Annotated in this window: 340 protein-coding genes and 7 pseudogenes; 155 read left to right on the top strand and 192 right to left on the bottom strand. The window is 66.9% G+C overall.

Annotated elements, in window-relative coordinates; genetic code table 11:
• Both K7711_RS28410 and K7711_RS28405 read left to right on the top strand, forming a co-directional pair.
• Nucleotides 1–216: pseudogene (locus K7711_RS28410) on the top strand (thiamine pyrophosphate-requiring protein); the annotation flags it as partial.
• A 35-nt stretch (nt 217–251) separates the two neighbouring features.
• Nucleotides 252–818: a hemerythrin domain-containing protein gene (locus K7711_RS28405; protein WP_222972502.1), complete on the top strand. Its 567-nt coding sequence runs from the start codon at nt 252–254 to the stop codon at nt 816–818.
• A gap of 377 nt (nt 819–1,195) precedes the next feature.
• Here the strand turns inward: K7711_RS28405 and K7711_RS28400 are convergent, their stop codons facing one another.
• Nucleotides 1,196–2,014, bottom strand: a complete 819-nt coding sequence (locus tag K7711_RS28400) for a SigB/SigF/SigG family RNA polymerase sigma factor (RefSeq protein ID WP_222972501.1) — start codon at nt 2,012–2,014, stop codon at nt 1,196–1,198.
• Between the two features lie 501 nt (nt 2,015–2,515).
• Between K7711_RS28400 and mbp1 the strand changes: the two genes are divergently transcribed.
• On the top strand, nt 2,516–2,761 hold the full coding sequence (gene mbp1, locus K7711_RS28395) for a microaggregate-binding protein 1 (protein WP_222972500.1): 246 nt from the start codon (nt 2,516–2,518) through the stop codon (nt 2,759–2,761).
• A gap of 166 nt (nt 2,762–2,927) precedes the next feature.
• Nucleotides 2,928–3,239, top strand: coding sequence for a LysE family translocator (locus K7711_RS28390; RefSeq protein WP_222972499.1), 312 nt, complete (start codon nt 2,928–2,930; stop codon nt 3,237–3,239).
• A gap of 1,477 nt (nt 3,240–4,716) precedes the next feature.
• On the opposite strand, the gene K7711_RS28385 is transcribed toward K7711_RS28390, so the two are convergent.
• Both K7711_RS28385 and K7711_RS28380 read right to left on the bottom strand, forming a co-directional pair.
• On the bottom strand, nt 4,717–5,229 hold the full coding sequence (locus K7711_RS28385) for a flavin reductase family protein (RefSeq protein WP_222972498.1): 513 nt from the start codon (nt 5,227–5,229) through the stop codon (nt 4,717–4,719).
• A 26-nt stretch (nt 5,230–5,255) separates the two neighbouring features.
• Nucleotides 5,256–7,328: a catalase gene (locus K7711_RS28380; RefSeq protein WP_222972547.1), complete on the bottom strand. Its 2,073-nt coding sequence runs from the start codon at nt 7,326–7,328 to the stop codon at nt 5,256–5,258.
• Nucleotides 7,329–7,649: 321 nt separating this feature from the next.
• On the opposite strand from K7711_RS28380, the gene K7711_RS28375 reads away from it, so the two are divergent.
• The 3 genes from K7711_RS28375 to K7711_RS48560 all read left to right on the top strand — a co-directional run bounded on the left by K7711_RS28375 (nt 7,650) and on the right by K7711_RS48560 (nt 9,266).
• Nucleotides 7,650–8,231 (top strand): hemerythrin domain-containing protein, encoded by a 582-nt coding sequence (locus tag K7711_RS28375; RefSeq protein WP_222972497.1) that lies wholly within the window; start codon nt 7,650–7,652, stop codon nt 8,229–8,231.
• 283 nt (nt 8,232–8,514) lie between these two features.
• Nucleotides 8,515–8,937 (top strand): CBS domain-containing protein, encoded by a 423-nt coding sequence (locus tag K7711_RS28370; protein WP_222972496.1) that lies wholly within the window; start codon nt 8,515–8,517, stop codon nt 8,935–8,937.
• 197 nt (nt 8,938–9,134) lie between these two features.
• Nucleotides 9,135–9,266: a hypothetical protein gene (locus K7711_RS48560; RefSeq protein ID WP_268929477.1), complete on the top strand. Its 132-nt coding sequence runs from the start codon at nt 9,135–9,137 to the stop codon at nt 9,264–9,266.
• Nucleotides 9,267–9,341: 75 nt separating this feature from the next.
• Here K7711_RS48560 and K7711_RS28365 read toward each other — a convergent pair whose 3' ends face one another.
• The 8 genes from K7711_RS28365 to K7711_RS28335 form a co-directional block, all read right to left on the bottom strand.
• Entirely contained in the window at nt 9,342–11,294 is a 1,953-nt protein-coding gene (locus tag K7711_RS28365; RefSeq protein WP_222972495.1) for an aconitate hydratase, read from the bottom strand.
• Nucleotides 11,295–11,325: 31 nt separating this feature from the next.
• Nucleotides 11,326–11,526 (bottom strand): hypothetical protein, encoded by a 201-nt coding sequence (locus tag K7711_RS28360; RefSeq protein ID WP_222972494.1) that lies wholly within the window; start codon nt 11,524–11,526, stop codon nt 11,326–11,328.
• A 178-nt stretch (nt 11,527–11,704) separates the two neighbouring features.
• Nucleotides 11,705–13,579 carry a cation-translocating P-type ATPase gene (locus K7711_RS28355; protein ID WP_504740760.1) on the bottom strand — a complete coding sequence of 625 codons (1,875 nt, stop codon included), beginning with the start codon at nt 13,577–13,579 and terminating at the stop codon, nt 11,705–11,707.
• On the bottom strand, nt 13,555–16,170 hold the full coding sequence (locus tag K7711_RS49035) for a P-type ATPase actuator domain-containing protein (RefSeq protein ID WP_308014983.1): 2,616 nt from the start codon (nt 16,168–16,170) through the stop codon (nt 13,555–13,557). Before K7711_RS49035 ends, K7711_RS28355 begins: the two co-directional genes overlap by 25 nt.
• 398 nt (nt 16,171–16,568) lie before the next feature.
• The gene (locus K7711_RS28350) at nt 16,569–17,030 is read right to left on the bottom strand and encodes an SRPBCC family protein (RefSeq protein WP_222972492.1); all 462 of its coding nucleotides are present in this window, start codon (nt 17,028–17,030) and stop codon (nt 16,569–16,571) included.
• A gap of 84 nt (nt 17,031–17,114) precedes the next feature.
• Nucleotides 17,115–17,681 carry a hemerythrin domain-containing protein gene (locus K7711_RS28345; RefSeq protein WP_222972491.1) on the bottom strand — a complete coding sequence of 189 codons (567 nt, stop codon included), beginning with the start codon at nt 17,679–17,681 and terminating at the stop codon, nt 17,115–17,117.
• A gap of 448 nt (nt 17,682–18,129) precedes the next feature.
• Nucleotides 18,130–18,456, bottom strand: a complete 327-nt coding sequence (locus tag K7711_RS28340; RefSeq protein WP_222972490.1) for a plasmid stabilization protein — start codon at nt 18,454–18,456, stop codon at nt 18,130–18,132.
• 224 nt (nt 18,457–18,680) lie between these two features.
• On the bottom strand, nt 18,681–18,836 hold the full coding sequence (locus tag K7711_RS28335; protein ID WP_222972489.1) for a DUF6131 family protein: 156 nt from the start codon (nt 18,834–18,836) through the stop codon (nt 18,681–18,683).
• Nucleotides 18,837–19,315: 479 nt separating this feature from the next.
• Here K7711_RS28335 and K7711_RS28330 point away from each other — a divergent pair, with 479 nt between their 5' ends.
• Nucleotides 19,316–20,266: a helix-turn-helix domain-containing protein gene (locus tag K7711_RS28330; protein WP_222972488.1), complete on the top strand. Its 951-nt coding sequence runs from the start codon at nt 19,316–19,318 to the stop codon at nt 20,264–20,266.
• 44 nt (nt 20,267–20,310) lie between these two features.
• Here the strand turns inward: K7711_RS28330 and K7711_RS28325 are convergent, their stop codons facing one another.
• From K7711_RS28325 to K7711_RS28315, 3 genes are all read right to left on the bottom strand, one after another.
• Nucleotides 20,311–21,000 carry a PAS and ANTAR domain-containing protein gene (locus tag K7711_RS28325; RefSeq protein WP_372460200.1) on the bottom strand — a complete coding sequence of 230 codons (690 nt, stop codon included), beginning with the start codon at nt 20,998–21,000 and terminating at the stop codon, nt 20,311–20,313.
• A 321-nt stretch (nt 21,001–21,321) separates the two neighbouring features.
• Complete coding sequence (locus K7711_RS28320) at nt 21,322–21,549, bottom strand: hypothetical protein (protein ID WP_222972487.1); 228 nt, start codon at nt 21,547–21,549, stop codon at nt 21,322–21,324.
• A gap of 285 nt (nt 21,550–21,834) precedes the next feature.
• Nucleotides 21,835–23,730, bottom strand: coding sequence for a potassium transporter Kup (locus K7711_RS28315; RefSeq protein ID WP_308014988.1), 1,896 nt, complete (start codon nt 23,728–23,730; stop codon nt 21,835–21,837).
• A gap of 852 nt (nt 23,731–24,582) precedes the next feature.
• On the opposite strand from K7711_RS28315, the gene K7711_RS28310 reads away from it, so the two are divergent.
• Complete coding sequence (locus K7711_RS28310; RefSeq protein WP_222972485.1) at nt 24,583–25,014, top strand: hypothetical protein; 432 nt, start codon at nt 24,583–24,585, stop codon at nt 25,012–25,014.
• An 80-nt stretch (nt 25,015–25,094) separates the two neighbouring features.
• Here the strand turns inward: K7711_RS28310 and K7711_RS28305 are convergent, their stop codons facing one another.
• The 4 genes from K7711_RS28305 to K7711_RS28290 form a co-directional block, all read right to left on the bottom strand.
• A complete protein-coding gene (locus tag K7711_RS28305; protein WP_222972484.1) occupies nt 25,095–25,517 on the bottom strand; it encodes a VOC family protein in 423 nt (140 codons plus the stop codon).
• A 54-nt stretch (nt 25,518–25,571) separates the two neighbouring features.
• Nucleotides 25,572–26,519 carry a helix-turn-helix domain-containing protein gene (locus K7711_RS49030; protein ID WP_308014982.1) on the bottom strand — a complete coding sequence of 316 codons (948 nt, stop codon included), beginning with the start codon at nt 26,517–26,519 and terminating at the stop codon, nt 25,572–25,574.
• 108 nt (nt 26,520–26,627) lie between these two features.
• Nucleotides 26,628–26,792 carry a GTP cyclohydrolase II gene (locus tag K7711_RS49370; protein ID WP_372460199.1) on the bottom strand — a complete coding sequence of 55 codons (165 nt, stop codon included), beginning with the start codon at nt 26,790–26,792 and terminating at the stop codon, nt 26,628–26,630.
• Nucleotides 26,793–27,883: 1,091 nt separating this feature from the next.
• Nucleotides 27,884–29,104, bottom strand: a complete 1,221-nt coding sequence (locus tag K7711_RS28290; protein WP_235747883.1) for a PucR family transcriptional regulator — start codon at nt 29,102–29,104, stop codon at nt 27,884–27,886.
• An 898-nt stretch (nt 29,105–30,002) separates the two neighbouring features.
• Here K7711_RS28290 and K7711_RS28285 point away from each other — a divergent pair.
• The gene (locus tag K7711_RS28285) at nt 30,003–31,019 is read left to right on the top strand and encodes an SMI1/KNR4 family protein (RefSeq protein ID WP_222972483.1); all 1,017 of its coding nucleotides are present in this window, start codon (nt 30,003–30,005) and stop codon (nt 31,017–31,019) included.
• 165 nt (nt 31,020–31,184) lie between these two features.
• On the opposite strand, the gene K7711_RS28280 is transcribed toward K7711_RS28285, so the two are convergent.
• Complete coding sequence (locus K7711_RS28280) at nt 31,185–31,565, bottom strand: riboflavin kinase (protein WP_235747942.1); 381 nt, start codon at nt 31,563–31,565, stop codon at nt 31,185–31,187.
• Between K7711_RS28280 and K7711_RS47870 the strand changes: the two genes are divergently transcribed.
• Nucleotides 31,503–31,742 carry a hypothetical protein gene (locus K7711_RS47870; RefSeq protein WP_235747949.1) on the top strand — a complete coding sequence of 80 codons (240 nt, stop codon included), beginning with the start codon at nt 31,503–31,505 and terminating at the stop codon, nt 31,740–31,742. The genes K7711_RS28280 and K7711_RS47870 overlap by 63 nt on opposite strands.
• A 165-nt stretch (nt 31,743–31,907) precedes the next feature.
• Here the strand turns inward: K7711_RS47870 and K7711_RS28275 are convergent, their stop codons facing one another.
• Together K7711_RS28275 and K7711_RS28270 are read right to left on the bottom strand one after the other, a co-directional pair.
• Complete coding sequence (locus tag K7711_RS28275) at nt 31,908–33,020, bottom strand: LLM class flavin-dependent oxidoreductase (RefSeq protein WP_222972482.1); 1,113 nt, start codon at nt 33,018–33,020, stop codon at nt 31,908–31,910.
• 65 nt (nt 33,021–33,085) lie between these two features.
• Complete coding sequence (locus tag K7711_RS28270; RefSeq protein ID WP_222972481.1) at nt 33,086–33,487, bottom strand: nuclear transport factor 2 family protein; 402 nt, start codon at nt 33,485–33,487, stop codon at nt 33,086–33,088.
• Nucleotides 33,488–33,878: 391 nt separating this feature from the next.
• Between K7711_RS28270 and K7711_RS28265 the strand changes: the two genes are divergently transcribed.
• Entirely contained in the window at nt 33,879–36,497 is a 2,619-nt protein-coding gene (locus K7711_RS28265; RefSeq protein ID WP_222972480.1) for a LuxR C-terminal-related transcriptional regulator, read from the top strand.
• 111 nt (nt 36,498–36,608) lie between these two features.
• Here the strand turns inward: K7711_RS28265 and K7711_RS28260 are convergent, their stop codons facing one another.
• From K7711_RS28260 to K7711_RS28240, 5 genes are all read right to left on the bottom strand, one after another.
• Nucleotides 36,609–37,355 (bottom strand): SDR family NAD(P)-dependent oxidoreductase, encoded by a 747-nt coding sequence (locus tag K7711_RS28260; protein WP_222972479.1) that lies wholly within the window; start codon nt 37,353–37,355, stop codon nt 36,609–36,611.
• Nucleotides 37,356–37,432: 77 nt separating this feature from the next.
• The gene (locus K7711_RS28255) at nt 37,433–38,587 is read right to left on the bottom strand and encodes an LLM class flavin-dependent oxidoreductase (RefSeq protein ID WP_222972478.1); all 1,155 of its coding nucleotides are present in this window, start codon (nt 38,585–38,587) and stop codon (nt 37,433–37,435) included.
• 75 nt (nt 38,588–38,662) lie between these two features.
• The gene (locus K7711_RS28250) at nt 38,663–39,160 is read right to left on the bottom strand and encodes a flavin reductase family protein (RefSeq protein WP_222972477.1); all 498 of its coding nucleotides are present in this window, start codon (nt 39,158–39,160) and stop codon (nt 38,663–38,665) included.
• Nucleotides 39,161–39,643: 483 nt separating this feature from the next.
• Nucleotides 39,644–40,327, bottom strand: coding sequence for a TetR/AcrR family transcriptional regulator (locus K7711_RS28245; RefSeq protein ID WP_235747881.1), 684 nt, complete (start codon nt 40,325–40,327; stop codon nt 39,644–39,646).
• Between the two features lie 104 nt (nt 40,328–40,431).
• Entirely contained in the window at nt 40,432–41,517 is a 1,086-nt protein-coding gene (locus tag K7711_RS28240; RefSeq protein WP_222972476.1) for a zinc-binding dehydrogenase, read from the bottom strand.
• Between the two features lie 543 nt (nt 41,518–42,060).
• Here K7711_RS28240 and K7711_RS28235 point away from each other — a divergent pair.
• The gene (locus K7711_RS28235; protein ID WP_222972475.1) at nt 42,061–43,227 is read left to right on the top strand and encodes an LLM class flavin-dependent oxidoreductase; all 1,167 of its coding nucleotides are present in this window, start codon (nt 42,061–42,063) and stop codon (nt 43,225–43,227) included.
• Nucleotides 43,228–43,424: 197 nt separating this feature from the next.
• On the opposite strand, the gene K7711_RS28230 is transcribed toward K7711_RS28235, so the two are convergent.
• The 6 genes from K7711_RS28230 to K7711_RS28205 form a co-directional block, all read right to left on the bottom strand.
• A complete protein-coding gene (locus K7711_RS28230) occupies nt 43,425–44,099 on the bottom strand; it encodes a carboxymuconolactone decarboxylase family protein (protein ID WP_222972474.1) in 675 nt (224 codons plus the stop codon).
• Entirely contained in the window at nt 44,096–45,748 is a 1,653-nt protein-coding gene (locus K7711_RS28225; RefSeq protein WP_222972473.1) for a class I adenylate-forming enzyme family protein, read from the bottom strand. Before K7711_RS28225 ends, K7711_RS28230 begins: the two co-directional genes overlap by 4 nt.
• Nucleotides 45,749–45,976: 228 nt before the next feature.
• A complete protein-coding gene (locus K7711_RS28220; RefSeq protein ID WP_222972472.1) occupies nt 45,977–46,753 on the bottom strand; it encodes an enoyl-CoA hydratase-related protein in 777 nt (258 codons plus the stop codon).
• Nucleotides 46,750–47,604 carry an enoyl-CoA hydratase-related protein gene (locus K7711_RS28215; protein ID WP_308014981.1) on the bottom strand — a complete coding sequence of 285 codons (855 nt, stop codon included), beginning with the start codon at nt 47,602–47,604 and terminating at the stop codon, nt 46,750–46,752. Before K7711_RS28215 ends, K7711_RS28220 begins: the two co-directional genes overlap by 4 nt.
• Before the next feature lie 5 nt (nt 47,605–47,609).
• Nucleotides 47,610–48,092: a nuclear transport factor 2 family protein gene (locus K7711_RS28210; protein WP_222972470.1), complete on the bottom strand. Its 483-nt coding sequence runs from the start codon at nt 48,090–48,092 to the stop codon at nt 47,610–47,612.
• Between the two features lie 169 nt (nt 48,093–48,261).
• Complete coding sequence (locus K7711_RS28205) at nt 48,262–48,771, bottom strand: nuclear transport factor 2 family protein (RefSeq protein ID WP_222972469.1); 510 nt, start codon at nt 48,769–48,771, stop codon at nt 48,262–48,264.
• A gap of 374 nt (nt 48,772–49,145) precedes the next feature.
• Between K7711_RS28205 and K7711_RS28200 the strand changes: the two genes are divergently transcribed.
• A complete protein-coding gene (locus K7711_RS28200; RefSeq protein WP_235747880.1) occupies nt 49,146–49,970 on the top strand; it encodes a mycofactocin-coupled SDR family oxidoreductase in 825 nt (274 codons plus the stop codon).
• Nucleotides 49,971–50,032: 62 nt separating this feature from the next.
• Nucleotides 50,033–53,215 (top strand): carboxyl transferase domain-containing protein, encoded by a 3,183-nt coding sequence (locus K7711_RS28195; RefSeq protein WP_222972468.1) that lies wholly within the window; start codon nt 50,033–50,035, stop codon nt 53,213–53,215.
• A gap of 68 nt (nt 53,216–53,283) precedes the next feature.
• Here K7711_RS28195 and K7711_RS28190 read toward each other — a convergent pair whose 3' ends face one another.
• A complete protein-coding gene (locus K7711_RS28190; protein WP_235747937.1) occupies nt 53,284–55,119 on the bottom strand; it encodes a flavin-containing monooxygenase in 1,836 nt (611 codons plus the stop codon).
• 436 nt (nt 55,120–55,555) lie between these two features.
• Here K7711_RS28190 and K7711_RS28185 point away from each other — a divergent pair, with 436 nt between their 5' ends.
• The 9 genes and pseudogenes from K7711_RS28185 to K7711_RS28145 all read left to right on the top strand — a co-directional run.
• Complete coding sequence (locus tag K7711_RS28185) at nt 55,556–56,332, top strand: SDR family NAD(P)-dependent oxidoreductase (RefSeq protein WP_222972466.1); 777 nt, start codon at nt 55,556–55,558, stop codon at nt 56,330–56,332.
• Complete coding sequence (locus tag K7711_RS28180; RefSeq protein ID WP_222972465.1) at nt 56,259–57,950, top strand: 3,4-dihydroxy-2-butanone-4-phosphate synthase; 1,692 nt, start codon at nt 56,259–56,261, stop codon at nt 57,948–57,950. Before K7711_RS28185 ends, K7711_RS28180 begins: the two co-directional genes overlap by 74 nt.
• Nucleotides 57,951–58,087: 137 nt before the next feature.
• Nucleotides 58,088–61,376, top strand: a pseudogene (locus K7711_RS28175) (protein kinase domain-containing protein).
• A 477-nt stretch (nt 61,377–61,853) separates the two neighbouring features.
• Nucleotides 61,854–62,282: a hypothetical protein gene (locus K7711_RS49365; RefSeq protein WP_372460198.1), complete on the top strand. Its 429-nt coding sequence runs from the start codon at nt 61,854–61,856 to the stop codon at nt 62,280–62,282.
• A 904-nt stretch (nt 62,283–63,186) separates the two neighbouring features.
• Complete coding sequence (locus tag K7711_RS28165; RefSeq protein WP_222972464.1) at nt 63,187–63,480, top strand: putative quinol monooxygenase; 294 nt, start codon at nt 63,187–63,189, stop codon at nt 63,478–63,480.
• 499 nt (nt 63,481–63,979) lie between these two features.
• Nucleotides 63,980–64,174 (top strand): ferredoxin, encoded by a 195-nt coding sequence (locus K7711_RS28160; protein WP_222972463.1) that lies wholly within the window; start codon nt 63,980–63,982, stop codon nt 64,172–64,174.
• Between the two features lie 12 nt (nt 64,175–64,186).
• The gene (locus tag K7711_RS28155) at nt 64,187–65,536 is read left to right on the top strand and encodes a cytochrome P450 (RefSeq protein WP_222972462.1); all 1,350 of its coding nucleotides are present in this window, start codon (nt 64,187–64,189) and stop codon (nt 65,534–65,536) included.
• 60 nt (nt 65,537–65,596) lie between these two features.
• A complete protein-coding gene (locus tag K7711_RS28150; RefSeq protein ID WP_222972461.1) occupies nt 65,597–66,235 on the top strand; it encodes a TetR/AcrR family transcriptional regulator in 639 nt (212 codons plus the stop codon).
• A 207-nt stretch (nt 66,236–66,442) separates the two neighbouring features.
• Nucleotides 66,443–66,794, top strand: a pseudogene (locus K7711_RS28145) (adenosine deaminase); the annotation flags it as partial.
• Nucleotides 66,795–66,806: 12 nt separating this feature from the next.
• Here K7711_RS28145 and K7711_RS28140 read toward each other — a convergent pair.
• From K7711_RS28140 to K7711_RS28130, 3 genes and pseudogenes are all read right to left on the bottom strand, one after another.
• A pseudogene (locus tag K7711_RS28140) lies at nt 66,807–75,719 on the bottom strand (non-ribosomal peptide synthetase); the annotation flags it as partial.
• Nucleotides 75,720–76,139: 420 nt separating this feature from the next.
• The gene (locus tag K7711_RS47860) at nt 76,140–76,412 is read right to left on the bottom strand and encodes a hypothetical protein (RefSeq protein ID WP_235747879.1); all 273 of its coding nucleotides are present in this window, start codon (nt 76,410–76,412) and stop codon (nt 76,140–76,142) included.
• A gap of 113 nt (nt 76,413–76,525) precedes the next feature.
• Nucleotides 76,526–77,569, bottom strand: coding sequence for an NAD(P)-dependent alcohol dehydrogenase (locus tag K7711_RS28130; RefSeq protein ID WP_222972459.1), 1,044 nt, complete (start codon nt 77,567–77,569; stop codon nt 76,526–76,528).
• Nucleotides 77,570–77,687: 118 nt separating this feature from the next.
• On the opposite strand from K7711_RS28130, the gene K7711_RS28125 reads away from it, so the two are divergent.
• Nucleotides 77,688–78,611 carry a helix-turn-helix transcriptional regulator gene (locus K7711_RS28125; RefSeq protein ID WP_222972458.1) on the top strand — a complete coding sequence of 308 codons (924 nt, stop codon included), beginning with the start codon at nt 77,688–77,690 and terminating at the stop codon, nt 78,609–78,611.
• A 144-nt stretch (nt 78,612–78,755) separates the two neighbouring features.
• On the opposite strand, the gene K7711_RS28120 is transcribed toward K7711_RS28125, so the two are convergent.
• The 3 genes from K7711_RS28120 to K7711_RS28110 all read right to left on the bottom strand — a co-directional run bounded on the left by K7711_RS28120 (nt 78,756) and on the right by K7711_RS28110 (nt 81,663).
• Nucleotides 78,756–79,364, bottom strand: a complete 609-nt coding sequence (locus K7711_RS28120; protein ID WP_222972457.1) for a chloramphenicol phosphotransferase CPT family protein — start codon at nt 79,362–79,364, stop codon at nt 78,756–78,758.
• A 41-nt stretch (nt 79,365–79,405) separates the two neighbouring features.
• Nucleotides 79,406–80,635: an alpha/beta fold hydrolase gene (locus K7711_RS28115; protein WP_235747878.1), complete on the bottom strand. Its 1,230-nt coding sequence runs from the start codon at nt 80,633–80,635 to the stop codon at nt 79,406–79,408.
• A gap of 278 nt (nt 80,636–80,913) precedes the next feature.
• Nucleotides 80,914–81,663 (bottom strand): TetR/AcrR family transcriptional regulator, encoded by a 750-nt coding sequence (locus K7711_RS28110; RefSeq protein ID WP_222972456.1) that lies wholly within the window; start codon nt 81,661–81,663, stop codon nt 80,914–80,916.
• Between the two features lie 4 nt (nt 81,664–81,667).
• On the opposite strand from K7711_RS28110, the gene K7711_RS28105 reads away from it, so the two are divergent.
• Both K7711_RS28105 and K7711_RS28100 read left to right on the top strand, forming a co-directional pair.
• Entirely contained in the window at nt 81,668–82,537 is an 870-nt protein-coding gene (locus K7711_RS28105) for an NAD(P)H-binding protein (RefSeq protein WP_222972455.1), read from the top strand.
• Nucleotides 82,534–83,568 carry an amidohydrolase family protein gene (locus K7711_RS28100; protein ID WP_222972454.1) on the top strand — a complete coding sequence of 345 codons (1,035 nt, stop codon included), beginning with the start codon at nt 82,534–82,536 and terminating at the stop codon, nt 83,566–83,568. Before K7711_RS28105 ends, K7711_RS28100 begins: the two co-directional genes overlap by 4 nt.
• Nucleotides 83,569–83,668: 100 nt before the next feature.
• Here K7711_RS28100 and K7711_RS28095 read toward each other — a convergent pair whose 3' ends face one another.
• Nucleotides 83,669–84,106 (bottom strand): nitroreductase/quinone reductase family protein, encoded by a 438-nt coding sequence (locus tag K7711_RS28095; protein WP_235747876.1) that lies wholly within the window; start codon nt 84,104–84,106, stop codon nt 83,669–83,671.
• A complete protein-coding gene (locus K7711_RS28090; RefSeq protein ID WP_222972452.1) occupies nt 84,106–84,579 on the bottom strand; it encodes an anthrone oxygenase family protein in 474 nt (157 codons plus the stop codon). Before K7711_RS28090 ends, K7711_RS28095 begins: the two co-directional genes overlap by 1 nt.
• 85 nt (nt 84,580–84,664) lie before the next feature.
• On the opposite strand from K7711_RS28090, the gene K7711_RS28085 reads away from it, so the two are divergent.
• Nucleotides 84,665–85,261, top strand: a complete 597-nt coding sequence (locus K7711_RS28085; protein ID WP_222972451.1) for a TetR/AcrR family transcriptional regulator — start codon at nt 84,665–84,667, stop codon at nt 85,259–85,261.
• Between the two features lie 749 nt (nt 85,262–86,010).
• Here the strand turns inward: K7711_RS28085 and K7711_RS28080 are convergent.
• Nucleotides 86,011–86,355, bottom strand: coding sequence for a YrdB family protein (locus K7711_RS28080; RefSeq protein ID WP_222972450.1), 345 nt, complete (start codon nt 86,353–86,355; stop codon nt 86,011–86,013).
• A 757-nt stretch (nt 86,356–87,112) separates the two neighbouring features.
• Here K7711_RS28080 and K7711_RS28075 point away from each other — a divergent pair.
• Both K7711_RS28075 and K7711_RS28070 read left to right on the top strand, forming a co-directional pair.
• Entirely contained in the window at nt 87,113–87,541 is a 429-nt protein-coding gene (locus tag K7711_RS28075; protein ID WP_222972449.1) for a lipocalin-like domain-containing protein, read from the top strand.
• 403 nt (nt 87,542–87,944) lie between these two features.
• Nucleotides 87,945–89,207, top strand: coding sequence for an MFS transporter (locus K7711_RS28070; protein WP_235747875.1), 1,263 nt, complete (start codon nt 87,945–87,947; stop codon nt 89,205–89,207).
• A gap of 332 nt (nt 89,208–89,539) precedes the next feature.
• On the opposite strand, the gene K7711_RS28065 is transcribed toward K7711_RS28070, so the two are convergent.
• The gene (locus tag K7711_RS28065; protein ID WP_235747874.1) at nt 89,540–90,196 is read right to left on the bottom strand and encodes a TetR/AcrR family transcriptional regulator; all 657 of its coding nucleotides are present in this window, start codon (nt 90,194–90,196) and stop codon (nt 89,540–89,542) included.
• A gap of 161 nt (nt 90,197–90,357) precedes the next feature.
• On the opposite strand from K7711_RS28065, the gene K7711_RS28060 reads away from it, so the two are divergent.
• The 8 genes from K7711_RS28060 (at nt 90,358) to K7711_RS28025 (ending at nt 100,930) form a co-directional block, all read left to right on the top strand.
• Nucleotides 90,358–91,227 carry an alpha/beta fold hydrolase gene (locus K7711_RS28060; protein WP_222972448.1) on the top strand — a complete coding sequence of 290 codons (870 nt, stop codon included), beginning with the start codon at nt 90,358–90,360 and terminating at the stop codon, nt 91,225–91,227.
• Complete coding sequence (locus K7711_RS28055; RefSeq protein ID WP_222972447.1) at nt 91,224–92,249, top strand: VOC family protein; 1,026 nt, start codon at nt 91,224–91,226, stop codon at nt 92,247–92,249. Before K7711_RS28060 ends, K7711_RS28055 begins: the two co-directional genes overlap by 4 nt.
• The gene (mhpA, locus tag K7711_RS28050; RefSeq protein ID WP_222972446.1) at nt 92,246–93,949 is read left to right on the top strand and encodes a bifunctional 3-(3-hydroxy-phenyl)propionate/3-hydroxycinnamic acid hydroxylase MhpA; all 1,704 of its coding nucleotides are present in this window, start codon (nt 92,246–92,248) and stop codon (nt 93,947–93,949) included. The genes K7711_RS28055 and mhpA overlap by 4 nt, the downstream gene beginning before the upstream one ends.
• A gap of 6 nt (nt 93,950–93,955) precedes the next feature.
• On the top strand, nt 93,956–95,089 hold the full coding sequence (locus K7711_RS28045; RefSeq protein WP_222972445.1) for an amidohydrolase family protein: 1,134 nt from the start codon (nt 93,956–93,958) through the stop codon (nt 95,087–95,089).
• 239 nt (nt 95,090–95,328) lie between these two features.
• On the top strand, nt 95,329–96,270 hold the full coding sequence (locus K7711_RS28040) for an NmrA/HSCARG family protein (RefSeq protein WP_308014980.1): 942 nt from the start codon (nt 95,329–95,331) through the stop codon (nt 96,268–96,270).
• Nucleotides 96,271–96,332: 62 nt separating this feature from the next.
• Nucleotides 96,333–97,295, top strand: a complete 963-nt coding sequence (locus K7711_RS28035) for a DUF5996 family protein (protein ID WP_222972444.1) — start codon at nt 96,333–96,335, stop codon at nt 97,293–97,295.
• A 408-nt stretch (nt 97,296–97,703) separates the two neighbouring features.
• Nucleotides 97,704–99,161 (top strand): alpha/beta hydrolase, encoded by a 1,458-nt coding sequence (locus K7711_RS28030; RefSeq protein WP_222972443.1) that lies wholly within the window; start codon nt 97,704–97,706, stop codon nt 99,159–99,161.
• Between the two features lie 176 nt (nt 99,162–99,337).
• Nucleotides 99,338–100,930, top strand: coding sequence for an HD domain-containing phosphohydrolase (locus tag K7711_RS28025; RefSeq protein WP_222972442.1), 1,593 nt, complete (start codon nt 99,338–99,340; stop codon nt 100,928–100,930).
• Between the two features lie 47 nt (nt 100,931–100,977).
• Here the strand turns inward: K7711_RS28025 and K7711_RS28020 are convergent, their stop codons facing one another.
• Both K7711_RS28020 and K7711_RS28015 read right to left on the bottom strand, forming a co-directional pair.
• Nucleotides 100,978–102,792 carry an ABC transporter ATP-binding protein/permease gene (locus K7711_RS28020; protein ID WP_222972441.1) on the bottom strand — a complete coding sequence of 605 codons (1,815 nt, stop codon included), beginning with the start codon at nt 102,790–102,792 and terminating at the stop codon, nt 100,978–100,980.
• Between the two features lie 159 nt (nt 102,793–102,951).
• Complete coding sequence (locus K7711_RS28015) at nt 102,952–103,866, bottom strand: aldo/keto reductase (RefSeq protein WP_308014979.1); 915 nt, start codon at nt 103,864–103,866, stop codon at nt 102,952–102,954.
• An 89-nt stretch (nt 103,867–103,955) separates the two neighbouring features.
• Here K7711_RS28015 and K7711_RS28010 point away from each other — a divergent pair, with 89 nt between their 5' ends.
• The gene (locus K7711_RS28010) at nt 103,956–104,657 is read left to right on the top strand and encodes a TetR/AcrR family transcriptional regulator (RefSeq protein ID WP_222972440.1); all 702 of its coding nucleotides are present in this window, start codon (nt 103,956–103,958) and stop codon (nt 104,655–104,657) included.
• 311 nt (nt 104,658–104,968) lie between these two features.
• Here K7711_RS28010 and K7711_RS28005 read toward each other — a convergent pair whose 3' ends face one another.
• From K7711_RS28005 to K7711_RS27975, 7 genes are all read right to left on the bottom strand, one after another.
• Nucleotides 104,969–106,138 (bottom strand): cytochrome P450, encoded by a 1,170-nt coding sequence (locus tag K7711_RS28005; RefSeq protein ID WP_222972439.1) that lies wholly within the window; start codon nt 106,136–106,138, stop codon nt 104,969–104,971.
• A 45-nt stretch (nt 106,139–106,183) separates the two neighbouring features.
• Nucleotides 106,184–106,759 (bottom strand): GNAT family N-acetyltransferase, encoded by a 576-nt coding sequence (locus K7711_RS28000; RefSeq protein ID WP_222972438.1) that lies wholly within the window; start codon nt 106,757–106,759, stop codon nt 106,184–106,186.
• Between the two features lie 52 nt (nt 106,760–106,811).
• On the bottom strand, nt 106,812–107,138 hold the full coding sequence (locus K7711_RS27995; protein WP_222972437.1) for a hypothetical protein: 327 nt from the start codon (nt 107,136–107,138) through the stop codon (nt 106,812–106,814).
• A 397-nt stretch (nt 107,139–107,535) separates the two neighbouring features.
• Nucleotides 107,536–107,820, bottom strand: coding sequence for a hypothetical protein (locus K7711_RS27990; protein WP_222972436.1), 285 nt, complete (start codon nt 107,818–107,820; stop codon nt 107,536–107,538).
• Entirely contained in the window at nt 107,817–108,062 is a 246-nt protein-coding gene (locus tag K7711_RS27985) for a non-oxidative hydroxyarylic acid decarboxylases subunit D (RefSeq protein ID WP_222972435.1), read from the bottom strand. Before K7711_RS27985 ends, K7711_RS27990 begins: the two co-directional genes overlap by 4 nt.
• Complete coding sequence (locus tag K7711_RS27980; RefSeq protein ID WP_222972434.1) at nt 108,059–109,486, bottom strand: non-oxidative hydroxyarylic acid decarboxylases subunit C; 1,428 nt, start codon at nt 109,484–109,486, stop codon at nt 108,059–108,061. Before K7711_RS27980 ends, K7711_RS27985 begins: the two co-directional genes overlap by 4 nt.
• On the bottom strand, nt 109,473–110,126 hold the full coding sequence (locus tag K7711_RS27975) for a non-oxidative hydroxyarylic acid decarboxylases subunit B (protein WP_504740734.1): 654 nt from the start codon (nt 110,124–110,126) through the stop codon (nt 109,473–109,475). Before K7711_RS27975 ends, K7711_RS27980 begins: the two co-directional genes overlap by 14 nt.
• A gap of 67 nt (nt 110,127–110,193) precedes the next feature.
• Here K7711_RS27975 and K7711_RS27970 point away from each other — a divergent pair, with 67 nt between their 5' ends.
• From K7711_RS27970 to K7711_RS27960, 3 genes are all read left to right on the top strand, one after another.
• A complete protein-coding gene (locus tag K7711_RS27970; protein ID WP_222972432.1) occupies nt 110,194–110,604 on the top strand; it encodes a MarR family winged helix-turn-helix transcriptional regulator in 411 nt (136 codons plus the stop codon).
• A 159-nt stretch (nt 110,605–110,763) separates the two neighbouring features.
• Complete coding sequence (locus K7711_RS27965; protein WP_222972431.1) at nt 110,764–112,107, top strand: family 1 glycosylhydrolase; 1,344 nt, start codon at nt 110,764–110,766, stop codon at nt 112,105–112,107.
• Between the two features lie 276 nt (nt 112,108–112,383).
• On the top strand, nt 112,384–114,003 hold the full coding sequence (locus K7711_RS27960) for an AMP-binding protein (protein WP_222972430.1): 1,620 nt from the start codon (nt 112,384–112,386) through the stop codon (nt 114,001–114,003).
• A 40-nt stretch (nt 114,004–114,043) separates the two neighbouring features.
• Here the strand turns inward: K7711_RS27960 and K7711_RS27955 are convergent, their stop codons facing one another.
• Both K7711_RS27955 and K7711_RS27950 read right to left on the bottom strand, forming a co-directional pair.
• A complete protein-coding gene (locus K7711_RS27955) occupies nt 114,044–115,486 on the bottom strand; it encodes a lipase maturation factor family protein (protein WP_222972429.1) in 1,443 nt (480 codons plus the stop codon).
• An 81-nt stretch (nt 115,487–115,567) separates the two neighbouring features.
• Nucleotides 115,568–116,671, bottom strand: coding sequence for a GGDEF domain-containing protein (locus K7711_RS27950; RefSeq protein ID WP_222972428.1), 1,104 nt, complete (start codon nt 116,669–116,671; stop codon nt 115,568–115,570).
• A 273-nt stretch (nt 116,672–116,944) separates the two neighbouring features.
• On the opposite strand from K7711_RS27950, the gene K7711_RS27945 reads away from it, so the two are divergent.
• From K7711_RS27945 to K7711_RS27915, 7 genes and pseudogenes are all read left to right on the top strand, one after another.
• Entirely contained in the window at nt 116,945–118,900 is a 1,956-nt protein-coding gene (locus K7711_RS27945; protein WP_222972534.1) for a glycoside hydrolase family 15 protein, read from the top strand.
• Between the two features lie 116 nt (nt 118,901–119,016).
• Nucleotides 119,017–119,697: a TetR/AcrR family transcriptional regulator gene (locus K7711_RS27940; protein ID WP_222972427.1), complete on the top strand. Its 681-nt coding sequence runs from the start codon at nt 119,017–119,019 to the stop codon at nt 119,695–119,697.
• Nucleotides 119,697–120,677, top strand: coding sequence for an SDR family NAD(P)-dependent oxidoreductase (locus tag K7711_RS27935; RefSeq protein ID WP_222972426.1), 981 nt, complete (start codon nt 119,697–119,699; stop codon nt 120,675–120,677). Before K7711_RS27940 ends, K7711_RS27935 begins: the two co-directional genes overlap by 1 nt.
• Before the next feature lie 133 nt (nt 120,678–120,810).
• A complete protein-coding gene (locus K7711_RS27930; protein ID WP_235747930.1) occupies nt 120,811–122,307 on the top strand; it encodes an AMP-binding protein in 1,497 nt (498 codons plus the stop codon).
• A 17-nt stretch (nt 122,308–122,324) separates the two neighbouring features.
• A pseudogene (locus K7711_RS27925) lies at nt 122,325–123,796 on the top strand (flavin-containing monooxygenase).
• A 26-nt stretch (nt 123,797–123,822) separates the two neighbouring features.
• A complete protein-coding gene (locus K7711_RS27920) occupies nt 123,823–124,740 on the top strand; it encodes an SDR family oxidoreductase (RefSeq protein WP_222972424.1) in 918 nt (305 codons plus the stop codon).
• A complete protein-coding gene (locus tag K7711_RS27915) occupies nt 124,737–125,786 on the top strand; it encodes a patatin-like phospholipase family protein (RefSeq protein WP_308014978.1) in 1,050 nt (349 codons plus the stop codon). The genes K7711_RS27920 and K7711_RS27915 overlap by 4 nt, the downstream gene beginning before the upstream one ends.
• 1,327 nt (nt 125,787–127,113) lie before the next feature.
• Here the strand turns inward: K7711_RS27915 and K7711_RS27905 are convergent.
• Nucleotides 127,114–127,251, bottom strand: coding sequence for a hypothetical protein (locus K7711_RS27905; RefSeq protein WP_222972422.1), 138 nt, complete (start codon nt 127,249–127,251; stop codon nt 127,114–127,116).
• Nucleotides 127,252–127,293: 42 nt separating this feature from the next.
• The gene (locus K7711_RS27900) at nt 127,294–128,211 is read right to left on the bottom strand and encodes a sigma-70 family RNA polymerase sigma factor (RefSeq protein WP_308014977.1); all 918 of its coding nucleotides are present in this window, start codon (nt 128,209–128,211) and stop codon (nt 127,294–127,296) included.
• Between the two features lie 118 nt (nt 128,212–128,329).
• On the opposite strand from K7711_RS27900, the gene K7711_RS27895 reads away from it, so the two are divergent.
• The 6 genes from K7711_RS27895 (at nt 128,330) to K7711_RS27870 (ending at nt 133,337) form a co-directional block, all read left to right on the top strand.
• Nucleotides 128,330–129,208: a hypothetical protein gene (locus K7711_RS27895; RefSeq protein WP_222972420.1), complete on the top strand. Its 879-nt coding sequence runs from the start codon at nt 128,330–128,332 to the stop codon at nt 129,206–129,208.
• Nucleotides 129,209–129,236: 28 nt separating this feature from the next.
• A complete protein-coding gene (locus tag K7711_RS27890) occupies nt 129,237–129,989 on the top strand; it encodes a uracil-DNA glycosylase (RefSeq protein ID WP_372460197.1) in 753 nt (250 codons plus the stop codon).
• A 65-nt stretch (nt 129,990–130,054) separates the two neighbouring features.
• Nucleotides 130,055–131,017 carry an SMP-30/gluconolactonase/LRE family protein gene (locus K7711_RS27885; protein WP_222972418.1) on the top strand — a complete coding sequence of 321 codons (963 nt, stop codon included), beginning with the start codon at nt 130,055–130,057 and terminating at the stop codon, nt 131,015–131,017.
• A gap of 781 nt (nt 131,018–131,798) precedes the next feature.
• Nucleotides 131,799–132,155: a hypothetical protein gene (locus tag K7711_RS27880; protein WP_222972417.1), complete on the top strand. Its 357-nt coding sequence runs from the start codon at nt 131,799–131,801 to the stop codon at nt 132,153–132,155.
• Nucleotides 132,156–132,250: 95 nt separating this feature from the next.
• Nucleotides 132,251–132,574, top strand: coding sequence for a hypothetical protein (locus tag K7711_RS27875; protein WP_222972416.1), 324 nt, complete (start codon nt 132,251–132,253; stop codon nt 132,572–132,574).
• The gene (locus K7711_RS27870) at nt 132,519–133,337 is read left to right on the top strand and encodes a hypothetical protein (RefSeq protein ID WP_222972415.1); all 819 of its coding nucleotides are present in this window, start codon (nt 132,519–132,521) and stop codon (nt 133,335–133,337) included. The genes K7711_RS27875 and K7711_RS27870 overlap by 56 nt, the downstream gene beginning before the upstream one ends.
• Nucleotides 133,338–133,413: 76 nt before the next feature.
• Here K7711_RS27870 and K7711_RS27865 read toward each other — a convergent pair whose 3' ends face one another.
• The 3 genes from K7711_RS27865 to K7711_RS27855 all read right to left on the bottom strand — a co-directional run bounded on the left by K7711_RS27865 (nt 133,414) and on the right by K7711_RS27855 (nt 136,894).
• The gene (locus K7711_RS27865) at nt 133,414–134,277 is read right to left on the bottom strand and encodes a hypothetical protein (RefSeq protein ID WP_222972414.1); all 864 of its coding nucleotides are present in this window, start codon (nt 134,275–134,277) and stop codon (nt 133,414–133,416) included.
• A gap of 214 nt (nt 134,278–134,491) precedes the next feature.
• Nucleotides 134,492–135,031: a hypothetical protein gene (locus K7711_RS27860; RefSeq protein ID WP_222972413.1), complete on the bottom strand. Its 540-nt coding sequence runs from the start codon at nt 135,029–135,031 to the stop codon at nt 134,492–134,494.
• A gap of 402 nt (nt 135,032–135,433) precedes the next feature.
• Nucleotides 135,434–136,894, bottom strand: a complete 1,461-nt coding sequence (locus K7711_RS27855) for a protein kinase domain-containing protein (protein WP_222972412.1) — start codon at nt 136,892–136,894, stop codon at nt 135,434–135,436.
• Nucleotides 136,895–137,262: 368 nt separating this feature from the next.
• On the opposite strand from K7711_RS27855, the gene K7711_RS27850 reads away from it, so the two are divergent.
• Nucleotides 137,263–138,222: a hypothetical protein gene (locus K7711_RS27850; protein WP_222972411.1), complete on the top strand. Its 960-nt coding sequence runs from the start codon at nt 137,263–137,265 to the stop codon at nt 138,220–138,222.
• Nucleotides 138,223–138,260: 38 nt separating this feature from the next.
• Here K7711_RS27850 and K7711_RS27845 read toward each other — a convergent pair whose 3' ends face one another.
• The 10 genes from K7711_RS27845 to K7711_RS47855 all read right to left on the bottom strand — a co-directional run bounded on the left by K7711_RS27845 (nt 138,261) and on the right by K7711_RS47855 (nt 194,898).
• Entirely contained in the window at nt 138,261–184,289 is a 46,029-nt protein-coding gene (locus tag K7711_RS27845; RefSeq protein WP_222972410.1) for a C2 family cysteine protease, read from the bottom strand.
• A 1,165-nt stretch (nt 184,290–185,454) separates the two neighbouring features.
• Nucleotides 185,455–185,862 carry a PPOX class F420-dependent oxidoreductase gene (locus K7711_RS27840; protein WP_222972409.1) on the bottom strand — a complete coding sequence of 136 codons (408 nt, stop codon included), beginning with the start codon at nt 185,860–185,862 and terminating at the stop codon, nt 185,455–185,457.
• 337 nt (nt 185,863–186,199) lie between these two features.
• Nucleotides 186,200–187,294, bottom strand: a complete 1,095-nt coding sequence (locus K7711_RS27835) for an ABC transporter ATP-binding protein (protein ID WP_222972408.1) — start codon at nt 187,292–187,294, stop codon at nt 186,200–186,202.
• 27 nt (nt 187,295–187,321) lie between these two features.
• The gene (locus K7711_RS27830) at nt 187,322–188,206 is read right to left on the bottom strand and encodes a carbohydrate ABC transporter permease (protein WP_222972407.1); all 885 of its coding nucleotides are present in this window, start codon (nt 188,204–188,206) and stop codon (nt 187,322–187,324) included.
• Complete coding sequence (locus K7711_RS27825) at nt 188,203–189,048, bottom strand: carbohydrate ABC transporter permease (protein WP_222972406.1); 846 nt, start codon at nt 189,046–189,048, stop codon at nt 188,203–188,205. Before K7711_RS27825 ends, K7711_RS27830 begins: the two co-directional genes overlap by 4 nt.
• Nucleotides 189,049–189,050: 2 nt before the next feature.
• On the bottom strand, nt 189,051–190,361 hold the full coding sequence (locus tag K7711_RS27820; protein WP_235747873.1) for an ABC transporter substrate-binding protein: 1,311 nt from the start codon (nt 190,359–190,361) through the stop codon (nt 189,051–189,053).
• 244 nt (nt 190,362–190,605) lie between these two features.
• A complete protein-coding gene (locus tag K7711_RS27815; protein WP_222972405.1) occupies nt 190,606–191,394 on the bottom strand; it encodes a creatininase family protein in 789 nt (262 codons plus the stop codon).
• Nucleotides 191,391–192,707, bottom strand: coding sequence for an FAD-binding oxidoreductase (locus K7711_RS27810; RefSeq protein ID WP_222972404.1), 1,317 nt, complete (start codon nt 192,705–192,707; stop codon nt 191,391–191,393). Before K7711_RS27810 ends, K7711_RS27815 begins: the two co-directional genes overlap by 4 nt.
• Before the next feature lie 214 nt (nt 192,708–192,921).
• A complete protein-coding gene (locus tag K7711_RS27805; RefSeq protein WP_222972403.1) occupies nt 192,922–194,097 on the bottom strand; it encodes an ABC transporter substrate-binding protein in 1,176 nt (391 codons plus the stop codon).
• A gap of 30 nt (nt 194,098–194,127) precedes the next feature.
• Nucleotides 194,128–194,898 (bottom strand): ABC transporter permease, encoded by a 771-nt coding sequence (locus K7711_RS47855; RefSeq protein ID WP_235747925.1) that lies wholly within the window; start codon nt 194,896–194,898, stop codon nt 194,128–194,130.
• Between the two features lie 211 nt (nt 194,899–195,109).
• Here K7711_RS47855 and K7711_RS47850 point away from each other — a divergent pair, with 211 nt between their 5' ends.
• Nucleotides 195,110–195,367, top strand: coding sequence for a hypothetical protein (locus K7711_RS47850; RefSeq protein ID WP_235747948.1), 258 nt, complete (start codon nt 195,110–195,112; stop codon nt 195,365–195,367).
• A gap of 10 nt (nt 195,368–195,377) precedes the next feature.
• On the opposite strand, the gene K7711_RS27795 is transcribed toward K7711_RS47850, so the two are convergent.
• Entirely contained in the window at nt 195,378–196,136 is a 759-nt protein-coding gene (locus K7711_RS27795) for an ABC transporter ATP-binding protein (protein WP_222972532.1), read from the bottom strand.
• A gap of 119 nt (nt 196,137–196,255) precedes the next feature.
• Nucleotides 196,256–197,512 carry an amidohydrolase family protein gene (locus K7711_RS27790; RefSeq protein ID WP_222972401.1) on the bottom strand — a complete coding sequence of 419 codons (1,257 nt, stop codon included), beginning with the start codon at nt 197,510–197,512 and terminating at the stop codon, nt 196,256–196,258.
• A 215-nt stretch (nt 197,513–197,727) separates the two neighbouring features.
• Here K7711_RS27790 and K7711_RS27785 point away from each other — a divergent pair, with 215 nt between their 5' ends.
• Together K7711_RS27785 and K7711_RS27780 are read left to right on the top strand one after the other, a co-directional pair.
• Entirely contained in the window at nt 197,728–198,375 is a 648-nt protein-coding gene (locus K7711_RS27785) for a helix-turn-helix domain-containing protein (protein ID WP_222972400.1), read from the top strand.
• Between the two features lie 32 nt (nt 198,376–198,407).
• Nucleotides 198,408–199,373: a PDR/VanB family oxidoreductase gene (locus K7711_RS27780; protein WP_222972399.1), complete on the top strand. Its 966-nt coding sequence runs from the start codon at nt 198,408–198,410 to the stop codon at nt 199,371–199,373.
• 52 nt (nt 199,374–199,425) lie between these two features.
• Here K7711_RS27780 and K7711_RS27775 read toward each other — a convergent pair whose 3' ends face one another.
• Nucleotides 199,426–201,009, bottom strand: coding sequence for an AtzH-like domain-containing protein (locus K7711_RS27775; protein ID WP_222972398.1), 1,584 nt, complete (start codon nt 201,007–201,009; stop codon nt 199,426–199,428).
• A 193-nt stretch (nt 201,010–201,202) separates the two neighbouring features.
• Here K7711_RS27775 and K7711_RS27770 point away from each other — a divergent pair, with 193 nt between their 5' ends.
• Complete coding sequence (locus tag K7711_RS27770) at nt 201,203–202,123, top strand: MBL fold metallo-hydrolase (RefSeq protein ID WP_222972397.1); 921 nt, start codon at nt 201,203–201,205, stop codon at nt 202,121–202,123.
• Between the two features lie 108 nt (nt 202,124–202,231).
• On the opposite strand, the gene K7711_RS27765 is transcribed toward K7711_RS27770, so the two are convergent.
• The 5 genes from K7711_RS27765 to K7711_RS27745 form a co-directional block, all read right to left on the bottom strand.
• Nucleotides 202,232–203,626 carry an amidohydrolase family protein gene (locus K7711_RS27765; protein ID WP_222972396.1) on the bottom strand — a complete coding sequence of 465 codons (1,395 nt, stop codon included), beginning with the start codon at nt 203,624–203,626 and terminating at the stop codon, nt 202,232–202,234.
• Nucleotides 203,619–204,368, bottom strand: a complete 750-nt coding sequence (locus tag K7711_RS27760) for a cysteine hydrolase family protein (protein ID WP_222972395.1) — start codon at nt 204,366–204,368, stop codon at nt 203,619–203,621. The genes K7711_RS27765 and K7711_RS27760 overlap by 8 nt, the downstream gene beginning before the upstream one ends.
• Entirely contained in the window at nt 204,365–204,820 is a 456-nt protein-coding gene (locus K7711_RS27755; protein WP_235747872.1) for a cupin domain-containing protein, read from the bottom strand. Before K7711_RS27755 ends, K7711_RS27760 begins: the two co-directional genes overlap by 4 nt.
• Before the next feature lie 120 nt (nt 204,821–204,940).
• The gene (locus tag K7711_RS27750) at nt 204,941–205,663 is read right to left on the bottom strand and encodes a GntR family transcriptional regulator (protein ID WP_222972393.1); all 723 of its coding nucleotides are present in this window, start codon (nt 205,661–205,663) and stop codon (nt 204,941–204,943) included.
• 180 nt (nt 205,664–205,843) lie between these two features.
• The gene (locus K7711_RS27745) at nt 205,844–206,650 is read right to left on the bottom strand and encodes a BMP family ABC transporter substrate-binding protein (RefSeq protein ID WP_222972392.1); all 807 of its coding nucleotides are present in this window, start codon (nt 206,648–206,650) and stop codon (nt 205,844–205,846) included.
• A 37-nt stretch (nt 206,651–206,687) separates the two neighbouring features.
• Between K7711_RS27745 and K7711_RS27740 the strand changes: the two genes are divergently transcribed.
• From K7711_RS27740 to K7711_RS27720, 5 genes are all read left to right on the top strand, one after another.
• Nucleotides 206,688–207,851: a methylenetetrahydrofolate reductase C-terminal domain-containing protein gene (locus K7711_RS27740; RefSeq protein WP_268929471.1), complete on the top strand. Its 1,164-nt coding sequence runs from the start codon at nt 206,688–206,690 to the stop codon at nt 207,849–207,851.
• Nucleotides 207,852–207,987: 136 nt separating this feature from the next.
• A complete protein-coding gene (locus tag K7711_RS27735; RefSeq protein WP_222972390.1) occupies nt 207,988–209,055 on the top strand; it encodes a phosphotriesterase family protein in 1,068 nt (355 codons plus the stop codon).
• 165 nt (nt 209,056–209,220) lie between these two features.
• Entirely contained in the window at nt 209,221–210,291 is a 1,071-nt protein-coding gene (locus K7711_RS27730; RefSeq protein WP_222972389.1) for an ABC transporter substrate-binding protein, read from the top strand.
• Nucleotides 210,291–211,070 carry an ABC transporter ATP-binding protein gene (locus K7711_RS27725; protein WP_222972388.1) on the top strand — a complete coding sequence of 260 codons (780 nt, stop codon included), beginning with the start codon at nt 210,291–210,293 and terminating at the stop codon, nt 211,068–211,070. The genes K7711_RS27730 and K7711_RS27725 overlap by 1 nt, the downstream gene beginning before the upstream one ends.
• A gap of 12 nt (nt 211,071–211,082) precedes the next feature.
• The gene (locus tag K7711_RS27720; protein ID WP_222972387.1) at nt 211,083–211,991 is read left to right on the top strand and encodes an ABC transporter permease; all 909 of its coding nucleotides are present in this window, start codon (nt 211,083–211,085) and stop codon (nt 211,989–211,991) included.
• Between the two features lie 13 nt (nt 211,992–212,004).
• Here K7711_RS27720 and K7711_RS27715 read toward each other — a convergent pair whose 3' ends face one another.
• On the bottom strand, nt 212,005–212,886 hold the full coding sequence (locus tag K7711_RS27715) for a MerR family transcriptional regulator (protein WP_222972386.1): 882 nt from the start codon (nt 212,884–212,886) through the stop codon (nt 212,005–212,007).
• 373 nt (nt 212,887–213,259) lie between these two features.
• Here K7711_RS27715 and K7711_RS27710 point away from each other — a divergent pair, with 373 nt between their 5' ends.
• Nucleotides 213,260–214,732, top strand: coding sequence for an SDR family oxidoreductase (locus K7711_RS27710; RefSeq protein WP_222972385.1), 1,473 nt, complete (start codon nt 213,260–213,262; stop codon nt 214,730–214,732).
• Here K7711_RS27710 and K7711_RS27705 read toward each other — a convergent pair.
• From K7711_RS27705 to K7711_RS27695, 3 genes are read right to left on the bottom strand one after another with little or no spacing between them, the layout of a single operon-like run.
• Nucleotides 214,689–215,660: a phytoene/squalene synthase family protein gene (locus K7711_RS27705; protein ID WP_222972384.1), complete on the bottom strand. Its 972-nt coding sequence runs from the start codon at nt 215,658–215,660 to the stop codon at nt 214,689–214,691. The genes K7711_RS27710 and K7711_RS27705 overlap by 44 nt on opposite strands.
• Before the next feature lie 10 nt (nt 215,661–215,670).
• Nucleotides 215,671–217,203 carry a phytoene desaturase family protein gene (crtI, locus tag K7711_RS27700; RefSeq protein WP_222972383.1) on the bottom strand — a complete coding sequence of 511 codons (1,533 nt, stop codon included), beginning with the start codon at nt 217,201–217,203 and terminating at the stop codon, nt 215,671–215,673.
• A gap of 12 nt (nt 217,204–217,215) precedes the next feature.
• On the bottom strand, nt 217,216–218,277 hold the full coding sequence (locus tag K7711_RS27695) for a polyprenyl synthetase family protein (RefSeq protein WP_222972382.1): 1,062 nt from the start codon (nt 218,275–218,277) through the stop codon (nt 217,216–217,218).
• 548 nt (nt 218,278–218,825) lie between these two features.
• Here K7711_RS27695 and K7711_RS27690 point away from each other — a divergent pair.
• Both K7711_RS27690 and K7711_RS27685 read left to right on the top strand, forming a co-directional pair.
• Entirely contained in the window at nt 218,826–220,220 is a 1,395-nt protein-coding gene (locus K7711_RS27690; RefSeq protein ID WP_222972381.1) for a type I glutamate--ammonia ligase, read from the top strand.
• A gap of 51 nt (nt 220,221–220,271) precedes the next feature.
• Nucleotides 220,272–221,078 (top strand): methyltransferase domain-containing protein, encoded by an 807-nt coding sequence (locus tag K7711_RS27685; RefSeq protein WP_222972380.1) that lies wholly within the window; start codon nt 220,272–220,274, stop codon nt 221,076–221,078.
• 36 nt (nt 221,079–221,114) lie between these two features.
• On the opposite strand, the gene K7711_RS27680 is transcribed toward K7711_RS27685, so the two are convergent.
• The 4 genes from K7711_RS27680 to K7711_RS27665 form a co-directional block, all read right to left on the bottom strand.
• On the bottom strand, nt 221,115–221,591 hold the full coding sequence (locus K7711_RS27680; RefSeq protein ID WP_222972379.1) for a Dps family protein: 477 nt from the start codon (nt 221,589–221,591) through the stop codon (nt 221,115–221,117).
• 17 nt (nt 221,592–221,608) lie between these two features.
• Nucleotides 221,609–222,256, bottom strand: a complete 648-nt coding sequence (locus K7711_RS27675) for an HD domain-containing protein (protein ID WP_222972378.1) — start codon at nt 222,254–222,256, stop codon at nt 221,609–221,611.
• A 29-nt stretch (nt 222,257–222,285) separates the two neighbouring features.
• A complete protein-coding gene (locus tag K7711_RS27670) occupies nt 222,286–223,743 on the bottom strand; it encodes a catalase (protein ID WP_222972377.1) in 1,458 nt (485 codons plus the stop codon).
• A 267-nt stretch (nt 223,744–224,010) separates the two neighbouring features.
• A complete protein-coding gene (locus K7711_RS27665; protein WP_222972376.1) occupies nt 224,011–224,973 on the bottom strand; it encodes a GlxA family transcriptional regulator in 963 nt (320 codons plus the stop codon).
• A 201-nt stretch (nt 224,974–225,174) separates the two neighbouring features.
• On the opposite strand from K7711_RS27665, the gene K7711_RS27660 reads away from it, so the two are divergent.
• From K7711_RS27660 to K7711_RS27650, 3 genes are read left to right on the top strand one after another with little or no spacing between them, the layout of a single operon-like run.
• Complete coding sequence (locus K7711_RS27660; protein ID WP_308014975.1) at nt 225,175–225,672, top strand: MarR family winged helix-turn-helix transcriptional regulator; 498 nt, start codon at nt 225,175–225,177, stop codon at nt 225,670–225,672.
• A gap of 22 nt (nt 225,673–225,694) precedes the next feature.
• On the top strand, nt 225,695–226,684 hold the full coding sequence (locus tag K7711_RS27655; protein ID WP_222972375.1) for a pirin family protein: 990 nt from the start codon (nt 225,695–225,697) through the stop codon (nt 226,682–226,684).
• A gap of 6 nt (nt 226,685–226,690) precedes the next feature.
• The gene (locus K7711_RS27650) at nt 226,691–227,008 is read left to right on the top strand and encodes a GNAT family N-acetyltransferase (protein WP_222972374.1); all 318 of its coding nucleotides are present in this window, start codon (nt 226,691–226,693) and stop codon (nt 227,006–227,008) included.
• 90 nt (nt 227,009–227,098) lie between these two features.
• On the opposite strand, the gene K7711_RS27645 is transcribed toward K7711_RS27650, so the two are convergent.
• On the bottom strand, nt 227,099–227,653 hold the full coding sequence (locus K7711_RS27645; RefSeq protein WP_222972373.1) for an NADPH-dependent FMN reductase: 555 nt from the start codon (nt 227,651–227,653) through the stop codon (nt 227,099–227,101).
• Between the two features lie 142 nt (nt 227,654–227,795).
• On the opposite strand from K7711_RS27645, the gene K7711_RS27640 reads away from it, so the two are divergent.
• The 4 genes from K7711_RS27640 (at nt 227,796) to infA (ending at nt 230,325) form a co-directional block, all read left to right on the top strand.
• A complete protein-coding gene (locus K7711_RS27640) occupies nt 227,796–228,302 on the top strand; it encodes a VOC family protein (protein ID WP_222972372.1) in 507 nt (168 codons plus the stop codon).
• 17 nt (nt 228,303–228,319) lie between these two features.
• On the top strand, nt 228,320–229,099 hold the full coding sequence (locus K7711_RS27635; protein ID WP_222972530.1) for a pirin family protein: 780 nt from the start codon (nt 228,320–228,322) through the stop codon (nt 229,097–229,099).
• A gap of 207 nt (nt 229,100–229,306) precedes the next feature.
• A complete protein-coding gene (locus K7711_RS49025; protein WP_308014974.1) occupies nt 229,307–230,104 on the top strand; it encodes a GNAT family N-acetyltransferase in 798 nt (265 codons plus the stop codon).
• Nucleotides 230,101–230,325: a translation initiation factor IF-1 gene (gene infA / locus K7711_RS27625; RefSeq protein WP_040824768.1), complete on the top strand. Its 225-nt coding sequence runs from the start codon at nt 230,101–230,103 to the stop codon at nt 230,323–230,325. Before K7711_RS49025 ends, infA begins: the two co-directional genes overlap by 4 nt.
• Before the next feature lie 88 nt (nt 230,326–230,413).
• Here infA and mug read toward each other — a convergent pair whose 3' ends face one another.
• Nucleotides 230,414–230,977 carry a G/U mismatch-specific DNA glycosylase gene (gene mug, locus K7711_RS27620; protein WP_222972371.1) on the bottom strand — a complete coding sequence of 188 codons (564 nt, stop codon included), beginning with the start codon at nt 230,975–230,977 and terminating at the stop codon, nt 230,414–230,416.
• A gap of 247 nt (nt 230,978–231,224) precedes the next feature.
• Here mug and K7711_RS49020 point away from each other — a divergent pair, with 247 nt between their 5' ends.
• A complete protein-coding gene (locus tag K7711_RS49020; RefSeq protein ID WP_222972370.1) occupies nt 231,225–232,904 on the top strand; it encodes a lipase family protein in 1,680 nt (559 codons plus the stop codon).
• Nucleotides 232,905–232,989: 85 nt separating this feature from the next.
• Here K7711_RS49020 and K7711_RS27610 read toward each other — a convergent pair whose 3' ends face one another.
• On the bottom strand, nt 232,990–234,345 hold the full coding sequence (locus tag K7711_RS27610; RefSeq protein ID WP_222972369.1) for an amidohydrolase family protein: 1,356 nt from the start codon (nt 234,343–234,345) through the stop codon (nt 232,990–232,992).
• A gap of 8 nt (nt 234,346–234,353) precedes the next feature.
• Nucleotides 234,354–235,526 (bottom strand): nitrate ABC transporter substrate-binding protein, encoded by a 1,173-nt coding sequence (locus K7711_RS27605; RefSeq protein ID WP_222972368.1) that lies wholly within the window; start codon nt 235,524–235,526, stop codon nt 234,354–234,356.
• Nucleotides 235,527–235,779: 253 nt separating this feature from the next.
• Between K7711_RS27605 and K7711_RS27600 the strand changes: the two genes are divergently transcribed.
• The 8 genes from K7711_RS27600 to K7711_RS27565 all read left to right on the top strand — a co-directional run bounded on the left by K7711_RS27600 (nt 235,780) and on the right by K7711_RS27565 (nt 243,759).
• Nucleotides 235,780–236,598: an ABC transporter ATP-binding protein gene (locus K7711_RS27600; protein WP_235747871.1), complete on the top strand. Its 819-nt coding sequence runs from the start codon at nt 235,780–235,782 to the stop codon at nt 236,596–236,598.
• Nucleotides 236,595–237,449: an ABC transporter permease gene (locus K7711_RS27595; protein WP_222972367.1), complete on the top strand. Its 855-nt coding sequence runs from the start codon at nt 236,595–236,597 to the stop codon at nt 237,447–237,449. Before K7711_RS27600 ends, K7711_RS27595 begins: the two co-directional genes overlap by 4 nt.
• Nucleotides 237,446–238,513 (top strand): isopenicillin N synthase family dioxygenase, encoded by a 1,068-nt coding sequence (locus K7711_RS27590; protein ID WP_222972366.1) that lies wholly within the window; start codon nt 237,446–237,448, stop codon nt 238,511–238,513. Before K7711_RS27595 ends, K7711_RS27590 begins: the two co-directional genes overlap by 4 nt.
• Before the next feature lie 36 nt (nt 238,514–238,549).
• Nucleotides 238,550–239,542, top strand: coding sequence for an isopenicillin N synthase family dioxygenase (locus K7711_RS27585; protein ID WP_235747870.1), 993 nt, complete (start codon nt 238,550–238,552; stop codon nt 239,540–239,542).
• A 41-nt stretch (nt 239,543–239,583) separates the two neighbouring features.
• Nucleotides 239,584–240,237 carry a GntR family transcriptional regulator gene (locus tag K7711_RS27580; protein ID WP_222972365.1) on the top strand — a complete coding sequence of 218 codons (654 nt, stop codon included), beginning with the start codon at nt 239,584–239,586 and terminating at the stop codon, nt 240,235–240,237.
• A 90-nt stretch (nt 240,238–240,327) separates the two neighbouring features.
• A complete protein-coding gene (locus K7711_RS27575; protein WP_222972364.1) occupies nt 240,328–241,917 on the top strand; it encodes a circularly permuted type 2 ATP-grasp protein in 1,590 nt (529 codons plus the stop codon).
• Nucleotides 241,918–241,925: 8 nt separating this feature from the next.
• A complete protein-coding gene (locus tag K7711_RS27570; RefSeq protein WP_222972363.1) occupies nt 241,926–242,900 on the top strand; it encodes an alpha-E domain-containing protein in 975 nt (324 codons plus the stop codon).
• A gap of 13 nt (nt 242,901–242,913) precedes the next feature.
• Nucleotides 242,914–243,759, top strand: coding sequence for a transglutaminase family protein (locus tag K7711_RS27565; protein ID WP_235747869.1), 846 nt, complete (start codon nt 242,914–242,916; stop codon nt 243,757–243,759).
• A gap of 27 nt (nt 243,760–243,786) precedes the next feature.
• On the opposite strand, the gene K7711_RS27560 is transcribed toward K7711_RS27565, so the two are convergent.
• The 6 genes from K7711_RS27560 to K7711_RS27535 form a co-directional block, all read right to left on the bottom strand.
• Nucleotides 243,787–244,878: an ABC transporter substrate-binding protein gene (locus K7711_RS27560; RefSeq protein WP_222972525.1), complete on the bottom strand. Its 1,092-nt coding sequence runs from the start codon at nt 244,876–244,878 to the stop codon at nt 243,787–243,789.
• 58 nt (nt 244,879–244,936) lie between these two features.
• Nucleotides 244,937–245,725 (bottom strand): ABC transporter permease, encoded by a 789-nt coding sequence (locus tag K7711_RS27555; RefSeq protein WP_308014973.1) that lies wholly within the window; start codon nt 245,723–245,725, stop codon nt 244,937–244,939.
• Nucleotides 245,722–246,471, bottom strand: coding sequence for an ABC transporter permease (locus K7711_RS27550; RefSeq protein ID WP_222972362.1), 750 nt, complete (start codon nt 246,469–246,471; stop codon nt 245,722–245,724). The genes K7711_RS27555 and K7711_RS27550 overlap by 4 nt, the downstream gene beginning before the upstream one ends.
• On the bottom strand, nt 246,468–247,304 hold the full coding sequence (locus K7711_RS27545; RefSeq protein ID WP_222972361.1) for an ABC transporter ATP-binding protein: 837 nt from the start codon (nt 247,302–247,304) through the stop codon (nt 246,468–246,470). The genes K7711_RS27550 and K7711_RS27545 overlap by 4 nt, the downstream gene beginning before the upstream one ends.
• 192 nt (nt 247,305–247,496) lie before the next feature.
• A complete protein-coding gene (locus tag K7711_RS27540) occupies nt 247,497–248,906 on the bottom strand; it encodes an amidase (RefSeq protein WP_222972360.1) in 1,410 nt (469 codons plus the stop codon).
• Nucleotides 248,903–250,222 (bottom strand): purine-cytosine permease family protein, encoded by a 1,320-nt coding sequence (locus K7711_RS27535; protein ID WP_222972359.1) that lies wholly within the window; start codon nt 250,220–250,222, stop codon nt 248,903–248,905. The genes K7711_RS27540 and K7711_RS27535 overlap by 4 nt, the downstream gene beginning before the upstream one ends.
• Nucleotides 250,223–250,544: 322 nt before the next feature.
• Here K7711_RS27535 and K7711_RS27530 point away from each other — a divergent pair, with 322 nt between their 5' ends.
• On the top strand, nt 250,545–251,711 hold the full coding sequence (locus K7711_RS27530; protein ID WP_235747868.1) for a maleate cis-trans isomerase family protein: 1,167 nt from the start codon (nt 250,545–250,547) through the stop codon (nt 251,709–251,711).
• Here the strand turns inward: K7711_RS27530 and K7711_RS27525 are convergent.
• On the bottom strand, nt 251,685–252,356 hold the full coding sequence (locus tag K7711_RS27525; RefSeq protein WP_222972357.1) for a GntR family transcriptional regulator: 672 nt from the start codon (nt 252,354–252,356) through the stop codon (nt 251,685–251,687). The two genes, K7711_RS27530 and K7711_RS27525, sit on opposite strands and share 27 nt — an antisense overlap.
• A gap of 298 nt (nt 252,357–252,654) precedes the next feature.
• Between K7711_RS27525 and K7711_RS27520 the strand changes: the two genes are divergently transcribed.
• A complete protein-coding gene (locus tag K7711_RS27520) occupies nt 252,655–254,130 on the top strand; it encodes a dihydroorotase (RefSeq protein WP_308014972.1) in 1,476 nt (491 codons plus the stop codon).
• On the opposite strand, the gene K7711_RS27515 is transcribed toward K7711_RS27520, so the two are convergent.
• From K7711_RS27515 to K7711_RS27505, 3 genes are all read right to left on the bottom strand, one after another.
• Complete coding sequence (locus K7711_RS27515) at nt 254,093–255,037, bottom strand: alpha/beta fold hydrolase (RefSeq protein WP_222972356.1); 945 nt, start codon at nt 255,035–255,037, stop codon at nt 254,093–254,095. The two genes, K7711_RS27520 and K7711_RS27515, sit on opposite strands and share 38 nt — an antisense overlap.
• A gap of 188 nt (nt 255,038–255,225) precedes the next feature.
• The gene (locus K7711_RS27510; RefSeq protein ID WP_222972355.1) at nt 255,226–255,969 is read right to left on the bottom strand and encodes a maleate cis-trans isomerase family protein; all 744 of its coding nucleotides are present in this window, start codon (nt 255,967–255,969) and stop codon (nt 255,226–255,228) included.
• Between the two features lie 30 nt (nt 255,970–255,999).
• Nucleotides 256,000–256,569, bottom strand: a complete 570-nt coding sequence (locus tag K7711_RS27505; protein ID WP_222972354.1) for a TetR/AcrR family transcriptional regulator — start codon at nt 256,567–256,569, stop codon at nt 256,000–256,002.
• Between the two features lie 80 nt (nt 256,570–256,649).
• On the opposite strand from K7711_RS27505, the gene K7711_RS27500 reads away from it, so the two are divergent.
• Complete coding sequence (locus tag K7711_RS27500; RefSeq protein WP_222972353.1) at nt 256,650–257,543, top strand: DUF4437 domain-containing protein; 894 nt, start codon at nt 256,650–256,652, stop codon at nt 257,541–257,543.
• 43 nt (nt 257,544–257,586) lie between these two features.
• Here K7711_RS27500 and K7711_RS27495 read toward each other — a convergent pair whose 3' ends face one another.
• From K7711_RS27495 to K7711_RS27460, 8 genes are read right to left on the bottom strand one after another with little or no spacing between them, the layout of a single operon-like run.
• Nucleotides 257,587–258,330: a maleate cis-trans isomerase family protein gene (locus K7711_RS27495; protein ID WP_222972352.1), complete on the bottom strand. Its 744-nt coding sequence runs from the start codon at nt 258,328–258,330 to the stop codon at nt 257,587–257,589.
• A 29-nt stretch (nt 258,331–258,359) separates the two neighbouring features.
• On the bottom strand, nt 258,360–259,127 hold the full coding sequence (locus K7711_RS27490) for an SDR family oxidoreductase (RefSeq protein ID WP_308014971.1): 768 nt from the start codon (nt 259,125–259,127) through the stop codon (nt 258,360–258,362).
• Nucleotides 259,124–260,041 (bottom strand): hypothetical protein, encoded by a 918-nt coding sequence (locus tag K7711_RS27485; RefSeq protein ID WP_222972351.1) that lies wholly within the window; start codon nt 260,039–260,041, stop codon nt 259,124–259,126. The genes K7711_RS27490 and K7711_RS27485 overlap by 4 nt, the downstream gene beginning before the upstream one ends.
• Nucleotides 260,038–260,727 carry a hypothetical protein gene (locus tag K7711_RS27480; RefSeq protein WP_222972350.1) on the bottom strand — a complete coding sequence of 230 codons (690 nt, stop codon included), beginning with the start codon at nt 260,725–260,727 and terminating at the stop codon, nt 260,038–260,040. The genes K7711_RS27485 and K7711_RS27480 overlap by 4 nt, the downstream gene beginning before the upstream one ends.
• The gene (locus tag K7711_RS49015) at nt 260,724–261,845 is read right to left on the bottom strand and encodes an aromatic ring-hydroxylating dioxygenase subunit alpha (RefSeq protein WP_222972349.1); all 1,122 of its coding nucleotides are present in this window, start codon (nt 261,843–261,845) and stop codon (nt 260,724–260,726) included. The genes K7711_RS27480 and K7711_RS49015 overlap by 4 nt, the downstream gene beginning before the upstream one ends.
• A 10-nt stretch (nt 261,846–261,855) precedes the next feature.
• Nucleotides 261,856–262,797 carry an alpha/beta hydrolase family protein gene (locus K7711_RS27470; protein ID WP_222972348.1) on the bottom strand — a complete coding sequence of 314 codons (942 nt, stop codon included), beginning with the start codon at nt 262,795–262,797 and terminating at the stop codon, nt 261,856–261,858.
• Nucleotides 262,798–262,804: 7 nt separating this feature from the next.
• Nucleotides 262,805–263,614: an oxidoreductase gene (locus tag K7711_RS27465; RefSeq protein ID WP_222972347.1), complete on the bottom strand. Its 810-nt coding sequence runs from the start codon at nt 263,612–263,614 to the stop codon at nt 262,805–262,807.
• Nucleotides 263,611–265,245 (bottom strand): nitrilase-related carbon-nitrogen hydrolase, encoded by a 1,635-nt coding sequence (locus K7711_RS27460; RefSeq protein ID WP_222972346.1) that lies wholly within the window; start codon nt 265,243–265,245, stop codon nt 263,611–263,613. The genes K7711_RS27465 and K7711_RS27460 overlap by 4 nt, the downstream gene beginning before the upstream one ends.
• A 254-nt stretch (nt 265,246–265,499) precedes the next feature.
• On the opposite strand from K7711_RS27460, the gene K7711_RS27455 reads away from it, so the two are divergent.
• The 3 genes from K7711_RS27455 to K7711_RS27445 are packed head-to-tail and all read left to right on the top strand — an operon-like array spanning nt 265,500 to nt 267,666.
• Nucleotides 265,500–266,666: a hypothetical protein gene (locus K7711_RS27455; RefSeq protein WP_222972345.1), complete on the top strand. Its 1,167-nt coding sequence runs from the start codon at nt 265,500–265,502 to the stop codon at nt 266,664–266,666.
• Nucleotides 266,666–267,244 carry a neocarzinostatin apoprotein domain-containing protein gene (locus K7711_RS27450; RefSeq protein WP_222972344.1) on the top strand — a complete coding sequence of 193 codons (579 nt, stop codon included), beginning with the start codon at nt 266,666–266,668 and terminating at the stop codon, nt 267,242–267,244. Before K7711_RS27455 ends, K7711_RS27450 begins: the two co-directional genes overlap by 1 nt.
• Nucleotides 267,245–267,261: 17 nt before the next feature.
• Nucleotides 267,262–267,666 carry a neocarzinostatin apoprotein domain-containing protein gene (locus K7711_RS27445; protein WP_222972343.1) on the top strand — a complete coding sequence of 135 codons (405 nt, stop codon included), beginning with the start codon at nt 267,262–267,264 and terminating at the stop codon, nt 267,664–267,666.
• A 59-nt stretch (nt 267,667–267,725) separates the two neighbouring features.
• Here K7711_RS27445 and K7711_RS27440 read toward each other — a convergent pair whose 3' ends face one another.
• The 4 genes from K7711_RS27440 to K7711_RS27425 are packed head-to-tail and all read right to left on the bottom strand — an operon-like array spanning nt 267,726 to nt 272,924.
• Nucleotides 267,726–269,132 (bottom strand): aldehyde dehydrogenase family protein, encoded by a 1,407-nt coding sequence (locus K7711_RS27440; RefSeq protein WP_222972342.1) that lies wholly within the window; start codon nt 269,130–269,132, stop codon nt 267,726–267,728.
• Nucleotides 269,129–270,268, bottom strand: coding sequence for an FAD-dependent oxidoreductase (locus tag K7711_RS27435; RefSeq protein WP_222972341.1), 1,140 nt, complete (start codon nt 270,266–270,268; stop codon nt 269,129–269,131). The genes K7711_RS27440 and K7711_RS27435 overlap by 4 nt, the downstream gene beginning before the upstream one ends.
• Nucleotides 270,265–271,653: an aldehyde dehydrogenase family protein gene (locus tag K7711_RS27430; protein WP_222972340.1), complete on the bottom strand. Its 1,389-nt coding sequence runs from the start codon at nt 271,651–271,653 to the stop codon at nt 270,265–270,267. Before K7711_RS27430 ends, K7711_RS27435 begins: the two co-directional genes overlap by 4 nt.
• On the bottom strand, nt 271,650–272,924 hold the full coding sequence (locus tag K7711_RS27425) for an acyl-CoA dehydrogenase family protein (protein WP_235747866.1): 1,275 nt from the start codon (nt 272,922–272,924) through the stop codon (nt 271,650–271,652). The genes K7711_RS27430 and K7711_RS27425 overlap by 4 nt, the downstream gene beginning before the upstream one ends.
• Nucleotides 272,925–273,115: 191 nt before the next feature.
• Here K7711_RS27425 and K7711_RS49010 point away from each other — a divergent pair, with 191 nt between their 5' ends.
• Entirely contained in the window at nt 273,116–273,901 is a 786-nt protein-coding gene (locus tag K7711_RS49010) for an IclR family transcriptional regulator (protein ID WP_222972339.1), read from the top strand.
• Here the strand turns inward: K7711_RS49010 and K7711_RS27415 are convergent.
• From K7711_RS27415 to rhaI, 11 genes are all read right to left on the bottom strand, one after another.
• Nucleotides 273,898–274,617, bottom strand: coding sequence for a hypothetical protein (locus K7711_RS27415; RefSeq protein ID WP_308014970.1), 720 nt, complete (start codon nt 274,615–274,617; stop codon nt 273,898–273,900). The two genes, K7711_RS49010 and K7711_RS27415, sit on opposite strands and share 4 nt — an antisense overlap.
• Before the next feature lie 34 nt (nt 274,618–274,651).
• The gene (locus tag K7711_RS27410) at nt 274,652–275,281 is read right to left on the bottom strand and encodes an isochorismatase family protein (protein WP_222972338.1); all 630 of its coding nucleotides are present in this window, start codon (nt 275,279–275,281) and stop codon (nt 274,652–274,654) included.
• A gap of 141 nt (nt 275,282–275,422) precedes the next feature.
• Entirely contained in the window at nt 275,423–278,695 is a 3,273-nt protein-coding gene (locus tag K7711_RS27405) for an arabinosyltransferase domain-containing protein (RefSeq protein ID WP_222972337.1), read from the bottom strand.
• A 362-nt stretch (nt 278,696–279,057) separates the two neighbouring features.
• A complete protein-coding gene (locus K7711_RS27400) occupies nt 279,058–280,170 on the bottom strand; it encodes a glycosyltransferase (RefSeq protein WP_222972336.1) in 1,113 nt (370 codons plus the stop codon).
• Between the two features lie 58 nt (nt 280,171–280,228).
• The gene (locus K7711_RS27395; protein WP_222972335.1) at nt 280,229–280,963 is read right to left on the bottom strand and encodes a hypothetical protein; all 735 of its coding nucleotides are present in this window, start codon (nt 280,961–280,963) and stop codon (nt 280,229–280,231) included.
• A gap of 62 nt (nt 280,964–281,025) precedes the next feature.
• Entirely contained in the window at nt 281,026–281,631 is a 606-nt protein-coding gene (locus tag K7711_RS27390) for a LutC/YkgG family protein (RefSeq protein WP_222972334.1), read from the bottom strand.
• Nucleotides 281,628–283,073 (bottom strand): lactate utilization protein B, encoded by a 1,446-nt coding sequence (locus K7711_RS27385; protein WP_222972333.1) that lies wholly within the window; start codon nt 283,071–283,073, stop codon nt 281,628–281,630. Before K7711_RS27385 ends, K7711_RS27390 begins: the two co-directional genes overlap by 4 nt.
• A gap of 40 nt (nt 283,074–283,113) precedes the next feature.
• On the bottom strand, nt 283,114–283,842 hold the full coding sequence (locus tag K7711_RS27380) for a (Fe-S)-binding protein (protein ID WP_222972332.1): 729 nt from the start codon (nt 283,840–283,842) through the stop codon (nt 283,114–283,116).
• Complete coding sequence (locus K7711_RS27375) at nt 283,839–285,278, bottom strand: rhamnulokinase (RefSeq protein ID WP_222972331.1); 1,440 nt, start codon at nt 285,276–285,278, stop codon at nt 283,839–283,841. Before K7711_RS27375 ends, K7711_RS27380 begins: the two co-directional genes overlap by 4 nt.
• The gene (locus K7711_RS27370) at nt 285,275–287,311 is read right to left on the bottom strand and encodes a bifunctional aldolase/short-chain dehydrogenase (protein ID WP_222972330.1); all 2,037 of its coding nucleotides are present in this window, start codon (nt 287,309–287,311) and stop codon (nt 285,275–285,277) included. The genes K7711_RS27375 and K7711_RS27370 overlap by 4 nt, the downstream gene beginning before the upstream one ends.
• Before the next feature lie 2 nt (nt 287,312–287,313).
• The gene (gene rhaI, locus K7711_RS27365; RefSeq protein WP_222972329.1) at nt 287,314–288,489 is read right to left on the bottom strand and encodes an L-rhamnose isomerase; all 1,176 of its coding nucleotides are present in this window, start codon (nt 288,487–288,489) and stop codon (nt 287,314–287,316) included.
• A gap of 216 nt (nt 288,490–288,705) precedes the next feature.
• Between rhaI and K7711_RS27360 the strand changes: the two genes are divergently transcribed.
• The 3 genes from K7711_RS27360 to K7711_RS27350 all read left to right on the top strand — a co-directional run bounded on the left by K7711_RS27360 (nt 288,706) and on the right by K7711_RS27350 (nt 291,498).
• Entirely contained in the window at nt 288,706–289,041 is a 336-nt protein-coding gene (locus K7711_RS27360) for an L-rhamnose mutarotase (protein WP_222972328.1), read from the top strand.
• Between the two features lie 77 nt (nt 289,042–289,118).
• Nucleotides 289,119–290,426 carry an MFS transporter gene (locus K7711_RS27355; protein ID WP_222972327.1) on the top strand — a complete coding sequence of 436 codons (1,308 nt, stop codon included), beginning with the start codon at nt 289,119–289,121 and terminating at the stop codon, nt 290,424–290,426.
• A gap of 73 nt (nt 290,427–290,499) precedes the next feature.
• Complete coding sequence (locus K7711_RS27350; protein ID WP_222972326.1) at nt 290,500–291,498, top strand: LacI family DNA-binding transcriptional regulator; 999 nt, start codon at nt 290,500–290,502, stop codon at nt 291,496–291,498.
• A 26-nt stretch (nt 291,499–291,524) separates the two neighbouring features.
• Here the strand turns inward: K7711_RS27350 and K7711_RS27345 are convergent, their stop codons facing one another.
• Nucleotides 291,525–292,034, bottom strand: a complete 510-nt coding sequence (locus K7711_RS27345) for a winged helix-turn-helix transcriptional regulator (protein WP_222972325.1) — start codon at nt 292,032–292,034, stop codon at nt 291,525–291,527.
• 245 nt (nt 292,035–292,279) lie between these two features.
• On the opposite strand from K7711_RS27345, the gene K7711_RS27340 reads away from it, so the two are divergent.
• The gene (locus tag K7711_RS27340) at nt 292,280–293,671 is read left to right on the top strand and encodes an MFS transporter (protein ID WP_222972324.1); all 1,392 of its coding nucleotides are present in this window, start codon (nt 292,280–292,282) and stop codon (nt 293,669–293,671) included.
• On the opposite strand, the gene K7711_RS27335 is transcribed toward K7711_RS27340, so the two are convergent.
• Entirely contained in the window at nt 293,661–294,743 is a 1,083-nt protein-coding gene (locus K7711_RS27335) for a lycopene cyclase family protein (protein ID WP_308014969.1), read from the bottom strand. The genes K7711_RS27340 and K7711_RS27335 overlap by 11 nt on opposite strands.
• A 127-nt stretch (nt 294,744–294,870) precedes the next feature.
• Here K7711_RS27335 and K7711_RS27330 point away from each other — a divergent pair, with 127 nt between their 5' ends.
• Nucleotides 294,871–295,791, top strand: coding sequence for a hypothetical protein (locus tag K7711_RS27330; RefSeq protein WP_222972323.1), 921 nt, complete (start codon nt 294,871–294,873; stop codon nt 295,789–295,791).
• A gap of 14 nt (nt 295,792–295,805) precedes the next feature.
• Here the strand turns inward: K7711_RS27330 and K7711_RS27325 are convergent, their stop codons facing one another.
• Complete coding sequence (locus tag K7711_RS27325; protein WP_222972322.1) at nt 295,806–296,570, bottom strand: SDR family oxidoreductase; 765 nt, start codon at nt 296,568–296,570, stop codon at nt 295,806–295,808.
• A 247-nt stretch (nt 296,571–296,817) separates the two neighbouring features.
• Between K7711_RS27325 and K7711_RS27320 the strand changes: the two genes are divergently transcribed.
• Nucleotides 296,818–298,449: an ABC-F family ATP-binding cassette domain-containing protein gene (locus K7711_RS27320; protein WP_222972321.1), complete on the top strand. Its 1,632-nt coding sequence runs from the start codon at nt 296,818–296,820 to the stop codon at nt 298,447–298,449.
• A 1-nt stretch (nt 298,450) separates the two neighbouring features.
• Here the strand turns inward: K7711_RS27320 and K7711_RS27315 are convergent, their stop codons facing one another.
• A complete protein-coding gene (locus tag K7711_RS27315) occupies nt 298,451–299,050 on the bottom strand; it encodes a dihydrofolate reductase family protein (RefSeq protein ID WP_222972320.1) in 600 nt (199 codons plus the stop codon).
• Nucleotides 299,051–299,228: 178 nt separating this feature from the next.
• On the opposite strand from K7711_RS27315, the gene K7711_RS27310 reads away from it, so the two are divergent.
• Nucleotides 299,229–299,471, top strand: a complete 243-nt coding sequence (locus K7711_RS27310) for a helix-turn-helix domain-containing protein (protein ID WP_040824715.1) — start codon at nt 299,229–299,231, stop codon at nt 299,469–299,471.
• A 17-nt stretch (nt 299,472–299,488) separates the two neighbouring features.
• Here the strand turns inward: K7711_RS27310 and K7711_RS27305 are convergent, their stop codons facing one another.
• The 5 genes from K7711_RS27305 to acnA form a co-directional block, all read right to left on the bottom strand.
• Nucleotides 299,489–300,448 (bottom strand): MvdC/MvdD family ATP grasp protein, encoded by a 960-nt coding sequence (locus K7711_RS27305; RefSeq protein ID WP_222972319.1) that lies wholly within the window; start codon nt 300,446–300,448, stop codon nt 299,489–299,491.
• 15 nt (nt 300,449–300,463) lie between these two features.
• Nucleotides 300,464–300,826 carry a hypothetical protein gene (locus K7711_RS27300; protein WP_235747865.1) on the bottom strand — a complete coding sequence of 121 codons (363 nt, stop codon included), beginning with the start codon at nt 300,824–300,826 and terminating at the stop codon, nt 300,464–300,466.
• A gap of 298 nt (nt 300,827–301,124) precedes the next feature.
• Nucleotides 301,125–301,541, bottom strand: a complete 417-nt coding sequence (locus K7711_RS27295; RefSeq protein ID WP_222972317.1) for an acyl-CoA thioesterase — start codon at nt 301,539–301,541, stop codon at nt 301,125–301,127.
• Nucleotides 301,542–301,734: 193 nt separating this feature from the next.
• On the bottom strand, nt 301,735–302,301 hold the full coding sequence (locus K7711_RS27290) for a TetR/AcrR family transcriptional regulator (protein WP_040824708.1): 567 nt from the start codon (nt 302,299–302,301) through the stop codon (nt 301,735–301,737).
• A 210-nt stretch (nt 302,302–302,511) separates the two neighbouring features.
• Nucleotides 302,512–305,310 carry an aconitate hydratase AcnA gene (gene acnA / locus K7711_RS27285; RefSeq protein ID WP_222972316.1) on the bottom strand — a complete coding sequence of 933 codons (2,799 nt, stop codon included), beginning with the start codon at nt 305,308–305,310 and terminating at the stop codon, nt 302,512–302,514.
• Nucleotides 305,311–305,604: 294 nt separating this feature from the next.
• Between acnA and K7711_RS27280 the strand changes: the two genes are divergently transcribed.
• From K7711_RS27280 to K7711_RS27235, 10 genes are all read left to right on the top strand, one after another.
• Nucleotides 305,605–306,153: an Rv1476 family membrane protein gene (locus K7711_RS27280; protein WP_222972315.1), complete on the top strand. Its 549-nt coding sequence runs from the start codon at nt 305,605–305,607 to the stop codon at nt 306,151–306,153.
• Nucleotides 306,154–306,658: 505 nt separating this feature from the next.
• Nucleotides 306,659–308,074, top strand: coding sequence for an NlpC/P60 family protein (locus K7711_RS27275; RefSeq protein ID WP_308014968.1), 1,416 nt, complete (start codon nt 306,659–306,661; stop codon nt 308,072–308,074).
• Nucleotides 308,075–308,400: 326 nt separating this feature from the next.
• Nucleotides 308,401–309,555, top strand: coding sequence for an AAA family ATPase (locus tag K7711_RS27270; RefSeq protein WP_222972314.1), 1,155 nt, complete (start codon nt 308,401–308,403; stop codon nt 309,553–309,555).
• A gap of 29 nt (nt 309,556–309,584) precedes the next feature.
• Nucleotides 309,585–310,553, top strand: coding sequence for a DUF58 domain-containing protein (locus K7711_RS27265; RefSeq protein WP_222972313.1), 969 nt, complete (start codon nt 309,585–309,587; stop codon nt 310,551–310,553).
• A complete protein-coding gene (locus tag K7711_RS27260) occupies nt 310,550–311,551 on the top strand; it encodes a VWA domain-containing protein (RefSeq protein WP_222972312.1) in 1,002 nt (333 codons plus the stop codon). The genes K7711_RS27265 and K7711_RS27260 overlap by 4 nt, the downstream gene beginning before the upstream one ends.
• Before the next feature lie 202 nt (nt 311,552–311,753).
• Nucleotides 311,754–311,960: a hypothetical protein gene (locus K7711_RS27255; protein WP_222972311.1), complete on the top strand. Its 207-nt coding sequence runs from the start codon at nt 311,754–311,756 to the stop codon at nt 311,958–311,960.
• A gap of 161 nt (nt 311,961–312,121) precedes the next feature.
• Complete coding sequence (fabG1, locus tag K7711_RS27250) at nt 312,122–312,838, top strand: 3-oxoacyl-ACP reductase FabG1 (RefSeq protein ID WP_235747864.1); 717 nt, start codon at nt 312,122–312,124, stop codon at nt 312,836–312,838.
• Between the two features lie 64 nt (nt 312,839–312,902).
• Nucleotides 312,903–313,739, top strand: a complete 837-nt coding sequence (gene inhA, locus K7711_RS27245) for an NADH-dependent enoyl-ACP reductase InhA (protein WP_222972309.1) — start codon at nt 312,903–312,905, stop codon at nt 313,737–313,739.
• Nucleotides 313,740–313,753: 14 nt separating this feature from the next.
• A complete protein-coding gene (locus K7711_RS27240) occupies nt 313,754–314,797 on the top strand; it encodes a ferrochelatase (protein ID WP_222972308.1) in 1,044 nt (347 codons plus the stop codon).
• Nucleotides 314,798–315,381: 584 nt separating this feature from the next.
• Nucleotides 315,382–316,137 carry a sulfite exporter TauE/SafE family protein gene (locus tag K7711_RS27235; RefSeq protein WP_222972307.1) on the top strand — a complete coding sequence of 252 codons (756 nt, stop codon included), beginning with the start codon at nt 315,382–315,384 and terminating at the stop codon, nt 316,135–316,137.
• Nucleotides 316,138–316,146: 9 nt separating this feature from the next.
• On the opposite strand, the gene K7711_RS27230 is transcribed toward K7711_RS27235, so the two are convergent.
• Nucleotides 316,147–316,941, bottom strand: coding sequence for a S1 family peptidase (locus tag K7711_RS27230; RefSeq protein WP_235747863.1), 795 nt, complete (start codon nt 316,939–316,941; stop codon nt 316,147–316,149).
• A 76-nt stretch (nt 316,942–317,017) separates the two neighbouring features.
• On the opposite strand from K7711_RS27230, the gene K7711_RS27225 reads away from it, so the two are divergent.
• The gene (locus K7711_RS27225; RefSeq protein WP_040824692.1) at nt 317,018–317,509 is read left to right on the top strand and encodes a pyridoxamine 5'-phosphate oxidase family protein; all 492 of its coding nucleotides are present in this window, start codon (nt 317,018–317,020) and stop codon (nt 317,507–317,509) included.
• Nucleotides 317,510–317,524: 15 nt separating this feature from the next.
• On the opposite strand, the gene K7711_RS27220 is transcribed toward K7711_RS27225, so the two are convergent.
• Nucleotides 317,525–318,334 (bottom strand): Rv1486c family protein, encoded by an 810-nt coding sequence (locus K7711_RS27220; protein ID WP_222972306.1) that lies wholly within the window; start codon nt 318,332–318,334, stop codon nt 317,525–317,527.
• A gap of 921 nt (nt 318,335–319,255) precedes the next feature.
• Between K7711_RS27220 and K7711_RS27215 the strand changes: the two genes are divergently transcribed.
• Together K7711_RS27215 and K7711_RS27210 are read left to right on the top strand one after the other, a co-directional pair.
• Nucleotides 319,256–319,669: a response regulator gene (locus K7711_RS27215; protein ID WP_222972305.1), complete on the top strand. Its 414-nt coding sequence runs from the start codon at nt 319,256–319,258 to the stop codon at nt 319,667–319,669.
• A gap of 33 nt (nt 319,670–319,702) precedes the next feature.
• Entirely contained in the window at nt 319,703–324,052 is a 4,350-nt protein-coding gene (locus K7711_RS27210) for a HAMP domain-containing protein (protein WP_222972304.1), read from the top strand.
• Between the two features lie 9 nt (nt 324,053–324,061).
• Here K7711_RS27210 and K7711_RS27205 read toward each other — a convergent pair whose 3' ends face one another.
• Nucleotides 324,062–324,877 (bottom strand): DUF3097 domain-containing protein, encoded by an 816-nt coding sequence (locus K7711_RS27205; RefSeq protein ID WP_222972303.1) that lies wholly within the window; start codon nt 324,875–324,877, stop codon nt 324,062–324,064.
• Between the two features lie 80 nt (nt 324,878–324,957).
• Here K7711_RS27205 and K7711_RS27200 point away from each other — a divergent pair, with 80 nt between their 5' ends.
• From K7711_RS27200 to K7711_RS27170, 7 genes are all read left to right on the top strand, one after another.
• Nucleotides 324,958–325,389, top strand: a complete 432-nt coding sequence (locus K7711_RS27200) for an NfeD family protein (RefSeq protein WP_040824680.1) — start codon at nt 324,958–324,960, stop codon at nt 325,387–325,389.
• Nucleotides 325,390–326,679: an SPFH domain-containing protein gene (locus tag K7711_RS27195; protein ID WP_222972302.1), complete on the top strand. Its 1,290-nt coding sequence runs from the start codon at nt 325,390–325,392 to the stop codon at nt 326,677–326,679.
• A gap of 83 nt (nt 326,680–326,762) precedes the next feature.
• Nucleotides 326,763–328,157: an ABC transporter substrate-binding protein gene (locus K7711_RS27190; RefSeq protein WP_222972301.1), complete on the top strand. Its 1,395-nt coding sequence runs from the start codon at nt 326,763–326,765 to the stop codon at nt 328,155–328,157.
• Entirely contained in the window at nt 328,154–330,400 is a 2,247-nt protein-coding gene (locus tag K7711_RS27185; RefSeq protein WP_222972300.1) for a hypothetical protein, read from the top strand. Before K7711_RS27190 ends, K7711_RS27185 begins: the two co-directional genes overlap by 4 nt.
• Nucleotides 330,397–332,328, top strand: a complete 1,932-nt coding sequence (locus tag K7711_RS27180) for a tetratricopeptide repeat protein (RefSeq protein WP_222972299.1) — start codon at nt 330,397–330,399, stop codon at nt 332,326–332,328. Before K7711_RS27185 ends, K7711_RS27180 begins: the two co-directional genes overlap by 4 nt.
• Nucleotides 332,329–332,675: 347 nt before the next feature.
• Nucleotides 332,676–333,005, top strand: a complete 330-nt coding sequence (locus tag K7711_RS27175; RefSeq protein WP_222972298.1) for a transglycosylase family protein — start codon at nt 332,676–332,678, stop codon at nt 333,003–333,005.
• A 330-nt stretch (nt 333,006–333,335) separates the two neighbouring features.
• A complete protein-coding gene (locus tag K7711_RS27170; protein WP_222972297.1) occupies nt 333,336–335,309 on the top strand; it encodes an MFS transporter in 1,974 nt (657 codons plus the stop codon).
• Here the strand turns inward: K7711_RS27170 and K7711_RS27165 are convergent.
• The 6 genes from K7711_RS27165 to K7711_RS27140 all read right to left on the bottom strand — a co-directional run bounded on the left by K7711_RS27165 (nt 335,287) and on the right by K7711_RS27140 (nt 341,251).
• Nucleotides 335,287–336,393 carry a saccharopine dehydrogenase family protein gene (locus tag K7711_RS27165; RefSeq protein WP_222972296.1) on the bottom strand — a complete coding sequence of 369 codons (1,107 nt, stop codon included), beginning with the start codon at nt 336,391–336,393 and terminating at the stop codon, nt 335,287–335,289. The two genes, K7711_RS27170 and K7711_RS27165, sit on opposite strands and share 23 nt — an antisense overlap.
• A gap of 110 nt (nt 336,394–336,503) precedes the next feature.
• Nucleotides 336,504–337,277, bottom strand: a complete 774-nt coding sequence (locus K7711_RS27160) for a hypothetical protein (RefSeq protein ID WP_222972295.1) — start codon at nt 337,275–337,277, stop codon at nt 336,504–336,506.
• Nucleotides 337,274–338,563 (bottom strand): hypothetical protein, encoded by a 1,290-nt coding sequence (locus tag K7711_RS27155; RefSeq protein WP_222972294.1) that lies wholly within the window; start codon nt 338,561–338,563, stop codon nt 337,274–337,276. Before K7711_RS27155 ends, K7711_RS27160 begins: the two co-directional genes overlap by 4 nt.
• 83 nt (nt 338,564–338,646) lie before the next feature.
• The gene (locus K7711_RS27150; protein WP_222972293.1) at nt 338,647–339,558 is read right to left on the bottom strand and encodes a serine/threonine-protein kinase; all 912 of its coding nucleotides are present in this window, start codon (nt 339,556–339,558) and stop codon (nt 338,647–338,649) included.
• Nucleotides 339,559–339,605: 47 nt separating this feature from the next.
• Complete coding sequence (locus tag K7711_RS27145) at nt 339,606–340,442, bottom strand: SAM-dependent methyltransferase (RefSeq protein WP_222972292.1); 837 nt, start codon at nt 340,440–340,442, stop codon at nt 339,606–339,608.
• Nucleotides 340,443–340,552: 110 nt separating this feature from the next.
• Nucleotides 340,553–341,251 carry a TVP38/TMEM64 family protein gene (locus K7711_RS27140; protein WP_222972291.1) on the bottom strand — a complete coding sequence of 233 codons (699 nt, stop codon included), beginning with the start codon at nt 341,249–341,251 and terminating at the stop codon, nt 340,553–340,555.
• A 232-nt stretch (nt 341,252–341,483) separates the two neighbouring features.
• On the opposite strand from K7711_RS27140, the gene K7711_RS27135 reads away from it, so the two are divergent.
• The 3 genes from K7711_RS27135 to meaB are packed head-to-tail and all read left to right on the top strand — an operon-like array spanning nt 341,484 to nt 346,828.
• Nucleotides 341,484–343,343 carry a methylmalonyl-CoA mutase family protein gene (locus K7711_RS27135; protein WP_222972290.1) on the top strand — a complete coding sequence of 620 codons (1,860 nt, stop codon included), beginning with the start codon at nt 341,484–341,486 and terminating at the stop codon, nt 343,341–343,343.
• Between the two features lie 3 nt (nt 343,344–343,346).
• A complete protein-coding gene (scpA, locus tag K7711_RS27130; RefSeq protein WP_222972289.1) occupies nt 343,347–345,602 on the top strand; it encodes a methylmalonyl-CoA mutase in 2,256 nt (751 codons plus the stop codon).
• Entirely contained in the window at nt 345,599–346,828 is a 1,230-nt protein-coding gene (meaB, locus tag K7711_RS27125; protein ID WP_235747862.1) for a methylmalonyl Co-A mutase-associated GTPase MeaB, read from the top strand. The genes scpA and meaB overlap by 4 nt, the downstream gene beginning before the upstream one ends.
• Nucleotides 346,829–346,868: 40 nt before the next feature.
• On the opposite strand, the gene K7711_RS27120 is transcribed toward meaB, so the two are convergent.
• From K7711_RS27120 to K7711_RS27110, 3 genes are all read right to left on the bottom strand, one after another.
• A complete protein-coding gene (locus K7711_RS27120) occupies nt 346,869–347,768 on the bottom strand; it encodes an amidohydrolase family protein (protein ID WP_222972288.1) in 900 nt (299 codons plus the stop codon).
• Nucleotides 347,769–347,792: 24 nt separating this feature from the next.
• Nucleotides 347,793–348,830, bottom strand: a complete 1,038-nt coding sequence (locus K7711_RS27115; protein WP_308014967.1) for a nucleoside hydrolase — start codon at nt 348,828–348,830, stop codon at nt 347,793–347,795.
• 101 nt (nt 348,831–348,931) lie between these two features.
• Nucleotides 348,932–350,143, bottom strand: a complete 1,212-nt coding sequence (locus tag K7711_RS27110) for an FAD-dependent monooxygenase (RefSeq protein ID WP_222972287.1) — start codon at nt 350,141–350,143, stop codon at nt 348,932–348,934.
• 103 nt (nt 350,144–350,246) lie between these two features.
• Here K7711_RS27110 and K7711_RS27105 point away from each other — a divergent pair, with 103 nt between their 5' ends.
• Both K7711_RS27105 and K7711_RS27100 read left to right on the top strand, forming a co-directional pair.
• Nucleotides 350,247–350,819: a TetR/AcrR family transcriptional regulator gene (locus K7711_RS27105; protein ID WP_222972286.1), complete on the top strand. Its 573-nt coding sequence runs from the start codon at nt 350,247–350,249 to the stop codon at nt 350,817–350,819.
• Nucleotides 350,820–350,872: 53 nt separating this feature from the next.
• Nucleotides 350,873–351,622 (top strand): thioesterase II family protein, encoded by a 750-nt coding sequence (locus K7711_RS27100; RefSeq protein WP_222972285.1) that lies wholly within the window; start codon nt 350,873–350,875, stop codon nt 351,620–351,622.
• Here K7711_RS27100 and K7711_RS27095 read toward each other — a convergent pair.
• Together K7711_RS27095 and K7711_RS27090 are read right to left on the bottom strand one after the other, a co-directional pair.
• Nucleotides 351,603–351,983 (bottom strand): DUF2784 domain-containing protein, encoded by a 381-nt coding sequence (locus tag K7711_RS27095; RefSeq protein WP_222972284.1) that lies wholly within the window; start codon nt 351,981–351,983, stop codon nt 351,603–351,605. The two genes, K7711_RS27100 and K7711_RS27095, sit on opposite strands and share 20 nt — an antisense overlap.
• A gap of 158 nt (nt 351,984–352,141) precedes the next feature.
• Nucleotides 352,142–353,605 (bottom strand): SDR family NAD(P)-dependent oxidoreductase, encoded by a 1,464-nt coding sequence (locus K7711_RS27090; RefSeq protein ID WP_235747903.1) that lies wholly within the window; start codon nt 353,603–353,605, stop codon nt 352,142–352,144.
• A gap of 238 nt (nt 353,606–353,843) precedes the next feature.
• Here K7711_RS27090 and K7711_RS27085 point away from each other — a divergent pair, with 238 nt between their 5' ends.
• Nucleotides 353,844–354,989 (top strand): acyl-CoA dehydrogenase family protein, encoded by a 1,146-nt coding sequence (locus tag K7711_RS27085; RefSeq protein ID WP_222972282.1) that lies wholly within the window; start codon nt 353,844–353,846, stop codon nt 354,987–354,989.
• On the top strand, nt 354,973–355,620 hold the full coding sequence (locus tag K7711_RS27080) for a TetR/AcrR family transcriptional regulator (RefSeq protein ID WP_222972281.1): 648 nt from the start codon (nt 354,973–354,975) through the stop codon (nt 355,618–355,620). Before K7711_RS27085 ends, K7711_RS27080 begins: the two co-directional genes overlap by 17 nt.
• Before the next feature lie 39 nt (nt 355,621–355,659).
• Here K7711_RS27080 and K7711_RS27075 read toward each other — a convergent pair whose 3' ends face one another.
• The 5 genes from K7711_RS27075 to K7711_RS27055 form a co-directional block, all read right to left on the bottom strand.
• Nucleotides 355,660–356,727, bottom strand: a complete 1,068-nt coding sequence (locus K7711_RS27075) for a DNA polymerase domain-containing protein (RefSeq protein ID WP_222972280.1) — start codon at nt 356,725–356,727, stop codon at nt 355,660–355,662.
• The gene (locus K7711_RS27070) at nt 356,724–357,806 is read right to left on the bottom strand and encodes an ATP-dependent DNA ligase (RefSeq protein ID WP_222972279.1); all 1,083 of its coding nucleotides are present in this window, start codon (nt 357,804–357,806) and stop codon (nt 356,724–356,726) included. The genes K7711_RS27075 and K7711_RS27070 overlap by 4 nt, the downstream gene beginning before the upstream one ends.
• Before the next feature lie 168 nt (nt 357,807–357,974).
• Nucleotides 357,975–358,370, bottom strand: coding sequence for a cold-shock protein (locus tag K7711_RS27065; RefSeq protein WP_040821886.1), 396 nt, complete (start codon nt 358,368–358,370; stop codon nt 357,975–357,977).
• A gap of 32 nt (nt 358,371–358,402) precedes the next feature.
• On the bottom strand, nt 358,403–359,518 hold the full coding sequence (locus tag K7711_RS27060; RefSeq protein WP_222972278.1) for an SPFH domain-containing protein: 1,116 nt from the start codon (nt 359,516–359,518) through the stop codon (nt 358,403–358,405).
• A 14-nt stretch (nt 359,519–359,532) separates the two neighbouring features.
• On the bottom strand, nt 359,533–359,772 hold the full coding sequence (locus K7711_RS27055) for an NfeD C-terminal domain-containing protein (RefSeq protein ID WP_222972277.1): 240 nt from the start codon (nt 359,770–359,772) through the stop codon (nt 359,533–359,535).
• A gap of 159 nt (nt 359,773–359,931) precedes the next feature.
• On the opposite strand from K7711_RS27055, the gene K7711_RS27050 reads away from it, so the two are divergent.
• Nucleotides 359,932–361,488, top strand: coding sequence for a DHA2 family efflux MFS transporter permease subunit (locus K7711_RS27050; protein WP_222972276.1), 1,557 nt, complete (start codon nt 359,932–359,934; stop codon nt 361,486–361,488).
• 109 nt (nt 361,489–361,597) lie between these two features.
• On the top strand, nt 361,598–361,930 hold the full coding sequence (locus K7711_RS27045) for an SDR family NAD(P)-dependent oxidoreductase (RefSeq protein ID WP_235747861.1): 333 nt from the start codon (nt 361,598–361,600) through the stop codon (nt 361,928–361,930).
• A gap of 4 nt (nt 361,931–361,934) precedes the next feature.
• Here K7711_RS27045 and K7711_RS27040 read toward each other — a convergent pair whose 3' ends face one another.
• Both K7711_RS27040 and K7711_RS27035 read right to left on the bottom strand, forming a co-directional pair.
• Complete coding sequence (locus K7711_RS27040; RefSeq protein ID WP_222972275.1) at nt 361,935–363,302, bottom strand: aspartate aminotransferase family protein; 1,368 nt, start codon at nt 363,300–363,302, stop codon at nt 361,935–361,937.
• A gap of 100 nt (nt 363,303–363,402) precedes the next feature.
• A complete protein-coding gene (locus K7711_RS27035; protein ID WP_308014966.1) occupies nt 363,403–364,884 on the bottom strand; it encodes an MFS transporter in 1,482 nt (493 codons plus the stop codon).
• A gap of 54 nt (nt 364,885–364,938) precedes the next feature.
• Between K7711_RS27035 and K7711_RS27030 the strand changes: the two genes are divergently transcribed.
• Nucleotides 364,939–365,694 (top strand): TetR/AcrR family transcriptional regulator, encoded by a 756-nt coding sequence (locus K7711_RS27030; RefSeq protein ID WP_222972274.1) that lies wholly within the window; start codon nt 364,939–364,941, stop codon nt 365,692–365,694.
• Between the two features lie 146 nt (nt 365,695–365,840).
• Here K7711_RS27030 and K7711_RS27025 read toward each other — a convergent pair whose 3' ends face one another.
• Both K7711_RS27025 and K7711_RS27020 read right to left on the bottom strand, forming a co-directional pair.
• Nucleotides 365,841–366,467: a TetR/AcrR family transcriptional regulator gene (locus K7711_RS27025; RefSeq protein WP_222972273.1), complete on the bottom strand. Its 627-nt coding sequence runs from the start codon at nt 366,465–366,467 to the stop codon at nt 365,841–365,843.
• Nucleotides 366,468–366,490: 23 nt separating this feature from the next.
• Nucleotides 366,491–368,362, bottom strand: a complete 1,872-nt coding sequence (locus tag K7711_RS27020) for a Na+/H+ antiporter (protein ID WP_222972272.1) — start codon at nt 368,360–368,362, stop codon at nt 366,491–366,493.
• Nucleotides 368,363–368,614: 252 nt separating this feature from the next.
• Between K7711_RS27020 and K7711_RS27015 the strand changes: the two genes are divergently transcribed.
• On the top strand, nt 368,615–368,821 hold the full coding sequence (locus tag K7711_RS27015; RefSeq protein ID WP_222972271.1) for a hypothetical protein: 207 nt from the start codon (nt 368,615–368,617) through the stop codon (nt 368,819–368,821).
• A gap of 210 nt (nt 368,822–369,031) precedes the next feature.
• Nucleotides 369,032–370,489, top strand: coding sequence for an FtsW/RodA/SpoVE family cell cycle protein (locus K7711_RS27010; protein WP_308014965.1), 1,458 nt, complete (start codon nt 369,032–369,034; stop codon nt 370,487–370,489).
• 13 nt (nt 370,490–370,502) lie between these two features.
• On the opposite strand, the gene K7711_RS27005 is transcribed toward K7711_RS27010, so the two are convergent.
• The 5 genes from K7711_RS27005 to K7711_RS26985 form a co-directional block, all read right to left on the bottom strand.
• Nucleotides 370,503–371,843 carry a pyridoxal-phosphate dependent enzyme gene (locus K7711_RS27005; RefSeq protein WP_222972269.1) on the bottom strand — a complete coding sequence of 447 codons (1,341 nt, stop codon included), beginning with the start codon at nt 371,841–371,843 and terminating at the stop codon, nt 370,503–370,505.
• Nucleotides 371,843–373,369, bottom strand: coding sequence for an alanine racemase (locus K7711_RS27000; RefSeq protein WP_222972268.1), 1,527 nt, complete (start codon nt 373,367–373,369; stop codon nt 371,843–371,845). Before K7711_RS27000 ends, K7711_RS27005 begins: the two co-directional genes overlap by 1 nt.
• Entirely contained in the window at nt 373,366–374,646 is a 1,281-nt protein-coding gene (locus tag K7711_RS26995; protein WP_222972267.1) for a heavy-metal-associated domain-containing protein, read from the bottom strand. Before K7711_RS26995 ends, K7711_RS27000 begins: the two co-directional genes overlap by 4 nt.
• A complete protein-coding gene (locus tag K7711_RS26990) occupies nt 374,643–375,854 on the bottom strand; it encodes an aminotransferase class V-fold PLP-dependent enzyme (protein WP_308014964.1) in 1,212 nt (403 codons plus the stop codon). Before K7711_RS26990 ends, K7711_RS26995 begins: the two co-directional genes overlap by 4 nt.
• Before the next feature lie 264 nt (nt 375,855–376,118).
• The gene (locus K7711_RS26985) at nt 376,119–376,682 is read right to left on the bottom strand and encodes a DUF2599 domain-containing protein (protein ID WP_235747860.1); all 564 of its coding nucleotides are present in this window, start codon (nt 376,680–376,682) and stop codon (nt 376,119–376,121) included.
• A gap of 140 nt (nt 376,683–376,822) precedes the next feature.
• On the opposite strand from K7711_RS26985, the gene K7711_RS26980 reads away from it, so the two are divergent.
• Nucleotides 376,823–377,908 carry a TerD family protein gene (locus tag K7711_RS26980; RefSeq protein ID WP_222972266.1) on the top strand — a complete coding sequence of 362 codons (1,086 nt, stop codon included), beginning with the start codon at nt 376,823–376,825 and terminating at the stop codon, nt 377,906–377,908.
• 26 nt (nt 377,909–377,934) lie between these two features.
• Here the strand turns inward: K7711_RS26980 and K7711_RS26975 are convergent, their stop codons facing one another.
• Nucleotides 377,935–379,656 (bottom strand): GMC oxidoreductase, encoded by a 1,722-nt coding sequence (locus K7711_RS26975; RefSeq protein WP_222972265.1) that lies wholly within the window; start codon nt 379,654–379,656, stop codon nt 377,935–377,937.
• A 105-nt stretch (nt 379,657–379,761) separates the two neighbouring features.
• Between K7711_RS26975 and lexA the strand changes: the two genes are divergently transcribed.
• Together lexA and K7711_RS26965 are read left to right on the top strand one after the other, a co-directional pair.
• A complete protein-coding gene (gene lexA / locus K7711_RS26970) occupies nt 379,762–380,418 on the top strand; it encodes a transcriptional repressor LexA (protein ID WP_222972264.1) in 657 nt (218 codons plus the stop codon).
• A 109-nt stretch (nt 380,419–380,527) separates the two neighbouring features.
• Nucleotides 380,528–381,589 carry an alpha/beta hydrolase gene (locus tag K7711_RS26965; protein WP_222972263.1) on the top strand — a complete coding sequence of 354 codons (1,062 nt, stop codon included), beginning with the start codon at nt 380,528–380,530 and terminating at the stop codon, nt 381,587–381,589.
• A gap of 55 nt (nt 381,590–381,644) precedes the next feature.
• Here the strand turns inward: K7711_RS26965 and K7711_RS26960 are convergent, their stop codons facing one another.
• Nucleotides 381,645–382,967 carry a family 1 glycosylhydrolase gene (locus K7711_RS26960; protein WP_222972262.1) on the bottom strand — a complete coding sequence of 441 codons (1,323 nt, stop codon included), beginning with the start codon at nt 382,965–382,967 and terminating at the stop codon, nt 381,645–381,647.
• A gap of 95 nt (nt 382,968–383,062) precedes the next feature.
• Between K7711_RS26960 and K7711_RS26955 the strand changes: the two genes are divergently transcribed.
• The 3 genes from K7711_RS26955 (at nt 383,063) to K7711_RS26945 (ending at nt 386,234) form a co-directional block, all read left to right on the top strand.
• Nucleotides 383,063–383,629, top strand: a complete 567-nt coding sequence (locus K7711_RS26955; RefSeq protein ID WP_222972261.1) for a dihydrofolate reductase family protein — start codon at nt 383,063–383,065, stop codon at nt 383,627–383,629.
• Nucleotides 383,630–383,906: 277 nt separating this feature from the next.
• Nucleotides 383,907–384,584, top strand: coding sequence for a DUF8020 domain-containing protein (locus K7711_RS26950; RefSeq protein ID WP_222972260.1), 678 nt, complete (start codon nt 383,907–383,909; stop codon nt 384,582–384,584).
• A 204-nt stretch (nt 384,585–384,788) separates the two neighbouring features.
• Nucleotides 384,789–386,234 carry a carboxylesterase/lipase family protein gene (locus tag K7711_RS26945; RefSeq protein WP_222972259.1) on the top strand — a complete coding sequence of 482 codons (1,446 nt, stop codon included), beginning with the start codon at nt 384,789–384,791 and terminating at the stop codon, nt 386,232–386,234.
• Between the two features lie 50 nt (nt 386,235–386,284).
• On the opposite strand, the gene K7711_RS26940 is transcribed toward K7711_RS26945, so the two are convergent.
• Nucleotides 386,285–388,312, bottom strand: a complete 2,028-nt coding sequence (locus K7711_RS26940; protein WP_308014963.1) for a glycosyltransferase family 39 protein — start codon at nt 388,310–388,312, stop codon at nt 386,285–386,287.
• Nucleotides 388,313–388,524: 212 nt separating this feature from the next.
• Here K7711_RS26940 and K7711_RS26935 point away from each other — a divergent pair, with 212 nt between their 5' ends.
• On the top strand, nt 388,525–388,881 hold the full coding sequence (locus K7711_RS26935) for a hypothetical protein (protein ID WP_222972258.1): 357 nt from the start codon (nt 388,525–388,527) through the stop codon (nt 388,879–388,881).
• A 22-nt stretch (nt 388,882–388,903) separates the two neighbouring features.
• Here the strand turns inward: K7711_RS26935 and ald are convergent, their stop codons facing one another.
• The 7 genes from ald to K7711_RS26900 form a co-directional block, all read right to left on the bottom strand.
• Entirely contained in the window at nt 388,904–390,013 is a 1,110-nt protein-coding gene (ald, locus tag K7711_RS26930; RefSeq protein ID WP_222972257.1) for an alanine dehydrogenase, read from the bottom strand.
• Nucleotides 390,014–390,232: 219 nt separating this feature from the next.
• Nucleotides 390,233–391,729, bottom strand: a complete 1,497-nt coding sequence (locus K7711_RS26925; protein ID WP_222972256.1) for an MFS transporter — start codon at nt 391,727–391,729, stop codon at nt 390,233–390,235.
• A gap of 162 nt (nt 391,730–391,891) precedes the next feature.
• Nucleotides 391,892–393,085, bottom strand: a complete 1,194-nt coding sequence (locus tag K7711_RS26920) for an NAD(P)/FAD-dependent oxidoreductase (protein WP_222972255.1) — start codon at nt 393,083–393,085, stop codon at nt 391,892–391,894.
• 78 nt (nt 393,086–393,163) lie between these two features.
• Nucleotides 393,164–394,108: an RNA polymerase sigma factor SigJ gene (gene sigJ, locus K7711_RS26915; protein WP_222972509.1), complete on the bottom strand. Its 945-nt coding sequence runs from the start codon at nt 394,106–394,108 to the stop codon at nt 393,164–393,166.
• Nucleotides 394,109–394,186: 78 nt separating this feature from the next.
• On the bottom strand, nt 394,187–394,999 hold the full coding sequence (locus tag K7711_RS26910; protein WP_222972254.1) for a thioesterase family protein: 813 nt from the start codon (nt 394,997–394,999) through the stop codon (nt 394,187–394,189).
• A gap of 60 nt (nt 395,000–395,059) precedes the next feature.
• Nucleotides 395,060–395,824 carry a GntR family transcriptional regulator gene (locus K7711_RS26905; RefSeq protein ID WP_222972253.1) on the bottom strand — a complete coding sequence of 255 codons (765 nt, stop codon included), beginning with the start codon at nt 395,822–395,824 and terminating at the stop codon, nt 395,060–395,062.
• Between the two features lie 129 nt (nt 395,825–395,953).
• On the bottom strand, nt 395,954–396,454 hold the full coding sequence (locus tag K7711_RS26900; protein WP_222972508.1) for an Lrp/AsnC family transcriptional regulator: 501 nt from the start codon (nt 396,452–396,454) through the stop codon (nt 395,954–395,956).
• Nucleotides 396,455–396,593: 139 nt separating this feature from the next.
• Between K7711_RS26900 and K7711_RS26895 the strand changes: the two genes are divergently transcribed.
• The 3 genes from K7711_RS26895 to K7711_RS26885 all read left to right on the top strand — a co-directional run bounded on the left by K7711_RS26895 (nt 396,594) and on the right by K7711_RS26885 (nt 400,024).
• A complete protein-coding gene (locus tag K7711_RS26895) occupies nt 396,594–397,049 on the top strand; it encodes a MarR family winged helix-turn-helix transcriptional regulator (protein WP_222972252.1) in 456 nt (151 codons plus the stop codon).
• Between the two features lie 12 nt (nt 397,050–397,061).
• Nucleotides 397,062–398,495 (top strand): MFS transporter, encoded by a 1,434-nt coding sequence (locus tag K7711_RS26890; RefSeq protein ID WP_235747857.1) that lies wholly within the window; start codon nt 397,062–397,064, stop codon nt 398,493–398,495.
• A 353-nt stretch (nt 398,496–398,848) separates the two neighbouring features.
• Nucleotides 398,849–400,024 carry a damage-control phosphatase ARMT1 family protein gene (locus K7711_RS26885; RefSeq protein ID WP_222972251.1) on the top strand — a complete coding sequence of 392 codons (1,176 nt, stop codon included), beginning with the start codon at nt 398,849–398,851 and terminating at the stop codon, nt 400,022–400,024.
• A gap of 36 nt (nt 400,025–400,060) precedes the next feature.
• Here K7711_RS26885 and K7711_RS26880 read toward each other — a convergent pair whose 3' ends face one another.
• The 6 genes and pseudogenes from K7711_RS26880 to K7711_RS26860 form a co-directional block, all read right to left on the bottom strand.
• A complete protein-coding gene (locus tag K7711_RS26880) occupies nt 400,061–401,098 on the bottom strand; it encodes an LLM class flavin-dependent oxidoreductase (RefSeq protein ID WP_222972250.1) in 1,038 nt (345 codons plus the stop codon).
• Entirely contained in the window at nt 401,095–401,607 is a 513-nt protein-coding gene (locus K7711_RS26875) for an SRPBCC family protein (protein WP_222972249.1), read from the bottom strand. The genes K7711_RS26880 and K7711_RS26875 overlap by 4 nt, the downstream gene beginning before the upstream one ends.
• A 249-nt stretch (nt 401,608–401,856) precedes the next feature.
• Nucleotides 401,857–402,381: an MSCRAMM family protein gene (locus K7711_RS49005; RefSeq protein ID WP_372460201.1), complete on the bottom strand. Its 525-nt coding sequence runs from the start codon at nt 402,379–402,381 to the stop codon at nt 401,857–401,859.
• Between the two features lie 6 nt (nt 402,382–402,387).
• Nucleotides 402,388–404,286: pseudogene (locus K7711_RS47830) on the bottom strand (MFS transporter); the annotation flags it as partial.
• 174 nt (nt 404,287–404,460) lie between these two features.
• Nucleotides 404,461–404,922: a MarR family winged helix-turn-helix transcriptional regulator gene (locus tag K7711_RS26865; protein WP_222972247.1), complete on the bottom strand. Its 462-nt coding sequence runs from the start codon at nt 404,920–404,922 to the stop codon at nt 404,461–404,463.
• A gap of 82 nt (nt 404,923–405,004) precedes the next feature.
• Nucleotides 405,005–406,792, bottom strand: a complete 1,788-nt coding sequence (locus K7711_RS26860) for a GAF domain-containing sensor histidine kinase (protein WP_222972246.1) — start codon at nt 406,790–406,792, stop codon at nt 405,005–405,007.
• Between the two features lie 199 nt (nt 406,793–406,991).
• On the opposite strand from K7711_RS26860, the gene K7711_RS26855 reads away from it, so the two are divergent.
• The gene (locus K7711_RS26855; protein ID WP_372460196.1) at nt 406,992–407,462 is read left to right on the top strand and encodes a pyridoxamine 5'-phosphate oxidase family protein; all 471 of its coding nucleotides are present in this window, start codon (nt 406,992–406,994) and stop codon (nt 407,460–407,462) included.
• Between the two features lie 3 nt (nt 407,463–407,465).
• On the opposite strand, the gene K7711_RS26850 is transcribed toward K7711_RS26855, so the two are convergent.
• Both K7711_RS26850 and K7711_RS26845 read right to left on the bottom strand, forming a co-directional pair.
• A complete protein-coding gene (locus K7711_RS26850) occupies nt 407,466–408,107 on the bottom strand; it encodes a response regulator transcription factor (protein WP_040821938.1) in 642 nt (213 codons plus the stop codon).
• Nucleotides 408,108–408,537: 430 nt separating this feature from the next.
• Entirely contained in the window at nt 408,538–408,879 is a 342-nt protein-coding gene (locus K7711_RS26845) for a hypothetical protein (protein WP_222972245.1), read from the bottom strand.
• Between the two features lie 703 nt (nt 408,880–409,582).
• Between K7711_RS26845 and K7711_RS26840 the strand changes: the two genes are divergently transcribed.
• A complete protein-coding gene (locus tag K7711_RS26840) occupies nt 409,583–411,082 on the top strand; it encodes a flavin-containing monooxygenase (RefSeq protein ID WP_222972244.1) in 1,500 nt (499 codons plus the stop codon).
• A 28-nt stretch (nt 411,083–411,110) separates the two neighbouring features.
• Here K7711_RS26840 and K7711_RS26835 read toward each other — a convergent pair whose 3' ends face one another.
• The gene (locus tag K7711_RS26835; protein ID WP_222972243.1) at nt 411,111–411,770 is read right to left on the bottom strand and encodes a class I SAM-dependent methyltransferase; all 660 of its coding nucleotides are present in this window, start codon (nt 411,768–411,770) and stop codon (nt 411,111–411,113) included.
• A gap of 88 nt (nt 411,771–411,858) precedes the next feature.
• On the bottom strand, nt 411,859–412,050 hold the full coding sequence (locus K7711_RS26830; RefSeq protein WP_040821941.1) for a YegP family protein: 192 nt from the start codon (nt 412,048–412,050) through the stop codon (nt 411,859–411,861).
• A 230-nt stretch (nt 412,051–412,280) separates the two neighbouring features.
• Here K7711_RS26830 and K7711_RS26825 point away from each other — a divergent pair, with 230 nt between their 5' ends.
• Both K7711_RS26825 and K7711_RS26820 read left to right on the top strand, forming a co-directional pair.
• Entirely contained in the window at nt 412,281–412,568 is a 288-nt protein-coding gene (locus K7711_RS26825) for a hypothetical protein (protein WP_235747856.1), read from the top strand.
• Entirely contained in the window at nt 412,565–412,882 is a 318-nt protein-coding gene (locus K7711_RS26820) for a BrnA antitoxin family protein (protein ID WP_222972242.1), read from the top strand. Before K7711_RS26825 ends, K7711_RS26820 begins: the two co-directional genes overlap by 4 nt.
• A 132-nt stretch (nt 412,883–413,014) precedes the next feature.
• Here the strand turns inward: K7711_RS26820 and K7711_RS26815 are convergent, their stop codons facing one another.
• On the bottom strand, nt 413,015–413,509 hold the full coding sequence (locus K7711_RS26815) for a MarR family winged helix-turn-helix transcriptional regulator (RefSeq protein WP_222972241.1): 495 nt from the start codon (nt 413,507–413,509) through the stop codon (nt 413,015–413,017).
• Nucleotides 413,510–413,859: 350 nt separating this feature from the next.
• Between K7711_RS26815 and K7711_RS26810 the strand changes: the two genes are divergently transcribed.
• Entirely contained in the window at nt 413,860–415,581 is a 1,722-nt protein-coding gene (locus K7711_RS26810; protein ID WP_222972240.1) for a chloride channel protein, read from the top strand.
• A 33-nt stretch (nt 415,582–415,614) separates the two neighbouring features.
• On the opposite strand, the gene K7711_RS26805 is transcribed toward K7711_RS26810, so the two are convergent.
• The 3 genes and pseudogenes from K7711_RS26805 to K7711_RS26800 form a co-directional block, all read right to left on the bottom strand.
• Nucleotides 415,615–415,773, bottom strand: a complete 159-nt coding sequence (locus K7711_RS26805) for a DUF8175 domain-containg protein (protein WP_222972239.1) — start codon at nt 415,771–415,773, stop codon at nt 415,615–415,617.
• The gene (locus K7711_RS49640) at nt 415,743–415,922 is read right to left on the bottom strand and encodes a DUF8175 domain-containg protein (RefSeq protein ID WP_504740680.1); all 180 of its coding nucleotides are present in this window, start codon (nt 415,920–415,922) and stop codon (nt 415,743–415,745) included. Before K7711_RS49640 ends, K7711_RS26805 begins: the two co-directional genes overlap by 31 nt.
• A 124-nt stretch (nt 415,923–416,046) precedes the next feature.
• Nucleotides 416,047–416,739, bottom strand: a pseudogene (locus K7711_RS26800) (cytochrome c oxidase assembly protein); the annotation flags it as partial.
• Between the two features lie 500 nt (nt 416,740–417,239).
• Between K7711_RS26800 and K7711_RS26795 the strand changes: the two are divergent.
• Complete coding sequence (locus tag K7711_RS26795; RefSeq protein WP_222972238.1) at nt 417,240–418,169, top strand: alpha/beta fold hydrolase; 930 nt, start codon at nt 417,240–417,242, stop codon at nt 418,167–418,169.
• A gap of 257 nt (nt 418,170–418,426) precedes the next feature.
• Here K7711_RS26795 and K7711_RS26790 read toward each other — a convergent pair whose 3' ends face one another.
• Nucleotides 418,427–419,644, bottom strand: coding sequence for a PucR family transcriptional regulator (locus tag K7711_RS26790; RefSeq protein WP_222972237.1), 1,218 nt, complete (start codon nt 419,642–419,644; stop codon nt 418,427–418,429).
• Nucleotides 419,645–419,814: 170 nt separating this feature from the next.
• On the opposite strand from K7711_RS26790, the gene K7711_RS26785 reads away from it, so the two are divergent.
• From K7711_RS26785 to K7711_RS26775, 3 genes are all read left to right on the top strand, one after another.
• Nucleotides 419,815–421,272: a class I adenylate-forming enzyme family protein gene (locus tag K7711_RS26785; protein WP_308014962.1), complete on the top strand. Its 1,458-nt coding sequence runs from the start codon at nt 419,815–419,817 to the stop codon at nt 421,270–421,272.
• An 88-nt stretch (nt 421,273–421,360) separates the two neighbouring features.
• Nucleotides 421,361–423,181, top strand: a complete 1,821-nt coding sequence (locus K7711_RS26780) for a DUF3556 domain-containing protein (protein ID WP_222972235.1) — start codon at nt 421,361–421,363, stop codon at nt 423,179–423,181.
• Nucleotides 423,182–423,209: 28 nt separating this feature from the next.
• Nucleotides 423,210–424,646: a phytoene desaturase family protein gene (locus K7711_RS26775; RefSeq protein WP_222972234.1), complete on the top strand. Its 1,437-nt coding sequence runs from the start codon at nt 423,210–423,212 to the stop codon at nt 424,644–424,646.
• Nucleotides 424,647–424,895: 249 nt separating this feature from the next.
• On the opposite strand, the gene K7711_RS26770 is transcribed toward K7711_RS26775, so the two are convergent.
• The 3 genes from K7711_RS26770 to K7711_RS26760 form a co-directional block, all read right to left on the bottom strand.
• The gene (locus tag K7711_RS26770; RefSeq protein ID WP_222972233.1) at nt 424,896–425,294 is read right to left on the bottom strand and encodes a DUF4870 domain-containing protein; all 399 of its coding nucleotides are present in this window, start codon (nt 425,292–425,294) and stop codon (nt 424,896–424,898) included.
• A 473-nt stretch (nt 425,295–425,767) separates the two neighbouring features.
• Nucleotides 425,768–427,360 carry an NRAMP family divalent metal transporter gene (locus tag K7711_RS26765; protein WP_235747890.1) on the bottom strand — a complete coding sequence of 531 codons (1,593 nt, stop codon included), beginning with the start codon at nt 427,358–427,360 and terminating at the stop codon, nt 425,768–425,770.
• A gap of 263 nt (nt 427,361–427,623) precedes the next feature.
• A complete protein-coding gene (locus K7711_RS26760; RefSeq protein WP_222972232.1) occupies nt 427,624–428,955 on the bottom strand; it encodes a magnesium transporter MgtE N-terminal domain-containing protein in 1,332 nt (443 codons plus the stop codon).
• A gap of 234 nt (nt 428,956–429,189) precedes the next feature.
• Between K7711_RS26760 and K7711_RS26755 the strand changes: the two genes are divergently transcribed.
• The 5 genes from K7711_RS26755 (at nt 429,190) to rph (ending at nt 433,962) form a co-directional block, all read left to right on the top strand.
• Nucleotides 429,190–429,621 carry a pyridoxamine 5'-phosphate oxidase family protein gene (locus K7711_RS26755; protein ID WP_222972231.1) on the top strand — a complete coding sequence of 144 codons (432 nt, stop codon included), beginning with the start codon at nt 429,190–429,192 and terminating at the stop codon, nt 429,619–429,621.
• Nucleotides 429,622–429,677: 56 nt separating this feature from the next.
• Entirely contained in the window at nt 429,678–430,286 is a 609-nt protein-coding gene (locus K7711_RS26750; protein WP_443678102.1) for a TetR/AcrR family transcriptional regulator, read from the top strand.
• A gap of 36 nt (nt 430,287–430,322) precedes the next feature.
• On the top strand, nt 430,323–430,556 hold the full coding sequence (locus K7711_RS26745; RefSeq protein ID WP_222972229.1) for a nitroreductase/quinone reductase family protein: 234 nt from the start codon (nt 430,323–430,325) through the stop codon (nt 430,554–430,556).
• A gap of 49 nt (nt 430,557–430,605) precedes the next feature.
• Complete coding sequence (locus tag K7711_RS26740; RefSeq protein WP_222972228.1) at nt 430,606–431,037, top strand: PPOX class F420-dependent oxidoreductase; 432 nt, start codon at nt 430,606–430,608, stop codon at nt 431,035–431,037.
• Nucleotides 431,038–431,349: 312 nt separating this feature from the next.
• Nucleotides 431,350–433,962 carry a rifamycin-inactivating phosphotransferase gene (rph, locus tag K7711_RS26735; RefSeq protein WP_222972227.1) on the top strand — a complete coding sequence of 871 codons (2,613 nt, stop codon included), beginning with the start codon at nt 431,350–431,352 and terminating at the stop codon, nt 433,960–433,962.
• 264 nt (nt 433,963–434,226) lie between these two features.
• Here the strand turns inward: rph and K7711_RS26730 are convergent, their stop codons facing one another.
• Nucleotides 434,227–435,183 (bottom strand): DMT family transporter, encoded by a 957-nt coding sequence (locus K7711_RS26730; RefSeq protein WP_308014960.1) that lies wholly within the window; start codon nt 435,181–435,183, stop codon nt 434,227–434,229.
• Between the two features lie 115 nt (nt 435,184–435,298).
• On the opposite strand from K7711_RS26730, the gene K7711_RS26725 reads away from it, so the two are divergent.
• Nucleotides 435,299–436,216, top strand: coding sequence for a LysR family transcriptional regulator (locus K7711_RS26725; protein ID WP_222972225.1), 918 nt, complete (start codon nt 435,299–435,301; stop codon nt 436,214–436,216).
• 96 nt (nt 436,217–436,312) lie between these two features.
• Here K7711_RS26725 and K7711_RS26720 read toward each other — a convergent pair whose 3' ends face one another.
• The 4 genes from K7711_RS26720 to K7711_RS26705 form a co-directional block, all read right to left on the bottom strand.
• On the bottom strand, nt 436,313–436,927 hold the full coding sequence (locus K7711_RS26720; protein WP_222972224.1) for a TetR/AcrR family transcriptional regulator: 615 nt from the start codon (nt 436,925–436,927) through the stop codon (nt 436,313–436,315).
• A gap of 279 nt (nt 436,928–437,206) precedes the next feature.
• Nucleotides 437,207–438,439, bottom strand: a complete 1,233-nt coding sequence (locus tag K7711_RS26715) for a cytochrome P450 (RefSeq protein ID WP_222972223.1) — start codon at nt 438,437–438,439, stop codon at nt 437,207–437,209.
• Nucleotides 438,436–438,669: a ferredoxin gene (locus K7711_RS26710; RefSeq protein WP_222972222.1), complete on the bottom strand. Its 234-nt coding sequence runs from the start codon at nt 438,667–438,669 to the stop codon at nt 438,436–438,438. The genes K7711_RS26715 and K7711_RS26710 overlap by 4 nt, the downstream gene beginning before the upstream one ends.
• Nucleotide 438,670: 1 nt before the next feature.
• Complete coding sequence (locus K7711_RS26705; protein ID WP_222972221.1) at nt 438,671–439,537, bottom strand: SDR family NAD(P)-dependent oxidoreductase; 867 nt, start codon at nt 439,535–439,537, stop codon at nt 438,671–438,673.
• Nucleotides 439,538–439,849: the final 312 nt, after the last annotated feature.

Here is a 439,849-nt window from a genome sequence, read left to right as displayed (position 1 = left end):
GCCGGCGCCTGGGACCAGGCGCTGCACGCTGATGGCCCCATCGTCTTGGACGTGCGCTGTGACCCTGAGATGCCACCCATCCCGCCGCACGCGACCTGGGAGCAGATGAAGGAGACCGTCGAATCGATCCTGCGGGGCGATCCGAACGCCTGGCACATGATGACCCAGGGAGTGAAAACCAAAGCGCAGGAATTCGTTCCGAGCGGTAATAGCTGAGATACCCACTTGCACAGCCAGCGAGGGAGCGCGACATGAACGATCAGACCGATCAGGACGTCGTCGATGTGCTGACGACCCAGCACGAGCAGATCTCGACATTGATCGGGCAGATCCGCGCCGATCACGACGACAAACAACAGCTGTTCAACGAACTGGTGCGACTGCTCGCCGTGCACGAGAGCGCCGAGGAGGAGGTGGTCCACCCAACAGCCAAGCGTGCCGCCTTCGGTGTCGAGGACATGGTGAAAACCCGCCTGACCGAGGAGAATCGGGCCAAGCAGTACCTCGCGGACCTGTACGACATGGGTGTCGACCACCCGGAGTTCGCGGCGAGATTCGCCCGTTTCGCCGCAGCGGTCGCCGACCACGCCGCCCACGAGGAGGCCGAAGAATTCACCATGCTGCGCAAGCAGTTCTCCGAAACCCAGCTGCAGCGAATGGCCGACACGGTGCGGTTCGCCGAATCGGTGGCACCCACCCGCGTGCACCCGCATGCGGGGGAGTCCCCGCTGGCGAACGTGCTCGTGGGACCGCCTCTCGCCATCTTCGATCGGGTCCGCGATGCCATTCGTAATCGGCGCGAGGACGGCGACGGATGAATACCCCGGGTTTCAGTGAGCCGTATCGGGTAGTCGTGGAGGCGATCTCGTGGTGGGTCGTGGGCGTGGCGGCTGGCAGGCCACGGTCACCACGCCGCATTGATCGCATTATCCTGCCTCGAGATGGCTGGACATCGAAGCCGATTACGTTTCGCCGCAAGGGCTTTCGACCTAGAAAATGCACAGCTCGACCCTTTCACGCGGTCTGGCGATGTGGCGCGGAGCGGGGCAGCCCGGAGACACCGACCGATCGGGGAATGGCCCTGGGGGGAGTGTGGCGCCCAGGCGGGATTCCCCGCCCGCGGAGTCTCAACGTCGCTGTTGTCGCGTGAGCGTCGAACTGTGATAGGTCGTCGTGTCCTCCGGGTGTCGTCGGCTCACTCTCGGAGTGCCCGGTTGCGCAGTGTGGTGAGAGTTGCCGAGAGGATGCGCGAGACTTGCATCTGGGATACGCCGATCTGCTCGGCGATTTGAGTTTGGGTCCGGTTTTCGAAGAATCGCAGGTGTAACACCTCGCGTTCACGGGACGGGAGTTCACGCAGTAGCGGGGCGATTGCGAGGGCGTCCTCGGTGAGTTGGTACCCGGTGTCCTCGCCGCCGAGAGCCTTGGCCATGTGTGCGGCTGTGGGCTCGCGGCCGGTGTCATCGGGGGAACTGTCGATGGTGTCGGCGTTGTAGGCGTTGGCGGCCAGCAGTGCTTGGGTGACCTCGATGCGGTCGACGTCGAGTTCGGCGGCCAGTTCCGAGGCATTGGGCATGCGGTGAAGTCGGTGGGCCAGTCGTTCGGTGGCCGGCCCGATGGCGGCCTGCAACTCTTTGGTGGGGCGTGGAACGCGCACCATCCAGGTGCGGTCGCGGAAATGGCGGCGTACTTCGCCCATGATCGTGGGGACGGCGAAGGCCAGAAACGACACGCCCTTGTCCGGGTCGAACCGGTCTACTGCGAGCACGACCCCGAGTGCGGCCACCTGGTACAAGTCCTCGTAGTTTTCCCCGCGCCGGGAGTAGCGGCGGGTGATGTGCTCGGCGAGGGGCAGGCACAGATCGATGATCTGTTCACGTAGCCGGGCGCGTTCGGGATCGTCGCGGCGCAGTGCAGCCATCTTCTCGAGCCAGGGCTCGATGTGGTCATAGGTGTCGTTGCCCCGGTTGGACCGCGACACAGGCGTGGACTGGGCAGTGAGAGTGGAGGTCATCGGATGCTCCGTGCGGCCGAATTCACTGCGAGTCGGCGCTCTGAGCTTGAACGCCGCAACGTCAGAAGGCCGCGCAGTTTCAGTATTGTCGAGCCCCGCGGCCCGGTCAGTACAGAAAACGAACCGCCCGATCCGCCAGACGAAAAGATAATCGATCGTGGTGGCCCACCACACCACCTTCGTTCGAGAGGTCGGCCACCAACCTCGAGGTGCTCTGATCCTCTTGCTGCCCCGATCCGGGCTCACTTGCTGCGGGAAGTGCGGAGAAACAGCGGCGTCGATACATCGATCAGCATCGCCGCGGATACGCGCCCGCCACCGGTCACACACTCCTCTCGATGGCCCGCCGACGATCGTTTGTGGCCCGGCGATCTCGTGAACTGGCACTGCGACCGCACTTCTCTGCGGACGGCAGTCTCGCCGGTGTGGGGACCCGTTTCGGTGGTGCGGCGCCGGGTAAGCGCACAAGGTCACGGATTCCGATGTTTGGAGGTGAATGAATTGTCTGAGCACGAGAAGAGCGGTATTCAAGAGGGTTTCGAAGGTGCGGCCGAAGGGGTCAAGGGGAAGGCGAAAGAAGCCGCCGGGGCCGTTCTGGGCAAGGACGAGCTTCGTAAGGAGGGGCGAAGCCAGCAGGACCGTGCAGATTCTCAGCGTGAGGCCGCCAAGAAGGAGGCCGAGGCCGAGAAGGAGCGTGCCCGCGCAGAAGCTGCTGAAAAGCGACAGCGTGCCCATCAGCAGAACTGATCCTCGACGGCAGCATGAGCGGAAAAGATTGCCCGGCAAGGGAGCCGGGCAATCTATTGTGTTTGCGCCCGGGCTGATGTTGGCATGGTCCCCGGGTGCCGCATGATCTACCGGAGCCGAGCCCCTACCAGCGCTCGCGGCAGAACGGCAACACGACCCCACATCGGTGCGGCGAACTCGCCGGGAGCTCGCCCGGCAAGAGTTCGTGGTCGCCATGACAAATCCCAAGGCGCTGTTGCTGTTCGCCGCATTCTTACCCCAGTTCCTCGATCGTGCAGCGGGAGCTGTGCCCCTGCAGCTGATCACCCTGGGAATTGCGTACGTCACCGTGGAGTTCCTCGCGGCTATGGTGTACGCAGGGCTGGGTGGAGTCCTCACGTCGTTCGATGTGACGGCGCGCACGTTGCGCCTGCTCGATCGCGCCACCGGAGTCACGATGGTCGCGCTAGCGGGCTGGCTTGCATTCGCACGAGAGTGAATGATCACCACGTGATGGATCTGCGGGCCGAGGTCGCCGCCACGAACTACGAGCTCGCGCAGCGGTTTCGGCTCAACGGCTCGCGGTCCGAAGCTTCAGCGCGGCCCGGTGGGCACCGGGAACCTCGCCCTCGCGGTCCGCGTCTGGTGTCACGTCAGCGCCGACTCGCCCGGCACCGGTCGGGCTCACCCAACCGATGCGCGGATCTCGTCGCGATGGTCACGGTTTGGCAAGTATCTGGTGGGTAACACCCGGTTGAGCCGCGCAGCGGGCGGGTTCTCAGAGAAAGGTTCCGGGGTGCCGACCAACACGAACGCTCCAGCTATCGAGAAAACGGTGTTGCCACTGTCGGGCTTGCAACTGCAGTGGCGGGCCGCTGATCGGTGTTTCCGAGTCCGGCATCCAGGCCAGAGCGGGCCGAGAACCGAAGCGGCGCACGACGAACTGCTGTGGCGGCAGTGGTCCGGTCACGGCGAGATGGCCGTCGGGGTTTCGGGATCGCCCGCTGCTGGTTCCCGGTCGAGCTGGTGGGTGGTGTGGGGTGAATACATCGGTGAGCCGGTCACTGTGGCCTTGGCAGATGGCCGGTCTCCACGGGTTCTGGTGCTCGGCGGATTGTGGGTGTGCGAATGGGGCGCCCCCGAACGGGCCGCGGTGGTCAGCACCCCGTGGTCGCGCACACGCGTGCGGTTCGCACCAGCGTCGTTCGCGACTGGCTCACGCTCGGCACGAACCGGAGCGCCGCGCCGCCGGGTCAACGTCGAGACGCCGATCCCGCTGAATGGACAGGAAGGCGCCCGGCCAACGACGATGCCACCAAACCCCGGCCAGAAAGCACCGGGCAGCGCCGGGCGGTCTCCCGCCGGTCCAGCCAGCACCATCCCCCGGGCGTAAGCCGCGCCACCTCGATTCTGGTTCGTGTCGAGTGACGGATACGCAATATTCGAAGCCACGATATTGGACCGCATCCGCGATTCCCTGTCTCGCAAGAGTTCTCGACCATCGGGACTCTATGGGCGCCGAGTCCTGAGCCTGGAAGCACGTTGATCGTGCTAGCCGCTTCGGTCGAGCGCCTAATGCGGCAGATCAGTAGACCCGGACTGCTGTGGGTGACCGAGACTTCCGATCCTTGGGTGGCCATTCTGGCCCGCACCGGCGAGGGCGGACGGATCCAGAACGATGTCCGGGAATGGCTGCGCCAGAAGGGTGTCGAACTATGGCGGGGGACTGTCGCGCCAGCCTCGCCTCCGACCGAACATGACGTTGTGGCTGTGGATGGCACTGCCCGCCTCTGTTGCTCGACGAGAGGGCGGCGCACTCGCGAATCGGCATTGTCTTGCGTTCCGGGCTCGTTCGGCGTTGCGGTCTTTGGCTACGGCCTGCGAGTTGTGTTGCGGTTAACGAATTCTGGCGAATCAATCAGAATTCCGGGCTTCTCGGGGAGCGGAAGTGTAGCTGCGCGGGCGGCACTCGGTGTTCATTGTGGGTGACCAGGTGGCACGTCGGCGACGTCGCTGTATCTCGAGGCGGCGAGCGCGCGGTTCGGCGCGCTCGCCGCGCTGAGTCCGAGCAGGATTCCCATATGATCGCCGAAGTCGTGGCGTTGCAGAATCGGTCCGGTGAACCATGCCTCGGAAGCGGTCAGGATCGGCAGCGCGTGCGGGCCGGTGTGCCAGTCGCAATGTGCGAATTTGTCTATGGTGGAACCGGTCTCGGAACCGAACAGCTCGGCCAGAGCCGGATTGTCGCGGTCCGGCAGATGCACCGCCAGGTGTTGAGCCCGCTGCGCCACGGCGCAGGTGTGGTTGCTGTGGGATAACCCGACCAGGAACCTGCGAGGCTCGATGGATACTTGGCCGGCGAAACCGACCAGGCATCCCGCCCGCTCCTGCCCTGCTGCCGTCGTCACGATGATCACCGGGTAGTCGGCCGTCGCGATGATCACGTCGAAGGCCGCCTCGTTGTGCACATCGCGCTGCTCCACAGGCATCCTCTCAGCCCCGCGGGGCGCACGGGTTACCCGGCGAACCGGGACCAGAGCCGGACCTCGCGGCATCGATCGACGAAGTCCGTGGCCGAGCTGCCCGGCACGGAAAGGTCGACGAAGCCTGTATCGAGCTTCTCATGCAGGCCGGCAGCGGCGAACAGCGGCTCGGCGTCACGATGTGCGACGAATTTGCAGTGCGCGTATGCGTCGCTGATGAAATCGCGGGCGGCAGGCAGCGTCGCGAGTTGTGTGGCGGTGTGATCGGTGGCGAGTACGGCCACGGCGTCGTAGAGCACCGAGGGCGCGCCATCGATCTTCTGGTCCGCCTCGATGTGCTCACCGTTGTCCGCGATGACGCCGCCGACCTTCGGGGCGATGATCTCGATGGTCGCGTGCTCGGCGCGAATGGCCGCACGCAGCTCGGCCAGCAGCTTCGCGTCCACGCCGTCGGTGACCAGTACGCCGATCTTGCGGCCCGCGAACGATTTCGGGCCGTTGCGCAGAATGCTCAGCGCGGGCGATTCGGGCAGGTCGGTGCGTGGTGCACGTGCCGCGGGCGCGGGTTCGGGCAGTTCGGCGAGTCCGAGATCTTCGGAGACCGCCGCGGCCAGATCCTCGTCGACATTGCGCAGTGCGGACACGACGCGCGCGCGGATCTCGACGCGGTCGCATTTGCTCAGTTCGAAGACGAATCCGTCGATGATGTGCTGTTGTTCGACGGGGGTCTGGCTCGCGAAGAATTGGCGGGCCTGGCTGTAGTGGTCGGCGAAGCTTTCCGAGCGCAACCGGCGTTTGGGTCCAGAGACCGTTTCGGGATCGGTCCGGAATCCCCGGTCGGGATCTTCGCGCGGCCCCTTGGCATCCGACGGCCACGAATTGGGTTCGTAGTTGACCCGGTTCGTGGGGTTGACCGTCGCCATGTGGCCGTCCTGCTGGAATGTCGCGAACGGGCATTTGGGCGCGTTTACCGGCAGGTGGGTGAAGTTCGGGCTGCCCAGACGTTTGAGCTGGGTGTCCAGGTACGAGAAATTCCTGCCCTGCAGCAGCGGGTCGTCGGTGAAGTCGATACCCGGGATGATGTTCTGGGTGCAGAAGGCGACCTGCTCGGTCTCGGCGAAGAAGTTGTCCACCACCCGGTTCAGTACGAGCCTGCCGACCGGGCGCACCGGAACTTGTTCCTCGGGAATGATTTTCGTCGGATCGAGGATGTCGAATTCGAACCGGTCGGCGAAGTCCTCGTCGAACAGCTGCATGCCGAGTTCCCATTCGGGGAAGTCGCCCGATTCGATCGCGTCCCACAGATCGCGGCGATGGAAGTCGGGGTCGGCGCCGTTGATCTTCAATGCCTCGTTCCACACCACCGACTGCATGCCCTGTTTCGGCTTCCAGTGGAATTTGACGAAGGTCGAGCGTCCCTCGGCGTCGACCAGCCGGAAGGTGTGCACGCCGAACCCCTCCATGAAGCGGAACGAGCGCGGGATCGCGCGGTCGGACATGATCCACAGCAGCATGTGGGTCGATTCGGGGGTCAGCGAGACGAAATCCCAGAAGTTGTCGTGCGCGGTCTGGGCCTGCGGGAAGCCTCGGTCGGGTTCCTGTTTGGCGGCATGGACCATGTCCGGGAATTTGATGGCGTCCTGGATGAAGAAGACCGGGATGTTGTTGCCGACCAGATCCCAGTTACCTTCCGCGGTATACATTTTCACCGCGAACCCGCGGACGTCGCGGGCCAGGTCGGACGAGCCCTTGTTCCCGGCGACCGTCGAGAACCGAACGAAGACCTCGGTGCGGCGTCCGGCTTCGCGGAACGGATCCGCGACGGTCAGGTCCTGCAGCGGCTCGTAGTTCTCGAAGTAGCCGTGCGCCCCGTAACCGCGAGCGTGTACCACGCGTTCAGGTATGCGCTCATGGTCGAAATGAAAGATCTTCTCGCGGAAGTGGAAATCCTCCAGCAGCGCCGGGCCGCGCTCTCCGGCGCGCAGGGTGTTCTGGTCGTCGCCGACCACGACACCCTGTTGTGTGGTGAGTCGTACGTCGTCTCCGGATGCCTGCTGGTGGGTTTCTCCGCCATTGCCTGGTCGACCTGCATTTCCGTCGGTCATACCCTGGTCTCCTGTCGAGTCTGCGTCGAACCGTTCGGGTATTGCGCCGGTACCCGCGCACCGTGCCGGTAAACAGTGCACCGCAGGATCGAGACGATGTTCGTACCGCACAGGCAAACAGAAGCAGTTGCGCGCCAGGATCCTCGGCAGCCGACGGTCGCCGCAGGTCATCGGTGGTCACATACGGTCGCGGATGTGCGGTATCGACGATCGGCGCATGCCCGCCGCGACGTAGCAGAAACAGGTTTCGGATGTGTTTTTCGGGCTTCGGGCCGGGTAGTCGCTGGACGCCGCACGACAAGGCCGAAAGGAATTCTCTGAATGGATGTGTTGACTGTGCTGCTCGCGGACCACAACGTGGTGCTGCGCATTCTGAGATCGCTCGAACGCGGTCGCGGTCTGGGGGAGACCGAGCAATCCGCCCAGGCCGAGCTGGTGACCAGTCTGGTCGTCGCCGAATCCGGACACGAGGCGGTGGAGGAGCAGTACTTCTGGCCCCTGGTCCGCAAGATGGTGCCCGACGGTGACGTGCTGGCCGATCACGCGATCGATCAGGAGAAGGCGGGTAAGTACCTGCTGCAGCGACTGGAGAACGGGCCCATCGGCAGTCCGGAATTCGAGGAGGCACTGGCGACGTTCATTCCGGCGGCGCGTGAGCACATCAATTTCGAACAGACCCGTGTCTGGCCGCTACTGCGGGAGTTCTGTTCGACCCAGCAACTCGAGGCGGTCGGGGAGAAGATGGTCGCGGCCAAGAGGCTCGCCCCGACGCGCCCGCATCCGAAGGCTCCGGCTCACCCAGCAGTGCAAAAGGCCGGCGGAATGACTGTCGCCGTCCTGGACAGGGTCCGTGATCTGGTCACCGTGCGCCGCAATCGCCAGCCATCGGGGCCGTGGATCTGAGGCCGGAGCCGCGCGCCGCCGGGTCTGCGCAGCGGCTGACTTGGGCTCAGTGAAATTCCCTGTGGCGGTGACAATTTCAACTGGGGAGACATGGGCGGAGGGAGTTGAGGTCGCATTCATCGATCGCACCTGTGCTGCCGGTATCAAGCGGCGACGTCGGGTGAGACGTCCCATGAGCGATGGAAGTCCGGCGTGTACTCGGTGGGGCGGTCCTGATTAGCAGGCCCGGGCCTGGGTAAGCGCCGGATGTCAATGAACTGCTGAGCGATGGAGGACGGTATCCATGGCTACCGCGAGAGAGGTCATGACCGCTGGCGTGCGCTGTATGCGCCCCGGCGACACGGTGTTGGAGGCGGCCCGCACATTGGCCGAGATCGGTGTCGGTTCCTTGCCCATCTGCGGTGAGAACGGCAAGCTGAAAGGTATGCTGACCGACCGTGATATCGTCGTGAAAGTTGTTGCTGCACAACATGATCCGTCCGCAGTGCAGGCGGGCGAGCTGGTCGAGGGCATGCCGGTCGTGGTGGATGCGGACGACGATGTGACCACCGTGCTGCGGGCGATGACCCTGCATCGGGTTCGGCGCGTGCTGGTGCTCGACGGTAAGGCGCTGGTCGGAGTCATCACGCAAGCGGACATTGCGCGCAGAGTCGGGAACGAACAGGCCCGTCTGGTGGCATCAGCCATCTCCGAATCGGAACGTTAGGGACGTCATGCAAAAGATCACTCGCGGCACGGTCGTTGCCCGAATCGAGGGCGAGGGTAGCCGTTCGGCGATGCGCGTGCGAGCCATCCGTCGTGCGCCTGTCGCGTATGCGGAGGTCGAGCCTGTCGACGGCGGGAATCGTGTCGCTGTACTGCTGACCGAGTTGGAACGGGACTTTCGAGTCGGATGAGGTTTCGATGCTATTGGTGACAGTCGGTGCCGTTCTGGTCGCCAGCGTGGTCATCGCGGCCGGTGCGGGATGGTCGACGGTGGCCGCGGTCTGGTGGTTCGAACGACGAACATTGCCGCCGGAGGTACTCGATGACTGACCTTTCATGCAGTAGTCCCACCCGCCTGTCCCCGGAGTGAGCCCGGTGGGGCGGCCGGTGTTTGCGCACGGACCGTCACCCGGACTGGGCCAGCCGCGGGATCAGCCCACCGGCCAGCACATCGCCCACCTGACGCGCCGACAGACGATGACGGACGCGGAACGAACGCCCCTTCGTCACGTTGCGCACCTCCAGTGTGTCCCGGACGGGCAGGGTGTTACGCAGGTCCTCGAGGAGGAGTTCGTCGTCCCGGTCGATGGTGTCGTAGTCGGCCGGATCGTCGAATTCGAGTGCCAGGACACCGAAGTTGGCCAGGTTCTGCCAGTGGATGCGGGCGAAGGACACCGCGATCACAGCCCGCAGGCCCAGATAGCGCGGCGCGATCGCGGCATGCTCCCGGGAGGAGCTCTGCCCGTAGTTCCGGCCGCCGACGACGATATGGCCCGAATCGGTGATCTGTTGTGCCCGTTGCGGATACGACGCATCGATCCGAGTGAAGGTGAACTTCGCCAGCTCGGGGATATTGGAACGGAACGGCAGGGCGCGCGCCCCGGCCGGGGAGATCTCGTCGGTGGACACGTCGTCGCCGACCTTCAGCAGCACCGGTGCACGCACTCGGTCGGGCAACTCCGCGGACTCGGGCAGGCTGGAGATATTAGGTCCCTTGACCGGCTGCACCCTGCGCGCGGTCTCGGGATCCGGCGGGGCGACCAGCATCGCTGTGTTGACCGAATGATGTTGCGGCAGAGCAAGTTCCGGATAGTCGATGTGTTCGGCCCGAGCCCACTCCCGCGGGTCGGTGATGACGCCGGTCAGGGCCGAGGCGGCCGCGGTCTCGGGTGAGCACAGCCAGACCGCATCCTCGTCGGTGCCCGAGCGTCCGGGAAAGTTGCGCGGCATGGTGCGCAGCGAGTTGGCACCCGTAGCCGGGGCCTGCCCCATCCCGATGCATCCCATGCATCCGGCCTGGTGGATCCGCGCTCCACCCGCGACCAGGTCGGTGGTGGCTCCCATCGCCATGAGATCGGACAGGATCTCCCGCGAGGTCGGATTCACATCGAAACTGACCTGCGGCACGCTCTGGCGGCCGGCCACCATCGCCGCGGCGATGGCGAAATCCCGCAGTCCCGGATTGGCGCTGGACCCGATCACCACCTGCGCGATCGGTTCGCCCGCGACTTCACGTACCGGCACCACGTCGCCGGGCGAGCTGGGGCGGGCGATGAGAGGTTCCAGACCGGCCAGATCGATGGTCTCCCGCAGGTCGTACTCGGCGTCGTCGTCGGCGGCCAGTTCGGTCCAGTCCTGGGCGCGGTTCTCCGCGCGCAGGAATTCCCGTACGGCCTGATCGCTGGGAAATACCGTTGTGGTCGCGCCCAGTTCGGCGCCCATGTTCGCGATGACGTGCCGATCCATCGCCGACAGTCCGGCCAGCCCCGGCCCGTGGTACTCGATGATCGTGCCGACTCCGCCGCGCACCCCGTGCCGTCGCAGCATTTCGAGGATCACATCCTTGGCCGAACACCATTGTGGAAGTTCACCTTCCAACCGCACGCCCCACACGCGAGGCATCCGCAGCCGCAGTGGGTGACCCGAAATCGCCAGCGCCACTTCCAGCCCGCCCACGCCGATCGCGAGCATTCCCAGTGCACCGGCGGCGGGCGTGTGGGAGTCCGAGCCCGCCATGGTCTTTCCCGGCACGCCGAACCGCTGCATGTGGGTCGGATGCGACACTCCGTTGCCCGGTTTGGAGAACCACAGACCGAACCGCTGTGCGGCAGTGCGCAGATATTCGTGGTCCTCGGCGTTCTTCGCATCGGTCTGCAGCAGATTGTGATCGACGTACTGCACGCTGAGCTCGGTGCGTGCCCGATCGAGGTCCAGGGCCTCCAACTCCTGCATCACCAGTGTGCCCGTGGCGTCCTGGGTCAACGTTTGATCGATGCGGATCGCGATCTCCGCACCCGGTGTCATCTCACCGGACACCAGGTGCGATCCGATCAGCTTGTGCGCGAGTGTGACGCCCATGATGACCACAGCTCCCTTCCCGGGTGTGTTGTCAGCGGGCACCGTGGCTGTGCCGGCCACCCCTGGATTTGGCTTCGGCGGGTTGCGCCCGGGCGCCCTTGCGACCGGCCTCGTGTGGGTCGGCGGCATTGCGGCGGCCGAAACTCCCGGTGCTCGCGCGGCCGCCGCGGCGGGCCTGTTCCTTTGTGTCCGAACGGTTCCCGAACTGACCGGGATTGTTCTGGTTCGCCATCGCGGAACCTCCTTCACGGTCGGAATGCGACTCGGCAACCGATGCCGCGCCCGTGGCTGCGATTGCCACAATCACGCACTACCCGGCGTCGCGGGCTCTATGTGTATGGATGCTGATGAGAAATGTCGGTGATGCGCGGAAATGTTTTCGACCAGCCGTGATACGAGAGTTGCGGCGATCAACGCATCAGGGCGCCCGCTCCGGTGGCCAGGGCCGAGGAGGTTCCGGCGATCGTCCAGCCCACCGGGCCCAGCGGGCGGCAGCCGAAATATGTGCACACGCCGGGGGTCATGACGACCGCGAACAGGACCGCGCCGCTGGCGGCCGTCGTCGCCCAGACCAGGGGGCTGCGGTGTCCGGCCAGCAGCGTCTGGCCGAGCTGGGTGCCGATCAACGCGACCAGCCCGATGGTGGATGCGCGTCTGGCGGTGCCGGTGTAGCGGCCGATGGTCCACGCGGCGGTCGCGCCGAGCGTGGTGGCCCCGGCGCGGACGGCGATGGCCCGCAGCAGGCCCCCGCCGAGGTCCGTCGGTGGGCGGTCGGCGAGTTCGGAAGCCAGATCTTCCGCGCGCATCGAGTCGTCGTCGGCGGCGGTCGCTTCGGACGCGCCATGGGGCGACAGCGCGACCGCCATCGCCGGGAACATATCGGTGAGCATGTTGACCAGCAGGAATTGCCGGGTACCCAAGGGGGCTCGTCCGGACAGCGCGGTGCCGAGCACCGTGAAGGCGACCTCACCGGCATTGCCGCCGACCAGTACGCCGACCGCGTCGCTGATCCGCTGCCACATTCCGCGTCCCTCGCTCAGCGCTGCCAGCAGTGCCAGCGGATCGGGGTCGGTGAGCACCAGATCCGCGGCGTTGCGCGCGGCGGTGGATCCGCGGGCGGCGATGCCGATTCCGATGTCGGCGGTCCGGATGGCCGCGGCATCGTTGCCGCCGTCCCCGGCCATCGCGACGACGCGGCCCGCCTGCTGCAGCGCGGCGACGATCTGAACCTTCTGCCGGGGCCCTACGCGGGCGAACACGGTGCTGCGCTCGATCAGCGCGGCCCGTGCGTTCTCGTCGAGCTTGTCGAGATCGGTTCCGGTGGTGACGGTTTCGGTATCGATGCCGAGCTGACGGGCGATCGCCGCGGCGGTCACGGGATGGTCTCCGGTGATGATGCGGACGCTGATGTCGTTCTCGTGCAGGGCATCCACCACCGGACGGGACTGCGGGCGCGGGGTGTCGGCCAGGCCGACGAATCCCACCAGGGTCAGTTGCTCGACCGCGCCCTCGACATCGTCGGGCTTGCTGCGCAATTCGCGCCGTGCCACCACCAACACCCGCAGCCCTTGGTCGGCGAGCCGTTCCACCACCTGGTCGGCGCGTCGGCGATCCGCGTCGGTGAGCGGGACGTCGGTAGGCTCCGCATGCCCGCTCGTGCGACGCAGGCGGGTGCAACGGGACAACACCACCTCCGGCGCACCCTTCACCACCAGTCGCATGCGATGCGCGGACCGGCCGAGGGTGGCGGCGTAGCCGCGATCGGACTCGAACGGGATCTCCTCGACCGCCGACCAAGCGTCATGTCCCGATGCATATTCCCGCGCTGCGTCCAGCACCGCTCGATCGGTGGCGTGCACGACGGGGCCGTCCGGGTCCGGGCAAGCCCTGGCCGCTTCGCGTAGCAGATACCGGGAGCGGGGGTCGTCCGCATCCGGCGACCACTGCTCGACCAGGTCGGCCACCGCGGACAGCTCCAAGCGGCCGTGCGTCAGGGTGCCGGTCTTGTCGAAGCAGATCGTGTCGACCCGGCCCAGTGCTTCCACGGTGCGGCTCGCGCGTACCAGCACGCCGCGACGGGTCAGGCGACGCGCCGCGGCCAGCTGAGCCACGGTCGCCACAAGCGGAAGTCCTTCCGGCACAGCAGCCGTCGCGACCGCGACGCCTCCGGCGATGGCTTCGCGGAGGCGGCGGCTGCGCAACCAGGACAGTGCGGTGACCGCGGACCCACCCGCGATGGTGAGGGGAAGCGCGTGCTCGGTCAGCTGTCGAAGCTGTGCCTGCACGCCGCTGAGCGCGGGCGGGACCGCGGCGGTCGCCGCACGCTGGGCCTCGGTGTCGGCGCCGGTGGCGACCACGACCGCCAGAGCGTAGCCGTTGACGACGGTGCTCCCCTCGAAAACCATTCCGGACCGTTCCGCCAGATCGGCCCTGGGGTCGCGGCCGGATATTTGTCCACGGTGACCGACTCGCCGGTCAGGGCGGACTCGTCGATTTCGAGGTCCTCGACGTGCACCAGTCGCCCGTCCGCAGGGACGACGTCACCGGCGCTCAGCATGATCACCTCACCCACCTGCAGGTGGTCCGCCTGGACCGTGTCCGCAGCGGTCTCGGCTGCCGGAGCGTCCACTGCGGATCGCGGAACACGATGTCCGACAACTATTTCCGACTGTAGCAGGCGACGAAGGGAGGACTCCGCGCGCTGTCGCTGCAATGCCGAAGCCGTGGCGTTGGCGGCCACTACCGATCCGACGAGTAGGGCGTCGGCGGGAGAGCCGAGAATGGCCGACGCTGCCGCTCCGACGCCCAGGACCGGCGTGAGCGGGTCGGCGAGCTCTTGTCGCACAGTGCCGCCAAAGTGCATGACCGGACTCAGCGCCCGGCGTGCCCGACCGAATCCGGTGTGGGCGGGCGGGTTCGGCGGTGGTCCGGGATCGGGAAGCAGTTCCAGTACGTCACGGAAATCCGTTGCGTGCCAAGGCAACAGCGGTGCAGCCGTGACGTCCGGATGATCGCGTCCGATCCGCCAGGCCGATGCGGAGCCGGAGAACAGGCCGCCGAACTGCGCGGCGGTCACCGGCCAGCGGGTGCTCCGGCCGGGAGCGATGGCCAGCAGGAGTCCGGCCAACGCACCGGCGGACAACGCCAGCACCCGCCCGCGTTCGCTGGCGCGCCTCGCCGGCGCCACCATGGTCAGCAGCCGTTGGACCTGGACAGGGTCACGACAGAGCAGGTCCGCACTCCACGGTACGTGTCGTGCGCCCGCGGCGTCGGCGCCGATCAGCCCGATCCCGATATCCGCGTCGGCCAGCGCCCGGTGCGCGCGGGTCGAGGCCATCGCGACCACATGTCCCGCCTGCTGGAGTCGCTGCACCGCACAGTGCGCCGATTGCTGGTCCGGGACGAATTCGTCTGCGAGAGAACGAGCGTGGTCGTCGTGGTCGGCGCCGATCAGCACGATGTGCAGACCGGCGCGTCGCGCGGCATCGACCAGCCCCGGGGTTCTCGGGTCGAGCTCGCGACCGACCAGCACCTGTCCGACGTCACGTCCGTCCGTTCGGAGCTGCCGCCATGCCGGGCCGTGCGGCGTATTCCGGTCGACCGGCCGCAGTTCCCGCCGGGACGGGTCCGTCGTGGCCTCGGTTGCCCCGGTGGACAGCAGGTGTTGTCCGGTACGCCATACCCGATCGTGCGACCAGTCATCGTCCTCGGTCAGGGCATCCAGCACGATCTCTCGATCTCCGGCCAGTATTTCCGCATCGATGACGAGCGTGTCGAGCCGATCGAATCGTCGCCACGCCGTCGGGTCCATGGTGAGGACGCCGGAGATCGACATGATCAAGGAGGCGACCGCGGCGAAGCTTTCCCGGCTCGTTCGCGCGGCCCTGGGTGCACCAAGTGCCACAGCGCCCGCCAGATCGCCGATGCCGCGCCCGGCCACCGTGGTGATGACGCCCGCGAGGGCTCCAGTCGTCGACTCGTCGGCGCTGCGTTCGACCGGGCCTCCCGGAATTTCGGCGGGACGAGAATCGTCGGGCAGGGGTTCGGTGATCTGCTCTTCGGCGAACTCCGCGGCCCAGCGCCGCCAGCCCAGATGCCGGGCGCCTGCCTCGGCCAGCAACAGGGTTCGCAACGCCGCGTCGGCAAGGAGGCTGCCGGGATCCTCGCCCGAGATCTGCCCGACGGCGCCGACCGCGCTGAGTATCAGATCCGTGCGAGCTCGACCGATGCCCGACTCCAGCAGCGTGCGGATGCGTGGCTGAGTGTCCATCACACCGGCTGCGGCGGAAAGGAATTCGAGAGGACCGTGATGCCGTGGCAGTACCGCGCCGATGGTCGTGAGAGCAACTCCGGTCAGGTCGGCGGCCAGGGAGATCGCCGCCGAGATGGCAGGCTCGAGATCGGCCGGGTGCGTTGCGGCGGGATCCCAGTCGAGTTCGTCGACACCGGCGTTGCGCTCGGCCTCCGCGACCGCCGCTATCGCGTCTTCGGGTGCGGCATCCTGCTCGAGGGCGATCACCACGTGGCCGGTTGCTGCGTTGACGCGCCAGTCTCGGATGTCATCGGACTGCCGCAGCCGCCCGCGCAGCGCCTCGGCTACCTGTGCGCCGTGTGTGTCGGCGAGTCCGCGAACCTCGATCAGCACCCGCCTCCCCACTTCCGCGACGCGGCGATCGCGGTGCAACTGCGGATCGGCCAGGGTGCCCAGTTCGCGGCGCAGCTGCGCCAGCGGAATCGCCGGCACCCGCCTGCGCACCTCATGGACCCCTACCTCGGCGATCCGCACCGGTAACTTCGCGGTTCCGTTCGCCAGGAACAATCCGGAGGAGACCGCGCGGGAGGCCGTTCCGAGAAGTCCGCCGATCACATCATTCACCTCCGTAAGCGCTGGCTCGCGCCGAACGACTACCCGGTGCGCCGGTGTTCAATCGCCAGGCGGCAGCCTAGGACGGCGGTGATCGGGGGCATGCCCGAGTCGGATCTTCAGCCGAAGCCGCGTCCGAACCGACGGTGATCGGGCCTGCTCGACGCTCGGCGCACGGCCACCCACCGGGGCGCGAATACCCTACTGAGTGCGGAGATTTCGTTCTGCAGGGCGTCGATCCGCCGGAGGATTGGCTGACCACTGCGCACGACGGCGAGAGCTTGATGCACCTGACCTCGAGCCCAATCAATGGACCGTCACCGATTCGCTGTCGGCATGTGCAAGCACCCGGGTTGATGTCATCGTGCAGCCCCCTCCTCGGGCGATGATCTCGCGTGATGACGCCGTATTCAGGGGCGTGGCCGGTCGATATCACCGCGCCAGGCACCGGTTTCGCCTTCTCGTGATTCGATGAAGTCGCGGAACCGATGCAGATCGCCTTTGACCCGGCGATCCAGCACGCCGAGCTTGTCCGCGAGGTTCTCCAGGAAACCGTCGGGATCGATGTCCATCTGGGCCGTGACTCGGGTGTTGGTGTCGTCGAGTCGATGGAAGGTGATGACTCCCGCGTGCCGTGGGCCTGCCTCGGTGGTCCACGAAACGCGTTCGTCCGGGTGCTGTTCGGTGATTCTGGCGTCGAATTCCCGTGTCGCTCCCGCTACCTCGATCGTCCAGTGGGTGTGGGTATCGTCGCGCTGTTCGACCCGGTTCACACCCTGCATGAACTCGGGGAACGATTCGAACTGGGTCCACTGGTTGTAGGCGGTTGTCACGGGGACGTGCACGTCGACTGATTCGGTGACCGTGGTCATGAGTTCCTTACCTTTCCTCTTCGATGGCCGAGTCCGGCCTCGCCGGTGGCACGGCGGGTCTTGTTCCCTCTCGGTCCCGATTCCTCACTCCCCGGCTTTGCGGTTCCAGTCGCGAACCATGTCGCGGACCCGGTCGAAGATCGCCAGGGGCGGGCCGGCCAGCAGGTTGGCGGCTGCGCTTTCTCCGCCGCTGGGGTGCGGGCGGGTCGGTGCGATGGCCTCCGCGGCGCGCACGAGCGTGGCCAGACGGGTCAGTTCCGTGCGGTTGCAGTGTTCGGCGAGGTGATTGAATTCCTCTTTCTCCTCGTTGCGTGCGTGCTCGATGACGTTGTGGGCGAATTCTTGGAATTTGGTGTCGAATTCGACGTTCTCCACGCCCAGTTCGTACAGTTCGGACAGCACATGTTTGGCTTGGTTCTCCTCGGCCAGACGGTTGTCGACGATGCCCTGATCGATTCCGGACCGCCGTGCGAAGGGGTGCAGGATCTCCTCTTCGGCGCTTTCGTGTACGGCCAGTAGCCGGACCAGGTCTTCGAATGGTTCCCGCTTGGCGGTGCTCTGGATCGAGGAGACACGATGGAGCAGCTGTTCGATCTGATCATGTTGTGCGAGAAGGAGTTCAATGACTGTGGCGTCGGTGTCGGTTGGCATCTCGTTCCTCTTCTGGTCGGGGCTGTGTGCGTGCGGCCTACCCACTGACAGGGTGCTCACACCATGGATTGAGGTGATCGCCAGAACGCGGTGTCCCGCGAACGCAAGTTCCCCGGTCGCCAGCCGTACCGTGCCGCAACCACTGGATCAGGAACGCCGGAACATGCATCGAGCCAGTGCGTTCCAGCAGCTGTGTGGCCGGGCGGCGACGGGCGATCACCCCGGTAGCGACGGCAGTCTGCCCGTCGCCGTCGCGAGAGCGCGTGCGATCCACGGGTCCGAAGAACCGTCGGACATCGCGCCCCCTTCGATGTGGCACCACAGATCGCCCATGGTGGTCGTTCAGCGGCATGAGCAGTACATCACCGCGCCGGGTGGAGAGGCTGAACTAGACACGGAGACAACAGAATCGGGGGAGCTTTGGCTGAGCTTCGGCCAAGGGGCCGGGTCAGTCCCGGCCCAGGGCGTGGGCCAGTTGGGACTTGTTCATCTTGGAGCGGCCCTCGATCTTGCGTTGGCGCGCTTCGTTGTACAGCTGGTTGTAAGTAGGCCCCTGTGCCCCCGAGTGGGAACGCTGCCCGCCGCGCCGCTGTGGTGAGATGTCCTTCACCGAGGAGCGGCTGGCGGTGCGCGCCTGCCCGGACTGGGCTCGGTTCTTGTTCACCGTCCGCGCGGCGATCTCCTTCGCGCGCCGATCGCCCGCTCCCCGGGACTTCTCCGAGTCGCGGATGTGCTGGTACTCGCGTTCCTGCTTGTCGGTCCACGCCTGGGGCATGACATACCTCCTCACACGGCGGAGCCCGCGGTTCGGGCCGCCTGGAACTAGAGCCGCCATACCCGCTCACTGCGGATCGACACATCGCATCCGGACTGGATTGCGGCGTGGCCGCGTCGAGATGCTCAGAGCTGCCGGGGCCTGATTCGCAGGTGAGCGTCTCGATGCGGAAGGCGGTGAGACTCGACGATCAGGGCAGGCCCTCGATGGCGGGAAGGTTACGGTCAGAAGTAATGGCGTCGACCTGCGACCGGCCGGCCCAACCCTCCGAGTAGGGCAAGGACCAGGCCGACGACGACTGCGATGATGCCCAAGGTCCAGAGGATGGGGATCCCGAAAATGAAACCGAGCACAAGCAGAATGATTCCGATGATGATCACTAGAACTCCTCAGACTGAAAAGTGTCAGCGGTAACCGTTTTGCGATCGGATACCGCTGGTGAAGTCGCTCCGGTACGTACGGGAACCGAAACAACGCCCGACGCAGCCAGCGTGCCGAGAGGCGCGTCCTTTGCCGAGTTCAGAATTGATTTCCGGCGGCCCTCGGCGCCGGTCTGCCTGCTCGGTGCGCAACCCGGCCGGCGGCACGGCCGAGTAAGATCTCCTGTGTTCGGTTAGCACGCTGACTACCTCTCTTGCGGATACAGCGCGCAATACCCAGATATTCGCGATCTAACGCGATTCATCAACGCTGCGAAGTTATGACGCGACCGTTTGATGCGGTGGGTCGCTAGGACCTTGCAGCGTGTGAGCATCGAGCCGGAATGGGTACCCCTTCAGGCTGAGACTACTCACGAGGCGCGGACGGTGTGGTTCGCCATCAGCTGAGCTGTTGCCAGCCAGCGGAAGGACGCAACGGTATGAGGATGGAGTTCGACAGCGGCAGCCTCGCGGCTACCGAAGAGTTTCTGAATCGGAACTACACGGCGATGCAGATCGGGAATGCGACCAAGGGCCCGATCCGCACCCACATCACGCGCGATGTGGTCGGAAAGGTCAGCCTGGACCGGCTGGATCTGGGCTTCGACATGCGCTACGACGCCGACCCGCTGGGCAAGATCTGCCTGTGCGGGGTGGAGACCGGCTCCATCGAGGAGGACTACCTCGATGAGAATGTCACCGATGTATTCGAGCCGGGCGAGGTCGGGATCCTCACACCGCCGCATCTGCCGTACTCGGGGGTCATCCACCAGGCCCGTTACACGATCACCATGTTCGAGCCGCACGAGCTGACTCGCGTCGCCTCGGTAGAGAACCCTGGCACGATGCCGGTGGCCTTGACCGGGCATCGCCCGGTGTCGGTAGCGGCGGGTCGGCGATTGAACTCGGCCATCGCACACGTACGGCAGATGGCGACCGAGTACGACGATGAGGTGCCACCCCTGGTTGCATCGGCGGCGACGCAGTATCTGGCAGCTGTCGTGCTCGGGGCGTTTCCGAACACCGCCGACGCCGTATCCGTGGTGGCCGATCGCACCGATGCCCATCCGGCTACGGTCCGGCGGGCAGTGGCGTTCATGGAATCGCGGATACGCGAGGACATCGCGGTCGCGGATGTCGCGGCGGCGGCGTATGTGACGGTGCGGGCCCTGCAACTGGCGTTCCGCCGGCATTTGGATACCACCCCGATGGAGTACCTGCGACGAATGCGACTGTGCGGTGCTCACGAGGAACTTTTGGCCAGTACCGCCGACGGCGGCGCCACCGTGGGGTCGATCGCCGCCGCCTGGGGGTTCGGGCACCCGGGCCGCTTCGCGGCCTGGTACCGCCAACTGTACGGACAGGCCCCGGGCACGACCCTGGCCGCGTGATGACTTCCCCGGCACGGTGAAGTTCGTCGATTCGCCCGAGGTGCTCAGTCCTTGGCGGGGATTCGTTCGTGGAGGGTGAGCAGGAGGTGGTCGAACTGGGACACGGTCGCCGTCTCGGGCGGCGCGATCGTTGGCAGCTCGGCGATGAGCTGTTCGGCCAAGTCGCGTAGTTTGACGTTGGTTTCCTGCGAACGCCAGATCAGGACTCTGAACGCCTGCGCGCTGGTAATCCGATACATGCGCATCAGCACACCTTTGGCCTGCTCGATCACCGCGCGTGCTTCGATGATTTCGGGCAACCGCTGACCGATGGCTTCTTGCCCGGCGTCGGCGATCGTGTCGGACAGGTCGATGTAGAACCCTGCGGTCCCGATCGGGTGGCCCTGGTCGTCCAGGATGCGGTCGGCCACGACCATCACCGAGTGCTCTATCCCGTGCGTGTCGATGAACCTATGGCGGCTGGAGAAGGGCTCGCCCTGGGTCTCGGAGCGAGCGATCGCTTCGGCGACGGGTTCGCGGTCGTCGGGATGTTTGTGCGCGAGTAGCAGTTCGGTGGTCGGCTCGATCTCGCCGGGCTCGTACCCGTGCATCCGGTAGATCTCCGGTGACCACTCCCAGCGATGGTTGGCGAACCAGAACCGGAAAGCGCCCGCTGGGGGCTGGTACCCGTCGGTTTGTTCCGGCAGCGTCAGTGGCGCCGGGTCGCCGGAAGCAGGAGTAGAAGCTGATTGCACCTTCTAATTATTCGCAAGAACGTCACCGGTGAGTGCAGCGGGTCCGGTTTGGACGCCGCGGCTCCTGGACATGCGCGGCAAACAGTGGCAAGGGCACCACGACCGTGACGACGCTCCGCCGATGGCCCCGTTCGGCAGCGCATGACAGAACAGCCCAGTTCCCGCACACCGCTTGGCTTTCAACATCCGCACGCCGCTGATCGGGAATTGTGGTCTGATCTCAGCCCTGATGGGAATCACGTGGCGAGAGGGCGGGCGCGGGGCACCACTGCATCACCGGGCGCTGCCCGTCCCGGTTGGCAGTCCGCAGTGTGGTTTCCATCAAGCCCAGCCAACTCCCGTCGGAGACGCGACTTCACGCGGCAGCAGGCCCGGTACCAGCCTCGAGTCGCCGAAGATGGTGGCGGGCGCGATGATCGGCGGCGCCACCGTCACCAGCGCCGGAACTATCATGAACTCCGTCATCGGCAGCTGAGCCGATCCGCTCGTGCCCGGTTGATCGAGCGCGAGCGGGTCTGCGGGCCGCTGCCCGGGTGCCGCCTCGGCCACGCGCGCTCAGCCGATGAGGTCGCTCGCATGAAGGTCCCGGTTGCGAGTATGTGATCAGGCTGTACGTCAGCATGCTCTGCATCTGCTGGATCTGCGTCGCGATGGTTCCGGCGCAGTTGGAGAATCTGTACCGCCCTGGCGAGGCGATTATGGATGTAACCACCTGTACACGCCCCCAAGCATGCCGCCGGATTCCGTTGATATGCAACGGAAAGCAGGATCGCGTTCGGTTGCGGTGGCGCGTGATGTGACGGTCGGTGGTCGGCAGCAGGGAAGTGCTGTGGGCTATACCTCGATGTGTGAGCCCATGATGATGGTGCGGTCGCGGGGGAGGGCGAAGTATTCGGCGGCGTCGGCGGTGATGTAGGAGGTCGCGATGAACAGTCGTTTGCGCCAGGGCGCCATGGTGGGCGCGCTGCCGCGGCGCAGGTCGATCTTCGACAGGTAGTAGGAGGCTTGGTCGAGGTTGAGGCGGCCTTCGGTGTCGGCGGGGTCGATCGTGGCGAGTGCGCTGGGGATGTCGGGGGTTTCCATGTAGCCGTAGCGGGCGGTGACGTGGGTGATGCCGTCGTCGCCGTGGCCGAGGTTGTCGACGGTGATTCGCTCGGTGGCGGGGACGCGCGGCACGGGTTCGGTCTGGATGGACACGATGACGATGTGCTCGTGGCGGACGTGGTTGTGTTCGACGTTGGCGCGCATGGCCAGTGGCGCGGTTTGCTTGCCGCGGTTGAGGAATACCGCGGTGCCGGGCACCTGAGTGGTGGGTGGCCTCCCGGCGGCGAGGTCATCGATGAATTCCTGCAGCGATCCCTCGCGGTGTTCGCGTGCGGCGGTGACGATGCGGCGGCCGCGCTGCCAGGTGGTCATGATGGTGAACGCGGTGAGGCCGATGAGCAGCGGCAGCCACGCGCCGTGCGCGAGCTTGGTGAGGTTGGCGGCGACGAACAGCAGATCGACGGTCAGCAGGGGGACCGCGCCGAGCGCGAGCAGCCACCACGGGGTGTGCCAGGTGATGTGGGCGACGTAGAAGAACAGCAGGGTGGTGATGGTGATGGTGCCCGTGACGGCCATGCCGAACGCGAACGCCAGCGCGGTCGAGCTGCGGAACGCGAACACCAGCGTCAGCACCGAGGCCATGAGCAGCCAGTTGATCCACGGCACATAGATCTGTCCGATCGAGGATTCGGAGGTGTGCGCGATCCGCAACCGCGGCAGGTAGCCGAGCTGGGCGGCTTGGGAGGCAACGGAATACGCGCCGGTGATCACCGCTTGGGAGGCGATCACGGTGGCCGCGGTGGCCAGCAGCACCATCGGCAACCGGCCCCAGCCGGGCACGAGCAGGAAGAACGGGCTCGAGATGTTGGCCGGGTCGTCCAGGATGAGCGCGCCCTGGCCGAGGTAGCTGAGGGTGCACGCGGGGAACACCAGGATCAGCCAGGCGCGGGTGATCGAGCGGCGCCCGAAATGCCCCATGTCCGCGTACAGCGCTTCGGCACCGGTGACGGCGAGCACGATCGCGGCCAGCGCGAAGAACGCGGTACCGAAATGGCCGGCCAGAAATCCCAGCGCGTACGTCGGCGACAACGCCTTCAGGATCTGCGGATGCACGGTGATCCCAGTGATACCGCAGACGCCGATGACGGTGAACCACATGACCATCACCGGCCCGAACATGCGGCCCACCGCGGCGGTGCCGCGTTTCTGCACCAGGAACAGTGCGACGATGATCACCGCGGTGATCGGCACGATCCACGCACTCAGCGTCGGCCGCACGACTTCCAGGCCCTCGACCGCCGAGAGTACCGAGATCGCCGGGGTGATCATGCTGTCGCCGAAGAACAGCGACGCCCCGAAGATGCCCAGCGCTGCCAGCCCGAGCGCGACACGGCGCCCCCGGGGCGCGCTCGATCGGCGCAGCAGGGTGATCAGCGCCATGATGCCGCCCTCACCGTCGTTGTCCGCGCGCATCGCCAGCAACACGTAGGTGACGGTCACGATGATCATGACCGACCAGAACACCAGCGACACCACCCCGTACACGTTGTTCGTGCTCACCGGCACCGGATGCGGGTCGCCGGGGGCGAATACGGTTTGCAGGGTGTAGATCGGGCTGGTTCCGATATCGCCGAACACCACGCCGAGTGCACCGAGGACCACCGCCGGGCGCACCGAATCATGCACTCCGGCATGGGGACTCGACGACGAGTGTGCGGCGGGCACGGGCTGGTTCGGGGGCACGGCGATCCTCCTCCGCGCGAGCTGCTGAGAGGGAACTCGCGCCTTGTGTGCCCGGACGATACCGTCCAACCAGTCCCACCTGCGCATCGCCGCTCTCGTCGCGGTCGTATCCAGCGGATTTCCGGCTATCGGGTGTCGGCATGTCTCGGCATTGGCTGTCCCGCCGCGGGGATCGCCAGCTCGACAATGCCTGCACGAGCCCCGCGCACCTGCCGTATGCCGAATCCCCATCGCGAACATGTCATGGATCCGCCTGGTCCTGGTGGCTACCGAAATCCGGTGTCAGGCACCGGATCAGCACGAATATGGCGCTGGATCCGTTGGCGCACACCGGCTCGGATATCCAGGCAGCGCAATTTCCGCAGGTGGTACAGCCCTGGTATCCCGACTCCTCGCGACGATCTCACATCACTGCCCGCTCGACATCACTGGCGGATCCAGCTCGGCGAGCGGTTCGGCGACCACGCGCGTGATCGACCACGGATCAGGCGTCACGGTTTGTGCCTCAGCGGCGTCGTCGCGCGGTGAGAGTGTGTGACTCCGGCCGTGAAATCGGGCATCGCTCAGGACGTAGCTCGCTCGAACCGGGCATCGCGACGTCCGTATTGGCTGGCCTGTCTGATTCGAGGTCATAGCCTTTGTTTATGTGCTGTAGAAGGGTGTAATCATCGGGGTATGGGAGCTGAGCGGCGCCACCGCGACGGTGTGGCAGCAGATGCTGGCGGACCGGAGCCAGGTCCGGCGGATCAGACGGAGTACGCTCAACGGGTGGAGCGGTTGCGCGATCGTGAACGAGTGCTTACACAGCGCGAGGAGGTCGCCGATGCCCGGGACAAGATCGCTGACCGGCGTGAGGTGACAGCGAACGCCCGCGATCAGATCGCTGACCGGCGTGAAGCGTCAGCAGATGCCCGCGAGCAGATCGCCGACCGGCGTGAAGCGTCAGCAGACGCCCGAGAGAAGCGGCTCGATGCCTGGCAGGAACGGCTGTCCGGTGACTCGCCGGAGAGGGATCCTGACACACAGAACGCCTGGGAGACGATCGAACGAGCGCGAGCTCTGGTTGCCTCCGGTGTGGGGCGCCTGGACCGCAGCACAGCCGCGTTGCTTCGCCGCGAGGCGCGAGAAGTCCGGCAAGAAGCCCAGAACGATCGCAATGTAGCCAACACACGTCAGCGCAGCGACGCTGTGACGCGGCGGCCCAACACCCGAATGCACAGAACCTGACCACAGCTTGGGCGCGGGCAACTCGTGAGCGCAGTGCCATAGCGTTGCCTACGCCTGAACGATCCGGCCTGCTGCCGCCATCAGCCCTGGCCGGTCGTGGGGTCGTCGCCCAAGGCACCCGGGTTGTAGGCCAGCAGCTCCCAGCAGTGGCCGTCCGGGTCGTCGACCGCTCGGTTGTACAGCCAGCCCATGTCCTGGGCCTCCCGTGGTTCGGTGGCCCCCGCGGCCAGCGCCGCGTCGGCCAGGCGGTCCACGTCCTCGCGTGACCCGGCGGCCAGCGCGTTGATCACCTCGATGGGACCGTCCGCGGTGTCTCGCTTGGTGAAGGTCGCGAACGTCTCGCGCGTCATCAGCTGCACCACGACCGCGTCGGCGAAGACCACCTGGGCGGAGGTGTCCCCGGTGAAGTCCAGGTTGATCGTTCCTCCCATCGCCGTGTACACCTTCTTGCTCGCCTCCAGGTCGGTGACCGGCAGGTTGACGTAGATCTGCGTGAATGCCATGACGTGTCTCCAAGGATGTTCGGTGTGCCGGGCGCTCCCGGCGGCACCACAAACCTAGGGGCGCACCTCGACCTCGGTCTTGTACAGGAGCGACAGCATCTCCTCGCCGTCGGCGCGACGTAGCTGGGAAGCGGTGCGGCCGGTGAACCTGGTCAACGAACGCGCCAGATGCGGCTGGTCGTGGTAGCCCGCTCGCTGCGCGACCTCGATCGCCGGCATCCCCTGCCGCAGGAGCAGGACGGCCTGCCTGGCTCGCTCGATCTGCCGGATCGCGCCCTGCGTCAGCCCGGTCGCCGCGGCCACCCGCCGCTGCACCGAACGCGGAGTGACCAACGTGGTCGCGTCACCACGGAGCACATCGGTGACCAGCGGATCACGCACCAGCAGTCCGGCGCGGACCAGCCGGTCCACGAAAACGTCGGCGTTGTCGTAGGCCGGGGTTTCCCACTCCTGGCCCTGCAGCACGAACGAGCGGGCCGTGGTGTGCGGACTCGACACCGCGGTGTCGACCAGCCCTGGCACCGGCATCGGGGCCAGGAACGCACCATGCCGGAAAATGATCCCGAACGTTTCGCCTGTACTCGGCCCCAGCTCCAGCACCGTGGGGCCGGTCTCGGGGCCGCGGACCGAAACATGCGTCACCCCGCGGTCACGCCACACAACGAGTTCCCAGTTCGAATTCGCCACGGACCGCATCCGCGCCGGCGTCACCCCGCTGCCCGGCTCAGCCCGATAGACCCGCTCGACATACGGGGAATCGCAGGGGCGCTGCTCGACACCACCGGCAGGTTCGAGGCTCACGGCCAAGAAACTAACATCAGCGGCCGTCCCGCCGGGGCGGCTTTGCGCAGCGGGCCCGCCGGGCCCGCCGGGCGGCACCCCGCCGCTGGTCGGTTCGGTGGTGGTGTCGATACCGACGTCGAGGGGCACGGCGTACCCGGCGGCGACGCTGCCGGTGACCGTTGGCAGCTGGGGCGCACTGACTGGGACCGCGTAGTTCACGATCGATCCAGAAGCGGTGCGCACCGTCCTTATTGGGCCGCGACGTATGGCCCGGGTCGATCGCTCCCGAGCGGACCTCGAGCATTCCTTGCCCGCTTCGCATGTCGGTCAGGGCATCTCGCGCTCGTCGGGCAGTTGGCCCATGTGGTGCTGTTCGGTCGTCAGGTTTCGGTGGTTCGTTGGCGCGCCGCCGACCGTGAGCGGGGCCTGGCGCACGGCGGGGATTCTCCCGGATTCCAGGTTCCTGACCTTGGCCGGATTGTTGGTCAGCAACTGGATGCGGGTGGCGCCGAGGTCGTGCGGTATGGCGGCGGCTGGGAGACGGAGCGTCGGGTCATCGGCGGCCGGGTGCTGCTGCTGTGCGAGTTCGCAGATGCCGAGAAGCGGCCGCGGAACGGTGGCGAGTCTTCACCAGCTCCGATCCGTTCGGGGTTGTCGAGTACCTGGAATCGTTCACCGTCGAAAGCCGTATGCATGTGGTTTCAGTTGAATCTGGCCGAATACAGCCAGGTCTCGAAGTCCGGGTTTCGTAATCGGGGAGATCGGCATCACTATTCTGAACCCATCTGCGCTGTCGGATGATTCCTGCCTGGCTCGAGCCAGCAAGCGACAGCATTCCAGTCGGCAGAAGTCATTCCTGTCCGAGTACCTACCTCGGCGCGGGCGGAGAAATGCGCGCATCGGCACCGACCGATTGTCGGTAGCGACTTCCTCTCACACAGAAGGCACTGAATGTAATCCATTGGGTGATCCGATTCGATCTGGGCGGATGGGCTTGGGCCCGTTACGAGGTCCACGCCGTTGTGGACCGTCATCGGCATCGTTGCCGGACGGCGGGATGTCGAGCACCCACCTGAAACGGGCATTCGGGAAGTAGTGGGTCGGCGTGCGGGTCTGACGGTCTGTCGGGGGCACCGCCCATCGGAGCCCCAAGGGCGCCGAATTCCTGACCGTGTGCGTGGTCTCACGATCCCGTCGAATGGCACCGGCGATATGTGGTTGCGGCGGAATGAGTTTTGTCCAGAAGTCGTCGCGTACTGCGTCCCGCAACCTGTTCATTTCCGGAAGGAGTTCTCGTGCTCGTGCGAGATCCGGAAAGTCCTCGGGGCCGAAGGATACGATCGGCGTGGAACCGGATGTCTCGTGGACGGCGACGATGGAGATCAGGTGCTTCTGAAATAAACGCCATGTCGCGTACAATCCGTCGGCTTCGGTTCGTTGCGCATCATACATGTTCTGCTTCCAATTCGTAAAGTTTGTTCCTGAGCGTTTTCGACCATTGTCGACATCGCCCCTGATTCTTACTGCACGAATACTGTCTGCCGTGCAGAACGTAATTCCGCACCCGCTCGACCGAACTCCGCTCACCCGCGGTACGTGTGGGCAACCAATGCCGAACGCAGGTGCCACAGCCCGCTCGCCTGGGTGGTATCGAACCCTGTGAGCTGACCGATTCGCTTGAGCCGGTAGTCCACCGTGTTGGTGTGTACGTGCAATAGGTGTGCTGTGTGCTGGCGGTTCAGGTTGTGTGCGATGTGGACCTGCAGCGTCTCCAGCAGTTCGGGATGCTTATCCAGCGGATCGAGCAGCGACCCGAGATGTTCGCGCCCGGGGCCGGGGCGAGTGAGCTGGTATTCCAGAGCCAGGTCGTCGAAGTGATACAGACCTGGTGCCGATCCCAGCCTGGCGACGATGTCGAGCAGTTCGTGGGCTTGATCCGCGGCGGTGGGCACGGTGTCGGTAGCTGCGGTGACCATCGTGGCGGTGATCGGCACGCGGCCTGCCCGCGACAGATGCCCGAGGAGTTCTTCCAGAGCGCCCTCGGTGATGTGCGCGGCGGGAATGAGTAGAGTGCCGCCGTCGGTCGACAGCAGCGACAGCACGGTGTCCTCGCAGCGAATGGCCAGTTCTGCCTGCACGCGCCGGAGTTTGCGGCGGGCAACGACTTTCGCATCCAGCGTCGGGTTGGACTCGTCCGGGTGGGAAGGAATAGCGAGGGCTATTACGCGATAGCGGTCGGCGATGTCGATGCCACACTCGCGGGCCATGGTGGAGGTGGGGTGCCCCCCGAGCAGCGCCGAGGTGAGCGTATGCACCGCGGTGTGGTGCTCCGACACGACCGCGCGCAGTTCGCGTACATAGGCCACCGAGACCACCGTGGTCATGGTGTCGAGCATCTCGACGACGAGTTTGGCTCCATCGAGAATGCTTTGATAGTCCGTCGTGCTGGGGCTGAGCACCGGCTCGGCGTTGGCCGCGCCGGAGGAGCGCTGTTCGGCCAAGGCGGTGGACACCACCAGGTCGAAGCCGATCTTGAAGCCCTCGTGGATCGCGTGGTGAATAGTACCGATGGGCACGCCTTCGCGAGCCCATTGAGCCGCAGCGTCCTCGAGTCGCCCGGTCTTCTCCGTGATGTTGCTGCCATCCAGCATGCTGACTGCCAGTTCCAAGCACACGCGGGTGATGATGGTGATGTCGCCGTGGATCGCGTCACCGGGCAAGGTGCCGCAGGGGGCGACGGTTTTGACGAAATGACCGACCATCCGCCGTGACAGCCCCCGCACGTCTTTCAGCGGCAGCGACATCGGCCGACCGGATACAGTGAGTCCATGCTGGTGTGGAGGGGTGGCAGACATGGTCCAACTTCTTCCTTCCCTCCCCGTTAACTGGGCTATTGCACGAGCGTAGCCAGCTCACGACTCACGAGGAAGATTTGCTTCGAGTCACGTGACGTTTAGGAGGAGCGGCGAACAAGCGATAGTGATCGCTCACAATGATGGTTCCACCAAGCCTGAAGGGTGCTGGGCTGGCGATCACCGGATGAGTTCGAAGCCGGTTACCATCAACTGGTTCCAGCCGGAACCAGATAATCCGCTCTCCGCCTCAGCGGGGGAACCTCAAAGGATCAGCGACTGCGCCGGACCGTGCGTGCCGAGCACCGACGTCGGCGACGGTGCGGCGAGCTGACATGGCGAAGGCCTCCGGGCGATCTGCGTGCTGCCAAGTGCATACAGTCCGTCCGGAGGTCTTCGCCAGTTACCGTAGCGCTGCGTTGTCGCAGTTGGGAGGGCTGTAGGTCCTTGTTTGTCGGTGACCGGGTACCACCGCTGCGTTGGTGATGGCGCATCGCAGCGCCGATGGTAAGTACCTGGTGTACACGAGCAAGTGGGCCACCCAATCGGATGGCGTGCGGGTATGCGGCAACGCATGTACACCGCACGCCCGTCAACGGAGCTGATCGCGTCGCCTATCTGGTGTGGCGGCGGTGGAGCCCGGAGGGGGCAGCTGGCGGGTTCGATGTGGGATCGTGAAGTGGCCACGGCAAATCAGTTCTATTGGTGGCTCTGCGGATGGGCCACCCTGCGGGGCCCGCCGTCACCGGCTTCTTCGTCCCAACGTCGTGGCGCGCTGCGGACTACCTCGAAGCCTCCCTGGAGCAGAATGACAGACTGTGGCGCAAAGGAATTCGGAAGGAGCTCGGGGATGCACGAATCGGTTTCCCGGCTGAGGGGGATCATGGCGCCGTCACCGCTGCCCGAAGCGGTGCCGCCGCCGTGGGACGACATCGAATCGGCCTGTGGGGTCCGGCTGCCGTCGGACTATCGGGATTTCATCGACTACTACGGCAACGGCAGGGTCGGTGAGCTGTATGTGCTGTATCCGGCGTCGCGCCGGATCAACGGTGAGGTTCGGCTCACGTCGCTGATCGACAATGCCCGAGATCTGGTTGCCAACGAGGTTTTCGACTACGACGACGACGGCAATCCGCTCGCCGGTTATCCGGAGCCGGGTGGCCTGCTGCAATGGGGTGGCAGTACCAACGGCGACATGTTCTTCTGGGTCACCGAAGGTGAGGATCCCGACGGTTGGACGGTGCTCGCGCATCTCCACGGCCCCGGGATCTGGGCCCGGTACGACGGTAACATGGCCGACTTCCTGACCGGACTCGTGACCGGTGAATACCGTTATGCCCGTTCGGTACTCGGCTCGCTTGTCGGTCACGCGCGGTGGACGATGATCAGCGATTGGGGACACCGCTACGGCGGGCCGCCGCGTGCTTCCCTCCACGGCGGCGATGATCGGGCCGGTGTGCAGGTGAGCGCGGGTTCACCGCTGCCGTGGGACCGCGTCGACATTTCGGGTGGTGATCAGGACGTCTTCGGGCGGACCGGCGAAGTCGTTCCGCTGATTGCCGACGACGCTGCGACGACGATCCGGCTCGGTGGCGGCGGTCTCGCGCCCGGCATCGCGTATCTGCTGTTCGCGTGGGCCAGCACGGACGAGGACGCCGAGGCCGATCTGCTCGAAATAGTGTGTGACGGCGCGGTTGTCGCACGCGGAGCACCGTCGGACTCGCCACGGTCGCGCATGGTGGAGGCCCGGATCCTCGTCGCCGCGAATGCGCCGGATGCGGTGGTGCAGATCCGTGTCCGCAGCGAGAAGCCCGCGGTGACGTTACGCACCTTCTACTTGACGATCGGTGGGACACTGGGGAATTGACCGGCGTCAGGCGTCCGCCGGTTCGTCGATGCCGAGTTTGCGGACCAGGGCAGGTTCGCACCTCGTCGACCGAGCGGAGCAGCGACCTCGATGCGGCGATGGACGCGTTCATGAACCGTACGAGCGAGTTGCAACGGGATTTTCGATACGGCGGAAACGATTCGATCAACCCGTGACGCCGATCCGCTCGGACCTACAGAACGTCGACAGGACGTCGCGGAAACACTGGTGTCGAGGGCAACCTTTGGCAGGCCGATCACAGCCCCGCCAATCGCGCAGGAATCCCACCGCCGGTCGGTATCTCGGCTGCTGACAGCAACGCCGCCGAGCACTGGCACCTCGTCGGCGGCCGACCCTACCGCACGGCGGGTTCGGCGAGAGGTCCGAGGAGTAAAAGGTAGACCGACGGCCGATCGATATCGCCGTAGCGATTGAACGGCCGTCGGGCAGGAGGCATCGACCAGCCCAAACCCCATCCGGCAGGTGCTGATCGGGGTGCAGCTCTGCCCGGGGATCGAGTTCCAGGTTGGCTGTTGGGAAACCCAGTTCGCGACCGCGTTGGTCGCCGCGAACGACACGGCCTCGAATGACTCGAACATCGGGCTGCTCCGCGGCGTCCGCCGCAGCATTCCCGACGGGTCTCACCAGGACAGCAGGACGACTGTGCCGAACGTGGCTGCCAGGATCGGGCATAACAGAATTCTCCTCATCTTCGTCGGATGAATGGTCGTGGTCGGCAATCTGCGACAAGGAGACGAATGCCGCGCAGGGGCGTCGAAGCTACTTCGAGACGCTGGGCACGGACCGTGCTATCCGGGCCCAGCGTCTGGAGGCGGGGCACGCGCGAAGAGACGTTATGAATTCGGCTCCACGCACCTACTGCCAAAATCAGGAAGCAGTGCTTTTGGTCGGCAGGGCGATTCGGGGCGCGACTTCCTTGACGAACATCTCGAGCGATTGGAACCAAGGCGCCGGGTCGTCATAGTAGTCGTGGGATTCGATCTGCAATGTACCCCAGCCGCCTGTGGCCTCGAACAGTCGGTTGATCTTCTCGACGACGGTATCCGGCGAGCCCACCACGAATACGTTGTCGATCACCCACTCGAGATCGACGTCCGCCCGGTCGGCGCCGACGTCCTTGATGAATCCGTCCATCATTCCGAATCGCCACCAGATGGGAATGAGGTAGCGCTCGAAGCAGTGACCGATCGGCCCCTCCATGACCAATCGCTTCGCCTCCTTGTCCGTGTCGGCGACAAAGACCGTCTGCGAAACGTGGTAGCGGGAACGGTCGGGTGTGTGGCCGTTCTTGATCGCGGCTTCGGAGTAGGTTTCCCAGTGTGTCTTGAGAGCGTCGAGGCCCGAGTAGATCGACACCGGCCGGAATCCGCGTTCGCCGGCGAACCGCATGGACGGAGAGTTGAAGCTGAAGCCGGTTACCGCGATTTCCGGCCGGCCGCCCCACGGAGTGTAATCGGCGAGCATGTGCTGGTGATCGCCATCTGTTGCCGCCTCCTCCTCGGGGTAGCCGGCGTTCCAGAACCTTCCCTCGTAGAAGAAGGGCTCGCGCTTCCAGATCTTTTCCATGATCTCGAGGGATTCGCGCACCATCTCATTGAGGAACTTGGTGTCGGAGCCGTTCTTGATGCCGTGGATGTAGGAAGCCAGTGGGTATGCTCCCGCGCCGATGCCCAGGAAGTATCGGCCCTCGAGGATATTCGACAACCAGCCGATCATGACAGCCAGTTTGGCGGGATGCTGGTGGGGCAGCAGGTGCGCCATCGGGGCGAAATTGATTCGCTCCGTTTCCCTGGCGGCCGCGGCGATGATCAGTTCGGGATTGGGAATGTTTTCCCACCGCTGCGAAGCGTGTTCGGACAGCATGATCGAGGTGAAGCCCGCCTGATCGGCGGCGATCGAACTCTGCACGCACCAGTCGAAGGTCTGTCGCGCCGTCCGTTCCGGTCGCATGTACGGATGAACGATCAATCCGGTGTCCATTACTTGCACTCACCTTTCCTATTTTCTATACACTCGATCGAGTATTTGTAGTACTGTCTGTGGCGTCACGAGACGAAGGTCTCGAAAGCGTGATGGGTGTCCATATACTCCTTGACGTGAAGTATCTTTCCGTCGCAGATTTGAAAGAGAAAGTGATATTGATTGCTATAGATTCTGCCGTCGGTGAGCTCGGCGAACGAATCCGCTTCAACCGCGACCTTATCTCCCTGCGCTATGGCGGCTGTGGGTGTGATCTTCAGTGCCCCCTGCTTGTAGGCGTCCTTGACGCCTCGAATCAGTTCACCAAAAGCGTTCTTGTCGTAGTTTCCCGACAAGCCTTCGATTCCGCCGGCGACCCAGTAGACTGCTTGGTCTGATAGGAGTTCGAGAAGAGTGTCGACATCTCCGGTCGAGAATGCTTCGGCAAACCGGTTGGTGATTTCGATGTTCTGCTCAGGCGTGGTCACGGCTACCTCGATCGAGTGTGAAGAGATGTTTTTCCTGGAATGTGGGGAGATTGACGTCATAGTGTTTGGGCGACGCTCGAAACGACCTTTTCCGCCCCCGGGTGTATGCGATGTGATCCGCTACATTCCCGTCGCTCGCTGTGGTACCCATCACTGTGCTCCGGTCGATGTCGGTGAGAAACCGTGGTCGCGCGTGATTCACCACGTGGTCTTTTCCGGACAACGACACGTAGCGCCACCACCTGGGAATATCGGCGTTCTTTTGCCCGAGGGCGATCTCGATCGGGTAGTGACTGGCAGAACTTGACCCCCTTGTGTGCAAACAGCACCATGGAGTTGGTGAGCGGGACCACACCTGCGGGTGCGATGGCGTCGCTCCGGAGAGGACCGAGTGAATACTGACGAGTGGCGCGAGGTGCATGATCTGCATCACCAAGGTATGTCGATCAAGGCGATCGCAGCCCATCTCGGGATGTCGCGAAATACGGTTCGTCGCGCGCTGACTTTCGCGCAACCACCACAGGACCATCGTCCCCGGCGTGGTTCCTCAGCCGATGAATTGGCCCCCGCAGTGGCTTCTCTACTCGACGAGGATCCGGAGATCAGCATCGCAGAGATCCAACGCAGGGTAGGTTGGAGTCGATCGCGAAACACCCTTGCGAAACTTGTGCATCGTCTGCGCGAGGATCTCTCATCCTCGCCGGAGTCGTTCGAAGGCAAACCATTTGCTACGCCCCAAATCCCTACCTTCGCGACCAGCTTCATCGGGAGAGACCGCGAGCTGACCGCTCTGCGGACATTGCTGGGCGAAAAACGACTCATCACCATCAGCGGGCCGGGCGGTATCGGCAAGACCCGGCTGGCCGTAGAGGCGGCATCCGAGTTTCGGCGCGCTTTTCCCGACGGGGTCCGATTCGTAGAGATCGCCTCGTTGCATTCACCGACCCTGATGCCCCAGACTGTGGTCGACGGCCTGGGGATCGCGTCGCGCGATCGGCCGGAGCAATCCACCGATGATGTCGTCATCGAGTTCTTACGGCACAAGCAGATCTTGATCGTGCTCGACAACTGTGAACACATGATCGATGCTTGCGCACGGTTGGTCTCGAAAATATTGCGGTATACCACTCGGGCGACAATCGTGGTGACCAGTCGGGAAACCCTGTCGATACCGGAGGAGCATGTCTTCGCTGTGCCCTCCCTGCCTACGATCAGGGAGGAAAGTGCGCGGGCGGTCGGCGCTGCCATGGAGCTGTTCGAAAATCGGGCGGCCGCAGTCCTTTCCGGTTTCGCCATCACCGAAAGCAATAACGAGGTGGTTCGCCGGATATGCACGCAGCTGGACGGTATCCCACTGGCCATCGAGCTTGCCTGCGCCCGATTGACAGCACTGTCCGTGCAGGACCTGGCCGATCGTCTCGACCATCGGCTGGATATTCTCACCGTCGGCAATCGTGGGGGACCGACCCGCCATCAAAGCTTGCAGGCTACAGTCGACTGGAGCTATGAACTGTGCACCCCGAATCAGCAACAGTTGTGGGCGCGACTGTCCGTTTTCGCCGGAGTATTCGATCTGTCGATGGCCGAGCAGGTTTGCGGCGACGACGACGTCGTACCTGGGGAAATCCTCGATGCGATCGCCGGGTTGGTAAGTAAATCGGTGCTACGGCGTGAGGAGAGCCTCGGGCGGGTGCGGTTCCGCATGCTGGAGACGATCCGTGAATACGGTGCCGGCAAACTCACTAGCGCCGATGCGGAAAAGATGCGCACTCGCCACCTCCGCTGGTGCAGTGATCTGGTTCGGGCAGCCAGCGAGGCATGGACCGGTCATGAGCAGCAAGCCGCGGCGGATTCGCTGCGCGGCAATCGTGCGAACCTCCGCCTCGCGCTACAAACGGCATTCTCGAATCCGACGCCGCAGATGATCGACGCCGCTGCCGAAATCGCGTCGACCTGGTTTTTGTGGTCGTCCGCGTTCTCGGTGCGGGAGCATCGGTTGTGGCTGACGCGGATCGCGGAAATCGACCGGGCGCCGAGCGTCAGGCGGTCCCGGGTGCTGGCCACGCTCGGTATCGTGCTGACGATGCAGGGCGACCGCGCCGCGGCCAACGAGGCCCTTGATGAGGCGTTGCTGCTCGCCGGTCCGCGCCATGACGAGGCAACCGTTGCATTCGCTACGCAGTCGAAGGGCCTGTGCACCTACCTGGGCGGTGAATTCGAGTCGGCCCAGAACTTGTTGCTCGACGCGTTGCATCGCTACGAGCATCTTCCGGGGCGAACCGACTTGCTGTGGACGCTGCACATTGAGATGGGCATGTTCTACAGCTCGACATTGGATACGGCACGCGCGATCGAGCATTTCGACTTCGTGAGGCACCAGGCCGAACAGTCCCGCGAGCGTTGGATGCTGTCCTACGCCATCTACGGGTCCGGACTGGTTGCTCTGGTCAATGAGCAGTACACAGACGCATTGCGGTACGCACTCGAAAGTTTAACTCTGAAAAGAGCTTTCGATGACGTGGTCGGGACGACCCTGGTGACCGACCTGCTGGGTTGGGCCGAGGCGGCGGCCGGTTCTGCCGAACGGTCCGCGGTATTGATCGGCGCCGCCTCCGAGCTGTGGAGCTCGTTCGGGATGCAACTTTACGGATCGGCACACTGGGTGCAGCTACGTGCCCGGTTCGAATCCAGCGCACTCGCGGCGATCGGGGACAGACGTTATCTCGACTGTCAGCGCCGCGGTGCGGCTATGTCGCTTCCCGACCTGGTCGAATACGCACTCGATGAGCTCGGGCAGAACGTCGTCGAGGGCGAGTCGAAGCCAGTGGTGACTTCGACTCTGACACAACGAGAGTCGGAGGTTGCCCGATTGGTGGCGCAGGGGTTGTCCAACAAGGAGATCGCGGCCCGCTTGGTGATTTCACACCGGACCGTCGAGGGACATGTCGAACGCGTCTTGCGCAAGCTCGGCCTGATCCGTCGTCATCAGATTGCGACAGCCCTCGGATAGGCGGCTCGATATCGACGTTTTACGTTGCCGTTGATCGTGGGCTCGAGCCGCCGATGGCCACGGACCGGTGCAGTCCACGGCCATCGGCGGCTCGCAGGATAGGTGCGGCGACTACTGTGCGATCATGCCGGCATCGACGACGTGTTCGGCGCCAGTGATGTACGAGGACTCGTCCGAAGCGAGGAACAGCGCCAGGTTTGTCACCTCGCCGGGGTCCGCGATCCGTCCGAGAGGAATCTGCGCCAGCGCGTCGCCGCCCTCTTCATTGGTCGCTTCCACCATCATCGGGGTTTGGATGAAACCCGGATGGATGGAATTGACCCGAATATTGTGTTTGCCGTATTCGACGGCCGTTGCTTTGGTCATACCACGAACTGCGAATTTACTTGCGACATAAGCCAAGCTGGGGAAACCGTAGTTTGCGACGATCCCAGCGATGGACGAAATATTGACGATGGACCCCTGCCCCGCGCGGAGCATCGAGGGGAGGACGGCCTTCATTCCGAAGAATTGAGCATGTTGGTTGATCGCGCAAACTGACAGGTAGTCTTCTTCGCTCAGATCTGCGGTGGTGTTGATGGGGCCCAGCACGCCTGCGTTGTTCACCAGAATGTTGACAGGCCCGAATGTCTTCTCTACTTCGTCTACGACCGACGTCCATTCGGAGAATTTGGTCACGTCATGCCGAATGAACACAGCATTCTTGCCGATATCCTTCGCCAGGGCTGCGCCCGACTCCTGGTTGAGGTCGGTCAGTGCTACCCGTGCACCTTCCTCGGCGAATCGCCGGGCGTGCGAAGCCCCCATTCCTCTCGCTGCGCCCGATACGATGGCAACTTTGCCATTCAATCGTCCCATTTCGGGTTCCTTCCTGATTTCAATTTTCAAGGATTTCGTTCGAACCAGGTGTCGCCGGGTCGTGCCTGTGACCGGGATCAGACCAGGGTTCCGTCCGGTGCTTTGGTGCTGAATCGTGGGGCAACCTCTTCGGCGAAACGGGCGAGCTCGTCGTTGTTTCGCTCGGGGTCCAGATGTCCCTGGCCGAACATGAGGAAGCATTCATTGAAACCGAGGCGGTCGTGTGCCTGCTCGATCTGGCGTGAAATATCGTCCGCAGTACCGATGAGTACGTTCGGGAATTGCTGGCCGTGGGGGATGAACCATTTGTCCCAGAACCAGCGGTGTTCAGCTTCCAAAGCAGCAGCCTGTTCCTTGTCGTCGGTCAGGATCAGGAACCCGCCCCATGCGCCGATCTCCTCGCGTGGCACGTCGCGACCGGCTTCCGCGGCGGTGCGCGCATACCGGTTCCACAGGGCTTCGCAGAAATCGAGGTCGGTAGCGAATACAACCTGCTTGCCGCCCTCTCGCGCCCACATGTCCACGGTCCGCATGCTGTATGCGAAAGCGCCGTAGATCTTCGGATGCGGATTCTGGAAAGGCCGGGGTGCGATTCCGATCTCTCGCACGATTCCGTCCTCATCCATGCCTTTGCCGAACTCGGCATATCCTGGATGTCCGGCGGAACCGCCGTTGGGCGGGAACTCCCAATGCTTACCCTTGTGGCTGAATATTTCGTTGTTCCACGCCTTTTTTACGATCTGAACGGATTCTTCGAAAATCTCACGGTTGATCGCGTCTTGCTCATTCTTGGCTTTTGCATGCATGACGTTCGTTGCGCCGACCCCGCGTACGGCAGCGTATGAGTCCACCCAGCGAGCGTGGTACCCCCGGGTGAAACCGACTATCAGTCGGCCACCCAGCATGTGATCGAGGGTTGCGATTTCTTCGGCGACCCGGACCGGATTATGAGTCGGCAGAACGTAGCCGAGGATCCCTGCGCTCATGCGTTTGGCATGCGCACCGACGAACAACCCCCACATGCCCGGGTGGTTGGTGATCTCGAAACCTTCGATCTGGAGGTGGTGCTCAGGGGAGCAATAACTGGCGTACCCGAGCTCGTCGGCAAGTTGAACGTACCCCTTCACCTCCTCCAGGTATCGTTGATAGAGGTCTGCGCGTTGGCCCGCCATGCCTGCTTCCAGTTCTCGACGCCGACCGATGACGCCCGTCTGCATCAAATGGAACTTCACGTATGGACACTCCTTTTCTATAGGCTGGCCAACAGACATACCGATGACCGTCAAGGATTGCGGCGGATGCTCGAATCAAGCTTTTGCCAGTTGACGGAAACGGCTTCCGTGGAATATGAGGGGCTCTCGGTCGTCAGCGACATGTAGGGCATGAACGGCCAGTAGCACAATCGTGTGGTCGCCCGCCTCCACCTCTCGATGCACAGCGCATTCCAACGCCGCCGCTGCTTCGTTGATGAAAACTGCGCCACTCGCGGTGGCGCTCCATTCAACAGCGGCGAATCGGTCACCTGTTTTTTGCGAGAGCGCTCGGCAGGCCTGGTTGTGATGCTCTGCCAGGACGCTGACTCCGAGCCTGCTCAGCTCGCGAAGCAGGGGCCAGGTGGTCGAGCTGTTCTGGATGCACACCGACACAAGGCCCGGATGGATCGACACCGAGGTGAATGAACTCGCGGCCATGCCGACGGGTTCGGAGCCATCGAGGGCGCAGACTGCGGTGACGCCGCTGGGAAAACAGCCGTACGCCTGGCGCAGCCGTTTCTGATCCCCGACGTTGGGTTCGAGATCGACCATGGACGTCTCTTCTCTGAGTTGGAGCAGGTCCGGTCCGGGGCGGAGGTAGGGGCCCTCCGATGTCCGCGACGTCCCTACAAGCTATCTACGCTAATGTTGATAGTCAACACTGATGTAGATGACGGACCGGGTCAGTAGCCATGGGCAGGGCGTATGCTTCGAGGTATCGGCGGTTCTTCCTTCGGACAACCGCAACGTCACTGTTGACGCAACCCTGGCGAGAGGCCCGGCGCGCCGACGCCGGGAGTTGTGGCCAGGGTGTCGGGAGTGGGCGCGCAGTGTCGGAAGTTGCCGGCAGCGTCCCTGCGAACCCGCTCCGAACTCGGAGAAGAGGCGTTCATGGTCGATCTCGAACCCGGTCTCGGGATCAGCCGGCAAGAATGCAACAGCGACGCCCCGTGCTCGAATATGCTTCGGGCGCAGGGCGTTTCGCTGCGTTGATCGAACTCTACCGCGCGAATACCGGCGTTCGGTCCGGAAGGTCTAGGGCTGATGATTCATTGCACCGGTGAAGAACAGTGCGCTGAAGGCGTCAGCGGTCTGTTTGGCATCCACCCGTCGCGGTCCTGGCTTCATCCACCGGTGTGTCCAGTTGATCATGCCGAACAGGGCCTTGGCCATGAGCGCTATTGGCACGTCGTCGCGGAACAAGCCGTCAGCGACGCCTTGGTCCAGTATGTCGGAGACGGCCTTCTCGAACCGTTTGGTCTTGCGTAACATGTCCTTGGCCCACGGTGTGGACTGGAACTCCAGCTTAGCCATGTCTTCCTGGATGTAGAGGTAGACATATGGGTAATTGCTTTCGTAGGAGAGCAATTGGAGTTCGATCAGACGACGCAACTTTTCCGCGGCGTCGACGTCGAGTGCCAGTACCTGATCGGCTGCGTCGAGATTCTCATCGAGAACGCCGCTGACCACCTCGTGAAACAGCGCTTGGAAGACTTCCTGCTTGCTCGCGAAGTAGTAGTAGATCGTCGCTCGGTCGGTACCGAATCGTTCCGCGATGTCGTTCAGTGTGGCGGCGTCGTAGCCCTTCTCCTGAAAGACATCGGCCGCCGCTTGCAGCAACTCGCGGCGCTTCGCCTGATAGCCGGGGCTGCTCTCATTGCGCGCGGTTCGCCGGCGCTGATTCATGCCACTGTTGGTGGTCGGTCGAGTTCTGGGCATCTATGGGATGTTACGCGTACCTGGGCGAGATCTCCATCAACGTTGATGTTAATCAACGATGACATTGACGCGGCAGGACGTGTCGGACAGTAGATCAGGTCAGGTCACAGGGCTGGGTCGATCACCGCTTTGACGACCGTTCCGGAACGTATGGCGTCCAGGGCGGCGCTCGCGTCTTCCAGGGCGAAGCGGTGAGTGACGAGGGCGGACAAGGGTACGGTGTCCTGGCAGCGTGCCACCAGTTGCACAGTTCCGTAATAATGTTTGGGCTTGGGGAATGTGGCTCCGACGATGTGGGCGTTCTTGGTGGTGAGTAGTCGCGGCTGAATTGCGCTCTCGCCCATGGCGCCCCACAAACCGAGGACGACGTAGCGGCCGTGCTGGCCGATCAGATTTACGCCCTCCGGAAAAGCGTCCAGCACGCCGGCCGCCTCGACGACGAGGTCGGGGCCGCTGGGGCCGGTGAGACCGTAGATATCGTTGAAACGTTGCTCCGAAGAGGACCCGGTCAGCGAAATCGTGGCTGTGGCACCCAGGCTTCTCGCGATCGCCAGTCGCGTATCGCTCGCATCGATCACGATGATCTCTGCCGCACCGGATAGCGATGCGACCAGCACCGCCGACAAACCCACCGGGCCCGCACCTTGGACCACCACGGTTTGATTGCACTGGATCCCGCCGGCCTGTTCGAATCCGCGCAATGCCGTCGGCAATGCGCATCCGAGTGCGGCGAGGGCCTCCGGTTCCACATGGTCCGGTACCCGATAAAACGCCATACCCGGGGGTAACCATGCGTAGTCCGCGTAGCTGCCCCAGTTGGGTTTGTCGGCCCGTTCGAAGAATTGAGAATTCTCGCAGGGCGTATTGTCGAGGACGGTGCAGGAATAGCACCTGTGGCACAGGGCAATGGGCGCCCAGTAGACCAGGTCTCCTACTTCCACCGGTGCGCCTGCGCAGTCGGTTGTTATATCTGCGCCCAGTTTTTCGATCCTGCCGACGCCTTCGTGTCCGAGGATGATCGGGAACGGCATCTCGCCGGCATCACCACTGACGATATGGGAATCGCTTCCGCACACCCCGCCGACGACGATTCGGACGAGAACTCCCGTCGGCGCCGGATCGTAAATATCGACGTCCCATGTCTCGACACTATTGGGAGCGGCGAGTACGACGGCGCGGGCGACAGGCATGAGGTGGCCTACTTTCTCGAGATGGACAGCTTGTTCGCCAACCGGACGTCAGGCTGCTGTGTCAACGTATACGTGGACGCATATCAACGCAAGAGTTGATTTTCGGCCCCTGGGATCGCTGTGGCATGGCCGGAAGCGGTTGATCGGCGCTGAGGCCCACGCCCGCCTCCGCCGCGCCTGATCTATGTCTACGTTGATGTTGACAAGATGGTCGATATTTGCGACCCTCGTCACACTGCAGATGCAGTCACCGCAGGAATCGAGGTCAGCGATGGATCATCGGACGCCGTCTGTTCGGCGAGTTCGTTCGACATCGGTGCGGGTGGCCGGTTGTCTCAACCGGCATGTCCCCGCAAAGGACGGGCGCCGCCCGTCGAGGCTCGGCGGGGAACGATGTCGTGGTCGCCGTGCGATGCCGTGACGTGATCAACGTCAACGTGGTAGTGGGCGGCATCCGGGGCGCATCGTCCGGCCGGCTCTGAGGTTCAGCGGACGCGCTGAACGTTCGTGACAAAGTTGTCGAATCATGGGAGAAATCAAAAGATGGAATGCGGTATCTTTCACACCCCTTACATGCGTCCCGGACGCAGGGATAAGGACACCTTCGAGTACTCGCTGATGCTGGCTGCCGCCGCCGACAAGTTCGGTTACCGCGATTTCATGGTCGGTGAGCACGGTATGCAGGCATGGGAGAACATTCCCAATCCGGAGCTGCTGATCGTTGCTGCGGCACAGATCACCGAACGCATGCGGTTCGCGCCGATGGCGCATATCGTGCCGCTGCACAACCCGTCCACGTTGGCGATTCAGATCGGCTACACCTCGCAGTTGCTCGAAGAGCGCTACTTCCTCGGAGTCGGCGCAGGATCGTGGGAGAACGAAGCGGTCCTGCGAGGGCAGCCGGGCGATCTGTCGGAAGCCCACCCGCGGCTCATGGAGGGTTTGGAGGTGATGGACAAGGTGTGGCGTCAGGAGCCGTTCGACTTCGACGGCAAGTACTACAAAGCGGCACGCCTCGACAGTCAGATCGATCCCGGCAGCGTTGCCTCCCACGGAAAGTTCGAGGTGAAGGAAGGGGAGGAGTATCACCTGACCGCCGATCATTCGCCCTACGGCGGCGCCGACGGTCTCGAGATCGCCGTCACCGGCCTCAGCAAGAACTCCCCGTCACATCGGCTGGCCGGTGAGCGTGGATGGACACCGATCTCCTTCTACGGCGGATCGCAATTGCTGAAATCCCAGTGGGATACCTACTCGCAAGCGTGCAGCTCGGTCGGTGCCACCCCGCAAGGGGGACGATTCAAGATCGCGCGGGACGTGTTCGTCGCCAGGACCGACGAAGAGGCGAAGGAAAAGGCCAAGAACGGCGCGCTCGGTCATGCGTGGCAGAAGTATCTGATGCCGGTTTACCAGAAGTACCGGATCCTGCAGGGTTTCATCGACGATGCGGACCGCAAGGTCGACATCGCCGATGTCGACCTGGATTACCTGGCGGACCACGTCTGGCTCTGCGGTAGCCCGGAAACGGTGATCGCGAAGATCGAGAAGACGTTCGAACTCGCCGGGTTCCGGTACGGCCAGCTGGCGGTCAACACTCACGACGCCATGGACGATCCCGAGCCGTGGGTCGAGTCGCTGCGCTTGTTCGCCGCTGAAGTCGTGCCGCATGTCGAGGTGGAGGGCACGCACGAGACGGTGGCCGTCAGCTGACGAAACCGTGCCCGGTAGCCGGCCGGGTCGCACGGAAAGTTCTACCGTGTGACCCGGCCGGAAGCCGGGCACAAAGGTGATGGATCAAAATGAAAGAACTCGGGAAATCAGGTGCATTGATTTCCCGAGTTCCTTTATGTCGGCGTCTCACCGTTCCGCGCTGACCACGCAGGTAACCGGTTCGGTAGCAAGGGTACTCAGCGGACTCCGCGATGTGCCGGTGCAGCGGACGAGATGCTCAGAGTTTCGCGGATGGCAGTGGCCCCGGCGCCTAGATCTATCGCATTCTTCAAATGCAGCGCGAAACCCGGCAGGTACCGATGAGTAGGGGCGGAGTCGACCGCGAGCGAGACGAGCTCCTTGGTCACCGCCCGCAGCGATCGCGTCTTCCACGGCACCGCGCAATAATCGAAAAACGCCGAGAACGTCGCCGGAGACATTCTGACCAGTGCATCGAGAAAGCCCGGGAGTACCTGTTCCATCCGCTGCCAGTATGGGTCATTCCCCACATAGTGATCCCAGAGCCGTTGGCGGTGCTCGTCCAGTGGTTCGATGCGTCCGTCCAGTCGTCGTCGGACCGTGTCGGACAGTTGCCTCGTGGATTCGAACAGGGTGTGGACGCCGAGTCCCGAGACGACGGTCAACGTCTCCTGGATCTGCTCGGCGGTGACGCCCAGATCGAGGGCCTCCTCGATGAACCGGCCGACGCCGTCGACATCCATCGACGTGACCGCCGACCGCACTGCGATGTGAATGAGCACGCGGGTCTCGGCATCGAGCGGTGGGCCGTCGGCCACATCGGAAAGCATGCTCTCGGCTATGTCGCGTAGGTTGTCCAGGTCGACGCCCCGCGATTCAGCATTGGCGCTCATCGGGCGATGCTCAGCGGCGGTGCGGTCAGCCGGGCACGCAATTCGCGCTTGTTGATCTTGGTGGCCGACATCGGCCAGTTGCCCGGTTCGACGAAGAACACTGCGCGCGGGATCTTGTAGCGGCTGATCTTGCCCTCACAGAACGCAATCAACTCCTTCTCGGTCAGGGTTGCGCCCGAACGGGTCTCGACGAATGCCACCGGCACTTCGTCGAGGCGATCGTCGGGCCGGCCCACGATCGCCGCGGTCAACACCGCCGGATGTTCGCACAGGAATGACTCGACCTCGATTGCCGCCACGTTCTCGCCGCCGACTTTGAGCATGTCCTTGAGTCGTCCGTGGAAAACCAGGCAGCCCGAATCGGTGCGGCTGTACAGGTCGCCGGTTCGCAGCCAGCCGTCGCTGTCGAATGCCTCAGCGGTTTTGACTGGATCCTTGTAATATCCGTCGGTGACGCAATAACCGCGGATCAGAATTTCCCCCGGAACCCCCACGGGCTGCTCGGTGCCGGTTTCTGGGTCCACGATACGTATCTGCATCCCCGGCGCCGGTTTCCCTTGCGCGCCGCTGCGGTCCTCGAAGGTTTCGTCCGGCTCGCTGAGAGCGTAGATTCCCGCCGTTTCGGTCATCCCGCAGGCCGCTACCAGCTCGGCGTCCGGAAACAGGTTCTGAACCTGTGTGATGAGAACGCGTGGACCGATCAGGAACAGATACCGCAGTGAATCCAGTCGTCCCGCATCGAAGTCGGGATGGGCGAGTATGGACTGCATCGGGGCCGGGAACCATGGCCAGGCAACGGTCACGTGCTCGGCCGCCATCAGGTCGATCGCACGCCCCGCATCGAAGTAGATATCGGTGAGGTACGTACCGCCGGCGCCTATCGCGCCGATCAGGGGAGCGAGGGCGGCGATGTGGAAGAGCGGGCCACCGGCCCAGCTGATGTGCCCCCGGTCGGCGACGAGGCGGCTCGTGGCGCGCTCGACGGGGCCTCGCGTCATTGCCTCGTGCGTCATCATGCAACCACGCGGATTGGCTGTGGTGCCCGAGGTGTACATGATCGCAGCGATATCACGGATCCGGATGCGGCGCCGAAGTCGGTGCACAACATCGTCCGAGATCGATGCCGCTGCCGTGTCGAACCGTGTGCGAGAGATGAACCCCGGTTTTCCGTCGCCACGCAGGAGTATGGCCTGGCGCAGACGTGGAGCCTCGGCAAGATCGAGCTCGCCCGAGCCGGCCTCGGCAAGTGTCGGCAGGGCTCGGCAGAGCACATCGGCGAAGTCGACGTAGTCATCGGCGCCCGACACCGTCAGCAAGGCAGCGCAGTCGGCATTCTCGATGATGTACCCGAGTTCGTGTGCCTTGTGCCTGGCGCTGATCGGCACGACAACGCATCCGATCAGGGCGGCTCCGAAGAAGCCCTCGACGAACTCGATACCGTTCGGCGCCAGGAGAGCGACGTGGTCTCCCTGCTCCACTCCGCAAGCAATCAATCCGCGCGCCACCCGGAGTGAGCGTTCGAGCAGTTCGGCGTAGGTGTATCGCGCGTGCGGCAAGACAAGGACATCACGCTCGGGGTGCCGATGCGCACCCCGGACGAGCAGATCTCCCAATGGCGCCACTTCGCACCAGTCGTGATCGTTGATCATGTGGTCCTCAAATGCTCGAATGCCGACAGTGATCCAGCCGCCGAAATGCCGTGACGGCATACCTGAGAACCGGTGCACCACGCGGGGAACACTGATTCGACGCTAAGCGACCCGCATCACACTGTCAACGTTGAAGTTGATTCACGCCGGCGGTGAACGTACCGCTCAGCGCAACGATGCCGGTTCGGCGCCCGATATGCCGAACCAGCATCGAGTCTCCGCTGTGACTCAGCGGCCACTCCATTGCGCGGCCCGCTTCTCGGCGAACGCGGCGCGTCCCTCGTGCCGGTCCTGGCTGGACGCGTACGCCTCGATGGGCTCGTATCGAGTTGCCAGTGCAACCTCCAGCGGCCATCCGGCGCGTGACAGCACGGCATCCTTGGCGGCCTGCACTGCCAGTGGTGATGCCGAGGCAATCCGGTCTGCCCACGACATCGCGGTCTCGAGCAGTTTCTCGTAGGGCACGACTCCGTTGACCAGCCCGTACCGCTCGGCCTGTGCGGCGTCGATGCGGTCCCCGGTGAGGATCAATGCCATGGCGATGTGGTGCGGAAGCTGCCGGATCGCGCGGTGCATGATGCCGGCCTCGCCGATGATGCCCACCTTCGTCTCCGGGATGCCGAACTGGGCGTTGTCCGCGGCGACGATGATGTCGGCGCACATGGCCAGCTCGAATCCGCCACCGATGGCGTAACCCTGCACCGCGGCCACCAGCGGCTTACGCAGTGTGAGCATGGGGCCCCCGACGCCGGTCAGCCCGCCGCCCAACGCCATTCGCCGACCGTCACCCTCGGCGCCGCCGCTGACGTTGGCTCCCGCGCAGAACGCTTTCTCGCCGGTCGCCCCGAGGACCGCGACCCAGATGTCCGGGTTGGTGTTGATCTCGGTCCAACTCTCGAACAGAGCCTGATCCATTTCGGGATCGATCGAGTTGAGGGCTTTGGGGCGGTCGAGCGTCACACGTGCGACGTGTCCGTCCGTTTCGAACAGTATGCCGCTACTCACGGTGCATCCTTTCGGGATTGTTCAGGGGTGGCGAGCGGTGTGCGATACGCCGCGACCGCCGCTTTCAGTCCGACTTCGGCGACGAATGCGCGGACCTCGGCCACGGATGGGGACAGATGCAGGAGTGCGTCCATCTCCGCGCCGCCCTGCGCCGCGGTTCGGACGCCCATGGCCTCCATCGACTTGTTGATCGAGAGTTTCTTGATTCTGAGGATGTCCGAGGGGGTGCGCGCCATCCGGGCCGCGAGGTCCTCGGTGACGGAGACCAGATCCTTCTCCGGTACCGCGTGATTGGCCCAGCCCCATTCGACCGCCGTCGTGCCATCGATCGCGTTGCCGGGAACGAAGGCCAGTTCCTTCGCGCGTTTGGGGCCGACCAGAGGCGCCCAGAGCGGAGCGATATATCCGCCACCGAGTGGGATCGCGGGCTCGCCGATCCGTGCGTCCTCGGCTACCAGAGTGATGTCGGCGAAGACGCACATCTGGGTGGCCCCCGCGATGCAGTAACCGTGTACCGCGGCGATCACCGGCTTCGGGTGGTCCCAGATGGCGAGGTAACGATTCACGTTGCGCGCCAACCGTTCCCGATCGGCGACTGGATCGGGAACGGAGACGACCTTGCCTACCTGTCCGATGTCGTAGCCGGCCGAAAAGCCTTTTCCCGCACCGCGAATCCCGACGATCGGGCCTCCGCCGGTCGCGAGCGCATCCAGGGCATCGCTGAATTCGTCCAGCAATTCATTCGAGAGCGCGTTGGCGCTGCCGGGGCGGTCGAGCACGATCCAGCTGACCGGGCCGTTGTGTTCGATTCGCAGATTCTGGTACCGGTTTTCGGTCGACGTGGCGGTCACCGTTGTCACGCTCGCCCGATCGGAATCTGCTTCTTGACGTGGAAGTCGACCACGCCCGAGGCGCGCAGTTCGCGGCGCGCGAACCGCCAGCCGTGCTCGCCGTCGCGAACGAAGTTGTCGTGGTATTGGCCGAAGAAGTACCCGTCGGCCTTACCTTCCTTGGTGTAGCGATGCCACGCGTACAGCACCGACCGGACCGATGCCGAAGTCATATCGTCGGAAAAGGTCACCACGACGTTGGATACGTGATGGCTGGTCGCGGCGAAGAACGTTCCGATTCCGTCGAGCGTTTCCCGGTACGCGTCTCGGCCGGTGGCGCCGAAGTCCGGCCCGTAGGCGACGTAGCAGTCCTCGGTGAACAGCCGCACGAGCTGATCGGGCAGGTTCATGTCCAGGAAGTACGCGTAATCGTAGAGAACGCGTTCGATCTTCCGCTGCTCGACGAGTTCGGCGAGTTCGCGGGTGGACACCTCGGAGGTGGTGGTCATTCGATCTCCTTCGGGATACGGATGAGAGTGCGTCGGCGGGTTCGTCCCGACCTGCTCGTGCTCAACTACATCAACGTTGACGTAGATTTGGCGGCTCTGCCGACGCCGGCCCGGGAAGCTGCCGCTGCGATGCGACAGTCGGGTGATCCGAGCGGCGATTCGGCGAAAGTCAGTCTTTCGCAGCGTAATCCGATGCCATGGCATCGGCGCCCGGCCATCGAACGGGGAGTGGGGAGGTCAGCGAGGATGCCACTTCCTCCCACGGTCCGACATGGATGGTGCGCATATTGCGGGAGGCGAAGCGCCACCGCCCGTCCAGTCGGACGTACTCGTCCTCGTAACGTACGGCCCCGAAGACTGTCGTGCCCCCGGTCGCGATCTCGAGGTGAGCCCCCACCACCCCTGTGGCGTGATCCTCGTCGATGAAGTCGACCAGCACGTAATGGGGAGTGTGGATGGTGGTTCCGAAGGCCGTGCGGGCCTGCCGGATCATGTCCGCGATCCCGGATCCGCCGGTAGCGCCGGGGAATCCGCCGGCGGAGAAGACGCCATCGGCGGCAAACGCGTCCGCTATGGCATCGAAATCATCGAAGTCGGACGCGAGGAAGTAGCGGACAGCGAGGTCGTAGATCTCGGCTCGATCCTCGAGCCGTCTCACTCTGGCTTCTATGTCGGACATCTGCACACTCCTTCGTGGGCCCGGCTCGGTGCGCACGCCTGCTCGCCGCGATGCGCTCCTCAATCAACGTCGGTGTAGATTGCGCCTCCGATCATCGAGCCCTGTGTCCTGCTTGTCAACCTCTGGCGCCGCCTTGCGTGGGCCAACGTCCACGTGGAAGTGGATGGAGTCAACATCGGAGTTGACAGAAGACGGCGGGCCGGGCAGGCTGCGAAACGCGATGTGAGTCACACACGCAAGTCCATGCGATGTCCGGCGGGCAGCTGGTCGAGGCAGCGCGTCCGGTCGGGCCGATCGCTGAGCTAACACGTGTCGTGCTTGGCGCGACGTCGTTCCGGCGTCGGACCGGCTTCAGTTCGGAAAGGCAGACGATTATGGGCGGCGCACTCGAAGGCAAGATCGCTTTCGTCACCGGGGCAGCTCGAGGACAGGGCCGTAGCCATGCGGTACGTCTCGCCGAGGACGGCGCGGACATCATCGCCGTGGACATCTGCCGGTCGATCGATTCGGTGCCCTACCCGCTGGGAACCGAGGACGATCTGGCCGAGACCGCCGCACTTGTGCGGAACCTCGGGCGTCGTATCGTCGCCCGGACGGCCGACGTTCGTGACAAGAAGGCACTGTCGGCGGCCTTCGAAGAGGGGTCCGTCGAACTCGGCGGAGTGGACATCGTTGTCGCCAACGCCGGCATCGCTCCGCAACAGGCACACGAGCCCGATCGCGACGCCGTATTCGCGGATGTGGTCGCCGTCAATCTCCTCGGTGTCTTCAACACCGTCGAAGTCGCGCGTGAACGGATGATCGCCCAGGGCCGAGGCGGATCGATCGTCCTGACCGGTTCGACGGCGGCCATCAAGGCCGTCGGCGGGAGCTCGGGCGCCGGAATCGGATATACCGCGAGCAAACACGGTGTGGTGGGGTTGATGCGCCAGTACGCGGTGTTGCTCGCCGAGCACAATATCCGGGTGAACTCGGTTCACCCCACCGGCGTGAACACTCCGATGGTGGTCGGCAACACGGCGCTCGCGCAGGCTCTGGCGGACCCGTCGAATATGGGTAACTCGATCAGCAACCTGCTGCCGATCGAGCTGCTCGAGCCCGAGGAGATCAGCAACGCGGTGGCATGGCTGGCGTCGGATCAATCCAGATATGTCACCGGTGTCATGTTGCCCGTCGATGCGGGGTTGACGATCAAATGATCGGAGGCCGCTGCCCCGAAAGCTCGAAAGTTGCCGGTGGTCGCCGTCACCGAGGCCGCTGCATGACGGGGTTGCTCGTCGCGAACCGCGGTGAGATCGCACTCCGCATCATGCGTACGGCGGCCGCGCGCGGTATGTGCACGGTCGCGGTGTACAGCGAAGATGACCGCACCTCACCGCATGTGACCGACGCGCACCGATCGGTTGCGCTGCCGGGTAGCGGCCCGGAGGCGTATCTGGACGCGGCGGCCATCTGCGCTGCCGCCGTCTCGGCGCAGGCCACCATGGTTCATCCCGGATACGGGTTCCTGAGCGAAAGTGCCGAACTGGCCGAAGGGTGCGCTGCGCACGACCTGATATTCGTCGGACCGGATGGACCCACCCTGCGGCTGCTCGGAGACAAATCCGCCACCCGGGAGCTGGCCGCGAGATGTTCGATCCCGGTCCTGCCGGCCACGACGGGGCCGACGTCGAAGGCCGCCGCTCGGGACTTCGCCCTGTCTTCCGGTCTCTCGTCGGTGATTGTGAAGGCGTCGGCCGGTGGTGGCGGGCGCGGCATCCGCATCGTCGAGGACCTTCGCAATCTCGATCACGCGATCGACAGATGCCGCTCGGAGGCCGCCCGTGGCTTCGGTGTCCCGAATGTCTACGTCGAGGCATATCTGCCCCGCGCCCGCCATATCGAAGTCCAAGTGGCCGGGGACGGGAGCCGATCGCCGGTACACCTTTTCGATCGCGAGTGCACCGGACAGCGCCGCCACCAGAAGATGGTCGAGACCGCGCCCGCTCGGCATTTGCACGAGGACATCCGCGAGGCCCTCTACGGCGCCGCGCTGGCGCTCGCTGCCGCGGTCCGACTTCGCGGTCTGGCGACATTCGAATTTCTCGTGGACGCCGACAATCCGGAGCTGTGGTACTTCATCGAGGCCAATCCGCGATTGCAGGTCGAACACGGCATCACCGAACAGATCACCGGCCTGGATCTGGTCGGTCTGCAACTCGACCTCGCGCGCGAGCGGACTCTGACCGATCTGCGGCTCGCACCGCAAACCCGTGAGGTACCAAAGGGAATCGCGATCGAAGCCAGGATTACCGGAGGCCCTGGTCCGGGGAGCTCCGGCCGGGTGGGCGAGGTGAAGTTTCCCACCGATTCGTCGATTCGGATCGAGTCGCATCTGCGGCCCGGGATGCGGGTCGGCACGGGCTACGACCCGCTGCTCGCGAAACTCATCGCGCACCGTCCGGACGGCGATTTCGACGCGGCGGCGACGACGCTGAACCGCGCGCTCGGCGAGGTCGTGCTCGGCAACCTCGAAACCGATATCGAGACACTCGAATGGTTCGTCGGCAGCTCCGAATTTCGCCGCGGTGTGGCGACAACCCGGACAATCGACGACCATCTCGCCTCGGCTTCGACTATCCGCCAACCGGTCTCGGATGCCGAGCTGATACTCGTGCGAGCTCCGGCCGGCGGGACCGTTGTCGCGGTCTCGGCGAAACCAGGTTCGGTTGTCCATCACGGCGATGTACTGGTGACGCTGGAAGCGATGAAGATGGAGACCGATGTCCGTTCACCGGTTGCGGGTGTCGTCGTCGAGGCCGTCGTCGAGGTCGGTCAACTCGTCCAGCCCGACATTGTGCTCGCCACCGTCGAGCCAGGCGCGGACCAGACGAGAAGAATCATCGACTCCGGCGAGATCGACCGCACCGCAATACGATCCGACCTCGCTGATATCACGGCTCGACATCGGCGGACCCTCGACGAGGAACGCACCGATGCCGTGGAACACCGGCATCGACTGGGCAAGCGCACCGCACGGGAAAATCTCAGCGACCTGTTCGACTCGGACAGTTTCCATGAGTACGGACCCCTTGTCGTCGCTGCACAGCGGCAGCGTCGCGCACTGTCCGATCTGGAGCGAACCACTCCGGCCGATGGTCTCGTCGCGGGATTCGGCACCGTCGACGGTCGCCCCACTGCGGCGTTGGCATACGACTACACGGTGTTGGCCGGGACCCAGGGTTTGCAGAGCCACAAGAAGGCCGAGCGGATATTCGAACTCGCCGGCCGACGAGGATCCCCGGTCGTCATATTCGGCGAGGGAGGTGGTGGCCGTCCCGGGGACACCGATGACATGTCGCGCGCGACTCGCATGGATCTCGGAACGTTCGTGGCTCTCGGACGTCTCAACGGCGTGGTACCGACCATCGGGATCGCGTCGGGGCGCTGCTTCGCCGGCAACGCCGCGCTGCTGGGTGCATGCGATCTCGTCGTGGCGACTCGTGACTCCCGGATCGGCCTCGGCGGCCCCGCGATGATCGAAGGCGGCGGACTCGGTTCGTTCGCCGCCGACGACATCGGCCCACCGTCCGTTCAGGGGCCCAACGGAGTGATCGACATCCTCGTCGACGACGAGGCCGAGGCCGTCGCGGTGGTACGCCGCTACCTGAGCTTTTTCCGCGATCCGAGCCCGATGTGGACCGAATCCGATCAACGAGTGCTGCGCCACATCGTGCCCGAACGAAGCAATCGGGCGTTCGATATCAGAACAGTCATCGCCACACTCGCAGACCAGGATTCGGTTCTCGAACTCCGCCCCCTCTTCGGGCCGGGTGTGGTCACCGCCCTGGTGCGCATCGAGGGCCGGTCCGTCGCGATCGTCGCCAATGACGGGAGCCACCTCGGCGGCACGATCGGCAGCGCCGAGGCCGACAAGATGGCGCGCTTCCTGCAGCTGTGCGATGCCTACGAGGTGCCGGTCGTGTCCCTGTGTGACACCGCGGGCTTTCTGGTCGGTCCGGATGCCGAGCGCACCGCCACCGTTCGTCATGTGAGCCGGTTGTTCGTGATCGCGCCGACGCTGACTGTGCCGTTCTGTACGGTCATCGTGCGCAAGGCATTCGGGCTCGGTGGTCAAGCCATGGCCGGGGGTAGCTTCCGCGTGCCCGACGCCATCGTGGCGTGGCCGACCGGCGAACTGGGTGCTATGGGTCCCGAGGGAGCCGTCAGGCTCGGTTTCCGTCGGGAATTGGATGCGATCGAGGATCCCGATGAGCGTGACCGCGTCTACCGAATGCATCTCGAGCAGTACCGAAAGCAGGGCAGCGTGGTCAATGCCGCGTCGGTGTTCGAGATCGACGACGTCATCGACCCGGCATCGACGAGATCGTGGATCACGAGCGTTTTCAGCGCATCTCGGGTCGAACGCGCCTCCGCCGTCCGCCGCCGGATCGATACCTGGTAATCGCCGACACCTTCACGACGAGCAGTGCCCCGGAACCGAATCGGCTCCGGGGCACCGGTATTCACGGCTCACCGCACGGTGTAGTTCTCCAAGTCCGGACGGCGCGTCATCTGCCAGTACTCGACGTTGAGGAAGGGCATCACGAACACCACCCGACCGTGTGAGTTGCGGTAGTACGTCGACATTCCGCGGTGGGTCCACACAGTTTGCGCATGGGTGGAGTCGACCAGGTCGTTGTATTCGCGATTGGCTTCCGGCTTCGCATCGATGGCCTTGATGTCATTGCGGAACATCTCGGTGAGAAGCCCGCGGATGTAACGCATCTGGACTTCCATGAAGAACATGAAGCTGCCGCTACCGGGAAACGAGTTGGGTCCGCCGAGCATGAAGAAGTTCGGGAACTCGGGTACGGATACTCCCAGGTACGCCTTCGGATCGTCGTCGTTCCATGCTTCTCGCAAGGTGAGACCGCCGATGCCCCGCACCTCCATCGAGCTGACGAACCGGGCGGCGTCGAACCCGGTGGCCCAGACGATCACCTCGGCATCGGTCGCGACCCCTGTGTCGTCTATGAGGCCGTCGGCACGAATGGCTGTGACGGACCTGTCGATCAGATCGACGTTGTCCTTTCGCAGTGTCGCGTACCAGCCGTTGTCCAGCAGAATTCGCTTGCCGAACGGCGGGTAGTCGGGAATGACCTTGTCCAGCAGATCAGTTCGATCGCCGACCTGCGCGGTGATATAGCGGGTGAAGTACTCGCGGTGCCCATCGTTGCGCGCGTTCACCGAGCGCTCCGGGTGGGCCCACTCCGGGTCGATGCGCAGCGATTCGATGACCTTGTCCCCGAACTGCCAGAACAAGCGGATCCAGTACCAGCTGTGGTAGATCGGGCACCCCTGCATCAGCCGCCGCAACTCCGGCGGGATCTGCAGCCGGAACTTCTCGAACGGGGCCACCCATTGCGGGGAACGTTGAAAGATCGATAGGTGCGCAACCCGGTCCGCGATCGCGGGAGCGATTTGCATCGCGCTGGCGCCGGTGCCCACGATCGCCACTCGCTTACCATCCAGCTCGAGGTCTTCCGGCCACTCGGCCGAATGGAAGCTCACGCCCTGAAACGTTTCCATACCAGGCACATTGGGCTTCTTGGGCCGGTTCAAGACGCCTACGGCGCTGATCACCACATCAGCCTGCAACGTGGACGGCGACCCATCCGGATTGTGCACCTCCACGGACCACCGCGCCGACTTCTCGTCGTATGTCGCCGAGCGAACCTCGGTTCCGTACCGGATGCGCTGATCCGCGGCGAGATCCTTCATGATCTGTGCGAAATACCGCTGGAGCTCGTCGCGCAGCGCGAAGTGGGTGGTCCAGTCGTTCTTCGCGAACGAGAACGAGTACAGGTGACTGGGGGTATCGACGCCTGCGCCCGGGTACGTGTTCTGCCACCAGTTTCCGCCGGCCTGCGATTGCTTCTCCAAGATGACGTAGTCGACTCCCATGTCTTCGAGCTGCTCGGCCGCGGCAATGCCGGCAATCCCGGTGCCGATCACGATGACCGAGAAACCTTCGGGCGCCTCGACCGGTTCGAGAGCAAGCGCCGGAGCATGCGGCGCGGCGCGTCTGGCCAACTCGAGTGACAGCATCGGACCGTACTCGGGGCCGACCTCCTCGCCCATGCACACACTCATCATCCGCACGGTCAGCTCCGGTGAGGGGGACTCGATGGCAGGGCGGGTACCGTTCTGCAGATCGAGGACCGCGGCCACTGCCGCGTCGCGAATCTCCCGCTGAACGTCGTCATCGAGTCCACCCGAGTCGTGGTCGCCGAGCCCCTTACCCCTGGTGGGCGTGTACGGGGCGCGCAGCCACTTTTCGTCCCCCGTCGTTTGGAACACGACCATCAGAAGTGTAGGAACGTTCGCTCTGGCGACCGCAGCTCGGATCTCGTCCTCCGTCAGCCGGTCCGAAGGGACCTCGGCTCCGGCTACGGCTGTCGAGTCACGCTGCACTGTCTTCATTCGAGCACCTTTCGCATCGATGTCGCGATCGCAGACAACCGCTTTGCGCTGTAATCACCCGGTCCGTCAACGTGTGTGTTGATAGACGTGGCGTCATCGTGACAGGGCTCTGGCGAGATTGTCAACGTCGAAGTTGATTGACGTGCAATATCTACGTTGACGTTGACAAACCGGTCCGCGCTGGGCAACATGCACGTTGATGCTGCGTGTTGTGTGTCACGTGAATTGTGCTCGCGGCTGTGTGCTCGGCAGGTAGGTGTCCGGAGTGTGGACGTGATGCGACAGCACCCGTATGGACATTCGAATCGAAAGGGAGACAATGCAACTCGAAGGCAAACGGATCTTGGTCACGGGTGGAGCGCAAGGTATCGGCGCCGCGATCGTCAAGGCGTACGTCGCGGAGGGGGCTCGGGTTCACTCCTATGACCTGAACGAGGAGGGCGGGCGGCGGGTCGCGGATCAGGCCAACAGTGCCGGTCCTGGAACGGCGGCCTTCTCCCGGCTCGACATCGCCGACGGCGAGGCAACCGAGGCTCTTTTTCGTAGTGCGGCAGAGGAATTGGGGGGCATCGATGTCCTGGTCAATATAGCCGGGCTGCAACGATCGGCAATGGCCGACGAGATCACCGACGAGCTCTTCGACGCCGTCTACCGAGCGAATGTGCTCGGCACGATCCACACGAACCAGTCGGCATTTCGGATCATGAAGAGCGCCGGTACCGGCGCAATCATCAACTTCGGTTCGATGTCGGGTTTCACCGGCGAGCTCGCCAACTCGACCTACGGATCCTCGAAGGGAGCGGTCCACACCTGGACCCGGACCGTCGCGCGAGAATGGGGGCCCTCGGGCATCCGCGTCAATGCCGTTCTGCCGTATGTGAACACGCCGATGTTCGATAAATACACCAACTCGCTCGGGCCCGACGAACTCGCTGCATATCAAAAGCAGCTGCGGCAAGATATCCCGCTCGGGGGCACCTTCGGCAATGCGGACCGGGATTTGGCGCCGGTTCTGGTCTTCCTTGCCAGCGACGCATCGCACTTCATCACGGGCCAGCTGTTGCCCGTCGACGGCGGATTCGCTGCGGTTCGGTAGCTCGCAGCCCATTCGGTGGCGGGAGGTCTCGTCGCTACAGCTTATCAATGTAAACGTTGACGTTGACAACAGGGTTTGCTTTTGCGAAGCTCATCACATCGAGGCCAAGGAGTGTGTAGTCATGAACAGCCCGATCATGCGAGTCGACAATGCTTTGGCAGACCTCGGCGCGGGGCGGCCGGTAGTTCTGGTCGGCTCGGCTCCTGAATCCGACAGTTACCTCCTGCTGGCAGCCGAGAAGACCACCGTCGCCACGATGAGTTTCCTGATCCGGTACGGGTCCGGCCTCGTCTGCGCTGCCCTGCCGGGCGACGAATGTGATCGGCTGGGGCTGGTGGCCATGGTGGGAGCCGATTCCGGCTGCACGGCAACCGAATACACCGTCAGCGTCGATGCGATCGATGGCATCACTACGGGAATCTCGGCAGCCGACCGGGCCCGGACGATGCGCGAGCTTGCCTCACCTGCGAGCGAGCCGTCCGCTTTCAGTCGGCCGGGACACGTCGTACCGACCAGGGCGCGCGCGATGGGGGTTTTCGGAATTCAGGGGCCGAGCGAGGCCGCCGTCGACTTGGCGCGGTGCGCCGGACTAAGGCCCGCAGGCGCTTTCGCGGCGCTGGTCTCACCGGTCGACTCCACCCGGATAGCGACGATCATCGAAAGTGTGGCCTTTGCGAGTGAACACGCTTTGAACTGGGTCTCGGTCCACGACGTCGTCGTGTATAGGCGCAGTGTCGAATCGCATGTGCGAGTGGCGGAGCCAGTGCTTCGTGATGGGCCCTACGGTTCGCACCAGACGATCACCGCTCATAGCGACGTCACCGGAATCGGCTATGTCGTCTTTCGATTCGGGGCGCCAGGACCGCAGGCCGCCCTGGTTTCACTCGAACAAGGACCCAATCCGGCGTTATATGCCTCGGGAGTCGATCCGCGCCTCGACGCCGCGTTCCGACATGCCGCCGAGAGTGGGAACAGTGTGGTCATCGTCCGATGCGCCGAGCGCGGGAACGATGATGACGATGTCGCTGCCGACGTGGCCGAGATTCTGCGGATGTCGAACGTTTCGACGCTGTCCCCGGTCGGTCCTGTTACACAACTTGCTGCAACACTGCGGCATTTCGGGATCACAGTCGCTGCCGATGCGGTGAATCCCAGCAGCGAGCCGCCCGCGCATGGTGCGCTGCAGGTCGTCGGAGATGTGGTTCGGGGTGACCAGCGAGGTCGCGAAATGGGATTTCCTACAGCCAACCTCGAACTGGACGAGGAACTTTCGGGCTCGGTCGGCAAAGCAGTGGTCGATGGTGTGTGGGCAGGACGAGCGGCATTGCCGGATGGTCGGACAGTCGTGGCCGCCATATCGGTGGGCCGTCGCTCGACGTTCTACGGCCGATCGGGAATTCGGCTGCTCGAGGCGCACCTGCTCGACTTCGAGGGGGATTTGTACGGTCTGACGCTGACCGTCCACTTGGATCAATGGATCAGACCGCAAACGGCCTTCTCGTCGAAAGAGGAACTTGTCGCGGCTGTTGCTGAGGACATTGCGAAAACGCGCGTCTTCGCGGAGGGAAGTCGGGTCCGGCGGTCTGCTCACGGACGTGAACCACACTGCGGCCCCTGATCGGCGCGAACGCTTCGACCCAGCGCCTTCTCAGGGACCTCAGTTGTCGACGTCCGTTGGGATAGGCTGTTCGTTAGCGAAGAGTTAACGCATATTGCCCGTTGTCGGGGGATGTGCTGGCGAATGGTCTGCAGCTGATGGCCGAGGATGATCTGTTTCGGACACAGCGTGGCGTGTCGGAGCCGGTCACGGAGGAGTTGAGCGCGGCCGGGTTCTGCGATGCCGAGGAGATCGGGCGGGGCGGTTTCGGTGTGGTCTATCGGTGCACGCAGGCGGAGCTGGACCGTACGGTGGCCGTGAAGATTCTGACCGCCGAGTTGGACGCCGACAATCTCGAACGGTTTTTCCGCGAGCAGCGGGCGATGGGCCGGCTGACGGGGCACCCGAACATCGTCACGGTACTGGAGACGGGGACCACCGCGAGTGGACGGCCGTATCTGGTGATGCCGTATCACCCGTTGGACTCCCTGGACGCGCGGATCCGCCGGCAGGGTCCGCTGCCCACGGAGACGGTGTTGTGGATCGGGGTGAAGATCGCCGGGGCGCTGGAGACCGCACATCGCCTGGGTATCGTCCATCGCGACGTGAAACCGGGCAACATCCTGCTCACCGACTATGGCGAGCCCGCCCTGAGCGACTTCGGTATCGCACGCATCCCCGGCGGATTCCAAACCTCCGCGGGCACCCTGACCGGGTCACCGGCATTCACCGCCCCCGAGGTCCTCGAGGGGGGTGCCCCGAGCCCGGCGGCGGACGTGTACGGGCTGGGCGCCACTCTGTTCTGCGCGCTGACCGGGCACGCGGCATTCGAACGGCGCAGCGGGGAGAACGTGGTGACGCAGATTCTGCGGATCACCACTCAGCCGACACCGGACCTGCGAGCACGACATCGCCGAGGATGTGTCCGCGGTGATAGCGACGGCGATGAATCGCGATCCCAGTCAGCGGCCGTCGGCGGCGGCGCTGGGGGAGACGATCCGGCAGGCGCAGCGCCGCCACGGGTACGGGGTCGATGACATGGCGGTGCACGCCGAACCGGCTGCGGCGCAGCGAGATCCGAAACCGCCTTCCCAGGAGTGGCGTCCGCCGGCGGCGCCGGTGATGGTTCGAGGTGGCGGTTTGCCGCTGGAGTTGACCAGTTTCGTCGGCCGCCGCACCGAAGTCGCCGAGGTGAAGAATCTGCTGGCCTCGACCCGGCTGGTTACCCTGACCGGTATCGGCGGGGTCGGCAAGACGCGGCTGGCGCTGCGGGCCGCGGCCGCCGTGCGAAGTGAGTTTGCCGATGGGGTGTGGCTGGTCGAGCTGGCTGAGGTGTCCGACCCGTCGCTGCTGGTCGAGGCGGTCGCGGCCGACCTGGGGTTGCGTGATGATTCGGCGCGGCCGTTGCGGGAGGTACTGGTCGAGTTCTTGTCTGCGCGGAAGGCGCTGCTGGTGTTGGACAACTGCGAGCAACTGGTGGCCGCGGTGGCGGAACTGGTCGAGACCTGGCTGCGAGCCGCACCGAACCTGCGGATCGTGGTGACCAGTCGTGAACCGTTGGATATCGCCGGGGAGGCGGTGCTGCGGGTGGCGCCGTTGACGGTGCCGGATCCGGATCGCAGGCTGTCGTTGCGGGGACGTCCCCGCTTCGACGCGGTGACATTGTTCGCTGACCGTGCGACCGGGGTGGTGCCGGGTTTCGAGCTGACCGCGGACAACACGGTCACTGTGGCCCGGATCTGTGCCCGGCTGGATGGATTGCCGCTGGCGATCGAGTTGGCGGCCGCCCGGATCCGCATGATGTCACCCGAGCAGATTCTGCAGCGGCTCGACGACAGATTTGCGCTACTGACCCGCGCCAGCCGCACTGCGCCGACACGGCAGCAGACGCTGCGCTGGTGTGTCGACTGGAGTTACGAGCTGTGTACCCCGCTCGAGCAACAACTGTGGGCCAGGTTGTCGGTGTTCGCCGGAGGCTTCGAACTCGATGCCGCCGAACAGGTATGCGGCGCCGATTGGGGGCCTGAGGATCCGCTCGATGTGCTGTCCTCGCTGGTGGACAAGTCGATCCTGATCCGCGACGAGTCTCAGGGCAGTGTGCGGTTCCGGATGCTCGAGACGGTCCGCGACTACGGACGTCGGAAGCTGCGAGCTTCCGGTGAGAACCAGCAGTTGCAGCGTCGCCACCGTGACTGGTATCAGCGGCTGGCGCTGGACGCGGAGGCCGAGTGGATCAGCGACCGCCAGCCTTACTGGATCGCTCGGCTCGAACGCGAGCAACCCAACCTGCGCGACGCGCTCGAATACAGCCTGGCCGAGGACACCGAGGAGGCGACCGAAGCCGGACTGCAAACCGGCGCCGCACTATTCATGTTGTGGGATTTTCGGGGCCTGAACAGTGAGGGTCGGCGGTGGATCGACCGCGTCGTCAACCACCACCCTGACCGACAATCCATACCCGACCGTGTCAAAGCGCTCCAGGTAGGCTGCGTCATGGCGGCGACGCAGGGCGACTTGCGGGCGGCGTCCGCCCTCGTGGACGAGGCGCGCGTGCTCGGCGAGTTGGCTCCCACCCCGATGACTCAGGCACTGATCGCCTACGCTTACGGTGTCCTGGCATTCTTTGGCGGTGAACCCGTTCGTACGTCCCCGTCCCTCGAACGTGCAGTCGAGGTATTCAGCTCGGATAAGCGGAGATACACCTACGTCTCTGCTTTGAATGTGCTCGGTTTGCTGCACGTACAGGCCAGTGATACAAAACGGGCGATCGAGTGTCAACAGCAGGTACTTTCTATCACCGAAGCGTGCGGCGAATCGCTGTTCCGGTCGGCGGCGTTGTGGGGCATGGGTCTTGCTGTCTGGCAGCAAGGTGAGGTGTCTCGCGCAATGACACTGTTCGAGGATGCTTTGCGGGTCAACCGGCAAATTCGAAGTCCGCTGATAGCCGCGTTGAGTCTCGAGCCACTGGCCTGGACAGTCGGTGCCGACAGTGATGCCGAGCGCGCGGCCGTACTGCTGGGAGCCGCGCAGAAACTATCGGCGTTCGTGGGTAACGTCGGGAGCCCCTTCCCGAGCCCGCAGAATCACAACGAATGTGTCCGGCGGGCGCGATCTGCCCTCGGGGCACGCGGGTTCGATTCGGCCTTCCGCCGTGGCCAGGCTATGGGTATGGACGAAGCCGTTGCCTACGCACTCGGCGAGCAACTCATCGACGGAGCACTCACTGCGGGTCCGCAAGCGGCTCTGACCAGGCGTGAGCGGCAGGTCGCCGACCTCATCGCCCAAGGTCTCACCAACAGGCAGATCGCCGCCGATCTGGTGATCTCCGCGCGCACCGCCGAGGGCCACGTGGAGCACATCCTCACCAAACTCGGATTCACCTCCCGCACGCAGGTCGCGGCCTGGATAGTAGAAAACACCGGACGACAGAATCGTCGACCGTCCTAGCCGGAAACGAAAACCGGGTAACTGGAGTCGTTCCAGACCGCCGTGTCACCGATTCCGGTCCCACGATCGCCGAGCCGGTCGGCCGGTGTTTTGAATGTGGGCTGAGCTGAGGCCGCCGCTGCGCGGCGTTCCGAGTTGTGTGTTAGTTCATCGACGCCAGGCCGTGAGGGACCTTGCGCGGCTTACTAGAACACGAGAAATGCTGTGACCAGGGAGAATAGGAATTCAGACAAATCCTGCCGCCCTACTTGATTTGCGGTATTTACCCTGGTAAATACCGCTTTTTGAGTTAAATTGTGGACCTTGGGGGAACTTGCTATCACCCGAAACCGCGGGTAGAAGCCTCGGAATCCCTGCGTCGGACCCCGCCACATCCGCCCACCGTGTGCCGATCAGCCCAACAGCGCGTGACAACTCGAAACTCGCGGTCAGTTCGCAGTTTTCGGTGTTCTGGGTGTGCGGGATTCGGTGTGCGCAGTGGTCGTGGTGCTGAATTGGTCGGCAACCCAGTCGGCGATGAAGTGTACCGCGGGCGACATATGGTCTGCAGAGCAGTGCTCGACCTCCGCCGTCCTCGAGTTCGATGATCTTCAGCTGCTGGTGTCGGTGCATCGGCCGCTGACTGGTGCTGCTTCTCGGCCATCGCCGGGGGCTTGGCGATCGTTCGAATCGTGCACCACCAGCAACGGGACCTTGATCTCGGTGCCGGCCGCGGCCATCGTCATCGAGCTCGCCGACGCGGTCGGGATCGGCCGAGCCGCGATCGCCAACCCCGACCTCGTTAAACGCTGGGAAACCGACGCGGCAGAAAACACCCCTGACTTCTCCACGTTCTACGTGGGCGGCCCCACCGGATACATCGATTACCCTACGCTCACCGCTCGCGTATCCAGCAGCGCGAATTGAGCGCAGACCAGGACCGACGCGATCACGTGCGATCCTTTCAGCCCGAACAGCGACTGTTCAGCGAAGCCTTTCGCCGAACAAATTTTCGGCGTGGCAGCGAAACGGTCTCGGCGCACGAACCAGTGGACCGCCTATCGCGTCTATCTCGCTAACGGTGTAGCTCGGGTTGATTGAGTTACACCGTTGCCGGGACAGAGCCAGCCGCCCTCGGTAGCAATGTGATTGGACCCGGAGTTGACACCACTCAGCCACAGGCCGACGTGCGCCAGCGGCGGAAGACGGTGTCAAGAGGCGTCGGCGGCGGTAGGCGTGTTGGCCCACGGGGAGAGTGGCGGGAACAGCTCGACACGACCTGCCTGATCCGGGAACGCAAACTACTGAACCGGATCCGGCATCGCCGCACTCGCCGCCACTTCGGCGGCCAGCATGGCCAATATATGCGCATTTGATTATTGAAGTCCGGATCTGCCTTCGGACGGTGTCCGGGCTTCGAGGCGAATTGAGGGGGAGGAGTGTCCGGTGGTGCGCTGGTTTGTGCAGTGTCGTGACTATGGCGATGAATATGTCGATGGCTCGCGGGGTCGAGCGTGTGCGTTCTGACGGAAATGCTGTCGGTGGCATGTTTCTGCCGTAATCGGTTGTAGGCGAGCATCTTTCACGTCGACCATGACGACCGATGATCTCTGGGCCTGCGCCGGTCGTTTGTCGCAGGTTCGCGCCCTCGGCGCGGCACTATAAGGATGGGGCCGACGGTGAACAGCGGTTATCCTGGGGAACGCTGACCCGATGTTGTGTCGGACTTCCGGATCGAGTGGAGTTGGACGCCGGCGTGGCGGCCACACGACCTCAGCAGTGACAGTGTCGAACAGTTGCGTGCGGTCGGCTTCAATCCGGTGGAGGCGCGGTGAGTTACGTCGTCATCGCGACATGGGTCGCGAAGCTCGGTGAGGAGGAGTATGTCGCCGTCGCACTCGCGGAACTCACTCCTGGAAATCGCGCGGAGCCCAAAATGCTATCCCTTCAAGCACATCGGGCGCTCGACGCCCCGGCTCGGTTCGTCCTCGTCGAAACCTATACCGACGCCGACGGTTACGAGGAACACCGTGCCACCCAGGCCTTCCAGGCCCGTGTCGTCGGCGACATCATTCCGCGGCTGGCCGACCGAGATGTCCACGCGTACACCGTCATCGAGACCTGACCCGATTCGCACCATGACCACACCGCGCTTCGCAACGAAATGGCGAACGCGACGGCGACCAGCAAGGAGAGCAGTCACCACCCGTTGAAGTCGAGATGGAATCGACACGGTGGTGATCAGTCTGGTCACCACCCCGGCAGCGGCGACCCGAGCGTGAGATACGCACGAAGACCTGACCGGCGCAAGCTGATGGACGCGCATCTGACCGGTGCGTTCCTCATCGATTTCGGCGCGCCCGCCGTGCGGTGGCTCGACAGCAGCAGCCGGGCGACATCGAAGGATGATGGGCGCGGTCGGGCATCGGCGCACCCTTCACTCGACCTTCGAATAGCGGACCGAGCCATTCTCGATCTTGCGCCCGCTGTCTCTAAGACTTTAGAGTTAACGCTGAATGCGTTGGCCCCGAGGCCGACTCGAACCACCGGACTGTGCGGCAGCGAGGTGCCCACGCGCCCGGGACGCAGCGCATCGGTGAGATACACGATGAAGGGAATCGATTGTGAGAGTTCATGTGGATGCCGAACGCTGCCAGGGGCACACGCTGTGCGCGATGATCGCGCCGAAGGTCTTCACGCTCAGTGATTTCGACGGGCATTCGTCTGCGTTCGGTGAGGACGTTCCCGCTGATCAGGGGGAGAATGCGCGGGAAGCCGTGCACTCGTGCCCTGAGCGAGCCATCTCCATCGTCGAATAGGTCAGGCGGACAATGACTATCGAGAACACTGCGCACCGTCAGCCGGAATATCGGTTCGATCGGCACATGCCGCAGTATCGCGGGCGATTCGGCGAGATCACCGCGGAGATGCAGAGCGAGTGCCCGGTCGCCTGGTCGGACACCTACGGTGGGCACTGGGTCGCCGCGGGGAACCGGGAGGTGTTCGAGCTGGCCCGCTGCCCGTTCGTGTCCAATGATCATGACCCGCAACGGGTTCGGCGTGGTTACCAGGGCATCTCCATTCCGGCGCCGGACGTGCCGGGGATGGTCCGCTCGGGCATTCTGGAGATGGATCCGCCCGAGCAGAAGGATCTGCGGGGCGCGCTGAATCCGTATCTTTCCCCGGCCGCGGTGCGGCGCTGGATTCCGTTCGTGGACGAGGTGATTCGCGCTGCCCTCGACGAGCGGATCGAGAGCGGCAGCATCGATTTCGTCGACGATCTCGCCAACATCGTGCCCGCGGTGCTCACGCTGGCGATGATGGGCATCCCGATCGCCCACTGGAACATCTACAACGAGCCCGCGCACGCTTCGGTCTACACCCCGCCGGACTCGCCCGATCAAGCCCGCGTGAACAAGATGCGCGAGGCCATGCGGGTGGATCTGATGGCCAATTACCTGGAGATCAAGGAAAATCCGCGGCCGGGCATGACCGATGCGGTGGCGCGGTCGATCGTGGTCGGCGAGCCGATCTCCGACGGCGATGCGCTCGGCATGCTGGCCCTGATCATCGGCGGTGGCTTCGACACGACCACCGCGCTCACCGCCCATGCGCTCGAGTGGCTCTCGGAGAATCCGGAGCAGCGCGAATTGCTCAGCCGCGAGCGCGAACTCATGCTCGACGCGGCGACCGAGGAATTCCTGCGCTACTTCACCCCGGCGCCCGGCGACGGTCGCACCTTCGCGCAGGACTGTGAAGTGGGCAGCAAGCAGTTCAAAGAAGGTGAGCGGCTGTGGCTTTCGTGGGCCATGGCCAATCGTGATCCGCAGGTGTTCGACAATCCGAACGAGATCGATCTGGAACGCCGCGGTAATCGGCACTACAGTTTCGGCCTCGGCGTGCACCGCTGCATCGGATCGAATATGGCGCGCATGGTGTTCAAGCGGATGCTGCAGGCGGTGTTCGATCGGATGCCGGACTATCGCTGCGATCCGGACCGCGCGGTGCACTACGACACCATCGGCGTCATCCAGGGGATGAAGCACCTGCCCGCGACATTCACCCCGGGTCCGCGGCTGGGCTCCGGACTGACTGAAACATTGGAGGAACTGCAGCGGATCTGCGATACACAACGGCTGGCCGAACCGATCACCGCGGACCGCGGTCGTACCGAGAGCTGAACGTCCCGGTCACTGTGGAACAACCGGTGAGGTCAGTGGCCCATTAGACTGGCGGCGATCATGCGGAGGAAACCAGACGCCGCCAGTCGCCGCCGCGAACTCTGCGATGCGGCCATTCAACTGTTGGCGCAAGAAGGTCCGAAGGGGCTGAGTCATCCGAAGGTCGACCTTCGGGCCGGAGTTCCCAAAGGGACGACGTCGTTCTATTTCCGCACTCGGGAGGCGCTGCTGCTGGGTCTCGCCGAGCGATTGGCCGAACTGGATCTGGCGGACCTGCGATCGGTTGCCGGTCCCGAAACCGGCGACCCTGCCCCGCCGCCGGTTTCCCGGCTGGCGGTGGCCATCACCCGGGCGGTGACGGGGGATGGCCTGCCTCGGACCAGAGCGCGGCTCGCGTTGATGTTGCAGGCCGAACGCCGGTCCGCGCTGGCGGAGGTCTTTCGCCGTAACGCGGAGATCCATGCCGAGTTACATCGGGAAATCGTGGTGAAGTCGCTGCCGCCGGGCGAAGAGGCGGATCCGGACGTCATCTCGGATCTGACATTCGCGACCCTGAACTTCATCAGCGGCTATCTGATGAGCGTCGCCGGTGACGAATCGGCGGTGCGCAGTGCCGAGCAACTGGACCAGATCCTGATCGGCATCGCCGACGGCGTCGCAGCCCGGTCGCGGCGAACAGCGAGGCAACCGACCCGCTGAGGACCGGATCGGTCCGGTGCATCACGCACAACTTCAGCGACCGTGCGGCCAGAATCGATCACACGATGCGCAGCCTCGACCTTGTACTCCGCCGTAAACGACCGACGCCTACGAGGAGGCATACAGACATCCTTTCGACAGGATCAGTGATACTGTCGACTCGGTGTCCACAACCAGGGGTGAACCTCATGCGCATCAGGATTCCCAGTTGCTCACCTGAGCTGTGAGCGGCTCGGCCACGGGGTGCGCATCACCGACGACATCAGCGACTCCGGATCCGGGCCGAAACTCGGGCTCGTCGCCAATTATGTTCGGGACCAGCGCCTTCCGCTCGAACTGTGTACGTCCTCGAATGTGCGGACCGGTGCGGTGCCCTCGCTGGAGAAGCATCCGTTCGACCTGCTGGCCCGGCTGCGATTCCGCGTCACGGTCAACACCGACAACCGCCTGATGAGCGATACCAGCATGAGCCGCGAAATCCGCCTTCATCGGGTTCCCCGAACGCCTGCGCATCATCGACGAGGTGATCAAGCCGGGCTACGCCGTGCTGCTGAGGTAGCCCGGGTCCGCATCAGGTCGTGGCCGCGGCCGAGCCGTAGCCATGGCGGAGCTCGCGAATACGGCCGCCCGCGACCGGAACCTCCCAGCGCCGCACGAGATCCGGAGCGTTCGCCGCGCCGTCGGTGATCACCACGCGGAGTCTGTCGAGCCCCGCGGGGTCGACCGCGGCCAGCTCCGCCGCGGTGAGGACCGCGTGCGACACCCGCTGGCGGCGCAGCAGCACGGCCAGGCCCTTCCCGTGGTCGACGGTGGGTGCCGCCACCACCAGGGTCGCGCCACCGCCGACGGCCAGGAGTAGTTCCAGCATCGCCGCGTCGGACGACGGTGTGGCGAAATGCAGTGTACGAGAACCGCTCGTCACTCGGAAACGCTCTCCCAGTTCCGCGCAGAAACCGGCCAATGCGGCGTGGTCGACGGTGACGACCCGGGGCGGGCCGCTCGATCCCGAGGTGCGCACGACACAGGCCGGATGATCGGGACGCAGCGGCCGAGGGCGATCGATATCGCCGATCGGTGCGGGCGACCGGTCGGCGAGTTGTCGGGCGAACTCGTCGGTGTCCAACCTCAACCAGGGCAGCGCATCGGGCAGATCGACGCCCGGGACGGTCAGTCCCAGCGCCGCCTCCGCGGGCAGCTGACTACCCGGGTCCGCCAAGGAGGCCGGATCCACCGGCACTATGGCCGCGCCGGTCTTGGCCACGGCCCAGATCGCGAGCACCGAGGTCGCCGACCGTGGCATGCCGATCACGACCAGATCCCCCGGTCCGACGCCGCGATCGAGTAACAGGCGGGCCAGCCGGTTCGACTGCTCGTCCAGATCGAGGTAGTCGAGCCTGTCCAGCTCCCGGGCGGAATCGTCGACGATCACCGCGACGCCGTCCGGATTGCGGTCCGCGGCCGCGGCCATCAGGTCCGGCAACAGCTCGATTCGTTGCGGCCCGGCCGGTTCCGGTCCGGCGGCCACCAGCGCCCGGTCGCGTTCGCCCGCGTCGAGGACATCGATATCGCCGACGAGTATCTGCGGATCGGCGGCAACACCGGTCAGGATCCGGTCGAACCGGCGACCGAGGCCCTGCATCGTCGGCTCATCGAAAAGGTCTGTCGCATAGGTGAATACGACGATCAGCTCATCCCGGACGCCATCGTCGCGGTGGTGTGGATCGACGATCACCTCCAGATCGAATTTGGCCGTCACCTCGCCGGTGTCCAGCGCCGAGATCCTCAGCCCCGGCAGCTCGAACGCCGGCGCTTCGGTGTTCTGGAACGACAGCATCACCTGGAACAGGGGATGTGCCCCGCCCGCCCGGGCAGGAAGGACCGCGTCGACCACGCGTTCGAACGGAACGTCGGCATGGGCGAATCCGGACAGGTCGACCTCCCGCACAGTGTCGACGAGTGCGGCGAACGGGGCCGACCGGTCCACGGTGGTGCGCAAGGTCAGGGTATTGACGAACATGCCGACCAGATCGTCGAGCACGGCGGCCCCGCGACCGGCGATCGGCGTGCCGATCGCGATATCCGATCCGCCGGACAACCGGGCGAGCAGGACGGCCAGGGTGGCGTGCACGACCATGAACAGCGACGAATTGTGCTCCTGCGCGATCTGCGCCAGTCGCGTGTGCACGGCCGCGGGCACCGTGAACGCGATGGACGCGCCGCGCTGGGACGCGTGCGCCGGGCGCGGGCGATCCAGTGGCAACAGCGATACGCCGGAGATACCCGCGAGCTCGCGCTGCCAGTAGGCCAGCTGCCGGGCGGCGACGGAGTCCGGGTCGTTCTCGCTGCCGACGGCCTTGTGCTGCCAGATCGCGAAATCGGCGACCTGCACGGCCAGCGGCGCCCATCCCGGCGGGTCACCCGCGACGCGCGCCAGATATGCGGTCGTGAGATCCCGCGCCAGCGGCGCCATCGACGCACCGTCCGCGCAGATGTGGTGCGCGACGACGACCAGCACGTGCTCGTCCGTGTCGTGGCCGCGGAGCAACCGAATCCGCACCGGAGCTTCGGCGGTGACGTCGAAGCCGGTGGTCGCGAGTTCGGCGATGCGGTCGAGGACGCCGACGGTGGAGTGTTCGACCTGCAATCCGTGCGGCAGCGCCTCGGTCACCGGCAGGATCTGCTGGAACGGCTGCCCGTCGGGGCCGTCGGCCGGATATCTGGTGCGCAGCCCCTCGTGCCGTTCCAGAACGTCCTGGACGGCCTGTGCCAGCGCGGGCACATCCAGCGAGCCGCGCAGGTGCAGCGCGAACGGAATGTTGTAGGCGGGGGATTCGGGGTCGATCCGGTTGAGCACCCACATGCGCAGCTGAGCCAGCGACAGCGGTACGAAGTCACCTCGTTCGACCGCCCGGAGCTCGGGGCGCTCGGCCGTATCGTCGCCGCCGGGCACGATTCCCGCTGCCAGGTCGGCGACGACCGGCCGGTCGAACAGGGCCCGCACCGGCACTCGCGTCCCGAGGGCCGCGCTCAACCGGGCCACCGCTCGCGTGGCGACCAGCGAGTTACCGCCGAGTGCGAAGAAGTCGTCGGCCGTGCCCACCCGATCCAGGCCGAGCACCTCGGCGAAGACCCCGGCCACGATCTCCTCGGCGGGTGTGCTCGGCGCGCGGAACTCCCGGAGGCCGAACTCCGGACGAGGCAGCATTCGGCGATCCACTTTGCCGCTGGTATTGCGCGGGAACTCGGCGAGTTCGACGATCGTGGCCGGGATCATGTAGGCGGGCAACGTGCGTGCCAGGGCCGCCAGCGTTTCGGCGGTGTCGTGCCGGTCATCGGGCGTGGGCACCACGTAGCCGACCAGCTGATCGCCCTGCTGTGAGGGCAGCACCGCGGCCACGGCCTGTCGCACCGACGGCAACGCCGCCAGCGCGGATTCGATCTCGCCCAACTCGATGCGCTGGCCGCGGAACTTCACCTGGAAGTCGGTGCGCCCCAGGTATTCCAGTACGCCGTCTGTCCGCCATCGCACCAGATCACCGGTCCGGTACATGCGTTGACCGTCGTCGAACGGGTTGGCCACGAATCGTTCCGCGGTCAGCGCCGCCCGGCGTACATAGCCGCGGGCCAGCTGGTCGCCGGCCAGATACAGCTCACCCGGCACCCTGGCCGGGACCGGCCGCAGACGTGAATCCAGCACGTGCACACCGCAATTCCACCCGGGCGTGCCGATCGGTATGTCGGTGCGTTCGTCGCCGGAGGCGGTCCGGGAGGTGATCGAGACGGCGGTCTCGGTCGGCCCGTACAGGTTGTGCACGCGAGCGTCGCAGATCGCATGCAGTGCGGCGACGGTCTCCGTGGTCAGCACCTCGCCGCCGTTGATCACGTGCCGCAGGGTCGCGACCGCGGCCGGGTCCACCTGGGCCGCGAACTCCGCGAGCATCGAGGGTACGAAGTCCGTGGCTGTAACTCGTTGCGCGGCAATGGTTTCCGCCAGATACACCGGGTCCCGATGGCCGTCGGGGGCGGCCAGCACCAGCTTCGCGCCGACGCGCAGCGGCATGAAATAGCCCCACACCGACATGTCGAAGGTGGTGGGCGCCTTCTGCAGATATGCGTCGTCGGGGCCCAGCGGATGCCGGTCGAGCATCCACGCGAGGTGATTGCCGACCGCGCGGTGCGTTATCGCGACGCCCTTCGGCCGGCCGGTGGAACCGGAGGTGAACAGGACGTACGCCAGATCGTCGGTGCGGGCCGGCCGCAGCAGTTCCGCGGCCCGCACCGGTGTGCTCTCGAATCCGTCCGGATCGCCGGAGTCGATGCGCAGCACCGCGATTCCGTCCGGCACCGGCACGGAATCCGTGGTGAGCACACACACCGGCTGGGCGGTGTGCAGGATGTACGCGATGCGCTCGGCGGGATGATCCGGATCCACCGGGACGTACGCACCGCCCGCGGTGAGGACCGCGTACATGCCGACGACCAGCTCCGGCGACCGCCGTATCGCGAGGCCGACCAGGCTTTCCGGGCCGACGCCGCGGGAGATCAGCGCACGCGCGAGGCGGTTGACCCGCTCGTCGAATTCCCGGTAGGTCAGTTCCGAGCCCGCATAGGCGATCGCGACCCGATCCGGATGGGCCGAGACCGCACGCCGATAGCCGTCCAGCAGCAGCTCCGGCTCGACCCGATGCCGTGAGCCGTTCCACTGCAACAGGATCCGGTTCTGCTCGGCCTCGTCCAGCAGGATGTCGATGTCACCGACCGTGGCCACGGGATCGCCCGAGAGCGCGTCCAGAACACGGACCAGCCGCGCGGCCATGGTTTCCACCTCGCCGGCGGTGAAGCGGCCGTTCAGATACCGCCAGGTGATCTCGATCGTCGACCCCGCCGTGACCACCAGAGTCAGGGGGTAATGGGTGTCGTCCGCCAGTCTCACGCCGGTGACCGACATACCGTCGATCGAGCTGGTGGCGGCGATCGCCTCGCGGTCGATCGGATAGGACTCGAAGACCAGCAGGGTATCGAATTGTGCTGCGGCACCGGCAATCCGCTGAATATCGCTCAGGCCGACCTGATGGTGGTCCAGCAATGCCGCCTGATCGCGCTGCACATCCTGCAGGAACTCACCGACCGTGTGGCTCTCGTCGATCCGCACCCGCACGGGCAGCGTGTTGATGAACAGGCCAACCATGGATTCCACGCCGGGCAGCTCGGCAGGTCTGCCCGATACCGTGGCGCCGAACACGACGTCGTCACGGCCGGTCAGCCGGCCCAGCAGCAGACCCCACGCCACCTGCAGGACGGTGTTCACCGTGACACCGAGTGTCGCTGCGCGCTCGGTGATCCGGCGGGTGCGGCCGGCATCGATCTCGGTGTTCAGCCTGTCGATCCGCGTCCGTTCGCCTGGGCGGGATGGCGGCGCCAGCAAGCTCGGCTCGTCGAGGCCCGTCAGCGCCGTCGCCCAGGTCTGTAGCGATGCCTCGCGGTCCCGCCCGGCCAGCCAATTCAGATAGCCACGGTACGGCGCCACCCGCGGCAACCCGCTCTCGTCGCCACGCGATGCGTACAGCAGCAGCAGGTCACGCAACAGCAGCGGCATCGACCACCCATCCAGCAGGATGTGATGGGAGGTGATGACCAGGCTCCACTGCTGTTGTGCCGCAACGTCTTCGGTGTGCTCCGTTGCGGCGTCGATCGCAGCGCCGGTGCGATACAGGGCGAATCGCAGCAGCGGGGCCGCCGTGAGGTCGAAGTGGCTCCGGCGATCCGCGTCGATCAACCGCTGCAGCTCTGCCCGGCGCTCGCCGGCGGGCAGCCCGGTCAGATCCACCTCGCGCCACTGTGCCTCGCTCCGGCTCATGACGAGTTGTACAGCGTTGCCGGCCGAATCGGTGACGAACGCCGTCCGCAGATTGGGGTAGCGGTCCAGCATCGCCTGGGCCGCGGTCCGCAGCCGCGCTGTCTCGAGCTCGCCCGCCAGATCCACCGTCGACTGGGTGGTATAGACATCGACGTCCGAGCCCGCCAGAAGCGCGTGGAACAGCAGACCGGCCTGAAGCGGCGCCAACGGCCACACATCGGCCAGTGCCGGGTAGTCCCGTTCCCACACCTCGATATCCGATTGGCTCACCCGCACCAGCGGCAGGTCGGACGGTGTGCGCCCGCCCGCGTCCGGGCGCCGCGCGTGCCGCGAGAACGCGGTGAGCGCGGCTGTCCACAGCTGTGCGAACTCCTGTACCGCGTCACGGGAAATCACCTTGGTGGCGAACGCGAACGACGCGGTCAGCTCGGGCCCGGCCGTACCGTCGGCCACGATCGCGTTGATATCGATCACGCCGTTCGCGGGCATCGCCGAATCCATCTCGGCGGCCAGTTCGCCCAGGTCGTCGACCGGCACCCAGCCCAGTTCGGCCAGTTCGGCGGGGATCTCGCCCGCGGTGACACGGCCCAGGTAGTTGAAGCCGATCTGCCCGGTCTCGGGTATTCGTCCGGCGGTGTCCGGGTCCAGATACCGCAGCAGACCGTAGCCGATGCCGTTGTCCGGCACGGCCAATAGCTGTTCCTTCACCGACTTCACGACCGCACCCAGGGCCGGGCCACCCGCGAACGCGTCGTCGAGGTCGATCTCATCCAGCTCCAACCGCACCGGAAACGCGCTGGTGAACCAGCCGATCGTGCGAGAAAGATCCGAGCCCGCCACGACCTGCTCCTCGCGGCCGTGGCCTTCGAGCTTGATCACTGCCGAACCGCCCTTGTCCAGGCGTCGCCATTTGCTCAGCGCCAATGCCAGTGCCGACAGCAGAGCGTCGGCGACGCCGCCGTGATAGCGGCTCGGGATCGTGGTCAGCACGGCGTTGGTCACCTCGGCGGGCACCGTCACCCGCACCTGGTCGACGGTGGCGAGGGTGTCGATCGCCGGATCGAGGGCGCGGCTGCCCAGTGGCGGGTCGTCGGCGTCGCAAACCTGCTGCCAGAACTCGAGTTCCGCCCTGCGTGCCGGCTCGGTCGCCGTCTCGGTCAGCGCGTGTGCCCAGCGTCGCATCGATGTGCCGTTGGCGGGCAAGGACACCTGTCGGCCGGCGATCAGTTGCGACCACGCCAGCGCCAGATCCGGGATGAGAATGCGCCACGACACGCCATCGACCACGAAATGGTGTGCGACCACGAGTAATACGTCTCGGCGTCCCGTGGGCGAGCCGGGCTCCGGTGTCGTGAAGGCGAACCAGAGGAACTGCAGCATCACCGCATTCGCCGGATCGAGCCGGTCCAGCGCGCCGTCGTAGGCTGCGCTCGCTCTCCGGGACAGCTCCGCGTCGTCGATGTCGGCGGGCAGCTCGACCCGGTGCACCAGCGCATCGACATCGACCGCCCCGCGGCCGAGGGCCTCGAATGTCCAACTGGCAGTGTTCGGTTCGGCTACGAGCCCAGGATCCGCCGGGTCCGCGGCGCGCAGCCGCGACCGCAGCACATCGTGGTGCGTGATCACCGCATCGAGGGTGGCTACCAGAGTTCCGCGGTCGATACCTGTCGGCAGGCGCAGCGCCATCGATTGCGAGAACCGTTGCCACGACGAGCCTTTGGCCAGTGTGGCGGCCATTATCGGCGTCAGCGGAATTGTGCCGACTCCGCCACCGGGCAGTTCGTCCAGCCGGGGCTGCTCCGGATCGGAAGCCGACGTCGCGATTTCGGCCAGCGCGGCAACGGTTCGATGATCGAACACATCTCGCGGGGTGAACACCACTCCCTGTTTCCTGGCTCGGACCGCCATCTGGATGGACAGGATCGAGTCGCCACCCAGCGCGAAGAAGGAATCGTCGATGCCGACCCGTTCGACACCGAGCACCGCCGCGAAGGCCTCCGCGATAACCGACTCGGTTTCGGTGACGGGAGGACGGAATTCGGCGGTCGCGAAGGCCGGTTCCGGCAATGCGGCACGATCCACCTTGCCGATCGGTGTGAGTGGGATCTCGTCCAGCACCGTGATCGATGCCGGCACCATGTACTCCGGCAGGCGATTCGCGACGAACGTCGTGAGTTCGTCGATGTCGAGTGTGACACCTTGCCGCGGCATGACGTACGAGACCAGGGCGGTGGCGCCGGAGGGCAGCGTCTTACCGACGGTTACGGCGAAGCCGATGCCGGAATGGGCGGTGAGCGCGGTGTCGATCTCGCCCAGCTCGATCCGGAAGCCGCGGATCTTGATCTGGAAATCCGATCGGCCCAGATGTTCGAGGGTGCCGTCGGTTTCATTGCGCCGCACGAGGTCCCCGGTGCGGTACAACCGCGTCTCCCGCGCGTCGGCCTCGGCTGCGAACGGGTTGGCCACGAATCGCTCGGCAGTCAGGCCCGGGCGGCCCAGATACCCCTCGGCCAACGCCGGGCCGGACAGATACAACTCCCCGACGCTGCCGGCCGGGGTCGGCCGCAACCGCGTGTCCAGCACGATCGCCGTCACTCCCGTGATCGCGCGCCCGATCGTTACCGGCCCCTCGGGTGGGATCGGATCACTCAGTGTCGCCAGCACCGTCGCTTCGGTCGGGCCGTATCCGTTGATGAACAGCCGTCCCTCGCGCGCCCACCGCGCCACCAATTCCGGGCCGCACCGGTCGCCGCCCACCTCGACGACTTCCAGATCGTCGAGTCCGTCCGGATCCAGCGACGCGAGTGCTCCCGGGGTCATCGACAGATGGGTGACTCGCTCGCGGTGCAGCAGATCGGCCAGTTCCGGGCCGCCGAATATATCCGGTGGCGCCACCACCAGCGTCGCACCCGAGGAGAAGGCGACCAGCAGCTCCTCGACCGAGGCGTCGAAGCTCGGTGACGATGCGTGCAGCACACGCGAGTTCCGACTTACTCGCAGCGTCTCCCGTGCCGAGGCCACCAGGCCGCCGAGGCCGGTATGGGTGATCACGACGCCCTTGGGGGTTCCGGTCGAACCCGAGGTGTAGATGATGTACGCCGGATGCCGTGGATCGATGGGGCGTATCCGATCGAGATAGGAGATCGGATGGTCCGGGTTTTCGGCGATACGCGCAGCCTGAGCGGGATCGTCCAGCTCGATCCACTCCACCGCATCGCCCACCGCGCTCCGGTGCGCCGTCGAGGTCAACCCCAGTACCGCTCCCGAATCCGCGACCATGTGTGCGATACGTTCGCGCGGATACGTGGGATCCACGGGCACGAAGGCCGCACCCGCCTTGGCAATCGCCCACACTGCCATGACCGACTCGACGCCGCGTCGAATGCCCATCACCACCACATCGCCGGCACCGATACCGCGTCCGATCAGCTCACGTGCCAGCCGAGAGGACACCGCGTCCAGTTCCTGGTACGTCAGTTGCCGTTGTTCGGCCGGATCGCCCGATGGATCGAAGCGAACGGCGATCCGATCGGGGTCCGATTCCACCGCGGCCGTGAGCAGATTCGTCAGGAGCGGAGTATGTGAACGACGATTGCGAGAATGCGGCGAACGACTCTGTCGTGCCATGCCCAGGGCCCTTTCGTACATCCCGACCCGGTGAACCACTTTCACTGGCTACAGCGACGTTACTACAGCATGAGAAAGCGGCAGTCCGGAAGATATCACTCCGGCTGAGCAGCGCTGCTCCCGCGGCTGGAGGGGCCCTGACCGGGGACCTGTCGGTGTCCGGCCCGACACGGGTGCTCGAACGAGGCCGTGAGCAGGCCGGAACAACATGGGCCCTCCGGTTAATTCATAGTTCGGAAACTGCGGCCGAATAAATGGCGAACGAAACTGCGGTTTTCAGGGCGACGCCGCCCACCGAAAACCGACTCGATATGAATATATCGAGTCGGTTGAAGTTTGCGGAAAGGGGCGGGAAACGCCGACTCTGCGTCCCACGGCGATGTCGAGAGGTTGACATCCGATGAGCGGGACCGTTCCGTGTCAGATGCTGGTCGCCGGCGTAATCGCATGCTGGTCCTTGGCGCAGCCGACGATGTCGGACCAGATCCGGTGGGCATGCCCGACTTGACCGTCAGGCGGAATTGCTTGTTGCACAAGAAGTTTCCCGGTATTGATCAGATGAGAACGCATTGCCGCGTCCGCTCGGTCCGGATCGCCGATATGCCGGGCTGATTCGGGCCCCGTCCTGAGGTGGTGTTCGAGTCCCGGCGCCGGTCCCGGCATACGAACCGCGAAATCCTGGTCGACGGACAACAGATCGTGATCCGGTCGGTCGGGACCGTTGTGCGGTAAGTGCGGTGGTCCGATGAGTGAGCCGCACGGATGAGAATGGTCCGGGGGCCGCGTCCCCGGACCACGGGTGCCGGTCAGATGGTGGCCGTGTCGATTACGAATCGGTAGCGTATGTCCGAGTTGTCGACGCGTTCGTATGCCTCGTTGATCTGGCTCGCCTCGATCAGTTCGATCTCCGCGCCCAGGCCGTGCTCGGCGCAGAAGTCGAGCATCTCCTGGGTCTCGGCGATGCCGCCGATCATGGAGCCGGCGAGGATCTTGGAGCCCCCGAGCAGCGAGAACAGGTTCAGTGAGATGGGCTCCTCGGGGGCGCCCACGTTCACCAGCGCGCCGCCGGTCTTCACCAGGCTCAGGTACGCGCCGAAGTTCAGCGGCGCGGACACCGTGGAGAGGATGACGTCGAAGGAACCAGCCAGGTCCTCGAACGTTTTCGGATCGCTGGTGGCGTAGTAGTGGTCGGCGCCCAGCTTCAGGCCGTCGTCCTTCTTACGCAGTGACTGAGACAGGACGGTGACCTCCGCGCCGAGCGCGTGGGCGATCTTGACGGCCATGTGGCCCAGGCCGCCCAGCCCGATCACGGCGACCTGCTTGCCGGGGCCGGCGCCCCAGCGCTTGAGCGGGGAGTACGTGGTGATGCCGGCGCACAGGAGCGGTGCGGCCACGTCGAGGGGCAGACCCTCGGGGATGCGGACGGTGAAGGCGTCGGCAACGACGATCTTCTGCGAGTAGCCGCCGTAGGTGGGCTCGCCGTCCTTGCCGACGCCGTTGTACGTCTGTACGTTTCCCCGCACGCAGTGCTGCTCCTGGCCGTTGCGGCACGGCTCGCACACGCGGCAGGAATCGACCATGCAGCCGACGCCGACGCGGTCGCCGATCTTGAACTCGGTCACGGCCGAACCGACGGCCTCGACGATGCCGGCGATCTCGTGCCCCGGGACCATCGGGAAGATGGCCTCGCCCCAGCCCGCACGGGCCTGGTGGATGTCGGAGTGGCAGATCCCCGCGAACTTGATGTCGATCAGTACGTCGTGCTCGCCGACCGTGCGGCGCTCGATGGTGGTGCGCTCCAGTGGGGCCTTGGCGCTGGGCGCGGCATATGCGGCAACAGTGGTGGTCATGGTGTCCAGCGTCCGCGACGAACCGGCACTCGCCCAGCCCACCGCTTTACGTACGTCCAGTGGTCCTACTACTGACAGGGTCAGGCTCGTGGTCGTACGACCGGGAATACTGGAGAACATGAGCGACAACCTCGTCCCGGACGACGCTCGGGCCGGCCATTCCGACGGCCTGGACCAACGTGCCGAGCTCAGCGAGTTCCTGCGTACGCGCCGGGCCCGGCTCGACCCGGGCGATGTGGGGATTCCCTGGCATGGGCGGCACCGACGGGTGCCGGGTCTGCGTCGCGAGGAACTGGCGCAGCTGGCCGGGGTCTCGGTGGCTTATTACACACGGTTGGAGCAGGGCAACGGTCGCAATGTGTCGGCGGAGGTGCTCGACTCGATCGCGCGCGCTCTGCGGCTGACCGACGCCGAGCGCGCGCACCTCACTCATCTCGCCAAGCCGAAGCAGCTGCGGCGCAAGTATCGGCCGCCCAAGCGGCAGCAGGTGCGGGTCACGCTGCAGCAACTGCTGGAGTCGATGGACGGGATGCCCGCGTATGTGGCCGGGGCGCGGTCGGAGATTCTCGCGTGGAACCGAATGGCGGCGGCGCTCTTCGGTGACTGGGGGCAATTGCCACCCGCTGAACGTAATTGGGCGCGGCTGACTTTTCTTTCTCCCGACTACCGGCGGCTGTTCCTCGACTGGGATTCCAAGGCGTCCGACATGGTCAGCTATCTGCGGCTGTATGCGGGCCAGCACCCGGACGATCCGGATCTGTCGGCGCTGGTGGGGGAGTTGTCGGTCAAGAGCGAGGAATTCCGGCGGCTGTGGGCCACACACGACGTGAAGGAGAAGGGGCACGGCGTCAAGCGGATGCAGCACCCGCTGGTCGGCGAGCTGACGCTGGCGTACGAGACGCTGTACCTGCCGGACGACACGGAGCAGTATCTGTGCGTCTACCACGCCGAACCGGGTTCGCCGTCGGCCGAGGCCCTGTGTCTCCTGGCCAGTTGGGGCACGGACGCCGCTCAGGCCCCCACCAAATCAGCCCGCCCATGACACTGTCGGTAGAGCGCGATCCGCGCGGTGCAATTCGAGCACGATGATCCCCGAGCGAGGTGTCCCGGCATACAAACCGTCCACGACGTTCAGCCTCCCACCCGGTGACCGGTAGCCATCGAAGCGACACCAGCCGGGACGATGTCACTCGCCAGCGGTCTGCTGTCGATGCAGTACGACCTTGGCCAGTTCAGCGGGCGTTGCGGTGCTCGTATCGACAATCGTGTCGTAGGGGTAGCCGTGATCGTGCACCGTGCGCAGATGTCCCCGCGCCAACCCGATCTTCACGCCTTTGCCACGAGCCGATTCCCGCTCCTCGGCAACGGCCAAAGGGCAAGTGACACATACCAACTGAACGTCCAAGCCCTCCAGCGCATCCATCCACATCGGCAACAGGTCCGGGGACAACAGCATCTCGTCGACAACCAGATGATCACCCCCACGAGCGAACTCGGCAGCCGCCACGCACGCCGACCGCAGCATCCGGTATCCGACCTCGCCGTAGCGGATCATCGTCACCGGATGGCCTTCTGCATCGTGGCCGGTCCGGTCGTACCAGAATCCGTCACGACTCAGTGGGCCATCGCGTCCACCACCCCAATTCGGCGGAATCAGACCGAACAGCGTGTCGATCCCCCAATAGACGAACGGGACATCACTCTCGTCCTGGATGGCCCGCGCCAACGTCGTCTTACCCGCGCTCGACGTGCCATTGAGGAAGATCACGCGCGCAGGGAGTTCAACGCTCCGCATCCACCCACGTTATCCCGTCACTCCCGGATCACCCCGCACCGTCAGACACGGCCGCGGACGAGGTCGATCAACCGTCCGAGTACGTGATCGCCCGACGCGCGCAGGCCGTTGTGCTCGTACTCGTTGGTGATCCACGGCCGCAGCGTCGGGATCAACCGCGCGGTCTCCTCGGAAAACCTTCGCTCGACGTACATGTCGTTGGCATAGATCGCGGCCGCCGCCGGGACCGTGCACTCGCGCAGCACGTCGGCGTCATACAGCCGCGGCCACTCGTGTGCGGCGAGCAGCTCGGCGGTCTGCTTCATCGGCCGCAGACCGTGGAAGTCGTCGAAGACCCAGGGGAACACGTGCTCTCCGGTGAAGAGCGTCCGGTCGGTGCGGAACTCGTCTGGCAGCATGCGCTCGGCGGACCAGCGGGTGGCGAAGCCGTCGGAGTAGGACGACTCGTGGATCACCGAGTACAGCGGATTGCGCGCGGTGAACGGCAGCGAGTCCGCGACGTCGTGCGCGAAGGCAGGGGACTTCGGGTCACGTTCGAGCAGGTAGTGCAGCGCCTCCTCGCCACCGCTGGCACCGAGGACGTACCCGAGCTGCTGGAACAGCCGCGCGGTGAGCGGACTGCCGTCGGGCAGGACGACGGCCCCGTCGTCGAGCATCGGCAGCAGCGCCTCGACCCGGCCGCGATCGCCCGGATAGCGGAGGTAGTACTGGCGGTTGCGCTCGATCAAGTTGGCGAACGTCGCGGTGTAGACCTCGTCGAGATGCCGCGCGATCGGCGGCAGCCCGCCGGTGAAGAAGGCCTCGGCCAGGCCTTCGGGCGCGTGGGAAAGGTACGCGAGCGTGCAGAACCCGCCGAACGACTGCCCGAGCACGCTCCACTTCTCGACGCCCAGCTGCCGCCGCACGAACTCCGCGTCGCGGACGATCGCGTCGGCGCGGAAGTGGGTGAGGTATTCGGCTTGCTCGGCCGGTGTGCCGGACAACGTGCCGACTGGCGTGGATCGTCCGGTGCCGCGCTGGTCGAGCATCAGCACCCGGTACTCCTGCAACGCTCGCGGCAGCCAGCTCGGTGTCCCGCGCGACGGTCGCGGCGCCTCGTGCCCGGGTCCGCCTTGGAGGTAGACGAGGAACGGCCGGTCGAGCCCGTCCGGATCGGCGATCTCCCGAGCGAAGACGGTGATCTTCGGGCCGTCAGGGCGGGAATGGTCGAGCGGGACGGAGAACTCGTGCTCGGTGAGCACCAGGCCGGGGATGCGCACGCTGGTTGCCATACGGGCGATTCAACCAGAACGGGCGCCGGGGGCGGCCACGACAATTGACTCCGGGAGTCCATTGCGGACTCAGGGTGTCTGAGCCGCAGCAGCACACAAGGTCGGTGTCCGGTATTGCTGCGGAGTGCGTCGACGGCTGTGATTTCGGCGTGACGCTGAAACGTCACAGTTGTTCCTGCAGGATTCGTCGGCTTGGACGAATCCGTCTGTTTTCCGTCGATATCGCCAAGACTCTGCACCGGCGAAGCCGGTGCGCCCGCGGGAGCTGAGCGGTGGCGTCACCCTCGCTCGCGAACGGGCCGAGCAGCGCGCCGGTCGTTCGCAGTGGCGTCATGATCTGTCATCGGTGAGGGCATGACGAGGTGGACGAGTCGCCGGATTCTGTCGAGATCGACGTCGGTCGCCAGGCTGGTCCGCTCCGGCATCTCCTCGGTGAGTGGATCGACTCCGAACAGTAGCCGGGGCAACGTCGGGTGGATCGCGAGGCCGATCAGCTCGTTCGCCGCGTTCTCGGCCTTCTGGTTCGCCAGCCCCGACGCTGTCACCAGATACGCGGCGAGATTGCCGGTCGTGATGTCGAACAGGACGTCGTAGAGTCCCGCCGCCAGATCCGGTAGGCGTTCCGCCTCGCCGATGCCGAGGCGAACCATGCGCCCGACCGAGGACCAGCACAACAGCTGCACGAAGCGCCCGCAGTACCGCACGATCGCCTCCAACGGTTGCTCGGCGTAGTCGGCGGGCACACCCATCCGTTCGTCGAACAGGGTGCGGATGCGCTCGACGACGGCGGCGAACAGCGCGTCCTTGGTCGGGAAGTGCGCGTACAGAGAACGCTTCGACGTTTCCGCGCGTGCCGCGATCGCGTCCATCGAAGTCCGTTCGAAGCCGGTCTCCAGGAATGCGAGCTTTGCCGTGTCGAGGATGTGCTCGCGTAGCGCTTCTCCGCGTCGGGCCATGACATCCCTCCAAGTAAACGGTACGGTAGAGTTTACTTCTGTTCTTCTTTGTTGATCGGAGTAATCATCCATGATCGTGATAACCGCCCCAACCGGGCAGATCGGCAGCAAACTCGTCGCGACGCTGCTGACGCGGGCCGAGCCGATCCGCCTCATCGTCCGGGATCCCGGCAAGCTGCCCGCCGGGGTGCGCGAGCGAGCCGAGATCGTCACTGGATCGCACCGCGATCCCGACATCGTGGACCGCGCCCTCGAGGGGGCCGACGCACTGTTCTGGTTGATGCCGTCGGCCGCGACTGCGAGCAGTCCCTACGAGGCGTACGTCACCGCCTCGATCCCGGGCGCGGACGCTGTGGTGCGCAATTCGGTGCCCCGTGTCGTGATCGTCTCCGCGCTCGGGCGCGGATCGCAGATCTATGCCGGGCACGTCTCGGCCTCGCATGCCATGGAGGATCTGTTCCGCAGTACCGGGGCGCATGTGCGCGCACTCGCACTGCCCACCTTCATGGACAACATTCTCCGGCAGTCGGCCACGATCGGGACCGGGGTCATCACCGGCACCCTGCCGGCCGATTTCACGATGCCGTGGATCGCGACGAAGGATATCGCGGCGCTCGCCGCCCGGTATCTTCGCGACCACACCTGGACCGGGCAGGACACGGTCGATGTCCTCGGTGGCGAGGACCTCTCGTATCACGACATCGCCGAAATCCTCACCGGAGTTCTCGGCACGCCCATCCGCTATCAGGCCGAAAGCCGCGCCGGCGTCGAACAGTTCCTCATCGACCGCGGACTCTCCGCAGCGATGGCCCGATCCGCCATGGATATGGACCTCGCCGGTGAACGCGGCGTCAACAACGCCGTACCGCGCACCACCGAGAACACCACGCCCACCACTTTCGGTGAATTCGCCGAAGAAACCATCAAGCAGCAGGTGACCGAATGACACTGATCTGTATCGAAGAACATGCGATCGACCAGTCGATCGCCGCGGCCGCCGGCCCGGTCCTCGCTCGCGAAGCGCCGTATATGCGTATGCAGAGTTCCAGCTCCTCCCCGGTGCCACAAGGCCCCGGCCGACGGCCCGCCGTCGATATCGCGGAAGCGCTCCGTCTCGGGAACGACCTGGGTCCCGGCCGCATCCGGCGGATGGACGAGCACGGCATCGACATGCAGATCGTCTCCTGGACCAGCCCGATCCAACTGGTCCCCGAGGCCGAGGCGATCGACTTGTGCCGCTCGGCCAACGACCGGCTCTCGCAGGCGGTTGCCGCTCACCCCGATCGGCTCCAGGGGCTGGCCGCGCTGCCGTGGCAACTCCCTGACGCCGCCGTGGACGAGCTCGACCGCGCCGTAACCGAGCTCGGCCTGCGCGGGGTTCTGATCCTCGGGCGCCCGGGCGCCGGATTCCTCGACGATTCGATCTACCAGCCGGTCCTGGAGCGGATCGCCGCGCTGCGGGTCCCGCTCTACGTGCACCCGTTCCATCCGGTCCCGCAGGTCCAGAAGGCCTACTATGCGGGATTCGACGACAAGGTGTCATCGGAACTCTCACTGGGCGCATGGGGCTGGCATCACGAAGCGGGGATCCATGTGCTGCGGCTCATCCTCGCCGGCGTCTTCGAACGCCTGCCCGGTCTGCAGGTCATCAGCGGGCACTGGGGTGAGATGGTCCCGTTCTACCTCAGCCGCCTCGATGACGTTCTCTCACCGGGCGATACCGGGCTGTCGCGGACGATCACCGAGGTCTACCGCTCGAACGTCTGGGTCACCCCGAGCGGGATGTTCCACCGACCGCACTTCGACTTCATCCGCACGGTGGTGGGACTCGACCGATTGATCTGGTCGGCCGATTACCCCTTCCTGCATCTCGACGGCACACGGGAGTTCCTCGATGAACTCGACATCACGACCGACGAGCGGGAGCAGATCACCCATCTCAACGCCGAACGCCTCTTCCGGCTGAACGGGGAGTAGCCGGGGTCTGGTGCGCTGACCAGGCCCGTCAGCGCACCGAACCGCCGCGCGCCCGTCGAGCAGGACGCCGAGCTGTCGTTCGAATCTCGGGTCGCCGTGGTCAAGGGTGGATCGGGGCAATCCGGAATACCGGGCAGCGGTCCGCCGCGCCCGCGAAGCTTTCCGGTGAGGCGGAGTCCACCAGTCCATTTCTGATGAAAGCTTCTGTCCCTCTTGGATTCTGGCGCGGAAATTCGCGCAGGATCGGGCCGCGATCCGGTTCCGGAAGCTCGATGAGATTCACATCCTGAGCGCGGCGGCCCCGGGCCAGCGTGCCGCGTCCGGCAGTGCGGGCGTTCTTGACCCAGTCTGCGTTCGGATACGCCTGCACGAGGTAATGCACACCCTCGACGAGCACCGGCGCCACCGGGGTCGTCCGAGGTCGTCCACTCGCCCGGCCCGCAACGGTGAGCAGGTACATCGGCCCGACTGGAAGGCCGATCCGATGCAGGGCCACGACCACGCGGTTGCGGATCCGGTGTTTCGCCGACAGCGCCATCATCTGTCCTCGGCGGTCGCGGCGGATCCGGCGACGACGGCGATCACGAGAATGAAAGCGACCAGCGCACAACCGGTCCGGGCGAAATGCAACATCTCCCAGCGGCTCAGGATGTCGGCGTAGTCACTGGGGAGCGGCCCCACCGCCCACCGCTTGATCTGCTGGTTGATCGGCACGTTCCCGAAACGGGTCACCAGGAACGAGACGACCGTCAGGCCGAACGCGCTCGCCGCGGCCCATCGGGGCCAGGACTTCGACCGCACCGCCAGCACCAGCGTGCTCAACACGGCCAGCGCCATCAGCGACTGCATCACCGGGCCGTTGACCCGCATCAGCGCGACGTGGAATGTGAACCGAACATCAAGGGGCACTTGGCGAAACGCGTACACCACATTCACCGCGCCGTATCCGAACGCCCCGGCCAGCAGTCCGGGAAACAACAACGCCGCTGCCCGAACGGATTTCGACAACATGGGAACTCCCATCTCCAGTATCGCAACAAAGAGTTGCGATACTAAGCTTGCCCGGCCACCTCCGATATCGCAACAAGGAGTTGCAATGAGTCCTGATGCGCCCCTCGGACGCGGGCCGCGAGTGCGCGCGGCCGTACTCGCCGCGGCCATCGACGAGCTGAGCACGCACGGTTACGCCGGGTTCACCGTCGACAACGTCGCCCAGCGCGCCGGCGTGCACAAGACCACCGTCTACCGGCGGTGGCCGAACCGCGACGACCTGATCACCGATGCCTTGGCCGACAGCGTCGCCACGGAGATACCCATCCCGGATACCGGTTCGATCGACGAGGACCTGCGGGAACTGGCTCGCAGTCTGGTCACGTGGATCAGCAGCCCGCCGGGCCGGGCGGTCATCGCGGTCATGCTGCCCACGGCCGCCGGGCAACCGAGGCCGCCCGACCCCACGCGGCACGTGTTCCGCGACCGAATCCGCCGGGCCCTGCCGGTCGTGGCGCGCGCGGTCGAACGCGGCGAACTCGCCCCCGATACCGACCCGGCCGAACTCATCAAAACCCTCGTGGCGCCGATCTATTTGCGCGTACTGATCACCGGCGAACCGGTGGGCGACAAAACCGCCGACGCGGCCGCGGCACTGGCCCTGACCGCGGCACGGGCCGGCCTGTTCGGCAGGAGCACATAATCGGGCGACCGGACGCTGTACTCGCGGCGGCCATCGTTGCGTGCGATGTGCGCTGATCGTCGGCAGCGCCTCCGCCGCGGACATCAGCCGCCGTCGGCGCGCGCCCAATCCCGGTCCCCAAGGTGGGGAACACCTGCGCAAACGGCGAGTTCATGCGCCGATACTCTCAGCTTTCGCTGCTGACCTACGGGCACCGCGAGACCGGGCGGGCGTTGCGCGTCCCACGCGCCCGCAGCCGTGGGCGCGGCCCTTGGGACACGCCGCCACGCGCAGGAGCCTGCGGAACCATTACCGCGCAGAAGTTTTCGCCACGACTCGACAAGTGCAATGGTCGAAGCCTTTGACATTCAGATCGAGAGACAAGCATCGCCCCAGCAGTCCGCCGCTGTTCATGAGGCGCGGATCTGCTTGACCGCTTTCGCCTGATCATGTAGCGGCTCTGTCCGATTATTGCCGTTTCTGCTTCCCGCACCCGGGGGCGGCTTGAAATGAGCTGGACGTCGTAACATGCTCTCGTGCAGCCCAATTCGACGGCCCGACTTCTCCGCCAGACAGGTGCTGACGATGGCCGATGCCAGCTCGATTGAGATGCCGACCAGTCGGTGCTTTCACCAATTCGCCGCAGCTATCTGTTACTGCCCGCGAGAGGTCTCCGCCGCTCCGGCCGCGGAACTGCACAAACGACGGTGTAACTCCGAAACACCCTTTCCGCAAGATCTCTCGAAGACTCCGCCCACCATGCGTCGTCCTCACGAGGTCAGGTGCCCGAGCCGGATCGCCAGCAGGTTCGCGACCAGGATGGCGACGAAGACGACCGCGGCCGCTCGGTAGCCCACGGCCCACAGCCCGACCGCAGCGCCGCCGAAAACTACGACTTTGGTGACGCCCGCGAGCAGTGGATAGTGGAATGTCGCATTCGGCGCGGCGAACAGGCCCCAGGCCAGCGCCGCGAGGAGAGGCGCGCCCACGGCCAACACCAGCTTGATCGGAGTCGCAGTGGCGGTCTTCCAGCCCCACAGCGCCAGCGCCGCGAGCGCGACCAACTCCATCACGAATGCCAGCGTGAGGTTGGCCCATTTCCAGACTTCCTGCATGTCCATTCTCTCTCTGGCACAGGAGAGCAACGCTCTCTGATGAGAGCAATCTGTACGGCTGGTTCGTTTTCGTCAAGTTGGTCGCCTCCCAGGGGCAGGCGCCGATAGGTGTATCAGGCTCGGAGCAGCGTCGGAGTTCCGTTCGGAATAGGTGTGTGCCTTCGTCGCTTCCTGCTCCATACTGATCTCCGCGCCGTCGTGCCGGCCCGGGGCCGCCGCTACGTGGTGTCGGTGGAGGAGTTGATGAAACGGCTCGCGCGACCTGTCCGCGATGCTCGTGTACAAAGACCACCGATCGGGTTATCCGGCTCGGGGAGGCCCTGGAAGCTGTCGGAATCGCCCCAGCGACAACCCATCTCGAGTGAACTGGTGTAGGACGGCTGTTGCATGAGGGGGTGACGGAGTCAACCGCGGTTTCGTATCCGGCGGGCTTGTGGGGAGCCAGGGATGCACGGTGGTTCCGCGACGTCCTGTGGACGGCTTGATATGGACCCGATTTACCCACGTCTCGTACTGTTTCGGGTGGGTTCGGTTGGTGCTGGAACTGCGTTGGACGTCCGGCTCCGGCGACCGGATCGTCTGTCCCGTGCCGCAGAATCCGTGGCCGAGGTGTTCGGGTAGACCCATGAAAGTCTTGGGAGTCGCTGCTTCGCTGTTGGCAGGTCGATGTCGTCGTGCGCACGTGTAAAAACCTTGGTACCTGTATATATGCGCATTTAACGATGGGAAATCCGTTGGGCGGGGCTAGCATCGGGGCATGGACGTCGAGGAGCTGGTGGGACGGTGGCAGCTGACCGCATGGACCGCCGTCGACGAAAACGGCTCGGTCTCAACGCCTTTCGGTGATCGGCCGCAAGGGTGTGTGATTTACACCTCCGGCGGGTGGATGAGTGGTCAACTCGCTGTTGCCGATCGGCGGGAGCTGTCGACACCGATGGTGCTCGCTGGTGCTGAAAGTGAACGGGCCGAGGCGTATTCGAGCTATATCGCCTACTGCGGCGAATACCGGCTGGAAGCGGATGTGGTGGTGCACACGTTGCGCATGAGCCTGTTCCCGAACTGGGTCGGCGGTGAGCAGCGACGCACGGCGGAGCTGTTCGGCGATCGTCTGGTACTCGCTACGCCGCCGACGCTGGTGGGGGAGCACGTATTGGTAAACCGGCTGTACTGGGTCCGGGCGGAGTAGCGATGCGGCCTGCGGCGTGAGTCCCAGCACCGTCGCCGCATATCCGAACTGCCCCTCGTCGACCGCTGTCGCGAAGGCCCGCACGGCCGCCAGGTCCAGGTCTGTCACTCCGCCTCCCTCGAGCACCGTAGCGGTGCACATTGGTTGGTTGTGGAAGGTATCGCACCCAGGGCTGTGGCACGGGATCGGGCGCACCTGCGCATCGAAAGGTCGCGGGCCCAAATGTTCCACCGAAAACCTTTAGCGTTCAGGGATATTCGGACGAGGCCGCGACACGCCTGGATGATCGGCTCGCTCCGGCCACACCGTCCCGCGCTGCGGCCTTGTCGGACAACTATTGGTTGTGGATCCGCGACGGCCGGTTGTTTGCCTGACAGGCCGGCATCCGCTTTGATCACCTCCTATGGCATGGGGAACGAGAACGCTGCGGGCGGCCGTGCGGGGACCAGCGCTGGGTCGGGAGTTCCGGTGGCTGTGGGCCGCGTATGCGGCCAGCGCTTACGGATCCGGGTTCGGGCTCGGGGCTGTTTCGATCGTCGCCGTACTCGCGCTGCACGCGGGACCGGCAGCGGTGTCGGCCCTGTCGGCGGCGGGGCTGGCCGTGGGTGCGGTGCTGGCGGTGCCGCTGGCCCCCTGGGTGGAGGCGCGTCGCAAGCGGCCGGTGATGATTGCGATGGACGTGGGCCGCTTTGCCGCGATGGCGAGCATCCCGGGCGCCTACCTGCTGGGCATCCTGACCTATATCCAGGTGCTGCTCGTGGTGGTGCTGGTGGCCACCGCCAAGATCGCCTTCAACGCGGCCAGCGGCGCCTATCTGAAAACGCTTGTGCCCAAGCAGAATCTGATCGTCGCCACCGGGCGGTTCGAGGCAACCAACTGGACCTCGGTGATCATCGGTCCGCCGCTCGGCGGCGCGGCGATCGGGATCTTCGGCCCGGTCGTCACCATGGCGGTCGACGCGATCAGCTATCTGCTCTCCGCGCTGGGCATCTCCGCGATCGGCAGAGGTGAACCGCATCCCGGCCATCCGGCGACGCCGGGGACGCGCGTCGCTGATCTGCTCGACGGCTGGCGGCACATCCTGTCTCATCCGTCGCTGCGCCCGCTGCTGTTCAACACGAATCTGTGCAACGGACTCATCATGGCCGGCGAGCCGCTGATAGCCGTGCTCATGCTCCGCCAGCTCGGCTTCGCGCCATGGCAGTACAGCCTGGCCTTCGCCGCACCATGCGTCGGCGGACTGATCGGCGCCCGCAGCGCGGCCCCGCTCGCGCAGCGGTTCGGGCGGCACAGGGTCATGATCGCCTCCGGCATGCTGCGCGCGTTCTGGATCATCGGCCTGGCCTTCGTCCCTCACGGCGTGCCCGGCCTCGCGCTCGTCATCGCCGTGCAGTTCGGCCTGGTCACCAGCTGCGGTGTCTTCATTCCGATATTCGCCGCCTACCGCCTCGAACAAACCCCCAAGGAACTCGCGGCGCGCACCCTGTCCTCGTGGTCGGTGACCAGCAACCTGTCCATCGCGGCCCTGACGATGGTGTTCGGCGTGCTCGCCTCCGCGACCGGCGTGCGCACCGCGCTGGCGGTCGCCGGGGTCGCCATGCTGGCGACCCCCTTGCTGCTGCGCGGTGTGCGAGCGACCTCCTCGCCGCAGCCGGTGAGCGTGTGATGCGAGCGACCTGGACTCGCGACAGCCACCCGTGACTTCAGCCGCGCAGCGCATTTCGGGGCCGTGAACCCGCAGGCCGAAATCTGCCGGGGTCAGCATGTACGCCAACCCGCGGTTCCAGCAGAGAGATCCGTAGGCTCCGAACCTGTTCGAGGCGAGATCGCGGGCGGCGCCGAGTTGGTTCTCAACCACATCGGAGATCCGACCGCGCCGAGCGAGCAGCAGAAATATCTGCCGGGAGTGTGACCAGCAGGGACGGCCGCGAATTCGGTTCCAGGTGGCGATGGGCGGCACGCCCTCCATCGCCATGTGGTCACCGCCCAGGGCTGCGGCTACAGCGTCGGCAGCTCAGGATGTTCGGGGAGTTCGGGCAGTGTGCCGGTGCTCAATCGCTGCGCGGTGCGCTTGGACACGCCGAACATGCGCAGCATCCGGTAGGCCATCTCGTCGGACAACGCCTCGGCGTCGGCGTCGGGGTCGGCGTCGAGTAGTTGCAGCAGCCCCAGCAGGGCGCCACCGGCGGCCATGATGGCCAGGTTCGGATCCATCGGCTCGAAACGGCCGAGGTCCTGCGCGGCCTGAATGTCACGGCGAGCGCGCGGTGCCAGGCCCTCGTCGCGCAGCATGACCCCCATGCCGGAGTTGAGCACCACCCGCACCATCTCCGGGATTCGGCGTTGCAACCGGCCGGTCAGGCGGAAGCTCACCGCGAAGATCTCCGCCGGATCGTCGAACCGGGCCACGACACCGTCGCGTAGCTCGCTGTAGATCTGCAGTGCCGAGCGCACCGCCTCGTCGAAAAGCTGATCCTTCGAGTCGAAGTGGTTGTAGAACGACCCGAATCCCACATCGGCGGCGTCGGTGATCTCCTGGATACTCACCGCGGACCGGCCCTCCGACAAGAACTTCCGCGCGGCCGCGAGCAGTGCGTTACGGGTGCGCTCCCTGCGGCGGTCGGTCCGCGTACGTGTCGCCGGTTCGGCTGTCATCAAACCCTCCACCACTTCATCTGCCCCTGCGAATCATAACTGACAAAAAGCTCAGTTCCGATCCACATGCCACTGCTCTCATTTATGAGGGTTTCATCAACTCTATTGACAGAGAACTTCATCGTGACTGATGATTTCATCATCAATAGTGGAGGTGGTCCGTGACAAGCACTGACAACGAGGCAGAGGCCGGGCGGACGGTCCGCATCGGCAACCGCGACATCTACGTCAGCGACACCGGCACAGGTTCCGCGGTCGTGTTGCTGCACGGCGGCGGACCGGGAGCGTCCGGGGTGTCGAACTATTCGCGCAACATCGCCGCACTGGCGCGGCGGTTCCGGGTGATCGTGCCCGACATGCCCGGTTACGGTCGGTCCGGTAAGGACCTCGACCAGTCCGATCCGTTCGGTGATCTGGCCGCGGCGATCGGTGATCTGCTGGATGCGCTCGACGTACCGAAAGCCCACCTGATCGGCAATTCTTACGGCGGCGCAGCGGCGCTGCGGCTGGCCATGGACCGGCCCGAGAAGGCCGACCGGCTGATCCTGATGGGACCCGGCGGTGTCGGGACCAGTCGCGGATTGCCGACAGCAGGGCTACGGGCGCTGCTGTCCTACTACACCGGCAGCGGCCCGAGCCGGGAGAAGCTGGCCGGCTTCCTGCGCGAGTACCTCGTCTACGACGCGGCCGCGATCACCGAGGACATGATCGACGCGCGCTATCTGGCCAGTCTCGATCCCGACGTGGTCGCCAACCCGCCACTGCGCCGTCCCTCCGGGCCCGGCGCACTGCGCACTGTCCGGCGGATGGATTTCACCCGCGATCGGCGCCTGGGCTCGGTGTCCCATCCGACGCTGGTCGTCTGGGGTAGCGAGGATCGGGTGAACCGGCCCAGCGGCGCGCGGATGCTCGCCGATCGGATGCCCAATTGCGACGTGTACTTCGCAGCGCGCACCGGTCATTGGGTGCAGTGGGAGCGCGCGGAGCTGTTCAACGACCTGGCCGATGCGTTTCTGCGGGAGCCCCGATGAACGGCAACGCCCGCACTGCCGAGGACCCCGTTTTCGGCGCGGTGCATCTGGGCTACGTCGCGGTCGGCTCACGACGGTTACGGGACTGGCATCGCCTGGGCGCCGATGCCATCGGCTTGCACGTCGACGAACTCGACACCGACACACTGCGATTCCGGCTCGACGACCACACCTGCCGATTCCTGATTCGTCGTGGCCCCGCTGAGGATGTCATCGCGCTGGGCTGGCAGGTCGACGACCATCGGACCTTCGACCGGATCCTCGCCCGTGTCGCCGACCGCGGCGTCCCGATCGAAGAGGGCACCGCCGAAGACGCCGCGTTGCGCGGGGTCGAGCGATTGTGGCGCTTCCCGGGCCCGAAAGGCATCGCCACCGAGCTCTTCACCACCGCGGTGACCAGCACGGCGCCGCTGTCGATGCTCAGCTCCGGCTGGATCACCGGCGAAGCCGGGTTCGGTCACGTCGCGATCACCTCCCGGGAACCGGAAGCGATGCACGCCTACTTCCGCACTCTGTTCGATGCGCGGTTGTCGGACTTCATCGACGAGAACATCTCCGGGCTGCGGATGAAGATCCGTTTCCTGCGCGTCAACCAACGCCACCACTCGGTGGCCGTAGCCAATATCCGCGGTCTGCGCATCGACCCGGTCCGAACTCGCGTCCAGCACATCAACATCCAGTCCGCCACCCTGGGCGACATGCTCGCTGCCTACGGGCGCGTCACCGAGCTCGGATTCCGCATGGCGTGGGCGGTCGGGCAGCACACCAACGACCGGGAACTGTCGTTCTACTGCGTGACCCCGTCCGGATTCGAACTCGAGGTCGGCTGGAATCCGATCGTCGTCACACCCGAACTGGAAGCGGCGTGGGAGCCGAAAACCTACCAGGGCATCAGCATTTGGGGCCACGACACCGTCCACGAGACCTTGGCCGACAAGCTCGCGCAACTGCGCACCATCGCCGGACGGCTGCGGACCCCGGAGATCACCGTGCCCGAGCTGACAGGAGCAGCGACGCAATGAGCAGTACCGACTACGAGGTGGTCATCGTCGGGCTCGGCCCGACCGGACTCACCCTCGCCAACCTGCTCGGCCGCCGCGGCATCAGCACGCTCGTACTCGAACGCGAGCCGGAATACTACGGTCTGGCGCGCGCGGTCTACACCGACGACGAGGGCCTGCGGATCTTCCAGACCGCCGGCGTCGCCGACGAAGTCGCCGCCGACATGAACATCGACTCCACCGTGCAGTGGGTTCGCGGCGACGGCCGAATCCTGGCCCAGTTCAACCAGATCGAACGACCGCTGGGCTGGCCGGTGGTCAACTTCCTGTACCAGCCCTATCTCGAGAACAGCCTCGAACGGGCCCTCGAGCGATACCCGCACGTCACGGTCCACCGCGGCCGCGCGGTCACTGGATTCAGCCAGGACGACGACGGTGTGGATATCGAGCACGCGGCCTGCACCGGCACCGGCTACGGCACACGCGACGCCGAGATCGACACCGGCACAACCGAACAGGTGCGGGCGCAGTTCCTCGTCGGTTGCGACGGCGGCCGCAGCATCGTGCGCACCACCCTCGGTATCGACATGACCGGTGTCAGTTTCCCGGAGCGCTGGCTGGTGGTGGATCTGAAAACCCGCGACGGCGCGGATGCGTTCCGGCATCTGCCGTATTTCGACTTCGTCTGCGATGCGCAGCGGCCGATCGTGTCGTGCCCGCAGCCCGGCGGGCACCACCGCTTCGAATTCATGCTGCACGAGGACCAGACCAAGGAGGAGATGGAGGACCCGGACACGGTGCGCGGCCACATCGCTCGCTTCGTCGATCCCGCCGAGGTCGAGGTGCTGCGCAAACTCGTCTACACCTTCAACGCCGTCATCGCCGATCGGTGGCGCGACCGACGTATCCTGCTGGCCGGCGACGCCGCGCACATGACCCCCCAATTCATCGGCCAGGGCATGAACTCCGGGGTCCGCGACGCGGACAACCTGTCCTGGAAACTCACGGCGATCCTTCGCCACGGCGCCGGTGCGGGCATCCTGGACAGCTACGAATCCGAGCGTCGCCCGCACGCCAAGGCGATGATCGATTTGTCCGTGTTCAACAAGAACCTCGTCTCCATCGACAACCCGGTCCTGGCCACCGCCCGCGACTTGGCACTTGGTACCGCATCGCGCACCCCGATTCTCGGCGGATGGATCCGCGGCGCGAAAATGAAACCCGCGCCGCGATTCCGCCGTGACGCCTACCTCGGGCTGCCTCGCCCGCCGATCCGCGGAGTGCAAGGCGCGCTCATCCCGCAACCGATGGTCCGTACCTACGACGGCCGCCACCAGCGCTTGGATGACACACTCGGGCTCGGGTTCGCAGTACTGGGCTATCACACCGACCCCCGGAAGGGGTTCTCCGACGCTGATCTGGCGATGTTCGGCGTCCTGAACACGCGCTTCGTCACCGTCTACCCGCTGGGCGGTCGGCCGCAAGGCAAGCCCGGCGACGGCCGCGCCGACGTCATCGACATCGAGGACCACACCGGCGCGTTGACGCGCTGGTTCCGGAGAGCCCGGGTGCGCCCCGGCGGGGTCGTGTTGCTGCGGCCGGATCGGTTCGTTTTCGGCACCGCCGCAGCCGGACACAACACCGCGCTGGTCGCCGCGGTGCAGCACCAGTTGCGGCTGCGACCTGCAGTTTTTTCTGATCAATCCATCGCCGTGAAGTGAGAAGCCATGACCGGAACCGACTCCCGATCCCCCTTCCGAACCAGCCGCCGTCGATTGTTCGGCACCACCGCCGCGGGCCTGGCCGCCGCCGCAGTCGCCATCCCCGCCGCGGCCTCGCAGGCTGCGCCACTGCGGCGTCGACAAGCACCGGCGGGGATGTACCGCATCGACCTGCACGCCCACTTCCTGCCGCCCGACTACCGCGCGTCCCTGCTCGAACACGGTTATCTCACCATCGGCGGTTACCCGACCCCGGACTGGTCACCGGAGGCGGCGATCGCGTTCATGGACTACTACGGCATCCAGGCTCAGGCCCTGTCGGTGTCCGACCCTGGTGTGTCATACCTGCGCGGTAAAGACGCCAACGACATGGCCCGCTACTGCAACAGTTACGCCGCCAATCTGCTCGAGACCCACGGCACCCGCTTCGGCGCCTTCGCCGTACTGCCCATGCCCGACATCCCCGCCGCCATAGACGAGGCGATCCATGCCCTCGACACCCTGCACCTGGACGGTGTAGTACTCCTGAGCGCCTACGACGGCGTATATCTCGGCGACCCGCGGTACGAGCCGCTGATGGCCGCGCTGAACCAGCGCAAGGCGTTCGTTTTCGTACACCCCGCCTCCATTCCGGCCGGCTCGAAACCCGCACTGCCGCTTCCGGATTTCCTCGAGGAGTTCACCTTCGACACCACCCGCGCCGCCACCCTCATGATGGTCACCGGCTTGACCCAGCGGTACCCGGGCATCCGCTTCCAACTCGCCCACGCCGGCGGCACCCTGCCCTTCGTGTCCCACCGCGTCAGCGTGGCCTCCCAGACCGTCCTCGGCGGCCTGTGGCCGCGGGGCCTGCCCAAGCCGTCGGTGCTGGACATGAAGAACCAGATCTCCCGCTTCTACTACGACACTGCCCTCAGCGGATCATCAGCGGCCATGGCCAGCGTCCTTGCCGTCACCGGCCGCGACCACATCGTCTTCGGCTCCGACTGGCCCTTCAGCGCCGCCACCCTGCCGCAGACAGGCACCCACGACCCAGCCCCGGGTCTCAGCGACATCTTCGACGCCGACGCTCGCATGGAAGTCGAACACCACAACCCCCTGAGACAGCTGCCGCGACTGTCCGCCGCCGTCGGCCGATAGCTCATCGTGTACCCGCCGACCGGCCACCCCGGTCGGCGGGACCATCCTCGACCCCCTTGCACGCCAACGGAATTCGCCCCCAGCCGAACAGCCGCCAGACGGTCCGACAGCAGTCGGCTGATACGCCCCTGGGATCAGGGCCGCGAAAGTGCCGGCGACAAGGCCATCACCGCGGCCACGAGTGCGGGTTCCGTGATCGGCATTGTCCGGACTCGGGAACGTGGCAGGGAGGGGAGCCGTTGGCGCCGCCGATGGATCGGGCAAGCGTGTCGATCCGGGTTTGCCGTGTCGTAGGCTCTGTCGTATTTCTGACCCACTGTTCGGATTGGAGTGCCATGACAAATGCCGTCTACCTGGTGCTTGGTGCCACGGGCGGGCAAGGTGGGGCTGTTGCCGATGCATTGCTGTTTCGCGGGGCGGCGGTGCGGGCAATGGTGCGTGATACCCGAAGTCCACGCGCACAACGACTCGGCGAGCGAGGTGTGGAACTCGTGGGCGGATCGCTGGACGACCGGGCCGCGCTGGCGGCGGCGATGGCGAGCGTCGCGGGCGTGTTCGCTGTGACCACGCCGTTCGAAGCGGGCGTGGATGCGGAGGTCCGACAGGGACGGGCGATCATTGGTGCGGCGGGGGATGCGGGGGTGGCGCATCTGGTGTTCAGTTCGGTGGCCTCGGCGGATCAGATGACCACGATTCCGCATTTCGAGAGCAAGGCGGTGATCGAGCAGGAGTTGAGCGCCAGCGGACTTCCGGCGACCGTTGTCGCTCCGACGTACTTCTTCGACAATGCTCTCGGCGGCCGGCAAGAACTGCTCGATGGCGTGCTGGAGCTGCCCTTGCCGGCCGATCGGCCACTGCAGCAGCTGGCGCGAGAAGATCTGGGGCAGTTCGTTGCTCACGTTCTGGCCGAGCCGCGCAAGTATCTCGGCGAACGCATCGAGCTGGCCGGCGATTCCGTCACACCGGCCGAGATGGCTGCGGCGATCGGCGATGCATTGGGGCGGCCCGTCATCCATCGGCAGACTCCACTCGCCGCGATCGGCAATGCGGACATGCACGCCATGTGGACATTCCTCGACAGCGGTGGTTATCGCGTGGATATCGATGCCCTGCATCGCACGAACCCCGAGATCGAGTGGACCTCGTTTCGTGACTGGACGCGACGAACCTTCACCCGCTGAGGCCTTGACGTTCCACTGAGTCCGGACCTGAATCGACACCGAGGACGAAGGGAGTTACTGATATGCCGAAGACGAATTCCACCAGCGAGTGGCCGCAGCTGCGGGTGGCGGAATGGGCCGATACGCGCGAAACCTTGCACATGTGGACGCAGGTGGTGGGCAAGATCCGGCTCGCGCACGCTCCTTTGCTGAATCACTGGTGGCAGGTCACCCTCTATGTGAGCCCGCGTGGGCTCACGACCTCGGCGATCCCCTACGCCGATCGGCTCTTCGATATCGAATTCGATTTCTTTGCACAGCAATTGGTGATCCGGGCCGACAACGGCGATACCCGCAGCGTGGCGCTCGCACCGAAATCGGTGGCGCAGTTCTACACCGAAACCATGCGAGCCCTGGACGAACTGGGGCTCGTGACCCGGATCCAGGGACGCCCCAATGAAGTCGACCCGTCGATTCCGTTCGCCGAGGACACCCGGCACACCTCCTACGATCCACAGTCCGCGCAGACGTTCTGGAGGCAGCTCGTGCACGCCAACCGCCTGCTCAACGAATTCCGCTCCGGCTTCAGCGGTAAATCCAGTCCGGTGCATTTCTATTGGGGTGCAATGGATCTGGCGTGTACCCGTTTCTCGGGACGGAGTGCGCCCGAACACGGCGGCGGTGCACCGCACTGTGCTGATTGGGTGATGGTGGAGGGCTATTCCCACGAGCTCAGCAGCTGCGGATTCTGGCCCGGCGGCGGTGAGGAAGGCGCGTTCTACGCCTACTCCTATCCCGAACCCGACGGCTACCGTGAACGTAGGCTGCGTGTTCCCGGTGCAGCCTACGACGCCGATCTGGGTGAATTCGTCCTACCCTATGAAAGGGTGCGCGCCGCAGACGATCCGAACGCGCTGGTGACCGCGTTCCTGCGCGAAACATATGAGGCAGCAGCCGAACTCGGCCATTGGGACCGAACCATGCTCGAATGCAATCCGCTGCGGTGGGCCCAGGAGCGAGCTGCGGCGCCCTGGTCGCTGCGCTGACCCGACGTGCGCGGGGAGCACCACCAGCCTTTCGTCAGGATCGTTCGTTCATACCGGCGAACAAAGAAAGCCAGCCGGTCCACGATCGCCGCGCAGAACCGTGGATCGGTGAAAGTCTTTGTCCACCACGCCGATGAATCGACCTAACCAGGCATTTGTCGCGTGATCGGCTACGGTTCGGCGGGTTCCTTGTAAGACAGCCACGCATTTTCACCGTGACGATAGCGAGGATCTGTGACGAACCGCGCTCGTTTCACTCGATGCATGATGGCATTCATGATGGTGGCCGCGGCTGTGGCCTGCGGCGCCGCGCCCGCCACGGCTCAGCCGTCGGATGTGGCGCCTGGGGGAACGCCTGTCCCGGTCTGGACCCCGTGCCCCGGCCGGCCGGGTTTCGAATGCGCCACTGTGCCGGCACCATTGGACTACCAGCATCCCGGCGGGCGCACGATCGAGCTGGCGGTCATCCGCCACCGGGCAACCGACCCCGCGCATCGGATCGGCAGCCTGCTGTTCAACCCGGGCGGGCCGGCGGGAGCGGGCACCACAAGCCTTCCGATCGCCTATCCACTCTTCCCGCTCCGGATTCAGGAACGGTTCGACATCGTCAGCTGGGATCCGCGCGGGGCCGGTGAATCGACCTCCGTCCAGTGCTTCGACGACAAGGCGGAGTACGACGCCTGGTTCGCGCAGTTGCCTGCAGGGTTTCCGGTCGGTCACGAGCAGGAGCGGCGGTGGATCGACCAGTACGCCGAGCTCGGCCGGCGCTGCGAGCGGCGTGACCCGGCCTTGTTGCGGTTCGTCTCCACCACCGACTCGGCGTACGACATGGATCTGCTGCGCAGAGTCCTCGGCGAGAAGCAGCTGACCTTCCTCGGGGTCTCCTACGGAACGCTGCTCGGCGCCACCTACGCCAACCTCTTCCCCGACCGGGTCCGGGCGATAGTGTTGGACGGCAATATCGATCCGTCTGCGTGGTACGACCAGAAGCCGTCGCCGACCTTCCTACGGCAGACTTCCGACCTGGGAACGGCCAAGACGCTGGAACAGTTCTTGGACCTGTGCAGCCAAGCAGGCTCGATCCGCTGCCCGTTCTCGGCCGGCGGCGCGGTGGCGACCCGAGCGAAGTACGACGCACTGCTGCACCGCCTGCTCATCCACCCGCAGGGCGGGTTCACCTACGCCGCCACCGCCAGCATCGTGCGCGCTTCTCTGTATACCGTCCATGCCACCGCCGGTTCTCCGGCGAACTGGACGACGCTGGCCGAGCTGCTGCAGCAGCTGTGGCTGGGCGAGACGCCGCAGATGCCCGACCGGGGCGAGAATCGCCTGGCGGACCCGTCCTCGACAGCGCCGAGTGACTCCTCCCGGGAAGGCTCGGCCCCGCAGCAGAAGTACACGGGCATCGAGCAGCTCTTGGCGATCATCTGCGGCGAGAGTCCCAACCCGCGCGATCCGGGCAGCTACGGCGCCCTGGCGAAGTTCAGTACCGCTCGTGCCGGGACGGTCGGGCCCTTCTGGGTGTGGGCGACCGAGGGGTGCTCCACCTGGCCGGCCACGGCCGCCCATCGCTACACCGGCCCGTGGGGCCGGTCCGCGACACCGATCCTCACCGTCAACGCCACCTACGATCCCGCCACCCCGTACCAGAGCGCTCTGGCCACGACCGCCCAACTGCACAACGCCAGGCTGCTCACCGTCGCTGGATACGGGCACACCACGCTGTTCAACCCGAGTAGTTGCGCGAAAGCCTACGAGAGCGACTACGTCATCCGTGGCACGCTGCCCCCACCCGGCACGGTCTGCCGGCAGGACGTCCCACCGTTCACCGGCACCACCTCGAGCACATCCACCCCGACAGGCTGACGACCATTCGCGCGAACAAGCACCATCGAGGCGTCGCAGACCCTCTCGATGATTTGGACCTGGCAGTTCATACAGGGCGCAAGCGCGGTGACTCCGCCCGCTCGTCGATGCCGTCGCTTACCTCGGCACCAACATGTGCGCATTAAAATGCCGATGTTCGGGTGGACAATGGGAAGATGCACCCGCACGGGACGCTGTCCAGCTCGGGGAAGGGGCTGAGCAGAGCCGAACTGCTGGCCGCGACATCGCTTGCGATCGACCTCGGTTTGGGTCAGCCGATGGAACACATGCTTCGGTCGTCCTTGATCGCGACACGGATCGCTGAGCGGATGGGGCTCGATCCGCGACAGCGAGCGACCGTGTACTACGCCAATCTGGTCGGGTGGATCGGTTGTCACGCCGACTCTCACGAACTCTCGGCGCTCTTCGGCGACGACATCGCCTTCCGGGCCGACACCTACGCGGTGGACATGACCGGCCTGCCGTTTCTGCGGCTGATGATGAGCCATGTCGGACGCGGATTGCCAGGCTGGGAACGCCGCGTCCGTGCCACTGCCTTTCTGGTCACGGCTCGCAGCCAGGTCGCCACACTGATCCAGTCGCATTGCAGTTCCGCCGGGGTTCTCTCCGATCGGATGGGCTTGGACGCGCAGGTCGGAAAGGCGCTGGCCTACGCCTTCGAACGCTGGGACGGCCGGGGGCTGCCCAACGGCTCTCGCGGAGAGGACATCCCGGTCGAGATCCACATCGCTCACGTCGCAGACGTCGTCGAGGTGCACCTGCGGACGGGTGGGCTCGAGCACGCGAAGGATGTTCTCCGTTCTCGGCGCGGGAGTCAGTTCAGCCCAGCTGTGGTGGCGGTGTTCGATCGTGACGCGGCGGCGATCGTGGACGGGTTGCTCGAAATCGATGTCTGGACCAGTGCGTTGGCCCAGGCACCGGATCGTGACCGAACCCTGACGGCCGAGGAGAGCGACGAGTTACTCGAGGCCATGGCTGATTTCGTCGATCTCAAATCTCCGTTCACCCTGGGGCATTCGCGTGGCGTCGCGAATCTGGTGGCCGGGGCAGCCCGGTGCCTGGGCATGTCGCCGTCGGAGATCACGCATCTCTACCGTGCGGGCCTGGTGCACGGCCTCGGCAAAATGGGAGTGCCCAACCAGATCTGGGAGAAGAAGGGGCCGCTCACCACGGCTGAATGGGAACGGGTTCGGATGTATCCGGATCTGACCGGCCGGATACTGAGCCGAGTCAAGGGCTTGGAGTCGGTGGTGCCTGTCGCGATGAAGCACCGGGAACGGATCGACGGGTCCGGCTTTCCCCGGGGGATCGCCGGCGCGGAGTTGACTGCGCAGGATCGGCTGCTCGGCGCGGCGGAGGCTTATCAGCGACTGCTCGAGCCGCGTCCCCGCCGGCCGCCGCTCGAGCCTCGCGGCGCTGCTGATCAGTTGCGAAAGGAGGCGCGCGCCGGGCGCTTCGACGCCGAGTCGGCGGCGGCCGTGCTTGCGGTGGCCGGCCCGCGGATATCGCGGCGGACCCCCTGGCCCGCTGGGCTGACCGGCCGGGAGGTCGAGGTCCTCCGACTCGTCGCGCAGGGCCGGTCGAACCGAGAAATCGCCGCCGAACTGTTCATCGCAGAGAAAACGGCACGCAACCACATCGAACGTGTCTACGCCAAACTTGGCGTCAACAACCGCACGCAGGCCAGTCTCGCAGCGATCGATCGGGGTCTGGCGGGCTTCCCGGTCACCGCGGCCGTGGGAAATTGAAACATCCGCCGCCCGCCGACATCTGGCGGGACCGACTGCGTGGTGCTTCATCGCCGGGATGCGCCGGGCCGGGACCGCCGGTCCAAGACCCATACTGTGACCAGCATGAGGCCAACGGCAAACGAGGCGAGTGCGATGAGACTGGCGCCGATGCTTCCGTGGAAGGTATCGCCGTAGGCGGACATGGTCGGCAGCGTGGCGGTGTACCGGTCGAGATCCAGGTCGTGCCCCAGTGCTTCGAATGCGTGGCGATTGGACAGGCCGAGACTCATCAGGCGTCCCGGGAGGGCCATCTCGTCAACGGGGACTATGGCGCCACCGAACAGAACCTGAGGGAAGCAGAGCATCGGCAGGGCGAGGGCGGCCTGCGCGGCGTTGGAGACCGCGGCCGAGGCGAGCAATCCGAGGGCCAATGCCGAGGTCGCCTCGATCACAATCGTCACAAACAGGAAACCGGCCACGCCCCATCCAACGGCGGGGAGCCGACCGAGCGCCCGCAGCACACCGAGGAGCACCGCGCTCACTCCAGCCAGCACCGGAAGCAGCGCTGTCACCTTGGATGCCACGTAGGCGCCCACGCTGAGCCCAGCCAGCCGCTCCCGCCGGAAGACGGCCATCTCCCCGACGATCTGGAGCAGGCCATAGGTCAGGCCGAAGAAGAAGCCTGCGAATGCGATCCAGAACACGATCTGGACCGGGCCGAGGTCGGCTTCGCTACGCGGATCGAACGCGCCGCGCTTGAACAACGTCGCCATCATCGCAGTGACCAGCACCGGTGAGCCGAGCAGAACCGCCAGGGTCAACCGGTTGCGCAGGAGAACATCGACATTGCGGCGTGTCAGTAGCCACCATTGCCGGACCGTGCCCGTGCGCTTGACGTCCGAACGGGTGGTGGGGATGGGCAGTCGAGCCGGGCCGGGCCGGGCTTTCGACTTCCCACGGCTGTCCGCGAATCGCTCCGCCCAGATCTGAGGGGTGTGCTCGCGGGCCAGCCGGTCATACACCTCGGCGAGATCCTCCACGCCGAAGTAGCGCCGAGCCTCGGTCGGGCTGCCGGTGAAGGCCAGGTGGCCGTCGCTCGCCAGGAATACCACCCGGTCACACCGGTCGATGCCGGCCGGCTCATGCGTCGTGAGAACGACTGTGACCCCACGCTGGCTGAGTCGGCGCAGCAGGCGCATCACGTCGGCTGCGGTCGACGGATCGAGCCCGGAGGTGGGTTCGTCGAGGAAGAAAAGGTGTGGCCGGGTCAGCAGTTCCACGGCGATGCTGGTCCGCTTGCGCTGGCCGCCGGAGAGCGCACGGACCGGCACCTCGGCCCGATCAGTCAGGTCGAGGTCGTGCATGGTCTCTTCGACTACCCGGTCCGCCTCTGTCGCCGACGTGCCTGCGGGCAGCCGCAGCCGTGCCGCGTAGCGCAGCGTGCGGCGCAGGGGCATCTCGAGGTGGATGATGTCCTCCTGGGGCACGTAGCCGATACGGGAATCGGCGCTGATTCGGGCCCCGAGAACCACGCCGTCGTGCCGAACCTCCCCGGCAGATGGTGGTCGCAGTCCCGCGAGGATCTCGAGCAACGTGCTCTTTCCTGCTCCACTGCCGCCGGCAATGGCGACCAATTCGCCTGGTTCGACCGACAACGACAGCTCCTGGAGAATCTGCCGCGCCCCGACACGCCGGCTGACCTCGACTGCATCGACCCGCCCGCCGCCGGGCACTGCAGGTACGTGATCTGAAGTGCGCGTACCGAATCGCTCGGCGGGTGGTGGTTCGAACGCCAATTCGGTCATGACCGGTGATCTCGGTGATTCCTGAACTCGCTGTGTCATGCCCTGATCATCGGTCCGCCGCCTCCGTGGCCGCATGAGGCGTTTGCCTCAAATTGCGGCACCAGGTATCGATCGCCGCACCGGGCAGCGGGGCCACGCGGTGGCCCAGGGGCCGGCCGGTGCCGTATGCCCTGGACATCGGTGGCTGGTTGCCGACCGCTGGTGATGTTTGCTGGGCGTTGCCGTGCGGTCGGGTCACGATGCCGGTCGGCGGTGGCTCTCCAGGGCCGATGTGTGCGCGTCGAGTGTGGATTGGTGTGGCTGGTCGAGGACGGCTTTCGATTCGTCGACGAGGTTGGTCAGGTGGGCCACCTCTGTGTCGGTCAGTTCGGCCGCGAGGTCGGCAGCGGCGACGTTGGCGCGCAGGTGATCTGGATTCTTGGTCCCGGGGATGACCACGATGGCGGGTGAGCGGCGCAGCAGCCAGGCCAGCGCGACCTGGGCGGGTGTGGCGCCCAAGCGCTGCGCCGGGCCGGTCAGCTCGGCGTAGGCGGTGAGCCGCCCCGAGGCCAGCGGGAAGTACGGGATGAACATGATCTCGTGCTCCTCGCAGTCGGCCAGGACCTGCACGCCGCTGCGGTCGAGCAGGTTGAAACGGTTCTGCACGGCCGCGATCGGTGCCATCTGCTGCGCGCGTGCCAGCATCTGCGGTGACGCGCCGGACAGGCCGATCCGGCGGATGAGACCTTGCTCGCGCAGCTCTACCAGCACGCCGAGTGAATCCTCCAGCGGCACCTCGCTCGGCGGCGCTGTCCCATCGCCACCGAGCCGCAGATATGTCAGCTCACTGGTCACCGCCCCGAAGTCCGCCAACGCCTCGTGGACCTGTCGACGGATGGTGTCGGGGCGGTCGGTGATCAGCCACGATCCGTCCGGGCCGCGGCCCGCGCCGACTTTGTTGCCGACGATCACGCCCTCCGGGAAGGGGTGCAACGCTTCCCCGATCAGCCGGTTGACCGTGCGCGGACCGTAGGCATTCGCGGTGTCGAAGAACGTCACTCCCAACTCGACTGCCAGGCGCAGCACCCCTCGCGCCGCCTCGGGGTCCGCGGGCGGCCCCCACACGTTGGGTCCGGCGAGCTGCATGGCACCGTATCCGACTCGGTTCACTGACTTCTCCCTTGCCGTATCACCGCTACGAACTTATGCGTATCACTGGTTCGTATCAGTGATACGCATAATGGCGTAGCATTGCAACGGTGGATGACGCGAAGACTCTGGCCCGGCGGCAGATCATCGAGGTAGCGGCTGAAATTCTGGAGGCACACGGTGCCCACGCGGTCTCGACCCGCTCGGTCGCCTCGGCCGCGGGTATCCGCGCCGCCTCCCTCTACCAGCACTTCCGCGACAAAGACGGCCTCCTGGAAGCCCTGGCCATCCACGGCTTCGACCTCTACCTCGCCGATAAGCAGGCCCTGGCCCATACCGACGACCCGATTGCCGACATGCGCCGCGGCTGGGACACCCACGTCGACTTCGGACTGCACCACCCCGCCCTCTACCTGCTGATGTACGGCACCAACCGCCCCGAGTGCCGTCCCCCCGCCGCCGAACGAGCCGGCAGCCTGCTGATGAAGTTCCTCGACCGCACCGCTGCGGCCGGACATCTGCGCGTCCTGCCCTCCGTCGCCGCTCAGCTCTGCCTGGCGGCGGTCACCGGAGTCACCCTCTCGCTGATCGGAACCCCAACCCAGCAACGTGACATGAAGATCTCCCCGAGGATGCGAGACACCCTCATCGACTCCCTGATCACCGACCCCGCCCCCGCCGAGGACCGCAGCCTCGCAGCGCGCGCCCTGTCCCTCGACGCCGCCATCACCACCGCGGCACCCGGCACCCTCCCGCTCCGTCCGGCCGAGACCACACTCCTACGCGACTGGCTCGACCAACTCGCTCGCTGATCCGCATCACCACGGCGAAACTGCGCGTCTCGTGCGCGCGCAGCCCTGGTGGACCAGGTCCCTTCGCTGACTGCTCGTCCCGCCACGATGGTGTCCCCGAATCCCCGCCGAACAGGTTGGGATCTCAGGAAGTTTCATTCATCCTGAGACCCCGGTGAAAACGCGATGTCATCGGGGGCGCCACCGATGGCCGAGAGCTGGTGGCGTTGGTGGAGCCATCCAGCCGCTAGCCGAATCATCCGTATTCCGCGGGGTTCCAGGAACGGGTCGGCTTGTTGGTGAGAATGAACCGCAATGCCTTGATCATGATGTCACCTCCTTCCTGGGGCTCGGTCGGGCGCGGACAGGGCATGTGGGGTACGCCGCAGGGTGAACGGTCTGGGGGTCGCGGCATTGGTCACGATCGGGCGGGTATCACCGCCGCCGATGACGCGCAGAGAGGTGTTCTCGGTGAGGGTGGTGGCCGCATCGGTGACCAGATCGTGGGCGACCGCGGCGCCTGCGCAGGTGAAGGGGCCGGAACTGAAGGGCACGAATGGGCCGTGTTCGCTCGGTCGAATCCAGCGGTCGGGTTGGAATGCCCCTGGTCTGGTCCAGTGTTCGTTGTCGTGGTGGAGCAGATAGGGGCTGACCGACAGCAGGTCGCCGGTCTGGAAGGCGATCCCCCCGAACTCGGCGGGATGGGGGACCGGACGGCTGACCATCCAGGAGACCGGCCGGTGCCGCAGCGCCTCACGTACCACCCGGTCGACGGGCCAAGGCCATGGTGCGCCGGGAGAGTGGAGACTGCCCAGCAGCACCGACCACGCGAGCGAGTAGCCCAGCGGTCCCACGATGGACCGGAACATCAGCACATACAGCTGCGCCACCGTTGTATCGGCGACGTCGTCGGGACAGGCGCCGATCACGGCATCGAGCAGATCCCGTGGTTCGGCTTCCGCAGTGCGGCCGGTGGCGCCGCGCCGGTCGCGGATCTGCTCGTTCAGCGCGGTGGACAGTTTGGCGCGCAGCAGCTGCGCCCGCGCCCGCTGCGCCATTCGGGCCGGGCGAAGCGCGCCCACGCGTGCGTTTCGCTCCAGTAACTGCCGCAGCTCGGGAGAACCATCTGGGTGCAGCAACACATCCGCGGTGCACCGATACACCAGCTCGACCCCCGCTGCGGGCCAGTGGGTGACCGACGGCATTTCGATCACCGCCGCCGCCAGGGACTCGCGATACTCGGGCCTGTGCGTCCGCAGAATCGCGCGTGCCGCGCGGCCGAAATCGACCTGAGCAGACCGCGAAGGCAGCATAGAGCCGAAGAACCCGGACTTCCCCGCATTGAAAGCGCGGTCACTCAACACTGTCAGCGCCAGACCCGTATCGCCGACACACCACCCGCCCCACGGCAGCTCGAATACCTCTGCCGGGCTGGTCCGGCGCAGATTCTCGAGGAAACCCAACGGATCACGCCGGAACCGGCGCATCTCTGCAAAACCCATCGGACGGTCCTCTCATAGAGAGGGGGTAGTCTCGCCCAATTTTAACTAAACCCGATCCGCCTCGGCGAGGGTTCCCGTTGCCAGGCGCGCGTACATGAACATGTCGCGCCGTCGATTGCCGACCTTCTGCCACGATCGCAGGAGCCCTTCGCATTCGAAACCGGCTCTCTCCGCAGTGCGGATCGAAGCGCGGTTCCAAGGTTCCACATACAGCTGGAGCCGCGGGATATGCAGCTCTTCCAGCGCCCAGATGGCCATTGCCGCCAGAGCATGCGCGGCGACGCCGTGGCCGCGGGCGGAGCGGACCACCCAGTAGCCGAGCGATGCGCGGCCTTCGTCGATGTCCTTCAACCACAGGCCGATACTTCCCAATGGGGTGTTGTCCCGTCGCCGGACGATCACCATCGGGTATCCGATTCGATCGGTCGCTCGTTGCCATTGGCGTTCGACAAATCGCGCTGCGTCCTCGCGCGAGAAGCTCGCCGGCACCGTGGTTATCGGAATCAGGTCGTCGGCAGCGGCTTCCATGACAAGCTCGAGGTCCGCCGCGGACAACGACCACGGGCGGAGTTCCAAGTCTGCGGTGGCTCTCAGATGCGGTATTCGCAGAGCATCGTCCATGGTCGGCCTCCCCACGATATGCACAGGATATCGACGCGTGGTCGGCGCGGTTTTACACCGAGACTTCGTGGACTGTGGCGTCGGCTCGCACGTCGAGGATCGATAACAGCACCATCCGGCATACGGGCATGTGTGACATGTGCCCCTGCACGGTGATCACTGTGTGTGCTGCGGCGCGTCGGCATTCTTGGACCAGGTCGGCGAATGCGGGAGGCAATGTCGCATTCTGCGGTTCGGGCTCGTGGAATACCGTTCCCAGTTCGTAGCCGAGGGAGCGGGCGGTGTCACGCAGTTTGTCTTCACTGGTACCGGGGGAGCGGCCATCGAGTAGATCATCGCGGATGTAGCCGTAGGCGAGAGGCAATAGAGCAGTTGTCATGGTGATTCGGTTCTCAGTAGGTCTGCTTTCCTGTACGACAACCACCCTGCGCCGGAGGCAACGAACCCACATCGGTGAGACTACCTATACCGCTACCTGAAAAGCGGGCGACGAGCGCTGCCATGCCGCGACGACGTGCTCGCGTCACGACCTGTCGGCTCTTACCCGAGTGCAGGCCGCCGCGGTAGACCCGCCTCCCTGTCCTTGGGAGGTAACCAAGTTGGACAACAGACCCGGCGCCGTCGATGCCGCCGGGGCTGTCGCACCTCCGGACGCTACCCGCCTACAACCAGCCGCTCACCAGAATGTCACGAATAGGTCACGGCACGGCCTGGATCTGGACGCCGACGCAGATCTCGCTGTGAGCGATGCGGACCACCGTGGGACTGCCGCGCGATCAGGGGACATGGTTCGTATCCATGTCCCGGCTGACCTCGTGGAACATCCACTGGTGCGGCGGGCGGCGGGTCAGCCCGGTCGGTTCGGACCGGATTCGCGGTCGCAGATGGTTTTTCGAGGTGGCGATGAGGACGACGCGATCGTCGGGGGAGCTGTAGAGGCGAATGTCGGTGGTGTCGCCGAGTTCTTCGGCGGCGGTTGTGCGAACCCAGGCGAGCAACTGTGCGTGCCGGCCCGGGGTCGCGGCGGCTTCCCACATGAGTGTCGGCTTCGGGGTGCTCACCGCGAGACCAGCGGAGGGACGGGCGGCACCGCGGGGGCGGCGTGTAGGTCGGCTTCGGTGAGTGTGAACGCCCGCGGGTAATGCTCGCGGTCGGTGCGTCGTGCGGGTTCGGTGGTGCGCCAGGTGAATCCGCAGGGCTGGCATTGGCGGACTTCCCAGATCCCCGGGACGGGACTGGTGGCGATGGTGCGGATCGTATTCGAGGCGCAGCGCGGGCAGAGCGATTGTGCGGGGGTGGTCATCGTTGTGCTCCGATCATGGTGGTGAGGCGGTCGATCCAGGCTGCGGTTTCGGGCAGGTCGCGGACGGGTTGGCTGAAGTGGCCGCGGTCGTCCGGTGTGACCGGAGTGGTGGCATCGATGATGAGCTTGTCGGTGATGCCCGATGGTGCGGAGCTGGGGTCGAGTGCGACGACGGACAGGTTGGGTAACCGGACGACATCGCCGGCGGCGTTGACCTTGGTCGACAGTGCCCACATGACCTGCGGCAGGTTGAACGGGTCGACATCCTCGTCCACGAGGATGACCATCTTGACGTAGCCGAGCCCGTGTGGCGTCGTCATCGCCCGCATGCCGACTGCCTTGGCGAAGCCGCCATACCGCTTGCGGGTGGAGATGATGGCCAGGAGCCCGTGCGTGTACATGGCGTTGACCGCCTGTACCTCGGGGAATTCCGCGGTGAGCTGCTTGTAGAGCGGGACGCAGGTGGCGGGTCCGATCAGATAGTCGACTTCGGTCCAGGGCATGCCGAGGTACAGCGATTCGAAGATCGGGTCGCTGCGGTAGGAGATTCGGTCGATCCGGATCACGGGCATGCTGTGCCCGCCGGAGTAGTGTCCGGTGAATTCGCCGAAGGGGCCTTCGAGTTCCCGGCGTCGGCTCTCGATGACTCCCTCGATGACGACCTCGGATCCCCAGGGGACATCGAATCCGGTCAACGGCGCGGTGGCGATGGGGTACGGCGATTGCCGTATGGCACCGGCCATTTCGTATTCGGATTGGTCGTATCGCAGTGGTGTCGAAGCCATCAACGTGATGATGGGGTCGTTGCCGAGGGTGATGGCGATCGGAAGATCCTCGCCGCGTTCCTCTGCCGCGTGCAGGTGAATTGCGATGTCGTGCACCGGAACCGGCTGGATCGCGAGGTGCCGGGGGCCTTTGACCTGCATGCGGTAGATGCCGACGTTCTGCTTGTCGAAGCTGTCGCGCTCGTCCGGGTCACGGGACACGACCGCGGCCTTGTCGAGGTAGAAGCCTCCGTCGCCGTCGTTGAGCCGGAACAGCGGCAGGAGATCGAAGATGTTGATGTCATCGCCCTGGACGGTGTTCGCTCGCCACGGTGCGTCCTCGCGGCGTTCCGGCTCGACCGGGAACGCGTCCCAGCGGCGGATGAATTCGGCGACCTGGGCTCTGGTGGACGTGGCCGGGTCCATGCCGAGTGCGATCGCGTGGTTGGGCCAGGAGCCGAGCGTGTTCAGCGCGACCTTGGCGTTGGTGAATCCGGCGATGTCGTCGAAGTAGAGGCCGGGTGCGGTGTCGCCGATCCGGCCCGCGGCGTTCGCGGCGGCGGCCAGGTCCGGCTCTGCTTGCACTTCGTCGGAGATCCGGAGCAGTTGACCGCCTGCGTCCAGTGCGACGAGGAACGACCTGAGATCATCGAATTGCATCGGCTTTCCAATCGGTTGCGTATTCGGGCTGATGGACTGCGGCAGAGGGGAATTCGGTGCCGGGAGCATGGATCCCCGCCCAGCGGCGGGCGCGCGGATGGGGCAGATCGACCTGGTCGAGGACTCGCGCGACGATGTGATCGACGATGTCCTCGACGGTGCCCGGGTGGTTGTAGAACGCCGGCATGGGCGGAACGATGCGCACGCCCAGTTCGGCCAGTGCGGTCATGTTCTGCAGGTGAATGGCGCTGAGGGGTGTTTCTCGCGGTACCAGCACGAGCCGACGGTGTTCCTTGAGCACGACGTCCGCAGCGCGGCCGACGAGGCTGTCGGAGTAACCGGCGCGAATGCCCGCCAGGGTCTTCATGCTGCACGGGATGATGACCATTGCGTCGGTGCGGAACGAGCCGGAACTGATCGAGGCGGCCTGGTCACCGGATCCGTGGACCACGTCGGCGAGTGCGCGCACCTCGCCGACGGAGTAGGGGGTCTCGAGTTCGATGGTGGTGCGCGCCCAGCGGGAGAGCACCAGATGCGTCTCCACATCCGGCATGTCCCGCAGCGTCTTCAGTAGCGCCACGCCCAGTGGTGCACCCGTTGCTCCGGACATTCCGACTATGAGACGCATCAGATCCTCCATTGTTCGTATACGAACTATTTGTCCTCAGGCTAGTCTGTTCGTATACGAACCACAATGGGGAGGTCGCGTGTTCGACGACACACCGTTTCACCTGATGCGAGTGATCCTGCAAGACCACGGTGCCCGGTGGCACGAACGGATGCCGCAACTGACCAAGCCGCAGTACGCGGTGCTCGAGGCGCTCGACGCGCACGATGGACTCGACCAGAAGGCGCTCGGTGAGGCGAGCGCGACGACGAAGGCCACGCTGACCGAGATGCTCGCGCGTATGCAGGAGCGCGGCCTCATCGAGCGCCGGTCCGATGCCGCCGATGGCCGCAAACGGTCGGTGCATCTGGCCGAAGCCGGGAGGCGAACGCTGGCCGAGGCCCGAATCGTCGCGCGCGACCTGGAAAAAGAAATCCTGGGCGCACTGTCCGCCGGTCAACTGCGACAGCTGTCTTCCCTGCTGGCGACGTTGCGCCACGCCTCGGCGTGAGGCGAAGTCGTCGGCGGCTCGGCGACCAACCGGAGGTACCGTGTGCCGTGACCGCCACGATCCAATGACGAATCCGCATCACGCGGCAACATCGTTCGGGCGGAGTGGAATTCGTGCCATCGCCAGCGCGGGCAGGGATCCGTTCGTTACCCTGAATTGATGCGATCCTGGCTTCTTCGGGTTGTCTCGGCGGTGTTCGTTGCTGCTGCATCGGTGTCGCTGGTCGGGACTCCGGCCCTGGCGGGGCCGCCGCGGGCGGCCGCGCTCACGTCGCTGGGTTCCGGATTCCTCTGGGGGGTTGCCAGTTCGGGATTCCAGTCCGAAGGTCTTGCGCCCGACAGTAATTGGACGCGTTATATCGCTCGGGATCGGGGATTGGAGCCACTGGGGAATTCGGTCGACTTCGCCGATCGCTACCAGTCCGACATCCGGCTGGCCGCGGACATGGGGATGCGGGTTTTCCGGATCGGGATCGAGTGGGCCCGGCTGCAGCCCGCGCCCGGGGTGTGGGACCAGCGCGCCTTTCGTTTCTACGATTCGGTCGTCGACAGCATCGTGCGGGCCGGCATGCGGCCGATGATCACCCTGGACCACTGGGTGTACCCGGGCTGGGAAGCGAGCCGGGGCGGCTGGCGCAATCCGGGAATGGTCGGGGACTGGCTGGCCCATATGCGTGCCGTCGTCGATCGGTACTCCTCGCGGAATCCGTTGTGGGTCACCGTGAACGAGCCCGCTGCGTACATCGGAAACGAGGTCCGCGAGGGCGGCGCCGACGCCGGCCGGATGCTGAACGAGATCGTCGATGTGCACAACGCCGGCTACGACTACATCCACAGCAGGCAGCCCGGCGCTCAGGTCACCGCCAACGTCGGATATGTCGCAGGTGCGGAGGACCAGGTCAACGGTGCGTTCGTCGACCGAATCGCCGCCCGGCTCGACTACATGGGCGTGGACTACTACTTCGGCTTCGACCCGGCGCAGTCGCTGTACGGGGCGATCGGGCGGGCCACCGGTTCGGCGCTGCCGACCCTGCCGGGTCCGCGCATCTGGGAGATGCCGCTGCGCGCCGAGGGGATCTACTATGCGCTGCAGCATTATTCACGCCGCTTTCCGGGTAAGCCGCTGTACGTTGTGGAGAACGGCATGCCCACCGAGAACGGCCGGCCCCGCGGCGACGGCTACACCCGCAGCGACCATCTGCGTGACACCGTCTACTGGCTGCAGCGCGCGAAGGCCGCCGGTATGAACCTGATCGGGTACAACTACTGGAGCCTCACCGACAACTACGAATGGGGCAGCTACACACCGAGATTCGGCCTCTACACGGTCGATGTACGCACCGACCCGTCGCTCACCCGCCGCCCCACCGACGCTGTGGGCGCCTATGCGCAGATCGTCGCCGCGGGTGGAGTCCCGGTCGGCTATCGCCCCACCCGTGCTCCGGCTCTGTGCATTTTCGTCGACCCGCCGGCCAGCTGTCTCGACCCGGTCGCGGGGCCGTAGATCCGCAATCCACGGCTGCCCGATTCGGTGCGGCACCGCTGGGGAACCCCTCGGCAGGTCTTTCCGGACATCGGAATCGCGAGACTCGACTTCGTGTTCGAATTTTTCACCAGCCAGTGATCGGAACGCGTCCGACAGTAGGGCCCGCGCTGATAGGTTCCAGGGCCATCGGCGTGTGTATCGAGCCGATGACGTACCGAGGCAACGAAAGTCGGGGTGCGGGGCGACCCGGCCCGGAACTGGAGACAAGTGAACATGGAGTCATACGTACGGAACATGGAGTCATACGTACGTGGTGAGGAGTATCCCGGTCTTCTTCACGAGACAATCGGCGCGAATCTGGAACGTACCGTGTCCGCGTATCCCGATCGTGAGGCTCTGGTAGAGGTCGCGAGTGGCCGGCGATGGACCTGGGCCGAGTTCGACGCTGATGTCAACCGGACCGCGCGTGGACTGGTGGCCGCCGGTGTCACCAAGGGCGACCGGGTCGGAATCTGGTCGCCGAACTGTGCGGAGTGGACTCTCACCCAGTACGCCACCGCCAAGATCGGCGCGATTCTGGTGAACGTGAACCCTGCGTACCGCGCCAACGAGTTCAGCTTCGCGGTCAACCACAGTGGATTGTCGCTGCTCGTAGCGGCCACCAGCTTCAAGACTTCCGACTATCGCGGCATGATCGAACAGACACGTGCGAATTGCCCGACTGTGCAGCGGGTCGTCTACCTCGACACCGATGACTGGACCGACCTGCTCGCGCACGGCGATCCCCTCCCGCGGGACACCGTTGCCGAGAAGATGACGGCCTTGGACCCGTTGGACCCCATCAACATTCAGTACACCTCGGGCACCACCGGGAATCCCAAGGGTGCGACGTTGAGCCATCGCAACATTCTCAACAACGGCTACTCGACCACCGAGCTGATCAACTTCACCGAGGAAGACCGGCTCTGTATTCCGGTGTCGTTCTACCACTGCTTCGGCATGGTGATGGGCAACCTCGGCTGCACCAGCCACGGGACGACCATGGTGATCCCGTCACCGGGTTTCGACCCGGCGATCACCCTGGAGACCATCCAGAACGAGCGTTGCACCGGCGTCTACGGCGTGCCGACGATGTTCATCGCGATGCAGAACCACCCGGACTTCGCCTCGTACGATCTGACGTCTCTGCGCACGGGAATCATGGCGGGGGCGCCGTGTCCGGTCGAGGTGATGAAGCGCTGCATCAGCGATATGCACATGACCGAGGTGTCGATCGCTTACGGGATGACCGAGACTTCGCCGGTCTCGACCCAGACCCGGGCCGATGACGACCTGGACCGGCGTACAGCCACCATCGGGCGGGTGCATCCGCACCTGGAAATCAAGATCATCGATACTCTGACCGGGGAGATCGCTGAGCGCGGACAAGCCGGAGAGTTCTGCACCCGGGGTTACTCGGTGATGCTCGGCTACTGGGACGAGCCACAGAAGACCGCGGAGGCGATCGATGCCGACGGCTGGATGCATACCGGCGACCTGGCCGTGATGCGTGAGGACGGCTACTGCAACATCGTGGGCCGGATCAAGGACATGGTGATCCGCGGCGGAGAGAACATCTATCCGCGGGAGATCGAGGAGTTCCTGTACACCCACCCTGACGTCGAGGATGTTCAGGTGATCGGCGTACCCGACAAGAAGTACGGCGAGGAGCTCTGCGCCTGGATCAAGATGCGCACCGGTGCGCATCCGTTGGACGCCGAGGCGGTGCGCTCGTTCGCGACCGACAAGCTGGCGCACTACAAGATTCCCCGCTACGTGATGGTCGTCGACGAGTTCCCGATGACGGTCACCGGCAAGATTCGGAAGATCGTGATGCGGGAGCGGTCCGCCCGCGCCCTCGGGTTGACCGGGTGACGGTGGTGAGGAGCCTGGGCCGAGGGCCCGTGGTGCGTGGTCAGGGGGCGGATTGCAGATTCCCGAGGGTTACGGGCGGAAAGTATTCGTCCACGACGGTGCGGTGCCACCAGGATCGCTCGCGCAGCAGCTCTCCGAGGGTGGTGAAGCGGTAGCGGTAGAGGTGTGCTCGCAGAAAGCGGGGCGGGGATTCGGGGAACGGATTGTGGCGGACCAATCTCAGGGTCGCCCGATCGTTCTGCAACAGCCGCAGCACGAATGGTCCGAGCCACGGCGGCCGAGAGTGCGGCGAGAGGGCGGCGAACCACATGAGCCAATCCAGACGCAGATGGTAAGGCGCCCATTGTTTGGGCATCCGGTGCGGATCGCCGGGCTTGCCTTTGAATTCGTATTCCTTCCAGATCGTCTGTTCCGTGATGTGCCGCTCGTCGGTGCCCTCGATGACGACCTCGAGGCGTGTTCGTCCGATACGGCCGAAGGCCCCGTATGTATTCACCAGGCGATACGGGTTGAAGGACACGTTCATGCGCTGGTGGTGTGAGAGTAGATTGCGCGTCGGCCGATAACTCAGCGCTACCGTCAGCGTGGTGAACGCGATGACCAGGATCATGAACCACAGCGACGCTGCCGGTAGCGCTGGTGAATGGGGGATCGGCAGCACCGTGGCTGCGGCGGAATCGGTTATCGTGCTGGCGGCCAGCAGGATGGTCAGCCAGTTCAGCCAGGCGAAATTGCCCGACAACACCAGCCAGAGTTGGGTCACCACGACGATCGCGCCGGCGACACCGGCGACTGGTTGTGGAGCGAACAGTCCCAGCGGGACGACGAGCTGGGCGATGTGATTGGCCGCCGCCTCGACTCGATGCAACGGTTTGGGCAAGTGATGGAAGAACCAGCTCAACGGCCCCGGCATCGGCTGGGTCTCGTGGTGGTAGCACAGGCACGTCAGGTCGCGCCAGCACGGGTCGCCGCGCAGTTTGATCAGTCCGGCACCGAACTCGACCCGGAACAGCAGCCACCGCGCCAGCCACAACACCAGCACCGGCGGCGCCACCCGGTCGTTGCCCAGGAAGATCGCCAGAAAACCGGTCTCCAGCAGCAGGGACTCCCAACCGAACGCATACCACACCTGTCCGACATTGACGATCGACAGATACAGCACCCACAACACCAACCAGATCACCATCGCCGCCCCCAACGGCACCAGATCGGCGAGGCCTGCGCAGACCGCCGCCGCCAGTGCCGCCCCGAACCAGGCCAGGGCGGCGAAGAACCGGTCCGAATAGTGCAGCTGAAAGACACTCGGAGCCTGCCCGAACGATCGCCCCGCCAGAAATCGCGGCACCGGCAGCATCCCGTGAGCGCCGATCAGCGCCCGGAATTGCCTGGCAGCTGCCACGAAAGCGAGCACGTAGACGGCCGCGGTGCCACGCTCGAGTATCTGCCGACCGAACCAGTATTCGGGTGCGTCGAACCATCCCATGCCCGTAGCTCCTCGGACGCTGGAGGTTTGATCCCCATTGTGACACCCGCGGCAGCGTGCCTGGCCGAGCCGGCGGCCATGTCAATCGGAAACCGGATGATGGTGATCGCGCGGCGGGGTGAGCTCGTCGACGACAACGAGATTTCCGCCAGAATGTTTCGCCTGGTACATAGCGGCGTCGGCAGATTGCAGTAACCGGTCCGGGCTCGGCCGGGGGCACTGTGGACAGATGGTCGAATCGAAGACGACGACACCGACACTGGCAGTGACCTCCACTGCGGTCTCCGACGGTTCGGCAATCATGTGACGCAGGCGTTCGGCCTCGGCACGGGCAACGTCGTCAGCGATCGGCGCGGCGACCACGAACTCCTCCCCACCTGTACGCGCCACCACCGCACTGCCTCCCGCGGCGTCGGACAAGCGCCGCGCGGTCCGCACCAGAACCGCATCGCCGACACGGTGCCCCCAAGTGTCGTTCACACTCTTGAACCGGTCGAGATCGAAGGACATCACACAAACCGCAGGACACCGCTCGACCAACACCGGGAGCCGAATCTCCAGGCCACGCCGGTTCAGCAAGTGCGTCAACGGGTCCGAGAGTGATTCGGTCCGCAGCAGCCAGTAGAGAACCTGCAACGCGGGTAGCACGGTGACCACCGACACGAACAGCACCAGCCCGACCGCAACAGCCAACCGGACATCGCCGCCGCCGGTGGCGATCCGCAACGAGAACACGACCACCGACAGCAACGACCACGCCGAATGCGCCGCCAACGCCCGCGCGCTGTGAAAAAAGCCCAGGTAACTGCCAGTGACTACGAGCAGCACGGCACCCAGGGCTCCGAACAACCGGTCCGGCACCTGCAGAAACTCCATGGTGAACAGCACATCGGCGCAGCCGATCAGCACCAGCGACTCGGTCTTACTCGGCCAGGGCAGCAGCCACCAGCGCAGCGCCCACAGCACCCCGCACAGCACTCCGATCGTCGAAGCAATGCCGGGCTCGCCAGGCGGACCGACCGGGGTACCCGCGATCACCGCACCCATCACCGCGATCGCAGCGCCTGCGACACCGATCAGCAGCTTCAACGGACGCAGCGCCGATCGAGCCGCCAAGGTACGCACCAGCCAGCGGTAGTCGACCGGATCGTGCCACCAGGCCCGCAGTGTCCTTCCGTCGTTCATCGACTCACCCGTGGTCCCGACCACATGACCAACCGTTGCTCGTACCGATTGCGAGAGTTCCAGGGAATCTCACCAGCTAACCTGCAGCAGTCTAGACCGGATAGTCGCAGACGACGCGTGAATCCTGACGTGACCTGCCGAATCGGTAACGGTCAACTGATCACTGCGTGAGTACATGTGCTTCGCGCACGCCTATGGAAACCATGCAAAACCGGTCATACGATCGAAGCAGCACTCGACGTGGCCGAGCAGGGTGACGAATGGGAGCACCGCATGAACGATTATCCGGAACATGTGCCCCGGGTCTCGGCTTTTCCGCGAATCGACGACTATGCGTTCATCTCCGATTCCGAGGTCACCGCCCTTATCGCGCCCAGCGGGGCCATCGAGTGGATGTGCTTGCCCCGGATGGATTCGCCCAGCGTCTTCGGGGCTGTCCTCGATCGTTCCGCCGGGTCGTTTCGGTTTGCTCCGGACGACATCGCGACCCCGGCCGATCGTCGATATATCCCTGGGACGATGGTCATGGAGACGAGTTGGCGTAGCGGCGAAGGATGGGCAACCGTGCGCGATGTCCTGCTGGTCGGCCCTTGGCGGCACCAGCAGCCTGGCCGCAGCGCGCACCGCCGCGCGCCCACCGACTACGACGCCGAACACATCCTGTTGCGCATCGTGCACTGCGAGACCGGACAGATCCAGTTCGTGCTCGACTGCCAGCCTGCCTTCGACTACGGCCGAGCCCCTGCTACCTGGGAATACCTCGACAGCTACCACGTCGTCCGGGCCGGCGCGGAAGGCGTCGATCTGCCGCTGCGGCTGACCACCGACCTGCGCCTCGGCCTCGAGGGCTCGCGCGCGATCGCCCGTACCCTGCTCAAGGATGGTGACACCCGATTCTGCGCGCTGTCGTGGGGTAGCCGGGCGGCTCCGGAAACCGTCGAAGAGGCCGGCGAACGGCTGGTGGGGACCGTGCACCACTGGCGGCACTGGCTGGCCGGGGGCAGGTTTCCGGACCACCCGTGGAGCGCCCAGCTCACCCGCAGCGCCCTGACCCTCAAAGGCCTGACCTTCGCCCCGACCGGCGCGATCGTCGCCGCCCCCACCACATCACTGCCGGAAACCCCTGGCGGAGAACGTAATTGGGACTATCGCTACACCTGGATCCGGGACTCGGCCTTCGCGCTGTGGGGCCTGTACACCTTGGGCTTCAACTGGGAAGCCAACGACTACTTCTCCCACATCATCAATCTGGCCGAAAACGCCGAAAACACCGAGGACATGCAGATCGTCTACGGCATCGGCGGCGAAACCGACTTGCGCGAACGTACGCTGGACAACCTTCGCGGGTACGACAACGCCGGCCCGGTGCGCATCGGCAACGACGCCTATCGCCAACGTCAGCACGACGTCTGGGGTGCGGCACTGGACTCGGTCTACCTCTTCGCCCGCCATCAGGACCAGATCGACGCGCGCACCTGGCCGCTGCTGCGTTGGGCGGTCAAAAGTGCCCTCGCGGTGTGGCGCGAACCCGACCAGGGCATCTGGGAAGTGCGCGGAATGCCACGACACTTCACCTCCAGCAAAGTCATGTGCTGGGTCGCCGCCGACCGCGGCGCACGCCTGGCCCGTATCCACCAGGACTTGCGACGCGCTGCTCGCTGGCAACAGGCGGCAGAGGAAATCCGTGCCGACGTCTGCGCCAATGCGGTCGACTCGCGGGGCGTATTCACCCAGTACTACGGCAGCACCGCACTCGACGCCTCGACCCTGCTCATCCCGCTGGTTCGTTTTCTTCGTCCCGATGACGAACGGGTACGCAAAACCGTGCTCGCCATCGCCGACGAACTCACCAGCGATGGACTGGTTCTGCGCTACCGGATCGACGAAACCGACGACGGCTGCGCCGGGGAAGAAGGTACGTTCACGATCTGCTCGTTCTGGCTGGTGTCCGCATTATCGGAAATCGGTGAAAAACACCGTGCCAAGCAGTTGTGCGAAAGATTGCTCGGCTACGCCAGCCCACTGGGCCTCTACGCCGAGGAGATCGACCCCCTGACCGGTCGGCACTGGGGCAACTATCCCCAGGCGTTCGCTCACCTTGCGCTGATCAACGCCGTCATGCATGTCGTCAGGGATGAGCAGAACGAGTTGCGCACCGCACTCGGCGGGGAATCCGTCGCGCCTCGCCTCGACGATGTCCCGCTCACCGGCGGATACATCCACATCTGAGGGCACCCGATATCGGGGCGCCGACGCGAGTCTGAATCAGATTCAACTTTCTCTTGATCTTCCTCGCGTACCCCGCTAGCGTTCTTTCTTGAATCTGATTCAGAAAGTGAGGCAGGGTGGCCGGTAATCGGCGTGGCGACACCTCGCGTGCGGTGCTGCTGGAGGCGGGACGGGCCGCGTTCAGCCGGGGGCGCTACGAAGAGATCTCGATCGTGGATCTGGCCCGCTCGATCGGAGTGGCGGCGGGGTCGATCAGCTATCACTTCGGCGGGAAACGCGGGTTCTACCTGGCAGTGCTGGAGCAGGCCGCCGAGGAGTTCTGGGGCGAGATGCACGCCATGCGCGGGCCGGCGCTCGAGCGGCTGAACCGCGGTGTCGATCGGCTGCTGGACCAGGCGCACGCCGAACCGGGCTCGTTCGAGGCCCTGCTGGCCGACACCGCCGATGCGCAGGTGCGGCGGATCCGCGACGAGCACCGGGAACGTTTCGCCCTGGCGCTGGCGGTGGAACTCACCGACACCGACACCAGCGCGGTGCTGCGTGCGGCCGTCCTGGGCTGGCTGTCGTTCATCGAGGGGATCGCCGTGCACTGGCTGCATTCCCCCGAACTCACGCGGGAACAGGTCCGGGATCTGATCGTCGCGAACTTCTTCGGCACCGTGCTGGGGGCCGTGCGCGTGGACCCGGAGATCGTCTTGGCCCAGCGTGTGGTCGACGCACTGGTTTCGGATCCGAAACTGTTGGCGTTCATCGGTTTTCAGCCGATGAACGAGGTCGGGAAGGCGGAAGAGAAGTAATGGTCGACAGCGTCGTAGCGGGCCCGGCCCGGCTCGTGCACCACCCCGTCGCCAGAGCCGTGGCCGGGGTGATCGGACCACGTGGACTGCGCCGCACCAGGCGGCTGCGCCGCGAGGTCGAGGGCAAGGTCGTGGTCGTCACCGGCGCCTCGTTCGGCGTCGGCGCGGCGACCGCCGAACTGTTCGCGAAATCCGGTGCGACCGTGGTGTTGGCCGCGCGGTCGGTGGACCGGCTGCAGGAGCTCGCCGACCGGATCACCGGCGCGGGCGGCGCGGCGGAGGCCTACCGGCTCGATCTGGCCAGCGAGGAGTCGGTGTCGGAGTTCGCCGAGGCGGTCCTGGCCGACTTCGGCGGCGTGGATGTGCTGATCCACAACGCGGGCAAGTCGTTGCGCCGTTCGGTGCACCTGTCCTACGACCGCCCCAAGGACATCGCCTCGACCAACGGCGCGAACTACCTGGGCCCGATGCGGCTCACCCTCGCCCTGCTGCCGTCCATGCGCGAGCGCGGCAGCGGCCACATCGTCAACGTGTCCACCGTCGGCATCATGTTCCCGGTGATGCCCAAATGGGGTTTCTACCTGTCGTCGAAGGCGGCGTTCGACTGGTGGATGCGCGCGGTCGGGATGGAGGCGCGGGCCGACGGGGTCACCCTGACCACCTTCTACGCCGGCCTCATGCACACCCGGATGAGCGCGCCCAGCGCCTGGATGCGCATGCTGCCCGGACAGACACCCCAGGACGCGGCCCGGGTCATCGCCCGCGCAGTGGTGGACAAACCGCGCACGATGACTCCGCTGTACGGGCATCCGTCGGCGATCCTGGTGCCGGTGCTGCGGCTGCCGCTCGAGGTCCTCATCGGTTTCGTCTACCGGTTCCTGGGGGACACGAGCGCATCGCTGGCCAGCGTCGAATCGGGACGGAATACGAAGGCCCCCAACGAGATCGAGAATGCGGAGGTGGGCCGTGGTGTGCGCTGAACTCGGCAGCCGTGCCCGGCGGTGGGCGCGGGCGGTGCCGCCGATTCTGGCGTCCGACGCGCTGCGCCCGGTCGGCCCGCGCGGCCTGGTGGATCTGATAGGCAGCCTGCGGCGCTTGGGACCGACCCCCGCGATGCTGTTGACCACCAGCGCGATCCGGTATCCGGACCGCGTCGCGATCGTCGACGACGACGGCGCGGTGACCTACGGCCGGTTGCGGGAACAGTTCGAGGCCGTGGCGGCCGCGATCGCAGCGATCGCCCCCACGAAGCCGGCCTCGATGGGCATCCTGTGCCGTAACCACCGTGGCTTCGTGGTCGCCACGGGCGCCGGCGCCCGGCTGGGCGCGGAGCTGATCTTCGTCAATACCGAACTGCCGCAACAACAGTTGCACGCGATCCTGGCCCGCCACGATCCCGACGTCCTGGTCTACGACGAGGAATACGCTGCGGCCGTGGCGGATTCGCGGTTCCGCGGGCTGCGGGTAGTGGCCTACCACGAGGGGCGCACCGCCCCGGACGGCCTGCCGACGCTGGACGCGCTTGCCCGGCAACGGCATCCGGCCCCGCCGCCGGTGCGCAAGGCGGTGAAGATCACCATGCTGACCTCCGGCACCACCGGTGTCGCGAAGGGTGTGCCGCGCGTGGTGCCGATGAAGGCGATCGCCGGACTGGCCGCCACCGCGATGGCGAACCTGCGCCTGAGCTCGCGGGACACGGTCCTGGTGGCGCCGCCGTTCTTCCATGCCTACGGGCTGGTCGCCCTGCTGGGGCCGCTGATCCTGGGCGGCACCCTGATCTGCCACCGACGCTACGAGGCGCCGCAGGTCCTCGACGACATCGCCCGCCACCGCGTCACGGTGCTCATGGCCGTGCCGGTCATGTTGCAGCGGCTGCTGGAGGCGGGAACCGCCGGCGCGGACCTGAAGTCGTTGCGGCTCATCGTCACCGGCGCCGCGCCGATCTCCGCCACCACGATCACCGGAGTGATCGACGCCTTCGGCCCGATCCTGGTCAACGGCTACGGATCCACGGAGGCGGGCCTGGTCGCCATCGCCACCCAGCGCGACCTGGTCGAACAGCCAGCCACGCTGGGCCGTCCCGCGCTCGGCGTGTCGATCCGGATCCTGCGCGCTGACCGGTCCCTCGCGGGTGTGGGGGAGACCAGCAGGGTCTTCGTCCGTGGTGGTGTGGACTACGACGGCTACACCCCCGACAGCGTCGCCCGGCCGCGTGCCAAGGAGATCGTCGACGGGTACATCGACACCGGGGACATGGGTTTCCTCGATGCTCGGGGACGGCTGTACATCGACGGCCGCTCCGACGACATGATCGTCTCCGGTGGCGAGAACGTCTTCCCCAGCGAGGTCGAGGACCGGCTTGTTGCGCATCCCGATGTGTCCGACGCGGTGGTGATCGGGGTCCCCGACGCCGAATTCGGCCAGGTGCTGCACGCGTTCGTGGTGGTTGCCGCCGGCTCGGACCCGACCGACGACGAGTTGAAGCAGCACGTCAAGGCCGGGCTGGAGCGCTACAAGGTGCCCAAGCGGTTCACCCGGATCGACCGGATCCCGCGCAACCCCAGCGGCAAGGTCGTGCGGTCGAAACTGCAGGCGCACAACCAATCCTGACCGGAAGGCTCAGTCCCATGACAGCAACGCGCGATCCACGGATCGTCGTCATCGGTGCCGGCGTCGCCGGGATCGCCACGGCGGTCACCCTGAAACAGGCGGGATTCACCGATTTCGTCATCGTCGAGAAGGGCACCGACGTCGGCGGCGTCTGGCACTGGAACCGGTACCCGGGCCTGACCTGCGATGTCCCCTCCCAGCTGTACCAGTTCTCGTTCGCGCCCAAGCCGGACTGGAGCCGGGTCTGGGCGACGGGTCCCGAAATTCAGCGGTACCACCGCGACGTCGTCGAAAAGTTCAGTCTCACACCGCATCTGGTGCTGGGCACCGAGGTGACGGCCGCGGTGCACGGCGCGGACGGCTGGCAGGTGAGCCTGTCCGACGGCACCGAGCTGCGGGCCGACTTCGTCGTCGCCGCCACCGGCGTGCTGCATCACCCGTTCACGCCGGACATCCCGGGACTCGCCGAGTTCCAGGGGGCGGTCGTGCACACCGCCCGCTGGGACGACTCGATCGTCACGGCGGGCAAGCGGATCGCGGTGATCGGCAGCGGTTCGACCGGAGTGCAGATCGTGTCGGCGTTGCAGCCCGCTGCCGCGAAACTGACCCAGTTCACCCGCACTCCGCAGTGGGTGCTGTGGGCGCCGATGGGTGTGCCGCAACCGAGGATGTTCGGCAAGGCGCTGGCTGCGGCGCCTGCCGCGCACCGCGCGCTGTACGCCGGATCCCTGTGGGCCTCGGGCCTGCTCACCGACATCGTGCTGCATCCCACCTGGCGGTGCAGCGTTTCGCGCGCTTCTCGCTGCGCGCGCAGGTCCGCGAGGAGAAGTTGCGCGCGCAACTCACTCCCGACTACGAACCGCTGTGCAAGCGGCAGGTCGTGTCGGGCACGTACTACCGGGCCATCGGTGCTCCCAACGCGGAACTGGTCACCGAACAGATCGCCGAGATCACCTCGACCGGGATCCGTACCGCCGACGGCACCGACCATCCCGTGGATGTGATCGTGTTCGCGACCGGTTTCCGGCCGCACAACTACATGCGGCCCATGGACCTGCGCGGCCGCGACGGTGTGCACATCGATCAGGCGTGGGCGAACGGTCCCCGCGCCTACCGGATGACGGCGATCCCGGGCTTCCCGAACCTTTTCACCGTGCTGGGCCCGAATTCGCCGACCGGTTCGATCTCGCTGCAGTACTCCTCGGAACTGACCGCCCGCTACATCGTGAGGTGGCTGCGGCGGTTCCGCGCCGGGGAGATCGACACCGTCGAGGTCACCGAGGAGGCCACGGCCCGCTTCGCCGACCAGGTCGCCACGGCGACGGGGCCGACGGTGTGGAACACCGGGTGCAACTCCTGGTACTTCACCGAGCAGCGGGCCATCGACCTGTGGCCGTTCGACCGCAAGACCATGACCGAGATGCTCACCGAACCCGACGATGCCGACTTCCACCTCACCCGCAGCGCACCGGCCACGTCGGCCTGCTAGCACCACTGGATCAACGAAGGACAACGATGTCACGCAACAACTCTCGGATCGGTTTACCGGGCGCGGTCGTGGTGGTCACCGGCGGTGGCCGCGGTATCGGCGCCGCCACCGCGCGGGCGTTCGCCGCGGCGGGCGCGAAGGTGTGGATCGGTGACGTCGACACCGACGTCGCCGCGCAGACCGCCACCACGATTCCCGGTTGCCGCAGCGCCCGCCTGGATGTGACCGACCGTGCCTCCTGGCGCGAATTCCTCGACGAGGTGGTGTCCACCGACGAGCGGATCGATGTGCTGGTCAACAACGCCGGTGTCATGCCGCTGGGCGGCTTCGCCGAGGAGGACGAGTCGACCACCGACCTGGTTCTCGACGTGAACGTGCGGGGTGTCATCAACGGCATGCGCGCCGTGGTGCCCGGCATGATCGACGCCGGTCGCGGGCACATCGTGAACATCGCCTCGATGGCCGGCATGATCCCGCTGCCCGGCATGGTCACCTACAACGCCAGCAAGTTCGCCGCCCTCGGTGTCTCGCTGGCGGCCCGCCGCGAATACGCCGGAACCGGGGTCACGGTCACCGCGATCCTGCCCTCGGCGGTGCGCACCGAACTGGCGTCGGGCGCCGGCATCGGCAGCACCATCCCCACCGTCGAGCCCGAGGACGTCGCGCGGGCGGTGGTCGACAGCCTGCGCAAGCGGCCCGCCCGGGTCTCGGTGCCCGGCTGGCTGGCGCCCGGCTGGTCGATGGTCACGGCGCTGGTGCCCGAACCGATCGAGAACCTGGTCCGCCGCGTGATCGACGACCGGCGCGCGCTGAACCGGATCGACGCCGAGGGCCGCCGCGCCTACATCGACCGCATCGATCGCCAGTCCCGCGACCACAGCGCAGGGGAGCCGACCAGCGCGGTTCCCGCGAAGCCCGAGTCTGGCAAGGGGCGTACCCGGTGACCGCGCGTGCGGTTGTGATCGGGTGCGGAGGCACCATCGGTGGCGCCTGGACCGTCGCTGTCCTGCAAGCACTTTCGGAACAGCTGGACTGGGATCCGCGCGCGGCCACTCTTATTCAGGGCACCTCTGCCGGCGCGGAGTTGGCGGTCCTGCTCGGCGGCGGCATCGCCGTGCACGAGCTGGTCGCGATGGAGCGTGGCGCTGCCGCCGACCCGCGGCTGCGCGCGCACTACGCTGCCGCGCCGCCGAGCCTGCCGCCGTTGCCCTCTCCGCGTCTGCTCAACCCTCGTCTGTTGCGCACCCAGCGCGGGCTTGCCGCGCTGGCGGGCATCTCGCCGATCGGGCGCGGGGACGCCGGCTGGCTGCGACGGCTGGCCGAGTCCCTGACCGAGGGCGGAGAGTGGTTGCCGCACAAGGGAACCAGGATGGTGGCGGTCGACGCGCGGACCGGCGAGCGGGTCGTATTCGGTGCGCCGGGCGCGCCGATGGTGTCCGTGGCGACCGCGCTGACGGCCTCATGGGGCGTCCCGGGCTGGATGCCTCCGGTCCACGCCGCAGGCACGGTCTTCATCGACGGTGGTGCGGCATCGACGGCCTCGCTGGACCTGGTGCCCACCGCGGGACTCGACGAGATCTACCTGATCGCGCCGATGGCCTCGCCGACCCGTGCCCGAATCCCCGGTGCCGCAGGCATTCTGGAGGACCGGCTGCTGCGCCGGCCGATGACCGCGGTCCTCGACGCCGAGATCGCAGGTCTGCGGGGACCGCGGCTGGTGACCATCTGTCCCGGCCGCGCGGATCTGGCGGGTCTGCCGCCGAACTTCATGGATCGTGGAAGGCGCAGGGAGGCTTTCGAGTCCGCCATGCGCACCGCGCCGGCAACCGTGGCGGCGGCGTTGGCGTTTTCAGATGGGGAGCAAACCCCAGGTGGTTGCCCATGCGAGCCACAGGCAGCCGACGAGCAGCGGGACAGCCGACGCGATCCGGTGCCGCAAGAGCGGGCCGGTATCGGCGCGGGCGGTGGCGATCGCGGTGCCGGCCAGTAGGGCGGTGGTGAGCAGGGCGAGCACCTGCAGGGCCAGCCATATCAATGGCCGGGCCGCGACGATCGGGCCGACCGTCTGCGCGTCGAAGGCAAGGATCGACACCGCGTACAAGACCGTCGCGAAGACCGATACGAGCCCGGAGCAGGCCAGTGTGCGCGCGAGCCGGGTTCCGGGTCGGGTGGCGCGGGAACGGCGATCGGTGAATGACCACAGTAGATAGCCTGCGAAGCCGAGGATGAGAGCGGACAGCACGATCAGTTGCATCCGCGCAGAGGTCCACCGGCCGCGCCCGGGATCGACGCTGAGCATCGTCTGCTGTGGCGGGGCATCGGCGGACGAGATCGGCGGGCTCCCGGCCGCGATGTGCTGAACCCAGTCGGTCATGGTGTCGAAATAGCCCGGTGCGAACGCCCCGCGCGGCGCGCCCGAATACGGTGGGGTCCCGAGACGGTCGAATCCGTCAGTGGTCGAGCGGCCGTTGTGTGCGCCACCGCGCAGGAATCGGATGGTGACCGAGGGCGAGGCGGTCAGTGTGTTCCGCAGTGCCGCAGCACTTTCCGCGGGTGGGACCTGCACGTCATGCTGTCCCCACACGGCGAGTACCGGAATGCGCAGGGCGCGCAGGGCGGGCAACGGATCGAAGTCCGCCGCGGGAAACGCGCCCGTCTCACCGAGCAGACGGGCCGTGGGACCAGCGATCGTCCCGGCGAGCGACCCGGCGGCTCCGCGATGGCGCAGTGTCGTTGCCAGGCTCCAGGTTTGCGAGCGCAACGGGCTGAACCCGGACGCGCCGAGAGTGATCAGGAATGCGACACCGCGACTGCGGGATGCCGCCAGCGGTGCGGCCCAGGCGCCCTCGCTGAATCCCCACAGCCCGACCTGATCCGCGCGCACGCCCGGCGTGCGGCGCAGTAACTCGACCGCGCCCAGGGCGTCGTCGGCCAGCAGTGAGATGTCGCGATGAGCGAACGAGTAGCCGATCGTGCGTTTGTCGTAGACCAGCGTTGTGATACCCGCTGCGGCGAAGGCGCGGGCTTCGGACTGGTATTCGGTGCGCGGTCCCGCTCCGGCGCCGGCCACCAGGACGATCCCGGGGGTCCGGGCATGGGGCGGGGGCGGGCCGATCACGGTGCCGTGCAGGGTGAGCCCATCGCCACCGGTGAAGCTGACGTCGGTGCAGGCGAAGCCGGTGCAGTCGAAAGCGGTTGCGGCAGTGGCGGGACCGGCCGGCAGGATCGACAGGCTCAGCAGGAGCAGACATGCGACGGCGAACCGGCCGAGCGACCGCGGGCAGATGTGGTGCATGGGTGGTCTCTCGATTCGGGATTCAGATCTCGGGGAATCCGAACAGGCGCAGCAGTACTGCTTTCCGGTCGTCACCGGTGTCGTCGGTGGTGCCGTAGCGTTGGACGAGCTGGATGTACTCCTCGAAGAACTCCCGCAGCCGCGCCGGATCGACGCGCATGTCCGGATCGGCAGCGACCGGCGGTGCTGATGACGGCTCGCCTCATACCAGGGGAATCGTCGGGTCGACGACCGCCTCGACGCCCGCCACCCGGTCGCCGCGCACCGTGAGCACGAGGATGCCGTACAGCAGGCGGTTGTGGTATGCCAGCACTCCCACGGTCCCGGGCGCCGGATGCGAAACCAGCGTTGCGCCGGAACCGAAGTAGCGCAACAGATTCGACGCCACGTCCGGCGCGCTGCGGGTGTCCGGCGGCGTCGGCAGCGAGCCCGCGACGAAGGTCGCTGATCCCCAGGCGTCCGGGGCCAGCACGGTCAGCAGGGCGTCGAGGTCGCCGCCGGAGCAGGCGGCGATGAACCGGTCCAGGATGGCTCGGTGCGTCGATGCGGTGGCTCGGTCGACCGCGTCGATTCCGGGGTCGGCGCCGAGGGCCGCGCGATCGGCCGCTCCGATCGTCGGGCCTGCCGCCGCACCGGCGATCTTCGCCCGCGCCCGCCGGGCCAGCTGCCTGCACGTACCCGGTGGACGGCCCAGGATCGTCGCGATCTCCTCGAAGGGCAGGGCGAACGCATCGTGCAGGATGAACGCCACCCGTTCGGGCGGATTCAGTCGCTGTAGCACCATCGCCAGCGCCGACTGGACGCGGTCGTCGAGGGTGACCCGGTCCGCCGGGTCGAGGTCCGGCGAGACCGCCGAGTTCAGCAGCTGCGGGTCCCCGGGTTGCTCGCGCCGGGCCCGGGCGCTGCCCATCGTATCCAGACACAGGCGGCCGGTCACCACGGTCAGCCAGCCGCGAACGTTGTCCAGCTCGTCCGCGCGAGCGCGCGAGAGGCGAAGGAACGCCTCCTGCGCGACATCTTCCGCCTCCGCGATGTCACCGAGCATCCGGAACGCAAGGTCGACCACGTAGGCGCGGTGCGCACCCCACAGAGCAGCGAACCGGTCGCCATGAGTTTCCACACCTATTACGACGAGACGGCGAGGCGAAAAGTTACCTGTCCGGTGCGGTAACTTTTCCGACGACCGTCTCGTCATAGTGCCGACCCGCAAAACATCGAGCACCATCCGAGGAGACCTCATGTTCGGCAATTCGAAGCGGCTGACAGCGATCGCCGCCCTGGCACTGGCCGGCCTCGCGACCGCCCCGGCACCGGCCGACGCGGTGCCGGGCGCGTCCGCCAAAGTGACCGGATCTGTCGAAAAGTACCTGGGCACATGGAATTACGATCAGCCGGACCACTTCGAGAGAATCAATATCGCCACCATGGACCTGTTCGGATATCGTCCCGATATTCCACAGATCGGCACCGTCACTTTCACTCGCGGCGCGGACAACGAGGTCCTGGGCCACACCGATCAGGGCTGCACCTGGCATTTCCGGCCTGTGGGGGACGCGCTGGAAATGACGTCCACCACCCAGTACTGCTTCAACAACGTGATCGGTTCCGGCTACAACATCGACCGCTGGCGCGTCACCGTTCATGGTGATGTCGAGCGAGAAACCCTGCACGCCAACAGTTATCTCGGCCCGGGGACCTTCGGATTCGATCTGGTCGACGGCCGCCGCACCAACGCCGCCGCGGGTACGCGGGCCGACACCGCACGGCGTTTCAGCGGTACCTGGACCTTCGACCGCGCTCCCTTCCCGACCAACGCCGCCACCAACTCCTACTTCGTTCCCCTGCGGATCACACCCGCCCCGATGTCCGGGCCGGTCACCTTCACGCCATCGGCGGGCAGCATCGTCACCGCGCATACCGCCGACGGCTGCAACTGGACGTTCCAGGCGCACGGGAACACCGCCGAACTCTCTCCGGCCACGCAGATCTGCGGCCCCGCCACGTTGACGTTCTGGTCGATCGCGAACGACGCGGGACATCAAACCGCCATCCTGGCGGGACAGGATCACAGCATCCCGTTCATGGTGACCTCGGGCTCTCTGACGCGGAAGAACTGATCCGAGCAGCGCGGCATGGCAGCCCCTGATGTGGCAGGCTCCGCGGGCGGCGGGTCAGAATGGCTCGATGGTGTGTCGGTCGATCGATGAACTCGACGGGGCGGTGGCCGACTGTCGGGCCTGTGCACGTTTGGTTGCCTGGCGGGAGGAGGCCGCGCGCGTCAAGCGGGCGGCATATCGTGACGAGACCTATTGGGGACGGGCAGTTCCCGGTCTCGGACCGGCCGATGCCCGGTTGCTGCTGGTCGGGCTCGCTCCGGCCGCGCACGGCGGTAACCGGACCGGGCGCATGTTCACCGGCGATCGCAGCGGGGATGTGCTGTTCGCGGCGATGTACCGGGCGGGGCTGGCCAGTCAGCCCGACTCGACCAGGCGCGGGGACGGGCTGCGGCTGCTGGGCACGCGGATCACCGCCCCGGTGCACTGCGCACCTCCGGACAACAAGCCCACCCCGGACGAGCGCGATCGATGCCGGCACTGGCTGATCACCGAGCTGGGCCTGCTCGCACCGAGCCTGCGAACGATCGTCGTCCTCGGCGGCTGGGGCTGGCAGGCGCTGTTCCCCGCGCTGGCCGAATCCGGCTGGACCGTGCCGCGCCCGCGCCCCAAGTTCGGTCACGGCGTGCGCTATTCGCTGGCCCCCGCACTCCCCGGCCGTGCGGAACTCACGATCTTCGGCTGCTACCACGTGAGCCAGCAGAACACCTTCACCGGAAGACTTACTCCGGCGATGCTCGAGGACGTGCTGGTCGAGGCCAAGTCGACCGCCGGCCTGCGGTGAAGGGTGCGTAGCGAGACCGCTCGGTGGTCGCAAGAATCGAGTGGTAGCGCATAAACTCTCAATTCGTGAATGCGCGAGCCCGTCGTCGCCGGTTCCTGTGGTCGGTTGCTGCTGTGGTGTCGGTATTGGCGATGCCGCTGACATTCTTGCCGGCGGCCGCCGCGGCGCCGGGCACCTGTGGCGACCGATGGGAGATCGCGAAGGTGGTCTCCGGGCTCGGGCAACTCGAGAACCTGGAACCCGATGGTCGCGGCGGTTTCTATCTGTCGGGAGTCGAGCGGGGAGTGATCTACCACGTCGATGGCGAACGACACGTCAGCATCGTCGCGACCGGCTTGGACGCACCCGCAGGGCTGCGCCTGGTCGGCTCCAGCCTGTACTTCCTCACCGGCGACGGCGCGGAAGCCAACCTGTTGCAGCTGCCGACCGGCACGCTGAGCCGCCTCGACCCGGCCACCGGTCACATCGAGCAACTCGTGCGCGGACTGACCGCCCCGAATGGATTGCTGGCGCTCCCCGGCGGTGACCTGCTCCTGACACGCGTGGTCATCCTCGGACCGTCGACCGGCATCACCCGATACAGCCCCGCGACAGGCAGACTCACCCCCAATTGGGCTCCGGTACCCAGCGCCAACGGCCTGTCGTTCAGCCCCGACCGCAAGGCCGTCTACACCGACAACGCGTCCACCGGCGAGATCTACCGCATCCCCCTCGACGCACCCCGAGCGTGGACCACGACGGCCGCGCGGCTCGATCCGGTTATCGCCGCACCCGACGACTTCCAGACGACCATCGACGGAAACATCTATCTTGCAGCCAATTTCGCAGGAACGGTGTACCGGCTCGACCCCGTCACCGGCACGAAGTGCACGATCGCATCCGGCCTGCTCACGCCGAACTACCCGCCCGGCCCCACCTCGGTCCGGATAGCCCCCGACGGCGATCGACTCGCCCTCTACGTCACCGCCTCCGACGGCACCCTGTACCGCCTGCGGCCACCCCGGACCACGAACCTGACACCCGCCTGATCCCGCTCGACTCAACGGCATCCGTCGATGAGAGGCTCTCGCAAAGCGACCGCTTTCGCTCCAACGCGTAGGTCACACGGCTCGATCGCCGAATCTCGACGCGAGACAAGGGCACGCGAGGGATGAAACCGGGTACCAACCCGTTTCTTTCCCCATTCGGCGCCGTCCTGACCAAAGTCCGCTCTCTCGGTTGTCCGGCAGCGTTAGGATGACTGGCGATAGCAGTGAAACATCAGGGGGTACAGTAGATTTCGCTAATTCTCACATCATTCAGCGATTAGTCCGGGCGTATTCACGGCTGTGGTTTCGAGCATCGTGCTCATCACACACGCCAGCACCACGAGTGATGTATGCCCAGCGGTTCGACGGCGGCGGAAGCGCACACTCAACACGCGGCACTTGCGCTGCCGATGCTGTATCGGCATTAGCCGACCAGCCCATCTCCCTCATGCAGAACACTAGCCGCGGCGGTGCCGTCGCCATCGGGACGGCGACCGTGACCGGCAATATCGGCGCGGAACATCGCACCATTCCAGTGGATGCCAAACAACACCACCTTTCTGCAAGATCGTCGAATACTCCAACGGTGCCCTCCTGACGAGAACGGTCCCAACCATGTCAACGTCGTGCAAATATTCACGTCCGTTCAGGCCGACACGATTCGACGAGATTGTGCCATCTGATGACGTGGCGTCACTGCCGGATCGGCGAGGTCGCTTGCCGGCTCCCCTTGCTCTGAGCCTGGCGTGTAATGCTCTGTCTCCCACTGGCAGTTCTGGTGATGATATTCACTGCCGTCGCCGCAATCAGCGGTGCCCAGACGCTGCAATACGCCGGTCCCCGGTCCCCGCTCAACATCCCCGACAGGGTGAACGAAGCAATCAGTGCATGCGTCGCTCATGGCGCGACCGAACTGATCCTGGAAGCCGGGTCCGTGCGCGAGGAGGCCGAGGTTCCGGTCGTCGCGGCGGGGACCGGACTGTTCCTCACCAGTACGGGGCCAATGCCGCGTCCGGATTGCGCGACTCCAGCAACCCGTACGCCTGGTACTGCCGCAAAAAAAGCTGAAACCGACAACACAGCACTCTGCAAGGCCATCCACGAATCTGCTGCAGGATCAGGTCACGCTGTCGCTTGATCCTGCAGCGGCCCCCGTTGCCCTGGGAAACGCAGGTTGGAATATCAGAGTGATGCTCGTTTACTTCTGTAACCCTCTATTGATCGTAGGTTGACATGGCAGTCGTCGGTCGACGCACTTTGAAGATATATCTCGTGAAGCTGGGTGTGGCAATCGCTGCCATCGTTGCGTCACTCGCCTGGCTGTTTCCTGACATAAGCCAGTTGATACGTCCTGACTCTGCTGTCGACGGAGGCTCGCGCGGCCTGGTGATCGTGGCAACAGAAGGTGGCGGCCTTCCGTTGATGCTGCATGTCGATCAACTGTATGACTCCGCGGGCGGCGTTCGAATCGTCTTCTATTTCACGGCGAAGGGGATAACGTATGGCGCTGATGGTAATGCCGCGCCTGTGCAGATTCAGGGTCAGCTTCATCGGTAGCGACTTTGCTTCGGGAGTCAAATGTGGAAAGTATTCACTTCCCCAGGTTTCCTTCGATGAATTGGCAAGCGGAACAAAGCATGCTGTTGACGTAGATGCGATCAGTGAACGGGCTTCTGCTACCGACTACGGTGCGCTCGACGATTCGACTGATCGGGCTCAGAAGAATCGGTCGGAACTGGATCGGATACATGCTGAAAAATTTCTGAATTATCAGGCGCAGATGTGGCCGTATGCTGACGGGGTGAAGCCGAGCGAAGTGCGAATAGCTACCGGTGATAATGGGCAGTACCTGTACGTCGAGGAATGTGCACTTCCGCGTACGGCTGGTTGGCGTGCAGTTCAAGGAAAGTCGTTCGATTCATCGCCGAAACTGACTTTGTTACCTTTTCAGGTCAACTGGACTTCGATAGGTGATGCAACTGACTACGAAAGCGCTATGGACTCGAAAATTCATGTTGATCGCGGGTCAGGAAGAACGCTTGTGGAGCAGTATCCATCCATGGATGGATTCGATAGTGCGTGGGCATACGATAATCGGGTTGACTGGCAGAACAAGCTTGGCGAGAAGGGCAACTTGGGATGTACGGACCAGCCGGTATATTTATTCTCCAATCGTGGCGCATCAGACAAGCTTTCGATTTATATGCTGTGGTCGGGTGTGCTCCTGGGTGTGATAGGAGCGCTTCTCATAGAAATGCTCAGCTGGACCGCGGAACTGTTTCATTCGAGTCATGAGGAGAAGGGGAGCACGTCACCGTGAGTGTGATCCGAGGGAGCGCGGCGTCACTCTGGATCAGACCTCGAATCCTGGTGCGGTTGGCGCTGTATGCGGGTGGTCATCGGCCGAGTTGGTTGAGTACGAGCTGGAAATCGTCTGTCGGGTACAGGTGTAACCCGGTTCCGCTGTGATCGATGTGTACGGCTGGTTCGATGTAGCCGTTGTACCAGTGGAACAGGTGCTGGGAGATGGGTGCGGGGTCGTGGTCGTAGTGGTTGGTGGTGACTTGGGCCAGGATCGTGGCTGCTTGGAGGATGGTGAGATCTTCGATGGGTGCGGCGTAGAGGGAGCGTTCGGCGGGGATGGAGAACAGGGCACCGGCGGTTCCGATAACCGGGTAGTCGTCGAGCCACCGTGCGTGGGCGCTGGTGTAGTCCTCACCGGCGAGTAGGTACCAGGGTGGAGCGTTGTCGGTGAACTCGGCGCGCTCGACTTGCACCGGCCCGTCCGCGTGGGTGTTGTTCTCCGCCAGAACGAACAACTCGTGCTCGTCGATCGGCCAGGTGGCGAGCTGCGGGTACGTCACGGGGTGGATTGTGTGCACACCGTCGAGCACCACCAGTTGGTCGAGCCCTGATGTCAGCGTTCGGCGCACGGACGGAACGTGATTGGAGAAATTGTCGCCGTACAGTCGTGTGCGCAGCAGCGCCCTCACCGCGGTGAAGTCGAAAGCGTCGAGGGGGTCGCTGTTGTCGATTTCGGCCTGGGCCAAGAAGGTTCCGAGGTGATCCGCGACCAGAGCCGGCCAGTCGTTCTCGGGAGCCGCGAGGACTCTGCGTAGCAGGTTGCCCAGGTGAAGCACTGTGGTGCCAGTGGGGCCGGTGACGCTCACCTCGTTCGTGGCGGTCACCTGCGTCTGGTAGCCGCGTAATTCTGCTGCGGTACAGAACAACTCGGTGACGCGTTCGTTGGCTGCGGGCATCGGAGCATCTCCTGGCGGCGGAGGTGGCGAGTGAGTCGGCGAGGTGATCGTAGCTGCCCCTACCGACATCTGGCTCCGAGTTATTGGTTGGAGGTCAGCGTCGCAGTCCGGTATACCGGCTCATCGCATATGACCTGCGGTGATTCTACCCCGTCGATGATCGGCCCCCGGCTCGACGGATTCCAGCAGGAAGGAAAACGCAAGCACTGCAAGCTCATTCGTGGCGCCATCGGTTGCGGTTGTTGGTGGCAGTGGTGCTGCAGACCATAACCTTGCCGGTCTTGCTGGTGCCGGTGGCCCCCTGCGGGGCGCAGAAGGCTCCCGGGGTCACCCACTGCGGCGACGTGGGTACCGGATCGGCGGCCGTCGGTTGCGGGACTGGCGCCTGCACGGTCACGATCCATGGGGCCGGAGCTGGGGCCGAGGGCGAGGCGATGGCCTGCGGAGGCAGTGGAGCGGGGACTGCAGACGGAACCGTACTGGTTGTCGTGAGTGCAGCGGCCGTCGGCGGCGCCATCGCCACCGTGGTGGTCGGCGCCGGCATTGAAATGGCCTGTGTCTGGACAGGGGCTAACTGCTTCGGTGCGACGAGACCGCTGACGACCATGACCGCGGCTGCTGCGGCCAGTACCCACCCGGCGGCTTTTCGGGTGTGGATGCGAGCCCACTGCAGCCGTCCACGGATCAGTGCCACGACGGCGACGACGGCCAGGGTCATCCATACCAGCGTCAGTATGAAAGCCACAGCGAACATGGGTATTCCTTCGGGGTTGTGCGTGATCGAGATCCATGAGGGGGTGCGAGACCTTGCGCCCGGACGATGTCGTGTCCCAGGGGCAGTAGCTCGCTGGAACTATCAGCCACCCCTGCCGTGTCGTTACGCCCGAGACCAAGCCGTAACTGAATGGGGGACCGGCTACTTCGGCACTGCGGCAACCTGATTCCCAGCGCCTTTGCGGCCTCGGATATCCGCAGGCGGTCCGGGGGCCGTGTGCCGCAACCTGCGGAACCGTTACCGCGCAGAGGCTTTCGACACGATTCGACAGCGGCAATGGTCGAAGTCTTCGACATTCGGGCCGGAAGACCCGCATCGCCCCAGCGGCCCCAGGCTGGGTTCCCTCTTGACGTAACGGTTTTCGTAGGTGTTGCGGGCTGGTCACTTCCCTGCTGGAAGATCCTTCACCAGCACACTCGCCATTCTCGTGGCTTCGGCACAGGTATCCCCCTTCTGATCGGAAGAGATCTTGGCCCCCGCGCCGAAATAGATGGGGTTGTTGGGGACATCGAATCCGATCGTGCAGAAATCCGGGTCCGCCGGGCGATAGAAGAGTACGGCGGGGCGTCCGCCGATGGTTACGTTCTTCGGGTTCTGAAGGTTTTCCAGATCCATGGACTGGGCGAACGTACGACCGGAGAAGGAGTCGATCTCCAGCATGTACCAGTTGTCGCTCAGCCAGGTGCAGCCGGTCTTTCCGAGCGTTTTGTCCGTGCCGACGTCGGGGTTCTTCTTCTCCGGATTCAGTCCGGCTGCCCGCGCATCGGTGTCGGATACCGAACACGGGTTCCACGCGACGTCGGTGGCCGACTTCGGTGCGGCGGACGACGTGCTCACCGCCGAGCCGGACGGGCCCGAATTCGCGAAAACTGTGACAGCGATTCCGATTCCGGCCGCCAGCGCGATCACCAGTGCCGTGCAGAGAGCGATGACCACTCGCTTGCGCGACGCGGAACGTACTGTGTGCTCGCCGACTCCGACGGCTGGGGCCGCAGGTGGACTCGCGGGAAAATTCGGGACGGTCAGTGCTTGCCATGCGGCCGTTGCGAATTCGGAACAGGACGCGAAACGTTCCTCGGGCCGTTTGGCCAATCCCCGCGCCAGTACCGACTCGAGTGCCGGCGGCAAGTCCGGGCGGATCGCACGGATCGGTGGCGGTGGCTGCTGCAGGTGACTTGCGATGACCGCGGCGGTATTCGTGGACTGGAACGGCGTCCGGCCGGTCAGCAACCAGAACAGCGTGCACGCCAGCGAATACTGGTCCGCGCGCCCGTCGAGGGCGACACCGGACAGTTGCTCGGGCGACGCGTAAGCGATCGTCGCGTTGACCGAACCTGCCTGCGTCAGGTGACTGGCGTCGTCACGGAGCCGGGCGATACCGAAATCGGTGAGGAATACCCGCTCGCCGCCGGCAAGGTTGGCCAGCAGGATGTTCGCCGGTTTGACGTCTCTGTGCAGAACACCCTTCGTGTGGGCGTAGTCGAGCGCGGTCGCGATGTGCCCGGTGATCTGCACCGCACGCTGCGGCGGGTAGCCGGCCGGGTCGACCGACGCGGCATCGACACCGTCGATGTACGGCATGGAAATCCACGGCTGCCCGTTCTCGACACCGCGGTCGAACACCGTGACGATGCTCGGATGGTCGAGGCTGGCGACGACATCGGCTTCGCGTTCGAAGCGGGCACGCATCTCGTCGTCGGCGAACAGTTCCCGATTCAACAGCTTGAGTGCGACCAGCCGCGGCAGTCGCGGGTGCTGGGCCGAATACACCGAGCCCATGCCCCCGCGGCCCAGCACACCCCGGATGGTGTAGCCCGCGAAGACATCACCCTCGTTCAACATCGAGTAATCCAATCATGTTTGCACTCTTGGCATCCGGACCCCGACGCCGGCAGCCATGGCTGCCCCGCCCGGGAATGCCTCCCGCCCTTGCGAACGCGAACACGATACTGGAGTTGCGCGATTCCCGTACTGCCCGCCTGGCCGGGCGAAGGTCGCGCGCACCGGTCTACGATGTTATCGATCATTCGGGGGGACCGTCGGCAGGCGCCTCGGCGAGCGCGACGGGGACGGGGACAGTCATGCGGCGGCAATCCATGCGCGGTACGGCATTTCGGCGAGCTGCACGAACGTCGGGGGTGCTGCTGACCATCTGTGCACTCGCGGGCTGCGCGGCGGGGTCGCACCCTGTCGCTGGTATCGCCACGCCGATGGAGCCGGCCAAGCCCACGAACCCCGCCGAACTCATGACAAAGCTCCGTGCGGTCGACCCCTGCTCGGTGTTCGACCTCGACGCGGCCAAACAGTATGGGCCGCAGGTGAAAACCCTGCTGGTGCCAGGGAACGATCTGGATGCGTGCACGCTGGAGGCCCTGACCGGCGACAAGCCCAGCGCGGAGTTTCACATCACGCTCGGCGACATCCGCAGCACGGGAATCGACGAGAACGGCATTCACCTCGATGATCCCGAGCGTACGGCCGACAGGGACGGCACCGTGTACGACCGCTGCGATTCGTACTACCCGTCCGGAATCAAGCATTTCGGCTACGTACTCCGGACCACGCTGTACACCCAGCCCGGGCAGGTCCCCACCGCGAGTCCGCAGCATGCGTGCGCCGCCGCGAAAACCATGATCCTGGCGATGCGACCCGGACTCGACCGACTCGCCCCGATCGCACCCACACTCGGACAACCGAGCCTGTACGGCAAGAACCCCTGCCGCACAGTCGATCAGATCGCCCGCGCGCTACCCGGCGGCTGGCACGCCGGCTCGGCGGATTGGGCCGGGCCCTACCTGTGCTCCAGCGGATTCGCCGACGCCGCGGCCCGGACCGACGTAGTGGTGGAGGTGAGGTTCGCCCGCGATACCCAGATGAGCCCGGACCCGGCACAAGCGCGATACCAGCGCTGGGTGACCGTAGCCGGACTGTCCGGCGTAGAGGCCCGGCAGTACAACGGCGGATGCTCGGTGAGCCTGAGCTACAGACCGGAGTCGGGGCACGAAACCGGCGATGCCCACATCATCGAAGTGACCCTGAGTTTCGCCAAGAAGGGAACCGGGGCGGACTCGATGCCGGACACACGACCGAGCGCGACCCTGTTCCCGTTCGACTCGTGCCGGCAAGCTGAACAGGTGGCACCGATCGTGGTGGCCGCCGCGAACAACTGACGCTCCGCACGTTGCGGTGCGTCACCCGGGGCGAGCACCTATCGCGGCTCGGTCGGCGGCAGGTGTGCCGGTGGCTGCGGTCCGGGGTGTCCGGGCAGGTGCAGGTGGACGCGTTCGGGGTCGATTCCGTTGGCGTAGAACAGATTCAGTACCTCGCCTTGGAAGTCCTGGAAGGTGCCGCTGCGGTGCCGTTCGAGCGCGGCGAAGATCAGCGCCGTGCGCAATCCGCCGAAACTCGTAGCCGCGCGGGGCGGTTCGGCGGCGTACCCGACACCGGCCATGACCTGATCGACCCCGGGCGGCACGTCCCACAGGAACCGGGCGCTGTGCGATTCCTGCACTTCACGCACCCAGGAGAGCACCCGCCGCACCGCGTCCTCGTCGCGCAGGAAGATGACGATGCCATCGTTTCGCCGATGCACCGGGCCGGTCACCTTCGCCGAGTGGACGCCGGGGAACCGGACGGGATCGTCCACGACATCCCGCACGACTCCGCTCATCAGCCAGGTCCGCGCGTTGCTGGCGGGGTTCAGGTAGATCTTGTAACCGATGTCCTCGTTGCGCATCCCGTCCGGCGGATTCACCCGGCCGTAGTGCACGAATTCCAGATCGTAGGGATGCCACAGGTGGACGTTGTCCTTGGTGAGCAGGCCCACTCCCTGGATGACGGCGGTCTGCGCGGGTCCGGGTGCACGACGGGTCAGGATCTGCACCATCGCGTCGGTGTAGCCGATCGTGTCCTCGATCGGGTCGCTCGCGCCCCGGTCGCTGTAGAGGGTGTAGACGTCGTCCGCGTCGCCGATCAGCTGGCGATAACCCCAGACGCCCTCCAGGAACAGGTCGAAGTTCTCCCGCGACACCTCCGGAATGGGGATCCCGGCGTTGATATAGGACTGGTCCCGCAGCATCAGTAGATCCTCGAATGCCACCCCCGGCCGCAGCGAGGTGCGCAGGATGTCCAGCGGCCGCGGCGCGTCCAGCACGTCCGGGTGGTCGCGCATGATGTCCGCCAGATCCGCGTTCGGCGCGGGGTTCGTCGGGTGCGTGCCCGCGCGCTCGGGGGTGAACAGACCAGCCTCGAGCCACAGGTGCCGTTGCGGGACAGGTGATTCGGCAGTGGGGAGTTCGGCCGCGGGATCGACCCGGCCGGAACCGGCGGCCGAACCCGGCGCGAGTGCGGTGGGCGACCTCGCGCCGGTCCGTTGCGCGGTGGGTCCCGGTCCGTAGGCCGAGTGCGCACCGGGACCGGCCGCGGTGACCTCGTGGAACTTCGGCAGATGCTCGAGTCCGACGGCGATGACGCCGGCGCGTTTCGGAACGGGCACCGGCGGCCACGCGTGGAAGGTGCCCGGCTCGTGGAACTGCGGGCTCCGGCCCGGGACCTGCACCAGGGCGTATCCCGCGGACGTCATTCGATATTCGGTGCCGTTCGCTAGACGCCAGGCCCGATGATCAGCCATCACCCGGTACTCGATGCCGTCCGGAGTCCGGATGTAACGCTCGCCGTTCTTCGAGAGCCCGACGATCGTCCCGTCGGGATCGCGACGGAACTCCGCCCCGCCGGCAGGGGTGAAGAAATCGGTGACGATGTCGTGCAACCGGCCGCCGACGCCGCGACCGGTCCGGGGATCGCCGACACTGAAGTACTCGATACCGCGGGCTTCATCCGTGCGGTGGCGAACACCTCGATCGTCGAGGTACCCGGTCCCGCCGGAATCCAGACGGTATTCGATACCGGGGACCGGCCACGGATATCCGCGGTTGTCGTCGTGCGGATTCTCCAGCATCAGCCGCGCGGGTTTTCCGGTGTGCGCATCGTATTCGACGCCCAGAATCGGGTATGCGTGTCGGCCGAACAGGCCCGGCACCACTGTGGAGTTCTCGATCCCGGGACCGAATCCGTGTGTCCCGATCACCATCGTGGTACCGCGCCTGAGCAGGTACTCCACTCGCTTCAGGAACGACGTCCCGGCCGCTTTCTGGATGTCGGACCGCAAGGTGTTCGATCCCTCGCCACCGCTGAGCTGACGGTAGTAGGCGGCCACAGCGAATTTCTCCGCCCGCCATTTCGCCGGCAGGGAACCGTTCAGATAGGTCAGGAATCCCGCCGCGGCGTCGAATTCCTCGCTGCGCAGGTAGTTGTCCCACGCGGATCTCCTGGCGGGGCCGTCCGGACAAGTCTGCTCGATCTGCTCCCAGGTGGATCTGCGCAGCGCGTCGACGTGCTGGCGCCAGTGCTCGTAGTAGCCGGGGAACTGCTCGATGAATTGTGGATCGGCCTTGGCTCCCAACAACTTCCGCAGTTCGCTCGGATCGAGCCGGAACGGATGCAGCACCGGCTCCGCATGGGTCAGGGTCGGCTGCGGAACCCCGGTTCCGGCTTCGTGGTATTCCCGGCCGAGACGTCGCAGAACCGTGTCGGGCGAGTGCAGCGGGGTGCCGTAACCGTCGTCGGGAGCGAAACGGCTCAGATAGGCCTTCTCGATCATCGCCGCCCAGATCGGCTCACCCGGTTCGTGCCGAATGGAATATCCGATGCCGTCCGGAGTCGCCCAGATCTGTTTCTCCACCCGGACCCACTCGGGCTGGTCCTCGACGAAGAAACGGACGCCGACCGTGCCGTCCCCGTAGTCCGTCAGCATGTCCGGGATCGCCTGCGGATGGTCGTTGACCATTGCCTTCAAGGGGGCCAGTATCGCGCACGTGTTGGCGCGACCCTGCCGCACGTCCTCGGGATACACCACGGGATCGCCGCTCTCCGAGATGTGGAACAACGGATCATCGTGCCGGTCGACGAGCTGCGGCAGAGTCGGGATGACATCGTGCCCGGCCGCTACCGCGACCCACTCGTCGTGCCCGGCCATTTTTATCCACCGTGACGCACCGTCTCCGGGTCTGGCCAGCACCGGTGTCCCGGCCGCGATTGTCACGACCTTCGACGCCGCGTCCGAGGCCGCCGTTCCGGCGATACGTGTCTGCCCGCCCGGCACGTTCCAGTGCAGCATTCCGGAATTACCGCCCGGCCGATCCGGCCGGAAGGTGAATCCGTCGGTCAGTTCGACCGGAATGTACCTGGCCTGACCATCGGGGCCCCAGTACGCGTAATGCCATCCCTTACCGGGGATTCGACCGACGGTGACCGCCATCCGACCGGCACCGTAGAACCGGTGCGCGTCACCGTTGTGCTCGACGAGCCGCAGCAGCGCATCGCCGGTCGGGGTATGCGTGCCGACCGGATCCACCGGCACGGGGAGTACCGGAAGTTTGTGCCGCTTCTCCGCGAACGACAGATTCTCCAGGCGTTCGCTCGCATCCAGCGGTGTCGGCTGCAGCAACGCCCAATCGAACGTCTTCGGGAATTCCGCTCGCCGGTGCGGCGCTCGCGCGACCGGCGATGCCACGCTCGAGCCGTTCGGCGCGGCGGCGGTGGTGGCGCCGCCGGAGTGCGGCGCCGGTCCGGACACGCTCGCCGGGGTGGGCTCCTGCGGTCCGTACAGGGCGTGTGCACCCGGCCCGCTCATGGCCAGGGCGTCCAGTTTCGGCAGGTGTTCCAGGGCGACGGCGACGATGCCGCCGCGGTGCGGGATGGTCGTGTCGCGGGGGTCGCGCCGGGACGGATCGTCGGAGCGAGCCGGGTCGCCCGGCCTGCGGATCTGCTTGGTTCCGTCCGTGTTCGTCCAGAACTCGGTCCGGTCGGGTGTCCTGCGGTATCGGCTGCCGTTCGAATTCCGCTGCTGCTCGGTACCGTCCGGGCTGCGGTGGTATCGGGTGCCGTCCGGGGAGAAGCGATAGACGTTCCGGTCCGGATCGTGGCGTTCCTGAGTGCCGTCCGCCCTCGTGATGTACCGGGTGCCGTCGGGGGCGTCGCGGTACCGGCCGCCCTGGCCGTCGGAGATGTAGCCGGTCCCGCCGGGGTCGAGGCGGTACTGGATGCCGGAGATGGGGGTGGGGTAGGTGTGGTTCCGGTCCCAGGGGTTCTCCATCAGGACCCCGACGGGTGTGCCCGTCGCGTCCCGATCGATGTTCAGCACCGCGTAGGCGTGGCCGCCGACCAGGCCACGCACCGCGGTCGTGTCCTCCTGAACCCGGCCGTACGGATGCGTGCCGAACAGCACCTTGGTGCCGCGCCGCAGCGCGTGGTCGATCCGTTCCGCGACCGCCCGGCCGGCGGCGGCGAAATGGCCGGGCAGGACCCGCTGCTCGGGATCTCCGTCCTGGATGATTCTGAAATACTCTGTCAGAGCACGTTTTTCGGCATCCCAGTGGTTCGGGAAGCGCCGGTCCAGATATTTGCCGAACCCCTCGGGCGTGAGGAAGTCGTCGGTGCGTTCGAACTCCGCCCAGGCCGCGTTCATGTCGGCCTCATCGCCCTGGTGGACGGTGCGGATCTGTTGTTTCGCCGCGTTGCGCCGGGCCGTGTCCTCCTGCTCCCAGTGCTCGAAGCTGTCCGCGATCCGGCGGGAGAACTCGAAATCGGCCGCGGGCGTGTCCGCCTGCGTGCGGCCCGAGTGTGCCTGCTCGCCCGTCAGGAACCCGCTCACCAGGTCGTGCAGCGTGTACATGTCGAAGCGCAGCGGGTGCAGGAAGATACCGTCGTCGACCGTGCGGACGGGTTGTGGCCGCCCCGGCTGTTCGACCGTCACCATCGCGCCCTGCTCGGAACTCCACGCCTGGTAGGCCCGGCCGGTCGGGGTCCGGTGGAAACCCTTGCTCAGGACTTCGGCCGTCCTGCCGGCCCGACCTCCCGCGGCGAGCCCGTGGTAGCCGTTGCCGCCGCCGAACCGTTGTGCGTAGGCCTTCTCGATCATGCTGGGCCACAGCGGTTCTCCGGGCCGGTGGTAGGCGAAGTGCCCGCGATCGGTGTCCGGTGTGACATAGATCGTCTTCTCGACGGTGACCCATTCGAGCGTGTCCCCGACGCGGAATCGGACACTGACGGTGCCGTTGCCGTGGTCACGCACGATCTCGCGGATCGCCTGCGGATCGGTGGCGGCCATGGCCTTGAGGTTGGCGAACAGCGGGCAGTCCCCGGCAGCGCCCTGGCGCGCGTCCTGCGGCTGCGGACCGTGCGGGCCGAAGAGCTGATCACCGCTCCGGTCGACGAGTTGCGGCAGTCTCGGCAGCACGCCCTCGGGCGCCCGGACACGGACCCACATCGGGACCTCGGCGAATTTGATCCACTGCCACGGTTCGTCCCCCGGCCTGGCCACGAGGGGGTGCCCGTGCGGAACGTGGACCGGTATCTTCCGGCCGGCCTCGTCCAGGGCGACGAATCGGGTCTGGCCCCCCGGCACGTTCCAGCTCAGCGTGCCGTACCTGCCATTGGTGCCGGGCCGGAACTCGAAACCGTCGTTCAGGTCCACCAGATCCTTGTGCAGGGCCATGTGCGCCCCGTTCGACAGCCGGATCAGGTATCTGCCTCCGGTCGGGAGGTATTCCGCCTCCGCGACTCCGGTGGCCGCCAGCTGCCGCACGTTGCCCCGCTCGTCGACGAGGGTCAGGACGTCTCCGGCCCCGGGGACATCCGGCCTGCGTACCGTGACCGGTACGCCCAGGACCGGGAACTGCGTCGGTCGCTGTGCTGGGGGGTCGAGCCCGGTCCGGTCGAACGGGGTCCGTGTCTCGGTGGTGGTGCCGGGGAGTACGAATCCCAGTTTGTCCAGCAGATCGTGGCCGAAGTCCGTCCGGTCACCGTCGAATGCCGTTGTGGCCGTGGGGACGTCGACGTCCATCGGATCGTGGGTGGTCTCGGTCGCCGGGAGTGCGGGCAATGCCGCGGGGTTGTCCAGGTCCGCGGGGTCGAGGGTGAATCCGATGCCGTCGGCGGCCATGGCCACGCTCAACCGCGGTGTGCCGCCGGGGGATACGTGCAACAGCATGAACGGTGCGTCGAACTCGCTGTACCGGTGCACATCACGGGTCCGGTCCGGGCGGAGCACGACCAGGTCGAGTCCGAATTCGCGGGCGGCGATGGGGATCAGGAAATCCATCAGGCGATCGGTCGGCGCGTGCGGGTTGCGCAGGAGGCCGATCAGGCTCCGGAGTTCGGTGCGCCGCCAGTGCTCGAGCTCCTGGTCGAACTGCCGGCGGCGGTTCGTCTCCGCGGACCATAGCGCGGGGGTCAGGCGCCCGTCCCGATATTCCACCTCGGCCTGCAGGCGCCGGCTCTGCTCGGTCTCGCGGATCTGCCGGTTCCGGGGCGTGTCGTCGAACAGCGGCAGCAGGTCGTCGAAATGCTCCCGCATCCGGTCGGCGAGCATGGTGCGCACTCGCTGCGGCCGGGTGTGGCCCTCCCACCGTGCCAGTGCCTCGAACAACTGGTTCCCGTTGTCCGGCACCATATCCCACCGTGCCGCCGGGGGCTCGCCGAGGCCCGCCGGGTGGTCGGCGGGAGGTGTCGTGGTGAGGTCGTCGTCCCGGTGATCGGCCGGGATGTGTGATGCGCCCGTTCCGGAATCGCCGAGTGCGGATTCCGCCGGGTCGGTATCGGGTGTGGATTCCACTGGGGCGGTAGCCATATCGGTGTCCGAGTCGGGTTCGGGTGCGGTGTCGTCCCGAGCTGCGGCGAGCTTCGATCCGTAGACGGCGGCCACGCCCGCGCCACTGGCGATCATGTGCCGGAACTTCGGCAGATGCTCGACCCGGACCGACACCAGGCCACCGCGCCGGGGAACGGTCGGATCCGACTGCGCGGAGAACACCCTCTTGCTCGTGATCCACTGTCCACCAGGCGATCTCGTGAAGCTGCGGCCGTCGGTGCGCAGCCAGTGCTCGGTGCCGTCGCGGGAACGCCGGAATCGTCCCTCGCGCACGACCTTGTGTTCCACACCGTCGGTCGTGCGGGCGTACCGCTCGCCGTTCGCGGTGAACCCGTACACCGTCCCGTCCGGGTCCCGGCGGAACTCCGCACCTTTGCCGGGCGCGAAGAAATCGGTCACCAGGCCGTGCAACGCGCCGCCGTCACCACGCCCGGACCGCGCGTCACGCACCCGGAAGTACTCGATGTTCTCGGCCCAGTCCTTGCGATGCCAGACTCCGGGCTCGATCTCGGCGCGTTCCTCGGGACGCGGATCCAGGCGGTAGTCGATGCCACTGCGCGGCACCGGATAGATCTTGGTGCTGTCGTGCGGATTCTCCAGCAGGATTCGCGCCGGTTTGCCGGTGCGCTGGTTGCGTTCGACGCCGACCACGGCGTAGGCGTGCCTGCCGAACAGTCCCGGAACCGCCCTGCGGTTCTCGGCGCCGGGCCCGAACCGATGCGTGCCGAAGATGATCGTGGTGCCGCGCTCGCGCAGGTACTCGATCCGCCGGGCGAACGCTTCGCCCGCGAGTACGGCGTCGCCCTTCAGTGTCCGGTCCCGGTCCGGCCCGGTCTGCACCGCGGCCATGAAATCGGTGAGCGCGGTCTTGTGCTCCTGCCACTGCCCGGGGAAGACCTTGTCGAGGAATTCGCCGAAGCCCTTCGGGGTGCCCATGGCGATCCACTCCGGCGACTTCCTGCCGTCCTGCCCCTGCAACCAGTCGCGGTACGCCTCACCGACCTGCCGCGAGAATCCGGGATCGCTGTTCGGGCCCAGCAGTTCCGCGAGGGTGTCCTCGTCGAACAGCGCCGGATGCAGGATGTGTTCGGCGACCGTGCCGGTGGGCTGCAGCCCGCGCAGGCCCCGCTGATAGTGCGCGAGCCCCAGACGTTCCGGTACCTCCCGGGAGGTACCCCGGATGCCCTCGTAGCCGTCCTGTCCGCCGAACCGCTGGGCGTAGGCCTTCTCGATCATCGCCGCCCACAGCGGCTCGCCGGGCCGGTGCCGGGCGAAATATGTTTTCGGGCCGTCGTTCTCGACGTGCAACAGCTTGTCCACCCGGACCCATTCGGGTCTGCCGTCCACGAAGAACCGGACGTCGACGGTGCCGTCGCCGTGGTCCTTCAGCATCTCCACGATCGCGTCCGGATGATCGATCGCCATCGCCTTCAGCGGCGCCAGCAGCCCGCAGTCCCCGACGCGACCCTGGCGGACGTCCTGCGGCACCGGCCGCAGCACTCCCGACGGCGAGGTGCCGAACAGCGGATCCGCGCTCCGGTCGGCGAGGGTCAGCCGCGGCAGCACGCTGTCCGGGACTTCGACCCGGGCCCAGCCCTGGCCCTGCTTGGCGATCTTGATCCACCGCGACGTGCCGTCCCCGGGCTTCGACACGACCTTCGCGCCGTGCGGAATGGTCAGCACGGAGGAACTGCCGGTGGCCGGGTCCTCGGAGCGAATGCGGATCTCGCCGCCCGGGGTGACCCAGGTCAGTTTCCCGGACGTCTTGCTGAACACGCCCGGTTCGAAGGTGAAGCCGTCCAGGAGCGCGACCGGGATCCGCATCGGCTTGCCCGCACCGAAACTGAGCAGGTACTGCGGTTCGCCGTCGGCCGAGGTGGCCACCTTGGCGCTGAATCTGCCGCTCTTGGACAATTCGAACACAGTGCCGTCGTGATCTACGAGAGTCAGGCCGCCGTTCGCGGCGGACTTCCTGTGCGCGGGCAGTTCCAGCGGAGTCGCGATCGCCGGGAACTTCCGCGCCCGTTCCGCAGGGGTGAGCCGTTCCAGCCGCTCGGTGTCGGCCAGGACCGGCGCTTCGAGCAAGGTCGGGTCGAACGCCGCCGGGGTGGCCTGCCGCGTCGGCTGGGTCGCCTGATCGTGGTCGGCGGACAGCTGCTCCAGCAGGTGCTCACCGAAGTACGAACCGTCACCGGAATCGGCCGGATCGGTTCGCGTGCCGGACATCTCGGCGAGCAAGCTGCCCAAAGGATTGCCGTCTGACTCGGAGTCGCTCTCTCGCGCATGGAGATTCGGTGTGAAGGCCGCACGGCCGCTCGTGCCGCTCGCCACCGCCGGTAGCTGCCCGAGATCGACGGAGACGTTTCTGCTGTGGTCGGTGGTCGAGCCGTCACGTTGTGCTTCAACGGAATTCGACTCGATCGACGCGTCGTCCGGACCCGGCTGCCGTATCCGGGAGCCGTCACCGGAATCGGTCGCGACCGGTCGCGTCGGCGGACCTCGGTCGACGGGCGTGGCGAACCGCGGCGTCGAGGGAAGTCGCACGGCCGGTGTGGGGTGTGTGACGGTAGCGCGCGTGGCACTTCCGTTACCCGGCCGGATCTGGTCCCCGGTCCGGGGCTGTGCGGGCTGTTCCAGGCCGGGCATCGACAGCTCCGGCCGCTGGGCGTTCGAGGATTCCAGCTCCGGCGCGGCGCGCGTCTTCCCGGCGGCAGTACCGCCGCGCACGGCCGCAGGCCCGTATGCGGCGTACACACCGGCGCCACCGGCCGAGATGAAATCGAATTTCGGCGCGTGCCGCACCGCGACCGCGAGCACGCCCATGCGCGGCGGGAAGGCTCGATACCATTGCAGGTCAACGGGATTCGGGTCGCTGAGCCAGAGGGTCTTGCCCGGCTTTCGCACCCACACCGTGCTGTCGTCCTTGCGCCGGTGTTCGGTTCCGTCGGGCGAACGTCGTAGTACTTCACCGTTGTGCAGGACCTGGTATTCCGTCCCGTCCGGCGTGCGGGTGTACCGCCGGCCGTCGTGCGAGAGCCCGCGCACCGTCCCGTCCGCGGTGCGCCGGAACTCCGTGCGGCCGGTGGGCGTGAAGTAGTCCGAGACCAGACCGTGCAGCGCGCCGCCGGGCGCCCGGCCCGTCGTGGAATCCGGGACGGCCCAGTACTCGATGCCCTCGACCCAGTCCTTGCGATACCGGACGCCGTCCTTGTCGGTGGTGTGCCCCGACGTGGCGGAATCGAGGCGGTATTCGACACCGTCGATCGGGACCGGGAACCGGCCGTTCTTGTCGTGCGGATTCTCGAGCAAGATGTGCGTCGGCTTTCCGCCGCGGTCGCGTTCCACGCCGACGGCCCCGTAGACGTGATTGCCGATCAGCCCCGGCACCACGGTGCGGTTCTCCGTGCCGGGACCGAACGCCAGGGTGGACATCGTCACCGCGGTGCCGCGTTTGCGCAGGTAGTCGATCCGCTCGGCGAGGTTCTGTCCCGCGGCGATATCGGCGGCGCCCAGCACACGGTCCTTGTCCGCCCCCGCGTACACGCGGCCCAGGTATTCCGCGAGGGCGTCCTTCTCGTTCTGCCATTGCCCCGGTGTCCGCTCGGGCACGAAGGTGTCCAGGAATTTGCGCACGCCCTGCGGGGTGTCCGGATCCTCGGTCGCGCGCCACTTCGCCCGCGCCGCCTTCCGGGCGTTGACGGCGGCGGTGGAGTTGCCCGGGTAGGTCTGCCGAAATTCCTGCCACTTGGCTTCGGACAGCCGGTCCGCCGCCTCCTGCCAGCGCTCGTAGGACCGGGCGATCTCCTCGGCGAATTCGCGATCGGACCCGGGCCCCAGCAATTCGTGCACGGTGTCCGCGTCGAACCGGGCCGGATGCAGCGGGAACTCGTTGACCGCGCGGGTCCGCTGCCGCGTCCAGCCGCCCGGCTCGTGATGCGCGCGCCCGAGGCGGACCGGTACGTCCGCGAAGGTGCCCCGGATCCCCTCGTAGCCGTCGATCCCGCCGAACTTCTGGGCGTACGCCTTCTCGATGATCGCCGCCCACAGCGGCTGCCCCGGGCGATGCCGGGCGAAGAGTGTGTCGCCGGATACCGCGTCCACGGTGAGCTGCTTGGTGACCCGCTCCCATTCGGGTGTGCCGTCCGCGAAGAATCGCACGCTCGCGGTCCCGTCGCCGTGGTCGGTCACCATGTCCACGAGCGACTGCGGATCGTCGATCGACATGGCCTTCAGCGTGGCCAGCAGGCCGCAGTCCCCGAGTTCGCCCTGGACCACGTCGCGCGGCGACGGCCACAGCAGCGCACCGGACGGTGCGGTATCGAAGATCGGATCGTCGCTCCGATCCGACAGCGTCGGGAGTTGCGACAGCACGGTGTGCGGGATCTCGGCCCGGTACCACGTCTGTGACCTGCGGAATTTGATCCACCGCGAGGTACCCGGCCCCGGCTTGACCACCATCCGGGTGTCGTCGGCGATGTCGACCACCTCTCGCGCGCCGGTGGTCGCGTTGTGCGCGAGCACTCGGGTCGTCCGAGCGAGGACATTCCATCGCAGCCTGCCGGTGGAGGTACGCAGGAAACTCGTCCGGAACTGGGCGTCCGGCAACAGTTCGACGGGTATCCGCTGGATCTTGCTGTCGTCGGTCTCGAATTCGTAGTGCGCGATACCACCGGGAGGTGTGCGCTTCTTGGCCTTCGCTCGGCCGCTGTGGACAAGATTGATCGCGTTACCGGCGTCGTCGACGAACGTCACGGACCGGCTCGCGCCGTATACCGGGATCGGCACCGCGAGCGTCGGGAATCTCCGTTCCTTCTCGGCGTCGTCGAGATTCTCCAGGCGTTCGCTCGGATCCAATATCGGTGGCGCGAGCAACTTCTCGTCGAACGTCGCCGGGAAACCTTCGCTATCCGGCTGCTGATGCGTCGCGGGATCGAAATCGGCGGCGAGCTGATCCCGGAGGTGCTCGCCGAAATACGAACCATCCCGAGGTTCGAATGCCTGAGCGGCCAGCCGCGACGCGAATGTGCCGGGCTGAGTGGACATCGCCGTGAAACCACCCGCGGTGAGATGCGTGCGTGGCGTAACCACGGCCGGCCTCGGCTCCAGGAAGTCCTGCAAGCCGGGCAGTCCGCCGGGGCCGGACTCGGGTCCGCCGTCGCGGCGGGTGCCGGTGCGGGGCGGCGCGAGTATTGCCCGGGCGCGTTCGAGTGCCGCTGTTCGTGCGGTCAGCCGCGGCGGCAGGGTTCTGAAACTGCCGTCGACCCAGCGGAATTCGGGGGGCAGGATCAGGCCGCGGGCCTGTAGCAGTGCGAGCGGATTGTCGTTGTGCGTCGCCGGCGGGGTGTAGTGGCCGCTCTGGTGACTGATGGCGAACAGTTGCCCGTCGCGCACCTCGAGGTATCCGGCCGCGGTAACGGTCCTACTGCCGAAGAACGAGCTGTGCTGCATGGTGCCGGTCATTTTCTGTGCGGCATACAGGTTGCCGAACTCGTCCATCACGAACATCGTCCGCACATTGTCCGGCGTGTGGAATCTCCGGCCGTCGAGTGCGCGGTACAGCCTGCCGTCCGGTCCGATGAACAGGCGGTGGGATTCGCGTTCGACCTCGTCCATGTAATGGACCGGCAGGTTCCGTGGCGGCTCGGGATGGCCGGTACGTTTCCGGAGCCTGCCTTTTCGCACCGCCTCGGCCAGGCGCGCGGCGGTATCCGGTGCGAGCCGGTCGTTGAATCCGCTGTCGACCGTGATCGGTCTGGTTTCCGAGACGTATTTGTCGCGGACGGCCCGCCCCGAGAGCAGAGGTTTGCTCGCGGACGCCAGTATCTCGGTGAATTTCGGTGGGATCCGCTCCTTGGGAACGACGGGACCGGATGTGGCGAAGTACCGGCGGCCGGTCGGTCGCGTCGTGGAGAACAATCTGCCGGTCCGGGTGGCGCCGATTTCGTAGTGGCCGTCGGAGAATCGCTTCAAGAACATCGTCGGGTCGGTCTTGCGGCCGTGTAGAAGCAAGGTCGTGCTGCCGTCCGGGTGTTCGATGCGGAGATTCAGTTCCCGGAGCCGTGCCGTGACGTTCAGGATGAGATCGAAGCTGCCCGAGTCGGCGTCGCTCGTGGGGTTGTGCCCGTCGCGCAATGCGCGGATCACGGATTTCACGGTTCCCCGCTGCCCGGCGGGGAGTTGCTGTGCGTAGCGATTGGCATTCTGCGATATCTCGTACGCGATCTGGTGGCGGAGTTCGCGCGGGTTCGCGAGATTCAGTACGCCGGCCAGGGCGTCGGTGGCATGTTCGCCGCGCCACGGCATGCGAACCCAGGTTTCGGGTGCGGGGTGCACGACCGACAGTTGATCGTTGCCGGAGATGAGGTGTTCGAAGTCGCCGATGCTGATGACCTCTTCGTGGCGGTTTCCGTCCGGGCGTGCGCTGTCGAGGCGGATTTCTCCGCTCAGCAACAGGGTGGCCTCGGTCGTCTGCGCCCCGTTTCCGAAGAATACTTTCACGCCGCCGGTCAGCCGGTTGCCGCGCAGGTTGTGGAAGAACTCCTCGGCACCCATCGTGACGATCTTCGCGTTCGGATTCTCCGCTACCAGATCCGCGGCCGTACGAGCCACGACGGGCGCGTGTTCCGGTGCTGCCCGCGACGGCCCGGGGTCCGCAGGCTCGATCCCGGGGGTGCTCGTGCTGCGCTCACCGGAGGAGACCGCCTGCCCGTCGCGGATCACGGTGGGCGCGCTGTTGCTGTGTCGCGTCGGCTGCGAATGGGGATGCGGCGCGGGAACATTCGGCGCGGTGGCCCACCTCCGGCCGGTGACCTTCGCCGGTGCGGTGGTGGTTTCGGGCCCGTAGACCGAGTGCGCGGCGACGCCGCTCACCGAGATCCGCACGAACTTCGGCAGATGCTTCAGTTCGACGGTGACGATGCCGCCACGATCCGGAATCGTCTTGTCCAGATGTCCGCCGGGCGTGTTCGGATCCGGTGTTTCGATTCCGTCGGGTGTGCGCGCGACGAGTGTCCGATTCCCCTGGCCGTCGCTGACGGCCTTGTATTCGGTGCCGTCGGTGAATTTGACGTAGCGGTCGCCGTCGCGGGTGAGCCCGTATACGGTCCCGTCCCGGTCTCGCCGGTATTCGGTGGGGCCGTCGGGTGTGAAGAAGTCGCTGACCACATCGCGCAGGACGCCGTTGCGGCCGGATGCGGCGTTCTCGGCGTGGTAGTAGTGGACGCCCTCGGCCTGGTCCTCGCGGTGGCGAACACCGTCGCCGAGGTCTTCGGTTTCGGCGCGCGTGGGATCGAGACGGTATTCGATACCGGCCACCGGCCGGGGGTAGTCACGGCTGTAGTCGTGCGGATTGTCCAGCACGACCCGCGCCGGCCGGCCCCGCGGACCGCGTTCGACGCCGAGCACCGGATAGGCGTGCCCACCGACCAGGCCCGGCACGGCGTCGGTGTCCTCGGTGGTCGAGGTGAACCACTGGGTACCAAGGATTACCGTGGTGCCACGGCGGACCAGGTAATCGATACGTTCGGCGGCCCACTGTCGCACGCTGTCGTATCGGTCCGGCAGTTCCAGCGGGTTGCCGGGCCGCACATCCAGATTCGCGATGTACTCCAGGACCGCGGCGCGTTGCGCGCGCCAGTTCCGTTGCGGGGTATCCGGGAAGTCATGGCCCATCTCGTAGTCGAGCAGCCACTTGGAGGGCCATTTTCCGTTGACTTTGGTTATCGCTCGGGCGAATTCGATATCGGCGGCCGGTCCCAGCAGTTCCTGCAGCGTATCGATGTCGAGCGAGTACGGATGCAGGAAGTCTTCCGTGCGTGAGTGGAACGGGTGCCAGGTTCCCGATTCCGATTCCAGATATGCGCGTCCGAGGCGATCGGCGGTCACCGACTCGTCGTCGGTCAGCGTGTGGTAGCCGTTGCCGTGACCGAATCGCTTCGCGTACGCCTTTTCGATCAGCGCCGCCCACAGCGGCTCACCGCGACGGTGCCGGACGAAGTACCCGATGTCGTCGTCGGTGTCGACGTAGATCTGCTTGTCCACCCGAACCCATTCGGGCTCGTCGTTCTCGAAGAACCGGACGCTCACGGTGCCGTCGTCGTGTTCGTGGATCATGTCCAGGATCGCTTGCGGGTGGTCGATCGCCAGCGCCTTCAACGGGGCCAGCATCGCGCAGTCCCCGGCCATGCCCTGTCGCACATCCCCGGGCGCCGTCCGGAATCTACCGTCCACCGTGGTGCCGAACAGGGGATCGCCGCTGCGGTCGACGAGTTCGGGCATGCGTTCGGGCAGGAGTTCGCGTGGCGCCTGGAAGTCGAGCCATTCGGAGTCGCTGGGGCGTTTGATCGACCATGACGAGCCGTGCGGTATCGCGACCGCCGTCATAGTGGACGGAACAGCGACAACGGCCGAATCGCCGCGAGATGTGCTGCCCTGGAAGCGGATTCCGGACAGGGGCACGGACCACGTCAACGTACCGGAGGCGCCGTCGGGCCCGTCCGGCCGGAACGTGAAGTTCTCGTTCAGCAGCGCGACCGGAATATCGGCGGTCGTGCCGTCGTGGGTTCTGATCGTGTAACGCGCTTCGCCGTCGTCGCCCTCGGTCCGGACGACCGATTCACGTCCCTTCGTGCGGAGCCGGAACGATCGGCCGGTGCGGTCCACCACCGTCAGGAGCGGACGCCCGCTCGGGGTCTGCTGATCGGGCAGGTTGATCGGGATCCCCAGTGCGGGGAATTTCTTCTCCAGGTCCTCGGCGGAGAGTTGGTCCAGGCGCTCTGCGTCGGCGAGTTCGTCGGGCCGCAGGAGTTCCCGGCTGAATTTCGGCTCGAAGGCTTTTCGTTCCGGCGGCGCGCGCACGGCGCCGTGCTGTGCGGACAGTTGATCGGTGAGGTGGTCGCCGAGGTAGGAGCCGTCGCCGGGCTCGAAGCTCCTCGACGGCCTGGTCTGACGCGGAGCCTGGTGCTCGGAGTTCAACTGGCGGAACAGATTGCGTCCGAAGTAGGTGCCGTTGCGCGGCTCGAAGGCGGGTGTCGTGCGAGGAGGCGCCGGTGCGTGCTCGGCGTGCACGGAACCGGTCTCACCGCCCTCTTGGTCGGCCTCGCTGTCCTGCCATGCGTAATCCGATACCGACTCATCGCTGGTGACCGATATCGCGTCGTTCTCCGGCGCAGTATGACTCACCATATTACCCATGGGCGCAGCATGATTCAGTCCGAGGACGTTGCGCACGCCTTCGGCCAGCGAGCCGAATCGAGTGTCGTCGCCGGTGTCCGCTTCGATGACGCCTCGCTGCGAAGGCGGTGTGTTCTCCTGCGGCTCATCGGGGTTCGGCGTGGGGGAGGTGTCGGCCGGGGCGGCGCGCACCGACATCGACCGGAATTTCGGCAGATGCTCGAGCCCGATCCGAACCAGGCCACCCGGCCTCGCGACGGTCATATCCCGTTCCAGGACAAGAGGAGTCGGATCGGTCCGCCAGGAGGTCCCCGGCTTCTTGATCATGAAAGTGCCGTCCCAGCTCGCCCGGTACCTGGTTCCGTCGGGGTCGCGCCGGACCACCTCACCGCGGATGACCATCTGCTCGGTACCGTCCGGTGTCCGCGCGTAACGCTGTCCGTTCGCCCGCAATCCGTACAGTGTGCCGTCCGGGTCGCGACGGAATTCCGCACTACCGGTGTCGGGATGGGTGAAGATGTCACTGACCATGGCCAATCGGCCGCCGGGGCCGCGTCCGGCCTGGTCGGTGGTGACCCTCAGGTACTCGGTGCCGTCGGCCGGATCGATGCGCGACCAGATGCCGTCGCCGACCAGGGTGTAACCGGTCGGTCGCGGATCGAGCCGATACTCGATCCCGTCTCCCGGAGCTTGCTGGTTGCCGACGACATCCTGCGTGTGTTCGAGCAGGATCCCGGCCGGATCACCGGTGTGCGGGTCGTACTCCACACCACGCACCGAATACGGCTGATCGCCCAGCAAGCCCGGGACGTCGGGATCGTCGTCCTGTCCGTCACCGTTGTGGAACGGATGCGTCCCCAGCTCGACCGAGTTGCCGTTCCGCATCAGCTCGTGGATCTGCTGGGCGACCGCGCGTCCGGCGACCAGCTGTTCGTCGCCGAGCGTGCGCTCCTCCTGCGATTCGTCGTTCAGCACGTCGAAATACTCTGCGAGGGTGGCCTTCTCCGCTGCCCACCGACCGGGGAACCGCTCGTCGAGATACTGCCGGAACTCCTCGCCCGAGGCGGTGTCGGTCGCCGTCTGTTTCCATCGGTCGTAGGTTCCGGCGAGCTGGTCGGCGAACGCGCGGTCGGCGTCGGGGCCCAGCAGGCCGTGCAGCGTGTTCGCGTCGAACCACAGCGGGTGCATCGGATTCTCGGTGCGGTTCGTGTCACTCTCGGACGTGCGGGGAGGCGCCGTATCGTCGACGGTCGCAGCATGATTCACGTCGCCGGCGGGCATGGTCAGCGGATCGTGTTGCGTGACAACGCCGGACGAGATCGGCGCGGCCGTGGAGGCGGCGGCGGGCAGGGGGCCGTACGCGGCGTACGCGCCGAAACCGCTGGCTTGCAGGCTCGTGAACTTCGGCAGATGTTCGATGCCGACAGCGACCAGGCCGCCGCGGCGCGGGATCGTCATATCGCGTTGGGGGGCAACGGGGTTCGGTTCGGGAGACCAGGTCTGCGTGCCGGGTGGCCGCAGTACGGTCTCGCCCGAGACCTTGCTCCAGTGCTCGACGCCGTCGGGGGAACGCCGGTAGCCGCCGTCGGGCAGCACCTTGTATTCCGTGCCGTCCGGCATGCGAGCCCACCGTTCGCCGTTCCCGGCGAATCCGTACACCGTCCCGTCCCGGTCGCGGCGGTACTCGGTGGGGCCGGTGGGTGTGAAGAAATCGCTCACCACGTCGCGCAGCACGCCGTCGCGGCCGGCCGAACCGTCCTCGACCCGGAAGTAGTCGACCCGCTCGTCCTCGTCCCGGCGGTGCCGGACACCGTCGACGGCTTGGCCGTAACCGATTCCCTTCGGATCGAGCCGGTACTCCATGCCCGGCTGCGGTGCGAGGTAGAAACCGTTGTTGTCGTGCGGATTTTCGATCAGGATCCGCAGCGGGTCACCCCGCGGCGCGTCGTACTCGACGCCGACGACCGAGTACGCGTGCGACCCATACAGACCCGGCGCTCCCGTGCGGTTCTCCCGGCCCGGACCGTAACGTCCTGTGCCGAGCACCACGGTCGTATCGCGCCCCCGCATGTAATCGATGCGCCGGGCGATCTCCTGCGCCGCGATCCGGTAGCGGTCATCCAGTCGCAGCGTCGCGATCGGGACGGCGGTCGTGCCGGCGTAGTAGGCCTCCAGAGCCGCCTTCTCCTGCTCCCACCGGCCGGGGAACTTCGTGTCCAGGTAATGCCGAAGTCCCTGTCCGGCATCGGGCGAGGTCCGCCATGACTCGTAGGTGTCGGCGATGCTGCGGGCGAATTCGGGATCGCTGCCCGGACCCAGCACGCCGAGCAGGGTGTCGGTGTCGAGGTGGAGCGGATGCAACGGCATGTGCATGATCGACCGCATCGGCCGCCACTGGCCGGTCCGCAGCTCCCAGTACGGGCGGCCGAGCCGTTCCATGATCTGCGCGGGCGGTTCGAGCACGTCGCGGTACCCGTCGCCGTCGCCGAACTGCTGAATGTACGCCTTCTCGATCATGGCCGCCCACAGCGGCTCACCCGGTTGGTGCTGGATGAAATAGCCCTGCGTGGTGCCGGGTTTGACGTAGATCTGCTTCTCCACCCGCACCCATGTGGGTCGTCCGCCGGTGAAGAACCTGACCTGGACCGTGCCGTCGCCGACGTCGTGCAGCATGTCGACGATCGCCTGCGGATGGTCCGCGGCCAGCGCCTTGAGCGGTGCGATCAGTCCGCAGTCGCCGGCCGCGCCCTGCCGCGCATCCTGCGGTACCGGCCGCAGCACACCCGAGGGCGAGGTGCCGAACAGCGGATCCCCGTGCCGGTCGGCCGGTTCCGCGATCCGGGGCAGCACACTCTCGTGGGGACGGACCAGGAACCAGCCCGGACTTCCGGGCCGCTTGATCCACCGCGCCCCGTTGTTCGCGGGCCTGGTCACCAGGACCGGAAATGTGGACAGGACCGGGATCGCGACCTGGCGGCCCATGGTGTCGAAGCCGAGGATGCGCGTCTGGCCGCCCTTGCCGTCCCAGCGCAGGGTGCCCGTCGCGGCGCCCGGCTGATCCGGGGTGAAGGCGAAGTCGCTCAGCAGCGGATACGGAATCTGCCGGACCTGGCCGCCGGGCATCGGGAACTCGTAGTACTGGGCCCGGCCGGGCGGTGTGACCAGGGTGGCCCGCATCGCGCCCGCCGCGCCGAACCGGTACGTATTGCCCGCGAGGTCGGCCACGCGCAGCACGTCCTCGCCGTTCGCCCCCTTCTGCTCGGGCACCCGGACCTGCACACCGGGCACCGGGAGGGTCTGCGCGTGCCGGGCCGGATCGAGGTTCTGCCGGAGTTCGGTGGCGGGCACCTGCGGCGGCGTGAGCAGGTTCGGGTCGAAGGTCGCCTCGAATGTCTTGCGTTGCCGCTGCGGGTGATTCGCGTGACCGGGCTCGGATGCCAGCTGCGCGTGCAGGTGAGCACCGAAATAGGTGGGGTCCGCGATCGCTTCGGCGGCGGCGTTCGCGCGGCGCAGCGCGCGCTCGGCCCGCAGGTCCTGCGCGGGGTCCGCCGGGGCCTGTAGTGCGGGCCGCACGACCTCGACGCGGTCCACGCCCAACGCCGCGTGCTCGGCCCGCAGATAGTTCCGGAAACTCCGGAAGCTGCGCTGCTGGGTCGCACCCGAGACGTCACCGCTGCCGGTGCGGCGCACCTTGCGCGACCCCGAATCCGACGGCGGCAACCGGTGCGCGCTCGGCATCCGCACGGAGTGACCGTCCACGACGGCCTCGATCTCACCGTTCGGCGTGTGCAGCACAATCTTTGTGCCACTGGGGAATTCGTCCGAATCGGTGCGGGACAGGAAATCCGTGACCCCGGTGATGTCGCGCTGCTCGCCCGCGTCGGCCGGCCGCGTCGCGCTGCCGGCAGCGGCCGTGGGTACCGGGCGTGAACCATCCCGCCCCGGGCGCGGTGCGTGCCGGGTCTGCGCCGGTGCGTTGGTCCGTTCGTTCCGGTACAGCGCGTGCGCGGCGGGGCCGGACAGGCCGAGGAAGGAGAATTTCGGCAGGTTCACCAGGTCGACCGCGACGATGCCGCCTCGGGTCGGGGTCGTCGGGTGCGCCGGATCCCGGCGGTGCGGATCGAGTGACCACTCGGTGTCCCCGGGGCGTTTCACCCGTTTGACGCGCCGGGAGTCGGTCCGGTACTCGGTGCCGTCGCTGGTGCGCCACGACAGGGTGCCGTCCGGTTCCTCCCGGTAGATCGTGTCGGACAGGTCCTGGAAGTACCGGATGCCCTGCGGGGTGATGCGGTACTCGGTGTAGACGACCTCGTCCGGATCGTCGGGATCCTGATACGGGTCGCGGCGGTATCGGGTGCCGTTGGCGTACGTGCCGTACTGCTTGCCGTCCGCTGCCACGCGATGCCGGGTGCCGCCCGGTGCGATCGGGGTTTCCGGTTCCGGGTCGAGGCGGTACTCGAGGCCGGGGGCCGGTGGGATGTAGCGGCCGTTGTCGTCCAGCGGGTTGTCCACCAGGATCCGGATCGGGTTGCCGTACACGTCGCGCTCGACCGCGGCGACGGTGTAGTTGTGATGGCCGGTCAGGCCCGGCAGGGGATCGGAGTGGTCGTCCTCGGCCAGGTCCGAGTACTTGGCGATACCCAGCGTCACCGCGGTACCGCGGTGGAGCGCGTAATCGATCCGTTCGGCGACCGCCCTGGCGAGCGGATCCGCCGGGTTCGTGAATTGCCGATTTCGCGGCAGGCCGGTGGATATGGCGGAGAAATAGCTTGTCAGAGCCTCCTTTTCGGCATCCCACCGGTGTCTGTCCCCCGGGTGGTACCGGCGCAGGTAGTCGGCCAGGCTGCGGTCCAGGTAATCGCGGAATCCTTCGGGCGTGCGGGCGCTGGGGTAACGGTCGTAGACCGCGTCCTGCGCCGCGTCGGCGGACCTGCGGCTCCGGAAGCGGCGATCGATCCGGTCGAGTTCGCGGTTCCGCTTGCGGCGCTGGATGGCGCGGTCCCGCCGCCAGTGGCTGTAGCTGTCCGCCACCTGCCGGGAGAACTCGAAGTCGGCGTCGCCGTATCCGGCGAAGTTGGCGCTCACCAGTTCGTGCAGGGTGTCGACGTCGAACCGCATGGGGTGCAGGTAGTCCCCGTCGTCCACGAAGTGCACCGGCTGGCGGGCCGAGCCGTTCTCGGCCTGATAGAAGCCGGTGCTCAGGCGTTCGGCCATGACCGTGAGGTATTCGATGTGGAAATCGTGGAAGCCGTTGCCGCCGTTGAACCGGACCGCGTACGCCTTCTCGATCATCGCGGCCCACAACGGCCTGCCGGGCTGGTGCTGCACGAAATGGCCGGTATCGGTGCCCGGCGTCAGGTAGATCTGCTTGGTGACGCGCACCCACTCCGGCGTGCCGTCCACGACGAACCGGACGCTGACGGTGCCGTCCTCGTGGTCGTGGACGATCTTCTGCACATCCCCGGGGTGCGAGATGGCCATCGCCCGCAGATGCGATATCAGCGTGCAGTTGTCGGCATAACCCTGCGCCGCGTCCTCCGGCATCGGGCCGTACTGCCCGAAGAGCGGATCGTCGCGGCGATCGACCAGGCGCGGCACCTGGTTCATCAGCTGCGGGTCGTTGGCCGCGATCTTGTACTGCCTGGACCTGTCCGGGAACTTCAGCCACCACGAATTGTCGTGCCCGCGACGCGGTTTCATCACCAGTGACTTTTCGGGCGTGACCAGGAGCGCCTCCGGCCGGCCGCGGTCGTCGGTCGCGGCGAACCGGACCTGGCCCTCGCCGACGTTCCAGGTCAGCGTCCCCTGGCTGCTCCAGCGCGAGTTGCGCTGGAAGCGCATGGTGTTGTCGTTCGCCACGATCGGGATGTAGCGGCGGTGCCGGCGGCCGTCGGACTCCCGCACCTGGATCTCGTAGGACTGATGCCCGTGCCGGTCGACGATCTTCGCCTGCGCGCTGCCGGTGGGGTTCAGCCGGGTCCGCTTGCCGTTGTGGTCGAACACGACCAGGGTCAGCTCGCCCGTGGGGCGGGGGAAGGCGAACTCGACGCCGGGCTCGGGCAGCAACTCGCGCCTGCGTCTGGGGGACAGGTTGTGCAGGAGCCGGCTCTCGCGCAGCACCGGCGGCGTGATGTCCGGGGCCGGTTCGGTGGCGCGGGCGGGCCCGGTGGCCCAGCCTTCGGGTTCGATCCGCAGCCTGCTGAACAGGTCCGCGCTGTATGCGAGGTAGTCCATGCCCGAGCTGGCCGCCGACGCGGAATAGTGCGCACCGTCCTCCGATTCGGATTCCGACTCGGACTCGGATTCCTCTTCGGATTCGGACGCGGATTCGTCCTCGGACTCGGAATCCGTTGCGGGCTCGGTATTTTGGAAGCGCCTGCTCGGATAGCCGGATGATCCGTCGGACGTCCCGGCGGCCGAATATCTCGGGTGGCCGTACTCGTGGCCCGCGCGCGGGTCCATCTCGGGTTTGGGCCAGTCGTCCGGTGCGGTCGGGGTCGACTCGCCGAAGGCGAAGTGGGTGCCGGTGCCGCGGATCGACAGGATCGCGAACTTGGTCAGATGACCGGCGTCGACGGTGAGGGTGCCACGCGGGCCGTAGGTGAGGCCGTCGATGGTCTGCGACACCTCCGGGTTCGACTCCCACGGATTCGCCAGCTCGAGCGAGATGGCGCCGTCCGCACCGGAATGCACGTTCGACACCGAATAGGCGTGGGTCCCGACCAGACCCGGATACTTGTTGGTGTTCTGCGAACCCGCGCCGAACTGTTCGGTGGACAGCAGGATCTTGTCGCCGCGGCTGCGCAGGAACCGGATCAGGTCCGCGACGTGTCGGCGCGCGACGGAACTGGTCACGGTCTTCGCTGGATCGCTGACGTGGCGGAGATAGTCGAGCAGGGCGTCGATCTCGGCCCGCCAGTTCGCCCGATCCACCGGATTCAGGTGGTAGTTCAGGAAATTCCGGAAACGTTCGACCGAGTGTTCCCGGTTCCGGTTCCAGGTCGGCTCCAGCTCGCCGAGTCGCTGCGCGAATGCGAAGGCCGAGTCCGGGTCCGCGTGCGGGCCGAGCTGCTCGACGAGCAGCTCGTGCAGCGTGTCGACGCCGAACCGCATCGGATGCAGGAACGTCACCAGGTCGATGCTGCGCACCGGCTGGCGCACGCCCGAGGCGTTCACCTCGTACGGCGGCAGCAACTCCAGCATCGCCCGCGCGGGGAAGCCGCCCCGGATCGCCTGGAAGCCGCCGCGCCGGACCGCGTACGCCTTCTCCACGAGCGCGGGCCACAACGCGCGACTCGGGTCGTGCGCGGCGTAGATCATCCGGCCGTGCGCGTCGGTGAACAGATCCCGGTTGACCCGCACCCACCGCGGCGCGCCCCGAGGGGTGAAGAACCGCACCGCGACGCTGCCGTCCGGATATTCGACGATCATGTCCCGGATGGCCTGGGGGGCGCCCGCGGCGATGTTCTTCAGCGGCGCGATCAGATAGCAGTCCCCGGCCCGGCCCTGCGCCGCATCACCCGGCACGGGGCCCTCGTCGCCGAATACCCGACCAGCCGCCCGCGCGATCGTGCGGCCGAGACTCCACAGTTCGTGTTCCGAGACCCGGATGTTCCCGTCCAACACCGGTTCGCCGCCGATCCCGATGTCCAGGGATATCGACGTACCGGCCGGAATGTGCCTCGCGTCCTCCGGCGTCATCCGGCGCAGCCCCATGAACTTGTCGGCGGCGGCCCGGGAGGTCCAGGTGGTCGGCGTCCTCCAGCGGTACAGCCCGTCGGCGCCGGGGCCGAATACGGTCAACTCGCCCAACAGGTCTCGGTGTACCGAGTGGACCGGTGCATCGGGGTCGTCACCGAGCCACACCGTCAGCAGGTCCGGGTTCTCGGCGTTGTCGATGCCCTGCAACTCCTGGCCCGGAAAGACGGTCAGCAGGCGACCGTCGTGGTCCGCGATGGCCAGCCGGTCGTCCGGCACGGTGATCGTGGAACCGGGCATCGCCTGGATCGGCGGCGGATGGACCGGCTCGCCGAACGGCCGCACCGACACCGTCATATCGGCGTGGATATCGGGCCGCAGCAGCGCATATGCCTTCTGCGCCAACGCCGCCCACAGAGGTTCACCATCGGTGTGCCCGGCGTGCGTCGGCGCTCCGGACGAGTCGTGCAGCAGCCGCCGATCCACTCGCACCCAGTGCGGCCGGCCGTCGATGAAGTACCGCACCCCGACCGTCCCGTCGGGGTATTCGTGGAACATCTCGACCAGCGCCTGCGGATCGCGCTCGGCGATTCGGCCGAGGTTGTTCATCAGGACCCGCTGGTCCGCCCAGGCGCCCGGCCGTGCGTCCGATGCCCGCGGCACCGGCGTCGAATCGACCGTCGTGAACAGCGGACCGGTGTGCGTGACCAGCGTGGCGGCGGCCGCGGGTCCGCCCAGGCCCAGCGCGTGCACGGCATCGTCCGGGATCACCACGTTGGAAGCGAGATTCTCGATCCGCAGGCTGCCGGGCGTCCGCGCCGGGCGGGTCGCCAGCAACTCGCCGACGCCCAGCTCCACCACGCCCTTGTCGTAGTACACCAGCTGGGTGTACGGGTTGCCGGACCTGTCGCGTCGCGGCGTACCCGCCTGCGCGCCATCGGGACCCGCGGTCCAGTCGAGCCGGCCGAGCAGTTCGGTGCGCACCCACCGCGGCCTCGCGGACGGGTCCGAACTCACGCGGATCAGCGCATTGCCGTTGATGTCCCGGCCGTCCCACAGGATATGGTCCGCGGGGCCGACCACCACCGCTTGCCCGCCTCGGGCGATCAACACGGTGTTCCTGGTTTCTCCGATCGTATCCGCTTGCTGCACAGCCAGATTCGGTGGCGGCGTCGAGGAGTGTGAGTCGCGTCCGGCGCGAGGATCGGTGGTCCCGGTCGGTTCGGGTTCGTTCTCGAACAGCCAGCGCAGCTGGTTCTCGGCGGGGGCGTGTCCCTGGTCCACGAGATATCCGGGCCCCGGGCCTGCGTCCTCGGGGAAATCCTCCGGCTCGGCAGTGGGATGTGTCTGCGGGACAGCGGATTCCGGGGTGACCGTTTCCGGAGTGTCGGTCGGATGCGTGGTTGCGGCGGGTTCGGTCGTCGCGGGCTCGGCCGCGAGCCGCACGCGCCCGAACAACCGCCGCAACCGGGCGCGGAACCCTGTGGCGCGGGGTGCCCGTTGCGACGACAAGGGCGCTGCATCGGTTGCGGGATGGCTGCCATCCGACGTCGTGGGAGTTGATCTGCCACGCCACGACCGCAGCCCCCGCGGCATGCCGATCGGCATACGCCCGCTGGTCACGCCGCTGCTGGTCACGCGATCCGATCGGTCGTCGGCGGTGACCGAGTGCATGGCCGCCCAGGACTCGGTCCGGTCGGCCGGGAAGTCCGCGAATACCGGCCGAGGTTCCTCGCTCGTCGCGGGCGCGGTCTCGGGCGCGGTGGTCTCGTGGTCGGATCGGTGAATCGTCACGAGAGACGAATCCAGATGCGGTACGGCGGAATTCGCTGCCTCCACGGAAACGTGGAGGTCGATGCTCCGCAGCGCACCCGCAGTATCCGCGCGCCGGACGTCGGTGAATGCGGTGATCGCGGTGGCGAGCCGGTCCGGGACTTCGGTCGGTTGATCGGTGGGCTCGTCCGACCGGTTCTGCTGCACCGCACGACGTCCCGGATCGCCGATCCACAACACGGTGGCATGATTCGTCCCAGCCGGTTCGGTCAGCGAATGCTGCTGTGCCGCATCTATGATCGCGCGATTCATCGAGGAGACGCCCACGTTCTCCGGCGCGTGCCACCGCACCGCGTCGGCGGTGTCCACGTGCCCGAACGCGACCGTCGCGGCACCGGAACGCTCGCCCACGCTCTGCTCGAACGACAGCAGGTGTACCGGGGGCGCGGTGACGCCGGATCGCTGTGCGGCGATGCGTGTTTCGAGGTCCGCGGCATGCAGATCGGCGAGCGTGTTCTTCAGATCCCGCAATCGGCGCGTCGGTCCCCAGCCGAACCAGCTGCGGTTGACCAGGGCGCCGAGCCGGGCGATCTCGAGTTCGATGTACCTGCGGTTCAACGTATCCCGCACCGGCGCGGGAATGCCCTCACCGTTGCGCAGCCCGGGGAAGTCGGTGAGCAGCCGCGACTGGAATTCCGGTGCCAGATCCGCGAAATGCAGTTCGTTCCACCAGCTGTGGCCGTGTTCGCGCCACCAGTCCGCGCGCTCGGCTGCCGGAGATTCGACGTCGCCCAGACCACGCGGCTGTCCCGGCGGCCGGACGCGGTCGACCGGGCTCGTCGGTGCGCGATGCGCGAACAGCTGACTCTGCAGGGATTGGTCGACGGTGCCCGACCCGACGACGCCGCGCAGGCGATCCAGCTCGCGCCGCTCCAGGTCCAGATCCTCGCGCGCGGTTCGCAGGGTTTCGCGCGTCACCGGATCCCCGTGCCCGGAATCCGGGTGCGCGGCGGCGAATGCGTTCTCCCGCTGGGTGATCGCCTGGTTCGTCGCATCGAACCGGATCTGCTGCCGGGTGATCTCGGCCCGCTGCCGGTCCAGCTCGTTCGCCCGGTCGCGCGGCTGATCCAGGAAGTCCCGGCGGGAGAAGTTCGGATCGAGCAGAAGCCCCTGCCGCCGAAGCAGATCCAGCGCGACGTCGTTGTGCCACGGTTGCGGCTGATAGTGCCCGCTGGCGTCGCTCATCACCCGCAGCAGGCCGTCGCGCACGTCGAGCTCACCGGCCGCGGTCACGGTGCGCCCGCCCAGGAACGAGGAATGGTGCCGGACACCGAAGTCCTGGTCACCGGCATACAGGTTGCCGAACTCGTCCATCACGAATATCGCGCGGCCGAAACTGTCGTCCTGCGCGTTGTGCGCCCAGGTGGTGTCGAACGGCAGCCCGTCCACCGCCCGTCGCAACAGGCCGTCCTCGCCGACGAACAGCCGGTGCGCTTCGAGTTCCTCGGGCGTCATGTGCTCGACCGGCGTGTGGTAGTCGCGGGCGGGTGCCGCCGTCAGCGGTTTGGCGTCCGGGATCGCATCGATGCCGGTCATGGGGACGATCGGCCGGGTCTCGCCGATGTACTTGTAGAGCAGCGCCCTGCCCCCGAGCAGCGGAATCGCCGGGGAGGCCAGCATCCGGGTGCGCGGCGGCGGGATGTTCAGCGTCGCACCGGAGCGGGCGGCGAGTTCGGCGCGGTCGCGTGCGGTACTCACCGCCGTGAACAGATTGCCCTGCGGAGTGACGCCGATCTCGTAGCCGCCCTCGGATGTGCGGCGCACGAACACATTCGGGCTGTACAGCAGTGGCACCGTCGTGGACGCGGTCCCGTCCGGGTGCATGCTGACCACGTTCATGTTGAAGACCCGGGCGGCGATCTTCAGCGGCGCGTCCGCCGCCTCGGGCTCGGCCGAATTCCGATGCGCGCCAGGCTCGCCCGCCATCGTCCGGCGGGCCTCGGCCACCCAGTCGAGCGTGTCCTGCGACTTGTTCTGCTCGCGTTCCCAGTCCTCGTCGGACATCCGTCCGGCCTGCCGGATACCTCGGAATTCGGCGAGCGCGTCGCTTTCGGAGCGTTCCATCTCCGTCAGGCGCTGGTCGATCCGATTCCGGACCGCGGCGACGTCGGGCAGGTTCAGAATGCGGGCGATGGCCGCCATCAGCGGATCGCTGTCGTGCCGCACCGGTTGCCAGTGTTGCGGGACCGCCGGGGCCGCCGCGGCCGGGGTTTCGGGCTCGGCGGCGGCGGTTCGGTCCGAGACGACGAAATCGGCGGATTGTGTTGCGCCCAGGGTGGATTCGACCGTGGCACGCACGACACCGGTGTCGTCGTCGACGCCGGTGATCCGGAAGTGCGTGTCCAGGGGCAGCAGTAGATGGTTGCGGCCCTGCTCGTCGGTGGTGAGGCGGACACCTCGCGTACCGGGCGGGAGCACCAACTCCATCGGGTGCGCCCGGTCGCCCTCGCGCGCCGGGGGAGGTGTGTCATCGAGTGAGACGGTCAGGAAGCCGCGCTCGCGCCGCACACTGCCGATGAGGCTCCGCGGATCGAATTCGGTTGTGTCCCCGTGCCTTCCGGTCACGAAATTGCCGCGGACACGGATCGGTGCGGTCAGCCCGAGGTCACGGTCGGTCGCGGTGTTGAGCCGCGCGACGTGTCCCTGCACCACGTCCGGGTCGAATGCGTCGCCGATGTGCCTGATCAGGAAACCGGACCATTCGCGAACCTGCGAGACATGGTCCAGCATCCGTTCCCAGTGTGCCGCGGGATCCGCGCGGGACAACAGGTCTCGCAATATCTGCACTGTGCGCAGTTCTTCGTCGGTGGGACTCGGATTGGTCTCCAGCTCGCTGCTCAGCCGGTTCAGCTCGTTGCGCAACCCCTCGATGTCGGGGACCTTCGCGCGGCGGGGAACCAGCCGGCGCACCAGCTCGTAGTCCTGGTCCACCTCGGCGTACCACGCGGCGACCCGCTTGTCCCAGGCGTCGTCCTGCGAGGTCGATTCGGCGCGCAGCACATCATCGGCGATCGGCAGCGCCTGGTGCGCCGTCAGTGCGGTCCGCACTTCCTCCGGCAGATCCTCCGGAACGGTCGGCAGGACGATCCCGGTTCCGGTGTGTGCGCTGTTCTCCTCCGGTGCGCCGATGCGGGTGCGTCCCGGCAGTTCGGGGATGCTGTCGTCGTGGCGGCGGACGGGGCGGCTCGGCCTGCCGTCGGGGGTGTAGAGGACGGCGTGCACGCTGGCCCAGCCGGCGTTGCCGGGGGGCCTGACCCGGGCGACGTCGTGCACCCGGACGATGCCGTCGTCGTGGTGGATCATCCGGTAGGCGTGTGCGCCGACGCCGTTCGCGTTGACGGTGCGGTGTTCGCCGACGATCAGGGCTTGCGCTCCGGGACCGAGCAGGAACAGTTCCCGGGCGATCTCGTGCTCGTCCGGATAACCGCGCAACCGGCCGCGGCTGTACCACCGCAGGGCGCGTCGGGAGCGGCCGGGCAGCGACGACGGCTTCGTCGGGACGCGGATCTTGCGGCTGCCGGTCTCCCGTTTGATGCTGCCGAGGGTGTCGACGACGCATTGGAACGGGGTGTTCCCGGTGTACGTGTCCACCGACGAGTGGGTGCTGTCGGAGTAGACGGAGGAACCGTCGACGGAGGAACCGTCCTCGCGGGTGCTGCTCGTCGTGAAACGTCTGCCGAAAGCCGTTGCGCCGCTGCGCAGTAGGTTCAGCGGCCGCTGAAAGACGGTGCGGATGCGGCGGCCCGGCGCACTCCCGTCCGTCCGGATCGGCGTGGTCTGCTGCGTTGTGTCGATCGGCGTGTTCTCGAATACCGGACGTCCCGCGAGCCGGTCGGGGAGGCGCGGCAGGGGCCGTGCCGCGACATGCGTGTTCGGTGTGTACTGCGGTGTCGTGTCGAACGTCGCGGCCTCGGATATGCGTTGGATCCGCTCGTCGCCTCTGCGGCGCAGGGGCCGTGACGGGATGTGTGTGAACGGGTCGTCCCGGGTGGTTCGTATCGTCCGGTGTGGTTGCGTCGTCGGGGTGATCGGCGTGTTCTCGGAGACCGGGCGTGCCCGCAGGTTGTCCTTGCGGCGCAAGGGATGTGGCGGGATGTACGTGAACGGGTCGTCCTGCGTGGTTCGTGTGCTCTGGTGTGGCGGTGGTGCCGGGGTGATCGGTGTGTTCTCGAATACGGGGCGCGACTGCAGGTTGTCTTTGCGGCGCAGGGGCGGGGCGTAGGTGGTCCGCCGCGTCGTGCCGGTCGGCGTGCTTCCGAATTCGTTGATCGTCGGCAGTTGGGTGGTGGTGGGGCGCAGGCGTGGCCGCCGCACGGGCCGGAACGAGGCGGGTGCGAACGAGCCGTCGAGTCTGCCCGATCCGGGGACCGTCGTGTCGTGGCGTCCGATGCTGAACAGTGCGGTCTCGGACAGTTCGGGGCGTGACGCCCGCTGATCCGTCCGTGTCCGAACGGATCTGCCGCCGCGCACGGTGGTGCCGCGCGGGGGTCGGGTGAGGTCCGCTGGATCGCGGAAGGTGGTCTGTGGGCCGGGCTCCGTGGGCGCTGTTCGCCGCGGGGACCGCGGCGGGATGTCCGGCCGAGTCGTCGTCCGTTCGAACGGCGCGTCGTCGAATTCGGGAATCGCCGACAGCAGGCTGCTGGTCGTGCGCAGGCGGCGCGACGGTGTGCGCCTGAACGAGGCAGACAGGAACGAGCTGTCGGTGTGGAATGCATCGGCCTCGGATCCGGAGAACGAGGTGCCTCGGCGTCCTGAGCCGGAGGATCCGGTGTCGGACAGTTCGGTCTGCGAGATCGGGGGACCGCGCCGTGTCCGAGGGGCGCCGCGTCTGGTGATGACGCGCGGAGTTCGGGTGAGGCCCAAGGGATTCGGGAAGGGCTCCGAGCCGGACTCCGCGAGCCGGTCCCGCACCGGGGATCGTGGCCGAGTTGTCGCCCGCGTGGTCCCCGGCCGCCGCGGGGAGCGCGGGGGAATGGGCGGTTTTTCGGATCCGGGCGTGGATTCGTCGTCGGAGTCTGTGCGGAGCGTGTTTCGCAGGGCGGTGACGTCGATGGGGTCGGGTCCGGTTTCGGCGGACGGGCGCTGGGTCGACGGGGTTTCCGGGGTGTGGCGGACGACGGGTGTGTGTTCGGTTTCGTCGTCGGAGTCTGTGCGCAGGGCGTTTCGCAGGGCGGTGACGTCGATGGGTGTGTGTTCGGTTTCGGCGGACGGGCGCTGAGTGGACGGCTTCCGCGAGGTGCGGCGGACGAGGGGTGGGTTGGTGGTGGCGTCGTCGATGGGGTCGGCGAACCGCACACTCTTGTGCGGTGCGTCCGGCTCGCGCAGGCCGCCCGGCCGGCGCAATATGCCGGGTTTGGGCGGCCGTGTGGTCGCGGGCGGTAGGCCGATCGACATCGGCGCCTTTTCGCTGGTACCGGGCGCGAAGGCAGTGGCCCGGTGGTCCGTGCCGGTGGACTGTGACGTGCCGTCGCCGGATGACACGGTCTTGCTCTTGCCGGTGGGCGTGGTTTCGGCGCTCCACGGCGCGGCCGACGGGCGACCGGCGGGGAACGGATTGTGCGGATCCACTCCGGTGGTCTGATGCAGCCTCCGGTTCCAGGCGTACGACCCCCTGGCGATGGCGTTGTGAATGTCTTCGTCGGACGCTGCCGGATCGAGGGTCCGGAAGTCGGTGAATGCCCGTTCCAGCGTCAATTTCCGATTGGCCCAGAAGGGATCGGCGGGCATCCGCGACATCATCAGGTCGTCGGTCACCGTGATCAGCTGGTTCCGGAGATCGAGCAGCAGTTCCGCGCGCCGCCGCGCCGGCACATTGCGTGCGATCAGGTCCTGATCGAGTTGCGCCATGTAGTGCTGGCCGAGCGCGCGCCAACGCACGGCATCGGTCCAGCCGAGCGAATGCGCGGGTATGTCCGGAATCCGATCGGGACCGAATACCGCTCCCCGGACCTCGGCCGCGGTGGGATCCGTGGTCGTGCTGCCCGTGGCCACGGTGCTGGTGGTATCGGAGCTCGTGGTGGCCTTCGTGGTGTCGTCGGGGGTGATGAAGATGCTGGTCGCCGACGAGCCCAGCGCCGGTACGGCGAGGTAGTAGTGAGCACCATGGATCAGGGCGTTGACCTGGGGGTGCGTGGAATTTTCGTCGCCGAGCGGCGTTCCGGTGCCGTACTGCCGGGGAATGTAGACGTTGAGTCGAATCCTGTTCCGGTTCAGGACGGCGATGCTGGCCTGGGGGACCAGATAACTGGCTGCGCTGCGCCATACCCCTTGCCCGGCCAGCGCCCCGACCTGCTGGTAGAAGCGAGCCCAGAGCTGATTGTCGCGTCGTGCGGTGAACAGATCCCGGAACTCGTTGTATTGGAGATAACTCTCCGGATCCTCTCCGATCGTTTCGAGGATCGTGCGGAATTCGCGGGATTGATCGGCCACCGCGAATACCCGGTCGAAGCGGCGGCGCCGCACCGCGGTGTGCAGCGCGGAACCAGGCACGAGCAAGCGGGAGAGGCGCTCACGATAGAAGCCGGTCGCTGCCGCCAGGACGGACTCGAAATCCGCGAAGTAATCGTCGGGATTCCTGTGGATCTCCTGGACTATATCCGCACGTATTTCGAGGATCCGCTGATTACGTTCGCGTCTGCTCAGCACCTGGTTCGGGTGCAGGGCCCGAATCAGCACGTGGATGTAGCAATCGCCGTCCATCGGCATGCTCGCCCACCGGTATCCCGGCGGCGGAGCGACGCCTCCGTGCGCCTCCCCGGTCGGTTCCTTGGCTTTGGCCTTACCTTTCGTGTCTTTCGCGGGGTCCGAGGTCGACTTCGCGGCGTCGTCTCTCGTCTCTGTCTTCTTCTTCGCCGGATCGTCTGTCGCGTCCTTCGCCGGATCCGTTGTCGACGTCTTCGTATCGTCTTTCTTGTCGTCTTTTTTGTCTTCGGGCTTCAGTACGCTGCCGTCCTTCGGGTCGATGCCCGGTGGGTCGACATGCCCCGTGGGGTTCTCCATCGTGTTGAACTCGACGTTTCCGGAAACCCACAGCACACCCTTGGGACCGCCGACCTCGATGAGCGCGGCGGCACTGATGCGGTAACTCTTCGTATCGCCCTGTACACCGAAGCGGGCGTAGTTGGTGGACTGCCGGATCAGATTGCTGGCGTTGACATATCGGACGGTATCGCCGTCCAACGGGATGTTCGTCGGAGTGTTCTGGTTGGTGGCGTCCGCGTTGAGGTCGTTCGTCAGGCCGAAGGTCAACTTGTACTCGTAGGTCTCGCGATCGTCGTGTTCCACCGAATCCTCGGCGACGGAAATACCCTCGATCGATGTTCTGCGGTTGACCCGGACGAGCTGCGGCGAGAAGAGAGTCACCTTGAGATACCTGCCGCCCGTGGGGTTCTGGACGGAAATGGGCTCTTTGGTCTTCTCGGCATCGTCCAGAGCCACGCTGGTGGCCTCCTGCCCGACGGGCGTCTCGACGCCGTACCGGGCCAGCGATTGCAGCAGGCTCTGGACGCCCGGTGAGAAGCCCGGCTGCACGCTGCGCACGAGCGAGGGGTCGACGGCGCGCAGCGCGCGGGCCAGCTCGGCCCTGCCGTCGAAGTCGTGGATAAGCAGCGGGAGCGTCGGCTTCCAGGTCGGCCCGGCGAACAGCGCGCGCAGGTCGGCGGGTGGGTTGATGGAGATGACGGTGCTGCCCGGCGTGGACGGCGTGACGGGCTTGCCGGGATCGTCGGAATAGAGACCGGGCGTAATGCCCGTGACGGTGTTGTCGTCCTTGGTCTCGGAATTCTCGAAAACGATGAGAGCGTCGGCCGGCATCTCTATGTGGTTGTAATCGACCGGGGGCGGGAGTCTGGAGTCGTCGACCGCTTGCATCTGTGCTTCCAGGTCCGGGCCGAGCGTCGTGACCGGTATGATCGCCGACTCCGGCGTGATCACCGTGACCGGTACGATCGGCACGTTCAATGTGCCCAATGCGATGGGCAAGGGCGCGGGCGCCCGCGGTCCCCAGATCATGGTGCTCACGGATCGTCCCGCACTCGCGACGCCCTGTCCGAGGTAGGCCAGGCCGTCGATGCCCTTGGACACCCACGAGGCCACCGGCTCGGCCAGGGAATACGAGCTGACGTCGACGTTGACCTTGTAGGGCGCCGAGATTCGGGTGAGGCCGACCGAGCGGACCCAGGTGCGGTCCTGCCGGAACGATCTGCGGTGATCGCCGGACCCGCTCTGCCGGCCGGAGACGATACTGGCGTTCGGCTGGACGCCGTTGGCCAGGCCACCGGGGTTGAAATTCTCCCGGTGGTCGACGGTGCGGTAGCCGCCGACACCGGTCGCGCCGGGAATGTGCAGGGAGTTGCCGCCGCTGCCCTGGTAACCCCGAATGATGTCCAGCAGCGTGGTGTCCGGGAGAAGTTCGCCCTCTTTCTGGAGCTGTCGGAGCTCCTTCGAGACCGGTTTGCCGCTGTCGTCCTTGCCCAGGCGTGACGGATCGTGCGTCACGGTGAGCTTGACGATGATCAGGCGTGGAACGAACCAGGAGCGGTAGTAGAAGCGAAGGGTGTCCGTGGCGTTCGTGCCGCCGTTGATCAGGGCACGGAGCGCATCGTCATCGGTCGCCTTGGCGATACGCGGCAGGACGGTGGGTTGGTAGGTGGTCGAGCCGACCTTGGAGATGCCGCTGCCCTTCTTCTCCACTGCCTCGATCACCTTGTCGCGCAGGGCGTTTCGGGGGCCGTGGACGTCGACGTCGTAGGCGACGGCCAGGTTGAGGTCACCCTTGTTCCGGAAACTGTCGGGCGGGCCGTTACCGGCCTTCAACGGTTCCGGAATTTTCAGATCGGCACGGGCTTGGACGAGCGCCAGCAAATTGGGATGATGCCGCAATTCACTTTCCACGAGGTAGAACTCGACGGCGTCGGGTACATCGATGACGTAGGACTTCGTGCGGGCCCCGCCGGGGAAAACGTTCCGGATGGTGTTGCGGGGCGCGCCGGTGATGCTCATCAGGTATTTGGCGTCCGCGACGAATACGAACGCACCCACGTAACTGGTGACCGACGTGTCGTTGGTGGCCATGGCGCGGGAGGTGATGCGTTTGTCGCGGGTCGTGCCGCCCTGACCGCCGCCGGCCAGGGTGCCGTGGCCTTCGGAGTCCCGCCCGTAGTAGCCGATGGCCGATACACCGCCGTGGTCAGCGGGGTGCTCGGATTCGGCGAAGGCGGTGTGCGAGCTGGTCGTCAGCAGCTGTTCGGCCTCGAAACTCGGCTTGTACTGCACTCTGATGTTGCTGATCAGACCACGTACGTCGCCGGTGAAATCGATACCGGCCAGGGTGCCGGGAGCGGCGGTGCTCTCGAAGGGGTAGGAGGTCTGGAATATCGACGCGGTCAGATTGCTCGGCGCCAGCGCACTGTGGAAGACCTCGCCAACCGTCGAATCCGGATTCGCGGGCGGTTCGCCGAGCGTGGTCTGGCGGGTCCACTGGCCGACACCGATGGTCTTGCCCGCCAGCCAGCGGGCCGCGCCGAGCAGCGAATTGCCCACTGCGCCCCAGGTCACCGTCGGCTGACCGGTGTCGGACTCGTTCGCTCGCGCGGCCAGTGATTCCTCGGTCGGGAAGGTGCCGGGAATGATCGGGTCGGCATCGGTGTCCTCGGTCTTCGGGACCACCGCTTCGGGTTCCTCGTCGGCTTTCTTCGCTTCTTCCGCGGCCTTGGCACGGTCCTTCTCGATGCCTGCGGTCAGTTCGATGAGCGCCTTGTTGGCGGTCTCGCGGAGTATCTTGCTGCCGCCGGGGTCCTGCATCTTGGGGTTACGGGGCAGATCGGCCCGCTGCGTGAATGTCTGGACCAGCGCCTGGTCCTCCGGATCCTCCGGGTCGATGGCATGGACCGTGGGCTCCAGCGGCGGCGGTGGGGTGTCCGGTCTCTTGGACAGGGTGCGATAGGTGGGGAGTGCCACCCGGATCCGGCCGGTGCCGGCGCGCAGTATGCGACTGGTGGTGGTGCCGGTGCCGGCCGTGGTGCCGGTGCCGAGTTCGGCGGCGGGCTTGGTTTCGATGGCGGTTGCGGTGGTGTCGGTGGCGAGTTCGGCGCTGCTGCTCGGGTCGGTGGTGAGTTCGGTGGCCGCGGTAACGGCTTTGGTGTCGGTGGTGGGTTTGCTGTTATCTGTAGCGGATTCGACGCTGGGGTTGATATTGGCGATGGTGGCGGCGGCGGGTTCGTGCGTATCGAAGATGTGCAGCTCGTACTCGGTCGAGATGCTGAAGACCTCGCTACCGTCGTCACTCGGGGTGAAGATGTTCCGCTCGTTTATCTTCCAGCCGTAATCGCGGATATTCGGTGCCGAATAGTTGTGCACATAAGCACCCGTGATACGTGCGAACGGCTGCTCTCGGTTGCCGCCGCCGATGAGATTGTCGATCGAGAAGTTTCCGCCATAATTACGTGGCAACATATTCACGTACTGGTCGTTACCGGAAGAATTGCCACCGTTGTAGTTCATCGTCGGAACCTTGGGCAGCGACAGTTCGTGCTCGATGCCGTCGTACGGGTTCTTCGGATCCGTCATGCGACGCTTGGTCACGATCATGGCGGTGACCCTTCGCATGCCGGTCGGGGTGGCGATCTCGAAGGAGGGGGGTTTGGCGCCACCCTGGATACTCTCGTCCAGCATCGCCCGCGGACCGGCCTTCACCTGGTCGAGCGTGCGGTTGTTCTCCAGGTTGTCGCGGAGGAAACCCTCGTCGGACAGATATTTCTGGAGATCGCCGAGCAGCGGCTCGACACCTTCGACACTCAGCGGTGTCGTGGTCAGTCCGAGTTGCCGCAGGTACACGATTTCCGACGGTGGATACAGTGGCGTCTTGGGTTTGTCGCCGAGGGTTTTCAGCGTCGGCACCATCATGTTGATGGGATAGGTCTTCCCATCGCCCAGTGGCGTACCGGGGCCGGGCTTCAGCGGATGCCCGAAGTTCCGGACCAGTTCGACGTTGATGGTCATATCGGGCGTGACGTGCAGGAAATCGCCCTTGTGCCGCAGGGTGCGCGCCGTCGTGCCGCCGTGGTTGATGCCCAGGTGGTAGCTCGCCTGGTACCCCAACCCGGCTCTGGGGAGCGTGAACCGGAACCCGGGGGTTTCCTGGTAGCCGGTATCCGGGTTGGTCTTGCCGAACTTGAAAGCAGAGGTGAGCGCGAAGAGGAAGCCGAGCGAGTTGGCGACCCGCGTCGCACCGTGCACCGCCAGTTGCCGCACGGTGTAGAGCTCCGCGCGCGAATTCTTGATGGGCGGGCCGGTGAGCTCCCGGCCGCCGCTGAGGTCGACGCTGAATCGCAGATATCCGATCTCGGCTCCGCTATTCGAATACAGTGTCGGCGAATCCATCGCGCCGTCGCTCCACATGATCGGCAGGGCGCCGAGGAAATTCTCCTCGCGGAAGAATTCCCACAACCATTCGATCGACTTGTCGGAGACATCCTTGAACTGAGGTGCGAACGATTTGATCACGTCCGCGTAGATCTTGTCGATATTCGGAATATCGTGCGGTCCGTAGAGCGGGAATTCGCGCCGCAGCCGTTCGATCGGCGCGGGGACGGTGGCCGTGTCCGCCGGATTGATCGCCGGTAGTTCCCCGCTCTTGGTCATGTATTCCGGGAAGTATGCCTGCAGGAGATTCGGCGGGCGTTCGGTGATGGTTTTCCAGCCCTTGGTCATCTGCTCCGGGGCGCGCAGGTCGGCCAGACCGTCGCCGTCGCGCACCTCCCAGGTCGGATGGAGGTCGTAGAGCTCGTGCATGCCCAGGCTACGCAGCTTGGCGATCGACTCGATCTCCGAGGAGATACGCAGGTCGGTGGCCATCTCGTTGAACTTGCCGTCCACCTGTCCGGTCAGGCTCACCTTGTCGACCGCGCCCTTGTGTAACTGGCCGGACTGGGCATAGGACAGGGACCGGAGATTGGTATTGCCCAGCGTTCGCCGGATGTCGAAGACGGAGCGCTGGAAATGCTGGATTCGCGACACCTTCACGCCGTCGGTCGGCTTTCCCTTTTCCTCCGGCGGACCGAGGGCGTGCAGCGAAAGACGCAGGAAGACCGGATATCTCGTGCCCTCGTATTCCACCGGCAGGGGCAATCCCGACTCGCTCAGCAGACGTGACCACTCGTTGTTCAGCAGATCGGCGGTCAGCATCTGTTCGACGTCCGCACGGAACTTGGCGTTCGGGCCGCGACTCGCCTCGACCTGCCGAATGACGTGCTGCTGCAACCATTCCACGGTCTCCTGCGGAATCGGTCGGTAATCGATGAGGTTCTTCGCGCCCTCGTGCCCCTTGCCGAATTTCCGCATCGCCGGACTCAGGTAGAGCTGTTCGACATCGAATTGCCGTCCGAGATCCCTGCCGAAATAGGATTCGCCTTCTTCCGGGTCCGTCGACTTCTCGGTCGGTTTCACGGTCGAGGCCGGGTCCTTGACGGTCGCCTCGGCTTCGGAAACCGGCTTGCCGTCGGTGCCCCTCCGCAGTGTGGAACGGAGGGGGTCGAGCCTGCGTGATCCGCCGGTCGGGGTGGGCTCGCCCTCGCTGTCCTGGCTGTACTCGGAGGGGGAGTCGCTGTCGTAGAAGGTCGTGAATTGTCCCTTGCCCGAGGCGGTTTCGAGAGCGGGGTTGCGGATGGAGTTGTTTCGCCGGTGAGCAGAGCCGTCCCGGTAAGCGTAAGGGAAGGCTTGGCTGAAGGTCTCGGGCGAGTCCTGGCTGTATTCGGAAGGGGAGTCGGAATCGTCGCGGTTCGTGAGTTGTTTTTTGCCCGAAGGGATTTCGAGGATGAGGTTGGGGGCGGTGTCGTCCTGGCTGTATTCGGAGGGCGAGTCGGAGTCGTAGCGGTTCGTGAGTTGGTTGGTACTCGAAGGGATTTCGAGGGTCGGATTGTGGATAGTGTCGTCTTGGCTGTATTCGGAGAGAGAATCGGTTTCGTACTGGTTCGTGAGTTGTCTGTTGCTCGAGGGGATTTCGAGGCCGGGGTTGTGGAGGGCGTCGTCCTGGCTGTACTCGGAGAGCAAGTCGGAGTCGGAGCCGATCGTGAATACTTTGTTGCCCGAGGGGATTTCGATGGCCGGGTTGGGCGCGGTGGTCGATTTCTGGATGGTGGGTGGGGTGGTCTCGTGCGGGACGTCGTCCTGGCTGTATTCCGAGAGCGAGTCGGTGTCGGAGCCGATCACGAATACGTCGTTGCTCGCAGGGATTTCCAGGGCCGGGTTGTGTGCGTCGGTCGATTTCCGGGTGGTGCGCGGAGGGGGGTTGTGCAGGTCGCTGTCGAGCAGGAAGCTGTCCTCGCTGGACACGGAGTCGCTGTCGGAGCCGATCACGAACAGTTCGCTGTCCGACGGGAGTTCGAAGGGCTGGTTGTGCCGGGCCGGGTCGTGCAGAGCATCGTCGTCGCCGTGCAGGGACTCCGCGTCGCCGTCGTAGAGGGAGTCGAGGTCGGAGCCGTAGTCCGCCTCCAGCGCGAACGGGTCGTCCTCCGACTCGGACTCGGTGCCGGGGTTCTGCACGGTCGAGGAGTTGCCGGGGGGCGTGATCTGCGGTGTCTGCACGTTCCAGAGCGGCATCTGCTGCACGGCGGCTGCGGCGGCGTTGCTGGTGAAACCCCGGAAGAAGTCGACAGCGGGCAGCTCGGTTTCTTCGGTCTGTTCGATCTGTCCAGGCTGTTCGGTCAGCAGGCTCGGCGCGTACGTGTCCGGATCGGCGGATTCCCAGGGCTCGGCGGGCATGATCCGGACGGTTTCGACCCGGTTGTCCTGCATCACTGCGAGCAGGCCGTCCAGGGTCGTGGTTTCGATGCGATCGTCGAGGTGCCGCAGTTCGATCCCGCGCGCGGTGAAGTCCGCCCGCAAGTGGTCGCCGCCGGGCGTGCTGAACGACATCAGGGTGCCGGCGAGAGCGCCGCTGCGCCGCAGCCATTCCGCCGCGTTCTCCGCCGTGTAGTGGCGGACTACGCCGTTGTCCTCCTCGGTGTAGGGCACATCGTCGGCGTGCGAGCCGTTCGACGCCGAATGATCGGTCCCGGCCGAGTCGTTCGCGTCGGCCGGATTCTGCACGGGCTTCGAATTGTTCGTGTTCTCCGCCGGATTCGAATCCTCCGAGAGGCTCGGTGTCCGCTGATCGTTCGGCGTGACGGACCGCTGCGAATTGCTCTGCGGTGTCCGCGAAGATCGCACATCGAGGTTGTGCCGCAACTCGGACAGCGATGGCGAGTCGGCCCGGTGCGCCCCCGCGCCTCGGGGCGCGAGCAGCTGCTTCTCCACCTCACGCTGCACGTGGGGCACGGTCTCCTCACGCAACTGCTGTTCGGCCGCGTGCAGTTCGGTCTCGGCATTGCTGCGCTCGGTGCGGGTGACATCGGTGCTGTGCGCGTGATCCGCGGCGACTGCCTGCTCATGCGTCGTGGCCGCCTTGTAGTACCGCACCACCTGCGTGACGACGCCGTGATCGGCCACCTCGGTGTACATGTCCTCCGGTGACAGGAAGCGCCGGAACGATCCGGGGTAGCCGCCGTTCTTCCGGTCGTCACCGGAACCACCGCGCTGGGCGCGACCGCGGATCTGGACGTGCGCCCGATCGCCCGCATCCGGGCCGACGGTCGTGCGGGCGCGCGTGCCACCCAGCTTCAGCGACTCCTTGTCCGGTTTCGGGCTGGCACCGCGCCCATCGGTCTTGTGGCCGAAATGCAGACTGCCGGGCTTACCCCAGGCCTTGGTCTCGTCGTTGGCGAGGTTTTCGGCGTCGTCACTGTTTCCGTGCCGGTCGTACCATTGCGCGTCCCGCACGGTGTAATCGAGTGTGATGTCGTCGGCGACCGTCAATTCGGGCTCGCCGGTTCGGGCTCGCTCCTCGTTGAGCCGCGCGACCTCCGCGCGCACCCGGTCGTTGGTGATCTTGTCGACCCAGTCGACGACGCCGAATTCCTCCGGCTTCTTGTCCCGCCAGTTGTGCAATTCGGTCGTCTTGGTGATGCTGCCGTCGTCGCCGCGCTCGATGCGCACACTATCGCCGGAGATGTCCCGGTTGCTGTGCACCTGCCAGTGCGGCTGACCGCCCTGCTCCACTCCGGTCACGACGCCGTTCTCGTCGAATCGGAGCTTGATCTCCCCGTCCCGCGCGATCGCTTCCTGCACGATCGCCTCGGCCGACGCCTCGAGTTTCCCCTCCCGGGTTTTCAGGACGACGTCCGGAAGATCCTCGATCCGGTCCGCGTAGTAGTTCTCGATGCGCGGCACCGGTCCGATGTGGTGCTGGTCGTAGAGCGCGTCCTCCACGTGCGTCAACGTCCCGGAGACTCCCGAGGGCGAATGCAGGAAGCTGCTGCCGACGATCTGACCGAACCCCAGGTACAACGCCTCCGAGGAGTGATTGGCCTGGACCTCCACACCGGCCAGCACGTCGAGGTACTGCCCGATGTCCTGGAGCCGGTTCTCCCGGACGTCGGTGGTGCCCTTGGTCCGGTCGAGCATCAGTTTGTCGGTGTTCTTGTGATCGAGCAGTCCGACGCGCGCCGGGGCATTTCCCTCCGGATCGTGCGAGACGATGTAGTGCTCGTTGCGGATCATGCCCCAATTCGCCAGTGCCGCATTCTTGTACATCTCGACGTCGGGGTGGTCGCGGGTCAGGTGCGGCCCCGGCACCTGGTTCAACTTCTCGATCGCGGCGTCGGTCAGTTCCGCTCGCCACATGCCCTTGGTGCGCTCGGGCCGGGCGAAGTCCGCGTCGGTGAGCCCGTGCAGCTTCTGCGCGGCCAGGACGCGATGCGTCACCTCGGTGATGTGTTGCGCCCGCTCGGGCGATTCCGCCTGGGAACCGCCGGGCGTCAGCACCGCCTCCTGGCCGTCGAACATGGCGGCATCGAACTCGTCGCCGGTGTAGATGCCCTTCGGGAACGGTTCGAAGCTGCGGTCGACCTGGTACTTCGCGGCGGCCTCGTCCAGCGTGGCCTTCATCTCGTCGAGCTTCGGGCGGTCGTTGTTGAGCCAGTTGTGCAGCGCCTCGACTTCCTCCTCGGGCGCCTTGGTCGCGATGCTGTCCAGCATCGATTGCGCTTCCCGCAACGCCCGGAACTGGAAGTCGTTCTTCGTCCCGACGATGACGCCGTTCTCGGGCATCGGCCCGTCGTCGGTCATGCGGCCGACGTTGACCAGCGGAGCGCCGGTCTTCGGATGCGTGAACGCCTTGACCAGGTCGACCATCGATGCGACCAGATTGTCGCTGCTGGTGCTGCCGTACGAGGTGCCGTGCTCGAGGGCGTCGGTGAACAGCCGCATCGCCATCAGCATTTCCTTGCCCTGGCCGGTGCCCATATTGGCGGTGCGCAGCAGGAAGCCCAGCATCTGATTCTCGCGGGGCGCGAAACCCTCGGGGTGGTTGCGGCGCACGAACTCCGACAGATAGGTGAGGCGTTGCTCCGGCGTACCGGTTCGCATCAGCTCGCGCATCTGGTCGTCGGTCAGGCGCGAGACCGGGCTGTCGTGTTTGTCCGACAGCAGTTCCTCGTTGTGCACGGACAGTGCCGCCAGAATGTCCTTCGCCGAGGCTATCCGCTTGTTGTTCATGGCCTCGAACGTCTTGGCGCGCTCGGCCAATCCGGTGTCGAACGCCTCCTGATCGGCCTTGCCCGCCTGCCTCAGCGCCTCGGTCCGTTGGCGGATCACCTCCAGCCCGGTCCTGTCGAGTTCCTTGTCTGCTTTCGTGAAGGCGGCTTCGTTCGCGTCCCGCTCGGATTTGAGCGGGTTCAGGTCCAGTTCTTCCCGCTCGGTCAGTTCCTTGCGCAGTTGCTGCTCGCGGGTGCGGACGTCGCTGTCGAACCGGTCGCGGTCGGTGATCCCGCGCGTGCCCCGGTCGCCGCCCGAGCTGATCTTCTCGAAGAACCGGGCGATCCTGCTGCTCTTGCTGTGCGCATCGTCATGTTCCGCGCTCGCGCGGGATTCCTCGGTCCAGCGCTCGTTCATGGCCTTGTCCAGCGCCGCGCTGTGGTCCCCGGGTGCGGCTCGCAGCAGTGCCTCGCGTTCGACCAGTTCGCGGCGCACCTCGCTCGCGCGCGCGGCGATATTGCCGCGCAGCGCCTTGAGATGCTTGGTGTCCGGCTCGGATTCCCTTGTCGCCTCTTCGTATTCCTTCCTGGCCGCGGCCAGGTCGTCGCGGGCCTTCTGTACGCGTGCGTCGGCATCCTCGATGCTCTTGGTCAGATCGCCGTTCCGGCGCGCCTCGACGTCGGCGGCCCGCTGGTTGTAGGCATCTCGGCTGTCCATCCAGTTGGCGCGTGCGTCGGTCAGCTTCTTCTGCGCGGCCCGGAGCTGCTTCTCCGTTTGCTCGTGCACGGTGGCGGCATGCTCGTCCGCTTCCTGGATGCGCTGCTCGGCCTCGGCCTTCAGTACCGCGTACTGGTGGTCGACCGCGTGATCGACCGCGGCATTGTGATCGGCCTGGGCCTGCTCCACATTCGCCCGAGCCTCGTCGAGGTGCTTGTGTGCGTCGGTCAGGTCGGCATTGTTCGAGCGCTCGGCCTCCGTGGTCCGATTATGTTCGGCCTGAGTGGGTTCCAGCGCCCGGCGCTTGCTGTCGTACTCCTCGAGGGCGTCTTCGAGTCGCTGCCGGGTATCGATCACATTCTGATCCCGGCCGCCGCCCTTGCGGATCTCCTGCGCCAGCTGATCCCGGCGTTCCACCTCCCGCCGATCCGGCTTGCCGGCCGGGGTACGCGCATCCGAATCGGTGCGGGTGTTGTCGGTGCGCTCTTGCGTGGTCTCGGTTTTGCGGAGGTTCGCGTCCGCGAGGTCTTCTGGCCGGGGTTCGATCCGGGCCTGGATGACGGTCGTGCCGTTGTCGTGGTCGACGCCGGTGATCCGGTAGGTCGTGTCCCGAGCCAGCAGTAGGTGATGCGTGTCCAGGTGATCCCCACCGACGTAGACACCTCGTGTGCCACGCGGAATCTCCAACTGCATGCGGAATGGGCTGCTGGTCGCCGAGGCCGGTTCGTCACGCAGCGGCAGCTGCAGATAGCCGGGTTCGTGCTGGACGGTGTCGACCAGGTCCTGAGTGTTGCGGCCCGTGAACGGGTTACCGTTCTTGTCGACCAGAACACCCGGGTCGGTGAGGGGGCGATCGATGCGAATCGCCTGCGGCAGTGGGAGTTCGTGCCCTGTCGCCTTGTCGAGCAGGTCGATGTTGCGTTGAATGTCGCCGGGCTCGAAAGGCCGGTTCAGGTTCTGGCGGAAGTAATCGGTCCAGATGCGATACAACGCGGCGCGATCGCGGAGTTGATTCCACCGTTCTTCGGGGTTCTCGTGGGACAGGATGTCCTCGATGGCCCGCATCTCGCGTTCTTGATCAGGTGTGCGGTTCTTGTTGTCCCGCAACGTATCCCGCCGGTCACGCAACGAATCAGCGGGCACTTCGCGCAGGGCGGGGATATCCGGGGCGAGATGGTCCTTGCCGGTGAGCAGGCTCGCGGTCTGGTGGTCGGCGGCGAATTCGGTGTGCCGGTCGATGATGTCGTCGGGTGGGATGTTGCGGAGCAGGTCATTTACGGTGGCGATGTCGCGGTTGCCCTCCAGCGCCTCCCGCTCCTGGCTCGGCAGGTCGTCCCGGGTGTTCAACCTGTCGGCGGCGAAACCGTCGGCGTGCGTGAGGGATTCGAAGCTACGCACCTCGTCCGGATTCGCCCGGACCTGCTGTGAATCGTGCAGCGGGGAGCGGCTCTCGTCGGTGGGTGAGGAGAGCGGTGTTTCGCTCGAGCGCAGCGCCTGGTTCTGGCGGGAGATCGAGGGCGGTTCGGACCGGCGATTCGTCGACAGGGAGTGGTCGGATTCGGTCGGCATCGATCGGATCCGGGATTGTTCCGAAACAGAGGGTGTGGCAGTCGCTTTCGGTGCGGGTTCGGTCTTGGATCCCGCGGCGATGCGGGTCACCGAGCGCGATCCGTCGTCCAGGGAGGACAAGCTCGGGCGTGCGGAGGCCGGGGTTCGTGTCGTGGTCGAATCGGCGGACATCGATCGGGACAGGTCCTGTGCCCGGTTCCGGATCGGGATATCGGACTTGGGGATGCGTGCGGAGCTTCCCGTCGAATCCTGCGGCGCGAGTGGGGTGGACCGGCTCTGGTTGTGCTCGGTGGAGGTGCGGGTCGGGTCGGACCGGGTATTGGACTCGTCGGGAACTTCCTCGACGGTGGTCCGGTTTTGCGTGCTACCCAGATCGTCTGTGGGCGTGACGGTTCGGTTCTGCGTGGACGGGATATCGGATTCGTCGGGGACCTCTTCCACGGTCGCCTGGTATCGCTTGCGATCCAGATCTGCCGCGGGCGTGTTCCGCAATGGAGTGGACTCCGAGTCCTGCTGCGGCGCACTACCCTTACGGAACGGATTCGTGTTCCCGCCACGCGCGTTCGAATCCTCGACACGCGACTGCGGCCCACTGCGGTTACCGAACTGGTTCGTCTTCTCCTCGCGCGCATTCGAGTTCGGCACGCGCGGTTGTGTCCCGTTGCCCCGCCGGAACGGATTAGTGGTGCCTGCCTGCACATTCGAATCCTCGACATGTGACTGGTTGCCTTGCCGGAACGGGTTGGTGTTCGCGCCACGCGGAGTCTGCGCCGCAGCAGGATTCGTTTCGGTAGTGGTGCTGCGCGCGTTCTGCGCCTGCGTATTGCGCGATCGGCCGTTCGGGGAGTTGTCTTCCCGCGAGGGCGTCGGCTGCGGCGAATTGTCCCGGGTCTTCTCCCCGCCCAGATCGCTCGTGAAATTCGAGGTGCTCTTGGTGTCGAGGCCGCCGGAGTTCTTGTTGTTCGGCGAGGATCCGTCGCTGTATGCCGGTGGTTTGTCGTGCGCGCTGTAGGCGGGCAGCGTCTCGTATCCGCCCATCCCCGCGGTGAACTTGCTCTGGAAATGACCCATCACGCCGTGTACGCCACCGACGAGACCACCGCCGACACCACCGAGCAGGGCGGCCGGATCGAATTCCCACTGACCGGTCATCGCGCCGTAGGCCACGATGCCCGCGCCCGCACCGACGACACCGGCGGGAATACCGGAGCCGACCGCGACCAGACCGGCCTTCCACCAGTTCATTCCGCCGTTCTTGGCGACCCAACCCCCCAAATACTTACCGCCGAAGTGACCGATCGGCGTGGCCACACCACCGGAGATCGCGCCGACCGCGCCGGTGATGAACATCTGTTTGACGTTGAAGCCCTTGCTGTGTCCCTCGCTCAGTTCGATCCCCTGCGCCAGGGCATCGGTCCCGAGCCCGATCGCGCCCTGCTTGAGCACCTGGATCGCGGTCAACTTCCACAACGGCGTCGCTGCCAACCGCGACGCCCGCGCGGCCAGCGCGGCGGCCAGTCGCGAGGCGATCAACCGCATGATCCCCGCGCCCTCGGCCTCGATGAGCGCGACTCCCCATGCTCCCCACAATGTGGCCAGCGCGTAGGCGATTTCGGCGGCCATCACCGCCAGGGTGATGATGATCTGCAGCTTGGCGTACTCGGTCTGCTGTCCGCAGTCGAACACCGAGTCGGCGAGTTGTTCGAGCCCTTGGACGATCTTCTCGACCGAGTTGTCCCCGGAAAAGAACTGGTCGAACTGGGATTTCATCTGATCCGCGCCGCTACCGCTGTAGTTCTGCGACGCGGTGTCACACGCGGCGTGCAGCGGAGCGATGATCGCGTTCAGCGCGTTCGATGCATCGGTCCAGTCCTGGCTCAGCGCGAAGAGGGCGTCCTCATCCCCCTTCGGCCACGAGGATCCTGCGAGATACGACAGCCACTGCAGCCCGGCCGGAATCTCGATACTCATCGCTCACGCCGCCGAACCATCTGCCGTCGACGACGGGAGACGAACCCGGAAGCACCGTGACACGAGCACGCAGAACCGACACCCCGTGACATCGCAATGCAGGACCGCTCCCCGCGACGACCCACCCGATCAACGTCCGTTTGTTCGCAGTTCACTTCGAATTCGCCTGCTAATCAACAAGATTCGAGTCAACGACAGCCCGCCCGTCATGGTCTCCCATGGGCCGTACCTCGAGTTCGACCCCGACTTCGCAATTCCTTCCGCCGAACCTGCCACGTCCCATCCGCCCCACCAGTCCCATCCCGCCCACGCCGCTCCGATCAGATCCGCAGGCCCGATGGCTTACTCGGACCCACAAATGTGGAGGTGCAGCAGCACGTCATTGAAGCGGCGACCATGCTCAGGCATCGGAGACAGCTCGCCGCGGTATCCGTGTGACAACCGAAAGTTGTACTGCCGGAATCCCAGTCCCCGGTGAATGGAAGGTTGCATGCGTCGGAAGTTTTGTCGGCCGCCAGGGGAGACCGGCAGGCGAATCCTGTTGGACGGCACCGCGATTGTCGACGTCGGGTGGAAGTTCGCTGAAACAGATCTCGATGCCGTGCGGGGCGCCACCCTGGAGGATTCGCGGCTGAGGGTGGCGTTCGGGGATGCCGCAGAGAGGCAGATCACCCGGTAGCTCGCCGGAGACCGGAACTGATCATCCGCTGTACGCGCCAGGTCTCCGCCGCGGCACGCGCGCTCATCGAAGCGGCGACGGGCGCGGTGCGCATGCGCCACCGCAACTGCTGCCCGACGGTCTACTGCGAGATGCCGCGGCCGCTCACATCACCGACATCGAGTGGGATCGTGATCGCGCGGGCCGGGTGTGCGACCGGATCGGTGCATACGGTGTCGAGGCGCCACGACGTGATCGCGTCGGCGTCGGCGAGCCGTGGTCCGGATCATCTGAATGTCCCTCAGTGGGAGAGGTTTTCGCGGGAATCAGCGCCGGGAGGTTTGTTCAGAGCGATATTCGAGCAGCTGAGGTGTTTGCATCGGCAATGAGCTGGCAGGTCGCGTGGGCGTGACGCATACCGGGCGATTGGTGCGCCGACACGCTCCGGCAAGCGGCGCAGGAGTATGAAACAGCCTCTGCTGGAGCAAGCTCGATGCGACGGTGGGTTCAGGGCTGGGCGTCGGGAGACGGGGGAACTGCCTGAACCTCGATGGCGGCGTGGACCTTGTCGATGCCGCCTCGCAGGATCGCCTGCGGGACGAAATAGAAGGCGTGGTTCCAGTACCGCTTGATGATCTTGTCGAACACTCGCCGCGTCTCGGACTTGGGCAGCATGCGCGCCACCGCCTCGACCGGCTCCCCTTTCACTTTGCCCAGCACTCCGCACTTCTGGATGGTGACGCGCGGGGTGTTGTTGATCCGTTTGGTCTTCCACGATCCGTCGTCGGTGATGATCAGCAGCTTGTCGCCCTCGGGCACACCCCAGACCGGGGTCGGTTTGGGCTTGCCGTCCTTGGTGAAGGTGGTCAGCAGCAGATACCGCTCGCGGTACACATCGTCGAAGGTTGGCGCCATGGATCTGTTCACCTTTGCTGGTTCGATCACTCCTGGATGAGTATTCCTTTCAGCAAACTATAATTGCCGGCAATGCCGCAGCGCTTCCCCGGCCCGGCATTGTGGCGCTGTCGAGCTTCGATGTCGATGCGCCCGAGTATGATTCGAACCACTGATGGAGCGGGCCATACAACGGCGCCCCCCGGCCCCGCTGACCGACCCGGACCGGTTGCGCCGGTGGCATGTTGCACGGGCCGGCCTGTTCGGGTCGCTATCCGACAGTGAGTTCTGCGCGAGTGCCTCCGAAGCGGCCGGAACAATGATCCAGGATTTCTTCACCAAGGTGCCAGGGGGCGCGTTATTCGCGGTCGGTCGGCAGCAGCAGGCCGGTCTCCGGGTCGTACCAGCGATAGGATTGCCGGGGGAAATGGAGTGACAGCACAGTGCCGGGCTCAGCTCGGAAGGCCGGTGTCGCTTGAACTTTCACTGTCTGTCCGGCGATGGTGGTGGTGAGCAGGGTGGCGGAGCCGAGAGGTTCGAAAACCTGGAGTTCGGCGTCTACCGCGTGGTCGCGGTCCTCGCCGTTCACGACGATGGACTCGGGGCGTATGCCGAGCTTGATCGCCTTCCCCGCGAACGTGGACAGGGCGGCGGGTGCGGGCAGTGATTGGCCGCCCAGGTCGAGATGGGGGCCGGACTCGTCGGCCGCGATCGTCCCGGTGAGGAAGTTCATGGGTGGGCCGCCGAGGAATCCGCCGACGAATTCCGTTGCGGGAGCATCGTATACGGCGGTGGGGGCGTCGCACTGAACCACCACGCCCGCGCGCATGACCGCCACCCGGTCGCCGAGCGAAAGCGCCTCCACCTGGTCGTGCGTGACATAGATCGTGGTGGTGCCGAGTTCGGCGACCAGCTTCTTCAACTCGGCGCGAAACGACATGCGCAGCAGCGCATCCAGATTCGACAACGGCTCGTCCATGAGCAGGACGTCGGCGTCCATCACGATCGCGCGGGCCACCGCGACCCGCTGGCGCTGTCCCCCGGACAGCTTCGCCGGATAGCGATCGAGATACGGTGTGAGCTGCAGCAGTTCGGCAGCCCAGGCGACCTTGCGCCGTACCTCGTCGCTTGACACCCCGCGCATGCGCAGCCCGAAACCGATGTTGTCGGAGACCTTTTTGTTGGGGAACACCGCATAGGACTGGAAAACCATGGACAGGTTGCGGCGTCGCGGTTCGAGGTAGGTGACGTCCCGGCCGCCGATCACGATCTGCCCCGAGTCAGGCACCTCCAGTCCGGCGATCATCCGCAGCAACGTTGTCTTGCCGCAACCGGAAGGCCCGAGCAGCACCACGAATTCGCCGTCGGCGATCGCGAGTGACACGTCGTCGGTGGCGCGGGTCGTACCGCCGGGATATGTCTTCACCAGGTCGTGCAGGACCACCTCAGCCATCGCAGATCCCTATCGTCGGAAGGTCTTTCATCGAAGCGTCGTCCCCCACATATTCACCAGATACCGGCGCATCGCCAGAATGAACAACAGCGCCGGGATGATCAGCGCGAACCCGCCCGCGAAGCGGTACGGCGCCGACGCCTCCGACAGGGAGGTGAGCACCTGCGCCGGCAGCGTGCGGTGGCTCAGCGTCACGATCGTCGCTCCCAGGATCTCGTTCCAGGACAGCACGAAGGTGAAGATCGACGAGGCCGCCAGCCCCGGAAGCGCCAGCGGCACCACCACTTTGCGGGCGGCCTGCCACCGCGTGCAGCCGAAGACCTGCGCGGCCTCCTCCAGATCGGCCGGTACCGCGACGAAGATGCTCGCGGTGATGAGCACGGTGGTTGGCAGGGCCAGTGTGGTGTGCACGAGCGTCACCGCCAGCACGGTGTCGTAGACGTGGGCGTGCAGGAAGATCGTCGCCAGCGGCACCGACAGCACCACGATCGGCAACGCGCGGACCAGCAGGATGAACACCTGGTAGGTGTCCTTACCGCGGAACGCGTAGCGCGCCAGCGCATATCCCGCGGGCGCGCCGATCACCAGCGACCAGAACACTGTGTAAAGCCCGACCAGCACCGAATTACCGAATGCGGGCACGGTGCCCGTCGCCCGGAAGAACGACGACAGCGTTTCGCCCGAAAAGTGATCGGGGATCAACGGTTTCGGAAACTTGTCGAGGGCCTCGCGCGAGGACACCGCCGACAGCCCGATGAGCACGATCGGCAACGCCATGAACACCGTCACCGTAATGCATCCCAGCTGGACGCCTACGGCCCGCCACCGCCGCCTCCGCAACGGTGCCCGGTCGACCGGCGGGAGGACGGTGTGCGACTCGGCGGCAACGGTGTTCGGGATCGCCTCGCTCATCGTGCACCTTCCGGCTGCCGCACGGACCGCAGATACAACACCGCAGTGCCGAGCGAAATGGCCAGCACGACAAGGGAAACGCAGCTCGCCACCGCGGGATTCTGTAGATTCGAGTACCACTGATAGGTCTCGCCGACCAGCAGCGGGAAATCGCGTCCGGTCAAGGCCTGTGCGACCGCGAAGGCCTGCAGTGCCAGGATGGTGCGCAGGATCAGCGCCGCCTGCAGGCTCGGGCCCAGCAGCGGCAGTGTGACGTGCCGCAGCCGCTGCCACAGGCTCGCGCCGAAAACTTGTGCGGCTTCGTCGTAGTCGCGTGGAATCATCTGCACTCCGGCGACCACGATGACGAACACCAGCGAAGTGGCGCGCCAGATCTCGGCCAGCACGACGGCCAACAGCATGGTGCCGGTGTGCTGGTAGCTCAGCCACTGCACCCCGTCGTGGGACACCCCGAGGCATACGAGCAGCGAATTCAGGTATCCGCGATTGGCGAAGATCGACAGCCACACCAGACCCGCGGCCAGTTCCGAGATCGCCAGTGGCAGGCACCAGAGATAGAAGTGCCCGCCCGCGAATCGCGGCCGGGCCTGCAGCAGCAGCGCCATCCCGACAGCGAGCATCAGCTGGATCGGGACGACGATGACGAGCAGCAGCAACGTATTCCGCAGCGCTTCGAGGAAGTACGGGTCGCCGAACAGGCGCTGCCAGTTGGCGAGCGTGAACCCGTGACCGTTTCCGAAGGCGGCCAGCACGCCCTGTACCAGCGGCCAGCCGAACAGCGACGCCATCAGCACCAGCGAGGGCAGCAGCAGCATCCACGGGGAGCGCAGTCGTGCGGTCATGGCTACTCCACCCGGCACAGTTCGGCGGCCGGGTCGGGGGCCCAGCACGGTACGTTCAGGTCGTCGAGGATGCCTTGCAGCACCCGGGCCTGCTGATCGAGTGTCGATCGAATATCGGCCCCGTCCAACACGATCGAGCGAAAACTGTCTTGGAACACCTTGCTCACCTCACCCTCGCGCCGGCCCAGGCCCACCGGCGGCAGCGAGACGATCGCGCCGGGTGCCTGCTGCTGACGTTGCACCGCATCGGCCTCGAGTTTTATCGCCGGGGGGAGATCATGCGGGATCGCCGCGCTGACGGCAGGGAAGAAGCCATTGGAGCGCAGCAGCGCAATCTGCTTGTCCGGCTGGGTGAATGCGGTGATGGTACGCTGCGCCAACTCGAAATCCGGGCAGCCCTCGGGAATTGCCAGCCCGGCCAGCACGGCCATGTAGCCCAGTCCGTGCTTGCCGCGGGGTGCGGGCATCATTCGCCAATTCCGGGGATCGCGTTCGGGCGCGTGTACCAAGCGCACAACGTGATCCCAGGCCATGCGCACCTCGCCACTCTCGAGCGGCTCCTGCATGAAGTCGTAGGTCGTGCTCGCCGGGACGCAGTTGGCCCACAGCTCACGGAAGTACTCCCAGGCGGTTACGGCCTCGGCGGAACGGAACGTGGTGATCTGACCGCTGGTGAAGGACGGCAGCAGATAACCCTGAGTGAACCTGTGCAGCAGCCCTTTCGGGCCCGCGGGCAGTCCCAGCATCGGGCGGTTGCCGTTGGCGCGGCGGGCTGCGACGGCCCAGTCGAGGAATTGGTCGTAGGTCAGCGCCTCCGCATCGGCGCCGGAGGGTAGGTGCTCCAGCGCGTCGGTGTGTGCGGCGAGCACGTAACTCGCGGTGGCCCAGGGGATGTACCAGGTGCGATCGGTGCCGGACTTCGCGAGTTGCAGGTAATCCGGGGACCAGCCGCGGTTTCCGAGATCGATGAGCAGGCTGGTCAAGTCCCGCAGGTATTTCGGGGCCAGCGGGGCCAGGTCGCCGTGCAGACCGGCGAGCAGCCCGATTTTTGTCGAACCGGCCCCCACCTGGCTGCGCACCTGCGTCGCGAACGAGCCCTCCTCGACGGTCACGTAGCTGACACCGGGCGCGGTCCGGCCCAGCAGGGCCCGGAAGCGTTCGGCCTCGTCCGCGGGCCGAAACTGGGTGGACAGCAGGATCATTGCGCCATCGCCGGTGGTGGCGAAGCCGGTACATGCCGCTGCGGTGAGCGCCGCCGCGCCGATACCCGCCGCGTGCAGCAAGGATCTGCGCGTCGTCCCCAGTGGTGGCATCCCTTGCCCCTTGCAGCGCTGACAGTGACCTACGGCACGTTGCCAGGGTGGAACTTAAGTGGCGCAAGGGTGATTGTCAAAGGAACCGGAAGGAAGGAACATGCTTGTTACATCCGGGGCAACGACCATCGTTGCGCGGCATCCTGCCCGGTGGCGAGTACCACGGCCGCCGCGTCCGCGGCAGGCGTGCACGCGCGCCGTGGCATGCTGTTCGGATAGGTCATCGCCACTGCGGCAGCGGCTTTCACCGCCGCCCTGCTGTGCGGACCACCCGGCCCGGATCGAAGAGGGCGATCTCGGGAATCGCGTCCACCAGCGTGTCGACCTTGGCGGCGAACATCTGGGCACCGAGTTCGGCGGTGGCGCCGGTGGGATCGCCGATCACGCCGGATTCGGCGAAATCGTCGGCGAGCCAGCCGAATCGGACCGACTTACCGAAGCCGACATGCTTCAGTCCGGAGATCGCGTGCGGCACAGCGGGTTTCGCTTTGGTCATATCGACCAGGTCGGGCCGGAGGTGCAGCATGAGCGAGGTCTCGGCCCATCCCGCGTGGATTCCGAACCCCTCCTCGGTCGGTCCCGGCTCGGCGGGTGAGCCGTGCAGGAAGGTCTGCAGGTCGAAACGGCGGCGCAGTTCCCGCAACGCCACCTCGAGCAGGGCCGAATTGCCGCCGTGGCAGTTCACGAACAGCAGTCGCCGCGCGGGCGTCGCCGCGATGCTGCGACCGAGGTCGATCACTGTGCGCAGCAAGGTCTCCGCCTCCAGCCACATCGCCCCCGGCAGGTTGGCGTGCTCGTCGGACTTGGTGTAGCCGAGCGCCGGCAGCAACCACACGTCGTGTCCCGCGGCGGCGGCGCGTTCGACCGCGGCGCTGGTGACCGCCTCGGCCACCAGTAGATCGGTGCGCAGCGGCAGATGCGGTCCGTGCGGCTCGATCGCCCCGGTCGGCAGCACCAGGATCGAATCGCGGTGCAGCGCAACGGGAACCTCGGCGGTGGTGAGGTCGAAGAAATGTCGTGTGGATGTGGTCATTCGTGCCACCTTCCCGGATTGAGCAGGCCCTTGGGGTCGGTCGTGCGGGCCAGTTCCCGCACGCGGTCCGCGTCCAGGTCGACGTAGGACTGATGTGGCGAATGCACCGACACACCGAGTTCGGCCAGGGCGGGCACCCCGGCGTAGACCTGCTCGGGATCGCGGTAGATGCCGTTGAGCATCCCGAACATGGTCCCGTGTCCGGTCTCGAGGTGCAGCATGCCGCCCGGGTAGACCGCCTCCACCTCGCGTAGCCGGGTGACCAGTGCCTCGCCCTGGCACTCCATGTGAAAGTAGGTGTCCGGCACCGCCTTCTGCAGCCACCAGGTGGGGTGGTTGTAGGACAGGGTGCTCAGCCGCATCGTCTGGGCCAGCCCGGTGCGCACCGCCTCGATGCGGCCGCCGGCGGCCACCAGGACGTCGATCGTCTCGTCCAGTGCGGCGGCGTCGATGATGCCGCGCACGCTCGCCCGGCCCGGCGCGAATGCCGGATCCGCGGGCAGCGCCTCGACGACCGTGGCGCAATCGGCCGACAGCAGACGGGGTTTCGGCTCGATCGCCGCGGCCCGCATCGCGGCCGGGAAGGCCTCGTAGTGCGAATCGAAGCTGGCGTACAGGCACTTCCAGTCCTGCAGCGGCTCGATGCGCACGGTGGCCGCGACGATGATGCCGGCCACGCCGTAGGTGTGCACCATCGGCTGTGCATCGGGCCCGGTGAGGTGAACCAGTTCGGCGTCCTCGTGACCGTAGACCACATCGACCGATTCGACGAAACCCATGTGGTTGCGGCCGTGCACGATCGTCCCGGTGCCCGCCGAGCCGCCCGCCAGGAATCCGCCGAGGGTGGACTGCGCGGTCGACGGATACATCCACAACTGCCGTCCGGCGTCCCAGGCGGCCTGCTCGAGGTTGATCATCCGGGCACCGGCCTCGGCGGTCACGGTCGTGTCGGTGAGTGCGCCGATGGCCGACAGCGAGGTCATATCCATCACCAGGCCGCCGTAGCGGGGCACGACCTGACCGTAATTGCCGGTGCCCTTGCCGCGGGCGGTGATCGGGACGCCGTGCCGCACCGCCGCCCGCACTATCGCCGGAACCTGGTGCGCTGCTTTGGGATAGCACACCACGTCGGGGCGGCCGAGCGGTTGTGCGGACAGGATCGGGCTCATCGTCGAGCCGTCGCGTGCGGCCCGGTCCAGCGCGCGGTCCAGGGTGCTGACCCCGCGCGGGCCCAGCAGTGCCAGCAACTCGTCGATCAGGGCGTCGAGTTCGTCCGGGCCGAACCGCGGGCGAGCGGGCAGGGTGGCGGTCACGACTCCACCTCGCCGACGCCCGATGGTGTTGTGCCCGAGGTTTTCTCGCTGCGCTCGGTCATGAGGGAATCCGATCTTCGGGTCGATGAACCGGCAGATGGTGAACTGATCGGTCGTCGGTGTCGTTGCGGCCGAACCAGGGGTGGGTGGACAGGGTAGCGGTCATGACTTCACCTCGATGGTGTTGTGTCCATGGCTCTGTTGCTGCGCTGGGTCACGAGGGGAATCCGATCTTGGTGTCGATGAACCGGTTGGTGGCGATCTGGTCGGGCGTGAGTTTCGCTGGGACGCTGACCTTCTCGGCGGCGTAGACCGGCCGGGTGATGTCGATGATGTGCTGTACGCGGGCAGGATCGAAGCCGCCGGCGGCGCCGTTCTCGTTGCCGACGATACCGAGCTTGCGCATCGTGGTGGTCGCGTAGTCGGCCTCGCCGGAGTCGTAGACCCAGCCGGTGTCGTACTTGGCGGCCGCCTCCACGATCAGGGCGTTGACCTTGGCCGGGTCGGCGAAGTAGTCGACGTCGGCCTGCTGCATCACCGGGACCAGCTGTTTCAGGCAGGCGGCGTCCTTGTCGAGATCACCCGAGCGTATTGCCAGTTCGGACGCGTAGATCGGGTATCCCGCGTCGTTGATCAGCTGATAGGCGACCGGCTTGCGCCACTGGGCGATCTTCTGCTGGTACAGGTACGGCTCGGCGCTGGCGAAGCCCTGCTGGGCCTTCTTGCCCTGGGCGGCGACGAAATTCGCGGGTGTGCCGTCGTAACTGCCGTCCACCTGGGCCTTGTCGAGAATGCCCGCGCCGAGGAAATAGTCCATGAACGGGGTGCCCTGGTAGTACAGCACGGTGGCCTTGGCGGCCTTCAGATCCGCGATGGTGTGCACGTTCGGGTAGGTCGCCGGATCCCACATGATCATCTGCGGGTTGATGCGCAGCGGCGCGAACACCCCGGTGGTCGGTGTGGTGGCCGCGGTCTGCACCGAGTGGTCGGTGTCGGTGTACCCGAACATGATCGAGGTGTCCTGGTACATCTGCGAGGTGACCGACTGGAAGCCGATCGCGGGGCCACCGGCCCGGATCTCCAGGTCGACGCCGGTGTACTGCCCGTGCGCGAACAACGGACCCACGATCCGCTTGGCCGCGGCGTCGATCTTCGGATCGGGGCCGAGCATTTCGTAGGTGAAGCCATGTTCGGCCTCGGGGTTCCAGTCTGTCTGCACGACGATCTTGGCCGGGCACACCTGTTTCAGGTTGATCGGGCCGATCGGTCCGGTGTAGCCGGAACTTGCTGTGGCACTGCTGCTCTGGCCGCATCCGGTCAGCGCGGTCAGGCTCAGCAGAACCGCGGCAGCACTTGCGCCGACAGCGCGCGGCAAGGAGATCTTTCGCATGGGGGTCGCTTCCGGGAGTGAGGGAACGGGTCAGTGGCGGGCGTCGTCGTACCAGGCGCCCACGATCCTGCGGCCGAGCCAGCCGAACAGCACGAACACGACCACGCCGAGGGCCGAGGCCAGCAGGATGGCCGCGAACAGCTGCGGTGCCTGCAGCCGGGAGCGGTAGTTGTCCAGCAGGATGCCGATGCCCGGATCACCCTGCTTGAAGAAGAAGTCGCCGACGATCGCGCCGACCACCGACAGGCCCGCCGAGATCCGCAGACCGGCGAAGATCGCGGGCATGGCGGCCGGGAACTCGAGCTTGCGCAGCACGGTCCACCGGCTGGTGTTGCGCAGCGCGAACAGCTCGCGCAACCCCTTGTCCACCGATTTCAGGCCGAACAGGGTGTTGGAGACGATCGGGAACAGCGCGATCAGCACGCACACGAAAACCCTGGAGATGAAACCGAATCCGAACCAGAACCCGATCAGCGGCACCAGCGCCAGAATCGGGATGCACTGCATGACCACCGCGTACGGGAACAGCGCCGTCTCGGCCCAGCGCGCCTGCGCCATCAGCACCGCCCACACGATGCCCAGCACGACGGCGATCACCAGCCCGACCCCGGCGACGCTCGCGGTACGTCCCAGCGCCTGCCACATCTCCTGGGCTTGCGGGCCCAGCAGCCCGTCGGTGATCACCTGTTGGGGTGGAGGCATCAGGAACCGGCGCTCGGGGGTGAGCAGCGCGTAGCTGATCAGGTACCAGACGCCGATCACCAGAGCGAGCACCGCGAGCGGGGCGATCACTGTGCGCAGCCGCCGCGGGGTCGCGCGCGCGGGCTCGGACGTCCCGTTCTGTGTCGATGTTGCAGAAGTAACTGGGGCGGAACCGCTTTCGGTCGATCCCTGGATGGAGGGCTGGTTCGGTGAGTTCGGCCCTGGTAGCAGCGCTGTCGTTTCGGCCGACTCCTGAATAGAGCCGTTGGGTGTTTCGGGCTGCGGCGCTGTTTCGGGAACAGCATCGGCAGTGGGTGTTTCGGTCGAGGCATCGACGGTGGATCCGGTGTTCCCGGCTGGCTTCGGCCTCGCGCTCTGTGGCGTTGTTGCGGAACTGGTTGAGGCGTTGAGTGTTTCGGTCGGCTCCTGTCCAGAGCCGTTGGGTGATTCAGGCTTCGGCGGCTGCGGTTCCGTGTCGGAAGCGGCGGCGGTCGGTGTTGTGGTGGGGGCCTCGGCGTTGGCTTCCGTTGGCGGGGTGCGGATATCGGAAGCTGCTGGGGAAGTGTGAGTTTCAGTTCTCATGCGTGAATTCCTCGCAGTGACTGCGAGACTCGGCTCGCCAGGTCGGTGAAGGCATGCGTGTAGCGGATTTCCGGTCGACGCGGAAACTCGAACGGGACCTCGAATTCGGCGACGATCCGGCCCGGGCGCGGTGACATCACCGCGACGCGGGTGGACAGGTAGACAGCCTCGGCGACCGAGTGGGTGATGAACAGTCCGGCGAATCGGCGGGCGGCGAACAGTTCGGTGATCTCGTCGCCCAGGCGCTCGCGGGTGATCTCGTCCAGTGCGCCGAAAGGTTCGTCGAACAGGAACAATTCGGGATCGACGCTGAGTGAGCGGGCCAGGGACGCGCGCATCCGCATGCCGCCGGACAGCATGCGCGGCAGGTGGTCTTCGAAGCCGGTGAGGCCGACCAGCTCGATGGCCTCCTGGGCGCGGCGGTAGCGCTCGGCCCTGGGCACGTGGTCCAACTCGGCCAGCAGGGCGATGTTGTCGCGGACCGTGCGCCAGGGCAGCAGCGTCGGATCCTGGAAGACGTAGCCGATCCGGTTCGCGCCAACCTGGGCGTAGCCGCCGGTGGCGGACTCCAGTCCGGAGGCGATTCGCAGCAGGCTCGACTTTCCGCAACCCGATGGCCCGACCACGCTGACGAATTCGCCCGCGCGCACGGTCAGATCGACTCCCTCCAGGGCGAGAGTGCCGTTGGGATAAGTCAGTTGGGTCGAGGAAAAGCCCAGGACCTCGGTGCCGGGGCGCGGTGACGCCTCGTGCATGGGCGGGGCAGGGGACGGCGAGCCGGCGGAGTTCGTGGATCCGGCCGGGTAGGTGAGCTGCGAGGTCGGTGAGCCGGTGCGGCTCGCGGGTTCGGCGGGGTGGGTGAGTTCGGAAGACATCAGACCTCCAGTGGGGCGACTTCGGCCGTGCGGTACTCGGTGCGGCCGATCGAGATGATCGCGCCGTCGCGGATGACGATCCGGTCGGCCGGCGCGGTGGCGACGACGTCGAGCAGGCTGGTGCCGCGCACGGCCAGAAACTCCGCGCGCGCACCGGGTTTCGCGCCCGCCTCGGGCAGACCCAGTACGGTGCGCGCACCGTCTGTGACCAGGTGCACGGCCGTGCGTGGCGGAACGTGTCCGGCCGCGATCAGCAGGGCGGCGGTCTCCAGGGCGTCGCTGCGGCCCAGCGGGTTGAACGGGTCGCGCACGTTGTCCGCGCCCGCGGCCACCGGGATCCGAGCCTCGAGCAGCGCGGTGAGCGCGGTCAGCCCGCGCGGTGTGGCGATCGGCTCGTCCCGGCCTTGCAGGTACAGGTTGGTCAGGGGCAGGCTCACGATCCCCATGCCCGCGTCGGCCAGCAGCGCCAGCACGGGTGCGAGTTCGTGGGCGGGCAGGGTGCCCAGGCGGCAGCAGTGCCCCGCGGTGCGGATGCGGTCCGCGGGCCAGGCGGCTACCCGCCGGGCGTAGTGCGCGAGCGTGTGGTGGTCGCCCCGGAGGAATTCGTCCACGTGTAGATCCGTTCCGACACCGCGGGATTCGGCGAAGTCGAGCAGCCGGGTGAGCTCCGCGGCGGGGTCCGGTGCGAGATGCGGTGCGCCGCCGAGCAGATCGGCCCCGGCCGTCAGGGCCGCGTCGAGGGTGACGGCATCGGCGCCGGGCGGCGCCAGTGCGACGATCTCGATGTCGACCAGGCCGCGCAACTCCCGGCGCACTCGGTCCACCGCCCGGATGCCGCGCAGCGGGTCCAGGCCGCCGAGGATGTCGGCGTGGGTGCGGACCGCCGTGGTGCCGTTGCGCAGCAGGGCCAGGGCGGCGGCGGTAGCACGCCGATGAAACGACTCCTCGTCCAGCTCCGGGCTGCCGCGCCGCCACACCTCGATCGCGGTGGCCAGATCCGCGTCCGGCGGCGCGAGCACATCCCAGGACAGGGCCTTGTCCAGGTGGGCGTGGGGTTCGGCGGGCGCGGTGAGCAGGACGAAACCGGTCAGATCCAGGGTCTCGGGGTCCTCGTGCGGAGGCCGGGACGTACTCGGCCGCACCGCGATGACCCTCGCGTGCGGTCCGTCGTGGTCCAACTCGATGTCGACCACCGCGCCGTCCGGGGTCCTCGCACCACAGATCCGCGAAATGCGGTGCGGTAGATGATGATCCATGGAGATCCTTCGCTGAGCGGGTGGTGGTGGCTCGCGGCGTGGCTGGTCGGCGAGGCGTAGCGGAACAGGTAATGTTGATGTGATCAACATTCAGTACTATTCAGCCGGGGTGTTTCCGGTAGATGAACCACCTAGCTACGGTCTTGTTAATTCGTCCCTCGCTCGGGCGAGATTCGGCGAACCCCGGCGAGAGACGAGGAGGGAAGGTGCGGGATATGAAGGCGCAGAACGGATCCGGGCCGGACGACACGGATCCCCGGGTGCTGCTCGGCGCCGAGATCCGCCGGCGGCGGCGCGAGTCCGGGCTCACCCTGGTCAGGCTCGCCGAACAGGCACAGATCTCGCACCCGTTCCTGAGCCAGCTCGAACGCGGCCTGGCCCGGCCCAGCATGCTGACCCTGGCCCGGATCGCTGAGGCGTTGGGCAGCACGCAGGTGGAGCTCATGCTGGCCGCCGACACCGCCGGTCGCGGTGAATCCGCGGAAACGGCGCAGTCCCAGGTGATCCGGTCGCACGAGGGCGTGCAACTGCCGCGCGGCATCGCCCGATCGGGCCAGGAGGAGGGCTCGACCCGGCTGCTGGTGCACGGCCGGGCCGCGTTCTATCCGCAGGAATTCGTGGACGTGAGTGGCGATTTCGGCCCGTACTTCGTGCACGACGAGGACGAGTGGGTGTACGTCGTGAACGGGGCGATCGTGGTCGATCTGGGCGATCACGGCGACGCGCGGCTCGCGGAGGGGGACAGCCTCTACTACACTGGCGGCACACCACACCGGTGGCGTGTGGTGGACGCCCCGCAGGCCAGGCTGATCGTCGTGAAAGCGGCCGGGCGCGAGGCGGATTCCCGTGGCTGGGACAAATAGTCCGGCGGGGCCCCGACTTTCGGGAGCACCCGATGATCATCTCGACCTCCGCCGATGCGGCCCCTATCGATGTCGTCGTGCGCGAACGGCACTGCGTGGCACGCGATATCGATGAATTCACGCTCGCGCGCCCCGGCTCCGGCGCTCTCCCTGCCTGGGAGCCCGGCGCCCATATCGACCTGCTGCTGTCCGATGCGCTGGTCCGGCAGTACTCGCTGTGCTCGGATCCCGTCGACCTGTCCACGTACCGGATCGCGGTGCTACGCGAACCGCACGGGCGTGGGGGTTCGGTTCGGGCGCACGAGCTGCTCCGGGTCGGAGCGCATATCTCGATTCGACCGCCGCGCAACCACTTTCCACTGGTCCGTGCGCTCGGCTACGTCTTCGTCGCCGGCGGGATCGGGATCACGCCGATGCTGCCGCTGGTGGCCGCTGCCGCACGCAGCGGACGGCCCTGGCGGATGGTGTACACCGGCCGGGACGGTGCGAACATGCCGTACGCCCGGGAATTGCGTGAGCGCTACGGGGATGCGGTCACCCTGCACCATTCCACCCGCGACGGGCGGTTCGACCTGGCCTCCGACCTGGCCGGATCGTCGCCGGGAACGGCCGTGTACGCCTGTGGTCCGACGAGTCTGATCGCCGCCGCCGAGGCCGCCTGCGCCGGGCTCGAGTCGGTGGACGTGTTCGCCGAACGATTCACCGCCGCGGACCTGCGCGCCGCCGACTCGCGCGCCTTCGAGGTGTCCTTGGCGGTATCGGGTCTGACCCTGAGCGTGCCCGCCCGTCGAACGATCCTGGAGGTGGCCGAAGCCTCCGGTGTGGTGGCACTGTCCTCGTGCCGCGAGGGAACCTGCGGCACCTGTGAGACGGGTGTGGTGAGCGGGGAGGTGGACCACCGCGATTCGGTGCTGACCCCGCAGGAGCGGGCCGAGAACGAGTCCATGATGATCTGCGTATCCCGATGTGCGGGAGAACGTTTGGTGCTCGAGCTGTGATGTCCGACCGGGATATCCGCCGCGCGTCCAGCTCCGGCGGCGGTTTGCCGAGCTAGCGCGGGTCGGTCTGTGTCGAGGCGAAGGCCAGGAGGCTGTGATCCTGTCCGGGAGCGGCCACCAGGCACAGGCCGATCGGCAGGGTGTCCGCGCGCACTGCGGGGACGCTCAGCGCGGGCAGTCCGGCGAGGGAGGCCAGGCAGGTCAGACGTAATGTCGCCTGCCGCACCGACTCCAGGAGTGCGGGGGCGGTGTCGCGGCGCGGCGCTGCCGAGGACGCGGACGGCAATGCCAGGACCGTGCCCGGGGGCAGTGATCGCAGCAGTTCCGCGCGCATCGCATCCAGCAGTCGCTGGGCTGATTGCCTTGTGGCGCTGTCGATATCGCGTCCGGCGTGGAAGCGGGCGGCGATCTCCGGGGAGAGCGCGTCCGGATGCGCGGTCAGGAATTCGCCGTGCGTTTCCCATGCCTGTGCCGTCTGCTCGGTGCGAAACGCGGTGAAGACGGCGTCCAGTCCGCCCGAGTCCGGGTAGGTGAGTGCACCCGGGACCGGCGGTGGCAGCACGGTTCCGGAGGCCGCTCCGTGCAATGTCAGTGCCTGTACCGCGGCCCGGAACGATTCTCGTGCCGCCGGATCGAGCAGTTCGACCAGCTCGGCGGCCACGACCACGCGGGTGATCGGCTCGACCGATTGCGGCGGGAGCAGGGCCGCACCCGCCCGGGCCAGCAGACCGGCGTCGCGGGTGAGCAGTCCGACGCTGTCGAAGCTCGGCGCCAATCCCACCAGCCCGGTGCGGTCGATGACACCGTGCGTGGTGCGCAGTCCGTAGAGCCCGCAGTACGAGGCGGGGACGCGGATCGACCCCGCGGTATCGGTGCCCAGGCCGATGTCGGCGAGCCCGGCCGCGACCGCGGCGGCCGGACCGCTGCTCGATCCGCCGCTGATACTCTGCGGCGCAACAGGATTGGGGGTATCACCGTAGTGCGCGTTCGAGCCCGACAGGGAGAAGGCGAGCTCGTCGGTGTGCGCGATGCCCGTGACGTCGGCCCCGGCCGCCAGCAGGGCCTCGACCGCGGCCGCGTGCCGGGACTCGACCGGAGCCTCGGACAGCCACACCGGATTTCCGGCGCCGATCGCCTGCCCGGCGACGGCGAACAGATCCTTCACCGCGACACGGGTATTCGTCAACGGGCCGTCACCGCCGCGTGCGAGCGGCTCGGGTCCCGGTGCGACACGCCAGATCGGGTCATCGGGTGACGTAGCGGCGGCCACGGGAGTCGGCGCGGCGGAGACATGGGCCACCGTGATCGCCCAGCGTCCGCCGCTGCGCTCCCAGACCTGAGTTTGGATGCCGCGCAACCCATCCGCGCGCTGGGTCCGCGCCACGATCACCCGCGCGTCGGGACCGAGCGAGCGGGTGTGCACCTGCAGCAGGGTGCGTGCCGGTGCGCCGCTGCGACCGGCCCGGAACGCGGCGATCGCGTCGTGGCCGACCAGCATGTCGCCGGAGTCGCCGCGCAGGGTGCGGGGGCCGTCGGCGAACGCGACGTCCAGGGCGGGAACGTCGTTGGCCATCAGGGCTCGTTCGTATTCGGCGAAGGCCAATCGCAGGTCGTCGTCCAGATCGTCGAAGGTCACCGGTCGGACTGTACCGATAATGTTGATGTGATGAACATTTCGCGTGTAACAGTGCCGTGAACCTTCGTGCCGGGATCGACTGCCGAGCTGGTCTTCTGGTGATCCGGATCATCTGGCGCACAAGCTTTACGTCGAGGAAATACCTCGCCGCTACGGTGGAAAATGTAACTGTGATCAACATCGGTGAGGTGTGATGAGGCCATCGGCTCCGGCGTCGTGCATCGACGCGCACTCGTGGTTCGACGTGCGAGAGGTCGGGCAGGACATCCATATGATCAACGAGCCGGGCCATGCGGCCTGCTACCTGGTCATCGGAACCCGCTCGGCGCTGCTGTTCGACTCGGGATTGGGGATCGCGCCCATTTCCGAGATCGTGCGGGAGCTGACGAATCTGCCTGTGCTGGTGGTGTCCTCGCATCACCACATCGATCATCGGGGCGGCAATGCTGATCTGGCGGCGCAGCTGCAGGTGCAGGATTTCTGTGCCCATCCCGCCGCGGTCGATCGCGGATCCGGGTGCGCGCACGAGGCGGCGGATCGGGAATTCCTGCGTGCCTATGCGCGGGCGATGACCGACGTGGTCGCCGAATTCGGCCGTTTCGCCGAGTTGGACGCCCGGTACTTCTTCAGCCTCGCGCGTGTCGGTCATCCGCGCCCGCTGCCGGACCTGACGGGGTGGGCGGTCGGGGCTACGCAGGTCACCCGGACCCTGGCCGATGGCGAGACCATCGATCTGGGTGGGCGAAGCCTCGAGGTTCTGCACACGCCCGGGCATGCCCCGGACGCCCTGTGCTTGTTCGAAAGATATTCGGGCATATTGCTTTCCGGTGACACCGTGCTGTCCGCGGCGCATTGGCTGCACGGTCCGGGTGCGGACCCGGTCGGTTTCGCCGCCTCGACGCGGCGTCTGGCGCAACTGCCGATCACTCGAATCCTGGCCGCGCACAACATCGTCTGCGAGCTTCCCGGCCGTGCTGCCGGTGAGGTCGCCCGGGCCGCGGCGGCTCTGCTGGAGGGAACGACAACCGTCACAGCCGGATACGACATGCTCGGCCATCCGGTGACGCGCCACGACTGTGGACCGGTCACCCTGCTCACCCCGCCGAGCGTCTGAATCATGTTCGCGCACAGTCGAATCCGGAGCACAGCACCGTTGGAAAGGATGTCGACAGACGCTCACCCGGCTGCCATCCGCACTCCGGCACCAGCGTTTCGCCCGGATTCACACGGCCGCTCGGGTCGCGGGTGTCAGTCCGTCGAGGCGTAGCCGCCTGCTCGCCTCGGCCGCCAGCGGGGACAGCGCACGGCGCCCGTCACTGACCATCGTGCCGCCCACGTAGACGCCGACGAGATTGCGCAGCCCGCAGGAAAGTACGTACGCGTCGACCGGTCGCCACAACGGCCCGACGTCGGGAGCGGTGGGATCGACGAGCACGAAATCGGCCAACTTGCCGGGCTCCAGACTGCCGACGCGGTCGTCGATGCCCAGGATCCGGGCCGAACCGAGCGTGTGCATCTCCAGGACGCGCCGCATCGAGATCGCGCTCGGATCCTGGGTTCTCGCCCGCACGCTGTACGCGCCGATGCGCATGTTCTGCCAGGGATCGGCGAGGTCCGAGCACGCCTGATCGTCCAGTCCCATGCCGATCTCGATGCCCGCCCGTTCCAGCGCCGGGATGTCCGCCACACCCGAGCCCAACCGGCCGTTGGCGGCAGCCTGCCAGCTCATGCGTGCGCCGGTCGCCGCGGTCCGCGCGATGAATTCCGGTGTCGGGTGCACGAAATGACCGAGGATGAAATCCGGCCCGAGCGCACCCGCGCTGTCGTACCAGTCGAACTTCGCCCGCTGGCGCTCGAGCGCCACCGACGTCTCCAGGAAATGCGCCTGGTTGACGACGCCGAACTCCCGCATGAGCGCCACCTCGTGCCGCGCGGAGTCACGGTTCTCGGCCCACTGGACCCCGCCCATGACCGCGGCTGCCAGCGCGTAGCGACGGTCCAGTCCGAGCACGTGGTCCACCGATCCGCGGAATCGTTCGCGGATCTCGGCGAAGGTGCCGATGTCGGAGTCCGGGCGGGTGGCGTTGACGAACCGGATTCCGGCGTCGTATTTGGCGTCGATCTGGCGCAGGATGTGCTCGAGCGGCCGCAGGTGCGTGCCGGGTTCGGTGCGGTGACCATCGATCATGTCCGCCCACGGTTCGCGCGGGTCGGTGAAGTCGAACGCCGTGGTGACGCCCGCGTTGAGGAAGTCGAACGCGCCGTGCAGCGTCGCCCAGTAGATCTGGTCGAGGGTGGCTTCGCGCGCGGCGCTCATCACCACGTTCGCCCAGTCGTAGAGCTGGTCGTCGGCGGCGAGTCCGCGAAGGCCCGAGGTCCACAGGTGGCTGTGCGCGGAGACGAAACCGGGCGCCACGAACCGGCCCGCGGCGTCGAGCAGGGGAAGATCGCCGTGGACCGGAGTGCCCTCGCCGAGTTCGGTCACGATCCCGTGCTCGATCCGTAGCCAGCCGTCGTCCAGGTAGTAGGGCAGGCCGGACTCCGGCGGGGCGCCGGTGATCAGCCGGGCATGCGTGATCAGCAGCGACGAAGTCAGTCGCGGAGTGTGTTCAGACATCGGACTCTTCCAGCATGGCGACGACGTCCTGCCATGCCGCGGTGAAACCGAAGCACTGACGCACGTTGTAGACGGTGGCCTCGAGACAGAAGGCGGGCGAGGAGGTGGTGGCCGCGCCCTCGACGAGCACTGTGTTGTAGCCGAGACAGGCGGCATCGGACAGTGTGGACAGCACACATTGGTCGGCGTTGACACCGGCGAAGAACAGCGTGTCGACTCCGCGCAGGCGCAGCACGCTGTCGAGTTCGGTGTCGAAGAAACCGCTCATCCGGTACTTCGCCACCTGGATGTCCTCGTCGGCGACGGTCAGCTCGTCGACGACCGCGGCGCCCCAGCTCCCGGCCGTGAGGACCGCCTCGCTGCGCCCGACCGGATCGCCGATGCCGCCGCCGGATCCGTCCGGGTCGTACACGTGGATGACGTTCGCGGGCAGGTTCGCCAGATCCGGCCGGTTGCCCCAGTTGAGCCATACGACGGAAACTCCAGCGGCACGGGCTGATTCGGTCAACGCCAGGCACGGCTCGATGGCCGCGCGAGGACCGGAAACATCCACACCGATGGAGCTCAGCCATCCTTCGGGATGGCAGAAGTCGTTCTGCATGTCGATCACCACGACGGCGGCTCGGCGCAGGTCCAGGCCGAGTTCCTGCGGCTGGGCGGGAAGGGTGCGGATGCGCGGCGCGGGGGCCGGGGGATGCAGGTCGACGTGTGTCGCGGAACGAAACCAGGACTGGCGCATCATGACTGCCGGAGACCGGCGAAGATCGCCTGCTTGTCCCGGTCGTCGAACGTCGTCGGGGTGCCCGTGGTCACCAGGTGCTCGAATCCGTCCGGGAGGGAACCCTCGTTGTCCGTCGTCATGATCGTGACCGCGTAGAGGCGCTCGGTCGCCGAGGTGTTCCGGATCGTGTGCGTCGAACCCTTCGGCAGCACCAGGACGTCACCCTGGGCGAGCCGCACCACGTGCTCGTCGCTCGTGGCCTCGGCCTCGCCGTTGAGGATCAGGAAGATCTCGACCGATTCGGGGTGGGAGTTCTTCGGCTGTGCTCCACCGGGCTCCCAGATCTCGAAGAACACGCTCGTGGGCGAGCCGTCGGCGGGACCGGTCAACGGCACGAGTTTGACGGGGTCGGTGGGCGCGATGAGGCGCGCGACGAGGTCGTCGACGTGTTTCACCACAGGTGCTTCGGCCAAGGGGAACTCCTCGATGGGCAAGTGTGCGACCGCGACTGCGCGCGTGCGATCCATGGTCAGACAGCGCCATGACGGCGGAATTACGCGACGTTTATGCCCGTGAAACGAAACGGCCGTGCGCTACCCGCGACGGACGGCCCGGCGGACCATCCCGTACTCCACGCCGTCCATCAGATGCAACTCGTGCGCCCGGTACAGGCGCGTGCCGTGCAGCGAAGCTCCCACCAGCGTGATCGATAGAGCCGGGCGGGCATCGTCGAGTGCCAGCACCTCACGCCACGCGCCCTCGGGGACCACCGCCCCGATCTTCGCGGACTCCCACTCCACCGACTCGCCCCGCAGCACCTCGACGATCTCGAAGACGGAGTATTCGGTGTCGAAGACGACGTCGTCGCGCCGCCGTGCGGGGATGACGTCCTCGGCGGCGATCCGGGGCGTGCCGTCGCCGAGCCAGCGCTTGACCACTCGCAGGCACTCCGATCCGGTCGGCACCGCGAGATCCGCGGCCTCGACATCGTTCACGGTGGACCATTCGACGCTGATGACGTCGACCTCGACCTCGAAACCAGCGTCCTCGAGCAGTGTCGACAGCTCGTAGGACTGGTCGATCCGCAACGCCACGGAGAAGGCGCTCACGTTGGGGAACGTGCCCTGGTGCGCCCGGCGGGCGACGAGCCCGTGCGCTTCCAGACCCACCAGCGCCTCGCGCACCATGGGCCGGGACACGCCCAGTCGCCGGGCCAGTTCGATCTCCGGCGGCAGGGGCGTCCCCCGCTCCGCCGCTTCACGGCAAATGCGCTGCAATTGCTCGTGGAGCGAATCGGATCCTGCCCTGTCTGCCATCGATGCTCCCGTTCGGTTGCCGCGGTACCTCTGGTGGTGAGAAAGCAGGGTAACCCGGCCGATGTGCCGGTGCTCGCTGAATCATCCTGTGACGCAACAGGAACGAAACCGCTGCGACCCGAGACCTTTACAACGCTGTCTTACCTTCGGGATGTGCTTCTCCCCGTACTCCCGGCGTCGTCACGAAGGTGCGCGTTCGAGCCAGATCTCACCGGCCTCCCATGTGCACGTGTGCACGCCGGGCAGTTTCGTCCCGGCTACAGCTGTGCGGACCAAGTTTTCCAGCACCGGCGCGATCGCGCTGCGGATGCTCGCCGCGTCGTCGCCGACCGGGGTGAGAAATCCGTAGGTCCGCGCGCCGAGCGCTCGGGCGGCAGTCGTTGCCGCGGCGCCCGCCTCGTCGGCCGAATGCGCGACGAGGCCGCACTCGAAATGCCGGACCAGGTGCTCGCCGGTCACCGCACCCCGGTCGACGTCACGGAAATCGGGCAGGTGCACCACGATGACCGACCGCCGCTCGTCCACATCGGACACGCCCCGGACGAAAGCGGCCGCCGTTCGCCGCTGCGTCGGCACCGCGGGCCCCGCGACGAAACCGATCGGCCCTGTCGTCTCCGCCGCCGCGGCCCGGCCCGCGTGCTCCGCGCCCACCCACCAGCGCCAGTCCACGAGGGTGAGGCCGGGCGGCGGCTCCGCGGCGCCGTCGGCGTACTCCAGCGGGACGTCGCTGAGGATCACCGACCGCACGGCGCTCTCCGTTGCGCCGAGCAGTTCGAGCGCCGCGTCGTAGTACTGGATGCCGTGCAGCACAACGACATCGGGTGCTGTAGGGCCGAGCCATGTACGAGGTATGTCACCGACCGCGGACTCGACGTCCAGTCCGGTCGCGGTGAGGCGGTCGACCGCGTGCCACGCGCCGCCGATCCATCCTTCATCCCGGTCCGCTGCCGGGACCGCCACTCCAACCCGCACTGACGACGCAGCCATTCCGCTGAACTCTCCACAATCCGAATCGAGGACGACCATGCAGACCGTGCTGCCCGTTCACTATAACTGTCCCAAATCCATGAAAATCGGTCCATGCGGCGGGGTTTTCGCAGACGGCGGCTGCGAGACCGCGCCGGAGAGCACGTGTGTATTCCTCGATCCCGGCCTGGCGGCGCGGCGTGCGGCGGACGAAACCGCGTTCCTCGCGGATCTTTCCGCGCCGGGCCCCGCCGGTGCGGGCAGCCGGTTCAAACAGCGCTTGGACTCGGGACGGTTCGCCGTGATCGCCGAGGTGAACGGCGCGGACAGCGCCGATGCGAGCACGTTCGTCGAAGCGGCCCGCGTGGTGTCGGACGTCGCGGACATCGTGTCGGTCACCGATCACTCCGGCGCCAACGTGCATATGGGAAACATTGCGGCGGTGGCGCACCTGAAGGCGGCCGGACTCGAGGTGATGCCCACCTTCGGCTGCCGCGACCGCAATCGGATTGCCCTACAAGGTGATCTGCTGGGCGCGGCCAGTCTCGGCGTCCGGGATGCGTTGCTGGTCACCGGCAACCATGTTCTGGTCGGTGACTCACCCTCGGCGACAGCGGTGTTCGATCTGGACAGCCCGCGCCTGCTGGCGATCGCCGACCGGCTGCGCACCGAAGGCCGATTCGACAACGGCCGAGCGGTGGAGGTCAAACCCGATCTGCACCTCGGCAGCGTGGCCCACCCGTTCGCGCCGCCACTGGGCGACCGCCCGCGGCAGGTCCTGCGCAAGGTGCGTGCGGGCGCGGATTTCATTGTCACGCAACATATTTTCGACCTGCCCCGCTGGCGGGAGTTCATCGCCGGGGTCAACGCCCTGCGCGGCGACGAGCGTCCCTTCGCACTGCTCGGCGGTGTCGCGATCATGCCGAGCGAGCCGATCGCGCGGGCGGTGAACGCGGGGCTGCGCGGGTTCTCGATCCCCGAACAGATCCTCGAACGGTTGCGCCACGCCAAGGATCCACAAGACACCGGCCTGGACATCGCCGCCGAGACCGTGCGGGAGCTGCACGAGACCGACGGCGTGGCGGGATGCTTGCTCGCCCCGGTCACCGGCAGGCAGAACGCGCTCACCGCGTCCGCCGAGCAAGCCGAGCTGATCGCCGAGGTGCGGCGTCGCGCGGGCGTGCCGGTCGATGCCTCCGCACAGACCGGAGCGGTCGCATGAGCGAACGATCAACACAGCGCGGCTCTACGCGCGACGAACTCCAGCGAGGTGGAGCCGTGAGTGCAGCGCAGCGGAACGAACCACGGGCACAGCGTGTCCCGCGTTCGACGGAGCCGAGCGTCGGCGAGGTGGAGTCGTGAGTGGGAACGCGCTCAACGGGAAGTCCGTGATGAGCGTGACCGGTCCGGTGGCGGCCACCGCCTTGGGCGTGACACTGCCGCACGAGCATCTGATCGCGAACGCGGGCACACAGTGGATCTACCCGTCCGACGTGGAGCAGCTCACGAAGTACACCCGGCCCTATCGGGCGGAGCTGCACGGGGCGGTCCAGCTGGAGCCGTTCTCCTACCGATCGGCGATGCAGCAGCTCGACTTCGAGGTCGCACGCGAGGAACTGGCCGGTTTCGCGGCCGTGGGCGGAACCACGGTCGTCGATCTGGGCATCCCCGGCTATGGCAGAGATCCGCAGGCGTTGCGCGCGCTGTCCGAACTGACCGGCGTCACGGTCGTGATGGGGTGCGGGGAGTACGTCGAACACTCACATTCGCCGTACGTGCGGCACTGTTCGGCCGAGGTGATCCGGGATGTGCTGCTCGAGGAGATCAGCGACGGTGCCGGTGCGACCGGCGTGCGTCCGGGTGTCATCGGCGAGATCGGCACCGGCAATCCGGCCACGTCGGACGAGCGCAAGGTGGTCCGCGGCGCGGCACTGGCTCAGCTCGAATCCGGACTGGCGCTGAACATCCATCGCACGATCTACCCCGATCCACTCGCAACGCTGCCGGTGATCGACGAGGTACTGGCCCTGGGCGTGGATCCGGCCAAACTGATCATCAGCCACTGCGACGAGCGCCCGGAGCCGGAATTCGCCTTCGAGGTCGCCCGGCGCGGCTGCTGGGTCGAGCTCGACACCTGGGGGATGGAACAGTGGGCCAGCTCCGCGCGCCGGGGTGACGAGTATCCCTTGCGATCGTTCGACCATCATCGCATCGACCTGCTGCTGTCGCTGCTGGACGCCGGTTTCGGCGGGCAGCTCCTGATGAGCCACGACATCGCGATGAAACCGCAGTTCACCCACTACGGCGGTTGGGGGCTGAGCCACCTGTCCAGCAACATCCGTCCCCGTCTGCTGGCTCGCGGCGTGGGCGAGCAGCAGTTCGACGAGCTGACCATCGTCAATCCAGCGCTCGCGATCGTGAGCTGACTCAGGAAGTAACCGAACCGGTCGGTGTGAAACGTCGGCGCAATTATCGCCGAACGATCGCGTTACACCGTCGTCTTACCTTGAGCCCGAACGAAGTTCACCTACCTCCGCAACCCGCAGCAGTCGGGTCAGGCGTCGAGTTCATCACCCACCGAGGAGATCACCTTGTCGAAGATACTCACCAGATTGCGTGGCGTCGCCGTTGTCGCGGCCGCCGCGGCTCTCGTCCTGACGGGCTGTTCGAGCACGGCAGGCACCGTTGCCAAGAGCGCGGACGGGCTGACCAAGGTCACGGTCGTCCTGGGCTGGTTGCCCACCGCCGAGAGCGGCGGGTTCTACGCCGCACAGCAACTCGGCTATTACAAGGCCGCGGGCCTGGACGTCACGATCGAACCCGGCGGCCCGCAGGTCTCCGGAACGCAGCTGGTCGCCAGCGGCAAAGTGCAATTCGGCATCACCGGTTCCGGGTCCAACGAGATCGTCGCCGCCCGCGAACAGGGGATCCCCCTGAAGGCCGTCAACGCGATCATGCAGGACAGCGCCACCGGCATGATGGTGCACGCGGACACCGGCATCACCAGCCTGAAAGACACCGCGGGCATGACGTGGCTCAACTCGCCGGGTGTCCTCGGCCCGGAGTGGGCGAAGAAGACGCTCGGCATCACCTTCGCCCAGCAGCAGTACACCGGCAGCCTCGCCAACTTCCTGCACGACGACAAGCTCGTCCAGCAGGGCATCGCCTCGAACGAGCCCTACGTCGCCCACGAACAGGGTGCGGCGGTGAAGTTCCTGCCGTTCTCCGACATCGGCTTCAACCCGTACAACACGGTCACCTACGTCACGGACAACTTCCTGAAGACCCAACCGGACATCGTGAAGAAGTTCGTGTCCGCGAGCAACCAGGGCTGGCGTGACTACGTCGGCGACGTCAAGGTCGCCACGGACGTCAACAACCATCTGACCAAGGACGTCGACAAGACGTTGGACGCCGCGCTGGTGTGGTTCGAATGGGACGCGCAGCGCAAGTACATCCTGGCGGGCGACGGCGCGAGCAAGATCGGCGCGATGAGCCGGGAACGGTGGCAGGCGATGATCGACCAGATGAAGAAGCTGGGTGTGGTGAAGAAGTCCATTTCGGTCGACGATGTGGCGGACTTCGGCGTGACCGGCGATCTCGCGCCCGCCGCCGAGAAACCGGTCGCCCCGAGCGGTTCCTACGACCCCATCACGTACTGATGACGACCAGCGCCACCGAGACAACGAGTTCCGGGACCCGCGGACGGGCCCCGATGCTCGAGTTCCGCGGGGTGGAGAAGGTCTTCCGCAACGGCTACCACGCGATCACGCCCTTGGACCTCACGGTGAGCACCGGCGAGATCGTGTCCATCGTGGGACCCTCCGGATGCGGCAAGACGACGGTGCTGCGCATGGCCGCCGGGCTCACCGGGGTCAGCCGCGGCACGCTCACCCGGCACGCCACCGAGCAGGCGTACGTGTTCCAGGATCCGACGTTGCTGGCGTGGCGCAACGTCCGCAGCAACGTGGAACTCGTCGCGAAGCTGAAGAAAATGCCCAAGCAGCAACGTCGTTCGGCCGCGCAGCGGGCGATCGAGACGGTCGGACTGACGGACTTCGCGAGTGCGCTGCCCCGTCAGCTGTCCGGCGGGATGAAGATGCGGGTCTCGCTGGCGAGGGCGATCACGAGCGCACCGAAGATCATGTACTTCGACGAGCCCTTCGCGGCCCTGGACGAATTCACCCGCGCGCACCTGTCCGACGTCCTGCTCGATCTGTGGCGGTTGCAGGACTTCTCGGCCCTGTTCATCACGCACTCCATCGCGGAGGCGGTGAACATCGCGCACCGCGTGGTGGTGATGGCCGCCCATCCGGGCCGGGTCGAGCAGGTCCTGACGTCCCCGAGCCCGCCCACGGCCGACCCCGCAGCGCCCCGTGATCGTGACGCGCTGGCCGAGATGGAACGCGAGATCGCCGGCATGCTCGCCGGTACGCAGTAGAGGAATGGTTCGATGACACGCTCTGTCCCTGTGGCGCAAGAGAATCCGGTCACCGCCGCGACCGTGCTGGAACCAGCGGCGGAAGATCCTGACGTCGCCGACGACCGGGAGCTGGTACGGCCGCCGCGGCGCAACCGGGCCAAACAGCTGGCCCGCATCGGAATCCCGGTGGTGTTCGCGGTCGCGGCGATCGCCCTGTGGCAACTCGTGGTCAAGGTGACCGGACAACCGGCCTATCTCGTGCCCGGGCCCCTGGACGTCCTCGATGCACTGCGAACCGGCGCGAGCGACCTCGTCGAGCCGACGATCGTGACGATCGAGGAGGCATATCTCGGATTCCTGCTCGCCGCGGTCAGCGGTTTCGCGGTGGCACTCGTCATGGCGCGGTGGCGTGTCGCGGAGCTCGGTGTCTACCCCTACCTGGTGATCCTGCAGACCGTGCCGATCATCGCGGTCGCGCCGATCTTCGTGGTCTGGTTCGGCGCGGGCAATGCGACGAACATCATCATCGCGGCCATGCTCGCGGTGTTCCCCATCGCTGCGAACACGCTGCAGGGACTGCGCTCGACCGACCGGAACCTGGTGCAGCTGTACCGGATGGCCGGGGCGCCGCCGCGCACTCAGCTGTTCTCCCTGCGGATCCCGCACGCCGTGCCGCAGATCATGACCGGACTGAAGATAGGCGCCAGTTCGGCCGCGATCGGCGCCATCGTCGGCGAGTTCGCCGCGGGCATCGGAGGCGGCGCCGGTGGCCTCGGCTACGCGGTCACCCGGTACGCGAACCAACTGCAGACTCCGCAGCTGTTCGCCGCCGTCATCGTCGCGAGCGTGATCGCCCTGGTCCTTTTCGGCCTCGTCACGCTGATCGAGTGGCTGCTGCTGCACCGCTGGCACGAATCAGCGACCCCGCAGGACGAGTGAGGCATCAGGAGGATCACCTCCCGAATGCGATGACCTCGGCCATGTGGGTGCCGAGCAGCTCCGACAGCGCCGACTGGAGATCGTCGACGAATTCGGCGGGGTCGGGGGTGGGGATGTCCTGCCAGCCGGGGCCGGCCAGTAGGACTCGGGCGCCGCGTTCGGCGCATTTGCGCACGGCCGAGAGGAGGGCGGTGGATTCCTGTTGCGACCACAGCACCACTGTCGAGCCCGGCGCGGTGCGATCGAGGGCGTCGCCGAGGGCCGGGGTGGGGACGTTGGGGCCGAGCATATTGGCCGCGACGCGGCGTTCGGCGAGTGCTGCGCGCAGGACTTCGAGTGGCAGGGAGTGCGCTTCGCCGCTGGTGCAGGCGAGCAGGACAGCGGGCGCGGATGTGTCGGTCGAAGGGGGGATCGCGCGGTGCAGTGCGGCGGTAATGCACCAGGAGAGTACGTGTTCGACGTCGATGCAACCTTCGCCCGCGCCTTGTCGCTGGACTATGTCGGCGAATGCCGGGCGGCACAGTCGATCCCAGGTGTCGACGACGCCGGACGCGCGAATGTGGGCCAGCAGCAACGACTGTACGGTGCCTGGGTCGGAGGCGAAGGCGGCCTCGACAAGGGAGGCGTGGTCGCCGGCGACGGACAGCGGACCGCGCACGGACTCGGCCGCTCGCGCCGGGCTCGATCCGCTTCGTACGAGCAGGACCATGCGTTCGAGCCGGACGATATCGGCCTCGGAGTACAGGCGGTGCCGACCGCGCCGATGCTCGGAGGGGCCGATGCTGTAGCGCTGATTCCAACTGCGCAGTGTCGCGGTGGGAATGCCGATGCGCTCTGCGACGGTGCGTACCGAGAATCCGGTCGCGTCGGTGTCGGGGGGCGAGTCATCGGACATGACGATCATTCTGCCTTTCGCGGGCCGGGACACCGCAACATCGCAGTGTTGCGGCGGCCGCGCCGTTGAGGTGGAGCGTGCGGCGATACCTACAGTATGCATCGATTATGCATCGATTGCTGTAGGATTGGGAAGGTCGTCACGTTCATGCCCATCGAACGAAGGAGTGGTGGGCGCTCGGGGCGGTATTCGCTGCAACAGCGATGCGTCGAGCTCGGTGCGAGTCACCTGCCATCGCAGGTTCGGCGAGCGGAGGTGCGCAGCGATGGGCGTGTCGGTAGCCCTGTTCACCCGCGATCTGCGTGTGCACGACAATCCGGCGCCGATCGTGGAAGTGCCCGGCAGGTAACCGATTCGGTGATCAGGAGACGGTATGCGATGTGTGGTGTTCGGTGCGACCGGCTACATCGGCGGCCGACTGGTACCCGAGCTGTTGGCCGCCGGCCACCAGGTGCGGGTGTTGGCCCGCACACCGGCCAAACTCGACGACGCCCGCTGGCGCGACCAGGTGGAAGTCCTGCGCGGTGACGTGCTCTGCGTCGACGATGTGGCCGCGGCGTGCGCCGATGCGGATGTGCTCTACTACCTGGTGCATTCGCTGACGCGAGCGGATTTCGACGAAATCGACCGCCAGGCGGCGACGCTGGTGGCCGAACAGGCGGCGCGGGCGGGGGTTCGCCGGATCGTGTACCTGGGCGGCATCGTTCCGCCCGGCCAGCGGCTGTCCCGGCACCTGTCCTCCCGTGCCGAGGTCGGCAGAATTCTGCTCCAGGGGTCGGTACCGGCCATCGCGATGCAGGCCGCGGTGATCATCGGATCGGGTTCTGCCAGTTTCGAAATGCTGCGTTATCTCACCGAACGGCTGCCGGTCATGGTCACCCCGCGCTGGGTGCGCAACCGCATCCAGCCGATCGCGGTGCGGGATGTGCTGTACTACCTGACCCGTGCGGCGGGACTTCCGCCGGATGTGCGGGGCGCGTTCGATATCGGCGGCCCGGACGTCCTGACCTACGAGCAGATGATGCGCGACTACGCGGAAGTGGCGCGGCTGCCGCGGCGGGTGATTCTGCCGGTCCCGGTGCTCACCCCGTGGTTGTCGGCGCAGTGGGTCAATCTGGTCACCCCGGTGCCCAGGGCGATCGCGGTGCCGTTGATGGAATCGCTGGTCAACGATGTGACCTGTGCGGATCACGCCATCGCGGAGCACATACCCGATCCGGCGAGGGGGCCGATCGGCTATCGCACCGCGGTCGAACTGGCGCTGGCGCGCATCCGCGACCTGGACGTCCCCACCCGCTGGTCGGATGCCGACCAACTCGGTGGTGAACCGTCCTCGCCGCTACCCACCGATCCCGCATGGTCGGGCGGGTCGGTCTACCTGGACGTTCGAGAACGGCACACCCGGGCCGATCCGGCGACGCTGTGGTCGGTGATCGAATCCATCGGTGGCGAACACGGCTGGTACTCGTTTCCGCTGGCGTGGTCGTTGCGCGGCTGGATCGACCGCGTGGCCGGCGGCGCCGGACTGCGCCGGGGGAGACGGGACCCGCACCGGCTGCACGCCGGTGAGGCGCTGGACTGGTGGCGAGTGGAACGCATCGAACGGTCGAACACCCTCGTGTTGCGCGCGGAGATGCGGGTGCCGGGGTGGGCGTGGCTGGAGCTGAGCGTCGATACGGATGCGCGTGGCACGGTCTACCGGCAGCGTGCGGTGTTCGAACCGCACGGCCTGGCCGGTCATCTGTACTGGAAGGCCATCGTTCCCTTCCACGCGCTCGTCTTCGGCGGGATGACCCGCAATATCACCGGAGCAGCCGAGGAGGCTGTGGCGCAACCGGTTTCGTAGCCGTGGGCAGGGCGTACCGGCACCACAGCGCGCGGGCCAGGCCGCGGCTGCCCACCGCGGCGCGCCGTGGGGTACCGACGCGGGCACGGTGCACGAAGATGTCGAAATCCAGGTCTTCGATGCGATCCAGGATCTCCGAGTACAGGGTCAGCGCGGTGCTCACGCACGGCCGCGACCGTGCCGCGAGCAGGGCGATACCGGTGCGGGCCTGGTTGTAGACGTCGCGGGTGTACGCGTGCTGGGCCATCAGAGCGTGCCGGACACGAGCGTCGGTGCGGCGATGCGCCTGACACCACTGCAGCAGATCCCGATCGACGGCGTGCGCGGCCAGTTCGTCCGCCGGCAGATACACCCGGTCCCGGACCAGGTCCTCATCGACGTCGCGCAGAAAGTTGGTCAGCTGGAAGGCCTTTCCGAGCGCGGCGGCGTACGGGGCGGCCTCGTCGACCGGGCATACCGTGCCCAGCACCGGTAGCACCTGTAAGCCGATGACTTCCGCGGAACCGAACACGTAGTGGTCCAGTGCGCGCCGATTCGGATAGTCGGTGACGGTGAGGTCCATGCGCATCGAATCCAGGAACGAGGCGAACAGTTCCGGAGAGATCCGGTAGGAGCGTGCGGTGTGCAGGACGGCCGGCAGGACCGCGTCCGCCTCGGCGTCCTCGGCGATGAATTGCCCGGCGAGCGCATCCAGTCGCGCCGCGCGCTCGGTGACCGGACGGCTCGGGTCGATGTCGTCGAGAATGTCGTCGGCCCGGCGGGCGAAGCCGTACAGCGCGTGGATCGCCGGACGCTGATCGGGGGCCAGCAACCGGGTGGCGAGGAAGAAGGTCTTGCCGTGGCGTGCGTTGAGCGCCCGGCAGGCCCGATAGGACCGCTGCAACTGGGCATCGGTGTGGCCGGTGTCGACGAAAACGTTGGGGGGCATGAGTTTCCGATCAGCGGATGATGGCGGCGGTCGGTGTCGAGCGGGCAGGTCGGCGTGCGGGCCGGGCAGAAGGTATCGGTCCGGTGACGCGGTCGGCTGCGAGTCGGCCGGAGATCAGCACCGGTGGTATGCCCACACCGGGTACGGTGCTGCCGCCCGCCAGCACCACGTTCTCCAGTCCGCGGATCATATTGGCCGGACGGAAGGGGCCCGTCTGAGTGACGGTGTGCGCCAACGCGAACGGGCTGCCGGCCAGCATGCCGCGCCGGGCCCAGTCAGCGGGCGTGGTGATGTGCAGCAACCGGGGATCGGACAGCGGGATCGGCAGGCGGTCGCGGACGGTGGTCAACATCTCCTCGGCGTAGGCGGGACCGAATCGGTCCCAATTGATCGGTCCCCGAACGAGATTGGGTACCGGAGCGAGGATGTAGAGCAGGTCGCGACCGGGTGGGGCGAGGGTGGGATCTGCGGCGGTGGGCCTGGTGAGCAGCAACGACGGATCGGTCATGACGCTGCCGCGGGTGATGATGTCGTCGAACGCCTCGTCCCAGGCGCGACCGAACAGCAGGTGGTGATGCGCTGCCCGGGGCATCGCCTCGCATCCCACGTGCAGCACGACCGCGGACGGCGCCGCCGTGGGACGCCGGGGGCGGCGCGGGGAATGGCCGGTCAGCCGGTAGGTCTCGGACAACTCTGTGGTGAGCACGACCGCATCGCATGCGATGCGGTCGCCGGTCGAGGTGACGACCTCCCCGATCCGGGAGCCGGTGCGTTCCAGGCTGGTCACGGCGGTGTCGTAGCGGATCGTCACACCGGCGTCCTGCGCCGCGGCGGCGAGGGCGTCGGGCAGCGCCCGCATACCGCCGCGCGGGAACCAGACGCCGGCGATCGTGTCCATATAGGCGATCACCGCGTATGCCGCTATCGCCCGGCCGGGTGCGACGCCGGCGTAGAGCGACTGAAAGGTGAACAGCCGCCGCAGATCCGGGTCATCGATGTGCGCTGCGACCGCGCGGTCCCAGCGGCGGAATCCACCCAGTGCGGCCAGCCGGGCCAGCGAGGGACGCAGCGCCGACAGCGGTGAATCGAAATTCGCGGCGATGAACGAGTCGAATTCGGTGTGGTAGAGCCTGGTCAGCCAGGTGCGCAGACGCCGGTATCCCGCTGCTTGCCCGGCCCCGGCGAAATCGGTGATCGCGGCGGCCATCCGATCACCGTCGCGGTGGACCTCGAGGTGTCGCCCGTCCGCGAAGTGGGCGCGATAGGCCGGATCCACCGGCACCAGCGACAGACGATCGTCCATACGCTCGCCGACGGCGGCGAATGCCTCCTCGACCAGGTGCGGCATCGTCAGCACGGTCGGGCCGGTGTCGAGGCGGTAGCCGTCCACGTCGAGGCGACCGGCGCGCCCGCCGGGGACCGAATCGCGTTCCAGCAGTGTGACTTCACGGCCGCGGCCGGTGAGATGCAGCGCCGCGGACAGTCCGGCCAGGCCGGCTCCGACCACGACGACGCGGTCGCTACGACCTGTGGTCGTGCGCATGGGGCTTCCTCCTCATGAGTGGGGGGTGACGCAGATGAGTCCCATACCGTCGAGCACGCGCCGCATCGGCTCGGGCAAGGTCGCGCCCTCGGTGATGCGCCGCGCCTCGCCGAGGCGATCGCCGATCATCTCCTCGATGCGAGCGGGCGCTCCGGATGCGGTGATCAGGGCCCGGAGTCTGTCGGTGGCCTCGGCATCGACGACCGGCGCGGACAGCAGCGTGTCGAGTTCGCGCCGGGCGGCGGGTGCGGCGAACTGCCGGGCGGCGATCACGACGGTGGTCGCCTTGTGCTGGGTCAGATCTCCGTCACCGGGTTTGCCTGTGGCGGCGGCGGTTCCGAATACGCCCAGCAGATCATCGCGCATCTGGAATACCTCGCCCACCGCGTGCCCGTACCGGCTCAGCGCCGACAGGGTGGCCTCGTCGCATCCGGCCATCGCCGCGCCGAGTTCGAGCGGGCGGCGCACGGTGTAGTTGCCGGATTTCGCTCGTGCCAGCGCCAACACCTGTGCGAAATCCGGATCCGTGCGGATGTCGTTGAGCAGGTCGCCGAACTGGCCCACAGCCAGCTCGATCCGCATCGCGTCGAAGCGGGGCCACACGCGGTGCAGGCACTCGGGACGAATCCCGCTGTCGCGCAACATCTTGTCCGCCCACACCAAACAGATGTCACCGAGCAGCACGGCCGCCGATTCGCCGAAACGCGCTGCGTCGCCGGGCATCCGCCGATCCCGGTGTGCGTCGGCGAAGGCGGTGTGTCCCGTGGGCGCGCCGCGGCGCAGCGCCGACTCGTCCATCACGTCGTCCTGGATCATCGCGAAGGCGTGGACCAGTTCCAGCGCGGCGGCGGCTCGCAGTGCGGCGGCATCGGGCGCCTCGCCGCACAACCAGCCGATGTACATGAACGTCGATCGCAGGCATTTGCCGCCCGCCACGTATCGGCGGGCGATCTGGTCGAGCGCGATCCCGTGCACGGCGCCGATCCGGTTCTCGCGCAGAAATGCGTCCAGTTCGGTCAGAACCCGATCTCGCACCGCGATACGCCACCACGCGACGCCATCCGCGGTGTCCATCGGATGGTCAGTGAGAAGCTTTGCGGGAGAACATAATTGAAGCCAGCTGTCGACGGTGGCGCGCACGTCCGCTCCTCGGGTCGGCGTTGCAGCGATATGGGTGCCGGACGGTTCTCCGAGGTCGGGAGTGGGCTGGTCGGATGCGTTTCGGCCCATTGGGGTCCTCCCTCGACGTCTGAATCCAAGACTACAGCAATCGATGCATGAACGATGCACAGCGGATGGAAATCATCGGCTTCGGCCAGTGGTGGTATCGAGGTGCGGCGAGGGCTCGTTCCTGGTTTGGCCAACCCCGGTCATCTGCTGCCGAGTTGGCAGCGTGTGCCTCCGGTTCGCCGCCGGAGAGCATGTACGCATCGGTTATGCATCGAAATGTCCAAATTTCTGCTGAGGCGAACCGCCGAAGCAGGCCCTCGGGTTTCGCTCTCTCGGCATGGTGGCCGCCGAAGTGCGAGGGCGATCGGCAGGTAGGCGCGTAGTCTCGAGTTCGCCGATCTGTCGGTGAATGTCTGGTTGTGCCGCCTTCCATCGTGCTCCGGGGAGTCGATATGGAACCACTGACCGAGCAACTACGCCGCGACCGCGCCCATCGGGCGAGCGCCGTCGCCGCCACACTGAGTGCCCGAGACATCGACCTCGTGGCGGTCACCTGGGTCGACACCAGCGGTATCGTCCGCATGAAAGCCGTTCCGGTGGAACGGTTCTCCCATGCCGCCGCCTGGGGTATCGGAGCCTCGCCGGTCTTCGACGCCTTTCTGGTCGACGACTCCATCCTGAGTGACCATGTCGCCGGTGGCCCGGCCGGCGACCTGCGGCTGTACCCCGATGTCGAGCGGGTCACCCCGGTGGCCGCGCTCCCGGGCTGGGCGTGGGCGCCCGCGGACCGCTACGCGCAGAGCGGCGCGCCGCATCCGCGTGACCCCCGGTTGTCGCTGCGCCGGCTCGTCGCCGAACTGGCCGACGACGGCTACGAATTGTGCACCGCGATCGAGTTCGAATGGACCGTCGCGCGCCCCGACCCGCTCGACCCCGAGGCTTTTCACCCCGCCACCTCGGCGCCCGCCTACGGCATGGCCCGAGTGAGCGAGCTGGCTGCCTACCTGCGCGACGTGGTGTCGAAGTTGCGTGACAGCGGCGTCGCCGTCGAGCAGATCCATCCCGAATACGAGGTCGGCCAGTTCGAACTATCCGTTGCCGCAGGCGATCCCGTCCACACCGCTGACAACGCGGTGCTGGTGCGCGAGGTCGTCCGGGCCGTCAGCGGCGCGCACGGGTTGCGGGCCACGTTCAGCCCGATGGTCGTGCCCGGTGTCGTCGGCAACGGCGGCCACGTACATCTGAGTCTGTGGCGTGAGGGCGTGAACCGGATGTGCGGCGGCCCCGGGCCTTTCGGAATCGGTGCGGAAGGGGAGAACTTCGCCGCGGGGATCCTGGAGCACCTGCCCGCCCTGCTCGCCGTCGGCTGCCCGGCGATGGCGAGTTATCTGCGGTTGCAGCCGAGTCACTGGGCCGGTGTCTTCCGATGCTGGGGTCTGGAGAACCGGGAGGCCGCCGTACGGTACATCACCGGAAGCGAGGGCGAACGCGAGCACGCGGCCAACATCGAGGTCAAGACGTTCGACGCCGCCGCCAACCCCTACCTGGCATTGGCGGGCCTGCTGGCGGCGGGCCGGGCGGGTCTGCGTGCGGGCGCGACCCTGCCCGAGCCGGTCGACGGGGACCCGGCCCGGCTGGACTCCGCCACCCGATCCGCGCGCAGGATCACCCGGTTGCCGACGACCCTCGCGGACGCGGTGGCCGCGTTCGCCGCCGATGACGTGCTGTGCGCGGCATTCGGCGACGAACTCGCCGACACCATCGCCAGTGTCCGGCGCGGTGAGATCGCACTGTTCGCCGACGCCTCGCCCGAAGAGATCACCGACGCGTCCCGGTGGAGGTATTGACCCGCCCGCCGTTGAGCGTGTTCGACCGCACGCGCGGGCATACTGGCGTGGGTGAGCGATCAACAGGGCCTCCCGTCCTTCCACATCGACCGAATCGACCACCCTGAGCAGGACCTGATCGTCCGGATACTCGACAACCAGGCCGCCTTACCGGGTGTGGTGCGGATGCGCGAGTGGGCCCGTGCCGCGCTGGCCCTGCACCCCGGGGATACGGCCGTCGACCTGGGCTCCGGCACCGGAACCGAGGTCGTGGAGATGGCCGCCCTGGTGGGCGAGGCCGGACGGGCCGTCGGTATCGATCCGAATCCGGCGATGCTCGCGGTGGCGCGCGAGCGCGCCGCGGATGTGAAGGCCGAGTTCATCGAGGGATCGGCCTACGACCTGCCGCTGCCGGACGCCTCCGCCGACGCGGTGCGCTGCGAACGGGTCTATCAGCACCTCGACCATCCGGCGAAGGCCACCGCCGAGATCGCGCGGGTGCTGCGACCGGGCGGACGCGTGGTGTTGATCGATAGCGACTGGTCCACCGCGATCTTCCATCCCGGCGATCCGGAAGTGATCGCGGCGTTGCAGCAGCGGATGGAGACCAACAGCCCGAATCGCAACTCCGGCAGGCATTTGCGCGGCCGACTGGTCGAAGCGGGGCTGGTGATCGACGACGTCGGTTCCGAGGCCGTGATCTGGGAACCGGAGTCGATACTCCCGATGTACACCGCGGTCACCGAACGGGGCCTCGCCGACGGGCTGATCACCGCTGCCCAGCGCGAGCGCGTCCTGGCCGACATCGAGCGTGGCACCGAGTCCGGCGACTATCACTTCTCGGTGACCATGTTCGCAGTGGTGGCGCACAAGCCCTGATATTCCTCGGCGCCCCGGTTCGGCGCGCACGAGTGATCAGATGTTCCGGCTCTCCGAGCCGAGCATCCAGGCCTGTTTCTCGATGCCGGCGATGATCTGGTGCAGCAGATCGGCGGTGGTGGGATCCTCGGCGTCCACCTCGTCGCGGACCGCGCGGAGTGCGCCGGCGGTGCGGTGGAGCTGGTCGGTCATCAGGTCCACGATCGTGCTGGTGTGCTGCTCGCCGGGCGGCAGCTGTGGCAGGTCGGTGTCGGCGGCGACGGTGGTGGGTCGCCCGTCGGGCACCGCGTGCACGGCGCGCATGCGTTCGGCGACGGTGTCGGCGGATTCGCGGGCCAGATCGACGATCTCGTCGAGTTGCAGGTGCAGATCGCGGAAGTTGCGGCCGACCAGATTCCAGTGTGTCTGTTTTGCGTTGAGCTGCAATGTGATCAGATCGATCAGAATGCGCTGCAGGTGGGCGCTGAGCCGGACCGAGGCGCGGAATCCGGCGGCGGTTTGCATGGTGGTCATGATGGGCTCCTGTTCGGTCAGTCGGGCCAGGGTGAGTTCTGGATGATGTCGACGAAGTCGGTGTGCCGGTGGCTGGGCACGAAATGGGTCAGGACGTCGTCGTTGACCGTGCCGAACGCCGTATCCGGTTTGGGCGCAACACCATTGGTGAACGCCCGCAGGATGTCGCGTTTGAAGTCCGGCCGCGGATGCAGCGCGGTGATCGCCCGGCGGTCGACCGCGTCGACGTCGTGGTAGCCGATGCCGAGCACGTCGTACTCGACGCCCGCGGTCACGAGCGCGATCTCGGGCTCCATGAATTCGGGAACGCCCGGGGTGGTGTGCAGGGCGATGGCCGTCCACACGCGGCGGATGCTGTCCTCGGGGACGTCGTGGCTGCGCAGGAAGCGGCGGGCTTCGTCGGCGCTGTCGACCTCGAAGCGGTGTCCGCTGTGGTGGAACCGCTCGTTCAGTCCGATGTCGTGGAACATCGCGCCGATGTACAGCAGTTCGGGGTCGTAACTCAGGTTGCGGTTGCGGCCCCGCAGGCTGCCGAACAGGTAGACGCGACGGGAATGGTGGTAGATCAGCTCGCTGGTGCTCTCGCGGACGATTTCGGTGGTTTCGCGGGCGAGCCTGGTGTCCGGGATCGTGATCCCGGCGACGGATTCGTTCGTGAGGGTCATGGTCTACACCTTCGGTGTCGAGATTCGGCTCAGCTGTGCGGGTTTCGGACGTTCTTCTCGATCCGGTTGCCGATGTCGGCGTCGATGTTGCGCCAGTACCGGAAGGCGCGCTCGAGCACGGGCTCGCTCACTCTGGCCGCGAGATGACCGGAGACGTTGTCCACCAAGCGGTTTCGCTGAGCATCGTCCATGACGTGGCGCACCAGCTCCCCGGCCTGGCCGAAGTCGTCGTCGGCGGGGTGCAGGGTGTTGGCCGCATGCACCATCTCGCCGTCGACGTACCAGCCGTTGTCCACCGGGCCGGTGGCGGCCGCGCTCGGTCCGCCCTTGGAATTGGGTGCGTACACCGGGTCGGTGGCGTAGCGGTAGCGCATGTGCCCGGCGGTGCTGTAGCTGTGCGATGGGGCGAGTGTGCTGTTGACCGGAAGCTGGTTGTAGTTGACGCCGATCCGGGCGCGGTGTGCGTCGGGGTAGGCGAACATGCGTCCCAGCAGCATCTTGTCCGGGCTCGGGCCGATGCCGGGGACCATATTGCTCGGTTCGACGGCCAGTTGCTCGATCTGCGAGTGGTAGTCCTGCGGGTTCCGGTCCAGCACCATCCGCCCGACCTCGTGCAGCGGATAGTCCGCGTGCGGCCAGACCTTGGTCAGATCGAAGGGGTTGAACCGATAGTCCGCCGCGTCGGCGTAGGGCATGATCTGCACCTTCAGCGTCCAGGTCGGATGGTCGCCCCGCTCGATCGCGGTCCACAGATCCCGGACGTGGAAGTCCGAATCCGATCCGGCGAGGGCATCGGCCTCGGCCTGGGTGAGGCACTCGATGCCCTGATCGGTGATGAAGTGGTACTTCACCCAGAACCGTTCGCCGGCGGCGTTGACCCACATGTAGGTGTGGCTGGAGTAGCCGTTCATATTCCGCCAGCTGCGCGGGATGCCACGGTCACCGAACAGCCAGGCGACCTGATGCGCCGACTCCGGGGACAGCGTCCAGAAATCCCATTGCATGTCGTGATCGCGCAGGTTGTTGTCGGCGCGGCGCTTCTGCGAACGGATGAAGTGCTGGAACTTCATCGGATCGCGGATGAAGAACACCGGGGTGTTGTTGCCGACCATGTCGTAGTTGCCCTCGGGCGTATAGAACTTCAGCGCGAAGCCCCGCGGATCGCGCCAGGTGTCCGGGCTGCCGTGTTCACCGGCCACGGTCGAGAACCGGGCCACCACGCCGGTCTCCGCGCCCGGCTGGAACAGCACGGCCTTGGTGTACGCGCTGACGTCACCGGTGACCTCGAACCGGCCGAAGGCGCCGCCGCCCTTGGCATGTGGCTGCCGTTCGGGCACGCGCTCGCGGTTGAAGTTGGCCATCTGCTCGATCACGTAGTGGTCGTGCAGCAGGATCGGGCCGTCCGGACCGGCGGTGAGCGAATGCTCGTCGGAGACGACCGGAATGCCCGCCTCCGTGGTCGTGCGGTGCGTCTGCTCGGATGTCATCGGATCATCTCCTCGATCGGTGTGGACGAATACCGTGCATGCAGCTTCTCGCGCTGTGCAGCTCCCGCGCCCCGCGATCCGCGCCGGACATCCCACAGATCAGGACGTCGGGCACGGACCCGAGAACCCCGGCGGGCGGGTCTGCAATCCCCCTTTCCTGCCCCACCCGGTTGGGACGTTCCCGCCGGAACCGGAATCGAAGCGGCGGGGCACAAGAGCAACTCGCCGGACAGATGGTGTCAGGCTACTCTGCAGCTACCATTCGGGTCACTCGCGCAGTGCGCTGTGGAAGCGGTGCCGGTAGGCGCGCGGGGAGACGCCGAAGTGGTGCAGGAACGCCCTGCGGAGGGTTTCCGAACTGCCGAATCCGCTGTGTTCGGCGGCAGCGGTCACCGATTCCCCGGCGTCGAGCAGATCCTTGCCGGTGTTGAGCCGAATCAGCTCGACGTATTTCGCGGGGGTGGTGTCCAGTTCGTCGCGGAACATCCGGGTGAGGTGGCGCGGGCTGAGGTGGACGAGCGCGGCCAGGGCGGCGACCGAATAGTCGCCGACGGGCTGGGCGGCGATGGTGGCGCACAGTTCGTGCAGTTGCGCGGTCCGCGGTACCGGGGCGCGCATCGCGGGGGAGAACTGCGACTGCCCGCCCGGCCGTTGCAGGAAGACCACCAGCGAACGCGCGACCTCGCGGGCCAACTCGGGACCGTGGTGACGTTCGACCAGAGCCAGCGACAGGTCGATACCGGCGGTGACGCCCGCACAGGTAAGGACGGGTCCGTCGGTCACATAGATCGCATCGGGTTCGACCCGGATGGCCGGATAGGCACGAGCCAGCGTGCCGGCGTGTTTCCAGTGGGTGGTGGCCCGGCGGCCGTCGAGCAGACCCGCGGCGGCCAGGATGAACGCGCCGGTACAGATCGAGGCTGTCTGCCGGGCCTGTCTGTGCAGTGTCGCGGCCGCGGCGGTGAGCTGCGGATCGATCGGGTGGGTCGGCAGCGCGTCGCCACCGGCCACCATCGCCACATCGAGGTGCGCGGCCTCGGCAGCGGTCGTGTCGACACTGATCCGCAGGCCCGTCGAGGTGGACACGTCGCGGCCGTCGGGCGAACACATCACCAGCCGGTAGTGCGCGCCGAATCGGTTGGCTTCCTGGAAGACCTCGCTGGGACCGGCGACGTCGAGCAACTTCACCCCATCGAACGCGAGGATGCCGATCCGTCGCTCGGTGTCCACCGATCTCTCCTCACGTTCAGCGGTTCCTGGGCCTCGCCGCCAGTGCACGAGATTTCCCGACCGTAGGGCCCAGGGCTGCATTTCGCACTACCGCCAGCGGTTTCGGGCACGAATCAGAATGCGGGCGGCTACGGCGTGGGCGTGCGACGAGCCGTCTCCAGTGGGTAATTTCGCCGTCAACCATCCGGGTACGGTGGGGGAGTGGAGGTATCCGAACCGCAGTGGCTCGAGCCGGAGCAGGCGCGAACGTGGCGGGCGTATATCGACGCGTCGCGGCTGCTGCAGGGAGCGATGGAGCGGCAGTTGTCCCGGGACAGCGGGATCGGGTTCGCGGACTTCGAGATTCTCGTCGCGTTGTCGGAGGCTCCCGATCGGCGATTGCGGATGGCCGAGGTCGCCGACCGGATCATGACGACCCGTGGGGGAGTGTCTCGTGCGCTGGCCCGGTTGGTTCGCGCCGGGTGGGCCGAGCGGGTCGACTGCGAGGACGACGGCCGTGGCGTGTGGGCGGTATTGACCGCGGCGGGCTGGGAGAAGTTGGTCGAGACCGCTCCGGGGCATGTGGAGACGGTTCGCAAGCACCTGTTCGACGCCCTGACCCCCGACGAGGTGGGCCGGCTCGGTGATGTCCTGTCCCGGGTCGTCGAGCACATGGATCCCGCCGCCGCCCAGCGTGCCGTCGGCCGACCTCGGGCCTGACCGCATCGGTACGCTGGCGCACGTGAGCAACGTCGAGGCGGAGCCTGTCGAACTGCTGTGTGGCCCGGGCTCGCCCGATGGCCCGGTCGAAGTGATCAGCCCGCGTGCGGTTCCGCTCGGCGGTCCTCGCGCGATGACCGTGCGACGGACCCTGCCCACTCGCGATCGCAGCATGGTCGGCGCGTGGTGCTTCGCCGACCACTACGGACCCGATGATGTCTCGGTGTCCGGCGGCATGAACGTCCCGCCGCACCCGCACACCGGATTGCAGACGGTCAGTTGGCTTTTCGAGGGCGAGATCGAGCACCGCGACAGCGCCGGCGTCGAGGCGATGGTGCTGCCCGGCGAACTCAACCTGATGTCGGCCGGCCACGGCATCAGCCATTCGGAGGTGTCCACCGCGGCGACGACCCGGCTGCACGGAGTTCAGTTGTGGGTCGCTCTGCCGGACTCCGCGCGTGAGGAACCGCACGGGTTCCAGCATCACGCGCCGACCTCGGTCGCGGTCTCCGACGGCGTCACCGCGCGGGTGTTCCTCGGTGCGCTCGGCGGGGAGTTTTCGCCGGTGATCACCGCGACCCCGTTGCTGGGCGCCGAACTGATCATCGCCCCGCGCACTCGAACCAGCTTGGCCGTCGATCCGTCGTTCGAGCACGGCGTGCTGCTCGACACCGGCGCCGTCAGCGTTTCCGATGCCGCTCTGGCAGTCGGGGATCTGGCGTTCGTCCCATGTGGTGCTGCGGAACTCGAGTTGCACAATCCGTCGCCCGACCCCGCGCGCCTGATCCTTCTGGGCGGGGAGCCGTTCGGCGAGGACATCGTGATGTGGTGGAACCTCGTCGGCCGCAGTCACGAGGAGATCGAACAATTCCGGGCCGAATGGGAGGCGCGGACCGGGGCCGCCGAGGATCCGGGACGCTTCGGCACCGTCCCCGGCTGGAACCCCGAGGACGCGTTGCCCGCTCCGCCGATGCCCACCACCCGCCTGAAACCGCGCAAGAGGAGGAATTGACCGGATATGAGCGAGACCGTCACCCGCAACGACTCCCTGCACAGATACGAGATTCTCGTCGACGGCGAGTTGGCCGGCTTCACCGAGTTCAAAGATCGTGACCGGCAGCGGATCTTCTACCACACCGAGGTGTTCCCACAGTTCGGCGGCCGCGGACTGAGTACCACGCTGGTGTCCGCCGCCCTCGATGACGTCCGCGCCGGAGAGTTGCGAGCTGTGCCGGTGTGTCCGGTCGTCGCGGCCTTCCTCGACAAGCATCCCGAGTACGCGGATATCGCCGACAAGGTCACCCCCGATGCCTTGACCTTCGTCGGGGCGACGTAGACCCGATCCATACGGCCGGACGCCGGGTCGGCCGGTGGGCAGAGAAGTGCGAGCCCGCCGATCGACCCGGCGTCCGTGTTCGGGTGGGTGTCAGCGGCGCAGCCGGTTGGTCGCGTCGACGAGGTTGTCGAGCAGGGTGGTCAGTTCGCCGGCCCGGCGCTCGATCGGTGCGAAACCCTCGGGCCCGAAGTCGCTGAACAGGCCGAGGGCGACTTGGCTGCGGATATCCACCATGTGGAAGTTGGCGACGATCTGGCGCCACTGTTCGACGGCGCGGATACCGCCGTCGGCGCCGTAGGAGACGAAGCCGACCGTCTTCTCGGCCCATTCGGAGCCGAGGGAGTCGAAGGCGTTCTTCAGCGCGCCCGGGACTCCGTGGTTGTACTCGGGGGTGACGAACACGAATCCGTCCAGGGCGTCGATCGCTGCGCTCCACGCCGTGACGGCCGGTTCGTCGTACTGTTTGTTCGCCGCGCCCGGCACTGTGCTCGAGGTGAGGATCGGCACGTTGAATTTCTTGAGGTCGACCAGGGTGAACTCGGCGTCGGTGCGCTGCGCCGCGGCGGCGTGCACCCAGTTCGCGACGCCCTCGCCGGTGCGTCCTTCGCGGACGGAGCCGATGACGATTCCGATCTTGGCGGTCATATGGGGTTCCCTTTCGCTCGATGATTCGGACTGCGGTCCGCTATCCCTGTTGACGCCTGAACACTACAGAATGGTTGACTAGGAAACTACTTGGGGTACCGTGGAGAAATCGGCCCGGGAGCGGGCGGGAGGAGCGGGAGAGATGAACGAGACCGAGCAGCGGCGTTCCGCGGACCAGGAAACGATGCGTGCGCGGCTGCGGGAGAAGTACATGCGGCCGCACGACCAGGCTCCCGCATCCACGGCTCGCGGGCTGCACCACACGGCACTGGTCTCCTCGGATGTCGAACGGACCGTCCGGTTCTACCAGGACCTGCTCGGATTCCCGCTGGTCGAGCTGATCGAGAACCGCGACTACCCGGGGTCTTCGCACTTCTTCTTCGACATCGGTAACGGGAATCTGTTGGCGTTCTTCGACTTTCCGGGTCTGGACCTCGGTCCGTACCAGGAGGTTCTCGGGGGCCTGCACCACGTGGCGATCAGCCTCGAACTCTCGCAATGGGAGACGCTGCGCGACCGGCTGACCGATGCCGAGGTCGAGTTCGTCGAGCACAGCGAGGTGTCGATGTACTTCCGCGACCCCGACGGCGCCCGGATCGAGCTGATCGCCGACCCGCTGGGGCAGATGTACGGAAGCCGGATCCTGTGAGCGCGAAAGGTACCGATATGCAGTACGCCGAACCATCCGTCGACATCCGCCGCGCGGGCGAGCGATTCGCCACCGACGCGGGGTGGCTGGACTCGAAGCATTCGTTCTCGTTCGGCGGCCACTACGACCCCGACAACACCCACCACGGGTTGCTCCTGGTGAACAACGACGACATCGTGACGCCGGGAATGGGATTCGAGACGCACCCGCACCGGGACATGGAGATCGTCACGTGGGTCCTGCGGGGGTCGCTCGTGCACCAGGACTCGATGGGTAATTCGGGGGTGATCTACCCGGGACTCGCGCAGCGGATGAGTGCGGGTACGGGCATCCTGCACTCGGAGAAGAACGACTCCTGGCGTCTGTCCGCCGCCGATTCCGCACACGCGGCCCGCCACGAGGATCCCGTGCATTTCGTCCAGATGTGGGTGGTGCCCGACGAGGCCGGAATCACGCCGTCGTACGAGCAACTCGAGATCGACGGCGAATTGCTTTCCGGCGGGCTGGTTCCCGTGGCATCGGGCATGCCCGAGCACGCCGACCACGCGGCGATCCGGATCAGCAACCGGTACGCCACGATGCACGTGGCGCGGATGCAGCCGGGGCAGGATCCGATCACGCTCCCGGACGCGCCCTTCCTGCACGTCTTCGTCGCGCGGGGGCAGGTCGCGATGGAAGGCGCCGGAGTCCTGGACGAGGGTGACGCCGTTCGGCTGCGCGGCGGCGGACAGGCGCTGACCACGGATACGGGCGCCGAGGTCATCGTGTGGGAGATGCATGCGACGATCGCCGCCTGATTCCCCGCCGGGGACATCGGCGGAAAATCATTTGCCCGGTGTGGGAGTGGTCGGTACCGTCATCCGCACCGTGACAGTGCCCGAGGAGGTGAGACCCATGAACGTTGTATCGAAGTGGGAGCTCCCTCTCGACGTCACGGTTGGGCGAACGATCTAGCTGTCGCCGGGAGCGCCTGTCGTCAAGGCTGCTCCGAAAGGGCGATAAATGTGAACTCTGTAGATTTCACGTCCGGTTTCAACGGACACACCACCGTCATTACGCGCGTCTCGAAGACGCAGTGGCAGGCGGTGAATCGCGGTCTGCTGATCGGGTCGGGTGATGTTTCGCCGCGGCCCGACGGTCGGCTGTTCGTCAGCATCGACACCTGGGTGGACGAGGTCTTCGCGCCGCTCGCCGCCGCGATGTTGGCAGAGCTGCCCAGACCGCTGTACACGGTGCTCGACGAGGCCGATCGGAACTTGGCAACCTGTTGGGAGAGTGCGGGTTTCACCACCCGGCGCCGAGAATGGGAATGCCTCGTGCCGACCGATCTGCGGCTCACCGGGCTCGATTCGGTGGTCCCGCCGTCGGGTACGACGATCGTGGCCGCCGGTGCCGCGGTGGAAACCGCACTGCGCGAGGTGGATCGAGCTGTTCGCGACGAGGTGGCCGCGACCGTCGGGTGGCGGGAGATGCCGGCCGAGGTGCTGCCGCGCGCCGGGGGCGACACCCTGGTGGATCCGTCCAAATACGCGGTGGCGGCACAGTCCGATCGATATGTCGGACTGATCCGTGTCGTGCAGGTGACTCGGCTGCCGCGGATCGGGCTGATCGCCGTGCGGGCCGATCAGCAGCGGCGCGGCATCGCGCGGGCGCTGCTGGCGCACGCGTTGGGTGCGCTACACGAGCGCGGGATACCAAAGGCGACAGCGGAAGTGAACGAATCGAACAGTGCCGCTGTCGCGTTGTTCGACGGTGTCGGAGCTCAGCGTGTCAACAGCAACCTCGAGCTGGTGCTGCGATGAGTAACAACGGGAAGGGAATCGAGATCGAGGGCACCGTCATCGAGTGCCTGCGCAACGCCACTTTCACGGTGGAACTCCGCAACGGGCACCAGGTGCTCGCGCATATCAGCGGGAAGATCCGGAAGAACTACATCAAGATCCAGCTGCAGGATCGGGTTCTGGTGGAGCTGAGTCCGTATGACCTCACCCGCGGCCGGATCCTGTTCCGGTACCGCAATTAGTGCTGGATGTGCCGGACTCGCACCCGGCAGCCCCTGCCCGCGACGACCGGATGCGTTCCGGTCGTCGCGGGGGCGGCGTCCGTCGATCTCACTCGAATTCTGCTGCCTCCCGCAGCTTTCGGAATTCGACGGCCAACGCATCCAAGGTGTAATGGGCATTGAGACCGCTCGGGTTGGGCAGCACCCAGATACGGGTGCTGCCCACTGTCTCGGATTGTGGTCCGACGGTGGTCTTCGGTCGGCCGAACGCGGTGCGGTAGGCGCCCAGGCCGAGAACGGCCAGGATGCGTGGGTGGTTTTCTCGCACTCGTTCGGTGAGCGCGCGGCCGCCGTCGCGCAATTCCTGCGACGTGAGTTCGTTCGCTTTCGCCGTCGTGCGCGCGGCGACATTGGTGATGCCCAGCCCGAGCGCGAGCAGTTCTTCCTGCTCGTCGGGACGGAACAAGCGCGGAGTGAAGCCGGACCGGAACAGCGCGGGCCAGAAGCGGTTTCCGGGCCGGGCGAAATGGTGACCGGTCGCCCCCGACCACAGGCCCGGATTGATCCCGCAGAACAGAACCCGCAGATTTGGCGCCAGCACATCGGGAATGGTGCGGCCCTGCGCTGCGGCCAGCTCTGCCGGTGTGGGGCGGTACGCGGCGGAATGTGGCATCCGCCCAGTCTGCCTGAACATGCCCGTCCGCCTCCGGCGGTCATCGGTCGGCCGGGATCGGCGGGCCGACACGATTCGGCGGGTCGTCGCAGATCCGCGGAATTGTGCTGGTCCGGGGGTATCTTTCGGAAGTCGGTGCGGCCTCGACCCCTGCCGACTCGTTTTCGTGCTTGGCGGATTACCGGAACTCTCCACAGCTGCACAATCTTCGGTTCGAGTACAACTCCTACAGGGCGGGTGTGTTGTCGTGAAACGTGTACGGAGCATTGCGGTCTCGATGGTGATGGGTTGTTCGCTGACGCTCGGGCAGGTGCCCGCCGCGGTGGCCGACCCGTCCGAGACTCCTGCGCCGTCCACTACCGAACCGGCGGCTCCGGCTACACCCGGTTCGAGCGTGTCGTCGACCCCCGAACCGGGCGCGCGATCCACCTTCGATCAGGCTGCGCCGTCCACGCCGGATCCCGCTGTTCCCGCCACCTCCGCTCCGGCTGCGCCCTCCGCCGCTGATCCGACCGCGCCGCCTGCCGCCGCACCGACTCCTCCTGCCGCGCAGTCGGTTCCGGGGCCCTCGGCGTTCCAGAAATGGATCGATGACCATATTCCGGCACCGTCGTCGGTGCTGCCGAGGACCGGTTCCGCTGCCGCCGCGGCCGATGGAACACCGGACGGGTTGTGGAAGGCGATTCAATCCAGTCCGACCGGAGATCCGTTCTTCGATGTCGCACCGGCGAACCTCGCGCAGTACGCACCCGGTGACATCATCCAAACGCGTGATGTCACCTGGCCCGCGGTGCCGATGGTCTTCCTGACGGTGCTGACGCCGGTTCAGCACGCGGTTCAGCTGAAGTTCCGCACCACGAACTCCGCGGGCGCGCCCTCCTTCGGCACTGCGACGCTCCTGTTGCCCTTCAACAAGTGGACCGGGCCGGGAAGCCGCCCGGTCCTGCTGAACGCGCCGCCGATCAACGCGCTCAACCGGCGCTGCACACCCGGCTATGTGTTCTCCCACGGATACGACATCACCGCCGGCAACGGCAACGATTTCGTCCCGTCGCCGACCATGTGGGCGGCGAGTCAGAACTACGCGGTGGTGATCCCGGACCACGAAGGTCCCTTGATGTCCTACGCCGAGCCGACCGTGGCCGGGCACATCATGCTCGACACCGTGCGTGCGGTGCGCCATCTGATGCCGGATCAGTTCGGTGAGAGCCGATTCGCGATGACCGGCTACTCCGGCGGCGCCATCGCCAGCTACGCGGCGTCGATGTTGTCGAGCGAATACGCTCCGGAACTGAGCCCCTACCTGGTCGGCGCCGCGATGGGCGGCCTGCCCGTCGACTACGAATCCTTCGCCAAGACCTTCGACGGCACCTACGCCTCGGGACTGATGCTGACCGTCACCCTCGCGTTGGCCCGAGAACATCCCGAAATCCTCGGCCGCATGAATCATTTCGCGCAGTGGGCGGCGATCTCGCCGCTCAAGGACGTGTGCAGCTCCACCATGGCGGACATCGGCGTGTTCGTACCCTATGCGGCCCTGGCGAACATGCGCGACCCGCTGCACACCGAATTCGCCGACATGCTGTTCCGGCGATTGAGCCTGAAGGGCAGGAAGGCGAGCATGCCGATCTACGTCTACAACGGCCTGCACGACCCCTGGATGCCCGTCGCGAATGCCGAGACGTTCTTCGGTGAACAATGTGCTCTCGGTGTTCAGGCGACCAAGAGCATCGTGGGCGGTGAGCACATTCTCGGCTACTTCAACGGGTTCTTCGGGTCCACGCATTGGCTGGGCGAGCGGTTGTCCGGTGCCCCGGCGGCCACCAACTGTGAAGTCGCGCCACAGTCGAATGCCGTACCGCAACAGAGCAACTCGTCCGATCCGACCAGTAGCGCCCCCCGCCCCGAGACGTCCCCGGGGCGGTGAGCCGGACCGCCGGCACGCGCGAAGTCGACATCGACCGGATCGAGATGCTCACGCGGCCAACGGTTTTGGTGTGCTGACACGGTCCTCACGGTTGCCCGTGCGGGTCGAGCGCGACGAGCGCCGCGGTCAGCGCCTCGACGTCGATGCGCGCGCTACGGCCGTCGGCCACCACGACGTCGCCGCCCACCAGCACGGTGTCGACGATGCGTGGTGTGCCGCAGGTCAGCAGCGTCGCGCCGGGGTCGCTCACCGGTAGGCAGGCGAAGTCCCGATCGAACCGCAGCAGCGTCAGGTCGGCGAGGCGTCCGACGCTCACCCCGCCCGGCGTGGATGCGCCGGGCAGCCCGAGTGCCCGCGCCGCGCCATCGCAGGCGATCGCGAGCATCGACCCGATGTCGAACAGATCGGCCCGGCGCGCGTGGGCGCGCTGGACATATGCGCCCGCGCGCAGCGTTTCCAGCATGTCCTGCCGGTCATTGGATCCGGCGCCGTCCACGCCTAGCCCGACGGCTACCCCGTCCGCGAGCAGTTCGCGGACGGGGGCGACTCCGGAGCCGAGACGCATGTTGGACACCGGATTCCACGACACGGCTGCGCCTCCGGCGGACAGCGCCCGGCGTGCGTCCGCGTCGAGTTCGACGCCGTGCACGGCGAGCAGGCGCTCGCCGATCAGACCGCCCGCGGCGAGATAGTCGATCGCGGACAGACCGGCATTCGCGCGGCACATCGCGTCGTCGGTGCCCGTCTCGGACAGGTGGATCATCACGGTGAGGTCGCGATCCCGGGCGAATGCGGCCGCGGTCCGCATGCCCTCGATCGTCATCGAGCGGGCGTTCGGGACGGCCAGGCCCAGCGTGATGCGGTCGCCGGCGCCAGCGGCGAGCCGGTCGGTGTCGGCGAGCGCGGCATCCAGCGGCTGGATCAGCCTCGGGTCGAAACCCCAACGGCGAGTAGGATCTTCGCGGTCGGCAATCCCCCGGCCCAGGACGGCCCGCACCCCGACGTCCGACAGCGCGGCGAGTACCGCGTCGTGTACCTCGGGGTCGGGATGCGGCCACATGTGCTCCACGAGGGTCGTGGTGCCGGACAGCAGGCCCTCGAGTGCGGCGGCTACGGCGGCGAGGTATGCCCGCTCGGGGGTGACAGCGTTCATCGCCTCACCCACCGCGAGCAACCACTCCAGCAGCGGGCGGCCCTCGCCCACACCGCGGCACAGCGACTGTTGCACGTGCGTATGCGTGTTGACGAAACCGGGGATGAGGTGGCCGCCGACGCCGTCGAGCACGCCCGGCCCGGCGGCGCCCGGGACGTGGTCGCGGACCTCGGTGACGACGCCGTCGGTGATCAGCACGTCGGTGTGCGGACGCCAGGCGGCTCCGGTCCACACCGTCACGTCGGAGATGGTGTCGATCCGCGTCGGCGCGGCGTCCGGCCGCAGCATGACGGGTCTCACCGGATGCCGATCGAGCGGTCGCCGAACTGCGGGTCGAACAACGCGGCGGAGTCCACCTTCGGGTCCACCTTGGCGCCCTGCGCGGCGAGCAACGGTGCCAGGTCGCTCACGAACGCCTGTACGCGCGCGGGGTCGTAGGTGCCGACCGAGCCGTTCTCGTTCGTGATGATGTTCTCGGACTTCAGGATTCCCGACGCGTACTCGGCCTCGGCGAGCGAGTACGTGGAGTAGGACGGGTCCTTCGCGACCACGTCGGCGATCAGCTTGTCGGTGGCCGTGGGCGCGGTGACGAAGTCGGCGTCGGCCTGCTGGACGATCGGCACCAGCTTCTGCAGGCACGGCGTCAGCTGGGCGAGCCGGTCGGCGCGGACGGACAGGTTGGACGCGTACGGGTCGAAGCCCAGCTCCGAGAGCAGACCGTGGGCGACGGGCTTGTTCCAGGCCGGGGTGTTGTGCTCGTACTCCCACGGCTCCGCGTCCGCGTATCCCTGCTGGACGATCGACGAGTCGCCCACGAACCGTGCGGGGCTGCCGTCGTAGCTCTTGTCGAGCTGCGATTTCGTGACGTACCCCTTGGCGAGCAGCCAGGTCGGGAACGCCTGCTCCTTGGACACCACTACGGTGGCGTGTGTCGCGGCGAGGCCGCGCAGGGTGAGCCCCGGGTGCTTGGCCGGGTCCCACATCAGGATCGCCGGGTTGTGCGTCAGCAGCGGTGTGACCCCGACGACGCGCTGATCCGCACTGGCCGAGACGATCTGGTCGCCGTGCACCAGCCCGAGGTCGATCGACGAGTCGACGTACATCTGCGATGCGACCGACTGGAATCCGATGGCGGAGCCGCCCGACTTCAGCCGCAGCTTGATCCCGGTGCTCTTGCCCTGCGCCACCAGGGTTCCGGTGACCGACTTGGTGGTGGTGTCCACCGTGTAGTCCGGTCCGAGCAGTTGGAACATCCCGCCCATGTCCGCCTGCGGCTGCCATTGCAGCTGCACGGTGAGCGTATCCGGGCAGACGCCGGTGAGGCGTTGCGCGGCGGGCGCCGGGGCGAGCGAGACCGAGGGAGCGGGGGTGGTCGACGAGCCGCACGCGGTGAGGGTGCACAGGCCCGCGGTCAGCGCGGCGGTGAGACCGGCCGCGCGTCGCGCGATGCGGTTGTGGAATGGGGACATCTGTTCTCCTGCAACGTGATCGGGAGTGGGTTCGAGGAACCGGAGGCGGTCGCGGATGTGGTGGCCCGAAGAGGCGAGCGGCGTCGGGGGGCGTCTACACGGTCGCGCACCGGACGATGGTCCACAAGCCCGGACGATGCATGTAACAAGATGTTCACGGCGTCGTTCACCCAATAATTACATGCAATCGAGAAGCTTGATGCACAACGCCAGCCGAATCTGCCCGCAGATTGTTCCCACATCGGAGGTTCCCTTGCCATCCTTCGCCCCGCTGGTCGACACGCGAAACGATGTCGACGCGCGACACCTGAGAGCGGACGACCAGGTGTCGTTCCACGAGGTGTCGATGACCTACCCGACCGGGACCACCGCGCTGTCCTCGGTCTCGCTGTCGGTGCGACGCGGCGAGTTCGTCGCGATCGTCGGGCCTTCGGGCTGCGGTAAATCCACGCTGCTGCGCCTGGCCGCCGGATTGGAGCGGCCGTCCGGCGGCACGGTCGCCGTGGACACGTCGTCGGTCGCCTTCATATTCCAGGAAGCGACGCTCCTGCCGTGGGCCTCGGTGCGCCGCAACGCATCTCTGCTGGTCGAACTCGCCGGCATGCCTACTGCCGAGCGCCGCGCGCGGGTCGATGCCGCGCTGGCCGCGGTCGGGTTGCAGGACTTCGCCGACCAATTGCCCAAGGCGCTGTCCGGCGGCATGCGGATGCGGGTGTCGCTGGCTCGTGCGCTCGCGCTCGAACCCGAATTGATGCTGCTCGACGAGCCTTTCGGCGCGCTCGACGAGCTCACCCGGCAGGAGATGCAGCTCCAGCTGCTGGACCTGTGTGAGCGCGGTGGTTTCACGGCGGTGTTCGTGACCCACTCGGTGTCCGAGGCGGTGTTGCTGGCCGACCGTGTGGTCGTGATGTCGGCCCGGCCCGGCAGGATCGCGGCCGAGATCGAGGTCGATCTGCCGCGGCCGAGAGGTGCGCGCGGCGACGGCGGATCCTGGGGTGCGGAGCTGCGGTTCGCACCCGAGTACACCGATACCGTCGCGCGGATCTCGGGGCTGCTGCGAGGTGTGGCATGAGTACCGTGCTGAATCTGCCGATCGCGCCGGTCGCACAGGCGAACCCGGTCGCCTCGCGTCGGCTCGCGGCCCGGTTCGGGCGCGGGTCGGTGGCCGTGGCCGCGCTGGCCGCGGGTGTCGGGCTCTGGTACGCGGTCTCCTATCTGGTGCTCAGTCCGCAGCGCCGGTTCCTGCTGCCGCCTCCGCACGCGGTGCTGGCACAGTCCCTGCTCGACTCCGTGCACCTGCGTCCCATGCTCGTTGCGCTGGGGGTGACCGCCGAGGTGGCCGGGATGGGATTCGTGGCCGCGGCCGTGATCGGCGTCGCCGTCGGCGCGCTGATGAGTCAGACCTGGTGGCTCGAACGGGTGATCTTCCCGTATGCCGTTGTGCTGCAGGTGGTTCCGATCCTCGCGATCACCCCGCTGCTGGGCCTGTGGTTCGGCTACAGCACCACCTCGCGGGTTGCCGTGTGCGTGATGATCGCGCTGTTCCCGATCATCACCAACACCCACTTCGGGTTCCGTTCCGTCGACGCGGGACTGCACGAGCTGTTCACGCTGGGCCGGGCATCGCGCCTGCAACGCCTCGTCCGGCTCGAGCTGCCCGCGGCCTCGCCCGCGATCCTGACCGGGCTGCGGATCGCGTCCGGCCAGGTGATCATCGGCGCCATCATCGGCGACATGTTCTTCGCGCAGGGTGAGCCGGGCATCGGCACCCTCATGGACGACTATCGGGCCCAGCTGCGCTCGACCGACCTGATCGCGGCGATCGTGCTGGCCGCGGCGTTCGGCGTGGCCGTCTTCGTCGTCTGCTCCGTGGTGTCCCGGCTCGCGGTCGGGCGCTGGCACGGCTCGGGGAGTGTGCGATGAGCGAAATCACCACTCTCGACGGCGATTTCGTCGTCCCCACCGTCGACCTCACGCCCTACCTCGACCCGGCGGCCAGTGCCGCGACGGACGCGGCCTGCGAAGCGGTCGCGGCGAGTATCGATGACGCCTGCCGCACGGTCGGCTTCCTCCAGGTCGTGGGGCACGGTGTGTCCGCATCCGCGATCGACGGACTGGCCGAAGCGATCGATGGCTTCTTCGGTGCGCCCGCGCAGCGCAAGCGACAGCTCCATCGCCCTGGTGAGAATCGCGGCTACACGCCACCGAAATCGGAGTCACTGAGCATGAGTCTCGGTGTGGCCCCGGCGAATCGGATGCACGACTACTACGAGTCGTTCACCGTCGGGACCGAGGCCGCCGCATATCCCGGGCTGGACCTGCCCGAGGCCGACTACCCGGCGAACCGCTGGCCCGACGTGCCGGGCTTCCGCACCTCGGTGGCGGCGTACCTGCGCGAGGTGACATTGCTGTCCCGGGCGCTGCTGCGGGCCTGCTCGGACGCACTGGGGCTGGGACCGCACCATTTCGACGATCTCGTCGACCACTCCATCGACACCCTCAAGATGAACAACTACGCGTTGGCGCCGGGCGCGATCGAGCTGGACGGGCCACTCACCGGAATGGGCGCGCACACCGATTTCGGGATCCTCACCGTGCTGTGGGCGGACCGCGTCCCCGGGCTGGAGGTGCTCGGACCCGACGTGGTGTGGCACCCGGTGTCCCCGGCTCCGGGAGCCTTCCTGGTGAACCTCGGCGATGCCTTCGCGCGCTGGACGAACGACCGGTGGCGATCCACCCTGCACCGGGTGGACCCGCCGGTGGTCGACGGCCGGATCGAGCGCCGCCGGTCCGCGGCCTTCTTCTTCGACGGCAACCACGATGCGGTGATCGAGCCGCTGCCCGGCACCGTCGAGCCGGGGGCGGCGGCCTACCCGCCGATCACCATTGCCGCACATCTACAGGCCAAGTTGGCCGGGATGAAGCTCGGCACCGCGCCCGCGGGGGCCGACCGCGAGGCCGCCCGGGTGCGCGGCGCCCGCACCTGACTTCGACAAGCCTTGCCCGACAGGAGAAGACACACGATGACCGAGCAGTACCGCATGCAGGAGCTGGACCTGGAGAGCCGGATGGGCGGCCCGGGAGTGGAGACGGCGCGCAGCGTCCCGCGGATCGATCTGACCGACCGCGAGGCACGGCGTGCCGAGATCACCGATCAGCTGTGGTGCGCCGCCACCGAGATCGGCTTCTTCCAGCTGGTGAATCACTCGATCCCGCAGCCGCTGGTGGACGCGGCGTTCGCGCGTGCCGCGCAGTTCTTCGCATTGCCGGAACCGGCCAAATCCGCACTGCCACTGGACAAACCGAACAACGCGGGGTGGGAGTACTCGAGTCAGGTCCGCCCGTCGGTGGGCACTCCGGACCAGAAGGAGTCGTACCAGATCACCCGCCCGCACATGGCCGGGCTGTGGCCCGCCGAGCAGGAGCTGCCGGGGTTCCGGGACTTCATGTTGGAGTTCGAGCGGCACTGCTGGGAACTCGCGATGTGGGTGCTGTCCTGTTTCGCCGACCGGCTCGGCTTCGATCGCGAGTTCTTCGCTCGCGCACACGATCCCGGCTCCGCGGAGTACCAGTCGACGCTGCGGCTGATCCACTACTACGCGCTGCCCGACGAGCTGCGTGGTCGCCCCGGCACCTGGCGGGCGGGCGCGCACACCGACTTCGACTGCCTCACACTGCTGTTCCAGCGCGACGGGCAGGCCGGCTTGCAGGTCTGTCCCGGCCGCGAGGCGGACGCCCAGGAGTGGACTCCGGTCGTACCGGCCGACGACGTGATCACCTGCAACATCGGCGACATGCTCATGCGATGGAGCGACGACGCACTGCTGTCGACGTTCCACCGGGTCCGGGTGCCCGGCGCGGGCGAGTACGCCGGGTCGCGCTACTCGATCCCCTTCTTCGCCCAGGCCGACCGCGATGTGGTGATCGCACCGCCGCGCGGCACCTACCCGCCGATCACCGCGGCCGAGTACCTTCGACAGCGGGTTGCCGCGAACTACGCGGGCCGCACAGCGTGAGCGCGCCGGTCGAAGCCGGGCGGGGGAGGAGGACGTCGCTGATGGGCGATGGTTCGGACTCCCTGCTCGGGGAGGCGGTCTACAAGCAGCTGTTGGACCGCATCTTCACCGGCGAACTGCCACCGGGCGCGCCGCTGAGCGTCCCCGCCCTCGCCGCCGCGCTCGATGTGAGCCGCAGCCCGGTGCGCGATTCGGTGCAGCGGCTCGTGGCCGACGGGCTGGCGGTGCACACCCCGCACGCGGGGGCGCGCGTCGCGCACGTCGACGAGCGCGAAATCGCCGACGTGCTCGCTGTGCGGGAGCTGCTCGACGGATACGCGGCGCGGGAGGCGACGCTGCGGGCGTCGGCCTCGGACGTGCGGCGACTGGCGGCGCTGGTCGAGGGGCAACAGGCACGGCTGGCCGAACCGGCCGACGCGCTCGCCGAGGCGCGCCACGACCTCGAATTCCACACCGCCGTCCGTGATCTCGCGGGCAACCGGGCGCTGAGCGATGCGCTGCACCGGCTCGACGCGAAGGCGCACCTGTACAACACCGGGCTGTGGTCGGACGAGGCAGGACGTCGATTCGCGGTCGCCGAGCACGTCGCGATCGCGCACGCCATCGAGATCGGGGACGCCGCCTGTGCCGAGCGGGCCGCGGCCGCGCACGTCGCGGCGCTCGGCGTGCGAATGCGTCGGCTGGCGCTGGGATAGCACCGAAAACCTTTGCGGCGAAACATGGTTGGTTCGAAAATTTTACCTGTGTGACGACATCGGGGCCGCGCGATGCGGGACCATCGGACAATGACAGCGGTCGCCAAGCCCATGCAGTATTCACCGGGGATTTTCGACGGCTACCACGTCGAGCAGCACTCGGATGCCCACGACGAGATGTTCGACCGCGCGGGGCGGATTCGCCAGCCCTACCGCGGTGTGCACAAAGGATTGATGCGGATGGACGTCGGTGAGCTGGTGTCCCGTTCGGATGCCCTGGGCCGGGCGTTCATCGATCAGGGCATCACCTTCTCCCTTTCCGGACAGGAACGGCCTTTTCCGCTGGATCTGGTGCCCCGGGTGATCGCGGCGACGGAGTGGTCACTGCTGGAAAAGGGTTTCGCACAGCGGGTGAAGGCTCTGGAGATGTTCCTGGCCGATATCTACGGTGAGCAGAATATTCTGCGGGATCACGTGATACCGCGGCGGCTGATCACCACCTGCCCGAATTTCCACCGCGAGGCGATGGGTATCGCACCGCCCAACGGCGTGCGCATCCACGTCGCCGGAATCGATGTGGTGCGTGACGAAAAGGGGGTGTTCCGGGTACTCGAGGACAATCTGCGCTCGCCGTCCGGGGTGTCCTATGTGATGGAGAACCGGCGCACGATGGCCCGGGTTTTCCCGGACCTGTTCGCCTCCCATCGGGTGCGTCCGGTGGGGGACTATCCGAGCCATCTGCTGCGGGCGCTGCGCGCTTCGGCGGCCACCAATGCCGCCGATCCGACCGTCGTGGTACTCACGCCCGGAGTGTTCAATTCCGCCTATTTCGAACATTCGCTGCTGGCCCGGCAGATGGGCGTGGAGCTGGTCGAGGGACGGGATCTGTTCTGCCGCGACAATGTGGTCTACATGCGTACCACGCACGGCGAACGTCAGGTCGACGTGGTCTATCGACGCATCGATGACGATTTTCTCGATCCCATGCACTTCAATCCGGATTCGGTGCTGGGTGTCGCAGGAATCCTGAATGCGGCGCGGGCGGGCAACGTGGTGATTTCCAGTGCGGTCGGCAATGGTGTCGCCGACGACAAACTGGTCTATACCTATGTGCCGACCATGATCGAGTATTATCTCGGCGAGCGCCCGTTGATTCCCAACGTGGACACCTTCCGCTGCTGGCTCGACGACGAACGTGCCGAAGTGCTCGACCGGATCGAAGAATTGGTGATCAAACCGGTCGAGGGCTCCGGCGGATACGGCATCGTCTTCGGGCCCGATGCCTCCCCGCGGGAACTCGAGATCGTGCGCGGCAAGATCCGCTCGGAGCCGCGCAATTGGATCGCCCAGCCCGTGGTCCAGCTCTCGACGGTGCCGACCAAGATCGGCGACTCGCTCTCGCCCCGGCACGTGGATCTGCGGCCGTTCGTGGTCAACGAGGGCAACGACGTGTGGGTGCTGCCCGGTGGTCTCACGCGGGTCGCGTTGCCGGAGGGCTCGCTCGTGGTCAATTCCAGTCAGGGCGGCGGCAGTAAGGACACCTGGGTGCTGTCCTCGCGCACCATCGGCGAGCGCGAGGAGGCCGCCCTCGAACTCGTGGGTGAACCCGAGGTGACCGATCACGCCGACCAGAGCCCCGCCCTGGCGGTCACCCAGTCGCAGCAGCAACAACAGCAGTAGGAGGCGTGATGCTGGCGCGGAACGCGGAATCACTGTTCTGGATCGGCCGCTATGTCGAACGAGCCGACGACACCGCCCGGATCCTCGACGTCACGGTGCACCAACTCCTCGAGGACGTCACCGTCGATCCGGACCGGGCGGCCCGAAAACTGTTGCGGGTACTGGGAATCGACCTGCCCGACGGGCAGCTCGACGTCTGGTCGCTGACCGAACTGGTGGCCTTCGACCATGGCCAGCCGGCCTCGATCGTCGCGTCGATCTCGGCGGCCCGGGAGAATGCCCGGGGTGCGCGGGAGGCGACCTCGGCCGAACTGTGGGAATGCCTGAACACCGCCTACAACGGGCTCGGCGGCGCGATGCGCGCGGCCCGGGATCTGGGACCCTACGAGTTCTTCCGCTACGTCGAGGACCGCGCGGCGATGTTCGCCGGTCAGGCCGACTCCACCCTCAGCCGCGACGACGGGTACCGCTTCCTGCTGCTCGGGCGTCTGCTCGAGCGCGTGGATATGACTGTGCGCCTGCTGCTTTCGCGTGGCGGCGAGCCCGCGAATTCCCCCGCGTGGGTCAGTGTGCTGCGTTCGGCCGGGGCGCACGACGCGTATCTGCGTACTCATCGCGGAGTGCTCGACGCACGCCTGGTGGCCGAGTTCATCCTGCTGGACCGACTCTTTCCCCGTTCGGTCTTCCACTCGGTGCAGCTGGCCGAGACCTGTCTGCACGAACTCGACCAGGTCCCCGGTAGCCGGGTCGGGTCCCGCAACGAGGCGCAGCGCCTGCTCGGCAGGGCCCGCAGCGAACTCGAATTCCTCGCTCCCGGAGTCCTTCTGGAAGCACTGCAGACCCGGCTGGCCGATCTGCAGCAGACCTGCCGAGAGGTCAACGAGGCCATCGCCCTGCAGTATTTCCATGCCGCGCCGTGGGTCGCCTGGACCGACGCGCGCCACCGCTTCGGCGCCACCGCGGTGGTGGACGGGGAACTGTGAGAGAGGAACAGCCATGGGCCGGCGTATGAGGGTGGTGCACACCACGGGTTTCGCCTACGACGACGCGGTCACCCGCTCCTTCAACGAAGCCAGGCTCACGCCGCTGACCGACGGTCGGCAGAACGTGATCCTGAACCGCATCGAGACCATTCCCGCGACCCGTCCGTACCGTTACACGGACTACTGGGGTAGCGCGGTCACCGCCTTCGATCTGCACGTCCCGCATTCGGCCCTGGCGGTGACCGGACTCTCGGTGGTGGAGACCGAGTCCGGCACCGCTCCCGCGGGACCGCACTGGTCCTGGGCGGAACTGCATTCCGACGACAACCTCGATCTCTACGCCGAATTCCTCGTTCCCACCGGGTATGTCCCCGCCGACAGCGAACTGGCCGGTGCGGCGGACGAACTCGCGCGCGATGTGGATCCGCCCGAGGCGGTCCTGCGCGCGGCCGACTGGGTGTATTCGCAGATGACCTACGTCCCGGGCACCACCTCGGTGCACACCTCCGCGGTGCAGGCGTGGACCGATCGCAGAGGCGTATGTCAGGATTATGCCCACCTGACCCTGTTGTTGTTGCGCGCCATGGGAATTCCCTGCCGGTACGTTTCCGGCTACCTGCACCCCGACCCCGACGCCGGTATCGGTGAGACCGTCGCAGGCCAGAGCCATGCCTGGATCGAGGCGTTCACCGGAACGTGGTGGGGCTACGACCCCACCAACGCCACCGACATCGATGAACAGCACATCTCCGTCGGCGTCGGCCGCGATTACGCCGACGTCCCGCCCCTGAAGGGGATATTCCACGGCGGTCGTTCCACCGATCTGGATGTGATCGTGGAGATCACCCGGCTCGCCTGAGACGAGCCGGGTGGAATCGAACGAGTTCTACTTCAGCTCAGGGTGTTCGGCGTAGAGCTCGCGCAGCACGGACAGGTCGAACAGCTGCTCGGCTTTGATATCGATCTTGGCTTTGGACAGAGCCTCGATGTTCTGGGCGATCAGATGGTCGGTCATGGAGAGCAGGCCGTTGGCGTCGGTGTCGCCCGAGACGACCAGATCGCTCTGCGCCTTGGCCTCGTCGGTCTGCTCGCCGAGGTCGAGGCGCTGATCCTTGCCGTAGACGTCGACCGCGAGATGTGCGCTCTGCGCCGGGTCCGCGACCGCGGCCTTCCACCCCTTGATCTCCGCGGTGAGAAAAGCCTTCAACTTGTCGCGCTCGGAGTCGATGGTCTGCTGGCGCACGGTCAGCGTTTCGGCGGTCAGCGGCAGGCCGTAATCGGCGAACAGGAAGTGCGCGGTCGGAAAACCTTTGGCCGCCAGGGTGATCGGCTCGTTGGTCACGTAGCTGACCCAGCCGTCCACCTCACCGTTGGCCAGCGGGGTCGGGTCGAATTGGGCAGGCACTATCCGAACATCGCTGGGCGTCATGCCGTTCGCGGCGAGCAATGCCTGGAAGATCAACTGATTGGTGTCCTGCACGCCGATCTTCCGGCCTTTCATCTCCGTCGGCGAGGTGATCGGTTTCGCCGCCGAACTCACGATGCAGAACGGATTCTTCTGATATGTCGTGCCGACGATCTTGGCCTTCAGCCCGTCCAGAACCGCCGGCGCGGTCGTCTGCGGCGCCGAGGTTCCCAGCCAGATCTTGCCGGTGTCCAGGCCCGCCTCCACCGAGGTGCTGGCAGCGCCTCCGGCGATCAGATCCACGTGCCCGAATCCGGCGTCGCGGTAGTAGCCCTTGCTGTCGGCGAAGTACTCACCGGCGAATTCGATGTTCTTCAGCCAGGACAACTGGATCGCGACGGTACCGTATTTCGACCCGTCGGCGGTGGTGCCGTTGTTCCCGCCCGACGAGCTCTTACCGCAGGCCGCGAGTACACCGGAGCCGCCGAGTGCGACACCGGCGAACGCGGAGAAGCGCAGGAAGGACCGGCGGTCCAGGGATGGAAACTTCTGGGCCGACGAGAGGCCGCTCATGCGTGTCATGTCGGAAATGTAAGGTGCTTCGATTTCGAATACTTTGCCGCTGGATAAATTAGGCCGCCGGACCGAAACGAGCCAGGACCAGGTTCTCCAGCACGCCCACGATCGCGTACAGCAGGACCGACACGATCGTCACCAGCACGATGGATGCCCAGAGCTTGTTGTACTGGAAGGTGGGGATGGCGCGGATCAGCCCGGCGCCCAAACCCGTTCCGCTGCCGAGCCACTCGCCCAGCAGCGCACCGATCAGCGCGCCCGGCACCGAGACTCGGGCCGCGGCGAACACCGACGGCAGCGCGGCGGGCGCCGCGACCATCCGCAGCCGAGTCCAGCGCGAACCGCCGTATACGGCAACGAGTTCCATCGCTTGGCGGGAGGCCGAGCGCAGACCGGTGATGATCATCACCAACGCCGGAAAGAACACCACGATCCCGGCCAGCGCCGTCACCCCGAGGATCCCGCGCCCGAAGACCAGCACGATGATCGGCGTCAGCGCTACGAGCGGGACCGACCGCAACAGCATCGCCACCGGCATGAGCGACTGCTCGACCGTGGGCAGCGTGACGAACAGCGCCGCCACCGCCAATGCCGCGGCCATCCCGCCGCCGAACCCGACCGCGGCATCGCGCAGGGTGATTCGCAGATCGGACAGGATCGCCTGGCGGGCGGTATCGGCGCCGGGGCCGGTGACCAGATAGTTCCACACGTCGCCCGGGGACTTGCCGACCCGCGGCCCGACCTGCGGGAAGGCGTTCAGGAACGCGTACCAGATCGCCAACATCAGCATCAATGAAACAACCAGCGGGAGCAAGAATTTCACGATCCGCCACAGCGCGTTCACGAGCGCACCTCCTGTGCTGTCCAGGGCGCCACCAGTCGCGCCACCAGGGCCACCGCCGCATAGCCGATCCCCGCGAGTGCGGCGGCGGCCAGGGCCATACCCCAGGTGCGCGGCACATTGTAGGAGGTCTGAGCCGCGGTCAGAGCGACGCCGATGCCGCTGTCGATGCCACCGAGATACTCGCCGATGATCGCACCCAGCACCGCCGAGGGCGCGGCGATCTTCAACGCCGCCAAGGTATTCGGCAGCGCGGCGATGAGCTGCACGCGCCGCAGCTGCTGCCAGCGCCCGCCGCCGTAGGCTCGAACCAGATCCAGGCTGGTGCGGTCGGCCGAGCGCAGGCCCGACACCGTGCCGACCATGGTGGTGAAGAAGCAGTACATGGCGGCCAGGAAGACGGTCGGCGTGCGGCCGCCGAAGACCACCAGGATGATCGGCCCCAGCGCCAACAGCGGTGTGCAATAACTGAGTATCGCCAGCTGGGTGGCCAGCGACTCGATCGGCGGAACCAGCATCACCAGGATCGCCAGCGCGATCGCCAGCCCGTTGCCCCACGCGAACCCTTGCAGCGCACCGGAAGCCGTGACCCGGAAGTTCGGCCCGTAGAGGGCCCAGCCGTCGGTGTACATCGTGTGCAGCACCCGCCACGGGCTCGGTATGGTGCCACCGTCGATGTGGAGGTCGGCGAGCAGCCACCACAGCGCGACCAACAATGCCAGTCCGAGCAGGCCGCCGACGCGCCTCATCGACCGGCCCCTGGAACATCCAGGGCGGCTTCGGCTTCCGCCTCGATACCACCGTGTCCGCCGCGACCGAACAGCAGCTCGGACAGGTAGTCGTGCAGCCGATGGAATTCGGGACTGCGCATCATCTCCGGTGTGCGGGGCCGCGGCAGGTCGATCTTCACCGTCTCCACGACCCGGCCGGGCCGGGTACTCATCACCGCCACCACGTCGGACAGGAACACCGCTTCACCGATACCGTGCGTGACCATCAGTGTGGTGGCGGGTTTCTCGGTCCAGATGCGCAACAGTTCCAGGTTTAGCCGCTGCCGGGTCATATCGTCGAGGGCGCCGAACGGCTCGTCGAGCAGCAGTACGCTCGGCTCGAGCACCAGTGCCCGCGCGATCGAGACCCGTTGCCGCATGCCGCCGCTGAGCTGCGCGGGCTTGGCCTTCTCGAAGCCTTCCAGTCCGACCAGCGCGATCAGATCGGCGATCGTCGCGGGATTCACCGCCAGCCCCGCCACCTGCAACGGCAGTTTGATATTGGATTCCACACTGCGCCAGGGCAATAACGCCGAGTCCTGGAACGCGATCCCGAATCCGTGCCGCCGCCGCAGTTCCGCCGGTGTCGCACCGTCGATGCTCACCGCACCCGCGGCGGGTGTCTCGAGTCCGGCGAGGATCCTGAGCACCGTCGACTTTCCGCACCCCGAAGGGCCCAACAGGGAGGCGAATGCGCCCTGCTCGGTGTGCAGGTCGACCGAATCCAGCGCCGACACCGTGCGCCGTCCCGCTCGAAACGTCTTGCTCAGGCCGCTGATGTGAATCCCGGTGCCCGCGGCTTGCTTGGTCATGCGGCCACCCTAGGAGCGGTCGGTTGCGCTGATATTGCGAATCGGCACACCATATTTCGACCGCATTACGGTGCTGTTCCATCGCGCCCCGCCCACAGCGACACCGCTGCGGGCGGGCGCACCGATCGACGAGCCGCTGCCTCCGAGGCCGACCGGTACCGGGGAAACGTGTGCGACACCATCCGGATCGGTTCAGCGATCGGTCTGTTCGTGGGCTGCCGCCGCGCGCAGCACGGTGGCATCGGCGAGGTGTCGCCCGATGAGCTGGATGCCGATGGGCAGGCCCGCGGCGGTCGTGCCCGCGGGCAGGCTGATCGCTGGCTGGCCGGTGAGGTTGGCTATCGGGGTGAAGCCCTGCCAGGCGGTCGCCGATACCGCCCGGCCGTCGATTTCGGTGGGACCCTCGATGCCGAGCGGGAAGGCGGGGACGGCCGCGGTGGGCGTGAGCAGCAGGTCGAAGCGGCTCATGAGCCGGGCCATCCGGTTGACCACGGACTTGCGCATCAGGTTCGCCTGGGTGAAATCCTCTGCGGTCCAGTCGGTTTCCAGCATGGCCACCAGGTGCGGGGATATCCGCTCCCGGAATTCGGGCAGCAGCGCGCGCATGCCCACCAGATCGGTCTCGGCCATGATCAGTGCCGTGAAGTGCTGTGCCGGATCCTCCCAGTCCGGTACGAATTCGGTTACCACACAGCCGAGTTCGGATTCGAATACGGCAGCGGCGCGGTCCGCCGCCGCGCGCACCTCCGGATCGACGGTGAGGTAGCCGAAGTCGGCGCTGTAGCCGATGCGCATGCCGCGGATGTCCGGATCGCGGACGGCGGCCTGCCAATCGAGGTCACCGGCGGGCAGCGTGTGCCGGTCGCGTGGATCGGGCCCGGCCAGCACGGTCATCGCCAGGGCGATGTCCGGCACGGTGCGCGCGATGGGACCGATGTGTTCGATGCTCTCCCATCCCGAGACGCCCGGATAGCGCTCGTCCCGGCAGCCCGGATACACCGGCACTCGTCCCATAGAGGGTTTGAATCCGACCGTTCCGGTGAGCGCTGCCGGGATGCGGATCGAGCCGCCGCCGTCGCTGCCGAGGGCGAACGGAACCATGCCCGCCGCCACCGCGGCCGCCGATCCGGCGCTGGAGCCACCGGGGGTGCGCGTGGGATCCCACGGGTTGCGGGTGGTCGGGAACAGCGGATTGGCTCCCGTTGCGCTGTAACCGAATTCGCTGGCATTGGTCTTGCCCAGGCTGATCGCACCGGCGCCGTCCAGCCGCTCGACGCAGATGTCGTCCTGCTCGGGGACGAAATCGGCGTACACCACGGAACCGGAGGTGGTGCGAATTCCCTTGGTGCAGATCAGATCCTTCACCGCGTACGGGATCCCGGCCAGCGGCCCGGCCGTTCCGGCGCGCAACTCCCGCTCGGACTGCCGAGCGCGGTCCCGGGCGATCTCGGGAGTCGGAGTGCAGAAGGCGTGCAGTTCCGGGTCGGCCTCCGCGACGCGCGCCAGAGCGTCCTCGACGATCTCGACCGGGGACAGTGCACCGGTGGCGAGTCCGCGTGCCAGTTCGGTGGCGCTCGGCTGTGTCGTTCGCGTATCGATCATGCCTGTGCCACCTGGGTTTCGGTGACCAGCGCGGCGACGGTTCGCGGCCGGCGCAGCTTCTCCATCGCGGCGTACACCAGTCCGGCGGCCACGATGCCGATCACGGCGTCGACCGAGCCCGGCACCAGATAGTGCGTCACGGTGGCGACCGCGGCGCCCAGCGCCCACGCGGCGAAAGCGGTGGGGCGGAAAGACTCTCGTCCGATCGCGCGGCGCAGCACCAACTGGTCGACGATCAGGACCGCACCGATCGGCGGGACGAAGATGCCGAGCAGATTGAGCCAGTCCAGGAAGTGGCTCCACACACCGGTGAGTGCGGTGACCAGGCCGACCACGCCGAGGATGACCGCGACCGGCCGCATCCCGAGGCGGGTGATGCCGGACCAGCCCAGCGCCCCGTTGTACAGACAGTGCGAGGCCACGGAGCCGAGGTTGATGTACACGAACGCGATCGCGATGCCGGTCAGCAGCGGGCCGTGCCCGGTCAGCAGTCCGAGGAAGCCGCCACCGTCGGTGGCCGGATGTGCCGATCCGCCGACCGCGACCACCAGGCCGCCGATGGCGTACGCGATGAAGTTCGAGATCGGGAAGGCCCAGAAGGTGGCCCCGACCGCGGCCCGGCCGTTCTTCGCCCATCGGGTGAAATCGGCTGTCATGGTGCCGGAGTCGGCGAACCCGGCCACGACGATGCTGACCGCCGCGCCGAACGACAGCGCGGTCCCGCCGCCGTGGTAGCCGAGCACCTGGTGCACGGTCAGCCCGTTGCCGGACGCCCCGAACCACAGTGCCACGGCGGCCAGCACCACGAACAGCGGCGCCGCGATCATCCCGAGCCAGGACAGCGCCCGGATGCCCACGATGGTCACCAGGGTGTACAGCACACAACCGGCCGCGGCGGCCAGCAGTGCGGGCCAGCCCAGCGCATCGCGCAGAGTCGTTCCGGTGAGCCCGATCTGGAAGGAGAACCAGCCGATGACGACGGTCGCGAGGAAAGCCGCGGCGATCCGGCGGCCGGTACTGCCGAAGGTGGCCGCGGCCTGAAGCGAGAAGCTCTTGCCGGTGCGTCCGGCGATGTAGCTCAACGCACCGACGTAGCCGAACAGGATGAGGTTGCCCAGCAGCAGCGCGGCCAGGCCCGCGATGACGCCGAGGTTGTAGACGATCACGCCACCGAAGACCGCGTTGCCCAGGTTCATCGGGAACCCGAACCACACCGCGGCGATGGACAGCGTGCTGCGGCGGGCGGTGTGGGGAACGGGTTCGTGCTCGTATTCCTCGGCCAGTTCGAGGTGCGGCTCGTGGGAGTTTGCGGACATGACTACTCCAGCGGAAGAGAGGGGATGCCTCCGGCTTCTTTGGTATTCCAAATAGCCGGACAGCACTGAGATTCGGGGGCGTCGCGCCGGATGTCAACCGGTTCTCCCGCCGATGTCCTCGTCGCAAAAATTGCCATCTACCTGTACATATGACTTTTTTGGACGAACCGTGCGAGCAATTTGGAATACCAAACTTAACGCGCCGTTTTCCGGGGAAACAGAGTGAGAACCTGTCTGTAACAGGTGCGGCGATTTGGCATACCAAACTCGGTGCGAAGGTCCGGTTCAACGCATGAAGGAGTGACACGTGTACCGAGTCGGGATGATCGTTCCCTCGTCGAACACCTGCCTGGAGCCGACGACGTCGCGGATGTTGTCCGAGATCGACGGGGTGTCAGTGCATTTCGCTCGCGTACCGGTCACCCGGATCGGACTCGACCCCGCCGCCGACAGGCAGTTCGGCACCGAACCGATGCTGGCGGCCGCGCGGTCGCTGGCCGACGCCGGCGTGGACATCATCGCCTGGAACGGCACCGCGGGATCGTGGCTGGGAATCGACCACGACCGCGCACTGTGTGCCACGCTCGCGGAGGCGACCGGAATCGAGGTCACCACATCGACTCTGGCGCTGCTGGAAGCCTGCCGCGCCTACGGTGTCACCCGTCTCGGGCTCGTCGTGCCCTATACGACCGAGGTGACCGAACGTATTCGCGCGGTGTATCGGGATGCGGGAATCGATTGCGTCACAGCGGAACATCTCGGTCTCACCGACAACGCGGCGTTCGCCGGGGTGCCGGAGGCTCGGGTGCGCCGGATGGTGACCGCGGCGGGGACCCGCGACGCGCATGCGGTCGCGGTGGTGTGCACGAACGTCTTCGGGGCCGCGGTGGCCGCGGGCGCCGAGGCCGAGTTGGGTATTCCGGTCTTCGACAGCGTCACCGCGACGTTGTGGCGGACCCTGCGGGCCACCGGGGCGAGGGTATCCGGCTGGGGGGACCTGCCGTGGGCGGGTAACGTGCGGAACGAATTTCAGCGCACGGTCGAGGCGCTACTGGACGCGACCGGAGCAGACCGAACCACCTTGCGCATCGATCTGCCCAAACTGGGGCTGCAGGTCGATCTCACCGCTGCCGAGGCATTGCGTGACGGGGTGCGTTCGATCCGGCGGGATGCCTCGCTCGACCAGCGTCGGCTGAACACCGTCGAGTGGCTGGAGAAACATCGGGAGCTGTTGGTGCAAGACCACTTCCGTGACGATCCGCAGCCGCCGATCGCGCTGCGGGAGGTCTACGGCGTGCGGGCGCAGATGCTCGGGCCGGTCGTGCGCGACGAGGCCATGGCGGGATGGCTGTCGGTACACAGTCTGTGCGAACGGGAGTGGGGCGAGGCGGACCGCAAATCCCTGAACGTCGCGGTGGACGCGATTGCGCAGGTCCTGGACGACGCCGAGATCGCCACGCGCTCACTGCGTCCGGTCGTCACGGAATAACAGGTTCAAGGCGATGGCCCGGTTCTCCCGCACATGGCGCAACGCGTGGTCGGCGGCGATCTGCGCATCGCCCGAGGCGATCGCCTCGTATAGCGCCCGATGCTCGCACCACAACTGGCCCGGGTCGTCGATCTGCTGGAACAGCCACCGCAGCCGCCCCTCGAGCGGCCGCAGCAGGTCGGCCAACAGCCGATTACCGGCCATATCGATGATGTGCCGGTGGAATTCGGCGTTGGCCCGGCTGATCCGGTCGGGATGGCCGGACAAGGTCGCCCGCCGCGCCTTCTCGACCAGGCGCTGCAACGTGCGCAGGTCGCCGGCGTCGGCGCGCAGCGTAGCCTCGCGGGCCGCGTATGTCTCCAGCGCCTCCCGGACACCGAACAATTCCTCGACATCACGCTGCGAAATTCGTTTCACCACGATCTTGCGCGGGGACAGCACCTCCACGAAGCCCTCGGTGATCAGGGTCTGGATCGCCTCCCGGACGGGAATCCGTGACACGCCGAACTGCTCGGCGAGATCGCGTTCCACGAGCCGGTGCCCCGGCTCGAACTGCCCGGCGATGATCCGATCCCGCAGCTGTTCACAGACCTCGTCGCGCAGTCGCGTCCATTCGAGGACGGTCGCGGTCTGCTCCGTCGTCACTGGATCACCTCATCCGTCGAATCTCGGTATCGCCCTGTTGTGTCGGGTTGCGGTATACCAAAGTGATGCCACACTACTCGGCCGCTCGCGATCAGGCGGCTCCGGCGATCGTGAGCTGTGCTCCCGGGCGGGTCCTCACCGGTGCTGACCATGTTAATCCCTGATTAAGGTATACCAAGCAATCTTGACCGGGGATGCTCCGCTGGGCAGGCTTTGGTATACCAAACTGGTTCTGACGGGAGGCTATCGTGCAACGAGTGCGCAGAACCGGGCCGCCGCCCGGGAACGGGGCGACGCTGTGATCGAGGGACGCATACCGGATCTCGTTGTCACCCATGCCCTCGCCGTCGACGCGACTCATGCCCGACCCGCGCACATAGTCGTCGATCGCGGGCGTATCGCGGCGGTCCTGGACGCCACGGAGCCGATCCCGGTGGCGACCCGGGTGATCGAGGCGGCGGGCCGCGTCGTCATCCCGGGCGGCGTCGATGGACACTGTCACGTCGCACAGATCACCGGCCGCTACCGCACTCTCGACGACTATGCGCTCACCTCCCGCGCCGCGCTGTGGGGCGGCACGACCACGATCATGGACTTCGGCATCCCTCGTGACGGCACCGAAACCCCGCTCGCCGCGGCTCGCAACAAGCTGGAGCTGGCCCGGCAGGCCCGCTGCGACGTCGCGTTGCACGCGTGCGTGATCGACTGGGACCCAACCATTCCCGGCCAACTGGCGGAACTGGCGGGTCTCGGCATCCGATCGGTCAAGGTGTACACGACCAATCGCGGGACGACGATGGCCGACGACGACACCGTCCTGAAGGTCATGCGGGAAATGGCCCGGCTGGATGGCCTGACCTATGTCCATGCCGAGCACGACGCGATGATCGTGGACTGCACCGAGCGCCATGCCGCCGCGGGGGAGGCGGGAATTCGGCATCTGCACCGGACCCGACCGGAACTCGCCGAGGAGGCATCGGTGCGCGAGGTGCTGGCCATGGCCGAATATATCGGTGCGGCAGTGTATTTCGTGCATCAGTCCACGCCCGGCGCGGTCGACCTGGTCGACGCGGCGCGGGCGGGTGGGCTCGATGTGCACTCCGAGACCTGCCCGCACTATCTGGCACTCGACGAACGCGTCTACTCCGGCGAACTCCCGGAGTGGTTCGCCTGCTGTCCGCCTATGCGCTCGCCGGAAACCGTTGCGGCGCTGCGCGAACGTTTCGCTGCCGGAGCGATCGATACGATCGCCAGCGATCACTCCTGCTACGACCTGACGCAGAAGCGCGAGCGCCGCGACGATATCCGCCAGATGCCACACGGCCTGCCCGGAGTCGAGACGCGGATGCCGGTCACGTTCACGATGTTGTCGGACGCGTTGGGTGCCACCTCGGATCCTGCCGTGCTCCAGCGATTCGTGGAGGTCTTCGCCGCGGCCCCGGCCCGGATCAACGGGCTGCCTGGCAAAGGGGCCATCGCCGTCGGCTACGACGCCGATCTCGTCGTCTTCGACCCGGACCGGACTCGTGCGGTCGTCGCGTCGGATCTGCACATGGGCACGGACTTCTCGCCGTTCGATGGGCAGGAGTTGCGCGGATGGCCGCAGATCGTCATCGCACGCGGGCGAGTCATGCTCGACGACAACGGATTCCACGATCCCGGACCGACCGGGCAATTCGTGCGACGTCGCGGACACCGGGCAGCCGACAATGACGCCGGGTCGCCGGAGCGCGTGGCTACGTTCCGGCGAGAATCTGGAAACTCGCTGGTGTGAGTGCCGTAGTGCCGGTGAGGTAATCGGTGGCGCCCGAGAAGTATCGACCGGCCCACCCGACGGTCAGTTCCCGCAAGATGGACGTATTACCTGGTTGTGGTGTCCCGCAGAACAATTCGGCCAGAGGATCGGTGGTGCCGCCTTCGGCGTCGGTGTGCTCGCCGGTGGTGAGGCGGACGCCGAGGACAGGGCGATGCAGGTGGGTTTGCAGGGCGGTGGTGCCGCTGCCGAAGTTGTTGCAGGGGCCCGGCGGGCCGGAGACGCTGAGGATCGGGAGTTCGGTGGAGGCCAGATCGGCGAGGGCGGTGTCGGTGTTCGCACCGAGCAGGGATTTCACCGGGTCCAGCAGAATCAGGCCACGCAGATTCGCCCACGCGCTCGGATAGCTGGTGTGCAGGCGGTGAGCGACGTATTCGACCGCCTCGCCTCCGGCCGAATGACCGATGAAGACGAACTGCTGCGGGTGCGCGGGCGGGGTGATTCCGGCGCGTTCGGCCGCGGCGTCGAGCGCGGTGGCCAGCTGTCCGGCGGGATCGGTTGCGGTGCCGAACAATCGAGCCACCTGGTCGAGGAACGGCGTGTTGTCACCGAGGTTCTGCAGGGTGCACCCGTCGAGGTTCAGGAACGGCAGGCTGGGAGTGAACACGAGATACCCTGCCGCGGCCAGGGTTCGGGCGAGACCGGCCACGTTGGTCTCGGCGCGGGCGAAGCCGTGCTGTAACCAGACCAGGCCGCGAGGTATTTGGGACGGGAGATACCACGCGGCGTCCTGACGCAGGATGCGTGCCGCGCAAGGCAGATCGATCGATCCGGGTAATCGAGTGGTATCCGCGGCGGCTGGGGTGAATCCGGCTGCGGTGAGGCAGCCCGCGGTGAGAAGGATCAGGGTCGAGGCTCGAAGGTTCATCGCGACTCCACATGCGGGACAGGCGGTTTCCGATGGTGACTGCCTGTGCCGGGCGGGCCGGAGACAGAATCACGCGGTCGCCGGTGTGTTTCTATGTGCGAAACGACGTTTCGCACATAGAAATTGTACGGCGAAACATGGCCTGTGTGCAGGTGGACGCGAGATTCGGCCGACGCGGCCGTCGTGCATCAGTGCTCGCGCAGCAGCCGCCCGGCTCCCTCGACGCGATCGTCGATCCCGTGCTCACGCAACGCATGCCACAGCGTCGCGGCATTGATCGCGATCACCGGTTTGCCCAGCTCGCGCTCGAGCTCGTCGGCCGTCGCGACGAAGGACAGATTCGTGCCCACCTGCACGATGGCCTGCACCTGCGGGCCGTCCAATTCCGCGACCACCGCGCGCAACCGATCGGGCTCGACCCTGGCGATATCCATCGCGGTCGGGCAGTGCAGTCCGGTGATCGCGGCGACCTCGAAACCGGCCTCGCGGAAGAAGGTGCCGACCTGTTCGTCGGCGATCGGCTGATACGGCGAGAACACCGCGATGCGCCGACATCCCAACGCGTGCAACGCCGCTCGGCACGCGCTCGCCCCGGTCGTCACCGGCAGGCCGGTGCTGTCCCGCAGGCGCTGCTCGAATGCCGCATTGCCCGCGACGCCACCCCAGAACGTCTCCGCGGACATGCCCATGACCATGCGATCCGGTTCGGCGGTGAGGGCATCGCGCACCGCGGTATCGATGGAGGCGCGGATCTGGCCCAGCAGTGCCCGGAAATCGTCGTCGTCGCCCATCACCGGATCCGGGATGTACATCGAACCGGCCCGGTAGCTCACTCCGGGCAGTCCGGCCCGCCAATAGTCGTGCTCGACAACAGTATTCGTACTGGGCACGATGACGCCGAAGACGGCGCGGGGTCCCACGGTATTGGTCATGTCGAACTCCTCGGCGGCTGGCGATTCCGGTCAGGGGCGTTGCGCCGGAATGCGGTTCAGGGCATCGCCGACCGCCCGATGTGCCCGTTCCCGATCGGCGGGACCGTCCAGCAGCAGCACGTCGACCAGCAGCGGGGCCACGATGGTCATGGCGATCTCCTCGATCGCGGCCCGATCGCGCACCCCGGCCGCGGCTACCGCGGCCCGGAAGGGCGCCAGCAGATCGGTGACGTAGCGGTGCCGCAGTTCGACACAGTCCGGATCGGTGGCCGACGCGGTGACCAGGGCACGCAGGAATGCGGCAACGGGCTTGTCGCGCAGGCGATCACAGAGTGAATCGACCTCCGCGTGCAGATCCGCGACCGGATCGCCGGTGGGTGCGGGGGAGGGGTGCGGCGCGACGGTGATCAGTGCGGCGAGGAAATCCTTGGGCGTGGGCCAGTGGCGGTAGATGGTGGTGCGGGCAACGCCGGTCATGCCGTGCAGTCGCTGCGGGGTCAACGCCGCGGCGCCCTCGGTGAGGATCAGCTCCAAGGCGGCGGTGAGCACGATCTCGGCGGTCTCGCTGGCCGGTCCGGCAGGGCGTCCGGGTCTGTTCACCTGATAAACGATACATCTTGTGTTGCTTATTGGTAAGCGCTACATTCTGTATTGGAAACACCGCTGCCGCAGGAGGATCCATGCGCCCGCACGTCGAACTCATCGATGCCGAAGACCTGATCTGGCATCCGGCCGAATTTCAGCACGCCACCGGAAGCGCCGAACAGCGCAACCTCAGCTACGACGAGGAGGACGGCTCGGCCTCGCTGAAAGTCGGATTCACCAGCGACTGGTCCCGTCCGGCGGGGGTGCATGCGGCCGAGACCGAATGGTTCGTGCTGTCCGGACGAATCACCCTGGGCGAGAACGAACTCGGCCCGCAGGGATATTGGACCGCGCCCGCGGGCGTGTGGACGCCGCCGCTGTGGGTCGAGGCGGGCACCGAGATCCTGCTGTTCCGCGAACACGGCGGCTGGCAGTTCGAGCCGACCGGCGAAGATCGCGAATTCGTCCGTCCGGACCAGAAACTCGTCGTCCGGGACACCGCGGCGATGCCGTGGATCGATGTGAAGGACGGCAGTCCCATGCGCTTCGATCTGGGTGGCACGCCGGTGCCCGGTTTGTACATCAAACTGCTGCACCGGGATGAGCAGACCGGGTTCTACACCCGCCTGATCAAGGCCAAGCCCGGCTGGCGGGAGGTGCCGCTCGCGCACCATCCGTGCAGTGAGGAGGCGTACTGCCTGGACGGTGGTTTCGAGTACAACTTCGGGTCCATGTGGCCGGGTACGTACTTCTGGCGGCCCGCCTTCATCCGGCACGGCGATTTCACCGCCGATGCCGAGCGGGGATGCACCTGGATCATCCGGTCCGATGCGGATCTCGTCGACTGGTACACCGAGGATGCGACGGTCACCATGTCGGGCACCGCGACCAACTGGGGTCCGGAATTCCCGGACACCCTCCCGCCGAAGTTCATCGAACCGGTGCGGTCGGCATCGATCGGCGCATGGGCGAATCCGAGCCGGCAGTGATTCGGTGTGGCCCCTCCGTCGCGGCGGAGGGGCCACGGATCGCTCAGTGCTCGCGCAAGAGCGATCCGGCGCCCTCGATGCGATCGGTGAAACCGTTGTCGCGCAGCGCCATCCACCAGATGGCGGCATTGATCGCCAGCACCGGCTTGCCGAGCCAGCGTTCGGCCTCGTCGGCCAGTCGCACCATCGACAGATTCGTGCCGCACTGCACCAGCGCGTCCACATCGTCGCCGTCGACCTCGAGCAGCGCCGCCCGGAGTTCGTCCTCGGTGACGTGGGCGATGGAAACCGCTGTGGGACAGCGCAATCCCTTGATTCGGCGAACCTCGAAACCCAGCTCGCCGAAGAATCGCACCACATTCTCATCGCCTACGGCCTGATAGGGGGTGACCACGCCGATGCGGCGGGCCCCGGTGTGTTCGAGTGCGCGGCGGCACGCCTCGGCTCCGGTGGCGACCTGCAAGCCGGTCACCTCGTGGATCTGCCGGACGAATCGGCGGTTGCCTTCGACTCCGCCCCAGAAGGTTTCGGCCGACATGCCCATCACCATGTAATCCGGTTCGCAGGTCAGCACCCGTTCGCAGGCGGCGACGATCTCCTCGCGAATCTGGTCGAGCAACCGTTCCATGCCGGCGTCGTCGCCCATGTCCTGATCGCGGATATGGATCCGGCCGATGTGCGCGGTCACGCCCGGCACCGCGAGCCGGGTCAGATCCGCTTCGACGACGGTATTGGTCGAGGGGGCCAGCACTCCGAACTTGGCTCGCCAGCCGAGTACATCGGGCATGGGAATTCTCCTCTCGTGCGGGGGATCGCTCAGGCCGCGAACGGGTCGCGGGTGTGGAACGGCGCGGCGGCGAAACGGCGGATCACCTTGCCCGTGGTGAGCCAGGACACCCGGGCTCCATTGCGAGTGTGAGTCATCGCCCGCTCGGCGAGCCAGGGGGCGACGGTGTCCACCGGATCGGCCAGAATGGTGAAAATTCGCCTGGCCTCGGCCAATTCGGCCGGATCGTCGTATCCGTGGGTGAGCAGGTCCGTGGTGACCATGCCGGGACTGAGGACGCCGACCGACACTCCGTCCGGAACCTCCTTCGCCAGTGCGGCGGTGAGGTAGCGGACCGCGCGTTTGGTGGCACCGTAGACGCCGAGCCCCGGTACCGTCCGCCCGTCGCTGCCCAGGCCCTCCATATTCCAGACGTGCCCGCCCCGATCCCGCATACCGGTGATCGCCACCGCACATCCGTTCAGGACGCCGATCAGGTTGGTGTCGACCACCTTTCGCGCCTCGGCCGCCGGTAGCTCCCACAGGGGCGTGCGGGTGTGCGATACGCCGGCATTGTTGATCCAGATGTCCACGCCGCCGAATCGTTCGGCCGCCGCATCCCACAGTGCGCGCATATCGTCCCGGTCGGTGGTGTCGGCGGCGGATACCACTGCCTTGTCGCCGAATTCGCCGCGCACCAACTCGATTCGCGCGGGATCGGTTCCGCACACCGCGACGTGATGCCCGCGGGCGAGTAGCGCGCGTGCCATCCCCAGGCCGATGCCTCGGGTGGCACCGGTGATGACCACGCTGCTCACTGTCGCTCCAGCACGCCGTGCATGACGGCCGCGAGCCGGTTGTGTTCGAACAGTTGATACGCGACCGCGATCGTCGATCCGGCGCCCATACCCGGTTCGGCGTCCATCATGAATTCCCGGCCGATCGTCCGGCGGCCGTCGGCGTAGTGCAGGCGGACGAAATTCGCACGGCCGCAGGCGAGTCCACTGCCGTAGGCGTCCGGGCCCTCGTGGAAGGAGCGGGCCCCGTCCCGCCGCACGGTGAAGCGGAGATCGGATTCGATCGGTCCCGCCAGGCTCAGGCGATGTTCGGCGGTGAGCAGATCACGCGGGGCGACCGTACGGGTCATCCGCGACTTGCCGATGCTCTGCTGATCGGCCGACCACAGTTCCAGATCGCCGGCGTAACAGCTCTGGTCCTTGGTCGGAAAGGTGAATGTCACGCCTCCGCAGCGAGTTTCGGTGTCGATTCGCTGTTGCGCCAATGCCGGATCGCGGGTGTAGAGACCGGTGAAGACCCCGACCATCGCCGGGCCCTGATACAGCACCGACGAGTAGATCTGCGTGTCGGCGACGGTCTGATTCCAGGTGTTCAGCGAAACCTGCCAGCCGGGGCCGTAATAGTTCGCGTCGACGAAACCGCCATAGGGCTGGCCGGATCCGTAGAAATCGGGCCCGGTGTAGATCCGGTCGCCATCGGAGTCCAGCACCCCGAATTCGAACGGCGCGCCGAGGGCGAATCGCCCGGCCAGTTTCCCGCCGCCGGTGAGCCCGCCGTCCATGTAATACGTCGTCTGTCCGTCCTCGAAGACCGAGGACCGGCGGATGTCCTCGAAACCCAGCCACACGCCCTCGGCGTCGAACAGGGAGGGGCGGCCGACCCATTCCCCGGCGATGCGCTGCTGCCATCGGCTGGGTGTCGATTGCGCACTCATCGTGCCAGCTCCCGGCGGATCCGCTCGGACTGTTCGACGCCCAGTAACCGGGTCACCTGCTGCCACACCGGGTCTACCTCGGGGCTGAAGATATTGGCCCGGTTGGTGAGATCGCGCGCCGGGAGGTCGGCTTCGGGGGCTGGAACTCCCTTGTCCAGCAGGGAGATCCAGTGCTCCAGGTACGCCTCCACCGTCCCGCCGAGTTCGCCGAACGCCGATTCGGTGGCCCGGCACACCACCATCCACGGCGACATCATCGCCCGCTGCCGCGGACCCACGGCCGCGGCCGAGACGCCTTCGATCTGCCAGGCCGCATCCAGCAGGGGTGTCAGCGGCAGATAGGCGGCATCCAGATAGGCCAGATTCACCGCGAGGTCCGCACGTGGAACGAGGTCCAGATGCATGGCGTAGTACTCGCCGTGGTGGACCGCATCGAGCGTGAAATGCGGTACGGCGGAATCGGGTTCGGTGAAGGCGAAGATCATGTGGCTGTCCAGGCCGATGGGCGGCACCACCAGATCGACGGTCACCACCTTGTCGATCGGTCCGCCGCGGGCGACCCGCAGCCTGCCCACCGGCTCCGGCGACATCGCACTGGTCAGCTCGGCATCGTCGGCGACGCTGCAACCCAGTGCGCTGGACAGTGTTTCGAGAGTTCGGTTGCTCAGGTCGGCGGTCCGGCTCATCGTGGGTCTCCTCCTTGGCGGGCCTTGTGCACCCAGGCGGCGGCGAGTTCTGGGTTGTCGTGGCGTGCGGGCGAGGCCAGGACGGTGGCCCGCCGACGCGGCGAGTCGCCGATGACGACGTCGTCGCCGCCGACCCACCAGCCGTCCTTGATCAGCTGGGCGCGGCGGCGGCGATAGGCGACCTGCAGGGCATCGCTGCGCACATGCAGTTCATCGGACAGATCGAACGGAAGTAGTTCCGGGCGTTGGGATTCCACTACGGGTCGGTCCTGCAGCAGGATCTTCTCGATCCGCTTGCGGGCGTTGCTGTCGGCCCACGCACCGGTGAAGAAATTGCGGAAGCCGAGAATTTTGATCAGCGTGCGCTCCTGGGAGAGCGGGATGTTGAAGTCGTAGAGCAGCAGATCGCCGACCGGCAGTCGCACGTGCAGTTTGACGATATTCGGCAGATACCAGGCATTGGTGACGGTGACGAACTCCGGCCGCGGCTTGCCGCGGAACAGTAAGCCCCACAGGCCCTTCGGCGGGGGCGGGCTCAGCGGAATATCCGCCTCCGCCGACCAGTCGGTCTGGCGCACCCGGAAATCCGGAATCTCCGGCCGGTCCGGATTGCCGAAGGCGGTGCCGTGTACGAACGGGGTGTGCGAGGCGTCCACGACGTTCTCGAAGGTGCGTTCGTAGTTGGCGTCCACCACCATCTCGTACTGCACGGCCCGGAAGCCGGGATCGCCCCACTGCGGAATCTCCGGGATCGGCGGCCGCTGCTGTTCGGGCAGATCGCCGAGGAACGCCCACACCATGCCGTACCGTTCCACGGCCGGATAGGCGTCCACCCGCGCCTTGCGGGGGATGGCGCGTTCGGGTGCGTTGGCGGGGATGCGCACGCAGACGCCGGTGGAGTCGTAGCGCCAGCCGTGGTACGGACAGGTGATGCAATCTCCGCTGACCGTGCCCATCGACAGCGCGCCGCCGCGGTGCACGCACAGGTCCGACAGGCAGATCGGGGCGCCCGATTCGGTGCGGTAGAGCACGAAATCCTGGCCCAGACAGCGCACCCGGCGCGGCGTGCGGCCGAGCTTATCCGCGAATTCGAGTGCGTACCAGAAGTTCTTGAGCACCGTGATCTCCTCAGCGCCGCTTCAGCAGCAGTCCGTCGTCGAAACCCGCCAGCTCGTCGCGGGAGGTCGCCGAATCCTTCAGGTGGGCGTCCAGGAACAGCGTGGTCAATCGAGCGAACGGGATCAGCGCCTCGGTGTCGGCGGCATCGTCCAGGAAGGCCCGGGCGGCGGTCGGGTCGGCGTCGGCGATGCCGAAATGATTGGCGCCCGGCACGATCGCGAGCAGGTGATCGCCCTCGGGCAGGGCCTCGGTGAAGGTGCGGGCCACCGGATCCGGCCGATCCTGCCGTTCGCCGTAGCGGTCGGCGCTGCCCTTGATCACGCCGTCGTTGCCGCCGACCCCGAGCAGGACCGGACAGCTCACCTGAGCCGGAAGCACGGTACCCGGATCCCAGCCCAGCATGGTCGCGACCATGGTGTGCGCGCCCCAGGCGAAGACCGCCCGCACGGCGGGGAAGAAGCGCGCGGACTGCAATACGACGGTGCCGCCCGCGGAATGCCCGCCGAGGGCTATCCGATCGAGATCCAATGCGCCGCAGAGAGGTTCGATCTCGTTGAGCTCGGCCAGCGCGTCGAGCACCGCCGGGATGGTCGGACAGGTGGGCCGGGTGCCGTAGGCGTCGGGGCGAGCCGCTGCCAGATCCACGCCCGGCGTCAGCCCGCGCTGTCCGCCGAACAGATCCGCCACGCGATCGAAAGTGACCACGACATAACCGGATTCGGCGATGGCGGTGGCGAAGCGGCGATAGGAGTCCTGCCCGACATTGACACCGGACAGGAACAGCACCACCGGATAGGGTGCGTCGGCCGGATCGGGGGCGAAGACGCCGGTGAGCCGTTCGGCGTCGTCGCCGGACGCCACGGCGGGGTAGTAGACCTTCAGATGTGCGGTGTCGAACGGTGCGTCACCGTCGGTGCGCGCCGACCACCACAGCGAGCGGATCAATCGCATACGCCGCTCACCTCACCGGCCGCGGCAGGACCCGGTCCCCGCCCCACAGGGCGCGCACGAGACGCTGGGTGAGCTCGGCCCCGAACATGCGCTCGCCCATGACATTCGCGGGATCGCGCTCGGCGATGTTGCGGCGGATGCGCAGGTCCCGGTCCGCGAGGGCGGCACGCTCGTCGTCGGGGACCGGTTCGGCGGCATCGACCCAGCCGAGCCACTGATCGACCTTGGCGGTGAGCAGTTCGGCCACGGTGTCCAGATTCGGGCGGGTCGGCGGGAACGAGTAGCAGTAGGCGACCGGGGACAGGCTGGTGCGGATGAATCCGGTGCGACTGGTGAACCAGGTGAAATCCGGGTGATCCTCCTTGAAGCTCAGCCACGGTTCGTCGGCCTCGGCGTAATAGCTGTCGTAGTAGTCGCCGTCGCCGACCAGATCGCCGCGCGGCACCGCGTCCACGTAGAACCAGCCCTGCGGCCACAGCAGCAGCGCGGAGGCCAGATGGGGTACGCGGACCTGCGGGCCCAGCCATGCGGTGAGATGCATATTCACGAAACCGGTTCGGGGATCGCCGATCCAGGAGTGCACCAGCCAATCGATCTCGGGTCCGGTGTAGGCGGCGAGGCGGCCCGACGGGCCGGTGTTCGGATCGCCGTAGGACTCCAGATCGGTGGTGCACGGATCGCGGGTCAGTTCGAATCGGTCCGCGATCTTCGCTGTCAATCCGGCCAGCAGATCCTGCCATTCGGTGAAGGTCTCGGTGACGTCGACGCGGGGGTTCTCATCGACCATCTGCTCGACGTGTTGCAGGGTTTCGTTCATGGCAGCTCCGGTTCGGTTGTCGCGGTGGCGGGTTCGCGCAGGAGGGCGGCGAGGGCGGCGGCGGGGCGTCCCGCCACCAGATCGGTGCCACGCGAGACGGCACGATTCACCGCCTGTGCGGGTCGCACGGCGGCCCGCACCCGGGTGGCCCCGGGCGATGCGGAAATCACTTCGGGATGGCTGATCACGCCGGTGAACGGGCCCTGCCAGGCCGTCCACAGGGTGAAATCGGGGCTCAGCGCACAGATCGACGCGGCCAGCGAACCTGTCGGATCTGCCGCTGCGGCAACGATGTTGAGCCGATTCTCGGCCGCGCGCTCGGGCAGGCCCAGCCGGGTTTCCCACGGTTCGCCGGGGCTGCGCGGGACGGCGACGACATCGGCGTCGGCGAGGGCGGCCGAACGGAACGTCTCGGGGAACAGGGCGTCGTCGCCGAGAACGAGAGCCAATCGCCCCCAGGGCAATTCGAAGATCTCGAGCTCGGTTCCGAGTTCGGTGAGCCAGGGGTGGCGCTCGGTGTGGTGCAGCTGTCGTCGACGGCCGATGATGCCGGTCGCGTCGACCAGAAGCGCGACATGCGCGCCACCCTCGCGGATCGACAGGACCGCGTGCGCGGTGGTGCCGCGCAAGGCGGCGGCGACTTCGTCCACCTCCCCGGACAGCTCCGGCAGAACGATCAATTCCGCTCCGGCACGGGCTGTTTCGGCGATCACGTTCGGATCGGCGAGGGTTGCGGCAACCTCGAGGGTCTTCGCGCCCGCCGGGGCGTGCCGGGCGGACCGAGCCGCCTGTGCGGTGTAGATCGATGGTCGCCGGGCGGCCAGGACGTCGGTGCCGTCGGGGCGACGCTTGTCATCCGCGCGTGTGATGTCGATATCCGCGACGATCACCGCCTCACCCTGCCGCGGCGCGCGGGCGACGACGGTGCCGTCGGGGGCGACGATCTGGCTCTCACCCGCACCGTGCAACAGATCCGGGGGGACCCCCAGACGTGCCGCGATATCGGGCAGTCGGTCCGCGGGCAGCAGCGGGCCGACCTTGTTGGCGGCCACCACCCACACCTTGTTCTCGGCCGCTCGCACCGGAACGTGCAGGCTCGCTTCATCGGTGGCGAAGGAGTTGAGACTGTTGAGCAGCATCTGCGCGCCGCGCACCGCGAGTGAGCGGGTCACCTCGCAGATGACGCCCTCCATGCAGGCGTACATGCCGATCCGGCCGATCGTGGTGTCGATAATCGCCGAATCGGTCTCGCCGCGATCGAGGTGATCGTTCTCCGCGCCCATCAGGATCTGCTTGTCGGACTGTCCCAGCAGCGCGCCGTCCGGGCCGAACAGCAGACCGGTACCGGTGGTGCGACCGTTCTCGCGGGCGAGTGTGACGCCGATCTTGACGTACATCCGGTGCCGCGCGGCGCGGTCGGCGATTGCGGTCAGGAATCGATCTTCGAGCCGGCACGCCATTCGGTGCGCATGGGCGCGGTCGGCGTACCACGATAGGTGGTTACAGAATTCGGGCAGCACCACCAGGTCGGCCTCGGCCGCCGCGGCGGCGTCGACGACGCGCAGGCAGGTGTCGAGGTTGGCCGCGACATCGGTCCCGGCGGCGAGCTGGGCGGCGGCGACTCGCGTCATCACGCGCACCTCCAATCGAACGCGTTTCGGAGAACGAAACGACGTTTCCAATAAGTGCGATTCTGTACCGGCGGTGCGGATCTGTCCAGCCGATGACGAAGATTTCCTGCCGTCATGGTTGCCGTCGCGTGAAAATCCGCTGTTTCCAAGCCGTTACGCGCTCGTTCGCGCTTGACAGCCGCGGTCGGCGACGGTTCAATATGGCAACTGCGAAACCGTGTTTCCTTATGCGAAACACGTGCTGGAGGTGAGAGATGACCACACCACCGCCGGCGGGCGCGCGATCCGGAATCGAGCGCGCCGAGCTGCCCCCTACGCGCCGGACCTGGCTGCCGGCCCTCGCCGCGGCGACGGTCGGCCCCATGGCGGGTGTCGAGATCGCGCTGCTGAGTGCGCCACTGGGCGGTGTGGTCGGTGTCCCCGGAGCCGTGGTCGGGTACATCGCGGTGACCGCGGGCGTGCTCGGCGGGCTGCTGGTGCTGCCCACGTGGCGTTGGCGAGTGCTCGGCACCGGACGACGCGCCGGACCGATCGCGGTGCTCGCGGGCGTGGGAGTGCTTGTGGCGGGCCTGTTCTCGTCGATTCCGGTGTTCACCTGCGGGGTGCTGATCGCCGGTGCGGCGGCGGGACCGCTGCTCGTGGTCACCCGCGCCGTGGTCGGTGTCCGGATGTTCTACGGGATGGTGTGCGCTGCGTCGATTGCGGGCGCGGTCGTGGCCGGGGTGTGCAGCATGCGGCCCGGGGTGGCGCTGGTGGTGGCCGGTGCCGTGGCGATCGTCGCCGGAGTGGGTGCGGCAGTGGCGAATCCGGTGCTGGAAGGCGCTGGCGCCGGGCTCGGTCACGCCGGGCATCCGCGCTGGATATGGCCGGGTTACAGCGCAATCGGGTTCGCACTCGGTGGGACGGTGTTGCCCGGACTGCATCTGCTGCTGTTCCGCTGGAACATCCTCGATACCGGGCGGTCCTTCTTTCTGGCTGCCGCTGTCGTTCCGGCCCTGCTCGTGGCGCTGGCACCCGGCCACCGGATTCGCGCACTCGCGCCCTTGCTGATTCTCGCGGCGGGCGGCGGCGTGCTCGTCGCGACCGCGCCGAGCGCCTGGCAGACGACGATCGGCATCGCGGTCACGGCCACGGCCGCGATCCGATGTCTGACTGTGATGGATCATGCAGCGCGCGAGGCGATTACGAGATCGGGGCAATCCCTGGCGGCGGCCACCGCGCTGGTATTCGCCCTCGGCGGTTTCGTCGGCCTGGGGGCCGTCCTCGCGCTCGGTCGCCTCTGGGGTTCCGGTTCGGCGTTGACGCTGTCCGCTGCGCCGGTGCTGCTGGCGGCCCTGGTCGTCGTGTGGTGGACCGCATTCGGCCCGGAACGTTCGACCGTATCCCGACCCGCGGGAATCGCCGCCGAAGGAGGCACATAATGAGACGCGTACTGCTGGCGGGCGCTCTGGTCCTCACCGTCGGTATCGCGGTGGCGGCACCGGCCGCCGCGGACGGCGCTGCCACCCTGCACGTCGACGCCACCACGAGCTTGCGGGACGGTCAGCGGGTCACGGTGAGTGGCAGCGGTTTTCAGCCCGGATTGGCCGCGGTGGCGGTGGGTCTGTGTAAACAGGGCTACACCAATGGTCTGACCGACTGCGATCTCGACGGCGGGGCCACGTTCGTGAACATCGCCGCGGACGGGACCTTCGGGACCCTGACGCTCACCCTGCGTGAGCGGTTCAAGAGTATCGATTGCCGCACGCAGCAGTGCGTGATCGCGGCCGCGCCGCTGCCGGGCACCGAACCGGCCGCGGTCATCGCGGCCAATACCGCGCTCACACCGGTGGTTTTCGTGGGCTCGCAACTCGCACCACCCGCGGCGGCTCCGGCGGAACGGACCGTGACCGCCGCGCCCGCCGATACCCGCGGGCCCTCCACGGTGTTGTGGTCGGTGACGGCGGCATTGCTGGCCGTGGTCGCCCTCGTCGCTTTCGCCGATCGTCGGCGGTTGTAGAAGTCCAGGAGGACAACATGTTTCGAACAGGAATGGTGAGTGCGACATTCGCGGGACTCGCCGCCGTCGCGATGTTCGGGGCCGCGCCCGCGGAGGCGGCCACGATCGCGGTGAGTCAGTCCGGTGGCGTCGCGGTCGGCCAGAGCGTGAGCGTCTCGGTGAGCGGCCTGGCGCCGAATCTCGCCTCGGTCGCGGTCGGTCAGTGCAAGGCGAGGATCGCCGGACCTTCGGATTGCAATCTGCAGGGCTCCTTGCTGGGCAAGGCCGACGCGCAGGGCAACTTCCGGGCCGGGAGCATCACCCTGGTCGGCTCGATCGGCGGCGTGAACTGTGTCGCGCAGCCGGGTGTGTGCACCATCTCGGTCACCAGCCTCACCGATCCGCACAACATTCTCGCGTCGGTGCCCCTGACCTTCCGATGAGTTCGAGTCCGCAGATCGAAGTGCTGCCGGGTGCGGCGACGGTGCCGCACCCGGCAAGTTCAGCGCGGGTACGCCCCGGCGGGCAGGCCCTCGCCGCCGTCGCGGAATGCCGCAGGCAGGTGGGTGACGGTGGTCTGTACGTATTCGCGCAACCCCTCTTCGGCGTATTCGCGGCCGTATCCGCTGCGTTTGGTGCCGCCGAACGGGGCGCGCAGGGACATGCCGGTGCGGTTGTGGGTATTGACGAAGACGAAGCCCGCCTCCACTCGCGCCGCGAAGGCGAAGGCACGTGACTCGTCGGCCGACCACACCGACGCGCCGAGACCCAACTCGGAATCATTGGCGCGGGCGAGTACTTCGGCCTCGGTGCGGTAGGTCAGTAGCGGCACCGCGGGCCCGAACTGTTCGTCGCGGACCAGCGCCGCGTCGTCGGGCAGATCCAGCGCGAGCACCGGATCTACGAAATATCCCTCTCCTACAGGAGATTTCGCGAGCCTGACCACGCGGCCCAACCGATCGGCCTGGGCGACGAGTCCGCGGACCCGGTCGGCGGCCGCGCCGGTGATCACCGGACCCATCGTCACGCCTTCGTCGACGGGGTCCCCGACCCGCAGAATCCGCCGGGCCGCAGCGATATACGCGTCCAGGAACTCGGTTGCGCGGTGTTCGGGTACATAAAGGCGCTTGGCGGCCATGCAGACCTGGCCGGAGGTGGCGAAGGAGGCGAGCACGAGCCGTTCGTAATCGTCCGGCCCGAGCGCGAAATCGTCCAGGAATACCGCCGGATCGTTCCCGCCGAGTTCCAGGACAACGGGTTTGAGGGCTTGTCCGGCCGCCGCGGCGATACTGCGCCCGGCCCTCTCGCCGCCGGTGAAGGCGATCTTGCCGATCGCGGGATGAGTGATCAGGGCCCGCACCAGTTCGGGGCCGCCGTGGACGACCGTCGTCTCCGGGAGCATCGCGGCGACCGCCGATACCGCCAGGGGAGCGAACGGTGAAGGTTTGAGTAGCACCGTATTTCCCGCCGCCAGGGCCGGGCCCAGCTTCAGTACCGAGAGGATGATCGGCGCGTTCCACGGCGTGACGGCGGCGATCACGCCGAACGGGCGGGGTGTCAGCCGCAATCGACCCTGCGCGTCGTCGGTATCGGTTTCGGCGTAGATCGCGGGCGCTCGTTCGCAGACCCAGCGCAGATAGGTTGCGGCGAAGGCGATTTCACCGCGACAGTCCGCGACCGGCTTACCGGATTCGCGGGCCAGGAGCATCGCGAGCGTATCGCGTTCCGCGGCAATGCGTTCGGCGCCCTGCAGAATAAGCTCCAGCCGCTCGGACAGCGGCTGCCGCGACCACAGCCGGTATCGCCGGTCCGCCCGGCGCACGAGTACATCGACCGCATCGGGTGCGGTGACCGGAACCGAACCCACGATCTCGTACGGACGCGCCGGATTCTCGCGGTCGATCCTCACGTCGTCTCCAGTGAATCCATCAGACACGCCCGCCGCAGATAGGCGCGCGCCGCGACCGGGTCGGCCGCCAATTCGCGTAGCCCGCGCCGATATTCGGCATCGTGGGTGCGCAGCCGCGACCAGTTGGCGCGACTGGTGCGCTGCACATGCTCCACGGCGACCGTGCGACGTCGGCGGGCAGCCTGTTCGAGGACGTCGTCCGGTGCGCCCGCCAGCACATCCGCGAGTGCGTGCGCCATCCGCACCGCATCGTGGATTCCGCTGTTCATGCCCAGGCCGCCGAGCGGATTGTTCACGTGTGCGGCATCGCCCATCAGCAGGACCCGGCCGTCGCGGAAACGCGGCGTCACCCGCTCGTGCACGTGGTACAGGGAGGCGTGGGCGATGCGCCACGGCCGTCCCAGATCCGCGACCCCGGCCAAACGCTCAGGCAGACGGCGCAATTCGAGATCGTCCGCGGTGCCCGCAGGCGTGGGCAGCAGCACTCGCCAGTGATCGGGGGTGCGCAGCATGACCAGCCATTCCTGCGGGTCGAATACGTAGTTGATGAGGGCGATCCCGGGCAGCACCGCATCGAGTTCCTCGTCCACTGAAGCAACCAGGAAACGCTCCGGATAGGTGCTGCCCTCGAAATCCGCGCCGATCCCGCGCCGCACCGCCGAATGCGCTCCGTCGGCGCCGATCAGCCACTCGCAATGCACCGCGCCACGCGAGGTCGCCACGCGCAGCCCGCCGGACTCGGCGCTCACGCCCTCGACGGTGTGCCCGAATCGCACCTGTGCCGAACCGGGCAGGGCGTCGAGCAGTATCGGGGTGAGTTTGCTCTGTTCACACTGCACGCGGAAAGGGAATTCGGTGTCCTCGGACAGCACCCCGAGATCCAGCGTCGCCACCGGATCGCCGCCGCGCTCGCGATACTGAAAGGTCCTGGCCACCAATCCTTCGCGCATCAAATCGGGCGTGACGCCGAGATCCCGGAGCATCTCCAGCGTGGGTGGGTGGAATGTCGAAGCGCGCGATTCGCTCGCCAGCGCGGATCCCTGTTCCAGGACCGTCACCTCCACGCCGCGCCGGGCCAGAACCAGTGCGGCCGTGAGCCCGACCGGGCCCGCACCGGCGATCGCGACGGTACTCATGAGGTGTGCAGGGCGAAACGCCCCTCCACGCCGACGACCCGGGCGCCGGTGAAGAACCGGAACGTCTCGGCCGTACCCTCCTCGCCCAGACCCGAGACACCCCACGCCGGGCGCGGCGTCATCAGATGCAGGCTCATGATCGACGACCCGTTCACCTTTACCTCACCGGCCCGGATCCGGCGTGCGACGGTGAGCGCGAAATCGGTATCCGACCCGCACACATAGGCTTCCAGGCCGTAGGGGACCGCATTGGCCAGCTGCACGGCATCCTCGACGTCGTCGTAGGTGACCACACCGGCGACCGGACCGAAGATCTCCTCGGCGGAGTCGCCGTCCAGCAGAGTCGGGGCGAGGAAATTCCCGTCTGCCGGGACGTCGCCGAAAGTGCGGAACGAACGCCCGCCGATCGCCGCGCGGATCGTGGCCAGGTGCCGGAAATGCACGAGCGGGCCCAGATCGGTGTCCGGGGCCAATGGGTCACCGGCACCGAGGGATTCGAGGCGGACACCGATCGCCTCGGTCAGCTCACCGGCGCGCGCCGCGGGGACGATCAGCCGCCCGAGGGCCCGACACCACTGACCGTTGAGCGTGGTGAGCAGTTCGGCGGCCAGCCGCGCCGCGGTGTCCGAGTCGGCGTCGGGCAGTACGACCAAGGGGTTGTTCCCGCCCAATTCCAGTTGGCACGGCCGGAACAGCGGCGCGGACGCGGCCGCCACCGCGCGACCTCCCGGCACCCCGCCGGTGAACGAGATCGCCTTGATCCGCGGGTCGGCGACCAGCCGCGCCCCGGTGTGCGCGTCACCGTGGACGAGCTGGAACATTCCGGGCGGCACCTGATCGGCGATCACCTCGGCGAGGAGCATCGCACTGTAGGGGGCCAATTCGCTCACCTTGAGGATCGCCGGGCAGCCCGCGGCGAGAGCGTTGGCGACCTTGTGCGCGGCCATCGGGGCGGGCGCGTTCCACGGCACCAGGCACAGGGCCGGTCCCAGCGGCAGCCGGTGGACCTCGACTCCGTCACGGTCGTCGCGCGCCGCACCGCCGCGAATCTGCCCGGCGGCCAAGCGAAACGAGCCCGAGACGATCGCGCCCAGCAGCCGAGTCTGGCGCAGCGGCACCCCGGTGGCGAAGGCGTCGAGCCTCGCGATGCGGTCGAGGCGTTCGTCGAGTGTGTCGGCGATCGCCTCCAGCGTCTCGGGATCGATTCGCCCGGTTGCACTCTCGGCTACGGTGAGTGCGCGATCGAGCCGGTCGGCGGAGGAGGCAAGGGCCGGGCCGAGCGTTTCGCCGGTCGCCGGATCCTGCAGCGCCACTTCGAGTTTCACGCCCGGCGTGGCCCATTCGCCGTCGACGAGTTCACGCACGTCGGGTAGGTCGAGCGTCATTTCGCGGCCTCGGCCGGGGCGGTGGCGAACAGTTCGTTGGCGCGTGCCTCGGTGACGATGCGAGCCACTTCCAGCACACCGCGTTCGGCGGGGAAGGTCATGACCAGCCCCATCGCCAGATCGCGCAGCGCGCGCCCGGCGAATCCGCTCATCGACGCGGCGGACGTGCCGCCCGCCTTCAGCGCACCCAGGGCGACCTGGAAGCACGCCTCGGTCACCGCGCCCTTGCCCAGTCGCCACTGGGTGAAGACCTCGGACTTCGGTTTGAACGGCACCTCGGCGGTCTCCACCGCGAGCTGATAGCGCAACCACAGATAAGCGGTCTCCAGCTGACGCGTCATCTCGCCGAACAGGACCTGATGCACCGGCGCCGACGCGATCGGCTCACCGGTGTCGGCGAAGGTGCGCGTCGTTGTCGCGGTGAGGGTCTCGTCGTAGACACGTTGCGCACAGCCGGTGTAGACCGCGGCGATGGCCAGCTGATTGCCCACGAAACTGCCTCGGCTCATGGTGAGCATCCGGGTGAACGCGCCGGGGATGCCGAGCGCCTCGTCATCGGCGACGAACACCCCGTCCAGGCGAATGCCGTTGTTGGCGGTGGCGCGCATGCCGAGTCCGTCCCACGGCGCGCGCACGCTCACTCCGGTGGCGTCGCGCGGTACGAAGAAGGTGGCCAGACCCTCGGCGGTCTCGTGACCGGCCAGTTTCGCGGAGGTCAGATAGTAGTCGGCGACACCGGTCGCGCAGCCGAAAGACTTCTCGCCGTTGAGGATCCAGCCTCCGTCGGTCTTGGTCGCGGTGGTCGCGATGGTGATGTTCGCCGACGAGGTCTTCACCGACTCCGAGGCGAAGTTGGCCAGCCACACCCCGTCGGCCATCCGGGTGAGCACCTTCTCGGCGAAGGCGCGCACCACAGGTATCTCGGCGTCGTCGAACAGGCCGGCGTCGATCGCCTCGAGCGGCAGCAGCCCGCGCGAGGCGCTGGTGTTGTGGAAGAAGTAGGCCAGCGCGGTGGACGGGCAGGCGGTGCCCATGGCGTAGGTCGCGGCGGCCAGATCGCGCAGCGTGCCGCCGAGTCCGCCGAATTTCTCCGGCACCACCAGTCCGAGCAGCCCGGAATCGCGGAGCAGTGCGATGTGGGAGGTGGGGAAGGTGGCGGTGCGGTCGGCCTCCTCGGCCGCGGCGCACAGGGCGGGTAGCACGGACTCGACCCGTTGTGCGCGTTCGCGTTCCGCGTCGGTCATATCCTCGACGAGTCGTTCTCCGATCATCGGGCAGTCCCCTCGTGGTAGGTCCGGTGGTGATGGATGAGTGGGGTGGCCGGGGGTGCGAATCCCGCTGCGCTCCGTTTCGGCAGTGGAAACGATGTAACGCACAAGGTAACGCTGACTGCCTGGTGGCGCAAGTGGAACATGCGGCGATGGCGTTTCCCATGGGGAAATCTGCGGCCTAGACTGGCTGCGTGACCGTCACCGAATCCGACACCCAGAGCCGGTCCATCGCCTCGGTCGAGCGCGCCATGGATGTGCTGCTGCTCTTCGGCCGCAGCGGGCGGCCCGACCTCGGCGTCACCGAGATCGCCAACGAACTCGGCATCACCAAGGCCGCCGTGCACCGCATCCTCACCGCCCTGCGCAGCCGCGACCTGATCACCCTCGAACCCACCACCCGCCGCTACGCGCTCGGGCACGCGGCGATGGCGCTGGGCCGGGCGTATCTGGCGCGCACCGATCTTCGCGTGATGGCCGGACCGGAACTGCGGCGCCTGGCGACGCTGACCGGGGAAACCGCGACTCTGTCGATCCGGCGCGGCGATACGCGCATGTGCGTGGACCAGGTGGTGCCGGATCAGGAACTGCGAATGGAAGTCGCGCTGGGACAGCCGTATCCGCTCTACGCGGGTAGCTCCTCGAAGGTCATTCTCGCGCATCTGCGCCCGCAGGAGATCGACGAGTACCTGGACCGGCACGAACTCACCGCCCTCACCGACGCCACGGTGACCTCGCAGCGCACGTTGCGCACCGAACTGACGGCCATCCGCGAACAGGGCTATGCGATGTCGCTGGGGGAGCGGCAGATCGGCGCCGCCGCGATCGCCGCGCCGATTCTGGACCACGACGGCGGGGTGGTGGCGGCCATCAGCGTGTGCGGTCCGCTGCCGCGGTTCGAGCCGCGGATGCAGGAATGCGTGCCGCTGCTGGTCCGCGCATCGGGCGCGTTGTCGACCCAATTGGGTTATTCCGGTTAGAGATTCGCTCCCGGTTTGAACACGCCCAGCGCCGCCGCGGCCAGGACGCTGCCCCAGATGACCCAGACGTACGGCAGGCAGCCGTTCACGCTGCGGCGTAGCGCGTCCTCCACCTCCGGGCTCGAACCTTCGGTCTGAAGCTTGCCGAAGGCAGGTCCGAAGGGGCGCAGGGTCATCCGGATACCGAGTCCGGCGGCAAGGGCGGCGGTATACAGCAGGATCTTGCCGCCCAGCCAGCGCGGATTGGTGACCACACCGAACGGATCGTGCGCGAGCAGCGTGTAGCACCCGGTCGCGACGAGGACGGCCACCAGCACGATCCGGATGCTCAGATCGGCGCGATGGACCAGCACGATGCGGCCGTGCGTGCGATGCGCGGTGATCGCCAGAGCCAGCCAGACCGCCGCGAACAGCCACACCAGCAGCACCGACCACCACGGGAACAGCGCGATGCCGAACAGTCTCGCGCCGTGCGGGTCCAGCGCCATCAGCGTGAAACCGCTGGGCAGGAACAGGATCAGGCAGATCTTCGGTCCGAGGTCCAGGCCGCTCATGATGGCCAGTGCGGTGGCGCGGGCGGGCGGTGTGCGCAGCGGATCGATGACGAAGCGGCTGGAGTAGAAGACGCCGAGATCGCCGCCTAGCCAGAAGACGAACAGCACCAGATGCAGCAGGATCCACCAGCCGTGCGGATGCGGGCCCATAGTGTTCCTCACGATGAGAGCGACAAGTGTTGTGGTGGAGCGTTGTTCAGTTCTGCGGGCGGTCCAGTGCGGAGGTCGCGGCGGCCAGGTCGACCACGTCGGCGTACTTGGCGTCCAGATCGAGCAGATTGGCCTCGTGCAGGCGTGGATCGCGATCACCGCAGGCGTCCGCGACCACGAGGGGCCGAAAGCCGTGCTGTAGCGCATCGGTGGCGCTGGCGCGCACGCAGCCGCTGGTGGTCAGGCCGGTGACCAGGAGGGTGTCGATCCGCTGCGCGGTGAGGGTCGCCGAGAGGGAGGTGCCGTGGAAGGCGCTCGCATACTGTTTGGTCACCACCACGTCGCCGGGTTCCGGCGCGAGGTGCGTCAGGAACTCGCCCAGGGGGTTACCTTCTTCGAAGGCCGTGAGCGACGGTACTTTTCGGCGGAACAGACCGCCGTCGGCGCTGCCGGGACGATAGCTCACCCGGGTGAAGATCACCGGGTGTCCGCGAGTGCGGGCGTGCCCGATCAGCCGGGCCGCGGCCGCGACGGCCGCTTCGACCGGTGCGCGCAGCGGTGAGCCGTCGGTGAGGTAGGCGGCGCAGATGTCCACGACCAGCACGGCAGGACGCTCACCGGCGCCGAGCCGGGCGGCGAAGCCGTGACGGCGGTAGTCCTCGGCCAGATCCGACATGTGACATCCCCTCGGCCGCGCCGTTCTCGAATGGATACAATGTATCCCTCGGCGAAACAGTGGGCAAGATCGAGGACGTCCTTCCGCGCGGGATCACCCGACCGGCTCGGGTGACCGCCCAAAGCGGCTGCGGCGCATGACCTACCAGGTGTTGATGTGGCCAGGGGACCACATGCCGCTGTGCGTCTCACGGGTGACCGCCGGAACCCCGGGGACCGCGGACGGGTCGATCGGGTTCAGGCGTTGCAGCTCGCCCCAATCCTGATCCCAGTTGTCCTCGAGGTAGGTGGCCAGAGTTTTCGAGCGCAGCAATTGCTGGCTCCAGCCCAGTGGACCGCCGCCGACATGGCTCTCCCACATGGTGGTGTCGTTGGCGCCCAGCCGGTTGGGCAGGATGCGCCAGCCCGGCACCTGCGCGATGCCGTCCTTGTGGTCGAACGGACGCTGACACGGGAACTGCAGGCCCACAGCCCAATCCAGCAGCACCGGGCGGGTGGACCCGACCACGGTCTGCAGGGTCTGTGTGCGCGGGATGCGCGGCGGAGTCAGTGCCACCCACCGTTGCGGATCGAGGTTGTGATCCTTGGCCACGATGCGGATCACGTTCGCCTGCGCGGGAATCCGGTCCAGCGGCACCCGCAGATTGCGCCAGGACGGAGCCGGGCCGATATCGATCGGGGTGAGCTTGCCCAGCGCTCGTGCGTTCGTCGCGGAATCAGTGGTGCCGTATTCGATCTGCACCGGCTCACCGCCGACGTTCCGGCCGTCGGGGCCGACCGCCTGGATACGTCCGGCCGCCGCGATCGAGATGATGTCGCTGTGGTCGTGCTGCGCGGGCAGCCGGTACCAGCCGGTGACGAGGTCGGCCGGTTCCGTCTGATCGTAGGTGCCGAGTTCGGGCGTGGTCGCCGGATCGAGGCCGTAAGGCAGTGGGGCGCCACCGGTCTGGGTGCCGGTGTCGCCGTTCTTGCTGTCCGTGCCGGACTTCTTGTCGAAGGCCTTGGCGATGCTGGTCGACTCGCCCTTCTCGTCCGGGGAAGTGATGTCGCCGACCCCGTTCGGTATGAATCCTCGCGCGCCCGTGGTGAATGCGGCGAACTGGTCACCGATCAGCGGCTGCATCATCGATGCGTTGGGATCGGGCTCGACCAGCACCTTGTTGGCCAGTGCGCACGGATTGCCCAGAGCGGCGTGGAAATTCGAGGAGGCCAGCGAGAAGCCCGGGTGCTGCGCCACCGCGCCCGCGGCGAACGAGGCGACCTGGAACACCACCAGGATCGCCGCGGCCGCGGTCAGCGGCGGGAACTTCGCCAGCCGCCAGGCGCGTGGTGAGACTCGGTGCGGCGTACCGGGTTTGGGCGCTCGCACATGCCACCAGATCGCCAGCAGCAGGCACAGCGCGGCGATCGCCAGGAATATCGTGCTGAAATCGGTGCCGTGCACGGACGGTGACTGGTCCCACCACGGGATGCCGAAACTCGACACCCACCACCACTCGTTGACGCTGGTGAAGATCTGCGCCAGCGCCAGTGACACCACCGCGGCGAACAAGGCCCGGTTGCGCGGCGAGCGCATCACCCGCGGGCCCACCGCGACCGCCGCGAGCACCGCCACCGATCCGGCCAATCCGGCGTACACCCCGTTGTGGTGGGTGAATTTCGTGGGGCAGACCGCCATGAGCACCATCGCCCCGAGCGTCACGCCGAGCAGGCGCCGCGCCGGTCCGGCCGCGGTGAACGGGATGCGGCCGCCCTTGCGCAGCAGGACCAGGACGCAGACCAGCAGACCGAGCCACATGGCGACCATGCCGAACCGGCGCGCGATCGAGCCGTCGGCCGAGGGCATGAACAGCCACTGGTAGTTGAGGTATTCGTTGTACCAGGGGTCCGACGGGCCGACGATATTGTGCACACGCTGCATCTCGCTCATCGCCGCGAGCGGTTCGACGGCGAACGCGAAGGCCAGCACCAGCATTCCGGACGCGAGCAGCGGAGCCAGCAGCGCGCCGTACGCGCGGATCCAGGCAGTCCACGACACGTGGGCCCCGGCGGGGGCGCCGGCCAGTCCACGAGCTCTCGGTATGCCGAAAGCTACCGCCGTACGCAGGCCGGCAAGCAGCGGCGCCAGACAGATCACCCCCGAGGGCGCCGCGGTGAAACTGAACGCGCCGACGAGAATCGCGAGCGCGTACGGCAGCAACCGGTGCGTCGCGATGGCGCGCTCCACCAGGCACCAGGTGAGCAGGACGCATACCGCGACCACCGGCTCGGGCCGCAGCCCGTTGTTGTAGGGCAGCCACACGGCCAGGAAGCCCAGCGCGCCGGTCCACACCGCCACCTTGTCGTGGCGCACGGCCGCGCCCAGGCGCGGAATCACCTCCCGGCTCAGCGCCAGCCAGGTGACCACGGCCGCCAGCAGCGTCGGCAGTCGCATCCACGGACTCGCGACGCTGATCTCGGACATGTGCGCGATGATGTCGTACGGCGGTGTCCCGACCGGGTTCTCCGGCACGCCGAAGAACCGGAAGTAGTTGGCCATATAACCGGACACCAGCGATGTGCGCGCCATCCCGAACTGGTAGCCGTCGTCGGAGGTGGTGGCGCCGATGAAGTGCCACACCAGCAGCGTCCCCAGCACCACGACGTCGACACCGGTGACCCGCCACCATCGCTGCGGCAGCAGCCGCCGCAAACCCCGGCCGTCCCTTCGATCGATCCGGTGCAGCGCCAGCAGCGCGATCAACGTGAACACCACGGCCAGCACCTCGGCCGCTCGCTTCAGGAAGGTGGGCGTCACCGAGAACCGGCTGTCCACCTGCGCGACGACCGCGGCACCGTCGGGTGTGGGCAGATCGCTGAAGATCCCGACCACCTGCGGACGCCAGTCTCCGGGCGGCAGCGTGGTCGCGTCGACATCCGAGCCGTGGACGGTGATCCTGGTCGAGGACATGTCGGCATGCACGGTCAGGGTGCCGCGCCCGATCGCATCGACCGGCACGTTCAGCAGTGACTGGTTGCGCAACACCACCTCGAGCTGGGCGGGTTTGCCGTCCTGTGCCGGCCGCACGCGCGCGACGAACCCGTACTTCTCCAGCTGCGGCGCGCCGTCGGGCAGGGTCGAGGCCAGTACGCCACCGTGCGCGCTCAGTTGTGCCATCGATCGGCCCGGGATGGTCGCGTCGAAGGTCAGCGGCGCGTAGGTGACCAGCGGTGCGTCGACGCTGCGGGCCGAATCCTGTTGCGGCCACGACAACGTCGTGTGGTCCACCTGTACCGGCAGCAGTGGCACCGCAACGGCGCACAACGCGCCGAGCAGTCCGGCGATGAGGGCGACCGATTTGGCCCACTTGCCGTGCAAGCCACCCGCGATTCGGGTTTCCGCACTCGCGGCATGCGTCCTGTCCGCCCTCGTCATCGTGTCGACCACGGCCGCCGATGCTAGTGTGACGCTTCTGTTACCCGCGATTTCGCCCACTGTTTCTCAGTCTGTGCTCAGGGACGGCGGCTCGATCTTGTCGGCTGTTCCGGGCCGCCGAGTGCGTTTGCCGAAAAGCCTCACCATCGCGAGTCCGAACATCCTCCGGACCAGGACTGCATCGCACCGGACCGCCGCCGCGGGGGTGCACCCGAATGGCTTCGACCCGAGGACACAGGCGGTAATGAAACGGCGCACACCGCGACCGCGGTCGCCGCCGCGCCGGTGACGCGACGGGCGGAATGTCCGATTCCCCCGGTGATTGCCGCACCATTGCTGAAACCGTCACGCCACCGGAATCGTCACGCGCGACCGGTCGCGCGCGCATCGAAGATTCGTTTCGCGACATCCTCCGGGTGCGGCATCTCGGCGATCGCCTGCGCGAGGCGCCGGGCCCCGGCACGGTAGCGGTCGTCACCGAGCAGAGTCGACAGGGCCGGGCCCGCCTGCTCCGGTGTCTCGATCAGGACAGCGGACTCGTGCGCGACGGCCCGAGCGGCGTTGGCGGGCTGATCGGCGATCTGCGGCAGCAGGATGCTCGGCGTGCCGTTGGCCAGCGTGGCCAGCAGCGTGCCGCTGCCCGCCGCGCCCACGACGACATCGATCTCCGGGAGAACCTCGGCCAACGGCGCGAAGCCGATCGCGTGCACGTGCGGCCGGTCGACCGCGGTATCGGCTGCGGTGGTGACCAGCACCTCCGCACCGGCCTCGACCAGGGATTGCGCCAAGGCGTCGAACAGTTCACGGTCGCCGACGCTGGTACCGGTCGTCACCAGCACACGCGGCCGATCACCTGCGGGCGGCAGGGTGAGCTCCGTGGTCAGCCCTGGGACGGCATCGCGATGGGCGACCGGGCGGATATCCATCCGGTCGGATTCGGCAGGCGGATCGGTCGGAACCCGCATGGCCAAGGGATGTGGATCGAGGAGCGCGCTGCGGGTCCTCGGTGTGAGACCCCGCTGATGGTGCTGCTGTTCGGCTCGCTGCGCCAAGGCGTCGGTGAAGATGTCCGGCAGCGGCGCGCCGACCGTCAGGCCGAACCACGGCAGGTCGAGTCGCGCGGCGAGCAGTTGCGTGACGTAATCCATCGTCTCGCAGACCAGAACGTCGGGTGCGAAGTCCTCCGCCGCGGGCAGTGCCTCGTCCCAGGTGAGATCGACCCGGACCCCGGCGAACAGTTCGGCCGCGCCCGCACCCGGGTGTCGGGAATCGACCGTGGACCGGGCGGCGGTCTCCATCGCGATCTGCTCGAAACTCGCCCCGGCGGGACGTAGCGTCCGCTCGTGCAGGAACGGGGCCATATCCTTCGCGGTCAGGAAGGCCACCTCGTGCCCGGCCGCCACGGCGGCGTCCGCGAGCGGCAGGAGCGGCAGCACGTGGCCGGGGACAGGGGTGGATCCGAAGAGTATGCGCATGCTGACTTTCGTTTCGTGGTCGTGCGGAGGAATTCGGATGCCGATGTGCCCGAAGGGATCAGGACACCCGGCTACCGCCGCCGGGATCGTGTTCGTCGAGGATCGTCCGGGCGACGGTCTCGGCTGCGGTGCACTGCCGCGGGACGGTCCGCACCGCCGGATCGGACTTGCTGACCTGCTGGGTCAGGTTGACCAGCAGCGGCTGCGGCGATCCGGTGTCGACGACGAGCATGCACGCGGTCTTGGTCGTGCCGCTGTCCAGACCCGCGACCCAGCGACTGCCCACCCGCACCGCGTAGTACCGGCCGTCGATCAGGAATCGGTCGAACGATTGGGCGTAATCCTTGTCGACCATGGTCGCGGTGATGCCGCTGCCGTCGTCGTCGGGATAGTCCCGCCGCCAGAACTTCCCGAACGGTGTCGCCGTGGTCATGACGCTCACGACGTTCCCCTGCGCCCCTTCCGCCCAGCAGCCGTGGCCCGGCACCATCGTGGTGGCCCGAATCCCTTGCGGCACATCGGCGATCTCGTACAACCGCGGCGTGAACGCGGCACATTCGGCCCCGGCCGCGAACACCGGCGCACGGTTGGTGCGGAACTGCAACGCGGTGTCCTGCAACGAATTCGGTGTGAGCGTCTCGGTCCGCGGACCGGTCGGCGAGCTCGAACCGCATCCGCCCACCGCCAGTACCGTGCCGATCGCGATCAGGGCAGGTGCCAGGATCCGCGGCGAGAACGCCGGACAGGTAGCGGAGCTGCCGCGTTCCCGCGAGCCGGTGCCGGTCTTTGCCATGATGTCCGAAACCCTACTAGGACACGAGCGGCCTTGCCCGGTGGCGGGTTTCGGCGTCCGGGTCAGTCGGCGTCGACCAGCAGGACCGTCAGTCTGCGCGGACCGTGGACGCCCTGCACGCGCTGCAATTCGATATCACTGGTGGCCGACGGGCCGCTGATCAGAGTGAGTGGCCGGGCCGGGCCGAGTCGGGCGAGCAGTTCGGGGACGCTGCGCACGATGCGATCGGTCGGCAGCAGGCAGATGTGGTGGTCGGGGATGAGAGTCAGGGCGCGGCGGCCCTGGCCCGGTCCGGCGTCCAGGGCGATGGTGCCGGTCTCGGCGCAGGCGGCCGCGCAGGTGGTGACTACTGCGTCGATGGCGTCGAGTTCGGTGGTGCCCAGGACGGGATCGTCGCGGCGGGCGTGCCCGGGCGTCCAGGATTCGGCCAGGTCCGGCGGTACGACACAGCTGTGGCCGTCGAGCACTTCGGTCAGTACATCGATCGCGGCGGCCGTCGTGGTGCGGCGCACGTGGGCGCCGTAGTCGGCGAGACGGTCGGTGAGCAGGCTGATCAGGTGTGCCGGATCGGTTTCGCGGGTGCGCTGGTAGTCGCGTTGCGGCGGTGGTGTTTCGGTCTCGCCGAGGGCGGTGCGGATGCGCGCGAGCATGGCGTCGCGGGTGCTCATCGGTTCTCCCACCAGGTGCGGAACGTTTCGGACGGCGGTGCGGGCAGGTCGCGGGCGCTGGTCCACGCCGACATCGGCGGCGGCAGAACGCTGATCGCGCCGCGGCGATTGCGCAGCAGCCGCCCGACGCGCAGCAGCCGCGTCGCCGCGGTGAAACGGCGCGACGAGCGCATCACCCAGGACGCGGCGGCCATACCGGCCGATTCCGCGGTCGGCGTCCGATGCGCGGCCGTGGCCTGCGCACGCAGATGCACCAGGATCGACGGGATATCGATGCGCACCGGACAGGCATCGAAGCACGCGCCGCAGAGTGTGGATGCATAAGGGAGCGAGGGGTTCTCGGCCACACCGGTCAATTGCGGGGTGAGCACCGCGCCGATCGGGCCCGGGTACACCGAGCCGTAGGCGTGCCCGCCGGTGCGCTCGTACACCGGACACACATTCAGACAGGCCGAGCACCGAATACAGTGCAGCACTTCACGTCCCACCTCGTCGGCGAGGGTGTCGACGCGGCCGTTGTCCAGCAGCACCAGATGGAACTGCTGCGGTCCGTCCCCGCGATGTACGCCGGTCCACAGCGAGGTGTACGGATTCATCCGCTCGCCGGTGGACGAGCGCGGCAGCAGCTGCAGGAAGACCTCCAGATCCTGCCAGGTGGGCACGAGTTTCTCGATGCCCATGACGGTGATCAGGGTGTCCGGCAACGTCAGGCACATCCGCCCGTTGCCCTCGGATTCGACCACGGCCAGCGTCCCGGTGTCGGCGACGGCGAAATTTGCTCCGGAGATCGCGACCTTCGCACCGAGCATCGTGCGGCGCAGATGGGTGCGGGCCGCGGCGGCCAGCGCGGGCGGGTCGTCGGTGAGATCCGGGTCCGCACCGGGCATCTGCGCGCGGAAGATGTCGCGGATCTCGCTGCGGTTGCGGTGGATCGCGGGCACCAGGATGTGCGAGGGGCGATCGTCGGCGAGTTGCACGATGAGTTCGGCGAGATCGGTTTCGTGCGCGGTGATTCCGGCCTCGGCGAGCGCCTCGTTGAGGCCGATCTCCTGGGTGGCCATGGATTTCACCTTCACCACGTCGGATTCGCCGGTGGCGCGGACGAGTTCGGTGACGATGCGGTTGGCCTCGGCCGCGTCGGCGGCCCAGTGCACGATGCCGCCGCGCGCGACGACGTTGCGCTCCAACTCGACGAGCAACTCGTCCAGATGCGCGAGGGTGTACCGCTTGATCTCCTGACCGTTGCGGCGCAACTGTTCCCAGTCCTGGACCTCCCCGACGACCGCGGCGCGCTTGGCGCGGATGGTCGCGGTGGCCGCGCCGATGTTGTGCCGCAGCTGCGCGTCGGCGACCGCGCGGCGGGCGGCGGCCGGGAACGGCGCGGATCCGTGCAACGGTGATTCACCGAAGGGCGTCGGCACGCCGAGGAAGGTCGAACTCATACCGGGGCCTCCTGCCGGGTCGCGGCTGTTGTGTGGCGAATCATGCTGTGGCCGCCAGGATCTCGGCCAGATGCAGGGTGCGCGTACCCGAACGCAAGCGGCTCAGGCCACCGCCGATGTGCATCAGGCAGGACGAATCGGCCGAGGTGCAGGTGTGCGCGGAGGTGTGCTGGACGTGCCGCATCTTGTCCGCCAGCATCGCGGTGGACACGTCGGGATTCTTCAGCGCGAACGTCCCGCCGAAACCGCAGCACTGGTCCGCGTCGGGCAGTTCGACGAGGTCGAGTCCCGAGACCCGGCGCAGCAGCCGCAGCGGCCGGTCCTGCACGCGCAGCATGCGCAGCGAATGACAGGTCGGGTGGTAGGTGACGCGGTGCGGATAATGCGCGCCGACGTCCTCCACGCCCAGCACGTCCACCAGGAACTCCGATAGTTCGTAGGTGTGCGCGGCCACCTCTTCGGCGGCAGCCGCCAACCCGGCGTCCCCGGCGCGCCGGGCGAGCATGGCGTGCTGGTGCCGCACCGAGCCGACGCACGAGGCCGAGGGCGCGACGATCGCGTCGTATCCGGCGAACGCGTCGGCGTGGTTGCGCACGAGAGGCATTGCGGCGCCGGGATATCCGGTGTTGATGTGCATCTGGCCGCAGCAGGTCTGGGCCGGGGGCACCACCACCTCGTGTCCGAGGCGCTCCAGCAGGGTGACCGTGGCCCGGCCGACGTCGGGGAACATCGCCTCGACCAGACAGGTGACGAACAACGCGACTCTCATGCGGCTCTCTTCCGCGCGAGGGCGGTGACCCGGTCCAGCGCGGTCCGCCAGGCCGGGTCGCCACTGGGCCGATAGTGGGCGGGTGGATGCGTCCGTGCCACAAGGTACCGCGCGTGGCGCCAATCGGGCAGCACATCCGCGGCGATGGCCTGGGCCAGCAGATTGCCCAGCGCGGTGGCCTCGGCCGGGCCCGCGGCAACCGGACGGTCACAGGCATCGGCGGTGGCCTGGCACAGCGGAGCGTTGTGCACGCCACCGCCGACCAGGTGCACGACCTCGACGTCCTGACCGTGTACGGCGACCGCGTCGGCCACCGCGCGGGCGTGCCCGATCGCCAGGCTGTCGATGATGCAGCGGGTGAATTCGGCGGGGGTGCGCGGTGCGGGACCGTCGCAGTGCGCGGCGATACGCACGGTCATCGGCGGCTCGCCGGTCTGTGCCGGAGCCAGATAACCGGGATCGTCGACGTCGATCAGCGTACGCAGCGCGGGCAGTTCGGCAGCCCGCGCGACCAGAGCGCCGGTGTCGGCGCCCGGCCATTCGCGCAGGCATTCCTGCAGCAGCCACAGACCCATCACGTTGCGTAGGAAGCGGATTCCGGCAACGCCGGTCTCATTGGTGAACCCGCGCTCGCGCGCCGCCGGTGACAACAGTGGCGCGGGCCGTTCGAGTCCGACCAGCGACCAGGTCCCGGTGCAGATGTAGGCGAATCGGGCTTCCTGCGCGGGCACCGCGGCGACCGCGCTCGCGGTGTCGTGCGAGGCGACCCGGACCAGCTCCAGCGCGTGACCACCGATCGCATCCCGCAACGCGGGCCGCACCGGGCCCAGGGCTGTGCCCGGGTCGCTAACCGGTGCGAAAAGCCGTTGTGGCAGGTCGAGCCGGTCGATCAGGTCCCGATCCCAGTCCTGGCCGGTGGCGTGGAACAGCCCGGTCGTGGAGGCGTTGGTGCGTTCGGCTCCGATCCGGCCGGTCAGCCAATAGCCGAGCAGATCGGGGATCAGCAGCAGATTCCGGGCCACGGCCAGACGTTCCGCGGATTCGGCGCGCAGTTGGTGGATGGTGTTGAACGGCAGATCGGCCAGACCCGTGCGCTCGAACAACTCCGCCGGATCGATCGGCGGGGGAGCCGAGGGGCGCGGGTGACGATAGTGATACGGCAGCCCGAGCAGTGCGCCCTCGGCATCGAGCAGACCGTAATCCACTGCCCAGGAATCGATTCCGGCCGACCGGACCGGCCCGGCCGCGGCCAGGCCGGCGCACAGTTGCTCGAACAGCGCACCGAGATTCCAGTGCAGTCCGTCCGGCAGCGACAGCGGCCGGTTGGCGAACCGGTGCACCTCGCGCAGTTCGATCCGGTCGGCGTCGATTCGCCCGCGCACCACCCGGCCGCTGGCAGCGCCGAGATCGACTGCCGCGAAGACGTTCTCGCTCATCGCAGGAATGCGGCCGCCACGCCGCCGTCCACCGGGACGTGCAGACCGGTGGTGTGCGACAGCTCTCCGGCGGCGAGGGCGAACACGGCGTTCGCGACGTGGTCGGGCAGCACCTCGCGCTTGAGGATGGTGCGCTGGGCGTAGAACGCGCCGAGGTCCTGCTCGGGCACCCCGTACACCGCGGCCCGCTGCGCGCCCCAGCCAGCGGCGAAGATACCCGAACCCCGCACCACGCCATCGGGATTCACCCCGTTCACGCGGATGCCGTACTCGCCGAGTTCGGCGGCCAGCAGCCGGACCTGGTGCGCCTGATCGGCTTTCGCCGATCCGTACGCGAGATTGTTCGGTCCGGCGAACACCGCGTTCTTGCTGACGATGTAGACGATGTCCCCGCCCATACCCTGAGCGATCATCGCCCGCGCGGCCTCCCGCGCGACCAGGAACGATCCGCGGGCCATCACCGAATGCTGGACGTCCCAATCGGATTCGGTCGTCTCGAGCAGCGATTTGGAGATCGACAGCCCGGCATTGTTGACCACCAGATCCACGCCGCCGAAGGCCAGTGCGGTGGCGGCGATCGCGTCGCGGATCGCCGCCGGATCGGTCACATCGACGGTGACCGGCACCGCGACATCGGCGGATCCGATCTCCGCGGCCACCCGGGCGGCGGCCTCGCCGTCGCGATCGGCCACCGCCACGCAGGCGCCCTCGGCGGCCAGGCGCAGCGCGATGGCCCGGCCGATGCCCGAGCCGCCCCCGGTGACCAGCGCGATGCGGGTGGCCAGCGGTTTCGGCTTCGGCATGCGCGCGAGTTTGGCCTCCTCGAGCGCCCAGTACTCGATGCGGAACTTCTCCGATTCATCGATGGGGGAGTAGCGCGAGATCGCCTCCGCGCCGCGCATGACGTTGATCGCGTTGCGGTAGAACTCGCTCGCGACCCGGGCGGTCTGCGCGTCGCGCCCGAAGCTGAACATGCCGATGCCAGGCACCAGCACGATCGCCGGATCCGCACCGCGCATCGGCGGCGAATCGGGTGTCGCGTGGCGCTGGTAGTAGGCGGCGTACTCCTCGCGGTAGGCGGCGTGCAACTCGCGCAGCCGGTCGAGTACCTCGCCGAGCGGGGCCTCGGCGGCGGTGTCGAGTACCAGCGGGCGAATCTTGGTGCGCAGGAAGTGATCCGGGCACGAGGTGCCCAGTGCGGCCAGGCGCGGATGTTCGGCGCGGGCCAGGAAGTCCAGCACTGCCTCGGTGTCGTCGAAATGCCCGATCCGGGGGCGGTCGGTGGAGGCCAGCCCGCGGATGACGGGCGCGAGTTCCGCTGCGCGCGTGCGGCGTCGGTCCTCGGCCGAGGGGGCGAACTGATCGACGAGCGCCCCGAACGGTTCGGATCGGCCGCGCGTGCGAATGAATTCCTCGGCGACGTGGATGATCTCCAGCGAGTGCGCCTCGCACTCGGCCGAGCTCTCACCCCACGCGGTGATGCCGTGGCCGCCCAGGATGCACCCGATGGCCTGTGGATTTTCGCGCCGGATCGCGGCGATGTCGAGTCCGAGCTGGAATCCCGGACGTCGCCACGGCACCCACACCACCCGGTCGCCGAAACACTGCTTGGTCAGCGCCTCGCCGTCGGCGGCCGTCGCCAGCGCGATACCGGAGTCCGGGTGCAAGTGGTCGACGTGCGCGGCCTCGACCAGCGCGTGCATCGCGGTATCGATACTCGGCGCCGCGCCGCCGCGCCCGTGCAGGCAGTAGTCGAAGGCCGCGACCATCTCGTCCTCGCGGTCCACGCCCGGATAGCTCGCGGGCAGTGCGCGCAGCCGGTCCATCCGCAACACGGCGAGCCCGGCCTCGGTCAGTGTGCCCAGATCACCACCGGATCCCTTGACCCACAACAGCTCCACCGGTTCGCCGGTGACCGGATCGATCTCCGCACCCACCGCGGAGGTGTTGCCGCCCGCGTAGTTGGTGTTGCGCGGGTCCGCTCCCAGCCGGTTGCTGCGGTCCAGCAGGTCGCGCACGGTCTCGTTGCTCATGTTCAGGCTCCCCAGCCCGCGGCCACGCCGCCGGCACGTTCGTCGATGACTTTCTCCAGATAGCCCGAACGCCGGTAGGCGGCGACCGGGTCGGGGTCCAGCCCCATCTCCACGCGCAGGTCGGCCAGCAGCGGCCGCACGTCGGTGTTGTACGCGTCCATCAGAATCGCGTTGGCCCCCAGGACATCTCCCTCGCGCTGTGCGAGGGCCAGGGCGTCCCGGTCGATCAGCAGTGCCTTCGCGGTGGCCTCCTGGACGTTCAGCACCGAGCGGATCTGCGCCTGGATCTTGGGCTCGATGTTGTGGCACTGGTCGAGCATGAAACCGATGCCCGAGGCCGGTGTGACCACGTCGGCCGCGACGATCTCGTTCATGATCCGGAACAGCTGGAACGGATCGGCCGCGCCGACCATCAGATCGTCGTCGGCGTAGAAGCGGGAGTTGAAGTCGAACGCGCCGAGTTTGCCCTGTGCGATCAGGAACGCGACGATGAATTCGATATTCGTGTGCGGCGCATGATGTCCCGTGTCGACCACCACCTTCGCCTTCGGACCCAACCGGAGGGTGTGCGCGTACGCGGTGCCCCAGTCCGGCACGTCGGTGGCGTAGAAGGCCGGTTCGAACAGCTTGTACTCCAGCAGGATTCGCTGCTCACCGGTCAACGCGGCGTAGACCTCGTCCAGCGCGTCGGCGAGGCGGCGCTGCCGATCGGTCAGATCGTCCTGGCCCGGATAGTTGATCCCGTCCGCGAACCACAGTTTCAGCTCCTGGGACCCCGTCGCGTCCATGATCCGCAGGCAGTCCTTCAGGTGGTCGATCGCCTTGCGTCGCACGGCCGGATCCGGGTGGCAGACGCTGCCGAGCCGGTAGTCGTCGTCCTGGAAGGTGTTCGAGTTGATCACACCGATCGAAACACCCAGTGCGGCAGCGTGTTCGGCGAGCTTGCCGTAATCGTCCACGGTGTCCCAGGGAATGTGCAGTGAGACCAGCGGTGCGACGCCGGTGTAGCGCTGCACCTGTGCGGCATCGGCGATCTTCTCGAACGGATCGCGCGGCACGCCCGGCTGGGCGAACACCTTGAACCGGGTGCCCGAGTTGCCGAATGCCCAGGACGGCAGTTCGATCCGCTGATTCCGCAGTGTGTCGCGGACGCGCTGGTCCGCACGTGGTTCACTCATCACCCACTCCTGATGAAACGTTTCAATATGTGATGGAAGCTACAGCACCGCGAAATTGGGGTCAAGGTTCCGCCGGAGGTTCGATGGCCGACAAGATCGCCGAGACCTGCGATCTCGAGAACGGAGGACGCAGTCGCCGGAAGTTGTTGACGTGAGAGCGGACGCGCCTCTATGGTGATCCCGGTAACAATCTGAAACGTTTCACTCGGAGTATGTATGGGTGACAAATCTGAGCGCGTCTGCTTCGTCCTGGAGCTGCGGCCGGAGCGAGTCGAGGACTATCTCGCCGCACACACGACGGTCTGGCCGGAGATGCTCGACGCGCTACGCGAAGCCGGCTGGTCCAACTATTCGCTGTTCCTGCGACCCGAGGACGGTCTGGTGATCGGTTATCTGGAGACCGCCGACTTCGCCCGCGCGAGCGCCGCGATGGCAGCGAGCGAGGTCAACACCCGCTGGCAGCAAACGATGGCCGAATACTTCCGGGCACCCGACGGTGTGCCGGTCGACGCCTCGATGCGGCAGCTCAGCGAGTACTTCCATCTGGACTGATCCGTCCCCGACTCCCGTACACCGGCCCGGATGTCGCCGCTCGGCGACCTTCCGGCACCATCAGCAACAGAGGAATCATGAAGTTAGGCGCACGCTCCACGACGGGCTGGCGGGCCACCATCTCCGTCGCCATGTCCAATTACATCGAGGCCGGATCGATCATCGCGATCGCGACCAGCCTCACCTTCTGGCAGCACGCCTACGGCCTGAGCAATCTGGCCGTAGGTCTGCTGGCGGCATTCAGCGCGAACGCGTTCGGCGCGGCGATCGGCGCGGGCCTGGGTGGTCCGCTGTGTGATCGCTTCGGACGCAAGGCGATCTACACCTACGACCTGCTCGTCTACATGGTCGGCGTGCTGATCGCGGCCTGCGCGGTCAATTTCGGGATGCTGCTGGCGGGCTTCCTGATCACCGGGATCGCGGTGGGTGCGGGTGTGCCGGCCTCGTGGACCTACATCGCCGAACAGGCGCCGACCACTGCGCGAGCCCGGCACGTCGGCACTGCCCAGCTGGCCTGGTCGCTCGGCCCGCTGATCGGCTTCGCGCTGGCCGCGGGCCTGGCTCCGCTCGGCCTGGCCGGTTCGCGGCTGATCTTCCTGCACCTGTTCGTGGTGGCCGCGGTGGTGTGGTGGATCCGGCAGGGCCTGGCCGAATCTCAGATCTGGACCGAGGACGCCGAACGCGGCAGTCAACCGTCCTCGGCGGGCGATCGCGGGCTGCGCGGGCTGTTCTCGCGGCGAGTGAACATCACCGCACTGCTGATGTTGATGGGCGTCTACGGATTCTGGAACACCGTGGCCGGGCAGGCGGGCATCTTCATGCCCCGGGTGTACGACAGCGCCGGGGTGCACAGCGCGGTGCAGCAGGATCTGCTGCAGGTGCTGGTGTGGGGATGTACCGTGCTGGCAACGTATTTCGGCTTCATGGCGTTCGCCGACCGCATCTCGCAGCGGGTGCTGTATCTGGTGGGTGCGGCACTGGGTGTGCTGGCGTGGTGCGTGCTGGTGTTCTTCACCTCCGCGGGCATGCCGACGCTGCTGACCTTCGCCGTGCTCTGGGGCATCTCCAGCGGGATCGGCGCGCAGGCGTTCTACAGCCTGTGGACCAGCGAACTGTTCGCCACGTCGTATCGCGCCAGCGCGCAGGGTTTTATGTTCTTCGTGGTGCGCGCGGCGACCGGCCTGCTCAGCTACTTCTTCCCGACCTTGCTGGCCGCCACCGGCCTGACCTCGGTCGGACTGCTGCTGATCGGGTTGCTGGCCCTGGCTCTGCTGATCGGTACCGTCTGGGCTCCGCGCACCCGGAACAAGACCTTGCGCGAGATCGAACTCGAACGGTACGGGCGGACCACCGATTCGGGCGATCCGGTGCCGGTGCACGGCTGACGCGCCGGGCCGCGGCCGGGCGGAATGCCCGGCCGCGGCGATTATGCTCGCATCGTCACGGGAAGGACACACCATGGCGGTGAGCATCAAGGAGGTGGCCCGGCGCGCCGGAGTGTCGCTGGGCACGGTCAGCAATGTGCTCAACCGGCCCGACCAGGTCTCCGAGGCGACCCGGGAGCGGGTGCGCCGGGCCATCGCCGAAACCGGTTATGTGCGGAACGATTCCGCGCGGCAACTTCGTGAGGGGAGTAGCCGCACATTGGCCATGGTGGTGCTGGACATGGCCAACCCGTTCTTCACCGACGTCGCACACGGTGCGGAGGAGGAGGCCGCCGGACACGGCGCGATGCTCGTGATCTGCAACAGCGGCGACGATCCGCGGCGCGAGGAACGTCATCTCGAGCAGATCGCCCAGCAGCGGATGCGCGGGGTGCTGATCACCCCGGCGGACGGTGACGGCGAGCAGGCCCTGCGCACGCTCGCGGCCCAGGGCGTTCCCGCGGTGCTGGTCGACCGGCACAGCGACCGGCCGGACCGCTGCTCGGTCTCGGTCGACGACGTCCTGGGCGGACGGCTGGCCGCCGAACATCTGCTCGGCGCGGGGCACACCCGGATCGGATTCGTCGGTGGCCCGCAGGCGGTGACCCAGGTGAGCGAACGTCGTCGCGGCGCGGCCGAGGCGATCGCCGCGGCGGACGCCCGCCTCTACGATATCGCCACCGCCGCAATGACTTTCGAAGCCGGACGCGATGCCGCCGCCGCCCTGCTGGACACTCCTGACCGCCCGACCGCGGTGTTCTGCGCCAACGACCTGCTCGCGCTGGGCGTCCTGCAGACGTTGACCATGCGCGGTCTGGCGGTACCCGACGACATGGCGGTCATCGGCTACGACGACATCGATTTCGCCGCCGCGGCCGCGGTTCCGCTCTCCTCGATCCGTCAGCCTCGCGAAGAACTCGGCCGTGCCGCCGCACGCCTGCTGCTCGAGGAGGCCGCGGGGGACGGCACGCACCGGCATCAGCACGTCGTGTTCGTACCGGAACTGGTCGCGCGACGCTCGACCGTGGCCTGATGCCCGTCCGAGGCGCGGTCGGGAACCTATTCGCTGTCCTGCCGGGCGAAACGCTCCCGAATATCGGGACGTTCGCGCAGATGCTCGGGATACCCGGGGCCCATCCGCAGACGTGAATCATCGATCGTCATCGGTTCGTCGCAGTGCTCACAGACGACCTTGACCTGGGTGTCGTGACCGCATGCGGTGTGGTGCACGGTGATCGGCGCCCCTTCCGCACCGGCCAGCCAGCGATCGCCCCAGCGGTTGATCGTCAGCAGCACGCTCCAGAAGTCCGCGCCCTTCTCGGTGAGCACGTATTCGTACCAGACGGGATCGCAGTGGTACGGGCGCTTGTCCAGCAGGCCCTCGTCCACCAGACGGCGCAGCCGGTCGCTGAGCGTGTTGCGGGCGATGCCCAGTTGTTGCTGGAAGTCGTCGAAGCGCCGGATCCCGTAGAACGCCTCGCGCAACACCAGCGGTGTCCACCGGTCGCCGAGCAGATCCATCGTCCGGGCGATGGAACACGGCCAACGTGCGAACGACGTGCGCTTCATCCTGCGAGGATACCGGTTTCATCATGAGACCCCGCAGCTGACGAGCGGTCCCGGCGGCGTATGCGGGGGTAAGGGAGCCGGGTAGGCATCCGGCCGGACGAACAGGCCGCGGACCTGGCACTTCGGGTATCACTCGATGCCGAATCGGTGTTCGACGGGTATCGTGCGCGCGGCATAACCTCCTGTGACACCCACCGACGGGTGACCCGGACCACAACCGTGGCCGGGGATGCAGGAGGACGAGAATGCTGAAACCGGAATCCGGAGACCTCGCCGCGGCGGGCCCGGTCACACCCGCGGGCCCGCAACGGTCGCGGCGGATCCCCACCCGGTTCGTCGTGCTGGGACTGTTGTTCGTCATCACGGTCGTCAACTACGCCGACCGCAGTTCGCTGTCGATCACCGGTACCAGCGTGCGCGAGAGCCTGGGCTTCTCCGCGGTCCAACTCGGCTACATCTTCTCGGCGTTCAGCTGGGCGTACGTGGTCGCGCAGCTGCCCGGTGGCATGCTGCTGGACCGGTTCGGTGCGCGTCGGGTGTACGCGTGCAGCCTGGCGCTGTGGACCCTGGCGACCGCGGCGACGAGCCTGGTCGGGCTGATCAACGCGCGCGTGGTGGTGGCGCTGGTCGTGATGTTCGCGCTGCGACTGCTGCTGGGTGTCTTCGAATCCCCGGCGTTCCCGGCGAACGCCCGCGTCGCGACGATCTGGTTCCCGACCGCCGAACGCGGTCAGGCCACCGCGGTGTTCAACTCCGGACAGTATTTCGCCACCGTGCTGTTCGCGCCCGTCATGGCTTGGATCACCCACGAATTCGGCTGGCGCTGGGTGTTCGTCCTGCTCGGTGCGCTCGGACTGGCCATCGCGATCCTGTGGTGGGGCTGGATGTACCCGCCGCGCGAACACGGCCGGGTCTCGCCGAGCGAACTCGACACGATGAGCAGCGGCGGCGCGGTGGTCGACATGGACTCGACGCCGTCGACGGCCGCGCGGATCCGCATCGACCGGGGGATGCTCGGCCGCGTGCTGTCGATGCGTCCGCTGTGGGGGATCTCGGTGTTCCAGTACGCGGTGAACTCGCTGAGCTATTTCTTCATCACCTGGTTCCCGATCTACCTCACCCAGGCCCGGCACATCTCGCTGGTGCACGCGGGATTCATCGCCGCACTGCCCGCCCTGGCCGCGTTCATCGGCGGGCTGTTCGGCGGCTTCATCTCCGATTTCCTACTGCGGCACGGGGTTTCGCTGACACTGGCGCGCAAGCTGCCCGCCGCGGCTGGACTCCTGCTCGGGACCGTGATCGCGGTCGCGGACTTCACCGACAGCACCACCATCATCGTGCTGATCATGACCACCGCGTTCTTCGGCAAGGGGATGGGCTCGCTGGGCTGGGCGATCACCACCGATGTCGCGCCGACCGAGGCCGCCAGCATCTTCAGCTCGCTGACCAACGGACTCGGCAACATCGCGGGCATCGTCACCCCGATCGTCATCGGGTACATCGTGCAGACCACCGGATCGTTCAACGTGGCGCTCTGGTTCGTCGCGGCGCACGGTGTGCTCGCGGTCGTCGCACTCGTCGGGATGGGGCCCATCCGGCGGCTGAGCTTCGGCGACCGAGCCGAAGTCAGCGCGTGAGGACGGCCGTGGCGAGCGTGCGGCGCAGCCGCCACGGTAGGGCGCGGAACAGCGACGTCATCGCGGCAGCGGTGCCCGGCAGATCGTCCGAGCCGGACAGATAGGCGCGCTGCGTCGCGGTCGGCAGCGCGAAGAAGGTGTCGAAGAAGACCGGAAGATCGGCCGGTGGGAGGGCGAGCAGCGCGCGCAGCCCGGCCTCCCGGGCCAGATGCACCGCACGCGCCGAGGCGGATCCGGTGGACGCGCCCGTGACGACTGCGTCCGCGGCGGTCAGTGACGCTGCGACGCTGTAACCCGTTGCGGGGTGCAGCAATCCGCCCGCCGCGCCGAACCGGCCCGCGCCGGGTCGGCCGCCCTGGAGCGGGAAACGAACCCGCTCGACCGGTTCGCTGCCGTCGAATTCTATTCCGCGGCAGCGCATCCGGGCATGCAACCGGTCGCGCAGCCGAGCCGGATCCAGTGCGGGGCGTCCGGCCAGGCAGGTCTCTTCCAGCAGGATCGCGGTCTCGCTGCGGGGGACCGCGTACAAGAACGAACGCGGCTCGTCGGGGGTGGTGCCGTTGTCGGTCCGCCAATCCATGAACAACGGCTCGTCCCACCGGTCCCGGGGCAGCACAACGCCGTAGGCGGTCTGCTCGGCCCGGTCGGGGGACCGGGAAACGCCGCGCGCGTCGATCACCCGCCGGGCGTGCAGCACCTCGCCGCCGGACAACCGCACCGACCGCGGGATTCGTGAACGTGGCGATCGGATGATCTGCTCGACCCGATCGCTCACCACGGTCGCCGCGCCGATATCGAGCGAATCCTGTAGTGCGGCAGTGTCGAAGACCGCATAGGCCCGATCGATCTCGAATCGCCGCGTACCCCACGCGACCGGCCGGGGCACCGTGGCCGCGATCGCGGCAGTGCGGATCCAGCCGGGCAACTCGTCCGCCCATGCCGCGTAGGTCGCGGTCCAGCGCCGCGTGGGCCGGGGATCCACGACGGTGACGGTGAGCCCGCGAACGATCGCGCGATGCGCCAGCGCACGCCCGGCCGGGCCGAGGCCGCAGATGAGGAGATCGGAGGTCACACCGAGTATTGGATCAGAGAATCTGCGTGGCAACGTGTCACGGTGCTGCGGTAGGGTTTCCGCGCATGCCTGGGGGGACGACCGCGACAGGGCGCTACGGCGACCCCGGGTGCGGAAGGAGGCAGCGATGACGTATCCCCCCGGCTCGGACCCCTACGGGAATCCCACGCCACAATCGCCCGACTCGCCCGGATGGGGACAGTCCGGCGGATATCAGCAGACACCCGATGCCGGATGGGGGCAGACCGCCAACGCGTACCCCGTCTACCAGCAGTCGCAGCCCGGTTATCAGCAATCGGCCTATCCGCCGCCCGGCGACCCGCAGCAGGGGTGGCCGTCGCAGCCGCAGCCCGGCTGGTCGGCTCAGCCCGGATATCCCGGGGGATTCCCGCCGCCGCGCCGCAACAACACGGCTCTGATCGCCGGTGGCGTCGCCGGTGTGGTGGTGCTGGTGGTGGTCGCCGTCGCCCTGGTCGTCGTGCTCAATCGGCATTCCGGCGACGACACGTCCGCGAGCCCGTCCAGCCCGTCGCTGGTCTCGGCCACGAGCAGCTCGTCCACGACGACCACCACGACCTCGTCGGCGGGCCCGTCCGGCGGCCGGTTCAGCTACACCGAGTACTCGCACGACTGGAATTTCACCCTCGGCGCGGTCCACCTGCATGCGGACTGGGTGGAGGGCCGGGACCATTCCAGCTGCTCCGATATCGAGAACAACGGCAAACTGACCGGTCTGGGCTGCCAGTACGCGGCGGAGATGGTGTACAAGGCCGAGAACGGCGGCGTCATGCTCACGCAGTACGTGCTGGGCACCACCGCCAGCGAGGACTCACGCAAACTCGCGACCCAATACGCCGACGACGACCTGAAGATGCGACCCGGCAGCTATATCGCCCATTTCGCCGTCGGCAAGTGGCAGACCAAGTCCCAGGGCAACTTCGTGGTGCTCACGGTGGTGACCGCGACCAGCGCGGTCACCGAGGACACCGCGAGCAAGTACATGCACTACATGGAGGCCGACATGGCCAGCGCGCTGTTGTTCCGCTGACCCGCCGGTACCCCTCAGAGCCCGCCGGTGGCCAGCAGACCGCCGTCGACCCGCACGACCTCACCGGTGATCCAGGCCGCTCGATCCGAGACGAGGAATGTGATCAGTGCGGCGACGTCCTCCGGATTGCCCAGGCGCTTCATCGGATACGCCGCGGCCGCGGCGTCCTCGTCCGCGGAGTAGAGCGCGTCGGCGAACTTGGTCTTGACCACCGCGGGCGCCACGGCGTTGACCCGGATAGCGGGACCGAGCTGCCAGGCCAGTTCCTCGGTGAGCCGGATCAGCGCGGCCTTCGACGCGCCGTACGCGGCGATCACCCCGCTGGAGCGGATCCCGGCGACGCTGGCGACGTTGACCACCGCACCGCCGTTGACGCCCATCCACGCCCGGTACGCCTCCTGGACGTAACCGAGCGCGGCGACGACGTTGACGTCGAAGATCTTGCGGACCGCGTTCAGATCGGCCTCCATGAGCGAGCCGTACACGGGGTTGATGCCGGTGTTGTTGATCAGGATGTCCAGCGCGCCGAATTCGGCGATCGCGGTGGCCACCGCATCCGCTCGCGCGGTGTCGTCGCCGGAATTGCCCGCCAGCGCAACGACCTTTCCGGCATGGCCGAGACCGCGCAGTTCGGTGGCGGTCTCCTCCAGCGGTTCGGCTTTGCGGGCGGTGATCAACACGTTCGCGCCCTGGGCCAGCAATTCGGCCGCCACCGCCTTGCCGATGCCGCGGCTCGCGCCGGTGACCAGCGCACTCTTACCCTTCAGGTCATCGCTCATAACCTCGCACGCTAGCCGATGACCGCGTGCGCCCGATAGGTCCGGCCCCATCGGCGAATCGCGGGTGACGGCGCGCGGCACATCGATCGGAGCGAGGTTCCGGCGGGCCCGCCGGACGGCCGTAGTGGTGCGCGTTACGGCGGCCGATCGGCAGGGTGCGTAAAATCGGAGATTCTCGTGCGTTCTGTCGACGCACATCCGAGCTATCACCCCGTGACCGTACGACTATTTTGCTGAGGAGACTGTTGTGATCACCGCGACCGACCTGGAGGTCCGGGCCGGAATCCGCACACTGCTGACCGCGCCCGGTTCGGCGCTGCGGGTGCAGTCGGGCGACCGGATCGGGCTGGTCGGGCGCAATGGCGCCGGTAAGACGACCACGCTGCGCATCCTGGCCGGTGAGGGGGAACCCTATGCGGGCACGGTGACCAGGTCCGGCGAAATCGGTTATCTGCCACAGGATCCGCGCGAGGGCAATCTGGACGTGCTGGCCCGCGACCGGGTGCTGTCCGCCCGCGGCCTGGACGCGCTGATCCGCGATATGGAGAAGCAGCAGGCGCGCATGGCCGAGGTGGCCGACGACGCCGAACGCGAGAAGGCGGTGCGCAAGTACGGCCAGCTCGAGGACCGGTTCTCGGCCCTGGGCGGCTATGTCGCCGAGAGTGAGGCCGCCCGGATCTGCAACAGCCTGGGCCTGCCCGATCGCGTGCTGAACCAGCAGCTGCGCACCCTGTCCGGTGGGCAGCGTCGGCGCATCGAACTGGCCCGCATCCTGTTCTCCGCCTCGGACGGTTCGGGTGGCCGCAGCGATCGCACGCTGCTGCTGGACGAGCCCACCAACCACCTCGACGCCGATTCGATCACCTGGCTGCGCGGATTCCTGCAGAACCACGACGGCGGCCTGATCGTGATCTCCCACGACGTGGATCTGCTCGCCGACGTGGTGAACAAGGTCTGGTTCCTGGACGCGGTGCGCGGCGAGGCCGATCTCTACAACATGGGCTGGAAGAAGTACCTCGACGCTCGCGCCACCGACGAGCAGCGCCGGGTGCGCGAACGCGCCAATGCGGAGAAGAAGGCCGGCGCACTGCGCGCACAGGCCGCCAAACTCGGCGCCAAGGCCACGAAAGCCGCTGCGGCACACCAGATGGCCAAGCGCGCGGACCGGTTGCTCGCGGATCTGGACGAAGTGCGCGTGGCCGACAAGGTGGCCCGGATCAAATTCCCGGAGCCCGCCCCCTGCGGCCGCACCCCATTGATGGTGACGGACCTGACGAAGCTGTACGGCTCGCTGGAGATCTTCACCGGCGTCAGCTTCGCCGTCGACCGGGGCAGCCGCGTGGTGGTGCTCGGGCTCAACGGCGCGGGTAAGACGACCATGCTGAAGCTGCTGGCGGGAGTGGAGACTCCGACCGCGGGCGGGGTGGAGCCCGGCCGCGGCCTCAAGGTCGGCTATTTCGCCCAGGAGCACGACACCCTCGAAGACAACGCCACGGTCTGGGAGAACATCCGGCACGCCTCGCCGGACGCGGGCGAGCAGGAGCTACGCAGTCTGCTGGGCGCGTTCATGTTCTCCGGTCCGCAGCTCGAACAGCCCGCGGGGACGTTGTCCGGCGGTGAGAAGACCCGCCTGGCCCTGGCCGGACTGGTCTCCTCGGCGGCGAATGTGCTGCTGCTGGACGAGCCCACCAACAACCTCGACCCCGTCTCGCGCGAACAGGTGCTGGACGCGCTGCGCAGTTACGCCGGCGCGGTGGTCCTGGTGACGCACGATCCCGGCGCGGCCGAGGCACTGAACCCGGAACGGGTCATCATGCTGCCCGACGGCACCGAGGACCACTGGTCGCAGGACTACCTGGAGCTGATCCAGCTGGCCTGAGCTAGGACAGGTTCTCGCGGGCCTGTTCGTAGCCGCCTTCGAGGATGTCGCCGGGCCCGTAGACGGTGTGCACCACGCCGGTCTTGAAGGTGGCCGAGCGCAGCAGGGTCAGTGGCAGCGGCGTATCGGCCTCCTCGAACAGGCGCATGCCCGAGCGCATCGCGATCGGGTGCACGAGCAGGTGCAGTTCGTCGATCAGCTTCGCGGACAGCAACTGTCGCACGACCGATACCGAACCGCTCAGGCCGATATCGCCGCCCGGCTCCTGCTTCAGCGTGGTCACCGACTCGATCAGATCGCCCTGCAGCACCTCGGAATTGCGCCACTGCAGGTCGATGTCGCGGTGGGTGGCCACGATCTTGCGGATGTCGCCGAAGTGCCGGGCCATCTCGGCGTCCGGGCCGCCCGCGTGCTCGCGCTCGGGCCAGGCGGCGGCGAAACCCTCGTAGGTCGTGCGGCCGAACAGCATCGTGTCGGCGGTGCCCATCTGATCGCTGACCGCGGCGCCCATCTCGTCGTTGAAGTACGGGAAGTGCCAGTTCTGCGGGTCGGCGACGACGCCGTCGAGCGCGATGAACAGTCCTGCGGTGATCCTGCGCATGGGGGGCTCCTGAAGTTCGTTCGGTGTGGTCTCGGTTGTGCAGACGGCGTACGACGCCGAAAATTGTCGCCGATGCCGATTCCGGACAATTTCGTGAGGTTGATCACATGGAAGCGTTGATCACTGCATGCTTGTAGTTCTAGCCTTGAATCAGGCTGCAGGGCGACCGGAGGAAGCCATGAGTGACAGGCCCACACAGGGGAAGTCCACGCTGGGTAAAGGGACGCGCGTGACCGGAAAGTCTCGCGACCGCTTGCAAACCCAGCTCAAGAAGCAATACGAGGCGGGGGCGAGTATCCGCTCGCTGGCACGCGAGACGGGCCGCTCGTACGGGTTCATCCACAACGTGCTCGTGGAGTCGCATGTGCAACTCCGCAGCCGTGGTGGCGCGAATCGCCGGAAGGCCGGGGCGAGTAAGTAATTCGCTCCGCGAGGCGCTCATGCTCGCGGCACGCTTGCGTCACCGAGCACGAGATACCCTGCGAGACTGCGGAATATCGGCAGGCCGGTCTTGATCTCGAGATACGCGAACTGCCCCTGGGGGTTGACCTCCAGGAAGTAGTACTCGCCGTCGGTCCCGAGGCGGATGTCCAGGACGCCGAAGGTCAGTCCGAGCGCGCCCATCACGGTGGCGATGGATTTACTCACCGTGGCGGGCAGTCGTTCGGGGGTGAAGTCGACCGAGGTGTCCAGGCGCGAATCCACGCGTCCCACACCGGATTGCGAGTCGATGCGCACGGTCCACTCGACCCCGTCGATCCAGACCACGCGCAGATCGCAGTCGGCCTCGACATAGTCCTGGAAGGTCGTGGGCGCGGAGCGGATCGTTTCCAGGCGGGTCAGGTCCGCGGGCGTGACCACCCGGGTCTCGGAGAATTCCGCGCGTCCGGTTCCGGTGCGCTTGTAGACCACCGGACCCGGCCGTGAGCCGACGAAGCTGCGCGCCTCGTCCGGATCGTTGGTGACCAGGGTTTCCGGGATGACGAATCCCGCGCGGCGTGCGGTCTCGAGTTGCACGATCTTGCGGGTCGCGGTGCGGTCGGTGCCGGGATCGTTGACCCAGACCGCCGGAATCGACCACAGCAGTCCCTGCAGGAAACCGTCGCACTCGGCCTGCCGGTAGTCGTCGTCGGCGCGGCGCACTCCACTGGGCACCACGGCCTGATGCGGCCGCCGCCACCACACCGAACCGACCTCGTCCAGGCCGCGCAGGTTGGACAGCGAGCGCGCGGTACCCGCCCGGTCGAGCCGGAAACTGCCGGTCTCGCGCGGGAAGTCGCGCATGTCGAGACGAATCGGGTTGACGCCGTGGTGCTTTCGGAGGGTCGCAGCCATCGCGTCGGCGTGCAGGTCATCGGCTTCGGTGACGATCAGCACGGACCCCGTCGCGCGGGCCATCGGAGGCGGAACCTCTCAGTCGAGGCTGTCGCAGGTCATCGCGTCGTCGCTGAGCGCGAACGAGCGAGTCTGGCTGCGAGTCATGGTGACACCGCCGACGGCGGGATCGGTCGGCAGCTGCAGATCGCGGGCCCAGCGTTCGGTGAGGCGGGCCAGCAGATCATCGCCGCGGGCGGGAGAGTGCTGCTGCGGCAACGTCATCGGGCGGTCGGTGAGTTCGATGCGCAAGCGCCGGGTGAAGTCCGCGGTAGCGCCCGGCCGGATGCGCACCTGCACCGGCCGCGCGGCCGGATCACCGTCGCCGTACGGCATCCGGGATCCCACCAGATCGATGCCGAGAACATCTGCTCGATCGAAGGTCCACGTGCCCTCGCTCACGCGCACGCTCACCGCCCGCGTCGATTCGGCTATCAAATAGCCGGACAGTAGCGGCGCAACCTCCTGGCTATCTTGATGCGATCCCGGGGAGGTGGACACAGGGGGATGGACAGCGTCAGGCATGGGGCTGGTCTCCGATCTGCTCGCGGTTTGCCACGGAAGCCGAGCGTGCCCTGGATCATATCGCGACCGGCCTGCTGACCGGTCGGCAACGAAAGATTTCGGGTGCCCGCTATTCCGTTGGCAGCGACGCGGAATGTGCTATCGCCGAGAGTCTTTCGGTTGACCGCTCAACGCGTTACAGACCGAGGACGTCCGCGGACTCGGACAGTTCGCGGAACCGCTCCCGCGGATTCGGCACGAGTTTGCGTGCGGTGAGATCCATCAGACCGGTGACGACGCGGAACTCCGCGGATACCGTCCCGTCGAGTTTCCGGATCTGCTGATTGATCCGGAATGCCTTGCCCTCGCCCCATTCGAATTCACAGGTGATCGTGACCTCGTCGCCCAGATGCAATTCGCGCAGATGCCGGACGGTGGATTCCAGAATCACCGGGCCCAGTCCGGCATGCAGCATCTTGTCCGGAACCAGACCGGCCGCGCGCATCGCCTCCCAGCGGGCGTGCTCGGCGTACTGGTGGTACACGGCTTGATTCATATGGCCGTTGACATCGAGCTCGTAGCCGCGCACGGTGACGGGGACAGCAAAGGTCATACCTTGGCGAACGTGCGGTGCATGCCCGCTATTTCCGGTCCGGAAGTGGTATCGGACACGATTCGCCCAGACCGGTCGGAATTCCTTTCATCCGGCCCGCACGGCGATGACAGTCCGTGCATGTCGGCATTCAACGCAATGACGCAATGCGTGCATTGTTGCATCGAGTGCCATCGCAGGGCTGTTTCGCCGCTCAGCCCTTGCGGCGCACCGAGGCTTCGACCAGGTCGAGCACGGCCGTGAGATTGTCGTTGGTATGTCCGGAGGCGATGCGGGCGATGAGCCCGTCGAGCACCAGATCCAGATAGCCGAGCAGCACGTCGGTGGGCACGTCGTCGCGCAGCGCGCCCGCGGCCTTGCGGCGCTCCAGGCGAGCCAGCGTGGCGGCGGTCAACTCGGCCGAACGCTGGGTCCAGCCCGCGGCGAACTCCGGATCGGTCCGCAGCCGCCGGGCGATCTCCAGCCGGGTGCCGAGCCAGTTGTACTGCGCCGGATCGGCCAGCATCTCGCGCATGACCTGCACCAGACCCTGCGTGGCGGCGATATCGGCCATCCGTTCGGTGTCCTCCTGGGCCAGTGCCAGGAACAACGCGTCCTTGTCGCGGAAATGGTGGAAGATCGCGCCGCGCGACAGGCCGATGGCCTCCTCCAGACGACGTACGGTGGCGCCCTCGTAGCCGAATTCGGCGAAGCACCGCCGTGCCCCGTCCAGGATCTGGCTGCGCCGGGCGGCGAGATGGTCCTCACTGACCTTGGGCATGGGCTCCTCCAGCGAAAATACAGCGCCCTGCGCCGGGATCGACCGGGGCAGAGTTCAACGGTACAAGGTCGGAGCGGGTGCATCTGCCGATGAGATGTGCACCCGCCCAACCCCGTTGGGAAGCGAGTCGTACCAGCGGGTGGCGACCGGCCCGTCGTTCGACGGTCGAAACACGGGTCTCGACCGTCGAACGACGAGCCTCGGGAGGTCCTACGCGTTGATCATGTTGCGCAGGACGAACTGCAGGATGCCGCCGTTGCGGTAGTAGTCCGCCTCACCGGGGGTGTCGATGCGCACGACCGCGTCGAAGGTGACCTTGTCGCCGTTCTCCTTGGCGGCGGTCACCTTCAGGGTCTTCGGCGTCTTGCCCTCGTTCAGCTGGGTGATCCCCTCGATGTCGAAGGTCTCGGTGCCGTCCAGCTTCAACGACGCGGCCGACTCGCCGGCCGGGAACTGCAGCGGGATGACGCCCATGCCGATCAGGTTCGAGCGGTGGATGCGCTCGAACGACTCGGTGATGACCGCACGCACACCCAGCAGGCGGGTGCCCTTGGCGGCCCAGTCACGCGAGGACCCCGAACCGTACTCCTTGCCGCCCAGCACGACCAGCGGGATGCCCGCGGCCTGGTAGTTCTGCGAGGCGTCGTAGATGAACGCCTGCGGGCCACCGTCCTGGGTGAAGTCGCGGGTGTAACCGCCCGAGACGTCGTCCAGCAGCTGGTTGCGCAGGCGGATGTTCGCGAAGGTACCGCGGATCATCACCTCGTGGTTGCCGCGCCGCGAACCCAGCGAGTTGTAGTCCTTGCGCTCCACGCCGTGCGCGTCCAGGTACTGCGCGGCCGGGGTGCCCGGCTTGATCGGACCGGCCGGGGAGATGTGGTCGGTGGTCACCGAGTCGCCCAGCAGCGCCAGCACGCGCGCGCCGGTGATGTCCTCGACCGGGGCCGGGGTCATCGACATGCCCTCGAAATACGGGGCCTTGCGGACGTAGGTCGAGTTCTCGTCCCAGGCGAAGGTGTCGCCCTCGGGGGTGTTCAGACCCTTCCAGCGCTCATCGCCCTCGAAGACGGTGGCGTAGGACTTGGTGAACATGTCCCGGCTGATCGCCGACTTGATGGTGTCGTCGATCTCCTGGGGCGAGGGCCAGATGTCCTTCAGGAAGACGTCGTTGCCGTCGGTGTCCTTGCCCAGCGCGTCGACCTCGAAGTCGAAGTCCATGGTGCCCGCCAGGGCGTACGCGATGACCAGCGGCGGGGAGGCCAGGTAGTTCATCTTCACGTCGGGGGAGATGCGGCCCTCGAAGTTGCGGTTGCCCGAGAGCACCGCGGTGACCGACAGGTCGTTGTCGTTGACCGCCTTGGAGATCTCCTCCGGCAGCGGGCCGGTGTTGCCGATACAGGTGGTGCAGCCGAAACCGCCCACGTAGAAGCCCAGCTTCTCCAGGTACGGCCAGAGGCCGGCCTTCTCGTAGTAGTCGGCGACCACCTGCGAGCCCGGGGCCATGTTGGTCTTGACCCACGGCTTGGAGGCCAGGCCCTTCTCGACCGCGTTGCGCGCCAGCAGCGCGGCGCCGATCATGACCGACGGGTTCGAGGTGTTGGTGCAGGAGGTGATGCCCGCGACCACCACGGCCCCGTGGTCGAGCACGAAGTCACCGCGCTCGGGATCGGAGACCCTGACCGGCTTGGACGGGCGGCCGGTGTTGCCGTTGGAGGCATTCGGGATGACCGCGCCGTCGTCGGCGAAGCTCAGCTCGGCCGGATCGCTGGCCGGGAACGACTCCTCGATGGCCTCGTCCAGCTTGGAGTGCGGGGCGGCCTCGGGGTCGTCGGTGTAGTTGTGGATGTCCTTGCGGAAGGCAACCTTGGAGTCCGACAACAGGATTCGGTCCTGCGGGCGCTTCGGGCCGGCGATGGACGGCACCACGGTGCCCAGGTCCAGTTCCAGGTACTCCGAGTACGCGGGCTCGTTGTCCGCGTCGTGCCACAGGCCCTGTTCCTTGGCGTACGCCTCGACCAGCGCGAGCTGCTCGTCGGTGCGGCCGGTCAGGCGCAGGTAGTTGATGGTCTCCGCGTCGATCGGGAAAATCGCTGCGGTGGAACCGAATTCGGGGCTCATGTTGCCCAGGGTGGCGCGGTTCGCGAGGGGCACCTCGGCCACGCCCTTGCCGTAGAACTCGACAAACTTGCCGACCACGCCGTGCTTGCGCAGCATGTCGGTGACGGTGAGCACCACGTCGGTGGCGGTGACGCCGGGCTGGATCTCACCGGTGAGTTTGAAGCCGACCACGCGCGGGATCAGCATCGAAACGGGCTGGCCCAGCATGGCCGCCTCGGCCTCGATGCCGCCGACGCCCCAGCCCAGCACGCCCAGGCCGTTGACCATCGTGGTGTGCGAGTCGGTGCCGACGCAGGTGTCCGGGTATGCCTGGCCGTTACGGACCATGACGGTGGGGGCCAGGTACTCGATGTTGACCTGGTGCACGATGCCGACGCCCGGCGGGACGACCTTGAAGTCGTCGAAGGCGCCCTGGCCCCAGCGCAGGAACTGGTAGCGCTCGCCGTTGCGCTGGTACTCGAGGTCGACGTTGCGCTCGAGCGCGTCGGCGGTGCCGAAGATGTCGAGGATGACCGAGTGGTCGATGACCATGTCGGCGGGGGAGAGCGGGTTGACCTTGCTCGGGTCGCCGCCGAGGGCGGTGACGGCTTCGCGCATGGTGGCGAGGTCGACGATGCAGGGCACGCCGGTGAAGTCCTGCATGATCACTCGCGCGGGGGTGAACTGGATTTCGGTGTTCGGCTGCGCGGAGGGATCCCAATCGGCAATGGCCCGAATGTGATCCGCGGTGATGTTGGCGCCGTCCTCGGTGCGGAGCAGGTTCTCGGCGAGGACTTTCAGTGCGTAGGGGAGTTTTTCGGTGCCGGGCACGGCGGAGAGGCGGAAGATCTCATACGACCGATCTCCGACCTCGAGGGTGCCCTTTGCGCCGAATGTATCGATGGTCGTCATACGTTCAGCTCCACTCGTCGGTGAGGTGGCCGTCGGCGGGGCTGTGCCGACGGCTCCGGTCGAGGGCCGATAGCTGTGCGCCCTCATGCTGCCTAGGCTAACAGTACGCTTGTCCTGTGAAACATGCGGGGGCGCACCGCGCGGCGTGCCCGCAAACATCATGCACCGGTCGCGTACTGTGCATCCATGCGTTTCGGCGCAGCCTCGCTTCTCGTGCCCCCGCGGCGCGAATCATGTGACATGTGTTTGGAAGCCAGTCGCCCCGGTTGGCGACTCGACGAGACCGGATGGAAGATGACCGTCACCTTTGCCTCGGTTGGTACCCCCAGGGCCGCGGAGATTCCGCCCGAGGTCGATGTGCACACCATCCTCGCGCAGTTGGCCGCGGATCACGTCTCCGTTCCCAAGGGTGACGATCCCTCGGATCTGGAGTCCGTGGTCGCCGATACCCGGGATCAGGGGATTCCGCTGACTGTGGTGGTTGTCCCGGGAAATCCGTCGCCGGATTCGAGTCTGCGCGACCTGGCCACCGTGGTCGGCAAGTCCGAGCACGGCACGGTCCTGGTGCTCAGCGACGACTGGGCGGGAACCTACAGCGACACCTACAGCCGCTACCGCCTGGAGAAGGCCGAGGACATCGCCAAGAACCGGCACGGCGGGCACAGCGTCGAGGCGACGCGCGCCTTCGTGCAGAGCCTCGAGACGAACGGTCTGGTCTCGTGGCCGGTGTTCACCTACGTGCTGTTGCTGGGCCTTCTGGTGGTGACCGGCGGGTTGTATCTGGTCAAGCGCCGTCGGTCACAGGTCGTGCCGGAGCATGCCGCGGGCGATCCGGTTCACTGAGCCGGTCGAGGTAGTCCGGATCGGCGTCGTCGGCCGCGGAAGATCCTCCGTTCTGGTCGCTCGTCGCAGTGACGACATTCGTTGTTCCGCCCGGTTCGGGCGTGGATGTACCGGCTCCGGGCTGCCGAGCCGGAACGGCATGTCGCTGGAAGACGCGCCCGGCGCTGTGACGGCACGTACCTGAACTCGCCGTTTTCGGGAGAAATCGGGCGAACGGTCGGTTTTGTCCGGGGGATTGCTGTCCACCTTCCAGTTATCTGCAAGCAATCGCCAAATTACGCGAATGTGATTACGTCGTGTGTGTTCTCTCCGAGACGTATGTGTCGTACGGTTTCGAATGACACTCTTGGGGAAGAAGTGTCACAAGGGTATACAGCGACCGTTGATGAGCAGGGGTGTCGCTGATACTCGTGGGGTGATTGTCTATGCCTATCACCCCACGTGAAGGTCCCGGTGACGCTTCGCTACCCGGGAACGCGGTGTGGATCCAGGGAGGTGGGTGCGCGTGGCCGGGACAACACGAGGGGGGTCGTTCAGGATCGCTCTGGGATTGCTGGTGTGCGTCGCCACGGTGATCGTGGTGACGCCGGTCGCGGGAGCGGTGCCACCGCCTCCACCCAACCCGAGCGACAACGACATCGCCGCGGCCGGGGCCCAGGTGACCAACGGGGTCAACCAGGTCGGCGCGCTGATCAACGATGTGGCCGCGGTCGGGCAGCAGATCCAGCAGCTGGACTCGGTCGTCGCGCAGAAGCGCGAGGCGGTGAACAAGGCGCTGGTGGATCTGCAGTCGGCTCGGGAACAGGCAGATGCGGCCGCGTCGGCGGTCGCCGGAACGCAGCGCGCGCTCGTGGCCTCGGGGACGGCGGTCGATCAGGCCCGCATCAGTTTCGACAAGTTCGCCGAACAGGCATATATGAGCCCCGGTTCGGATTCGATGGTCAATTACCTGTCCGGCGGCAGTCCGGCTCGGTCCCTGGAGCGAGCACAATTGTTGAGCGTGGCCTCGACATCGCAGGACGCCGCCCTGAACGGCATGCGGCGCGCGCAGATCGAGCGCGCCAACGCCGATTCGGCCGCGCGCCGGGCCAAGCAGACCGCCGACGCCGCCGCGGCCACCGCGGAGGCGAAGAAGACCCAGGCGCAGAGCGCGGTGAGCGCCGCCGAGTCGGCGGTGAACGAGCAGACCGCCCAGCGCGACGCGTTGCTGAAACAGCAGGACGTGGCTCAGCAGCGCCTGGACGCGGCGCGACAGCAGGTGTCGGGCCTGCAGGGCGAGCGCGCGGCCTATGAGGAGTGGGACCGGCAGCGCCGGATCGAGGAACTCGCCGCGGCCGCCGCGGCCGCCAGCGCGGCGGTGCGTGCGGCGTCGGATGCGGCAGCGCGTGAGCGCGCGGAACAACTTGGCGACGGCAAACGTCCGCACACCCAGCTCGACGACGATCCGCCACCGCACAAATCCATGCCCAGTGCGCCGTCTCGTCCGGACGGGACGCCCGCGGAGCTGATCGAGATGGTGGTCGACCGCGCGATGTCCCAGCTCGGCGTCATCTACGCCTGGGGCGGCGGCAACGAGGACGGACCCACCAAGGGCATCCGCGACGGCGGTGTCGCGGACAGGTACGGCGACTACAAGAAGACCGGTTTCGACTGCTCGGGCCTGATGGTCTACGCGTTCGCGGGCGTCGGCATCTCCCTGCCGCACTACAGCGGCTACCAATATCAGATGGGCACCAAAGTGCCTGTGGCACAGCGGGAACGCGGCGACATGCTGTTCTGGGGACGGAACGGCAGTGAGCACGTGGCGCTGTATCTGGGCAACGGCAAGATGATCGAGGCGCCGGAATCCGGTGAGGTGGTGCGGGTTACCGCCGTGCGCACGAGCGGGATCATGCCGAACGCGATACGCCTCCTGTCCTGAGGATCTCCCGAGCGCCGGGGCCGCTGCTGTGGCCGGCGTCCGAACCGTTGCCGCATGCGATGGCTCCACCCAGGTGTGCGGTTGACGCAATGATCGGGCCGGTCGGCGCGTACGGTGTCGGGCAAGGTGTGGCCGCGGGTGAAACCATGCGGAGCGCGGCCCGGAAAACCGTCCGGTGGGCGGCGAGCGTCCGCAGGTAGGCCCGGTGACAACACGCAGCCCGGTTGCGGCACCATGGGCCGGAACCTGGAATAGTTGTGGCAGCACGCACAAAGACCAATGCGAAAGCGGGGAGTTTGGTGACTTCGACTGATGGTGCAGGCGCAATGGATTCGGTGAAGGATACGCCCGAGCCGGCGCCGAACACCCTCGAGCGCGATGTCCAGACCCTGGAGAAGGCGATCTACGAGGTGAAGCGGGTCATCGTCGGCCAGGACCGGCTGGTGGAGCGGCTGCTCGTCGGCGTGCTGGCTCGTGGTCACGTGCTGCTGGAAGGCGTTCCCGGTATCGCGAAGACCCTGGCGGTGGAGACGTTCGCCAAGGTCGTCGGCGGTAGCTTCTCGCGCGTGCAGTTCACCCCCGACCTGGTGCCCACCGACCTGGTCGGTACCCGCATCTACCGGCAGGGCCGGGAGGAGTTCGATACCGAACTGGGCCCGGTCGTCGCGAATTTCGTGCTCGCGGACGAGATCAACCGCGCTCCGGCCAAGGTGCAGTCGGCGCTGCTCGAGGTGATGGCCGAGCGGCACGTGTCCATCGGCGGCAAGACCTACCCGATGCCCGACCCGTTCCTGGTCATGGCCACGCAGAACCCGATCGAGAGCGAGGGCGTGTACCCGCTGCCCGAGGCGCAGCGGGACCGGTTCCTGTTCAAGGTGATCGTCGACTACCCCTCGGTGGAGGAGGAGCGCGAGATCATCTACCGGATGGGCGTCACCCCGCCCGAGCCCAAGAACGTCCTGCACCCGGAGGAGCTGATCCGGCTGCAGAAGCTGGCCGCCACCACCTTCGTGCACCACGCGCTGGTCGACTACGTCGTGCGGGTGATCGCCGCGACCCGCAACCCGGCCGAGTTCGGGCTCGACGACGTCGCGGGCTGGGTCGCCTACGGCGCCTCGCCGCGTGCCAGCCTGGGCATCATCGCCGCGGCCCGCGCGGTCGCGCTGATCCGCGGCCGTGACTACGTCGTGCCGCAGGACGTCGTCGAGGTGATCCCGGACGTACTGCGCCACCGCCTGGTGCTGTCCTACGACGCGCTCGCCGACGAGGTCAGCCCCGACGACGTGATTCGCCGGGTGCTGCAGACCGTCGGCCTGCCGCAGGTCGCTGCCCAGGCCAACGCGCCCGCCCCGGTCCCGGCCGCAGCTCCGGCCGCGCCGATGCCGCCGTCGGCTCCGCACGGAGGTGCTCCCGGACCGCAGCAGGCGGTTCCGCAGCCGCCCGCTCCGTCGGTGCCGAACGGCCAGTCGCACCGTCAGTGAGGCGCGGGGTGCAGGATTCGGTTGCGCCGGTGACTATTTCGTCGAACACTCCCTCGCACGCCCCGCCCTCCTTCCGGGGTGGGGACCTGCGCGATCCGCGGTTGGCCGCGGCATTGAAAACGCTCGAACTGACCGTGCGGCGTCGCCTGGATGGTGTGCTGCACGGTGACCACCTCGGCCTGATTCCGGGTCCCGGCTCGGAGCCCGGCGATGCCCGGCTCTATCAGCCGGGTGACGATGTGCGCCAGATGGATTGGTCGGTGACCGCTCGCACCACCCACCCGCACGTGCGGCAGATGATCGCGGACCGTGAACTCGAGACCTGGCTGGTGATCGACCTGTCCGCCAGTCTGGATTTCGGCACCGCCGGCTGCCAGAAACGTGATCTGGTGATCGCGGCGGCCGCCGCGATCACCCATCTGACCAGCGGTGGCGGTAATCGGATCGGTGCGGTCGTGGCCACCGGCGATCGTCTGGTGCGCCTGCCCGCCCGCAGCGGACGGATGCACGCGCAGGCGATGTTGCGCAAGATCGCCACCACACCGCGCGCCGCGGACGGCGTGCGCGGAGATCTGCGCGGCGCGATCGAATCGCTGCGTCGCCCGCAGCGCAAACGCGGTCTGGCCGTGGTGATCTCGGACTTCCTCGGGGACCTGGACTGGGAGCGGTCGCTGCGCGCGGTCTCGGGCCGGCACGATCTGCTCGCGGTGGAGGTGCTCGATCCGCTGGATCTGGATCTGCCCGTCGTCGGCGATGTCGTGCTGCACGATCCGGAGACCGGCCATACCCGCGAGTTCACCGTAACCCCTACGCTGCGAGCCGATTTCACGCGAGCCGCGCAGCTGCATCGTCAGCAGGTGGACGCCGAGTTACGCGGTTGCGGTGCGCCGGTGATGCACTTACGCACCGACCGTGACTGGATCTCGGACGTCGTCCGGTTCGTGTCCACCCGGCGCCACACCTTCGGCGCCCCGACCGGGCAGGTACCTCTTCAGTGAGTATTTCGCACTTCACCGCGTCGATCTGGCTGCTGTTCCTGATCGTCATCGCGCTGATCGCGCTGTTGTACGTGGCAGTCCAGCGCCGCCGCAAGCGGCACATGCTCCGCTTCGCGAACATGGAGCTGCTCGAGGGCGTGAGCCCGAAGGGGCCCAGCGCGTGGCGGCACGCCCCGGTAGCGCTCATGCTCGCCGGGCTCGTCCTGCTGACGGTCGCGGCGGCCGGTCCGACCATGGCCAAGAAGGTGCCGCGCAACCGCGCCACCGTGGTGCTGGCCATCGACGTCTCGCTGTCGATGGAAGCCACCGACGTCAAGCCCAGCCGCATCCAGGCGGCGAAGGAGGCCGCGGGCCGGTTCATCGATTCGATGCCGCACGGCATCAATCTCGGGCTGGTCAGTTTCGCCGGTACCGCCTCGCTGCTGGTCAATCCGACCACCAACCACGACACGGTCAAGGCGGCGGTGAACAATCTGCAGCTCGCCGAGCGGACCGCGACCGGCGAGGGCATCTTCACCAGCCTCAGCGCGATCGACACCCTGGCCACGGTGCTCGGCGGCGCGTCCTCACCGCCGCCCGCGCGCATCGTGCTGATGTCCGACGGTAAGCAGACCGTGCCGGATGCGGACGATATCGACAATCCGCGGCACGAGTTCGTGGCCGCGCGACTGGCCAAGCAGAAGGGCGTGCCGATCTCGACGATCTCCTTCGGCACCCAGTGGGGCGTGGTCGACATCCCGGACGGCTCGGGCGGTTCGAAGGGCCAGCCGGTGCCCGTCGACGACGACGCGCTGCACAAGGTCGCCGACCTGTCCGCCGGACAGTTCTTCACCGCGACGTCGCTGCAGGAACTCAACAACGCGTACGACAAGCTGCAGAGTCAGATCGGCTACGAAACGGTCGTCGGCGATGCCAGCCGGCCGTGGCTGCTGCTGGGCCTGCTGATCAGCGCGGCCGGTGTCGTGACGGGTCTGGTGTACCGCCAGCGACTGCCCTGATCCGGGTGGGTGTTTCTTTCGTCGGGATCGGATGAAATCCGTTGTGGCGGAGGCTGTTCTGCCGCCTCCGAGGACGTGGACAGTGGTCTGTGCGCGTGCTAGCCTTCGTCACGGGGAGGGGTTCGACTTCCAATCCTGTGGCCTCGCCCCACTACTCGATGGATGCGTGCCCGGGTCGGCGCGCTGTATGGGAGGGGAACAGATGAAGAAATTTCTGACTGTGGTCGCCATGGTCGGTGCGACGACCATCCTCGGAGCCGGCGTCGCGTCGGCGGATTCTCAGATCGGGCAAGAGCCGAGCAAGGCTGCCTGCGAGCAGGCCGTGAACAGCGGCAAGTACAACGCTCAGAATCAGGGTGGACTGTACTGTAAGGACGACGGTTCAGTGTGGACGACCAATCGGGTCTGATTCCTGAATGGCATCGTCACCTCGTCGGCGACCGGTTCGTGACCAGCACGGGCCGGTCGCCGACGTATCGGCGGCCGAGTGGCCGTGCCGCCGTGGCCTGGTGAGGCCGCACCACGGCCCCGAGGTAGGCAATGGCCGACCGACGCGTTAAGTTTGCCTCTATGCCTACAACTTCCAGGTCGGTACTCGTCACCGGTGGCAATCGCGGCATCGGACTCGCGGTCGCGCAGCGGCTCGCTGCGGACGGACACAAGGTCGCGGTCACCCATCGTGGTTCGGGAGTGCCGGACGGGCTGTTCGGCGTGAAATGCGATGTGACGGACGCGGAATCGATCGATCGCGCATTCGGCGAGGTCGAGGCGCATCAGGGTGCGGTGGAGGTGTTGGTCGCCAACGCGGGCATCGTGGACAACACGCTGCTGATGCGGATGAGCGAGGAGCAGTTCTCCCGAGTCATCGACGCGAACCTGACCGGTGCGTGGCGGGTGGCCAAGCGGGCCAACCGCGCGATGCTGCGGGCGCGCTGGGGCCGGATCGTGTTCCTCGGCTCGGTGGTGGGCCAGATGGGCATGGCCGGACAGGTGAACTACGCCGCGGCGAAGTCCGGCCTGGTCGGCATGGCCCGCGCGATCACCCGCGAGATCGGCTCGCGCAACATCACCGCCAACGTCGTGGCGCCCGGTTTCATCGACACCGACATGACCCGCGAGGACATGACCGACGACATGAAGGAAATCGCCCTCAAGGCGATCCCGGCCGGACGCATCGGCGCCCCCGAGGAGGTCGCCGCGACGATCAGCTTCCTGGCCTCCGACGACGCCTCCTACATCTCCGGCGCGATCATCCCGGTCGACGGCGGCCTGGGCATGGGCCACTGAGCTCGCCCGAACCCGCTACACCGTCATACCCACGCAGACTTTCAACGAGGAGAACCGACAACTCATGGGCGGATTGCTCGACGGCAAGACCGTACTGATCACCGGGATCATCACCGATTCGTCGATCGCGTTCCACGCGGCCGCGGTCGCGCAGGAGCAGGGCGCGAAGGTGATCATCACGGGCATTCCGGAGCGGCTGCGGCTGATCGACCGGATCGCCAAGCGGCTGCCGCAGGAGGTTCCCCCGGCGATCGGGCTGGATGTGACCAGCGAGGAGGATCTCGCGGGTCTGGCCGACCGGATCCGTGAGCACGCACCCGAAGGCGTGGACGGCGTGCTGCACTCGATCGCCTTCGCCCCGCGCACCCTGATGGGCCCGGAGGCGCTGCCGTTCCTGAACGGCCCCGGCTCGGACGCGGCCAAGGCGTTCGAGATCTCGGCCTGGAGCTATGCCTCGCTGGCGCGCGCGGTGCTGCCCGCGATGAACGAGGGCGGTTCGATCGTGGGCATGGACTTCGATCCGCGCACCGCGATGCCGTACTACAACTGGATGGGCGTGGCCAAGGCCGCGCTGGAATCGGTGAACCGGTACGTCGCGCGTGAGGTGGGCGAGGCCAAGCGGGTCCGCTCCAACCTGATCGCCGCGGGTCCGATCAAGACCCTCGCGGCCAAGGCCATCGCCGGTACCGCGACCGACGACGCCAAGCAGCTCAACATGCTCAACACCTACTGGGACGGCGCGTCGCCGATCGGCTGGAACGTGGACGACCCGACCGTGGTGGCCCGCTCGATCGTGACCCTGCTGTCGGACTGGCTGCCCGGCACCACCGGGTCGATCATCTACGTCGACGGCGGCGCGAGCCACAACACCTGGTTCCCCGAGAACTTCTCCGGGAACTGAGTCCCGTCGCCGCTATGGGATTCGACGCGGTTCTGCTGCTGTCCTTCGGTGGTCCCGAACGTCCCGAGGACGTGATGCCGTTCCTGGAGAACGTCACTCGGGGCCGGGGCGTGCCGCGCGAACGGCTCGAGGAGGTCGCGCAGCACTATCTGCATTTCGGCGGTGTGTCGCCGATCAATGCGCTCAACCGTGACGTCATCGTGGCGCTCGAGGCCGAATTCGCCACGCGCGGTATCGATCTGCCGGTGTACTTCGGCAATCGGAACTGGCATCCGATGGCGCAGGACACGGTGGAGCGGATGCGGGCGGACGGTGTGCGCAGTGCGTTGGTCTTCCCGACGTCGGCGTGGGGCGGCTACTCGGGATGCCGTCAGTACGACGAGGACATTCTGCGCGCCCGCGAAGCGGTCGCGGACGCACCGGAACTGGTGAAGTTGCGCCAGTACTTCGATCACCCGCTGCTGATCGAATCCTTCGCGGATGCGATTCGCGCTGCGCTGCAGGACATTCCGGCGGGCCGGCGCGAGGGCGCCCGGCTGGTGTTCACCGCACATTCGATTCCCGTGTCCGCGGACGTCTCGGCCGGACCGCCGGACGAGGGCGGGAAACTCTACAGTCGCCAGGTCGCCGAGGCGGCCCGGTTATGCGCGGCGGCAACAGGATTCGCCGAGTACGACGTGGTGTGGCAGTCCCGTTCGGGCCCGCCGCAGGTACCGTGGCTCGAACCCGACATCGTCGACCACCTGGACGAACTTTCGGCCACCGGCGTCGACGCGGTCGTCCTGTGCCCGGTCGGGTTCGTCTCGGACCACCTGGAGGTGGTCTGGGACCTGGACAACGAGGCGCACCAGAAGGCCGGTGAACTCGACATGGCCTTCGCGCGCGCGGCTACTCCGGGAACGGATCCACGCTTCGCCCGGCTGATCGCCGAACTCGTCGAGGAACACCTCACCGACGTGGCCCCACGTCGTCTGGGCACGGTTCCGGGTTACGGCTGCACCCTGAACGGTGCGCCGTGCGCCGTCGGCTGTTGCGAGCCGCCGCGCCGTACGCGATAGCGCGCGGGTCGGGCGCTCGGCCCGGCCGTGCGCGTACTCGACAGGCCACCCGGCCGGAAGTCGAGCCGCACCGGCGCCACGGGTGGGATTCGGTTCTCACCTTCCGGGACGCTGCGCGGGCGTTGTGCCCGCCGCGTACCGGATCATCCCGTCCGAGGTCGATTCGGTGACGTCGTTACTTCGCCGGCGCTTGCGCGTCGAATCGCGAACTTGACGTTGCTTACCTTGACCTTGTCGTTCACGTTGACCTTGCGCACACCGACATCGTCGGCGTGGACCTTCTCGACAGTGCAGTCGAACCTTGGTGAACTCTGTTGTGCTGCTGTCGAACTCTGATGTTGCTGAAAGCGTATGTCGGGTCCGGGGCCGCGGACCCGAGTAGGTCACTACTCGAATACCGTTGTGCCACGGGCTCGATCGATCCTCGTGGTACTCGCAGACGCGGGACGGCGCTGCCCGCCCGCCGATATTGCCTGTGCGCCGGTATTCATGGGATGTTTGAATGGTTGCGTCATCCTGGCGATTCGGGCCGCGCGGGTGATCGGTGAACGGTGGTCCGGAGTGGAAGAGGATGGTGGGCGCCGGTGGGTCCATGGCAGGCGCTCGAGCTGCTGGGTGTCGGTTTCGTCGCGGGCCTGGTCAGCGTTCTGGTGAGTCTGGCCTCGCTCGTATCGTTCCCGGCGCTGCTGGCATTGGGGCTGCCGCCGGTCGCGGCGAATGTCACCAACACCGTCGCGCTGGTGTTCACCGGGCTGGGCTCGACCGCGGGTTCGCGCTCGGAGCTCGCGGGCCGGGGCGCAGTGGTGTTGCGACTGGGTCTGCTGGCCGCGGCGGGCGGAACCGTGGGCGCGATCACGCTGCTGCTCGCGCCGGCGTCCTCGTTCCAGGTCGTGGTGCCGTTCCTGATCGGCGGTGCGTCGGTGTTCCTGCTCGCCCAACCGCGGCTGGCCCGCCTGCGGGCGGCCTACGACGGTGCGGATCGGCGGTGGCGCGAGCGCGGACTGCGGATCCTGCTGTTCGGCGCGGCGATCTACGCCGGATACTTCGGCGCCGCCGGCGGCATCCTCATCCTGGCGATTCTCACCGCCATGTTCCCGGGATGGACGCCACAGCAGGTCAACGCGGTGAAGAACACCGTCGGCATGTGCGCGAACGGTACCGCGGCAGTGGGATTCGCGATCTTCGGTCCGGTGCACTGGGCCGCGGTGATACCGCTGGGGCTGGGCTTCCTGCTCGGTGGCTGGGTGGGTCCGGCCTTCGCGCGCAGGCTGCCCAGTAACGCGCTACGAGTGATCGCGGCGACCTGCGGTATCGCCATGGCCGTGAAATTCGCGCTCTAGCAGCGGGATTCACCTGCCGATCGACGGGATCCCGGCGTAGATGCCCGGGAAACCGGCTTGTGCGACACCCTTACCCCAGGAAGTGATCCCGGCGACCGCGCCGTCGACGAGAAGTGGTCCGCCGGAGTCGAATTCGGCGGTATCGGCGGTGGTCGATCCGGCGCAGAAGTCGCGGGCCGAGTCGAATTCGGCACCGTAGGCGGCCGCGCAGGAGGCGGCGGGAGCCAACGGCACGGTGACCGTGCGCAGACGCACGTTCGAGTCGTCGGCGCCGGAGGTCGCGCCCCAGCCCACGACCGTGCCGGTGCTGCCGCGCGGCGTCACGACCCGGACCGTCGGGAGCGTGAGCTTGGTCTGCAAGGTCAGGACTGCGACGTCGTGGTGGTAACTCAGGTCGCCGTCGAAGGTCGAGATGCGGAACCCGGGATCGACGCCGATCGCCTTGACGCCCACGGAGGTTCCGTCCCGACGGGTCAGGTCGGCGCGGCCGAAGGTGACCGTCAGCGCGTGCGGGACGGGCTCGGCGAAGACCACGCAGTGCGCCGCGGTGAGCACCTTGTCCGGGGCGATGAGCGCGCCGGCGCAGAACTGGCCGCCGGGACGCAGGGGAAAGGCGGGGGATCCGATCGCACCGAGCCAGGGGTAGGCGGTGGCGGACACCTCCGTGCCGCCGACCACGGCCGAGGCCGGTGGCGTCGCGCAGACGGCGGTACCGGCTGCCGCGATCGCCAGGACCATGGCGGCGTTGCGGAGGAAATGCATGGACGCGACCTCGATATCTGCCGAAAAAGGAACCTGGTCCATTCAATCAGAATGCTCCGAGTGCCGGGCGGGACCGGATGCGGCGGATGTGTCGGTGGGCGGGGCTACCGTTGGCGCCATGAGCATCTGGACCGAGTTCACCGAGGCATCTCCGCGCATCTCGGAGGTGTTCCGGCGCCGCCACGCCGCCGCCGGGAATCTGTGCCTGCTGGCGACCACCCGCTCGGACGGATATCCGCGGATCAGCCCCTTGGAACCGCGGATCTTCGAGGGGGAGTTGTGGCTGGTGGGCATGCCGGGCACCACGAAATTCCAGGACCTGCGGCGCGACCCGCGGTTCTGCCTGCACACGGCCACCGTCGACCCGCAGGTCGGCGACGGCGACGCGAAACTGTTCGGCACCGTGCGCGAGGTGCCCGATGCCGAACTACAGCGCCGCTGGGCCGAATCGCTGTACGAGGACACGGGATTCGATCTACGCGGCGAGAAGCTCGAGCCGTTCTTCGCCGCCGACATCACCGGCGCCTCGGCCGTACTGGTCGGCGACGGGCATATGGAGGTGGTGATCTGGAAGCCCGGCGAGCCCGAGCGGGCCGTGGTCAAACACTGAGACCCGGCGCCGACCTCACGCGGTCGCGTGGATGGCGGCCAGGCGCGCGGCGCGGATGGCGTTCCACAGCGGGCGCAGCAGGGTCTCCTGGGCGGCCATCGCGCTGGCCGAACTGGGCGCCGAGGCAGGTTCGTGCTGCGCCACGGTCAGGATGGCCGCCACGTGGTCGGCGGTGTCGAGGATGCGCCGGGCGCGCAGCGGGATCGAATCGGGATATTCGTGGCGGGAGTATTCGGCCAGTTCGTCCTCGATGAGTTCGCGCGGATCGGGGCCGCCGGAGTTCACCTCGGTGGTCTGCAGGCGCGCCAGTGCGTCCGCGGCGTCGCGGACAGCTTGGCGGATGGCGTATTCGGCCTCGCCGAGGGGCATGTCCTGCTCCACGATCTGCGGAACGGGCGTGCGGTAGACGGTCCACTGCAGGGTGTCCTCGTCCACCCACTCCGGCACCAGTCCCATCCCGTGGTCGCCGGGCACGCCGACCAGGATCCCTTCCTCCGCCTCGAGGGCCGCCGCGGCGAATTCACTGCCGGTCGGCAGCCCCCGGACATCCCCGGGGACCGGCAGCATCAGCCGCAACCGAGCCTGCGGATCTCCGGACTCCTCACGAATCAGCTTGAGCAGCAACATTATTCCGGCGCCGCCGCCCTCCAGGGACTCGCCGCCGGGCCACGGCAGCCCGGTGTGGCCGCCGGTGACCGGATCTCCGGCGGCGACCAGCTGGCGGGGCGCCCAGGCGTGCAAGGAGTCCAGCACGTCGTCGGGCGCGCTGCGACCGGCCAGCCACGCGCCGGCCCACGCCGTCAGCGTGGCACTGGGAGAACACATGTTTCGAGCATAACTGCGCCGTTGCTTGTGAGCCGCCCGTGCCTGTCGGTCCGGCCCGCTATTGTGCGTGACATCCGATTGTCAGGGGGAGGCCATGGATCGCACCGATCGGTTGTACATACTCGTCGAGGACCTGCGCGCGGTGGCGTGGCGTCGCCGTGCCGTGCGTGAGCCGGCTGCGCGATATGCGGGGGTTCGTACCACAGAACGTGATGTCCCGGCCCTGCCGCACACCGAGGCGCGGATCCCGGCTTCTGCCGGGCACTCCGGCGGCCGCACCCCGGATCGGCGAATGTCGTTGCCGCCGTTGAACTTCTCGCTGTGCGAGATGATCGCGATCGGGGCGACACCGCGACACAGGCGCGGCATGCTGTTCGAGACGGCCGGTGTGCACGGAAAGAACATGCCGGACATGACGGACGAATCGGCCGGTGCCGCACGCGATCTCGCGGCCCGGGTGCGGGTGATCGAACCGATCGTCGGACAGCCCGTGGTTGTGCAGGCGGCGTGTCGTGCAGAATGCGGTGCGCCGACGGCACGTGCTCGAGATGTCTTGTATCGATCTATTCCAGGCGGTGAGCATGCGCGCGTCGGAGGTGCTGCTGCCGATGTGTGGCGCGAAGAGGTGGCATCGCCGCCTTGGCACCGGGGACATCGGGCAGGCCGCCCGGCGGGTTCAGGGGGCCGACATCGCGCGCGAATCCATGCCCGCGATGCGAGTGGTCGGCGAGGTCCGACAACCCGCACAGGCCGCCCGGCGGTGCGCTGGTATCCGCACATCCGCCGGCCGCCGATGGTAAAGGATTCGTCGTATTCATACCCGCGCCGCAGCGGTCCGACCGGGACTGCCCGCAGCAGGGGAGCCTCTCACCTGGCCGTACCGGGTCCGAGATGGTAATGGGGCGGCATAGACTAACGCTCATGTCGGCTGACATCTCGGGCGGTCCCAAGAGGCTGCTGCTGGCGGAGGACCATCCGATGGTGGTGATGGCGCTCGAGTCCGCGTTCGAACTCGTCCAGGACATCGACCTGGTCGAGACGACCAACTCGGTCGCGGCCACCCTGTCCGCGGCCGCCCGGATGCGCCCGGATGTCATTCTGCTCGACCGGCGGCTGCCCGACGGTAACGGCATCGACGCCATCGAGCGATTGCACGAGGTGTCCCCGGCGGCCAGGGTGCTGGTCTTCACCGGGGACGCGGACCGAGCCATGCGCGACCGGGTGATCGCGGCCGGCGGCGCGGGGCTGGTGCTCAAGACCGGCCTGTTCGACGACCTGCTCGAGAATGTACGTCGGGTCGCCGCAGGTGAGAACTGTTTCGACGTGGATCTGTAGATTCCGACGGCCCCAGGGGAAGCGGGGACAGCGATGACCACCGACACCGCCGCGGCGGATCGTGTCAACAGCAACGACGAGCGCCTTCAGCCATTGCTGGACGGCCTCAAGGCGGTACGCGACGGGAACTTCCGGCGGTACCTACCCGAGGTCGGTGATCCGGTCCTGGATGAGATATCGCTCGTGTTCAACGGGATGGTCGATCAGCTGGCCCTGTTCACCACCGAGGTCACCCGCGTGGCGCGCGAGGTCGGCACGGAGGGCAAACTCGGTGGCCAGGCCGCTGTTCCGGGGGTGTCGGGCAGCTGGAAGGACCTGACCGACTCGGTCAACGCGATGGCCGACAACCTGACCGCCCAGGTCCGCGACATCGCGGGTGTCGCCACCGCGGTGGCCAAGGGCGACCTGTCCCAGAAGATCACCGTGGACGTCAAGGGTGAGCTGCTGGAGTTGAAGAACACCATCAACACGATGGTCGACCAGCTCTCCTCCTTCGCCGACGAGGTGACGCGTATGGCGCGCGAGGTCGGCAGTGAGGGGCGGCTCGGCGGCCAGGCGAAGGTACCGGAGGTCTCGGGCACCTGGCGTGACCTCACCGAATCGGTGAACATCATGGCCGGGAACCTCACCGCGCAGGTGCGTTCGATCGCCGAGGTCACCACCGCGGTGGCGAAGGGCGACCTGTCCCAGAAGATCACGGTCGACGCGCGCGGTGAGATCCTCGAGCTCAAGAACACCATCAACACCATGGTCGACACGTTGTCCTCATTCGCCGATGAGGTGACGCGCGTGGCGCGGGAGGTCGGCACCGAGGGCCGCCTCGGCGGGCAGGCGCAAGTGTTCGGTGTGTCGGGCACCTGGAAGAGCCTGACCGAATCGGTGAATTTCATGGCCGACAATCTGACCGATCAGGTGCGTTCGATCGCCGAGGTGGCTACCGCGGTGGCGAAAGGTGATCTGTCGCAGAAGATTCGGGTGGATGCGCGCGGTGAGATCCTCGAACTGAAGGACACCATCAACACGATGGTCGATACGTTGTCCTCGTTCGCCGACGAGGTGACGCGCGTGGCGCGGGAGGTCGGTACCGACGGTCGCCTGGGTGGTCAGGCGGATGTGAAGGGTGTGTCGGGTACCTGGAAGGGCCTGACCGAGTCGGTGAACGTGATGGCCGACAACCTCACCGCGCAGGTGCGCTCGATCGCCGAGGTCACCACCGCGGTCGCCCGCGGCGACCTCTCGCAGAAGATTCGGGTGGATGCCCGCGGTGAGATCCTCGAGTTGAAGGAGACCATCAATACGATGGTCGATACGTTGTCCTCCTTCGCCGACGAGGTCACCCGCGTGGCCCGCGACGTCGGCACCCAGGGTCGCCTGGGTGGTCAGGCGGATGTGAAAGGTGTGTCGGGTACCTGGAAGGGCCTGACCGAGTCGGTGAACGTGATGGCCGACAACCTCACCGACCAGGTGCGCTCCATTGCCCAGGTCGCCACCGCCGTCGCCAAGGGCGATCTGTCGCAGAAGATCACCGTCGAGGCGAAGGGCGAGGTCGCGGCCCTGGCGCAGACCATCAACACCATGGTCGACACGCTGTCCGCCTTCGCCGACGAGGTCACCCGTGTCGCCCGCGAGGTCGGCACCGAGGGCATTCTCGGCGGTCAGGCACGTGTGCCGAACGTGGCCGGAACCTGGAAGAGCCTGACCGACAACGTGAATTCGATGGCGGGCAATCTGACCAGCCAGGTCCGCTCGATCGCGCAGGTCACCACGGCGGTGGCCCGCGGCGAGCTGTCGCAGAAGATCGACGTCGACGCGCGCGGGGAGATCCTCGAACTCAAGACGACGATCAACACGATGGTCGACACCTTGTCCTCCTTCGCCGCCGAGGTCACCCGCGTGGCCCGGGAGGTCGGCAAGGAGGGGCAGCTGGGTGGCCAGGCCGAGGTCGAGGGCGTCTCGGGAACCTGGAAGCGGTTGACCGAGAACGTCAACGAACTCGCCGGAAACCTGACCCGCCAGGTGCGCGCGATCGCCGAGGTCACCAGTGCGGTGGCCACCGGGGATCTGACCCGGTCGATCGCGGTCGAGGCCAAGGGCGAGGTCGCCGAACTCAAGAACAACATCAACGCGATGGTGCAATCCCTGCGCGAGACCACTCGCGCCAACGAGGAGCAGGCCTGGCTCAACACGAATCTGGCCCGGATCTCCGGTCGCCTGCAGGGCCATCGCGACCTGTCGGCGGTCGCACAGCTGATCATGAATCAGGTGACTCCGCTGGTCGGCGCCCAGTACGGCACGTTCTTCTCCATGGCGTCCGAGCGGGAGCGCGCGGTGCTGCGGCTGATCGCCGGATACGGGCGCATCGAGGACGGTACGGTCTTCGACCTCGGACAATCGCTGGTCGGGCAGGTCGCGCTGTCCAGGCAGACGATCATGATCGACCACACGCCGCCGGATTATCTGCAGATATCCTCCGGGCTGGGCGCCGGACGCCCCGCGAGCCTGATCGTGCTGCCGATCGTTTTCGAGGATCAGGTACTCGGCGTCATCGAACTGGCCGCGTTCACCCGGTTCACGGTGGTGCAGCGCGATTTCCTCGAACAGCTCATGGAGAGCATCGGGGTGAATCTGAATACGATCATGGCCAATTCCCGCACCGACTCCCTGCTCGTGGAGTCGCAGCGGCTGGCCGGGCAGTTGCAGCAGTCCAACGCCGATCTCGAGGAGAAGGCCGAACTGCTGGTCCGCCAGAACCGCGATATCGAGATGAAGAACTTCGAGATCGAGCAGGCGCGGCAGGAGATCGAGGAGCGCGCCCAGCAGATCGCCCTCGCCTCGAAGTACAAGTCGGAATTCCTGGCGAATATGTCCCACGAGCTGCGCACACCCCTGACCAGCCTGTTGATCCTGGCCGGGGTGCTCGCGCAGAACGCCTCGCGGAACCTGACGGACAAGCAGGTGGAATTCGCCAAGGTGATCCAGTCCGCGGGCAAGGATCTGCAGCAGCTGATCGACGACATCCTCGATCTGTCCAAGGTCGAGGCCGGGAAGATGGACATCCGCACCGAGCCGGTCTCGCTGCCGGAGCTGCTGGATTACGTGCAGACCACATTCCGTCCGCTGACCAGCCAGAAGGGGCTGGACTTCGATGTCGAGGTCGCGCCCGATGTGCCGCCGCAGCTGGAGACCGACGAACAGCGGTTGCGTCAGGTGCTGCGCAACCTGCTGTCCAACGCGGTCAAGTTCACCGAGACGGGGACGGTCTCGCTCCGGGTGTGCCGGACCGGCCAGCACCTCGCATTCTCGGTGAGTGACACCGGAATCGGTATCGCCGAGCAGAATCTGGAGACGATCTTCGCTGCGTTCCAGCAGGCGGACGGCACCACCAGCCGCCGCTACGGCGGCACCGGCCTGGGCCTGTCGATCAGCCGGCAGGTGGCGAATCTGCTGGGCGGGCAGATCAGCGCGGAGAGCCGGATCGGGGTGGGCAGTACGTTCACGCTGACGCTGCCGCTGACTCCGCCGCCGGAGATCGTCGCCGAGTCCGGAACCCGGCCCGAATCATCCATTCGCACAGTGCTGGTCGTGGAGGATCCGGTCGATCGCCCGCTGACCCGCCTGATCTCCGGTGTGGTCGCCGAACTCGCCGACAACGACGGCCCGGTCCAACTCGAATCGGTCGGCAGCTGCGAGCAGGCGCTCACCGCCGCCACGGCCTGCCAGTGCGTCCTGGTGGATGTGAACCTGCCGGGCGCGGGCACCGCGGAGTTCCTGGACGGTCTGTGTTCCCAGTTGTCGGCGAAAGGTGCTGCGGTGCTTGCCTATCCGGTCGGTGAACTGGATCGGGAGCGTCAGCTGATCGTGGAGGCGGCCGCGCGGACGTATCAGGTGGAACTGGTCGGCACGACCGACGAGTTCCGCGAGCGGTTCATTCTGATGCTCACCCATCCGCATCCGACCGAACTCGAACAGCAGGGCAGTCCCCGGCAGTATTCGGGGTTGCGCGGTCGCAAGGTGCTGCTCGTGGACGACGACACGCGCAACGTGCTGGCCATCGCGGGCATGCTGGAGCTGAACGGCATGAGCGTGGACCACGCGCCCAACGGCCGCAAGGGAATCGAGGCGTTGCAGGCGAATCCGGACGTCGATGTGATCCTGATGGATGTGATGATGCCGGAGATGGACGGCTACGCCACCACCGCCGCGATCCGCAAGATGCCGCGATTCGACCGGCTGCCGATCATCATGGTCACCGCCAAGGCCATGTCGGGTGATCGCGACAAGAGTCTGGCCTCGGGGGCCAGCGACTACATCACCAAACCGGTCCACGCGGAGGATCTGCTGGCCTGCATCGGCCGCTGGCTGAATGTGTCGACCGACGAGTGAGGATGCGGCTCAATCGGTTTCGGTCACGAAATCGATGAGCCGCTCCACCGCGCCGAGCAGCGGCGCCTCGAGATCGCGAAAGGAGTCCACCGCGTTGTAGACCCGCCGCCAGCCCTCCTGCGGTGTGCCCCAGCCCAGCCGGCGGCACACACCGGTCTTCCAGTCCTGCCCGCGCGGCACCCGCGGCCACTCCGCGATGCCCAGCGCCTGCGGTCGTACCGCCTGCCAGACGTCGATGTAGGGATGTCCGGTGACCAGGACGTCCGGGCCCAGGCCCGTGGTGAGCGTGGTCTCCTTCGATCCGGCGACCAGGTGGTCGACCAGGACGCCCACGCGATGCTGCGGTCCGGGTTCGAATTCGGTCAGCCGCGCGGCCAGATTGTCCAGGCCCTCGAGATGTTCGACGACCACGCCCTCCACCCGCAGATCGTGCCCCCAGACCCGTTCCACCAGCGCGGCGTCGTGCACACCCTCGACCCAGATGCGGCTGCCGCGCGCGACCCGGGCGCGCAATCCCTCCACCCGGGTTGACCCGGATGCCGAGCGAGTGGGACGTTGCGGTGTGGCGGCCTTCGGGCGCACCAGGGTCACCGGCTGTCCATCGATGAGGAACGCCGCTTCGCGCAACGCGAACAGGCGCACCAGCCCGTGCCGGTCCTCGAGTTTGACGAACTCGCCGTCGTAGGTGCGCTCGAAACCCACGACGGCGCCGCAGAATCCGGTGGCGGCGTCCTCGGCGACCAGATCGCGGTCGGCGCTGACCTCGGGCACCGCGCGCTTACGGGTGCGGGAATGGCCTGAGTAGATATCGCCGTACTCGTTCACCCGCTCGAAAATACAGTCTCGGCAACGTTTTGCGCGTCCTTGCCCGGTTGCGGACGTCCAGGACGGTTACTGTTGAGAGCGTGGCCGCTATCGTGTGGCTGGTCGCGGGCATCGCGCTCGCCGCCGCCGAAATGCTCACCGGTGACTTCACGCTGCTCATGCTGGGCGGCGCCGCACTGGTGACTGCCGGTGTGGCCGGAATCGCGGATACCGCGGTGGTCACCGACGCCATCGTCTTCGGGGTCAGCGCACTGGCGCTGTTGTTCCTGGTGCGTCCGATCATGTTGCGGCGCTTCTCCGTTCCGCCGCCGACGCCGACGAATGTGCACGCCCTGCCGGGCAAGACGGCCAAGGTGCTCGAGACCGTCAACGACGAAACGGGCCGGGTCAAGATCGACGGAGAGGTGTGGAGCGCCAGACCTCTGGACCCGTCCGAGGAATATGCCGAAGGGGAAACCGTGTACGTGATGAAGATCGACGGTGCGCATGCCGTCGTGTGGAAGGGGCCGTAAATGGTTGCACTGATCGTCGCCGTAGTCCTGGTCCTATTGGTCGCGGTGGTGGTGTTCAAGTCGATCGCGCTGGTGCCGCAGGCCGAGGCCGCGGTGATCGAGCGGCTGGGCCGGTATTCACGCACCGTGTCGGGTCAGCTGACTTTCCTGGTCCCGTTCGCCGACCGGGTGCGCGCGAAGGTAGATCTGCGCGAGCGGGTGGTGTCGTTCCCGCCGCAGCCGGTGATCACCCAGGACAACCTGACCGTGCAGATCGACTCGGTGGTGTACTTCCAGGTCACCAGCCCGCAGGCCGCGGTGTACGAGATCAGCAACTACATCGCCGCGGTCGAGCAGTTGACCATCACCACCCTGCGCAACGTGGTCGGCGGGATGACCCTGGAGGAGACGCTGACCTCCCGCGACCAGATCAACTCGCAGCTGCGCGGTGTCCTGGACGAGGCCACCGGCCGCTGGGGACTGCGCGTAGCGCGCGTCGAGCTCAAGGCCATCGATCCGCCGCCGTCGATTCAGGAGTCGATGGAGAAGCAGATGAAGGCCGACCGGGAGAAGCGCGCGATGATCCTCACCGCGGAGGGTAATCGCGAAGCGCAGATCCGTACGGCCGAGGGTGCCAAGCAGGCGCAGATCCTCTCCGCCGAGGGTTCCAAGCAGTCGGCGATTCTGGGCGCGGAAGGTGAGCGCCAGAGCCGGATCCTGCGCGCCCAGGGTGAACGCGCCGCGGCCTACCTGCAGGCCCAAGGCGAGGCCAAGGCCATTGAAAAGGTCTTCGCCGCAATCAAATCCGGTAAGCCGACTCCGGAACTGCTTGCGTACCAGTACATGCAGACGCTGCCGGAGGTGGCCAAGGGCGACGCCAACAAGGTGTGGATGGTGCCCAGCGACTTCGGTAAGGCGCTGGAGGGGTTCGCCCGCAACTTCGGCACCCAGGGCGAGGACGGCGTGTTCCGCTACGAGTCGAGTGCCGACGGCGCGGAAACCTCTGGCGGCGAGGACGATTCGGACGAGGTCGCCGACTGGTTCGACGTCAAGACCGACCCGGCCGCCGAACGCGCGGTGCGTGCGGCCGAGGCTGCCGCGGCCGCACCGGTGGAGGCGCCCTCGATCGGCCAGCGCGGCGCGCCCTCGCAGAGCGCGATCGGTCAACAGCCGAATCCCGCACAGTTCCAGCCGCAACCGCCGTCGGCGCAGTACCAGCCGCCGCCGGCCCAGTATCAGCAGCCCCAGCAGCCGCGCTCGGGGCAGGGTGAGTCCCAGGGCTGGCGCCCGCCGGAGCCACCCGCGCGGTAACGCGTCGTCCCGGTCCGGCGATACTCGAATGACGGACCGGGACAAGGCGGTTCGCGTACTGCCAGGAAAGCGGTATCCGGGGGATGATCGCACGACGAGCGATTCTGCAGGGCGGGCTCGTCCTGCCGCTGGCGGCCGCGTGCACGCCAGAAGTCCTGGGCGGCGATTCCGGTGCGGTGCGGATCGCGGTGTCCTGGAGTGGAAACGAGCTCACCGCCTTTCGCGCGGTGTTGGCGGGGCTGGCCTCCACGGGCGCGTTCACCGGCCGGGTGGAGGTGGTACCGCTCGGCGATGACATCAATACCGCGCTGAGTGCGGGCGGCCGTGATGCGCCGGATATCGTCATGCTGCCCGATCCGGGCGCGATCCAGACCTCGGCCCGCGCGGTATTGCGGGCGCTGCCCGAATTGCGCGCCGAGTCGATCTGGCAGCCCGACGGCCGTCAGGTCTATTCCGCGTCCTGGTACAACCTGCTGTGGCATGCGGATTGCGGTCGCAGCCCACAGCTCTACGGCGTTCCGTTCAAGGCGGCGAACATGTCGCTGATCTGGTTCGATCGCTCGGCTTTTCCGGGGTACGACTCCCGGACCTGCACCTCGACCGGAACCGATGGGCCCGAGCGGTGGTCGCTGACGGACTGGGGCGCCTATATCGAACAGTTCGCGCGCAGCGGCCGGCATCTGTTCGCGCTCGGTGCCGCGGACGGTTGGGTACTGGCCTACCACTTCGCGAATGTGCTGCGGGCGGTCGCCCCGAGGGCCTACGAGGCGCTGTCCGGACCGGACGTGTCGGCGGGAGAGTGCTGGCCGCCCAGGCGATCCGGGCTGCCGTCGCCGAACTGGAATCATCATCATGTGCGGGCCGCGCTGACGATGCTCGGCAAGATCTGGTGTGTTCCAGGGGGATTCGCGGGCGGTGTCGCCGAGCCGCTGCGGCGGCAGTTCCCCGATGCGATCCGCGACGTTTTCCAGCATCGTCGGGCGGCCATGGTGGTCGCCCCCGATTATGCGGAACCGATAGTGCGGGACTGCTTGCGGCGCACCGGGCGTCCCGACTGCAGTGTCGGCGTGATGGGCTTTCCGGGGTATCAGGCGTGGAACGACCATCCGCCGAATATCGGTGGCGGCGACGTCATGGTCATCACCGCGGATGCCTCGCCCCGGGCCGAGGATCTGGTCGCCGCGCTCGCGGCGGCGAATGCCTCCCAACCGTGGATCGCGCACTACGGCGGTTTCGTGCCGCCGAATCTGAACACCGCGACGCCCGCGTCGTACTCCGGTCTGTTCAACGGCGTCGCCGATCGAATGACCAGGTGGGACGTGTTCGACTTCGCCGATCTGGTCGGGCCGCGCGGGCGGCGAGACGGGTTGTGGCGCATCTTGACCCGCTTTCTCATCGACGTCGGTGATCGCGGTGAGCAAGCGGTGGGACCGGCGACCGAACGGGCCATCGGAGATCTCGAACGGACGTGGGAATGACCGTCGACCGGATCGAAGCCAACGGCCTCACGATGGAGCTCGCGCCGCGCCGCTTGTCGGGGCGGTTGATCGGCGGATGGTATCTGCGCGGCGTCGTCGCACTCGTGGTGCAACTCCCGGCTCTGGCGCTGGGGGCATTGGTACTGGTGCCGACGGGATGGTCGGTGGCGGTCGTGGTGTTCTCGCCCCGGTTTCGTTTCGTCACCATATGTTCCGCCGCGGTGATCTGCGCGGTGTGGACCTGGCGGCGGCTGGAGAGTCCGGCCGGCTCGCCCAAGCGCTGGTGGCGCAAGCCCAAGTCGGCGCAGGCACGTTCGCCGAAGCGCAAGACACCGAAGGCCCGATGGGTCCCGCGCTGGCCCGAGCTGTGTGTGTGGCTGGCCTGGCTCGGCGGCGCCATATGGGCGGCTGTCTATTTCGGTTCGCGAGGAAATTGGGGCTGGTCCCAGGTCGCCGGTGCGGGTGCGGTCCTGATCGGTGTCTGGTGGTGGCTCGGGCGGCGGTGGCCGGGGCGCTGGTATTGGGGTGTGTTGCTGCCCGCCGTGGTGGCGGTCGCGGGCATCATCGCCGCGATCGTGGCCACTGCGGGGAGCGAGGCGTACTGGATGACGCTGGTGTGGGTGGCGGCGACATTCGGACTGCTCGTGTTCACGGTGTGGATGGCCTGGTTGCTGCGCCGCACCTGGTGGCCGTGGTGGCCACTGATCGTGCCGTTCGGGGTCTCGGCATTCGTGGCGGGTCTGGCCTGGCGGTTGATCTTCGAGCCGATCGTGGACCCGGTCACCGATGTGCGATTCCAGGCGTTCCTGTACGCGTTGATGCTGGGTGCGGCCTTCGCCTGGATCTGGTTCGGCGCGTTGTTCGTCCTGTTGCGGGCCGCGGCGGCCAGCATCGAGTCCGATCCGGTTCGCCGCGCGTATCTGGAGCGCAGGACCGGGTTCCGTCGCTACTGGCGGCTCGTGGTGATGCTGAACCCGGTCATCATGATCGTCGGCCTGGTCGTGACCGTGGCCGCGGCGCGTGTTTTCGACATCATTCTCGTGGGCGTGCCCGGACCGTTGCAGTACACGCTGGACAGCGTGACTGTGCACTGGTGGCATCTGCCGTCCGACACCGCGGCCGATCATGTTGCCGCAGCGGCATTCTCGATGCCGCTGGCCCTCGTGGTCGGGGTGGTCGCCTGGTTCCTGCAGGTCGGCATCCGGCGGCATCACGCCCGGTGGCCCGCGGCGGGCGCGGTCGCGGTGCCGGTTCGACTGCGCATTCCGGTCTCGGGCGCGACCGGGTCCGGGTCGGGTCTGGCCGCACACGAGAGGTGGATCCTGACGTGTGTGCGGGCGGTGCGGGGCGGGATGGCGAAACGCCGGACCCCCGTGCGGTCCGGGTCGGCCGCGAAAGAGCCTGGGAATCGGCAGGATCCGCCGGTCGTCTCGGGCCTGGCCGAGCGACTGCTGATAGCCGTGGTGCGAGCGGGCCGCCTGTGTGCGCGAATCGGGGTGGTGCCGTTGGCGGCGCTGGCCCCGTTGGTGGTGTTGTTCGTGATGACGTGGGCGGGATTCGACGGCCCGGCGCTGGTCGGGGCGACATCGATCTGGAGCGATACCGAACTCTGGCGCGGGCTGATGGATACCGGCGTGGTCGCGGTGGTGGCCACGTTCCTGACCGTGAGCGCGGCGCTGCCACCGGCCTACTATGCGGCGACGCTGCGACCGGACAAAGTGCCCTCCCGTGTGCTGATGACGTTCCTGGTCGTCTTCGCGGTGCTGCCCGCCCAGGTCTACCTCGGGCCGATCCGGGCGATCATCAACCGATACGACCTGGCCGGGACGTCGATTCCGCTGATTCTGATGCATGCGGCGATCGGGCTGCCGATCGCGATCATGATCCTGCGCGGTGCGCTTCTGGCCCCGGCCGATGGTCCGCTGTCGGACACCCGCCGGGAACCGGCGAGTACCTCGATCATGGTGCGCAGCGTATTGCACAGCGCCGGACCGGCTCTCGTCGCGGTCGCGGTTCTGCAACTGGTCCAGGTGTGGAACGACTTCTTCATCGGGTTGCAGGTGCGCGGCGCGGACGCGAGCCCCTGGTCGCTGCTGCTGTGGAGTAACGCGCGCCAATTCCACGAGAGCACAGCGCATCTGGCCGCGGGGGCGCTGTTGTCCGCAGTGCCGCCGGTCGTGCTGCTGCTGGCGACCTGGCGACGATTCCTGGTGCCGGGATTGACCGGGGGAGCGCTGCGATGACGTCGGCAGAGGATTCCGTCGATTTCGGCCCGGACGAATTCGCCGTCGAGTCACCGGTACAGATCGTCGCGAAATCCTCGCTGTGGCAGGGATTCTTGCGGTCCGCGTCGGTACTGAGTACCTCGTTGCTATTGGAATTGATCAGCAAACTTCTGGAGAATCGCGTTGGGCAGAGTCCGACGCTCGCGTCGGCGTCGTCGTGGCTCAGCCGGATCGCCATTCTGGTGGTCCTGATCGCGGCGGCATATCTGATTCTGCGCCGACTGACCACGATGCAGGACCGGGTGCGCGTGCGGCGGGAAATGCGGTTGACCGCCGATCTGATTTCGCCGGGCCCGGCGGTGAAATCTTCGGCGCCGCCACCGGACCGGGAGACGAGACCGCTTGCGCGCCGGGAATATCCGACTCTGTCGGATTGCCAGCAGTTGTGGAAGGCCCAGGTGGTGCGGGTGCTCGACGCGCTGCCCTTCGAACAGTACGAGGCTGCCGCACTGTACGACCTGGTCTCGGCCGTCCTGACCGCCCGGCGGCGGCTTCCGCTGGACGAGGCGCCGCAACCGATTTCCGCGACGGCGGAGATCGACCGAATGACCCGGGCCGGAGTGCTGACCAGCGCCGCCGGCGACCGGATCGTGGTGCGGCGTGGGGTCGTGCCCCCGGTGCTGGTGCTGTGGGTGCTGGTGCAGCGGATGCTGATTCGGCAGGACGTGCGGCAATTCGGCCCGGTGCGTTCGGTGGTCATGTGGCGGGTACTGCCCGACGGAATATGTTCCAGGATCGACGAAGAGCCCGAATGGGACGCCGGACTGCCCGCGCTGGTCCGTCACCACGCGGATCTGGCGACTCGGTGGGCGGCCGCACTGAATACCCGCCGATTGGGCGGGGGTGCGCAGCGCTGGTTCGGTCAGGAGGCCGAGCATCTGCTCGGGTTGATCAGGGTGTGCGGCGGGATGCGCGAGCAAGCTGTGCGCGACGCGGCCGTCCCGGATCTGCTGCGCATCGCGGACGCCCTGGATCGCTGGTATGCCCGCAACGGCTGGAGCGCGGCGAAAAACGGCCTGGCGGAACAGGTCTCCCAACTCCTCACACCCGACGACCAGCCGGTGGAATACGAGTTGACGCAGCTCCGGCGAGCCGACCCCGACCGGAGAACCGACACCGGCGATCCGGCGATCGAATCATCCGTGTCCTGGCTGCATCGGTACAAGGCTCCGCTGATGGCGCGGCGCGATGAGCGCGAGGCGTGGAAACTCCTGACCGGGCAGTGCGGCCCGGACGAGGTGAAGCTGGCAGGCGCACTACTCGAGCGGGCGTGGCGGCGATTGCCCGCCCGGGACGCCGCCGGATCGGTCTGCTTGCTGGTCGACCTGGCGATCGTGCGGTTGCACGAGGGCAGACTCGAGGCCGCGCGGAACTGCCTCGCGGTGGCGCAGTCGCTGGCCGGTGACGATCGCGATCCGGCCGGGTTGGCGCACGTCTACGAAATCCTGGGCGTGCTGCGGTGGATTCGCGGCGAACCGCGGCGGGCCCTGCACGACTGGCAGCGGGCGCTCAGCCGCTTCCGGGATCTGAATCACGACCTCGGGACCGCACGCTGCCTGCAACACCTGGGATCGGCGGTCGCGGAGTTCCCCGAATACGGCGGGCTGCTGGTGGGCGGGGAGCCGTGGCGGGGTGAGGTGCTGCGGCAGGCCGGTGGCTGGCTGGCCCAGGCCGTGCGCATGCGCGAGGCCATCGGCCCCGATGCGGATACCGGACGCCTACCTGCGGAATTGCCGGCCAACCGGGCGCTGGAGAAGGTGCGCGGACGACTGGCGCAGGAGCCGGGTTTATTCGATCCGGAGCTGCCGTCGCCCGACGAACTGCTGCTCGACGGCGTCGACCGCTGGCCGCTACCGGCTCCAGAGGACGCCGGATCGCTCTCGTAAGGGCCTTTGGCAAGAAAGTTTCGGAGATCTGGATCACATTTTTGTTGTGATCTCGAACACGTAACGAACCGTTAATGACAATTGTGTAAGCCGTTACCTTTTCGATGTCATCCGTCGAAAATCGGCTCTAACCTCATGTATATGTTGACGGTATCGACTTGTTACCTCAACGTGATCTGCGGCGAATTCTCCGTTACCGTCGTCGGCAGCTCGAAACAGAGCTGAGACTCGAATCGCCGAACACCGGAAGCCTCGTCCCGTGATTCGAGTTCGCACCCGACATCCCTGGGGACGAGATCCGGTAACGCACGAACTTCCGGACGGCTGGGCGCAGGCAGGAAAATCCTATGCTTCGCAACCGCAAGATCAGCACGCTCGGACTCACCGCCGTCGCAGGCGCCCTCATCGCCGTCCCGTTCGGCCTGACCGCGAACGCTTCCGCGGCTGGCGGGCACAACTGGGATGCCGTCGCGCAGTGCGAGGCGAGCGGCAACTGGGGCGCCAACACCGGTAACGGCTTCTACGGCGGCCTGCAGTTCACCCAGAGCACCTGGAACTCCTACGGCGGCAGCGGCAACGCGGCCAACGCCAGCCGCGCAGAGCAGATTCGCGTCGGCGAGAACGTGCTCGCGGGCCAGGGCCCCGGCGCCTGGCCGGTGTGTGGCCGCTACCTGTAAGCAGCCTACCCGCGAGGGAACAGATTCATCACGGCCCTGTCATCCGGTATGTCCGGATGGCAGGGCCGTGGTCGTTGTTCGGTAGGTCTCGATGGCTCCCGCGGGTTCACCCTTCTGCGCAGGTGAGAGAATAGTTCGGTCACAGAACTATCTGGCCGAGAGGATGCGAAGACTGTCTGCCTACTCGGTAGCAGCATCGGTCCAGGGTCGACGCAATTCGCCGAGCTGTTGCGGGGATTGTGCACTGCGGTCGGATTCGGGTCACCCTCCGGATACCTCGATGATGTTCTGTTCTAGAATAATCACGTTGTGTCTGCGGAAGGGTCTGTGATGCTGTTCGTCGAGTCGGCTCGTCCCCGGTTCGTGCGTGAGCATTCCCGCGCCGGATGGCTCGCGGTGGGGGCGGTGTGTCTCGGGGCGTTCATGGGTCAGCTCGACGCCAGCATCGTCACCTTGACGTTTCCGTCCGTGCAGCACGAGTTCCGGGCCTCGCTGGCCGGGGTGGAGTGGGTGTCGCTGGCCTATCTGCTGACCGTCGTCGGGCTGGTCGTCGCCGCGGGGCGGATCGCCGATTCGATCGGGCGCAAGGCTGTTTATCTGCAAGGGTTCGTCGTGTTCACCGCCGCTTCGGCGGCCTGCGCCCTGGCGCCCGGCCTCGGCTGGCTGATCGGCTTCCGGGTGCTGCAGGCCGTCGGCGCGGCCATGTTGCAGGCCAACAGCGTCGCACTGGTGGTCACCAGCGTGCCGGCGAAACGGATGCGCGCCGCGCTCGGTGTGCAGGCCGGGGCTCAGGCTCTCGGGCTGGCGCTGGGACCGGCGATCGGCGGAATGCTCGTCGATTCGGTCGGCTGGCGGTGGGTCTACGGGGTCAACGTGCCGGTCGGCGTCATCGCGCTGATCGCGGGACGGTATCTGCTGCCGCGCACTCGGCAGCGCTCGGTCCTGCACGAATTCGATTGGCGCGGGCTGTTGCTGCTGATCCTGTGCACCAGCTCGCTGCTGCTGGCGGTGTCCTCGGTGTCGGGGCTGGCGGTCCCGGCGTGGGCGCCGGTCGCGCTGGGGGTGCTGGCGGCGGCGGCCGGGGCGGGGTTGTGGTGGTGGTCGCGGCGTGCCGCGGATCCGCTCATCGATCTGACGATGCTGCGCCCCACGGCGGTCAGCGTGGGACTGGTCGGAGCGTTCGCCGCATATCTGGTGCTGTTCGGACCGCTGGCGCTGTTCCCACAGTTGCACGGTGCGAGCGTCGCCGGAACCGGGCTGATCCTGACCGCGCTGCCCGCCGGATTCGCGCTGGCGGCTGTGACCGGCGGCCGGGTGCTTCCCTTGCACTGGCACGGGCGGCGCCGCGAACGTCTCGGCGCGGCGATGGCCACGATCGCACTGGCCGCGCTGCTGGCCGACCCGGCCTCGGCGTGGTGGGCCTTCGGCTGGCTGGGTCTGCTCGGGCTCGGTCTGGGCATCTTCATTCCCAGCAACAACACCGCCATCATGAGCGCGGTCCCGGCGGGCCGATCCGGCACCAGCGGGGGACTGGTCAATATGGCGCGCGGCCTGGGCACCGCCGGTGGCGTCGCGGTGGTGACTCTCGCCCTGCATCTGGATGGCAGTTCCGATGGCGCGGTCTCGGGATCGCGGATCGCGCTGGGCGGGCTGCTGCTGTTCGCGATCCTGGCCGTCGCCACGACGTCGACCGCGCGTCGGGCAGAATCCGGAAGATCATCTCAGCGTGAGGAGTCGCCGATGACCACATCCGCCGCCGAGGGCTCGCCGGTCACCACCGTGCGGCCCGACGAGAACGCCATCGCCGAGATCATCGCCTGCCTGCGCCGCGCGATGCGCCGCGCGGCGCGGGCCGCGGATCCGGCCAATACTCTCTCGGTCGCTCAGCTCGAGCTGCTGTCGAGTGTGTCCGAGCATCCGGGCGTGCGTCCCGGTCAGCTGGCGCGCCTGTTGCGCCTGGCGCCCAACTCGGTGACCACACTGGTCAACGGTCTGCAGGCGCAGAACATGATCACCCGCGCCCCAGGGGAGGACCGGCGCGCGGTCACCCTGACGCTCACCGACGAAGGCCGCGCCGCGGTGCGCGCCTGGCAGTCGACCAATACCGACATCCTGCGCACCGCGCTGGACGACCTGCACCCCGGCTGGCAGCACCTGCTGGCCGCGGCCATGCCCGCGCTGACCGAACTCACCCGTGCCATCGACACTCTCGCCGACCCCGTTCCGGCACAACGAGATTCGGAGACCACGGCACACAGTGGCCGAGTGCGCCGGGAACCTGCTACGAGTCCGTCGGAGGGGTAGCCGGGTGGCGAGTCCAGCCGGCGTCGAGGGCGGCGGTCTGCAGTGCGTCGAGTCCGAAGGCATCGACCGGGCCCAGGGCGCCGGTGTCGAGCAGGCCGCCGCTCAGGGCGGTATCGGCTGCCCAGGCCAGCATCGCCGCGGTGAACGTGTAGGGATCGCCGCCCTCGAGCGTGACGCTCGACAGAATCTTCCCGGCGTCATCACGAGCTTCCGCGACTACCCGGGACCGGGTGCGGCCGAGGGACCCGGCTCCCGGGCCGCCGGTGGAGCCCTTGACGATTCGGCCCAGCGCGCCGTCGAGCACCTGCTTCAACGCGCTCGACCTCGCAGCGATCGCGGCCAGCTGTGATCCGGCCCGCAGCCCATGCGCCGCGAGCAGCGGCAGGCCCAGGAAGACGTCGACCCGACGCAGTTGCGGATAGGAGCGAGTCAGCGCGAAATGTTCCGACCCGGGGATCGACACTCCCGTGCGTTCGGACCCGGCGACGTCGAAGGAACGCAGATGTGTGCCGGACACCTCGGTGACGACCCGACCGCCGCGCAGCGCGAAGCCGGGTTCGAACAACATCCCGGCCATGGAGGCCCGGGTGCCACCGCTCGTGCCGGGGTGATCCATGAAATAGCCGATGTCGGCACGGGTAGCGGCGGGCGCCGCGCGCAACGCCAGCGCGGCGGCCAGATTGCCCGGCACGTAGTCGAACCCGAACGCGGTCAGCAGCGCCGACCCGGCGGTACGGGCCTGGTCGTCGTGCTCGAACACGCTGCGGATGAACGGCCCTTCGCCGGTGGAATCGATGTAATGGGCGCCGGCGAAGATCGCCGCTTCCAGTGCCGGACGCCCGTGGCGCAGAAACGGCCCGACGGTGGTCACCAGGACATCGCCACGACCGAGCAGAGCGCGCACCGATGCGGGGTCGGTGACGTCGGCGACCGCGGTCGGTGCGCCGCCCAGGTCGGCGGCCAGTTTCTCCAGGGCGGCCGCGTTGCGACCGGCCAGCACGGGGGATGCGCCGCGTGCGGTGAGGACTTCGGCGGTCAGGCGCCCGGTGTACCCGGTCGCCCCGAACAAGACGATCTTCGGCATTGCCGTGATACCTGGCCCTTCTACTCGTTATCGGATATTCGCTGTTCGGCCGTGCAAAAAGACTGAGCGGCAGCAGGTTTCGTCGACCACGACGGTGCGCCCACAGCGTGCTACCGGGGTAGCCGGTCGTCCGGTGCCAGATGGGTGATGCAGAGATCGCGCAGTACGATACCGGGCTCGCTCGCGTGGATCGGCCGCACCGCCTTCAGCAGTTCCACCAGGGTCAGGTGATCTGCCGGATGGATTCCGTCGGTGGGATGGAAATCGACTGTGGCCGTGGCGGTTCCGGCCGCAGTAGTGGTGGCCAGGCGGTAGCGCAGCGGGACGCCGCCGACGCCGCGGGTGCGGATCGAGCGGTAGCCGACCCGCTCGCCGAGGGTGTGCACGGCACCGGAATCCTCGGCGTGGAACACCGGAGCTTCGGAACTCACGTCGGGAAAGGCGGCGGCCTCGAGCACCCGCAGACCGGCGAAATAGTAACCGGGAAGTGCGTTGTCCGGCACCGTGTTCCACGGATATACGCCATCCTCCGGCAGGTCGATCTCCTCGATCAATTCGATCCGGGTGATCTCCCGGGTCGCGGCGGCGAGCGACCGCGTCAGCCGGGCCGCGACCGCCGACTGGAACCCGCCGGTGGCGTGCAGGGTGGATGACCCGGCGCGGCACGCATCGCGAATCTCGTCCAGCGGCAATGCCTCGAGAGGCAGAGCGGTGACGACGTCGCGGCCCGCGCGCAGATGGTCGGGAATTTCGTCGAAGTCTGCGGACAGGTGCACCACGACCACGGCCGAGGACTGTTCCGCGACAACGACATCCGGCTGTTCGGAGATCCGTGAGGCGAGCGCACCACCGCCCAGCACCGCGACCGGAAGCGGGGAACTCATGCTGTCTCCAGACGGAGTCGAGGGCTCAGATCGGGCGTCGCGACACCGGGCGGCGCCAAGCACAGTTCCGGGATGACATCGACCATGGCCTTGACCGAGATATCGGTGACCGCGGACCAGTCACCGCTGTGGGTCTCGTCGTCCAACTCGTTGCGCATCTCGATCCGCGCCGGGCTGCCGTCCAGCGTGATCACATGTCCACTGGCCAGGCTGCGCGGATGGTCCGGGCCGAGATGGGCATTGCCCAACCCGACGTGCCAGCACTCCGCATTGGTCATGAACAACCGGTCTCCGATGTAGCCGCGGTAACTCATATGGATCGCGCCGACCGAACCGGGCTCGATGACGCTGCCGCCCGCCTCCACCCGCACTCGCGCGGGCACCGGGTAGACGTGTCGCTCCACCCGGACCTGATCCGCGCTCACGCCGAACAGCGCGTGCCCGACGTTGGCGAGCACCGCGTCGAAATAGAAGTGCTGCATCAGCGCGATGGCGTGGTTGGAATCGACCGCGCGCAGCGGCATGCCGAAGCCGAGGCTGGCCAGCCCGCCCCACATGCCGTCCGGCGCGCAGGACAGATCGCCGACCTCGAGGAAACGCACCTCCCGCACCTCGTCCAACAGCCCGGCTAGGCGTAACAGCAGTTGCTCGACCATGAGTCCCGGATGCAGGCCCGTGCCGTGCAGCGAGACTCCGCCCCGCAGGCATGCCGCCTGGAGTCGCTCGCCCGATGCCCGGCGCGGAATCGCACGGTCCACGAGTGGTCCCGCGAGCCTGTCCAGCGCCGGTCGAGCGAACCTGACCGGAGGTGAATCCACCACGCGCATCAGCGTTTTCAGTGCCGAGAGTGCCTTGGGCAACTGCGGTCCGAAGGCGCCGCCGGTCACTCGCATCTGCGCGACCGTGCGCAACACCCCCAGTGGTGAACGCGTTTCGGACAGCCACGTCGGCATGGCCGGGTTGTGGTAGGACGCCGCCGACACCACGTTCTTGCCCGACTCCAGCAGATCCAGCACATCGGCGTCCGCACCTTGCACCAGCGCGGGCGTGGTGGGCGTATGCACTACGCAATCCGCCTCCAGGGCAAGGATTTCCGCCTTCGAGGTGGTCGCGGTGATGCCTACCGGCGGCAGTCCGGCCAGTTCGCCGATATCTCGGCCGTGCTTGTGCGGGCTGAACACCTTGACCCCGACGACGTCGAACCGAGGCGACTCGAGCGCCGTGCGCAATGCTCGCCCGCCCATATCGCCGGGGCCCCAGATGATCAGTCGATGCCGACGCGTCACAGAGGTCTCCTTGCCGTTGGCGACATGTCTAGCACGTTAGGCTATGAGACACAAAGACTTCCAGTCTCTTACCGTCTCGCCGCTCAGCAGTCGGCCGGATCGATATCGCGCAGCGCGCGGGCGATCATCCGAATCGGCTCGGCACAGGTGCCGTACCGCCGGGCGGGATCCTTCGCCAGGCATTTGCGCAGAATCGAGCCGACCGCGGTCGGAATCCACGGGCGGCGGCGGGAGATATCGGGCGGTTCGGCAGATATCTGCGCATCGGCCAACCGGAAACGATTCATCAGCGGGAATGGCACCTGGCCGGTGAGCAACTCGGCGGCCGAACAGGCCAGCGCGTACTGGTCGGTCGCCGGTGTCATCGCTCCACCGCACAGCAATTCCGGTGCGGCATAAGGCAGTGAGCCCACCACGAAACCCTCGGGCGTGAGCTGCGGACCGGATCCATCGATCCGGCGGGCGGTGCCGAAATCGGAGAGTTTCACCCGCGCCATCATGTCCGGATCGGGTGCGAACGCACCGCCCTCGCTCAACGCTCTGGCATCGGCCGCGGTCGCCGGTTCGATTCGGCTCAGCAACATGTTCGCCGGTTTGACGTCCAGATGCAGAACTCCCTGGACGTGCGCGTAGTCCAGCGCGTGGGCAATGGCGGTGAGGATCGCGACCACCAGTGCGGGGTCCGGATCGGCGCGCGGTGCGGGCCCGCGAGCGGCGGCCCCGTCGATGTATTCGTGTGAGGACCACAGGCGTCCGTCGAATTCACCGTGCGCGAACATCTGCACGATATTGGGATGGTGCAGTTTCACCGCGACCTCGAATTCATGCACGAATCGCGCCCGCGCCGCGCTCGAACGGCTCGCGGCGGTATTCATGATCTTCAGCGCGAGTGGTCCCTGCCCGTCGTCGGCCAGATATACCTCACTGGTGCCGCCGAGGCCCAACGGCGTTCGAATGACGAACTCCGCGAACCTGTCTCCTGCGCTGAACAACACGGCCACAGCTTAGAACCGCCGGTGCCCGATTTCCCGCTGACGATCGCTCAGGGTTTGCGCCCCATTCCGGCCCATGCCCAGGCGGGGCCCACGTGCGGTTCGGCGTCGTACGGGAGGTCCTCGCCGAGTTCGGGGTGCCAGTCCTCCAGCGTGCTGACCCACGGCGGCATGAGATCGGTTCCGGCGAAAAGGTTTTCGACCTCGGACTGATTTCGCGTGACCAGGGTGAGCCCGCCCCGTGCGGCGGCGTCCACGGCTCGTGCGGCGCCGGAGGCGTTGAAGTCGCCGGTGAAATGACTGATGGCCAGGGAGCTTCCGGGTGCTACGCCATCGAGCAGCCGGGCGACGACATCGTGTATGCCGTCCGCGTCGTGGAAGTACATCAGCACCGAGATCAGCATGATCGCGATCGGGCGTTCCAGGTCCAGGGTGTCGGCCAGGCGCGGATCGCGCAGGATCGATTCCGGATCGAGCAGATCGGCGTGGATGAAGGCGGTCCGGCCCACGGGCGAGCCCTTCATCAGTGCTCGCGCGTGTGCCAGGACCAGCGGATCCTTGTCCACGTAGACGATTCGCGCGGTGCGATCCACCTCCTGGGCCACCTGGTGGGTGTTGCGTGCGGTGGGCAGTCCGGTGCCGATGTCGAGGAATTGGGTGATGCCCAACTCGGTGATCGCATAGCGCACAGTGCGGCCGAGGAAGACCCGATTGGCCCGTGCCATGCTGCGGATGCCGGGAATGTGCGCGGCGATCGCGTTGCCCAGCGTGCGGTCGGCGGGGTAGTTGTCCACACCGCCCAGCCAGTAGTCGTAGACGCGCGCTTCGTGTGCGACGGTGGTGTCGATCGTGGTCGGTAGGCGGCCATCGGTGTCGCCGTCCGGCATGCTGTCCCTCTCCGGTCTCCTGTTTGCGACGCAAGAGTATGCCGGTTCCGAGGCCCGACGGGCGCGGTTCGGCGAATTGTCGGGTTAGGCGCCGTGTGCGACGGGCGGGCTCAGGCGTCGGCGGGCTGTGCGGCCGAGGCCTCGGCGGATGCGGCCTGATCGGTGAATTGGCTTGCGCCCCAGCGGGCGTCGACAACGAGTCCGATGACGCCGATGGCGATGCAGACCCCGGACAGCACCAGCATCGCCGGATCGGTGCGACCGGTCAGCGCATCGCCCAGCACCACCACGCCCACCGTGCCGGGCATGATGCCGATCACCGTGGCCAGCAGGTACGGCACCATACGCACCGACGACAATCCGGCGCAGTAGTTGATCACCGAGAACGGCACCGGTGCGATCAGCCGCAGCGAGCCGACGGCCAGCCAGCCACGTCGGGCCAGTCGGCGATCGACCGCCCGCACCGCGGGATGGTGCAGCCGCTTGGCCACCTGGTCGCGATCGAGCGCGCGCACCAGCAGCAGGGCCAGGATGGCGCTGATGGTCGTCGCCCCGGCGGCGATGCCGACACCGAGCACCGGACCGAACAACAGCCCCGCGCTGAGCGTGAACACCGTGCGGGGGAACGGCGCGGTGGTCACGATCGCGTGCACCAGGAAGAACACGATCGGGAACAGCGGCCCGACCGAATGCGCCCAGTCGCGGATCTGCTGCGGCGCGGGATGCGGAGCCAGCAGGGCCACCGCGACCAGCACGCCGCAGAGGACCAGCAGCGCGATGACGCGCGGATTGCGGAGTCTGCTCAGCACCGAGCCAGAGTACCGGCCGGGCCGGTCCGGGCATGGAACGCCCGGTCGAACCGCAGGCGAACTCCGTGCGCGCGGCCGGGCCGCATAGTACGTGTGCGCGCGGAATCGCGCGGTGAGTTCGTGCGAACAAGGCACACAGCGTCGTGCGAAGGTGCTGCGAAGAGTTGGTCGGTGATCCCGGTGTCCGGTAGAGGTGGAAGTATCGACTCGAGTGGGAAGAGGTACAGCAGCGATGCCGAATGGATCGGATCCCGGCGCGGAACCGGTACCCGGGTACGCCGAGTGGCGTAAGGGTGTGGCCGGGGTACTCGCGAAGGCTCGCAAGGTGGACGCCGCGGAGTTCGGCGACGAGCCGGAGCGCCTGCTCGATGTGTCCACCTACGACGGCCTGACCGTCGCCCCCCTCTATACCCGCCGTGACGAACTGCCCGAGGCGCCGCTGCCCGGCGAATTCCCGTTCGTGCGTGGCGGCGATCCCACCCGCGACGTGCACCGCGGCTGGTACGTGACGGCCCGCTTCGACGGCTCGGATGCCGCCGCGGTGAACGAGGAGATTCTGGGCGGGCTCGACAACGGCGTGAGTTCGGTGTGGCTCGGCGTCGGCGAACGCGGCGTTCCGGTCGCCGACCTGCCGCGCGCGCTGCGCGGGCTGCTGTTCGAACTCGCCCCACTGGCCCTGGACGCGGGCGCCGACGCGAGTGCGGCCACCGCACAACTGTTCTCGATCCTGGACGGCTACGAGGCCACCGAACGCGGCGACATCCAGGTCTCCCTGGGCATCAGCCCGCTGACCAGCCAATTCAACGGCACCACCCACGCCGACCTGGACACTGCGGTGACGCTGGCCCAGCAGGCCGTCGCCCGACCGGAGACCATCCGCGCGCTGACGGTGTGCGGCGTGGCCGTGCACAACGCGGGCGCCTCCGACGCGCAGGAACTCGGCGCCGCGATCGCCGCGGGCCTGGAGTATCTGCGGGCGTTGACCGCCGCGGGCGTGCCCGTCTCGGATGCGCTCGGCCAGTTGGTGTTCCGCTTCGCCGCCACCGACGACCAGTTCGGCACGATCGCGAAGTTCCGTGCCGCGCGCCGCCTGTGGGCTCGGGTGGCGCACGAGCTGGGCGCGCCGGGCGCCGGTAACGCCCCGCAGTGGGCGGTCACCTCGGCGCCGATGATGAGCCAGCGCGACCCGTGGGTGAACATGCTGCGCACCACCCTGGCCGCCTTCGGCGCGGGCGTCGGCGGCGCGGATCTGGTGACGGTGCTGCCCTTCGATTCCGCACTGCCCGCCGGGGAACTCGATGTGTCCCGGGCGTTCTCGCAGCGCATGGCCCGCAACACGCAGTTGCTGCTGCTCGAGGAATCGCACCTGGGCCATGTGCAGGATCCCGGCGCGGGATCCTGGTACGTGGAGAGCGCGACCGACGCCCTGGCCGCGAAGGCATGGGAGTTCATGCAGGAACTCGAGGCCGCCGGCGGATTCCGCGCCGCGCTGGACTCGGGTCTGCTGGCCGAGCGCGTCGGTGAGACCCGCGCCTGGCGCGATCGCGATGTGGCACACCGCAAGACGTCGGTCACCGGCGTCAACGAATTCCCGAACCTGGCCGAGACCCCGCTATCCGAGGCGGCGCGCGAGCCCGCGACCGTGGCGCGGTACGGCGCGGCGTTCGAGGCGCTGCGCAACCGGTCCGATGCCTACCTCGCCGCACACGGCCGGCGCCCGAAGGCGGTGCTGATCCCGCTGGGCCCGGTGGCCGAACACAACGTCCGGGTCACCTTCACCGCCAACGTGCTCGCCTCGGGCGGTATCGAGACGACCAACCCGGGCGTGCTGGAGCTCTCCGGAATCGGCGCGGCCGCAACCGAATCGGGCGCGAGTGTCGCGGTGCTGTGCGGATCGGACGGGCGCTACGCCACCGAGGCCGCCGCGGCCGCGGAGCAGTTGCGCGGCGCCGGTGTGACCACGGTGCTGCTGGCCGGGCCCGAGAAGGCCGTGGCCGAAGTGCCGGACGCACAGCGTCCGGACGGATACCTGACCGCACGGATGGACGCGGTCGCGGCACTGTCCGGCCTGCTGGAGAAGCTGGGAGCGTAGACGATGACCATCAATCACGTGATCGGCAGTTTCGCCGACGTGCCGCTGGACGCGAGCGCCCAGAGCGCCGCGCAGCCCGGCGAGGAGCAGGTGCGCGAGTTCGTGCGCACCGCAGCCGAGGCGAACGGGTACACCCCCGAGCAGTCGGTGTGGGCGACGCCCGAGGGCATCGATGTCCCGCCGGTGTTCACCAGGGCCGACCGCGACGCCATCGTCGAGCAGGGCTATCCGCTGGACAGCGTGCCGGGCGTCGCGCCGTTCGTGCGCGGTCCGTACCCGACGATGTACGTCAACCAGCCGTGGACCATTCGCCAGTACGCGGGTTTCTCCACCGCCGCGGACTCGAACGCCTTCTACCGCCGCAACCTGCAGTCCGGTCAGAAGGGCCTGTCGGTGGCCTTCGACCTGGCCACGCACCGCGGCTACGACTCCGATCACCCGCGCGTCACCGGTGACGTCGGCATGGCCGGTGTGGCCATCGACTCCATCCTGGACATGCGGGAGTTGTTCGATTCCATTCCGCTGGACCAGGTCTCGGTGTCGATGACCATGAACGGCGCGGTGCTGCCGATTCTGGCGCTGTACGTCGTGGCTGCCGAGGAGCAGGGCGTCAAGCCCGAACAGCTGGCCGGAACCATTCAGAACGACATTCTGAAAGAGTTCATGGTCCGCAACACCTACATCTATCCGCCCAAGCCCTCGATGCGGATCATCTCCGACATCTTCGCCTACACCAGTGCGAAGATGCCGAAGTTCAACTCGATCTCGATCTCCGGATACCACATCCAGGAGGCCGGGGCCACCGCGGATCTGGAGCTGGCGTACACCCTCGCCGACGGCGTGGAGTACATCAAGGCCGGTATCGAGGCCGGTATGGAGGTCGACAAGTTCGCGCCGCGGCTGTCGTTCTTCTGGGCGATCGGCATGAACTTCTTCATGGAAGTCGCCAAGATGCGCGCGGGACGGTTGCTGTGGAGCGAGCTGGTCGCGCAGTTCGAGCCCAAGAACGCGAAATCCCTTGCGTTGCGCACCCATTCGCAGACCTCGGGCTGGTCGCTGACCGCGCAGGACGTGTTCAACAACGTCGCGCGCACCTGTGTGGAGGCGATGGCCGCCACCCAGGGCCACACCCAGTCGCTGCACACCAACGCCCTGGACGAGGCCCTGGCGCTGCCGACCGACTTCTCCGCGCGGATCGCCCGCAACACCCAGCTGCTGATCCAGCAGGAGTCCAACACCACCCGGCCCGCCGACCCGTGGGGCGGCTCCTACTACGTGGAGTGGCTGACCCACCAGCTCGCCGAGCGGGCCCGCGCCCACATCGCCGAGGTGCAGGCGCACGGCGGTATGGCACAGGCGATTTCGGAGGGCATCCCGAAGCTGCGCATCGAAGAGGCCGCCGCGCGCACGCAGGCGCGCATCGACACCGGCCAGCAGCCGGTGATCGGGGTCAACAAGTACCAGGTCACCGAGGACACCCCGATCGAGGTGCTCAAGGTCGAGAACTCCCGGGTGCGCGCCGAGCAGAACGAGAAGTTGCGCCGTCTGCGCGCCGAACGCGATTCGGGTGAGGTCGAGCGCGCGCTGGCCGAATTGACCAGGGCCGCAGCGTCGTCCGAGGGCGGCATGAACAACAACCTGCTGGCGCTGGCGATCGACGCGGCACGCGCGAAGGCGACCGTCGGGGAGATCTCCGACGCGCTGGAGAAGGTGTACGGACGTCATCAGGCCGAGATCCGCACGCTCTCGGGCGTCTACCGCGAGGAGGCCGGGAAGGTGACCAATATCAGCCAAGCGATGGCGCTGGTGGAGGAGTTCGCCGCCGTCGAGGGCCGCCGCCCCCGCATCCTGGTCTGCAAGATGGGCCAGGACGGGCACGATCGCGGTCAGAAGGTGATCGCCACGGCCTTCGCCGATCTGGGCATGGACGTCGATGTGGGCCCGCTGTTCCAGACCCCGGAGGAGGTGGCCCAGCAAGCCGCGGACAACGACGTGCACGTCGTCGGCGTGTCCTCGCTCGCGGCCGGCCACCTCACGCTGGTGCCCGCCCTGCGGCAGGCGCTGGCCGATGTCGGTCGTCCCGACATCATGGTCGTGGTGGGCGGGGTGATCCCGCCGGGCGACTTCGACGAGCTGTACGCCGCGGGCGCGGCCGCGATCTTCGCGCCCGGCACGGTGATCGCCGACGCCGCGGTCGATCTGCTTCGCAAACTGGCGGCCGGACTCGGGCACGAGATCGGCACCGGCGCGGGCGAATGAACGAGCCCGTCGCGAACGACGGCGGTGCGGAGTCCGTCGCATCGACCACGGATCGTCGTCGTTCGGCCGAGCCCGCCGACGGTGGGCAGCCGGGTGCCCTCGACGTCGGGAGCGCCGAATCGACTGCGGCACAGCGGCAGCGGCGCGAGGACTGGGTTCCCGCCGGGCATCCGCGGCTGACCTCGACCTCGGGCGTCGGCAACTCGACCGGCGGCACGGGCGGAGGTTCGGCCGCCGCACCGCGTCGCACGATCGATGTCGATCAGCTGGCCGAGGCGGTCCGCAAGGGCGAGCGCAGCGCGCTGGCCCGGTCGATCACCCTCGTCGAGTCCACTCGTCCGGATCATCGCGATCTGGCCCAGCGGTTGTTGCTGAAGGTCGGCTCCGAAGGTGCGGTGGGATCCAATCGCGTGGGCATCACCGGTGTTCCGGGCGTCGGCAAGTCGACGTTCATCGATGCGCTCGGCATGTACCTGATCGGGCAGGGGCATCGGGTGGCGGTCCTGGCGGTGGATCCGTCCTCGACTCGGACCGGCGGGTCGATCCTCGGCGACAAGACCCGCATGGCGCGGCTGTCGACCGAACGTGACGCGTTCATCCGCCCCTCGCCGACCGCGGGCACCCTGGGCGGGGTGGCCAAGGCCACCCGCGAGACGATCGTGCTGCTCGAGGCCGCCGGATACGACGTGGTGCTGGTGGAGACCGTCGGCGTGGGCCAGTCCGAGGTGACCGTCGCCAATATGGTCGACGTGTTCTGCTTCCTGACCCTGGCGCGCACCGGAGATCAGTTGCAGGGCATCAAGAAGGGCGTCCTGGAACTGGCGGATCTGGTCGCGGTCAACAAGGCCGACGGCCGCCACGAACTCGAGGCCAAATCCGCCGCGCGCGAGCTGCAGGGCGCTATGCGCCTGATCCATCCGCGCGATTCCCTCTGGCGCCCACCGGTTCTCACCATGAGCGGCCTCAACGGCACCGGCCTGGACACCTTCTGGGACACCGTGCTGACCCATCGCCGGGTACTCACCGAGGCGGGGGAGTTCGCCGAAAAGCGCCGCCGCCAGCAGGTCGACTGGACCTGGACCATGGTGCACGACCAGCTGCTGCGCCGCCTGGCCGAAAGCCCGGCGGTGAAAGCCATCCGGACCGAGGTGCAGGACCGAGTCCGCGAGGGATCCCTCACCCCCGCCCTGGCCACCGAGGAGATCCTGCGCGCCTTCGACGGCTGAGATCCGTTCAGCGCGAAGGCCGCTGGGTTCCGGTGCGAATCTAGTGCCTCGCGTGCGACTCCAACCCGAACAGCTGTGCGGCATTGTCGTAACAGGCGCCACGAAGCCAGGCGTCACCCAGCTCGAGACGATCCAGAGCGTAGAGCGCATGGGCGTACGGGTACGGAATGTTCGGGAAATCACTGCCGAACAGGATGCGGTCGCCCAGCGCGAGCAGACGGGTGCGCTCGTTCTCGGGGAACGGATCCTGCGAATCGAAGAAGTCCGTCAAGTTCATCGTGGTGTCCAGGTGAACCAGGGGGTGCCGCTCGGCGATGTCGAGGAACTCGGTGTAATCGGGTGCGCCCATGTGGGCGACGATCAAGCGCAGACGCGGAAAGCGTTGCAGCAGTTCGGCGATAGGTCCGGGTCCGGTGAATCTGCCGGGCGCCGGGCCCGAACCGCAATGGATGAGTACCGGAACGCCGGTCTCGGACAGGATCTCCCACACTGGCGTCAGCAGCGGATCGACGGGCGAGAAATCTCCGACCTGGATGTGCACCTTGAAGATTCGCGCTCCCGCCTCGATCGCGGACGCGACGTACTCGCCCGCGCCCGGCTCCGGGAAGAAGGTCGCGGTGTGCAGGCAGTCCGGGGTGCGGGCGGCGAAATCGGCCGACCAGTCGTTGAGCCAGGCCGCCATCTCCGGTTTGTGCGGATAGACCAGTGCGGTGAATGCGCGAACACCGAAGTCGCGCAACGTCTTCAACCGGACCTGCTCCTCGTCGCGGTAGGCGATCGGCCACGGCCGCCCGGTCAGCGGACCGGCGGCATCGAAGTACGCCCACACCTTGCGCATCACCGGCTCGGGCATGAAATGCGTATGGACGTCGATGATTCCGGGCAGGTCGAGCCGCCGCTGGAATTCGTGGACATAGGTCAGGTCGTCGTCTGCGTTCATACTGCGATCTCCACAACTTCTCGATCAGCGGTCCGGATACACCGTGCGGGCGAAATCTCCCACCCGCTCGATCAACCGGTCGAAGAAGACCGCCGGATCGGTGCCGATGACGATGTCCGCGTTGGGTTCCCGGCCCCACATCCCGGCCCAGTCGGCCACGGTGGTCCCGCGGGTGATCGTGCCGCCCAGTTCGACCTCGACCGTGGCCGCCCGGGTGCGGGCCAGGCCGGGGTCCAGCGCCACCGCCGCGGCGAACGGATCGTGCATGTGCGCGAGATAGCCCTGGTCGTAGTGGCGGTGAAATTCGAAGTAGAAGCGCACCGCGTCGGTCAGGAACCGCACGATCGGGTTGCTCGCCTTGGAGCGGGTGCCGGGCGTATCGGTTTCGGCGACCTCGCGCTCGGGAACGCTGTGCGCGCGTTCGGCGAGCCGGGCGAGATGATCCGGGACCATCTCGATCGTCTCGGTGATATCCAGTCCGCAGACCAGCGGACGCCGGTCGGCCGGTGCGGCGGCGAAGGCGGCGAAGACCTCCTGCCACGCCTCCGGATCCACGTGCACATTCCACTCGTTGGTCGGCGTGGTGTTGCCCGGATGGTTGAACGCCCCGCCCATCACCACCAGCCGGCCGAGCAGTTGCGGCAGCCGCGGCTCGATCCGCAGCGCGAGTGCGAGATTGGTGAGCGGCCCGGTGCACAGCCCGATGATCTCGCCGGGATGTTCGCGCACCAGATCCACCCACAGCTGCGCCCCGGACCGGGGCGAGATCCGGCGCGGGGGAAGTGGGAATTCGGCATAGCCGATGCCCTGCGGGCCGTGCGTGTCCTCGGTGGTCTGCAGCGGGATCGCCAGGGGAGTGTCCGCGCCGAGCGCCACCTCGATATCGGGCGCCCGGCAGAGCTCCAGCAGCGCCAGATTGTTCGTCGCGACCTGTGGCGCGGAGACGTTACCGGCCGTCGAGACGATACCCAGGAGTTCGGCCTCCGGGCTGGCGAGCACGTAGAGCAGTCCGAGGGAATCGTCGATGCCGGTGTCGACATCCATGATGATCTTCTGCCGCACCGGCGCAATCCTATCGGTGTGGTGCGGCGTGGTTGCCGAGGGTCGCCTCGGGCCGCATCCGGAAGGCGGGTCCAGGCGCCGGACCCGCCTGTCCGCAGCGTTCAGTACGTCGGCAGTTCGTAGTCCTCGGTCTTGCCGAAGAACATCTTCATCATCACCGGCCGCATCACCCGCGAGAACATCACCCGGTTGGCGGTTCGGCGCATGGCGGTGCCGAATCGACTGTGCGACAACATCATATCGATGCCGCCGCCCGGGAGCTGCTTCGCCTCGTCCAGGAACGGGGTCACCTTCTGCTCGTATCGGCCCAGCGCGCCGAGCAGATCGTCCGGGGTGGCGGCTATCTCGCCCGCGAGGACGTAGGCGCCGACGATTGCCATGGCGGTGCCCATCCCCGTCATCGGGGAGCCGCAGTATCCGGCGTCGCCGAGCAGGGTGACGCGTCCGGCGTTGAGGGTGGGCATATCGATTCGGGCCAGTTCGTCGAAGTAGAAGTCCTCGGTCGTCGCCATCCCCGCGAGAATCGTCGGGGCATGCCAGCCGTCGCCGTCCAGATGGTCCCGGATGAGCCGGTGCTGCGCGTCGAGATCGCCGCGCAGGGCGGGGTCCCGGTCGGTGAGAAGGGTGAGGATGGCCTTGGCGGTATCGGGGTCGCCGTCGGGCCGAAGGCCGACCGCTGCGCCGGGAATCAGCTGCATGGTGAACCATCCGGGCCGCACGTCCGGCGGCGTGGGAATCGTGAAGAACGACATGTAGCCGCCCAGATACGTGCTGAACTGCTCCTCCGGGCCGAAGGCCAGCCGCCGGGTGGCCGAGTGCACGCCATCGGCGCCGATGACGAGATCGAAACGTTCGGTGCGTCCGGAGGCGAAGCCTACTTCGACCCCGGAATCGTCCTGGTCCAGTGCGGTGATCCAGTCGCCGTACCGGTAGTCCAGATCGCCCGCGGCGCCGGCGAGTTCGTCCAGCAGGACCTGATTCAGATCGCCGCGGGTGATCTCGATCTCGGCCACCGGCCCCTTCCCGTCGAAGAACTCCATCGACATGTTCGCGTAGGTCCGCCCCTGCGTGTCGACATAGGACATGCCGAGTTCCTGGAGTTGGTACTTGCGGATACCGGGCATCAGGCCCATCCGCTCGGCGGCCTCGCGGCTGGGACCGCGCAGATCCACGGCCTGTCCGCCGGGCCGGGGAGCGGCGGCCCGCTCGATGACGGTGACGTCGATTCCGGCGCGAAGCAGTTGCAGCGCAACGGCATTACCGGCGATGCCGCCGCCGGAGACGAGGATGCGCGGGGTGTGCGTGGTGCCCATGATGTCGGTTCCCTGTCGTGTGGATCGAATGTCTTAGACAAATGTGCCACACGGTTGGCACATCTGTCTAGAACAAATGTCTAAGACGTTGTAACCTGGGCATATGGGTAATCGAGAAGATCTACTGGCGGCGGCGAAGAAGGTGATCCTCGAGCGCGGGCTCGCCAAGGTGACCGCGCGGGACATCGCCGGAGCCGCCGGGGTCAGCCTGGCGGCGATCGGCTACCACTTCGGCTCGAAGGATCGGTTGGTCTCCGAGGCCATCACCATGTCCGTCGGCAGCGAGATCGGCGACGGTATGGACGAGGCGATCCGGGCTGCGGGGGAGGGGCGTTCGCTGCCCGAATCCTTCGCGTCCACCCTGAACGGACTGGTGGACGTGGCATTCCGGCATCGGGAACAACTGCTGCTGAGCCTGGAGAACGGTATGCGCATCGCCCGCTCGCCGGACTCCCAGGAATTTCTGGCCGAGGCGACCGGCGAGGCGTACACCGAACTGTCCGGGCTGCTGCGCGAGGTGTATCCGGATCTGTCCGCCGAGCAGGCGCGGGCGGTCGCGAAGCTGTATTTCGTGCTGTTCCAGGGCATCGCGATGCTGACCCTGCTCGGACCCGACGGCGAGATGCTGCTGGGTGACGACCTGGAAGTCGCCCTCTCGGCGCTCCAGGGGAAATAGCCACCGAGTACCCTCGGCCCGACGGACGCTGGCATCGAGCGGGAGGAAACTGCGTGGCGGGACGAATTGTCGCGGGCGGCTGGTTGCGTGAATTGCGTGCGGTGCCTGATCCGCGCACGGTGCTGGTGTGCTTCCCGCCCGGAGGCGGTTCGGCGAGTGCGTATCGCGCTCTGGCGCAGCAGATACGCCCGGACACAGCGGTTTACGCGGTGCAGTATCCCGGCCGTCAGGATCGTCTCGCCGAGCCGCTGCTCACCGATCTGCGGGAGCTCGCGGACCGGATCACTCCGGAGCTGTCCGTCGGTGCGCCGCGACTGGCGCTGTTCGGCCACAGCATGGGCTCGACGGTGGCCTTCGAGACCGCCCGGCGGCTGGAAAACGCGGGGCAGAAGGTGATCCGGCTGTTCGTCTCGGGACGTATCGCACCGCATGCCTCGTATGCCGGTGCGATACATCAGGCTCCGGACGCGGAGGTGATCGCCGAGTTGGAGCGTCTGGCCAATGATCCTGCCTCCGTGGCGATTCTGCGATCGGAGCCGAGTCTGACGGAATTGGTGCTGCCCGCGGTCCGCGCGGATTACCAGGCCGTCGAGACCTATCGCTTCGAGCCGGGACCCGAGCTGCGGTGCGATGTCTCGGTGCTGCTCGGCGATGCGGACCCGACGGTGACCCCGGAGCAGGCGGGGGAGTGGCAGCGACACACCACCGGTACGTTCGAGCTGTCCACGTTCCCGGGGCGGCACTTTTATCTCGACGAAAAGGTCGCCGAGGTAGCGGATTTCGTCAACGAACGCTTGGTTTGAGCGCGCGGTGGTGCCGCGGTAGCCAAACGTATCCCGCCCACGAGAGCGCGACGGCGATCACGACCAGTACCCGCACGAGATCCAGTGCGTCACGCGGATAGAACACACCGGTGATGTAGTGATCGATGAACCCGCTGGCCGGTAGCGGGGCCTCGCCCGAACGTTCGCGCGACCAGTTCTCCAGGTGGGTCAGCGGGCAGGAGATGTTGAACAACACCGTGCTGAACCCCCAGCCGAACGCGGCCAGATGAGTCCAGATCGTCCATCGCCACTGCCACGCGAAGTAGCCGCCGACCACCACATAGACGACGAACAGGAAGTGCACCAGCACGGTGGCGTCAGCCAGCAAACGGTACATCATGTATTCCAGGGTAGGCGTCGATCATGGTCCTTCCGGCCGGGTGTGATCGTATTGATGCGTGCGATCCCGCGTCCGGTGGGCCGGTGCGCCGCGGCGCACGGGGAGCGGCCCGGGCCGGTGCCCGGTGGTGGCACAAGTGGTGAATTCCCGTGGAGCGGTCACCAGTTGGACGGTTCGAAATCCTTGAGGAAGCAGCCGTGGAGGTCCTCGCCGTTCTCGCCGCGCACGATCGGGTCGTACACGCGCGCCGCGCCGTCGACCAGATCCAGCGGTGCGTGGAAGCCTTCCTCGGCGAGGCGGAGTTTGGTGTAGTGCGGGCGTTCGTCGGTGATCCAGCCGGTGTCCACGGCGGTCATCAGGATGCCGTCGGCTTCGAGCATCTCCGCGGCGCTGGTGCGGGTGAGCATGTTCAGCGCGGCCTTGGCCATGTTGGTGTGCGGATGGCCGGGGCCCTTGTAGCCGCGGCCGAAGACGCCTTCCATGGCCGAGACGTTCACGACGTACTTGCGCCGTGCCGCGGCGGCGGCCATCGCCGGACGCAGCCGGGAGATGAGGATGAACGGCGCGACCGAGTTACACAGCTGCACCTCGAGCAGTTCGGTGGCATCGACCTCGGCCACGGTCTGCACCCAGCTGTTGGTGTGCGCGAGATCGGGGACCAGACCCCCGGCATCGATGGCCAGACCGCGCGAAATGCGTTCGGGCGTGGCCGATCCCGCGACGAGCGCCAGTTCGGTGACCTCGGCGGCGGTGAGTGCGGGGGCGAGTGAGGCGGTCAGCGCGGTGGGATGCGCCTGCATGGTCTTGCCGAAGCTGACCATGTCGGGGAGCTCGCCCACCGGCAGCGGATCGGCCTCGGCCTCGACCAGCGCGCCGTACGCACCGGCCGAGCGGCGCACGGTCTGCGCGGCATTGTTGATCAGGATGTCCAGCGGGCCCTGGGCGGCGACATCCTCGGTGAGCGCGACGACCTGCGCGGGATCGCGCAGATCGATGCCGATCACGCGCAGCCGGTGGATCCAGTCGGCGCTGTCCGGCTGGGCCTTGAACCGGCGGATGGCGTCGTTCGGGAAGCGGGTGGTGATCGTGGTGTGCGCGCCGTCGCGCAGCAGGCGCAGCGCGATGTACATGCCGATCTTGGCGCGTCCGCCGGTGAGCAGGGCGCGGCGGCCACGCAGATCGGTGCGCGCATCGCGTTTGGCGTGGCCGCGAGCGGCGCAGTCCGGGCACAGCTGGTGGTAGAAGGCGTCGACGCGGGTGTAGCGCTGTTTGCAGATGTAGCAGGGGCGGGGCTTGAGCAGCGTGCCCGCCGAGGCGCCGGAAGCGTTGGAGGTCAACGGGATTCCGGCGGTCTCGTCGTCGATCCGGTTGAGCGATCCGGTGGCCGTCGCGTGCACGACGGCGCGATCGTTCTCCGCGACGGCCTCGCGGGCGGCGACGCGGCGGCGGCGCTTGAGCATCTTGAACATGTGCCCGACCGCGCGCTGCACGCGCACCGAATCGGGATGGTCCTTGTCCAGATCGCCGACCTGATCCAGGACCCGCAGGCAGATGGCGAGTTCCTCGGGATCGATGGCGGCCTGCGGTGCGGCGGTATCGGTCGTCGGGTCGTGGTCGGCCATCGCGGTGCGGGTGGTTCCTTCGTGCGTGCGGATGCGGTCGGAACATTGTCGCATCAGTGCTGGTGTGCGCCTGCACACGGCCGCCCTACGGGGCATACCCGGGTTGTTGACATAATGCCAACAGTGGTCCACGCTGGTGCCGGAGGTCGGCGGGATGCCGATCGGGACGTGCGTCCGGCAGGTGAGAGGGCCGGACGTCCGCACGGTGAATCGGCTCGGTACGAGAGGTGAGACGAAGATGGCACGCGCGGCATGGAGCGACGACGAGGTCGAGGCGGTCCGGGAGCTGGCGAGAGATTTCTTCGCCAAGGAGGTCGTCCCGCACGAGGAGAAGTTCGTCGAGCAGGGCCATCCCGACCGTGAGCTGTACAACCGGGCGGGCGAGCTGGGGCTGCTGTGCGCGGCCATTCCGACCGAATACGGCGGTGGCGGAGGCACTTTCGCGCACGAGGCGGCCATCATCGAGGAGCAGTCCTTCGGCGGCGAGGGCGCGCTGGGCATGCCGGTGCACTCCTCGATCATCGCGCCGTATCTGGCGCACTTCGGCAGTGAGGAGCTCAAGCAGCGGGTGCTGCCCAAGGCGGCCAGCGGTGAGATGGTGCTCTCGATCGGCATGACCGAGCCGGGCACCGGCTCGGACCTGCAGGCCATCAAGACCCGCGCGGTGCGCGAGGGCGACGAGTACGTCATCACCGGGTCGAAGATCTTCATCTCCAACGGCTGGCTGTGCGACGGCATCATCCTCGCGGTCAAGACCGATCCGACCAAGGGCGCGGCGGGCGTCTCGCTGATCTTCGCCGAGGTCGGTGATGACACGCCCGGTTTCAAGCGCGGCCGGATCCTGTCCAAGATCGGCGGCAAGGGGCAGGACACCGCGGAACTGTTCTTCGACGGGCTGCGCGTGCCGGCCGGCAACCTGCTCGGCGAGGCCGAGGGCCAGGGCTTCTACCAGATGATGCAGTTGCTCGCGCAGGAGCGGCTGGTCACCGCGATCATGGCGGTGGCGATGATGGAGAAGGCCGTCGAGCTGACCGTGGAGTACACCAAGGGGCGCGAGGCGTTCGGCAAGCCGCTGTTCGCGATGCAGAACACCAAGTTCGAACTCGCCGAGTGCAAGACGATCGCGCAGGTGAGCCGTACGTTCCTCGATGACGCCATCAGTAAGCATCTTCGGGGTGAACTCGACATTCCCACCGCTGCCATGGCGAAATATTGGCTGACCGATCAGTTGGGTATTGTGGTGGACCGTTGTCTGCAACTCTTCGGTGGCTATGGATATATGACGGAATACCCGATCTCCCAGCTCTACACGGGCGCCCGGATCCTGCGTATCCTGGCCGGCTCGAACGAGGTGATGAAGGATCTCATTGCCCGCTCACTCTGAAACCCGACTCGCGGCAGCCGCCGAGGCCGATGCCCCGGCACGCCGTCGGCTCGATCCGGACGAGCGCCGTGCCCAGATTCTGGGCCGCGCCATCGAGATGTTCGGTGAACGCCCCTACGCGGCGGTGTCCACCGCGGAACTCGCGCAGCGCGCCGGGGTGGCCCGTGGCCTGATCAACCACTATTTCGGCAATAAGCGCGACCTGTATCTCGCGGTGGTGCGCCGGATGGTGACCCTGCCCAAACCGGACAATATGGTGCTGCCGAGCGGCACGGACCGCGAGCGGGTCGATGCGAGTGTGGCGTGGTTGCTCGACATCATCGGCGAACACGGCAGCACCTGGGTGAAGGTCACCGGGCACGAGGGCATCGGCGACGATCCGGAGGTGCAGCGGATCCTGGACGAGGCCGACGATGCGGCCGCGGCCCGGTTGCTGGACATGGTGGGCCTGAGCGGGTCTCAGCATTCGGGCGAACTGCGGGCCCTGGTGCGTGCCTACGGCGGCATGGTGAAAACCGCTGGGCGCGAATGGATCATCCGCGGCACGCTGACCCGCGAGCAGGTGCACATCCTGCTCGCGGACATGCTGTTCGCGCTGGTCACCACGTCGTTCCCGAAGATCGACCGCTGACCCGGTCCGCGCCGGCGCGGCCGGGCGTGCGGGAAGAACTCACTCCTGGGTGCGGGCGCGACTGGGCTGTACGCGGGGTGGCTCGTTCGGCATCTTCGGGTACTGCGGCGGCCACGGGGCGTCCATCAGGCCCGAATCCTGGTCTCGGGCAGCCATTTTCAGGAGTGGCTCGATGGACTGGGGAGTGCGGTCGGCCCACGGGTCGCCGAACTCGGCGACCCGTGCGGGCACCGTGGCGATGGTGAGTTCGTCGGGCACGACGGTGTCCAGGGCCTCCCAGGAGATCGGCGTGGACACCTGCGCGCCGACCTTGGGGCGCACGCACCAGGCGCCGAAAACCGTTTTGTGCGGGGCGTTCTGGTTGTAATCGATGAAAACCCGGCTGCCGCGCAACTCCTTCCACCATTGCGCGGTGATCCGGTCGGGATGGCGGCGTTCGAGTTCGCGGGCCAGGGCCACCGAGGCCGCGCGGACCTGATAGCCGTCCCAGCGCGGTTCGAGCGCGACGTAGATGTGCAGGCCGCGCGAGCCGGAGGTCTTGATCCGCGAATCGATGCCCAGTTCGGTGAACAGCGCACGGGTGCTGATCGCCGCCTCGCGCAGGTCGGCGAATCCGATGCCGGGGGAGGGGTCCAGGTCGATCCGCAGTTCGTCGGCGATGGCGAGATCACCGAGAACCTCGGTGACGGCCCGGGGTGTGGGAGTGTGCCCGGCGGCGGTGTCGGGCGGTCCGGCCGCTGCGTGGTTGGCCCAGACGTGAAAACCCAAGCAGCCCAGGTTGACCGCCCACAGGATGTGCGCGAGGTCCGCGGCGACGAGAGCGTCGCTGGTGGTGCCGTTGGGGGTGGCGACCTTGGTGGTCTGCAACCAGTCCGGGACCGAGGCGGGCACCCGCTTCTGGAACCAGGATTTGCCGCTCGCCCCGTCCGGATACCGCTCCAGCAGCACCGGCCGATTGCCGATGGTGCGCATGATCGGTTCCTCGATGGCCTGGTAGTAGCGCACCAGATCGAGTTTCGTCTCGCCGCGCTTGGTGAAGTAGATCTTGTCCGGATTGCTGATCCGCACGGTGCGACCGGCGGCCTCGATATCGATGGAGTCGCTCATTTGCGCGCCTCGGCGAAGATGTCGGCGAGCTCGGCCGGGGCGACCTGCTCGAGCTGGGCGTAGGTGCACGATTCGGGCATGCGGTCGTCCCGGAATCGGACCAGGCGGCCGCCGTGTCGCAGGCGTCCGGCCATGACGTGCTCGTAGCGGACCTCGGCGACCAGTTCGGGCCGCAGCGCCTCCCAGGACAGATCCTTGGTTCCGGTCCAGCGGCTCACCCCGCCGGGCATTTTCCCTTCGGCCTTCGCCTGGGCCGCGGCATCGGCCCACTGCCGCCACGGATGGTTCGCCAGGGCGTTCTCGCGCAGCGGCTGGAGTTCATCGACCAGCGCGGCGCGGCGGGCGGCGGTGAAACTGCTGGCCACGCCGACGTGATGCAGCGTGCCCTGCTCGTCGAACAGCCCCAGCAACAGGGAACCGACGCCCTGGCCGTCCTTGTGCCAGCGGAATCCGGCCACCACGCAGTCCGCGGTGCGCTCGTGTTTGACCTTGATCATCACCCGCTTGTCCTGCAGATATGCCAGATCACCGGCCTTGACCACCACGCCGTCGAATCCGGCGCCCTCGAAACGGGTGAACCAGTCGCGGGCCAGCACCGGATCGGTGGTGATCGGCGTGAGGTGCACGCGATCGAGCGAATGATCGACGATGGTTTCCAGGATCTTGCGGCGCTCGGCGAACGGCTCGCCGGTCAGATCCCGGTCGCCCAGCGCGAGCAGATCGAAAGCCACGAAACTGGCCGGCGTCTCCACGGCGAGTTTGTTCACCCGCGAGGCCGCCGGATGCAGGCGATTCTGCAGGGTGTCGAAATCCAGGCCGTGTTCGGTGACCACGACGATCTCGCCGTCCACCACACACCGTGGCGGCAGAGCTTGCGCGAGCAGGCTCACCAATTCCGGGAAATAACGGGTGAGCGGACGGTCGTTGCGAGAGCCGAGTTCGATCTCGTCGCCGTCGCGAAACACGATGCAGCGGAATCCATCCCACTTGGGTTCGTAGAACAGCTCCGGATCGCCGGGCAGCTCCGATGCGGATTTGGCGAGCATCGGTTTCACCGGTGGCATGACGGGCAGATCCACACGATCCTCCTGGCGGTGTTTTCGGCCTCCGCTTCGCTCCGGCGTGTTCGTGGCTCCGGGTACGAATCGGTGTCTCAACCTGGTAGACGATGCGGGCGGGGAAAATTCATCGCCCGCATCGTCAGGAAGATCGTATGTGGTGGTACCGACAGAATTCGGTAGCGCCGATCAGCCTTCCAGCCATCCGTGCTGTTCGGCGAATGCCGTCAGTCGCTCGCGGATGGTGACTATCTCCCCGGCGGTCAGGGCCGGGCTGGCATCGAGCAGCAGTTCGGTGATCAGGCGTTTGTGCTCGGCGGCGGTGAGTACGCTGGCGCCGCGTTCGCGGTTGCGATGGCGTGGCACGGGCGGCTGGCCCGCGACCAGGGTCAGATTGACCGCTTTCGGACCCCGATCACCTTCGGTCACCTCGAATTCGAAAACCCGTCCCTGGCGCAGTTCATCCTCGTCGAGCCCGATGTCGTTCACATGAACGAAGACATCGGGGCCGCCGTCTTCCGGCCGAATGAATCCGAACCCCCGTGAACTGTCGAAGGACACCAATTTCCCGATCGACACCTGCACCCGCTCCTCATTGCCGTCACTGTGCCGTCACTCTAACTGTCCCGCTGTTCGTTGTCGGTGGATTCACCGGTGGAAGAGAGGGCTTTCTGCAGTGAGTTGAACACCGTCAGACCCTGGCCGACCATGCCGTTGACGAGTTCGCTGACGCCGTCGGGTCCGTTCAGCACGGTCAGGTTGGCGTGCGAGAGGCCGACCGAGGCCTGCTTGACGATTTCGGGCAGCTGTTCGATGAGCAGCTGATCCAGGGCGATGCGGTTGTTCGACGCCGCGGCCTCGGCCTGGATGCGGGTGCGGTCGGCCTCGGCCTGTGCGAGCACGCGCACGCGTTCGGCCTCGGCTTCGGCGGGCTTGACCACCTCGGTCTGCAGCTGCTGTTCGCGCAGCTGGGCTTCCTTGCGGGCGCGTTCGGCCTGCGCGGTGAGCACCTCCTGCAGCGCGATGGCTTCGGCCAGCGGGCCGGCCTGGGATGCCTCGGCCTTGGCCTTATCGATGTCGCGCTGGTATTCGGCCTGCAGAATCGCGGTCTGGCGCTGGTATTCGGCCTGCTTGCGCTTGGAGGCCTGTTCGGCTTCGGCGGCGGCCTGCGACGCGGCGGCCTGGGCGATCTGGGCATCGCGCTGGACCGCGGCGTTGTGCGGGGCCGCGAGGGCGCCGATGTAGCCGAGGTTGCCGTCGTCGATGGACTGGATCTGGAACGAGTCGACCCACAGGCCGATATTGCTCATCTCCACCTTCGAGGCGACCAGCACCTCGTCGGCGAGCTTCTGGCGTTCGCGGATGATCTCCTCGACCGTCATCGAGCCGACGATCGAACGCAGATGTCCGGAGAAGATGCGGCCGGTCAGCACCGACATCTCCCGCTCCTGCTCGGACAGGAAACGCTGCGCGGCGTTGACCACCGACTGGGTGTCGTTGGCGACCTTGAAGGCGATCACGGCGCGCACATCGAGCTGGATGGCCTGTTTGGTGACGCAGCGTTCCTGGATCTCGGCCTCGTACATGGCCAGCGACAGATATCTGACCTTGCGGAAGAACGGCATCACCCACGCGCCGTGACCGGTGATCACCCGGAACGGCGCATTGTCTCTGGCCTTGCCCCCGCTGACGAGCATCGCCTCGTCCGGATCGGGCACGTGGTACCCCAGCACTGTTGTCTCCCTTGCTATCTCGACATTTCCCCACCCGGTGCGACGTCGAGCGGGAACCAGGGAACGACATCGACGATCCGGCCCGGATGCACCTCGACGATCAGGACGGTCGCGAACTGTTCGATGGGCTCGGTGGATCGTGCGATGTAGCTCTCTGTCCCCCCTCGGATCGCGACCAGGACCTCTCCGAGCATGCCTTCGCCGCGGATCGGCGATGTGAGCGTACCGGTCAAACCCTGCACCGGGTCGGTCATCGCATCGAACTCCTTACCGGGCAACGGTGAACCGGGTGTTTTCCCACCGTACCGCTCTGTATTGCCGAGTAGAACCGAATTATCGACCGGCGTGCCGACGTCCCCACTCGCGGAAAATTGACGCTGGTCATCCGGGCGTGTCCGTGCAAGGCTGAAACGGTGACCACACCTCCGGATAGTCAGGCCGCGCAGCCGGATCCGACCTCCGACAAGCTCGATGCGAGCGTGTTGAAGGTGGCCGGTGTCGTGGTGCTCGGCGCGATCATGTCGATCCTCGACATCACCGTCGTCACCATCGCTCTGCCCACGTTCCAGAACACATTCCACGCCAGCTACGCGATCGCCGCCTGGTCGATGACCGGCTACACGCTCGCACTGGCCACCGTTATTCCGCTGACCGGCTGGGCGGCGGACCGATTCGGCACCAAACGCCTCTACATGATGGCGTTGACCTTCTTCGTCCTCGGCTCGCTGCTGTGCTCCACCGCATGGAACATCGAGTCGCTCATCGCTTTTCGCGTGATCCAGGGCCTCGGCGGCGGCATGCTGATGCCGCTGGGGATGACGATCATGACCCATGCGGCCGGTCCGCAGCGGATCGGCCGAGTGATGGCCGTGCTCGGCGTGCCGATGCTGCTGGGGCCGATCCTGGGCCCGATCCTGGGCGGCTGGCTGATCGATGTGCACTGGTTCGGTATGGCCGGGTGGCACTGGATCTTCCTGATCAACGTCCCGATCGGCGCGCTGTCGCTGATCCTGTCCTACGTGGTGTTCGCCCCGGACCGGCCCGAACCGTCCGAGGCGTTCGACTTCGTGGGCATGCTGCTGGCCTCGCCGGGCCTGGCGCTGTTCCTGTTCGGGGTCTCCTCGATTCCGGAGAAGCACACCGTGCTCGCGGCGCGGGTGTTGATTCCCGCGGTGATCGGGCTGGTGTTGATGGTGGCGTTCGTGTTGCACGCGTTGCGAACCGACCATCCGCTGATCGATGTGCACCTGTTCCGGAACCGTTCGCTGACCTTCGCGGTGCTGACCATGGTGTTCTTCGCGATCGCGTTCTTCGGTGCGAGTCTGCTGCTGCCCAGTTATCTGCAGCAGGTGCGCGGTCTGACGCCGCTGCACGCCGGACTGTTGATCGCGCCGCAGGGATTGGGCGCGATGCTCACGATGCCGATCGCCGGACGACTGGTGGACAAGATCGGTCCCGGGCGCATCGTGATGACGGGTCTGGTCGTCATCGCGATCGGCACGCTGTTCCTCACCCAATTGCACGCCGATACCTCCTATCCGCTGCTGATGGCGGCGCTGTTCGTGATGGGGCTGGGCATGGGCTGCACCATGATGCCGGTGATGACCGCCGCCATCCAGACATTGACCCATGCGCAGGTCGCGCGGGGGACGACGTTGATGAACATCGTGAATCAGACCGCGGGCTCGATCGGCACCGCGGTGATGTCGGTGGTGCTGACGAACCTGCTGAACAGCAAGCCGTTGGCGCAGGCGGCGATCGCCTCGCACTTCAACCCGGCGATCGCCAAGCAGTTGCCGCCGGGCGCCCTGGCCACCGGATTCGATCAGGCCTCCGCGGCGTTCGCGCACACCTTCGTGGTGGCCGTGGTGCTGGTCGTGATCACGCTGATCCCGGCGTACTTCCTGCCGAAGGTCAAACCGCCCGTCCCGCAGGATTCGTCCGATGCTCCGATAATGATGGGGCACTGAGCGTTTCGGATCGAGCGCCCGCCTCCCGACACTGTCGGGAGGCGGGCGTGCCTGCGATGGAGTGCCTTTCGGGCGGCCTCGTGGGATTGCGGGAATGGAAGGACAGCGCATGGTGGCGCAGGAAACGGCCGGGCCGGATCTGACCGGCCGCACGGTCGTGGTGACAGGTGCGAGTTCGGGTGTCGGCGCCGCGGCGGCGGCGAAACTGGCGGCGCGCGGTGCGACGGTCGCGGTGGTCGGCCGCTCGCCGCAACGGACGGTCGAGGTGGCCGAGCGGATCGGAGCGGAGCCGTTCGTCGCCGATTTCGCCCGGCTCGACGACGTGCGGGAACTGGCGGGGCGGCTGCTCGACCGCTATCCGGTCATCGACGTGCGCCGGGCGCCCCGGCCGAGGCCGAATCGGTGTGGCATGCCGATGGTCGGGGCGTTCGCGCGGTCCTGACCCTCTAGCTCCCGATGCGGACTCCGAGCGCAGCGACCGCGTCACCGATCGCGGTGTCCAGGATCGACAGGCCCAGGGCGAGTTCGTCTTCGGTGGCGGTCAGTGGCGGGGCGATCCGGAAGACGCCGCCCATACCGGGTAGCTGCACGATGTTCATGTGCAGGCCCAGTTCGAGGCAGCGGCGGGTGACCAGGGCGCCGAGTTCGTCCGAACCCTGTTTGGTCTCGCGGTCCAGCACCAGTTCCAGACCGGCGAGCAGGCCGCGGCCGCGGATGTCGCCGACCACCGCATGCCGCTGCCCGAGCTCTTCCAGGCCCGCGCGCAGGATCGCCCCGAGGTGCGCGGCCCGCGCGTCCAGACCGTCGCGCCGCAGCACCTCGAGCACGGTGTTGCCGACCGCGGCGACCAGCGGATCGGCGACATGTGTTGTGAAGAACAGGAATCCGCGATCGTGCGCCCGCTGTTCGATCTCGGCGGAGGTGAGTACCGCCGCCAGCGGCAGTCCCGCGCCGAGTGTCTTGGACAGCACGAGAATGTCCGGCACGACGCCTTCGCGCTCGAACGCGTACCAGGATCCGGTGCGGCACAGACCCGTCTGCGCCTCGTCCACGATCAGCAGCATCTCGCGCTCGCGGCACTTGTCCCGCAGGGCGGTCAGGTATCCCAGCGGCGGTTCGATGATCCCGCCCGAGCTGAGGATCGGCTCGATCAGACAGGCCGCGAGGCTGCCGGTGGACTGGGCGTCGATCAGATCGAAACCCAGATCCAGCTGCCGTCGCCAATCCAGTTCGCCGGTGGCCGTGGTGATATCGGGCCGGTAGGCGTGCGGGACCGGCAGGGCGAAATTGCCGGGTGCGGCCGGGCCGTATCCACGGCGGCCCGCGCTGTAGGTCGCTCCGGCCGCGGCCTGGGTCATCCCGTGCCAGGACCGCGCGAACGAGACGATCTCGTGCCCGCCGGTGACCAGCTTGGCCATCCGGATCGCGGCCTCATTGGCCTCCGCGCCGGTGGTCAGCAGCAGCGCCTTCTCCAGTGGTGCGGGCAGAGTGGCGGCCAGTCCGGCGGCGAGATCGATGACCGGCGGGCTGAGCATGCCGCTGTAGAGGTGGTCCAGTTCGCCGATCTGGCGTCGGACGGTGTCCACGATCTCCGGATGCGAATGTCCCAGAATCGCGCTCATCTGACCGGAGGTGAAATCCAGGATCTTCCGGCCGTCCCGGGTGTAGAGGAAACTTCCGGCGGCGCGGGTGATGATCTCGCCGACGAAGTCCGCATGCCCGGCGTAACGCACGAGATGACGTTCGGCCTCGGCGCGCGCGGCCGGGTCCGGGGAAGACTCGAACGCCCGGGTATCGGAGGTGGAGGAACTCATGGCCTCGACGGTACGGGTCGAGCAGGGCAGAGGTACACCGATCGGATCCGCCACGGGCACAGGGTGAGATTCCCTGTGCCCGTGCGGCATAGCTGTACTGCTAGGCGACCGGGGTGCTCTCGGGTTCCTCGGCCGGTGTGGGCCGATGGCCCCGCAGCAGGATCAGGCCCAGGGCCGCCGCGGCGAGGCAGAATCCGACGCTGATCCACGAACCGGTGGACATGGCGGCGGTGAACGCGGACTTCGCCGGACCGACCAGGCCCAAGTGGAATGCGGCGCCGATGGATTCACGCGCCGCGGCCGGAGCCTCGGCCGGCATGTGCGCGGTGTACACCCCGGCCAGGACGCTGCCGATCACCGCGATACTGATCGCCTGCCCGACCTGCTGGAGCGTGTCGTTCATGGCCGAGCCGACCCCGGCATGTTCGACGGGGATGGCGTTCAGGATCGAGGAGTAGGCCGCCGGACCGGCCAGGCCGCCGCCGATGCCCATGATCATCATGCTGGCCAGCACCCACGGATAGCTGTCCGCATTGGCCAGCACCGCGAACGCGCCGGCCATCACCGTGAGTCCGGCGACGATGAGCGTCTTGTTGCTCACCGTCTTGCCCAGCGTCGCGCCCAGGCCGTTGAACACCGCGGCCGCCACCGCGTAAGGCAGCAGCGCCCAGCCCGCTCGCATCGGTCCGTAGCCCAGGACGAACTGCAGATACTGGGTCAGGATCAGCAGCACCGCACCCATGCCGAAGACCATCAGCAGCAGGGTCAGGCAGGTGCCGGTGAAATCCCGGTTCCGGAACACGCCCAGCGGCAGCATCGGATGTTCGGAGCGGTGCTCCCACCAGCCGAATCCCGCTCCGGCCAGGACGGCCAGCGCGATCACCGGAATGTTCCACTCCCGCTGGATGATCACGTAGACCGCGGAGGTCAGCGCGACGATCGAGAGCACGACCCCGACCGGATCGACCGGACGCTGCTCCCCGCGGGTCTCGGGCATCAGCACCACCGCGGCCACGATCGCGATCACCGCGACCGGGATGTTCAGCAGGAACACCGAACCCCACCAGAAGTGTTGCAGCAGTAGGCCGCCCAGCGTCGGGCCGAGCACGATGCCGACCATCGACACCGTCGACCAGGCCGCCATGGCCTTGCGCCGCTCGTCCTCGGCGAAGGTGGTCATCAGGATGGACAGGGTCGAGGGCATCAGCAGCGATCCGCCGACGCCCATCGCCGCGCGCGCCGCGATGACCTGCCACGGCGCGTCGGCGAGGACCGCGAGCAGTGAGGCCGCGCCGAAGACGGCCAGGCCGGTGATGAGCATTCGGCGTCGGCCGAATCGGTCGGACAGACTGCCCGCGGTCAGTAGCAGTCCGGCGAAGACCAGGATGTAGGCGTCGAGGATCCACTGAACGTCCGCGGGGGTGGCGTTCAGGTCCCGGATCAGCGACGGGATGGCGATATTGAGCACGGTGCCGTCGATCATCAGCACCAGCAGGGATAGGCACAGCACCACCAGAATCCACCAGCGGCGCGGATCGCGGACCTGTGTGTCCGCCGGTTCTGGTACAGCGTTCGATTCCACTCGCACAGCGTACGATAATCTCGAACGGCGTGCGAGTGAATTAAGGTGGGTGCCGTGACCAAGCCATTCACCTCGGTATGGGCGCGTGAGCCGCGCCGCCCCAGAAGCTCCGGGCTCGGTCGGGAGCAGATCGTCGCGGCGGCGGTGGAGATGCTCGACGCCGAAGGGTTCGAGTCGCTGAGTATGCGCAAGCTCGGCGCCCGGCTGGGTGCGGGGGCGACCAGTCTGTACTGGTACGTCGCGAACAAGGACGAACTACTGGAACTGGCCATGGACGAGGTCTGGGGGCTGGTCGAGGTTCCCGACCCGGACCGTGCGACGTGGCGCGAGGTGACCACCAGCACGGCCTACGGACTGCGGGTCGTGCTGCTCGAACATCCGTGGCTGGCGAATCTGCTCGGCCGGATGCCGATGGCCGGGCCGCACGCGTTCGCCATGAGCGATCGGCTGCGCCGGGCGTTCGTGCGCGCCGGATTCACCGGTGTGGACGTCTATCTGGCCAGTGGCACGCTGATGGGTTTCGTTCTGGGACAGGTCATTCCGGAGATCGGTATCCGTCAGGTGAGCAAGGACGGCAGATACGACCCCGCCACCATGGTGGACGTGGTGGAGCGAGTCGCCGCGGACTATCCGGAGATGCGCGCGGACTTCCGGCAGACAGTCGAGATGGATCCCGAGGCCGCGCGCGCCATGGCCTTCGACTTCGCCCTGCTGTGCCTGCTGGACGGTCTGGCGGCCCGGCTCGCGGCCGCGGGCGTTCCGGAGTCTTCCGGGAAGCCGGCGGACAACGGCGTGCCCGAACACCGATGATGCTGTGCTGGTAGAGGATTCGGGCGCATCGGTGCTGGGCGATGTGGCGAGCGGGTCGTGTGCGTACTCCCGATCTGGAGAAGCGCGCTCTCCCGCGCCGGAGGCTACCGGTAGGTCAGCCGAATGGCGGGTATCGGAGATGGTGCTCAGCTACGGTACATCGTTCGGTACGCGGAGATGGTCTCCACGACGTGATCGACCAGTTGTTCCCGGGTCGCGCGCAACCTGCCGTTCAACCAGGCCGAGAACATCCCGGCATTGCCCGAGGCCATGGTGACCGCGGCCAGGCGCCGCTGCGCGGGATCGGCGATATGGGTGAACAGATGATCCTGGATCAACCGGGTGAAGGCGGGCATCACCGCGATGGTGGTCTGCCCGAGACCGGTCGAGGAGTACGGCTCCACCAGGAACAGCCGCGATTTGCGCGGATCCTGCAACACGGTGTCGATGAGCGCCTCGGCCAGCGCGCGGATCCGCTCGGGATCGTCGGCGACGGCGAAGGCGGTCATCGGTTCCAGGAATTCGGTGGCCACCTGCCGGTACAGCACGTCGAGCAGATCGTCGCGATCGGTGAAGCTCTCGTAGAAGTAGCGGTCGGTCAGTCCCGCGCGGCGACAGACCGCGCGCATGGTGACCCCGGCCGCACCGGATTCGCCGATCAGATCCAGCGCGGCTTCGAACAACGCGGTCCGGCGGGCCTCGCGACGTTCGGTGAGGGTGGTCCCGCCCCAGATGCGGGGCTCGGGACCGGGGGAGTCCTGACCTGAATGCACGAGCACAACCCTAACGGGAATCCTCAGCCGAGCAGCTCGTCGATATAGCACCAACGCCACTTCTCGCCCGGCTCCACGCTGCGCATGACCGGATGCGCGGTCTCGGCGAAATGGCGGCTGGCGTGGTTGCCCACCGAGGAGTCGCAGCATCCGACATGCCCGCAGGACAGGCACATTCGCAGATGTACCCAGGTCAGCCCCTCGGCGAGACATTCGGCGCAGACCTCGGGCAGATCCGGCACCGGGATGTGCGGCGCCTCGCGCAGATGTTCACACGCGCCGACGGCCGGGCCGCGCAGCGGATCCGGCGGCAGATCGTCGCCCTCGGCGACCCGGTCGATGGTGGACTCCTCGATATCGAGCACACCCATCACGCGGTCCAGGATCTCGTGATCGAGGGTGCCCGAATCGCGTACGCGCAGTACGGCTTCGCGCTCGGCGGCCAGCATCGCCAGGCGCAGCCGCCGGTACTCCCCGCTGGGGGTGATCCGCACCGATTCCGCGCGACCCAGCTGCTCCCAGGCCGCGAATACCCGGCGTTCGACCCGATCTCGCAGTGCGGCAACGACTTCCGGAGGCGTCTCGGCGACGATGTTCTCCTCCAGCGCGGCCAGCCCCGCCGTGGTGGCCTGCTGCAGCAGATTGGCCTCCTGCAGGGCATCCTCGGCGCGACTGGGCCCGCGCAGCCGCAGCACGCGTACCAGCAGGGGCAGCGAGACACCCTGCAGCAGCAGGGTGCCGCCCACGACCACCAGCGCGAGCAGTTTGAGGGTGGCCAATTCCGGTGTGCTGGAAGGCAACAGCAACGCACCGGCGAGGGTCACCACACCGCGCATACCGGCCCAGGACACCACCGTCGGGCTGGTCCAGGGCGGTGCGGGCTTACCGCGCGGGCGCGATTCGACCCACCAGGCGAAATAGGTGGCCGGATAGACCCAGATCGGCCGGGCCAGCACCACGGTCACCAGCACCGCGGCGCAGGTCAGCAGCAGGGTGGTGTGGTCCAGGCCGCTGGACCAGGCGTCCTCGAGAATGTGCCGGACCTGCAGGCCCATCAGCAGGAACACCGCGTTCTCCAGGATGAACTGGATGGTGCGCCAATTGGTGCGTTCGGCGATGCGCGAGGCCGCGGTCTGCCACACCGGCGCGCCCTGGCCCAGGATCAGCCCGCACACCACGACCGCGATCACGCCGGACGCGTGCGCGGCCTCGGCGGGCAGATAGGCCGCGAACGGGGCGATCAGCGACAGGCTGGTGTCCAGGACCGGATCGATGATGCGGCGGCGCAGCAGCGCCAGCACTCCGGCCGCGACGATGCCGATGGCCGCGCCGCCGATCGCGGACCACAGGAAATCGCCCCCGGCTTGCCACACACTGAACGCACCGGCCATGGCCGCGACCGCGGTCCGCAGCGCCACCAGTGCGGTCGCGTCGTTGAACAGCGCCTCGCCTTCGAGCAGGGTCACGATGCGCCGGGGCATGCCCACCCGGCGCGCGATGGCGGTGGCCGCCACCGAATCCGGTGGGGACACGATCGCCCCGATCGCCACCGCGGCGGCGAACGGGATGTGCAGCAGCGCGTGCACCACGGCCGCGACGGCGAAGGTGGTGAACAGCACCAGTCCGACCGACAGCAGTCCGATGGAGAGCTTCTTGGGTTTGAACTCCACCAGCGAGGTGCTGATCGCCGCGGTGTAGACCAGCGGCGGGAGCAGACCGAGCAGCACCATCTCGGGATCGATGTCGATCTCGGGCACGAACGGCAGATAGGACGCGCCGATTCCGGCGACGGTGAGGATCAGCGGTTCGGCCATGCCGACTCGGCGGGCGAGGGCCGCCAGGCCCACGGTGACCGCGGCCAGCGTCACCAGTCCGAATGCGATATGCACCCTCATATCCTGCCAGTCGGGCAAACCGGTCGGCGCGGTCGGTGTTCGCGTGGGCACGGATCGGCCCCGACGATCCCGGCGGGCGAATGCGCTGCGCATGGTCGGTGCGAGGTGCCACGCGGGTCCGTGTCGCCGCCACGGACCGGACTCGTGCCGCAGGTGTGCCGGTGGCGTACCTGGGCAATCCGCTCGGTGACAGGCGTGTGCGGGAGGTGTCTCCTGTACGACGTGTCCGACCGCACCCGCATACTGGTGGACGTGAGCGAGGTTGCGAGCGAACCGGAAAGACAGCACGCCCGGCGTCCTGCCACGCCCGGCGTCGGTGAGATGCGGGTCGTGAGCGAGTCGGCCGTGTGGCGCGGAGCCCACCGATGGGGTGGAGTCGTGAGCGAGCTTTCGAGTGAGCTGTCGATGCGGTGCGCGCGGCGCACGACGACGCCGAGCGCCAGTGGGGTGGTGGCGTGAGCGTGCGCGAGAGGCAGCGGTTGACGCGGTGCGCGGCGCGCACGAAGGTGCTGAGCGCCGGCGAGGTGGAGTCGTGAGTGGGTTCGCGGGTCAGGTATGCAGGCAGCGCGTGCGGCGGGTGTGGGGGCCGAGCGCGGGTGGATCGGCCGGTGATCGATGGGTACCGTGTGCCGCGCACATGTGGGAGGCGAGGGGTTGCGAGGTGGAGTTGTGAGTGCGTCGCGGGAGAACACCGGTTCGGGGCCGATAGTCACGGTGTCCGGGCCGATCGGCCGTCGCAATCCGCGTCGCGCGGAACTGGTGCTGTGCATCGGGGCCGTGGTGATCGTGGCGGTGGCGGCACTGGCGATGTCCGCGGCCACCGGTGGCGGCGCGGATTCGCTGCGCTGGTCGCTGTCGGTCTTCGTGGTGCTGACCCTGCTGGCGCATCTGGCCGTGCGGGTGCTGGCGTCCAAGGCGGATCCGGTGATCCTGCCGTGCGTGGTGCTGCTCAACGGGTTGGGGCTGGTGATCATCGATCGGCTCGACCGGGCCGAGCGGACGACCGCGGCGTCACTGGGCGAGCCCGCGCCCTCCTCGGACGCCGCGCATCAGCTGATCTGGACCGCGGTGGGTATCGCGCTGTTCGCCGCGGTGCTGGCGTTCGTGCGCAATCACAGCCAGCCCGCTCGGTACGCGTACACCTGCGGTCTGGCCGGTGTGGTGGCACTGCTGGTGCCCGCGGTGCTGCCGTCCAAGTTCAGTGAGGTCAACGGCGGCAAGAGCTGGATCATGTTCCACGGCTTCTCGATTCAGCCCGGTGAGTTCGCCAAGGTGCTGCTGCTGATCTTCGTCGCCGGATTCCTGGTGGCCAACCGCGATCTGTTCAGTACCGCGGGCAAGAAGGTGCTGTGGTTCACCGTGCCGCGATTGCGCGATCTGGGTCCGCTGCTGCTGGTGACGCTGCTGGCGGTGCTCGTGCTGGTCTACGAGAAGAACCTGGGATTCTCGCTGCTGGTGTTCGGGACCGTGCTGGCGATGGTGTACATCGCGACTCGGCGCGCGTCCTGGCTGCTGATCGGGATCGCGATGTTCGCCGTCGGCGCGATCATCGCGTACAACCTGTTCGCCCACGTGCGGGTGCGTGTGCAGGTGTGGGAGGACCCGTTCGCGACCTACTACACCAACGGATTCCAGATCGCGCAGGGCTTGTTCGGTCTGGGCACCGGCGGTCTGTGGGGCGCCGGGCTGGGCGCGGGGCGACCGCAGGAGGTGCCGTTCGCCAAGACCGACTTCATCATCGCCACGATCGGCGAGGAACTGGGCCTGTTCGGGCTGACCGCGGTGATCATCCTGTTCATGATCATCACGCTGCGCGGTTTCAGCGCGGCGCTGACCACCCGCGACTCGTTCGGCAAACTGCTCGGCGGCGGGCTGGCGTTCTCGCTGGGCTGGCAGCTGTTCGTGGTGGTCGGCGGCGTCACGAAACTGATTCCGCTGACGGGTCTGACCACGCCGTTCATGTCCTACGGCGGATCCTCGCTGCTGGCCAACTACATCATCATCGCGCTGCTGATCCGCATCTCGCACGATGCGCGCAGTGCCCCGCCGCCCGCGCCGCCACCGGTCGCTCCGATCGCCGACGCGATGACCGAACACATCGCCCGGCCGCAGAACCCACAGCACTGATCCGCGGCCGGCTTCACCCGCGCGGCGAGCCCTCGAGGGTTTTTCCGGCGTCGCGCCAGGCGACGATGCCGCCCTCCAGGCTGCTCGCGTCGTAACCGGCCCGCTGGGCCCGCGCCGCGAACCGCCGGGACACCTCGCCGACCGGGCACACGAACACCAGCGGCCGGGTCCGGGAGAACGGGATACCCTGGGAGAACATATCTTCCAGCTGATCGTCGCGGATATTGAGCGAGCCCGGGACGTGCCCGATCCGGTAGGCCATCGCGCCCCGGGTGTCGACGATGACGGGCTGGGCCGCGCCGTCGGCGCGCGCATCTAGGCGTTCGAGCTCGTCGGGGCTCAGCACGGGCACCGCCGCCAGTTCCTGCGCATCGGGTGCGGCGGCACGGGAATCGTTGCGGCCGAACAGATCCGGACGACGTTTCTTGATGTACGACAGGTACGGCTCGATCCGATCGCAGACGATCACGACCGCGACCACCGGTGTGCCCGGGGAGGCGGCCGAGCGATCCACCGTCCGTAGATGGTCGATCGCCGCGGCGTAGGTCGCACCACTGGTCGGCCCGGCCAGGATGCCGTAGCCGGTGGCCAGCTCGAGGGTGCCCTCGATCGCGCTCGCGGCGGTGACGGTCATGATGCGGTCGTAGAAGTCGGGCTGGAACAGCCCCACATCCCACATCTCGGTCTCCGAACGGATACCTGGGATGAAGTCGGTGCGTTCGGACACCACTGCGACAGCGCGCAATTCGGGATTGTGTTTGCGCAGATAGCTCGCCGTACCCCGGGTGGAACCGGTGGTGCCGAGTCCGCCGATCAGATAATCGACGCCCGCGCCGTCGAGGTCCTCGTGGATCTCGCGGCCCGTGCCGTGATAGTGCGCCTCGATATTCTTCTCGTTGGTGTACTGGGACGGATGATGGTATGCGCCAGGATGTTTCGCCATCGTCGATTCGATGACCGAGTACACGTCGTTGGGGGTGGTCGGGTCCGGGCATTCGGACAGGCCGGGCAGTTCCTCGATCTTGGTGTCGAACAACTGCAACAGGTCCCGCACTTCACCGACCTTGATGCGGTTGGTGATCGCATGCAGGCCGACCCCGCGCATCGCGCCCAGAATGCGCAGCGCCTTGGCGGTGTTGCCGCTGGACGCCTCGATGAGCGTCTGCCCCCGGGCGGCGATGTCGTCGAGATCGTCGCGGATCATGCCCCAGGCCACTCGGTCCTTGACCGAACCGAACGGGTTGCAGGACTCCAGTTTCGCGTAGAGGTCGACGTTCTCGAGCCCGTGCACGGCGGGATCCAGACGCAGCAGCGGCGTGTTGCCGATGAGTTCGGTGATGTGGTCGTAGCGCATCAGGCGACCCCGTCCGCGGCAATGCTCGACGCTTCCAGCACGGAGTGCTCGGGCCGATCGGCGGCGGGCTCGTATTCGGCATCACGACAGATCCGGAACCCGTCCCCGTCGTGGACGACGGCGAGTTTGGGCGGCGGTTCGTGCATCGCGGCCGAGGCGGCCGACAGATCCATGTGATACGCGGCGGTATTCGGGAACACCACCAGATCCCCGGGCTGCGGCAGGATCTCGGGCCACACCTTGTGATTGGTGATGAGATCGCGCTCGAGGCACAGCCTTCCGGCGAAATACACTCCGACCCGTTCCTGCTCCATTGCTACATCGCCCGAATCCGCTGCGGCGCAGCCGGTTCCGAACAGCCCGGGGCGATCGGCGCCGGGCAGCACCAGCGGATCCACCATGACCTCCTGATCGGCCGGGGTGACCGAATCGCGCGACAGATCGAGATTGACCAGCACGCTGCCGTCCGCGGCCCGCTTGACGAATTCGACACGCGCAATGGTGATTCCGGCGTGATCGACGAGCGCCTTACCGGGCTCGAGCCAGATCTCGAGCAGGTTCTCCGTGACGATCTGCGCGAAAGTCCGGCCGCCGTGTCCCTCCAGCGGCGCGGCGAGCAACTCGTCGAGCATGCGGGTGGCGGGCACGGTGTTGGCGTACTTGTGGAACACCGGCGTGCCGTGCGCGCGGGCGCCGTCGATCTGATAGCCGAAGGTGTTGCCGCCCCAGGCCATCGGCTCACCGCGACCCACCAGCGCCTCGCGCAGCGCCAGCACGTAGGCGTCGAACCGATCGGCGTCCGCGGTGAACACCTGCCGGAATCCGCCCCCGATATCGAGCACCGACGGGGTCAGATCGTAGGAGTAGGCCAGTTCGATCAGCTCCAGGCAGGACTCGGCGGCACGCAGACGTTCGCCCGGTTCCCCGGAATCGATATGGAAGGCCAGGCCCCGCAGGTCGAGCCGGGTACGATGCGCCGAGAGCAGCCGCAATGCCTCCTCGGCCTCGGACAGCGCGATGCCGAACCGGCTCACCGCACTGTTCCGGAAGCCCGAGATACGCAGCAGCACAGGAACTCTCGCACTGTCGTCGGCAAGTTCTGCCAGGCGTGCCAACTCCCAGAGATTGTCCACATTGACGCTCACCCCGGCGTCGAGAAGCTCGCGCAGGAACCGCTCACCTTTCGGACCGGTCGCCTCGATCCGCGCCGCGGAAAATCCGACGCCCAGCGCCGCGGACAACTCCTGCGGTGAGGCGACATCGACCCCGATACCGGCCTGCTCGGCAGTGCGCAGCAGTGCGCGCGAGCGATTCGCCTTGTGCGCGTAACAGATCCGGTGTCGGGACAGGTGCGCGTCCAGCACCGATCGCAACCGGCTCAGATTCGCCGTATACACCTGCGGGAAGAGCAGATGGGCGGGCGTGCCGAACCGCGCCACGGCGTCCTGCACCGCATCGGGAGTATTCAGGAAGGCCCGCACCAGCGGATGGACCTTCGCCGGCAGTCCGGGGGCCGGTGCGTTCATCGGGCGGTCTCGGGCAGCGCGGCATTCTGCGCCAGTGCCACGGCGGGCGCGGCATGGGTGGGGTTGTAGCCGCTGTCGCGCAACGCCTCGAAGGCGCGGTGGCGATTGCGCGGACTGCGGAACTCCGCGACGACCCGCTTACTGATCAGATCGACGTCGTGCACCCGGATCTGCATGGACTCCAATACCCCGGTGATGGTGCGCACACAATGTTTGCAGTTCATATCCGGGACGTGGAACACCTGGTTCTCCGCGTCGAGCTCACCGTCACCGGGCGCGGCGTCGTCGGGAATCTGGGTGACGGTCAACTGCGGCACGATCGCGACGAACAGATCCACGAGACGATCCACCACCATCGGCAGCACGCTGTAGTGCTCGCCGTCGAGCCGATGCGGCATGGCGGCCAGACACGCGGGGCGGGCCCCGGGCGGCAGCAGCGCGTACTGGCGGGAGATGAGATCCAGTTCGTCGTGGTACTTCTCGATCGCCGAGGGCACCGACAATCCCTCCACGCTGGTGGCGCGGCGCATCACCGCGTGCGCGTCGGCGATGGTGGCGTCCTTCATCGCGCGCAGGGTGGCCACGGTGTCGGGGGTGTAGCGGACGGTGCCATCGGGCTGGGCCGCGAAACTCACCGGAATCATCCCGCGCCGATAGGTGGAGGCCTGCAACTCCCAGAACCAGCGCGTGGCGACCGCGCCGAAGACACCCGAATCGCGCAGGCCGCAAGCGAATTCGACCGGCGTGCGATAGGGCGTGGTGTGCGCGAGCAGGGCGTGCTGGGCCAGCGCCCGCCCGGTGGCCTCGATGCCGACTCGGAACACATCGAGCGGATCGTGATCGGTCGTGGTGCCTTCGAGGACCTCGCGATCGGCTTCGGTCAGCGCCGAGATGCGTTCGGCCAGTGCGGCATCGGCCTCCAGAGCGCGCCACAGCACCAGCACGGCCTCACGGGTGGCGATCGGCACGATCGGCCCGAGACCACCGGTGCGGACGTGTCCGGTGTTGGGGATGCCGTCGCTGTCGGTCCAGGCGATCCGATGGGTGGCGCTGGTGACCTGGTCGGGACGGCACGGCCGCATGAAGCTTTCCAGATACATCCGCTGGGACAGCGTCAGATGGCTGTCGGCTTCGGGACGCATCACCGCGCGGGTGTAGTCGATTCGCGTCACGGTCGCGGGTGCGAACCGGTCGAACAGCCCGGGACGTGCGAGTGCGGCCAGGACGCGCGAGGCCGCACGCCGATCGTAACGGGGGTGTGGCGGGCTGAGTGTCATGGTCCGACCTCCCTGGCGATCGCGGCGAGCGTGTCGACGAATCGGTCGATATCGTCGGCGGTGGTGTAGATGTGCGTGCTGACCCGGACCGAATCCGCGTCGGCCCGGCCATCGGCGGGCGGCACACAGTGCGCGCCGGTGCGAACCAGGAATCCGGCCTCGGCCAGGACGAATCCCAGATCCGTCGAACCGATCCCAGCGAGCGTGAACGACACTGTGCCGTAACCGATCTCGCAGGGCGCGTGCGCCGGGCCAGGGGTGAACTCGAGTCCGGGCAGCGGGCGCAGGCCGTGGATGAGCCGACGGGTCAGCACCCGATTGTGCTCGGCGATGACATCCAGGCCGATCTCGTCCAGGACGTTCAGCGCCGCGCCGATGGCCAGGATGCCGGGGATGTTGTGGGTGCCACCCTCGAGTCGTTCGGGCATCCTGGCATATTCCAGACTCGAATCAGTCGGTGCAACACCGGAATTCCCACCGGGAAGGAACGGTACGAGATGCTCGTGCACGCGCCGCGAGCAGTAGAGCACACCGGTCCCGGGCGCGCCGAACATCTTGTGCGCGGACAGGACCGCGAAGTCCGCGCGCAACTCGGTGACCTCGATCGGCAGATGTCCGCCGCTCTGGCTGCAGTCGAAGCACAGCAGGATGCGCGGATCGAGCCGGCCGCGCAATTCTTCGAGCGTGTTCAGCGCGCCGAACACGTGATGCAGGTGGCTCACGGTGATCAGCCGGGTTCGGGGGGACAGCCGGGCCGCGATGTCCACGGTGTCGGCCTCGCCGAGTTCGGTGACCTGGTAGGGGATCAGCCGGATGTGGCGGCCGAATCGGGCCAGCGTGTCGCGCAGGTGCAACCAGGGATACACGTTCGAGGCGTGATCGCGTGGGCTGTAGAGGATCTCGTCGCCGTCCTCGAGATTGGCCAGACCCCAGCTCAGCGCCACGGCATTCAGGCCCGCGGTGGCCCCGGGAGTGAAGACGATCTCCTCGGGTGCGGCGCGCAGATGCGCCGCGGCCTGCGCCCGGACGTGTTCGATGGCGCCGCTGAGGGTGGTGGCCCACGGATAGGTGCCGCGACCGGCATTGGCGGTGCGTTCGCGCAGATAGCCCTCGACCGCCGCGATCACCGGCGCGGGCTTCTGCGTGGTCGAGGCGCTGTCCAGATAGACCTCGGTTGCCGCGGTGACCGAGGGGAACAACCGGCGCACCGCCTCCGGTGAGATCGGTTCCGGCGGTGGCGGTGTCGGCCCGGACCCGGGCGGGATCGGCGAGGGAGCCCGGACCGCTGGATGCGGAGCGGGAACAGACCCGGATACAGCTGACCGCAAACGCGACGCTCCCTTCGGCTCGTACGCTCCGACTCGTTCAACGATACGCACATTCGGCGAGTTGTTCGAAGATTGTCGCCGACAACGACTTTCGTCAGGCCCGGTCAGCGGCCCGGCGCACCGGGCCACGATCCGGTTGCCGGATCACTTTCCCGCGGGGTCGGGACCGCCGGGATTGCACAGCGCCTGCACCGTCGCGTCGTAGCCGACCGCGGGCCGCCACGGCTCGAGATTCCAGCTCGGCTTGTTCGGTGAGACCAGCCGTGCCCATTGCCAATGGCATTGGAACTGGTCGTACATGCCCGGAGTATCGGCGTCGGGCGCGTCTTTCAGGACCTCGCCCCAGGCGCGGTTCAGCGCGGCCGGGAACCAGTCGTCCCGGCCCGCCGCCGTCGGGTAGACGTGCAGGCGGCGTCCGTCCGAATCGTCGGTCCACTGGGTGTGGTCGATGAGCGCGGTGTTCGGATACGGGTCGGTGCTCGGAACTCCCGCGGCGGTGCTGGTCCCGGTGTCGGCGGTGTTGGCCGGAGTGCTCACGGCCGGGTTCGCGGGGGTCGAGGCCGGGGCCGCGGCAGGCGCGTGCAACGCGGAGGACGGGACGGTGCCGACCGCCACCGGCTCGGACTCGTCGGCCGCGCCGCAACCGCTGGTCAACAGTGCCACTGCCGCCAGCGCCGACATGAGCGGTGGTGCGATGCCACACCTCATCCAGGGCCCCCTTCGATGGTTCCGTCCCGCTCCGCAACGGTACCGCGCGGGTCACGCGGGCGATCCGGCGCTCCGGTGTCGCCGGGCCGGGCATGTCCGTCCTGCCCGACAGCTCGGTGCTCTCGACGTACCATGGTCGGGTGGCCGCACAGCTGACCAAGGGACAGATCGACCATCTGACAGTCGGGGACCTCACCGTGTCCGTGCAACACAGCGAGGCGATCGATGTGTCGGCGCTGCTGTTGAATTCGGCCGGAAGGGTCCGCGGTGAGCGCGATCTGATCTTCTTCAACCAGAGCGCCGGGCCCGGCGTGCGCCTGACGTCCGGCCAGTGGCCCGGCGTGGCGATCGAATTGCGCTCGCTGCCAAGGGATGTCGACCACGTGCGGGTGGTGCTGAACCTGCGCGATCAGCAGGCCCATTTCGGCGACTTCGCGCCGCCGATCCTGCGGATCGAGGGTCCGGGCGGAAATCCGTTGTACGAGTACGTCATCGACGGGCTGAGCCGGGAGGGCGTGGTCGTCGCGCTGGATCTGGATCGGATCGGCGCCGCCTGGCAGATACGAATGCTCGGGGACGGCTACGACGCCGGATTCGACGCGCTGGTGACCGGGCACGGCGTGCCCGTCAGCGCGCCGGGGCAGGACGCCGGGGGCTATCGCGGTCCCGCGGAACTGCATCCGGGCCAGGAGGTGTCCCTGCATCACGTGCGCAACGGTGAGTTGACGCTGGTGAAGATGGCGCTGGGCTGGGATCCGGTGCGCGGGCGCGGTTCGCGCAAAGTGGAGGTCGACCTGGACGCGTCGGCCCTGATATTCGCCGGTCACCGGGTGGTCGACGCCGCGGCTTTCCTGCAATTGGCCTCCCGCAGCGGCGCGGCGCGACACTCGGGCGACAACGTCGACGGCAGCGGGGCCGGTGACGACGAGACCATCACCGTGGATCTGGCGCGGCTGCCGCAGCAGGTCACCGCGGTGGTGTTCGTGGTGACCTCCTACAAGGGCCACACCTTCGAACGAGTCCGCGAAGCGTTCTGGCGCATGGACGACGGCGTCACCGGAATGCAGCTGGTGCACGGCAATCTGCGTGCCGGAGGTGCGCACACCGGCATGATCGTCGCGAAGGTCTATCGCGACGGCGGCACCTGGCGGATGGCCTCGATCGGCGTGCCGATCCAGGCCACCCATCCCGTCGAGGCGGTCCCGCAAGTCATCCGGTATCTGTAGACCGGTCCGGGCGTTCGTTCGGAACCTCAGGCGCTGTCGCGACCGGTGATCTGGACGATCGGCAGCACCAGCGCCGCGGGAGCCGAGGCGGGCACGACCGGATTGTGCGGTGCGACAGGGGAGATGCGCTGATACCCCTCGCTCTGCTCGGGCCGCGTGTCCTTCTCACCCTTGTTCGGCCACAGGGCCGCCGCGCGTTCGGCCTGGGCGGTGATGGTCAGGGACGGATTCACCCCGAGGTTGGCCGAGACCGCGGCGCCGTCGACCACACTCAGCGTCGGGTATCCGTAGACCCGGTGGTACGGGTCGATCACGCCGTGCTCGGCGTCCGCCCCGATCGGCGCGCCGCCCAGGAAGTGCGCGGTGAGCGGAATATTGAACACCTCGCCCCAGCTGCCGCCGGCGATACCGCCGATGGTGTCGGCGACCTTGCGGGTCACCTCGTTGCCGACCGGGATCCAGGTCGGATTCGGTTGTCCGTGCCCCTGTTTCGAGCTCATCGTGCGCCGGCCGAACAGACCCCGTTTGGTGTAGGTGGTGATCGAGTTGTCCAGATTCTGCATGACCAGCGAGATGATCGTGCGCTCACTCCAGTTCCGGACGGTGAGCATCGAGATCAGCCGCACCGGATGCTTGAGCACCTCGAGCAGGAATCGCAGCCAGCGCGGGATGCGGCCGCCGCCGTCGACCATGAGCGTCTGCAGCAGACCCATCGCGTTGGAGCCGTGGCCGTACCGCACCGGCTCGACGTGCGTATCGGCGGTCGGATGGATCGAGGAGGTGATGGCCACGCCGCGGGTGAAATCGCGATCCGGATCCACCGCCCGGGTGGCCGCGCCGACGATCGATTCGGAATTGGTCCGGGTCAGCTGGCCCAGCTTCGGGGAGAGCGCGGGCAGAATTCCCTTGTCCCGCATGGCGAACAACAGCTGCTGCGTGCCGCGGGTACCGGCGGCGAGTACCACGTGCGAGGCGGTCAGCGTGGTCGGCGATTTACGGAACCACGCCCCGGTCCGCTCGGTGCCGATCTCCCAGGAGCCGTCGGGCAGTGGCCGCACCGCGCTCACCGTGGTGAGCGGAAAGACCTGCGCCCCGGCCTGTTCTGCGAGATACAGGTAATTCTTCACCAGGGTGTTCTTGGCGCCGTGGCGGCAGCCGGTCATACATTCGCCGCATTCCAGGCAGCCGGTGCGCTCGGGACCCACACCGCCGAAATACGGGTCCGGGACGGTCTTTCCGGCCTCGCCGAAGAACACGCCCACGGGTGTCTGCACGAAGGTGTCGCCGAATCCCATCTCGTCGGCGACCTGTTTGAACACCTCGTCGGCGGGGGTCATGTGCGGGTTCTGCACCACGCCGAGCATCTTGCGGGCCTGCTCGTAATAGGGCGTCAGCTCGCTCTGCCAGTCGGTGATCTCGCGCCACTGCGGATCGGCGAAGAACGGCGCTGGCGGCACATAGAGAGTATTGGCGTAGTTGAGCGAGCCGCCGCCGACGCCGGCACCCCCGAGGATCAGCACATCGCGAAGCAGGTGGATGCGCTGGATGCCCAGACAGCCGAGTTTGGGCGCCCAGATGAACTTGCGCAGATCCCAGCTGGTCTTGGGCAGTTCGTCGTCGGTGAAGCGTTGTCCGGCCTCCAGCACCGCGACCCGGTAACCCTTCTCGACCAGCCGTAACGCGGTGACACTCCCGCCGAATCCGGAGCCGACGATCACTACGTCGAAATCGGTGTCCCGCTGGGTCATGGTCTTGCTCCTTGCATGGTGTCGCCGGTGACCGAGGTTACGTTACTCCTCGGTAGGTTACGGCGGCGCGAGAGTCCGTCACCCGGCGCCGCATAGGATTCCCGGGTGACCGGATACGACGACGCCTTCGAGCACCTCGACACCTCGATTCTGCCGCCCCGCCAGCAGCGGATCCTCGCGGCGATCCGGGATTCGGTGGTGCGGCACGGCTATCCGCCCAGCACTCGCGAAATCGGTCAGGCGGTGGGGCTGCGCTCCACCTCGACCGTGTCCCGGCATCTGAAAGCGTTGGAGGACAAAGGTTTCCTGCGGCGCAGCGAATCCGTGTCGCGGCCGATCGACGTGCGGTTGTTCCTGCGGTCCGCCGCCGCGCCCGAGCGCGACGAGCACGCGGTCGAGGTGCCCGTGGTCGGCGATATCGCGGCCGGTACGCCGATTCTGGCGCAGGAGCACGCCGAGGACACGCTGACCCTGTCCCGGCAGCTGGTCGGCCGCGGCACGGTGTTCGGTCTGCGGGTGCGCGGTGATTCGATGATCGACGCCGCGATCTGCGACGGCGATATCGTCGTCGTGCGCCGTCAGCCCGACGCCCAGACCGGCGAGATCGTCGCCGCGATGATCGACGGCGAGGCCACGGTGAAGGTGTTCCGGCGGCGCAACGGGCACGTCTACCTGGAACCGCGCAATCCGGCCTATTCGGTCATCGACGGCGACGAGGCGGTGGTTCTGGGCAAGGTTGTTTCGGTGATGCGGCGTATGTGATGCCACACAATCTGAAACATGTCTGGTTCGCCAAACGATAGCCGGTCAACTACAGTTCCGGGCGTCATGTCGTCCGGGGCATCGCTTTGAGTTCGTAACGGAGGTGCGCATGAGGCGCGGGATTCGGATCGCAACGGCTGCCGCGGCAGCCCTTTTCGCGGGGTTGTCGACCGTGGTCGCGGCAGGCCCTGCCGCCGCGTCGAGCGATCCGCTGATCACTTCGAAGAGCCCGCTGGCCAAGCCGGTATCCCAGGACGGTTCCAAGCTGACCGGATTCAGCGTCGTCGATGCCACGCACCTGAAGCTGAGCGTGTTCTCCGCGGCGATGAACAAGCCCATCACCGTGGAGGTGCAGCGTCCCGCCGACGCGTCCGTGGCGCGTCCGACGCTGTATCTGCTCAACGGCGCGGGCGGCGGCGAGGACAGCGCGAGCTGGGACGCGCAGGCTCCCGAGGCGCTGAAATTCCTGGCCACCAAGAACGTCAACGTGGTGGAGCCGGTCGGTGGTGCGTGGAGCTATTACGCCGACTGGCGGGCGCCGGACCCGACACTCGGGGTGAACAAGTGGAAGACGTTCTTCACCCAGGAACTGCCGCCGATCGTCGACGGCGCGCTGGGCACCACGGGCGTGAACGCCATCGCGGGTCTGTCGACCTCGGGCACCTCGGTGCTGGCGCTGGCGATCGCCAAGCCCGGTCTGTACAAGTCGGTGGCCGCCTACAGCGGCTGCGCGCAGATCAGTGACCCCGTCGGATACCGGTTCGTGAACATGGCCACCGAGGTCTGGGGCGGCGGCAACACGCTGAACATGTACGGCCCGGAGAACGATCCGATGTGGGCGGCCAACGACCCGTACGTGCACGCCGACCAGCTGCGCGGGCTGAACCTGTTCATCTCCAGCGGTTCCGGGCTGCCGGGCAAGTACGACACGCTCAACGGCCGCTACGCGCTGCCGGGTGCGGGCGGCCTGGCCAATCAGCTGATCATCGGCGGCGTCATCGAGGCGGCGGTCAACGGATGCAGCCACAACCTGCAGGCCAAGCTGAATCAGCTGGGCATTCCGGCGACCTACGACTTCACCGCGACCGGCACCCACTCGTGGGGTTACTGGCACGATGATCTGCTCCGGTCGTGGCCGGTCCTGGCCAAGGGCCTGGGCCTGCCCGCCTGAGCAACTCACCTCGAACGCCCCGTCGCATCCGCGGCGGGGCGTTGTCGTGGGCCCGCTACACGACGACGGGCTGGTTGCAGCTGTCCGGTGGATCCACCTTCGAACAGGGCAGGGGTGCGCGGGTCGGACGATAGTTCGCGGGCACGCCTCCGGCGCGGGTGATGGCCTGATAGGCCGCGACGGCGTCGGTGGGCTTGCGGGTCAGGCTCGGATCGGTGGTCACATCGACCGTGTAGAGGCCGAAACGTGGTGTGTAACTGCCCCATTCGTAGTTGTCGGTCAGACTCCAGTAGTTGTATCCGAGCAGGTTCATCCCGTCGGCCTTGGCACGTTGCAGCCAGTACACCGTGTCGCGCAGATGATCCGCTCGGGTGTATCCGTCCGGGCGGGGTTTGCCGTTCTCGGTCGGCATCCCGTTCTCGACGACGTACAGCGGTTTGCCGGGAAAAAGCTTGGCGTAGTGGCGAAGTGCGTAATAGATGCCCTCGGTTTGCAGGGGTAGCTGCCACATACCGGGCGCACCCGCCGAACTGCCCGCGGCAGTGGTCCCGGGATCCGGGCCGAAATAGTAGTCCACGCCCAGGAAGTCGAGTTTGTTCGCGACCTTGTCGACGAAGGGCTGATTCACCGAGGTCTCCGCGCCCGGGACGAAGCCGAGATTGCTGGTCACCATCGCATCGGGCCGGACCTGGTGGATGTGATCGTAGATCTCGTTGTGCGCCTGGGCGAGTCGATCGCGCATGGGGATCGCATCGCTCTGCTGCAGTGCGCCGATGCGCAGTTCGGTGCCGATGTAGGCGAGCGGTTCGTTGATCGTCACCCAGAGCGGATTGCGAGATGCATAGCGGTCCACGATCTTCCGGGCATTGGCCAGCCAGTCTCGCACCATGTCCGGATGCCGCCAGCCGCCGCGCGCGGCCGCCCATCCCGGATACACCCAGTGATCGAGGGTGAGCATCGGTCGCAGCCCCGCCCGCACGATCGCATCCACGATGCCGTCGTAGGCGATCAGCGCCCCCTCGTCCCAACTGCCCGGATTCGGCTGCACCCGGGCCCATTCGACGCTGATGCGATAGACCTTGATGCCCAGCTGTGCGGCATGGGAGACGTCGTCGGCGTAGTAATCCCAGAACCGCACCGCCTCCAGGCAGGGATCGGCCTTACCCGCGCTGATGAACCGGGTCCAATTGCTATCCGCCGCATGACCTTCGGTCTGGAAGCCCGAGGAGGACACGCCCCACAGGAATCCGTCCCCCAGTGGCGGCACCCCGCCCGCCGGTGCTGGTGGCGGCGCGGCCGAGGCGTTGCCGGGCGCGAACAGGGCCGCCGTGGCGGCGACACCCGCGGTGAGGATCTGCCGCCGACTCGACTGTCCCATCGAGCAAGCGTAGCTGTGAGATAGCTGAAATCCGTGGCGCTGGTACGCGTGTCGCGTCGCGATGAGTTTTGCCCTCCGGCGCAGTCTGATCTGTCATGGGCAAACTCATCTATGGCTTCAACGTGTCGGTGGACGGGTACATCGCCGACGCGCAAGGCAACATCGACTGGTCCGATCCGAGCGAAGAACTGCACCAGTACTGGAACGACTTCGAGCGGGAGACCGCTCTGTCGTTCTACGGGCGGCGGCTCTACGAACTGATGTCCGCGTACTGGCCGACCGCTGACAAGGCTCCGGACGCCGGCCCGCTGATCGTCGACTTCGCCCGCATCTGGTGCGATATGCCCAAGGTTGTGTTCTCACGCACCCTGGAGTCGGTCGACTGGAACTCTCGCCTGGAACGCGGCGATCCGGTCGAGGTGGTGAGGAGACTGAAAGCCGAAACCGACGGCAGGCTGGAGGTGGGCGGCGCGACGCTGGCCGCACCGATCGTGCAGGCCGGACTGGTGGACGAGTACCGGATCGTCATCACGCCCACCGCCGTGGGCGGCGGCACCCCGTTCTTCCCGACACTGCCGTCATGGATCTCCCTGCGATTGTTGGAGAACCGCACTTTCCCGGGCGGCACGGTCCTGCTGCGCTACGAGGCGAAACGCGACTGACACAGCCGGGCACGCCCCGCGGGCGCACGATGACTCGAAGGTCGCGGGGTTCCCCGGGTGAAAACAGACACCTGGCCCGATAATTCCCCCGACTTCCCCCGATAGCTCGTCAATGGCCCTGAACGCCAACGATGTTCGCCGCTCGGGCCGGAGATCGAGGACTCGGATTGTAATCCTCGTCCGGAGCTGGTTTGTCGTGTGACCAAAGTCCCTATCCACCAACACTTTTCGGGATGCACAGTCTTAGGTTCTGTACTGTGAAAGGAAAGATTTCCCGATGAGGACCCCCAAGTTCGCCGCGATCACCATGCTCGCGATCGCGGCAACAGCCATCACCTACAGCGTGGCCGCCGCGGACCCTGCGTCCGCCGCAGCTCCCACCACGCTGATCTCGCCCGTGACCGCAAGCGGCACCGACCACGGCGTCGGCTTTTCGATGCGCCGTGACGGCAACGCCGTCGCACTCGACGTCACCGGCGGCACCCTGCGTCTGGACGACCGAACGGTGACGATCGTCGCGGGCGACGGTTCGCCGGTCGCCGCACTGCCGCTCCACCTGAGCATGGGCGACCGGACCCTCGACCTCGGCGCCCACGTCGACCGGACACACCTGGTAGCGCAGGTCTCCGCCAAGGACATCGGCTACTGGGAGCTCACCTCGCCGCGCCAGCGCAGTACCAGCGCGGGGGCTGCGCTCGGCGCCCTCACCGGCATCCTCGGCGGCATCGCGACCGGGATCTTCGTCGCCGTCGTGCTCGGCGTCCTGTCCGGCGGAGTGCTTGTTCCCATCGCGTTCCCGATCGGCGTCGCCGCGGTCGTCGTCGGCGTGATCGGCGGATTGATCATCGGCGGCATATCCGGAGCCTCGGTCCCCAACTCGGATGTCCCCGACCAGTGGGAATACCACAAGGAATGCCACTACATCGGCAACTACGACTACGAGTACTGCTACTGATTGGTATCCCGCCCGAATGACGAGCCGTCCCGGAACTCCCACCGGGACGGCTCTTTTCATCGATGCCGCACCTTGTGCCGCGACAGTATCGTCCGATCGTGTGCTCCGACCGAGTCGCACGGATGCCGAGCTCGGGATGGTCTGGCAGGATCGATGGACATGAGTGGGCAGGATGAGGCAGGGGCGACGCGCGGGGAACACGGTGTGAGTACTGTCGTCGAGACCGCTGGCGGGCGGGTGTACGGAGTTGCGGAGTCGGTGGGGGCGTATGCGTTTCGCGGGATTCCGTATGCGGCCTCACCGGTCCGGGAACTGCGGTTCGCGCCGCCGCGACCGCATCCGGGGTGGGCCGGTGTGCGCGATGCGGCCGGGTCCGGTCCTGCGGTGCCGCAGTGGCCGTCCAGGCTTGAGTCGGTCATGGGTGCGCGCATTCCGAGGTGGGACGAGGACGGCTGTCTGACGGTCGACGTGTGGGTTCCGCAGGGGGAGTCGCATACCCCGCGAGCGGTGCTGCTGTGGTTCCACGGCGGCGGATTCACCAGCGGCAGCGGCGGCTGGGACTGGTACGACGGGGGACGCCTGGCGGCACTGGGCGACATCATCGTGGTCACCGCGAACTACCGGCTCGGACCGCTGGGGTATCTGCGTCTGCCCGGCGCGGAAAATCTCGGCTCCCAGGATCAGGCCGCGGCCTTGCGCTGGGTGCGCGAGAATATCGCCGCCTTCGGCGGTGACCCGGACCTGATCACCGTCGGCGGGCAGTCCGCGGGTGCGTTCTCGGCGATGGCGCTGGCGACCGACCCCGACACCGGTTCCGCGGTGCGCCGGGTGATCGGGCAGTCCGGACCGTGGGGGATGAGCCCGCAGGATCCGGACGAGGCCACCGCGACGACCGGGAAATATCTTGCGCTGCTGGGTATTCCGGACGACGGCACCGATCCGGCGCCCCGGCTGCGGTCCCTGCCGGTACTGGACCTCGTGCAGGCGTACGCCCGGCTCATGCTCGACACCGCAGTCCCGGGCCGGATCGCGCCGCCGCTGTATCCGGTGCTCGGCGGTGCGATCCAGTCGGCCGGATGGCGGGATCTGGTCCCGGCCGGCGCACTGCGCGGCAAGGATGTGCTGCTCGGCGCGACCGGGAACGAACTCGGTTCGTTCTTCGCGCTCAACCCGATGATCGGGATGATCTCCGACGACGCGGCGGTGCGGCTCGTCGGTGAGATCGCGGGGGACGCCGGTGAATCTCGCTACCGGCAATACCTCGCGGAGCACCCCGGCGCCCGTCCGGCGCAGGCGCTGACTGCGGTCGGGGGCGAGGTCATGTTCGGCGACGATCTGAGTGTGTTCGGCGAAGCACTTGCCGCACAGGGCAATCCGGCATACCTCTATCGATTCCTACGCGAGCCCTCGCCGGACCCGTTCGGTCTGGGTGCGGCACACTGCGCGGATCTGCCGTACCTGTTCGGCACGTTCGACAGCTATCCGAACTCGCCGATGCTCGGCACGGTCGGCGCGCGAGACCACGCGCTGGCCGCCCAGTTCGGTGGCGCGCTGGCCGCATTCGTGGCCACCGGCTCACCCAACGGGCCCGGACTCGAACCGTGGAAGCCGTGGCTGCCGGGCCCCGAACCCGAAATGCGCGAGTTCTGACCTCCGAGAGGGGCCTGGTGCCGCCCGGATGACGGGCGGCACCACGACGCTCAGTGCGGTGCGGCCGACAGGTTGAACACCACCAGGCCGTCCATCCGCTGTGGTGCGTAATGCGCCGCGACCCAGTTGAAGATGTCGGCATTACCCACCGGATGCCACAGCGCCGCATCGGGGTCCTGCTGCGCGGCAGGCTGATTCGGCTCTTTCCCGGCCGCCGGGTGAGCAGGCTTCTTCCGCCACGAGTCCGGCAGTTTCACCTCGGGTGCGATGTAGTAGGTGAGCTGGTGGGTGCGAACCAGGTCCTGGAATTGCCCCAGGGTCGGCGTCGGGTCCTCGGAGGTGAATCCGCCGATCGCGATGACCGAGGTGTGGCTGGCCAGCTCCAGACCGGCGGCCGGGCCGGAGCGTTCGGTGGCCGCGGACCAGGTGGTGTTGGTGTGCCGCAACAGATCGATCAGCTGCGGCGGGTAGTCGTCCCCGCCCATGAACATGCCGAACGCGTGCCGCATCTGCGCGAATGCCGCGGGCATCTCGTCCTTGTGCGCCGGGCCGACCGAGGGGCCGCCGCCGGTGTGCGCCTGCGGCAGGGTGGCCGCGGCATAGGCGGTCGAACCGCCCAGCGCGGCGATCATCCCCGCGGTGACCAGCACGGCCGTGGCACGCCGGTGGGTCCGGCGGGACAGTGCGGGGACCCCGGTGAGTGCCAGCCCGGCGGCCGCGAGGATCGTCACCACCAGGATCGTCCAGCGCAACCACGGCTGCCAGTCCGAATTACGTTGCAGCAGGACGAATCCCCACACGCCACCGGCGAGAATCAAAGCGGCCGAACCCAATCGGCCCAGGACGCTGCTGCGTCGCCGCCACATCTCCAGCACGCCGAGCGCGACGGTTCCCGCGATGGCCGGTGCGATGGCCAGGGTGTAGTAGGCGTGCATACCGCCCTGCATCCCCGCGAACGCCGCGCCGTCGATGAGCAGCCACAGCCCGAAGGTCAGCGCCGCGCCGCGCACCAGATCGGTGCGGGGCGCACGGCCGCGGGAGATCAGCACGAGCACGAAGGCCAGGATCGCCGCGGGCAGCAGCCAGGAGATCTCGAAGCCGATCTCGCCGGTGAACAGTCGCTCCACGCCGTTCCCGCCGCCGAACGGGCCGCCGCCGTGGAAATGCGGGAACTCGTATCCGGCGGGCATCTCGAGCATCTTGCGGCCCATGTGGTTCTTGCCCAGATAACGCGCGAAACCGTTGTACCCCAGGACCAGATCCATGAAGGTGTTGTTCGTCGACCCGGCCAGATACGGCCGGGAATCGGCGGGCCACAGGATCGTCAGCAGTACATACCAGCCCGAGGAGACGATCAGCGCGACCGCCGCGGCCAGCAGATGCCCGATCCGGCGTCCCAGGCCGGTCGGCGCGACCACCAGATAGGCCAGCCCGAGTGCGGGCAACACCATCAGCCCCTCGAGCATCTTGGCCAGGAACGCGAATCCGAGGGCGACCCCGGCCAGCATCAGCCAGCGCACACTCGCCCCGCGCAGCGAGCGGATCGTGCAGTACGCCGCTGCCGTCATCAGCAGCACCATCGCCGCATCGGGATTGTTGAACCGGAACATCATCGCCACGACCGGCGTCACCGCGAGCATCGCACCCGCGAGCAGTCCCGCGCCGCGACTGTCGGTGGCACGGGTGATCGCGCCGTACATCAGCGCGACGGCCGCGACGGCCATCAGCGCCTCGGGAATCAGCATGCTCGCGCTGCTGAAGCCGAACAATTGCCCCGACAGACCCATCACCCACTGCGAGACGGGCGGTTTGTCGACTGTGATGAAGTTGCCCGGATCCAACGAGCCGAACAGCAGTGCCTTCCAGCTGCGCGAACCGGCCCAGGCCGAGGCGGCATAGAAGTTGTTGCCCATGCCGTTGACGGTGATGTTCCACAGATAGGCCGCGGCGGTGCCGAGCAGCAGCACGACCAGCGCGATCCGCTCCCAGCGACGCGCGGGCCCGAGGGCCGGATTCTGCTCGGCGAGCGGTGGAGAGGTCGATTCGGACACGGCGGTATCAGCAGTGGTCGCGGTCACCGCGCAAGTCTGTCCCGGAGATCGGTGAGAAGTCTGGCGTGCAGCTGTGAGGAGCCTGTGAAATTCACGGGAGGATGTGGTCGATCGCGGGGGTGTGCCTGGGCGGATCGAGGTGACGGCAGCCGGTGGAACATTCGATCCGGTCGCGGCGCGGGTGCTCGGCCACCTATATTGGCCGACAAGCCGTTTGATCGATCGTCGGAGGAGATCCGTTGCGCCGCATCCTGTTCACCGTGTCCGCGCTGGCCGCACTCGCACTGACCCCGGGCCTGGCTGCCGCACAGGGCCCGGGGCAGGTGACGATCCGGGTGCAGGCATCGACCCTGGGCACGAACTTCCCGGTGACAGGGTTGTCGACGTCGTTCACGCCGTGTTCGGGTGGTTCGATGGTGGCGTCCGCGACGACCGGTCCGAAGGGCACCGGCACGGCATCGGTCCCGCTGGGCTGCTACCGCGTGAAGGTCACGGCCGTCCCGTCCGGCTGCTCCCTCGACGGTAATCCGACGACCCAGGTCGTCGCGCTGCCGGGAATGTCCCCGCAGGCTGCCTTCCACGTCCGCTGCGCCTGAGCGGGACCGTGCCGACGGTGAGCTAGGCCAGGGCCTTGGCGCGAGCGGTGTAACCGTGTGCCGCGGCCACCGATTCGGACAGCAGTTCCCCGCCGTGCGTGCTGAGCCCGGCGGCCAGGCCCGGGTCGGCGGCCAGAGCCTCCTGCCAGCCGCGGTCGGCGAGTGAGATCACGTACGGCAGGGTGGCATTGGTGAGGGCGACGGTCGAGGTGTACGGCACCGCGCCGGGCATGTTCGCCACGCAGTAGAACACCGCGTCGTGCACCCGATATGTGGGGTCGTCGTGTGTGGTCGGCCGGGAATCGGCGAAGCAACCGCCCTGATCGATGGCGATATCCACCAGGACCGCACCGGGTTTCATCTGTGCCACGAGTTCGTTGGACACGAGGGTCGGCGCCTTCGCGCCGGGGACCAGCACCGCGCCGATGACCAGATCTGCCTCGCTCACCGCATGCTCGACCTCCTGCGCATTGGAGACGATGGTGCGCACCCGGCCGCGGTAGTGCGCGTCGAGTTCGCGCAGCGGAGCGATGTTCACGTCCAGCACGGTGACCTCGGCGCGCATGCCGACGGCGATCTCGGTGGCATTGCGTCCGGCGACGCCGGCGCCGATGACGGTCACCTTCGCGGGCCGGGTGCCGGGGACCCCGCCCATCAGCACACCGCGTCCGCCGCCGCTGCGCATCAGGTGGTAGGCGCCCGCCTGGGGTGCGAGTCGACCGGCGACCTCGCTCATCGGCGCCAGCAGCGGCAGTGCACCGTCCCGGCCGGTGACGGTCTCGTAGGCGATGGCGGTGGTTCCGGCGGCCAGCAGCGCGTCGGTGCATTCCACCGACGCGGCCAGATGCAGATAGGTGAACAGCACCTGATCCGCGCGCATGCGCGAATATTCCTGGGCCACCGGCTCTTTCACCTTCAGGATCAGTTCCGCGGTCGCCCAGACCGCGTCGGCGGAGTCCAGCACGCGCGCACCGGCGAGGGTGTACGCGTCGTCCTCGAAGGCCGATCCGATTCCGGCGCCGGTCTCGAGGTACACCTCGTGCCCGTGGGCGACCAGCTCGCGGACCCCCGCCGGGGTGCACGCGACCCGGTACTCGTGGTTCTTCACCTCACGGGGGATTCCGATCTTCATCTACGCTCCTCGCTCTCGGTGGGGCGCGACGCGGGGCTGCGTCGCGCTATCGATAGCGAGTATGAAGATTCTGCGTGATGATGGCTATATCACCGAAGTTAATTCTGTATTGACTCGGTTAACGATCCAAATCATCAGAGATTGGTCCGGTAAGACTCTGTCGGTCGAAGCATCTTCGGCTGTTCGCCGCAGTACCGAATCGCCGTGGGACGAGCCGGGTCAGGCGTCGCGCTTGCGACTGCGCGCTCCGTCGACCGCGGTGTACGCGGCCGCGACCAGGATCAGGATCGCCGAGACGAGCAGAGCGATATCCAGGCCGTGGTGGAAAGCCGTCTTGCCGGTGTTGATCGCCTCGGAGACCTTCGACAGATATTTCAGATACGGGGTGATGTCGACGCCGTGCGGGATGCGCCCGCGCTCGACGGCGTCGATCGCATTGGGCTGCAGTTCCGCGGGCAGGCCCTCGGCATTCATCTTGTCCCGCAGATCGCCGGTGAGATAAGCGTTCACCAGGGACCCGAGCACCGCGACGCCGACCGCCGAACCGACCTGGCGCATCGTATTGGTCACCGCCGCGGCCATACCCGAATGCTCGGCCGGGACACCGGACAGCACGGCCGAGGTCAGCGGTACCACCGCGATGCCGAATCCGAGTCCGGCCACCGCCATCGCCGAGGCCAGCGGCAGATCGTGCGGCGGCGCGGTCTCCAGGACCTGCCGCGTCAGCAGGATCCCGACCGCGCCGACCACGCAGCCCACGATCATGGCCAGGCGCGAACCGTATCGCCCGACCCACGCGCCCGCCGCGAGCGATCCGACGATGATCGCCACGGCCATCGGCGCGAACACCGTGGCCGTGCGCGAACCCGAATACGATTGCATCACTTGCAGATACAGCGCGGTGAAGAAGAAGATCGAGAAGACGCCGAAGTAGACCGCGAAGGCGACCACCAGCGCACCACGCACCGCGGGCAGCCGCAGATAGCGGAAGTCGAGCATGGGTGCGCGCGCTCGCGTCTCCACGACGACGAATCCGGCGAACGCGATGGCGCCCAGGACGAACAGCGCGATCACCGACGGTGCGGTGTAGCCGTGATCCTCACCGGATGTGGCGGCGTAGATGACCGCACCGAGAAACAGTGCGCCGAGTACGATTCCGGCCCAGTCGATCGGTCCGGGATTCGGGTCGGCGCTCTCGGGAACCGACCACAGCGCCGCCAGCAGCGCCACCGCGCCGATGATCAGGTTGAACCAGAAGATCGAACGCCATCCGTACGCGTGCACCAGCACACCGCCCAGAACCGGTCCGGCGGCCAGCGCCAGCCCGGACACCGCCGCCCACACGCCCAGCGCGCGGGCGCGTTTGCGCTCGTCCGGATAGATGTGCCGCAGCACCGACAGCGTGCCCGGCTCCGAGGCCGCGGCGCCCAGACCCATGATCGCGCGTCCGGCGATCAGCACCGGCACACTGTCGGCCATCGCGGCCACGACCGATCCGGCGCAGAAGATCACCAGTCCGGCGATCATGACCCGCTTGCGTCCCCACCGGTCGCCGAATGATCCACCCGCCAGCATGAGCCCGGCGAACACCAACGTGTAGGCGTTGACCACCCACTGCAGCAGCATCACATCGGTGCTGAGCTCGTGCCGGATATCGCCCAGGGCGACGCTCACGACGGTGGTGTCGAGGAAGGTGACGAACAGAACGGCAGTCACCGCTGCCAGTGCAATCCCCGGCCGTTTCGCGGTACCCGGGGCATTGTCGATGCGCTCCACCGGCACAGGCTAACGGTCCGAGCCGCGCCGTGGGCACCGAGTTTCCCAGCTCCTTCCGGCCGGTAGGAAATCAGGTGCCCGCGGGCGCAGCCGAACCACCTCTCACGAAGTGGCCGTGAGGATTTCGGGTGTGGCCGCGGTGAGGCGACGGTGACGTCCGATCGGGGCCACGGCGGCGGGGTGCGCGGCGATCGCGGCCGCGCCCTTGCAGATGAGTTCCTTGTAGCGCGCGGCCCGTCGACCCGTGATCGAGAAGTTCCTGGCGCGATCGTCGGCGGTGACGAACTGCAGGACGGCGTCGTGGCGGCCGAGGCTGATGCATTGGGCGACATAGAAGATCGGCACTCGCGGAACCCGGCGATCGGTGAGCCGGGCCGCGATCGAGTCGGCCGCCTGCCAGGCCATCGGGATGCCCGAGGCACAGGACATCCGGAACGGATCGTCGCCGGGGCCGTCGGCGAGCGCGGCATCGCCGACGGCGTACACGTCGGGGTGCGAGAGCGAACGCATCGTCCGGTCGACCATGATCCGTCCGGTCGGGTCGACGGTCAACGTCGTCGCGGCCGCGATGGGATGGACCGTGAATCCCGCCGTCCACACGGTCACCGCCGCGGGAAGGACCTGGTCGTCGCTGGTGCTCGCAGTGGTCGCATCGATCCGGGTGATCTCGGTGTGCGTCCGGACGGCGATGCCCAGCCGATCGAAGACGGCGTTCAGATGCCTCCGGGCCTTGTCGCCGAGCCCCTCGCCGACGCCGGTGCGCGCGGCGAGCGTCACCGCGAGATCCGGCCGGGTCTCCGCGATCTCGGTGGCCGCCTCGATGCCGGTGAGACCACCGCCGACGACCAGGATCGCCGCACCCGGTTCGAGTTCGGCCAGACGATCGCGCAACCGCAGGGCCGCACGCGGGTCGGTGACGGTGTGCGCGTATTCGGCGACACCGGGAACGCGGTTGCCTGCGGCCGTGCTGCCGAGCGCGTAAACCAGTGTGTCGTAGGCGATCTCGAACTCCGCGCCCTGCTCGTCGCGGGCGCGCACGAACTTGCTGTCCGCGTCCACCGACTCCACCCGCGCGATGCGCAGGACGAGGCCGGTGTCGGCGAAGATCTCGGCGAGCGGACGGTGCGCGAGTTCCTGCCCGGCGGCGAGCTGATGCATCCGGACCCGTTCGACGAAATCGGGATCGGCATTGACGACGGTGATCTCGACGTCGGTGGGATGCAGTCGACTGGCCAGGCGCGCGGCCGCATTGGCTCCGGCGTATCCGGCTCCGAGGACGACGATGCGGTGTTTCATCTCTGACTCCTGTCTCGGGGTTCGACACTTGAACCGGACAGCGAGCCGTTTACTGACAGATATCGACTGTGACGGTGGTCACCATGCCTCGAGCAGCGGCTCGTCGTGCTCGGCCGTGGCCCAGGCCCGGGAAAGGCGATCGAGCTTGCCGGGATTGGCGTGGATGTGCACCGCGGTGATCCCGTCGGGGGTCTGCTCCAGCATGATCACCCCGACGAGACGGCCGTCGACCTGCGCCAGAATCGCCGGATCGCCGTTTACGACCCCGGCGTACAGTGCCGGGGACCCGCCCACCCAGCCGCGTTTGTGCTCGCTGGGCCGGAACAGTCCGCGCAGATACCGCGCCACCGCCAGCGCACCGCCGATCGGTGTGCGTCGCGCGGGCAGCACTCCGCCGCCGTCGGCGATCCCGGTCGCGTCGGCGGTGAGCAGTCCGACCAGCGGTTCGATCTCACCGCCCGCGGTGGCGGCGAGGAATTCCGCGGCGATCCGGTGGGCCGTGGCCCGATCGACCTCGGTGCGCGAGTGCCCGGTGCTCAGATGCTGCTTCGCGCGTCGGTAGATCTGCTGGCAGTTCGGCTCGCTGAGGTTCACGATCTCCGCGATCTCGGCATGCGAATAGCCGAACGCCTCGCGCAGCACGTACACCGCGCGCTCGTGCGGGGAGAGGCGCTCGAGCAGCATGAGCACGGCCATGGACACCGACTCGCGCTGTTCGAGCGTGTCGGCGGGGCCGAGCATGCGATCACCGGTCAGCACCGGCTCGGGCAGCCACTGCCCGACATAGGTCTCGCGCCGGGCCCGAGCGGAGGTGAGGTGGTTGAGACACAGATTGGTCAGCACCCTGGTCAGCCATGCCTCGGGTGTGCGGACCTGCTCCCGGTCGGCGGCCTGCCAGCGCAGGAAGGTGTCCTGGACCGCGTCCTCGGCATCGTTCGCCGAGCCCAGCAGACGATAGGCGATGGCCTCGAGGCGGGCGCGGGCGTCTTCGAACAGGTCGACCTCGTGCGAACCGAGCAGCATCACTCGATTGTCGCCCCGGGCGGCGGTGTCCGTCTCCGGGGTCCTCATGAGTGGTGAATCACGCCGTCGGACAGGGTGTTACGACTCGCTGGGCGGCTGCGGGCGGACAGTGAGGGTCTGCTGCGCCTGTCCGACCGGTCCGTGCACGTCATGCAGGACCGTACTCGTCAGGCCCTGCCCGGTGTCACCGAAGACGACCGAGGTGTCCAGGCCGGTCCACGAACCTTCGGGCTGCCGGTAGAAGTGGATGGTCAGATCGAGGTTCGGGAACATCCACTTCGTCGGTTCCTGCCGCACGGCGATGCCGTTGGCGGTGTCCACGAGCGCGACGAAACCGGCCAGCGGCCCGGCGGATTCACCGGCCACCAGGGGCAGCGATGTGCCGACCCACGCGGTCGTGCGCCCTGGGCGCGGCCGCGCGACGGGCCGGATGTCCAGCGAGGCGATGTAGCCGCCCGGCCACACCGAGGTGAGCGGCCACGAGGCCAGCTCCTCGGGCGCCGGGAGCCGATCGGGTTCACCACCGGCGACCGCGGCGGTGTCCTGGGACTGCATGTACCAGGCGCGGGCGGTCACGGTTGCGCGACCGCCGATGGTGACCGTCGCCTCGACCAGTTCGATGGTGCGGCCGGGCCGGATGGTCCGCACGGCGATCTCGAACTCCGCGACCGCGATCCGGCCCAGGATGTCGAAACCGATGCGGCTCATCGCCAGCGGCGGACGTTGTTCGCTCGCCCGGAACCGCTCGATCTCGTGCACGACGAGCCCGCCCAGCGGGCTGAAGTGCTGCTCGTCCTGCGCCCATGCGCCACCGGCGTGCGGGGTGGGCACGAAGCGGTGCTCGCCGACGCGCACGAAATAGCTGTCCTGGGATCCGGTCGTCTCGCTCACCCGTCCCAACCTACGATCCCGGTTTCGGCCGCCGATCGCCGCCTGCGGTACTCGGACCGATCAGGCCGCGCCGCTGACCGATTCGGGCGGGCCGGTGACCAGTTCGGCGAACCGGTCGACCACCCGCTCGTGGAAGGCGCCGAACAGACTCTCGAACTGCTCGATCTGCGCGGGGGAGGGCGAGGACCCCGCCTCCCACACCGCGGCCAGCGCCCGCCAGGCCAGCACGTGCGGTTCCGGCCCGACGGCGTAGTACGCCGCGACCGCCTCGGGCACCTCGGCGATCATCTCGCCGATGCTGTTGAGCACCGCGCGCTGCATCGTGTGACCCAGCGCGCCCAGCAGGCGGCGCACCAGCGCGACCTCCGCGGCGAGCATTCGGGCGGGATTCGGATCCGCTTCGCGCGCAAGTGATTCCAGGGTGTCGATATCGCGCTCGAGGATTCTGCGATCGATCCGCTGCCGGGTCGCGGTGTAGGACAGCAGCGCGTCGAACAGGATCTGCCGTTCCATCGCGACGATGTCACCGAACATCGCGATCGCCAGCTCGGGCGTGGGCATGGACAGGCGGAACAGCCTGCGGTACACCTCGACTCCGCCCTCTTCGCGCACATCGCGGATGGTGAACCCCTTGCCGCGGCGCGCGTGCACGAATCCGTACGATTCGAGGCGGCCCAGAATCAGTTGTGCCGTAGCGCGATTCATGCCGAACTCCTCGGCCACGCCGCGCACCGACGGCATCAGACCGCCCGGCGCGTACCGGCCCGAGGCCACCCGGCGCGCCAATTCGTCGGCGACATCGGCGACTACCGTCCGCGCTCCCATCGGCCTCTCAGCCCTTCCGCGATATTCCCCGCCCCAACCATCCGTTCCGTGTCCGGGACAGTCTAAGTCGTCCTGACCCGGGCCGCCGGACAGAGCTTTCGAGCGCGACCGGCTCGGCCGCGACGGCGATCAGCTTCGGGCGCGCGGGCGCACGTGCTCGAAGATCAGGATCGTCTCGGTGCTCGCCACCGCCGGGCGGGCGCTGAGATGTTCCAGGACGAACCGGCGCAGCCCCTCGGTGTCGGCGGTGGCCACGTGCACGAGGTAGTCGTCGGCTCCGGCGATGAAGTACACGTCGATCACCTCGTCCAGCGCGGCGAGCTGCTCGCCGAATTCGGCCAGGTGCGGTCGCGCTCCGGCCTGCACCCGCACCGCGATCATCGCCTGCAGGCTGCGGCCCAGCGCCACCGGATCGATATCGGCGTGGAAGCCGCGGATGACGCCGCGTTCGACCAGTGAGCGGACTCGGCCCAGGCAGGTCGACGGGGCGATCCCGGCCGCGGCGGCCAGCGCGTGGTTGGTGATCCGGCCGTCACGGGCCAGTTCGTCGAGCAGGATGCGGTCGACGTCGTCGAGTGCGGCGGGTGTGCGTGCCGGACGTGGAGCAGGTGGTTGAGCGGTCTTGCGCATATCGCAGACCTTATAGAAGATCATTCGGCACATCTGTGTTCAGCGAAATATTGTTCGATGTACCTGGCTTCCGCACATCATCGGTCAACTACACAGGCCAAACTGGACAGTCTGAACTGTTTAGTCTAACGTAGAAGTTATGGACCAGACCCCCGGAGATGTCTCCGAATCCTCCGTGCGCGCCTCGCGCGAGCTGCGGACCGTGGTCGGCCGCCTCCGCCGCCGGCTGCACGAGCTGGCGGACAACCGCGAGCTCACCCCGACGCAGACCGCGGTGCTGAGCCGGTTGGGTAAACAGGGTGACGCATCGGCCAGCGAGCTGGCCGCGGCCGAGCGGGTGCGCCCGCAATCGATGGCCGCCACCCTCGCCGTACTCGACGAGCGGGGTCTGATCCAACGCCGCCCCGATCCGCAGGACGGCCGCAAACAGCTGGTGTCGCTGAGTCCCGCCGGCCGCGCAATCTTCGACGATCGATCCCGGAGCGGGCAGGAGTGGCTGGCCAGGCAACTGGAGGACAACTTCACCGAATCCGAGCGGATGACCGTCCTCGAGGCGATGGCCCTGCTGGAACGGCTGATCCAGCTCGATCCGTGACGAGGTGGGCCCTTGACCGCAGTAATGGAACGTGTGGCGGCGCCGTTGCGCCGCATTCGCCGCGATGACGACGGATTCGACCGCAAGCTGATCGCCCCGATGGTCCTGGGGTCGATCCTGAATCCGATCAACTCCTCGATCATCGCGGTATCGCTGGTGCCGATCGGCCGCGCCTTCGGTGCACCTCCGGCGCAGACGGCCTGGCTGATCTCCGCGCTGTATCTGGCCACGGCCGTCGGACAGCCGGTCGTGGGACGTCTGGTGGACCTGTACGGTCCACGGCGGCTGTTCCTGGCCGGTACCGCGCTGACCGGAATCGCCGGTGTGCTGGGCGCATTCGCGCCGAATCTGGGTGTGCTGATCCTCGCGCGGGTGATCCTGGGCTTCGGCACCTGCGCGGGCTATCCGTCGGCCATGTATCTGTTGCGCAGCGAATCCGAACGCAGTGGCAAGGACAGTCCCGGCGGCATTCTGACCCTGCTGGCCGTGGCGAATCAGACGATCTCGGTGATCGGTCCGTCCCTGGGCGGGGTGCTGATCGGGATCGGCGGCTGGCGCACCACCCTGGCGGTGAACATTCCGCTGGCGGTCGCGGGATTCGTGCTGGGCTGGCTGCGGTTCCCGAATGCGGCTGTGCGGCAGGACGATCCGAAATCGCTGTCCCGGATCGACTTCGTCGGGATCGTGGCCTTCGCCGGCATGCTGGTCTCGCTGCTGCTGTTCGTGATGACCCCGCACCTGTCGGACCTGTATCTCCTCGCGATCAGCGGCGTCTGTGCCGTCGCGCTGGTGGTGCGGGAGTTGCGGACCGCGGAGCCGTTCATCGATCTGCGCGTGCTCGGCGGCAACATCCCGCTGGTCGCCACCTATGCGCGATCGGTTCTGGCGGCCACGGTCACCTACTGCTATCTCTACGGCTTCACGCAGTGGCTGGAGGACGGCCGTGGTCTGAGCGCCTCGGCGGCCGGGCTGGTGCTGCTGCCCACCTTCGTGACCGCGATCGTCGTCTCGACCACGACCGGTCGTCGCCCGCGGATTCGCGGCAAGCTCGTCGTCGGGGCGGTCGTCCAGTTGATCAGTGGTGCGCTGTTGCTGATGACGCACGATTCGACCGCGATGTGGCTGCTGCTCGGGCTCGCGCTGGTGGTCGGCGTGCCGCAGGGATTGCTCGGCCTGGCCAACCAGAACGCGGTGTACCACCAGGCCGATCCGACCCGGATGGGTTCCTCGGCCGGGTTGCTGCGGACGTTCATGTATCTCGGCGCGCTCATCGCCTCCAGTGCCAACGGCGCATTCTTCCCCGCGACCGCGAATACCGCCGGACTGCACGATCTGGGCCTGTTCGTCCTGGTCATCTCGGGTGTGTTGCTCGTGGTCACCGTGCTGGATCGGTCGCTCGGCCGGGTCGGCACGGCGGGAACCCGCGAAACGCCACGAAATAGCTGAAGGCTCGCTAAGCTCGCCAGTGTCTCGATGAACGAGACAGTTCGAGAAGGCGGGCCGCGATTGCCCCCGCGGCCCGCTTCCGCGCCGGATCACCTGCGTCGCAGGGATTCGGCGCGATCTCTTCGAAGTCCAATTCTGCTTGCCCTCAGTAGCTTTCGGACGTAATCGGATTATCCGGCACGAGGTATGGTGCTGCGCGGAGATTTCCCCGCCACCATCCGGCCCGGCATCCAGGTTCGGGAGACTCAGGCAGGAGAGTTCGGTGGCCCTAGTGTGCTGATTGGTAGCCAACGGATCGACATTGTCCTAGGGCCGCCTTCGCGACACTCGCATCGATACGACAGGATCGGAGCATGACCGCCGCGCCGCCGATTCTCGCCGGAGTTCCGGGCACGTTCCCGCACAGCGTGTTCCACGACCGACACCCCGTCCTGATCGATCAGGTCATCGCGGGTCACCCGTACGATCCCGCCCAGCGTGCGGCCCTGCTTCGCCTGCTGGACGAGAGTCGCGACGGGGTGATCGAACAGCTCCACACCGCAGCGTCCGATCTGCCGCACTGGCTGGCCTGGGGCCGGGATCTGTGGGGGCGTCCATGGCGTGAGGCGTCGTTCCTGTGGGCGGAGAGCTATTTCTACCGCCGCCTGCTGGAGGCGGTCGGCTATTTCGGGCCCGGAGCATGGGCCGGGGTCGATCCGTTCGCGCCCAAGAAGTACGCCGAACTGGACACCCCGCAGGTCGCCGCCGAACTCGCGGCCCTGGCGGACATCTCGACCGCGCCCGGTGACGCCGCCCGCGACGCGCTGCTGCGCTCGGCCCTGTGGGGTAATCAGGCCGATCTCGGATTCCGGCTCACCGCGGGTCCGGGTACCCGCAGCGGTCTGCTGGCGGACGACAGCGCCCAGCTGTGGTCGGCGCTGGACGGCGCGAACGATGCGACGGTCTGCCTGATCGCGGACAACGCCGGTCGCGAACTGCTGCCCGATCTGGTCCTGGCCGACCACCTGCTCAGCACGGGCCGGGCGGCTCGGATCGTGCTCTACCTCAAGCCGCAGCCCTACTATGTCTCCGACGCCACCCTGCACGATCTGCTGGCCGTCCTGCGGTTGCTGCGCACGGCGGCCGAACCGCAGGCGCAGCGCATCGGACAGCGGCTGTGGCAGGCGATGAGCGAGGATCGACTCCTCCCGCGCACGCACGAATTCTTCTGCGCCCCACTGACATACCACGACCTACCGGCCGACCTGACGGCCGAGCTGTCCACTGCCGCGATGACGATCCTCAAGGGCGACCTGAACTACCGCCGCCTGGTCGGCGATCGTTACTGGCCGCCGACCACACCCTTCGCCGACCTGGCCGACTACTTCCCCTCCCCGGTGACCGCGCTGCGCACCCTGAAATGCGATGTCGCGACGGGCCTGCCCGAGGGCCGCGCCGCCGAACTCGACGCCGCCGACCCGTCCTGGCGCACCAGCGGCGACTACGCGGTCATCCAGTACGCCCGGCCCCGGACTACGGGTGACATGTGAAGGCGGCACACTGCTGAGCCCACTGCAGTCAGCCGCTCAGCCCACCTCGGCGACCAGCTCGAGCGCTCGGCCCAAGGTGATGAGCTTGTCCCGCACGGTCTCCCCGGCGGGATACAGGCGCACGGTGTCCACGCCCGCGTCGCGCCAGACGCGGAGCCGTTCACGCACCATCTCCTCGGTGCCGATCAGCGTCGTGGCCAGGACCATCTCGTCGCTGACCAGTCCGGCCGCACCCTCGCGGTCGCCGGCCTGCCACCGCTCCCGGATCTCGCCGGTGACCTGCGACCAGCCCTGGCGGCCGTAGGCGGCGTTGTAGAAATTGGTGCCCGCACTGCCCATTCCGCCGATGCTGAACGCGAGTTCCAGTTTCCGGGTGCCGATGTGCGCGTGCAGTCGATCGGCGTCGTCGAACAGCGCGACCTCTGCGCCCTGGCAGATGTCCAGATCGCCGCGGGTGCGTCCGGCGGCGGTGAGTCCCGCGTCGAGATGGTCGAAGTAAGCGTGCGCACCCTCGGGAACGAAGCTCGTGCCGAGCCAGCCGTCGGCGATCTCGCCGGTCAGTTCGAGCATTCTGGGGGAGAGGGTGGCCAGGTAGATCGGGATGTCCGGATTCGCGGCCTTGGACAGTCGCATCGGCCGGGCCTCACCGGGCAGCGGAATCCGGAAGTGCTTGCCGGAGTAGGAGATCTTCTCACCCGCGAACACCTGCCGCAGAATCTCCACGGTCTCGCGCATCCGGGTCAGCGGGTGATCGAACCGCACCCCGTGCAATCCCTCGATGACCTGCGGACCCGACGCGCCCAGTCCGAGCAGGAATCGTCCCCCGGACAGATCGGCCAGGGTCAGCGCCGCCTGCCCGATGGCTACCGGAGTGCGGGTGCCGAGCTGAATGATGCCCGAGCCCAATGTGATCCGATCGGTGCGGGCCGCCAGATAACCCAGCACGGACGGCGCGTCGGACCCCCACGCCTCGGCCACCCAGCACACGTCCAGGCCGAGTTTCTCCGCCTCGAGGACGAAATCCATGGTCTCGCGGGTGTTGTCGGAGATCTCGACGGTCGTCGCGGTTCTCATCGCGCCTGTTCCACCAGTGCCTTGATCGCCTCGACCGTGCCGGTCATCGCCGATTCGAATTCACGCATCCGGACGAACACGATCTTCTCCTCCTTGTCCGGCATCCGATCGATGGCCAGCGACAGCCCCGACCGGGCCGGGCCCAACCGCATCCACTCCCGCAGCGCGGTGCCGCCGTCCCGCGGCTCGAGCGTGAAACGCCATGTGGCGGTCGGGTTCTCCGGATCGTTCACCGCCCAGGCGAAGGTGTTCGGCGCATCGCATTGCACGACGTGCGAGGTGGTCTGCCATTCACCGAGTGCCGGATGGCTGTTGCTGCCGAGGAACGTGTTGCCGACCGCCGGGCCGGTCGCGTCGCCCAGCCAGTTCGCGGCCTGGAGTTCATCGCTGAACTGCGGCATCAGCGTGATGTCGGAGACGATCTCCCAGACCCGCTGCGGTGGGGCGTCGATCCAGATCTCGACCTCGGCTGTCGGGCCGTCCGCGTACTTCGCGCCCGTCCACTCCATGGGAACACCTCCGTATCATCCGCTGAGCTGCATAGTCTCGTAGTTGAACTATGGATGTCAAGCGAACTGCGGAGCGAAGCGGGGTCGCTGTGCGAGTCAGGGCGCGACCGGTCTCGAATCAGCTGATCCCGCCGCCCGAGACCTGGACGCGTCGGGTGGCACATGACGCGACCCTGCCATCGATGCGGAACTGCATTCAGTGCAATTCCGCACTGCGAGAACGTATTTCGACGTTCGGAGAGCTGCCCGTCACCGGGACGGGACATCGAAATGCAGGTCGAGTTTCGGATCACCCGCGCCGTTGAGCGTGACCACTGCCGAGACCGGCAGATGCCCGCTGGCGCACAGTGTGTAGTCACCGGGGATCAGATCCGCGAGCGTGTAGCCGCCCGACGCATCGGAGACGGTCGCGGCGACCACGGTCCCGTCGGCGGCCAGGAGCGTGATGCGGGCACCCGGGATGGGCATATCACTGTGGTCGTGCCGGACCATGCCGGAGATCGCGGCCGCATGGGCGAGCGCGAGATCGCAGCACACCCTGTCCTCGGCGCCCACCACGACCGGCGCGGCCGTGGGCCGGAACCCGGGAGCGTGTGCGGTGAGCGTGAACGTCCCGGCGAACAGCCCGGGAACCGCAAAGTTGCCGTGCACATCGGTCGTGGTGGTCCCGACGACCTCGCCGCGGCCGTCGATGACCACGATGGTGGCCAGCGGCACCGCCGTGTCGCCGGGTGCCAGAACCCGGCCGGACAGGCTCGCACCACCGGCCAGCACCACATCGTGCACGACCGGTTGCGTGCCGATGGACAGCGGCGTGGCATGTGGCCTGCGGGTATCGGCCGCGGTGATCAACACGTACTGTCCGGGCGGCGGCAAGAGCAGTGCGAATCCGCCGTCGGCCCGCGAACAGGCGCGGCCGTGCTGATGCCCACGATGATCGATCAGGGTGAGCGCCGCGTCGGCCACCGCCCGGCCGTCCGCATCGGTGACCCGTCCGCCGATACCGGGCACGCTGCCGTCACCGGTCGCGGAGTGTTCGGCGACGTCGCGGGATTCGGTGTACTCGTCACCGTCGGTGACCGCAACCGGCCCACGGCTGCGCACGAGCGAAGCGACCGCCGCGACCACCGACATCGCGATCGCCATCGAGAACACCACGACCAGCCCGTCGTGGAACGGCTGTGAGACCAGATGCGGGAAGAACTGCCGTCCGGTCAACGTGGCGGCATTGCCCGCGGGCAGGTGATTCAGAATGTCCGGCCCCAGCAGATGCTCGATCGGGTTGTAGCCCAGGAATGCTGCGAACAGCACACCCACCGGCGGCAACGCCGAGATCGATCGGGCCGCCGCGGCGGGCACACCCTGATCGGTGAGCCCGGTGAACAGCGTGTGCGGCATCGATCCGGCGAGCCCGGCGATCATCAGCGAGAAGAACACGCCCATCGACAGCACCATGCCCGCGTTCTGGAACGTCGCGCGCATACCCGAGGCCGCACCCCGGGCCGCGGCCGGCACGTTGGACATGATGATCGCGGTGTTCGGCGCGGCGAACAGCCCGCTGCCCAGCCCGTTCACGAACACCAGCAGCGCGAACACCCAGTAGGCGAAATCGGTTGGCAGCGCCAGCATTCCGCCGAAGGACAGCGCCATCACCACGAATCCCGAAGCGGCGAACCCTCGTGCGCCGAACCGGTCCGACAAATGTCCGGCGATCGGTCCGGCGACGAGGAATCCGCACGTCAGCGGCAGCAGATAGATTCCGGCCCACAGCGGTGTGTCCGCGTAGTCGTATCCGTGCAGCGGCAGCCAGATGCCCTGCAGCCAGATGATCAGCATGAACTGCAGTCCGCCCCGGGCGATCGCGCTCAGCAGCGTGGCCGCGTTACCACCGGCGAATTCGGCGTTGCGGAACAGTCGCAGCGGGAACATCGGCTCGGCGACCTTTATCTCCACGATGCAGAACACCACGAGCATCACCGCGCCGCCGATCAGCCCCGCCAGCACCCACGGATTCGTCCAGCCCATGGTGTGTCCGCCGTAGGGCTGAATGCCGTAGGTGATTCCGGCCAGCAGCGCGGTGAGCCCGATCGCGAAGGTGAGATTGCCCCACCAGTCCATTCGTCCCGGCGTGCGCACACCCGTCTCGTGCAACGAGCGATATGCCCACACGGTGCCGATGAGGCCGATCGGCACGTTCACCCAGAACACCGAGCGCCAGTCCCACGCCACCAGCGCACCGCCCAGGATCAGCCCGACGAACGATCCGGCGATTCCGGCAACCATGTTGACGCCCAACGCCATTCCACGCTGACGCGCCGGAAACGCGTCGGTGAGGATGGCCGCGGAGTTGGCCATCAGCATCGCGCCGCCGACGGCTTGGACCAGCCGCCAGCCGATCAGCCACAGCGCCCCGCCCGCACCGTGCAGCGGATCCAGCGACAACAGCACCGAGGTGACGGTGAAGATGCCGAATCCGGCGTTGTAGATCCGCACCCGCCCCCACATGTCACCGAGCCGCCCCAGTGCGACGACCAGCACAGCGGTGACGAGCATGTACCCCATCAGCACCCACAGCAGGTAGCTGACGTTGCCGGGTTGCAGTGGATCGAGGCGGATGCCGTTGAAGATGCCCGGTAGCGAGATCAGCACGATCGAGGCGTTGACGGTCGCGATGAGCATGCCGAGGGTCGTATTGGTCAGGGCCACCCACTTGTAGCGGGGATGGTCGACACCGATCCAGGTGCTGCGGCCCCCGGGCCCCTCGCCCGCGGCTCGGGTCAGTTCTTCGATAGCCATCGATCTGTTCCGTCCGTCGAACTCCGGCAGGGGTTTTCGGGAAAACCCCTGCCGCACTTACTTGTCGAACACGTCGCCGGGTTGTACCGCCCGGCGCACGATGGGCAGCGCGGTCCGCATCGCCGCATCCAATTCCGCGCGCTCCCGGTCGGGGAGCGCGGCCAAGCGCTCGGCGAGCCAGTCACGGCGCTCGCGCCGCCGCTCGGCGAGGATCCGGCGACCGGCCTCGGTGACCTCGACGAGGCATCCGCGCCCGTCCTGCGGGTCGGGCCGGCGCTCGACCAGCCCGCCTGCCTCGAGTTTGTGCACCAGCTGAGTCATCGACGGCTGGGCGACGCCCTCTGCGGCGGCCAGCGCCGTGAGCCGCTGTGGGCCATGCCGATCCAACCGGCCGAGGGTGGAGATCGTCGTCAGGCTGATCTGTTGCCGACTCGGCAACTGCCGCACCAGCATTGCGGACACCTCGATCAGGGTCGAGGCCATCTCGCCCAGGTCCTCATCGGGGTGCGACGTGCTCATATGTCGTGTGTATCACATGCCTATATAGGCTACCTATGTTTATTGGGGACGAAATTCTCTACGGAACGATCGATCCGGTGTCTCAGTGCAGGGGAGCGGACCAGAACAGCCGGGTGCCCGTCTTCGTCGGAGCCGCCGGGCCCACGGTGAACCGGCCGCCGGACCGGTCGGCGCGCCGACGCAGATCCGCCGATGCGGAGGAGAACGGATCGCGCGGATTCGGTGCGCCGTCATCGGTGACCAGCACCGTGAGATCGTTCGCGACGCCGACCGCGATCTCCACACATGTGGTGCCCGAACGTCGCAAGGCCGCGGCAACCGCTTCGCGCACAACGGTTTCCGCGTGTTCGGCGAGTTCGGGTTCGATCACCGAGAGCGGCCCGTCGACCCGCAGCGCGGACCGCACCTCGCGGTGCGCGCACTGCTGCCGGATCGCCCACTCGAGGCGTTCGCGCAGTTGCGCCCCACGCCGGTCGCCGCCGTGCAATTCGAAGATGGAGGTGCGGATCTCCTGCACCACATCCTGCAGATCGTTGACCACGCCGGTGAGCCGGTCGCGCACCTGGTTCGATGTCGTGCGCGGAATGGTGCCCTGCAGGGTCAGGCCGATGGCGAACAACTGCTGGATGACGTGATCGTGGAGATCCTGTGCGATCCGGTCGCGATCGGTGAGGATGTCGATCACCTGCATGCGCCGTTGTGCTCGCGCCAGCTGCATCGCCATCGCCGTCTGATCGGTGAATCCGGTGACCAGATCCGTGACTTCGGCCGAATACTGTGCCGATCCGGCGGCTCGCAAGAGCACCAGTACCCCGATCCGGGTATCCGGTGTGTGCAGCGGCGCGATGAGGACGGGACCGATGTCGGGGACGAGTTCGGCCAGATCGCAGGATTCGGCGTCGTCGAACGTCGCGGACCGGCGCTCGCGCAGGACCGTGCCGACCGCGGTGCCATCGATGCTCAGTGCGTGTCCGGGTCCGAATCGTCCTGTGGGACCGGACCACTCGGTGATCTCGAGCTCATCGGAGGTCGCGTCGGGGTCGTCCGGATCCGGTGCCAGCGCCAGACACGCCCACTCGGAGCCGGTCAGCCGCAGAGCCCGGTCGGTGAGGTCCGCCAGAACTTCCGTCGTGGGGGCGCCCGCCAGGAATTCGGTGGTGATGTCGCGGGTCGCCGCGGTCCAGTCCTGGCGGGCACGGACCGATTCGTAGAGGCGGGCGTTGTCGATCGCGATCCCGGCCGCGGCGGCCAATGCCTCGACGATGACCCCGTCGTCGTCGGTGAACGACTGCCCGCCGGACTTCTCGGCCAGGTACAGCCCGCCCAGGGCATCGTCCCGAATCCGAACGGGCACACCGAGAAACGACCGCATCGGCGGATGGTTCGCTGGGAAGCCGATCGCGGCGGGATGTGCGGCGATCTCGCTCAGACGCACGGTGCGCGGGTCATCGCACATCAGACCGAGCAGCCCGCGCCCCTGCGGCAGGACACCGATCCGCTCGAGCGTCGCGGCATCGATGCCCTGATGGACGAACTTGTCCAGATGGCGATCCGGGCCGTACACGCCCAGCGCACCGTAACTCGCGTCCACCAGGCTGACCGCGGTGCGCACGATGGTGTGCAGCGTGTCGTCCAGGTCGAGTCCAGAGGTGATCGCGAGGATCGCCTCGATCAGTTCGTCCATCCGGTCCCGGACATCGATGACCTCGTCCACGCGCTCCCTGACCTCGGCGAGCAGTTCTCGCAACCGTAACTGGGAGAGGGCATCACGGATCGAATACGGTCCGGATCCGGACGCATGTCCGGAACCCGTCGAGGCTTCGGACCGGGGCGTCGCGGTTCGCGCTGCCCCGTCCGGCAGATCGGCCATATCGGGCAATCCTGACGGTCGGCGGTATCACGCTCGGGCCCGGAAATCATACGCCCGGATCGGTGCATTCGACCCCCTGGTGCCCGGGTGATCCGCTGCTGAGGACCTTCTTCTCTGTCGGACGCACCCGATGTGGTGATCGGATGGAACACGACACGGTAACGAAACAGCAGGTGTCAGGGAAGGAGACGGTCGCGACGTGTGGACCGAGCCGAGCCCCACTGGTGCTGACCCGGAGCCCACGAGCGGGGAACCTCCGGGATACGGCACCGTCGTCGACCTCGATCGCACCGAGGTGATGCAGTTGCTGGGTCGAGCGCCGTGCGGGCGCGTGGTCTTCACACGCGACGCGCTGCCCGCGATTCGTCCGGTGCGCCATATCGTGCAGGACGACCGGATAATCGTGCTCGTCCGCCTGAACTGCCGCACGGCCGCCGTGTGCGGCTCGCACGACCGGATCGTGGTCGCCTACGAGGCAGACGACCTCGACCCGCGCGGACAGACCGGGTGGGCCGTGGTCGTGACCGGTCCGGCGCACCCGATCACCGACCCGGACTTGATCGCGCGGTACGAACCGATGTTGCGATCACGCCTGGATCGGGTCGGAGACGTCCTCGTGGCCATCGAACCGACGCTCGTCAGCGGCGTCGCGCTGCGCGGCCCGTGCTGATCCTCAGAACGGATTATGTTGTCCCGTGCGGAGTTTGGATGCGTACACCGCCGCCTGCGTCCGCCGTTCGAAGCCCAGCTTGGCCAGCAGTCGCGAGACGTAGTTCTTGATGGTCTTCTCCGCCAGGAACATGCGCTCGGCGATCTGCCGGTTGGTCAACCCCTCGCCGAGTAGCTCCAGCAGTTTGCGCTCCTGCTCGGTCAGCACGGCCAACGGGCCGTCGGCGCCCTCGCGCAGGCGCGTCATCAGGGCTGCGGCGGCTCGGTTGTCCAGAAGGGATCGGCCCGACCCGACCTCCTTGATCGCGCGGGCCAGCTCCATCCCCTTGATGTCCTTCACGACATAACCGCTGGCGCCGGCGAGGATCGCGTCCATCATGGCCTGCTCGTCGGTGTAGGAGGTCAGGATGAGACAGCGCAGGCCGTCCATCCTGGAAAGTAGATCACGGCATAGTTCGATGCCGTTCCCGTCGGGTAGGCGCACGTCCAGCACAGCCACGTCGGGCCGTAGCGAGGGGATGCGCGCCATTGCTTGCGCCACGTCGCCCGCCTCGCCCACAACGGTCAGCTCGGGGTCCTCCCCGAGCAGGTCGACCAGGCCGCGACGCACGATTTCGTGGTCGTCGACCAGGAACACCTTGATCATCGGCGATATCCGTTCTCCGTCCGGTGCTTTTGGCTACGATAATCCGTCCATCTGGCTCGCACAGCCCATCTGACCAAGCCGATCGCGATAATCAGATGAAGGGACAATGCCCAGTAAACCAAAATGGCGCCGTAGTCGGATGCCCAGCCGGGGAACCGAGGTAGGCAGGCCGCTGCTGCTGCGAACATCACTGCAGCGACCGCAAGTGCGGGCCAGATCGGTGGGCGGGTTTCGGGAACGGTCGGCCCGGTATGCAGTCGTGCGACAGGAATGCTGTTCAACCTCGGTCCTGAATGTGTCGTCGATGGGTACGGAAAACAGCTCGCTGTGATCAGCTTTGTCGGTTCCGCGGGGGCCGGGGAGGGCCGGGCGGCTCGCGGCACCGGGACGAAAGTCCCCGACATGCCGGTTCACCTGCGGATAACGAGCGTCATTCGCTCCCGGCGGTCGGCCGGGGTTCGCATCGGCGAGCGAGTTCGAGCATCCGGGCTCGGTATTCGCCGGGCGTCATCCGCCCGGCGAGCCGCGCGGCCAGCAACGTGTTCTCGGCCGTCAGCGCGGGCCAGACCTGTCGGGGTGATGCCCATTCGACGCTCATCCGCATATCGATCACCGCGGCGGGCTGATCCTGTGGCGCCGGGGGAGTGGGCCGAGGCGGTCGTCGATGTCGACGTAGACGCACACGATGTATCCGCCCGGTGATGCGCAACGCGACGACACACCAGGCAACCAGCACGGCCACCGCACACCCGGCGAAGATAACGATGTCCACCCACATCACCTCGTCCCTCAAGGTTACTGCGAAAGCACGTGCCCGAGAACGGTTTCCGGCGAGCGATCGGGATCGGATCCAGACCGCTACACAGCGGATACCGCGACGTGCAGTTTCCGAAACGCGAGCCGTCCACTCGCCCGGCCGCGTGGTCGTCTTCCGAAGCCTCCGGCGATCCGAACGGTTTGCGAAGAAACACTCATACTCAGATATTCGCATCCAAACATGTGTCTTCTCCGAGTTGTCGCGCAGACGTGGGGGAGAGGTCGCGAGCGCCCAAAGTGCCCGGACTGCAAGCAGTTTCAGTTTCGGAGGAGGGCGAGGTAGGGGAGGCGGCGCGAAGTCGGATCAGGTTTGGCGGCCTCCAGCCATGCCAGTCTGTGGCGGAGGATCCGGCGCTTGATCGGTACAGGTGTCTTTGGTAATCAATCAATTTGTGTATCGCCCTATGCGCATCTATATATGTAATCCACTCCAGATGGAATCGCCAACCCCGGTGCAAGCCACTTTCAAACGGCCCAGAGCTGAAGGCGGCAGCTTCTCGGGTGGGTGGGTGGTGAGGTTTCGGCGGGCGGGTCGGTTTCGTTCGGGTACAGGAGTGGCGGTAGGGGAGGCCATCTAGACGTTACTGTCGATAACAGGTACCCTTCGGGTGTGCCCGGTCACGGTCGTCCGGGCGGGATCGCACGGAACGGATACCTCAATGACGCGGCATGTCGACGTACTGATCATCGGCGCGGGTCTTTCTGGAATCGGGATGGCCTGCCATCTGACCCGGGAGGGGACGGGGCGCAGTTACGCCATTCTGGAGCGGCGGACGGCCATCGGCGGGACGTGGGATCTGTTCCGCTACCCGGGGATTCGGTCGGATTCGGACATGTACACCTTCGGGTACGGGTTCCGGCCCTGGAACGGGACCAAGGTGCTGGCCGACGGGCCGCACATCCGGCAGTACGTGGCCGACACCGCCGCGGAGTACGGGGTGAGCGAGCACATTCGGTTCGGCCGGCGGATGACCGAGGCGAGCTGGTCGAGCGAGGCGGGGATCTGGACGGTCACCGCGATCGACGAGCAGTCCGGTGAGACCGAAACTTATACGAGCAATTTCCTGGTCGGCTGCACCGGTTACTACGACTACGACAAGGGCTACCGGCCGGACTTTCCGGGCGAGGAGAAGTTCCGCGGGCCGATCGTGCATCCCCAGCACTGGCCGGAGGATCTGGACTACCGCGACAAGCGAGTCGTGGTGATCGGTAGCGGCGCGACCGCGATCACCCTGATTCCCGCGATGAGCCGCGACGCGGCGCACGTGACGATGCTGCAGCGTTCGCCCACCTACATCACCGCCCTTCCGGCGGAGGATCCGGTGGCGGTCGGATTCAAGGCGGCGAAGGTGCCCGACGCGATCGCCTACCGGATCGGCCGGGCGCGCAACATCGCGCTGCAGCGCGCGAGTTTCCAGCTTTCGCGCACGAATCCGAAGTTGTCCCGCAAACTGCTGTTGAGCGCGGTGCGGATGCAGGTCGGCTCCGGAATCGACATGCGCCACTTCAGCCCGAAGTACGACCCGTGGGATCAGCGGCTGTGCGTGGTCCCCAACGGGGATCTGTTCAAGGTGCTGCGCGACGGCAGTGCCTCGATCGCCACCGATCGGATCGAGACCTTCACCGAGACCGGTATTCGGCTCGAGTCGGGAGAGGAGCTCGAGGCGGACATCGTCATCAGTGCCACGGGGTTGACGGTGCAGATACTCGGCGGGGCGCAGGTGCTGATCGACGGCGAACCGGTGCAGACGCGGGATCTGGTGGCGTACAAGGGCGCACTGCTGGGCGGTGTGCCGAACGCGATGATCGTGCTCGGCTACACCAACGCGTCCTGGACGCTGAAGGCCGATCTGGCCGCCGAGTACTTCTGCCGCTTGCTGAATCATATGCGGTCCCATGGTTATTCGACGGTGGTGGCGGTTCCGCGCGAGGGCGATCGCTCGGAGCATTCGATGATGGGCGGCGCACTGACTTCGGGATATATCCAGCGCGGTGATGCGGTGATGCCGCGGCAGGGCACGCGCGGCCCGTGGCAGGTGATCAACAACTACTTCCGGGACCGCAAACTGCTGCGCAAGGGCGCGATCGAGGACGGTGTGCTCGAGTTCGGCCGACGTTCGGCCGCGACGCGTCCGGCTGCGGAGTCGCGTTCGGCCTGAACGACATCGGGCATCTCGGCCGGGCCGATCAGCGGACGACGCGGCCCGTGTCGGCAGGGCTGGTCGGGTGCGACGCGACAGGGGCTCGGCCGACCAGATAGCGCGAGATGTGGGTGGGGAGTGGGAAAGTTCCGGTGGCGAGGCCGGAGACGTCGAATCCGGCGGCGGCCAGGGCGTTGTTCGTTCGCCGGTTGGGGTGACAACCGTCGGCGAGTGCGTGCCAGGGCGACTCGGTGAGGTCCTGCAGACGGCCGAGCAGGGTGCCGTCGGCGGCGCGGATGTGCTCGAGCACGAGCAGTTCACCGTCCGGCCGCAACACTCTGCGGAGTTCGGCGAGAGCGGCCGCGACGTCGCCGACGCTGCACAGCAGAAACGGTGACACCACAGTGTCGAATACGCAGTCCGCGAACGGCAGCGCTTCGGCGACGCCATCGATCAGGTCCAGCTCGACACCGAGCTTGCGCGCGCGACGCGCGGCCACGGTCCGCATTACCGGGTTCGGCTCGACGGCGGTCACCGCGGTGACCGCCGCGGGCAGGTAGCGCAGGTCATGGCCGGGTCCCAGCCCGACGATCAGCAGGTTCCCGCGCGCGGACGACAACAGCCCGGCCCGCACCGGCCGAACCAGGACCGGTTCGGCGCCACTCATGAGCACGCTGTACCACACCGCGAAAAACCGGCTCCGCATTTCCACTCCTGCTCCCCAGGAATTTCAGTGCTGGATCGGGAGTCCGTCCCGCCGGGATGTCTCGAATCCCGGCGGGACGGGAGCTTTTTCAGACCCCTGCCATGGTTCGGTCGACGATCTCGGCGGCCGGCGCGTTCTTCTTGATCGATTCGATCCCGTTCTTGCACGCGGCCTTGCTCTCGTACGCCTCACCGACGGCGATCACTTCACCATTGGCGGCCTTGAGCCGAAACCGATACTTGTCGGCCTTGTCCTTGTACATCTCGAATTTCGCTGCCATCTCGGTTACCTCGGTTCTCGTTGACCTGATAACACATGACCCGAAAACAGTAGAACCCCACGCACGACGAACCCCACAAAGATCCGGAATAGTTACCATTCGGCAATCGCATCACCGAGCTGCGGCGGGCTCGGCTGGAGGGATTGCCCGCGTGCGCCGTGCCCGTGCCGGCGGGGCGAGTTCATTCGGCGGCGCCATCTGGGATAATACCGGGGTATTATAGTTGCTGCGTGGAGTACCAATGGTGGGTCGGAGCTCGCTCCTTCCTCGACAATGCCCACGTCGCGAAGTGGGAAGTGATCGAGGTGTTGTACTCGCCCCGACGGTGGCCGCGGACGGCGACCACGAAGGACGGGTTACCGGTCCTGACCGTGTGGGGCCGGACCGACGAGGGCCGTCCGCTGGTGGTGGTTCTGCGTCAACTGCCCCTCGTACCCGGCGGGTGGCAGATCCTGCTGGCGGCGCCGATGGGACCACGCCAGCTCGAGGAGTTCACTGCATGGGAGGCAGACCGATGACCGACAACTATCAACCGCAGCCCGGTCAGGACCCGCAGGAGTTTCTCGACTCGCTGACCTACAGCGACGACGCGGGTGTGCCGGCGTTGCCGCCGACATCGGCCGAGCTGGAGGAAGGCATGGTCACCACCTCGCTGAAGATGCCCAAGGACATGCGCGACCGAGTCCGCGACAACGCCGCCGAGCAGGGCATCACCGCGTCGATGCTGATTCGCCAGTTCATCGAAATGGGTTTGGCCGCCGAGCAACCCGGTCGGATGATCCCGCTCTCGGATGCGATCCGCGCCCTCAACAGCCTGCGCGCGACCGCCTGACCGGATCGGTGCCCGGCCAGGATCGGCGTCGACGAGCGAACGCTGCTGCGATCCTCCGGCCGCGAAGAGTGATCGGCTCTGCACGCCTTCCATGTACCGACATCGCCGATTGTCCCGCCGCCCCCGAGGTTGTCACAGCTGATAGTCGTCGATGTCGGTACTCGCGGGCGGTTCGCCGCCGGCTGCGCTGAAGGCGGTCAGGGCCCGGATCATTCCGTTCCGGTCGGCGGCGGGCATGCGCTCGACGACAGCGGCGATCTCCTGGCGGCGGCGATCGGTGACCCCTGCGACGACCTCGCGCCCGCGCGCGGTGAGTTCGATGATCAACTCGCGGCGCGATTCCGGGTTCTGTTTGCGATCGATCAGGCCGGCGAGCACGAGCCGGTCGACCATCCGGGTCGCGGTCGACGGCTGCACCTTCAACAGGCCGGCCAGAGTGGCGATCTTCGACGGTCCACGCGTCGACAGGATCACCAGGGTGCGAAACTGCGGGATGGTGATCGTCTCGTCGACGTGAGCGATCGAACGCGCCGACAGGGCCACCAGCAACCGTGACGCGGTCAGCAGGGCGTCGGTGAGTTCGTCCACCGAGGCTCCTGCCACCTGTTGCCGAGCCCTTCCCGTCATACCGACCTCCGTTGTCGCGTTACGCATTCCCCGGTCATCCTGCCGTCTCGCCGGAGTTACAGGAAACCGCACCGCCGGGTACCCGGCTCCCACGGCACTGTGTTTCTCCCGAACAACTCTCGACCACACCTCTCCCGGCGCCGGCTTCGGAGGAAATCCCCGATGGCAGCGAGGGTTTCGCCCCATGTGTCGGGTCGAATTCAAGCCCACTACAATTGTTGCACTGTGCATGTGTTTGAGGATGGCGGTGTGGTGCGGATGATGAGGGTTCTGCGATGACCGGGATGCGGATCGGAACAGCGGCGCCGGAACGGCGAAGGCTTCTGCCGTTGCCGGCGAATATGCCGATCATGGACTGGATGCGCCGCAGCAGCGGCGGGCTGGTGACGCTGGCTGTGATCATCGGCGCGGGCTCGGGCCTCGGGGCGATCGTGTTCCGTTGGCTGATAACGACTTTCACCCGGATCCTGTCCGGGCACGCGGACTACTCGGCGGCGGGCAGGGTTGCCAATCCGCACATCCCGGTGCTGGGTATCTGGTTCGTGGTACTGGCCCCGATGGTGGCCGGGGCGATCTACGGTCCGCTGGTCACCAAGTTCGCGCCCGAGGCGCGCGGGCACGGCGTGCCGGAGGTGATGTACGCGGTCGCCGCGCGAGGTGGCCGGATTCCGCCGCAGGTCACGGTGGTCAAGGCGCTGGCTTCGGCGCTGTGCATCGGCGGGGGCGGTTCGGTGGGCCGGGAGGGACCGATCGTGCAGATCGGGTCCGCGTGGGGTTCGAGTCTGGGCCGACTGACCCGGATGCCGGAGAACCGGCTGCGCATCCTGGTCGCCTGTGGTGCGGCCGGAGGCATCGCCGCGACGTTCAACGCACCGATCGCGGGACCGTTCTTCGCGATGGAGCTGATCCTGCGGGACTTCGCGGCCGAATCGTTCGGCGCGGTGGTGCTCTCCTCGGTGACCGCCAGCGTCATCGGCCGGGCCGCGTTCGGGGACAACCCCTTTCTGGATCTGCCCGCCTTCGGTCTGAAGTCGGGGTGGGAGTATCTGATCTTCGCACTGCTGGGCATCGTGATCGGCGCTGTCGGGGTCGCGTTCACGCACATCCTGTACTGGATCGAGGACGCGTGCGACTGGGCGTGGCGCGGACCGGAATGGCTGCGTCCCGCCGTGGGCGGCGTGCTGCTGGGCGGGCTCCTGCTGGCCCTGCCGCAGATGTACGGGGTCGGATATCCCGTTCTGGCGCACGCGATCGACGGCCAGTACGTCGTGTGGATGCTGTTGGCGCTGATGGCCGGCAAGATCCTCGCCACCAGCCTGACCATCGGGATCGGCGGCTCAGGCGGGGTGTTCGCGCCCTCGCTGTTCATCGGCGCCATGGGTGGCACCGCATTCGGAGTTGTCGTGCACCAACTGTTCCCGGCCGCGACTGCCGCTCCTGGCATGTATGGGCTGATCGGTATGGGAGCGGCGTTCGCGGGCGCGACCCGCGCGGCGATCACCGCCGTGGTCATCCTGTTCGAGCTCACCGGCGAGTACAGCATCATCCTGCCGCTGATGCTGGCCATCGTCACCGCGACACTGACCTCCAAGATCCTGTCCCGCGAGACGATCTACACATTGAAACTGACCCGCCGCGGCGTGAACCTCGATGCGGCGCATCATCGTTCGGCCGCCCACCTCGAGCGTGCGAGCGTGGCTTCGGTCATGGAACCGATGCCCGAGCCGATCCCCGCCCGCACCCCGCTCACCGACGCGGCTCGCGCAATACTGCTGTCCCCGAACGGAGTCGTGCCGGTGACCGGCCCCGACGAGCAGTACCACGGCTGCCTCACCGCTCAGTCGGTGGCCGAAGCCCTGTCCGATCCCGCCGCAGACCGGGCCACCGTCGGCGACTTGGCGGTCCTGCCGCCGGGTATCATCGAAACTGCCACTCTCGCAGACACTCTCGACACACTCCACACCTCCACGAGCACCGGCCTGCCGGTCCTGGACCGCGCCGGGAACACCGTGGTGGGCTGGCTGACACACCGGGCGGTGCTGCTGGCCGTCCAGAATCCACAGACCGGCTGAACACCGCCGCCCCGGTGGGGTGTTACGGGATCCTCACCGGGGCGTGCCCGGCCACGGCTGGTATCCGCCGAGACCGGACAGCGGCCGCGCTGCCGCACCCCGCGCCGGTAGTTCGGCCTTCCAATCCCCGTCGCGCCAGACCTCGGTGACACGCAACGCACTCAGGTCCCCGCCGGAGGTCCGCAACGCCACGTATGGTTGAATCCCGTTGCGACATCACCGTTCACCCGGCTCGGACCCCACATGTCCGTGAACGGCAACCGCGCCCCGTGCCATGTTTTCCAGCTCGTGTGGCCGCGCCGCATGCCCGTGCAGGGCTGCCAGTCGCGCGTTGTAGGCATCCAGCGCCGCCTGTTCGTCATCGATATCGCCACCGCCGGAGGCGAATTCCCCCAAAGTGGCGCGGCGGCGCACACCGTCGAGCCAGGGCCCGAAGCTGCGAGCGCTGTTTCCCGACCGCACCCACAGCCCGGCGACCAGGACCATCAACAGCATCATCAGACCGTCGCCCCCCAACCACATGATCACCCCCGCGATGTTCTGATCGGTCAACGCATCGGGCCCCCAGGAGCGCGAGGCGGCATAGGCCGGCGCGAGAACCGTCGAGGACATCATCAGCGTCACCCCCACCAATGTGTCCGGCCCGACGCAGACCGCCAGGACCAGCAGCCGCAGCCCGTACGGCCACGGCGGTTCCACCGACAATTCCTCCCCGGCCAGCGGCACCAACAGCAGATACCCGCTCACCAGATACAGCAGCAACTCCGCGTCGTGAATCCACATATGAGTCGCCATGGCCTGCTGAAAACCGGTCAGATGGGTGAGCACCAGCACCGCGGCATACAGCGGGACCGTCAGCCGCGCCGACAGCAACGCGCGCCACGGCCACCGCAACCGAGCCCGGTCGATCACACCGCGGGTATGCCGCCCGCCGCCCTGGTGCAGCAACCGGATCGGCTGCGCCCACACCAGCAACGCCGGAATCACCGTGATCATCATCAGGTGGACCACCATGTGCGCGGTGAACAACTGATGCGCGTAGATCGCGACAGCGCTGTCCAGCACCAGCACCAGGCACACCAGCGCCGCACACCAACTCACGATCCGCACCGGCGGCCACCGCTCGCCTCGCCGCCACAGACGCACCACCAGTCCCATGTACCCGAATGCCGCCAGCAGGAGCACCACATCCGCGACCGGCGAGAAGGTCCAGGTGGTCAGCACATCGGCGAATGTCGGCGCCCTGCTGGTCATCGACATACTCATACGAGCATTATGCAACTGTTGCTCACTGCACCTGATTCGGGCATCGGTTACCCGGGTCCGCCGGTACCCGTCCGTTCGCGAAATACTCTGCAGCCTCGGCGATGTCTTCGAACACATCGCGCTGTTGGTTGTGCGGATCGGTTGGCGGTGTCGCCCGCGGCCGCATGCTCATCGACCACAGTCCGCAGCGCGTCGTTGGTGCCGTAGTGCCGCATGGTCAGCGCCGGGGAAACGTCTGCGGTAGTGGTGATCTCGCGCTCGGTCACCGCTGTCGACCCGCAAGGAGGGCTATCAGCACTCCAGGACTGTGTACCGGCCGAGGCAGGTGATGATCGCGGCACAACCTGTCGGCTATATGGTCCGTGGAGTAGATCCGCGACGAAGGAGCGACGATGGCGGTGGCGGCGGAGTCGGATGTCGTGGTACCGGATTGGTTCACCGGGGCTGTCGCGCAGTTGCCCGAACGTCGTGAGGTCGAGGTCGACGGGGTTGCGATTCATCTGCGCTGTTGGGGACGGGCCGGAACGCCCGGTGTGGTTCTGGTGCATGGCGGGTCGGCGCATTCGGGCTGGTGGGACCATATTGCTCCGCTGCTCGCGACGACTCGTCGTGTGGTGGCGCTGGATTTGTCCGGGCACGGTGACAGCGCCACGCGATCCCGGTACCCGATGGAGGGTTGGGCCGATGAGGTGATGGCGGCGGCCGAGGCCGCGGGGATCGATGGACAGCCATATATCGTCGGGCACAGTATGGGCGGGAGGGTGGCCGGTGTGGTCGGTGCCCGGCATCGCGAATCGGTTGCGGGCCTGATCGTCATCGATTCGCCGTTTCAAGAGCCGTCCGAGGAGGCCATCGCCTGGCAGTTGCGTCGCATGCCGAAGACGTACCCGAGCGAGGACGAGATCTGTCGCCGGTTTCGCACTGTGCCGGAACAGGACATCCTGCTTCCCTACATCGCGCGACATGTCGCCGCGGAATCGGTGCGGAAAACCGATGACGGATGGGTCTGGAAGTTCGATCCCGACATGCTGCGCAAGCGTCTCGAACAAGGGCGTATCCCACCCCTCGAACCACTCCGGACCGGAGAGATCCCGGTGATTTACCTCCGTTGTGAACGTGGGTTGGTGAGCCGGGAGCGGGCCTCGGAGATTGCGGGGCTGTTCGACCGCCCTGCGACGGTCGTCGAATTGGCCGAGGCGGGCCACCATCCGATGATGGATCAACCCCTTCCACTCGTCGCGACTTTGCGCACGGCCCTGGCTCAGTGGGATTCGATCCGGACGGTCGCGTCCTCGCCGCCGGGCATTCCCGATCCCCGATAGTTGGCGATGTTGAAGTCGAGATCCGCGCGCACCGTGTTCGGCGCGGAACTTGCCGCCCACCCGGACTATCCGAAGGTGTCGATGCTGACGGTCGAGGTCGCTCGAGGTCTGGCCTTCAGTGCTCCGATCCGCCGCGGGCACGGTGAATCGGTAGTGCTCGAGTACTGGTGCGAGGCCGCCGGCACCATGTTCGGCCGGCACGCCCCCGGCGGCCACCACGCCGATCGCGAGCACGACCAGGTCGTGGTCCGAGTTCCTCAGCCGATCATCCCGAGTTGCCGCGCGATCATCAGTGCGGCTTCGGTCTCGAGGCGGTTGACCGTCAACGGGTGGCCCAGGACTTCTTCGGCGCGGCGGATGCGGTAGTGGACGGTGTTCTTGTGGACGTGCATGCGGGCGGCGGCGTCGGTGAGGCTGCCGCGCGTGTCGAGATAGGTCTGGACGGTTTCGCGTAGGCGGGTGGTTGCCTCGTCGTCTCGCATGAGGTCGCCCAGTACTCGTCGCACCCAGGCTCGGGCGTCGGCCAGGTGATCGACGAGGAGGCTGGCCAGGGCCACCCGCGAGTGCAGTGTCAGTGGCGGGGCGGGCTCGGAGAGCAGGGCGAGGTTGCGGGCGCGTTGGGCATCGCGGAAGGTCTGCCGGAATCCGTCGAGGCCCGATCCGAGTTCACCGACTGCGATGTGGATATTCTTGCGCCGCAGGAGATCCCGCAGCAGGCGATCTTCGTCCAGGACCGGCTTGCCGACCGAGGAGATCCAGGCCCAGCAGTGTCGCTCGTCGATCAGGGCGGTGAGGGGTTGTTTGCCGGTGGCGGTGGCGAGCATGGTGGTACCGACCTGGAGTAGGTTGATTGCGGCGGTGGGCGTGCGGATCCAAACGATCGCGGCCAGGTGCCAGCCGCGAAGTGAGGTCCCCAGCATCTGTTCCGCGTCGGTCAGGTCGAGATTGTCGGTGTCCAGTACCGCGCGGATCTGTACCGCGCGTGCGGTTTCCGAACGGGCATCCCACCGGCGACGTTCGCTCTCGTAGATGTCGATGATGCCTTCGATGACCTGATCGATGTAGCCGTTGACCAGACCGGCACTGCGACTTGTGATTTCGAGTGCGAGGGCGGGTGCGACGTCGTGCGCGCGCAGGTCGGCGATGGTGCGCTGGGTGAACCAGTGATCGCCCAGCCGGTAGGCGCGCAACAGGGCTTCCAGCGACAATCCTTGCTGCGCGAAGCGGCGGGCGTATTCGGCGGCGGCGGGCGGCACGGTGATGTCGTCACGGGAGATGCTCAGGGCCAGCATGTCGAGGATGGCGGCGACGTTGGAGGCGGTGCTGGCGATCATCAGCCGCCGGACTTCGTCGTCATGGCGAAACTCGGGGATCACCTCGATGAACATCGAGGTCAGCTCGCTGGTCAGGTCGTCGAAATCGGCTCTGAGACGTTCGGCGAGCTCGAGGGTGGCCTGGTTGACGTCCGCGCTCATGCCGGGACCGTACCGGACGGCCGGAGCTTTCCCGGCGCATTTTCGCAAGTTATTGTGCCACCGGTACAAATGCGCATCGATATTCTGGGATGCGGGCCCGTAGTCGGGTGTCGGTTCACACACCTATCTTTGTGTGTAATCCGAATCACACCGAGTCAGGTCAGGGAATCGTGCAGCAGATCGTGGATTTACCGGTATTTCGTGCCACGTGTAATCCGAGTGGCCCGTGTATTGCGGACGAGCGGGAGCAGCTCGACAACGCCGAATTCGCGCGGCGGGTGCGCGTGGCGGCGACCATTCTGCACCGGCATGGCGTGCGTAGCGGCGATGTGGTGGCGGTCGTGCTTCCGAATCGCCTCGAATTCGTGGTGATTCTCTTCGCCGCGTGGCGGCTGGGCGCGGCGGTCACGCCGGTGCGGCCGGAGTCCACCGCCGAGGAAGTGAACTACCAGGTCGGCGACTGCCGGGCTCGTGTGGTGGTGACCGAGGCTGGAGCGTGCGGGACTCTCGGCCTCGCCGAGCTCGCCGGAGCCGAGATCGACCGGAGCGAGGTCGTGCGGGTCGAGTCCGGCTGCGCTGCGCTCGTCATCTACACCAGCGGTACCACCGGCCGTCCCAAGGGAGTTGTTCTCGACCACGCGAACATCGCGGCGATGTGCGCCATGCTGGTGGGCGCGCTGGAATTGGACGACACCGACCACAGCCTGCTGATCCTGCCGCTGTTCCACGTCAACGGGATCATGGCGAGCATCCTGTCGCCGCTACTCGCCGGCGGGCAGGCCACGATCGCGGGACGCTTCTCGGCATCGGCGTTCTTCGACCTCGTCGAACGTGTCCGGCCGACGTATTTCTCGGCGGTGCCGTCGATCTACGCCATTCTCGTTGTGCAGCCGGTCGAGCTCACCCCGGACATATCGTCGCTGCGCCGGGTGATCTGTGGCGCGGCGCCGATGCCCGCCGAGCTCATCGAGCGTTTCGAGACCCGTTTCGGCGTGCCGATCGTCGAAGGCTACGGATTATCGGAAGGCACCTGCGCGTCGACCCTGAACCCGCCCCGGGGACCTCGCAAACCCGGCACCGTCGGAGTTCCGCTACCCGGGCAGACCGTGGCGATCATGGACGACACCGGACGTCTGCTCGCCCGGGGAACTCGCGGCGAGGTCGTGATCCGGGGCGCGAATGTGATGCGCGGCTACCTGGGGCGCGAGGAAGCCACCGCCGAGACGGTGGTCGAGGGCTGGTTGCACACCGGCGATGTCGGCTACTTCGACCAGGACGGTTACCTCGTACTGGTCGACCGGATCAAGGACATGATCATCCGAGGCGGGGAGAACATCTACCCCAAGGAGATCGAGAACGTCCTGCACGCCCACCCCGCGGTACTCGAAGCCGCGGTGGTGGGAGCGCCGGACCCGATCCTCGGGGAGGTTCCGGTCGCACACGTGGTGCCCGTGCCCGGCACACCGATCGAGGCCGACGCCCTCGTCGAGCACTGCCGCCGGATGCTGAGCCGCGCCAAGGTGCCCGTGGAGATCATCCTCACCGAGGCGATGCCGAGGAATGCGGTGGGAAAAATCGATAAAAGACAGCTGCGTGCGCTCGTCGCGGATGTCATGTCGGGGGATTGAAAAAACTCACTGCCCAAGCGAAATCCGATGAGAATTTCCGCCGGAGGATGCGGATGTCTCCGGAGTATTCACAGAAAGGATCGGAACAATGGGGTTCAAGACTGCGGACCTGCCTCCCGTGGATGCCGAGGAATTCCTCGGCCGACCGTTCGCGGAGCGAATGCGGATATTGGCGTTGCACTGGGTCGAATACGGCTTCGGCACAGCCAAGATGATCCACGTGATCTACTTGCTCAAGGTAGGTCTGCTTTCGGTGCTCGCCGGTGTAGCCCTGGCGACCGCGACCTCGGGAGTCGGTCCGTTCTGGCATGTCGCGGCATGGTGGAACCAGCCGGTGGTGTACCAGAAGCTGGTGCTGTGGACAGTGCTGATCGAGGCTTTGGGCATCGCGGGATCGTGGGGGCCGCTCGCCGGAAAATTCAAGCCGATGACCGGCGGCATCCTGTTCTTCGCCCGGCCCGGCACGATCAGGCTGCGGCCGTGGCGCCGGGTGCCGTTCACGAACGGCGACACCCGCACCGTGTTCGACGTGGTGCTGTATCTCGGCTTCGTGGTCACCCTCCTGGCAGCGATCGTACTGCCCGGCGTGCCGAGCGAGAGTCTGTCGAAAGTGTTGCCGCACAACACCTCCGGTCTGATCAACCCGATGCTGCTGATCGCGCCGATCGTGCTCTACGTGTTGTGCGGGCTGCGTGACAAGACGATCTTCCTGACCGCGCGTGGTGAGCAATACCTGCCTGCCCTGGCGTTCTTCGTGTTCCTGCCGTTCGCGGACATGATCATCGCCGCGAAACTGCTGATCTGTGCGGTGTGGATCGGAGCGGGTGCGTCCAAGTTCGGTATGCACTTCGGTAATGTTGTGCCGCCGATGATCTCGAACACCCCTTGGCTGTCGGCCAAGTGGATCAAGCGGCTGCACTATCGAAACTTCCCCGCTGACATCCGCCCCTCGAAAGCCGCTTCGTTCCTGGCCCATGTCGGCGGCACCACCGTGGAGATCCTCACCCCGCTGGTTCTGCTGTTCTCGACCAACCACTGGCTGACGTTGGCCGGGGTGGTGCTGATGGTCGTCTTCCACGCGTTCATCACCGCGACCTTCCCGCTGGCAGTGCCGCTCGAATGGAACGTCCTGTTCGGATATCTGGCCGTGTTCCTGTTCTTGGGCTTCCCCAACGAAAGCGGGTACGGGGTCGGCGGTTTCTCCTCCCCGTGGCTGCTCGCGGTGATCGTCGTTGCGCTGGTGTTCTTCCCCGTGCTGGGCAACCTGCGTCCGGATCTGGTGTCGTTCCTGCCGTCGATGCGTCAGTACGCCGGCAACTGGGCCTCGGCCGTGTGGGCATTCGCACCGGGCGCCGAGGCCAAACTGAACACTCTTGCCCATCGCCCGACCGAGAACCAGATCGATCAGCTGGTCGCGATGGGGTACCCGGCCGAGATCGCCGAGATCACCATGCAGCAGACCATCGCGTGGCGATCGATGCACAGCCAGGGCCGGGGTCTGTTCTCTCTGCTGTACGAGCACCTCTCCGATATCGACCGGTGGACGATCCGGGAGGCGGAATTCGGGTGCAACTCGCTGATCGGGTTCAACTTCGGTGACGGTCACTTGCACAACCTGGATCTGATCAACGCGGTCCAGCGTCGCGTCGGGTTCGGGCCGGGGGAGTGGATCGTGGTGTGGGTGGAGTCGCAGCCGATTCACCGTGGTACACAGCAGTATCAGGTCATCGACGCAGCGCTCGGGGTCGTCGAACGCGGCACCTGGCGGGTGCGCGACGCCGTGGAGGCCCAGCCCTGGCTGCCCGATGGGCCGATCTCGCACGTGGTGACCTGGCGACGCGCCGATTACGCCACACCGGTGCAGGTGCAGCAGCCGCCGCGGGACGCTGTACCGCAAACCGTCAGCTGAGACGCACATCAGGAAGGGAGACCGAATCATGGGTACCGCAATCGTCGTCGGCAGTGGCCCCAACGGGCTGGCTGCTGCCATCACCCTGGCCCGAGCCGGACTCGAGGTCACCGTGCTGGAGGCCGCCGACGAGATCGGCGGTGGTACCCGCACCAGCGAGGCGATCGTGCCGGGCCTGCTGCACGACCACTGCTCTGCCGTCCACCCGATGGCGGTGGGCTCTCCCTTCCTGCGGAGTCTCGACCTGGAGCGATACGGATTGTCGTGGGCGTGGGCACCGATCGACTGCGCCCACCCTCTCGATGACGGCACCGCCGCCGTCCTGCTGCGCTCAGTGGCCGACACCGCGGCCGGGTTCGGGCCGGACGGGCGCGCATGGCGGTTGCTGTTCGAACGGACTGTGGCCGATTACGACCACACGAGCACCGATATTCTGCGGCCGTTGCTGCGCGTTCCGCGTCATCCGCTGCGTCTGGCCCGCTTCGGTCTACCCGCGCTGGCCCCTGCCTCGACGCTGTCCGGGATATTTCGCACCGAGCAGACTCGAGCCCTGTTCGGCGGGGTTGCCGCACACGCTTTCCAACCTCTGCATCGACCGCTGAGTGCGAGTATCGGCCTCGGTATTCTGACCGCGGGACACGCGTACGGGTGGGCCGTAGCCCGTGGAGGATCTCAAAAGATCACCGAGGCGATGGCCGCTGTGCTCACCGACTTGGGCGGCAAGATCGAAACCGGCGTTCACGTTCGCTCGCCGGCGCAATTGCCGAGCGCGCGATTGACCATGTGGGATGTGGCCCCCACCGCGATCGCCGACATTCTCGGTGAGCAGCTGCCTGACCGAACTGCTAAGGCGTATCGCAACTTTCGATACGGACCCGGCGCGTTCAAGGTCGATTTCGCCGTCCATGAGGGTGTGCCGTGGACGGCCTCCGGCGCGCACCGTGCCGGAACGGTGCACCTGGGCGGAACCTTCCGCGAGATCGCGGCGCACGAACGCGACATCCACCGCGGCAGAATGCCCGAGCGCCCCTTCGTGTTGGTCGGGCAGCAATATCTCGCCGATCCGCAACGGTCTGTCGGCGACATCCACCCGGTCTGGACCTACGCCCATGTGCCGCACGGATATACCGGCGATGCCACCGAAGCCGTCATCGCCCAGATCGAACGTTTCGCCCCGGGCTTCCGCGATCGCATCGTCGGAACAGCTGTCCGCAGCACAACGGGTTTCGCCGACGACAACCCCAACTACGTCGGCGGCAACATCATGACCGGCGCCAAGGATATTCCCCAACTGCTCTTCGGCCCCCGAATCACCTTGCAGCCGTACGACATCGGCGTGCCCGGCCACTACCTGTGCTCGGCTGCCACCCCGCCGGGCCCCGGCGCACACGGCATGTGCGGCGCCAACGCAGCCCGGCGTGCCCTGCGCCGAGCCGGTATCGCAGAACCCGCCCCGCTCACCTGAGCACTCCTCGAACAACGAGGTGGGCGACGAGTAAGATTCGGTCCGGTCTGGAGGTTCGACGTCCATTCAGCGCACACCACTCGATAATCGGTGCGGGTTTCAGGAGGCCACGGCCTGGACAGTTCCGGACGTTCCGCGCGGACGCCAACGGCCCGAGATGGCCTCGGGCCGTTGATCTTCGGACTGTCGCATCCGGCCGCCACGCAGGGGCGCCGACCACGAAATCCAGCTGGGACTCCGAATACACCGCTACTTGATCGAGTTGGCCAACCGATCGGCATAAGGGGCAGTGAATTTTCCGACAATGGGAAGCCCGGCCCGGACACCGCCGGTGTTGTTCGTCTGGACCATGGCCATGATCCAGACGATGACCGCGAAGACCGCGACTGCGAGTCCGGCGAGGCTGAAGATGATCCCCAGGACTCCGAGGAACGAGCCGACGATGCTCAGGACGATATTGACCATCGAGACCGCCCCGAAGAAGATGATCGATTGCGAGGCATGGAATTTCACATCGGGATCGTTCTTTCCCACGAACAGGAAGATGATCCCGGTGAACCAGCCCAGCGCGTACGACAGGACCGCGCTGGTCTTTTTGTCCAAACCGGCGGATTGCGGTTGGTTCGCGGGAGGTTGAGAAGATGTCATGAGGTAAGCAGACGCCCCGCGCGCCTCCTACCGATCCCAACTTTCAGCACGAACCCACAGTTCGTGGGCCAGCCAGGGATCCCGGGCGTCGTTCTCGTGACGAGATTGTCACGACGGGTCCCTCGATGAGCTTTGTGGACACGTCTCGCCTGGTCATCGGACCAGGTCATAAGCGCTATCGTGGTCGTATCGACTTTGTTCGGGCAGTACCGGTCGTGCCGATGTGACCTCGCGAGGCGAAGGGCGGTGGTGCGTATGCGTACAGCGGCTTGGCTCGTGTCGAACCTCGGAGCCCTACACGGTCCTATTCCGGACTATTCACGCTCCGAGGTGCTGATCGGGTCGGCGGTGTTGCTGATGTTGCTGGTGGGGGTCTCGGTTGCACTGCTGGTGGCGGGTCGGCACCGCGGTGGCGGGCGTCACGGGCCGGCCGGGTGGTGGTTTCACCGGCCTGGCCACTGACGCGCCGCGGGTCAGTGCCTGCCGAGTTGGACGGCTTTGACCAGCAACAGGATCGCGCCGGCCACCAGGTAACCGCGGAGCGCGAGCATCCCGAGTTTCGTTCCGGCAGACCAGGTTACGGGCTCGAGCAGAGTCAGCGGCGGCATCCGCCAATGGCCTTTCTCGGACTCGTCGACTACCGGCGCGACCGGTGCCACGGGTGCCTGGCGCTGGAGCCATTTCAGGACTGCGACGGTGAAGCTCGCGAGCACGACGATGCCGACCGCCAGGTAGTCGGCGGTAGTGACCACGTCGAGATTCGGGAACAGAGTGGTGGCCATCAGAATGCCCGACAACAGGAGCAGGACTCCGACGATGAACCCTGCGACGATGTTGAGCCAGGTGCGGTTCACCCACGGGCCCAGGACTTGCGGGTCATTGCACAACAGCAGCAGGAACACGCTCGCGCTGGGCAGCAGCAGACCAGCCAGGGCCTGCACCGCGGTGGTGATCAACCCCAGCGGCGCGCTCGGGATCAGCACGATCGCAGCGGCCAGGGCGACCATCGCAATGTAGGAGAGATAGAACTGTTTCGCATCTTGGAAGCCGCGGTGCAGGGAGTGTTTGATGCCGAACACATCACCGAAGGCGTAACTGGTGGACAGGGTGACCGCGGCGGCGCCGATGATCGACGCATCCAGCAGCACGATCGCGAAGATCGGCCCCAGCACACGGTCGGTCTGCCCGAGCAGGTGCGCGATGGTGCCGGCATCGCGGAATTTTCCCTGGGTGCCGGTGGTGCGGGCGGCGTAGTCGGCGGTCATCACCAGAGCGGCCGCGCCGATCACCACCACGAACGCCCCCAGAGTGGTGTCGGTGCGTTCGTAGCCGATGAACCGGGGCGTGATGCGTTTGTCGACGATGTTGGACTGCTGGAAGAACAATTGCCACGGCGCCACCGTGGTCCCCACGATCGCGATGATCAACAGCACCGCATCGGAGGTGAAGCCGCCGCGCACACCCGGCACCACGAAATCGTGGGCGGCCCGGCCCCATTCGGGATGCGAAAGCAGCAGCATCGGAACCTGCAGCAGGGTGATGAGAATGAAGACCATCATCGCCCGTTCCCAGCGCCGGAAACTGCCGGAGGCCATGATCGCGACCAGGGCGACCGCGGCGATCGGCACCACGACGTACTTGGAGATGCCGATGTAGTCCGCGGCCAGGGTGACACCGATGAATTCGGTGACGATGGTCAGGAAATTCAGGATGAACAGGTCACCGACGGAGAACCAGCCCCAGCCGCGCCCGAAACGCTCGTTGATCAGCCGGGCATGCCCGACGCCGGTGACCGCGCCGAGCCGCACCACCATTTCCTGATTCACGATCAACACCGGAATGAGCAGCAACAGGACCCACAACAGGCTGTAGCCGTAGTTCTGCCCGGCTTGGGCGTACGTGGCCACGCCACCGGCATCGTTGTCCCCGACCATCACGATCAAACCGGGCCCGACGATCGCCGCGAGGGTCAACAGCCTGGTCCGCAGCGTGCGTGGCCGGTCGGTCTCGGTGACATCGATGCGGCCGAACGCGCCCTCGATATCGCCCAGGTGCGCCGAATCCAGGACCGCCGAAGGCCGGCAGGACGGTGTCGTACGCGATTTCTGCGGTGCGGGAGTGTCCTGCGCGGCGGAAGTCGACGGCGTGCCGGGTGTCTTCGTCGTGCCCGAGAGATGCTCGGGCGCGGGCGAATTCGTGGGTGCCGAGTTGCCCGGCTCCGCGACCCGTGGTGGGGGAGCGGATGGCTGCGCGGTGTCGCCGTCCTGCGGGGCACGCGGTGGTTCGGACGCGGTTTCCCTTGGGGTGGAGCGGCTTTCGTCGGCGTTCGTCACGGTGCTGAGCTGCCGTCGGAGACGTCCGCGGCGGTGTCGGCGCCAGGTGCGGGTTCCCGGATCGGGCGGGGTGCGGGCTCGCGGCGGCGCCAGTCTTCGGGAATGGCGGCCTCGAGAACGTCGTCCACGGTGACGACGCCGAGCACACGGTCGGTGTCGTCGACCACCGGCATCGCGTAGAGGTTGTAATCGGCCATGAGCAGGGCGATATCGGTCAGATCGGTATCCGGCGTGACGCGGACCGGGTCGGTGTCCATCAGTTCTCGCACCGGTGTGGCGGAGTCGGCCTGCAACAGCAGGATCACCGAGACGACGCCGAGCAGGTGTCCCTCGTCGAGCACGTGCACCTTCAGCAACGCTTCCGGCTGCACCCCCCGTGCCTGAGCTATTACCGAGAGCGCTTGTGCAGCAGTGGAATCTGGTCCACACGAGGCGGTGTCGACATTCATCAGCCCGCCCGCGCTGTCGGGGTTGAACCCCATCAACGTGATCACCTTGGTGCGCTGGCCGGCCGGCATGAGATCCAGCACTCTGCGACGCCGCGACTGTCGCAGGTCGGCAACCGCGTCAGCCGCGTCATCGGCGCGCATACGGCCCAGCAGCGCCGCGACCTCGGCGTCGGACCTGTCATCGAGCAGGCGACTGGCCTGCTCGGACTCGAGTTCCTCGAACACATCGGCCTCGAGCTCCGGGTCGTCGTGCACGTGATCGAGAATCTCGCCACGCTCACGTTTGTCGGCCTCTTCGAGGAGATCGGCGAGTTCGGCCGGCTTCAGCGACCGCAACCGACCTGCGAGCCGACGCTGAGTCAGCGACTGACTGTGCCCGATCAGCGGCTCGAAGGACTTCCAATCCCGTTCGGCATGCCCCCCGGCGGGTTTGATCAACCCGAACAGTCGCGCCCGCGGCCGGGTGTCGACCCGAGCCAGCACCCATCCGTCGCCGGTGTCATCGAGTTCGACGTCCGAAGCACGGACCAGCTCCGCGGCCGCGACATCGATGAGACGGTGTCCCATGATGTCCGCGCGCAGCAGCACCTCCCCGTCGCGACGTTCGAACGCCCGCAGATCGACCTTGTTGCGCGACAACGTGATCCGATCAGCACGCAGATCGTCCACGGTACGAGCCGGGACGAATACCCGGCGCCCGCCCACCCCGACCACCACGCCGGTAATCGGTGGATAGGAGTCCCGGCCGGCCAATCGGACCACCAGATCCTCCACACGACCGATGGTGTCGCCCGAAGCGGCGATCACCGGGGATTTCAGCACCTGCGACAGGTGAACAATCGATGTCGCCGGCGACAGATCGGATGTGGGCTTCGTCATCGGGGCTCCCGAGTCGATGCTCGTGCGGGATTGGCCTTCGCTGCACATTCTGCCTGGTAACCGGCCCAGTGCGCAGTAAAGATCAGCTCCCGATTCGCGCACCAACTCGGCCGGGGGAGGTTCGACAGATCGGAGGATGATCCCCGGACGGGCCAGAAATATGTACAGTTGTATACTTTTGGGATCGGATCTTGATGTGCGCGCTGCGCACCGACTCGAAGGAGGGTGGCTGGGATGGGGTTGTTCACAGAGAAGGAAGTGGAGTTTCTCCGGCTCCACCGGATCGGTCGGCTGGCCACGACGGGGAAGGCCGGCATTCCCCACGTCGTGCCCACCGGTTTCCACTTCGATCCCGAGGGGGAGGTGATCAAGGTCGGTTTGCACGATTACCGGGGCCAGGAGCGCCTGTACGTCCGCCACCTGCGTGTCAATCCGCAGGCGGCGTTCGTCGTCGACGACCTGGTCACCGAGCCGCAGTGGACTCCCCGCGGTGTGACGGTCAAGGGACCGGCCCGTATTCACGAGACGGGTGGGGAGGTTCTGGGTCCCGGTTTCGGTCCCCGCTGGGTGGAGATCGTCCCGAACTGGGTGTCCTCGTGGGGGATCGACGCCGACCCGTTCGCCCCGCCGACACCTCCCCGCAAGCGCGTCGAGCCCGGACAATGACCGAGTCGCGCGACCCCGTGAGATCTTCGCAAGGCGTCGCACACGGTGCGGAGCCGGTGGCCGAGAGCGCCGGGGTCGGGGAGCGTGAGCGCAAGGGTGAACGGACGCGGCGGCGAATCTTGGCGGCTGCCCGCGCCGTGTTCGCTGATATGGGTTACGAGCGGGCGACGATCCGCGGTATCGCTGCCGCGGCCGGGGTGGACAAGTCCTCGGTCATCCAGTATTTCGGGACCAAGCAGAACCTGTTCCGTGAAGCGGTGCATTGGACGGTGCCGGTTGCGCGGATCATCGCCGAGACTCCGGAGCAGACCGCCGAGGCGATGACGCGCGGGATGTTGTCGGCGTGGGCGGCCGATCCGAACAGTCCGATGGCAGTGTTGTTGCGTGCGGGCCTGACCAGTGAGGATGCGGCCGAGATTCTGCGCAATCACATCACCTCCGGCATAACACCCGCGTTGGCTACCGTCATCGACGCCCCCGATGCCCGCCTGCGCGCCGCTCTGGCGGGCGCGATCCTGGTAGGCGTCGCCAGCCAGCGGTACTTGCTGCGAATGCCCGATCTGCACGATGTGGACACCGACGACATCCTGCGCCTGATCACCCCGTTGATACGGGATCTGATCGCACCCCGGCAGCAGCCGCCCCCGGCGCCGCAGAGCGCCTGACAGAAAAATGTACACGCGGTGAGATATGGACGCTTGGTGAGTTATGCTGGTCGTCGTAGTCGAGGTGTCCACAACATCAAGGCCCATCCCGACCATGTCTTCATCGAGTTGGCCGAGCGCGGAAAGGTGAAGGTGACCGTCACCGAACTGACCGGTACCGAGCGAGACGACGCCTGGAAGCGGATCGTTGCCGCCGTCGCACGTTTCGGCAACTACGAGCAGAAGACCGACCGCGTGATCCCCGTCCTTCGGCTCACGGCACAGCCCTGACTTTTCGACCGGGCTCCACACCCCATCCGATCCGAACGGCAGGAGCGACATGAACTTCACCACCGCCGAACTCGAGTATCTGGCCGGACAGCGACTGGGCAGGGTCGCCACCGCTCAGCCCGACGGGACCTTGCAGGTCAGTCCCGTCGGTTTCCGGTACAACGACCGCACCGACACCATCGATATCGCCGGGCACGCAATGGCCAAGAGTCGCAAGTTCCGCAACGTCGCAGCCAACAGCCAGGTCGCGTTCGTGGTCGACGACGTCGCGTCCACCGACCCGTGGCGGCCGCGGTTCCTCGAGATCCGCGGCGCCGGAGAAGCCATCGCCGAACCCGCCGACTCCGCGTACGGCGGCAATCTCGGAGGCTTCGACGGAGCGATCATCAGAATCCATCCCAAACGACTGATCAGCTTCGGTATCGCCACCACCGACGCCGCGGTCCGGCCATCCGGGATCGACACCCGCAACGTCGGCTGATCCCACACGATTCCCGAACGCGAACTCACCCCACGACGGCTCACCCAGATTCGCACCGCCGCACCGCGCTGACCGAACCGGTCGGCGCGTGCAGCGAAAGATGAACCAGCCGCGCCGATCTCGACCGCCTGAACGCCCCGTGCTGCCGAATGCGGTGCGTCGATTCGATTGTCGATCCCGGTCGAGCGAATTGTGCGGTCCCAGATTTTCTCCCCCTTCCATTTTATACACGATCGCGGGGTCTCATGAGGCCCCGCGATCTGGTCCATAATCGCTCGCGAAAAGCCGGAACCACCAGGTGAGGAGTAGCGAATGGCCTATGTGCTGAGCTTCGGGGAGATCGATCGCACCCAGGTTGCGGTGGTCGGCGGCAAGGGCGCGAACCTCGGTGAGTTGTCGCGCGTCGACGGTGTCGCGGTGCCCGACGGCTTCTGTGTGACGACCGAGGCCTTCGCTCGGACCGTGGCAGGCGCGTCCTGGATCGAGGATCGGCTCGACGAATTGTCGCGCCTGCAACCGGACGACCGCTCGGCGATTCGTCTGCGGAGCGCGGAGATCCGCCATGCGATCGAGGCACTCGCCGTGCCCGAAGCGGTAGCGGCAGAGATCCTCGCCGCGCACGCCCGCCTCGGTGTGGAGGGCGCCTACGCCGTCCGATCCAGTGCCACGGCCGAGGACCTGCCCACCGCGTCGTTCGCCGGACAGCAGGACACCGCTCTGAATGTCGTGGGGCCCGCGGCGATTCTCGGGGAGGTCAGCCGGTGCTGGAGCTCACTGTTCACCGAGCGCGCGGTCGCCTACCGCCTGCGAAACGGCTTCGACCACAAAATGGTTCGCATGGCGGTGGTCGTGCAGCGCATGGTCTTCCCTCGCGCGTCGGGCATCCTGGTCACCGCCGACCCGGTCACCTCGGACCGGACGGTGGTCTCCATCGATGCCGGTTTCGGTCTGGGGGAGGCCCTCGTGTCGGGCCTCGTGAATGCCGACGTCTATCAGGTTCGCGACGGCGACATAACCGGCAGGACTATCGCCACCAAGAAACTCGCTGTCGAGCCGACACCGGAGGGCGGAACCCAGGTGCGCGAGATCGCCCCGGAGTGCCGTGACGAGCCGGTACTCTCCGATGCCGAGGTGCTCGCCCTCGCACGGCTGGGACGTGAACTCGAAGCGCACTTCGGCAGCCCGCAGGACATCGAATGGTGCCTGGACGAGGACGGCGTCCACATCGTGCAGAGTCGGCCGATCACCACGCTGTTCCCGATTCCGGCGGCCGCCGATCAGAGCAACCATGTCTACGTATCGGTCGGGCATCAGCAGATGATGACCGATGCCATGAAACCGCTGGGCATCTCGGTGTGGCAGCTCACCAGCCGGGCACCCATGCGTGACGCGGGCGGCAGGTTGTTCGTGGATGTCACCAAGATGCTGGAGTCGCCGACAACCCGTACCGTCCTGCTCGCCGGGCTCGGCAACTCCGACCCGCTGATCGGTGACGCCTTGCGGACCGTGATCGACCGCGGGTTCATTCGTGAAGTGCCGCAAGCGGATTCGGCCGCCCCACCCCGTCCGGTGCCGGGTACCGCGCCCGCGACGATCGAGACCGATCCCGGCATCGTCACCGCGCTGATCGCCGAGAGTGAGGCATCCCTGGCCGCCTTGAAACGAGACATCCGGACCCAGTCGGGACCCGCGCTGGTCGACTTCATCCGCGCCGACATCCGGGAGTTGCAGCGAGTCCTGTTCACGCCGACGGGTTTACAGGTGATCACAGCCGGAATGGACGCCTCGTCGTGGCTCAACGAACGGCTGTGGGAATGGCTGGGCGAGAAGAACGCCGCGGATACCCTCACCCAATCGGTGCCCGGGAACGTGACCTCCGAGATGGGATTGGCGCTGCTGGACGTCGCCGACATGATCCGTCCGCACCCGCAGATGGTGGACTTCCTGAGCCGGGTCGAGCAGGCGGGGCCGACGACGGATGGTTTCCTCGACGAGTTGGTCCGATACCCGGGCGGCGATGATGCGCGCGCCGCGTTCGAAGGTTTCCTCGACACGTATGGCATGCGCTGCGCCGGCGAGATCGACATCACCCGGCCGCGTTGGAGCGAAAAGCCCGCCATGCTCGTGCCGACGATCCTCGGCAATATCAAGAATTTCGGACCCGGCGCGGGCAAGCAGCGCTTCGAACATGGTCTGCGTGCCGCCGAACAGGCGAAAGCCCAGCTGCTGCAACGCTTGCGCGCCTTGCCGGACGGAGAGCGCAAGGCCGAGGAGACCGAGCGGATGATCGACCGGGTCCGCACCTTCGCCGGATATCGGGAGTATCCGAAGTACGGCATGGTCAGCCGCTACTTCATCTACAAGCGGGCCCTGTTGCACGAAGCCGAACGCCTGGTGCGGGCCGAGGTGCTGTGCGAACCCGAAGACATCTTCCATCTCCGATTCGACGAGCTCGACGAGGTGGTGCGCACACAACACGCGAGCGCGGAGCTCATCGTCGAGCGCAAGCGCGCATTCCGCTCGTATCGGTCGCTCACCGCGCCGCGGGTGCTCACCTCCGACGGCCAGGCCCTCAACGGGACCTACCGACGCGAGGATCTCCCCGCCGGTGCACTGCCAGGAATGGCGGTATCCGCCGGAATCATCGAAGGTCGCGCCCGCGTCGTATCCGATATCGCACAAGCCGATCTCGATCCGGGCGACATCCTGGTCACCCCCTACACCGACCCGAGCTGGACCCCGTTGTTCCTCGCCATCAAGGGGCTGGTTACCGAGGTCGGCGGCCTGATGACCCACGGCGCGGTGATCGCCCGCGAATACGGTCTGCCCGCCGTCGTCGGCGTGGACCACGCCACCGAGCTGATCCGTGACGGACAGGATATCCGTGTGAACGGCACCGAAGGGTACATCGAGATCCTGTCGTAGCCCGGTGAATTCACAATGCCGGAGAGGCGTTCGGTGCTCGTCTGCGCGACATCCGCATCACGCCTGAGCTATTGCAGACCCGCCGCTTCAATTTCGTTCTGGCCGAACAGGTTCTGTACACCGTTGTCCGGGTTGAGAAGTCGGTGATGTGGCGAGTTCTCCGGTTGGTTGAACGACCAAGCACACCCGGAGACCTCACCCCTTTGATCGAAATGACCACTGCGACAGAGGGTTTAAATGAACGAACTCGGTGTGAAACAGCGCTCACATCGACGTCGAGTTCTGGCGTTCGTTGTCGATGGTTCGCGCCCAATTCGTTCCGGCCAGGACGAGCGCAGCCCCCAATACACTCACTACCGTCAGCGGGTCGCCGGCCAGCAGGACACCGAAGGCTGCGGCCCACAGCGGTTCGGTCCCCAACAGTAGGCTGACACGGGCTGGTGAGGTGCGACGCACGGCCCACATCTGCACGAAGAATGCGAACACCGTGCAGGCCAGTGCGAGGTATACGGTGAGCGCCCAGCCCGACATCGTCATCGTTCGTACGGCCGGGCCCAGCCCCGAGCCGTCGACTTGCGAGAAGACCGCCGCGACGACGAGCACTGTGGCCAGTTGGATCAGGGTCATGCGCGAGGAGTCGAGTTGTTTGCCCGCCGAGAGATTGGCGATGACGGTGACGTGCAGAGCTCGCACGAATGCCGCCAGCAGGATGAGCAGGTCGCCGAGACCGGGAACAGTGAAACCTGTGCTCTGCGTGAGCAGTACGATGCCCGCGACAGCAACCGCGGTGGCGCCGTAGTAGGTGCGGGGCAGTGCGAGGGCGCGGTGACGCCCGCCGAGCAACGGCGTGATCACGATGGTCAACGAGATGATCAATCCTGCGTTGGAAGCCGAAGTCTGTGTGACACCGAAGGTTTCGAGTACGAAGATCACGCTGAGGATGAGACCGAACAGCACTCCGAGCGCCAACTCGGTTCGGGTCGTGCGGCGCAGCCGTGGTGCCAGCAGAATTGCCAGCGCGCCGGCGCCTATCCCGAAGCGAAGTACCAGGAAACCGAACACGGTGTCCGGGGTCGCGACGTTCTTGGCCGCCAAGTAGCTCGAGCCCCAGGTGACTGCGACGGCCACCAGAGCCAGATCGACGCTCGACGTCCTGCTGCGGCGTGGTGTTCCCCGGAAGCTCCTTCCGGGGAACACCTTTGCGCGGGGCGGCTCGGTCACTGAGACTCGTGCGTTGATGATGCCCTCCCTGATCGAAGCCCCTTCGAATAGATCTTGACGCGACATTTGAAGAAGCACAATTTAATACTTCTTCAAATCTGTGTAGGTTTGCTTCATGAACCTCGAACGCCTGCGTATCCTGCGGGAATTCGCCGAATACGGAACCCTGACCGCAGTCGCCGAGGCCATGGCCATGACGCCGTCTGCGGTGTCCCAGCAGATGCGCACGCTGCGGCGAGAAGCCGGAGTCACCCTGCTGGAACGCGACGGGCGAGGAGTCCGGCTCACCGACGCCGGGCGGGCGCTCGCCGGACATGCCGACCGTGTGCTCGGCGCATTGGATCGCGCCCGCGCCGACATGGACAGCTACCGCGCGGCGCCGCGTGGGGCCGTCCGCATCTCGCTGTTCCCCTCGGGGGCCGCAATGTTGCTCCCGGGCTTGCTGCAGGGTGCGCAGTCGGCCGGATTCGACATCGTGGGCCGCGATGTCGACCGTCCAGCCGCCCATGCTGCCCAGCAACTCGCCGATTTCGACGTCGTCGTCGTCCACCGCGACGATCGCGACAACTCCGGGTGGAGTGACCGACTCGACGCCACGATACTTCTGCGAGAACCCCTCGACGTCATGCTCGCCCCCGGTCACCACCTTGCGCAACGCCGGACCGTGGCACTGGCGGAACTCTCCGATGAACGCTGGATCGGCGTCGAAGGCGGACTCATGGTCGACGACGTCCTTCGTTCCATGTCGACGATCACTGGAACGATTCCTCGAATCGCCCAGCGTATCAACGACTTCCGTGTCGTCGAAGAGCTCGTCCTCACCGGGGCGGGTATCGCCCTCATGCCCCGCTACGTCGCCATCACCCGTGACCTGATCCGAATCCCCATCAGTGACATCCGCATCGCCCGCCGGATCGAAGCAGTCACCCGAGCCGGCGCAGCAGCACAGCCTTCCATCGCCGCCACACTCGAAATCCTCCGGACGATCTGCCGGCAGATCGCCACCGATCAGCCCGCCACAAATCGTCGATAACGCCGGATTGGAGCAACGGGAACTCGGGCGTCGTCTGCGCTCGCTACGAAGGAAAGCCAAGCTCAGCCGGTCCGCGGCCGCGGACGGTATTGCGGCTCAGACAGTGCCCGGGGGCAGGAACGCCGGGAGCATGAATGTTTCGAGCAGCTGCCGGTGGGACGGGTCGGTCGGGTCTTCGAAGTCCAAGCGGCCGACCAGGATCAGTTGTACGAGTGCGAGCCATTCGCAGGCTGCTTCGTTGGTGATGCCTTCGCGGAGTTCGCCGCGCTCGCGAGCGCGGTCGAGGATGGGGGCCCACATTTCCAGGGTCAGGTCGCTGGCCAGGCGTGATGTGCCCACGACGGCGGCGGCCAGGTCCATGTGTTCGGGGCTGACGATCAGCCGGATGAGGGGGTCTTTGCGGCCGTGATCGACCAGGAATATGAGTCCGTCGACGACCTGGTCGCGGAAATGTTTACGTTCGAGAACGTATTTCGTTCCCCGGACGAAGAGCTTGCGGGCGCGCAGGCGGATCAATTCCGCGATGAGGGTGTCCCGGTCGCGGAAGTATCGGTAGATAGTCGGTCGCGATACTCCGGCGGACTTGGCGATGTCGTCCATCGTCGTCTTGGCGACACCGAAATGCAGGAAGGTCGATTGGGCGGCTTCGAGTATCTGCCCGCGTGCTTCCTCGACGTCCCCGCTCAGGACGTTGCTGTTACGACGAGCCATTCTCTTTTCCTGCCCTCCACGGATATCTGCGTTGTATGCAATACTCGGCGACATCATGGACAATACTCGTTTTTTGTTGTTCGTTCGACGTCCATGGGTGGGCACGGGGCTGCGACGCGCGGCGTGGTTGTGAAAACCGTTGGGGGTGAAGGCATCTGGAGTGCCCGTGACCTGGTCGATCGAGGACTGCGCGCGGCGAGCCGGTCGCGGAACACGGTGAGGACTCTCACACTGCCGATCCCGGGTGAGGGCCACATCAGCGGCCCTCACCCGGCCCGTTCACGGGTTCGGCGTGAACGTGATCGGCAGTCGCGCGCACCCGCGCACCTGGCTGGCGTGCATGACCGGCGGATCGTTGTCCGCGAGCGCGTAATCCGGTATGCGACGGTGGATTTCCTCCAGGGCCAGGCGCAGTTCGATACGGGCCAGATGTGAGCCCAGGCAGCGGTGTGCGCCCGCGCCGAAGGACAGGTGCCGGTTCGGCGTGCGCTCGAGCAGAAGGTCGTCCGGGTCCTCGAACTCCTCGGCATCCCGATTCGCCGAGCAGAGCATCAGGATCAGCTGATCGCCCTCGGCGATGGTGACCCCGCCCAGTTCGGTCGAGCGGGTGGCGCGGCGGCCGGGAACGACCGCGGCCTCGATGCGCAGGATCTCCTCCACCGCCGACGGGATCAGGCTCTCGTCGCCGATGAGCTGATCGCGCTGGTCCCGGTTGTGCGAAAGGTGGATGATCGCCCACGCCAGCGAGCCCTGCACGGTGTGCAGACCGGCGATGAGCAGCAGGAAGAACATCCGGTTGAGTTCCTCGTCGGTCAGCAGCCGGGTGCCGTCCTCGAGGGCGACCTCGGTGTGGATGATCTGCGAGGTGACATCGTCGCGCGGATCGGCCCTGCGGTCGTTGATGATGTTCTGGAAATATCCGAGCATCTCGAACGCCGCTTTCCCGCGCGCCTGATTGGATTCCTCCTCGGTGGCTCCGGGGATTCCGGTGAGCAGGACATCGGTCGCGTGGGTGAACATCGGCGCGTCGGCCAGTGGCCAGTCCATCAGCGACAGAAATACCCGGGTGGGCAATTCGTGCGCGAAATCGGCGATGAATTCTGATGTTCCGGCGGCAGCGAATCCGTCGATGAGTTCGGTGATCGTCGCGCGGATATCGTCTTCGAGCGCCTTCATCCGATTCGGGCTGAACAAAGGCTGCAGGGCGAGCCGATAGCCGGTGTGTTCCGGCGGATCGAGTTCGAGCGGAATGAATTTACCGAATCCGGCGGTCGTGGTCGTCAGATTGTTCGGGTGGCTGGAGAAAGTCTCCGGGTCGCGCAGGACCTCGTGGATCTCCTTGTACCGGGTGACGATCCAGTGCCCGCCGTGGGCGGTGGAATACACGACCGGGCCGCGACGGGCCAGTTCGGCGACGCGATCCTGCACGGTGTCTTCGGGGAATGCCAGCGACTGGTCGTAGATGTCGAAGTCGACGACCAGGTCATCGGCGACCTCAGCGGAAGTGGTCATGATGTCTTTTCCTCGGATGGGGGAAGGGCGCTGGTGAACGTCAATGCGCGTTCGGGGCAGGCTGTCGCGGCGCGCTGTGCGAATTCGCGCTGGGACTCGGGGATCGGACCGGCGCCGACGACCGGGTTACCGAAGTCGTCGGCCTCGAGCAGATCGGGCGCTGTCGCGTAGCACAGGCCGTGGCCTGCACAGGCTGTCCGGTCGACGACGAGGTGAACGGGTTCGGCCATGTCACAGATCTCCGGGCGAACCCTTGTCCTCGGCGAACCACATGCCGACCCGGGCCAGGGTGCCGCCGTCGGTCGAAGGCATGACGACACCGGACAGGTACTGCGAATCGTCGGAGGCCAGGAACAGCGCCACCTTCGCGTTGTCCAGCAGCGACGGGGGCCGCTGGAGCTTGAGCGGAATCGGCGAGATTGCCGGATCCCAGGGGCCGGCGACCTGTTCGTAGGACTGGCCGACGACCGGGGAGCCCGGCGGCATCAGGAAGTTCGGCGACATGCCGTGGGTCGGGCAGATGGCGTTGACCCGGATGCCGTACTTGCCCAGATCCAGGCTCAGCCCGCGGACCAGGCCGTTGACGCCCGCTTTGGTGGCCGAGTACATCGCGATGTTGTGGTAGGCGACCAGCGACGCCGCCGACGACGTCGCCAGGATGGTGCCACCGCCGTTCTCGCGCAGATACGGGACCGCGGCTTTGGCGGCGTAGACGACGCCGCTGAGGTTCACCCCGAGCACATGCTGCCAGTCGGCCTCGGTCAGGTCCTGGAATTCGACTTCCTCGCCGCCCGCGACGGACGGGACCCCGCCCCGGGAGACGACGCCCGCGTTGGCGAACATGATGTCCAGCTTGCCGAAATGCTGCACCGCCTCGGCCACGGCGGAGTTCACCTGGGCCTCGACGCTGACGTCGGCGGTGATGGCGATGGCCTTACCGCCTTGCTGCTCAACGAGTTCGACGGTTCCCGCGGCGCGTTCGGGGTCGATGTCGACCACGGCGATGGAAGCGCCCTCGGATGCGAACAACTGGGAACACTGACGACCGAGGCCGGAGCCGGCTCCGGTGATGACGGCGACTTTGCCTTCGAGCTTCATGGTGGGACTCCGATTTCCAGAAGGATGCGTCCGGCGGGGGACAGGGCCGGTGCGGATGGAGGCGCAGCGGGTCCGGCGAATTCGACGCCGTGGGCTGCCCGCCTGCGGCGGGGTGGGAGTGCTGTGCCTCACACTCGAAGCTACGCCAGGAGACGAATGACGTCAATCGTAATTTGTCAGTTGATGCGTAGCGGGTGGCGTGAGCAGCTGTCGGCGAGCCTCGACCGCGAGTCGCGGCCTGCTGTCATAAACCTACAAGCTATAGGTATAGTGCGGACGTTGTGCGCTGAATGCACAGAGAGGAACGACTGG

Origin of the sequence: Nocardia coffeae, from assembly GCF_019890715.1 — a bacterium.
Lineage (GTDB): Bacteria > Actinomycetota > Actinomycetes > Mycobacteriales > Mycobacteriaceae > Nocardia > Nocardia jiangxiensis.
Note: the sequence above shows the minus strand (reverse complement) of the source record. Positions and strands in the feature narration are given on the sequence as shown.

Bases quoted from the DNA above. Each gene is read 5' to 3' on its own strand.
- K7711_RS27145 (WP_222972292.1), bottom strand. From the start codon at position 340,442: ATGCCGGACGGCGACACCGATGGCCGCCTACCGACCACGATCGACACC.
- K7711_RS28350 (WP_222972492.1), bottom strand. From the start codon at position 17,030: ATGACCACGGTCACCGAATCAGTCGACGTGCACGTCCCCGTGACAACC.
- K7711_RS27165 (WP_222972296.1), bottom strand. From the start codon at position 336,393: ATGCCGAAGATCGTCTTGTTCGGGGCGACCGGGTACACCGGGCGCCTG.
- K7711_RS27945 (WP_222972534.1), top strand. From the start codon at position 116,945: ATGAACGATTATCCGGAACATGTGCCCCGGGTCTCGGCTTTTCCGCGA.
- K7711_RS27650 (WP_222972374.1), top strand. From the start codon at position 226,691: ATGAGCGAGACCGTCACCCGCAACGACTCCCTGCACAGATACGAGATT.
- K7711_RS26900 (WP_222972508.1), bottom strand. From the start codon at position 396,454: ATGCGCAAGACCGCTCAACCACCTGCTCCACGTCCGGCACGCACACCC.
- K7711_RS26830 (WP_040821941.1), bottom strand. From the start codon at position 412,050: ATGGCAGCGAAATTCGAGATGTACAAGGACAAGGCCGACAAGTATCGG.
- K7711_RS27270 (WP_222972314.1), top strand. From the start codon at position 308,401: ATGGATTCGGTGAAGGATACGCCCGAGCCGGCGCCGAACACCCTCGAG.
- K7711_RS28405 (WP_222972502.1), top strand. From the start codon at position 252: ATGAACGATCAGACCGATCAGGACGTCGTCGATGTGCTGACGACCCAG.
- K7711_RS27040 (WP_222972275.1), bottom strand. From the start codon at position 363,302: ATGAGTTCCTCCACCTCCGATACCCGGGCGTTCGAGTCTTCCCCGGAC.
- K7711_RS28070 (WP_235747875.1), top strand. From the start codon at position 87,945: ATGGCATGGGGAACGAGAACGCTGCGGGCGGCCGTGCGGGGACCAGCG.
- K7711_RS26875 (WP_222972249.1), bottom strand. From the start codon at position 401,607: ATGGAGTGGACGGGCGCGAAGTACGCGGACGGCCCGACAGCCGAGGTC.
- K7711_RS27830 (WP_222972407.1), bottom strand. From the start codon at position 188,206: ATGAGCGAGGCGATCCCGAACACCGTTGCCGCCGAGTCGCACACCGTC.
- K7711_RS28100 (WP_222972454.1), top strand. From the start codon at position 82,534: ATGACACTGATCTGTATCGAAGAACATGCGATCGACCAGTCGATCGCC.
- K7711_RS28035 (WP_222972444.1), top strand. From the start codon at position 96,333: ATGCCGAAGACGAATTCCACCAGCGAGTGGCCGCAGCTGCGGGTGGCG.
- K7711_RS26840 (WP_222972244.1), top strand. From the start codon at position 409,583: ATGACGCGGCATGTCGACGTACTGATCATCGGCGCGGGTCTTTCTGGA.
- K7711_RS28380 (WP_222972547.1), bottom strand. From the start codon at position 7,328: ATGACCGACGGAAATGCAGGTCGACCAGGCAATGGCGGAGAAACCCAC.
- K7711_RS27825 (WP_222972406.1), bottom strand. From the start codon at position 189,048: ATGACCGCACGACTGCGCTCCCCGTGGATGCTGCTGCTGCCCTCGCTG.
- K7711_RS26790 (WP_222972237.1), bottom strand. From the start codon at position 419,644: ATGAGCGCGGACGTCAACCAGGCCACCCTCGAGCTCGCCGAACGTCTC.
- K7711_RS26885 (WP_222972251.1), top strand. From the start codon at position 398,849: ATGACCGCCGCGCCGCCGATTCTCGCCGGAGTTCCGGGCACGTTCCCG.
- K7711_RS26705 (WP_222972221.1), bottom strand. From the start codon at position 439,537: ATGAAGCTCGAAGGCAAAGTCGCCGTCATCACCGGAGCCGGCTCCGGC.
- inhA (WP_222972309.1), top strand. From the start codon at position 312,903: ATGGGCGGATTGCTCGACGGCAAGACCGTACTGATCACCGGGATCATC.
- K7711_RS27845 (WP_222972410.1), bottom strand. From the start codon at position 184,289: ATGAGTATCGAGATTCCGGCCGGGCTGCAGTGGCTGTCGTATCTCGCA.
- K7711_RS28235 (WP_222972475.1), top strand. From the start codon at position 42,061: ATGGAATGCGGTATCTTTCACACCCCTTACATGCGTCCCGGACGCAGG.
- K7711_RS27880 (WP_222972417.1), top strand. From the start codon at position 131,799: ATGATATTCACTGCCGTCGCCGCAATCAGCGGTGCCCAGACGCTGCAA.
- K7711_RS27465 (WP_222972347.1), bottom strand. From the start codon at position 263,614: ATGAACGAAACCCTGCAACACGTCGAGCAGATGGTCGATGAGAACCCC.
- K7711_RS27450 (WP_222972344.1), top strand. From the start codon at position 266,666: ATGAGACGCGTACTGCTGGCGGGCGCTCTGGTCCTCACCGTCGGTATC.
- K7711_RS27905 (WP_222972422.1), bottom strand. From the start codon at position 127,251: ATGCGCGTCGATCCGGCGCGGCTGCGGGAGTTCTTCGAGGAGTACATC.
- K7711_RS27340 (WP_222972324.1), top strand. From the start codon at position 292,280: ATGCTGAAACCGGAATCCGGAGACCTCGCCGCGGCGGGCCCGGTCACA.
- K7711_RS27240 (WP_222972308.1), top strand. From the start codon at position 313,754: ATGGGATTCGACGCGGTTCTGCTGCTGTCCTTCGGTGGTCCCGAACGT.
- K7711_RS28005 (WP_222972439.1), bottom strand. From the start codon at position 106,138: ATGGGTTTTGCAGAGATGCGCCGGTTCCGGCGTGATCCGTTGGGTTTC.
- K7711_RS28025 (WP_222972442.1), top strand. From the start codon at position 99,338: ATGCACCCGCACGGGACGCTGTCCAGCTCGGGGAAGGGGCTGAGCAGA.
- K7711_RS27280 (WP_222972315.1), top strand. From the start codon at position 305,605: ATGACCGTCACCTTTGCCTCGGTTGGTACCCCCAGGGCCGCGGAGATT.
- mug (WP_222972371.1), bottom strand. From the start codon at position 230,977: ATGCCACATTCCGCCGCGTACCGCCCCACACCGGCAGAGCTGGCCGCA.
- K7711_RS27315 (WP_222972320.1), bottom strand. From the start codon at position 299,050: ATGCGCAGGATCACCGCAGGACTGTTCATCGCGCTCGACGGCGTCGTC.
- K7711_RS28340 (WP_222972490.1), bottom strand. From the start codon at position 18,456: ATGCCCCAGGCGTGGACCGACAAGCAGGAACGCGAGTACCAGCACATC.
- K7711_RS27435 (WP_222972341.1), bottom strand. From the start codon at position 270,268: ATGAGTACCGTCGCGATCGCCGGTGCGGGCCCGGTCGGGCTCACGGCC.
- K7711_RS26715 (WP_222972223.1), bottom strand. From the start codon at position 438,439: ATGACCACTTCCGCTGAGGTCGCCGATGACCTGGTCGTCGACTTCGAC.
- K7711_RS28250 (WP_222972477.1), bottom strand. From the start codon at position 39,160: ATGGTCGATCTCGAACCCAACGTCGGGGATCAGAAACGGCTGCGCCAG.
- K7711_RS27355 (WP_222972327.1), top strand. From the start codon at position 289,119: ATGAAGTTAGGCGCACGCTCCACGACGGGCTGGCGGGCCACCATCTCC.
- K7711_RS26955 (WP_222972261.1), top strand. From the start codon at position 383,063: ATGGGCAAACTCATCTATGGCTTCAACGTGTCGGTGGACGGGTACATC.
- K7711_RS28240 (WP_222972476.1), bottom strand. From the start codon at position 41,517: ATGCCTGTCGCCCGCGCCGTCGTACTCGCCGCTCCCAATAGTGTCGAG.
- K7711_RS27405 (WP_222972337.1), bottom strand. From the start codon at position 278,695: ATGACGAGGGCGGACAGGACGCATGCCGCGAGTGCGGAAACCCGAATC.
- K7711_RS26965 (WP_222972263.1), top strand. From the start codon at position 380,528: ATGAGGCGCGGGATTCGGATCGCAACGGCTGCCGCGGCAGCCCTTTTC.
- K7711_RS28375 (WP_222972497.1), top strand. From the start codon at position 7,650: ATGGATGTGTTGACTGTGCTGCTCGCGGACCACAACGTGGTGCTGCGC.
- K7711_RS27545 (WP_222972361.1), bottom strand. From the start codon at position 247,304: ATGACCAAGCAAGCCGCGGGCACCGGGATTCACATCAGCGGCCTGAGC.
- K7711_RS27995 (WP_222972437.1), bottom strand. From the start codon at position 107,138: ATGACAACTGCTCTATTGCCTCTCGCCTACGGCTACATCCGCGATGAT.
- K7711_RS27550 (WP_222972362.1), bottom strand. From the start codon at position 246,471: ATGAGGCGCGTCGGCGGCCTGCTCGGACTGGCATTGTTGGTCGCGCTG.
- K7711_RS48560 (WP_268929477.1), top strand. From the start codon at position 9,135: ATGCTATTGGTGACAGTCGGTGCCGTTCTGGTCGCCAGCGTGGTCATC.
- K7711_RS27120 (WP_222972288.1), bottom strand. From the start codon at position 347,768: ATGAACGCAGACGACGACCTGACCTATGTCCACGAATTCCAGCGGCGG.
- K7711_RS28365 (WP_222972495.1), bottom strand. From the start codon at position 11,294: ATGGGCGTCACACTCGCGCACAAGCTGATCGGATCGCACCTGGTGTCC.
- K7711_RS27430 (WP_222972340.1), bottom strand. From the start codon at position 271,653: ATGACGCTCGACCTACCCGACGTGCGTGAACTCGTCGACGGCGAATGG.
- K7711_RS27325 (WP_222972322.1), bottom strand. From the start codon at position 296,570: ATGAGCGATGACCTGAAGGGTAAGAGTGCGCTGGTCACCGGCGCGAGC.
- K7711_RS28230 (WP_222972474.1), bottom strand. From the start codon at position 44,099: ATGAGCGCCAATGCTGAATCGCGGGGCGTCGACCTGGACAACCTACGC.
- meaB (WP_235747862.1), top strand. From the start codon at position 345,599: ATGAACGAGCCCGTCGCGAACGACGGCGGTGCGGAGTCCGTCGCATCG.
- K7711_RS27565 (WP_235747869.1), top strand. From the start codon at position 242,914: ATGGGCCGGCGTATGAGGGTGGTGCACACCACGGGTTTCGCCTACGAC.
- K7711_RS27930 (WP_235747930.1), top strand. From the start codon at position 120,811: ATGCTGTTGACCACCAGCGCGATCCGGTATCCGGACCGCGTCGCGATC.
- K7711_RS28275 (WP_222972482.1), bottom strand. From the start codon at position 33,020: ATGGACACCGGATTGATCGTTCATCCGTACATGCGACCGGAACGGACG.
- K7711_RS26770 (WP_222972233.1), bottom strand. From the start codon at position 425,294: ATGACATCTTCTCAACCTCCCGCGAACCAACCGCAATCCGCCGGTTTG.
- K7711_RS27815 (WP_222972405.1), bottom strand. From the start codon at position 191,394: ATGACCACATCCACACGACATTTCTTCGACCTCACCACCGCCGAGGTT.
- K7711_RS27950 (WP_222972428.1), bottom strand. From the start codon at position 116,671: ATGAACGACGGAAGGACACTGCGGGCCTGGTGGCACGATCCGGTCGAC.
- K7711_RS27530 (WP_235747868.1), top strand. From the start codon at position 250,545: ATGATCGTTCCCTCGTCGAACACCTGCCTGGAGCCGACGACGTCGCGG.
- K7711_RS28200 (WP_235747880.1), top strand. From the start codon at position 49,146: ATGGGCGGCGCACTCGAAGGCAAGATCGCTTTCGTCACCGGGGCAGCT.
- K7711_RS27075 (WP_222972280.1), bottom strand. From the start codon at position 356,727: ATGAGCGACTCCATCGATATCGAGGCCGCCGGTCGCACCGTGCGGATC.
- K7711_RS27860 (WP_222972413.1), bottom strand. From the start codon at position 135,031: ATGTTCGCTGTGGCTTTCATACTGACGCTGGTATGGATGACCCTGGCC.
- K7711_RS27695 (WP_222972382.1), bottom strand. From the start codon at position 218,277: ATGGACACCGCGGATGGCGTCGCGTGGTGGCGTATCGCGGTGCGAGAT.
- K7711_RS27765 (WP_222972396.1), bottom strand. From the start codon at position 203,626: ATGTCTGAACACACTCCGCGACTGACTTCGTCGCTGCTGATCACGCAT.
- K7711_RS27790 (WP_222972401.1), bottom strand. From the start codon at position 197,512: ATGGATCATCATCTACCGCACCGCATTTCGCGGATCTGTGGTGCGAGG.
- K7711_RS28065 (WP_235747874.1), bottom strand. From the start codon at position 90,196: ATGACAGCCGAACCGGCGACACGTACGCGGACCGACCGCCGCAGGGAG.
- K7711_RS28285 (WP_222972483.1), top strand. From the start codon at position 30,003: ATGCACGAATCGGTTTCCCGGCTGAGGGGGATCATGGCGCCGTCACCG.
- K7711_RS27170 (WP_222972297.1), top strand. From the start codon at position 333,336: ATGCTGTTCGTCGAGTCGGCTCGTCCCCGGTTCGTGCGTGAGCATTCC.
- K7711_RS26835 (WP_222972243.1), bottom strand. From the start codon at position 411,770: ATGCGGAGCCGGTTTTTCGCGGTGTGGTACAGCGTGCTCATGAGTGGC.
- K7711_RS27255 (WP_222972311.1), top strand. From the start codon at position 311,754: ATGAAGAAATTTCTGACTGTGGTCGCCATGGTCGGTGCGACGACCATC.
- rph (WP_222972227.1), top strand. From the start codon at position 431,350: ATGGCCTATGTGCTGAGCTTCGGGGAGATCGATCGCACCCAGGTTGCG.
- K7711_RS28195 (WP_222972468.1), top strand. From the start codon at position 50,033: ATGACGGGGTTGCTCGTCGCGAACCGCGGTGAGATCGCACTCCGCATC.
- K7711_RS27160 (WP_222972295.1), bottom strand. From the start codon at position 337,277: ATGAGTTCCCCGCTTCCGGTCGCGGTGCTGGGCGGTGGTGCGCTCGCC.
- K7711_RS27985 (WP_222972435.1), bottom strand. From the start codon at position 108,062: ATGACCACCCCCGCACAATCGCTCTGCCCGCGCTGCGCCTCGAATACG.
- K7711_RS27535 (WP_222972359.1), bottom strand. From the start codon at position 250,222: ATGTCCGCAAACTCCCACGAGCCGCACCTCGAACTGGCCGAGGAATAC.
- K7711_RS27720 (WP_222972387.1), top strand. From the start codon at position 211,083: ATGACACGCTCTGTCCCTGTGGCGCAAGAGAATCCGGTCACCGCCGCG.
- K7711_RS26950 (WP_222972260.1), top strand. From the start codon at position 383,907: ATGAGGACCCCCAAGTTCGCCGCGATCACCATGCTCGCGATCGCGGCA.
- K7711_RS28360 (WP_222972494.1), bottom strand. From the start codon at position 11,526: ATGGCGAACCAGAACAATCCCGGTCAGTTCGGGAACCGTTCGGACACA.
- K7711_RS27360 (WP_222972328.1), top strand. From the start codon at position 288,706: ATGGGTGACAAATCTGAGCGCGTCTGCTTCGTCCTGGAGCTGCGGCCG.
- K7711_RS27390 (WP_222972334.1), bottom strand. From the start codon at position 281,631: ATGAGCACCCGCGACGCCATGCTCGCGCGCATCCGCACCGCCCTCGGC.
- K7711_RS27870 (WP_222972415.1), top strand. From the start codon at position 132,519: ATGGCGCTGATGGTAATGCCGCGCCTGTGCAGATTCAGGGTCAGCTTC.
- K7711_RS28400 (WP_222972501.1), bottom strand. From the start codon at position 2,014: ATGACCTCCACTCTCACTGCCCAGTCCACGCCTGTGTCGCGGTCCAAC.
- rhaI (WP_222972329.1), bottom strand. From the start codon at position 288,489: ATGAGTGAACCACGTGCGGACCAGCGCGTCCGCGACACACTGCGGAAT.
- K7711_RS27380 (WP_222972332.1), bottom strand. From the start codon at position 283,842: ATGAGAGTCGCGTTGTTCGTCACCTGTCTGGTCGAGGCGATGTTCCCC.
- K7711_RS26865 (WP_222972247.1), bottom strand. From the start codon at position 404,922: ATGAGCACGTCGCACCCCGATGAGGACCTGGGCGAGATGGCCTCGACC.
- K7711_RS27955 (WP_222972429.1), bottom strand. From the start codon at position 115,486: ATGGGATGGTTCGACGCACCCGAATACTGGTTCGGTCGGCAGATACTC.
- K7711_RS27230 (WP_235747863.1), bottom strand. From the start codon at position 316,941: ATGGACCAGGTTCCTTTTTCGGCAGATATCGAGGTCGCGTCCATGCAT.
- K7711_RS27795 (WP_222972532.1), bottom strand. From the start codon at position 196,136: ATGCACGAGGCGTCACCGCGCCCCGGCACCGAGGTCCTGGGCTTTTCC.
- K7711_RS27210 (WP_222972304.1), top strand. From the start codon at position 319,703: ATGACCACCGACACCGCCGCGGCGGATCGTGTCAACAGCAACGACGAG.
- K7711_RS26760 (WP_222972232.1), bottom strand. From the start codon at position 428,955: ATGACGAAGCCCACATCCGATCTGTCGCCGGCGACATCGATTGTTCAC.
- K7711_RS27180 (WP_222972299.1), top strand. From the start codon at position 330,397: ATGACGTCGGCAGAGGATTCCGTCGATTTCGGCCCGGACGAATTCGCC.
- K7711_RS27670 (WP_222972377.1), bottom strand. From the start codon at position 223,743: ATGACATCCGAGCAGACGCACCGCACGACCACGGAGGCGGGCATTCCG.
- K7711_RS27175 (WP_222972298.1), top strand. From the start codon at position 332,676: ATGCTTCGCAACCGCAAGATCAGCACGCTCGGACTCACCGCCGTCGCA.
- K7711_RS26850 (WP_040821938.1), bottom strand. From the start codon at position 408,107: ATGATCAAGGTGTTCCTGGTCGACGACCACGAAATCGTGCGTCGCGGC.
- K7711_RS27710 (WP_222972385.1), top strand. From the start codon at position 213,260: ATGCGATGTGTGGTGTTCGGTGCGACCGGCTACATCGGCGGCCGACTG.
- K7711_RS27350 (WP_222972326.1), top strand. From the start codon at position 290,500: ATGGCGGTGAGCATCAAGGAGGTGGCCCGGCGCGCCGGAGTGTCGCTG.
- infA (WP_040824768.1), top strand. From the start codon at position 230,101: ATGAGTAACAACGGGAAGGGAATCGAGATCGAGGGCACCGTCATCGAG.
- K7711_RS28080 (WP_222972450.1), bottom strand. From the start codon at position 86,355: ATGCAGGAAGTCTGGAAATGGGCCAACCTCACGCTGGCATTCGTGATG.
- K7711_RS28095 (WP_235747876.1), bottom strand. From the start codon at position 84,106: ATGGCGCTGTCGGCGAAACACCGGATCCGCAACCGCGTGGTCGTGGCC.
- K7711_RS28115 (WP_235747878.1), bottom strand. From the start codon at position 80,635: ATGGCAACCAGCGTGCGCATCCCCGGCCTGGTGCTCACCGAGCACGAG.
- K7711_RS27190 (WP_222972301.1), top strand. From the start codon at position 326,763: ATGATCGCACGACGAGCGATTCTGCAGGGCGGGCTCGTCCTGCCGCTG.
- K7711_RS27590 (WP_222972366.1), top strand. From the start codon at position 237,446: ATGAGCGAAATCACCACTCTCGACGGCGATTTCGTCGTCCCCACCGTC.
- K7711_RS28075 (WP_222972449.1), top strand. From the start codon at position 87,113: ATGGACGTCGAGGAGCTGGTGGGACGGTGGCAGCTGACCGCATGGACC.
- K7711_RS27055 (WP_222972277.1), bottom strand. From the start codon at position 359,772: ATGACCGACCCGGTGCAGGGTTTGACCGGTACGCTCACATCGCCGATC.
- K7711_RS27330 (WP_222972323.1), top strand. From the start codon at position 294,871: ATGACGTATCCCCCCGGCTCGGACCCCTACGGGAATCCCACGCCACAA.
- K7711_RS27455 (WP_222972345.1), top strand. From the start codon at position 265,500: ATGACCACACCACCGCCGGCGGGCGCGCGATCCGGAATCGAGCGCGCC.
- K7711_RS28260 (WP_222972479.1), bottom strand. From the start codon at position 37,355: ATGGGACGATTGAATGGCAAAGTTGCCATCGTATCGGGCGCAGCGAGA.
- K7711_RS27605 (WP_222972368.1), bottom strand. From the start codon at position 235,526: ATGTCCCCATTCCACAACCGCATCGCGCGACGCGCGGCCGGTCTCACC.
- K7711_RS28185 (WP_222972466.1), top strand. From the start codon at position 55,556: ATGCAACTCGAAGGCAAACGGATCTTGGTCACGGGTGGAGCGCAAGGT.
- K7711_RS27485 (WP_222972351.1), bottom strand. From the start codon at position 260,041: ATGAGTGCGCAATCGACACCCAGCCGATGGCAGCAGCGCATCGCCGGG.
- K7711_RS26775 (WP_222972234.1), top strand. From the start codon at position 423,210: ATGGGTACCGCAATCGTCGTCGGCAGTGGCCCCAACGGGCTGGCTGCT.
- K7711_RS27400 (WP_222972336.1), bottom strand. From the start codon at position 280,170: ATGCGCATACTCTTCGGATCCACCCCTGTCCCCGGCCACGTGCTGCCG.
- K7711_RS27020 (WP_222972272.1), bottom strand. From the start codon at position 368,362: ATGAGGGTGCATATCGCATTCGGACTGGTGACGCTGGCCGCGGTCACC.
- K7711_RS27445 (WP_222972343.1), top strand. From the start codon at position 267,262: ATGTTTCGAACAGGAATGGTGAGTGCGACATTCGCGGGACTCGCCGCC.
- K7711_RS28205 (WP_222972469.1), bottom strand. From the start codon at position 48,771: ATGTCCGACATAGAAGCCAGAGTGAGACGGCTCGAGGATCGAGCCGAG.
- K7711_RS27480 (WP_222972350.1), bottom strand. From the start codon at position 260,727: ATGAGCCGGACCGCCGACCTGAGCAACCGAACTCTCGAAACACTGTCC.
- K7711_RS26975 (WP_222972265.1), bottom strand. From the start codon at position 379,656: ATGACCCAGCGGGACACCGATTTCGACGTAGTGATCGTCGGCTCCGGA.
- K7711_RS27580 (WP_222972365.1), top strand. From the start codon at position 239,584: ATGGGCGATGGTTCGGACTCCCTGCTCGGGGAGGCGGTCTACAAGCAG.
- K7711_RS27680 (WP_222972379.1), bottom strand. From the start codon at position 221,591: ATGACCACCATGCAAACCGCCGCCGGATTCCGCGCCTCGGTCCGGCTC.
- sigJ (WP_222972509.1), bottom strand. From the start codon at position 394,108: ATGCTGCTCGGTTCGCACGAGGTCGACCTGTTCGAAGACGCCCGCGCC.
- K7711_RS26995 (WP_222972267.1), bottom strand. From the start codon at position 374,646: ATGACACTCAGCCCGCCACACCCCCGTTACGATCGGCGTGCGGCCTCG.
- K7711_RS27785 (WP_222972400.1), top strand. From the start codon at position 197,728: ATGAAGGCGCAGAACGGATCCGGGCCGGACGACACGGATCCCCGGGTG.
- K7711_RS27840 (WP_222972409.1), bottom strand. From the start codon at position 185,862: ATGGCGCCAACCTTCGACGATGTGTACCGCGAGCGGTATCTGCTGCTG.
- K7711_RS26720 (WP_222972224.1), bottom strand. From the start codon at position 436,927: ATGGCTCGTCGTAACAGCAACGTCCTGAGCGGGGACGTCGAGGAAGCA.
- K7711_RS27935 (WP_222972426.1), top strand. From the start codon at position 119,697: ATGGTCGACAGCGTCGTAGCGGGCCCGGCCCGGCTCGTGCACCACCCC.
- K7711_RS28120 (WP_222972457.1), bottom strand. From the start codon at position 79,364: ATGCGGAGCGTTGAACTCCCTGCGCGCGTGATCTTCCTCAATGGCACG.
- K7711_RS27865 (WP_222972414.1), bottom strand. From the start codon at position 134,277: ATGCCCGCAGCCAACGAACGCGTCACCGAGTTGTTCTGTACCGCAGCA.
- K7711_RS28305 (WP_222972484.1), bottom strand. From the start codon at position 25,517: ATGGCATTCACGCAGATCTACGTCAACCTGCCGGTCACCGACCTGGAG.
- K7711_RS27610 (WP_222972369.1), bottom strand. From the start codon at position 234,345: ATGCTGCGGCCGGACGCCGCGCCGACGCGGATCGACACCATCTCCGAC.
- K7711_RS27310 (WP_040824715.1), top strand. From the start codon at position 299,229: ATGAGTGACAGGCCCACACAGGGGAAGTCCACGCTGGGTAAAGGGACG.
- K7711_RS27570 (WP_222972363.1), top strand. From the start codon at position 241,926: ATGCTGGCGCGGAACGCGGAATCACTGTTCTGGATCGGCCGCTATGTC.
- K7711_RS27850 (WP_222972411.1), top strand. From the start codon at position 137,263: ATGGAGCCGGCCAAGCCCACGAACCCCGCCGAACTCATGACAAAGCTC.
- K7711_RS28085 (WP_222972451.1), top strand. From the start codon at position 84,665: ATGAGTCCTGATGCGCCCCTCGGACGCGGGCCGCGAGTGCGCGCGGCC.
- K7711_RS27215 (WP_222972305.1), top strand. From the start codon at position 319,256: ATGTCGGCTGACATCTCGGGCGGTCCCAAGAGGCTGCTGCTGGCGGAG.
- K7711_RS27715 (WP_222972386.1), bottom strand. From the start codon at position 212,886: ATGTCCGATGACTCGCCCCCCGACACCGACGCGACCGGATTCTCGGTA.
- K7711_RS28385 (WP_222972498.1), bottom strand. From the start codon at position 5,229: ATGCCTGTGGAGCAGCGCGATGTGCACAACGAGGCGGCCTTCGACGTG.
- K7711_RS27740 (WP_268929471.1), top strand. From the start codon at position 206,688: ATGCAGACCGTGCTGCCCGTTCACTATAACTGTCCCAAATCCATGAAA.
- mhpA (WP_222972446.1), top strand. From the start codon at position 92,246: ATGAGCAGTACCGACTACGAGGTGGTCATCGTCGGGCTCGGCCCGACC.
- K7711_RS26710 (WP_222972222.1), bottom strand. From the start codon at position 438,669: ATGGCCGAACCCGTTCACCTCGTCGTCGACCGGACAGCCTGTGCAGGC.
- K7711_RS27515 (WP_222972356.1), bottom strand. From the start codon at position 255,037: ATGAACCTTCGAGCCTCGACCCTGATCCTTCTCACCGCGGGCTGCCTC.
- K7711_RS26860 (WP_222972246.1), bottom strand. From the start codon at position 406,792: ATGGCCGATCTGCCGGACGGGGCAGCGCGAACCGCGACGCCCCGGTCC.
- K7711_RS27395 (WP_222972335.1), bottom strand. From the start codon at position 280,963: ATGGCAAAGACCGGCACCGGCTCGCGGGAACGCGGCAGCTCCGCTACC.
- K7711_RS26815 (WP_222972241.1), bottom strand. From the start codon at position 413,509: ATGACGGGAAGGGCTCGGCAACAGGTGGCAGGAGCCTCGGTGGACGAA.
- K7711_RS27595 (WP_222972367.1), top strand. From the start codon at position 236,595: ATGAGTACCGTGCTGAATCTGCCGATCGCGCCGGTCGCACAGGCGAAC.
- K7711_RS27540 (WP_222972360.1), bottom strand. From the start codon at position 248,906: ATGATCGATACGCGAACGACACAGCCGAGCGCCACCGAACTGGCACGC.
- K7711_RS27045 (WP_235747861.1), top strand. From the start codon at position 361,598: ATGGTGGCGCAGGAAACGGCCGGGCCGGATCTGACCGGCCGCACGGTC.
- K7711_RS27090 (WP_235747903.1), bottom strand. From the start codon at position 353,605: ATGGCCGACCACGACCCGACGACCGATACCGCCGCACCGCAGGCCGCC.
- K7711_RS27895 (WP_222972420.1), top strand. From the start codon at position 128,330: ATGTTCGGCAATTCGAAGCGGCTGACAGCGATCGCCGCCCTGGCACTG.
- K7711_RS27965 (WP_222972431.1), top strand. From the start codon at position 110,764: ATGCGATCCTGGCTTCTTCGGGTTGTCTCGGCGGTGTTCGTTGCTGCT.
- K7711_RS26810 (WP_222972240.1), top strand. From the start codon at position 413,860: ATGGACTGGATGCGCCGCAGCAGCGGCGGGCTGGTGACGCTGGCTGTG.
- K7711_RS27760 (WP_222972395.1), bottom strand. From the start codon at position 204,368: ATGATGCGCCAGTCCTGGTTTCGTTCCGCGACACACGTCGACCTGCAT.
- K7711_RS27920 (WP_222972424.1), top strand. From the start codon at position 123,823: ATGTCACGCAACAACTCTCGGATCGGTTTACCGGGCGCGGTCGTGGTG.
- K7711_RS27290 (WP_040824708.1), bottom strand. From the start codon at position 302,301: ATGCCCAAGGTCAGTGAGGACCATCTCGCCGCCCGGCGCAGCCAGATC.
- K7711_RS27225 (WP_040824692.1), top strand. From the start codon at position 317,018: ATGAGCATCTGGACCGAGTTCACCGAGGCATCTCCGCGCATCTCGGAG.
- K7711_RS27105 (WP_222972286.1), top strand. From the start codon at position 350,247: ATGGGTAATCGAGAAGATCTACTGGCGGCGGCGAAGAAGGTGATCCTC.
- K7711_RS49640 (WP_504740680.1), bottom strand. From the start codon at position 415,922: ATGCCTACAACGCGCGACTGGCAGCCCTGCACGGGCATGCGGCGCGGC.
- K7711_RS27345 (WP_222972325.1), bottom strand. From the start codon at position 292,034: ATGAAGCGCACGTCGTTCGCACGTTGGCCGTGTTCCATCGCCCGGACG.
- K7711_RS27645 (WP_222972373.1), bottom strand. From the start codon at position 227,653: ATGACCGCCAAGATCGGAATCGTCATCGGCTCCGTCCGCGAAGGACGC.
- K7711_RS28345 (WP_222972491.1), bottom strand. From the start codon at position 17,681: ATGCCAACCGACACCGACGCCACAGTCATTGAACTCCTTCTCGCACAA.
- K7711_RS27085 (WP_222972282.1), top strand. From the start codon at position 353,844: ATGGCACGCGCGGCATGGAGCGACGACGAGGTCGAGGCGGTCCGGGAG.
- K7711_RS26960 (WP_222972262.1), bottom strand. From the start codon at position 382,967: ATGGGACAGTCGAGTCGGCGGCAGATCCTCACCGCGGGTGTCGCCGCC.
- K7711_RS27460 (WP_222972346.1), bottom strand. From the start codon at position 265,245: ATGACGCGAGTCGCCGCCGCCCAGCTCGCCGCCGGGACCGATGTCGCG.
- K7711_RS27705 (WP_222972384.1), bottom strand. From the start codon at position 215,660: ATGCCCCCCAACGTTTTCGTCGACACCGGCCACACCGATGCCCAGTTG.
- K7711_RS27425 (WP_235747866.1), bottom strand. From the start codon at position 272,924: ATGATCGGAGAACGACTCGTCGAGGATATGACCGACGCGGAACGCGAA.
- K7711_RS27675 (WP_222972378.1), bottom strand. From the start codon at position 222,256: ATGACCCTCACGAACGAATCCGTCGCCGGGATCACGATCCCGGACACC.
- K7711_RS28210 (WP_222972470.1), bottom strand. From the start codon at position 48,092: ATGACCACCACCTCCGAGGTGTCCACCCGCGAACTCGCCGAACTCGTC.
- K7711_RS27635 (WP_222972530.1), top strand. From the start codon at position 228,320: ATGCAGTACGCCGAACCATCCGTCGACATCCGCCGCGCGGGCGAGCGA.
- K7711_RS27835 (WP_222972408.1), bottom strand. From the start codon at position 187,294: ATGGCTGAGGTGGTCCTGCACGACCTGGTGAAGACATATCCCGGCGGT.
- K7711_RS28110 (WP_222972456.1), bottom strand. From the start codon at position 81,663: ATGGATGATTACTCCGATCAACAAAGAAGAACAGAAGTAAACTCTACC.
- K7711_RS27690 (WP_222972381.1), top strand. From the start codon at position 218,826: ATGGAACCACTGACCGAGCAACTACGCCGCGACCGCGCCCATCGGGCG.
- K7711_RS28020 (WP_222972441.1), bottom strand. From the start codon at position 102,792: ATGCGGCCACGGAGGCGGCGGACCGATGATCAGGGCATGACACAGCGA.
- K7711_RS27960 (WP_222972430.1), top strand. From the start codon at position 112,384: ATGGAGTCATACGTACGTGGTGAGGAGTATCCCGGTCTTCTTCACGAG.
- K7711_RS27110 (WP_222972287.1), bottom strand. From the start codon at position 350,143: ATGGGCACCACGCACACCCCGCGCATCCTCGTCTCCGGCGGCGGCATC.
- K7711_RS28125 (WP_222972458.1), top strand. From the start codon at position 77,688: ATGAGCGACAACCTCGTCCCGGACGACGCTCGGGCCGGCCATTCCGAC.
- K7711_RS27495 (WP_222972352.1), bottom strand. From the start codon at position 258,330: ATGCCCGATGTACTCGGCTGGCGAGCCAAGTTCGGAGTGCTGGCCCCC.
- K7711_RS28330 (WP_222972488.1), top strand. From the start codon at position 19,316: ATGAGGATGGAGTTCGACAGCGGCAGCCTCGCGGCTACCGAAGAGTTT.
- K7711_RS27410 (WP_222972338.1), bottom strand. From the start codon at position 275,281: ATGTCGGATCTGGCCGAGGACTACCGCCGTCACGGCTTCGCCGCCCGG.
- K7711_RS28090 (WP_222972452.1), bottom strand. From the start codon at position 84,579: ATGTTGTCGAAATCCGTTCGGGCAGCGGCGTTGTTGTTTCCCGGACTG.
- K7711_RS27875 (WP_222972416.1), top strand. From the start codon at position 132,251: ATGGCAGTCGTCGGTCGACGCACTTTGAAGATATATCTCGTGAAGCTG.
- K7711_RS26725 (WP_222972225.1), top strand. From the start codon at position 435,299: ATGAACCTCGAACGCCTGCGTATCCTGCGGGAATTCGCCGAATACGGA.
- K7711_RS27005 (WP_222972269.1), bottom strand. From the start codon at position 371,843: ATGCGCTACGACCACATCACCGAACTCATCGGCAACACGCCGCTGCTG.
- K7711_RS27500 (WP_222972353.1), top strand. From the start codon at position 256,650: ATGCGCCCGCACGTCGAACTCATCGATGCCGAAGACCTGATCTGGCAT.
- K7711_RS27470 (WP_222972348.1), bottom strand. From the start codon at position 262,797: ATGCGATTGATCCGCTCGCTGTGGTGGTCGGCGCGCACCGACGGTGAC.
- K7711_RS27805 (WP_222972403.1), bottom strand. From the start codon at position 194,097: ATGCGAAAGATCTCCTTGCCGCGCGCTGTCGGCGCAAGTGCTGCCGCG.
- fabG1 (WP_235747864.1), top strand. From the start codon at position 312,122: ATGCCTACAACTTCCAGGTCGGTACTCGTCACCGGTGGCAATCGCGGC.
- K7711_RS28130 (WP_222972459.1), bottom strand. From the start codon at position 77,569: ATGACCACCACTGTTGCCGCATATGCCGCGCCCAGCGCCAAGGCCCCA.
- K7711_RS27370 (WP_222972330.1), bottom strand. From the start codon at position 287,311: ATGAGCAACGAGACCGTGCGCGACCTGCTGGACCGCAGCAACCGGCTG.
- K7711_RS27000 (WP_222972268.1), bottom strand. From the start codon at position 373,369: ATGAACGCACCGGCCCCCGGACTGCCGGCGAAGGTCCATCCGCTGGTG.
- K7711_RS27770 (WP_222972397.1), top strand. From the start codon at position 201,203: ATGAGGCCATCGGCTCCGGCGTCGTGCATCGACGCGCACTCGTGGTTC.
- K7711_RS28370 (WP_222972496.1), top strand. From the start codon at position 8,515: ATGGCTACCGCGAGAGAGGTCATGACCGCTGGCGTGCGCTGTATGCGC.
- K7711_RS27820 (WP_235747873.1), bottom strand. From the start codon at position 190,361: ATGCCACCACTGGGGACGACGCGCAGATCCTTGCTGCACGCGGCGGGT.
- K7711_RS27135 (WP_222972290.1), top strand. From the start codon at position 341,484: ATGCCGAATGGATCGGATCCCGGCGCGGAACCGGTACCCGGGTACGCC.
- K7711_RS27640 (WP_222972372.1), top strand. From the start codon at position 227,796: ATGAACGAGACCGAGCAGCGGCGTTCCGCGGACCAGGAAACGATGCGT.
- K7711_RS28055 (WP_222972447.1), top strand. From the start codon at position 91,224: ATGAACGGCAACGCCCGCACTGCCGAGGACCCCGTTTTCGGCGCGGTG.
- ald (WP_222972257.1), bottom strand. From the start codon at position 390,013: ATGAAGATCGGAATCCCCCGTGAGGTGAAGAACCACGAGTACCGGGTC.
- K7711_RS28045 (WP_222972445.1), top strand. From the start codon at position 93,956: ATGACCGGAACCGACTCCCGATCCCCCTTCCGAACCAGCCGCCGTCGA.
- K7711_RS27575 (WP_222972364.1), top strand. From the start codon at position 240,328: ATGACAGCGGTCGCCAAGCCCATGCAGTATTCACCGGGGATTTTCGAC.
- K7711_RS27510 (WP_222972355.1), bottom strand. From the start codon at position 255,969: ATGACCAATACCGTGGGACCCCGCGCCGTCTTCGGCGTCATCGTGCCC.
- K7711_RS27745 (WP_222972392.1), bottom strand. From the start codon at position 206,650: ATGGCTGCGTCGTCAGTGCGGGTTGGAGTGGCGGTCCCGGCAGCGGAC.
- K7711_RS27185 (WP_222972300.1), top strand. From the start codon at position 328,154: ATGACCGTCGACCGGATCGAAGCCAACGGCCTCACGATGGAGCTCGCG.
- K7711_RS26740 (WP_222972228.1), top strand. From the start codon at position 430,606: ATGAACTTCACCACCGCCGAACTCGAGTATCTGGCCGGACAGCGACTG.
- K7711_RS27385 (WP_222972333.1), bottom strand. From the start codon at position 283,073: ATGAGTTCGACCTTCCTCGGCGTGCCGACGCCCTTCGGTGAATCACCG.
- K7711_RS26920 (WP_222972255.1), bottom strand. From the start codon at position 393,085: ATGAAACACCGCATCGTCGTCCTCGGAGCCGGATACGCCGGAGCCAAT.
- K7711_RS28225 (WP_222972473.1), bottom strand. From the start codon at position 45,748: ATGATCAACGATCACGACTGGTGCGAAGTGGCGCCATTGGGAGATCTG.
- K7711_RS27780 (WP_222972399.1), top strand. From the start codon at position 198,408: ATGATCATCTCGACCTCCGCCGATGCGGCCCCTATCGATGTCGTCGTG.
- K7711_RS27305 (WP_222972319.1), bottom strand. From the start codon at position 300,448: ATGGCCCGCGCGACGGGGTCCGTGCTGATCGTCACCGAAGCCGATGAC.
- K7711_RS27750 (WP_222972393.1), bottom strand. From the start codon at position 205,663: ATGGCAGACAGGGCAGGATCCGATTCGCTCCACGAGCAATTGCAGCGC.
- K7711_RS27220 (WP_222972306.1), bottom strand. From the start codon at position 318,334: ATGTGTTCTCCCAGTGCCACGCTGACGGCGTGGGCCGGCGCGTGGCTG.
- K7711_RS28000 (WP_222972438.1), bottom strand. From the start codon at position 106,759: ATGGACGATGCTCTGCGAATACCGCATCTGAGAGCCACCGCAGACTTG.
- K7711_RS26795 (WP_222972238.1), top strand. From the start codon at position 417,240: ATGGCGGTGGCGGCGGAGTCGGATGTCGTGGTACCGGATTGGTTCACC.
- acnA (WP_222972316.1), bottom strand. From the start codon at position 305,310: ATGACGACCATCGATACATTCGGCGCAAAGGGCACCCTCGAGGTCGGA.
- K7711_RS26985 (WP_235747860.1), bottom strand. From the start codon at position 376,682: ATGAGGTGTGGCATCGCACCACCGCTCATGTCGGCGCTGGCGGCAGTG.
- K7711_RS26780 (WP_222972235.1), top strand. From the start codon at position 421,361: ATGGGGTTCAAGACTGCGGACCTGCCTCCCGTGGATGCCGAGGAATTC.
- K7711_RS27095 (WP_222972284.1), bottom strand. From the start codon at position 351,983: ATGATGTACCGTTTGCTGGCTGACGCCACCGTGCTGGTGCACTTCCTG.
- crtI (WP_222972383.1), bottom strand. From the start codon at position 217,203: ATGCGCACGACCACAGGTCGTAGCGACCGCGTCGTCGTGGTCGGAGCC.
- K7711_RS26880 (WP_222972250.1), bottom strand. From the start codon at position 401,098: ATGAGAACCGCGACGACCGTCGAGATCTCCGACAACACCCGCGAGACC.
- K7711_RS27725 (WP_222972388.1), top strand. From the start codon at position 210,291: ATGACGACCAGCGCCACCGAGACAACGAGTTCCGGGACCCGCGGACGG.
- K7711_RS27890 (WP_372460197.1), top strand. From the start codon at position 129,237: ATGTGGCAGGCTCCGCGGGCGGCGGGTCAGAATGGCTCGATGGTGTGT.
- K7711_RS26905 (WP_222972253.1), bottom strand. From the start codon at position 395,824: ATGGGAGCGCGGACGGTAGTCGCCGATGTCGCCGACGAATTGGCGCGC.
- K7711_RS27585 (WP_235747870.1), top strand. From the start codon at position 238,550: ATGACCGAGCAGTACCGCATGCAGGAGCTGGACCTGGAGAGCCGGATG.
- K7711_RS28190 (WP_235747937.1), bottom strand. From the start codon at position 55,119: ATGGTCGTGTTCCAAACGACGGGGGACGAAAAGTGGCTGCGCGCCCCG.
- K7711_RS27980 (WP_222972434.1), bottom strand. From the start codon at position 109,486: ATGCAATTCGATGATCTCAGGTCGTTCCTCGTCGCACTGGACGCAGGC.
- K7711_RS26755 (WP_222972231.1), top strand. From the start codon at position 429,190: ATGGGGTTGTTCACAGAGAAGGAAGTGGAGTTTCTCCGGCTCCACCGG.
- K7711_RS28155 (WP_222972462.1), top strand. From the start codon at position 64,187: ATGACTATCGAGAACACTGCGCACCGTCAGCCGGAATATCGGTTCGAT.
- K7711_RS28150 (WP_222972461.1), top strand. From the start codon at position 65,597: ATGCGGAGGAAACCAGACGCCGCCAGTCGCCGCCGCGAACTCTGCGAT.
- K7711_RS28290 (WP_235747883.1), bottom strand. From the start codon at position 29,104: ATGTCGCTGCCGCTGAAAGACGTGCGGGGGCTGTCACGGCGGATGGTC.
- K7711_RS27195 (WP_222972302.1), top strand. From the start codon at position 325,390: ATGGTTGCACTGATCGTCGCCGTAGTCCTGGTCCTATTGGTCGCGGTG.
- K7711_RS26820 (WP_222972242.1), top strand. From the start codon at position 412,565: ATGACCGACAACTATCAACCGCAGCCCGGTCAGGACCCGCAGGAGTTT.
- K7711_RS27560 (WP_222972525.1), bottom strand. From the start codon at position 244,878: ATGAGCGGCCTCTCGTCGGCCCAGAAGTTTCCATCCCTGGACCGCCGG.
- K7711_RS28245 (WP_235747881.1), bottom strand. From the start codon at position 40,327: ATGCCCAGAACTCGACCGACCACCAACAGTGGCATGAATCAGCGCCGG.
- K7711_RS27295 (WP_222972317.1), bottom strand. From the start codon at position 301,541: ATGACCTTTGCTGTCCCCGTCACCGTGCGCGGCTACGAGCTCGATGTC.
- K7711_RS26895 (WP_222972252.1), top strand. From the start codon at position 396,594: ATGGACCAGACCCCCGGAGATGTCTCCGAATCCTCCGTGCGCGCCTCG.
- scpA (WP_222972289.1), top strand. From the start codon at position 343,347: ATGACCATCAATCACGTGATCGGCAGTTTCGCCGACGTGCCGCTGGAC.
- K7711_RS27855 (WP_222972412.1), bottom strand. From the start codon at position 136,894: ATGTTGAACGAGGGTGATGTCTTCGCGGGCTACACCATCCGGGGTGTG.
- K7711_RS27375 (WP_222972331.1), bottom strand. From the start codon at position 285,278: ATGAGCGAGAACGTCTTCGCGGCAGTCGATCTCGGCGCTGCCAGCGGC.
- K7711_RS27975 (WP_504740734.1), bottom strand. From the start codon at position 110,126: ATGGAGGATCTGATGCGTCTCATAGTCGGAATGTCCGGAGCAACGGGT.